Here is a 360565-nt window from a genome sequence, read left to right on the forward strand (position 1 = left end):
TATTAAAAACCGTAACCCCAGCATTTGCTAAAGCAAAAATAGGAAGCACTATAAAATTCACAAAAGGAACCATTGCATGCTCCAATCTTTGTAACGGCGGCATAGCCCTTTTTGTATCGGCATTTACACGCCCTAAAATCTCCAATTGTTCTGACGTTACCGTCGGAACTTGATCATTAGGATCTGAACGGGTAAACTGAAGCAAGTGTTTTTTAATTCTCGAAATGTAAATGGTTTCCTTAATCCGCACTTCGGCAGGAATCATAAAAGCGGCCAGTACCGCAGCGATGGTGGCGTGTATCCCCGACAATAAGAATGCTGTCCACACCCCTACAATGCCAATGATAGCATAGTAGATTATACTTCTTACCCCCATTCTATTACCGATAAACATCAACAGCAAAAATCCAAAGCCTACCGCCAGGTTTAAAAATGAAATACTCGAGGTATAAAAGAATGCAATTACCAAAACTGCACCAATATCATCCACAATAGCCAAGGCTGTTAAAAACACTTTTAGCGCTATGGGAACTCTATTTCCTAAAAGGTAAATTACTCCGAGCGCCAAAGCAATATCTGTAGCCATCGGGATTCCCCAACCGGTATTTACAGCTCCAACTGGGTTTAAAGCAAAATAAATTAAAGCAGGAACAATCATTCCGCCTATGGCTGCGGCAATGGGCAGCATGGCTTTCCGGATATCTGAGAGTTCTCCCGCCACAATTTCTCTTTTAAGCTCAAGGCCAACTACAAAAAAGAACATAGCCATTAACCCATCATTAATCCATTCAGAAATACTGTATTCTAAATATGGTTTTCCGTCAAACTGAAACCCGAATTCATGCTCAAAGAAATGATGATATTGTTCATGCCAAGGCGAATTGGCTAAAACAAATGCCACAAGAATACTGATTCCTAAAACAAGAGATGCAGACTTCTCCTCTTTCATTAATCTAACAAATGGTTTTTTTATTCGGTCTATGGGGTAATATTTTTTCGGCATGCTAATTATAGGGAGTTAAAAAGAATTTAAACAAAATTACCAAAAAGCGCATCTCTAAATGTTAAGGCTTACCAAAAGCGTCCTTCTAGCTTTGATATTTTTTGATTTTCTTGAAATCTTACTGTTTTAAATTGAATCGATTTTATTTAAATTAGATCGTTTCTTGGGTGCTTTAAGCTAAAATAAAGTTAAGCCGGCAATATATGAAACTTACCTGATAAACTTACGGCTATTGCAGTTACTAAGGCATTACCAAAAATTCTCTAAAAAGGTAGATTAGGCTATAATCGCCTTACCAATCTTTTGAAGTTCGATATACCACACCTTTAAAAAGCGCTACCAGCTCGTCTTCGCGCTTTACCTCAACAATATTAAACCCCAATTTGTTTCCAACCTTTTCAATAACAGATTCTGCGGTTAAATAATCACCTTCATTCAAAGCTTCTATATGGTTTATGGAGGTTTCTATTGAAACAGCGAACTTGCCATGGGTATTTGCGGCAAAACCAAAAGCTGTATCGGCAAGGGAGTAGGCAATTCCGCCATGGGCTTTGTTCATGCTGTTTAGCATGTCTTTTCTTATGCGCATGCCAAGTTTAGCCCTTCCTTTTTCAACTTCTAATATTTCAATTCCAAGCCATGAACTGAAAGGGTCTAAAGACAACATTTTAACAGGAATATCTTCGGGCTGGATTTTAAAATTTTTCTGATTTGTATCTTTTTCAGTCATATCCTTAGTTAATGTGAAAGTAGAAAGACCTTCAATGGATTTCAAAAATAAAGTAATTTTTCGTTCCCAAAAACGAATATCCTCCTAGAAGCAATTTAAAGCTCTAAAACTTGCTCCATTTTTTATTCATTTTGTTTTCTGAAGTAGCTAAGTCAAGAAAATTTAAGAAATAATTGTATGTTAGTCCTTTTTTTAATTTCCAGCTAATTGGATTAACGAGCTCAGAAATATCATCTAGAGTATTTTCAGCTTTTTTACTTAAATAACATGAAAACAGAAAAAGTAACCACCTCAGAAAAAAAAGGGTTTGTAACCAAGATCCTAGATTCCGTAGAGCGTATAGGAAATAAACTTCCTGATCCCGCTATTTTATTTTTTGTACTAATGCTCTTTATCTGGGTATTATCCGCGGTTTTTTCCAATATGGAATTTACCGAAATTGACCCCTCCACAGGCACTGCTATTGAAGTTCATAATTTGCTTACTAGTGCAGCCCTAGCTAAATTTCTTGCCAGTATGGTAAGCGTTTTTACCAGTTTTGCGCCTTTAGGGATAGTTCTAGTAGCCATGTTGGGCGTTGGCGTTGCCGAACATTCAGGCTTTATAAATGCCGGATTAAAATCTATGTTGCAGGTTACGCCTAAAAAACTACTGTCGCCCATGCTAATTTTGGTAGCTATTGTATCACATACCGCAACCGATGCAGGTTACGTTTTGGTAATTCCGCTGGGAGGCATCATTTTTTATGCTGCCGGCCGACATCCAATTGCAGGTATAGCCGCTGCCTTTGCTGGTGTTTCTGGAGGATTTAGCGCCAACTTTGTTCCCTCTGGTATAGATCCTTTACTACAAGGATTTACGCAATCTGCTGCCAGAATTATTGATCCTACTATTGAGCTAAACCCTCTAAACAACTGGTTTTTCACTTCGGCATCTACACTTCTTATTGTGCTTATTGGCTGGTACATTACAGATAAAATTGTTGAGCCCAGACTCCGAAAAGTCCCTGTTTCGGTTGAAGAAGGAGAAGAAGTAGACATGGGTGCTTTGAACAAAAAAGAGAAAAAATCTTTTTATGCCGCTACCTTGGCTATGATTCTCGGTTTAGTGGGACTTTACTTATGGGCAGCCCCTACAGATTCTGCCCTTCGTGATCCGCAAGGGGAAATAACATCCTTTTCAGCGCCCTTGATGCAGTCCATTGTTCCGATTATTTTTATTGTCTTCCTAATCCCTGGGGTTGTTTATGGCCTTATGTCTAAAACTTTTAAGACCTCGAAAGACATTATTGAAAGCATGACCAAGTCTATGAGTGGTATGAGCTATTATATTGTTATGGCGTTTTTCTGCGCCTTATTTATCGATGCCTTTGCAAAATCTAACCTTGGAGCCTTACTAGCTCTAAAAGGAGCCTCAGGCTTACAAGCTTTAAACATGCCCGCCCAAATAACCATTGTTGGAATTATAATTTTAACCGGCTTTGTAAATATTTTTATAGGTTCCGCCTCAGCAAAATGGGCGCTTATTGCTCCTATCATGGTACCGATGCTAATGCAATTGGGCATTTCACCAGATCTTACACAAGCCTCCTACAGGGTGGGAGATTCCGTATCTAACATTATCACTCCACTGATGCCATATTTTCCATTGGTAGTAGTTTACTGCCAGAAATACGTTAAAGGTACGGGAATTGGCACCTTGGTATCGACCATGGTTCCATACTCCATAGCCTTTTTTATTTTATGGACAATATTCCTATTGCTATATTGGGCAGCTGGAATCCCGCTAGGGCTACAGTCAAGTTATGATTATGCTTTGCTATAATAGATAGCAATTTTTAAAATAAAAGCCTTCCTGAATCAATTTCAGGAAGGCTTTTCCACATTTTGTTAAAACCGCAGAAACTTAACCTGCCGCCTCTTCGCTTTGGATTTCTTGAGCTACTTTTTCTACGTCCTCCATTACACGAAGCAAATTCTCGCCCCAAAGCTTTTTAATATCTTCTTCGCTATAACCGCGCTTCACCAATTCTTGGGTAACATTAAAGGTTTCCGACGCATCGTCCCAACCATAAATACCACCGCCACCATCAAAATCGGAGCTGATACCAACATAATCAATACCTATTAACGCTACCATATAATCAATATGATCTACAAAATCCTTTACATCAACAGGCGGAGCAATAGGGTTTATTTCCGCTTCAATACGCGGTTTTGCCTCGGCTTGTAAAGCTCTATACTTCTCCCGATAGGCATCTGCCGCGGCTTTATCTAATTGTTTATAATCTGACCAAGAGAGCAACTCCAAGTCCATTTTCTTCGCAATCTCATCTATTATTGGTTGTGCTTTCGCTTTATGAATTGAATCTTTCTCTGAGTTTATATAGCTTGAAAACGCAACTGCCTGAACCACTCCTCCATTTTTCTTAACAGCAAGAAGTTCTTCATCCCAAAGATTTCGGCTTACATCATTCAATGCACGTGCCGAAGAATGTGATGCTAGAACTGGTGCTTTGGAGAGCGCAAGAGTTTGTTTATTTGAACCTGTAGAAGGATGAGAAAGGTCAATCATGATTCCCAAACGGTTAAGCTCAGCAACTGCTTTTTTGCCTAAATCACTCAAACCATTGTCATAAAGCCACACATCATCTTTCTCTCCCGTATTGCTATCAGCAAGCTGACTGTGCCCATTGTGCGATAGCGATAAATATCGGGCTCCGCGATCATAAAACTCTTGAAGCTTAGAAAGGTCTTCCCCCATGGGGTATCCATTTTCAATTCCTATAAGTGCAACTTTTTTGCCCGATTTTACAATTCGGCGTACATCCTTGGCCGTAGTAGCCAATTCAATTTTATCGGGCGCAATTTCTTCGGTTAGCCGGTGGATAGCCTTAAATTTTGCATCAGCATTTGCATAGGCTTTTTTATAACCCGCTTCGTTCAGTTCGCCCTGTCCAGTATAAACAATTAAAAACACGGCATCTAACCCGCCTGCTTCCATTTTTGGCAAATCTACCTGAATGGGAAGCGTTTCAGTATAATTAGATACTTCGGTAAAATTGTCAACATCAATATCTACATGGGTGTCCATGGTGATAGCATCGGCATGGATTCGCTGGGCTTTTTCTTGCATAGTTTCAGCAGATTCATCAGCTTGGTTTTCCTGCTCTTTCTTCTTGTTTCCACAGGAGCCCAAAACAAGGCTAACAGCCAAAATAAAATACGTAAAGTGTTTCATATAAAAATAATTAGTGATTGATAAGTTTTTAGTTGAACATTAGATTTTTACAGTTAAACCCCGTCAATAATTAATCCATTTCGCATAACATTATTCCGCATAAGCGAAGGAGTTACATTAAACTTCAAATTGAAGTTTTTCAGAATTCATTTGACGTAGTAATGGCGAACAGCGGTATCGATCTTCACGGTACATTTGGTAGAGTTCATCCATTTTTGAAACACACCATTCAATCCCTTTCTCATTTGCCCAAGCCAATAAGCCCTTTGGGTAATTAACGCCTTTTGTCATGGCATTATCAATGTCTTCTGCCGAAGCAATATTCCAAAACAAAGCATCTGCAGCTTCGTTAATTAGCATGATGAGAATCCGATCAAAAACAGCCTGATCAGTTACTTTTTCTTCGGAAGCTGTTTTGGCCCTGGTTGACTTTCCATCAGTTCGAGCTGTCATTTTTCCATCCTCGGAATAATTGTAGTAGCCTTTTCCACTTTTCCTTCCTAAATAGCCAGCTTCTGAAAAACGTTTCTGTGTAAACGAAGGTTTATAGCGCGGATCAAAATAGAAGGCTTTAAAAACAGTTTCGGTAACGGTGTAGTTTACATCGTTTCCTATAAAGTCCATCAATTCAAACGGCCCCATTCTAAAGCCGCCAATTTCTTTTATTGCCTTGTCAATTTCAGAAAAAGAAGCTATTCCCTCCTCATAAATACGTAATGCTTCCCCATAAAATGGTCGTGCAACCCGATTTACAATAAAACCTGGGGTGTCTTTTGCCACGGCAACTGTCTTACCCCAAGATTGAATGGTTTTTACTGAAGTATCTAAAGTTTTTTCTGACGTTTGAATTGCAGGAATAACCTCAACCAACTTCATTAATGGGGCAGGGTTGAAAAAATGAATTCCGATGCAACGCTCTGGGTTTTCCAATGCCGAAGAAATGGAAGCAACAGAAAGTGAAGAGGTATTGGTTGCAATAATGCAATCATCAGAAACAAATTTCTCAAGCGTCGTTAACACATTCTGCTTGATGTCTAGATTTTCCACGATGGCCTCAATAACCCAATTGGAGTCTTTCAGTTTCTTTAGCGTATCTACATACTGAATGTTACTTTCAATACGCTCTTTTTCATCTTGGTCTATCCTGCCTTTTTCAACAAGGCGGCTCATTATCTTTTCTAAATTGGACTTTGATTTTTCAAGTGCTTCTACTTTCAGGTCGTACAATTTTACCGTACACCCAGCAGTGGCTGCTACTTGTGCGATGCCGCTACCCATGGTTCCGGCTCCTATTATTGCTACATTCATAATATTGAATATCGAATTTCGAACACCGAATACCGAAGTGAATCAATAGGTGTATCAGATTATTTTAAGTTATTTTATATTTTGAGAGGTGCGAATACTGGAAACAAAAATGACACTCAATTCATTGTTTTCCTTTAAAAAGGATATCCAGTTTTTCAATATCCTTTATCAAATTCGCTCCTTTAAACAAATTTTAATTTTGTGCTAAAAACCGCTACTTGATTCTGCACTTTGGGCTTCTCCATAATTCAAGGCCGCAGCAGCACTGAATCTAATAAGTTGTTTTACAAGTGAATCATCGCAAAACTCCCATCCAGTTTCCCATCAATAAGATTACTTCTACTGTAAACTGAATGAGACTTCTTCTAAATCATATTTATAAGTAGCCATATTAAATATTTTAATGCGAATCGGCATTCAATATCGACAAAAAAATCAAAACTCAGTGAAAATTTTCAGCTATCACTACTAAATTAAGCTGAGCTCTTTTCTTCTTTACCACGCTTATTCAATACATTATCTCACATTCAACATTCATTATTTGATAGGCGATGATTTTTTATTCAGTGTTCGATATTCATTACCGCCCTTTAAACTCAGGCCTTCTTTTATTAACAAAAGCATCAACTCCTTCGGCATAATCCTCACTTTGGGCGGCTTCAATTTGAAGTTTACTTTCCAAATTCAATTGTTCTTCCAAAGAATTTTGTAGCGATTGATTCAGCAAACGTTTGGTGAACCCAAGGGCTTTGGTTGGCATATTGGCCAATGTGATTGCAACTTTATTTATTTCTTCTGAAAAACTATCGGCAGCAACTACTTTATAAATCATTCCCAGTCTTTCAGCTTCTTCGGCAGAAACTTTATCGCCCAACATCATCAAGGCAGCAGCTTTTTGGTAACCGACTAGACGCGGCAAAAAGAACGTTCCGGCACTATCTGGCACCAGGCCAATTTTACTAAAAGCTTGAATAAAACTAGCTTTTTCTGAAGCAATGACAATATCACAAGCCAAAGCTATATTTGCTCCTGCTCCAGCAGCAACTCCATTTATTGCAGCAATAACGGGCTTTTCAATTTTTCGAATACGAGAAATAATCGGATTGTAATGCTCTTCAAGAATTTTTTTAAACCCAGGGTTCAATTCTGGCGAAGTCACTTCCTTTAAATCCTGCCCAGCGCAAAACGCCTTGCCACTACCCGTGATTACTATTGCCCGAACCTCTGAATTTTTTTCTGCTGCATCCAATTCGTTTTGAAGCAACAAGGCCATTTCACGATTAAAACTGTTAAATACTTCGGGACGATTAAGGGTAAGAAAAGCAACTTTCTCTTTGATTTCTGCAGTGATAAATGGCATCTTATAGGAATTAAATTGATATTAGAATTACACAAAAATAGAAAGAATTGGGAGAATTCAGCTGAAATTGAAATAGAATGGATTATTTACAATTGAATGCAACAAACTGAATTCTAAAAACTACTTTAGGCTAGAGAAAATAGACCGTAAATGTAATTGAAAATTACCCACCAACATTACGTCTTCCACACCCTGATTGTCACAAAATCATTCCTATTGGAGTTGCTCCTCCTTTCGTTAGTTGCTTCCTTTCCAAGTTTCACGATTAAGGTCATAGTTTTATTTCCGAGAGTCGCTTGGTTACGGAGTCAACATTTACTCGGGTACTTTCCGAATCGTTAAGATTTGTTCTGCATGGCCAAAGGGTCCATCTTCATCGTGGAGCACAGAAGAAGTTAAACCAATTCCGTCTTTTCCATATTGTTGTTCTACGTCCAAACCCAACCACGTTCCAGTTGGCATACGATAAAGATGGATTTGCAAATCAACATTCGGAAACACATGAGAAAACGGTATTTCTTGTCGCATAACCACACCATTCATGGTATCTACCATCCCCATCAATTTCACAAAAGCGCTTGTGGATTCTCCTTTTACCATTTCAAGCTGGTTGGTCAACCATCCACTGCCTTTCCCAGGACGATGTTCTGCTACCTTAATATTTTCTGAAACCGAACGAATATATCCACCGTTCCAAAGCGTCATGCCTTTCCAATTAGGCAGACTTTTATACAATGGGATTGATTTGTCTTCCAATCCCGCAATTTTGGCGGTGTCTTCAGTAATCAATCGCCACGTTCTTGCAACAACACACGTTCTTCCCTTAGCTTCAAAAACAGATTCTAAGAGTTCAATGGTTTTTCCGGGACGAATGCACCGGGTTGTAATTTGAAAATCGTCTAAATGAATCATACCCAAAATGTCGAGGCTAATACGCGCAATCCGCATGTTCTCCTTAGGCTGAAATTTTTCGAGTTCTGCACAAATAACCCCTGTTGCAGGCGCCATATGTTGTTCTTTCTCATTCCACGCCCCTTGGGTGTTATTTGTTGGGCGATAATGTGCCACTTGCGCACCGTCTTCTTTGACTTCGCGATGGAGTAGTTCGTAATAAAAATCCATATTTTTTGGGAGCAAAGTTAAACAATCTTATACGCGAAACCATTGCCATTAACGATTGAGAGGATTTTGTTAAGAAATGAATGACATCTAATTGAAATTATATACCGTGATAAAACCGTCTTAAAAAATCTTTCGAAAAATTATTTAAAAATGATATTTTACTGACTTTTAAAATCCTAAAGAAGTTTCTATGATGTTTTATACATATAGTCTTGATTCTTTTCTTATTCAATCATCTCAATTCCTCCTCGATTTTCAACAAATCTACTAGATCCAAAAAATACTGAGTGCTCCATATTTCCAATGGCTTCATGTTCCGAATAAAAGGTCGCACATCTGCTTTTACTTTTTCAATTGAAGTAGTTGCAACTTTAGTTTGCAATAAATCCAGCAATTCCTCTTTTGAAATATTCGGTTTTTCCCAATCTCCAGAGTCTTGTGCACGCTGTATAAAATGTTCTAAATTCAAGGAAACACCTTTCCGTATATACCATTCCATATCAAACCAATCGCGACCTTTTACCCTATTTCTCCATTTTCGAAAAAGCAAGGCATGCATTTTTCCCGCGAACAAACTGGGCAGGTCAAAGCATTTCACATAAAAAGAAAAAGGTCGGAGCAGTAACTTTTCTTCTGTTTGAAAGTGCTGCGGCGGGTTTCGATCCACCTCAATTTTGATCTTTATGTTTTTATTAGATTTGATTCCCAATTGTTCGACAATATCTTCCAGCACCAATTCCTTCCATAAGGTTTCAGATTTAAGAAATGCCGATTCAATAGGAGTGGTATGGATTTTTGTTTTTTTTCGCAAACTGACGCGCATACCCATACTATTGAATTCCTCCTGAATAGCTTGAAAATACGGCTCTAAAGAAAAATTCTTTTCTTCGGAAAGCAATGAAAAATCCATATCTTCAGAATACCGGTCTAATCCATAAAAAATCCGCAATGCGGTTCCCCCATAAAAGGCTGCCTTTTTGAAAAAATCTGTACGTGACAATCCTGCAAGCGCAATTTCTTGCATAATCTCCCGCAAAGCCGAAAGTGCTTCCTCCTCATTCGCTGGATTGTATGTGTCTATCCATTCTTTTATCATAAGTTTTGTAAGGTATTTACCAACATTTTCAAACTCGAAGCCTTTGGCGCATCCACAATCCAACTGCTAATAGCATCGGTATCTAAATCTGTCAAGAATGTTTCATCCATCCGCATATCTTCAATTAAAAACCCAAAGGTTTGCAATTGACTTCTCAGCGTGACTCCAGCCGTAGTGATGATTAAATCGCATATTGCTTTTTCGGGCGTCGCCACCAATACAAATTGATTTGTCCCAACCTCTACACGTTCAAGCCCAAAAGAATAATATGGAAAATTGAGGTGGCGGTAGGTGTACCTACCAATAGGTGTATCATAAACCTGAGAAGTTTTTAAGGTTATGGAATTAATTTCATAAACACGTTCGGGAATAACACCCCAATGCGAAAGTGCTGTCTGGAGCGAAACATAGCTTGGGCCTCGCAGATGATTGGCAATTAGAAAAGAATGTGGAAGTGGCAAATCCAATTCCGGACCAGGAACATATAATCCTCTTCTCAGGGAGGTCAACAATCCACTTTGCACTAAGTCGCTGATTTTGTCATTCGGACGCCGATATGCTGCCAACACATCCGAAACCATTTGATGGGTTAAGGGAGCTTGCGCATAATCTTGTATGTCTTTTCGAAAGGCCATATGTATTATTTAAAGCATATAATCGAAATAAAACCGATTATATACCCATAAAAATACACATTTTTTCCGGGAATAAAAAACTAAATCAGATTTTTTCCGATTATCTCACAATTATATTACAGGTTATTGATTAACTTCGGCTAAAGATTGGCATCTTATGCAACCTTTCTGCCCTACCATTACTTTAAACATTTAAAATAATCAAAGGGCTCATGGCAATCGTCGCATTTAAATAATGCTTTACATGCAGTAGAACCAAATTGGCTTACCAAATGCGTATTAGTACTTGCACATTGGGGACATTTTACGAGCTTTTTTCCGTGGAGTAGGGCATCAATATCATGCGACTCAGCTAGGGGTCTGGCAATACCGTATTCCTCCATTTTTTGAAGACCTTCCTCAGAAATCCAGTCGGTGGACCAAGCTGGGGAAAGCACCAGTTCTACTTCAACTTTTTTCCCGATTTCAGCAAAGGCCGCTTTTAAATCATCACCAATTACATCCATTGCGGGACAACCTGAATAGGTAGGTGTAAGTTTAATTTTAACTATACCGTCTTCTTCTATTGCCTCGCGAATAACGCCCAACGCCAAAACCGAAAGCACAGGTATCTCTGGATCTGAAACGGTTTCCAGAACGGGCATTAAATCTTTATCTATATTTGGAGTTTCAGCTAGCAATTTGATTCTTTTTTATACATCTACTTGGTTTAAAAAAACCTTGTAGAAATACTTTTATATTTTCAACTCTAATTTCTATATGCTACCACTGCATATTGGGGTAAGTGCGTTGCATATACTGCAGTTCGGCAAGGATAAACCCCATGTGTTCCGTATGAACGCCCTCTTTTCCGCCTTTTGTAAAATATTTATTCTCAGGAACCTTAAGTGTGGCTTCCTTCAAAACTTCGGAAACCTCCTCATAATATTTCTCTTTAAAAGCAGAAACATCAATACCAACGCCTTCTTGCGCCATTGTTTTTTCGGCAGGCGTCATGTAGAAAAGCTCATCCGTAAATCGCCATAGATTGTCTATTGCTTCTTGCATTTTTTGGTTGCTTTCTTCAGTTCCGTCGCCCAATCGCTTTACCCAATCTCCCGAAAACCGGCGGTGATAGCTTACTTCCTTTATTCCTTTTTTAGCAATTGCTGCTAGGGTAACATCAGGGCTGTCTTTTAGCTTATCCATCAACATATAATGGAAAACATCAAATAAAAATTGACGCCCTATAACATAGCCAAAATGGGTATTTGGCTGCTCTACCAACAAGCAGTTTTTGTACTCCCCTTCTATCCTTAGAAAGGCAATGTCGTCTTCGGTTTTACCTTCACCTGCAAGCTTCGCGGCATATTGATAATAGCTTCGCGTTTGACCTAATAAATCTAATGAAATATTAGTTAATGCAATATCAGTTTCCAAGGTTGGTCCGTGACCACAAAGCTCCCCAAGTCGCTGTGCGAGTATTAAAGAGTTGTCTGCAATTGTAAGGATGTAGTTGTATAAATTTTTCATTTCATTTTTTTGAAAACGAAATCGAAAATAAAATCGAAATCGAAGGCTTTAATTATTTTTATTCTTGTAAGACACAACTCCAGAGAATCAATTATACTTTTTTAAAAGCGTAACTACGATTCTTATAAGTTGATCATTTTCATTTTGTATTGCCACTACCTTATTGTCATCTATTAAATTCGCTTTAACTTGGATATTAAAGTTTCTTAGAGACTCACGTAATTCTTTTAGAGTAATTCTTAATTTATTTGCTTTATCCTTGTTCGAACCAGCTCCTTCAAATTCCCCGAAATTTAAAGCAGCAGAACAAGCAGACCTTATGAGTTGCTTTGCTAAATAGTCTGCGGCAAAGGATTTTAGAGGCCTATTGAAAAGAATGACAACAGAAGCTGCGAAATCTTCAAAACGATTATTTAAATTATAGTTTTTCATTTTTCCATTTCAGTTTCGATTTCGATTTCGATTTCGATCTCCGCCCTCTCTACATATGCTTCACATCATCAGGCAGGTCATAAAACGTTGGATGGCGGTATATTTTATCTTGTGCAGGTTCAAACATTTCGCCATTATCTGCAGGGTTTGAAGCAGTTATATTTTTACTTTCCACCACCCAAATACTTACACCTTCGTTTCTGCGGGTGTAAACATCGCGTGCATTTTCAAGAGCCATATCGGCATCGGCAGCATGAAGGCTTCCAAAATGACGGTGCTCGAGTCCGTTTTTACTGCGGACAAATATTTCCCAAAGGGGCCAATTTTTTTTATTAGACATGAGATTTTAAGTTTGAAATGTTAAACATTTATTCTTACGTTTCACATTTATTTTTAACTCGCTTTCGCTACTTTTTTATTTGTATTTTTTGGTCATTACAAGAGTTTAGAATTCAATTCATCCTGCAACATTAAATTTCATTAAACGGAAACTTCTTCCGCAGGATTTTTATTCGCCAACTCCCTTAAAAAATTAGGACATATATCAAAACCATTAGGCCAAGTTAAGCCACCTCCATCTTCAATTGAAAGTTCAGCAAACTTCTTTTTGTTCAAAAGCTCTTTTGCAAAACCTTTATTTAAAAACTGCTCCAGATTAACTTTCGCTTGAAATCCATCTTGAAACTGAACAGCTACCAAGTAATCCCGTATAATTTTAAATGCTACTACTCTATTGTTCACAACTATTTTATTTTAAAGGTTTTATCTTATCCAATGATTCAGGGATTTGGGTCTTCTCCCAGTTTTTTAAAAGTTCTTTGCGGTGTAAATTTGCCCATTCCAAAACAAGGCTTAACGCCCTATTTGGAAGACTTCCAGCAATAATCTCAAGTGTTTTTATATTGACCTCTGCCTGCATACCTTGCTATTCCGCGTGAAAATGAGGCGGATTGTGGTCTATAAAATACATCCTAATCACAATTCCGTAAAATCTCGATATTTCCGGCATTACCATTTAACTCGCTTTCGCTACTTTTTTATTTGCATTTTTCTCAGCGTGAGCCATTGCGGCATTGCGTACCCATTCACCATTATTCCATGCGTTAACTCTGGCATCCATACGTTCTTTATTGCACGGGCCATGGCCTTTTACAACCTGCCAAAACTCGTCCCAATCAATTTCTCCAAAATCGTAATGCCCAGTTTCTTCATTGAATTTTAAATCGGGGTCTGGCATTGTGATTCCTAAAATATCTGCTTGGGGTACGGTTTGGTCTATAAACTGCTGCCGTAACTCGTCGTTGGTTTTGCGTTTTAGCTTCCATTTCATGGATTGCGCGGTGTGAGTAGATTCATCGTCAGTTGGTCCAAACATCATTAAACTTGGCCACCACCAACGATTTAGTGCGTCTTGCGCCATCGCTTTTTGCTCTTCGGTTCCTCTACAAAGCGTTAGCATAATCTCATAACCTTGACGTTGATGAAAACTTTCCTCCTTACATACGCGTACCATTGCACGGGCATAAGGACCAAAAGAAGTGTTACAAAGCGGCACCTGATTGATGATTGCCGCACCGTCAACAAGCCAACCAATGGCACCAATATCGGCCCAAGTAATTGTTGGATAATTAAAGATGGAAGAGTATTTTGCTTTCCCTGAATGGAGTTGCTCGTAAAGTTCCTCACGAGAAATCCCCAGAGTTTCGCAGGCAGAATACAGGTATAACCCATGTCCGGCCTCATCCTGAACTTTTGCCAGTAAGGCTGCTTTTCTTCGCAAGGAAGGTGCCCGGGTAATCCAATTACCTTCCGGCAACATTCCCACAACTTCAGAGTGGGCGTGCTGGCTAATTTGCCGAATATGGGTTTTTCGGTATTTCTCCGGCATCCAATCTTTTGGTTCTATCTTTTCGTCGCGCGCAATGCGGGCTTCAAAGATTTCTTCTAGATTTTTTATTTCTTTTTCGCTCATAACTTCATCTTTTAAGACCTACAAAGCACTTAAAACCTTGCAGGAAAATTCATCATACATCAAAATCTACTTTCACTTTTTCTGAAGTGGGAACAGCTTGACAACTGAGAATATAATTTTGATCAACTTCCTTGTCTTCCAAGGCATAGTTTACTTTCATTTCAACTTCACCATCTAAAATCTGGCATTTGCAAGTACTGCAAACCCCACCTTTACACGCAAAAGGTAAATCGGCACCAGCAGCCAGGGCAGCATCGAGAATATTATCAAAATCTTTGGTCATTGTAAATTGGAATTCCTTTCCGGCATCTACAATGGTTACCTCAACGCCTTCAACATTTTGTTTTGCCAAACGCTCGGCTCTTTTTATATCTTCTTCAGACAATCCGGTAACAAAGAGTTCAAAATGGATTAACTCTTTTGGCAACCCAGCATTTATCAAAAATTCACTTACATAATCTACCATTTTTTCCGGACCGCACAAAAAGACCTCACTGGTATCTGGAATATCGATAAAAGTTTTTGTCAACACCTCCATCTTTTCATCGTCAAAACGGCCGTTGAAAAGGTCAATATCGCGACGTTCCTTCGTAAGAAAGTAATAAATTTCGAGCCTACCGAAATATTGGTTTCGCAACTGCTCCAATGTTTCCTTAAAGATAATGGATTTCGCCGTTCTATTCACATAAAACAACTTACAAGTAGCATCGGGCTCCAATGCCAAATGCGTTTTTATCATTGAAAGTACGGGCGTAATTCCGCTACCGGCAGCGAAAAACAGGTAGTTTTTGGGTTTATCAGGATTTACCTCTACCCCAAAAGTGCCGCTAGGGACCATTACTTCTATGGTATCGCCGGCCTGTAAATCTGAATTTACAAAGTTTGAAAACTTGCCTTCTGCAATTGCCTTTACCGCAACCTGCCATTCATTATCTACTGGACTGGAGCACAAGCTATAGGAACGGCGCGTGTCTTCGCCATCAATTTCAGCCTTTAAGGTTAAGTGTTGGCCTTGCCGAAAGTGGAAGTCTGTTGCCAGATCCTCGGGAACGTCAAAAGTGATTACCGAACAATCGCTGGTTTCCTTATAAACGTCTTTTACTTTTATTTTATGAAATTTCGCCACGGGTATATGTTAATTAACAAAATTACGGTTTTTAGTTGAAGTTGCAATTTACAAAAGACTATCCACTTACTCCGTCTTGGTTTTTACTAAAAAATGAAAAAAAATTACAACAAATTCTTCATAAGCCTCAATAAAAGCTCTTTCCGATTTTAGTTTTGACACAGGAAAAAGCAACTTCCTTCTGAAAAATGGGGAGGAACAATAGAATTTCAAATCTAAACGCAGTACTTTTGAAATATGGAAGTAAAGATTGAAACTAACGAATTGTTAGACCGGTTACCACCGCATTTAAAACAATACATAAAGCCTCAGGATTATGAGCAATATACGCCCATAAACCAAGCCGTATGGCGTTATGTAATGCGCAAAAACGTCAATTATTTAAGCCAAGTAGCTCATGAAAGTTATGTGAAAGGGCTCGAAAAAACTGGAATATCCATTGACGAAATTCCTTCCATGTACGGGATGAACCGCATTTTAAAAGAAATAGGCTGGGCGGCTGTAGCTGTTGATGGGTTTATTCCACCAAATGCATTTATGGAGTTCCAAGCCTATAAAGTGCTGGTGATTGCCAGCGATATTCGCCAACTTGAAAACATAGAATACACCCCAGCACCAGATATTATCCACGAAGGTGCAGGCCACGCCCCCATTATTGCCAGCCCCGATTATGCTGAATATTTACGACGTTTTGGAGAAGTTGGCTCAAAGGCTATTTCTAGCGCCCACGACATTGATATGTATGAAGCGGTTAGAGAACTTTCTATTTTAAAAGAAAGCCCGCTCCCAACCTCCGCCAATAAAGAAGAAGCAAATCAACTACAAAAAAATCATCTTTTACGAATTGAAAAAGCCGAGGATCTTGTTGAAGAACTTCAAAACAAAAAAGTAAAACCTTCTGAAATTTCCTTGATTCGGAATTTGCATTGGTGGACCGTTGAGTACGGCTTGGTAGGCACTGCCGAAAACCCGAAAATTTACGGCGCGGGATTGCTCTCCTCTATTGGGGAAAGTGTATGGTGCATGAAAGACGAGGTGAAAAAAATTCCGTATTCCATAGATGCGGCTTACCAAGATTTTGATATCACAAAGCCACAGCCCCAACTTTATGTAACACCAGATTTTGCATATTTACAAGAAGTCTTGGAAGAGTTTGCAAACACAATGGCCGTTAGAAAAGGTGGTTGGCGCGGACTCAATAAACTGATTGAATCAAAACAACTGGGCACGATTGAATTAAGCACAGGATTGCAGATTAGCGGTAATTTCAGCCGCATGATAAAAAATGAGGATAATGAGGTAGTATATTTTGAAACGGAAGGAGAAACCGCCCTCAGCTACCGTGAAAAAGAAGTAATTGGCCACGGCATTAGCAGACACACAAACGGATTTCGGTCGCCATTGGGGAAACTAAGAGGCATTAATCTATCTATTGAAAACATGGGGCCTCGCGATTTACAGGCTTATAATTTTTACGATGGAAAGCCTATTTCCTTTGAATTTGAAAGCGGAATTACGGTAAACGGACTAAACGTAACCGGTATGCGAAACTTAAGGGGCGAGCTAATGCTTATCCAATTTACCGATTGCACCGTAAAATATAAAGACGAAGTATTGTTTACACCAGAAATGGGCGATTTTGATATGGCAGTGGGCAAAGAAATCGTTTCGGCATTTGCAGGTGCGGCAGATTACAACTCGTTCAATCTGGTAAACCACGTTTCAACGCATGAAACTGTTCGGGTAAAGCTTTCAGAAGAAGAAAAAGAACTGAATGGGTTTTACAAAACAGTTCGGGAGATACGAGAAAATCAAGTTCTTCCTTTGACGGCTTCTTCAGAAGGGAAGAAAATTAGTCAAGTATTTGAAAAGTTAAAAGAAAATCACCCAACCGATTGGCTGCTTCCTTTAGAGATTTATGAGCTGTCTAAAAAAATGGATTCAAAGTTTTCTGAAGAAGTTTTAAATCATCTTTTACATTTGAAAAAAGAAAGACCAAAAGTAGCGCATTTAATTGACGGTGGACTGGAGCTTTTAAACACTTCGGCCACACTCAAAATGTTAGCAGCAAAATAAATATTAATTTAAAAGAACCCGACCTTCGGGATAAACCATGGGATTATTAGACTTTTTATTCGGCAACAAATCAAAGAAAATTGAAGACTTTAAAAGCCGTGGCGCTATAATATTAGACGTTCGCAGCAAAGGTGAATATGACGGAGGTGCAATTCCGGGCTCCAAAAACATTCCGTTGCAAAGCATAAATTCTAAAATTGCTTCCATAAAAAAGTGGAACAAACCGGTAATTACTTGTTGCGCTAGCGGAATGCGAAGTGCCAGTGCAGCAGGTATTTTAAAAAGCAACGGTATTGAAGCCATGAACGGCGGGGGCTGGTTTAGCCTGAGTAAAAAACTATAACTTCAAGGCTTTAAAATCCTGTTCTTCTTGTATTGGGTTTCCGTTATATTCCAAGGTCCAACCCATAGAATTGGTAAGGATAAAAATTTTCTGAAGTTCTGAAATCAATCTGTTTTCGGCATTGGTTCGCAACTGAGAAGCTTCAATTTTCTTCCGTAGCGATTTCTCTATGCGTTTTTTTATTTTGTTGTAGTCTTTAGCGCTAAACTGATTTAAATAATCCTGTTGCATATCATAATATTCAATATTTGGATTGACGGAAAGTTCAGGTTCGGGAATACTTGTAATGCGCAAGGTTTTGTTACTTTCGTCTATTTCGGTTTGAACTTTACTCAAATCATAAGCAATACTCGCCTTTGCATTTACAACAATCAATGCCTTTTTACGAGCGGACAACACATCAAAATAAAACTTTCTTGAATCGTTATAACTAAACACTTGGGCATAACTACCTTCTGTAACAATCAGTTTACCTACATTCTCCAACTCCTTTTGAATAAGAGCCGTATTTGCCTCAAGAACATCTCGGTTCTCTTTTTGGTTTTCGCAATAACGCAGACCAAAAACAACAACAAGAGCAATTAAAATTCCGAGGATTATTTTTTTCATAAACAAGACTTAAGACCGTTTCGCAATAGGTGAATTTCCGGGAAGTGAAATTCAAAAATAGCTATAATTCTACTTCAATGGAAGTCTAGAAAAACATACTTTAAGAAATTCAGCAAAAAGTGTTTCAACATAAAAACTGACTGGCAGCGCATTCCGTGCTATTTAACCCAAGCTAAAGCGCAATTTACAAGTCGTATTTTATAACAAACATAACAATGCGCGGCATTACAAAATACTGCGAAGTGGTATTAAATTGATCGTTAAAGCTATCGTTATTTATAGATTTTGTATTCAATATATTGGTGGCGCGAACCGAGAATTCCCAAGGACTTTCCCCGTGTTTATAATACAAATCTGCATTAAAAAAGGAGTATTTGTTTTCCACCGTTTTGGCATCGTTTGTATACTTGTAATAATCCCATTCTGCAAACAGGTTAAAGTGCTTTAAAAAGCGGAAATTTACGTTGGCATAAGGGCGGTTTGTAAAAAACGTTTGTTCTATTCCTCCATTTTCATAATCATTCTTCATAAAACGATAACCAATTTCAAAATTCGGAAACTCCCTGAAATTTGAAAGCAGACTAGCATTATAGTTTTGTGTAAGACTTTGACTTTCTTGAACTTCGTTATTAATCGTGTTATTGGTTTTACTTAAAAACACAGCGGCATCAAGTTTAAACTGAATCTTCTTTATCCGCTTACTAAACCTTCCCACGGCCGAAAATGTTTCATCCGGAAAATTACTGTCAAAGTTTACAGGGCTACTCACTTGGTTTATCCCCACCAATTGGGTGTTTGTTTTTACGGCATCAATTCGTCTTGTATAGCCTATATTTCCGCCAATATTGGTATAATTAAAAAGGTTAAAACTAAAATACGTCAAGTTATAACTATGCGAAAGTGAATTTTCCAATTCTCGATTTCCTCGGAAAAGTCGGTTGTAATTATTAAACACATAGGCTTCAGCATAATTATTTACATCACTATATTCTGAAGTAATTCCATAATTAAAGCGCAGGTTTTCACTTTTTTTCAACTCCCATACCACATTTACATCAGGCAACAACCTCCAGTCGTTTTGGGTAGCCGTAACAGCCAATTGTTTGTTTTTAAGGCTGTAATTATGAAGCGTAACACCAGGTGTAAAGGTGAATTTCCCAGATTTTAACTTATAGTGCAATCCAAAAAAGGCATCTGTAAATGTATAGCTCACGTCATTATTAAAGGCGTCACTTTCAAATGGATTTTCGTTCCCGTTATCTAGAATCTGAAAAATTCCCGAGTTAAACGATTGCTTGCTATACGTTGTACCAATGGTAAAATTAAGGTTGCTGACATTATTGAGAATGTAGTAATAATCAACCTTTGCGTCTAATTTATTACTTTTCACCGTTTTGTTTTGATTGATGTTATACCGCTCAGATTGCTCCAAAGGATCAAAAGTATCTGCATTGCTATTAAATGGGTCTAACGGATCTATTTGGGTGAAAACACCACGAAACGGAATGGAATCTTGAACCGCTTGGTAAAACGGATCTTCATTTTTGTATAAATGTTGTACTTCCGCCGCAAAAATGTTTTTATCGTTTAAGGTGAAATAGGCATTTACATTTTGCTTAATTGAAAAAGGTTGGTTTTCCTTAGCTTCAGAAATAGCATTGGGATTCTCGCCTACTATTGAAATGGTGTTGTCTTCCTGGGTTTGCTTTGACGTTTTTGCCAAGACATCATAATCCAACTGAAAATCGCTGTTTGGTTTATAGGTACTACTCAACTTTAGCATTGCCAATTGGCTTTGTTGGTTGTTGCTGGTACTCGTGTTTTCAGTAGTTCCCGTTACTATATATTGCCGTATGCTCTTATTGACGATGTCTGTTTTATTATCGCTTAAAATTCCAAAGCCACTAACATCCAGTTTATCATTTAGGGTGTAGCTGAAATTTCCAGCAATAAATTTAGCTTCAATGGCTTTTGCACGATCATTTTGTGAAACTGCAAACCCAAGGTCGCTGTCGCTAATGTTAAAACTGGTTCCCCCTCCTCTATTGAAGTTTTTAAAACCGCCTGTAAAATTGAAGTAGTCCCGAAACGTAAACGGCACTTCCCCAATATTATTAAAATCGGTTATTAGGTTGATGCTGTATTTTGGGCTGTAGTAAAAAAGCTTTGGATGCGCTAAATAACGTCCATTTTCAGCTTCATACTCATCGGCCAAACCGGCGCCTGCGGTAACCTCACCAAACCAGAAGTTCTTTTTCCCTTCTTTTAACTTAATATTTACAGCAACATTATCGCGGTCGTAACCCAAACCGCGCATTTGGTCAACTTCGTTATAATTGCGAAGCACTTCCACCTTATCAACAGCATCGGCTGGAATGTTTTTAGTGGCCAATTTACTATCGCCATCAAAAAAATCTTTCCCCTCAACCATAACTTTTTGAACGGTTTTCCCTTCTACCTGAATTTCGCCTTCTTCGTTTACTTCTACCCCGGGAAGTTTTTTCATAACATCGCCCAATTTTCGTTCATCGCCTGTTTTAAAGCTATCGGCGTTATACACTATGGTATCGCCTTTTATGGTAACGGGCATTTCGTAAACAATCTCTACATCGTCCAATTGGCTTTCCTTAGCATTTAAAATGAAGTCTAATTCTATATTTTCCGAATTGGCAGGTACATTTATGGTCCGTTCTTTGGTTTCATATCCCAGAAAACTCGCCCGTAACACATATTCGTTTTCTTCGGGCAAATCTAACTGGTAGCGCCCTTGATGGTTTGTAATTCCATACGATTCGGTTTCACCAGTAGCTTTTATCCCAGCAATTACATTGGCAAATTCCAACGGATTACCAATACTGTCTTTAATCGTGCCCTTCACCTTAATGCTTTGAGCAGAAAGTGAAAAGGTGAAAAGTAATATTAGGAAAGTAAAGATCTTGTTCATTGAAAAAAGGGTTTACCACAGCGTCGCTGGGACACCAAGTTTATTAAAAGTGATTTATAGAAATTTGAATTCAACTTAACGTCCTGCGAGCCATTTTTTTCATGCAAAGTCGCTAAGCCACAAAGAACTACCATAGCTTTTTAAATGATCTTCCTAAAATCCGCCACGCCTGCCGCCTCTATTTTGAAAGTTTTCGCGCAGCTCTTCAGTTTTGTCTTTTACTATTTTTATATACTCCTCTCGAGTTACTTTCTTACCTTTTTTTGGCGGTTCAATATTATCGGCATTTTTGGGGTTCATCACAATTTTAGAACACAAAAGAGAAGTTCGGTAAACGTTAAGCTCTAAAATAAGTCCGGGTAGGCCAGCGTATTCCCCTGGTCCGTTGCTTACGGGAATCTGCGGCGTAAACCAAGCAGTAACTTCCACTTCCTCAGGAATTTCAATCCTATCCATAGGATCCTCCAACTTGGTAGAATCCTGTTTAGCTTCTGCTTCGTTCTGCTTCTCATCAGAGGCCGATTTCTTCTTTTTGGGTCGTGCCATACTAAAATCGTTGGCATCAACTTTTTTCATTGCAGTAGCCTTAAAGACAATATAGGCTCCAATCTGCTTCGATTCTTTGGTTTTTTTCCAATCTAAGGTTTGAATGCTATCGGTAACCAAAAATTGCTTTCCGAAGAACTCATTTTCCTCAATCATTTCTCCGGTTTTAATATTTTTATATTGGGCTCCTGGAATAAAACTGCCCATCATCATCTTAAAACCAGGATTTACTGGCCCCGCATCTAGTTTCTCCTCTTCCTTATAAATAGATTCATCCTTATTAAAGGTAAGCACATAGGTTTTCTCTAAGGCAGATTTCATCTGGTTCATAACCATTTTTTTCATTGCTTCAGGAATCTCGTTACCACCGTCAAAAGCATCTATATCTACAGTAGTTTTAGATTCGTAAAATGCCTGCCCAAAAAAGTCCTTCTGGTGAGCTTTCTGGTTATTGTCTTGAGCGCTAATCTGCAGGGTGAAGGCTAGCAGAAATATTGATATGTATATTTTCATTTGTTATGGTTTATGGCGAATAGCACGGTTATTCGGCTTCTATCTAATTAGGGTGAATTTCGTATAAATAATGTTGCAAAGGCCTAATTCTGTATGGTAAACTCTATAGAATTACCATCACCAACTGGTGCATTTTCCCGCATTTCTTTCATTTTTTTAGCTTGAATTTCTTCAAATTCTTCATTGGAAACTTTCTTCCCTTTCTTTGGCTGTTCAATTTTTACACCATTCTTTGGGTTTAAAACAACTTGACTGCATAAATATGTTGATTTACCATCGGTAATTTCCAAGATTAGCCCTGGCAGACCGTCATAAGTAAAAGGTCCTGTGGCGATTGGAATTTGTGGTGTGTACCAAGCCGTAATCGGAGTTTCTATCGTTTCGCCAGTTTCGGTATCTTCAGAAGTTCGAACTCGTGTTGCTTTAAAACAAGTGTAATCTCCAATATTTTTAGTTTCTTTTTCAAGGCTCCACTCTTGATTTTTAAGCGTATCGGAAATAAGAAACAGCTTTCCCAAAAGATCACGTTGGGTAACATAACGGTTTTCCTTTAGATTTTTATAGGAAACACCAAACCCACCAGTACTGCTAACCATAGCACCAGACATGAAGTTGGCCGAAGGCTGCGCCAATTGCTCTTTCTCCTTAAAAACAGATTCAGTGCTACTAAAATGCAGCTCATATTCCTTTTGGGTTTGTTGCTTTATAGCTTTTAAAAGGTCAGCTTGAAGCTCCTTTGGCACCTGCATGCTGTCCAGTTCAACGTCAAATTTCATAAAAGATTTATAGGTTGCTATTCCGGTTATTTCTTGTGAAGAAGAAACTTGAAATATGAAGCAACATATAAAAATTGAAAGAAGGTATTTTTTCAGCATCTGATTGTGGTGTTTTTAATAAAGACGATTAAATTTATAATCTGTTACATCATTTTCCGTTAAAAACTAACTTCGCATTTTGTAACTTGCCCAAGATATGAAACATTTTTTCATTTTTTTTCTACTTATTTCACAATTCGGAATTGCACAAAGCCTAACTTCGGTAAAAACGGTTCCTTTTGAGGCAGACCGTTTTATTGGCGCCGACAATTATAAAAATCTATATTTTATAAAAGATCGGGTAATTAATAAGCAAGGGCCAGACGGGGATTTTCGTTTTAACGACCTTCAATTGGGCCAGATTACATCGGTAGATATTATAAACCCGTTAAAGGTTATTGTATTTTTTAAAGACACCAACACGGTGGTGCTTCTTGACAATAAACTTAGTGAGATAGAGCGGATCAACTTCAACAATCTCCCCCAGTTTATGAATGTGAGCACCGCCACCAATGCGGGTAACAAAAGTTTATGGCTTTTTGATGTAGATACCCAACAGTTGGAACTATACAACTATAGCGTAAAATTACAAACCGTAGTATCACAACCGTTTTCAGGGAGTTTAATTTCTCAGGCTAGTAACTTTAACTACTGTTTCGTGTTGACCGAAAACACACTGAGAGCCTTCAATATTTACGGAAGTATTTTAAACGAAGTAGATTCTGAAGGCTATGAAAAAATAATTCAGCAGAACGAAAATCTAATCGCTCTTAAAGATAATTCACTTTACTATATGCCCGATTTTGCAAAACGAAATGATAAAATTGTGCGGAAAACCACTAAACTTGAATTGCCAATTATGGAAATTAAAGATTTGCACCTTAGCAATGATATTCTATATCTTTATGACGGCAAAATTTTGCACACTTTTACACTAACCATCCCAAAGAAATAACACGTATGCACGTTGCAATTGCAGGAAATATAGGCTCTGGAAAAACTACACTTACTCGCTTACTGGCAAAACATTACAAGTGGCAGCCCCATTATGAAGAGGTTGATGACAATCCGTATTTAGACGATTTTTACAACCAAATGGAGCGCTGGTCTTTTAACCTTCAAATTTACTTTTTGAACAGTCGTTTTCGACAAATTCTCGATATTCGTGAAAAAGACAAAAATATAATTCAGGATAGAACCATTTATGAGGACGCCAATATTTTTGCGCCAAACCTACATGCTATGGGCTTAATGACCAATCGTGACTTTGAAAATTACCGTTCGCTATTTGAGCTAATGGAAAGTGTTACTGAAGGCCCAGACTTATTGATTTATCTACGCAGTAGCATACCAAATTTGGTGAAGCAAATTCACAATCGTGGCCGCGAATACGAGAACTCTATCAGCATTGATTACCTGAGCCGGCTTAATGAGCGCTACGAAGCTTGGATACACGGGTATGACAAGGGGAACCTTATTATTCTTGATGTTGACAATATAAACTTTGTTGATAACCCCGAACATTTAGGCGAGGTTATCAATAAGATTGATGCAGAACTTCATGGCTTGTTTTAAATTTACTTTGTAATGTAAAGAATTATAAAAAACTAAGTATGAATTTAGAAAAAGTACGTTGCGGATGGTGTGGCACTGACCCGCTTTATGTAAAATATCACGATGAGGAATGGGGCGTACCCGTAAAAGATGATGATACCTTTTTTGAATTTCTTCTTTTAGAAACATTTCAAGCTGGTTTAAGTTGGATTACCATTCTTCGAAAGCGCGAAAATTTCAAGAAAGCTTTTGATAACTTTGATTATAAGAAAATAGCCCAATATGAGCAATCAAAAATTGATGCGCTACTTCAGGATAAAGGAATAATCCGCAATAAGCTTAAAGTTCATTCCGCAGTTTCAAATGCAAAAGCATTTATGGAAATTCAAAAAGAATTTGGAAGTTTTAGCGACTATATTTGGCGTTTTGTAAACAATGAACCCATAAAAAATACTTGGAAAAATTATACCGATGCTCCTGCTACCACACCAATAAGCGACGCGTTGAGCAAAGACCTTAAAAAACGCGGTTTTAAATTTGTGGGCAGTACTGTTATTTATGCCACTATGCAAGCCACGGGAATGGTGAACGATCATGTTGAAGATTGTTTCCGCTACAACGAGGTATAATTCATCCCTAAAACAACCTTAACAACGCTCTAGGTGCTTCAAGCTTTTAGCATCTTTAAAAACACACGTCTAGCAACTTCCTCTGCTCCCAAACTTTCCAAATGAGGGTTGTAAACCTGACAATCTATAAATTTATAATCCTTGTTTTTTAAATGTTCGGCAAGGTGATAAAACGCCACTTTTGACGCATCGCTGACCAAACTAAACATGCTTTCGCCACAAAAAACTCTTTTATGTGGAAGGTCTATGCCATAAAGCCCGCCAACTAATTTATCGTTTTCCCAGGCCTCAACTGAAACTGCATGCCCAGCATTGTGGAGCTCTATATACGCGTCTTGCATTTGGCGGGTTATCCATGTTCCCGCCTGCCCTTTTCTTGTCACGTTGGCACAATGGGAGATTACGTCCTTAAAATTTTGGTTAAAAGTGATTTGAAACCTATCACTCCGCAAAGATTTCCGAAGGCTTTTTGACGTCTTGAACTTCTCCGGAAAAAGTATCATTCTAGGGTCGGGACTCCACCATAAAATAGGCTGTCCTTCTTCAAACCAAGGAAAAATACCCGAATTATAAGCCAGCAACAATTGGCTTTTAGAAAGATTGCCACCAATAGCCAACAAGCCGTCTGCCGTTGCTTGCTCAGGATTTGGAAACCAAAGTTCATTAGTAAGGTACTGCATTTTTAAAAACTGCTATTGTATTCAAAATAAAAACCTCAAAGCATCTAGAAACACTTCGAGGTTTTTTCAATTCTAAAAAAGTTTAGAAACTTAGCGCTTAAAATGGAAGATCGTCGTGTTCATCTTCGTTTAAATCGTTAGCAGGCTCAAAAGCTTCCGCTGGAGGCACGGGCGGCACAACGCCACCTGAAGGTGCTTCTTTAGACAAGTTTTCAATGCGCCATCCTTGAAGACTGTTAAAATATTTGGTTTCGCCTTGCGGGTTTACCCACTCACGACCACGAACATTGATGCTAACTTTTACATCTTGCCCTACGTTATAATTGTTCAACAAATCGGTTTTATCCTGAACAAACTCAATCATTATAGGCTGCGGATATTGCTCCTCGGTAGTAATTACCAGCTCTCTTTTTCTAAAACCATTATTGCCATAGGTTTTAGTTTCATCTATCAGTTTAATTTTTCCTTGTAATTCCATCGTTTTATTATTTATTCTTTATTGCTATTTTTTTCTAGTGTTATTTCCGAAAAAACCCTTTAAACTCGCTTTTCCGGAGGACAGTTTATTGCTTACTGAGTAATATTTTCCATGCATCAGCTACATTTCCTTCACAGAGCAGCTCTTGAGCTTTTTTATGAATGGTCTCCACATTATTTGAAGCCACAATTTTTTGATAGGCTTCAGAAGTAGCTATAAAGGTATTAATTTCTTCCGAATTTGGAAAACCCTCTACATTACCCAACATTCCCAAATCGTTACCCGTAAGCACTTTACTGTTCCTAATTTCTTCTGGAAGCTTATCTACACCTATTCCCATGGTTCGTAGTGGTTTTGGCACTTCAAAAAGACCTGATTTTGCCCGGCTGTACCAATTGCCACCCAGTCTAGAAACCGTATCTATTTTATAAGGGTCTATGGCGCCATTATCGTCGAGAATTTCTTCTTTTATATGAAGCTTTACTACTTCACAAATAACCAAATTTCCTGCTCCGCCTTCTTTTCCGAGACTAATAACCTCATTAACTTTACACTCCAATTGCACTGGAGCTTCGGCTACGCGTGGTGGTTTAATGTGTTCTGAAGCCAGTTCAGTAAAACCAGCTTTTGTAAATTCGTTTACATCTTTGCCATATTCGGTAGAGGAAAGCGAAACCTGTTGTACCATTTGGTAGCTAACAATGTTTATAACTGTCTCGGGTACTTTTAGCACATTTTCATAGGTGTGTTTAGTAGTATTGTCGCGACCACGTCTTGCCGGTGAAAACACCAAGATTGGAGGATTTGCACTAAAAACATTAAAAAAACTAAAAGGTGAAAGATTTACGTTACCATCAGTATCTACAGTACTTGCGAAGCATATTGGCCGTGGTGAAACTGCGCCTAACAGATACGCGTGTAACTTTCCGGTAGCTAATTGTTTTGGATCAATAGAAATCATAGCTTGCAAATGTACCCAAAGATTATAGCTTGCAAAAACTTGATTGTACAATAATATCAACATATTTGCTTTATATTTAAAACCGTTTTTTAAAAAAGAGGCTGTTCTTTAGTTTATATTTAGCCATTAATATTTACCTATGCTGCGCAACAAATCACTCTCCCGGTGGGGATTTATTTTAGCTTCAATTTTTGTAGTAAGCCTGATTTTGTGGAACACGTATCACTTCTTTAATCAATTAAAGAAAAACGAACGTGCCAAAATGGAAATCTGGGCCGCTGCCTATCACAATCTTTTGGAGAACGACAGCTCTGATGCCACTGTAAATATAATACTGACGGTAATACAGGGTAACACCACAACGCCAATGATTCTTTATACCCATAAAGAAGGGATTTACTCTGAGAGAAATATTGACCCAAAAGACGTAAACACCTTAGAAAAAAAACAGCGACTTGTTGAAAAATTTAAATCGGAATACAAGCCAATTGAAATACGTAACGGCGACGAATTACAACAAACCATTTATTACGGAAACTCCCCGATAATTATTAAACTAAAGTATTATCCCGCAGCACTTATCCTTATTATTTCCCTCTTTATTTTGGCTGTTTATCTTTTTTATAAAACATCAAAATCTGCCGAACAGAATAGGCTTTGGGCCGGAATGGCAAAAGAAACCGCCCATCAAATAGGAACACCACTTTCTTCTTTGGTAGGTTGGACCGAAATTTTAAAAAGTGAAGAAGTGAATCCTGAGTATATTTCGGAAATGGAAAAAGACATTGGACGTTTGGAAATGATAACAGATCGTTTTTCAAAAATTGGTTCCGTCCCCAAGTTAGAACGCTGCGATTTGGTTGAAGAAACAAAAACAACCTTTTATTACCTTCAGAAACGCACTTCTAAACTAATTAATTTTCATCTGGATATCCCCGAAGAGCCCATATACATTCAAATGAACCCGCAACTATTTAGCTGGACTCTTGAAAACCTAGTAAAAAACGGAATAGATGCCATGAAGGGTAAGGGTAAAATTACTATTGCTATTAACAAGAATTCAAAATACGCAATGATTCACGTAACCGATACCGGAAAGGGATTATCTAAAGGCGAATTTCGAAGAATATTTACGCCAGGCCACACCACTAAAAAACGCGGTTGGGGATTAGGACTTTCGTTAGCAAAACGCATTATTGAAGAGTATCATAAAGGAAAGATACGGGTATTAAAAAGCATGCCCGACCAAGGAACAACTATGGAAATTGCATTAAAGATTGAACAGTAACAAATGAGTGTAAAAACCCACAATTTACATAGGGCACGGCTCCATAATAATTGCCCAACTTGTTTTGGAACAGATGGATTAGAGTTTACATTTACCCAAGATGAAAAAGAAACTGCTTTCTTCCACAAACCCGAAAAGAAGATTATAGAGAAACTGTATTGCCATAAGTGTAATAGCCCAATTTTTCCGGTAAACTGGACGGAAGATATTGAAAGGGTGTACGACTATAACAGAAAAATAGCGGAAACCAATAAAAATTTTTTAGAGGTAAAGCCGCTATTTTATATCTTAATAGTATTGGCAATTGCTTTGGTTGCCGCAGGTATTTACGTAATGTGGTTTAATTAAGTGTTTAATTCTTCACGTATAGCTTTGGCCAATGCTTCAAATTCTTTTGAAGTCATTTCCACTTTTTTAGTAAACCGCATATCATCCATTTCGTTTAACGGAATAAGGTGTACGTGCACATGCGGCACTTCTAGCCCTACCACGGCCATCCCAACCCGTTTACACGGAACTGTTTTTTCAATGGCATGCGCTACCTTTCTAGAAAACTGCATTAATTGTAGATAGAGATGCTCTCCCATATCAAAAACTTTGTCAATTTCTTTCTTAGGAACACATAAGGTATGCCCTTTTGAATTTGGATTTATATCTAGGAAGGCGATAAAGTTATCGTCCTCCGCCACTTTGTAAGCGGGTATTTCTCCTTCAATGATTTTTGTGAAAATTGACGCCATAGTTAAATTAATCTCTTGAAATTTCTAATATTTCGAATTTAAGGGTTCCATTTGGAACTTGGATTTCGGCAACTTCGCCTTGTTTTTTACCCAAAAGCCCTTTTCCGATAGGTGAATCTACGGAAATTTTTCCAGATTTTAGGTCGGCTTCGCTTTGGGCAACAAGTTTATACGTCATCTCAGTGCCATTAGCCTGATTTTTTAGCTTTACGGTAGAATGAACCAGAATTTTACTCAAATCTAACTGAGACTCATCAATAAGCCGGGCATTTGCAAGAATTTCTTCTACTTTTGATATTCTCATTTCTAGCATTCCCTGCGCCTCTTTGGCGGCATCGTACTCGGCATTTTCACTTAAATCTCCTTTATCTCTTGCTTCTCCAATTGCTCTGGAGGCCTTTGGGCGCTCAACATCGCGCAGATGGTCTAATTCGTCTCTTAATTTTTTTAAGCCTTCGGCAGTATAATATGATACTTTACTCATAACTTCATCGTTTGTGTATGCAGAACATACCTATTGTTTTAATATACAAAATCCCGACTAGTGGCGGGACTCACTTTAATAAACTGAAAAAATCCCATGCGACGACGGGATTGCTTCAAACAAATATACTAAAATTTTCCTTGTTTTGTTAATTGTTGTAATTTTGGCGTCAATTTTTAATTGTCTTAGCATTAGGCAATAAACCAATAACATCTAAAAAACATCTAGTTGGGTAACAAAAATTGAACTTGGCTATTTTACACTTCGCTATCTATGAAAAACACATCCTTTCTTCTTATACTATTAATGGGGTTTTTAGCACTTTCTTGTTCAAAAAGTGATGACAAACTAGACGAAAATCCATTCTTGACCGATCCAGTGGTTAGCTTACAATTAAATTTAAACTTACCGGAGTACAACCCTTTAAAGTTCCCGGGTAGCTCAGTGATTACTGGACAAGGAATTAAAGGCATTGTAGTGTTTTGTGTAAGCGAAACGCAGTATTTTGCTTTCGATCTTTCAGACCCAAACCACGCTCCCAGTTCGTGCTCACGCATGGAAGTAAACGGCCCAATTGCCACCTGCCCTTGTGAAAATGACGACAACGAATACAACATCGTTAATTTTGGGCGGCACACTACCGAACCAGACACCAAATACCCCATGCAGCAATACAGAGCGGAACGCAGTGGGAACAATATAATTATTAGTAATTAAGCCTTTTTAAGCTTAAATAAAAAAACTGCCGAAATGATTAAATATAAATTAATCGTTTTCGGCAGTTTTTTATTTCATAGTCTTTCTAAAACCTCAAGGTAGCACCTAGAAGAAAATTAATGGTGGCTTGTGGATAATAGCCAGCACCTTCAATAGTCTTAATTGTTCCCGGGTTGCTATAATCATCTTCATAGGTATAAAAATACCCGTTAGATTCATATTCCACGTTAAAGATGTTATTGACCAATGCCGAAAATGCAACTTCCTTAACCCAAGGAAGTCCTTTTAGGGTGTAAACAATATTTAAGTCGTTTATAAAGTAGCTGTCTAGTTTTGAGGCTTCACTATCAATATTACCCATGTACTGCGTTCCCACAAACTTGGAAAGAAAGCCAAATTGCAGGTTTTTAATTGGCGTATATTCCAGCATATTTCCTGCAACAACAGCAGGTGAGAATGAAATGTTTGTATTCCCAAGGTTGACCAGTTCCCCATCAATTGAACTCACAAAATCTACATTTTTATTTGTGCTCAAGGCTATATTAGGCATGGTTCTCAGGTTTTCTAGTATCTGGATTTCGGCATCCACCTCAAGGCCAAGCCGATAGCTCTTACCGCTGCTGGTTCTTAAAGCCGCACCAACATCGTTCATTTCACCAGAAAGCACCAATTGGTCTGTATAATTCATATAAAACAAATTCGTGTTTACTTTAGTTTTTTCTGAAACGAAACGCCACCCCAATTCAAAGTCATCTAGTTTTTCTGGTGTTGTAATTCCTTCTTCGTAATCATTTCTTGAAGGTTCGCGATGGGCTTTTCCGTATGAAAAATAGAATTGGTTAGATGTGTTGTGTTTATACGTAAGCCCAGCTTTTGGATTGAAAAATGAATAGGATTCGTCATAGATCATTTCAACTAAATCTGAAGTGATTCCTGTAGTTTTATAGTTTAAGAAACGACCCTGTAAATCTGCAAAAACGCTCCATTTTTTATTAATTCTATAGGTTGCTTTTGAAAAAACTGTAAATTCTCTTTTCTTGGCATTGCTATCGTAATACCGATCGCGAATTTCGGAATTACTGGCATAACGCGCCCAAATTACTTCGCCGTAATGATCGCCTGTATAATAGCTATAAAAAGCACCGGCTTTAAAATCTATGTTATTGTTTTTGTAATTTAAATTGGCATTAGCAGCATAAAAGTGGTTGTCTAACCAACGTCTTCGGATTAAGTCGGTTTTACTGATGGTGTCGTTGCCTATCAATATAGGTTCAAAGCCATAGGTTTTAAACTTTTGATCTTCCTTATACTGTTCAAAATATCCGCGACCTCTTGTATAATTTAATGATAGGTTTGTACTCCAATTATTGCTGAAACGCTGGTTCCAGAACAATTGGTAATGATCTTGGGCATAGTCGTCTATTTCATTGTCATAAAACTGAATGTTTCCATTTTCGTCTGTGTACATTCCAGCGGTATTATAAGTTCTGTCATTTTCAAGTTTCTCTGGATCTTCTAAACCGTTCCAAGACTGATAGGTTATATTTTTTCCACCAAAAGTCAAAGCTTTTATTAAGGTATTATCATCTACAAAAGCGGCTTGAATAAAGTACGATTTCAAGTTAGAACTTGCCCTGTCAATATAACCATCAGATTTAATGGTCGACAGCCTTCCCGCTAATTCAAAATGGTCTGAAAGTAAGCCAGTGCTGAACTTGACGTTGTGTTTATGTGTATTAAAACTTCCGAAAGAGTTTGAGGTTTCGCCATAAGCTTCGCTGGAAACGGCATCGCTCAATAAGTTCAAACTGGCACCAAAAGCACCAGATCCATTGGTTGAAGTTCCCACGCCACGTTGCAATTGCAGGCTTTGAACAGAAGATGTAAAATCTGGCAAATTCACCCAAAATGAACCTTGACTTTCTGAGTCGTTGTACGGAATTCCATTCAAGGTTACATTTACGCGAGAGGCGTCACTTCCGCGAACGCGTATAGAAGTATAACCCACGCCAGCACCAGCATCACTAGTAGTAACAACGGAAGGAAGGTAATTGAGCATATAGGGCACGTCTTGCCCAAGGTTTCGTTTTTCCAGCGCTTCCTTATCAAGATTTGAGTGTGTAATAGGCGAATCTGCCCCAACGCGTATGGCACGAACTAGGACCTCGTCTAAGGTTTCTTCACTTTTATTAAGTGTAATGTTTAGTTCTAAATTGGCATTTATTACTATTTCGTGGTCTTTAGGCGTATAACCTACATGACTAAAACCAATGGTTTGCGATCCGGCCTTGACCAATAGTTGATATTCACCGTCTAAATTTGTAATTGTACCGCCATTTCCTTTTAAACTAACATTTGCACCTGCCAATACGCGTCCGTCTGTATCTGATACGACACCCGAAACAGTATATTCCTGAGCAAAAGCAATAAAAGTGAAAAGGGTAAAAATTGAAGAAATCAATAACTTTTTCATTCGTAAAAATTAATTTTTAACGAATAAAAGGGGCGTTATTCTTTGTTGATTAAATGATTAAATATTTAAATTAAAAAACCCTGATAACATTGCATAAGGCAATATTTCAGGGGGTTCCTAATGTTGTCCCTTGGCAGCATTATCCGCCCAGGTTCGTTGGGTATAATCTCAGCTTCTTCGAGTTTAAAGTTATACGTTTTTCAACATATAACTCAGCACTAAAATCCGCACCCCTTTGAGATGTTCGGCAAAGATACGGTAGTTTTTTTAATTACAAAGTCGGTTTCTATTTCTTTATTAGTAGTGTCCGATTAAAGTAATTAAAAAACCACTTGTTTCAACAATAGTAAGCTTTTAGAATATCATTATAATATAACACCTTGCTATTGAGATTCCAATAAAGGATAAACATTTTAAAAATATGTATAACGGAATTAACCTAATTATCAAGACTTTAAAATTCTAGTCGTATGTCGTTAGTCATTTAGCGAAGCGGTCGTACATCTTTGTCGGACACTAATGTCTCTTTATCAACTTTACCATATTCTTAATACTTCCGTTTTTTAATAGTCTTTACATTTGAACCATGGCCATTTCAAAAAATCAATTTACTATTAAAATCATACTCAGCTATTTGCTAATAGGAGCCTTAGCTGTACTTGTGGGATTTTTTCTGTTTTCTGAATTTAAGAAATACACCACAGAGATAAATGAATTTAGGGGTGAAAAGAAGTTTATTGAAACTGGAACACTTATTAACCTGCTCTATAAAACCGACGGATTTTCAAGACTTGCGCTCTTAACTGAAACCGATGCCGATTTTGACCGTTATACCGCAAAAAACGATTCGCTTTACGCTAAAATTGAGGAAATAAAAGCTCTGACTACCAACAGTTTTCAAATAAAACAATTGGACAGTGTAAAATCTCTTTTGGAGGATAAAAACCGAAACATTGAACAATTACGCATTCTACGTCTTACCAACCAAAAAGATACCTCGTTGGATGATATTATGCGCGAGGTGCGAAAACTAGAGTCGTCTGTAGGTTTAAATTCGGTAGAGTCACTGGTTAGAAACCCTTCTAAGCTCAGCTGGCGTGAACGCAAAATTTATCAATCTTACGCAGATTACCTAAACAGCGACTCAAGGCGAGACACTTCAACCATAAAATCTAAAACGGTAGATTCTATGTTGGCTGCATCTAGATATATAGTTGCCGAAGCAAAAAAGGAAAACTCCCGTATTCGAGAATCTTTGGCACAAAAAGAAAATGAACTTATCAGAAACGACCTTAAAATATCAGAACGTTTAAGGGAGATCATCGTGAGTTTTGACAATGAAATTACCAAAAACAACAATTTAGAAAAGCAACAACGAGCAGAATCAATGCACAGAACCGGTGAGATTTTAAAGCTTGCGGGAATTTTGGGCGGAATTGTGGTGTTGCTGTTTTCATACTTTATCCTCTCCGATTTTTTTAGGGCAGAAAAATTCAAGAAACACTTGGAAGAGTCTAAAAATTATGCCGAAACACTCTTAAAAAGTAGAGAGCAGCTAATATCAACGGTGAGCCACGACTTAAAAACTCCCTTGAATACCATAAGCGGATATTCCGAATTGTTTGGGAATTCATCGCTTTCAGAAAAGCAAAAATACTATTTAACCCAGATTACCTCTAGCTCGCACTTTATCTCGCATTTAGTAGACGATTTACTGGATTTTTCAAAGTTGGAAGCCGGTAAATTAGCAATGGAGAAAATTCCATTTTCCCTAGAAAACATTATAGAAGAAGCTGGAAACGCCGTAAAACAAGTATATCCAGAGAAGCCAATTGCCTTAAACATTGTGATTTCCGACAAGGTGAAAAACATAATTTTTAAAAGTGATCCGCTGCGTATTCGTCAAATCATCAATAACTTAATAGGAAACGCCTTTAAATTTACTGAAAAAGGAAGCGTTGAAATTAGGGTTGAAGAAGTGGAAAGCACAGGAAATAAAGCTACAATTCAAATTACTGTTATAGATACAGGTATTGGTATTTCAAAAGAAAAACAGCAGTTTATCTTTAACGAATTCACACAGGCAGAAACTAATATTGCACATAAATTTGGTGGCAGTGGCTTGGGGTTGGCAATTTCAAAAAAACTAACAGTACTTTTAGGAGGAAGCTTAAAAGTAGCCAGTGTCCCAGATGAGGGAAGCACTTTTATACTAACCCTACCTTTGGAAAAAACCGACAGAGCGTTATCTAAACCCACTCAAGAAGAAGCGCGCTCGTTTAAAGTTTTACGTGGTATTATAATAGATGACGACGATGCCATGCGTTCGCTATTACTCGAAATTTTTGACCAGCTAGATGTAACAGCCAAAGCATTTAGCAGTTATACAAACTTCGCTGCTACGGCAAAGAACACCAATTTCGACTTTGTTTTAACCGACATCCAAATGCCAGAAACTGATGGTTTTACTGTTTTAAAAAACTTAAAAGAAGGGAATGCTGACTATTACAAAAACCAACCGGTTATTGCAATGACGGGAAGTAGGGAACACAATCGCGATTTTTATCTTGAAAAAGGGTTCGCTGAAATGTTACCCAAACCTTTTTCAAAACAAACATTGGTGACGGCCTTAACACGAATATTTACAAACCAACACGATTTTTCAGCAAACTCTGATCTTGATGAAATAACCCAAGCCGAAACCTCAACTTCAGAAGTGTTCAATCTTTCACTTTTAAAATCATTTTTAAACACGCCCCAAGCTCTTGACGAAGTACTGACAATTTTTGAAGTACAGACTGAAAAAGATTTAAAACAAATAAAGCAAGGTATAGTTGATGACGACGACCAAAAAATTAAGGAAACCGCACATCGCATGTTAACGATGTTCAGACAAATTAATGCTAAAAATGTGATTCCAATTCTTGAAAAAATGGAAGATTATCCACAGGTAAAACCCGATGCTTTTTGGCAAGAAGCACAAATTGACTTTGAAAAGTTAACCCTAAATATTCGAGATTTGCAAAAAGCCTTAAAAAACGAAGTTCTATAGCGCAATTTGATACTGCTCCAATTTGTTGTAAAGCGTTTTTCTGGTGATATGCAGCAACTTTGCAGCCTTAGTTTTGTTATAATCAGCTTCTTTTAAAGCATTTAATATTAGCTGTTTTTCATTAGTTTCTTTCGAAAAATCTATTGTTTCAGGTTCAGCTTTTTTAGAAAAAACTACTTCTTTGGGGATAACCTCTAGCGGAATTGTACTGGTACTCGTCAATAAAACAGAGCGTTTTATAACGTTTTTCAATTCCCGTAGATTGCCAGGCCAAGCATAGTTCATAAAGGCATCTTCTACTTCTTTGGAAAGCCCTAGAACCTCTTTGTTTAAAGATGCGTTTGCCGCTGCCAAAAAATACTCTATAAAAAGAAACAAATCTTCTTTTCTTTCATGCAAGGAGGGAATATGGATTGAAAACTCGTTTAAACGATGGTATAAATCTTCTCTAAATTTGCCCTCATTGACCGCTTTTAGCAAGTCTTCATTTGTTGCGGAAAGAATTCGTACATCTACGTTAATTTCGGTATTACTGCCTACGGGTTTTATACGCCGTTCCTGCAAGGCACGCAACAGCTGCATTTGATTTTCATAAGAGAGGTTCCCTACTTCATCTAAAAAAAGTGTTCCGCCGTGAGCAGCCTCAAAGTGTCCCTTTTTATCGGTTACCGCGCCAGTAAAGCTACCTTTTACATGCCCGAAAAACTCACTGGCAGCAATTTCCTTAGGGATAGCACCGCAATCTACTGCTACAAAATTCTCGTTTTTTCGCGAACTGAAATTATGAATCGCCTTTGCGGCAACCTCTTTTCCGGTACCGCTTTCACCCTGAATTAGCACACACATATCCGTTGGCCCAACAAGTTTTAAGTACTCATTAAACTTCTTTGAAGATTCACTGATTCCCACTACAAAGTTGGGTTTTAGGTTCTCCTCTTTAACATTTGCAGCTGTATCTGGTGAAAACTTAGCCTTACTTTTGGGTTTCACCTCAGAAGTTACCGGGGCCGATTTTAAAAAGTCCTCTTCAATTATCATCAAAAGTTCCTCGGGCCTAAACGGTTTCGAGATATAATCTAAAGCTCCTTTTTTAATCGCTTTTACCGCTGTATCTACTTCGGCATAGCCAGTCATTAAAATCACCTTTGTTGCTGGTACAATGCTTTGAGCATACTCCAAAAGAGCCAAGCCAGAGTCATCTGGCAACTTTAAATCTGTAATCAACAAATCAAATTGATTCTCCTCCAAGGCTTTTCTTCCACTTGCACCAGTTAGGGAAATACTCACCTCAAAACCCTTTCGCTCAAGAAATGAAGTAAGCATTTTTCCAAAAGCTACATCGTCCTCAATTATGTGTATTTTCTGCTTCATCACGTTTTCCAAAACAGTAAAAATACTGACTATAACAGCGCAAAATCTCTAAAATTATCACAAAAAAAGGCATCCGGTTTATGGGATGCCTTTTTCAGAAGTATTGAATCTAAAAATACCTGCAGCTTATTGCTTCTTTATTTCATTTTTAATCCACTCACCTTTTGCATTTGCATAAACTGTTGCTTGTTTGGCATCTGCAGTGGCAAGATCAATTTTATAATCTCCCTGAGCATTCACATAAGCCTTAGCAATAGAGGCGCCTGGAAAATCTTTGGCTACAGCGTCTCGAACAGCTTTTGGCAATTCAGCAGATTTTACTTCTTTATAGTCTTGTACAGCTTCCGAAGCAACCTCCAACTTAGTTTCCGCTTGAACTTCAGCAGCAGTTTCAGTTTGCTCGTTCATAGCAATTGCTTCCTTATCTGTTTGTGCGGTTACGGCGGTTAATCCTCCTAAAACGATTGCTGTACTTAAAATTAACTTTTTCATAGTTTTTGTTTTTTAATGATTTATATAGGTTTCTAAGTTTGTTTGTTGTCTTGTATATAGAAAAAGTAATGCCATTGCGAAGCTATACCCAAAAAAGACAACAACACACTAACTAATAGCGTGTTACGAGATATAACAATTATTGCATCACATTCAGAAAGTGTGTAAACAGAACTGTATTTGTGTAGAAATTATACAGTTTTCGTGTAATCCTCAATACATTTTCGCTTTTAGCGATTTGGTTTGTGGGCTACGAAACGGGTAAAAAACAAGAAGTATCGATTAATCAATCTATTTTTGGCGGTTTGCGATTGGCTTTTTTCATCGCAGTCTTCTTTTTAGATTTTAACCGTCGCTCAATTGCGCCTTTTGAAGGTTTTGTTTTTTTACGGGGTTTGGCAACTTTTAGATTTTCCTGAAGAAGCGCAATCAATCGCTCAATTACAATTGCTTTGTTCCGGTGCTGGCTTCGTGTTTCTCCACATTGCACTGTAATTATTCCTTCGGAAGAAATTTTAGACGAAAGCTTGCTGCGCAGTCTATCTTTTTCTCTATCTGAAAGCGCTTGGGAAGTATTCAAATTAAACGAAACCTCAACTTTTGAAGCTGTTTTATTCACATGTTGCCCACCTGGCCCACTACTACGGACGGCTTTAAAGTTCAGTTCAGATATTAAGGTTTCAATCTTCATTAGGCTTGATGTACTTTGTTCAACAGATCGTTTACTGTTTTTACAGGATTAAAGGTTATTAATGGCACTTCAACAAAAACGGTGTTCCAATTTGCCATTGCTCCATTCCAAAGTCCAGGCAATTCGAGTGCTTTTATGGGTTTACCATGAAAAGATTTATTTGAAATAAACCCAGTATCAGGATCTGAAAACTGTAAAAGGTCAAATTTTTCGCCTTTATAATTGCGGAGACCACAGACCAAATCTACCGGATTAAAATGAGTTGCCTGATCTACCAGACCTTTTTGTTCTGGATTCTGAAAATCTATCTGCGACATTTCAACAATTTGATAAGAAAGATTTCCGTTTTTGTCCGCTACTAAAAATGGACCTCCGCCTGGCGCACCGGTGTTTTCTACCACGCCACAAACACGAATAGGACGTTCCAGTATTTCTAACAAGCCCTCTTTTTGCAGTGGCGTATTTTCAGCTACACTAGTGGCCGGTGCCAATTCTTTTGAAATAAAATCTGACACTTCCTTTAAAGTTGCTTCCGAAGTATTATCAGTGTGAAGCTGTGCTACATATCCATAGATTTTTTCTTGGAGTGAAATCAGTTTTCCCGCTAGCATTTTCTTCTGAAAGGCAATTGTTTCAACATAATCATCAGAAACCACATTGTCTATATTTTTTATAAAAACAATATCTGCGTTTACGTCATTCAGGTTTTTAAGCAAGGCTCCGTGCCCCGATGGGCGGAAAAGTAAATCGCCATTTTGATCTACAAACGGCCTATTTTCAGGAGTTGCAGCAATTGTGTCGGTTTCTTTCTTCTGAAATGAATAGGAAACAGAAAAGTCAATCCCAGTCTTTTCCTCAATTTTAGTTTTTATCTCCTTAAATCTCTTTCTAAATTTTTCCTCATGTGCTTCAGAAACGGTAAAGTGCAAGTTCGCAGTGCCGTTGGAAGTTGCATAAAAAGCTGCTTCGTATAATTGCGCACCAAAAGCCGTGACATAATCGGTTTCATATTTATGAAAAGGAACCAAGCCTTTTGGGGTGTTACTAAAGTTTAAGCCAGATTCTTGAAGCATTTCCTTTACAAGTAGATAGTAGCGCTCCCCTTTTTCAAGCGACTGGAAATTAGGATATTTTTCATTTAAGTAATTGTGGACCAAATCTGAAAACGCAAATTTTTCAAATGAATTAAAAAAGGTACTCAAATTGGCATTCGCTTCCTTTTGCAGGTAGGTGCCTATAGTATCATTTTCTGGGTTAAAGTTGCCTAAAAACTGATGCAGAAATTTAAACATTCGCGTTGCGGCACCAGAGGCTGGCACAAATTTAAGCAGATCGAGTTTATCTTTTTTAGCTTCAAAAACATTGGCAAAATGCTGTTGCTCCTCCACCGATAGCACTTGAATACCATTACCTGCCGCTGCGGGTTTAACAACATTGGCAAATGGAATTCCATCTTTAAATATTTGGAGCTGGTCCATAACATTTGCTTCAGAAAGGCCGTTCGTTTTAATTTGTGCTATATTTTTTTCAGTAAACATGATTTAATCTTATCTTTTCAGAAATTGGTCAATAATTTCAATTGCGGTACTAAGCCTTTCTTTTTCGTTTCCTTTTAATATTTTATAAGGGAAACCCTGATTTTTTAATTCGGCTTCAAAAATAGAGAACATTTCTGCTCTGTTGTTAGGTCTATCCCGCAAAACATCTGCCTCCCACGGAATATCAATATAAGTTAATAAATAGATGCTAGAATTAGTTTTGGTTGCTTCCTTACGTATTTCTTCCGGACAAAATCCGTTGTAATAATATTCAGAATACACTTTTAACTCCAGCAAATTGGTATCACAAATAAGAAGCTCTTCAACTTTTTGCGCAATTTTTCGTTCAAGGTTTAACTGCCCCCGTGCAATTGGAATTAAATCGGCTTTGGATACCAATTCCTTAGATTCGTCCCACTTTTCTTCTAAATATTTACGCATATATTCTGGCACCCACAAAGTGTTGTAATGCGCTGCCAATTGTCTTGCCAAGGTTGTTTTCCCTGTAGATTCAGGACCGTATAATATAACTTTAATCAATTGAGTAGGCTGGTTTCGGGTATGTTCAGGCTTTTTTTCCAAGCGCGGTATCCATAAATAGCAACAACGGTAAATAAAATGTATTGAAATGAAGTAAAGACAAGACCCTTATACAAATAAAGCGGTATCGAAATAATATCGCCAATAATCCAATAAATCCAGTTTTCAAGTTTTTTCTTCGCCATGAGCCACATTCCGACGAAAAAAATGGCAGTTGTAAAAGTATCTACATAAGCGGTCCAGCTATTCCATTTTTCAAATATTTCATAAACTCCAAAAACGAAGATCAGGGTAGCTATAAAAATAAAAATTGAAGTTTTATGCTCCTTTTTAGTGGTTTTGGTAATAGGAGTATAATGCTCATCATCAACTTTTCGGGTCCAAATATACCAACCATATACACTCATGGAAAAATAGTAGGCATTAATCATCATGTCGCCCAACAGCCCATAAGTTGCTAAGATATAGACAAAAATGGCAGTGCTTATTATACCTGTAGGATACACCAAAATATTATCCTGTTTGGCATACCAAACACTTAAAAACCCAAAGAAAACACCGATGATTTCCAACGCTATCAAAAGGTTCGGGATATCTTTATACTGTGAAAAAAACCAATTGAAAATGGAGTCCATCTGAGCTTAACTACAATTTTAATTTTTCAAAGTTACAATTATAAAAGTATTCATGGACAGTTGAAGCATACAGATTTTAGAGATTACAAGCTTGCGAAATACTGGAGTTTCTAGATTGCGTTATTCTAAATTCAGGGACTGATTTTGAACGTTTCATTCAAAAACAGTTCCCATTACAATCATATCTGCCCCTGCATTATAGGCAGTTTGTTTTTGAAGTTCCGTTTTTATTCCGCCACCAACAATAAGCGGTATATTAATATTGTTTTTTACTTGTGAAATAACCTCAGGGTGTATCGGAAATTTTGCACCGCTCCCTGCCTCTAGGTAAATGACTTTGGCGCCCATAAATTGTCCCGCCAGCGCAGTATGCACTATGGTTTCAATGTTATCTTGTGAAAGAGGTTGCGTATTGGTCACTTTTGACACTGCAGAATCTGTACCGCCATCAATCAAAATATAACCCGTAGCAATAATCTCTAGGGCTGAATTTTTCAATTTTGAAATGGATTTTATCTGTTGTCCTACAAGATATTCTGCATTTCTTCCCGAAAGTAAGGATAAAAACAAAAGTACATCGGCAAATGGAGTAATTTGCGAATGATCGCCCGGGAATAGAAATACCGGAAGTTTTGTTACTTTCTTTATCGCTTTAACGGTTTCTTCAGTTTCGCCTTTAGGGACCGTACTTCCACCGACAAAAATATGCGTGGTTTGCTTCGGAATATTATTTAGGAATAATTTTGTTTTGGAAACCTGGAATTTATCAGGATCTATCAACACGGCTAATTGCGTTTGCTTTTCAGCTATTGATTTCAGAAAAGACGAATAAAACTCTCCTTCCATTTATTTTTCAGCGATAAGCGCGTAGGCGCAGGTAAAACCTTCAAATTCTAAAAAGTCAACATCATAATTTTCTTTGCTTTCATTATGATTGACGGAGGCCGTAGTTTTAGTATCACCGTCTATAGAAAACTCATCAACATAGATATTTTCTAAAAAACTAACCCCTTTTTCTGCAAAGCTTTTGTAGAGCGATTCCTTGGCACACCAAACAACGGTGAGCTTTCGCATCATAGCATCTTCATTGGCAATGGTTCTATATTCCTCAATTGGGGTGAATTTATGGGCGATTCTATGAATTTTATTGCGTTGTTTTTCAATATCGATCCCCACTTCCGAATCGCTTATAATTATGCCCGAAAAGTTAAAAGAATGGGTAATAGAAATGTATTTATCATCTACTAAATGCGGTTTGCCATTTGCATCGTAATACAAGTCATGGTCGGTGTAGCCTTCCAAGGCCATCAAATGCCGAATACTCATAAATCCACGGCGGTGCAGTTCGCTTTTCATATTCTTTACCCGATTTGCACAGTTTTCCGTTAAATCGATTCCCTTAGAAAGCGCCTCAAAAGTTTCTTCAATCTTCCAAATGAATACTTTAGTCGTCGGATTTACTGTTATAGTTTTGTAAAGTGGCATAGAATTATGAGGGATATTTAGTATTTTTGCAAACTGAAAATGTAATTCAAAATTAGTTAATATCAACGAGTTTCCCGCCTTTACGGGAATAAAAATAAAATTTTATGTCAACTAAAACTGTGCCTTATACGGCGTTTAAAGTAAAAGATATTTCCCTAGCAGATTGGGGACGAAAGGAAATTGAGCTTGCCGAAGCAGAAATGCCCGGGCTTATGTCTCTTCGTGAAGAATACGGTAAAGCACAACCTTTAAAAGGAACGCGTATTGCCGGATGTTTACACATGACCATCCAAACTGCAGTATTAATTGAAACTTTGGTTGCCTTAGGTGCTGAAGTTACTTGGAGCTCCTGCAATATATTCTCTACGCAAGACCACGCAGCAGCAGCAATGGCCGCGGCTGGAATCCCTGTTTATGCATGGAAAGGGATGACCGAAGAAGAGTTTGAATGGTGTATTGAACAAACCCTTTTCTTTGGGGAAGAGCGCAAACCATTAAACATGATTCTTGATGATGGTGGCGACCTCACCAACATGGTTTTAGACAATTATCCAGAGCTTGCCGCTGCAGTGAAAGGAATTTCTGAAGAAACCACTACTGGCGTACATAGACTGTACGAACGCGTTAAAAAAGGAACGCTACCAATGCCGGCTATTAACATTAACGATAGCGTTACTAAGAGTAAATTTGACAATAAATACGGATGCCGCGAAAGTGCTGTAGATGCCATTCGTCGTGCTACTGATATTATGCTTGCCGGAAAACGTGTAGTTGTTTGTGGCTATGGCGATGTAGGTAAAGGAACTGCTGCTTCTTTTAAAGGAGCTGGTGCTATTGTTACCGTTACCGAAATTGACCCTATTTGTGCGCTACAGGCTGCAATGGACGGTTTTGAGGTTAAAAAACTGGAGACTGTTGTTGGGAATGCCGATATTGTAATCACAACTACAGGAAACAAAGACATCGTTCGTGGAGCGCATTTTGAGGCGATGAAAGACAAGACTATTGTTTGTAATATTGGGCATTTTGATAATGAAATTGGAGTTTCTTGGTTAAAGGAAAACCACGGAAACACGCACGTTGAAATCAAACCGCAGGTTGATAAGTACACCATTAACGGAAACGATATTATTCTATTAGCCGAAGGACGTTTGGTAAACCTTGGTTGCGCTACAGGACATCCAAGTTTTGTGATGAGCAACAGTTTTACCAACCAGACCCTTGCTCAAATGGAACTTTGGAACAATGGCGACAGTTATGAAAACAAAGTGTACATGCTGCCAAAACATTTAGATGAAAAAGTTGCAAAACTACATCTTGAAAAAATTGGCGTTGAGTTAACCGAGCTTCGTCCAGACCAAGCCGAGTATATTGGCGTAGAAGTTAAAGGACCGTTTAAGCCGGAGTACTACAGGTACTAGACGTTAGACGTTAGACGTTAGACGTTAGACGTTAGACGTTAGACGTTAGACGTTAGACGTTAGACGTTAGACAAAAATAAAAACCCTTATCTGAATAAATTGAGATAAGGGTTTTTTTATTGGGGATTGTTTGGGAAAGTACGGATTGTTGTTCTTTGCAATGGCTATTCATTTTCCGTTTTTGAACAAACCAAATAAATACTAACTTAGACAAATGTATAATCGATATATTAGGCTATATAAATACTGGACAAAATGAATATAAACTCCAAACTCCCCAACATTCCAACTTCTATTTTCTCGGTAATGAGCAAAATGGCGACCAATCACAATGCCTTAAATCTGGCGCAGGGTTTTCCCGACTTCCCCAGTGATCCCGCGCTGAATGCTTTAGTAGACAAGGCCATGAGCGATGGTTTTAACCAATATGCACCTATGCCCGGCGACTTTGAGCTGCGAATGGAGATTTCTAAAAAAATTGATAAGCAGCATCAGCATTTTTACAATCCAGAAACAGAAATTACCATGACGGCTGGCGCAACACAGGCGATTTTTACTACAATAGCAGCCACCATCAAGAAAGACGATGAAGTACTAATTTTTACTCCCGCCTACGATTGTTATGCACCCACAGTAAGCCTATTTGGTGGAAAAACAGTTTCCGTACAGCTGAACCCCCCTTTTTATGGCGTAGATTGGCAAGAGGTAAAGGATAAGATTACTTCAAAAACTAAAATGGTTATTATCAATACGCCGCACAACCCCAGTGGCATGTTGTTTTCTAAAGACGATATGCTGCAATTGCAATCCTTGGCAGAAGCGAACAATCTGTTGGTTTTGAGCGATGAGGTTTATGAACATATTATTTTTGACGGCAACACCCACCAAAGCGCCTCAAGATTTGAAGCCTTGGCAAAACGTAGTTTTATCACTGCTTCTTTTGGGAAGACATTTCATAATACAGGCTGGAAAATGGGGTATTGTGCCGCCCCGGAAAACTTGATGAAGGAATTCCAGAAAGTACATCAATTTATGGTTTTCAGTGTAAATCATCCAGTTCAAAAAGCAATGGCCACTTATCTTAAAAGTCCGGAACACTATCTTAATCTTTCAAATTTCTATCAGCAAAAGCGGGATTTTTTCCTGCACCTAATGGCGGACTCCAACTTTAAAATCATCCCCTCTAAAGGCACTTATTTTCAAATGTTAGATTTCTCAAATATTTCAGATGAAAATGATGTCGCTTTTGCCGAACGGCTTACGAAGGAACATAAATTAGCAACAATTCCTACTTCGGTTTTTAATAAAGGGAAAAGAGATTTTAAGCAAATACGCGTTTGCTTTGCTAAAACAGACGAAACGCTAGCGGAAGCGGCTTCAATCTTTAGGGAACTTTAAGTTTTTTGAGTATCTTAAAAATTAAATTACAAAGAAATATATGAAAGCGAATTTAAAAGTGACAATCATTCAAAGCAAGCTGTATTGGGAAGATGTGGCTACGAATTTGAAAATGTTTACCAAGAAAATATCGAATATCAAGGAAGAAACCGATTTGATAATCCTCCCCGAAATGTTCTCCACAGGATTTTCAATGAATGCGGAAAAACTAGCGGAAATAAATGACGGCAAAACCTTGCAATGGATGGTTTCCGAAGCAAAAAAACACCAGACCGCTATCACCGGAAGCGTAATTATTACAGAAAACCAGAAGTACTACAACCGTCTCTTTTTTGTTTTCCCCGATGGCAGTTATAAAAAATATGATAAAAAGCACACCTTTACGCTAGCCAAAGAAAATGAAACCTATACTGCTGGAAGAGAACGTATAATTGTGGATTACAAAGGCTGGAAAATCTGCCCGTTGGTTTGTTATGACCTCCGTTTCCCGGTTTGGGCAAGAAATACTGAAGATTATGAGGTTTTAATTTATATCGCCAACTGGCCAAAGGTACGCACCCTAGCCTGGGATACTTTGCTACGCGCTCGCGCTATTGAAAATATGACTTATTGTATTGGCGTAAATCGTGTAGGCCACGACGGCAACAAACATGAATATCTGGGACATTCGGCAGTTTATGACGTTTTAGGCGAACAAATTTCCACCGCAGCTTCAGATGAATGTATTGAAACAGTGGTTTTAGAAAAAAACCACATTGAAAAAAACAGACGGCATTTTCAGTTTTTAAATGATCGGGACACTTTTACTTTAACGTAAAAACCTCATTTAAACTCCAATTTGCACGCACTTCTATTTGTGTTGGATAATAGATGATTTTTTCGGGTTGCATGCGGTTTAAAAAGCTGCCGGTATCCCAGATTCCATTGCGATTATCGTCGTAGATTATTCGCAAATAGTACCTTTTAGGAGAAAGTTCATCAAAATAAACATCCTTATTTTCTGTGAGGTATTCTTCGGCAACAAGCTGGTATTTGTTATTCAATAGTTGCACCATAATGGGGAAACGATCTACATTTTGTAACTTTAGACTCAAGGTTCCATAGTCTGAAGCTAAACGGGTATTCGCATTAAAATAAAGGGTATCGTTCGTGTTTCCGAAAAAATCTGTCAAGGCACCTGGATAAAGCTTTACGTTGTATTTTTCATCTTCCACTTTTTCAAAATTAACTTCAGCCCAATTATTCTGATTTTTAAGCCTGACGGAAGCGGGAACCAAAGTGGAATCTTGCTTCATTACTTGGAATTTTTCTTCGTCAAAAGAAACAAGCGGAATATTGGCACGCAATTTAAACGTGTCTTTCAAGGTAAGGGTTCCAGCTTTAACTGCCGAAACATTTAGCGAATCTGCATACAGTTCGCGCACACGTAATGTTGTGGTATCTACCTTACTGCCATTGGTTACTTTAAAAACTAGGGAATCTGATGTTATTTCTGGTTTAAACCAATAATGGAGGGTGTCTTTTTTCTCATCCTTATAAACCCTAGCTGTATAATCTGAAGCTACATCTGAAAGCACTTCAATATTCAGACTATCTGCCTGACCTGTATAACCAAATAAAACATGATTTTTGCCAAGGTGATTTGGGCGCTCCAATTTATAATCTAGCGTTTCCTTAAAAAGTGTTATTGAATAGGTAGTATCGGTTGGAATTGAAATAAAACCATTAACAAAGCCAATTTTATCAGTTTCTGGTTGAAACGTATAGTCATTGTTCTTTTCTTTAAGGGCAAGTAGTAGATATTTCCCTTCCTTAAGGTTAGTAAGTTCAAAAGTACCCGTTGTGTCTTTAGTAATCCCAATATAAGTGGGTTTTTCAGAATAAATCAACGAATCCTTATAGCTTTCGTTTACTTTATAGAGCATCACCGTTATTGGAGCTTCAGGGGAAACAAGCTTCGCATCTTTCACGCTTCCTGAAATTTTTAGGCTGTCTATATAGCTTCCGGTAGAAAAAACATATTTAAAATATTCAAAGGCATTCTCTTCATTGTTATCTACAATACCTTTCCCGAAGTTAAAAGCGTAGGTAGTATTTGGCTTTAAGGTATCTTCAATTTTAATTTTTAAGGTTTTTGAAGTACTCAAAGGGGTAATTACTGGATCGTACTTCATTGGTGGTGATATAACAAGCTGCGTATTCAAATCCTTGAGCTTTATATATTCATCAAAGCGAATTTCAATTTCATCACTCGTAAAATTAGTACTGTAGTTTTCTGGACTGCTTCTTACAATTACCGGCGGAATGGTATCGCGCGGACCACCAGAGGGCGTTCCCTTTTTTGCGCAATCCACAAAGGATAACATAAATAAAAATGCAATGGGTATGTAAAGAAGACGATGTTTCAAAGGTGAAGGTTTGATTGCGTTTTTTAAGATTTTTCAAAATTAAACAAATAACTGTAACGAATGGCAAATAACTTTCTAGGTTACTGCGATTGTTGCAATACTTAGGGTCACGTTTTCGGCTTTGAGCAACTGTAAGGCACATTTTTCAAGTGTTGCGCCTGTGGTAATGATGTCGTCAACCAACAGAATATGCTTATTTTCTATTTCTTTTAAATTCTGAATAGAAAACTCTTCTTCGGCGGCAAATCGAAGGATTCGCGTTTTAAAAACCTGAGATCCCGTTTTAGAAATCTTTATTAAAATATTATCACGATACGGTATCTCTAGGGCTAGAGCCAACTCTTTTCCAAAGCCTTCTACTTGGTTAAAACCGCGTTGTTTCAATTTTTGTTTGTGTAAAGGCACTGGGATTACCATTTCAACTTTGCTATATGATTCTATTTCGGCCAATTCGGCGCCCAACCATTTTCCGAAGAAACTACTAATTTCGGCTCTCCCTCGATATTTTAAACTGTGTAGCAATTCCTGTGTTAGTCCTCTTTTTTGAAACTGGATTAAGGCAGTGGCATTTGCTACGGAAAACCTTCCATAAAACCTATCTTTCAACATTTCGCTACCAATTCTATGATATGCAGCCATGGGCAAGGAATGAATGCATCGAACACAAAGCAAGTCTTCCCCCTTGACGAGCAGCTCTTTACAACCTACACAAATTTTCGGAAAGAGAAGATTTAACATATTTTAAGAATTTTTACCATTTTATAAACGCTCGGTATAGAAATACCTCCCTATTTTTACCCATTAACTTAACTTATTAACGATGAGTACTGAAAACGAAAACAATAGCGGTAAATTTAAAATCCTGATTGGGGTTCTTTCTATTTTGCTAATTGCCTTGGCGGTTTATACCGTTACCCTATTCAACGATAGTAAAAATACGGTTTCAAATCTTGAGATGCAAAAAGCCGATATAGAACATGAATTGGAGGGCTTGATTGTTAATTATGACGAAGTTATTAAGGATAACGAACTCAAGGATAAAGATTTACTCGCCGCACGTGAACGAATAAGTGTTTTATTAGATTCGGTAAAAGACGCTAAAGCAAATCTTCGTTTAATTGAACGGTATAAATCTGAAGTTAATAGGTTAAAGCAAGAGCGTTCCATGTTATTTAGACGCGCCGATAGCCTAATAGCAGCAAATAAAAGATTAGCAATTGAACGCGACAGTACTTCATCTGAATTAGAAAACACTCGAATGCTGGTTGACTCTGTAAGTCAGGAAAATACAGCTATGAGCGAAAGAATTAAAGAAGGTTCTATTGTAAAAGCCACGGATCTTCGCGGAGAAGCTGTTATTATCAGAAATAGTGGAAAAGTAGTAGATACCAGACGCTCTAGCCGAGCCGATAAAATTAGGGCGTGTTTTACCCTCGCACCAAATTCAATTGCCAGAAAAGGAGATAGAATTTTATATCTTCAAGTTATCAACCCCAACGATGTAATGATGGGTGATGATACCGTAAAACAATTTGAAAACAAAAACCTGAACTACAGTGCTTCTACAAATGTTTTTTATGAAGGAGATGAATTAGATGTTTGTATTCTTGTAAATGCACTGGATGTAAATTTGATTAAAGGTCGTTATCATTTAAATCTTTTTGACGGGGAGAATCAAGTTGCCACTACATCAATGGAATTAAAGTAAGCTGAGTAATACGCTCAAAACTGGGAGGTTTTAAAGCATATAATTTTTAAAAAAGCCATAGTAAAATCCATTTTTGGATCTTGCTATGGCTTTTTCTATCTGTAACCCTTAAATTCCTATTTTGAGTGTTAAGACCTCAGCTTTTTTATTATTTTTGCTGCATGGCAAACAAAGATGATCAATTTAAGAAAGTAATCTCGCACGCAAGAGAGTACGGTTATATTTTTGCGTCAAGTGAAATTTATGACGGCTTAAGTGCTGTTTATGACTATGCTCAAAATGGTGTTGAGTTAAAGAAAAACATTCGGGAATATTGGTGGAGAAGCATGGTCTATATGCACCAGAATATAGTGGGTGTAGATTCCTCTATATTGATGCATCCTACCACCTGGAAAGCCTCGGGACACGTTGATGCTTTTAACGATCCGTTGATAGACAACAAAGATTCTAAAAAACGCTATCGCGCAGATGTATTGATAGAGGATTACGCCGAAAAAATCTACCAAAAAGCGCAAAAGGAAATTGCAAAAGCAAAAAAACGTTTTGGCGACAGCTTTGACGAGCAAGAGTTTGTTACTACCAACCCACGTGTGGTACGATACCTAAAAGAACACCGTAGGGTATTAGATAGAATGGGGCAATCTTTAGAGAAGGAAGACCTTGCCGATGTGAAGGCACTAATTGAAGAGTTAGGTATTGCAGATCCTGAAACGGGCTCTAAAAATTGGACAGAAGTACGCCAATTCAACTTGATGTTTGGCACCAAATTGGGAGCCTCATCAGAAAGCGCGATGGATTTATACCTTCGCCCGGAGACAGCCCAAGGTATTTTTGTAAACTTCTCAAACATCCAAAAAAGTGGAAGGATGAAAATTCCTTTCGGAATTGCCCAAACGGGAAAAGCCTTTAGAAACGAAATTGTAGCACGTCAGTTTATTTTCCGTATGCGAGAGTTTGAGCAAATGGAAATGCAATTTTTCGTTCGCCCGGGCGATGAGCTTAAGTGGTACGAATACTGGAAAGAAACACGTTTAAAATGGCACCTATCCTTAGGAATGGGCGAAGAGAACTACCGTTTCCACGATCATGAGAAAATGGCGCACTATGCCAATGCCGCAACAGATATTGAATTTGACTATCCGTTCGGCTTTAAAGAGCTTGAGGGAATCCACTCCCGAACCGATTTTGATTTGAAAGCGCATGAAGAGTTCTCGGGTAAAAAATTGCAATTTTACGATCCCGAATTAAAAAAGAGCTATGTGCCATACGTGGTTGAAACCTCAATTGGGCTAGACAGAATGTTCCTTGCCGTTTTAAGCAGTTCATTGCAAAACGAAACCCTGGAAGATGGAAGCGAACGAACGCTCTTAAAAATACCTGCAATTCTGGCTCCGGTTAAAGCTGCTGTTTTACCTTTAGTTAAAAAAGATGGTTTGCCAGATATTGCACATAAAATTATTGATGAGCTTCAGTGGGACTATAACGTTGTTTATGACGAAAAGGATGCCGTAGGAAGACGCTACAGACGTCAAGATGCAGCGGGAACACCTTTCTGCATTACTGTAGACCACCAAACTATTGAAGATAATACGGTGACAATTCGCTATCGCGATTCTATGGAACAGGAACGAATTTCAATTGAAGCAATTTCAGAAAAAATGAAGGAAACCATTTCGTATAAAAACTGGCTTTCTAAATAATTTTTTTTAAGTGGTTAATTCTATTTTTGCAAGAAGGAGGGTATTGATTTATCCTCCTTTTTTTATGAAGTTTACTCTCTTCTATCCTTTATCTCGGTAATTTCAACTGGCACGGCTTTTTCACATCTGCTCATGCGTCTAAGCCAGTTTAATTTCACCCAAACCGTTTGCCCATCATTAGAAAATTCTTCGCTTAGGTTTATGGGGTCAACATAATAAAAATCCTTTCTACCTTCTTTTAATTGAATGGTATATTCACAGTCATCCGCAAGGTCTGAATAGATTATACGCCCCGGTATAAACCCTGCTGCCATCATTTTTTCGCCCTCAATTTTTTGCATCTCTATTTCGGAAGCACTATTGGTTTCTGCATCTTCGGTGCTATTCTGAACCGGGCCGCAAGAGATTACGATTGCGCAAAACAGTATAAATCCTAATTTTAAAAACATTTCTTTAAAGTTTAATTTGAATTATGAAGATACGAAAATGAAAGTTTTCACCTCAGTATTAACTACTAAAATCTCTAAAAATATGCCCGCAACTGTACACTGCCTGTGTGGACGGTTTTAGTGGTTTCGCTTTTCCTTCCGAAGTACGAAATATTTGCATCTAGATATTTAGTAATTCGTTTTTGAAAAAGTGCGCGCCACGTAAAATTTGTTCCCGGCTGAAGCCCTCCCAACATTTGGTATGCCACTGGCGAAAAAGGATTGCCCTCAAAGTTATTGTCAATATAGTTAAACTCACCGTTCATAGAAATTTTTTCGGCATTGGTATAGCTAAATGAAAAACCCAAGGTTTGCTGTTTAAGCCCCTCTAAATTGCCAAGCTGATTGTCTTGGTTTGCAAACTCGTAGAAAAGGTCAAAACGCGTACTTCTATTAACTAAATATGAAATCTTCGGATTGAACCCATAAGAATCCAAGCGGTAATTTCTATTCGTAAAGCTTTCCGAAAGACTTTCCGTGCTTCCTGTAGCTCCCTTAAAATTCAATAGCCAGCTTTCCTGAATTTTATGGTTAAAATTTAACTGATGGCTTTTTACATTGTTTCGCTGTAAACCTACTGCCAATAGGTTGTCACTAGAAGTAGAAACAAAGGTATAACTGGTTGTAAAATGTTGTTTGCCCCGATTAAAAAACAAGGCATTCCTAAAGTTTAACGTAAGGCCCAATTGGTCATCACCTCCATCCTTAAATGGATTAATATTAAAACCATCATTGTTACGCTTCACCTTTCTATCCAAAACATACGACGTTTGGTTGTAGAAGTGCGACAAAAATTTCTTAAACCCTTCCTTATTGGACCATTTTTGCGGATTCAAAGTTAGAATCTGGCTAAACTTATTTTGTCTGATCTTTAAAAACACTTGATTGGGCAGTAGCACTCGTATGTATTCTGCCTGATCTTGAAACTGAGCCACCTCAAACTCTTCAAGCTCCTGGATTCCATTATTGTTATAGTCAATCCAAGTATAAACGCCCTGTCCCGGCTCGGTTTTTACATAGGTAAATTCCTGCTGCGGAATAACCCCATTGTTAGACTCTAAGGCTGTATTCCAACGAACCCCACCATCAAACAACGTCTGATTGTAAACTATACGAGAGTTAAGCGAACGCTCCGTGCTTCCTGATGTATCTGGTGCCGGAGCGGAGCCATTGGGGTTAAATCCACTACTGGAATTTGGCTCATATTTTAAGATTCTATAATTTGCATAAGCCGAAAGTTGCGTGTTTTCAGTATTAATCAACTTCGATTTTAAATAATAGGTGTTTGAGGAGTTCACTTTTTGAAGTAAATTATCCCGAACACTATCATTTACACGGTACTGATACCCTGCTTCTACAAATACCGCAGTACTATCACCTATACCTGAAAACACTTCAAAAGCACTAAATTTCTGACTTACCGGCGAAATACTATCTTTAGAAACATCTTTAATCTGGTTGTTCTCCAAAGCTATCTTCCCGCCTACCCAGGCCTTGTTAAAAGAGTATGTAGTTGTGTTATTAATTCTGAAAAATTTAGACGAAATGGTATCTGCCTTACTATCTAGAAAACTTCCGTGGGTACGCAGTTTTAGCTTTTTCAGGTTTATTTCTGAAGCGATTACTTGCCGTGTACCATTAAAGTTTTCAGAATAATTCAGGTTTTGAAATTCGTAACGCCCACCACCAATCTCAGGATGCGAAACCTCAACTCCCGAAATTACAAACCGTTGATTTCCCATTGGGTTTATCAAGTTCCAGTCCCGGTTAAACTCAACGTTGTAAAGCCTTTCTACCGTTCTAAAGTTTTTTTGCACAAAGTCTAAAGATCCAAAAGCATCAACCTTTAAAGTATCTTCGGTAGTCAAGATTCGTTGCTTAAAGGCAAGCCTTCCTGCAAACCCATCATTATTGTTATTATCTATATCGCTAAAAAGATTGAGGTCGTTTTTACTACCTGCTACTTCAAAATCAATCTGGGTTTTTTCCGAAGGATGAAAACTGCCGTTTAAACCTCCAACTTGTAGTTTTATAGGTGCATTTAGCTTAATAACTGGCTCGTAATTTCCTTGTGGCACGCCGTTTATTGGTGCTACATATTCAAAAATACGGCTGATGGCATTGTTATCACTAATTACATAATTGCCGTTGTTATTGCCAACCAATGTAAAGCGAACACTAAATAGATCGTCTTCAGGATTGCTTGAAAACACAAAGATTTCAGCGCCATTTACAGTTTCTTTTTTATAGAGAATTTTGTTTTCAGAATAGGTATCTGGAACAGCCGAAGGAGCGGTCATTAAATCGGGATTATCGCCAGCGGCTTTTAAGATTTCAACTTGTTCTTCGGAAAGGTTTTGTTGAAGGGGTTGGTTTTTTGCATCATTTTCAGAATACACATAAACACCAAGATCTAGATTATCGCTGGAGTAATTTCCGCCACCATAGCCAATAAAACGCGTATAACTTCTATCGGTATATTGATATTCTACCGAAATACGCATATTGCTGGTTATAGGGTAAGTTGGATTAAACTTTATCTCGCCTGCGTTATAATCGATTACATAATCTTCATTTTCGCCGCGCTTTAACAACAATCCATTTACATAAACCTTTTCACTCCCAGAAACCACTAAAATATACAGTTCGCCATTGGGCCCAACCAATTTATAGGGACCTTGGTTTCCTTCTTGCCCAATAAATTCGCTTTTTGAAAATACACCTCGCACCAGAGCGCCCGAGGCAAATGCTGAAATTTCTGAACCATCTGCATTGGTAAACGTACCGCCAAGCGAAATTCCCTGTACTTTTTTGGTAAACTGACCAAAGTAGCTGTTGTTGTTTTCTAGATCAATATCGCCAGCGCGGATGTTCCAGTTATCACCAAAAAGTTCAATAAATATCTGGTCAAATTCATTCAGACTCTGCGAATACCCACCTTCTTGCGTCGGAATGTTGGCATCTTGTATGGAGGCACGAATAGACACCTTATCGCTTAGTTTCCCGGTTATCTGCAGGTCGAGTTCAGAGTTTACCACCGCATTCTGGTTGTTTCCAATGGTAATGCCTCTAGAAATGCTTCCCGACGTATTCAAGCCTTCAAAAGGAGTGAAAACATTCTCATTTGTGCTTTCTTCTAAGGAGTAGAGCTTATCCATACGTCCAGTGTTCTCAACAATAATTTTTGGGTCTAAGGCGAAATATTCTCGGGTTAAGAAATCTGGGTACCGTAAATATTGCACAACTAACGAGTCGTGCTGTTGTTGTAATGCTTCAGAAAAAACAATCATTCCCTTTTTAAAGTCAATTCTATAGCTAAATGGATCTTGCGAATTGCCTTCTTTATCCAAAACCGCAAACTTTTTAGGGTTGATGCCAAGGCTATCCAACACCACAGTATCTGCTACAGCAAGGGTTTTTTCCCGATAATTTGAAGTCTTGCTTTTCGAATTGTTCGTAATATCCTGCCCATAGCCAATGGCTGTAATGAAAAACAGAAAAACAAGGGTGTAAAACTTCATCAATTATAAAACTAAACACTTCGCTTTTTATTTTACAGGATATCTTTTGATAAGCTTTTCCGAAATGCTTGGTGTAAAAATACAATCTTATTTACTTTAGCTATTCATAATACCTTTACGATCTTTGTATCTTCTCAATGTTCTTGGTGGTTAAAGTCAAATTACAGCGTGTCAATGAGAATCAAAACGATTACCAAAGAAAAACATATTAGTCTTGAAAATAATATCATACAACGTTAATGGAATACGCGCAGCAATGCGCAAAGGGTTTATTGATTGGCTGCAAGCTGCAGATCCCGATTTAGTCTGCATTCAGGAAACCAAAGCCAATTTTGACCAAGTAAAAACCCAAGAAATTGAAGAAGCGGGTTATCCGTATCATTATTGGTACAGTGCTGAAAAAAAAGGATATAGCGGAGTTGCTATTTTTTCCAAAACAAAGCCGAATCATGTGGCCTACGGTACAGATATAGCCTATATGGATGCCGAGGGAAGAAACATTCGATTAGATTTTGATAATTTTTCAGTTATGAGCCTTTATTTGCCAAGTGGCACCAATGTTAACCGGTTGGAGTTTAAGCTCACCTATATGGCAGATTTCAAAAAATATATTGATAATTTAAAAAAGGAAGTGCCAAATTTGGTTATCTGTGGCGATTACAACATTTGTCATGAGGCCATTGATATTCATGATCCTGTGAGGCTTAAAAATACTTCCGGATTTTTACCTGTTGAAAGAAAATGGCTTGATGACTTTATGAAAAGTGGGTTTGTAGATAGTTTTCGCCACTTTAACAAAGAGCCGGATAATTATACATGGTGGAGCTATCGTGCCAACGCCAGAAATAACAACAAAGGCTGGCGGATAGACTATAATTTGGTTTCAGAATCGTTGCGAGATCATCTTAAACGCGCCGTAATTTTATCTGATGCAAGACACAGCGACCATTGTCCACATTTAGTAGAGCTTGAATTTCCTGCCAATGGTTAGAGCGAGAAGTTGCAAAACATATTGAAAAACAAGTGGATTCAAAAATTCTATAAAGCAGATTAAAATAATCGTATCTTTGAATTGTGGAAAAAATTGGAGACATAGAAATCCGAGTTGTAGGAAAATCAGGAAATCAAAGTTTAAGTCTTGACAACTATGACATTAAGCATATTGCAACGATTTTGCAAAATATTGAGGACTTGCTATACCCTAACAATAAGAAAGATAGGCCAATTATCACTTATAACATTCAAGAAGGTTCTGTCAGACATTTATTTAAAACAACTATTCAAACTGTAATTGGTTTTAGTGCTGTATTAGGTCAAGTTCAGGCTAATGAATCTGTAGATTTTCTGGAATTAAAAACTGCGCGAGCAATTGAAAATATACAAAATTTATCACTTCAAAAAAATTACGAATTTCAAATTAAAACTTCTCTCAAAGACGACTATGAATTAACAATAAATCCTTCAACTAAATATTTTAGAACAGAAGATATTTGGGCTGAAGCGGAATTTTATTTTTATGGTATTCTAAAAGATGCTGGTGGAAAAAGCAAAGCTAACATCCATTTAGACACTAAAGATTATGGATACTTATCAATTGAAACTGGAGAAGAATTTTTAAAAGAGAGAGAAGAAAATTTACTCTATAAAAAATTTGGAGTTAGAGCAAGTGGAAAACAAAATATTGAAACTGGCGAAATTGACACAAAATCACTTTCTTTATTAGAGCTAATTGATTACCAACCCAAGTTTGACAGCGACTATCTGGACTCACTAATTAAAAAGGCTAAAAAAAACTGGAAGAACATTAATCCAGATGAATGGCTACTAAGTTTAAGAGGCGGATATGAAGCATAGTGTTTTATTAGATACAAGTTTTTTCATTCGACTTCTTAATGACGAGGACCCACTTCACTCAAATGCGGTTGGCTACTTTAAATACTTCTTGGAAAACGAAATAACTTTAAAAATTTCTACAATTAGTATTGCAGAATATTGTGTTCTCGGGAAACTTGAAGATTTACCACTTAAAAATGTTCAAATTGTTCCATTCAACTTAAAAGACGCTGAAAAAACAGGAGAATTTGCAGAAATTATTTTTGCGCAAAATAAAATCAATGTGAAAAAACTATCACCTCGAGCAATTATTCCTAACGATTCAAAACTTTTTGCTCAAGCGGATTTAGATAAAACCATTTGTCATTTCGTAACTTCTGACGTTCGTTCAAAAAACACTTTGGCTTTGTTAAAGAAAGGAGCAAACCCAAAGTTCGATATAATTAGTATTGATATTCCATTTACAGAAACATTCGGAATTTTAAATTTATAAAATTCGTTTTACAACACCGTCGTTAAAAATCTCATTTTAACCCGCTAAACTCTTTGACACTAAAATATGCGAGTGAAATCGATAGCTTTTTAGCTGTTAGAAAAGGTTTCTTCTGTGCTTAACCAAACATACGGCATAAATTTACACAAAAGCACTATATCCAGTAATTGCCCGACCAACAATTAACGAATTGATTTCTTTGGTACCTTCATAGCTATAAATCGCTTCGGCATCGGCTACAAATCTTGCAACGTCATATTCAAGTAAAATTCCGTTGCCACCCATAACTTCGCGCGCTTGGCTAACCACATCTCGAGTTCTCATACTACAGAAAACTTTGGCAAGTGAAGCGTGTTCATCGGTCAACAAACCTTCATCCTGTAATTCGGAAAGGCGAAAACATAAGGTTTGCATGGCGGTAAGGTTGGAGACCATTTCTACCAAATGATTTTGCACCAATTGAAACGAAGCAATCGGCTTGCCAAACTGTTCTCGTTTTTTCGTGTATTTCAGGGCAGCTTCATAGGCACCTCGGGCACAACCCACTGCTTGCCATGCTACGCCAGCACGGGTCATTCGCAATACTTTTGCAGTATCTTTAAACGAGTCGCATTTTTGAAGTCTATCGTTTTCCGGTATTCGGCAATCGGTCATGGTTATCAGCGCATTTTGCACCGTTCGAAGTGCCATTTTATTCTCCATTTTTTGAGCTTTAAAGCCTTTGGTTCCTTTTCGCACCAAAAAACCCTTCACTCGGTCTGAAGCTTCGTCACGCGCCCACACGATCACAACATCTGCAAAGGTGGCGTTTCCTATCCATTTTTTCTGACCGTTTAAAACCCATTCATCCCCTTCTTGCCTACAGGTTGTCCCCAAACCTCCAGCTACTGCCGAACCCACATCGGGTTCGGTAAGGCCAAAGGCGCCAATCAATTCCATTTTGGCCATTTTGGGGAGCCATTCTTGTTTTTGTTCTTCGCTGCCGCAGATATAAATAGAACCCATCGCCAAACCACTGTGAACCCCAAAAAAGGTTGAAATAGAAACATCTACCCGGGCAAGTTCCATGGCAATTATACCTTCCATTACATAGTTTTCTTTGGGTGTTCCGTAGCCTTCATAAGTAAGGCCGCAGATATCTAATTCGGCCATTTTAGGAATAATTTCAAACGGAAATTCGGCTTTGTTCCAATATTCATTGGCTATCGGCTTTATTTCATCTTCCATAAAATTTCGAACTTTTATTTGAAGCTCCCGTTGTTTGGGCGTTAGTTTTAAGGCCAAATCGTAAAAATCGCCATCAATCGGGGGTAGTTTGTGCTGCCCTTTCTTTCCGCCTTTATGCTTTAGCATCCGCATTAAACCTGCCAATTGCCTATCATCAAGCTCGCCAACGGTTTTCATAACTTCGGCAAGATCCACTTTTTCTGAAAGTGCTCCCAAGGCATCGAGATCAATATCTTGCATTAAGTGAATGGTCTGTTTTATTTTTGAAAAAATGGACATGATAGTTCTTTTTTATGAATTGAATCTTAAAGATACTATTATGGAATTTCCTTCATGGCTAAAGAAAAGTTAATTTGAAGAAGGTTTCTTGCTATAAATTAACTATGCCGCATACAGCATCGGGCAGGCCTCCTTAAAAAAATGAGGTAGCTTTTGCTTAGACTATTTTATAAAAAAAGCATTTGATGTTACCCAAACAAATGATGAACTACATCGTGAACTTTAGCGACCTTAATAATAGCGATATGATAGTTGTTTTTTGGAATCTTACAGTATTTAGAAATTACAATTGAAGTAAACCCGAGTTTCTCTGCTTCCAGAATTCGTTGTTCTATACGCGTAACGGGGCGAACTTCCCCTGCAAGACCAATCTCTGCTGCAAAACACAGCCTTTTGTCAATGGCAATATCAATATTTGAGGAGAGTACGGCGGCAACAACGGCCAAATCTATCGCGGGATCGTCCACACTTATTCCTCCGGTAACATTTAAAAAAACGTCTTTTGCGCCCAACTTAAAGCCTGCACGTTTTTCCAACACGGCAAGAATCATATTTAAGCGTTTTGCGTTATAACCGGTAGCACTACGCTGCGGAGTTCCATAAACGGCGCTGCTCACCAAAGCCTGAATCTCGATCATTAACGGACGCATTCCCTCTAAGGTAGCCGAAATTGCGGTACCACTTAGATCTTCCTCATTCTTGGAAATTAAAATCTCCGAAGGGTTTGAAACTTCGCGAAGTCCGCTGCCCTGCATCTCATAAATGCCTAGCTCATTTGTGCTTCCAAAACGATTTTTATTGGCGCGTAAAATTCGATAAATATGATTTCTGTCGCCTTCAAACTGCAAAACTGTATCTACCATATGCTCCAGAATTTTTGGACCAGCTATGTTTCCATCTTTGGTTATATGGCCAATTAAAATAACTGGGGTTGCAGTTTCCTTGGCAAATTTTATAAGCTCTGCGGTTGTTTCTCGAATTTGAGAAATACTACCTGCCGTACTTTCTATATAGTCTGTATGCAAGGTTTGAATGGAGTCTATTACAACTATATCCGGCTCAATTTCCTCAATGTTCCTAAAAATATTCTGAGTCTTTGTTTCGGTTAAAATAAAGCAGTTTTCCGATATGGGTTGTATTCGTTCCGCCCGCATTTTTATTTGTTGCGCACTTTCTTCGCCTGAAACATAAAGTGTTTTATAGGGAAGTTGAAGCGAAATCTGAAGCATTAAGGTACTCTTCCCTATTCCAGGCTCGCCACCTAAAAGTGTTAGTGAACCTGGCACCAATCCACCACCAAGAACACGGTTTAACTCATTGTTTTTGGTGTTAAGACGCGCTTCCGCTTGAGTGGATATCTCGGAAACACGTTGCGGTCGTGAAGCCCTTCTTTGTTTATTTCCAGAAGATTCTTTAGTTTTCCAACTTATCTTTTCAGCTTTTTGAATAACTTCTTCAGCAATTGTATTCCATTGTTTACAAGAAGTACACTGACCTTGCCATTTAGAATATTGGGCACCGCAGTTTTGACAGAAAAAGGTGGTTTTTGTTTTAGCCATAATAGTTCTGCTAAAATAAATATATTTACGTTATTAACCATTGATAAATGATACGCTTATTCCTCACATTTCTTTTTATTTAGACTTCCGTCATACGGAGTACATAACATTATGAGTTCAAAAAACACAAAGTAGAGGACGGATTACGGATTACCGAGTAACGAAACCCTTGATATTATCCAGGACAGTAAAAACAGAATTTGGAAATAAACCGTGACGGCGTAAGCTGCTTGAAGACGCTACTACTAAAAATGCTTTAACTCCCTAAATGAGGTTGTGCGTATTATTGAACCCGAAAAAGTTAGCACCATCCCCAAATTGGGTTTTTCTGAAATTGGAAGCGCCAATAGTTTCTAGGAAGCTAGGTTTCCAAATAACAAACTGATAAAGTTAAAACGATCGATACCCATATTTCCCTACACAATCGATATATGATTTTAGTCGTGTCCGACTAAGGTATAAGACCGCTGCGCTGAAAGACATAAGACGTAAGACTTGCTTTTTAATAGATTGAAAACTAGATAAAATTGATTAAACATACTTTTTAATTGATAAATTTTGATGCTAAGTATAATAGCATGCTGTCATTAAATAAAAAATATTCTAATTGCCTATTATCTGTGACTAAACAAATTTTCTCACTCTTTTAATCGGACACTAATGATATGATTTCTATAAACAGTAAGCCCGCTTCATTTTAAAGACTGCAAAACAGATAGAATTTCTGACCAGTATTCTTTTATGAAGAACGATTTATCAGCATTAATTTCAGCAATAGAAGTGAGTTAATTTCGAGAGCTAAAAAAAGCTAAATGATGTTAAGCTAGAAGGCAGTAACCAAAATTTAATAATCTCCCCTAGCTTTAATTTCATCGGCAAGGTCTAAGAGGGTATCCACCGTAATAAAATCGGCATCTTCTTTACCAAAGCCTTTGCGGTAGCTTCTCACCGCTCTTTTTAAATTTCCGGTGCCTTCAAAAAAGCGGCCCATGTAATAATCACCTAAAACTGTATTTGGGTATTGTTTTGAGGCAAGCTTTGCTATATTTTCTAAGGACTCCCATTGTTTTTGCTTTTCAGCAGCAGTACCTGCGGCTATAAAGTCATTAATCCTTATTGGGTTATCTAGCCCAAAAAGATCTTCAATTAATTGGTATTTATCTACCAAATATTGATACACTTGGGTGTCTTTTTTCAAAAGCACCTCTTTAAACTCTTTTTTACTGATGGGTCTATATACCGAGAATATTTTTTCCAAGGCATTTGGAATTCCACGGGCAGCTAGGGAATAATGCGTAGCACCCTCAAAATTATCATAGTAATAAGTAAAAGTATCACTTTCTAGGCTTTTGAGTTGGGTGTTTAAGCTTTCGGCAGATTCCCTTAGTCCTTTAATATCGTCGGTTCCTGTTGCCAAGTAATAAAACATTTTATTCTCAATATCCGGAATTCGCTCTGCAAGACGCGTATCTAATTCTGGCGCAAGATCTGGACTTAAGTTGATGTATCCATTCATTAATGGCGGATCTTTAAATAGATAATAATTTAGAAAGTTTGCGGTGTAATCATGGCCAACGCCAATAATGAATTTTGCGGTTCGGTATTTTTCATCGATATAAGGAATTAGCTCCAAGCCAATAAACTCAAAAAACTCAGCACCTCTTCCTTCTGGCATATACGTGTTATCGCCATACGAACAATCTTCATAACGCGAATTACCCTGCATAACGCCAACAACTATGGCCTCTGGCATGTCTTCCCAATAACTAAAGTAATCTACATTCCCGGCAACGGGTTCAAACAAATAATCGGCATCTAGAACCAAAACAATTGGATAATGCTTTTCGGTATTAGACTCATAATTTCGAGGAAGTTGAATCTTCAGCTTTCTAGACTCTCCGAGCTTGTCTGAACTAAATCGCTCGTTAATTACTTGTGCAAAAGAAGGGATGTTTAGCAGTAAACAAACTGCAAAAAGTAGGATGTTTTTCATTTTAAAGTATTTGGTTTCGAAAGATAACAAATTTTGCGTTTCTTACTTTTCTTTAGAAGCGATAATAATTTTATTGGCTTATTTCTTAATGCGGTTTCTATTATACAATGGCAGTATTAGCAACGAAAGCACACCAAAAAACATGAGGGAAGCTATGTTAGATATCCATAAAATCCAGCCGAAAGCCACTCCTGCTGTTTTTACTATTCCGAAAACCGCTAATATACCAGCGATGGCAGCGGGGTAGGTTCCAAAACCACTATTGGTAAACGCAAAGGTAAAACTCCCCACAACGAAGGCGATAATCACTGTACCAAAAGGGATTCCTGAGGTTTCAGGCAATGCATAAAGCGCGGTGTAAAAGGAAAGTAAATAAAGCCCCCATATTATTACAGTCTGAAATAGAAAGGCTGACTTTCTTTGCATTTTTACAATACTGAAAATCCCTTCTTTTAAACCAATAACAAAGTTTTTCAGTTTCTTATTAATATTCGACTTTGAAAATTTTATATACAACGGGATCAAGATGAGTATGGCAAATGCCCCTCCCAAAAGCAGATAAAGCATTGAAGCGGGTATGCGGCCCATTACAATATCATACAAAACGTCAAATTTTAAATACAGTGCCACAGCGGTAAAGAGCAGCAGGCATACTAAATCTACAACTCGTTCAGAAATAATGCTACCGAAGCCTTTTTGGAAAGGCACCCCTTCATATTTATCTAAAACTATACCTCTGGAGACCTCGCCACTTTTCGGAATAAAAACATTCATTAAGTAAGCTACGGAAACTGCCATAAAATTGTTTGCCAATTTAGTTTTATAGCCCAAAGCCTCTAACATAAAGCTCCAGCGGTAGGCGCGAGAAAGATGGCTAAGCACACTTAAAAGAACACTGAGCACTACAAAAAAGTAATTTGCATCTGCAAAATACCGCTTCGTTTCAATAAGTTGTTGCTCGGTAAAAGAAGTATAGATATACCAAATAAGAAAAACCCCCAACCCCAGCGGGATTGTGATCTGTAAAAACTTTGAAAGCGAGCGGCTCAAGTTAGCGGAGTAAATTGGTATCTTCGTCTGGGAAAACCAAGGCCGGTTTAAAGGTTTTTGCCTCCTCAAGATCCATTATTCCATAAGTAATTAGAATTAGAACATCTCCAGGGGCAACCCGTCTGGCGGCTGCACCATTAAGCGTAATTTCACCACTTTTTCGCGGTCCTGGAATGGCATAGGTTTCTAGGCGTTCGCCGTTATTGTTGTTTACTATTTGGACCTTTTCGCCTTGAATAATATTGGCGGCGTCCATCAAATCCTCATCAATAGTTATACTGCCAATATAATTTAAATCGGCGCCGGTAACTTTTACTCTATGAATTTTAGATTTTACTACGTGTATTTGCATGGTGCAAAGATATTAATTTAATGGCATATTATCGATCAACCTAACTTCGCCGGCAAACGCAGCAATAAATGCTCTGTATTTCACATTTTTTACTTTATGCGTGGCTGTTTTAAGCGTTTCTTCGTTGGCTATTTCAAAATACTCTAAGTTCAGGCTTGGATTTTGCAAAAACCGTTCCGCAACCAATTCATTTAAATCTGCTAATGAAGCTGATTCAAATTTCTGGCTTACTTCATTTAGAATTTTATAAATTAGGGCAGCTTCTTTAAACTGTTTGGCACTTAGTCGTTTATTACGCGAACTCATTGCAAGCCCGTTTTCTTCCCGTAAAATAGGGCATCCTACAATTTCTACAGGTAGATTTTCAACCTTGACCAACTTTTTAACAATCTGTAATTGCTGAAAATCCTTTTCGCCAAAATATGCAGCATCCGGCTTTACAATGCCAAAAAATTTATCAAGAATAGTTCCCACTCCATCAAAATGACCTGCTCTATGTTTACCCTCCATTTCATTCTCAAGGCCTTCATAATTATATCTTCTTGCTCTAACGGAAGTATCGTATAAATCTGTAACCTCGGGCAAGTACACAATTATTTCACCTTCCAAACTTTCTAAAAGCGAAATATCATCTTCTGGCGTCCGGGGGTATTTATCAAGATCTGTATTATTATCAAACTGCGTTGGATTAACAAAAATGCTTACAACCACCACATTATTTTCGTCTAAAGCTTTTTTCACCAAAGAAAGATGGCCCTCGTGCAAGGCTCCCATTGTAGGTACAAAACCTATTTTGTTTTTTTTATCTGGTTTCAATTCAGAATTGCGAACCGAAGATAAGGCCTGCATCAAAGGTTTTTTCTGCGTATGTATAAGCATAAAATAGCATTAAGATTGGCCAAAAATAATATATTAAAGACAATCTACATAAATTTTCGTAATTTTGCGTTTTTTTAAGGCCTCCTCCATATTTTGAGGAGAATCATAAATAACACCTAAAACCCTTTATAGATGAAAGATAAAAGAGTCTTGTATGTGTCTTCTGAAGTAATTCCTTACCTTCCTGAGACCGAGATTTCTTCAATGTCGTTTGAAGCACCGCGCATGATTAACAGTAATAATGGTCAAATCCGCATCTTCATGCCAAAATACGGCAATATTAATGAAAGAAGACATCAACTCCACGAAGTAATTCGCCTTTCCGGAATGAATCTGGTAATTAACGATTTAGATATGCCCCTAATTATAAAGGTTGCCTCCATACCAAAAGAGCGCATTCAGGTTTATTTTATCGATAATGAAGATTATTTTAAGCGGAAGGCAACATTTGCAGATGAAGACGGAAATTTCTTTAAGGATAATGACGAGCGTGCTATTTTCTTCGCTAAAGGTGTAATTGAAACTGTAAAAAAACTAAACTGGGCGCCAGATATCATTCACGTTCACGGATGGTTGGCCTCTTTTCTACCGCTGTATTTAAAAAATTACTACGGAAACGAACCTTTGTTTGAAAACAGTAAAATTGTTACCTCGGTTTACAATCAAGGTTTTGACGGAACACTTGCTAAAAACACAGTTGAGAAACTTCAGTTTGACACCATTGATGACGACGCAATTAAAAAGTTAATAGAACCGAATTATATTAATTTAATGAAGGTAGCCATTGACAACTCTGATGCAGCAATAATTGGTTCAGAAGAAATACCAGAAGAGCTTAAAGAATATCTTAACAATCTGGAAAAACCAGTGTTAAAGTATCATAATATGGAAAACTTTTCCCAAGCGTATTTAGATTTTTACAGCGACGAAGTTTTAAAATAAGCACATTGTTGTTTTCGAGCGCCAACAAGCGAAGATAGAACACCGTGTAACAGAAAAATCAAAACCGAAATTTACTTCTCACTTTAAAAATTCAATAAAGACTGATGAAAATAAAAAATTTGTTGCCCATAGCAGGCACTATTTTGTTTATTATAATTGCATTTTCCTCATGCCAAGACGATATTAGCGCAATTGGTTCGGAAATTATAGGAGATGAAATACCCAACGGTATTTTAGACGACTCGCAGACCATAGTTTCTTATAGCAAGAAAATGGGACCGGTGCAAAGCAATAGACTGCCTAGCTACCAGTTTGGGGTTTACAACGATCCTGTTTATGGAAAATCAACCGTAAACCTGCTTTCGCAACTCACTTTAGAAAAGAACGATCCAAAATTTGGTGACAGTGCGACCGTAGATAGCGTGTTTGTTTACTTGCCATATTTTAACGAAGCTACAACCGTAGATAGCACTACTACCTACGAGCTGGATTCAATCTATGGTGCTTCACCAATTAATGTTTCTATACTGGCTTCCAATTATTTTTTAAGACAGTACGACCCCAATACCGGTTTTCAGGAGTTTCAGAATTACTACACCGATGAAGGCGGCACTTTTGAACAACACTTAGGTGAAGAACTTGCTACTGTTGAAAACTATTTTCCGAATGAATCAGGATTTGTTTTTAATGCAGGTGAAGACGAAGAAGAAAAACTGCCACCAGGGTTTAGGGTGAAGTTAGATTCTACTTTCTTTCAAGATAAAATTATCGCGATGGAAGGGAAAGAGGAATTGCGAAACAGCAATAACTTTAAAGATTACATGAGAGGCATATACTTTCAGGTAAGCTCACCTACTAATGATGGCAGCCTTTTTATTTTTGATGCATCTGAAGCGTATATTTCTATTTATTACAATTACAAGGAATCGCCTGAAGCCGAAGAACGCGAAAATGGCGTTTTCAAATTGAATTTTGGGGGTATAAATGTCAATACCTTTACTAATGACTTACCGCAAAACGTAGAAACTGCTTTAGAAAACCCAAACACTTCAACTGGAGAAGAAAACCTGTACGTACGTGGTGGCGATGGAATAATTTCGGTTGTAGAGCTTTTCGGAAGAGATCTTGACAACAACGGTGTGGCCGATGACCTTGAAACGCTGCGCGATAAAGAGTGGATTATAAACGAAGCCAATTTATTTTTTTACGTAAATCAAGATATGATTGCTGGAGGCGATACCGAGCCTGAGCGAATTATTATTTACGATCTTAAAAATAGCAATGTTTTGGCAGATTACAACACTGATATTACCAACGGTTTACCACCATTAGAAGCGTTTGTTAACCATTACGGCAGATTGGAGCGCGGAAGTGATAACAAAGGAAAGTTCTATAAAATGGAAATAACAGATCACATTAGCAACCTAATTAATAAGGACAGCACCAATGTTCCTTTAGGAGTTGTAGTGTCGCAAAATGTTTCAATTAGAACTACCCAGAAACTTGAAAACCCATTAGAGCCGTCAATTGAAGAAATACCGGCGAGTAGCGTAATTTCTCCTGAAGGAACCATCTTATATGGAAACAACGCTACAGATCCAGATAAAAGATTAAAACTCCAAATTTATTATACCGAACCAAACTAAAAGTGTTTTATGTGTGGAATTGTAGGCTATATTGGCCATAGAGAAGCGTATCCAATTATTCTAAACGGCTTAAAGCGTTTGGAATATAGAGGGTATGATAGTGCAGGAATTGCATTGTTTGATGGAAATGATATTCAACTTTGTAAAACGCAAGGTAAAGTAGCAAGTCTTGAGGAAAAGGCAGAGCGAGAAATTTCATTAAAAGGAAACCTAGGTATTGGCCACACCCGTTGGGCAACCCATGGTGTACCTAACGATGTAAACAGTCATCCGCACTACTCCAACAGCGGTGACTTAGTGCTTATCCATAACGGAATTATTGAAAATTACGATTCTCTTAAAAAAGAATTGATAAAACGAGGCTATACCTTTAAATCTGAAACCGATACCGAAGTATTGGTAAACCTCATTGAGGATATTCAAATTAAAGAAGGCGTAAAACTAGGAAAAGCAGTTCAAATAGCTTTAAACCAAGTGGTTGGCGCATACGCTATTGCTCTTTTTGACAAAAAGAAGCCAAATGAAATTGTTGTGGCAAAACTCGGAAGCCCGTTGGCAATTGGAGTTGGTGATGATGAATTCTTTATCGCTAGTGACGCTTCACCGTTTATCGAATTTACCAAAAGCGCCATTTATCTTGAAGACGAAGAAATGGGGATTATCCGGTTAGGACGCGATGTAAAAATTCGTAAAATTAAAGATGATAAACTCGTTGCGCCTTACATACAAGAACTTCAATTAAACTTAGAGCAGATTGAAAAAGGTGGCTACGAGCATTTTATGCTTAAAGAAATCTTTGAGCAGCCTTCAGTTATTAAAGACACGTATCGCGGAAGACTTCTTGCAGATCAAGGCCTTGTTAGGCTTGGTGGTTTAGAAGATCATATTGGCAAATTCATCAACGCAGACCGTATTATTATTGTAGCCTGCGGAACTTCTTGGCACGCTGGACTGGTTGCCGAATACATCTTTGAAGATTTAGTTCGAATTCCCGTTGAAGTTGAATACGCTTCCGAATTTCGTTACCGAAACCCAATTATTTCAGAAAAAGATGTTGTTATAGCTATTTCACAAAGTGGTGAAACGGCAGATACTCTTGCTGCAATAAAACTTGCAAAATCTAAGGGCGCATTCGTTTATGGAGTCTGTAATGTTGTTGGCTCAAGTATTTCAAGAGAAACACACAGCGGAACCTACACCCATGCCGGACCCGAAATTGGCGTGGCATCAACAAAAGCCTTTACCACCCAGATAACGGTATTGGCGATGATAGCCCTGCGTTTGGCAAAAGCGAGAGGAACTATTAGTCAACGTGATTTTATGGTTTATTTACGCGAGCTAGACCTTATCCCAAACCATGTAGAAGAAGCCTTAAAAACGAACAAAAAAATAGAGGAGATTTCCGAAGTGTTTAAAGATGCCCGAAACTTTTTATACCTCGGGCGAGGCTATAACTTCCCAGTTGCTCTTGAGGGAGCTTTAAAGCTAAAGGAAATTTCGTATATCCATGCGGAAGGTTACCCCGCTGCCGAAATGAAGCACGGCCCCATAGCACTTATTGATGAGCACATGCCTGTTGTGGTAATTGCTATAAAGAGTGATCACTATGAAAAAGTGGTTAGCAACATTCAAGAGATAAAAGCTAGAAAAGGAAAAATTATAGCCGTAGTATCAAAAGGAGACACGGCCGTTCGGGAAATGGCAGATTATGTAATGGAGGTACCACACACTCCAGAAGCCTTAACCCCGTTAGTAACAACTATTCCGCTTCAATTGCTTTCATACCATATTGCAGTAATGTTGGGCAAAAACGTTGACCAGCCTCGAAACTTGGCAAAATCGGTTACCGTGGAATAAGTTTTTAAAAAAAGAAACTAACATATAGAAAAAGACGAAGCACTGTAAATTCTCAGCGTTTCGTCTTTTTTCATGTTACAGTGAATTTAAAAAAACTAGCACTCTTATTTCAAAAATCCCCAACGGTAATAATTGTTCATTCCTGTAAAACCAACTGGGTCAAATTCTAGGTTCAGATTTCAAAATAAATTGATACTTTTAATGCATGCAAGTTATCAATCTTATTTCTGGGCCTAGAAATCTATCTACCGCGATTATGTATTCCTTTGCCCAAAGGAAAAACACCCATGTTATTGACGAACCCTTTTACGGCTATTACCTTCAAAATGCTGGTTTGGAAAACACCCATCCTTCACAAAAGGAGATTTTGCAAACTATGGAACTGAATGCAGAAAAAGTGGTTGAAAAAATAAATTCAATTTCAGGAAACAGTACCATTTTCATCAAAGGAATGGCGCATCATTATTTAACCAGTTCGCCAGATTATATACTAAACTGGGACAACGTGATACTCATACGCCATCCAAAAAAGCTAATTGCTTCTTATTCCAAAGTCATCCACACTCCTACTTTAAATGATATTGGGATTAAAACTGCATCGGCGTTATTTTTATTTCTAAAGAAAAATGGGAAAACACCAATTGTAATCGATAGTGATGAACTTTTAAAAAACCCCGAAGCTTATCTAAAAAAACTTTGTAACTTACTAAAAACACCTTTTTCAGAAAAAATGCTGCATTGGAAAAAAGGCAGTATTCCCGAAGACGGTATTTGGGCAAAGCATTGGTACAAAAATGTTCATAATTCTGAAGGATTTAGGGTGCAAAAAAGCAGTTCGCAGGCTTTACCCAAACGTTTTGAGCCATTGCTAAAAGAGGCATTGCCCTATTATGAAACTTTAAAGAATAATATCCTTACATTATAAGAAGACTTTTCCTGCAAGGTTTCAAAAACCTTGTAGGTATCTTAAAATAGAAATGCTAATACCTACAAGCCCAGAAAAAGACCTTGCAGGATAAAAACAAAAAAATGCTACAAAAATCAAATCCAAAGAACGACAACATCCAAGTTTTTATAAAAGACAAATTATATCCACGAAGCGAAGCAAAAGTTTCGGTTTTTGATAGCTCAGTCCAAGGCGGCGATGCAGTTTGGGAAGGACTGCGCGTATATCCTGAAGGAGTAGTTTGCATGGACAAACACTTAACCCGTTTGCACGAATCTGCCAAAACATTGGCTTTTACTGATATTCCTTCCAAAGCATTCATCAAAAAAGCAATCAAACAAACCCTTGATGCTAACGAAATGACAGACGATGTACATATTCGTCTTACCTTAACACGTGGTGAAAAAATAACCAGCGGTATGGATCCACGCCTCAATCAAAACGGTTCTTGCTTAATCGTTTTGGCAGAATGGAAACCCTTAGTCTATGACAACAGCCACGGAATAAAAGTGATAAGCACCAGCCAGCGCCGAAACTCGCCTCAATTTTTAGACAGTAAGATTCACCACAACAATTTACTCAATAATATTATCGCAAAAATACAGGCTAACGTTGCAGGAAAAGATGCGGGGTTAATGCTGGACGACCGTGGTTTTATAGCCGAGCTAAATGGCAGCAACTTATTTATGGTTAAAGACGGAATAGTTTTTACACCTTACGCACACGCTTGCCTTCCGGGAGTTACACGTAATTCTGTGCTTGAAATGTGCAAAAAACACAATATTGAAATTAAAGAGCAAGACATTAGCCTATCCCAATTCTATAATGCCGATGGTGTACTTGCAACCGGCACAATGGGCGAATTAACTCCTGTTGTAGAGATTGATGGCCGTAGCATTGCTAAGGAGGATCCACTTCAGAAAAAAATAATTAAACTTTTTACAAAAGAGGTACGGGGGTTGTGTGAAAAGCTGGATTAACTATGACAAGGTTTGAAATTTTGCAAAAGTTGACTTCCTTTTCGAGTATAAAAGTCTTCAGCACGCAAATTTTGGGCTTTTAATTCTATCTTTTTATAGTCATAAATTTTTTAAAAATTCCATTGCATTTATTACCAAGAAAAAACTATCTTTGCACCGTTCAAAATAGGGGTTAATTTGGAACCCTTAGATAACTATAAAATAAAGAGTTACTCATGTCACAAAGTACAGGAAAAGTTGCACAGATTATTGGCCCGGTAGTTGACGTTGCGTTTGATAGCGGATCGGAACTGCCAAAAATATACGACTCGTTAGAGGTAAACAACAACGGAAACCTTTTGGTTCTTGAAGTTCAATCGCATATTGGTGAAAGCATGGTGCGCACCATATCAATGGACTCTACAGATGGATTAAGCCGTGGCGCAGATGCAGTTGCAACTGGAGCCCCAATCCAAATGCCTATTGGCGACGAAGTGTATGGCCGACTTTTCAACGTAATTGGTGATGCTATTGACGGTATCGGAAACCTACCAAAAGCTGGTGACAAAGGACTTCCAATTCACCGTGAAGCACCAAAATTTGAAGACCTTTCAACTTCTACCGAAGTGCTTTTTACAGGTATTAAGGTAATTGACCTTATTGAGCCGTACGCTAAAGGTGGTAAAATTGGTCTTTTTGGTGGTGCAGGTGTAGGTAAAACAGTACTTATCCAGGAATTGATTAACAACATTGCTAAAGGCCACGGTGGTCTTTCAGTATTTGCTGGTGTAGGTGAACGTACACGTGAGGGTAACGACTTGCTTCGTGAAATGCTTGAATCTGGCATTATTCGCTATGGCGAAGACTTTAACAAATCAATGGAAGAAGGCGGTTGGGACCTTTCAAAAGTAGACAAGTCTGCAATGAAAGAATCTAAAGCAACCTTCGTTTTCGGACAGATGAACGAACCACCTGGAGCACGTGCACGTGTGGCACTTTCAGGATTGACCATAGCAGAATACTTCCGTGATGGTGCTGGCGAAGGACAAGGAAAAGACGTACTTTTCTTCGTAGATAACATTTTCCGATTTACTCAAGCAGGTTCAGAGGTTTCTGCACTTCTAGGGCGTATGCCTTCAGCGGTAGGTTACCAACCAACTTTGGCAACAGAAATGGGTGCCATGCAAGAACGAATTACTTCAACAAAAAGAGGTTCTATTACTTCTGTACAGGCGGTTTACGTACCTGCAGATGACCTTACCGATCCAGCACCGGCAACAACCTTTGCCCACTTGGATGCAACAACCGTACTTTCTCGTAAAATTGCTGAGCTTGGTATTTATCCAGCGGTAGATCCATTGGATTCTACTTCTAGAATTCTTACCGAAGCAATTCTTGGAAAAGAGCATTACGCATGTGCACAACGTGTAAAAGAGCTTTTACAGCGTTATAAAGAACTACAAGATATTATCGCTATTCTTGGAATGGAAGAACTTTCTGAGGAAGATAAACTTGCCGTAGGTCGCGCACGACGTGTACAACGTTTCCTTTCGCAGCCGTTCCACGTAGCAGAGCAGTTTACTGGTATTCCTGGTGTTCTGGTTGATATTAAAGAAACAATTAAAGGCTTTAACATGATTATGGATGGCGAATTAGACCATCTTCCAGAATCTGCCTTCAACCTTAAAGGAACCATTGAAGAAGCTATTGAAGCTGGAGAGAAAATGCTTGCTGAAGCTTAAATCAAGTTCAGAGTTATGAGTTATGAGTGCAGAGTTACTCATAACTCATAACTCATAACTCATAACTACAAGAAATGTACTTAGAAATAGTAACCCCTGAAGCATCCTTAGTGTCTGGAGAAGTAGAAAGCGTAACCGTTCCTGGTGTGAATGGCGAATTTCAAATGCTGAACAACCACGCTGCCATTGTTTCTGTATTACAAAAAGGAAAGGTGAAGTTTAGAGGAAACCCTACCATTGCCGAAGGTTTTGAAAAGAAATTCACCCAAGAAGACGGAAGGTGGATGCTACCTATTTCTGGCGGCACGGTTGAGTGTAACAACAACAAAGTAATGGTGCTGGCAGATTAAGCCCCCTAACCCCCAAAGCGGGAATAAAATCAAAATCCCAAATTCATTGCAAGCAAAGCGCGGCAATCTGAATTTGGGATTTTTGTTATTTAGAAGTAGAACTATCTGATTTTTCTTCTGTATTTGAAAGCTTTAACGGATAAGTAAAAACTTGACAAGCCTCTCTAATTAACTAATCAATTTTTAAACTCCAAAATATCGCCAGGCTGGCAATCTAAAGCCTTACAAATAGCCTCAAGCGTTGTAAAACGAACTGCTCGCGCTTTTCCACTTCTAAAGATTGAAAGATTTGCTTCTGTAATCCCTACAACCTCGGCAAGCTCCTTCCCTGTCATTCCTCTCTTCTGAAGTAAATCGTCAAGTTTTATGATAATGGCCATATTATATTGTTAATTCATTATCCACTTTAAGTTCGTTTCCGTTTTTAATAATGTCGGCGATAATGTATAAAACAAAAGCCAAAATTATAAGCAAGAAGTTCTTACTCAAACTTTCAACAGTAACTCCTAATTGTCGTTCTCCATCTGAATGTATAAATACAGCTATATCAAAAGCAACGCCCAAAATTGCAGACACCAAGAAAAATTTTCCAGCTATTATTAAGTTTCGAGAGCTTTTATCATTAAACATTCCATTTTTTACGGTTATTCTTAATCCATTACCAACATAGATTAAGCCTATTAAAGTGAAAACTTATATAAATACGTTCACAAATGATGTGTAATATCCAAATATGAAATCGTTATGCAGATTCAAATCCTTATAGGGATCCATAAAATTGGAAATAAATTCTACGTAAATATTACCAACAAAATATAGCGCGAATATCACTATTAGCCCAAATACGAAACCGTACATTATTTTAATCTTTTTCATATGTAGAGTATTATCGTTTATCAATAACAAACATACAATAATTATTGATAAACAATAACTTATTTATTGAATCGGTATATTTTGTTGACATCAATCCCTAAAGTTATACTAAGCCCTTCCAACAGTGTAAAGAGATTAGTAAATTTGTGTGAATCTATAGATTATGCAGTTACAGAAGATAGACAGGGTTAAAACCATTACCAAGGAAGATTTTATAGCAAACTACTTCAAGCCCCAAAAACCGGTGGTAATTGAAAACTATGTTGAAGATTGGCCAGCGATTAAAAAGTGGAACCTCGATTATATGGCCGATATTGCAGGCAATAAAACCGTACCGCTATACGACAACCGCCCCGTTAGCCACAAAGATGGTTTTAATGAGCCCCACGCTACGATGAAAATGAGGGAATATGTTGATCTGCTTAAAAAGGAGCCGACCAAATACCGTATTTTTCTATGGAATATTTTAAAGGAAGTACCCGAACTTCAAAATGATTTTTCATATCCCGATTTTGGGCTACGATTAATGAAAGGCCTCCCGATGCTCTTTTTTGGCGGAAAAGACTCCTACACCTTTATGCACTATGACATTGATTTGGCGAACATCTTTCATTTTCACTTCCAAGGAAAAAAGGAAGTGATTCTCTTTGATCAAAAACAAAACGACTATCTGTATAAAATACCGCACTCATTAATTACACGGGAAGATATTGATTTTCACGATCCCGACTACAGCAAATGGCCTGCCCTAAAAAAAGCGGAAGGTTTTATTGCCAATTTAGAGCACGGAAACGTTATGTACATGCCCGAAGGCTATTGGCACTATATGCGGTATATAACCCCCGGATTTTCCATGAGCCTACGCGCCATACCTCGGCATCCTAAAAACTTAGCTAAAGCGGTTTATAACATTGCTATAATGCGGTATTACGATCAATTAATGCGTAAGATAAAAGGCCAGGATTGGATTGATTGGAAAAACGAACAAGCTGTTTTACGCACCAACAAAAAGCTATAGTTTTAAAAGAATAACTACCTTACCCTTAAAAATTTAAACCATGAAAAAATTCGCTATAATTATCGCGCTTTTTTGCTTCCAACTTGCCATAGGTCAAGCCTACACAGGTAAAGGCGATATCAAATTCCAGGTTGGAGCCAACCTACAACAGAACGGAACGGGCATTGTGGGAAGTTTTGATTTTGGTGCGGGCGAAAACATATCGTTTGGTATTGCTTCTTCCTATCTTCTGGGGGTAGATAAAATTACTAATGAGAACGACGAAGAGGTTCCCTTTGCAAAATTTAAAGACCGCTTTGACCTACGGGCCAGATTTAACGCAAACCTAGGCAATGTAATTAATGTTAGCGACAACTTTGATGTGTATCCTGGTCTATACGCCAGCCTAAAAAACTTTGGCGGCCATCTGGGCGCCCGTTACTTCTTTACTTATGGCTTTGGTGTTTTTACCGAAATTAGCGTCCCCTTTGCCAAGTACAATACAGACGCGCTGACCCCACCCGAAAAGCTTCACAATCAATTTTCTGTAAATCTGGGGGCTTCGTTTAATATATAAGAGCACAAGCTTTGATTTCTTAAGCTGTTTTGAATTAAGCGGCATATTGATACGTATCAGAAACCGCAAATACATCCTTAAAAAACATGTAACTTGGTGCGTGTAACCTTTGTATATTTATGCTGTCTAGCATTTAATCAAAACCAGCAAGAGGAACATATTATGACAAAAATATATTCATCAAAAGTATCTTACGGATTGCTGAGCTTTATATTTCTTATGTTTTATGAACCCTTGATTCCTGATTTTATTAATAGTGAACTTAATGGAAAATCGATTGGATTTATAATATTACTTACATTGGTTTTTATGTTTTTAGCACATCTTTTTTTAAAAACGAAATACACGATTGATTCTAACAAACTCAAAATACAATGTGGATTGATTACGTATAGACCAATTGATATTGATGAAATTAAAGAAATATCAAAAACTAATAGTATTATTTCTTCGGCAGCACCTTCATTTGAACGGATTCTAATTAAAAATGGAAAATTTAAGCAGGTTATAATTTACCCAAAAAACAAAGTTCAATTTGCGAAAGATCTGACTAGCTGAGTTCAACCCAAGAATAAAAACTAAAATAACTGAGTAAAAACCAAAATATCTGCTGAAACAAGTAAGTTTTGCATTATTATAATTGAACACTACTATTTATTGAATTAAGAAGTTATGAAAATTAAACCTATAGTTTTTTGTTTTGCACTATTCAGCTTTATTAACGCTTGTGCTCAAAAATCTGATAATACAACTGATAAAATGGAAATTGAATTTATTAAGGCCGCTAAAAATAACGACATAGAAAGCGTTCAAAACTTCTTAAAAAAAGGCGTTGACATTGAAGCCACGGATAACCACAAAAGGACAGCTTTAATGGTAGCAACTTACAAAAACAATGTAAAAGCAGCCAAATTACTTATAAAGGCCGGTGCCAATGTAAATGCACAAGATGATCGTTTAGAGAGTCCATTATTGCACGCTGGAGCCATAGGATATCTGGAAATCCTTAAGGAATGTCTGGCTACCGGTACCGCCAACCATATGTTATTGAACCGATATGGTGGCACAGCACTTATTCCTGCCTGTGAGCGAGGCCATACCGAAGTTGTTAAAGAGTTATTGAAAATAGATGACTATCCCATAGACCACATCAATAACCTAACTTGGACCGCCTTGATGGAAGCTATTGTTTTGGGCAACGGCGGAAAAACACATACGCATATTGTACAGCTGTTGGTAAATGCAGGCTGTGATGTAAACATTCCAGACAAAAATGGAATTAGCCCACTAACGCACGCAAAAAATAGCGGTTATACTGAAATTGTATCTATTTTAGAAAATGCCGGAGCCAAATAAAATAGTTCATTTAGAGATTTCCCGAATCTTCCCATACACCAATTCAGGTTCCCAACCGCGATAAAAAAGATAGTCTGCCAGTTTTTTGCGCTTTTTTTGAAGGTTTGTTTCGGTATCTAGTTGCCGCATTCGTTTTTCGGCCAGTGCTTCAAAGGTATTGTAGTATTCCGTTTCAGGTATTTCCTTTAAAGCAATTTTAATATTGAATTTTGTGATTTGACGAAATTTTAATTCGTTTACAATCCGGTTTTTGCCCCACTTTTTGGTTCTGAACTTACCTCTTGCAAAAGCTTGTGCAAAGCGGGTTTCATTTAAAAAATTATGCTGCAATAAGTGATGTATTATTAAATCTCTAGCTTCGGGAATCATCCGCATTTCATACAGTTTTTGGTTCACTTCCTTATGGCAGCGTTCCTGGTAAACGCAGTAGCGCTCCATTCGTCTTTTAGCCTCTTCTACTGTATATGTTTTTTGGGTGCTCACTTCTGAAAAATAACAAAATTTATTCGTATTCACCCCTTCCGCTCTTAAAATCGTGAAAAACGATTTTAAGAGCACCTTCCCCTAAAAAAGGGGAAGACACATCTTTATATATGTTTAAATCTGGATAGCTTTCCTCCCTTCGGAGGGGTTGGGGTAAGAACAAAAAAACCCCTTAAGAAGTAAGTCTTCAAAAGGGGTTCTGGTTATTTAATCATTTCACCATTTTTGTCGTGAAAGTGATATTCAAGATACGTATATGCATCCCGAGGTTGGATTTTTACCCATTTTTTGTGCTCCAAAAACCATTTGGTGCGCACACTAGGGAAACCTTTGGTTAAAAAGGCCGCTATAAAAGGATGCGTATTGAGTGTAATCTTTTTATAGTCTCTTTTAAAAAGGCGTTTTACCTCTTCGTTTATTCTATTTACAACAATGATAGGTGCCTCAATTTCGCCGTCGCTACCCATATTTGGGTCCTCTTCGCGCGTTTTAATATTCATTTCTGGCCTAACACGTTGGCGGGTTATTTGAATTAACCCAAATTTACTAGGGGGGAGAATTTTGTGCTTTGCTCTATCATCCTTCATTTCGTCACGAAGGTGGTTGTAAAGCTGTTTGCGGTGGCTGGCATTTGCCAAATCAATAAAATCTACCACTATAATTCCTCCCATATCGCGCAACCTTAGCTGCCTTGCTACTTCGGTGGCAGCAATTAAATTCACTTCCAGCGCAGTGCCTTCCTGTGTTTTTTGCTTATTACTACGGTTACCGCTATTCACGTCTATCACGTGCATTGCTTCGGTGTGTTCAATAACCAAATAAGCTCCTTTGCTTCCTGAAACTGTTTTTCCGAAAGAAGTTTTTATCTGTCGTTCAATGCCAAATTTTTCAAACATTGGCACATTAGAATCATATAACTTAACGATATTGTCTTTTGTTGGTGCAATTTGCTGCACATAATCTTGTATTTGCAAGTATAGGGTCTCATCGTCAATATGTATTGCGGAGAATGAATCGTTAAACATATCACGGATGATTGAAGCTCCCCTGTTTAGCTCGCTCAGCACTTTTGATGGGTGGTGCGCCCCACGCAGTTTCTTACACATCGCCGTCCAGCGTTCCATAAGGTTCTGCAAATCTTTGTCCAGTTCTGCTACTTTTTTGCCCTCGGCTACTGTACGTATTATTACGCCAAATCCTTTTGGTTTTATGCTTGTAATCAAGCGTTTTAACCGGTCTTTTTCTTCATTGCTATCTATTTTTTGCGAAATAGAAACACGATCAGAAAATGGAACCAAAACAATATATCTTCCGGCTATAGATAGCTCAGAACTTATACGCGGTCCCTTGGTGGATATGGGTTCTTTTACTACTTGAACCAGAATGGATTGATTACTTTTTAAGGCATCGTTTAGTTTGCCATTTTTATCAATCTCTTTCTCAAACGGAAAATCTTTTAGGGAATAATCTTTTAGCTTGCCAGAGCTTACACCTTTAACAAATTTTAAAAGTGATAGCACTTTTGGGCCCAGATCATGATAGTGTAAAAACCCATCTTTCTCATATCCCACATTCACAAAGGCGGCATTAAGCCCAGGAACAGTTTTACGTATTTTAGCGAGAAATATGTCGCCCACCGTAAAATTGTTGTCCTCATCTTCTCTGTGAAGCTCTATAAGTCTTCCATCCTTTAATAGGGCAAAATCAACTTCTTGTGAACCGGACCTAATAAATAATTCGTAGTTCACGTTAATTAATTTTGTTGTCCGCCGCGGCGGACTAATTAAACAATATTTTTACAGGTTTTATCTAAAAACCCGGCGAAATTGCATCAAAACCAAAAGCTAGCTGTTACAATTTCATTTTCAAAGAACGTTATTTCTTCATTTTATTCGGTAAAAGCACCAAATAGATACCTTTACCAAAACACTTTTTAAAACAGAAAAAGTAGTTTAGAAACTACTTTTTCTTTTTATGACGGTTAGCGCGACGTCTTTTTTTACGTTTGTGAGTCGCTACCTTATGTCTTTTTCTTTTTTTACCACTTGGCATACTAAAGTCTTTTTTAATGCCCCGAAAAAAATTCCAGGACGGGGTTAATATTATTTTACGTCCACGTTTGTCTTAACATTTTCAACAAAAACTTTTGCTGGCTTAAAAGCTGGAATATTATGAGCTGGAATTTTAATTGTTGTATTTTTTGAGATGTTTCTTCCCGTTTTTTCAGCTCTTGTTTTAATAATAAAGCTTCCGAAGCCTCTTAAATAAACATTATCTCCACCTTCCAATGAGTTCTTAACTTCTTCCATAAAGGTTTCAACGGTAGCTTGAACTTCATTCTTTTCCATTCCTAATCGTTCTGAAATCTTAGCTACAATATCTGCTTTTGTCATTACTTATATTTTTTAATTATTAATCTTTTCGTAGATTTTTTACAGTCCGCAAATATACATATTTTAAAATCAATAATTCAAACCTTAATCCTTTAAAATTTAAAGGAATATAGATTATTTTTACCCAATGCCGAAAACAACGCCCCCTTTTTCCAAACAATTGACGTCTTGGTATTTACAACATAAACGCGAGCTTCCTTGGCGAAATACAAAGGCTCCGTATTACATTTGGCTTTCCGAAATTATGCTACAACAAACTCGCGTAATGCAAGGTTTACCCTATTATTTAAAGTTTGTTGAGGCGTATCCAAAAGTGCAAGATCTAGCAAATGCTTCAGAAGATGAGGTCTTAAAAATGTGGCAAGGGCTGGGTTACTATTCGCGTGCGCGGAACCTGCATGCCACTGCCAAAATAATTTCAGAAGAAAGAAATGGTGTTTTTCCAGATAATTATACCGATTTATTAAAACTAAAGGGAGTAGGCGATTATACCGCTAGTGCAATTGCAAGCATCTCTTTTAACCAACCCGAGGCCGTTGTAGATGGGAACGTTTATCGTGTGCTAGCTCGTTATTTTGGAATTTCAACCCCCATAAACACAACGGCTGGCAAAAAAGAATTTAAACAACTTGCGCAAAGATTATTAGACCAGAAACAACCGGGAACTTACAATCAAGCCATTATGGAGTTTGGAGCTCGTTATTGTGTGCCAAAAAGCCCAGACTGTACAACGTGTATATTTAATAGTAGCTGCGTGGCTTTTCAAAAAAATAAAGTAGCCGAACTCCCGGTGAAATTAAAGAGCAAGCCAATAAAGGCACGATATTTTAATTATATGGTAGTTCTTTCGGAAAACGAGCATACCCTTCTAAAACAGCGTACCGGAAAAGGAATTTGGCACAAGCTCTATGAGTTTCCGCTTATCGAGACCCCTGAAGACGTTGAGCTTTCCACTTTAAAGAAACTCTCGAGGTTTCAAGAGCTCTTTAATGGTGTACGGATTGAAAATATTTCGCTTTTTAACGAGAAGCCAGTGGTTCACAAACTATCGCACCAGCATTTACACACGCGTTTCTGGATTGTAGAAACCCCAAAACAAGTTACCGCTTCTGTGCCAATAACCGAGATAGAAAATTATGCAGTCCCTATCTTGATTGAAAATTTTGTTTCTGAGTTTTTTGAAAATTACTAAGCCAAAAAATAAAAGCTGCTTACAAATGTCTAAACGGCAAGAAACCCGTTTTCAAATTTCCTTTAAATCCGTATTCTGAAAGAAATTCGAGGGATTTTGAAAAACTTTTTCATTCCTAGTGAATCATTCTATATAAAAGTATAAAAATTCCGTATATTTAAAATGCAAAATCTACCTTTGCAGAAATTAAAAAACAAAGAGTTATGAGTGGATCACTGAATAAAGTAATGTTGATAGGGCATACTGGCGATGATGTAAAAATGCATTATTTTGAAGGTGGAAACAGCTTAGGGCGTTTTCCACTTGCCACTAATGAAACCTATACCAACCGAGCTACAAATGAACGGGTAACCAACACCGAATGGCACAACATTGTAGTGCGCAATAAAGCAGCAGAAATCTGCGAGAAATATCTAAAAAAGGGCGATATGGTCTATATTGAGGGCCGCTTAAAAACCCGCAAATGGCAGGATGATAAAGGCATGGACAGATATAGCACCGAAGTACACTGTACCGATTTTACATTTTTAACGCCAAAAGGCACAAGTGGCAATCCTGAAAACAGCAATGCCGCACAAGCACAAAATCAAGCGAGCCAAAAACCGCAAGCTGAGACCCCAAAGCAGCAAAACAACTCAGTTTCTGAAGAACCGGACGACCTCCCTTTTTAATACCTAACTAAACCCATCTAAATTGGACACAGAACCTCCTGATTTATCTTTGTTTTCTGTCTTGGATTTTACACAAATAACAAGCAGTATCTTACTGGTTGTTTTATTGGCCTGCTCAGCACTAATCTCTGGGGCTGAAGTGGCCTTCTTTTCATTAACATCAGCTGATTTTGACACAAATAATGAAAAAACCATTTCAAAAAAGCTGGAGATTATCAAAAACCTGCTCTCAAAGCCCAAAAAGCTACTGGCCACTATTTTGGTAGCCAATAACTTTATTAACATTGCTATTGTCCTGCTTTTTGAATCCTTAAGTAGTATTTGGTTTGCCAGATGGAACTATTCATTAGACTTGCATTATTTTGAAATCAGTCTCGTTTTTCTACTTAAAGTAGTTCTAGCTACCTTTCTTATTTTACTTTTTGGCGAAATTCTACCTAAAATATACGCCAATCGGAATCGAGTTTCATTTGCTGTTTTTATGGCGCAACCCCTTCATATATTAGACGTTTTATTGGTGCCAATAAGTGCGCCAATGCGTGCTGCTACCATATACCTGCACAGTAGGTACGGAAAACAGAAAACAAATATTAGTGTAGATCACCTGTCGCAGGCGCTTGAACTTTCTAACAAAGACACCACCTTTGAGGAGCAAAAAATTCTTCAGGGTATTGTTACCTTCGGAAACACCGACACCAAACAGGTAATGAAAAACCGAATGGATATTTTCGCCCTCAATGAAGATGATTCGTTTAAAGAAATTCTTCCAGAAATCTTGGAGCACGGCTACTCACGAATTCCCGTTTATAAGGACAGTATGGACAATATTACCGGAATTCTATACGTAAAAGATCTTATACCTTATACCGAACGGAAGGTTTTGGATTGGAAAACCTTAAAACGCGATGCCTATTTTGTTCCCGAAAACAAGAAGCTTGACGATCTTTTAAATGAATTTAAGGAAATGAAGATGCACCTAGCCATTGTAGTAGATGAGTATGGCGGAACAAGTGGGCTAATCTCTATGGAAGATATTATAGAAGAAATTGTAGGCGAAATAAGCGACGAATTTGATGATGAAGATTTAATTTTTTCAAAATTAGACGATAACACCTTTGTCTTTGAAGGAAAAACACCTTTAAAAGATTTTTACAAAGTAATAAATTTGGAGGATCCAGAGGTTTTTGATGAAGAAAAAGGAGAGGCCGAAACGCTTGCAGGTTTCCTTCTTGAAATATCAAAAGATTTTCCAAAGAAAAACGAGATAATATCTTTCCATCAATATGCGTTTACTATTGAAGCCTTTGAAGGCAAACGTATAAAACAAATAAAACTTACCATTGAACCTTAAAACCTATCTCTTTTTTATTCTAACTAGCATCTTCATTTTCGCTTCCTGTGAAGATGATGTTTTGGTGAAACCCTCAGGCATGTTAAGGCTTGATTATCCACTACCGGAATACCGCACCGTGGATACTGGATGCCCATACTCTTTTGAGATGAATGATTATGCAACAATAATTTCAAAAAACAACTGTGGTGCCAACGTTCAATACCCCAATATGAACGCCACCTTATATTTAACCTACCGGGATGTTCGCAACAATAATTTAGATTCCTTGCTTCACGATGCTCAAAAGCTGGCGTATGACCATACCATAAAAGCAAACAGCATTCCCGAGCAAGCTTTTGTAAACCCAGACAACAACGTGTACGGCATGTTTTACATGATTAATGGAAACGCCGCCACCCAAGCTGAATTTTACGTTACTGACAGCATCAATCATTTTTTAAATGGCGCGCTCTACTTTGACGCCAAACCAAATTTTGACTCCATCTACCCCGCCGTTGAATACCTACGGGAAGACATGCGCAGAATTATGGAAACTATTGTTTGGGAGGAGTAACACAGACCAAGTTTCAAAAAGCGTGGGGTTTTAGGCTTATGTATAGCTGTTGTTAATTTATAGAGAAAGAATTCTACATTTTTGACTTCCTTTTAACTGGGATGCATTCCCTATAATTTATTTATCAACCAACTTTCGCAGTGGCACGATTAGACCAAATTACGTGGCCCCATCACTCTGAAATTGCCATCTAAAATCCATAATTAACATAAAAATAAAGACCTCTATCCTACCTGGCCATAAACACTTTCTCCTCCACCGTGATAATTCGTAAAGATATGTTGATACACATTGGCGGTTTTTACGCCTACTTCTTTATCGGAATACGATTCTTGTGGTAAATGCAACAAGCTGTCGTAAATCATAGTTTTCACTTGGGCTTTAATCTGCCTGCTTTCGCGCCATTTGTCAATTTTTAGTTTTTCAGCTTTTAGGGTTTCTAAGGTTTTTGCAGCTACTTTTTTGACTTCTTTCAATTCTTTGTTGGTGAGGTTTTTTCCTTCTTTTAATAAGTCGAAAATAGCAAGGGTTTCTTGATCGCCTAAATTTTCACGAACAACACGCTGTTCTTCAAAAGAAAGGTCTTGAATAAATTCATTTAGATTTTCAAAAGTTTTAACCGTGTCTTCCAAACTTTTCCCTTTGTTATATTCGTCGATTATTTCTTTATAGCGATCGTAAAATTCAATGCGCAACGGATTTTCTTGAACCATTTGCTCCAGTCGTTGTTCGATGGCTTTTTGCAAATCAAAAACCAAGGTGTTTTTTTGGGAAGTTTTCGCAAAAGCGGCACGCAGTTTATCGAAATCTAAGCTTGCCAGATCTACATATACATTTTCTGAATCTTCATGAACCTCATCTTGAACTACGACACTATCACTCACAATAGCCTGCAAATCCATAATAATTTGGGTGACATCTGCAGTTCGCACGTTTTGATTAAGGGCTTTATAAATTGCTTCGATAGCATCAAAATCACCAACGTACGGTTTTAACGCCTCCGAAGGAAATATTGCTTTGTATTTTCTAAATACATTGCGCGCCATCATCTCAAAAGTGGTTCTGGTCGTTTCGTTTAAACATATACAATCAGTAGCTTTATTTATTTTAGCGATTTTGGCCATCGGTTTGGCATTTTTTAATTCTTGCAGCGAAAAATCAAGCTCTTTTAAATAGGATTTAACATCTTTGATAGCTTGCTTTAACTCTATCTCCAAATCCTCCAAAGGTTCTATCGGCTTTTCTGAACCTCCTTCTTTGCCACCTGTTTTTCCACCTTCTCCGTAAATGGAATAGGCCTTTTCTAATTGTTTATAAACATTTCCGTAATCTACAATAAGTCCATTTTCTTTTTCGTCGTCATACACGCGGTTGGCTCTGGCGATGGTCTGCATTAGCGTATGACCTTTGATGGGTTTATCCAAATAAACGGTAGAGACGCAAGGCGCATCAAAGCCGGTAATCCACATAGCACAAACAATGGCCAAACGGAATGGATTGTCTTCATCCTTAAATTCTTTTTCAAGATTGCGTTCCACCATTTTTCTGCGATGCACTTCAATATCCAATCCCATCTTTTGGAATTTCTCTACTTCATTTTGCTCGCTGCTCACTACCACACAAACTTCGGTTTCTTTTACCCGGTTATATTTACGTCGTAATTGCTGTTCCTCCTGCTGATCGGTCGAATTTTCGATGCGAAGTTCCAACTCTTTTAAATACTCTGGCCAGTACTGCTGTACGAAATCATACATTCTTACGGCAGTGGGTTTATCCAAAGCCACATACATGGCTTTTCCTTGGTAGCCACGCTCGTTAAAATGCCAAACCAAATCTTTTGCAATCGCTTCTAAACGTGGTTGCGAAGTAAGAATGGGATATTCTCTATTAAAAAGATATTCCAGTTTCTTTTTTTGGTCGTCGTCTAAATCTTCACTTTCAAACACCTCTGCCATTTTTTCGTCGAGTTCGGGATTTGTAATTTCCAACTTCTCCCCTCTGTTTAAATAGCGCAGCGGCAAGGTAGCTTCGTCTTCAATGGCGCGTTTAAAATCGTAAATGGAGACATATTCTCCAAAGATGTTTTTTGTGAGTTCTTCCTCTTCTTTGATGATTGGCGTTCCTGTAAATCCTAAATACGAAGCGTTTGGCAATCCGTGAAACCGCATGTTTCTGGCGTAGGTTCCGGATTGTGTTCTGTGGGCTTCATCACTGATTACGATAACGTTTTTGCGATCGGTAATCTTGGGATATTCACTTTCCAACTTCGGGTCTATGGAGAACTTATGAATCAGTGTAAAAACATAACGGTGATTTTCGGAAAGCAATTCGCGTAAATGTTCACGACCGGTCATTCCTTTTTTCTTACCGGCGATTATATTCCGGTCGTTTACCACACCAACCCCGGAAAAGGTATCGTATAATTGATTCTCCAATTCCGTTCTGTCCACAACCATTAAAAACGTATAGGACCCTCCTAATTTCCGATGGATTTTTTCGCATAAAAACACCATGGAATACGATTTTCCGGAACCTTGCGTATGCCAAAACACACCCAGTTTTCCTTCTAAATCTTCAATGTTATGAACATTTTCTATCACTTTATTGACCCCGATATATTGGTGGTTTTTAGCCATCAATTTTACGACGTCGCCACTGGAATCGTCAAAAAGCAAAAAGTTTTCGAAAATATCCATCAGGCGATGTTTAGCGCACGTACCGCGGAGCATGGTGTCCAGACTTACTTCTCCTTCTTCCTCTTCTTCGATACGTTTCCACTCCAAAAAATATTTATACGGACTGGTTATCGTTCCCACTCGAGCATCTGTTCCATTGCTTAAAATAATGAAAGCGTTATTATGAAAAACAGAGATTATCTCATTTTTATACGCTTTTAAATTGTCGTAATACGCATGACGTAAATCTTGATGATGTGCTTTTAACTCAAAAAACACTAAGGGAATACCGTTTACAAATCCGATTACATCCGGACGTCTTAAATAGAGTTCGCCCAAAACTTCTAATTGCCGCACCGCCAGAAAATCATTGTCTTCGTACTTCTTAAAATTAAAAACCTTGAGTTTGGTTTTTATCAATTCACCTTTGTCGTTGGTATAACTAACGGGAACTCCATTTTTAAGTAGGTCACTTTTCTCTTTATTGATAAACCCCAAAGTTTGGTCTGCGATATTTTGGGTGATGCGTTCTATTGCCTGTTCATAAGCCAGCGCAGGATGACCCAGATTCAATCTTTGAAGTGCACGTAACAAATACCGCGTTAAGACCACCTCATCCTTGGCTTCTCTACCCAGCAATCCGTTTTCTCCAAAAGATTCATTGTGCCAAGCAGTGACAACCGTCCAACCAAGTTCTTCTAATACGTCTTGCGTGGCTTGTTCTATCAGGGCGTCTTCGGTATATTTTTGGCTCATAGTTTTGCTGTTTTTTGATTTCTAAATAAGACAACGATTTTTAAATGACACTTTCTATTGCACTGTTATGGATGATTTTATAGAAAACACTATTTTCATTTGTCTCACTAAAAACCTCATTGTTTACTTTACTCATAAAATTTGTCACGTCCGTATCTGTTATAACATTAGAGAAGTTTATTCTTTTAATGTAGGTTATGTTATTCTCATTATCCTCTTCAATAATATCAAATCCATGGATTAAATCCTTTTCATATTTTGAAAAACCTATTTTCAAAATCCCATGGTTGTCCAATTGTATATTCACCACATAGTTATCAAAAGCTTTCTTCAAGGAGATTCTAAAGCCTGCGTAAAAATGAGTTCCATTACAAGCTTGACCTGTTACAAAGTCGTAATCATTTACTAAATGGGCAACTACATCATTTCTCTTAATATCAATCATTACCCAATCGTACCAACTTCTAGGCCTGTATACAAAAAAATGATGATCCCACCATTTAAAATTAACGGCCTTGTGATTTGGATCCTGCAACCAACAATGAAATTTGCCATTAGCATAAACACTATAGTGCGCATTTCTCGCTCTTATTATGGCTTCATTTTCATCACTCCAGCTCGCTATATTGGATTCCATGCTTACTAATTCTTCTAAATGCTCTTTAAGCTTTTCAATTGTATCAAAAGAACAAAAATGATCAATTGCTTCCCCAACCCAATCATTTCTTCTAAGTAAATACTGCCAATTAAAATGTGAATCTTCGAAATTTAATTCTTGTAGTCTAGTCCAGATTTCTATTTCGCTTATCAGCGCACGTGTGATTAAATGTTCTTCAAAAAGTTCATTATTAGAGCCTTTATCATCAAAAAGCAGTTTCGCTATTTTGAATTTAGAATTGAACTCTGAAATCTTAATATCTTCGCCCAATAAAAATCCAATATTTCCCCTATACATCAAATGACCTTCTGCTACAATAAGGGTTTGCTCCCAATTACTATCTGATAAGATTAACTGAGCCTTTAGTCTTTCTTCCTCAAGTTGGGATCGAAAATTAGAGTTTTCTACTATCTCTAAAACTTCCTTTCCATTTAAGAACTGGTATATGTCATTTGAACCAATTGAAAGCTGATGAATTAACTTCAATGCATTAATCATTGCTCCAACACTTCTAATATCTGGATCTATAATGATATTCCAAACAACCCGAATCCAGTTTTTAAACTTGATTACCTCAAAGTCATTTTGCTCAAGATAGATTGTGATTGCATAAAATAAAATTCGATGACGTTGATTTATCTCATTGTCAAATAAAGACCAATTATCTTTCTTATTCCACGATGGAGCGATCAGCGTTTTTATACTATTATAATTTTCATGTAAAGAATCTAAAACTTTTTCCGATTCAATAATAACATTTTCCTGCTGAAATATTAATTGATGTAAATCGAAGTTGTTATAATTCATCAATGATTTCTCTCCATCTTTTCTGTAAAATTTTTTAAAAAATAATGACTTTTCAATATTTTCATTAAAACTTTCATTTTTTATAATAAAAGCATTTAAAAGATACCTATTCCAAAAGCGTTCAAAATAAGGGTCTATTATAGCATTCTTCTGACTCTGGTCTTTGTTATCTACTTCATCTAAATCTTGAACACACAATTCCCAAAAAATATTTGCCCAAACGGCATCTAGCTTTGTTGCATAGGCTAAATAGTAAGGCATTTCTTGGTTAATAAAATATATTTTTTCTTGAAAAAGAGAATTATATGGGTTTTTATCATCTTTAAGCCAGTTAATTAAGTCTGCTTTAAAGTTCTCAAAACCTGTTAATTGCTTTCCCCTAGCATTCATTTTTATATACAACTCATCAGATAGCGCAAAACCATCTAATGGAAGCAGGTAAAACTTTAAATTGGATAAATTTGAATATAAGTCACCTTTAGACTGCTTATATTTTTCATGAATAGCATCTAATACGACCAACATAGATTTAACTGTTGGATCCAATTTATATATTTCAAAAAACCAAGAAGAATCCTCTATCTCTTTACTAGGCAGTGAAATAAAACTCAGTTCTATTTCACATAATTTTTGACAGAACTCTCTTGCTGTTGCCCTTGTTGCGTAAGTAAAGTTTAGAAGCTTATTTCTAAGTTCTAACTTGTCTTCTAACAATAACAACTCTTTATTACCGATATACCAATAGAACAAAAACAAAGTAGTTAAACGCTGTTGTCCGTCCAACGGAATAAAATAATCTTTAGCATCTAATTGTTTTACTGCACCATAAATAAAATCAAGCTCAAGTGCTTCCTCTTTTTCTAAAGCTTCGAAAATCGCATTTAAAAATCGTTTCCGTATTTCGCTAGCTCCTTCCCTTCCATGTGCATAATCGCGCTGGATCATAGGAATTTGAATACCATCGAAAGTATATTCTTTATCTTCATCTAAAGTTTTTATAACTATAGTTTCAAACAATAAGTTTAATAAATTATACTTATTCATCAGCGTTTAAGTTTTGAGGTTTTAACGGTAAAAAATCTTTTAAGGTTTCTTCAATCACTCCTCTGTAATTCACAATATCTTCTGAGGTCCATTTTGTTCTTGAAGTTCCTTTGGTATCAAAATACTTTAAGAATAAATTCTTTGTGCAAATGGGTATAAAAACCCCTAAAGTGTCTTTTTCAATTATCTTTCTTCTTTTAGTTGGAAATAGTGCATTGCCATAGCCTCTGTTAGTTCCAGCATCTAACAAGGTGAGATTACCTATATTATTTTTAGTGTCTTCATCATTTTCAGATTCTCCAGCTATTATTATTATTTCATTGTAAAGCCCCTCAAAGTCCAAACCAGCCTTTGGATTATCAATGAAAGTATTTATTTTGCTTTTAAACTCTTCATCTACAATATCAAGATCAATAAGTGCAGTTTTAAGCCACTCTACTTTGGTCTTCTCATCTCTTATAGTACTCGTATTAAAAGAGTCTATATGCTCTACATCCCAACTTGTCTTATTCCCGTTTTCATCCATAACCTCTTTAAAGGCCTTAAACGGAAACTTTGTAAGTACTACTCTGGATTTACTTTGTTGAATGATGTATTGTAGATTAAACAACAGCAACACTTCTCTTATAACATCTTTGTTATTCTTATAGGATAAATCTAAAAATGGCGTTTCCTCATTAATTGATTTCCACCGAATTTTCTCAAATTGTTTTGCAATTCTCTTTTTTAAGGAAGCTTCAATTCCTTTCTTTGTTTGAATAACCTCAGAGGTTATAAAGTCTTTCTCTGTAAATAATTTTATGTTCACAATTGACTCTCCACAAACTATTAAAAACCCTATGTAATGGTACAAAACAGGGTTATTATACCATTCTTGAAGTGTTAAATAATACTCTTTAATAAGCTTCCAAGTATTATTTAAAGTTTCAAAATCATTTACATTTTCCAGTTTTTGATAAAAGAGCCTAAACGTAGCATCTTTATCAGTTCCTATTATTTTAATTATCTCAGGATTTCGCTTTTTCTCTACCTCACAAATTAGATCGAAAATAAACTCTATCCTGGCAGGTATTCTATTTTCACCTTTGTTTAAAAACCACCAAAAATCATCATCCTGCAACGTGTTTTCAATTCTATCCCACTCGTTTGCAATTTCTAATTGCTTTAATCTTCCAATCTCATTTTCGTTATCCTTATTATTAGTTCCAAAAAAACGCTCCTGTAAAAACAAGGCTTTTATAAGCTCGGAATTGGTTAATGGTATTTTTCCCAGATTAATACGGATAAAAGTGTCTATTGGATTTTCCTTCTGATTGATTTGATACCAAATAACCTGTACAACACCATACAAATTCTTTTTATCTCCATACTTATGAACGAGTGTGTTCAAGATTGCTTCCCGCACAGAACGTGGTTGCTCTTGATTATTGAACCAATCACTAACATACTCATAAGCTTTTGAGATATGATAATAATCTATATTCTCTCTATTTCCGAGAGGAATAGCATCTAAAAAAGCAGAAATCCCCTCTCTAGTTTGATATTCAATTTTGAATAAACCCTTGCCATATTCTTTTTCTAATGCCTTCCCATTTAGGTGTTCCTTAATCAAATACGAGAGTATAATTCGTAGTGTGGTTAAGCGTTGTTGACCATCTACCACCTCCCATTTTCCTTTAGTTTCTGTATCCTTCGCCTCATGTTTTTTAACCACAATGGGTTGAAGACAATAAAACTCCCCTTCGGTTTTATTTGTTTTTACCGAAAACGTATAAATGTCATTTAACAAATCCTCTACCTGCTGCTTGTTCCATCGATAACCTCTTTGATAGGCAGGAATGAAGAAATTACGTTCTAATAATTCATGGATTGAAAATAAAGTTATTTGATTATTCATTCCCTTATTCTTTATTATAATTACTACCCTTCTCCGCCACCATCCCCAACTTCTCATTAACCTCCAACTCCTCAACACGTTGCCCTGAGCTTGCCGAAGGGTCAATCATCCCCATCATCAACCGAGGCAACAAAATATCTCGGGCTTCTTTTAAAAGTTGGTTTTGATCTGTCAAATTAAAAATAGTTTTATGCATGGGATAAACCGATTTATGATATTGATTTATCAAGAGTTCTGAAGGCCAGTTTAGTTTAATATTTTTTAAATTTCCCCGAGAGATTTCCAGAAAAGTTGTACCCGTTGCATAATTCTCAAAAAGCGAAATATTATTCTTAAACAAGTACAGCAAAAATTCTTTTTCAGTTTCTTTTAAAGGTGTTATATTAATGAAACCCTGATTAGTTGTGAAATCTTTTTGAGTAATTCCAAAAAGTCCAATTGTCGCCCTACTCGTCATCATAAATGAATTCGGTTGTAGTAATTTAGCTGAACTTTTTTTTAGACCTAATTCATTTATACTTAAAGAACTACTTAATTGCACCAATGAATTCGATTTCGACAAATCAGTTGGTGTATACCAAGCGATAGTTCCTTTATCCCAATATTCCTTTTTAGCTTTTGAAGGTGTACCCCCGCCTGTAACTTTACAAACTTCCTCAACTTTCTTCTTCTCCCACCCCTCCGGCAAACCAGTTTCTTCATCAAAAACCACTTCTTCATGTCCCGGAAACTTAAACCGCACAAACCACTCTTCATACGTCTGCTGCGCTTGTTCTTCTAATAACTTTATGCGCTTGAGGTTGTTTTCTATTAAATCATCATAAGCCGATAAAATGGAGGCTATTTTTTGTTGGGTTTTTAGTGGGGGTACATCAACAATGAAAGAGCTTAAAACATTTCTATTTAAAGTAGGAACTGCTCCTCCCGAATTAAATGAAGCAAAATCTAAACTCTGTAATAAGTAGTACGCAAATCTTTCATCATTTCCTTTAAAATCTTTCACCCATAAAGAAGTATTATGAGGCCAAAAATCCTTTTGCGTATATTGTACAACGCCTAAAGTTCCGGATCTACCAGTTATAACACCTGGAGCTTTTACTTTAGAAACATTATGATACCCTAAAATTGAAGTAGAACCATACACTGGAATATTTCCTTTTTCAAATTTAGCTTTGGGCAAATCAAACCCTCTTTGAAACCAAACAAAATCATTTAATCTTTTCTTTTCCCAATCTTCTCTCATAATTCTTTTGTTTTATCATTGCTTTCAACATCTACAGTACCTTCAACACCTTCGACACCTTCGACACCTTCGACAGGCTCAGGTACCGAAGGTGTTGATGTTTTTGTCGATTTTCCGGTGGCTGAGCTTGTCGAAGCCCCGTCTTCAATTGGATACTCCGTATAATTTCTAGACAATTGTACCAATTTACCAAACGCTCCATTCATAAGTGCTTCTTTCTTTTTTCTAGACCATCCTTGAACTTGTTTTTCTCTATAAAAAGCCTCATCAATTCTTGGGAATTCTTCCGTATATAATAATTTTATTGGCAGTCGTTTTTTAGTGTGGTTTGCGCCTTCTCCATTTTGATGTTGCTTCAAGCGCACCCCTAAATCATTAGTGCTACCTGTGTAATAAGAGCCGTCGCTACATTCTAATATGTACATCCATCCTTTCATAATCTTTGTTTTTTTTATACTTACAATTGGCTTCGACAAGCTCAGCCAACGGTATACTTATTATAACTTGGCTTCGACAGGCTCAGCCAACGGTATGTTCATTATAACTTCACCGATTGAATTTGCTCCATCAATCCACTCGCTTCCTCATTGAGTTGTGTTAACTCGTTATGAATTTCTGTCATTCGTCCTTTATAGTCAAAATCCATATCTATATCGATTTTCACCCCCACATAACGGCCTGGCGTTAAGCTGTAATCTTGCTCTTTTATTTCTGCTAAATCGGTGATTTTACAAAGTCCTTCTACATCTTTGTATTTACCGTCAGGGAAATGCTCGTTAAACCATTTATTATCTTTGGACACTTCGGGTTTTTCGCCACGAAACAAAGTCATAATCGCTGTTAACCCTTCCATTTGATCTTCATCGAAATCGTTGATCGTCGAACTTACTTTTCTAAACGTGTTTCGTGCATCAATCATCAACACCTTATTCTTATTTTCCTTGGATTTTCCTTTATTGTAAAACCAAACGTGGCAAGGCAACGAACGGGTATAGAAAAAGTTGTTGCTTATTGCGACGATACATTCTATATCTCCGGTTTCTATCAGTTTTTGACGAATTAGCTTTTCAGCACTTCGCGCATCGGTGGCCGAACTTGCCATAACAAAACCGGCACGTCCTGTTTCATTTAAATAACTATGGAAATATTGCATCCACAGATAGTTTCCATTGCTTATGGTTCCTTTTCCTGTTAATGGCGGACCAAACGGCAAGCGATCGTCACCGGTCAGAAACTTATTTTTAGCATCAATTTTATCGACGTTAAACGGCGGATTTGCCATGACGAAATCGCACTCTCCTGTCAAGTTATGCGGATTACTGTAAAAACTATTGCTCTCAATAATCTTTCCTTCTATCCCGTGAATGGCGAGGTTCATTTTTGCCAAACGGGTGTTGTTACTTTTAAGCTCCGTTCCATAAACGGTTATGGCTTCGTTTACACTTTTGTTTTCGTGCGTCTTTATAAAATGAGCGGTTTGTACAAACATTCCGCCACTACCACATGCGGGATCGTGCACAACGCCGTGGTTGGGCTGAATAAAGTTTACAATAAGATTGACCAAAGATGGCGGTGTAAAGAATTCGCCACCTTCTTGTGCACCGGCACCTTGCATAGAGAATTTCATCAAGAAAAACTCGTAGATGCGTCCAAACACATCGCCTGTGGCATTTTTTACGGCATCTTTATTAAACACGCGCACCAAATCTCGCAAGAGTTTATCGTCAAACTCCTGATAATTTTTTGGAAGGATTCCTGCTAAATCGGGATATTCCGCTTCAATCAACTTCATAGCATTGTTGATGGCTTCGGCAATATTTTCGCCTTCGGGAAGATTGGCTAAATAATCATACTTGGCTTTTTCAGGAAGCAAAATTGCACCGGCAGCGGTATAGTCGCCTTTAGTAGCTTCTCGCTTTTCTCCTGTTCTCGGATTTATCGGAAGATTATTTTGCACTTCAATTTTAGCATCTTCATATCGATTTTGCGCAAAACGCAAGAGTACCAATCCCAAAAGCGGATCTTTATATTCTGCTGCAGTAAGTTTGGAGTTGGCTCTTAAATCATCAGCTGCGTCCCACAATTCGGTTTCGAGCTGTTTTATATTTTGGTTGGTCATTTAACTAAAGTGTATTTGTATGTTTTTCAAATATAGCCCAATGGCTACTGGTCTCTTTGCGGTATCCCGTAATTGGGGTAACCAAAAATTCAATCCCAAATATACTCTTTATTTTAAGAGTGTTTTAACATAAATGTAATGTTCTTGTTGGTAGCTATTTTAGATGTCCTAGAATCAGGGAACAAAGGGTACTTTGAAGCGTGGAGCACAATTAATCTTAACCGATAAGCAATTGTTTTTTATTTAAAATACCCAATAGGTGCACTCCTAGCCTTCAAGCCTAACTTTTCGTTTTCGCAAAGGATTTTTAGAGTTTCAAACACATCTATTTCAGCTTGCAAAACTCGCTTCATAGCCAGTTTGCGGAGTACATTTTCGATCTCTCCACCGCTTAAATTATAGGTTCTTGAAAGGGTTTTACTTTGTAAAATGGTCAACTCTTTCAACATCGCTTTCCATATTTGTTGTTGCGCATCTGCTTCTGGTCGTTCAAACTTTATTTTAAAAAGAAACCTACGCTCAAAAGCTGTATCTAAAGACGCTTCTAGATTTGTGGTTGCAAACAGAATTCCTTCAAAATCTTCTAAACAGTCCAAAAATATATTCTGTATGGCATTATCTGCCGATCCAGATCCGCTTGTTGCTGTAGTCTGGCGGGTTCCTAAAATAGCGTCAGCTTCATTGAGTAATAAAATTGGGGTTCTTTTTTCATCCTTACAAAGATCTTTATAGTTTGTAAAAAGTATTTTTACTTTCTTCTGGCTTTCGCCATACCACATACTTTTTAGCTCGGTAAGATCTACTTTCCAAAGGGATCTGCCAGTTTCTTTTGCTATTTGATATACACTTTCGGTCTTTCCAGTTCCGGGAGCGCCGTAAAGCAGGGTGCAAATTCCGGTACGCAAGCCTTGTTTTTGCAATCGTTTTTTAATTTTGGCATGGTTTCTAATTTTTAATGATTTGCGAACGGTTTCAATTTGCTCGGTTTCTGCCGGGTTAAAGTATAATTTTTTGCGATGTGTATTTTCTGGATTTATAAGCTGCTCGTTTTGTTTATTGTCGTCCATACGAAGATTAATACCTAAAGCCTTTAAAAATTCTTTAGATTTTAAGGTCAGTGCTACTCTCGCATTATTCATAAAACCACCAGCAGCAAAGTCAATCCAGTTTTGAGACATTAACGTATTTGATTTGTCGTGTAAGCTATTGCTAAATTTGATACGCTCCCAGTTTTTTAAAAAAACATAATCACCTAAAGTCTCAACTTGTAATGAGTTTGCCCCATTCAACTTACGTTCTATCAACAATAACCAAGCAAGTTTATCTGTATTGCTAAGCTCTAATTTATCTAAAGCTTTAATAAATGCCACATCTTCATATTCAGCTATATACCTATTAAACTCGTTTATTAAAAGCGATGTTTTGGCATCATTAATGTACCTATCGTCAATTGCCTGTACTATTTCTATAAGAATTTCAATGGGATCGGTCTTTTTTATACATGGGTCTATTTCTGGTGTATTATTACAAATAATGGCTTCGTGAAGCGTATCGGACAATTGGTACTGTATTTTTCGTAAAAAGCGAGAATCATTCTCTAAAAATCCTGTTTTATACAAACGTTTAAAATTTTCTTCATATTTAAAAAGCAGAATTGGATTACACCCTAAAAATTGCGCCATATCATCCCTATCAATTCGTTTGTTTTCGGCAGATAACTGGAAAATGGTTGTTAAAATTATTGTTTCAATTGTACTTGTTTTGAAGTATTTATTTAGCTGAAGCATGTGTTCATTGTTTTCAATTGCAGCAATTTCCAGTTTACAATCCTTTATTAATTCTGAGGTTTTAATGATGGCTTCTATAATTGGTGTTTTCATAGTTTTAAATGTTTGAAAGCAAATTTAGAACACAAGGTCGTCAACTTATGTCGGAGCTTTCGGTACGTTTTGAAAAGTTGGTAGTCGGTAGTTGGCAGTCAGTAGTCGGTTGTAAAAATTCTCTACAAAATGTCAACCCTCTTCCCACTACCCACTAAACTCTCACCACTCACCACTACCCTCTACCCTCTGAAAAACTCATAAACTAAAAATAATAACTACTTTAGTCCGACACTTTTTGGCGAGCACAATTTTTAATTTTACAAAACGAAATGGCAGGATACAAACTTTTGAGACGAATAGAAATACTGATAGATATATTACTGAATAAGCCTGGAATATCTAAATCGAAATTGCTTGAAATACTCGCAGAAAGGCATGATATAATAATTGCCGAACGCACTATAGAACGTGATTTCCAAGCCTTAAGTAATGAATTCCGGATAGATGTAAATTACAGTAAAGAAACAAATGGATATTCACTAGACACCGAAAACTTAGAGCGGGTGCAGCAGCTTTTAAAGTTTATTGAATTAATCCACATTGGCGAACTTTTTAAGGAAGGATTAAACGATTTTGAATTACTAAAAGACAAAATTGAGTTGGAAGATGCTTCAAAATTTAAGGGCATTGAAAACCTAAAAGATATTTTAATAGCAATAAAAAAGCGCAGAAAAATTCATTTTACCCATGAAAATTACTGGCATAAAACCGAGAAAAAATATACAATTACGCCCTTACAATTAAAAGAGTATTTAAATAGATGGTATGTGGTAGGCGTGCCAGAGGGTTACGATGAAATCCGCACTTTTGGAATTGATAGAATGGAAAATTTTAAAATAGGTAAGGTTTCAAAAGTAAAGCGCAAAAATTTTGAAGCTCAATTAGATCAATTCATAAATGTGGTTGGCCTTAATTATTCGGCGCACGATAAGGTTGAAAAAGTTCAGCTTAACGTAAATGCCAAACAGATAAAGTACTTGGAGAGCTTACCACTTCACCATTCACAAAAAATTGAAATTACAGAAGATGCCGAATTTGGATTGGTTACGTATTATTTGATACCGAACTATGAATTTAAGGTTGAAGTTTTAAAAATGAATGCAATGGTTGAAGTACTAGAGCCCAAATGGCTACGTGATGAAATAGTAAGAATGATTAAGGAGATGTTAGGGAAATATGAATAACGGAAAATGGAGGTTTAAGGCTCTAGTTTAATTTTCAGTTCATTTTTTCCAGCTATGACCTTGAATTTGTCAGTTTTCTTATAGAGCATGGCTACAATTTGTTTCCAAAGGCTCTAGTTTATTCTAGCATTGATTACAATGTTCTATTTAAAAACATAGGGCTTCAAGTTAGTCTGAAGGGAGAAAATCCGGTTATTCCCTTTAGGGTCGGGGTAAAAATAATCGGATTTTCGGTATTTTGTTTTTACCCCGCCTGATATTTATCGGGACTAAAGGATGAAAAAATACCGAAAATTTCAAATATCCAACATAATAGCTGTTTTAAACTAGCGCCTTTCCAAATTAAATCCCTTCCTCGAAGTCCCGATCTATCGGGAGGGGATGAGACTTATATAGAACTTAAAGCATCATAACTATTTTAAATTGGAGCCAAATTTAATTAATGAAAAAAATAACCCTCGAAAAACTAAAAACAACTTCAGTTGTAATTACTAAAGAAGAGCAATTATGGATTGAAAAATTTTTATTGAAAATGAATGTTGATGTAGCTGAAAAAACCCTTGTTTTTAAAATTTTTCAAATGGCAAAAGCCTATCCAAATGAAAAGAGCTCAACAGCGGTTTTATTTCAAAAAGGGTTTAAAATTTATAAAAAACAGCTACTTACGAAAACCAGTTTCAAAAATTCTGAAAAATGGGAAGCGCAGCTTTTGTGGCGCGTGCGTATGGAGCTATTAGAGTTACAATGAAAAAAGTATTGAATAATGATCTATTAATTATAATGCAAGTAATAAATAATTTCTCCCCCAGCTCAAATCTATTAGACTATTATATAGCAAAATTTTATGAAGGTTGTAATCTTCCTATTAACGAGCTGGAGGTTCTCCGAAATACAGCTTCAACTATTGCATATAACAAGGAGTTTTTAGATGACTGCCATGCGATCATTGAATATTTCGATAATCAAACTTTAAACAGGTTTTTTAAATGGTTAGAATTTTTACAGCAATTAAAGGATACAATCTATTTTCAAGGTTTAATAAAAGGCTTGCTTTCCTGTTTTAAAGATCAAAAATTGATTCATTTACAAACGGAATTTCAATTTGAGCAGAGCAAGCTTTATTTAATGGAACTAAAAACTGTTGAAACCACTAAAACCAGTATAAATGCTCCAAAAACATTTCTTTTATGTGTTTTAATAAGCAGTAGAAGGCCCGATTTAATGGTGAATAGCATAAATCAATTAATGCGCATACAAGAACAAAAAAGCTTTTATTTAAAAAGCCCTTGGTTCGCTTTATTCTTCGGAAATAATAATCTGCTAAAATTTCTTGGTAGGCATTTGGAAGAACTTACAGCTATTGAATTTGAATTGCTCATTTCCACCTTATCTGGTGAGAGTTTACGAAGAAATTGCAAAGTCCATTTTCCGATGTCGCAAAAAGAACAAGCTATGCTATTTGCAGATACCATCAACTTAGAGAAACCCAAATCAAAAATTTTAGAACGTTATATTATAGCCGCAAGACTTTTAAAAGCTGAACCAGAAGCAAAGGTTTTAGTAAATCAATTTTTATCCAAAACAGAAACCTTTAAAAACGAATTAAGTACTTTTAAAACCGACATTCATTTTTGGCAATCTGTATTAAGGTTATTATACAAACAATGGAAGAAAGATAAAGGTAAAACCCAGGCAAATGAAATTAAACATCTATTAGATTATATATGCTTTCAACGTTATGTACCTATCCGGCAAAAACCATTTTCAGTAAAAGGCAGAACTTATGGTTCTATGGTCAGAGGTATGAATGAATGGCACGATCTTCAAGATTTTAAAGCAAGTAAAAAAGACTTGCAACAACGCTGGAAACCACTAGATTTTGGAGTATTTATGACACGAGTAGAAGACATAGAATATCGAATTGAAGAAATAAATACTGGAATCGCTTTACTTAAAGAAGGACGAAAAATGAAACATTGCGTATTCAGTTATCTTAATTCATGTGTAAAGCACTCAACCCACATTTTTAGTTTAAAAAAAAGAAAAAAACGTGGTTACAAACATTTGGCAACAATTGAAGTGCAAAATAAATCTATAATTCAAGCACATTCTAAAAGTAATGGCGAGCTAAATGAAGTGCAGATAGACTTGCTCGAACAATGGATGGTGGAAACTGGGCTTGATAAACGCATTGTATTTTAAACATTTAAAAATCAACAATGAAGAAACCTCGCTACCTAACCAAATCGCGCTTTAAGTTGGCATTAGATTGCCCAACAAAGTTATACTATACTCGCAAACCCAAATATGAAAACCAAAGCGAAACCGATACTTTTTTGCAAGCTTTGGCGCAAGGAGGGTTTCAAGTGGAAGAACTGGCACGCATGCAATACCCAGACGGTATAGCAATTGTAGGCGACGATTATAATTACAATCTGGTTGTAGCCCGAACCAAAAAATTATTGGAGCAGGAAAATGTAGTGATTTTTGAGCCTGCTTTTTTAATGGATGGACTGTTTATTCGCGTGGATATTTTGGTAAAACGCGGAATTAATATTCAATTAATTGAGGTGAAGGCTAAGTCTATCAGGAGCCAAGGTCACACTTCATTTATCAAAAACGAAAAACTCACAGGAGGTTGGGATGCGTATTTATATGATATTGCTTTTCAAAAACATGTAATGCAGTTGGCATATCCGGAATGGCAAATTTCATCTTCATTACAATTAGTAGATAAAGATGCAGTATGCACTGTAGATGGACTGAATCAATGTTTTAAAATTGTTGAAAACAGCGAAAACCGAACGGGTATTGAGAAGAAAAAAGGGCTTACTGCAACCGATATTGGCGAACCTATTTTATGCAGAATCTCTGTAGATGATGAAATGAATTTGATTCATAAAATAAATCCGCTAAAGCCCGAGCTATCTTTTGAAGAGACGGTCAATTATTTTAGAGATCACTATGCCAATGACGTTAAAATCTTCACTGAAATAGGAAAACATTGTGGTGGTTGCGAATTTAAGTCAGATACTCAAAATGGTAATTCAAAAAGTGGTTTTCACGAATGTTGGCAAGAACAAACCAACCTATCTATTGCAGAAATTGATAATCCTAAAGTTTGGGATGTGTGGAATTTTAGGCGAAGTGCAAAGCTTGCCGAGGAAGGAAAGTTATTTATGCACGAACTCGCCGAGGCTGATGTTGGAGTAAAACCACAAGCTGGAAAAATGAGCAGTACGGAGCGGCGTTGGATACAAATAAAAAAACAAGTTTCTGGCGATAGCACGCCCCAAGTTGATTTAGACAATCTTCGCCAAGAACTTTCAAGCTGGAAGTTCCCTCTAAATTTTATCGATTTTGAAACTACCGCTGTAGCCATTCCATTTACAGCAGGAAGAAAGCCGTATGAACAGTTGGCATTTCAGTTTAGCCATCATATTGTATATGAAAATGGACGGGTGGAACATCACAATCAATATTTGAATACGGAAATTGGTTTCTTTCCAAATTTCGAGTTTATTAGAGCTTTAAAAACTTCGTTGGAAAACAATAAGGGCAGTATTCTTAGATATCACAATCACGAAAATACAATTGTCAACGTAATCTACAACCAACTTAAGGTTTCCGAAGAAAAAGATAAGGTGGAACTACTAGAGTTTATACAAAGTATAAGCCATAACACAGGAAGTAACTCAGATACTTGGGCTGGCAATCGAGATATGATTGATTTATACAAAGTGGTGTTAAACTATTATTACAATCCCTCTATGGGTGGTTCCAATTCCATTAAAGCTGTTTTGCCCGCAGTCCTTAATTCCAGTGAGTTTCTAAAGAAAAAATACTCCCTAGCCTTGAAAGAGATTGGAGTAAGTAGCTTAAATTTTGACTCTGACTATATTTATTTAAAATATGAATACGGAAAAGTGCTAAGTCCTTATAAATTATTACCTCCTATTTTTAAGGATTGGGATAAAGAAAGTCTCGATGCTGCTATTACAGAAATTGAAGGTATTAGTGATGGCGGTGCTGCGCTTACTGCTTACGGAAAACTCCAATTCGAAAATGTGTCGCTCATTGAAAAACAAGCAATTCGAGAAGGTTTGTTACGCTATTGCGAGTTGGATACTTTAGCAATGGTAATGATATATGAATGTTTTAGAGAACTCAGCAAGTAATAGAAATCAACAACAATTAGTTTCATAAAAAATGAACATCCTATACCTACACGGTTTAGATAGTAGCTTAAACAACGATAAGCGTAAAATTCTAGAAAAATACGGCGAAGTATATGCGCCACAAATTGATTATCGGGCTGACTCTAACAGTATTGCTACACTACTAAGCAAAATCGAAAATATGGTAATTAATACAATTATTGGTAGTACTATGGGTGGTTTTGCTGGTTATTACATTGCAGATGCGCTCCAAATACCTGCATTACTTTTCAACCCTGCCCTCGCCTACCGATCTGTACCGCAGGAAATACCGTCAATAAAAAACTCCCATTCCAACTTTAAACACATAGTTTTAGGGGCCAAAGACGAAACGATTGATCCTAAATCTACTTTAGCGTTTTTGTCAAAATCCATTGGTATTGATAATTACAACATTAATATCCGCCAAGATTTAGCGCACCGTATTCCCGCAAACATTTTTAAGGAAGAAGTGAAAGCGTTTTTTAAGGAATATCATTCTTTATAAAAATAAAAAACCGCTTCAGCATAGTTGCCAAAGCGGTTAATTTATAAGCTAATCTAAATCAATTATTCAAAATCTGAATCGGAAACACCTTCATTAACAGATACATTGTTAATTTTAAAAGTAAGCACCTGTGGCCCTGCAGACTGCATAATGGTAAACGGAAACTTGATTCCATCTACTTCTTGGTAGTCGTCATAGCGCACGGTAGTTGCAACTTTTTGTCCATTCATTTCTACCGTAGTAACTTCCTTAACTTTTAAACCGGTTGCCTTGTCGTAGAAAGCTTCTTGGCCTTCTGCCAGTGCAACAACATACGCAGAATTTCCATCTACATCTTCAAGGCGTTCTAGCTTCGCATTTTTAGCATCTAGCTCTGCAAACGGAACTGCCTGAAGCTTCGCAGCTTTGTTTTGTTCATCGTCATAGTCCATGCGTTGGCCTTGACCAGACATATATCCTTTTTCACCATCAAAAACTACTTTCTGAAGCGGGTTACCGCCCATAGAAACTACAATTGAAGATTGATGTTTAGCAGTTTTCACCATCTCAAGACCTAATTGCATACCCTGCATTTCGGCTCCAGCCTCCATTTTAAGGGTTTTTACGGCTTCAAGTGCTTTCCGACCACCAACGGCGTTAATGTATTTATCAATAACTGTTTCGGCTGTTACACCAGGATCTAATGCTGTGTCATAGCTTGGTTCTGATGTAGGGTTTGCATATTTATCAAAATAAGCTACAGGAATTTTTCTTCCTGCTGGACTTTTTAAGTTTTTAAGACCTTCTAACACTTCAGAGCCTTTACCCACTACCACAATACGAAGATTATTGGGCTTGTAGTACTTTTTGGCAACGCGCTGCACATCGGCCGCAGTTACTGCGTTTATTTTTTTAAGGTATCCTGAGTAAAAGTCTTTAGAAAGGTTTTGGGTAAAAACTTCCAAAGCTAATTGTGCAATAGTCGAAGGACGCTCTAAGGCCAAAACAAAATCACCAACATACTTTGCTTTCGCATTTGCTAACTGCTGCGGAGTTACCTTATTATCGCGGATATAGCGGATTTCCTTTAAGGTTTCAACAACGGCGCTATCAGTAACCGCATTACGAACACTTGTTGTGGCTATAAAGCGTGTTATATCTTTATCAGCACCCGTACTAGAGCGCGCTCCATACGTCCAGCCATTGGCCTCTCGCAGGTTCATGTTCAATAAACTGTTAAACCCACCACCAAGTATTTTATTAGCAATAAGCACTGCAGGGTAATCTGGGTCGTCCATTTTAAGGTTTACCAAGTTCTCAACTGCAATCTCACTTTGTACGGCATTTGGCATATCAATAAAGTTAACCTGAGTGTACTGTACATCCTGAGGTGTGCTATACGAAACAGTTGGAACAGTGCTTTGTTTCCAATCGCTTAAGTATTGACGAACCAAGGCCTCAACCTCACTTTTATTTACATCACCTACTACCGCCAAATACGCGTTTTTCGGATTGAAATAATCGTCATAATATGCTCTAACATCATTAATGGTAAGTTTTTCAACCTTTTCGATAGTAGTAAACTCTCCTTTAGGATGGTTTTTTCCGTAAATCAATGCCGAACGTACGTTTTTTGCTGCCGCTGACACATTTTTTTCTTGAGACTTAAGCGCATCAATCAGCTTATCTTTTTCTTTATTGAATTCCTCTTGTGTAAATAATGGGTTTTTTATAGCATCTGCCATAAGCTCCATAATTCGAGGGAAATATTCAGAAAGTGCGCTGGCGTTGGCTCTTTCTGCACCAAAAGATATAGAGGCTCCAAGGTAGTCTACTTCTTCATTAAAATCGTCTTTGGTTATACTGGTAGTACCATTGCCCATCATTGCCGAAAGTATGCTTTCTACTCCTGCTTTTTCACCTGCGGCATGAATTGGGTTATCAATTATTAACTGCAAGCGCACGGCAGGAAGGGTATGGTCTTCAACCACCAATACTTTTAAACCGTTTGTTAAGTCAAAAGTTCCCGGTTGGGTAACATTAATTGAAGGTGCAGGACCTGGTTTAGGCTGCTTGCTTCGGTCTATCTGCGCCACTGCGAGCGTAGATATAAAAATACTTGCTATAAATAGGTATATGTGTTTTTTCATCTTAAAATGATTCAAAGGTTTTTATTGATCTGTTTTTGGCAAATATTCTAAATATAAGCTCTGGTTTTTGTTGAGGTATTTTTTAGCCATATTGCGTATTTCCTCACGGCTAATACTTTTATAAATATCCAGTTCCTTATTAATAAGACCCGTATCTCCGTAGAACGTATAATAATTGGCCAATGAATTTGCAATACCGGCAACCGTAGAATTAGCCGTTACAAAGTTGTTTTTATAAATATTCTGAAGCTTTTCGTACTCACGCTCCGTAATAAGCTCAGATTGAAGCTTGGTAATTTCCTCAGTAATCTCTGCATCCAATGTTTCCAATGGAGTGTCATTAAGTGGAATGGCCAAGGTAACATACGTACCGTAGTCTTCCTGACCTAAGTTTATAGCTTGCACTTGCAGCGCCATTTTCTTTTCATCTACCAATTTCTTGTATAAGCGTGAACTTTTTCCATCACTTAATAAAGTAGAGATCATGTCCAGTACATACGCATCGCGTTCTTTCATGGAAGGTGTACGGTATGCCTGTAGCAACATAGGAAGCTGAATATTTGGATCGTAAAATTTAGCTTTTATTCGCTCGGTTATTGGGTCTTCCTTTATATTAGGCTGAACTACAGGCGCACCTTTTGGGATTGGACCAAAATAATCCTGAATCATTTTCTTAGTCTTTGGCTTGTCTATATCGCCAGCTACAACGAGAACCGCATTGTTAGGTACATAGAATTTTTTATTGAATGCCTTAAACTCATCCAGCGTTGCAGCATCTAGGTCTTCCATTTCACCAATAGTCGTCCAACGGTAAGGGTGTTTTTTAAACATATTTTCCTTAACCGCTTTTAGCAGATTACCATAAGGCTGGTTATCAACTCTAAGGCGCTTTTCTTCTTTTACCACCTCGTTTTGGGTATCTACGCCAATTTGGTTGATGATTGGGTGCAACATACGTTCACTTTCCATCCAAAGACCCAGCTCTAAGCTATTTGAAGGAAACACTTCGTAATAATAGGTACGGTCGTCGGTTGTATTTGCATTGTTGCTCCCTCCGTTAGAAGAAACGATTTCAAACCATTGGCCGCGACCAATATTTTCAGTACCCTCAAATAATAAATGTTCAAAAAAGTGAGCAAAGCCAGAACGGCCTTCAGTTTCATTTTTTGCACCCACGTGATACATAACCGAAGTTACGGCCACAGGGGCTGTTTTGTCTTGATATAGAATAACATGTAGGCCGTTGTCCAAGTTGTATTCTTCAAAATCAACTTGTTGTGCCCTAGCGCCCGCTATTAGCATAAAGGCGAACAAAACGGTAAGGAGTGTTTTTTTCATTGTTTTAGTTTTCTTATTAAGTTATAACCTACAAAATTATAAAAAATTAAGGGTTTTTTGGTTGATTTATATCATTTTAAAAGCGGTTATGAGTAGGGGAAAGAAACCAGTAGTGTATTTAACCATCTGAGATTTAATTCAGTACTTTGAATGGTACACCAAGAACTCACAATTTTATAGTTGTTAAAGTTAACAAAACACACACAGTCAAAATCATAAAAATGTTGTAACTTTTATGTGCAAAAATTCACTGTTATGGCTAAAATTTATTCGAAGTACGGAATAGGAATTGCAATATTCTTAATTGCATACTTTCTACTATCAAAGCTAATTGGGCTTCATCAGTATTTTAGTTTAAGCGCAATCAATGGCCTTATTTACGGGGCTGGTCTATATTTTGCACTTACGAAATATGCCTCAGACGAAAATAACTTTAAATATGAAAAAGGATTTGAGGTCGGCTTACTTTCTGGTGGCTTAGCTTCCATTTTATTTACAATTTTTATGGCCGTTTATATGTATCAGATAGATACTGGCTTTACTGCGGCATTAATGAAACAATGGAACCTTCAATATGAATTGGGCACCTTTATGCTGATTTTATCAATTTTAATAATGGGTTTTGCAACTACGCTTGTACTGACTTTGGCCTTTATGCAATTACTCAAAAAATCGTGGAACACCCGTGATGGCAATCGAAATACTTTTAATTAAGAAGGCCAAGATTTTCACCGAGACAGACGACGCCTCAGGCACGTAATTAACTTAACTATTTTAGGGCATATGCCCATTGGTCTCAAATGTTCAGTGCCAGACACTTCAATCTAAAAGAACATGGTAAAAATATTAGATAAAAACGCTTTGTCATCTCCTTTTTTAAAATTATATTTGCAGCCCCCTACACAAACCTTGTTATCAGTCTATTGACGAAAGCCTCGGTAAACGTAAGGGAAATCTAAGTTTAACTAATTTTATAAACGATTCGCTATGTACGCAATTGTAGAGATAGCAGGGCAGCAAGTAAAAGTTGCGAAAGACCAAAAGGTTTTTGTAAATCGTTTGCCAGTTGAAGAAGGAAAAGCAGTGTCTTTTGACAATGTACTTCTTATTGGTGAAGGAGACAATATTACCATTGGCGCCCCGGCTATAAACGGCGCTCAAATAGGAGCAAAAGTCGTAAAGCACCTTAAAGGTGACAAAGTTATAGTTTTCAAAAAGAAACGCCGTAAAGGTTACCGTGTTAAAAAAGGACACCGTCAGGCACTTTCTGAAATTGTAATTGAAAGCATTGTAGCCTCTGGTGCTACACCTGCTAAAAAGGAAGAGGCTAAAAAAGCCGCTCCTAAAAAAGAAACTAAAGCTGCTGCTCCAAAAGCAAAAGCGCCTGCTAAGAAAGCCGCAAAAGCCGATGATCTTAAAAAGATTGAAGGCGTTGGACCAAAAGCTGCAGAAGCTATGGTTGCTGCCGGATTGGATACATTTGCAAAAGTAGCTAAGGCAAAGCCTGAAGCTATTGCAACTATTCTTTCTGAAGCAAGCTCACGCTTAGCACATTTAGTTACTGAAACTTGGCCAAAGCAAGCACAATTAGCGGCTGATGGCAAGTGGGACGAACTAACAGAATTGCAAGACAGATTAGATGGTGGGGTTGAAAAATAATCCTACTGAAGTATAATATTTAAAACCGAAACAAAATGGCTCACAAAAAAGGAGTTGGTAGTTCCAAAAACGGTCGCGAATCAGAATCGAAACGTCTAGGCGTTAAGATTTATGGAGGGCAGGCCGCTATTGCCGGAAATATCATTGTAAGACAAAGAGGTAATACGCATCACCCAGGTGAAAACGTATATGGTGGTAAAGATCACACCTTACACGCACAAGTGGACGGAGTGGTTAAATTCACCAAAAAGAGAGACAACAAGAGCTACGTTTCAATCGTTCCAAACGCTGAAGCATAGTTAACCATCTTGTTTAAGATTATAAAAAGCCTTTGCAGTTTTGCAAAGGCTTTTTTATTTTAATCTTTTCGGGTTCAGGGTGTTTTGACAATTAACTTATTTTCCATATTGATGCTTGTAGATCATAAAGAACTAAACCTCCAAATTCATCAAACAAAAAACCTCCACAAATATTGCAGAGGTTTTAATCTATATAAAATCGAATTGCTTATCCTTTTAAACTAGCATTTAAGTATTCGCGATTCATACGTGCAATACTCTCTAACGATATACCTTTTGGGCACTCAATTTCACAAGCTCCCGTATTGGTACAGTTTCCAAATCCTTCTTTATCCATTTGGGCAACCATGTCTAAAACGCGTTCTGTAGCCTCTACCTTTCCTTGTGGCAATAGCGCAAACTGGCTAACCTTAGCCGAGGTAAACAGCATTGCACTAGCGTTTTTACAAGCTGCTACACAAGCGCCACAACCAATACAGGTTGCCGCGTTAAACGATTCGTCTGCATCGTGCTTGTTCACCGGAATTGAATTTGCATCAATAGTATTACCAGAGGTATTAACCGAGACATATCCACCCGCTTGTTGAATTCGTTCAAAAGAAGTTCTATCAACAACCAAATCCTTAATTACAGGAAATGCTTTTGCGCGGAAAGGTTCAATTACAATTGTATCGCCATCGTTAAACATACGCATATGCAACTGACAGGTTGTTACCAAACGATCCGGCCCGTGAGGCTCACCATTGATTTGCAGCGAACAGGATCCGCAGATTCCTTCACGGCAATCGTGATCAAATACTACCGGCTCATCACCTTTATTAATTAAATCTTCATTAAGAACGTCCAGCATCTCAAGGAAAGACATATCGCCCTCAATCCCATCAATAGGATAGGTTTTTAATGATCCTTTTGCTTTATTATTTTTCTGTCTCCAGATTTTTAGTGTTAACTTCATAATAGTTAAAAGTTAATTGTTATTTTTTTGGGTTACGCAGTTAATGCGTTACTCAGTTATTTTGGCTTTGGAAATATTAATTAAATCCATTTAAAATGAACTTTCTACCATTTCTATAAAATTGCGCGTTTTCGGCATGTTAAAAACGCCCAAAGCCTTCTGCAATATTATTTCCTACTCATCTTGACGACCTTCTTACCTGCCATGTTCAATCAAACTTCTTGAAGGAAGGGAAGGTCGGAATAATTTCATCTTGTACAAAAACTTGAAGCTTCTTGCTTTTTTCAATAAACCAATTCTTCAAATGGCTCTGAGTTACCCCTAACAACTATATTAATAACCTAATAATTATTATTTGTAGCTTCTAGATTTCACCTCAATATTTTCATATTCCAAGTTCTCTTTATGGAGAATTCCCTCTGCCGGATCTCCGGTGTATTCCCAAGCGGCAACGTACATAAAGTTTTCGTCGTCGCGCAGGGCTTCACCTTCATCGGTTTGATATTCTTCGCGGAAGTGGCCACCACAAGATTCGTTTCTGTGTAGGGCATCTTTCGCAAACAATTCACCCAATTCAAGGAAATCTGCTACGCGCATCGCTTTTTCAAGCTCAGCATTCATTTCATTCATTTCTCCTGGAACTCTAACCTCATTCCAAAACTCTTCACGCAAAGCTCTAATATCAGTCATTGCCGAAGCAAGATCTTTCGCATTACGCGCCATTCCACACTTATTCCACATAATGAGGCCTAGTTTTTTATGGAAATGATCTACGGAATGTGTTCCTTTATTGTTTATTAACCTTTCAAGTTGCTCGCGAACCTTGTTTTCAGCTTCTTCAAACTCCTTGGTATCGGTTGGTATTTCGCCAGTTTTAATATCCTTTGCTAAGTAATCACCAATAGTATATGGCAATACAAAATACCCATCTGCCAAACCTTGCATTAATGCCGAAGCGCCCAATCTGTTTGCCCCGTGATCGCTAAAATTAGCTTCTCCAGTAACGTAACAGCCGGGAATTGTAGATTGTAGGTTGTAATCTACCCAAAGTCCGCCCATAGTATAGTGAACCGCTGGGTAAATCATCATCGGGCTTTCATACGGGTTTTCATCTACAATTTTTTCATACATCTGGAATAGGTTACCATACTTATTCTCAATAACCTCTTTCCCTAGTTTTGTAACTTCTTCTTTAGAAGGATTATGGTTTCCGTGCATTGCTGCCTGTTCCTTTCCGTAGCGTTCTATTGCCGAAGCAAAATCTAAGAACACCGCCTGTCCTGTTTTATTTACACCAAAACCGGCATCACATCGTTCTTTTGCGGCACGTGAAGCCACATCGCGCGGCACCAAGTTACCAAAAGATGGATATCTTCTTTCTAGGTAATAATCTCTTTCTTCAGCCGAAAGGTCGTTTGCTTTTTTCTTTCCTTCGCGGATTGCAATTGCATCTTCCTTTTTCTTTGGAACCCAGATTCTACCGTCGTTTCTCAAAGACTCAGACATCAAGGTAAGTTTACTTTGATGATCGCCTGAAACGGGAATACAAGTTGGGTGAATTTGCGTATAGCATGGGTTTGCGAAATACGCTCCTCTTTTATGTGCTTTCCAAGCTGCGGTAGCATTACTGCCCATTGCATTGGTAGATAAAAAGAATACATTTCCGTAACCTCCCGAAGCAATTACCACGGCGTGGGCCGAGTGCCTCTCGATCTCGCCAGTAACCAAATCGCGAGCAATAATCCCTCTTGCTTTTCCGTCAACCAATACTACATCAAGCATTTCATGGCGGTTATAAGCTGTTATCTTCCCGCGGTTTATCTGTCTGTTCATTGCCGAATAAGCTCCCAAAAGCAATTGCTGCCCGGTTTGCCCTTTGGCGTAAAAAGTTCGCGATACCAGCACACCTCCAAAAGATCGGTTATCTAACAATCCACCATATTCGCGCGCAAAGGGAACTCCCTGAGCCACACATTGGTCAATTATATTTGCTGAAACCTCAGCAAGGCGATACACATTTCCTTCGCGAGAGCGGTAATCACCTCCTTTTACCGTATCGTAAAAAAGACGGTAGTTTGAATCGCCATCACCTTGATAGTTTTTTGCTGCGTTAATACCTCCTTGTGCGGCAATTGAGTGTGCACGACGCGGAGAGTCTTGATAGCAGAATGTTTTTACGTTGTAGCCAAGTTCGGCTAAGGTTGCGGCGGCACTTCCACCAGCTAGCCCAGTTCCTACCATGATAACATCAATGTTTCGTTTATTGGCAGGGTTAACGAGGTTTATATCGTTTTTATGTTTTGTCCACTTATCTGCTAAGGGTCCTTTTGGGATTTTTGAATCTAATACTGACATAGCGTTACCTTTAGTGGTGATTATTGATTAAAATGTAAATAAAGCGCAATGAAAATAAATCCTAAAGGAATAAATATTGCGTAAAATTTCGTGAATCCTCTTAAGCCTTTCGAGTATTTATTGTTCCAGCCCATACTTTGGAAAGAGGAAGAAAAGCCATGCCACAGGTGAAGCGCCAACAACACAAAAGCCAAGCAGTACAAACCGGTACGCACAGGGCTTTCAAATTTTTGGACTAGGTCTGGATAATATCGTGTAGCATCTAAGGGATGGCTCTCAACGTATTTATGAACGATTTCTGGGAACCAGAAATCATAAAAGTGAAGCCCCAAAAACGCTAGAATAACAGCGCCGCTTATAATCATGTTACGCGAAGCCCAAGTTGAGTTGTTATTTCCTTTAAAAGATTTGTAGCTAACTTCCCTAGCGCCACGGTTTCTAATTTCTAAAATTAGCCCCATAATAAAATGGAAGACTACACCAAAAATCAGAATTGGCTGCGCAATAAACTGCACTGCGAAGTTATGCCCCATAAAATGGGATAGACTGTTAAAGGTCTCAGGGTCTATGACCGAAGTAATGTTAATGGTAAAATGTTGCGCCAAGAACAAAACAAGAAACAAGCCCGAAAGTGCCATCGCTACTTTTCGAGCAATAGAAGAAGATAATATTGCCATTATGGTTTTATTTCAAGAATAGTTATACAAAAATACACTTCAAACCGCTTGTTACCAAACATTCTTAAAAGTTTGAACCCTATTTAGAATTGATATAAACATGTCTTTTATTCGTATTCGAATTTAGAACTTAAAAACCAGAGCACTCCTTAACAACTTCTACAAGGTGATGAAAAAGACAAAACCCACTACACAAAAAGAAAAGTGCGTTTTGAACTAAACACTACCCACGTTGAATTCTAAATACATAATTTTGCGTCTTGGTACGTTTTAGAATCACTTTGCAATCGCGCCTTGAAAGGTTTTTAAAATCAATCGAGTTCATTAATAAAACAAGATAATCATGACCTTAAGCTATAAAAACAATGATGTTTATTACGAAACCTTTGGAAAAGGGCCAGCGCTCGTGCTTTTACACGGATTTCTGGAAAGCTCGGTTATGTGGAAAAAGCTAATCCCAGCATTATCCCAGAATAATCTTGTAATTACGCTGGATTTCCCCGGTCATGGAAAAAGTGATGTAATTGCTGAAATACATTCCATGGAATTGATGGCCGAAGTAGTTAATGAGCTGCTGGAACATCTTCAAATTCCATCGGCGACGTTGATTGGCCATTCAATGGGTGGCTATATAACCATGGCTTTTGCCGAATTGTTTCCCGAAAAAATTGAACGCTTAATTCTTCTGAATTCAACTCCCGCAGCAGATTCCGAAGAACGAAAAGAAAACCGTAATCGGGCCCTCAAAGTAATCGAAAGCAACAAAAATGCCTTTATAAGTATGGCAATCACCAACCTCTTTGCCGAAGCTTCTCATCAAAAATTTGCCGCGGAAATAGCTGCCTTAAAAAAGGAAGCCTATTGCTTTCCTTTAGCGGGCGTAAAAGCGGCTGTTAAAGGAATGCGCGATAGAAAGGACCGAACTGAAGTTCTAAAAAATTTCGAAAAGGCCAAATATTCTGTTTTATCAGAAAAAGATCCGCTTTTAGAAATTGAAGGAACTAAAAATCGCGCCGAAGCCTGCAATGCCAATGTAATTACAATTGATGGCGGCCATCATAGCACCTACGAAAACCACAGCGCAGTTTTAAAAACTTTGGAAGGCATATTAAAACCTTAGCCCATAGAACAATCTGCTATTCGTCGTTTTTCATTGGGTTCCATCCACGGGCTATCAGAGGTATTTTTGTTCCGGCACGGCTTATTAAGTGCATCCCTTCATTCTTATGGGTCATATGGCCTATGACGGTTAGATGCGGATTACCCTTTAGTTTAGGATAATCTTCTGTGCTAATCGTAAAAAGCAGTTCGTAATCTTCACCTCCACTTAGCGCAATCGTGGTGCTATCTAGATCAAATTCTTCACAAACGGAAATGACCTGCGGATCTAACGGGATTTTTTCCTCAAAGAGATTACACCCTACATTAGAGCTTTTACAAATGTGAATAATTTCTGAAGACAAGCCATCACTAATATCTATCATAGCGGTAGGCTTAACCTCTAATTCTTCCAACAATTTTGAAATATCCTTTCTCGCTTCAGGCTTTAATTGCCGCTCCACCAAATAGGAATAAGGCTCTAAATCTGGCTGTGAATTCGGATTCACCTTAAAAACCTCTTTTTCGCGCTCCAAAACCTGAAGCCCCATATATGCTGCACCCAGATCTCCGGTAACCACCAACAAATCATTTTCTTTAGCACCGCTTCTATATACCGCATTGTCCTTTTCAACAGCACCAATGGCAGTAATACTCAGCAATAAACCCGTTGTGGATGAAGTAGTATCCCCACCTACTACATCAACATTATACATTTTTGCTGCAGTTTCAATCCCAGCGTAAAGCTCCTCCAAGGCTTCAACAGGGAATCGGTTAGATACAGCAATGGATACCGTTATTTGGGTGGGCTGCGCATTCATGGCAAAAACATCTGATAGGTTTACCACCACTGCCTTATACCCCAAGTGTTTTAAAGGCATATAACTTAAGTCGAAATGAACGCCTTCCAAAAGCAAGTCTGTAGTAACTATAATTTCCTTTTCGGAATCGCCGGCAATTACCGCGGCATCATCACCAATCCCTTTTATAGTAGAATTCTGTTTAATCTTAAAGTTTTTGGTAAGGTGGTCAATGAGTCCAAATTCACCAAGCGACCCAATTCCCGTACTGGCATTGTCTTTATTTTCGAACATTTTGTTTTGTTATCTGATTTTGGCAAAAATACGCTTTCAATTGCAATCAAAAAAAGTCTGACGCCTTTCATTTTTCCACTGCTTTTCACTGGTTTGCAATCAAATGTTATGTATTCCTTAAAACTATCGCATCATAGTTTTAAAAACTCACTTTAATATGGTTAAACGTTCTATTTGATGTATATTTGCGTCTAATTTAGAATTAATCTATATATGATTAAGGTAAGCGAAAACGCTAAAATAAAAATAGGGCAATTAATGGCCGAGGAAGGCTTTGACATGGCTAAGGATTTAGTCCGCGTTGGGGTCAAAAGTGGCGGGTGCTCTGGCCTTAGTTATGAGTTAAAATTTGACCATACGATAGGCGAAAACGATAAACTTTTTGAAGAAAACGATGTGAAAATCGCAATAGACAAAAAGAGCTTTTTGTATCTGGCAGGAACGATTCTGGAATACAGCGGCGGCCTTAACGGAAAGGGCTTTATTTTTCAAAACCCCAATGCCAATCGCACCTGTGGCTGTGGCGAATCTTTTTCGTTGTAAGGCCTAGCCCCAAAGTGGGAACTGATTATAAAATTTTGACAAGTTTTATTAACAGTTAATTAAATTGAGTAAACAAACAGCAGGATTTATAACACACCTGCAAAAAAGCGAATTTAAAAGAAGTAAATTCAAATAAGTTCACATTTTAACCTTGAATTTTGAACCTTAAATCTTGAATTAAGAATTATGAAGTACACCGAGGACGATTTAAAAAAAGAATTAGAAACCAAAGAATATGAGTATGGTTTCTACACCGATATAGAGTCTGATACATTTCCCAACGGATTGAATGAAGACATAGTACGAGCCATTTCTAAAAAGAAAGAAGAACCAGAATGGATGACCGAGTGGCGTCTGGAAGCTTTCCGTTATTGGCAAACTATGGAGGAGCCAGAATGGGCAAACGTACATTACGAAAAACCAGATTTTCAGGCAATCTCCTATTATTCAGCGCCAAATAAGAAGCCAAAATATGACAGCCTTGACGAGGTAGATCCGGAGTTACTGGACACGTTTAATCGTCTGGGAATTTCTTTAGAGGAGCAAAAAAAGCTCGCCGGAGTTGCGGTAGATATTGTAATGGATTCCGTTTCTGTTGCTACTACCTTCCAAAAAAATCTAGCGGAAAAAGGAATTATATTCTGTCCTATTTCCGAAGCGATAAAAAAATATCCCGAACTGGTAAAAAAACATTTAGGAACCGTAGTGCCACCGCGCGACAACTTTTATGCAGCCTTAAACAGTGCTGTGTTTAGCGATGGATCTTTCTGCTACATTCCAAAAGGCGTACGCTGCCCAATGGAACTTTCTACTTATTTCCGAATCAATCAAGCGGGAACAGGTCAGTTTGAACGCACGCTTGTAGTGGCCGACGAAGGTAGTTATGTAAGTTATCTAGAAGGCTGTACAGCACCAAGTCGTGATGAAAACCAATTGCACGCTGCAGTTGTAGAATTAATTGCCTTGGATGACGCCGAAATAAAATACTCTACCGTGCAAAACTGGTTTCCTGGAAACAAAGAAGGAAAAGGTGGAGTTTACAATTTTGTAACGAAAAGAGGTATCTGCGAAAAGAACGCCAAAATTTCTTGGACGCAAGTAGAAACCGGGAGTGCCGTAACTTGGAAGTATCCAAGCTGTATTTTAAAAGGGGATAATTCTATTGGTGAATTTTACTCTATTGCAGTAACCAATAACTTCCAACAGGCAGACACGGGAACAAAAATGATCCATCTAGGTAAAAACACCACAAGTACTATTATTTCAAAAGGTATTTCTGCCGGAAAATCGCAAAACAGTTATCGCGGTCTCGTTCGAGTACTTCCAAATGCCATAAATGCAAGAAACTTCTCGCAATGTGACTCCTTATTAATGGGGAATAGCTGTGGTGCACACACATTTCCATATATAGAATCAAAGAATAGAACGGCTCAAATAGAACACGAGGCAACAACCAGTAAAATTGGAGAAGATCAAATTTTCTATTGCAACCAACGTGGTATTGACACCGAAAAAGCAATTGCTTTGATTGTAAATGGTTTTGGAAAAGAAGTTCTAAACAAGCTCCCTATGGAGTTCGCCATAGAGGCGCAAAAACTCTTAGAAATAAGCCTTGAAGGATCTGTAGGTTAAATCAAAACAATTTAAATTACACTATATAATTATGAAGAAAATCATTGTAATGCTATTGCTGTCGGCAGCGGTAATTTCTTGTAAGAATTCAGAAGAGAAAAAAGAAACAGATCAAACCACAACAGAAAGCACAGAAAACCTTCAAACCTATAAAGGAGATTTTATAGACACGGATGGCGCTGTTGTACTTTTAGGATCCAACTTTATTTACGGAGTAAACCAAAATGAAGTATCAAGCAATCTTTCAAAACAAGTAGCAGCAGTAAAAGAAAATGATTTTGATATGGTTGGTGTAACGGTGAAAGGGACAGTTTCCAAAAACACCAACACTGATAATGAGTGGGAAGAACTTATAACTATTAAAGAAATTGTGAAGGTGAATCAAAACCCTTCAGAAGTAGATATTAAATTAGAAGAATCAGCAAAGACAAATTAATATGTTAAAAATTAAAGATTTATATGCCGGATTAGATGGCAAAGACATACTGCAAGGCATTAACCTTGAAGTAAAAGCTGGAGAAGTCCACGCTATAATGGGGCCAAACGGTTCTGGAAAAAGCACCTTAGCTTCAGTAGTGGCGGGTAAAGAGGAGTATGACGTAACCCGAGGATATATCACCTTTGAAAACGAGGATATTTCTGAATTAGACCCAGAAGAAAGAGCGCATAAAGGACTTTTCCTTTCGTTTCAATATCCTGTTGAAATACCAGGAGTTTCGGTAACCAACTTTATAAAAACTGCCATAAACGAAACCCGAAAAGCAAAGAAGATGGATAATATGCCTGCTTCTGAAATGCTTAAAATGATAAAAGAAAAGGCAGATATGCTTGAAATTGACCGTAAGTTTCTTTCTAGATCACTAAACGAAGGATTTTCCGGAGGAGAGAAAAAACGAAACGAAATATTTCAATTGGCAATGATGGAGCCTAAGCTTGCCATCCTGGACGAAACAGATTCTGGTTTAGATATTGACGCGCTAAAAGTAGTAGCAAACGGTGTAAATAAGCTGAGAAGTGAAGATAACGCTATAGTAGTTATAACGCACTATCAACGCCTTTTAGATCATATTGTTCCAGATTACGTACACGTACTGATGAACGGGAAAATTGTAAAGTCGGGCACCAAGGAACTGGCTTATGAACTAGAGGAAAAAGGGTACGACTGGATTAAAGAGGAGTTAGTTTAAAATTAGTTTCTAGTTCCTGGCTCTTGGTTTCTGGTTGGTTTAAAAATCTATTTCTCTATGGCAACTATTGAAAAATTTGAAGATTTGGATATTTGGAAAGAAGCAAGACTTCTATCCAGAGAAATCATTCAACTTTCAAAAAATACCAAGCTAAAATCCGATTATAGATTAAAAGATCAAATAAAAGGCTCCTCTGGTTCCGTAATGGACAATATAGCCGAAGGATTTGAACGGGATGGAAATTTAGAGTTTAGACAATTTTTATCAATAGCAAAAGGTTCCGCCGGGGAGTCTCGCTCTCAACTATATAGAATATTTGACTCCGAGTATATTACAGAAGAAGAGTTATCCACTTTGGTTGAGAGGTATATGAGCCCAAGTAAAAGAATTGCAAATTTTATTATCTATTTAAACAAAAGTGACTTTAAAGGCAATAAGTTCAAATAACTTGAAACCTAAAAAAAGAAACTTGAAACAAGAAATTCATTATGAGTTTTAAAGACAAATTATTATCATCATATATTGCTTTAGAGGATTATTTGGAGTTTGATTCGCCGTTACACGATGTGCGGAACGACGCCATTAAAATCTTTGAAGAAAAAGGTTTTCCCACTAAAAAAGAGGAGGCGTGGAAATACACCTCACTCAATTCGGTGCTAAAGCCAGACTACAGTGTTTACTCCAACAAGGAAAACCATGTAGAGCTTCAGGATGTACGAAAGTACTTTCTGCACGAAATAGACACCTATAAACTGGTTTTTGTAGATGGGGTTTACAGCTCTTTTCTATCAGAAACCACGCACGACACCTTTGATGTGTGCTTGATGTCTGCCGCGCTAAACAAGAGCAAGTACAAACCTGTAATTGAAGCCTACTTTAACAAGGCGGCAAACAGCGATAGTTTAACTGCACTAAACACGGCTTTCACTAAAGAGGGTGCCTACATCCATATTCCCGCACACAAGGAAGTAGAAAAGCCTATTGAAATCATCAATTTTTCTACGGGAAATGAAGCTGCCATGTTCCTACAACCGCGAAATTTAATTGTCGTTGGAGAAAATGCGCATGTACAAATAATAGAACGTCATCAAAGCCTTTCCAGCAATGAGGTCCTTACCAATTCGGTTACCGAGATTTTTGCCGAAAAACGTGCTTATGTAGATTATTACAAGATTCAAAATGACGTTAAAACAGCGTCTCTTATTGACAATACTTATATAAGTCAGGAGCGCGACACCGTTTGCCGTGTACACACGTTTTCTTTCGGAGGAAAGCTAGTTAGAAACAACCTAAACTATTACCAACACGGTGTAAATTGCGATTCTACATTAAAAGGGATTACCATATTAGAAGGGAAACAACACGTAGATCACAACACTTTAGTACATCATATTTCGCCTAATTGCGAAAGCCACCAAGACTACAAAGGACTTTATGCTGAATCTTCTACTGGTGTTTTCAACGGGAAAATTGTAGTTGAAAAAGATGCCCAAAAAGTAGATGCATATCAGCAAAACGACAATATTCTAATTGACGATAAAGCTACGATAAATGCAAAACCACAATTAGAAATTTTTGCAGACGATGTTAAATGTTCGCACGGTTGTACTATAGGTCAATTTGACGATGAAGCACTATTCTACCTTCGCAGCCGTGGAATTGGAACAAAAGCAGCACGTGCTTTACTGATGTACGCCTTCGCAAATACCGTATTGGAAAGTGTGAAAATTCCTGAACTCAAAATGCGCATCAACAAACTTATAGCTAATAAAATAGGGGTTAGTATAGGCTTTGAGCATTAATTGAGAATAATTAAATAACCACGAATTCATTATTCTAGACCATATGTGAATTCGTGGTAATTCTACAATACTAATCCAAAGATTTTAAAAATGTCCATGGATATAAAAAAAATACGCAACGACTTCCCCATTCTTTCCCGAAAGGTAAATGGTTATCCGCTGGTGTATTTAGACAATGCCGCAACTTCACAGAAACCACAACAGGTTATTGATTGCATAGTAAATTATTACAGCAATTACAACGCTAATATCCACCGTGGCGTACATAGTCTTTCGCAAGAGGCAACAGATGCTTACGAGGCTTCAAGACATAAAATTCAAACCCATTTCAACGCTAAGGAAGCTTTTGAAATTATTTTTACCGCCGGCACAACTCACGGTATAAATTTGGTTGCGAGCGGATTTTCTGAAATTCTTCAAAAAGACGATGAAATCATCGTTTCTGCGATGGAACACCACAGCAATATTGTACCCTGGCAAATGCTTTGCGAAAAAACGGGCGCTATTCTAAAAGTGATTCCGATGAATGAAGAAGGCACTTTAATTATGGCAGATTATGAAAAATTGCTTTCAGAAAAAACCAAGCTTGTATTTGTAAACCATATTTCAAATGCACTAGGAACCATAAACCCAATTGCCGACATCATTAAAAAGGCACATAAAGTTAGTGCTGCAGTATTAATTGACGGTGCACAAGCATGTTCGCACGTAAAACCAGATCTTCAGCAATTAGATGTAGATTTTTACGTAACATCAGCCCATAAAATGTGTGGGCCAACCGGCGTGGGTATGCTATACATGAAAGAGGAATGGGGCAAAAAACTGCCACCCTACCAAGGTGGAGGCGAAATGATTGCCGAAGTAACTTTTGAAAAAACAACCTATGCAGATCTACCGCATAAATTTGAAGCGGGAACGCCAAATATCTGCGGCGGAATAGCTTTTGGCGAGGCAATTGACTATTTAAACAACATCGGTTTTAAGGAAATTGAAGCACACGAAAATAAGCTACTAGCATATGCCACGGAAAAACTTCTGGAGATAGAAGGTCTTAAAATCTATGGTACAGGCAATAAAACTTCGGTAGTATCCTTTAATATAGAAGGCATCCATCCATACGATATTGGAACAATTGTGGACAAAATGGGGATTGCTGTCCGCACGGGGCATCATTGCACGCAGCCTATTATGGACTTCTATAAAATACCAGGCACAGTTCGCGCTTCCTTTGCGTTTTATAACACACTAGAAGAAGTTGATGCCTTGGTAAATGCAGTAAAGAAAGCCAAAGTGATGCTTTCCTAAAACAAAAAAACTAAACCCAGCATGAAATTATTTGCAAGCCTATCTCTATTAATTTGCACCCTTATCTTTACCGGATGCGACGAAACGAAAAAAGTAATCGATGTTGCAGGAAACATTCAGCTAACAGGTAATTATACCGTTTCGGCTATTAATGGCGCGAAATTAACCAATACCAAAGCTCCAACGTTCTCACTTTCTGCTGCAGATAATTCATTTCGCGGTACGACGGGTTGCAACTCCGTATTTGGCGATTATACGCTAGACATGTACACGATCAATTTTGAAAACGTCGCTGTAAGTGAGAAATATTGTTCCGACAAAGGAATTATGAAAACCGAACGTAACTTTTTAGACGCACTAAACAACACGGGATCTTTCGCATTAGAGAATGGAACCTTGACCTTCTATTCCAAAGCAGACAGAAGTGTTTTATTAAGCGCAAAAAAAGACCTAAAAAACGAAAAGTAATTATGAGTATTGAAGAAATTCAGGAAGAATTGATAGATGAGTTTTCAATCTTTGATGATTGGATGCAACGCTACGAATACATGATAGACTTAGGAAAATCACTCCCACTAATTGATGAATCCTTAAAAAATGACGATAAGCTCATTAAGGGTTGCCAAAGTAAAGTGTGGCTTAATTCTGAATTAAAAGACGACAAAATCATCTTTACGGCAGATAGTGACGCAATAATCACCAAAGGTATTGTTGCAATATTGGTTCGCGTGTTTTCAAATCAGAAACCGCAAGCAATTCTTGATGCAAACACCGATTTTATTGACGAAATAGGATTGAAAGAACACCTTTCTCCTACACGTGCAAATGGATTGGTGTCTATGATAAAGCAAATGAAAATGTATGCCCTCGCATACCAAACACAAGTAAATAAATAGAGATATGGGAACAGAACCAGAAGTAGATATGAACGAACTTGGCGAAAAAATAATCGCCGTAATAAAAACTATTTACGATCCAGAAATTCCAGTTGACATTTATGAACTCGGCCTTATATACGACGTTTTTATAAATGAAGACTTTGAAGTGAAAATATTGATGACCCTTACCACTCCAAACTGTCCGGTGGCAGAAAGTTTGCCAGCCGAGGTTCAAGATAAGGTGAAGTCTATGAAACAAATTAAAGATGCTGAAGTAGAAATGACCTTTGACCCACCTTGGAGCCAAGAATTAATGAGTGAAGAAGCACTTCTTGAATTAGGAATGCTTTAAATTCCACACAATCCCGATTAAATACTCATAGTATTTTATCGGGATTGTACCATAAATCCAAAATAACAAAACCAGTTGGAAAAAGAAATTGTAAATCGCGTAGCAAACAGTAAGCTTATAACCTTGAATCTTGAGGATTTTTATCCTACTGGAGAACGGGTTGCGTTTGATATTTCGCCCTGGTTAATGGAAGGGATTGTACTACGAGAAAAAGACTTTCGCCAACAAGCAAAAAATCACGATTGGAGTCAGTACCAAGATAAATTTGTGGCGCTCTTTTGCAGTACAGACGCCATTGTTCCCGGTTGGGCGTATTTATTACTTTCGCTACATTTAGTACCTTATACAAAAAAAGCAATTGTGGGAAACCTCCAAGAATTGGACAGTATTCTTTTTGCTGAAATACTAAAAGATTTGGATGTTTCGGAATATCAAGACAAATCCATAATTATTAAAGGGTGCGCCAACAAACCTATTCCGCAGAACGCCTATGTTCTTCTAGCCCAAAAACTTCAACCCATTGCGAAAAGCATCATGTATGGCGAAGCTTGTTCTTCCGTTCCGCTTTACAAAAAACCCAAGAATTAGCACCTTATTCAGGCAAATTCGTAACATTAATAATTATTTAGCAATTAATTTCATTGATTTTTCAAAATAGTGGTAATTTTGCACTCTCAAAAATTAAAAATAAAATGAAAAAATTAGTACTTCTTGCAGTACTCTTTACTGCACCCTTGGCGCTACTAGCCCAAGAAGAAACCGAGAAAGACACCATCCCAAATGGATGGACCCGATCAGGAAATATTTCGTTATTATTCAACCAAGCAGCTTTCAACCATGAATGGACTGGCGGTGGAACCTCTAACATTGCAGGAAACTTAGGCTTAAACTACGACTTTAACTATAAGCACGATAAGCTAACCTGGAACAACCGTATTATTGCAGAATATGGTCTTACTAAAAATAAAGACGATAAATATGCACGTAAAACGAATGACCGTTTAGAACTAAACTCTATTTTAGGAAGACAGATAAAAGAAAGCAACTGGTACTATTCATTTTTCCTAAACTTTAAAACCCAATTTACTTCAGGTTATGAATTTAACGAAGATCTTAACCCAGAAGATAATGGTTACCGTACCGAAGACTCTAAATTTATGTCTCCAGGCTACCTACAATTTGGCCCTGGAATGCTTTGGAAAAAGAACGACAACCTATATGTAAATATATCTCCTGCAACGGCACGCTTAATTTTTGTAAATAGCGCCTTTACAGATGTGGGGAACGATCCTATCGCTATTGCAGCATTTAATGAGGACCCATATTTTGGGGTAGAAGCAAACGAAACCATGCGCTTTGAGTTTGGCGCTTCCCTTTCGGCTTATGCTAAACTAGAGTTGATGAAAAATGTTTCCATGGAAAACATTTTAAATCTATATTCCAATTATTTGGAAGATCCTCAGAATGTGGATATTGACTATACCATGAATTTACTTTTTAAAGTAAACGACTACATCTCGGCAAACGTAGCTTTCCAAGCTATTTATGACGACAATGCCGTTAAAGGCTTCCAAATACGTGAAGCGCTTGGGATTGGCGTTACGTACGGCTTCTAAAGATAAAATAGCCCAAAATATTTTTAAAACCTCGTAGCACTTATATGCTGCGAGGTTTTATTGTTTTTAAACCATTGGCGTTTGCAAAAAATACGTGTAAAAATAGAGACCCTACTTATAGGATATTCATACCTTTGCCAAGTCTTTAAATATTTGGTTTGGCGAAACTTTTTAGCATTGGATTTTGGGGTTTTATAGCGCGGTTTATTCTAAGAAATCGAACAGGCATCTTAATTGTTATTGCACTTATTACCGTGCTTTTAGGCTTGCAATGGAAAAACATGCGGTTTACCTTTACCGAAGCAAACCTATTGCCTGATGACCATCCTGTAAATATTGAATACGATAAGTTTTTATCACATTTCGGCGAAGAAGGCAACCTAATTGTAATGGGTGTAAAAGACTCAAGCATCTTTACCCCTGAAAAATTTCAAGCCTGGAACCGACTTTCTAAAGATATTGGCAAGTTTGACGAGGTAGATCTCACCCTTTCAGTAGGAAGTCTTCAAAAGCTTCAAAAAAAGACCGATACTACTGGTTTTGAATTGGTTCCATTTATTAAAGATTCTGTTTTTACAACCGAAAGCTTGGCAAAACATAAAGACGAACTTTTTAATAAGCTTCCCTTTTATGACGGCCTTATTTATAGCCCCGATAAGCAATCCATTCGGTCTGCTATTTACCTTAAGAAAGATGTTGTAAATACTTCGGCAAGAAAGGATTTTGTTATAGAGGACCTTATTCCGTTAATTGAAAAATTTGAGGAGGACACCGGTGTGAACGTTTACACCTCGGGTATGCCTTATATTCGCACGTTAAATTCGCAAAGCATTATAGACGAAATAGGCCTTTTTATTGGTGCGGCGCTATTCGTTACCTCTCTTATCTTCTTCTTCTTTTTCCGCTCATGGCGCGCTACTTTTATTTCAATGATCACCGTTATTATTGGGGTAATGTGGGCTTTTGGATTTTTAGGTCTGCTGCATTATGAAATTACGGTGCTCACTGCCTTGATTCCACCGTTGATTATTGTAATTGGAATCCCCAACTGTATTTTCCTCATAAATAAGTATCAACAGGAAATAAAATTGCACGGAAACCAAGCAAAATCGCTACAACGTGTTATTTCTAAAGTTGGAAATGCCACACTAATGACCAACCTTACCACAGCTTCAGGCTTTGCTACCTTTATTTTAGTAAAAAGTGAGCTTTTAAGCGAGTTCGGTATCGTCGCCTCCATTAACATCGTGGCCATATTTTTATTGAGTTTGCTCATAATCCCAATCATATATAGCTATATGCCTGTGCCCAAGGAGAAGCATTTAAATCATTTAAACAAGGTTTGGATAAACAAAATTGTAGACTGGATAGAACGCATGGTAAAAGAACGGCGTATTACCATATACATAACTGCTGTTCTTGTGCTTTGCGCCAGTATTATTGGTATTTATAACATCAAAATCTCTGGAAGCCTTATTGAAGATATGCCGAAAAATACCGGATTCTTTGACGATATACGCTTTTTTGAAAAAGAATATGAAGGCATAATGCCATTGGAAATCATGGTGGACACCAAAAAGAAAAAAGGTGTTTTAAGTGGCGCCACTTTAAAGCGTATTGATAAATTACAGGAGCATATCCAGGAAATTCCAGAATTTGCGAAACCGATTTCAGTGGTAGAATTGGTGAAATATTCAAAACAAGCCTATTACAACGGAAATCCAGATTACTACCAACTTCCCAATAGTCAGGAGCGCGCATTTATACTTTCTTACGCCAAAAGTAGCGCCACAAATGCCGACTTATTGAGCAGCTATGTTGATAGCACCGGCCAATTTGCCCGTATCACTACGTTTATGAAAGATACGGAGCCAGACCGATTTAAACGCATAGAAGAAGATCTAAACTCTGAAATAGCCAAGGTTTTCCCGGAAGAACGCTATAATGTCTCAGTCACAGGAAAGGCATTAGTCTTTCAAAAAGGGACGCACTATTTGGTCAACAACCTAATCTTTTCCCTTTCCTTGGCCATATTATTAATTGCCCTTTTTATGGCATGGATGTTCCGAAGTTTTAAAATGATTATAATTTCGCTTATTCCAAATCTGCTGCCATTAATAATTACCGCCGGGGTAATGGGCTTTGTTGGGGTTCCGATAAAACCATCTACAATCTTGGTGTTTAGCATTGCTTTTGGTATATCGGTAGATGATACCATTCACTTTTTAGCAAAATACAGGCAAGAGCTGATAGCCAACAACTGGAAGATTAAAAAGTCGGTTTATGCAGCACTCCGTGAAAGTTCGGTAAGTATGTTCTATACCTCTATTGTACTTTTCTTTGGTTTTTCCGTATTTACCATTTCCAGCTTTGGCGGAACAGTTGCCTTAGGAGCTTTGGTTTCTATAACTTTGTTATTTGCAATGTCGGCCAACCTATTACTACTTCCTACACTGCTGCTTTCGTTAGAACGAAGTATTGCCAATAAGGAAACAATGAAAAAACCAGCCATTGAGATTTTGTCGAACGACGACGAAGACACTTCTGAAGAATGAATTTAGAATTCAGAATTAAAAAATTTATCTTTGCACTTTTTAAATTATAACTATGCAACACAAAACTATAGCCGAGCTCTTAAAACACGAACCTACACATCATGAAGTTGTAGTTCGCGGTTGGGTACGCTCTTTTAGAAGCAACAGGTTCATTGCGTTAAATGATGGATCTACTATTAAAACGCTACAATGTGTAGTTGATTTTGAAAATTTTGAAACGGAACTCCTTAAAAAAGTTACAATTGGTGCTGCCATTGAAGTAACTGGTGTTCTTGTTGAAAGTCAGGGTCGCGGGCAAACGGTAGAAATTCAAGTTTCGAAACTAAACGTTTTGGGCGAAGCAAACCCAGAAGATGTAAAACTTACTATTCTATCGCCAAAACGACATTCGCTAGAAACCTTACGCGAGCAGGCACATTTGCGCATCCGCACCAACACCTTTGGGGCCGTAATGCGTACCCGTTCAAAACTGGCATTTGCGGTTCATGAATATTTTCAGAAAAATGACTTCAACTATATGCATTCGCCTATTATTACCGGAAGTGATGCTGAGGGCGCTGGTGAAATGTTTAGCGTTTCGGCCATAGATCCAAAAAATCCTCCGCTTGATGAAAATGGAAACGTAAACTATCAAGAAGATTTTTTCGAAAAACAAACTCATCTTACTGTTAGTGGACAATTAGAAGCAGAAACCTATGCAATGGCACTGGGTAAAGTATATACCTTTGGCCCAACATTTAGAGCCGAAAACTCAAACACAAGCCGCCACCTGGCAGAATTTTGGATGATTGAGCCCGAAGTTGCCTTCAACGATTTGGATGCAAACATGGACTTGGCCGAGGACTTTATTAAATATGTTGTAAAGTATGTATTGGAGCACTGCGCCGATGATCTTGAGTTTCTTGAAAATAGGCTTTTAGAAGAAGAAAAGACCAAGCCGAAAAACGAACGTAGCGATATGAAACTACGGGAAAAGCTTCATTTTATTTTAGATAACAACTTCAAAAGAGTGAGTTACACCGAAGCAATTGATATTTTAATGAACTCCAAGCCCAATAAAAAGAAAAAATTCAAATATACTATTGAAGAATGGGGCGCCGATTTACAAAGCGAACATGAACGCTTTTTAGTGGAAAAACATTTTAAGTGCCCAGTTATTCTCTTTGATTATCCAGCCACAATCAAGGCATTCTATATGCGTTTGAACGATGATGGTAAAACGGTGCGTGCCATGGACGTACTTTTCCCCGGAATTGGAGAAATTGTAGGCGGATCGCAGCGGGAAGAACGCTATGACGTTTTAAAAGAGAAAATGGCTGCAATGGATATTGACGAAAAAGAGCTATATTGGTATTTAGATTTACGTAAATTCGGAAGTGCCGTTCATAGTGGTTTTGGTCTTGGCTTTGAACGCTTGGTGCAGTTTACAACGGGAATGGGGAACATTCGCGATGTAATACCTTATCCAAGAACGCCCGGAAACGCAGATTTTTAAGAATCGTTTTGATGCCAAAGGCAAGTTGTTATACATAAAAAATAACGCGGCAACTGGATTTACCACTTTAGACAAGCATCAAAACTCATAAGTTTTTAATAAAACTAGCTACTTAATTACTTTAGTAGCTGGTTTTTTTTAACTTTATAAGGTAGCAAATAGCACTATGTTAAAACAGCAATTAAATCTTAAACTATCGCAGAAATTATCGCCTCAACAAATACAGTTGATGAAGATGATACAGCTGCCTACGCAAGCTTTTGAGCAGCGAATATCGCAGGAGCTTGAGGACAACCCAGCCCTAGAAGGTGGAAAAGACGACACGGACGAGTTTGAAGACGAATTCAGCAATGAGGAATACGATGATGAAGGCAATGAAGTGATTGAAACTGAGATAAACGTTGATGACTACCTTAGTGATGATGAGGTACCAAGTTATAAGCTCTCTGCCAGGAACTACAGTGCTGACGATGAAGAACGCCAGATGCCCTATGCCGCTGGAACTTCCTTTACCCAGCATTTAATGCAGCAATTAAGAACCTATCGCATGGATGAGGAGGAAGAAGAGATTGCAAAATTTTTGGTGGGAAGCGTGGACGAAAGCGGATACATTCGTCGTGAAATTCAAGACATTGTGGACGATTTGGCCTTTACACAAAACGTTTACACAACTGAAGACAAGGTAGAAACCGTTCTAAAAACAGTTCAGGAGTTAGACCCTCCTGGTGTAGCTGCCCGTGATCTGCAAGAATGTTTATTGATTCAATTGGAGCGCAGAGTTGCCAGCCCATCAGTAGAATTAGCCATTTCAATCATGGAAGATTCCTTTGATCAGTTTAGTAAAAAGCATTATAAAAAACTTATTCAGAAGTTAGATATTACCGAAGATCAACTCAGGGAGGCCATTCATGAAATTGAAAGCCTAAACCCAAAACCTGGAGGCACCTATTCTGGAAATAATAGAATTGTAGAGCACGTTGTTCCAGATTTTGCCATAAAGATAGTTGACGGCGAATTAGACCTTACCCTAAATGGAAGGAATACTCCAGAGCTTCACGTAAGCCATGATTACACCAACATGCTAAAAGGCTACAAGGAGTCTAAAAAGAAGTCTAAGGCCCAAAAAGATGCTGTAATGTTTATTAAGCAAAAGCTAGATGCGGCCAAATGGTTTATTGACGCCATTAAACAAAGGCAACAGACTCTTTTTGTTACCATGAACGCTATCATGCACCACCAAAAGGAGTATTTTATGACGGGCGATGAAAGAAAACTAAAGCCCATGATTCTTAAAGATATTGCCGATAAAATTGATATGGATGTTTCAACCGTGTCTCGGGTTGCCAACAGCAAATATGTAGATACCCCTTACGGAACAAAATTAATTAAAGAGTTTTTCAGCGAATCGATGAAAAATGACCAAGGCGAAGATGTTTCAACTAGGGAGATTAAAAAGATTCTTGAAATAACCATTTCCGAAGAAAACAAAAGAAAGCCGCTTACAGATGACAAGCTGGCTAAAGTTTTATTAGAAAAAGGCTACCCAATTGCCAGACGCACGATTGCCAAGTATAGGGAACAACTGGATTTACCTGTGGCAAGACTCAGAAAAGAGATTTAATGAAATTATTTCTAAAGCTAGCTTCATATCTATTTCACCCTTTATTGATGCCGCTTTTGGGCGCTATCCTCTACTTTAGTGTTTCACCGCGGTACGCAGAGCCCGAGTTGATTCAAGCAAAGTTATTGGCAGTTGCTATTGTTAGTATTTTTATTCCTATCGTTGTTTTTTTTCTTTTAAAGAACATTAAAGTGGTAGATACCATCTACCTAAAAAAAGTGAAAGAGCGCAAGTTTCCGTTAATGATTCAATGCATTCTTTTGTTGCTCATCATTAAAATGGTTTTTGACCCCTATGATGATCGTGAAATGTACTACTATTTTGTGGGAGTTCTTTTATCGGCCTTTAGTGCACTTATAATGGTGTTTTTCAAACTAAAGATAAGTTTGCACCAAATGGGCGTAGCAGGAATATTACTATTTTTGGTAGGCTTGAGCGCACATTTTAAAATCAACCTACTCGTTACTATAAGCTTTTTTCTCTTTGTGAATGGATGGGTAGCCTCATCGCGATTAAATAGTGACTCACACACCTATCCAGAACTCGGAATTGGCTTTTTATTAGGTGCTATTCCCCAGCTTATTTTATTCAATCTTTGGTTATAGTATATAGAACATCAACCCAACTTTTAAGCTCTTAAAGCCCACAGGCTCGCCATCAACTGTTTCGGCGTTCTTAAAGAATGGGTTCAGACTATAGGAAGCAAAGAAGTTAAACGTATTATACCCAAAACTCAACGTAGCTGAAAGCCGGAGGGGATCAAATTCAGGTATATCTGTTTGATTTATGTTGTTTCCTGATTGTTTAAAGGTAGCTTTATACCAATAAGCATAACCTACCCTAAAACCAGCATAGACCCTCCAAAATTTATAGTTTGACGCTGTAGAGCTACGCCACCGGAATTCTACAGGTGCCTCGATAGTTGCAATGTTGAACCGGTTTCGTGTATAGTCTCGATCTAATACTCTAAAAACCGTTTTTCCGTTGGGTGTTTCCCCAATTGAAAGATTTTGACCAAACTGGTCTAAGGCTAGGCCCGCGCCTAAGGCAATTGCAATATTCCGGCGCTTATTTATCGGCATATCTCGCAAGTAGCCTAAATGTACACCTCCCGTAAGCCCCCTAACCTGAACGCTTGAAGGTAAATCTGTAGGAATATTGTAAGTAACCCCAATATAGAATTGATCTTCCCTATACAGCGAATCTTCGGTGGCATGCCTAATAGAGTCCTGTGCCAAGCTAGCACAAGAAACAAGCAGGAGAATAATAAAAACACAAGCTTTAGGTGGGTTTTGCATAAGGAGTAAAGGTAAATCTAATTTCACAAAAAGTGAAACAAAAAAAAACGCCTTATTCCGACGAATCGGGATAAAGCGTAATTTAATAAACTATTGAAATGCTTACTGATCTAATTGATTCCCTGGTGTGGTAATATAAATGATTTTAAGCATATTCAAATCTCTTAACTCTTGTTTAATATCAGTTACCATACCTGTGTTGGTATCTTCATCAACTTTAAGTGCAACCATAACTCTATCTTGAAGTTCAGGTAGCAGTTTTTGTCGCGCCTCTGTTAAGGCGTACTTTAGGTTGGTAACGTCTGTATATTTATCGCCAATTTGAATTTTGGCTTCAGATCCATATTTTTCTTGGTATCTTGAGCTTGGTTTCCCAGCATAAATATACACAGATCTATCTTTCTTGAGTTTCTCAACTTGATCTGCCTTTGGCAGCGTATTTTGAACCAACAAATTATCCTCACGCAATACGGTTACCACCATAAAAAAGAATAGTAACATAAACACAATATCTGGTAAAGACGCAGTGTTTACCGCAGGTAATTCGTTGCTTTTTTTCTTTCTAAACTTTGACATAGTTATCGTATTATGATCCAGATTTTTTAGGTTCGGCTTCAGAAAGCTTCATTGGAAACATTTTTTGAACAGTTTCCAGTTTTGGCTTTATAGCCTCTTCGTTTCCTTTGAAACTCCCTTCTTCTATCGCATTGCTTACTTCGGTAAATTTCCATCCATAAAGTCGCTCCGATTCCCTATCTCTTAAAAAGTTATATGCTGCAACCAGTTCGTTTTGAACGGCTATATACATTTTATACGAGGTAAGTCTATCGTTTTGTACAGAAATTACTGCCTTATCCGGATTATCTGATGATTTCTGATCTCGTTTACCTTTACAGTAATTACAATATTCCGGCGATCCTGAAGGTGCTCCTCCATTGTCTAGAAAAGCAATTGCGGCTTGGCGAAGATCTTTAAGTTCCATTAAGTTATCCTCAACCAATAGTTGATCAGCTCTGTTTACATTTACTATAAACAGGTTTTTCTCCTTAATTTTCACTTGTTCGTCCGTAGGCGGTTCTTTGGGCGGCAACTGTCTCGCGATACCCTTATCTTTCTCAATGGTAGTAGTTACCAGAAAAAAGATAAGCAGTAGGAACGCGATGTCGGCCATAGACCCTGCGTTTACTTCGGGTGTTGATCTTCTTGCCATTATTTAGTTACTTTTTTGATTCCGCTAAGCACCATTGACCCTATAGCCAAAATTGCCATAATATAAAAGGTGTATAACCCTGTACCTACCCATTTTGATCCGCTGGCAGAAAGCACGTCGCCTTCTGGCATTTGCATGGGGCTGCCATCGGCAAGCACGTATGATATAGCAACGACTAATAAAAATGCTCCTATAGAAAGTAAGGTACTCTTTATATTTCCTGCAAAAATTCCTTTTAATACGAAAAAGAGCACGAATAATATGGTTATAGCGAATGTTATGTAAGCCACATACAAAAAGCCATCTACACCTTCGCCTGTTTCAGCTACGGCAGTATCACCTTTTGCGATGATCATTGCAAGAAAAATAATCCCTGCAATGCTTAGAAGCAATGCTACTATTTTTAAAATTTTATGTAATGCCATCTTGTGGTTTGTTTAGATTTTATTATTTGTTTTGTAGTCGAACAACATATCGATTAAAGTAATAGAAGCATCCTCCATACTGTTAACAATACTATCAATTTTTGCAATAATATAGTTATAGAAAATTTGAAGAATAATCGCTACAATCAAACCGAATACTGTTGTTAAAAGTGCTACCTTAATACCACCTGCCACAAGAGAAGGGTTCATATCACCAGCTGACTGAATTTTATCAAAGGCAATAATCATCCCGATTACCGTACCCATGAAACCAAGCATTGGTGCCAGTGCGATAAATAAGGATATCCAAGAGACGTTTTTCTCAAGTTGCCCCATCTGCACACCACCGTAGGCTACAACTGCTTTTTCAGCAATGTCTATTCCTTCGTCGGCACGATCTAGACCTTGATAGTAAATTGAGGCAACAGGGCCCTTTGTGTTTCGGCACACTTCTTTAGCAGCTTCAATACCACCACTGTTTAGTGCGTCTTCAACATTTGCGGCCAATTTTTGAGTATTGGTAGTTGAAAGGTTAAGAAAAATAATTCTTTCAATAGCAATTGCCAATCCTAGAATTAAACATAGAAGTACAATTCCCATAAATCCAGGACCACCTTCCACAAAACGTTCTTTCAATTCTTGGTGAAAACCTCGATCTGCATCTGCTGCAGGAGCTGGTTCATCTTGAATAAAAGAAACTGTGGCTGCTGTAACCAAGGCTTGTGAGCTCGTTGGCATTGTTTGCGCTGTTGAAGCGTTTGCGTTTAACGTTCCCACAAAAACCATTGCGGTCACCGCCATAATAGAAAATAATTTTTTCATTGCTATCGACTTAAAGTTTGTTTTTAGTTAAGGGTTTAAAGATATAAAATAATTTAGTTAATCTACAAGAATATTAATTCGGTCTAAAAAAAGGCGTGTGTTATTTTTTGAAACACACTAAAAACCTGTGTTTTACATGTATCACTTCTTCTTACAAAACAATCCATTTTTTCTTAGTTTCAATAAGCGTCCTTCTACATCTGCACTTTTAAAAGCTATTGTCTACTATCACTGCTTACATTTTCCTTCCATAAATTTGCTGGAGCAAGCTCCGACAAATGGATTAGCTGCGCTGATCCCAAAAGGTTATGCTGGAAATACATTGTATTTCATCAGCTATCGCTGATTACATTTTTCCCTCCATAAATTTGCTGGAGCAAGCTCCGACAAACGGATTAGCTGCGCTGATCCCAAAAGGTTATGCTGGAAATACATTGTATTTCATCAGCTATCGCTGATTACATTTTTCCCTCCATAAATTTGCTGGAGCAAGCTCCGACAAACGGATTAGCTGCGCTGATCCCAAAAGGTTATGCTGGAAATACATTGTATTTCATCAGCTATCGCTGATTACATTTTTCCCTCCATAAATTTGCTGGAGCAAGCTCCGACAAATTTATTACAGGAAAAATGTACTCGCAGAGAGGAAGGGATTCGAACCCTCGATACGCTTTTGGCGTATACACACTTTCCAGGCGTGCGCCTTCGACCACTCGGCCACCTCTCTAAAGTTTTCTCCTTCAAAATAACCTTTTGACAAAGGGAGAACCTAAAAATTTCAAAAAACACTTTTCAAATGCTAAGCTTCTTAATCTAGAACGCCCATAATTTGAAACGGAATGCCAAATATCAAAAAAAAAACAACGCTATAAAAAATTTCGTCAATGTTTTTATAGCATTTCTCCCCGTAACGAGGTTTCAAATATGGTTTTGAAGCTGTTAGCAGATATATTTTGTCCCAACAAATACATTAATTTAGACAGTGCAGCCTCTGTTGTACAGTCTTTTCCGCTAATAACGCCCATTTTCTTAAGCTCAGTACTGGTTTCATACAGCCCCATATTTACGCTTCCTCCTGCACATTGGGTAATATTTACTACCGGAATCCCCTTTTTTATCACTCCTTTAAGTAAATCAATAAACCAAGATTCATTGGTTATATTTCCCGTTCCGTATGTTTCAAGAATCATCCCCCTCATTTCCGGATACGAGAAAAGGTGCTCAATGGTAGCCCGATCTATACCTGGAAACATTTTTACTAAGAGAATATTACTTTCTAACTTTTTATGAACCTTCAATTTCTTCCTTCGGTTTGGCTTGTAAAGGGCGTCTTCATTTACAACCAAATGAACACCACTCTGCACCAAGTCTGGATAGTTTAAGGAGGCAAAAGCTTCAAAATGCTCCGCGTTAATTTTCGTGGTCCTGTTGGCACGGTACAGCTTATACTCGAAATAAAGACAGACTTCGGCCACTTTGGACCTTCCCTTTTCCTGAAGGGATGCAATTTGAATAGAAGTAATTAAATTTTCCTTGGCATCTGTACGCAAATCGCCAATAGGAAGCTGAGAGCCCGTAAATACAACTGGTTTTCCCAAGTTTTCTAACATAAAACTTACTGCTGATGCAGTGTAAGACATGGTATCACTGCCGTGAAGCACTACAAAACCATCTATTTCTTCATAATTTTCCTCAATAATAGTCACTAGATCCACCCAATACTTAGGACTCATGTTAGAACTGTCAATGGGGTCTTCAAAAGTGGTAGTGGTAATGTTACAGTCCAACAACTTAAGTTCGGGAATATGGTTGAGCAGTTCATCAAAGTTGAAATTGCGCAATGCACCGGTTTCAAAATCTTTTATCATCCCGATTGTTCCACCTGTATATATAAGGAGTATGTTTGGTTTGGTTTTCATCATATTTCAATTCTTATAACACAATTCCGATTTACATGTTAGGCTGAAATCTAAACCGTATTATTTAGATTCTACCTACTTAAAAGATTATTCTATATATTAAAGACTTCTTTTGAATTTTGTGTAGTTACTCGCGCTACAGTTGCTTCCGAAACCTCGTAAAGTTCAGATAGTTTTTTACAAATTAGCTCCAGATAACTGCTTTCATTGCGTTTTCCGCGAAAGGGCACGGGGGCAAGATAAGGCGAATCTGTCTCCAAGACGATATGTTTTAGCGGAATCTGATTTAAAAAAGCATCAATCTTTCCGTTTTTAAAAGTAACCACGCCGCCAATGCCCAGTTTCATATTATACGAAATTGCCTGCTTAGCCTGCGCCAATGTACCCGTGAAGCAGTGAAAAATCCCGAAGAGATCTGGACCTTTTTCGGCTTCCAACACTTCAAATATTTCATCAAAAGCATCGCGACAATGGATAACGATGGGCAGTTTATACTTCTTAGCCAGCTGAATTTGTCTTCTAAAAGCTATTTTTTGAATCGCTAATGTAGATTTATCCCAATACAGATCAATTCCTATTTCGCCAACGGCATAAAAATTTTGCTTTTCAAACTGCGCCTCAACATGAGTCAGCTCCGTTTCGTAATTCTCCTTTACAGAGGTGGGGTGCAAGCCCATCATTAAAAAAACATTTTGGGGAAAATCTTTTTCCAAAGCATACATTGCTTCGGTATAGCTAGAATCTATTGCCGGAATAAAAAAGCGCTCAATACCAGCGCTAAAAGCCCTCTGCATTACTTTGTTACGATCTTCATCAAAGGCATTACTGTATAAATGGGTATGGGTATCTGTCAACATAACTGCAAAGCTACTTATTTTGTTTGCTATCTTTACACAAAAAAGTTAATGCAACTACGTAAATTTATGGAATCGGGCGGCTTTTACCGCATTCCCCTTAAAAAGCTCGCAACGGGCCACTATCTTTTTTCTGCAAAAATCAATACCATTTCGGGCGATTTCATACTTGATACAGGCGCTTCTACCAGTTGTGTAGCTCTATCTGAAAGCGCACACTTTTCACTTATTAGTGAAGAAAGCATCATAAAAGCTGCGGGAGCAGGAGCAATAAATATGGAAACAATGCTTTCGCGAAATAATAAATTCGGCATAAAGAAATGGGAAGTAAAAAACATGGATTTTGTTTTATTCGATCTTTCGCATGTTAATCAGGCACTTTCACAAGCTGAAGAAAAACCGGTACACGGAATTATTGGTGCAGACTTTCTAAAAAAACATAGAGCGGTGATTGATTACGGAAGAAACTGTTTCTACGTAAAGTAATACACAAAAACCAAGATCGGTTTTATTTCGTATAATTTAAGTATCTTTAATTCCTTCCCAAAAATTTTATTTGTGACTAAACGAACGGTTTTTTTATCGCTATTGCTTATGCTGGCCAATTTTTTGGGTATTTGCCAGGATGTTTCGCATTATAAAAAGATTGTAAAAACTACAGCTAATAAAGGAGCGAAACTTGCAGCATTAGACAGCATTTTAATACGGACCTACAAGACCGATCCCGACTCATTTATAACGTATAGCTTTCAGTACATTGCACTTGCTCAAGAATTGGATAGCACAGAAGCTGCAGCCAAAAAGGCAATGAACCTACAATATCCACTTACCAATTATAAAAATGACCCATTGCGAGCTATAACCGTAATCAATAGCGTTCTTGCCCGAAAATATAAAATAAAAGACAGCTCATTGTTGGGTGGTTTGCATATAAAACGCGGTAGCGCAAACAAGAAGGTAGATTTAAAAATAGCTATTGAAGATTATAACTTGGCCTTGTTAAACTTTGCCTCTACCGACACGTTAAATATTGCGGACACCTATTTATTTAGAGGGCAAGCCTACTCGCAATTAGGCAAGTTTATAGCGGCAAGTGAAGACTTTAAAACGGCATTCAATATTTATGAAGCCAAGGAAGCCTATAACTTTATGGTCTATACACAGCAAGGTATCATCAATATGTTCAGCATGAATGGTTTTTACAAAAAAGCCAAGATTGAGCGCGATGCCCTTATTGAGAAAATGAAAAGTTTGAAGTTGAATTCTCTTTTACCGAATGAATACTACAACCAGGCGCTGGATTATAAAAAGATGGGAAAACGCGATCTGGAGCTCAAATACCTATTAATGGCTAAAGAAAGCTATCAGGAAAAAATTTCGAGTGTTTCCACCTATATTGGTATCCACTCAAGACTTATTGAGTACTACTGTGAGCAAAATCAACTTGAAAAGGCTAAAAATCAACTTGACTTCTTGGAGGCTATGGATTTTGATCTTTCGGGAAATCCATTAGCCGAAATGAACTATTTAGGAGGAAAGGCAGCATACCTTAGAACTCAAGGAAAATTTGAGGAAACCTTAGAATTGCTTCAAAAAAGGTTACTTAGCTCCAAAAACCTGGGGATTGAAGATGAAATTATGGAAACCTATTCTGCTTTATCAGAAATATATTTTGATCTAGGCAACTACAAAGAAAGCTTGGAACACACGAAAAAAGCCACCGCTCTTAAAGACTCCATATACAATAAAAGTGTTGCAAATGCACTCGCCTACTACCAAACCTTATACGAAACGGAAAAAAACGAAAAAGAACTTGTAGAAAAAACTGCCAATATAAATCTTCTTGAAAAAGACAATGAGGGCTTTAAAAAAGTGATGCTCTTTGCAGGGGTTGCAACAATTTTAGGGTTCGGACTCGTACTACTTTACAGAAACCAAAGGTTTTTAAAGACGAATAAAATTCTTCAGGAAAAATTTAGTCAGGAATTATTGGTTTCGCAAGAAGGGGAACGAAGACGAATATCTAAAGACCTTCACGATGGAGTTGGACAACAATTATTGGTAATAAAAAACAAGCTCATTGCTAGTGGCGATAAGGATACCAAACAAATGGTAGATTACACCATAGAAGAAGTACGCGCTATATCTAGAGATTTGCACCCTTTTCAACTTCAGGAATTAGGGATAACCAAAGCCATTGAATTTACCATTAATCAAATAGATGAAAACACAAACCTTTTTATTTCAGCAGAAATAGATAATATTGACGATATATTTTCAAAAGAAGAAGAGGTAAATATTTTCAGGATCGTTCAAGAAAGTTTAAGTAACATACTAAAACATGCCCAAGCAGATGCAGGAAAAGTAGCGGTGAAAAAACTGAGCAACGCTATAATGATCTCCATTCGAGATAATGGTGTAGGCTTCAAATTTGAAGATAAATATCAAGATGTAAAATCATTAGGGCTAAAAACACTTTTAGAGCGAACTAAGTTTTTAAAAGGTCAAATGAAAGTTATATCTAAAAAAGAAACCGGTACGGTATTAGAATTTCAATTCCCAATATGAGCAAAAAAACCCCATCAATAATTATTGCAGACGACCACCCCCTACTCTTAAAAGGACTTAGTGATTTTTTAATGGAAAAAGGCTATAACCTTCTTGGAAAAGGAAATGATGGCAGAGAAGCCTACAACATGATAATCCAAATGAAGCCCGATATCGCGATTTTAGATATCCAGATGCCGTACATCTCTGGCCTAGAAATTGCAAAAAAATGCAGAGATCTTGATATAGAGACTAAAATTGTACTAATCACACTTCACAAAGAAAAGGAACTCTATCAAAAAGCGCAGGAGCTTAATATTTTTGGCTACATTTTAAAAGAGTTTGCACTCGAAGAAATTGAAACCTGTATAAAAACAGTAACTGAAAACACCCCGTTTTTTAGCAATAGAATAAAAGAGTTTATTGGTGTTAGTTTTGTCCAAAATGACGAACTTAGTGAGCTAACACCTTCAGAGCGAAAAATATTAAAGCTCATTGCCCAAGACAAAACCAATAAAGAAATAGCCTCACAACTATTCATTTCTCACAGAACCGTAGAAAAGCACCGAAGCAATATTATCAATAAGCTCAATATTGAGTCTAGGACCAACAGCCTTTTAATCTGGGCTAAAGAGAATCATGATAAGTTAATATAAACCAGATACGAAGGGCACATAAAAATATAAGACTAATACGCGTTCCAATTTCAGACCTAAACCCAATTTGCATCTTATAAATGGCTTAATCTCCTGGTGAACTTAGTTGTTACACGTGATATTTAGCTACACCAAAAGAACTTCATATTTGGCGTTGTACATTGATAGACAAAACATAAAGCCATAAAAAAATCCGGATACAATCCGGATTTTTTTTTATTATTAAATATCGTGAACCAAATTAAAGTTCTAGCGCACGTTTTACGTCGTTATCCATTAAGAATTCCTCAGGATTTTCAAGAGCTTCTTTAATCGCCACTAAGAACCCTACCGATTCTTTACCGTCAATAATTCTATGGTCATAAGATAAGGCCACATACATTATTGGCGCTACAACAATACCACCATCTCTAACTATAGGGCGCTCAACAATATTGTGCATTCCTAGAATTGCCGATTGCGGCGGATTAATGATTGGGGTTGAAAGCATGCTTCCGAAAACACCTCCGTTAGATATTGTAAAGGTACCTCCAGTCATTTCATCAACCGTAATTTTACCATCTCTAGCGCGTAACGCAAGTCTTTTTACCTCGTTCTCAACACCTCTAAAGCTAAGATTTTCAGCATTCCTGATTACTGGAACCATTAAACCTTTAGGTCCAGAAACCGCAATGGAAATATCTTTAAAGTCATAGCTAATCATGTAATCGCCATCAATCATTGAGTTTACATCTGGATAAAGCTCTAAAGCACGAACCACGGCCAAAGTAAAGAATGACATAAAGCCTAGCCCTACACCGTGTTTTTCTTTAAATTGCTCTTTGTACTTACTTCTTAAATCGAAAATAGGCGACATATCTACTTCATTAAAAGTAGTTAGCATTGCCGTTTCATTTTTAGCTGAAACCAAACGTTCTGCAACTTTTCTACGAAGCATTGAAAGTTTTTTACGCTCGCTGCCACGGCTTCCTTTTCCTGGGGTTCCCATGGAAGGAGTAGCAGAAACCGCATCTTGTTTTGTAACACGGCCATCGCGTCCGCTACCTTTTACGTCTTTAGAAGCCATTCCTTTTTCACCGAGAATTTTCTTGGCTGCCGGCGAAGCCGATCCTGTGGCATACGATTTTTTCTCAGGTGCAGCAGGCTTTGAAGCGGATTCTTTAGCAGTATCTGCTTTTTCCTTTTTGTCTTCTTTTGAATCTGACTTAGATTCATCTTTAGCGGAAGAATCACCTCCTCCTGGATTTTTGGCGTCTGTATCAATTAAACAAACCACATCTCCTACAGCAATTGTATCGCCTTCTTCGGCTTTCAAGGTGATAACACCACTAGCTTCCGCTGGAAGCTCCAAAGTTGCTTTATCGCTATCTACTTCGGCAACCGCTTGATCTTTTTCAACGTAATCGCCATCTTGTACCAACCAAGTTGCTATTTCAACTTCGGTGATGGATTCTCCCGGAGACGGGACTTTCATTTCTAATGCCATAATTTATTATTTATTGCAATCTAAAATTTACTAATTTTTATTCTCTATTTTTAGTTTTCCTGTAATTTCATTCTGAAAAACCATACAATCAATCTATTTCTAAAGATGAGATGTATTATTATCTTTTAAACAAAATACTTCCGCATGAGTAAAAATATTATTATTTCTTCTGAATACCTAATTGGATTTTTTTAACCCCAGAAGAAAACTATTTCATATTCTTATTAAAAACGTTTTCAATCACCTTTTTATGTCTGGCTTTTGAACGTACCGTACTTCCGGCGGCAGGAGCTGCATACATTTTTCTGCTACAAACTCTAAAGTTTTTCGCTTCTTCAAAATGCATGGAAATGTGAGAGTAGGCACCCATATTTCGAGGCTCTTCCTGTGCCCACACCACGTCATCGGCGTTTTTATATTTTTTGAGTATCTTTTTAATTGCTGCTGTAGGCAGTGGGAACAATTGTTCTATACGCACTAAGGCAACATCATCTCTTTTAAGTTCTTCTCTTTTTTCAAGCAGGTCGTAATAAAACTTACCAGTAACAAATACCAATGATTTTACTTTAGACACCTTAGCTTGTTCATCATCAATCAACATCTGGAAACTCCCATTTGCAAACTCTTCCTTAGTAGAAACAACTTTTGGATGACGCAATAAGCTCTTTGGCGTAAAGACAATTAAAGGTTTTCTATATTTCGTTTTCAGTTGACGTCGCAATAAATGAAACATATTTGCAGGAGTTGTTACATCGGCCACAAACATGTTATCAACTGCACACAACTGTAGATAACGCTCCATTCTACCTGATGAGTGTTCGGCACCTTGGCCTTCATACCCATGTGGTAAAAGCATAACCAAACCGTTTTGAAGCTTCCATTTGTCTTCAGCAGCCGAAATATATTGATCTATCATTATTTGCGCCCCATTGCTAAAGTCGCCAAATTGCGCTTCCCAAATGGTTAGAGATCTTGGACTTGCCATTGCATATCCATAATCAAAACCTACAACCCCGTATTCTGACAGCAATGAGTTGTAAATATAAAAGTTGGCCTGATCGCCTTTAAGGCTATTTAACAGCACTACCTCCTCTTCACTTTCTTCCACTTTCATAACGGCGTGTCGGTGCGAGAACGTTCCGCGCTCTACATCCTGCCCACTCATTCTAACGTCGTGCCCTTCTTTTAGCAAGCTTCCATAAGCAAGAAGCTCTCCCATAGCCCAATCCAGCTTGTTATCATCAAAGTACATAGCGTGTCTATGCGCTACAAGCTTGGTGATTTTTCTAAGGAACTTTTTATCTTCAGGCAGGTTAGTAATTGCCTTGGCTATTTCGTCGAGTTTTTTAAGGTCAAAAGTTGTATCAACTGGTTCTAACATTTGGCCATCCTTAGAATAGTCATAACCTTCCCACTCATCTTGCATAAATGGCGTAATGCTAGTTTTGTCTTCTTTTCTGGAATCTTCAAGATTTTCCTCCAGTTTACTTTTGTATTCTTTTTCTAGTTTTTTAGTGTATCCTTCATCTATAACGCCTTGCGCTCTGAGCTTTTCAGCATAAATATCACGCGGGTTTTGATGCTTAGCTATTGCCTTATAAAGTTTAGGCTGAGTAAATCTAGGCTCATCACCTTCGTTATGCCCATATTTTCTATACCCTAATAGATCAATAAAAACGTCGCGGCCAAACTCCATTCTAAAGTCTAATGCAAAAAGCATAGCATGCACTACGGCCTCTACATCATCAGCATTTACATGTAAAATTGGCGAAAATGTTACTTTACCCACATCTGTACAGTAAATAGACGAACGCGCATCTAAATAATTGGTTGTAAACCCAATTTGGTTATTGACCACAATATGTATGGTTCCACCCGTTTTATAGCCGTCTAATTGCGCCATCTGCACAATTTCATAAACAACACCCTGGCCAGCGATAGCTGCATCACCATGAACAATAATTGGCAATACTTGGCTTGGATCTTCCTTATAATGATCGTCTTGTTTAGAGCGTGAAATCCCTTGAACTACAGCCCCAACAGTTTCTAAATGTGAAGGGTTTGGTGCAATATTCAGGTTAATTTCCTTTCCGGAATCGGTCTTTCGTTTAGAAGTCCAACCAAGGTGGTATTTAACATCACCGTCAAAAATATCCTGTGCATAGTCTTTTCCGTCAAACTCGCTAAAAATATCTTTAGCGCTCTTCCCAAATATATTGGTCAAGGTACTCAAACGCCCCCGGTGCGCCATACCCATAACAAATTCCTTCACTCCTTTTTCGGCGGCATTCTCAATAAGCGTGTCTAAAGCAGGAATTAAGCTTTCACCTCCCTCAAGCGAGAAGCGCTTTTGACCTACATACTTGGTATGAAGAAAACTCTCAAAAGAAACGGCTTCATTGAGCTTTTTTAGAATGTGCTTTTTATGGTTTTCTGAAAAATTTGGTTGATTGTCATTGGTGTTCAGTCTTTGTTGAATCCAATCTATCTCTTCCGGATTGCGAATAAACATATACTCTGTCCCGATGGAATCGCAATAAATTTTTTCGAGATGTTCTATTATCTCTTCCAGCGTGGTTTCGCCAATCCCGATTACCTCTCCAGCTCTAAACTTGCCTTTCAAATCGTGCTGTGAAAGCCCAAAATTTTCTATGGCCAAGGTTGGAGCATATTGTCTCCTTTCGCGAACCGGGTTCGTTTTTGTGAAGAAATGCCCTCGAGTACGATAGCCGTCAATAAGCTTAAGCACCTGGAACTCTTTGATAACATCGGCGCAAATTGCACCGAGATCGTAATCTTCAGGTTCCGGTGCCGAGGCCTCTGGAGTAGCAAAAAGCTCTTGGCTTCCAGGTTCAGATCTAAAATCAAAACCTTGGAAGAAAGCTCTCCAACTTGGCTCTACACTGTCTGGGTATTGTAAATATTTTTCGTAAAGTTCCGCGATAAAAGAAGGATGAACCGCGTTTAAGAATGAAAATTTATCCATGATAAATATACAAATGGTCTTTTAAAATAAACGGTACAAATTTACAATAATTAACTACAATAGCTGGCTCGATTTCATATATTTATTGCCTGAAACTCTTAAAGTATTCATAATGACAAACGCGATAATCAGCTATATTTTAAAAATAACATTGTTAAGCTTTCTGCTTCTGAGCGCAAATCTATCTTTGGCCCAAAATCAACAAAGTGAATTCTGGAGCCATGTACGCTTTGGAGGTGGAATAGGCCTGAGCTTTGGTAATGGCTTTTTTAGCGGTACTATCGCACCCAGCGCCATTTACCAATTCAACAATCAATTTGCAGCCGGAATTTCACTTACTGGAACCTATGCTAGTCTTAAAAACAATACCAATGCTACTATTCTAGGCGGAAGCGTACTTGCACTATACAACGTAATACCACAAATTCAACTCTCCGCAGAATTTGAAGAATTGAACGTAAACCGAACGTATAAATATTTAGGAAGCCCAGATGTAACGAGTAATTATTGGTATCCGGCACTATATGTTGGCGCAGGGTTCCACTCCAGAAATATTACTGTAGGCATTCGCTATGACGTGCTCCACGACAACAAAAAAAGTATTTATGCCGAAGCTTGGGCTCCATTTGTAAGAGTTTATTTTTAAACCTTACGCAGCATTAAATACTCACCAAACTCACGAAGTAGCTCTTTTTTATCGGCAGCAATATTAATGTCATCCAAAACCGAATACGCTAGATTGTTATACTTGGCTATTTCGGCCTGTGTGGCTTCTGCAGCACCAGACTGAATAAAAATCTCCTTTACGGTTGCAATCTTATCGGTTGGATCTTTAGGGTTGATATCAAAAAGATGCTGAAGTTCCTTAGCCTGAGCAACAGAACCTTGTTGTGCTGCAATTAGGTATAGAAAAGTTTTTTTGTTTGAAATAATATCACCGCCAACCTGTTTTCCGAAGGTTTTAGGATCTCCGAAAACATCTAGATAATCATCCTGTAATTGAAAGGCAATCCCTAGATTTCTGCCAAATTGATAAATTCTGTCTTTATCTTCTTCTGCAGTTTTAGCCACAATTGCGCCCATCTTCATAGCTGCACCTACCAAAACAGCTGTTTTATGATCAATCATTTTTATATATTCTGAAAGGGTGACGTCGTCCCGAGTTTCAAAATCCATGTCGTGCTGCTGCCCCTCACACACTTGTAGCGCAGTTTCACTAAACAACCTCGCCAATTCCTGAAATAGTTTAGGCTCATATTTTTCAAAAAACTGATATGCCAAAATCAACATGGCATCTCCAGAAAGAATACCCGTATTGGTGTCCCATTTTTCATGAACGGTTTTTTTACCTCTTCGCAACGGCGCATTATCCATAATGTCGTCGTGAATTAGCGAAAAGTTATGAAACATTTCTATTGCTAATGCTGCGGGGACAGCCTTTTTAAAATCAACCCCAAAGAAATCGCAAACCATTAAAGTAAGCACAGGTCTAAGCCTTTTACCACCTAAAGATAGTATATATTTTACGGGGTCATATAGTTGATGTGGTTCATTTTGAGCCACCGCTGTGGTAAGATCAGCATCGAGAACGGCATTGTATTTCTTTAAAAATTCCATGAATCAAAAATTTTGGCTAAAGTAAAACAAGCTGAACAAATGCACACAATTAATAGGTTAAAAAAGCCTTTTGCACAATAGGATGTTAAATAAAACAAAACTTTGGAAACTTCTATTGTTTTTCTAGTTTCCTGGAATTACATTTGCGCCCGATTATGAAAGATAAGATTATTAATAAATCCACCGATCTTTTTTTAAAGTTAGGTTTTAAAAGTGTTACAATGGACGATATTGCCACCGAAATGGCCATATCAAAAAAAACCATTTACACACATTTTAAAAACAAAACCGAGCTTGTAAAGGAGTGTGCGTTTTCGGTTTTAAACAGCATTAGCGAAGGGATTGATGAAATTTGTGCTCTTGATATAGATCCAATTGAGGAGTTATTCCAGATTAAGAAGTTTATCATGCAAAAATTAAAAGACGATCAAACCTCAGCTCAGTTTCAACTTCAAAAATACTATCCAGAAATAAGCAGGAAGCTACATCACAATCAGTTGGAAAAAATGCTAGAATGCACCCGAAAAAACATAAAAAAGGGTATTTCAGAAGGTCTTTATCGCCCGAGCTTAGATTCAGATTTTATCGGGCGTCTTTATTTTATGGGCATTACCGGTATTCAAAACGAAGCCTTATTTCCTGTTGCAAAGTTTTCGCCTACATACAAAACCGAAGAATATCTAGAGTACCACCTACGCGGCATTGTAACGCCCGAAGGTTTAATTACACTAAATAAATTTATCACCGAGCATCAAGCCAATGTATAAAAAGATTATAATTTTCAGTTTTACCCTGTTTAGTCTTATGGGTTATTCGCAAGAGCGGCAAGATTATCGTTTTAGTTTAGAAGAAGCGGTAACTTTTGCACTGGACAGCAACTATACCTCCATTAACGCCAGACGCGATATTGCAAAGGCAATTAAGCAAAAATGGGAAACAACCGCACAAGGCCTTCCGCAAATAGACGGGAGCCTCACGTATCAAAATAATTTAAAACAGCCTGTTACTCTTATTCCCGGTGAATTTGGAGGCGGCGAACCCGGAACTTTTACTCCCGTAACCTTTGGCACCAAACAAAATGCCAATGCCGTTGCTACGTTAAATCAGCTTATTTTTGACGGCAGTTATCTGGTTGGCCTAAAAGCTGCAAAAGCATTTTTAAAATTCTCTGAAAATGCCAATGAAAAAAACCGCTTGGAAGTTAGAAAAGGCGTTATTAATGCGTACGGCAGTGTTTTATTGGCTCAGGAATTGGTTGACATTTTTGAAAAAAACAAAAGTAATTTAGAGCAAAACCTCAACGAAACCCAAAAAATTTACGAAAACGGTTTGGCCGAAGAAGAGAGCGTAGAGCAGCTTGAAATTACCTTATTAGATATTGAAACTCAGCTTAACAATGCACGCCGAAGTAAGGCTATAGCAAAACAAATGTTTAATCTCGCTCTTGGAATTAACGTGGAAACTCCTGTAACCCTAACAGAGAACCTAGATAAGTTAGCAGATGAAAATATCAGTCTTGCGCTATTGGATGCCGCTTTAAATATTGAAGATAACGTAGATTACAAAATTGCAAACAACCTTACCGAACAGCGCTTTTTTGAAATGAGACTCGAAAAAAGCAAATTTCTGCCCAAGCTTTCTGCTTTTGTAAATTATGGAACAGCAGCAAATAGTGATGATTTCACCTTTTTCAACGGAGATCAAAAATGGTATCAATCTTCCGTATTTGGCCTTAGCCTTAACGTTCCTATTTTCAGTAGTGGCATGCGCAGTGCAAGAGCCCAACGTGCAGAAGTTGCTTTAGACCAAGCTAAAACCGATTTTGAACAAAGTAAGAACCAAATAAAACTGGATCTTACCACTGCCAAAAGCAATTATCAATTTGCGATTGACAAATATGAAAATGCCAAGAAGAACCTTGCATTGGCAGAGCGAATTGAAGGGAAAAACCAGATAAAATTTACAGAAGGCCTGTCCTCCAGTTTTGATTTGCGCCAAGCACAAACACAGCTATACACCGCGCAACAACAATATTTTCAGGCAATGTTAGACGTCATTAACGAAAAAGCAAATTTAGAAACCGTTCTTAATCTTCCACAACTTCGAATAGATTCTGAAACAATAAAAAATCAATACTAAAAAGCAATGAAAAAAATAACGCTACTTCTAATAACCCTAGTCACTCTTGCTTCTTGTGGCAACGACAAAAAATCGGTTGATGCTATTATTGATTCTGGCGATCTTTCCGCAGTTAAATCGAAAAGAACGGAACTCAACCAACAGCAACGCGATCTTAAAAGTGATATCGATAAGTTAAATGCGTATATCGATTCTCATGAAAAGAGGGAACGTCCGGCACTTATTACCGCACAGGTAATCAAAGACACTTTATTTAAGCATTATGTAGAAGTACAGGGCAATGTTGAAACCAATCAAAATGTGGTTTTAAATGCCGAATATTCCGGAATTCTCACCAAGGTTTATGTTAAGGAAGGACAGCAAGTTTCTAAAGGGCAGCGGTTGGCAAAAATTGACGACGGCGGACTCTCAAGCCAAGTAGCACAACAGGAAGCACAACTGGCTTTGACTAAAACCACCTTTGAACGCCAACAACGCTTGTGGGAGCAAAAAATTGGTTCCGAAATTCAATACCTACAGGCCAAAACAAATTATGAAGCTGCAAAAAACGCAACACAACAATTGCGCTCACAACTAGGCAAAACCGTTATTACAGCTCCTTTTAGCGGTGTAATTGACAATATTATTTCAGATCCTGGGCAGGTGGTTACTCCCGGTCAAACTCCCATAATTAGGTTGGTGAATCTGAGCGATATGTATGTAAAGGCATCCATTCCCGAAACCTATCTTAAAAATATAAAGAAAGGCACCCAGGTAAAGGTTAAACTCACTTCAATAAATGAAGAATTTACGGGCACCGTTCGCCAGGTTAGTAATTTTATCAATCCAAATAACAGAAGTTTTGATATTCAGGTTGAAATTCCGAATAAAGACGGCTTAATAAAACCAAACCTCATCGCTACCGTAAAAGTAAATGATTACACAGCTGAAGATGCCATTACCATTCCCGAGAACATATTACAGGAAAATGCAGCAGGAGAAACCATTGCCTATTTATACCAACCCGTTAATGACTCAGTAGGCACAGCAAAACGCATCATTCTTAATACCGGGCTTTCCTATGAAAACCATGCTGAGGTAAAATCAGGACTTAAAAAAGGAGACACCATCATTTTAGAAGGTGCCAAAACCCTTCGTGACGGACAAAAAGTAAGCATCAAAAACTAAGAAACCCTTTGCACCATGAGCAAAAACCCCTATAAAGAATTTAGTATTTCATCTTGGGCTATAGACAACAAAATGACAGTCTATGTAGTGATGGCCATCATATTATTTTTAGGTGCTTTCGCATATTACAGTATGCCGCGAGAGGCATTTCCAGAAATTATAGAGACTAAAATCTATGTGAGTTCCGTAAACCCCGGAAACTCTGCCGAAGATGTTGAAAAATTCATTACTGAACCTTTAGAAGAAGAGTTTAAAGACGTTGCAGGCGTTAAGGAAATTACCTCTACAACCCTTCAAGACTACTCTATAATTATTGTTGAATTTGAAGAAACGGTAGAAATTCCAGTAGCCAAACAATTGGTCAAGGACAAAATAGACCAAGTTAAGGCCGAGACCACTTGGCCCGTGCTTACCAATGGCGCAAAAGTTGAACCCAATGCTTTCGACTTAAACTTTTCGGAAGAATTTCCTATTCTGAATATTAACCTAACCGGCGATTATCCTATTCAAAAATTAAAGGACTACGCCGAATATCTGCAAGACAAAATTGAATTGCTCCCACAAATAAAGGAAGCAACGATTCGAGGTGCTGAAGAACGAGAGGTTGAAATTGGGGTTGATATCTATAAAATGACCGCTTCGCAGGTTAGTTTTGATAACATCATAAACGCTATAAAAGGTGAAAACAGCACCATTTCTGGGGGTAATATTATTACAAACGGTGTTCAAAAAAACATACGAATAACTGGTGAAATAGAAAACCCACAAGAGTTAGAGAACGTAGTGGTTAAAAAAGACGACGGCATTATATTTTTAAAAGATATTGCCAGTGTAAAATTTCAAGAGAAAGACGCTACCACCTATGCACGTGAATACGGCGAGCCTGTAGTAATGCTAGACATCAAGAAACGCGCAGGAAAAAACATGATTCAGGCCGTAGAAGATATCAAAGCACTATTGGCTTCGGAACAAGAAAGCTATCTACCGCAAAGCCTTCATGTTAGCCTTTCAAACGATCAATCTATAAAAACCGAAAACCAGGTAAATGATTTGGTAAACAACATCATTTTTGGGGTTATTTTGGTTGTGCTCGTATTGATGTTCTTTTTAGGGTTTAGGAACGCACTTTTTGTTGGTTTTGCAATTCCACTATCCATGCTTATGTCCTTATCCATACTTTCAGGATTAGGTTTTACATTGAATACCATGGTTTTGTTTGGTTTGGTAATGGGGCTGGGTATGCTAGTAGATAACGGGATTGTGGTTGTTGAGAACGTGTACACCTTGATGAGTGAAGGCATGAAGCCACGTAAAGCCGCAAAACAGGGAATGGGCGAAATTGCCTGGCCTATTATCGCTTCAACCGCAACAACATTGGCGGCTTTCTTCCCACTAGGACTATGGCCCGGAACCATTGGTAAATTTATGGTTTATTTCCCCATAACACTCTCCGTAGTGCTTTTTTCATCGCTCTTTGTCGCACTTATCATTAATGCGATGCTAACTTCAGAATTTATGAAGACCGAAGAAGCGCCGCTGACCAAAAAGAAACTTATTCGTTGGAGTTTGATTTTAGTAGGTGTAGGCGCAATACTTTTAGTTGCTGGTTTTGCGCTAGATATCGCAGCTTTTAGAGGCTTTGGGAACTTGGCAATTTTAACCGCCATACTACTATGGTTCTATAAGTACGTTTTGGTTGGGGCCGTAGATTATTTTCAATATAAAGCACTTAAAAAGTTAGAAAATTCGTACGAAAAAACCCTTAAATACGCCTTGCGCGGAAGAAAGGCCTATGTCTTTTTCTTCGGAACTATTGGGTTATTAATCCTATCCTTTGTTTTAGTTGGGCTAATGCAGCCAAAAGTGCTGTTTTTCCCCGAAAATGAACCTAACCAGATTATAACTTATATAGAATACCCCCAAGGAACCGATATTGAAAAAACCAATGCGCTCACTAAAAAAGTGGAGAAACGTATTTTTGATGCCATTAAAAAATACGACGACAACGGCTATAATTACATGGTAGAATCTGCCATTTCGCAGGTAGGGCAAGGAGCCGGTAATCCACAGACCGATGGTGGCCAAAGCAATGACATGCCACAAAAAGGAAAAATCACGCTTTCCATGCGCGATTATCAACTGCGTAGAGGTGTAAAAAGTAGCGACGTTCTGGAAGAAGTACGTGAAGCTGTAAAAGGCTTTCCTGGCGCTTCAATCATTGTAGAAAAAGATGATGCCGGACCACCTGTAGGCTACCCCATAAATATTGAATTAAGCGGAAAGGATTACGATAAAATGCTTCGCGAAGCAGAAAACCTACGCACCTATATTGAAAGCTTAGGGGTAAGCGGAATTGAAGAGTTAAAAATAGACATCAACAAAGGAAAGCCCGAAATGAACATTACCGTAGATCGCGAAAAAGCCGGGCTATTGGGCATTTCTACCGGACAAATAGGGCAAACTTTACGACGTGCAATTTTTGGGGAAGAAGCCTCAACCTATAAAGAAGGTGATGACGATTACGAAGTAAACGTTCGTTTGGCAGAAAAGTACCGTCACGATGAAAGTATCCTTTTTAATCAGCCCGTTACCTTTAGAAACAATCAAGGGAAAATTGTGCAAGTTCCAATTTCATCCATGATCACAAAAAAGAATACCGCTTCTTTTAGTTCTATTAAGCGAAAAAATCTAAAACGTACCATTACCCTATATTCAAACGTTCTTGGCGGTTATAACGGAACAGAAATAGTAAACGACCTAAAGACCGAATTGCAAGACTATAACCTACCAAAGGATATTGATCTTGCATTTACGGGAGAACAGGAAAAGCAAGCCGATAATATGGAGTTTCTTATGCTGGCACTCTTCTTTGCATTAGGAGGTATATTGTTAATATTGGTTGCCCAGTTTAACTCGCTTTCCAAACCTATTATAATTTTAACTTCGGTCGTACTTAGTTTGGCGGGTGTATTTTTAGGTTTAGTAGTTTTCCAAATGGATTTTGTGATAATCATGACCATGATGGGGATTATCTCCCTTGCGGGAATTGTAGTGAATAACGCCATTGTTTTAATAGATTATACCCAAATCTTAATTGACAGGAAAATGGACCAACTACAAATGGACGAAGACCAGATGCTAACCAAAAGACAGTATTTTGACATTATTGTAGCGGGTGGAAAATCGCGACTGCGTCCTGTTTTGCTTACCGCCATTACCACCGTGTTGGGGTTAATACCATTAGCAATAGGACTTAACATAGACTTCTTTGGCTTATTTACAGATTACAGCCCAAATATTTATATTGGTGGTGACAATGTTATTTTCTGGGGGCCTTTGGCTTGGACGGTTATCTTCGGGCTAATTTTTGCTACCTTCCTTACCTTGGTAGTGGTACCCGTAATGTTCTATCTGGTTAACCGCGCAAAGATTAAAATTAGAAAGAAAAAGCGCATAAAAAAGCTAAAAGAAACTAGGGCAAAACAGGCAATGTACAACGACCGGATTGCTTAATCTATATTATTTTCTATGAGGTTTTTAAAACCTTGTAAGAATATTTGGTTGTTAGCAAACATTTAGAAACTCATAGCGTATATAATAAATAACATCATATTAATAACTTCTGTTTTTGGCACAACTCTAAGAATTAAGATCTAATTAAATAAGTGGAAATTAACTATAACATAATAAGTTTAATTGACATACTAGGTTTAGTTCAAGGTGTATTTCTAGGCTTAATTTTAGTAGTTGAAAGTAAGCTAATTAAACCTAAGCTTTTTTTAGGTTTATTTCTATTAACCTATAGTGCAGAACTCTTAAATTCTATCCTTGGAGACTTAAATATTCTTGAATTAAAACCCTCATTATTATATCTACCATTAGATTTTAGATATTTAATAATTCCGTTATTTTATATATACATTAAAAGGATTTTTAATAGTTCGATAACAAAAAAGAAAATTTTTCTTATTCTATTACCAGGAATATTAGAATTTACATTTTTTGCAATACTTTTTGCCTTAGACTTAGATACAAAATTGAGAATACATAATTCTGAAACATTTTCTACTGGAATATTTTTATTTGCGGTTTTATCATTACCATACTCTATTTACTACGCAATTTTAACCATTAATTACATTAACAAACAAAAGAAGAATGTTGAAGATTATTACTCAAATACCGAAGGGAAATTGCTTACTTGGGCAAAGAGGGTAATGATCTTTTTAGTTTTCTTACTACTTATAGTAGCATCAACAATTTTTATAAAAGGAAAATTTTACACAGAATTTATGTATCATTTTGTCTCATCAATCAACGTGATTTTCATTTTCTGGATAGGGGTTTCTGGTCTAAGACAACCCAAACTTTTTGTTTCAAGGAATTCAATTATTAAAGAGGAAAATAAAGAAAGTAGCTTTAATGAAAACTCTGAGAATAAATCAAAAATTAACAAGATATACTATAAAGAACTAACCGAATTAATGGTTGACGAAAAGATGTTTTTAGAACCCAATTTATCTTTAGCCGACGTATCCATAAAACTTAAAATTCCACAACGAAACTTATCTGAACTTATTAGAGAAGAATCTAATAAAAACTTCAAACAATTTGTAAATCATTATCGCGTAGAAGAAGCAAAAAGATTATTATTAGATGCTTCTAACAATCATTTAAATATGTTAGGTATCGCTTTTGATTCAGGATTTAGTTCAAAAGCAACTTTTTATAGTGTTTTTAAAAAGCACACTTCTCAAACACCTACATCGTTTAAAAACAACTTGTTACAATAAATTTTTGCAAGTCCAATATTCTGTAATAAGTCCAAAAAACTGTTTTCTAGACTGAATCTTCTTTTTTTAAGACTCTTATTGTTGATGGAGGTCACATCTTTGCAGCAATAAATCAAAAGTTATGAAAACTAATAATTTGACGTTGATAGTTATAAGTTTGGTTTGGGTACTTTTTATAGTATGGGAGCTATTTGTAACAGAGTGGAGTTATTTTAAAGATGAAAATATTTTTAGAGTAGATCTACTCATTATTTTTCCATTTCTTCAAATCATTACAGTTTATACTTTGATAAAAATATTTAGAAAAACCAAAACAATAGATTGAATTTAACTCTTCAAAAAAACGAAGAAACGTTCATCTTTAATTAAGAAAATTAATAATTAAATAAAAATGAAAATGAAAAATTTATTCAAAACAGTAATTTGCTTATTAGCTTTAACCTTAACATTTAGTTGTTCTAGCGATGATGATTCTATGGAGCCAATAGATACTAGATCTTTTAGCACTGATAGTAATGTTGATTATTTTATTAACAGAGATGGAACGGTAAATATTATCGTTTCTGGTCAATATACAGACTCTCCAAACCTTGGAGATGTAACTAACAGAGGTTTTGTATACGGAACTACAACTAACCCTGTGGTAAATGGTAATAATACAGAAACAGCATTAGGTTCTAACCCTGTAAATGCAACATTTAGAAACTTAGACACTGGACAAACCATTTTTATTAGAGGTTTTTTTGAAATGAGTGACGGTACTTATTTCTATGGAAACGAAATTCAAGTAAGCACAACTATAGATGCTAGTAGTACACGTTCTATTTCAATGACTATAAAACCAGATTTATTCTTTCAAAATTCCGAAGGGATTACACCAGAATTAGAAGTTACTGCCATAGAAAAAGAATCTCCAATAGAAATTGGTTTTGAATACAGTTTAAATAGTGATTTTTCTAATAGTTCTATAACTTTAGATCCAGATATGCCAGGAAATATTTTCTTAACAATATACTCTGAGTTTATTACGGGCTTAACATCTAATACTCTTTATCACTTTAGACCTTATGCAAAATATGCAGATGGCACTACAACAAATGGTGGAACCAGTACAGCTACCTTCACTACAAACTAAAAGATTTTAAAAATGGATGTGATTAATGTTAAAACCGCATAATCACATCCTAATTTATTACCAATTAATTATTAGAAATATGATGAAAATATGGATAAGCAGAGCATTTATGGCTCTAGGATTATTCGCTTTAGTACTTACTACCTCATGTAGTAAAGATGATATTGACGACGATACAAATGTAGAATTAGTTAACACACAAATACCAAATGATGTAACTCAACTTTTTGTTGAAAAAGGAAACATCAACTCAAATAAAGTGGTTTTGTACAGCAATGGAGGACCAGATTTTACGTTAGATTCAAATTATTTTGATGAATTGGGATTTTCTGAGTACCATGAAGTATATGTGCACCAATCCAATACATTTAACCCGTCTATTATTAATAGTGGAAACTTAACTTTTGAGAGAGCTATTGAAGAAAATGAAAACTCGGTAGACATATTACATCAAGTGGCTCAACATTTTAGTGACCAAGGTAAAGAAGTATATATTGTTGGGCATTCGTTTGGTGCTATTTTGATTCCTTCATTAATTGCAACAAAAGAGCCTATAGCAACAAAATACCTGTTGTTAGCAGGACGATTAGATTTTCCTGATGTAGTATGGCAAGGCTTTAGAAGTCAACAAAGCTATTATTTTGAAAATGGGGTAACACCAACTGAGCAGTTTTTGGATGGTACAGTTAGTGAAGTTGAGACAAAAAGATACTATGCAAGAATGAAGTTACAAGCCGGTTTTGGACAATATCGTTATACACAACTATTGCAAAATAAAGACTTATCCAATGTAATTTATGCTTATGGAGACAAAGATGAAGCAGTAGGTAGTTTAACGACAGACGAAGTTAACTTTTTAAACAGTAAAGATGCAACTGTATATGCAATCCAAGGTGGTTCTCACGACTCAATGACCGAATCACCACATACAGAAAATTTAAAAGGCTTACTCTTTGAAGAATAATCTTAATTCAAAAACAATAGCGTCCTAAACGTTCATAAGGAAACCATTGAAAGCCTTTGTTTAATGGGGCTTTAGAGATAATATGAAGCTTAGGGGGTTGTAATTGAGAATTCCTGTTCTTTGGCCTATCGAAAATTTATCGTAAAATTTGAAGTGAAGTTCCCGTAAAATTTTAGGCTGTTTGAGCCAGCAAAGATAGTCATCAAAGCACTGGATTTAAAGGCGAGTTCCTAAAATTTAGGGAACGAACAAAAAATTTAGAGAAAATTTCGTAAGCCTAGCCCCGATGGCTATCGGGGTTTGGTTCGTTCCGATAGCTATCGGAATCATCAATGAAATCAAAGATTCACGAACTCCAATTTTATTATTGAAAAGAGTGAGTAAAAAAATGAACAGGTTAAATATTTAGAACAGGATTGATTCAAAAACTAACAATTATACTAATTAATACTATTGGCGTTATTCTTTCTCTTTGGTCTTTATCAAAGCGTCAGTGTAATGGTAAACAAAAACATTTGCCAATCGAGTAGACGGCTCCGCCCCCTAAATAGGAACGGAGTGCGTACTTCGATAAACTCAGCAACCACCTCTCACACCACCCAGCGTACAGGTTTTCCGAAGCAAGTTCGTGACAGGCTGTGTTTACTCACCCAACTTTACAGCTTCTTATCTGGTTCCTGTTGGTCAGTACCATCCCGATAGCTATCGGGTTTGTAGTCCTGCTTCCTTCACTTCCCACCTCACGACAGACAAGCTTGCGGCTTACAAATGGATCAAGGCGGACTCCCCTGATCTTTTGTCGAAGGGTTACTCCGTCCATAAGGAACTTGCACCCTCTAGATTAATTAGTTACTTTTCGGTAAAATAAAAGATATCGATGCTATGCACACACATCGGTTATACGCAATGCGGGGTCAGTCAAAAACCGAAAAGTCTGTGTATCTTTTCAAGGTCGCCAAAACTTTATTTTGGCGAAGTGGAAAATAAGAAAAAACAAAGCTTTGGCTAAGTGCCTATTTCAAAAACCAGTATATTTTTGGGTGCACTATTCATAGCCGGGCCGTTATCAGTAATAAGAGAGAATTTACAAAGTTCGGTTATTATCCGAACTTTTTTTATATTTGCAATCGACGATGAGACTGACCAATAAAAAAATATTAGAAAAGCTTAAAAGAAAAAACAGAGGAAATATTCCTTTATCTAAAGCTATTGACCATCTCATTAAGGATATTAACGATAACAATTGAAAGAATCAAACTGAATTGAATAAGACAAGAAAAGATGCAGACAACGTTCATAGCGATGGATTTTACTTTTTTAACATCAATATTCACAGAACAATGATTTTAATTGAGTTTGATGACAATGAAGCTACTGCTGTTTGGGTTGGAACACATCAAGAATATGAAACGACCTTTAAAAATAATAGAAATACTATTAGAAAGTGGTTAAAGTCTAATGATTGGATTTAAAAAATAAAATTATGAAATCACAGATTCACGAATACCAAAAACAAATAATTAATGATGAGTAAAACACAATTCGACATATCAGAACTAATTGAAAATGGGAAAATCCTAAATGAACTGGATTTTGAAAGAGCAATGATTGCGGACAGAAAATTACGTATTCTTTCAAAAGAAAATCCCAAATTCAAATCCGTTAGAAAAAAATTGAGAGATCTAATTGAACAGTACGAAAATCAAAATTGGAGTACAGAGTCTAATATTTCAGAAAAAAAACTACGTGAAAGCGATGTTGCAGAACTGATTGCCGAAAAAGAACGGTTATTTATTCAGCGAAGAAAGAAGCTTATCCGAAAAAAACTAAAGAACTTAAATTTAACACAACAAGACTTTGGAAAAGTTTTAGGGCACCAAAGTAAATCCTATATGTCTGAATTGATTAATGGAGTAAGTCCATTTTCCTTAAAAGATTTAATTGTAATCAACCGAATTTTGAAAATTGATTTAACCGATTTGGTTCCGACTTTTTTACCACAATCTGATAGAGTAAAAATTAGCGCTACGATAAAAAAATTGGATAATCCAAAACTGAAATTAAGTAAAGACGATTTAGCAATAGCGTAAAATAAATTACTACTGCCAATCGAGCAGACGGCTCCGCCCCCTAAATAGGATAGATCAAAGCCCACAAACAAAGGAAATTGACTTAAAATCAACTAAATTTAACCTTAGTCAGAATTACAAACTACACCTACAAAGTCAAAAAAACTACGCAGGATAAGCCGCAAGCGATAAAACTAGGGTTAATAATTTTCGCACATAACACGATTTAAAAAAAGAACTAATATTTCACTGAATCTGATGGAAAATAAAAACAAGAAAAGTCATTTATCTATTGAAGATCAAAAAAAAGTAGAAGCTATAAAAAGTAAAATTGATTTTATTATGACTAAGTATTCAAAAGAATTTGAAGAACTATCAAATGAATCAGAAGAAATTTATGAAAGAAATGAAAAGTTAAAAAAAAGATATAAAGAACTTGAAGAAAAGACGGGCTATAATACGTTATTTAAAGAGTTAAATAATATTCTAAATTCGAAGCCTAGTAATAAATAACGTGGTACAAGCTGTATAAATTAATTGCTAGTTTTAGCCAACTTGAGAAAGTCTTCGCAGACTTTCTATCGGTGTTTTATCTACTAAGCACAACGCTTAATCTGCGCAACTAATTTTTTACAACAAGGTCGTAAACCAATCCTATAAAATCAAAAAAGATTTGGCTGGGTAAGTCAAATGGATAAAAACTAGGGTTAGTAATTTACATCCAAAACACGATTTCAACTTTAAACCGACCTGCAAGGTTTTCCATTGTCTGTTGATGCTACTTTAGCGAAGATGAAAAATTCTTGCAAGTCTTTTTATTACCAAACTTTCGCGCATTCGCGGCACTGAATAATAATCCGTTCAAAACCACTACAATTCAGTAATAACTTGTTAAATTTGCCGCTCAATAAAATCGAGGTTTAACACAAAAAAGATTCCTGCTGCAGTATATATTAAGCGGCGTCAAAATACAGGAAATACCATGTACAGAACACACAATAACGGCCAGCTACGCGCTACAGACATCAACAAAGAAGTAACCCTTTCCGGTTGGGTGCAAAAAACTCGTGATAAAGGGTTTATGGTTTGGATAGACCTTCGCGATCGTTACGGCATTACCCAACTTATTTTTGACGAAGAGAGAACTCCAAAGGACGTTATGGATACGTGTTCAAAATTGGGCCGTGAGTTTGTAATTCAGATAAAAGGTACTGTTATTGAACGCGAATCAAAAAACCCAAATATGCCTACTGGCGATGTGGAAATATTGGTTTCTGAACTGAATATTCTTAACGAATCAAAAACACCTCCTTTTACTATTGAAGACGAAACCGATGGTGGTGAAGATTTACGTATGAAATACCGCTACCTGGACCTCCGTAGAAACCCAGTGCGCAACAACTTGGTTTTTCGCCATAAAGTAGCTATTGCAGTTCGAAACTACCTTTCTAACGAAGACTTTATTGAAGTTGAAACCCCGTATTTAATTAAATCGACTCCAGAAGGAGCTCGAGATTTTGTAGTTCCTTCAAGAATGAACGAAGGCCAATTTTATGCGCTTCCACAGAGTCCGCAGACCTTTAAGCAACTCTTGATGGTTGGCGGAATGGATAAATATTTCCAAATAGTGAAGTGTTTCCGAGATGAAGATTTGCGTGCAGATCGCCAACCAGAATTTACCCAGATTGACTGCGAGATGGCTTTTGTAGATCAAGAAGAAATTCTGAATGTTTTTGAAGGCTTAACAAGACATCTTTTAAAAGAAATAAATGGGGTAGAAGTCTCTGAGTTCCCAAGAATGACCTACGATGAAGCCATGGCAAAATACGGGAACGACAAACCAGACATCCGTTTTGGAATGGAATTTGGCGAGCTAAATGAAGTTGCGCAACACAAAGACTTCAACGTATTCAACCAAGCCGAGTTGGTAGTAGGAATAGCTGTTCCTGGCGGAAATAGCTTCTCAAGAAAAGAAATTGATAAAATCATTAAATGGGTAAAACGTCCGCAGGTTGGTGCCTTGGGGATGGTTTATTCCCGTTGCAATGAAGATGGCACGTATAAATCTTCCGTAGATAAATTTTACGATCAGGAAGATTTAGCACAATGGGCCGAAGTTACCGGTGCAAAACCTGGAGATTTAGTTTGTGTACTTTCCGGAGATAAAAACAAAGTAAGAACGCAGTTAAGCGCATTGCGAATGCACCTAGCAGAAGAGTTGGGCTTGCGTAAAAACAATGAGTTTGCGCCACTATGGGTAATAGACTTCCCGCTCTTGGAATGGGATGAGGAAACCGATCGTTACCACGCCATGCACCACCCATTTACAGCACCAAAACCTGGGCAATTGGAACTTTTAAACACCAATCCCGGAGCGGTAAAGGCAAACGCCTATGACCTCGTACTAAACGGAAATGAAATAGGAGGTGGTTCTATTAGAATTCACGATAAAAAAACCCAAGCCTTAATGTTTGACCATCTCGGATTTACAGAAGAAGAGGCGAAAGCACAATTTGGCTTTTTGATGGACGCTTTCCAATACGGCGCACCACCACACGGGGGACTCGCTTTTGGATTAGACAGGTTGGTAGCAATACTTGGTGGACAGGAAACCATACGAGATTTTATTGCTTTCCCAAAAAATAATGCCGGCCGAGATGTTATGATAGATGCCCCTGCTCCTATTGACGAAAAGCAATTAGAGGAATTAAACCTCGCCGTAACATTGACAGAAGAATAATACAAAAAGCCTAAAACACCCTCCTGGTTGTGGCTTAGTCAGTAAAAAGTTATGCGGATTTTAAAAATTATTACACTCGTAATGCTGGGGCTATGCATCCTAGCACTTCTAGTGGTTATTGGCGGCTATTTATACTACAATAACAAATACCCAGTAGACGCAGAAAAATACCCAAACTATGTAGGCTATATAGATCAAGAAACGGCTGCCTTAAATAAAAACGATACCCTTTGCAATGCAGAGGCTATTTATTACGTTCATCACGGCGCATCAGAAAAAGGTTACGCTGGCAACAAAAAACAGTTTCGAGAATTTATACTTGCAAATTTTAAAAGCAAAGCGTTTACAGATTCCGGGTATCTAAATTTCCGGTTTTTAGTTTCTTGTAACGGAAATCCAGGTTGGTTTAAAACTATTCAAGTTGACACAACCTACAATACCACGCAATTTTCTGAAGCTCTAGTTTCACAATTAAGAACCCTTACCGCAAAACCCGATAACTGGAATATACTCAGGATCGAGGAAAGCCCGGTTGACTATTACATGTATGTATCTTATAAATTACAAGATGGAAAAATTATTGAAATACTGCCTTAGTGTGCTGTTGCTGGCTATCGTTTTTATTTCTTGTAATAAGGATATTTCCAGTATGTCTGAAGCAGAAAGAAAGAAGCACTCCGCTGAATTATATCAAGACGCAGTAAGTTTTCACGGAGGGCAAGGTGCACCTTTTATAATGACAAGATTAGAAGAAGCTATTGCAGCAGACCCCAACAATTGCGACGCTTTAAGAGAACTTTCCATTGCATACTTAAAACGCGGCTTAATAGATGAATGGAAAATAAAATTTGACAAAGCTGCTAAATGTAATCCCGAGGTATGGGTGCCTTGGCGCGGATATCTTTACCTACAGTTTTTTAGAGATTACAAAAAAGCAATTGCAGATTTTGATGCTTCAGATACCTTAACGCCCAATTTTACAGATGCACCACAAGGGCATAGCATTGATTATTGGCGCGGTATTGCATATTTAGGATTGAACAATTATAAGAACTCCATTAAATATTTAGACCGATATATAAACGAAGTAACCGAAAAAAACGGAGAAGATTGGGCAGAGCCCACTGCATTTTTATATAGGGGTATTGCTCATTATGAAAATGGAAATTCCGAAATTGCCTTAGAAAATTTTGATAAAACAATAACCTACAACCACAACAAAACCGCTGACGGCAGCTATTATAAGGCCTTAATATTATTGAAAGAAGGTAAATGCGCAGCAGCCAAAAAAGAAATAAATACTGCAATAACCAATTTTAACCAGGGCTATTATAACAAGCATAATTATACCGAAGTTTTACGGCAAATCTATATCCAAGATTTAAACAACCTAAAAGAAACAATTGAAAAAGCTTGTATTAAATAATGTAGCCGAAACAGTGTAAGTCTCAAAATTATACTGTAGATTAATAATTAAACTCAGCACGTACAATGCGATATTTCATCATTATATTATTTTTTTGCATCCTTATAAGCATAAGTATTGGTTTTTATATAAAACCTGACGATGAAGCTACCGGAAAGCTAATCATTGGACTTTCGCTAATGGCAGGTTTTTTTGTATTGATGCCAGCATTTATCTATCACAGATGGAAGAATAGAAGTGTAAAGGATTACATGCTCACAAAGGAAAACATCCTTAAAATGAACGAATATCAAAAGAACAAAAAAAAGAAAAAAGAATAATCCTCCAGCATTTTATAGAATTTTTTGATTTCCTTAACATTTGCAACAGAAAACTTATACATTTGTATATTCACAATTAATTTATTTTTTTATTACAATGGAAGGAACAGTAAAATTTTTTAACGAAACAAAAGGATTCGGTTTTATTACCAACGACGAAACAGGACAGGACATTTTCGTTCACGTAACGGGATTAAACGGCGAAGCTCTTAACGAAGGCGACAAAGTAGAATATGTTGAAGAAGAAGGAAGAAAAGGAATGGTAGCCGCACAAGTACGTGTAATCTACGAATAGAGAAAGACAAACGTCACAGAATTTAAAGCCTTTCATGACGCAGTGAAAGGCTTTTTCTTTTTACATCTAGGGAAATAAATTGAGACGGATAGCAAACAGCATCTTCACGATTGTACTGAGGCCCGGTGGCTGAGTGATCCCATTCCAATCACTATAAAATCGCTGGGACTATACCACTGCCTAGTTCAAATTCCTTTTTTCAATAAAAAATCGTTTTAACAACTGTGAAGCTTCATCAGCCATAATACCACCTGTTAAAGTTGTTTTTGGATGCAGTTTCGTATTTAAGGCAATACAGCCTCTTTTTTCGTCTCTTGCCCCATAAACAACCTTTGAAATCTGACTCCAAAAAAGTGCACCTGCACACATTTGGCAAGGCTCTATACTTACATATAAAGTACAATCAATTAAATATTTTCCGCCCAAATAATTCGCTGCAGCGGTAATAGCTTGCATTTCGGCATGGGCAGTAACATCGTTTAGGGTTTCGGTAAGATTATGACCTCTAGCAATTATTCTGTCATTAATAACAACTACCGCACCTATTGGAATTTCCCCTTTTTTATAAGCAATTTCCGCTTCTTGGAGTGCGCGTTTCATAAAGTAAGTATCATCGTATGGATTTATCATTGCAATGCCCGGAGTTCTATGGTTAGCGATAAAATTACAAATATTGTTGGCATGATCGTGTATTATCTAGAATAAGTAAATAGGCGAAATGCTAATAATGTATCTTTGCACTATGGCAGAAAGCATTCTCAGTACAATAAATTTTCCAAAAGATCTTCGGAAGGTTTCACAAAAAAACCTACCCCAATTGGCACGTGAACTTCGTGAATTTATCATTGATATTGTCGCGACAAAAGAAGGGCATTTGGGTGCTAGTCTTGGCGTGGTGGAACTCACTATTGCCTTACACTATATGTTTAATACGCCCGATGATATTCTCGTTTGGGATGTGGGCCACCAAGCGTATGGCCATAAAATATTGACTGGCCGAAAGGAAATTTTCGATACCAACAGGCAATTGGGTGGTATAAGCGGTTTCCCCAAGCGCAGTGAGAGTGAATTTGACACTTTTGGAGTTGGCCATAGCAGTACTGCAATTTCCGCCGCACTGGGTATGGCTCTAGCCTCTAGGTTAAAAGGCGAAACAAAAAAACAACATATAGCAGTGGTTGGCGATGCCTCAATTGCCAGCGGAATGGCTTTTGAAGCCCTAAATCACGCAGGGGTAACAGACACCAATCTCTTGGTTATTTTAAATGACAATGCCATTGGTATTGACCCAAGTGTAGGCGCATTAAAAGATTATTTAACCAAGGTGAAGACCAAGGCCCTCGTAGATACGGACAATATTTTTGAAGCTCTCAATTTCAACTATTCGGGTCCTATTGACGGTCATGACATTGATCTTCTAATTTCTGAATTGGAGCGGTTAAAGGAAGTTCCCGGCCCAAAGCTTCTTCATATCATAACAAAAAAAGGAAAAGGTTTAAGACAGGCCGAAGAAAATCAAGTTGTTTATCACGCACCCGGAAAGTTTAATGCGCTTACAGGAGATCTTGCACCATTAAGCACCGCATTGCAACCTCCAAAGTTTCAGGATGTTTTCGGAAAGACTATTGTTGAATTGGCGAAAAAAAACAAAAAAATAATTGGTATAACCCCAGCCATGCCAACGGGAAGCTCGTTAAAGTATATGATGAATGAATTTCCTGACAGAGCGTTTGACGTTGGTATTGCCGAACAACACGCCGTTACTTTTTCTGCGGGAATGGCCACACAAGGATTTGTTGTTTTCTGTGCTATTTATTCCACCTTTTTACAGCGTGCCTATGATCAAGTAATACACGACGTCTGTTTGCAAAAACTACCCGTAATCTTTTGTTTGGATCGTGCAGGGCTTGTGGGCGAAGATGGCCCAACACATCACGGTATTTTCGATTTGGCATTTTTAAACTGTATTCCCAACCTCATCATTTTTGCACCACGTAATGAACCCGAATTACGAAATATACTCTATACCGCCCAGCAAGGCCTAGATTTACCCATATTTATTCGGTATCCACGAGGAAGAGGAACCATGCTTAGTTGGAAAAAACCTTTCCAGAAAATTAAAATTGGAGAAGCAGAGGTTATTAAGAAAGGAACTACCCTTGCCGTTTTAACAATAGGAGCAATGGCAGACAACGCCTTACAAGCAATTGAAATGTTAGCATCGCATGAGCAAGATAAGGTTGGGTGTGTGGATATTCGCTTTTTAAAACCTTTGGATGAAAATATACTTCATAACGTTTTTAAGGAATATACTACTATCATCACCGTTGAAGACGGTACAATTAAAGGTGGGTTAGCTTCTTCAATTACTGGCTTTGCATCTAAACATGAGTATCAAAACAAAGTTGAAGTTTTGGGAGTTCCAGATCAATTTCCATCTCATGGTACTATTACTGAATTACAAAAAATTGCAGGCATTTCTTCAGAAGAAATAAAGAAAACCCTTCAGAAACAGCTATAAAAAAAGAGGCTCTATAGAGCCTCTTTTAATATAAAATATGTGAGTTGATATTAGTTAATAATCAACTTGGTTGTCTGCGAACGGTTAGCACTATCAATTTGCATTACGTAAATACCAGAAGTAAGACTACTAGCATTTACAGTTGCTCTTTGATGAAGTTCAACCTCTTGCGTAAACACTTTTCTACCATTCATATCGTAAATCGCTATTGTAGCATCACCAACATCAACACGAGAATTTATGTTAAGTTCTCCATTTGAAGGGTTAGGATATACGGTAAAGATATTTTCAGTGTTCCCGTTATCAGAAACTCCCAAATTACAATCTGGTGGAAGATCAAATGCTTCAGTTCCGTCAGACCTACTACTTCTACTTCCTTGTTCTGCGCTAAAACCAAGACCTCGCTTAGCGAAGGCACTCCAAATAATACATTTATTGGCACCTCCATTTGTTAATTCGTCTGCTTCTAAAATAGCATCACGACCATCAACAAACCCTGGGCTACAATTTTGAATTTTTAAACCATCCATTACCAATTGTAAAGCGATGTTATTACCTCCTGTTCCATTCTTAACGTCTGGATCAAATCCGTGTTCATCAATTAGATCCCAAGTTAAATCCCAAAGCATTGTGGCCCAAACTGAACCAACGCCGTGCGGTATTGCTTGACTTTTTATATCGTCATAAGTAAAGTCATTTACTCCAAAGTCTGTACTATATGGCTTAGTTCTAATTCCTCTTCCGCCAACTCCTTGACCTTTAACATATCCTCCAATACCACGAGCATCACCTCTAGCGTCTCCAGCTTTCATAGTTAGCATTAAACCAAAATAATCACTCCATCCTTCGCCCATTTGTTCATCATTATAAAGACAACCTACAGCAAGGCGCCCACCGGTTAAACGGTTAGATATTCCATGACCATATTCGTGAGCAATAACAACGTTGTCAAGATCTCCATCTCTTCTGAAAGGATCGTTACCAGAGCCATCATCTTCCAAAGTAACATTTATTGTATCTCCGGCTTGTAAAGAAGCAATAATATCTTCTCCATCTGACTGGTAAATCATAATTGCAGGAATAGTAATAGACGAGCCATTACCACCCATTGTAATAGGGTCTCCCGTTACATCATTTACAACAATCACGGCAATAGCACCTTCATCTTGCGCACGAGATGTTTTAGCAGTATAGCTACATGTACCTCTACGGATAACTGCAATCTTTCCATTTAAATCAGCTCCATTGGTTATATTTCCACAAGCATCGTGTGGCTCACCACTATCATCCTGAACTAGAGCAAGATCTGCAGTGATACCCGAGGTAGGAATTGCGGGTGCAAAACTAGAGTTTAGAGCATAATATTCTCCTGCTAATGACCCATTATTTACGGTTAAATATTTAGCTAAAACAGATCCAGGAGCAGACCAAAGGTACATTTGCATTCTTGGCTTAACCCCATCTGGCGGTGTTGCAAAGTTAGCGTTATTCAAACCACTACCATCCTGAGCATCTGCAATAACGTAATCATTTTCATTTCCACCATTTTCATAGTTATTTTTCTGAAAATTTCCACTTTCTTCATCAAATCCGTAATGATACATAACATCATGTATCATATTATTCATATAGAAAAGATTGGTAATTGCAGCATCTTGAAAAGCAACTGGATTTCTTGGAAGGTCAAACTCAAAGTCGAATGTAAGTGTTGATCCTCCATCAGCAGTAGCGCCAGAACCGTTATTACCGTTTCTGTCTTCATGTGCCAATACATTATTACCACGTGTATCTGTGTACTCCGCACCAGGAGCACCGTCATCATCATGCCATCCATAAGGAGAAGCAACGGCGTCTGAAGGGTCTGAAACAATTTCGTCGTCGCCTTCGTTAGGTGCAATTAATGGTAATGGAAAAACTCTGTATGAAGATCCATCACCCATAGTTCTAGCTGCGTTTTCTACTTTATTGTTCCCAAAAAGAACGCTCTCTGTATGACCAGATCCATGAGCCCCATTAGGGTGATCAAAATTACAGCTAACAACCCAGTCATGCGTATCTAATAAAGTACCTGTCATTGCATCTACACGTACACTATAATAATGGCTAGCATCTAAAAGATAGATACTCAAGTCCCAAGCAAGCCTTAGAGCTCCGGTGTCTTCCATTTTATAGTAAACTAATTCTACGGGAATATTTTCAAGCGAAATACTTCCGTTTGTAAAGATGTAACTATGGTCAGAAACACTCTCTACCAAAGTAAGGTTTGAAGGGTTGTCTAAGCCAAGTGAGCTTGCAGCCTTCGAAATTGCATTTACTGCGGTTATAGAAGGACTCGTAGCATTAATCTTTGCTGCAGCATTCTCAGTAAATGTCAAGTTTGCACTCACTACTGCGCCATCCTTTATTACAAATGGGGAAATAGAGTTAAATACCTTAATACCTTGGTGCTTTTGTTCTACATAAACGTTGTGAACTTGCATGCTTTTAGAAAAGCTTTGCGATGCAACTGAAACATCAGAAACATCTTGCTGCTTTAGCGAATGCTCCGCTCGGTTTTGTTTTAAGTACGTTTTTACCACACCGCTATAATCTTGTGCAAATGAGAGATTTACAGCGAAAATGATAAACAAGTAAAGAATTTTTTTCATAAGTTTTAAATTAAGTTTTTGGGTAAGTAAAAAATCAAGAAATTAATATTAAAAAATGCTCCTATAAATAATATATTTAAGAATGGATAAAAATATCATAAAATATACGATATACCCCACTACAAAACAAGATTTAACATTATTGCGCTTCAAATACGCATAATTCTTTAATTTTTTGACTATAATGTACAGATTCAGGGGTAATTAATACATATCTTATAGAAATAAAGGCTTATTGCATCCAAAAAAAGAAAAGAGGCCTTATACTAAAGACCTCTTTTCTAATATTTTATAAATTTATATTTGAATTAATTTATAACTAATTTGGTCGTCTGTGTAAATCCATCGGCTTCAATTTGCACAAGGTAAAGCCCTGAATCTAGACTGCCAGCATCTATCTCCGTAATATTACGAAGCTCTAACTGCTGCCCAAAAACCTTTCTACCGTTAATATCGTAAATGGTAATATTTGCGGCTCCAACATCAAGCTTGGTTTTAATGAAAATTTGTCCGTTTGATGGGTTGGGGTAAACAATAAAGCTATCCTCAATACTTCCGTTGTCATTTACACCCAGTTGACAATCTGCAGGAAGGTCAAAAGCCTCGGTTCCGTCAGATTTACTATTGGTGCTTCCTTGACTTGCACTAAGCCCCAAACCTCTTCTTGCAAAGGCTCGCCAAATTATACATCTATTTGCACCGCCATTTGCAATTTCATCGGCTTCAAGAATAGCATCACGTCCATCAACAAAACCTGGGCTACAAGGCTGTAGCTTTAGACCGTCCATTACTAATTGTAGTGCTATATTATTACCACCGGTTCCATTGTACAAATCAGGATCAAAACCGTATTCGTCAATTAAGTCCCAAGTCATTTCCCAGAGCATAGCTGCCCAAACCGAGCCAACACCATGCGGCGCAACTTCTGATTTTATATCATCATAAGTATGTGGGTTTACGCCAAAATTAGTACTGTAAGGGTGGGTTCTAATTCCATTTGGATTTCCTGAGGCATAAAAAGCCATCCCGCGTGAGTCTTCGCCTTGATCTCCATCATAGATTGTCATTAGTAAGGCAAAAAAGTCACTCCAGCCCTCGCCCATTTGTTCGGTGTTTTGCAGGCATCCGGTATTAAACCTTCCTCCGGTAAGTCTGTTTGATATTCCATGGCCGTATTCGTGAATAACAATTTCGGTATCAAGATCGCCATCGGTCCCAATGGGTACGTCGGCTCCGTTTATACTTCCATTTACTGTGTTAGCGCCTTGCAACTCTGCAATTATAGCATCGCCATCAACATCAGAGATTGCAAAGGCCGGGATTGAAGTTTCACACCCCAAATCTCCTGCTGCCATAAGTGGCGGTGCACCTGCTTCATTATTTACTACAATAACTGCAACCGCTCCTTCATTTTCTGCAGCCAAAACTTTAAATCCAAATTCGCAACTTCCTCTTCTTATTACAGCAATTTTACCAGTGAGGTCACCTCCGTTGGTTATATTGTCGCAACCATCATTAGGATCAGTAGAAGATCCTGAATTGTCATCTTCTACCAAAACCAAATCTGCAGTTAAATCAAGTGGAATACCACCACCAAAACCTGCAGGCACGCCACTATAAACACCTGCCAACGGACCGCTATTAATTGATAGAATATTTGCTACTGGACCTCCATCACCTTCGGTCCAGATATACATTTGCATTCTTGGGTTGCTTCCATCTGGAGGAGTTCCAAAATTGGCATTATTGGTTCCACCTCCATCTTGTCCTTCGGCACGCACAGCATCATTCCCATTGCCTCCGTTTCCGTAGTTATTCTTTTGAAAATTTCCGCTTGCCTCATCAAAGCCGTATTGATAGGTTACATCGTGAATTATATTATTCATGTAAAAAAGCTGTACCGCAGCAGCATCTCTAAAATCTGCAGGTGCTTGCGGCAAGTTAAACGGAAAGTCAAAATTTAACGAAGCACCTCCATCAGGAGATGGCCCTGAACCGGCATCGCATATATCTAGATAGGCATATACGTTATTCCCTCTTGTAATGGTGTGTTCTGCACCGGCAACCCCATTGGTGTCGTGCCACCCAAAAGGAGAAGCCGTTGCATCTTCCGGACTAATCTCTATGGTGTCGGGACCGTCTAATGGGTTTCGCAACGGGATTGCAAAAACGCGATATTGCGCATCTGCCGTCATCCTAGCCTGTGTTTTAGACCCCTCATTAAACAAAACACTTGAAGAACTATTTGTTTCGCTGTGGTTCCTAGTTTCAGAAAAATCTGGTAAGCCACATTCCGAAACCCAATCCATAGTCTCTAAAACATCGCCTGTTACGGCATCAACACGAAGGCTGTAGTAGTGGCTTGCATCTAATAAGTAAATGCTTAAATCCCAAGCCAATCTAACTGTTTCAGTAGCTTCAACTTTTTGATACACCAGCTCCACGGGAATGTTTTCCAGTGAAATATTTCCGTTGGAAAAGATAAATCGATTTTCTGTTTCCGTTTCTAAAAGATTCAAATTAGAAGGAGAATCTAACCCCAAAGCTGCTGCGGCTTTTGAAATTGCCATTTTTGCGGTCAATCCTGGAGTTTCTGTGTTAACTTTTAAAGCTAAATCGGCTATAAATGAAGTTTTAGCCGAAACTACCGCCCCATCCTTTAAAATGAATGGCGAAGTTGAATTAAACACTTTTATCCCGGCGTGGCGTTGTTCCACATAAACGGTATAAGCCTTTAGACTTTTCGAATAGCTTTCAGAAGCTAGACTAAGATCGGTAACATCCTTAGCTTGAAGCGAAAATTGCCCGAGATTATTTTGAAGGTAAGATTTTACCGCTGAGGAATTATCCTGAGCAAATGAAAAGTTAATTGCGAGGATTGCGATGAAAAACGTAATTTTTTTCATAGTTATTTAGGTTAGGTTAAGTAAAAAATTGATCGATATTAATTTTTTTGTGATTCTAAAGTTAGGATAAAAATAAAATATCACATACTGAAAACCAGCATTTAACATTACAGCCCTTGGGTTTTTTATAAATCTCCATTTATTTTCTGAAAAATCTGCAGGGCGTTTCCATCCGTCAAGCGGGAGATATAGCTACAACATTCCATTAAATATTCATAAACCGAAGCCGGGTTAGCTGAAAGGTCATTGGCAAACATTTGCAACAACAGCTTATCATAATGCCGAGCTTCCCCATTATTATAATGCTCATAAGCAGTTGTAAAACCATCTAGCAGGGTGGTTAATATGGTATAACCCGCTATTTCCTTTTCCATTACCTCAGTGCTTTTATACACTTTTTCAACACTAATTCTTATAATATCATCTATCTGTGCCTTGTACTGGCTTTTATCTAGTAAGGCTTCGGAAAAATTCCCGTTTAATATTGCTTCCTCATTTTCTATAAAAATGGATACTGCTTCAGAAATTAGTGTGTTTATTGCTAAAGATCGCAAGTAGGCCAATCTATTTTGAGAGGTTGTCAATCTAGAATACACATCTTTTTTTAGGGTGTTACGCACCAAATTAATCAAGTATTCCAGCGCTATGTCCTCTTCAATCAAGCCTAGATTAATTCCATCTTCAAAATCAATAATGGTATAGCAAATATCGTCTGCGGCTTCTACGAGATAGGTTAAGGGATGCCGGGCAAACCCATTATCATTATTTCTGGGCAACAAACCGAGTTCTGAAGCTACTTCATTAAAAAAATTGGTATCTCCTTGAAATACGCCATACTTTTTATCGGCAACATGAGTTGTTGGTTTTTTCGGAAGCGACTCTTTGGGGTATTTCATAAAGGCGCCTAAACTTGCATACGTCAATCTTAAACCGCCTTCCACGCCATTTTTAGACTCAGTCAAAATTTTAAACCCGTTGGCATTACCTTCAAAATCTACCAAATCTTGATATTCTTTATCGGTAAGCAGTTTCTTAAAACGTTTTCCATTTCCGTTTAAAAAATAGTCGCCAATTGCTTTTTCCCCACTATGTCCAAAGGGTGGATTCCCAATATCGTGCGCCAAGGCTGCGGCGGCGACAATGGCACCAAAATCATTAAATTGGTACCCATGCACGTTATTTAAATGTGGGTGTTTTTTAAGAACAGCCTTTCCTACACTCCTACCTAATGAGCGTCCAACCACAGAAACCTCAAGACTATGGGTTAAGCGCGTGTGAACAAATGAAGTTTTTGAAAACGGAATTACCTGTGTTTTATCCTGTAAGCTTCTAAAGGCAGAAGAAAAAATAACACGGTCGTAATCTACCTCAAACCCCAAGCGGGTTTCATTCTCCTCTGCGCGTAATCTTTTATTTGTATCGCCTTGCTTTCGCAGTGAAAGCAATTGTTCCCATTGCATCATAGTTGTAAGAAATTTGGTAGGCAAGATACTATTTTCAGAAGTGAAGACCATGATATTTTTTTGGCTTGTTTCCTTAACCGTTGGCTAACCCTTTAGTGACTCAATGGTAATACTCAATTAACACTCGCTTTACATTGCGGGGGTTCCTTTGTGCAAAATAAATCAAACGACAAAAATGAAAACAATTATTAAAATCCTATTTTTCCTATTAACCTCATATTCAATAGCTCAAACTGGCTCTATTGCCGGACAGTTAACAGACACCGAATACAACAACGAACCGCTGCCATTTGCAAATGTTTTTCTGAAAGGCACCACCAAAGGAGTAACCTCAGATATTGACGGCTTGTATTCTTTAGAGAACATTAGCCCAGGAAGCTATACCGTAGTTTACAGCTATATTGGGTATGAAACTGTTGAAATTCCCAATGTTCAAGTAATTCCAGACAAGGTAACAAATATTGCGGTGCCTATGGGCGCAAGTGCAGCAGCGCTAGATGAAGTTGTAATTAAAACCACAACGCGCAGGGAAAGCGCAGTAGTGCTATTGCTAGAACAGAAAAAAGCAGTTGGTATTTCGCAGTCTATTGGCGCAGATGATCTTGCCCGAAAAGGAGTGGGTAATGCCGAAGGTGCTGTAACCAAAGTAACAGGAGTAAAAAAACAGGCTGGAACTAAAAACGTTTTTGTTCGCGGTTTAGGCGATCGTTACAATGCTACAACGTTTAATGGCTTGCCACTGCCTTCTGAAGATCCTGAATACAAAAATATATCGTTAAACTTTTTTGCTTCCGATGTTATTGAAAGCGTGGGCATAAACAAAACCTTTTCAGTGCCGCTTTATGGCGATGTTGCGGGCGCCAATATAAATATTGTGAGTAAAGAACTTTCTGGACCTGGAAGCTTGCAGTTTTCTATTGCGCCAGAAGTAAATTCTAGTGCCATTGGGAAAGACTTCTTACTCGTGGACAATGCCAAGTATATTGGTAACATTCAAAACACTAATGTTCCTATTACCAATTTAAACACACATTCGTTCAATAACAATTTTCAGCCAAATACTCAAAATGCGCAACTTAACTCCAGCTATTCCCTTTCTGGCGGAAAGCGGTTTGATATTGGAAAAAATAGGCTGAGCCTTTTCTTGGTAGGAAATTTCAACAATAAATATGAATACCAACAAGGAGCCTCAGATAGAATAAACGCCGCTGGTGGATTCAACCAAGAGTTTCAAAAAACCGAATACAACTACAATGTATCAAAACTGGCGATGGCAAATATTAAATTCCGTTTTCAGGAAGGCGACTATATTGCTGTAAACAGTATGTTCATAAAAAGCAATACTCAAAGTGTTGCTGATTATTACGGTTTAAAAGCGGGACTTACCGAAAATGACGAACCCAAAAACCCAATTCGCGCTTTTATAAGAAGACAAAAGGAAGAAGAAAACAATCTCTTTGTCAATCAGCTTTTAACTTCGCTTACACTTTCAGAGAAACTGAGTTTGGAGGCGGGTGCTTCATACAATACCATTCGCGGTTATGAGCCAGACCGAAGAACCAATACTTATGTTATTGATGTAAATACCAATGTGGCACGGGCTGCTTCAGGCAGTGCACTAAACAATCGTTTTTTCTCCAATCTAGAAGAAAATGATCTGGCTGGAAAACTCTACCTAGACTATTCGTTAAATGGTAAAAACCAATACAGTAAAAATAGCCGAATCCGTTTGGGGTATAACTATAGAGATACGGACAGAAGTTTTAAATACACTCAAATAAACTACATTTTTGACAGCCCTGCTGTTGTTGACATTAACAATCCAGATACTTCACTTTTTAACCAACAATCCTTAATTGATGGTATTTTCAGATTGACTACCAATCGCGGTGATGGGCGAGACGGAAATGATCCGTTTATTCCCTTTTCTTATAACGGAACCAGAACAATTCACTCAGGTTTGGGGGAAATAAGCTACGATTTTTCAGAAAGCCTTTCAGCAAATATTGGTCTTCGCTACGAAAAAGTAAAGCAAGAAGTGAATTTTGACACTAACTTAGCAACGACCACCGACCCCAATACAAACCCTTCACTAATTGACGAAAATTTTGTGTTGCCAAGTTTTAATGTGAAATACAATTTCAACGAAAACAGCATTATGCGTTTGGCAGGAAGTAAAACCTATACACTCCCGCAATTTAAAGAAGTAGCGCCATTTTTATATGAAGATATCAGCTTCAACAGTTTTGGGAATCCCGATTTATTAACGGCAGACAATTACAACATCGATTTAAAATACGAATACTATTTCAGCAGGAGCGAAATTATTGCTGTAACAGGTTTTTATAAAAAAATAGAAAATGCCATTAACCGTATTGAAGTAAATTCTGCCGCTAGCGAACTTTCTTATGTAAACACTGGCGATGCTAGTATTGCAGGAATTGAACTAGAATTGCGAAAAGAGATTCTAAAGCTCACAGACCAATCAGGTTTTGAGAAGAGCTTAACCTTTGGCTTAAACGCTTCCTATTTATATTCAAATCAAAAATTAGAAGATGTACCTACAGACAAACTTACTGTTCGTTTCACCAATAAAGAAGATGAATTGGAAGGATCTTCTCCTTTCATTTTAGGTTCAGATCTAACGCTAAACTTAAAGAATGAAAGCAGTGCAATTACCAGTTCGGTAGTTTTCAACTACAACAGCAAAAGCATTTATTCTTTAGGAACCGGTGGCGACGATGCAAACCCAGGATCTGGAAAAAATAACATTATGCTTTCTGCCATTCCCACTTTAGATTTCATCAACAAATTTGCTATCAATAAAAACTTCGGAATCAAGCTTAACATTAAAAACATATTAAACCCTGAGTATAAATTAACGCAAGCAGTAAATAACATTGGCGTTTCAAACCCCGCATTACCTAACAATCAAGAGGTTCCAATAGAAACCTATAAAAGAGGCGTCAATTTTAGTGCTGGAGTTACGTATTCATTCTAAAAAAACAATTAACCCAACCATAATATTGCCCTAAACATAAGGAAACACAACAACTGTTTCTTTGTATCAAACTTTAAAACCAAAATGAAAAAAATGAAAAATTTACTTTTATCAAGCTTTATAATCGCGGCCTTAACAATTAGCAGCTGCAGTAAAGACGACAGCAACGACCCAGTTGCCATTACTTGTAATGACGGAATTCAAAACGGAACTGAAACCGGAATTGACTGTGGCGGTTCTTGTGAGCCTTGTGAGGTACAGGCAGAAAAAGACGGAATAATTAGTTCTCAAGACGATCCAGATTTGGATACTTCAGATCTTAAAGGAGATGTTACTGCAAATGTAACGCTTACCAGCAATACGGTTTGGATTTTAAGCGGTCCATTGAGCGTAAAGGCAGGTGCAACTTTAAGCATAGAACCAGGAACTACAATTAAAGCAGTTGCCGGTGGCACCAATGTTTATGTTGTTGTTGAACAAGGTGCAAAAATTAATGCCGAAGGAACTGCAAATGCGCCAATTACTTTCACATCAAATGCTGAAAACCCACGCTCTGGCGATTGGGGAGGAATCCTTTTACTCGGGAAAGCACCTCTAAGTGGTGGCGGAACCGCTACTACCGAAGTTGTAGATCTAACGTATGGCGGAACCGAAATAAACGACAATTCTGGAGTAATGAAATACGTTGAAGCCTCGTACACTGGAGCCAGAATAAACGGCGATAAAGAGTTTAACGGAATTACTTTTTACGGGGTTGGAAACGAAACAGTAATTGAAAACTTAGCTGTATTTTATTGTGATGATGATGCCTATGAATGGTTTGGCGGCACGGTTAACGTAAAAAACCTAATAGCCGTAAACATTAAAGACGATATGTTTGACTGGACCCAAGGCTGGAATGGCACTGCAACCAACCTTTATGGATTGCGCGAATCTAGCTTTACATCAATAACTGAAGATCCTCGCGGCTTAGAAGGCGATGGTAATCTAGATGGAAATTCACCTGGAGATACAGGACAATCAAACCCAACAATTGACGGCTTGGTGTTGATAAATGGCTCCATCATTGAAATGGCAGATATGATAAAAGTACGCCGTGGAAGTGGTTTAACACTAACTAACGCTTACGTTGCATTTGCAAATGAAGATGCAAAAGCTTCAGATTTTATTGATTTGCAAGACCGAAAGGGCGATGCAAATGGTTCTAATATTAGTATATCAATTATTGGTGACGCTGCCACAGGATTAGATATAGCAGATATTAAAACAACTAACAATGCAGTAATTGATGTTACAGATGCCTCAGTACCAACTGTAAGCAGAACAATTTTCGATTGGACTGGATATAGCTTTGAGTAGAAATTTGAATTAGCAAACCTAAAAACCCAGTTTTCTTTAGAATTCTGGGTTTTTTATTCTGTGAAAATTTATAGCTATTCCTGAGCATACCAGAAAATTCCGATTTAACCTTTTAGTAATAACGAGTTTAAGAAAAAGAAAAAATTAGTTTGTTTCTTTGATTCAGCTTTTAAAGCAATTTTAAAATCGTTTAGTTTTTGTCGACTAGATTTTAAACCGAGGCTTCATTTAACGATGAGGCCTTTTTTGCGTAAAATCTTTAAATAATTCCCATTCTTAACGTTTAGGTAACATTAAAATCAGTTCTTTACAGTGACAAAAACTAAAAATCGATTTTTAAATGTTCTACAGGTGCTTGCCAATTAGCGTCTTGATGTTTTGCTGTACAGTTATGTTTTCACAAGAAAATACAACTAACCCATTTTCATTTAAATGGGACAACGGTTTTAAACTCACTAGTCAAGACAATCAGTTTGCCTTAAAGTTTGGCGGACGCATAATGGTAGACCATGCCTATCTATTTCAGAACGATGCACTTTCAGAAAACTTTGGCCCTTTAGTTTCAAAAAGCGGTACAGAAATTAGACGCGCACGCTTATTTTTCTCTGGTGATATTTACGAGAATACACATTTTAAATTTCAAGTAGATTTTGCGGGTGATGAAGTTTCAATAAAAGATGTTTACATTGGGTTTAGCAATATTCCCATAGTTGGAAATTTACAAATTGGGCACTTTAAGGAGCCCTTTCGCCTTTCCTCCGTAACTAGCAGCAAGTTTACAACGTTTATGGAACCTGCCCAAAACACTGCCTTTGCACAATCACGAAATAACGGAATTATGGTGTCTAATAACTTTTTAGACAAGCGTCTTTCTGCCCAGCTTAGCACTTTTAGAAATGCCAACAACAACAGCGATGATGCCTTTGCTGACGATGGTTATATCATAACTGGAAGGCTTACGGGTCTGGCGATTAGAAACAACCAAAAAAACAAGCTCTTACATCTGGGTATAGGGTATAGCTACCGAAAACCCGAAAGTAAGGAATACCAAGTTGCTGCAAGACCTGGAGCGCATCTTGCTCCAAAATATATCAGTACAGGAACGCTTGAAAATGTTGACGCCATCAATTTAATTAATCTTGAAGCAGCATATCTCCATGGGCCGTTCTCATTTCAGGGCGAATATTTAAATGCTAGTGTAGAGACACACCTCCAAAATCTAAATTTTTCAAACTATTACGGAGAAATTAGCTATTTCATAACTGGAGAAAGCAAAAACTACAAAGGCTCCTATGATGGATTTGGGCGTGTAAAGCCTAAGAAAAACTTCAATAAAAAGGATAGAGGCGCTGGCGCTTGGGAAATTGCCTTTCGTTATTCAAACACAAATTTAACCGACGCGTATATTGCGGGCGGAAAACAAACCGATATTACCTTAGGCTTAAACTGGTATATCAATCCTGTAACCAAATTAATGATAAACCATGTTTGGGCAAATACTGATAATCAAGGAAATGCCAATATTTTACAAGGACGAATTCAAATAGATTTTTAAAACAGTATAGTTAACAATTTGGTAACAATCAGTTTAATTGAATAAAAGAAATTTGCAATAATTTAATTTAGGTACAAATGGAAAACCTTTACTTATTAATGATAGTTGCGCTAGTGGTCTTGGCCATAGCAGATTTGGTTGTAGGTGTAAGCAACGACGCCGTGAATTTTCTAAACTCAGCCATTGGCTCAAAAGCTATTCCGTTTAAAGGAATATTGATTATTGCCAGTTTGGGGATTTTTATTGGAGCCGTCTTTTCTAGCGGAATGATGGAGGTAGCCCGAAAAGGAATCTTTGTCCCGGGGGAATTCTACTTTGACGAAATAATGATCATTTTTATGGCAGTAATGATTACCGATATCTTACTGTTAGATTTTTTCAATTCAATTGGCCTGCCAACCTCAACCACGGTTTCCATTGTATTCGAACTTTTAGGAGCGGCGGTTATTATGGCACTTATTAAAATAGGGCATAATGAAGCCGAAACAATTTCAGCACTTTCCACATACATAAACACCGAAAAAGCCATACAGATTATAATTGGTATTGTGCTCTCCGTGGTAATAGCTTTTACCGTAGGAGCCATTGTACAATATCTCTCACGGCTCATTTTTACATTTCATATTGAAAAAAAGATGAAATATTTTGGTGCTATCTTCGGTGGAGTAGCGCTAACGGCAATTAGCTATTTCATTTTTATGAAGGGTTTAAAAAGCACGCCATTCTACGCTAGTTTTAAAGATGTAGTTGAAGCCAATACCGTACTAATTATAGGCGTTAGCTTTGTAATCTGGACCGTTTTTTCGCAATTATTTATGATAATCTTTAAAAAGAGTATTCTAATTATTGTAATTGCAGTGGGTAGTTTTAGCCTTGCACTAGCTTTCGCAGGAAACGACTTGGTAAACTTTATTGGAGTACCAATGGCAGCCTATCACAGTTATATAGACTGGTCAGCTTCAGGCGTTGCCGCTTCTTCTTATGCTATGACCAGCCTTGAAAAAGCAGTGCCAGCTGAACCAATTTTACTGTTTATAGCAGGTGCCATAATGGTATTGACCTTATGGTTTTCTAAAAAGGCAAGAACAGTTTCAGATACCGAAATAGACTTGGCCAGACAAGGTGAAGGCCATGAAAAATTCAATCCGAACATGATTTCTAGAATCTTGGTAAAATCAAGTACTAGAATGGCGTTTATGTTTGATCAAATTCTTCCCAAGTCGCTACAGCAGAAAATAGACAAGCGCTTTGAAAAGCCCGTAATCGACCTACCAAAGCACAAAACCTACGAAGTGCCTGCCTTTGATATGATAAGGGCATCTGTAAACCTAGTGGTAGCAGGAATTTTAATTGCAACGGCAACATCAATGAAACTGCCACTTTCAACTACTTATGTAACCTTTATGGTGGCCATGGGTACTTCTTTAGCAGATAGAGCCTGGGGTCGTGAAAGTGCCGTATATCGTGTAGCTGGAGTTCTAAACGTTATTGGAGGCTGGTTCTTTACCGCTTTTGTCGCCTTTACCGCAGCAGGAACATTAACTTACTTAATTTTTATAGGAAAAGGTGCAATGATTGCCGTCTTGCTCTTGCTTGCTATATTATTATTGGTTCGTAATTATCTTTCGCATAAAAAGAAAATAAAATTAAAATTCAATAAAACAGGCTTAAAAAAGACTGAAAGTAAGACCGTTCAGGGAATTATTCAAGAAAGTTCCGATAACATTAGTAACGTAGTTTCCCGCTCTAATAAAATTTATACCGATATGCTCCGTGGCCTTGCAAAACAAGACACCAAAAAGCTTAAGAAGAGCAAGAAAGGAGTGAAAAAACTGACTGATGAAGTTGATGAGCTTCGGGATAATATTTTCTATTTCATAAAAAATCTGGATGATACCAGTGTTCGCGGAAGTAACTTTTACATTATCGTACTTGGGTTGTTGACCGATGTAGTCCAGTCTTTAGAGTTTATTTCAAAAGCTAGTTATAAGCACGTTAACAACAACCATAAAGCACTTCGCTTTAACCAAATAAAAGACCTTCAGGAAATTGACCAGCATTTAGAGGAGGTTCTAAATGAAATTGAAACTATTTTTGACGAGAAGGAATTTGAAAAGATCGTAAATGTACTCGATAAAAAAGAGGAGATATTTGCCATTCTTTCCAACAAAATTGAAAAGCAAATTGCTAGAACCAGAACAGAGGAGTCAAGCCCTAAAAACACCACGCTGTATTTTAGCCTCCTACTAGAGACCAAAGACCTGGTAAAAGCCTTGATGAATTTGATGGAAGAGTATTACACCAGTTATAAAAAAGTGTAATTAAAGCTAAAAAAATAGCTAAATATTCACATCAGAAATTAATGCCTATAAAACTAAACCCCCAAAGCTCTCGAGAGCTTTGGGGGTTTAGTTTTACTTTGCCTATTATTCCGAAAACGTAGGTGCTCGATAATTGGCGCGCCTACGTTAAAAATATTTCGTGTATTCGTATCGAAAATTTCTAACCTATAAAATCGAAGCCGCAATACGGTACCAAAACTTCTGGGATTTTTATACCGTCTTCAGTTTGGTAGTTTTCAAGAATTCCAGCCAAAACTCGTGGCAAGGCCAAAGAACTTCCGTTAAGCGTATGTACCAGTTTATTTTTTCCGTCGGTATCTTTAAAACGCAACTTTAGACGATTAGCCTGAAATGTTTCAAAGTTTGAAACTGAAGAAATTTCCAACCAGCGATCCTGTGCTGTTGAAAACACTTCAAAATCATAAGTAAGGGCAGATGTAAAACCTAGATCACCACCACAGAGGCGAAGGATTCTATACGGTAATTTTAACTCTTGCAGTATATCTTTTACATGGGCTACCATTCCATCTAAAGCAGCATAGGAATTATCGGGATGCTCAATACGAACCAACTCAACTTTATCAAATTGATGCAAACGGTTCAATCCGCGCACATGGGCACCATAGCTCCCCGCTTCACGACGGAAACACGGTGTGTAACTGGTGCAAGAAATGGGCAAATCGACCTTATTTAGTAAATCACCGCGATACATATTGGTTATAGGCACCTCTGATGTAGGGATTAAATATAAATCATCAACCCCAACATGGTACATCTGGCCTTCTTTATCTGGCAACTGTCCGGTTCCATAGCCCGAAGCCTCGTTAACCATTAACGGCACTTGCACTTCGGTATAACCAGCTGTTGTGTTTTTATCTAAAAAGTATGCAATCAAGGCACGTTGTAAACGCGCTCCTTTTCCTTTAAAAACCGGAAAACCGGCTCCGGTAATTTTTACCCCTAGTTCAAAATCAATTAGATCGTACTTTTTTGCAAGCTCCCAGTGCGGTAGGGCGCCATCAAAAAGCTTGGGCACATCTCCTTCCGAAAAAATTTCTTCGTTATCGTTTTCATCGGTTCCGGCAGGCACTAAGTCATTCGGGATGTTTGGAAGCGTATAAAGCAACTCTTGAAGTTTTTCGGCGGCGGCCATCATTTTCTCATTCAATTGCTTTGAAGTCTCCTTTAAAGCAACTGTTTCTGATTTTAATGTATTGGCTTTTTCTACTTCCCCACTTTTAAAAAGCTTCCCAATTTCTTTTGAATAGGAATTACTTTTTGCCAAAACCTCATCCAGCTGTCCTTGCAGACCGCGACGTTCTTCATCTAAAGTTAAAACTTCTTCTAAAGAGGAAGCCGCATCAATACCACGTTTGGCAAGTGCTTTTACATATTTTTCCTTGTTTTCGCGAATGTTGGTTACTTGTAGCATATTCTAAATTTTTAAAGCCGCTAAGTTACGCAAGACCCAAATGGTTTTCAAAACCTTAGGGTCTTATTTTATAGATAAAGTTCATTTATTTTTCTTTTAGCTTTTTAGAAGCTCAAATATTCGCAGGAAAGAGGTATTGAAGTTTTTGCGAAGCTTTACAGTAAGCTACTATTTTGCGCTATCGGCAAAACCCTCGGGCGAAGGTAGTATCCAGTCGGTATGTTTAAACGGGTGCCATTCTTCAGCCGCTATATCTATATTGGGGTCAGTAAAAGGATGGAAATTTCCGTAATTCACTCTAACTCTAGCTTCCATATAAACAGCGACGTCTCTTCCTTTTTCGGCTTCTACCTTTTTTATCTTTTGTGCCAATTGCCACATTATATCTGGCTTTGTAGTTACTGAAGTTTGTTGTTTGGGGCCAAGGAGTTTGTGATAACCGTAAAGCTTCTTTTCTTCCGTGTTTTTATCGGCCACATAAACTCGCAAGGTGCCGCTTTTTGAACGTAGCATCATCCGCCAACTAAGCCGGTGACCTTCTTCGGTCCACAACACATCATCTTTAAAAAACCAATGCCGCAAGGGAAGGCCGAGCTGAAATAAAAAATAGATTGAAAACACACCAACAATCAAACCTTTATGTTTTGGTACGATTAGCTCGTTTCCGGTATATAATTTTTTCTTCGGAAGAAAACGCTTTTGTAGGGTTTCCGAAGAAAAGAAAAACAAGGCGAAGGCAATGGACATATATGGAAAAATGCCAATCTGAAAAATAACCGAGTTAAAAAGGTGGAAGAATACTGAAATAACAAAACCCCACATTCGCGTGCGCTTCCACAACAGTAGTGGCACTATGAGCAGGTCGAAAAAAATACCGGTATAGGCTATCGTCCAATGCACCCAATTTTCCTGCAAAACATCGCCAACCAACCAATAATTACTTTTACCGCTCATCAACAGTTTAGCCATGGAAGCATCGAGCCAATCTGGATAAAGTTTGGCTACGGCAGCAAAGGTGTAAACAATCCAAACTTGCAGAATTAAAATTAGCAGCACCCATCTGGGCATTGCCGAACTTTTCATTTCAGGATTTATTTTCGCATCTAATGAAAACCACCTATTTGCAGGCAAGAAGGCCATTATCCAGCACAATAGCATCATTAGGTAATAATGGTTGTTGTAGTTGGATTTTTGCATTAAATAAACACCGGTCCAAAGTATTGCATAGGCAATCATACTAAAGCGGTATTTATAGCCCAGCATCACGAAAATGCCGAAAACCCCCATTACTATAAAATAGTAATACATTAAATCGCCCTGGAGGTATTGCAGAAAATCGAAGCCAATAAAGTTAAATGTAAATGGCGGCTCCACCAAGGTACGCCGTACCCAACCCGTAAAAATGGCACCAATTGCTTCGGTAGCAATCAAAAGGCCAAAGACTGCCCTAAAAAGAACTAATCCTGTATTATCTATCTGTTTAAATAGAAATTTATTCACCTTTCTTTATATACTGTTTGGCAAAATGCTCATCGTTTTCAATTGCTTTGCGCAAGATTTCTAGTGATTCAAAGTTAGCCTCATCGCGAATAAACTTTAGAAATTCAATGGTAATTTCGGTACCGTATAAATCTTTATCGAAATCTAAAAAATGGGTTTCAATCGTTTTTTCTGTACCGCCAACGGTAGGATTGGTTCCAATACTGGTAATCCCGAAGTACTTTTTATTGTTGATATGCGTTTGCACAATATAAACTCCATTTTTGGGAACGAGCTTATACTCAGCTTTCAACTTAAGATTTGCCGTGGGGTAATTAATGGTTCGGCCAATGGCTTTTCCTTTTACCACTTCGCCAGAAATCATAAAATTATACCCAAGAAAGTTATTTGCGGCTTCAATATTTCCGCTGTTTAATGCTTTGCGAACCTTAGTAGAGCTGATTGCGACATCATCTAATTCCTTTGCCGAAATTTCTTCGACTTCAAAATCATAGGTTTTTCCAAATTCCTTTAAATCCTCGATATCGGCCGTTCTATTTCTTCCAAAGCGATGGTCATAGCCAATAATTATTTTTTTAGCTTTTAGGCTGTTTACCAAAATATCGCGTACATATTGTAAAGCCGTCAATCTTGAAAAAGCATAGGTAAACGGATGTACCACCAAATTATCAAGCCCTGTTTCTTCTAGCAGTTGACTGCGTTCATCTATCGTGTTTATAAGTTTGATATCGGAATTTTGCTGAAGCACCATTCTAGGGTGCGGAAAAAAAGTAAGTACAACCGAATCTAGATTATCTTTTTTAGCCGTTTCTACCAAACGCTTTAAAATAGCTTTATGGCCTAGGTGTACGCCATCAAAGGTGCCAATGGTAACAACACTTTGACGGTCATTTTTATAAGCGGAGGCCGAAGAATACTTTTTCAAAATTATTTTCCGTTAAACGTGTTCATTGTTATGTTCATTCCCGCAAGAGCAAAAGATTCGATAATATTGCAGCTCACTTCCAAACGTTCGGGCAGTTGTTTTTCTTCCTCTGCTTCCCATTCTCCTAAAACATAATCTACTTGTCTTCCTTTTGAAAAAGCATCACTAATGCCAAACCGAAAACGATTGTACTTTGCAGTTTGCAGTGTATTCTGAATATCTTTTAGCCCATTATGGCCTCCATCGCTACCTTTTGCTTTAATGCGGATGGTTCCAAAGGCCAGGTTTAAATCGTCTGTTATTACCAACATATTTTCTATAGGAACTTTCGCCTTTTCAAGCCAATAATTTACAGCTTTTCCACTTAAATTCATAAACGTACTTGGTTTTAGAAAAATAAAAGTCCTTCCTTTTACCTTATGGGTGGTAATATCGCCCAATTTTGCAGTTTCCCAGACTAATTCGTTTTTTTCGGCATAGAAATCAAGAATTTTAAAACCGATGTTATGGCGCGTGTTTGCATATTTAGGACCTATATTTCCTAAGCCTACAATAAGAAATTTTTTCATTGGATCTTCCTCTAAACTAATTTGGTCAGCTTTTGCTGAAAACAATTTTCTTAAAAATGACAGCATAATCTTTTTTACCTGTAATTGGCATCAACCTTCAATCTTAAATCTTGTACGTGGTAAAAATAAAAAAAGCACCCTGATTTAACAGGATGCTTTTCACTTATCTTTTAAAAAGAGTTATTCCTTTGCTGCTGCGTCATCTGCATCTGCACCTGGAGCTTCTTCTCCTTCGGCTGATTCGCCTTCTTCATCTTCATCAACTTCATCAACAATTGCAGTACGAGAAGTTCTAACTTGACATATTACCGTATCGTCTGAATGTTGAATAATGAAACCATCTTGATTCATCGTGCTAACATCAATGTTATCGCCAATTTTCATCTTTGAGATATCTGCCTCAATAAAATCTGGAAGATTATCTGGAATTGCTTTCACACGAAGCTTACGGGAAACAATACGTAATACACCTCCATTTTTAACACCAACGGCATTACCGGTAATACGAACTGGAACCTCCATAGAAACTTCCTTATCATCAAAAATTTGGTAAAAATCAATGTGAAGAATACGATCCGTAACTGGGTGAAATTGAATATCTTGAAGAACAGCTTTCACATGCGTATCGCCCATATCAATTACAACGGTGTGTACGTTTGGAGTGTAAATCAAGTCTTTAAATGCAATCTCTTCTGCTGCAAAACTGATAGTCTCATCCCCGCCGTAAACTACGCAAGGAACCATATCAGCATTACGCAAGGCTTTTGTTGCTTTTTTGCCCACGCTTTCTCTTTGTGATCCTTTAATTGTAATGGATTTCATTTTTCTATAAAATTATATTAGTAAAAATTCCCTAAAAAGCTGTTTTTTAAGGAGTGCAAAGATAGATTTTATTTTTGAAATACAATTTTTTGCTTTTAATATTTTTGAAAAAGAAATAGGAAGCAAGACGTTAGACTAAAGACTAAGTCCAAATTAAAGTAGGCCAATAATTTAGCTGAAATAAAAAGCTAGTTATCGCCCCCTTATATAGAAAGCGAAAACATTACATTAAAAACTTGCCACTTATAGATTTGTTTGCATTTACGCTTAGCATAACATCGGCAAATAGCTCTGCACAACTTATCACTCTAATTTTTTTATGGGGCTTTGTAGGGATAGAATCTGAAACAATCAATTCAACCATTTGCGATTTTTCTATTCGCTCATAGGCGTTTCCAGAAAGTAATGGATGCGTACAGACCGCACGAACGCTTAATGCGCCGCGCTCCATCATTAAATCGGCAGCTGTAGTCAGTGTCCCGGCAGTATCTACCATATCATCGACCAAAACCACGTTCTTCCCCTTTACTTCCCCAATCAATTCCATATAGGATATTACATTGGCCTTTTCACGTTGCTTGTAGCAAATTACCACATCGCTTTCCAAAAATTTGGAATAGGCATAAGCGCGTTTAGAACCACCCATATCTGGCGAAGCGATTGTAAGGTTGTCTAGTTTTAGACTTTTTACATAAGGCAAAAATATGGTAGAACCAAAAAGGTGGTCAACCGGTTTTTCAAAAAATCCTTGAATTTGGTCTGCGTGCAAATCCATGGTAATAATACGCGTAGCACCCGCAGTTTCAAGCATTTTAGCTACTAATTTTGCAGCAATAGGAACACGGGGTTTATCTTTACGGTCCTGTCTTGCCCAACCAAAATAAGGCAGTACAGCAGTAATATGGCGGGCAGAAGAGCGTTTTGCGGCATCAATCATCAACAAAAGCTCCATTAAATGGTCGCTATTGGGAAATGTTGATCCAATTAAAAAAACACGTGCACCTCGTACTGATTCTTCAAAAGAAGGCTGAAATTCGCCATCGCTATAATGAGAGGTTATTACTTTACCCAAGGGTATTCCAAAAGCTTTGGCTATATCTGTAGCAAGAGCTTCACTTTGTTTACAAGCAAAAATTTTCGGGTCTGGTGCGATGGTTGGCATGGTCTGTTTATTTGATTAGGCTACAAAGGTAAAAATTAATCGGTAGTGATTTGGAAATAATCATTCTTAATAAGAAGAGAATATTAAGACGTACGACTAGAATTGCAATAATCTAATAATTAGGTTACCTCCATTTCATGTACTTTGAAATGGTCATTTTTAATTAAGGTTTCAAAAGCAAGCTTTCCTTTTTAAAAACACCCTGAAAATGAACTATTATTGAAGCAATTAGGTTTTTATTTCATTAGTGTCCGATTAAAAGAGTGAGAAAATTTGTTGAGTCACAGATAATAGGCAATTAGAATATTTTTTATTTAATGACACCATGCTGTTATACTTAGCATCAAAATTTATCAATTAAAAAGTATGTTTAATCAATTTTATCTAGTTTTCAAGCTATTAAAAAGCAAGTCTTATGTCTTTCAGCGCAGTCTTATATCTTAGTCGGACACGACTATTTTTATTTCTTTAATCGGACACTATTAGAAGGGAATATTAATATAACCGAAGACAACCGGACGCAGAATTCAGAACCATATAAATGTATGGCTTCTTCATTTTTTCCAAATTACTCTCCAAAGAATCAATCCGAAAATTTATTTTAAAATTACCCAAAATACTCTAGATAAATTTTGAATACTTTACAATTAATTGTTTATTTTTGCCGTCCTAATTTGCTCGAGTGGTGGTTCCGATAGCTATCGGAATGGTAGACTAACTAGAGTTAAAAATAAAATACTAATAAGCTCGAGTGGTGGAATTGGTAGACACGTTGGATTCAAAATCCAATGTCTTCGGACGTGCGGGTTCAAGTCCCGCCTCGAGTACAGCAGAAAGCCTTAACTTAAACGTTGAGGCTTTTTCTTTTAAAGTAGGAATTGTTTAGATCTAATCATCGATTCAAAATATTCGCCTTCCGAATAAATCTTCTACTTTTCTCCGTATCGGACTTAGTCAGTAAGCTTACCCCCACATAAAGACCAAGTGATATGGAAATTCCTATTAAAGCTTGTTGTACGGAAGCTATTTCCCAAGCAATTGGAAGATCTACTCCCAGCGCTACCAAAAGATTATAAGTAGAGAAAACTAACCCAAACAACATAGAGATAGTAGCGGCTTTAGACGTCCCTCTCACCCATAAAAACCCAAATACCAACGGAATAAAGGCACCGCTGGTTAAAAAATCAGACCCTATCCACGAAATGGTTAAAACCGATTGAATTTTTAACGCGATAACCAACGAAAGCGCACACATAATAAATGTTGAAAGCCTACCAACCACCACGCTGTGCCGCGAACTTAGGTTGGGGTTAATGTATTTTTGATAAACATCTACGGTTAAGGAAAGCGCTCCTGTGTTTATTAGTGAATCCATAGTTGACATAATCGCGGCGCATAAGCCAACAAACAGAAGCGAACTTAAAATGGGGTTGGGAATATTGCTAATTAAATCTGGAATTATGCCCGTTTCTGGCACCACATCGTAAATTACGGAAGAAAACATTCCGGTATAGGTAACCATTAAATAAAGTGGAATAAAGGCGAAGAAACTCAACAGCATCATTTTTTTGGCATCTGTAGCTTTTTTGGCTGCAGAAATACGTTGCCAGATATTCGCCTGAATCATCCATGAAGTACCAAAAGTTATCACATAGGCCAGGTTATCTGCCACATTGTTAAAAAAGGAGGTATAACCAAGTTTTTCGTTTTCAATTGCTGTGGCTGTTACCGCCGCAATCCCTCCCGATTGATCATAAGTAACATAAAACAGAAATATAACAGTAAAAAGAAAAAACAGGAATTGCAGGAAATCTGTGAGTACCACGCCTTTAAACCCACCAAAGAGTGAATATATCAAGACTATAAGCGCTCCCAAAGTAGCTCCTGTTTGATAGCTCATATCAAAAAAGGCATTAAAGAACTTCCCAACCACGATAACTTGTACGGCGGCAGCGATAACCATAAAAATTATAATAAAGACGGTCAGCAAAAGTGAAACCGTACTATTATAGCGTTGCTCCATTAACTGCGGCTGCGAGATAGTGCCTACATTCCTTATACCTTTTGCAAAAAGATACATTAAAGCCGTAGCAATAAGCACCGGAACCCCATAAATCCAAAATGAGTTTAGCCCGTTTTTATGAGCGTGATCCACTAGATCTATAGCCGAACCCCCACCCCACCAAGAAGCGACAAAAGTTATAGCCAACAGCCAAGCGGGCAACTTACGAGAAGCCAAAAAATAATCTTCGCTGGTTTCACTCTTTCTATTCCAAATTCCTACCCCAATTATTGCAATTAAATAAAGGGAAAGGAATAAAATTATAATACTTGCTCGCTCCAATATTTTTGGTTCTTCTATTTGCTAACTATCACCCAAAATCATTACCTGATAAAACCACGATAATTAGATGCCAGTTGCGGTTAATTCACAAAAAGGGTCAAAAATAGACAACATTATTCGTCCTGCTTATTGATTACGGAAATTTAATTCATCAACCTAAACAAAGTGGTAATCGTAGTTTTCGAAATTTTAACATAGTCTTTTTAAATGAAAAACATGGTATTACTACCTTTAAGTACCTCAACTTTAAACACATGCCGAAAAAACTAAATCAACTGGAAGCTACTGCCATTTGTGGGAACGACATAAGTTCTTCTTGTTTATACGTTTCGGCATTGGCCATTTTTTATGCAGGACAATACGCTTGGATTTCGCTTTTAATAGTTGCCGTTGTCTTATTTTTATTTCGAAGAATATATGGCGAAGTAGTTGGCGCACTGCCATTAAACGGCGGTGCTTACAACGCACTTTTAAATACCACCAAAAAATCTACAGCCTCCGTTGCCGCTGCTTTAACCGTACTTTCCTATATGGCGACCGCCGTGCTTTCTGGCAGCGAAGCCGTAAAATACGCACATAGCGTATGGGAAGCAATACCTGTTTTTCCAGTAACCATCGGGCTCTTATTGTTCTTTATGGGCTTGGTAATACTCGGCATTGGGGAATCTTCAAAAGTGGCTATTGCTATTTTTCTTTTCCATCTATTCTCCTTAACCCTGTTGTGTGGATTCTGTATCTATTTTTTCTTTAGCAATGGTTTTGAAACGCTACTTGCAAACTTTAAAATGCCTGTTGGGGGTAGCATAACCACAGCGCTATTCTTGGGTTTTTCTGCCGCTATGCTCGGTATAAGTGGTTTTGAAAGCTCTGCTAATTATGTGGAAGAACAAAAGCCAGGCGTTTTTCCAAAAACCTTGCGAAATATGTGGATTGTTGTGAGTGTTTTCAATCCGCTGATAGCGTTTTTGGCATTGGGGTTACTTCCGCAGGAATTGATCAACAATAATCAAGATGCCCTACTTTCTTTTTTAGGCGAAACATCGGGCGGAAATTGGCTCGCCACGCTAATAGGTATTGATGCAGCTTTGGTACTTAGCGGCGCCGTTCTTACTTCGTTTGTAGGTGTTGGCGGGCTAATGGAGCGTATGGCCCTTGATCGTATTCTTCCTAGTTTTCTTTTAAAGCGAAACAAGAGAAAGAGTCCTTATTTTATCTATATTTTATTTTTTGTATTGTGCACTTCTATCTTGCTTGTAACCCATGGCGATCTGCCCGCGCTGGCAGGAGTCTATACCATTGCTTTTTTAACTGTAATGGCACTCTTTGGAATTGGTAACTTGCTGTTGAAGCTAAACCGAAAACAACTACCCAGACCAGAACGCGCCACTTATTTAGGCGTTATTGTTGCAATTGCAGCCGTAATCGCTGCCTTGGTAGGAAACATTTTACTGAACCCTAAGTTTCTGATTACCTTTTTTGAATATTTAATACCTACGCTTTTGGTAGTGTTTTTTATGTTGTACCACAAACGTATCCTCAAGTTGTCATTGCTTTTTATAGACTATATAGCCCCAGACGACAGCCCGTTCTTTAAAACGTGGAATCGGGTTACAAAAGAAAAGCTGAATGCCATAACCAGCCGCAGTTTTATTTTCTTTACCAATAACGACAATGTGGAAACCCTAAACAGGGTTATGCTCTATATTAAAGCGAACGAACCCACCAAGAACTTAAAAATTGTTGCGGTAATCAAGGATGGGAATCACGTAGCACCAAACTTAGAATCTGACATAAAAGTGCTGAATCGCGCTTATCCCAATATCAATATTCAATTTATAAAGGAAACTGGCGAATTTGGGCCCGAAAAAATCAAGGAGCTTTCAAAACGCTGGGGAATTCCCATCAATTTTATGTTTATCGGTGCGCCTGGCGAAGATTTCCCGTATAAAATTCAGCAATTGGGCGAAGTGCGTGTGATTATTTAATACAATCTGAATAACTATCGCAACTCCACTTTATTAAGTCTATTCACAATCCATAAAAAAATCCCCAGAAGGCTCTAGGGATTTTTTTTGAAATTTAAATAGTGAAGTTTTAAAGCTTCAAATAATTTACTTTTTAATGATTCTTTTTGAAATCATTCCTTCCGCCCCGCGAATCTTTAAGATATATACGCCAGTTGAAAGACTAGTTGCCGAAACCGTTGTGGTATTTCCATCTAGCGAACCTGAGGCAATAAGTGCTCCTGATAGGCTATAAATTCTATAAGCATTCAATTGCATGCTTGAAGAAACCGTAAATTCTGTGTTAAATACCGTTGGGTAAACTTTTACCGAAGTAGCATCAAAACTGTTTTCTTGAGTTCCCAAAACAAAATTCAAAATTGGGTAACCATCGTTTGTGTTAGGGTCTATTGACCACGGACCGTCTGGAGAATCAGCATTAAGCAAATCTACCATTTCAGAGGTTTTCATTTCAGCTGTTGTTTTCTCAGTAATATCTGGGGTAATTGGAGCACCTCCAAAACCACCTACGCCTTCGGTCATACCAGAAGATTCTGTATCAAAATACATGTTTTCCATAGTAATATTTCCCCAGAAACCAATTACACCACCAGCAAAATCAAGAGCCGTTGCAGATCCAGTTGAATACGAATCTTCCACATGAAGTCCGTTATCGGCACCGCCAATAAGACCACCTGCGCGCTCATTTGCTGCTGTTACTGTTGAACGACTGTAACTGTCTTCAACCGTACTTGTTCCTGAAAACGCAAACGGAAAACCGCCAACAAGACCGCCCACCAAAAAGGTGGCTGAAACGGTTCCTTCAGAATAACACTCTTCAATTTCAGCATTCGAAAATCCAGAACCGGCTAAACCGCCCACTTGAGTCTCTCCAACAACGTCGCCATTAGCATGGCTGTTAGAAACAACGGAGTTTTGCACAATTCCACCTACAAGACCACCCGTATTATTATTTCCGGTTACTGCTATATTTATAGCACTACAGTCTTCGATAGAACCATTATCAAAAAGGTTTGCTACCAAGCTTCCAACACTATCAAAGCCTATAATATTTACGGTATCCAAATGGATATCACTAAAAGATGCAGCTTGGGTGTAGCCAAAAAGGCCAGCAAAATCAGCATCTGGAAGATTGATCCATAAGTTGCTTATTGTATGGTTATTTCCTTCAACCTCCCCTGCGAAAAGTTCTGGATAAGCTCCAATTGGCGTCCATAGATTTCCATCTAGGTCTATGGCAGCACCAATAGTAATTGTTTTGTTTTCAAATGTATTTCCATCTGCAACTAACTGTGCAACACCGGCAAATTCTTCGGCCGTGGAAATGGTAAATTCATCTTGGTTGGCATTGTACCAACTTGTGTCAGCAACATCACTCCATAACGTTGTGGGGTAAGTTTGAGCTTCAGCAACAGTTACTGATACTAGAAGTAATACTAAAAAGGTTTGTAATTTTTTCATCATTAAATTTTAGGGATTTTCGACAAATCTATCTATAAATTATTGTGCTAACAAATGCCTTACTTCGAATATGTTATGCCAATAGCTTTAAGACTTGGCCGTTTTGTCAAAGTATTTAAATATTTCACAAACATTCTACCAAAACAGCATACGTATTCTCGTTTTAAAACAAAACTGAATGTAAAACTCATAATTAATTACTTTAAAAATATTTGTTTATAATTATAAAATATCCCGAGCAATGCTAAATTAATTTTGAACTGTAAATACTATTGAGGTTTTCTCTACAATCACTATATTTGGAGAAATCATCATAACTCCTCCTAAATGTCCGATTTCTGGCTGTATTTTAATCTCGGTCTTGAACATGTGCTAGACTGGAAAGCCTACGATCACATTCTGTTTTTAATAGTGTTATGCGCTGCTTATAATTTTTCGTCTTGGAAAAGGATTTTGATTCTTGTTACCCTATTTACAATTGGCCATACCTTATCCTTAATCTTGTCCAATTACAATGTGGTAAGCGTTTCCTCAAGTTTAATTGAGTTTTTAATCCCCATTACCATTTTAATAACGGCGCTTATCAATATTTTTGGTGCCAACAAGAAGAAACAAACCCAGAAAATTGGCGTGTATTATATTGTCACTATTTTCTTTGGACTGATTCATGGAATGGGTTTTGCCTCATTTTTCAACGCCTTAGACAGCGGAAATGAAATTTTACCATTGCTAGAATTCGCTTTAGGCATCGAAGCCTCACAGCTTATTGTGGTGCTTGTATTTTTAATAACTGCCTTTATATTTCAACGTGTATTCGGGTTTAAGAAAAGAGATTGGATTTTAGTTGTTTCTTCTCTAGTCATTGGAATGACAATCCCCATGCTCATTGAAAATTGGATTTTTTAATTCAGCTTTCTGGAATATAATCACTTATAAATAATTACAGCCACAGCTATACCGTTATTTATTAGTAGTGTCCGATTAAAATAATTAAAAAACCACTTGTTTCAACAATAGTAAGCTTTTAGAATAATATTAAAATATAACACCTTGCTATTGAGATTCCAATAAAGGATAAACATTTTAAAAATATGTGTAACGGAATTAACCTAATTATCAAGACTTTACAATTCTAGTCGTACGTCGTTAGTCATTTAGCGAAGCGGTCGTACATCTTTGTCGGACACTAATGGTTATTTACATAGATTTTGAAGTTTAAAAAGAAACGCATTCATTTGGCAAATAGTTAACAAGGATTTTTTTGGCAGAAGTCTAACTTCACATTAATTTCGCAAAGTATATATCAAGATGAACCTCAACAAACAACGCAAATACGACATTGCCTATCTTAGAATGGCAAGAGAATGGGGAAAATTGTCTTATTGCAAACGAAGACAAGTAGGCGCCATTATTGTAAAGGATAAAATGATAATCAGCGATGGCTACAACGGTACGCCTACAGGTTTTGAAAATATATGCGAAGACAATGACGGCGCTACAAAATGGTATGTGCTCCACGCCGAAGCAAACGCAATCTTAAAAGTTGCATCCTCTACCCAATCCTGCCAAGATGCAACGCTTTACATTACCATGTCGCCCTGTAAAGAATGTAGCAAACTGGTACACCAAGCCGGCATTAAACGCATTGTTTATTTAAGGGAATATAAAGATAATGCAGGCATTGCTTTTCTGAAAAAGGCTGGGGTAAGCATTGAGCACATTCCAGATTTGGAATTGGAATAATGGAAAAAAACACGGAAACAACGGGCGGTAAACAAAGAAAATACCTGCCACTATGGATTGGACTGGCGCTGGCCGTGGGTGTTTTTATTGGATCTAAGCTAAACTTTAATGACAAAACGGAAAAGATATTTGCCACCAGCTCTAAAAAAGACAAGCTCAACCGGCTAATAGATTACATTGATTACGAATACGTTGACGACGTAAATACCGATAGCATTGTTGATGTTACGGTAAATGGAATTCTTGAAAACCTAGATCCACATTCCGTTTATATTCCAAAAAGCCAATACGCCCATACCGCCGATGATATGCGGGGTGCCTTTACGGGTATTGGAGTAAGTTTTTACATCTACAAAGACTCTATTGCCGTTATTCGTACCATAGATGGTGGCCCTGCGGAAAAAGCAGGAATAAAAGGTGGGGACAGAATCACCTATGCCGATGGAAAGAAATTGTTTGGCGAATTGGTTGAACGCGATAGCATTACTAAGTATTTAAAAGGTGAAATAAATAGTAAAGTAGCCTTATCTGTTTATCGCCCAAGTGAAGCCAAAACCCTAGAAATTAACGTAAAGCGAAAACGAGTGCCTCTTGTTAGCGTTGATGCCTCCTATAAGGTATCAGATGATCTTGGATATATAAAGCTAAATCGATTCTCAGAGACTACCTACAAGGAGTTTAAAAAAGCATTAGACAAACTCCAAGACCAAGACGTTACCAAGCTAATTTTAGATCTTAGGGATAATCCCGGAGGTTATATCTCTACTGCCGAACGCGTGGTTGACGAATTTCTAGAAAAAGATAAGTTGGTGCTTATCACTAAAAACAAGAATGGCGATATCAACAAATCATACGCTACCAGAAAAGGCGATTTTGAACATGGAAAACTCTATGTATTGATCAATGAAAACTCTGCATCGGCGAGTGAAATTATTGCTGGTGCGCTACAAGACAACGACAAAGGAACTATTATTGGTCGCCGTTCTTTTGGTAAAGGCCTGGTACAGCGCGAAATGTCTCTAGGCGATGGTAGTGCGGTACGATTAACAATAGCACGATATTACACCCCAACCGGGCGTTCCATTCAAAGACCTTATGGCAATGGGAACGACACTTATTACAGCGATTATGAAAAACGCTACCGAAATGGCGAGTTGATTCACGCAGACAGCATAAAGGTAGCAGATTCCTTAAAATATGTAACCCCAGAAGGAAAAGTGGTTTACGGTGGCGGGGGTATTATTCCAGATGTTTTTGTGCCAAAAGACACCAGCATGGAAAACGAAACACTGCAATATGTTTCAAGACATGGGTTTATGAGTTATTTTATCTTTGAATACCTCGATAAAAACAGAACCCTGTTCAATGGCATGAAATTAAAGGAGTTTAGAAACGACTTCAAGATAGATGATAAGCTAGCAGAAGAATTTATTGAATACGCCAAGTTTAACGAAGCCCAGATTGACCTATCTGACTATACCGCTGAATTAAAACAGATTCTCAAGGCAAACATTGCCCAGCAACTCTTCGGCATCAATAGCTATGAAAAAATCTTAAACCAAAACGACGCTATGCTCCTAAAAGTCATGGAGCTAGAGACCGGCGATCAATTAGACGAAGATTAGAAAGACTACCACCCAGAGAAGACGCGAGCGAGACGCTCACGCCAACGGATTTGCCATTTCCTCGCTGACGCGCGAATCCTTTTGATGACCAGCTGTTGCGAGATTGTATCTCGTGGTTTTATACAATTTAGGTTGAAAATATTATTGACTCACCCTTGCTTTTAACACAAGATTGCTTCAGAAACTTTGATATTCTAAAAAACAACTATCTTTAAATTCTGGATCATAACAAGCCGTAATTTGCAGCAAACTATATTCACGATACTCCAAGAGTTGCAGGGTGACTCCTCAGTATTATGAATAAGTATTTGCAGGGTACGCGATACCCCCGACAATTGTCGGGACGCGCACTAGCGAGGCCAGAAAGTGGGAGGTCAAAAATTTATAATGCTAAAGAAATGGCAAGAACAGGTAAGGTTTTTATTGATAGTAAAGGTTGTAGAATACAAGTTATAATTAACAGCAAAAACCCTTCTTTAGTATCTTTATTGATATTATCGACATTGTCATTATTTTGCTTTTCTTTTCCTATTTACATTTTATTCCTGAACAAAGTAGCTATCGGTTTTGGATTTGTAATTACAATTTTAATTTTTGGGGGAAGTGGAATCTATTTCCTAAGAAAATTACTTTGGAACACTTTAGGGAAGGAAGTGTATCAAATTTCAAACAATAAAGTAACATATCATTATAATTATTGGGTCTTTAATGACAATAAGCAGGTAACGGCATTTGACAAATTGAAACTAGGATATGCTACTTTGAATGAACCTTATATCATAAGTGAATTTTCCGCGAATAAGCCATTGATTGCAAGCAATTTATATTTAGCTGCGTTCATTATCGAAAAGACCCCAATAGTCTCAAACATTCCACTAAATATCAATAATATTTTAAAGTTTAAAAATATGGAAAAAAATATATAAGTTAATGTTCAAGCTTTCCTCGATGGAGCGCAAATCCTTTCGCGTACCCAGCTCCCGCGAGATTGCTTCTCATGGTTTTACACAATTTATAGAAAAATTACATTCTAGCTTTTAATACAAGATCGCTGCAGAAACTTTGATATCCTGAAATTCAGAGAAGACGCGAGCGAGACGCTCACGCCAGCCTTAGAAAATTAGAGCGGCTACTTTTTTTGCTTTGCGGCTATATTTTTAGAGATTAGCAGAATCCCTAAGGCAAGAAGCGCACAAAGTCCCGCCAATATACATACTGCAGCAATTGAACTTTCGCCCTGAAGCAAGTTGTCAAAGTTTAACTTAGTGGTATTAAAAGCAACAAGTGCAGCAGCCAGCGCCATTAAAATGTAAATTAGTATTTTCATCTTTCCTATTCTTTATGTCAATATATTAAGCAGCAATTTAGTTATGGAAAATAAACCCTTCTTAAATCCTACGCCTACAAATATATTAAGATTAAAACCTATAAGCTTTCAACTTCACAAATTAACTAAACAACAGTTGGATATTTGAAGTAAATAGTTTTACAGATATCGCCAACAAAATTACACCAAATATTTTCTTTATTACAGCAATTCCATTTGTTCCTAAAAATCGTTGCAATTTTCCAGAGGTTTTAAGGACTACATAAATGATAATAAGGTTTATGATTACCGCAACAATAACATTTTCAAGCGAATATTCCGCTCTAAGCGACAATAGAGTAGTTAAACTACCAGGCCCTGCCAGTAATGGGAAAACCAAAGGAAAGTACGATGCCATCTTAGGATCATCGGGGCCATCTTTAAAGAGTGTAACCCCAAGAATCATTTCCAAGGCAATAAAAAATAGAATCAATGCTCCCGCAACCGCAAATTCATTAACCTCAATACCAATAAGGCGCAGAATTTGTTCTCCAATGATCAAAAAAACAATCATCACAATCCCTGCAATAATGGAAGCCCTTCCCGAATGAATGCTTCCAGCCTTTTCACGAAGCCCTATAACAATTGGTATTCCGCCAATAATATCTATTACGGCAAAAAGTACCATAGTGGCAGATGCAATATCTTTTATATTAAAATCCATCCTCTTTTTTTTGAGGGCGCAAAAGTAATTATTAATATCTGTTAGAGCATCATAAATAACGGTTAATAATTCCTTAAATATCTTAGTCGAAAATGAGGAAACAAATTATCTTTGCAATATGTTTCAACTTGGCAAAACAATAGTATCTGAAGATATAATCAAAAACGACTTCGTTTGTAACCTCAGCGCCTGCAAAGGGGCATGTTGCATTGAAGGCGAAGCTGGTGCGCCCGTTACCAAAGCAGAGGTAGATACCTTAAAAGAAATCTACCCAAAAGTAAAACCATTTTTGCGTCCGGAAGGCATTACGGCAATCGAAAAACAAGGCACCCACATTGAAACCGAACTAGGAGAACTGGAAACCCCACTCGTTAATGGTAAGGAATGTGCGTATGTAACTTTTACAGACAAAGGCATAGCGAGCTGTGGTATTGAAGACGCATTTAATGCCGGGGCAATTGACGATCTGGCTCCCGGATTTAAAAAACCTGTTTCCTGCCATTTATACCCCGTCAGGGTTCAGGAATACAGCGAGTTTGCAGCGGTAAACTACCACCGCTGGCCCATCTGTGACGATGCCTGTACTTTAGGAAAAGAACTTCAAGTGCCAATTTACAAATTCACAAAAGATGCTCTTATCCGCAAATTTGGCGAAAATTGGTACGCTGAGCTTGAAAAAGTAGCTTCCGAAATGTAAATACCCTACTCAATTTTTTTTAATTTCACTAATATCTCTTTGATAATGATTATATTAGTATTCAATTTTCAACAAATTGATTAACTAATTAAAATTTTTATCATGAAAAAGTACGTACTGGCTCTATTTGTGTTTTCAGCTATGCTCAGCTGTAAAGACAATCCGGTGAGCAAAAAAATTAAGGAAACAAAACAAACGGTTTCCAATTCAACAAATGCCGTAAAGGAAATGACCAATATGCAGGAAGATATAGAAAACCTGCAAAATGAGGAGCCACTTACAAACGATGAGCTAAAAGCTTGGCTGCCAGATGAAGTGCAAGGCATGAAACGTATTAGCTATAAAGCAGGACAGGTAGGGATGATGGGTATTGCCTCTATAGAAGCAGCTTACGCCAATGAAGACAAGTCTAAAAAATTCTCAATTAACGTCATTGACGGGGCTGGGCAAATGGGTGCTGCTGCCACTATGGGCATGCGCATGGTTATGTCTCAAGATTTTGAGGAAGAAGACGAATACCGCACGCGAAAAACGGTAAAGCGAAACGGTAAAAAAGCGGTTGAAGAATACGAAAAGGCAAAAAACAATAGCCAGATTCAGTGTATGGAAAGCAATCGCTTCTACCTGGATGCCAAAGGCAAAAACATGGATATTGATGAAACCTGGGACGCTATTGATGAGTTAGATCTGAAAGATCTAGGTTAACTACAAATATTTGTTTCATATTATATTATTATCAATACAACGTCTCATTAAAAGCCGACAACTTAATAGTTATCGGCTTTTTTTTATTTAAATTTTTGGAACAACAGTCCTTGTAGCGTCTCAAGATTTATAGAAAAAACATGTACGGTCTTGTTTTTGATAAAAATGAAAGGAAACATATGCCTCTCAGGTCATTTCCTTATATTTACCCCATGCGAAATATTCTTTTTATTTTATTAATCGGTATCAGCACGGCTTGTTTTTCGCAGAGCCAGACCTTGGCAGAAAATTATTTTGACCAAGGCGAGTTTAAAAAAGCCTTGAGCATTTATGAAAAACTGAGCAAAAAAAGTCCGTATCGGTTAGACTACTTCATGGGGATGATTCAGGCCAATCAACAACTTGAAAATTTTTCTGAGGCCGAAGAACTCATTCAGAAAAAGCTCGAGTCAGGAAGAAAATATCCACAACTCTATGTAGAATTAGGCTATAATTTTTCACTTCAGAATAAACCTGAAAGCGCTACGGAAAACTACAATAAAGCCATAGCAAGTTTAGATGAAAACCCCAATTTCGCCTACAATGTGGGCAAAACCTTTCAAAAGTACAGCCTCTTGGAAGAAGCCACATCTACTTATGAAAAAGCCATGCTGCTAAGTGAAAAAATTGATTTTAATCCTCAACTGGCACAAATTTATGGAGAGCAGGGCAAGCTGAAAAAAATGTTTAACAGCTACCTAAACATTATTGAACGAAAACTGAGCTATAAAAGCACCGCACAAAGGTATTTTAGTCTTTATACTACCGAAGACTCAAGCAATGAAGCAAATTCCATATTGCGAAAAATACTCTTAAAACGCTCTCAAGAAAATCCTGACATTCTTTATAACGAATTATTAAGCTGGCTTTTTATTCAGCAAAAGGAGTATAAAAAGGCATTTACGCAGGAAAAAGCAATTTACAGACGCGTAGGAGAAGATTTACGAGGCATAACCAATCTTGCCTATATTGCCATTGCAGACAAAGATTACGAAATTGCCAGAGAAATAGTAAACTACCTTATTGAAAGCTCAGTTACACCGCAATCTAGATTACAGGGAAACCAAATTCTTATGAAAATGGAGGTAGAAACCGCTACGGCAAAACAGTATCCCGCCATCGAAAAAAAGTTTGAAAAGCTATTGGACGAATTCGGAACCGGTAGACAAACCTATATGCTTCAGATAGATTACAATCACTTTTTAGCATTTCGGCACAATAAAAAAGAATTGGCCATTTCTAACTTAAAGGCCTTGACCAAAACCGAATTAAACGCTTACCAAGAGGCACGGGTAAAAATGGAGCTCGCCGACATTCTGGTATCTGACGAAAAGTTTAACGCAGCTTTAATTTATTATTCACAGATTCAAAATAAAGTGAAAAACGATGTTCTAGCACAAGAAGCCCGTTATAAAGTTGCCCGTACCAGCTATTTTAAAGGCGATTTTGAATGGGCGCAAGTTCAGCTGGACGTACTTAAAAAATCTACTTCGCAGTTAATGGCAAACGACGCCATAGCACTCAGTTTACTTATTCGGGACAACTCGCTAGAAGATACAACACAAACCGCTTTAAAAAAATATGCACGGGCAGATCTGTTAGCACTTCAAGAAAGGAATAATGAAGCCATAAACACGCTAGACGAGCTGTTAACCAACCATAAAGGTGAAAAAATAGAAGATGAAGCTTGGTTAAAACAAGGAGAGCTTTATGAAAAGCTTGGAGCGTTCAAAAAAGCGGAATCTAATTATCTTAAGATAATTGAATTTTACGGCGATGATATTTTGGCGGACGATGCCCATTTTCGTTTGGCAAAAATCTATGAAGAAAAACTAGACGAGCCCGAAAAGGCCAAGGCGCAATACGAACAACTAATTTTCAACTTTGCCGATAGTATTTATTTTGTAGAAGCCCGAAAAAAATTCAGAACTTTGCGCGGCGACGCAATAAACTAAACACGCAATTAATAGGCTCCTTAGCTAGTTCTATATCACCCAAAGATGGCCCTGGAACTTACAGAATGAAAATTTGAAACTTTAAAACATGTATATATATAACGTTACCATAAACATTGATGAAAACGTCCACGATATTTGGTTGGAATGGATGATGTCTGAGCATATTCCCGCAATGCTAGCCACAGGCAAATTTAGTAAAGCGCTGATGACCCAAGTATTGGTAGAAGAAGAAATGGGCGGCAAAACCTACTCAGTTCAATACACTACCGACAGCAAGGAAACACTTGAAAAATACTATTCGGAAGATGCAGAGGAAATGCAACGTCAAAGCAAGGCTTTTGAGGGAGCCTATGTCTCCTTTAAGACCGAACTTAAAGTTATAGGCGAAGCTCACAATGAACTTTTTAAAAAGAAATGATTTAGCTGTAGCAACACAGCAAACCCGTTAGTAAATACCTTTTGAAGGTTTTTAAATGAAGAAGAAAAAGCCAATTGTACAAAAAAAAGCCAAGACAGCTGGAGTTGTTAGAGCCAAAAAACACCTAGGACAACATTTTTTAAAAGATGAGGCAACCGCAGAAAAAATTGGCGATACCCTTACCCTTGAAGGCTACACCAATGTATTGGAAATAGGCCCTGGAATGGGTGTGCTTACCAAATATCTGGTTAAAAAAAACACTGAGGTAATTGCAATGGACCTCGATACGGAATCTATTGCCTATTTAGAGCAAAACTATCCAGATAAAAACCTTCAAATTATTGAGGCCGATTTTCTAAAATACGATCTTTCGCTGCTTTTTGGACAAGAACAGTTCGCTATTACGGGGAACTTTCCATATAATATTTCAACACAGATTGTATTTAAAATGTTAGAATGGAAGGCGCAGATTCCCGAATTTACAGGAATGTTTCAAAAAGAGGTAGCAAAGCGAATTTGTGAAAAAGAGGGCAGCAAAGCCTATGGTATTCTTTCGGTTTTGGCACAAGCTTTTTATGAAGCCGAATACCTGTTTACAGTACCGCCCAGCGTTTTTAATCCGCCGCCAAAAGTTGATAGTGGGGTGCTTCGTTTAAAACGCAAAGCAGATTTTTCCATTTCATGTAGCGAAAAAATGTTGTATAAAGTGGTAAAAACTGCATTTCAACAGCGTAGAAAAACCCTTCGTAATAGCTTAAAAAACTTTAATCTCTCAGATAAAATAAAAGAAGATAGTATCTTTGGCCAACGTCCCGAACAACTTTCTGTTTCGCAATTTATAACCCTCACCCAAAAACTGGAAAATGATGCAATTTCAACTGACAAATGAATTTATTGATCAGGTTGAACAGCTAATTGCCAATAATAATGGCGAGCAGCTGGAGGCGCTGTTAAACGAACTTCACTTTGCCGATATTGCCGAACTACTTGAAGAGCTTGACTCAGACGAGGCCACCTTTATTGTTAAGCTCTTGGACAGTGAGACTACAAGTGAAATTTTAATAGAGCTGGACGAAGATTTCCGAGAGGATATTTTAGAAAACTTAACACCCTCTGAGATTGCCGATGAACTTGAGGAAATGGACACCGATGATGCTGCCGATGTTATTGCAGAACTTGACGACGATGTTCAAAAACAAGTAATAGGCCATATAGAAGACCAAGAACACGCGGCAGATATTGTAGATCTTTTGCGTTATGACGAAGATACTGCGGGTGGATTAATGGCAAAAGAATTGGTACAGGTTAAAGAGTCCTGGTCTGTTGCCGGCTGTGTTCGCGAAATGAGAAGGCAGGCCGAGAACGTGACCCGTGTTCACTCTATTTATGTTACCGATAAGCAAGGAAAACTAAAAGGAAGACTTTCCTTAAAAGATTTACTTACCGCTCCTGAAAGAGCACATATTCGCGATGTTTATATCCCAAAAGTTGATTATGTAAGAGTCACCACCGAGGCTGATGAAGTTGCTAGAATAATGCAAAAGTATGATCTTGAAGCAATTCCGGTAGTTGACGAAGGAGGCATTTTAGTTGGCAGAATTACCATTGATGACATCGTTGATTACATTAAAGAAGAAGCTGAAAAAGATTACCAATTGGCAGCAGGTATTAGTCAAGACGTAGAAGCAAACGACGGTATTTTTAAACAAACTCGGGCTCGCTTGCCATGGCTCCTTATTGGTATGTTTGGAGGTTTGGGCGCTGCGAGTATAATTTCAGGATTTGAAGAAATTTTAGAGAATTTTCCGCGAATACTAATTTTTATTCCACTTATTCAAGCAACTGCTGGTAATGTTGGTGTACAGTCTAGCGCTATCGTAGTTCAAGGATTAGCAAACGATACCTTAAAAGGTAATTTTTTATCCCGACTTATAAGAGAATCTGGTCTAGCCTTAGTAAATGGGCTTGCAATTGCTTTGATAGTTCTTTTTATCAGCCACTTTATTTTTTCTACAAGCTATCTAGAATCTATCAGTATTGGTGTTGCTTTAATTTCGGTAATTCTTTTGGCGGCATTAATTGGAACCTTCATTCCAATTATTCTAGATAAAAAGGGTATTGACCCCGCAGTAGCAACCGGACCTTTTATAACTACCAGTAATGACGTGTTCGGGATACTCACTTATTTTTTAATAGCCAAATTAATTTTAGGATTTTGAAATCAGGTATATTTAAAAAGCAATTTACGGTTCCGGCCTCAGCTATAGACGGTTTAAACCACGTAAACAATGTAACTTATTTACAGTGGTGTTTGGACGCGGCAGAGGAACATTGGATTTCAAAAACTTCTGAAAAGCAGCGCAAGGAAAATGTGTGGGTAGTTTTAAACCATTTTATATCTTACAAAAGCCCATCTTTTTTAGGAGAAGAACTAGAAACCCAAACTTGGATTGAAAACTATGAAGGTGTAAAAAGCGAACGCCATTACAAGATTATCCGTCCAGCCGATGGAAAAACAATTGTAACCGCTAATACCCTTTGGTGCTTTTTGGATGCCAAAACCTTCCGCCCTACCAAAATTACTCAAGAAATCTCCAATCTTTTCATATAATAAGAAGGAGAACTATTTTCCTTCAAAACCATTATTTTCAATACTTTTGCCTTCCTAAAAGGTGTTCTTACGAGGCACGAGTAATCTCTTTGTAGGTTTTAAAATATATACTCTTGAGCGTTTTCAAAAAGCTATTTAAGCAAACTTTTATTTACGGCTTAGCAACAGTACTTCCAAGGGTATTGGCGGTTATTCTGGTGCCACTTTATGTAAAGGTTTTGCTGCCCGAGGAATACGGAATCTATTCTACGGTAATGGCTTTTTTAATTTTAGGGAACGTCTTGCTTTCCTACGGAATGGAAACCGCTTTCTTCCGCTTTGTAACCAAAAAAGACTACCAACAAAAAATTGTCCAATCCACAACGCTTACTTCGTTAACGGTTTCAACTCTTATTTTTTTAGGAATAAGCCTTCTCTTTAGAAACCAAATTGCCATCGCCGCCCAGTTTAAACCAGAATACATAACCTATGGTCTTTTAATTCTAGCGCTAGATGCTCTGGTGGTTTTACCTTTTGTATGGTTTCGGGTTAATGAAAAACCCATGCGCTATGCCGTTATCAAAATCCTAAACGTGGTAATAAACTTGGGCTTTAACTTGTTCTTCCTATTAATACTTCCAAAGCTTGCTGAAACCAGTGCATATTGGAGTGCAATGTGGTTTCCGGACAACAAAGTGGCTTACGTATTTATTGCTAATTTAATCGCCAGTGCTGCAACCTTACTCATTCTGCTTCCGCTTTATATAAAAATAGGCTTTGGCTTCAGCAAAACCATTTGGAAACAAATGATAAAATACGCCTTCCCGGTATTGGTTGCGGGAATTGCCTTTAGTGTCAATGAAGCTTTTGATAGAATTCTACTTAAATATCTTCTCCCTAAAAATATAGCCGAAGTCCAAGTTGGACTGTATTCCGCCTGTTATAAGCTTGGGATGTTTATGACCTTGTTTGTTATGGCTTTTAGACTGGGCATTGAACCATTTTTCTTTAATCATTCTAGCAGTAAAAATGCAAAAAGTACGTATGCCACCATTACCAAATATTTCACCCTTTTTGGTTGCTTAATACTTTTGGTGGTGGTTATTTATATAGATGTATTTAAGCGTATTTTAATTCCGAACAGTCAATATTGGGAAGCCTTAAAAATTGTTCCTCTTATTCTATTGGCCAATTTATTTTTGGGGATATACCACAATTTGTCAGTTTGGTACAAGGTTACAGATCGCACTAAATACGGCGCATATATTTCGGTTTTCGCCGCTGTGGTAACGCTCGTGCTTAACTTTTTATTTATACCGCACATTGGCTATATGGGTTCGGCTATTGCAACGCTCGCCGCGTATGGAAGTATGATGGTGCTTTCGTATCTTTACGGTCGCAAATATTATCATGTTCCTTACGAAGTGAAAAAAATAAGTAGTTATTTGCTTTTGGCCATTGGGTTTTCAGCAATTTCATTTTATGTCTTTGACAGAAATATTTGGATAGGAACTGCGTTGTTATTACTGTTTGCAGGTATTATGTTTTATTTTGAAAAGAAAGATTTTTTAAAAATTATAAAAAAATAAGCCTCGGCACAATCTAATTGAGGCCGATTAAATTGAAAAGCTCTGGTTTAAACCAGCCATTATGTTGGATATTTGAAATTTTGGGTGTTTTTTCACCCCTGCCCGTTCTAGGCAGGCTTTAGGGATCGGGATAAAAACAAAATATCGAAAATCTACTTATTTTTCCCCTACCCTAAAGGGAATAATTAGATTTTCTCAATTAAACCCAAATTGAAGCCTTGTGTTTTTAAATAGAACATTGAAATAAACGCTAAAATAAACTAGAACCAATTGATATTAAAACTGAAAAAATATAGAAATTGTATGAAACACACCTTGGTCCTTATTGTTTTATTGACTTTAGCTTCTTGCAACAATACAAAAAATGAACCGAATACAAACGAGAAACCAGAGTTTGAAGTGAACTTTTTGGAAGGGTATTTTCCAAAAAACGATATTGAGTTTAATGCTCCGGTAAAGACCTTGGTTATCCGGGACAAGGAAAGTTTTCAGAAGTACTTCGGAATTGCACAAACAATGAAAAACGACATACCGGAAATTGATTTCGAAAACCATAAAGTGATAGCATTAATAAGTGCTCCAAGTGATAAAAAGCAGGAGATAGCTGTTACTAACACCCAGTTAAAAAAGAATAAAATTCAAGTAAAATACAAATTGATACTTGGCAAAGAAACCCAGTCTTTCACTGCAACAGCCCTTAAAATCTTTACTATACCAGAATCTGTGTATGCCGTAGATTTTATTGTTGACAGGAACAAAGATAAAACCCAAAAATAGCAAAGTCTTGAAAGTAAAAATCATAAACAAATCTGATCATTCATTACCGTCATACGAGACCGTGGCTTCAGCAGGAATGGATTTGCGTGCCTGTGTTGAAGCGCCTACTACCTTAAAACCTTTGCAAAGAGCAATTGTAAAAACCGGACTTTTTATTGAATTACCCATCGGTTATGAAGCACAAGTGCGCCCTAGAAGTGGTTTGGCCGCTAAAAAAGGAATTACCGTTCTCAATTCGCCAGGCACTATTGATGCCGATTACAGAGGCGAGATTGGCGTGATTTTAGTAAACCTTTCCAATGAAGATTTCACTATAGAACACGGCGAACGCATTGCACAATTGGTAATTGCTAAGAACGAACGTGCCATTTGGGAAGAAGTTGAAGAGCTGGGCGAAACATCTCGCGGAGCAGGCGGCTTTGGTAGTACAGGAACAAAATAATAATTTTCAGCTTAATCACAAATTCTTGATTGAGCAACACTAAAATTAGAGTGCGTTTATATAAATAAAGCATTCCATGGCAAAAAGAAGTCATGTTTAAAAAACACTTATAAGTTTAATTAAAAAGATACCCGTCTTTGCGGGCATAGATATGAAGATAATAGTACCAATGGCCGGGAGAGGCTCACGTTTAAGACCACATACACTAACAGTACCTAAACCATTAATTCCTGTTGCAGGCAAGCCAATCGTCCACCGTTTGGTCCAGGATATTGCTGGAGTTTTAAATGAAGAAATTGATGAAATAGCCTTTATTCTAGGCGATCCTGCATTTTTTGGCGATGACGTGGTTGAGAGTTTAAAAAAATTGGCAACAGATTTAGGTGCAAAACCTACAATCTATAGACAATTAGATCCAAAAGGAACCGGACATGCCATTATGTGTGCCGAAGAATCACTTTCGGGCCCTGCAGTAATTGCTTATGCAGACACCTTGATTCGTGCCAACTTTAATTTGGACAAGGAAGCAGATGCCGTAATCTGGACCAAAAAAGTTGAAAATCCTGAAGCCTATGGTGTGGTAAACCTCAATGATAAGAATGAAATAATTGAATTGGTAGAAAAGCCAACCGAATTTGTGAGCGACCAGGCCGTAATTGGCATTTATTACTTTAAAGATGTAGCACAACTAAAAAATGAACTTCAATTTGTTTTAGACAATAACATCATCAATGGCGGCGAATACCAGATTAACGACGGTATTAAAAGAATGATGTCGTCTGGAAAAGTATTTAAAACCGGCACTGTAGATGAATGGATGGATTGTGGCAATAAAGAAGTTACTGTAGAAACTAACCAAAGAATGTTGGGCTTTCTCTCAGAAGCCGGTGAAAAGCTAACCAGTAATTCTATAAGCAGCGAAAATTCAAAGATTATTCAGCCGTGTTTTATTGGGGAAGATGTGGTTCTAAAAAACAGCACCGTAGGTCCGTTTGTATCTATTGGTAAAGGGACGGTAGTTGAAAATAGTACGGTAAAAAACACTATAATTCAGACACATTCCAAGATTAAAAACGCTAATTTAGATAATGCAATGATTGGTAATTACGCTACTTTTGACGCTAAATTTACCAATGTGAGTATTGGTGATTATTCTGAATTGAAATAACCTATAAATGGCCTTTTTAGGACTAGCCCGATAGAATTGTGCGGGCAGGCAATCCAGAGGTCTTCAATAGTTATAAAATAAGTAGCCACTGCACAGAATTAGATATAAAATTTGCAATTAAAATTTTTATATACTTGCTTTTTTCTCTTCGGAATTATTGTTCCGCAGCATACCTATGCTCAAGAAATAGAGCCTATACGTACGAAAGGGATAAATGACACCATTAAGAATCCCATGGATAATTTAGGTGAAGTTACCGATGCTTTTCAGGAAAATTTCTTTGAAGCCCTAAAGCAAAAAGCAATTGAAAATTACGAATTAGCACTTACAGCCTTAAATAAAGCCGAAAAGGCCGCAAAAAGTCCTGAAAACAAAGCGGTGGTTTACTTTGAAATGGGGAAAAACCACACGTATTTAAAGGAATATACCCAAGCCGAAGAAAATTTTAATAAAGTTCTTAAAAGTGAGGGCGACCGGCTGGATGTACTCGAACATCTATACGATCTGTATTACCGTCAAAAAGATTACGATAAATCGATTGTCTTGGTCAAGAAATTAATTCCGTTTGATGAAGATTACAGAGAAGATCTAGCCAACCTTTACGCGCGTACCAAAGCCTATGATAAAGCACTGGCCGAATTAGATTATTTAGACGAAGCTTGGGGCGAAAGCGATATTCGTAATGCACTGAGAGCACAAATATATCGCGTTACGGGTAATACTGACGGGGCCATTGAAAACTTGGAGCAACGCATTGACCAAAACCCAAAAAACGAACGGGAACAACTAAATTTAATATTTCTATACAGTGAGCAAGGGAATACAAAAAAAGCCTTTGACGCTGCTAAGCGCCTATTAAAAAGCAATCCTAAATCAGAATTGGTGCATTTGGCACTTTACAAGTTTTATTTAGACGAAGCCAATCCGCCCCAGGCAATAAAATCTATGAAAACGGTGTTTGCTTCGCAGGAAGTTGATAAGGAAACAAAATATAAGGTTTTGGGCGATTTTATTCAGTTTGTGGAAAAAAACCCAGCATACGAAGATGAGCTAAAACAAATAGTTTCTTCTTTTTCCGTTGAAAATGATAAGGTTTATGAAAAAGTGGGAAATTATTACAGCGCTAAAAATAAAAAAGAAGAAGCGCTTCACTTTTATGAAAAGGGAATAGCCCAAAACACGGAAAACTATACGCTTTTAAAAAACACCTTACTTTTTCAGCTAGATTTTAAAAAATACGAAGCTGCTGCTAAACTCAGTGATGAAGGCCTAGCAATATTCCCAGCCCAAGCCTTGTTGTATTTGCTAAACGGAGTTGCCAATAACGGACTCAAAAAGAGCGATACTGCCATAGAAAGCCTAGAGATGGGGTTAGATTTTATATTGGAAGATCCGCAAATGGAGCGCGATTTCTATACGCAATTAAGCATTGCTTATGATCGTAAAGGCAACGCTAAAAAAGCAAAAATGTATTCTGATAAAGCCGCAGCCACAAAGCTGTCTAACTAAATTATATGAAAATAAAAGCCCTTTATTTTACCTTAATCGTCTTGCTACTTGCCTCCTGTGGTGGCGCTAAAAAAATTACGAATATTGAGGAAGCCTCAGCCAAACAAGTAATCGCATCGCACAAAGCGGCATCGCCAGATTTTAAAACTTTGGCCGGTCGTATGAAATTAATGTACGAAACCGAAGACGAAATGCAGCGCATTACCGTTAGCCTTCGCATGGAAAAAGACAAACATATTTGGGTAAAAGCTTCTATTTTGGGCATTACCATAGCAAAAGTTTTAATAACCCCAACCCGTGTAAGCTATTACGAAACCATAGGAAACACATACTTTGAAGGAGATTTTGCCCTTTTAGGCGAATGGCTTGGAACACCAATTAATTTTCAGCAGACCCAGAATCTGCTTTTGGGCCAATCCATTTTTACATTAAATCCTTCAGATTATAAGAATGAAATTTTTCAGAATAAATTCAAATTATTACCCAAGCAGCAGCCACAAAATTTTATACATTCGCTCTTTTTGAATCCGGATAATCTTAAGATTGCTTCCGAAACACTTTCGCAACCAAATGACGATCGCGTATTGAGTATTCGTTATGGCGTATATCAAAACTTGGAAGGACAGTATTTCCCCAAGGATATTACAATCAATACTTCGGAAAAAGGAAAAATGACAAAAATTGAGATTAATTATAGAAAAATAGATTTAAACGTCAATGTAGGTTTTCCGTTTAAAATTCCGCAGGGCTATGAAGAAATCCACCTGAATTAAATGAAGTATTTTCGTACATATTTTTTCTTATTTGTCTGTTTGATGGCAGTTCCATCTGCTTTCTCCCAAGTTGATAAACAAAAGAAACTGGAAGAAAAGCGGAAGGCTATTCTGGCAGAGATAAAACAAATAAATTCGCTTCTTTTTAAGACCAAGAAAGAGGAGAAATCTGTATTATCACAAGTAGAAGACCTCAACCAGCGTATTGCAGCTTCAGAAAATCTAATTCGCATAACCAACCAACAAGCCAATCTGCTTACACGGAATATCAATAAAAATATCAATAAAATAAGCGCCCTTCGGGACGAGTTAAAGCTGATGAAGGCCGATTATGCCAAAATGATTCAGAAGTCTTATAAAAGTAAAAACCAGCAGAGTAGAATTATGTTTTTACTCTCTTCCGATAACTTTTTGCAAGCGTACAAGCGGGTTCAATATATGAAACAGTACGCTGCATTCCGGAAAAAACAAGGCGAAAGCATCAAGGCAAAAACAGCGGAACTTCAACGTTTAAACTCAGATTTAATCGCGCAAAAAAAGACCAAGCAAAACCTGATTGCCGAAAACGAAAAGGCTAAAAAGAAACTTACTCAAGAGCGAAAAAATCAACGGGAATTGGTTGCAACGCTTAAAAAAGACGAAAGCAAGTTTACCACACAAATTAGGGCCAAACAAAAACAGGCAGATGAAATAGACCGCCAGATAGACGCCCTTATTAAGGCAGCCATTGAAGAGGCAAACCGAATTGCAAGAGAAAAAGCCGCAAGAGAAAAGGCAAATAAAGCACCAGAGAAGAGCACTAAAAACAAAATAACCAAAGCAGCAAAAACCGAAGAATTTTCGCTAACCGCAGAAGACCGTGCCTTAGCAGCAAGCTTTACAAGCAATAAGGGAAAACTTCCGTGGCCTGTAGAAAAAGGGATGGTTGTAAAAAGTTTTGGAAAACACAGACACCCACAATTCCCGAATGTAACTACCAATAACAGTGGTGTAGAAATCGCAACCAATGACAATTCTGCGGTACGTTCCATTTTTGAAGGGCAGGTGATGTCTATTCAAGTGATAAAGGGAGCTAACAAAGTGCTTTTTATACAGCATGGAGACTATATTTCGGTATATAGCAACTTGGCGACGGTTTCTGTAAAGAAAGGCGAAAAGGTTTCAACCAAACAAACTATTGGTACAGTAGCAAAAAGTCCTACCGAAAAACGAACCGTCCTAAAGTTCTACATCTATAAAAATAAGACCAAGATAAATCCAGCAGATTGGATTTATAGAATGTAAGCCATTTTCAATTCTCAGAATAAGGTTTTTATAAGCATATTTACGGTTATAGTTCGTACCATTGCTTATGGTCCTATTTCTTATTCGCATGCAATAACGCTCAATGCAATCTATACCAAAAAGACTTCATATTTGATATAGTATTTAGGCTAAACCCTTCCAACCCATCATACCCTATCGAGCTTGATGCGCCACGTTCTCTTTTTGTTTAGAGGAAGGCGATCCTTTTTTATAACAAAGTAATTTCTATTTTTCCTCCCCAACTCAAAACCACATAGACCAAAAAAAAGGGAACCAAATTGGTTCCCTTTATAGTATGAAGTATAATTATCGGGAGTTAATTGCCTATAACCAACTTTTTCGTTTCAACTTTATCTCCTGCTTTTATGCTGATAAAGTAGATACCAGCGGCATATCCTGAAACATCCATGCTACCAGAAGATTTTCCTGCAAGGTCAGCTTCAGAAAGTGCTAGCAAACGTTGTCCAAGACTGTTATACAAGGTAATTGCAACATTGGTTTCAACATCTTTCCAAGACATAAATACTTGGCTTGTTGCAGGATTTGGATACATTGAGAAAGATGCCAAGGCATTATCTGTTGTACCTAAAACTCCAACCACCGAAACATTGTCTATAAAAGTACTGTTGCCATAGCCGGTAATATTTACAATTCGGAACTGTACTTTTTCACCTAAATAATCAGTCAAATCAATACTTTCGGTTCTCCATTGACTAGCTGAAGTAGGCTGCCATGAACTGGAATTATAACCGGAAATCGTTGAAAGGTCTAAACCTTCTTTATAATAAATTTCCGTAAAAGTTGCACCACAATCTGTAGAGATATCAACCCGTAAAGCATCAGAATAACTAGATGAATACTGTGCTTTTGCTAGATCAAATGTAAAGGAAGCTTCAGATGAAGTTGTTAAATCTACAAAAAGCGTTTCAAGAGCATCTTCTTGTCCAGAGGCATTATATACATTATTGTCCAAAAAGGCCGTAAGCGTAGAGGCGCCAGAGCTACCGGTTACAGATCGCTGTTGCCAAGTACGCGCATTATCTGGGTTAATAATGTTCCATCCCGGAGGCGGCATTCCATTATCATCAAATGGCTCTACATAATCTATTGTTTCAGCATCTATAGCAGCATAAAACGGGAGATCATCGCTATCGTTTGTTGGGTTTTCATCGCCGGTTAAATCTACTGTAACGGTAAGCGTATAACTTCCGGAATCAGTAATTTCCAAAGGCTCTGTAAAGTCAATAGTAGCCTGTTCTCCAGAACTCAAGGTTCCTGAATAAGTTTCTGTAACCGCGGGCTCACTATCTATTTGATAGCTAACTTCAAAATCACTCTGTGGATCAACCCCTGAATTTCTAACAACCGCCGATACGGTAACAGGGCCAGGGTTACAAACCATATTAAAGTCACTTGGCTGGTTATTAACTTCTATTGCCATATCATTTGCAAGGCTACAGTTAAGCAAGCCACCAGTATATCTTCTAGCTACACTTCTTCTTCCTTCCCAACCTTCAGTGGCATTCTTGGCTACAGCTGCAAACCACATAACCTCATCTGGATCTGAGATTGGCACCTGTACGCTATTTGTAGTAGCGGTACCTGCAACTTCCATATACTTTTCTCCTAGAATATAAAGATCATACGATTCGGCATCTGCTACTGCATTCCAAGAAAATGTTGCTTCACTAGGGCAAACTTGTGTTACCTGAACATTAGAAACAAGCGGAGCAATAAAAAAGTTTTCATCACTTACATCTTGGGAAGATCCATTGCTTATGCGTATTAAAGCTTCGCCCGTTACTGAATTCGGTACGTCCCATTCGTAATTCGTGGTCGTATTTGGAACCGTTGCAATTTCGTTCCAGCTCGTTCCGTTATCTACTGAATATTCCAGCACAAAATCTGCCGTGGTATTTACCGGAACTGCATCCCAGTGAATTGACTCGGCCTCACCAGGTACAAAGCTCTCGCTTCCATTTGGATAAGTTAGCGTAAGGTTATCTTCTATAATCTCGTAAACTACATAATACTCCTGCGGCCCTACTGGTACGTTGAAACCTTCGATATTAATGTTATAGTCTCCTGCCGTAGGGTTGTCAATAAGTACCTGCTCCATATTATTTAAGTGGTCTGGACCATTTGTAGCGGGAAGGTTTAATGTAGTTGGGTTTGGGGTTGGATCTAAAATATAAGGCAGATAACTTGCATTTGCAGGATCTGTAACCACTAAATCTAGATCATTTACCAAAGCTGGGCTCGCACCTGGGGCTGCTGGACTATCGCTCCAATACACCATAAAACGAACTTGTTTGGTACCCGATGGCACATTTATAGTGTGATCGTTAGAACCGCCTTGCGTCATTGTGCTTGAAAGAAAGCGATTATCTTCAATAAGTTTTGCAGCACGAAGTCCGTTTACAATACCCCATCCAAATTTATAATCTGGACCTACATTTCCGGCATCATTTGCCGTATTTAAAAGCGTTGCCTTTATTAATGCTGAAGGTGGCAAATCGCCGCCATTAGCTTCTGAATAGGCTTGGTATAGCTGTGCGGATACTCCTGCAATTCCTGGAGCAGCTCCAGAGGTTCCTCCAAAACTTTGGTAGGTATTATTTTCGTTTGTAGAAATTTGATTCTGTCCATTGGCAGCGATATCTGGTTTTATTCTACCGTCATGCGCTGGTCCACGACTACTTGAGCCTACTAATGAACCATCAAAATATACATTTGCCGTTGCAATTACGTTCTTACCTTGTTTGTGGCCACCAGTAATATTTCCCCACTGACTTCCTGCTCCATAGCCACAATTGTTTCCATTGGAATTTCCTGCAGAAAAAACATGCTGCAAATTAGGAAGATCCTGAACTTGGGTATCAACTCTTTGTGTAATTGTGGTATAACCGTCATTACATCCATTACTATAAGAAGAATTCGTGATTAACACATCGCCACTATTTATAAGTGAAACGGTTGCATTATCTAAAAAGCTACTATTATAATTAGATACATATAGGTTTGCTCCAGCTGCCATACCTCTATTAGAAGGATTTAAATTTCCGGCACCAGCCATAATTCCCGATACACCGTCGCCGTGGCTCTGGTTGGTTCCACTTGCTCGAGAATTGTCTATTCTCCCTTCAAAATCTATATGAGGACCAACGATTCCGTCATCTCTACACAAAACGCCTATACCTACACCCGTGTAGTTTCTACCTGCTGAAGTTTGCGTATCTAAATTGCTTGAACGGTGAAGACTACGGCCACGCGTATCATCTGGAACTGCTGGCGCAACAATTAGTTCAACCCATTTTACAAAAGCTAAATTAGAAAGGTCTTCCAAACAGTTATTAGGTATAGAAAGATCAATAGTATTTGCACCTTTATATTCCTGCTTTACGGCTATTTTTCGCTCGGCAAGTTCTTGGATAACATAGGCTGCATCTACGTGTTCATGAAACTGAAGTGTAACCAATATGTTCTCGCCATCAATGGCATAATCATCATATCCACCGTTTTTTAAAGCTGTGGAAAGCTTTGCACTGCCGTCAACCGGAACAATTGAACGTACGCCATTGTCCTTTAAAAAGTCAACCGATGTGCCTTTCGGAAAGTAAAAAAGATAGGTACTATGCGGAATGTACTCAATCAGTTCTAAATTGTTCTGCTTAAATTGATCTTGAACGCTTTGTGAAGGAGTTTCATAAAATTGAACCCAACCTACAAAACCATTTGCCATTTTAGCAGATTCTGGCATCTGGTTCCACTGAAAGCTTTGAATGTTTTCGGGAATTGGATAATTCTCATCTTGAAAACTGATGTTATTCTGACCAAAACTGATTGCAAAAACAAAAAGCATGGAAAAAAAACAAATTTTTCGAAAAAGGGATAAAGTAATGTTTTTCATGTTTACTGGGGGTTAAAAATAGATTTAGATTAGCTGATTTCTCAAAAATACCTTAGAATTTTTCAGAAATGCTTCCAAATATATTTAATACCCGCAATAAAGCAAAGGTAATTGTGCCAAAACATTTTTATTTAACAAAAGTAGCTACGCAAACAATAAACAATACAGCCCTATTCGTTAATAATCAAACAAACAGCGCTTTAAGCTCTGTAGCTTCTTCTGGCTTCATTTTTCCTGCCAGAACCAAGCTTAATTGTTTTCTGCGAAGCGCCGCCTCAAAACGTTCTTTTTCCAACTCAGTTTCCGGAATTAATTCAGGCACCCGTACTGGACCGCCTACTTCATCTACGGCCACAAACGTATAAATTGCTTCATTACTAAGGCTTCGCTCTCCACTTTCCCGATCTTCAATAAAAACATCCATAAACACTTCCATAGAACTGGAAAAAGCACGAGAAACCTTGGCTTCAACTGTAACTACACTGCCTAATGGTATCATTTTACTAAAGGCCACATGGTTTACCGAAGCGGTAACTACAATTCTTCTGCTGTGGCGCCGTGCCGCAATACTGGCAGCACGATCCATTCGCGCCAATAATTCTCCCCCAAACATATTCCCAATTGGGTTTGTTTCACTTGGGAGTACCATATCTGTATAAACAGTAAGCGATTCTTTTGCAGTTTTTGCTTGCATCTTCAATTTTTTTTGGCAAAGATAGTTAAAAAGTATAGCCTCGAATGGTACAAATTCTTATAAGTATCCTGAAATATTGAAAGTAAATCATTAGTGTCCGACAAAGATGTACGACCGCTTCGCTAAATGACTAACGACATACGACTAGAATTGTAAAGCCTTGATAATTAGGTTAATTCCGTTATACATATTTTTAAAATGTTTATCCTTTATTGGAATCTCAATAGCAAGGTGTTATATTTTAATGATATTCTAAAAGCTTACTATTGTTGAAACAAGTGGTTTTTTAATTATTTTAATCGGACACTACTAAAAGTAAATATGCAATTTATGTTGCCTAAGATTTTCGGGGGAAGTAAGCAGGTTTAATAAGCTTTGTAGTACTGAATTCTTTATATTGCTTTAGAAAACGTAACCCGTACTTGATACTATAACTTTATTTAGTTTTAACCGCTCTTGTCGCTATAAAAGATGGGAGAAAATCGTCTATCTTGCTTTCTCCTCCCCAATTGTCTTCATACATATTAGTCAAGCTAAAACCAGCCTTTAATTGTCCACTAATTTGGTCTGTTAAACTATGACCAAAAACCAAAGGTTCATTACTCAATTTCAATTCTTCTAATTTTTCCTTCGGCAACGAGTGCAGATCTGAATAGGGTTGCTTATACTTTAAGCTCAGATTTTCTTCATCTATTTGAAATGAAATTGGATTTATTAAACCCGTCATTAAAATTCCGTTTGGCTTCAAAACGCGATAGCATTCTTTCCACACTAACCTAAGATCGTCTACAAACAGGACTGAACAAGGATTAAAAATAAGGTCGAATGAATTATCTCCAAACACTGAAAGGTCTCTCATGTCTCCTTGCACTGTTTTTATCTTCAGGTCAAATTTGTCGCTTACAACCTTGTCTTGATTTAACTGCCGCTCAGAATTGTCAAAAATTGTAACATCTGCCCCCAAAGTTGCAAGAATTGGCCCTTGTTGTCCGCCACCAGATGCAAGCCCTAAAATCTTTAAACCATTTAAGTTAGGAAACCAATTGTGAGGAACTGGTTCTTTTGGGGTCAAAACAATTTTCCAGCTACCGTTTTTGGCATTTTCTATTTCTTGATCGGAAACAGGAATGGTCCAACGGTCTTTTTTCTCAACGTAATTATCCCAAGCTAATTTATTGTGTTTTACAACGTCCATTTTCTTTGTAGTGTTTCACCTGCAATTGGTGTTCAGGTTTACCAATGTTGTGTGTAGTGTTTTACTTTTTATTAAATAATTGGGTCACCTTGTTTAAATTGGTCGAACTGTTTAGCTCGTAAAAATACTTCAGTTGCCATTTCTGTGTTCTTTCAGCTTGTTTACTTTTTACAGTGTCCCAATTGGGATAAACTCTAAACCCTCGCTTTCCTTCCTTCTTTTCAGTAGAGAGGATCCCCTTTTTAATCAGAACAGATTTCGGGAATACGAACTGTCCAAATTTATTTTCAGAGCGTACGTTTACAGTATAAAAATCAATAGGATCATTCTCGTTAAAAGGTTCAATTGGCCCATTTCCATTTCGTTTCCAAAACGTAACAAATTGTCCCACTTTTTTGGGTGTTATTTTAGCACTTCTACTTAAAACATTCATTTCGTTAAGCCGAAATTGACAAGCATTGTATTCCTTCCCCTCAGTTTCAGTTTTAAAATTTGAAACATTGAGAGCGCATTTGTCAAAAATTTCGGCTTTAATACGGTTCAAGTTTTTATCCATTTGTGCTATTTTATTCGTTTTTCAAATCTCATTGTGGCATTGTACTGCGCGAAGTGTTTGGACTATGAGCAAGTATGCCAAAACTTTATTCTAGCGACCTGGTAAATATACAATTGCTTTTAGATTTATCACTGCCCCAGCATTGGTTATAAAGTCACCATCCCAAATTCACTTCGCCGCCAGGCTCTATCCGGTTTTGTAGGGACCGAAACCAGTCGAACGCATGGGAAAGAAAAGTCACCAATTATGTGTAATATATTTAGCTTTCAATTTTAACGCCTAAGCCTTCTAATCTCTTAATTAGCTTCTGAAACGATTCACTTTTTACCTCAGACTCATTTATTTTCATAGGTAAATATTTGTCGCAATTTTCCATAAAAAAAAACACTCGAGAGGATAATACATTTTGTTAACTGAGATAAAAATACTGTATGCTTTCGTCCATATTGATTAATAAGAAAGCTATAATAGTTAGAGTTAATTTAATTTATAACTTCCTTAAGACCTCTTTATGTTTTACTTGATAAAAACGATTATAATTAGGTAAGAAATTGCCTCTTTTCAAGTCAATCACGTAGTTTTCTATCATTTGCAAATTTCACTTTATGTGCTGCCGAAAAGTAGCATGCAGACACACCACTACCCTAAATGCAATAAAACAAAGCGTTTCATGGATTTATACCTAAGGCAATTAAAAAGTTAAAGTTGCTACTCTAACTCCTGCACCAAAAGCCATGCATCGGCATTTTCGGTTTTTTTAATTTCGCGTAGATTTTTTAAAGCTTCTTTACGATCTTCAAAACTGGAGTAAAGCACTTGGTGGAGTCCATAACGTGAGGTTCCCATTTTAAATGGAGAATAGCCTTTTTCGCGTAATTGATCAACTTTTTTATCGGCATTTTCCTCCAAACGAAAGGCTCCGGCCACAATATGATATTTTCCGGTGTGTTTTTTAAGATTTAAGCTTAAAACAGGCAACGGATTATCAATAACAAAAGTAGCTTCCTGAATTTGATTATCTATTAAGGAATTGGCTTTTTGCCGTTCGGCATAATTAAATTCCTGAACCTGATTTTCATAAAACTGCAGACTACCAAAACCAATAGCAGAAAGTGCAATAACCGCAATAGCCGCATACTTAAGATAAGGTCTTGCCGCTCGTCTTTCTGGCGTAAACGAAATAGGTGCCTTTTTTTCTAATGCGTCTGCTTCTTCTTTATACGCTTCTCGATTTATTTTTGGCGAAGTAAACGTAGAAAGCCCAAAAGCCGAAGCATTAAAATTCTGTTGTTCAATAGGCTCAAACTGAAGCAATTTTTCCGCATTTAAGGAAAACGCTCCAATGTTTTTAAAAGTAACCTTTTTCCCTTCGGAAAGCTCTCTTGAAATTTGTGCAGTATAACTCCGGATGCGTTGCAAAGCGGTTTCATAGCTACACTTTTCTACTGAAGCCACATAATTAGCAAACAACCCATCATTGGTCTGCAATTGTTTGTTAAACGAAACAATTTTTGAAGGTGGATGAAATGTATTTGAAGAAGCATCGATATAAGCAGATTTAGAACGCGTCAAAAACGCTCCAAATCCAGGAATGATAACACATTCGTATCGATAAAGCAAGTCAGATATGTAGGTTGTAAGTTGCATGTAAACAAAATTAGGCTTTTTTGGCGGTAAAGCAATTTTTGTTTTACAAATTTATTAACAACTTAAAAAATTGTATTTTTAACCAGCCTCCCCTTTGAAATTTTCAACTTATGCTTTCTAAAAACGAATTGCGCTATACGCTTGCCCTACAACGAACTCCAAACTTAGGAGATATTTCGGCAAAAAAACTATTGCGAAAAGTGGGTTCTGCGGAAGAAATTTATAAGGCTAAAAAAAACCAACTCGCAACAATTGACGGTATCGGGCTGCTACGCCTTAAAGGACTAAATTGGAAACAACAGCTAGAAGCGGCAGATGAAGAGTTGCGGTTTATTGAAGATAACGATATTAAATTCAGCTATTTTACAGACAATACCTACCCCGAAAAACTAAAACATTGTATAGATGGGCCTATACTCATCTTCCATAGCGGAAATATAGATCTTGTTGGCAAAAAAATAATAAGTATTGTTGGCACGCGAAAGATGACCAGCTATGGCCAAGCTTTTTGCCAGAATTTAATCGAGGAGCTGGCACCGCTAAAACCTGTAATTATTTCAGGGTTGGCATACGGCGTTGATATTTGTGCCCACAAAGCCGCAATAGCCAATAACTTACAAAACATTGCTTGTCTGGCGCACGGGCTTAATCAAATTTACCCTAAAAACCACAAGCGGTATATTGCTGATATTGAGGAAAACGGCGGATTAATAACTGAATTTTGGAGCAGCGACGCTTTTGATAGAAACAATTTTTTAAAGCGAAACCGAATCATTGCCGGTATTTCTGAAGCAACCATAGTTATTGAATCGGCCGAAAAAGGAGGAAGCCTGGTTACGGCCGATATTGCACACTCGTACAACCGTGAGGTTTTTGCTACTCCAGGAAGAGCTACAGACAGCCAAAGCCGCGGTTGCAACAACCTGATTAAACAACAAAAGGCACAGCTACTAACCAGCGCAGCAGATATAATCTATATGTTAGACTGGGAACTAAATGAAGCCAAGAAACCAAGGCAAACCCAGCTTTTTGTGGAATTGGACGAAGAAGAAAAAGTTGTTTTCCGCTTTTTAAAAGGCAAAGAGAAAGAACTTTTAGACATCATAGCCCTGGAATGTAAAATTCCAACGTATAAAGCCGCACGTATTTTAATGAATATGGAGCTAAAAGGCGTTGTTAGACCACTACCCGGTAAGCTATTTCAGTTGGTTTAAAAACATAAAAACAATACCGTCCTCAATATTTTTTATAGTTTGAAAACAATCCTGTCCTAAATATTTAACCTGTTCATTTTTTCCATTGATGATTCCGATAGCTATCAGAACGAACCAAACCCCGATAGCCATCGGGGCTAGGCTTACGAAATTTTCTCTAAATTTTTTGTTCGTCCCCTAAATTTTAGGAACTCGCCTTTAAATCCAGTGCTTTGCTGGCTCAAACAGCCTAAAATTTTACGGGAACTTCACTTCAAATTTTACGATAAATTTTCGATAGGCCAAAAAACAGGAATTCTCAATTACAGACCCCTAAGCTTCATATTATCTCTAAGCCCCATTAAACAAAGGCTTTCAATGGTTACCTTATGAACGTTTAGGACGCTATTGACCTAAAAATATTAATACCCTACTTTCTCCCGTACGCGTTTCAGTACTTCATCGGCTACTTTATGTGCCTTTTTGGCTCCCGATGCCAAAGCAGCATCTACCTCTGCAAGGTTTTCCATATAATAGGTATAACGCGAACGCTCTTCAGAAAATTTATTTACCAACAATTCAAATAATGCCTGTTTAGCGTGACCATAACCAAAGTTACCAGCTTGGTATTTTTTTCGCATTTCGGCAACTTCCTCTGTAGTGCCCAACAATTTATACAAGGCAAAAACATTGCACGTATCCGGATTTTTAGGCTCTTCCAATGGGATACTATCAGTTTCAATACTCATTATTTGCTTTCTGAGTTTTTTATCACTCAAAAAAATATTGATGTAATTTCCTTTAGACTTACTCATTTTAGCGCCATCGGTACCGGGAATATACATGGTTTCTTTATGAACTCTCCCTTCAGGCATCACAAAGGTTTCGCCCATTTGCGCATGGAAGCGGGAAGCTACATCGCGGGTTATTTCAATATGTTGCATTTGGTCTTTCCCTACGGGAACAACTTCAGCATCGTACAAAAGTATGTCGGCAGCCATAAGCATAGGGTACGTAAAAAGCCCAGCATTTACGTCTTCCAAACGGCCTGCTTTGTCTTTAAAAGAATGAGCCAAGGTTAAGCGCTGATACGGGAAAAAACAGCTTAAATACCAAGTAAGCTCGGTGGTTTGTGGCACATCACTCTGTCTATAAAACACAACGCGCTCTGTATCAAGGCCCAAAGCCAACCAAGTTGCCGCAGTGCTATACGTGTTTTCACGCAAGGTTTTGGCATCTTTAATTTGCGTTAACGAATGCATATCTGCAATAAACAGAAAAGATTCATTATTAGGGTCGTTGGCCATTTTTATGGCGGGAATCAGCGCCCCCAAAAGATTTCCTAAATGCGGGGTGCCGGTACTTTGTATTCCTGTAAGTATTCTAGACATGTGATTAAAAAATTTCAGCAAAGGTACTTTATTTGATTTATTTGCATCGTTCAAATTAGTATTTTTGATCCCAATGAAACTACTCAAGCAAATATTTGCAGCGTTTTACCGAATTTGGTTCTATATAATTATAGCCCTAGTTACAATTTTACTTTTCCCTTTTCTTCTTATAAGCATCTTAAAAAATTCATGGTATCCATTTTTCTATAAAGTTGCCAGAACCTGGTCTACTTTTATTATTTATGGCATTGGTTGCTACCCTATCATTAAAAGGGAGGTAACCTACCAACCGGGGAAAAGCTATATGTTCGTGGCCAATCATACCTCAATGTTAGATATTATGTTGATGTATTACACCACAAAAAATCCATTTGTTTTCGTCGGAAAAAAAGAGCTGGCTAAAATTCCACTTTTCGGCTATATCTATAAACGAACCTGTATTTTGGTAGATCGCGGAAATACCAAAAGTCGCGTTGAAGCCTTTCGAAGAGCAGAAATACGTTTAAATGAAGGCCTTAGCGTGTGTATTTTTCCGGAAGGAGGCGTGCCAGATGATCTCTCGGTGTTGTTAGACGAATTTAAATATGGCGCATTTCGGCTTGCCATTGAACATCAAATACCAATTGCTCCCATGACGTTTCACGATAATAAAAAACGCTTTCCGTACTCTTTTTTTATTGGTGGACCGGGCAAAATGCGGGTTAAAGTCCATAAACTCATCCCCTCAGAAAATCGCACCATGGAGGACCGAAAGGAACTTAAAGAAGAAACCCGAGAGGTTATTTTGGGAGAATTGCTGAAACCTACTGTGTAAGGTTTTTATTCAAATTTAGATGCTTAGGCATCATTTTTACCCAACTTCTTTTCAATCAAATAGAACAAAGCTCCAAACTCCAATAGCAGCAAAACGATAAAAATTGTAAGGAAGTTATAGTTTAGCAAATCTACCAAAACATAGCTAAGAACAGCGTCAAACACTGATAGTGCCACCATCATTCGTGAAGCCATTTTGTTTGCAACCTTCCAGCGCTCCTGATTTTTCATGGACCTAGAGGTTCGATACCCATATAAATAATTAATCTTTTTAGGAGGAAATAAAAAGTAGATTAATGAAACACCCAATAGAATTAATGAAATTGAAGTCTCTGCACTCAAGGCCATGTTGTTAGTTTTTGGGTTTACGTTAAATATTGATAACAAAATGTAGTGAATATATCAATTTTGGTATTAAAAAAATATGGCTTATTTGAAACAGCATAGAGCCAAAATATAAAGATATAAAAAAACCGTCCTATGGCGAAGAACGGTTTTTCAATCATTGTGTTTGAAGTATATCAAACATATTCAACTAAAAACTAACCTAAAATTTAAAACTCAATCCACTGTAAACACCCAAATAATAGGGTTTAAAGTTTACTGAAGAATCAGTGTAAGGGTTGAGCTGGTACTTAAACATGGGTTCAATATTAAACGTGAATTTTTTGGACAGTTTATAGTCCAATCCCAGCCCTACGTTAGTCGAAAAACTTACTGAAGAAAGGTTATTGGCCTCTCCCAGTACACTGTTAAAATTATCTGCTTTTACCGAAACCTCATTATTACCCAAAAACAAAGTGCTTACCCCTCCAATTACATTTAAGCCAAACTTACTATCTATAACAGCATATTTTAACTCCAAAGGCACCTCGTAGTAATTTAGGTTTTGGATAAGTCTAGCATCTCCTTGGGTTGATTTTGTTGTAATATCGCCAAAATCATTAGTAGAGGTTGCGGCGCTTTCAAAAGTTGCTCTATCTATTGCGGTAATCACTATTTGTTTTCCACCATAATCTACTGAACGCAATGCCGAAGAAACAGGCCCAGACCCCACAATAATATCTGAAGTGCTATAGCTTAAGTCAACATTATTAACCCCAGTGCGCACACTCAAACGATTGTTTAGCGCATAGCTTACTTGCACCCCATAACTCATATTTACATCGCCTTTCTGCGGATTATCTGTAAAACTTGGGTCTATAGAAGAGCCACTACCAAGGCTGTTATAATATACTGGCGCCACATTTGGAGCTACTTTCCAGCGGTGTTCTGGTATTATTTTTTTATTAATTTTTTTAGAGGGAGCCTCCTCATTATTTTCGGCAATAGCATCAAAAATAGATTGTTTCTGCTTGGCATTATCGGCAGCGTCGGTTTCCGCCTTTTCTAAATCTTCATCGGCAGCTTCATTTTCTGTTTTGCCTTCTACTGCTAAATCCGTTTTCTTTGCGTCGAAAATTTTCTTTTCCTTAATGATAGCATTTCCATCTGCATTATGTTCTTCTTTTTTCTTCTGAATGGTTTCTGAGGCAGCTAATTTTTTATCTTTTATCGCAATACTATTCTGACCTACATTTTTATCATTTTCACCAGCTTTCTTATGTTCTTCGGAAGAATCTGAAGAAACAGAAGCTACAGCAGCTGCTCTTTTAGAAGAATTTATTATTTTTTTATCTGAAGAAGATTTTACTTCACCTTTATTATTGGTCTTCGTATTTCCTGATGATTCCTGGTCTTGAGTTGCATCCTTATAAATTGTTTCATTTTCTGAAGCAACGCCCGAAGCATTTGAATCTGGAATTATCGGCTCCGTTTCACTTTTTGTTTGGTTTTCCGGCTGAACCGTATTTTCATTGGTTAAAGTGTTCTGGGTAGGCTCTGGATTATACAGCCAATTGCCAACTGTTAACACCAAGGCGAGCAACGCAGCTACACTGCCAATCCGAATCCATAACGGAATGACTTTGCGCTCTTTTTTCTTCCCCTCTAACTCAGTTTGGATGTTTTCCCAAACGCGTGGCGAAGGAGTGGCTTCAAAATTCTTAAAACCCTCTTTAAAAAGCTCGTCTATGTTTTTCTTTTTTTTCATTTTAATTCCGCTCAATAGGCGAAAATTTCATTTTTTTAAACCCCTGCCCAAGACAGGGGCTTACTCAACCTAAACAATTCATAATGCCTTAAGTGTTATAATTTTTAGCATTATAATCTTCAATTTTATTTTTAAGAATCTTTCGGGCACGTGCTAGATTAGACTTAGACGTACCATCGCTGATTCCTAACAATTCTGCTATTTCTTTATGTTGATATCCATCCATAACGTACATGGTAAAAACCAATCTGTACCTGTCTGGAAGCTCTTGCACAATTTTCAGCAAAAAATCTAACGGAACTTCCTCGCTTTCCACTTCTTCTTCGGCATCGTCTTCAATCTGTGCTTCATCAACAATTTCAAAAGTGCGTTTTTTCCGGTATTTCTGAAGTACGGTATTAACAGTTACCCGTTTTATCCAGCCTTCAAAAGAACCTTTTCCCTTATACTGCTCAACTTTTTTAAAGATGGTAATAAACGCATCCTGCAAATTATCTTCCGCCTCGGTATAATTTGGCGAATATCGCAGACAAATGGCAAACAAGACGCCGCTGTACCGTTTGTACAATTCGCCCTGTGCCGTTGCATCCTGCTTTTTGCATTTTTGTATGAGCTCGTCTAATGTCAAACGCGGTCCCGTGAATTATTGTTCTGTTGTAAATACCTCTTTATTTAGTTAGAGGGCAACCACAATAATCGGAGGTTCCTACAATCTGTAGATGCCAGAATATCAAAAGGGTTGCGTATTTTGCGAAAAAATTATTGGTTTAATGCTGCTATGGCATCCTTGATTTTAATTTCAAGCTCTTCCATTAGCTCTGGATTGTCTAAAAGAAGTGATTTTACAGCATCTCGACCCTGCCCTAATTTGGTATCGTCATAACTAAACCAAGAACCGGCTTTTCTAACAATTTCAAAATCTACACCTAAGTCAATTATCTCTCCAACCTTAGAGATTCCTTCCCCGTACATGATGTCAAATTCAACTTGCTTAAACGGTGGTGCAACTTTGTTTTTAACCACTTTTACACGGGTTTTATTTCCTTTAGCGTTGCTGTTGGTGTCTTTTATCTGGGTAGAACGGCGAATATCTAAACGCACTGAAGCATAGAATTTTAAGGCATTTCCACCTGTAGTAGTTTCAGGGTTTCCGAACATTACCCCAATTTTTTCACGTAATTGATTAATAAAAATTACGGTACATTTTGTCTTACTAATGGAGCCCGTAAGTTTTCGTAAAGCCTGGCTCATTAAACGTGCATGAAGCCCCATTTTGCTATCGCCCATTTCGCCTTCTATTTCACTTTTTGGCGTCAAGGCAGCTACGGAGTCAATCACGATGATGTCTATAGCACCACTTCTAATTAAATTATCGGTAATTTCCAGCGCCTGCTCTCCATTATCCGGTTGCGAAATAATTAAATTTTCAACATCAATGCCCAGTTTTTCGGCATAGACTCTATCAAAAGCATGTTCCGCATCAATAAAAGCTGCGATTCCTCCTTTTTTCTGCGCTTCGGCTATGGCATGTAGTGTCAAGGTAGTTTTACCCGAAGATTCTGGACCGTAAATTTCCACAACTCTACCGCGAGGATAACCGCCTACGCCAAGCGCTACATCTAGCCCCAAGGAACCCGACGGAATAACATCTACGTCTTCAACGGCACTATCGCCCATTTTCATTACGGTTCCCTTACCGTAGGTTTTGTCAAGTTTATCTAGGGTTAGCTTTAAAGCTTTCATTTTTGCGTCTTTCTCAGTGCTCATTTTCAGTGTGTTTAATGATAGTTTTTTAAGTAGCTAAGATACTATTTCTTTGCGCCAAGGACAAAAGTAACTTTAACTTTTACAAAGTTTGAAACTTTATCAAAGCTGTAGGTTCGTTAAAATTCCTTACTTTTGCATTTTTAAAAAATAAATTCTTTTCACCTAAAACAAGTATAGCATGCAACTGTACAACAAATTAAGTGCAAAAGAGAGGGAGACACTCTTGGAACAAGCCGGCGAAGAACGGTTAACCCTTTCTTTTTATCAGTATGCCAAAATTGGCAATCCTCAACTTTTTAGAGACCATTTGTTTATTACCTGGAATGAGCAGGATGTTCTGGGCAGAATTTACGTTGCCCATGAAGGCATCAACGCCCAACTTTCGGTACCCGCAAAACGCTTCAAAGAGTTTAAGGCATTTCTTGACGGCATTTATTTTCTGAAAGACGTTCGTCTAAACATCGCTATTGAACAGGATCTAAAATCTTTCCTTAAGCTGAAGGTAAAAGTCCGTGATAAAATTGTAGCCGATGGCCTTAATGACGAAAGTTTCGATGTTACCAACAAAGGTATTCACGTAGACGCATTAAAATTTAATGAACTTATTGAAGATCCCAATGTGGTTTTGGTAGATATGCGAAACCACTACGAAAGTGAAATCGGTCATTTTAAAAATGCGGTTACGCCAGATGTTGATACGTTTCGTGATTCATTAGACATCATTGAAGAAGATTTAAAAGACCATAAAGAAGACAAAAAACTGGTTATGTATTGCACCGGCGGAATTCGTTGCGAAAAAGCCAGCGCTTACTACAAGCACAAAGGTTTTAAAAATGTGTTTCAACTTGAAGGTGGAATTATAGAGTATGCGCGTCAAGTTGAAAACCAGAATTTGGAAAATAAGTTCCTCGGAAAAAATTTCGTTTTTGACCACCGACGGGGAGAGCGAATTTCGGAAGATATTATCAGCCACTGCCATCAATGTGGTGAGGCTTGCGACACCCATACCAATTGCGCCAACGAAGCATGCCACCTACTTTTTATTCAATGCAAAAAATGTGCAGAAAAAATGGAGAATTGCTGCTCTGAAGAATGTGTTCAAATAATCCATTTGCCGTATGAAGAGCAGAAAAGACTCCGTCAAGGCATTCCAAACAGCAACAAGATTTTTAAGAAAGGACGGTCAGAAAAGTTAAAATATAAAAAAAGCTCATAAACTGTAGACCGGAAATACCCAAGCCCGAAATTATACTTTGAACCAGCCTAAAAGGTAAATCTTATATTAATTTCAGATTTGGGGCAATAGAGTCCTGTTTCTAAAAGTCATCTTAAAAAATTCTGAATTCCAATCCCAATGGCAATCGGGAGAAATTTTATTGGTATCTTTACCCATTAGAAATTTGTTTAATTCTCGTCCCTTTTCACTTAAAAAAGGGCTTTATATATAAAAAATATGGGCTGTACCAGCTGTGCCACGGGCGCCAACGGTCAGCCAAAGGGGTGCAAGAACAATGGAACTTGCGGAACCGATGGCTGTAACAAACTAACGGTGTTCGACTGGCTTTCAAATATGCAACTTCCCGCTAATATGGAACCTTTCAATGCGGCCGAAGTACGCTTTAAGAACGGTAGAAAGGAATTTTTTCAAAACTCAGAAAACCTAAGCCTCAGTATTGGTGATATTGTAGCAACCGAAGCCTCTCCTGGGCATGATATTGGTATTGTAACGCTTACCGGCGAACTGGTGCGTGTGCAAATGAAGAAGAAAAGAGCGCCGTTAAAAACTGAAGCCCTACCCAAAATATACCGAAAGGCTACACAAAAAGATATTGACATTTGGCAAGGCGTTCGCGATAAGGAAGCCAATGTTCAAAAGCGTTCGCGCGAAATTGCTATTCGTCATGGCCTTCAAATGAAAATTAGTGATGTAGAGTTCCAAGGCGATGCCTCTAAGGTTATTTTCTATTACACCGCCGAAGAACGTGTAGATTTCCGTGAATTGATAAAGGAATTTGCACGTACCTTCCATACCCGTATTGAAATGAAACAGGTTGGTTTTCGGCAAGAAGCCGCTCGCTTAGGTGGTATTGGTAGTTGTGGCCGCGAACTTTGCTGCTCTACTTGGTTGACCGATTTTCGCTCTGTAAATACTTCGGCAGCGCGTTATCAACAACTTTCATTAAATCCACAAAAACTCGCAGGACAGTGTGGGAAACTAAAATGCTGCTTAAACTATGAGCTAGACACCTATCTAGAGGCTTTAGAATCCTTTCCTAGTACCGACACAAAGCTAGAGACAGAAAAAGGAAGCGCCTCTTGTCAAAAAATAGATATTTTCAAAGGCTTGTTATGGTACGCTTATGAGAAAGGCGGTATGGACTGGCACGAATTAACAGCCGAAAAAGCCAATGAAGTTATAGCCCTAAACAAAAAAGGGAAAAAGCCCTTAGCGCTAGAAGAGTATATAGTAGAAGCACCCGAGCCGAAGAAAGAACCCTATGGCGATGTTGTGGGCCAAGACAGTCTTACCCGTTTTGACAAACCAAAAACCAATAAAAAACGCGCTAAGAAACGAAAAAAAGGGAAACGAAAAACCGCTTCAAAAAGTGGAAGTCCCCAAAAAAACAATCCCAAAAAATCGGGCAATAATCCCAGAAAAAAATCGAGAAATCAAAAGCCAAATCGCAATTCAACAAAAAATGAATAAAACGGTACTGCTTCTTATTCTTGCGGTGGTTTTTGCCTCCTGCGAATCTGATATAGTCTTCAGCGAAACCAAAGCTATGGATGGTCATTGGGGTGCATCTGAGGTAGTGGAGTTTAAACTACCCGAAATTGATTCTATTAAAAAATACAATCTTTTCATAAACCTTAGAAACACAAACGATTATCAGTTTAACAATATATTCCTGATCGTTTCAATGAATTTTCCCCACGGAAAAACAGTTACCGATACTCTGGAATACCGCATGGCACACCCAGACGGCTCGTGGATGGGCCAAGGAATTGGAACCGTAAAAGAAAACAAGCTCTGGTATAAGGAGGGCGTAGCGTTCTCTGAAAAAGGAAATTACACACTAGACATCACCCAAGCAATGCGCAATAATGGCGATGTGGAAGGCGTTACAAAACTCGAAGGCATTTCAGACGTAGGTTTTAGTATTGAAGAAGCTACCAAACAGTAAAAAAATATGGCAACAAAAAAAGTAAGTGCAAAAAAGAAGAAACAAAAAGATGTTTCGCGTCATATCCGTACATTTTGGAAGCTTTTTGCAGGATTTATCCTGTTTATCGTGCTATTCTTTCTTTTAGCCTCTTGGGGCGCATTTGGAAGTTTACCCGATGAAACTAGCCTTGAAAACCCTGAGAAAAACTTAGCGACAGAAATTATTTCTTCAGACGGAAATACAATTGGTAAATTTTATAAGGAAAACAGGACTCCTGTTCCCTATTCAGTCTTACCAGACCATTTGGTCAATGCTTTAATTGCTACGGAAGATGTTCGGTTCTACGACCATTCAGGTATTGACGGCAAAGGCACAATTAGGGCGATTGCCTTTTTAGGAAGCCGCGGTGGTGCCAGTACAATCAGCCAACAGTTGGCAAAACTCTTCTTTACCGAACAAGTCTCCAGAAATAAATTTCAACGTGGGCTACAAAAAGTAAAAGAGTGGGTTATTGCAACGCGGCTTGAACGACGCTATACCAAAGAAGAAATAATCACAATGTATTTTAATGAGTACGATTTTGTAAACCAAGCTGTTGGTATAGAATCTGCCGCTCATATTTATTTTGACAAACCACCTTCCGAATTGAATACCGTTGAGTCTGCAACCTTGGTGGGAATGTTTAAAAACGCTTCCTTGTACAATCCAATCCGAAACCCCGTGGGAGTAACAAACCGCAGAAATGTAGTGCTCTCCCAGATGGAAAAGTACGATTTTATTTCTGAAAGCGTGATGGATTCGCTTAAAGCAACTCCCTTAGAGATTAAATTTACACCACAAGGCCATGACGAAGGCTCTGCTACTTATTTTCGGGAATACGCCCGTCATTTTATGGAAGACTGGATAAGGGAAAACCCAAAGTCTGATGGCAGCAGATATAACATCTACGAAGACGGTTTAAAGGTGTATGTTACTATTGATAGCAAAATGCAGGAATATGCTGAAGAAGCTGTAGAAAAACACATTTCGCATTTGCAGGAAACTTTTGACGATCAGAACAAAAACAATAAAACCGCACCGTTTAGAGGTATTACCGAAGCAGAAACTAAGAAAATTCTAAATTCTGCCATGCGTAAAAGTGACCGTTGGCGCATCATGGAAAAGCAAGGCAAGGAAGAGGAAGAGATTATTGCAAGCTTTAAGAAAAAGGTTCCAATGCGTATTTTTTCTTGGAAAGGCGATATTGACACCATCATGACCCCTATGGATTCAATCCGGCACCACAAATCATTTTTACAGGCTGCAATGATGTCTATGACCCCACAAACAGGAGAAGTAAAAGCTTGGGTGGGCGGTATTGACTATAAACATTATAAGTATGATATGGTTAAAAAAGGAAGGCGTCAAATTGGTTCTACCTTTAAACCTTTTGTATATGCCACGGCTATTGACCAAATGCACATGTCGCCATGCGATACGTTGCCAAACACGCTTTACACCATCCCCGAAGGAAGGCACCACTTATTAAAACCTTGGACACCGAGAAACTCCGGAAATAGATACGGCGGAATGGTAACTTTAAAACACGCACTGGCAAATTCCATAAATACAATTACCGCAAGATTGATAGACCGCGTAGGGCCAGAACCCGTAATAGACCTTATTAAAAAGATGGGGATTAATACTGAAAAAATCCCTCCTGCACCCTCTATTGCATTAGGTACAGCAGACATTTCGGTTTATGAAATGGTAGGCGCCTACAGCACTTTTGCCAATCATGGCGTATATGTAGAGCCCATTTTAATACAACGCATAGAAGATAAAAACGGAACCGTTCTCTATCAAAACGTCCCTAAAACCAAAGATGTTATTAGTGAAGAAACCGCCTATGTAACGGTTAGTTTGATGGAAGGTGTAACGCAATCTGGTACCGGAACGCGATTACGCGGTACTTGGGCAACAGGCTCACCCTTGTATAAAAAAGCCGTAACGGGATATCCATACGATTTTAAAAACCCAATTGCCGGAAAAACAGGAACTTCACAAAACAATAGTGATGGTTGGTTTATGGGCATGGTACCTAATCTGGTAACTGGCGTATGGGTTGGAGGTGATGATAGGGCTACACACTTTGCTTCTACAGCTTATGGCCAGGGAGCAACTATGGCATTACCTATTTGGGGAATGTATATGAAAAGCTGCTATGCCGATGAAACCCTAAACGTTTCTACCGGAAATTTTGAACGTCCAGAAAACTTATCTATTGAAACCGATTGCGAAAAATGGCGCGAAAAGAATAAGGATGTAGAAGAAATTCCGGATGAATTTGATTTTTAACCGTCATACTTTTCCGCATTAAAACAGCAATATGCCAACCTCACAAGTTTTCAGAACCTGTGGGGTTTTCTAATACATTGAAATTTTGTAATTTTAAGAAAAATTAAATCATGATAAAAAAGACAGTAGCAAACGTTCAAGAAGCCTGTAAAGGTATTGAGGACGGAATGACTTTTATGCTCGGCGGCTTTGGCCTCTGCGGCATTCCCGAAAATATAATTAATGAATTGGTACGGAAAAACATTCAAAACGTAACCTGTATTTCAAATAATGCAGGCGTAGATGATTTCGGACTCGGTCTTTTGCTAAAGAAGCATCAAATAAAGAAAATGATTTCATCATACGTTGGTGAAAATGCCGAATTTGAGCGACAAATGCTCAGTGGCGAAATGGAGGTTGAATTAGTACCTCAAGGCACCTTGGCACAACGCTGTGAAGCCGCCCGGACCGGTATTCCTGCATTTTTTACCCCCGCAGGCTACGGAACCGAAGTAGCTGAAGGAAAAGAAACCCGCGAATTCGATGGAAAAATGTACGTAATGGAAGAAGCTTTTAAAGCAGATTTTTCATTCGTAAAAGCATGGAAAGGAGATGAAGCCGGAAACCTAATATTTAAAGGAACCGCCAGAAACTTCAACCCTGCCATGTGCGGCGCAGGAAAAATAACCGTGGCCGAAGTGGAAGAGTTAGTTCCCGCAGGCGAGTTGGATCCAAATCAAGTTCACATCCCGGGAATTTTTGTTCAACGAATATTTCAAGGAGAACAATATGAAAAACGAATTGAGCAGCTTACTGTTCGGAAGAAATAATTTGTCAATTTGAGGATTGGTCAATTGGAGGATTTGAAAATGAAAGACATGAGAAATGATAAGGAAAATTTAATTGTAACAAAGACCTTCGCATTCGCTGTGGAAATCATTGACTATACTGAAGAGTTACGAAAACTACACAAATACGAAATGGCTTCGCAACTTTTTAAAAGTGGAACTTCCGTTGGAGCAAATTTAAAAGAAGCCCAAAATGCGGAAAGCCCTGCAGATTTTATCCATAAATTTAAGACAGCAGCTAAAGAAGCAGATGAAACCGAATACTGGTTAAAATTATGTATTGCATCAAAACATTATCCAAATCCTTCAGAATTTATATTATTAGAACTGAAATCAATCATAAAAATTATTTCAAAAATAAACAGTACAAGCAAAAATAATACTCGAAAATAAGCGGATTTATTGATTTAAATATGAGAGTATATTCTTAGTAAATAAATGCTCAAATCACAAAATCTTCAAATTTTCAAATTACCAAATTAAACTATGGCACTTACAAAAGAACAAATAGCACAGCGTATCGCAAAAGAAGTAAAAGACGGGTACTATGTCAATCTCGGCATCGGGATCCCTACTTTAGTAGCAAACTTTGTGCGAGACGATATAGACGTTGAATTCCAAAGTGAAAATGGAATCCTAGGTATGGGACCATTCCCCTTTGAAGGTGAAGAAGACCCAGATTTAATTAATGCCGGAAAACAAACCATAACAGCCCTACCCGGCGCCTCATTTTTTGATTCGCCAATGAGCTTTGGTATGATTCGCGGACAACACGTAGATCTAACTATCTTAGGCGCTATGGAAGTTGCCCAGAACGGAAACATTGCCAACTGGAAAATTCCTGGAAAAATGGTCAAGGGAATGGGAGGCGCAATGGATTTGGTGGCTTCAGCAGAAAATATAATTGTTGCAATGATGCACACCAACCGCGCCGGTCAATCAAAACTCCTAAAAGAATGTAGCTTACCCTTAACTGGAGTGGAGTGTGTAACAAAGATTGTTACAAATTTGGCCGTTTTAGAGATTAGGGAAGGCAAATTCCACCTTTTAGAACGTGCTCCCGGAGTTTCTGTTTCAGAAATTGAAGAAGCTACCGCAGGCGATCTAATTGTTGAAGGCGATATTCCAGAAATGAAATTCTAAAAACGCTTTTATTAAACTACTACTGTATCAAACCCGTTCTCGCTAAAATGAGAATGGGTTTTATTTTTTAAATCTCCTTCGGAATTGCTTCAATAAGTTTTTTCCTATTTCCCAAACTAGAGCATCCAATTGATTATGATTTAATATTGAACCCACTACGGGGTTCATGCAGAGTAGTAGCATTACAACCCTACACTGCACCGTGTTTGTGTAGGGTTATTATAATTAAACTTCTTCGGAGTATTTCAAAATTGATTAATAATAGTTATCACTAACAACACCAGAGGGGTTTAATATTGATAACCTCGAATAAAACCGAAATAAAATAAAGGTTTTATTCGAGAGAAAAACATATTCATCTAACTTTAGAACTCCAAAGGAGTTCAACTTTTTAAATCCCCTTCGGAATTGCCTCAATAAGTTTTTTTGAATATTCGGTTTGTGGGTTTTCATAAATCTCATCGGCATCACCCAGCTCCTCAATTTTCCCTTGGTTCATTACCAAAAGCTGATCAGACATATATTTAACCACTGCCAGATCGTGCGAGATAAATATATAGGTAAATCCAAAATCATTTTTTAATTCGTTAAGCAAGTTTAGCACTTGGGCCTGAACCGAAATATCCAGCGCAGATACCGACTCGTCACAAATTACAAGCTTGGGTTCTACAGCAATGGTACGAGCTATACCAACCCGCTGACGCTGGCCACCCGAAAGCTCATGCGGATACCGATAGAAGTAACTTTCATCTAAACCAACTTTATTTAATAGGGCTAAAACCTTTTGTTTTCTTTCTTTCTTATTCTTTCCCAAGTTATGCACTTCCATGGGCTCCATAAGCGCTTGACCTATCATTAATCGCGGATTTAAAGACGAATACGGATCCTGAAAAATAATCTGTATCTCCTTTCGCAACTCCCTAACTTCACTTTTAGAGAGACCCGTCAATTCCTGACCTCTATATTTTATACTGCCCGCGTTTGCTTTTTCCAATTGAAGTATGGTTTTTCCCAAAGTAGATTTTCCACAGCCAGATTCACCTACTAGCCCCAATGTCTCTCCTTCAAAAACTAAAAAGCTGATGCTATCAACGGCTTTTATTACTTCCTTTTTATCAAAAATCCCCACATTGGTAAAATAATATTTCGCCAGGTTCTCCACTTCTAAAATTGGCTGCCGGGTATAGAGCTGTTTATGCTTTTTGGCGCGTTCCGCAGGCCTTACAATTCTTGGTTTAAAACTCTCATCGGCAATAGCGGCAATGGTTGGCAGTTTTGCCAATCGCACATCTAATGCTGGTCGGGATGCTAAAAGTGCTTTGGTGTATTCGGCTGTTGGAGCAGTGAATAGTTTTTGCGTAGCAGCGGTTTCAACCATATCACCTTTATACATTACCGCTACTCGGTCTGCAATTTCGGAAACCAAACTTAAATCGTGCGAAATAAATAACATCGCCATTTTCGTTTCCTGCTGAATTGATTTTAAAAGTGAAATAATTTCCTTTTGCACAGTTACATCAAGCGCTGTAGTTGGCTCATCTGCAATAAGCAGCTTTGGCTTACAGGCTATTGCCATGGCTATCATAACCCGTTGCATTTGCCCGCCGCTTATTTGGTGCGGATAGGCATTATAGATTTCGTTTGGGCGGGGCAACTTCACTTTTTCAAATAGGGAAATAGTTTCTTTTTTTGCTTCCGCAGCACTCATTTTTAAGTGAAGTCTAAGTATTTCAGAAACCTGAAACCCACATTTTAAAGACGGGTTTAAAGCACTCATGGGTTCTTGAAAAATCATAGCTATTTCGCCCCCTCGGATTTTTCGGAAGTCTTGAGGTTTAATTTTAAGTAAATCTTCTCCTTTAAACAGAATACTTCCCGATAAATGCGCCTGATCCTTCGGAAGCAAACCCATAATGGAAAGCGACGTAACGGACTTGCCAGAGCCTGATTCACCTACAATTCCCAGAATTTCATTCTCAAAAACATTAAAGGAAATTTTATGCAATACTTCTATTACACTCTTCTTCTTTCCGAAGGAAACCGAAAGATTATTAACCGCGAGCATGGGTGGATTCTTCATTATTTTCAAAGATAAAACAATACGTGGCAATATAAATTTTAACAGCAGTTTATCGAAAAGATTCTCGTTTTATAGATTTTTCCCGCATAGTTTTTTATTTTTATTAACAATTTGAACCTTTCTATTCATTTAAATCTATTTATTATGAAAAATATTACCAAAAAACTTTTGCTCCTATTTTCGAGTATCTTTATTCTCTCGGCAGTTACCCATGCCCAAAATAAGGATAATGAAAAAAAGAGCCTAAAGCAACAAGCGAGTTTAGTGGTTTTTGATGCTTCGCACGCGTATTCCCTTCAACAGGCCAATCAAATTTTTAAAGAAGTTTTAAATCCAGCTCCGCAGACTTCTTTTTCTACAGTAAAACAAGAGCACGACCAATTAGGATTTACCCACAAAAAAATGCAACAATACTTTAACGGACTTAAAGTTGAGTTTGCTACCCTTCGCCTTAGCAGCAAAGACGGAATGGTACAGACTTTAAATTCTGCGTATTCCCCCATAGATAGCGATTTTAGCATTACACCAAGCTTAAGCAAAACGCAAGCTTTTAACAAGGCACTGGCTCATGTGGGAGCAACAAGATATATGTGGCAAAATCCAGCTGAGGCAGCAACAGCCAACAACTATACAAAACCCACAGGCGAATTAGTCATTTTTCCGGCAATGGAAAATATTTCGGAATCTAACCGGCTTGCCTATAAATTTGATATTTACGCCACCGCCCCACTGTATAGAGCCGATGTTTATATTGATGCCATTACGGGCCAGTTTATTATGGAAAACAAAAGAATCCACCACGCTAATGTTCCTGCTACGGGAACAAGCCTTTACAACGGGACTGTTTCCTTTACTGCCGATAACTCGGCTGGTTCTTATCGTTTGCGCCAAACCGCAGATGGAAATGGAATTCAAACTTATGACTTAAACAACGGCACCAATTATAACAACGCTGCTGATGTAACCAGCAACTCAACTAATTTTACTGCTAACCCCACTGGCGTACAGGCACATTTTGGAGCGGAACGCACCCATAAATATTTTAGCTCAAAGCACGGTAGGAATTCCTATAACAATGCTGGAGCAGTTATACGATCTTATGTAAGCTATTCATCAAACTATGTAAATGCTTTTTGGGATGGAAGCCGAATGACTTATGGCGATGGCGATGGTGTAAATTACGGTCCGTTGGTGTCATTAGATATTTGCGGGCACGAAATTACCCACGGGGTTACCGAGTATTCGGCCAATCTCGTTTATAGCTACCAATCTGGAGCTTTAAATGAATCGTTTTCTGATATATTTGGCGAATCCATTGAAAAATATGCCTCCGGAACCAATGATTGGCTAATGGGAGATGATATTGGAGCCGGCGGAAGCGGCGGTGCTCTGCGTTCTATGAGCAACCCAAATGCTTATGGCGATCCAGATACGTACCAAGGAACCAATTGGTATAGTGGCTCTGGAGATTCTGGTGGCGTACACATTAACTCTGGGGTTCAAAACTTCTGGTTTTATGTGTTAAGTGTAGGTAGAAGCGGAACCAATGACATCGGAAACAGTTATTCCGTTTCTGGAATTGGAATGGATAAGGCCGCGGCTATTGCCTACAGAAACCTTACGGTTTATCTAAATGCAAATTCTCAATACAGCGATGCCAGAAATGGGGCAATACAAGCGGCAATAGATTTATATGGCGCTGGAAGTCCTGAAGAAATTGCTACTACTAACGCCTGGTATGCTGTAGGAGTAGGTTCGGAATATGACGGTGGTGGAAGCGGAAACGACTATTGCGCATCGCAGGGTAACAATATAAACGATGAATATATTGGCAGGGTACAGTTAAACACCATTGACAAAACCTCAGGAGCACAGAAATATTCAGATTACACCAATATTTCAACCAGTTTAAACGAAGGCACCTCCTACACCATTACCGTTACCCCAGAATGGACCGGGACCAAGTACAACGAAGGTATAGCCGTGTGGATTGACTATAATGGCGACAAGGATTTTAATGATTCGGGAGAGCTTGTTTTTTCAAAATCTGCTTCAAAAAATAGTCCAGTTAGTGGAACGTTTACCGTACCCACTGGTACAATAGGCGCGTCAACCAGAATGCGAGTTTCAATGAAATACAACGGAATTCCTACGTCCTGCGAGACCTTTAGTTATGGCGAAGTGGAAGACTATACCATTGACCTTGGCGGAAGCGGAACAGATACACAAGCACCAACTGCACCATCAAATCTAGTTGCGTCTAATATTGCACAAACATCGGTTTCACTTTCTTGGAATGCTTCAACAGACAATGTTGGCGTTACCGGATATGATGTTTTTCAAGGAACTACGAACTTAGGTAGTGTTACGGGAACTTCAGCCAATGTTACGGGGCTTACTCCCGCTACGGCCTATTCATTTAAAGTTCGTGCCCATGATGCGGCAGGTAACAATTCAGGCTTTAGCAATACGGTAAATGTTACAACGCAATCAAATTCAGTTTCATACTGTACTTCTAAAGGGAACACCTCTAGTTATGAATGGATTGATTACGTTAGGTTAAACAATCTTACCAAATCTTCCGGAAACGATGGTGGTTATAAGGACAATACAAACCTATCTGCTAATTTGCCCTATGGTTCAAATACCATACGGATTAGCGCCGGTTTTTCAGGTAGCTCATATAGGGAATACTGGAAAATATGGATTGACTATAATCAAAACGGAACTTTTGATAGCAATGAGCTAGTAGTAAGTGGCTCATCTTACAGCAGTGCAATACTAAGAGCTAATTTCAACGTACCCACTACCGCAGTTGCTGGTCCTACACGAATGCGGGTTTCAATGAAATACAACTCGGGGCAAACAGCTTGCGAAACCTTTAGTTATGGCGAAGTGGAGGACTATACTGTTGTAATTGGAAACAATTTTGCTCCTGAAGGATTTACCAGCGATAACAGCCTGGCAACTTCAAGCATGACTCTTTATCCAAACCCTGTAAAACATACCTTGAATATTGAACTACTTGATACAGTAGGGAAAGATTATGTAATCTATAATGTAATGGGACAAGTTGTTAGCAAGGGTACATTTACTGAAAGTTTAGATGTAACGACGCTACAGAGTGGTGTTTATATGATGGAAGTAGATACCGATGGAGAAAAATTGATGAAGCGATTTGTAAAAGAATAATCTATTTACAGCATCAATAAAAATGGCCCGTTTCAAGTTTGAAACGGGCCTATTTTTTTATGATATCCAACTTATGCCTAAGCACAAAAATAGAATATCAGCGCTTGATACTACTTGCAGCTTATATCTTTTCGACATAAGTGAACGTAAATTATAGTGGATCGCCCACTTTTACATCGCATCTATGCCCGGGTTGTCCGTGTGGCGGATTTATACCTGATCCAGAAGCTGGAGCGGCATTAGAATTTGTTTTTATTGGAGTCGAATTTTTAGCACCAGAACCATTTAGAGGCGCACCTACTGGAATTTTACAACTATGGCCTGGTTGTCCGTGAGGCGGATTCATAGCTACATCGCCCGTTGCGGCATTATTGCTTGATGATGGCGCCACACTTTCAAGAGCTTGTTTTTTCTGCTCAAGCGTTGCCTCTTGTGGTGTATTTGCCTCTGCTTCTGTCGCTTGCCCGTTGTCTTTACAGGAAGTGAGCAAAGCAGCAGAAACAAAAAGAAGTGCTAGAAGTGGTTTAAATTTGAATTTTGGAAATGTCATAATAGTGTTTAGTTTGATATGACCGGTAAAACTAAGGAATTTTATAGAGAATTCCATATCTGCATTTTCATGCAAACGAAGGTCCTATACCGAACGGATTTCATCATCCGCCAAAATAGGTTCATTCCGAAGTCGTAAAAGAATCTGAGCTACGGTAATGGTGTCTTTTTCACAATACATAACAATCCTGTCTATATCTTTATCGTCGTAAAAAACGCTGTGTACTTGGCTGCCATCTATATCGTCTTTTGGGGAAGGAATTCCCAAAATATGCGCCATTAGTTTAAGCGAAGTATAGGTTTTATAATCGCCAAATTTCCATAGCTCCAAGGTATCTAAATGCGGAACTTCCCACGGTTTTTTCCCGAAGAGATCCAGTTTAAAAGGAATGTCAATGCCATTGATAATCATTCGTCTGGCAATGTAGGGAAAGTCGAATTCCTTGCCGTTGTGGGCGCACAGCAGATGATGCGGTTTGTTGAAATGTGTTTCGAGCAGATTTCTAAAGTCTTTCAAAATTTTCACCTCATCACCATAAAAACTGGTTACTCGAAAAGTACGAACATCTCCTTTTAGCACAAAGTGCCCCACCGAGATACAGACAATCATCCCGAATTCGGCCCAAATTCCAGCGCGATCATAAAACTCTTCCGCGGAAAAGTCGTTTTTACGTTGATAATGGCTTTTCGCCTCCCACAACACGCGGGTAGTATCGTCCAGCTCCTGAAAATTTTCTTCCTGCGGAACCGTTTCAATATCCAAAAACAGGATGTGTTCTAAATTTATACGCTTGATCATTGTCTAAAAATTTCAACCGGGGAGAAGATGTTTAAAGCTACAAAATATTATTGAAAGCTATTCTATGAATAATTTTAATCAATGCTAATTTGTGGTTATACCTCGCTAGTTTATGATTGCGGCAAAGCTAGGAGATACTCCGGAAGCCTCGGGATTGCGGCAGCGGAGTTTAATTATTGGCAAGCGTTTTTTGCTATTATGTAAATTACTACGATTCCAATAATGATTACATTTAAAAAAGTAAGCCGTGAGCTCCAATCCAAACTTTTCCCAATTCTCGAAAGCTTTTCACTTTCTGCCCAATATTTGGTAAAAATAATATTCCATTTTTCCAAATCTGCTTTGTCATTTGTATTTAGCGTTGCTTGCTCTTTTGCCTCACGTAAGATTTTAATTTTTTTTAATTCTCCAAAAGCAACATTCATTTTAATTTCTCGTATAAAAATTTCCCGTTTTATAAACCCACTATAAAGTATTCCACCAAAAACAGAAATTAGAGGCAAAATAAAGTACCAAGGTATGTTTTCATTTTTTGAACTCAAAGAAATCAAAACGGCGGCTAATCCAATTGAAACTCCTAAAAGCCAATTAGAATAACCCTTTAAAGAACTTTCAACTCTTTCTGTGAAAGTATAATCATCAAATATTTCTTCGAATTTTTTATTCTTTTCCATTTATTTTAATGTCTGCCATCGTTTGGTATAAACTATAAACTCCGCTAGGGCGCGATTACATCGCGTTCATTCTCAGGTTGTCAGCATTACGGCATAATCTGCATTTTGAATCTACAGCTTAAATATAATGAATTTCAGGATATCAAGATTTCTGAAGGGATTCTGTACTAAAAAAGAGGCAAAGTGAACACTGTTTTTATACTTAAACTGTGGTAAAGCCACGAGATATAATCTCGCGGCAGCGGAGTTTTTCGTGAATGCTATACCTCTTTCTGCATTCTCATTTTAATACTTTTATGCATTTTAAACTCCGATATTTAGAACAAGTCCATTGGGTTTTGGATAAACTGTTGGCAGAAGATGAATTTTGAAGGGTAATTCCATTGCTTTTAATTCAACTATTTTTTTGTCGAGCAAATCGTTTTCTGCGCAATAATTGAAAGTCAGTTTTAAATATCTACGTATTATCATTAAAGGCAAAAAATCGCCTCGAAATTTCATCCATTCCATTAAATCCTTTTTACCTTTTGAACTGTTACAAGTTCGGCAAGCAAAAATAAGGTTTTCGGCATTATCCTGACCACCATATCTTTGCGGAAAGATGTGGTCTAATGCTAATTTTTCGTTTGAGCCACAATAGTTACATATTTGACCTGTTTGTAATTTGATTTTCTCATCATCAAAGATTGTCCGCATATTCATTTTGCCGTCTTTCAATCCTTTGAATAGTTTTGCTCGAATCATATAATTGAATTTTTCGTAGTCGGCTTGTTTTCTATCGACTGCGGTGTGAGCCATTGCCAAATTTGCATATGAGTAATAAATCAATTCTCGTACAGTTTCAAATTCTTTGTTCTTCATTCAGTTTTTAATGTTTGCTCAATTTGTTTTAAATGCTATATAACAAGTAAATATACAATACAAAAAACAGAGAGAACTAGCAATAAATTATATACGGTATTGGCAGTAGTACTTTATTATTTAATCCGATTTTCATCATTCATTTTAGTCGGATTTTGTCGCGTGTCAAAGACATCATTAATTATAATTTCATTACCGATTATTCTGTAAATAAGTTTATAATGTCCACTTATTAAGTATCTATGATTTTTATTTAGAATTGTCAAGTTTGATTCAATTGGACCAGATTTCGGATTTTTTATTAGTTGTTTCGAGGATTTAAGTATTTGTTTTCTGATTTTATGAGCAAGTTTTTTATTTACTTCAATAGCATAATAATCAAAAATGTCTTTTAAATTTCTGATAGCAAAATCAGTCCAGACTATTTTCATTTTTACCAATTTGCTGATATTCTCTCTAGATCTTCTTGACTTTTTACATTGCCCTTTTTTATATCCAATTCAGATTTTTCAATTCGATTAAGTAATTCCTCGACAGTAAATGGTTTTAATTCAGGATTGTGTTCAATCTCTCTTTTTAGGATATAATTTTCCAATTTGTCAAATAATATCTCGTCCTTAATTTGGGCTAGATAAGTTATTAAGTTGAGTTTTCGAGTTTGTAAATCCATAATTCGTGTATTTAATCAAAAATACAATTTTTTCACTAGATGTTTATTTGAAAAACGATTTTCTTGTATTACTGCCAACAAGTAAATATACAAAACAAAAACCCGCCATTTTACAATGCCTCATTCTGAAGCATCTTATAAACCTCTTCAACATACACATAGAAGTCTGAGCTAAATGGTAAGGCAGTCATTTTTCCGCGTCGGTGGCCCAGCGTAACGATAATCAAATTGTCTTCGGGTATTACAATTACATATTGCCTCCGCTAATGCGCGATTATATTGCGTTCTTTCCCAAGTTGCTAGCATTACTGCATGTTCTGCATTTTGAATCTACAGCTTAAAGATAGCGAATTTCAGGATATCAAGATTTCTAAAGGGATTCTGTACTAAAAACCAGTGGCAACATAGACCTGTTTTTATACTTAAACTATGGTAAAGCCACGAGATACTCCCGACGCCTCGGGATCGCGGCAGCGGGGCTTAATTATTTAGCGTTAATAGTTTGTCTAATTCGGTTTATTTCGGATCTCAATTCACTATGGGGCCCTGCATTGAGATATAGTTTTTTCGTGATAACTCCATTCGTTCCATCATACTTTAAAACCAAATTATAAGATTTAAAAAAGGAATCTGCATAGTATTGCAAATCCACAAGTTGAGATTCTGAAATTTTAATCGTTTCCTTTTGGATTATAACTGAGTAGGTCTCAAAACTGTAAAATCCATCACTTTTTTTAATATTGGTCAATAATTTTGTACTATATACAATTCCAATAAAAAGGAGAAAAGCGAATAAGCCAGTTTGGATGATGTGAGAATCTACAGAAACACCAATCCAAACCAACCAAATAATCCCAAAGATCAGTTGACGTAATTTTTGATTTCTATATTTTTTTATCAATGCAATTTTTTTAAATTATTGCTAGCGTTTAGTATAAAAGAAGTAGGGCTGTAAATAAGCAATTTCCTTCCGGATTATCCACAAGCCAAATCTTTTGTATTTTGTTTTATATTATTCTTCTAAAGCTAAATCAAAAGATTTGGCGAACTCGCAAATACGCCTGAAACATTGGGTTTAGCAATTACTTGCCCTATTTTTTTTATACAGTGTTGCCAACCGTTTTCTGTATCAGATTATTTCTTTAGTGTTAAATACCAATATCTATAATTCCTCTTTCAATTAGAAGTAATATCATTCCAATAGCTAAAGGAATCAAAATCTGCCACCAAAATTTTTCTAAGAATAAGATAAATTTATTTGATTTTTTTTCAGTCGTTTTAAAACTATTTTTTTTATTTATCTCCGCGGTTGTTGCATTAGAAAGATTTTCACTTAAAATGTTGGGTTTTCTTTGCTGTTCTAAATTAGCAAAAGTTGTAAATTCCCAGCCTTTTTTTGTTAATCGCAGACTATACTTTCCAGATCGTTCTAATAACCCGTAGTCCTTTTCTAATGGATGTATGACTTTTTCTGCTGTTTCCCTATCTTTAAGAATATGTAATAAATCCCTTGCTGGAACGAGTTTATATTTATCGGAATTTTTAAAAAATTCAATTACTTTTTCGGCAAGGTCTTTATATTTTGGATTCATTTTTTAAATGTTTGCCAACAAGTAAATATACAAAACGCGGAGAGTTGGCGCTGTAATTAATTCGTTTTCAAATCAATGCGCGCCCCAACAATTGTCGGTGGCATCACGTTCATTCTCAGGTTGTCAGCATTACGGTGTGTTCTACAGCTTAAAGATAGCGAATTTCAGGATATCAAGATTTCTAAAGGGATTCTGTACTAAAAACCAGTGGCAACATAGACCTGTTTTTATACTTAAACTATGGTAAAGCCACGAGATACTCCCGACGCCTCGGGATCGCGGCAGCGGAGGAGCAAGTTATATGGTATTGAAATGTTGACAACCAAACATATTCCCGATAGAGTTGCCAACATTTCAACACCCCAAAATCATCATTATGAGTTAATTAAAATAAAAATATTATTTTTGAAGAACGGGATTAGTGCTTTTCATAGGATACCTTGTTAGGCAACGTTTTTATCCACGTGTTGCTTTATTTCGCTCAATTCATTTTCTTTATTTTCTTTTTCTTCTTCGATATCAAAATCATTTTGAAGACCGAGCCAGAATTTTGCAGAATTCCCAAAATATTTGCTTAATCGTAAAGCTGTGTCAGCCGTAATTCTTCGGTTTCCTTTAATAATTTCCGAAATTCTGGTTTGAGGTATTTTCAAGTCTTTGGAAAGTCGGTATGCGGTGATTTCCAACGGCTCAAGAAATTCGTAATTCAAGATTTCTCCAGGATGTACATTTGCTAACTTTTCCATTTTTATATTTTTTAATGATAATCAATTATTTGCACTTCGTTTGCGTTTCCTTTATCCCAAATGAAAATAATCCGCCATTGTTTATTAATCCGAATACTGTAAAATTCGCTTAATTTTCCGGTTAGTTTTTCCAGTCGGTTGGATGGTGGAATTCGCAAATCGGAAATATCTTGCGAGTTGTTCAACATTCTTAATTTCCTCCGTCCAACGTTTTGAATATCAATCGGCATTTTCTTAACTCGGATTCCGTTCCAAATTTGTTCGGTTTCTTTTGAACCAAAGGATAACATCATATCTTTTCACGTTACTAACGTCAAAGGTAAGCATATTTTTGAATGTTTGCAGAATTTTTTTCAAATGTTGCCTAACAAGTAAATATACAAAACAAAAAACCGCCATTTTACAATGCCTCATTCTGAAGCATCTTATAAACCTCTTCAACATACACATAGAAGTCTGAGCTAAATGGTAAGGCGGTCATTCTTCCACGTTGGTGGCCCAGCCTAACGATAAGCAAATCGTCTTCGGGTATTACAATTACATATTGCCCTAAAATACCGCGCATTGCAAAAATATCCTTCCCCATAAAATCACTTAACCAAAACCCATAACCGTATTCGGGGCTTTTGGCAAAACGTGGCTTTATTGATCTTGCTACAAAAGTTGAATCTAATAATTGCTTGCCATTCCATTTGCCATAATCTTTGTAAAGTTTCCCAAACCTCGCAAAATCGCGAGCATTACTTCCCAAGCAGCAATAAGCTTTTACCAACCTATTTTCTTTATCGTCCACTTGCCAAATAGCAGGGTTTTCAGCCCCCATAAGATTCCAAAAGTTTTTATATAAATAGTCGGCCAGGGGCATTTTCGTAGCTTTTTGAACCACCATTGCCAAAAGTTCAGTGTTTCCGCTTAAATACTTAAACTTCACGCCCGGTGTATCCACAACTTCCAGATTTAAAATAGTTTCAGATAAATTGGCGTCATAATACGCTCTAGCGGTCATGCCAAACGGATTTTTATAAGATTCGTCCCAATTTAATCCAGATGCCATAGAAGAAAGATCGCCAACGGTCAATCCTGTTTCTTTATATTGTGGATAGAAATCGCCAACGGGTTGTTCCAAGCTTTTTATAAACCCGTCGTCAATTGCTTTTCCCAATAAGGCCGAAGTGATACTCTTTGCCATTGAAAAGGAATTGGTTTGGGAGTCTTTCCCGAAATCTTCAAAATACTTTTCAAACCAAATACTGTCATTTTTGATTACCATAAAGGCTATCGTTCCCAGCTTTTCATTGGTTTCTGATAGTTTTGATGTTGCTTCAACAGTATTGTAATCTTTATGGATAGCCCAAGGCTGTGGGTTTGTACTTGCAGGAATTTTATCGTTTTCAAAATATTTAAAGTCGTTAATATAAGCTGTGGTATGGCCGTGAAGATAGACTACCCAAATGCCTTTCAAAATATACCCGTTGCCCGTAGCAAAAAGTCCTAATACCACTAGCAGCAGCAAGATAAGGATACTTATGAAAAATTTTTTAAGTGCTTTCATCTTAAAACAAACTTTGTTGTGGCGAAGGACTTTCGTGTTCCAGCAACCACTTTTTACGATGCAACCCGCCGGCATAGCCCGTAAGTGAACCATCGCTGCCAATTACCCGATGACACGGTATTATAATTGAAATAGGGTTTTTTCCATTTGCAGAAGCCGCCGCACGAATAACTTTTGGATCGCCCAACCGATTAGCCATTTCTTGATAGCTCATTGTTTTTCCGTAAGGTATTTCCTGTAGTTGCTTCCAGACGCGTTTTTGAAAATCGGTGCCTTCTAGGGCGAGTTTTAAGCTGAAATCCTTGCGTTTTCCATCAAAATATTCCTCCAACTGATGGACAGCATCTTGCAATTCTTCCGGAATTTTTTCAGAAACTGGCATAGCTTCCGCATCTTTAAAAATAACGGCCGAAAGTCCGGCTGCACTTCCTATTAGTTCCAAACCTCCCAGTGGAGATTGTATAAAAGCCTTTGTCAATTTTCACTTTCTTTTTTGGGGCTTGGCTCCTCATTTACCTGTATCCCCATTCGTTTTGCACGTTTTTCCCAATTTTTTCTTGCTTGGGCTTGCATATCTTGAATGTTATCACTTTCATCCATAATCTCTAATCCCAGCAGGGTTTCAATAATATCTTCCATAGTAACAATACCTATGGTGTTTCCAAAATCATCTACAACTGCCGCAATGTGCATGCGTTCTTTAATAAATATTTCAAACAGCTCTGGGATGGGTTTTTCAGCCGAAACAACAAAAATTTCCCGTTTTATATCGCTTAGCAGTTTATCGCCCCGATTTTCTACAATTTCCTCCAAAATATCGTCCCGAAGTACAAAACCAGAAATATTATGGGTTTTATTTTTATAAATAGGAATTCGTGAAAAACGTAGGCTTTTATGTGTTTCGTGGAATTCGGTAAGACTTTTATTTTCGTCTTCCAGCGTTACCACAGTAAAAGGCGTCATTACATCTTTAGCGTGTACACTTTTAAAGACCAAGAGATTCTTGATTACCGTGGTTTCCTTTTCCTCAAAAACGCCTTCTTCTTCGGCAGCATCGGTAATTGCCATAAACTCTTCGCGACTCATCGTACTTACATGAGCAGATTTACCAACCATTTTAGTAACAAACATCAATAGCCAAAGTATTCCAGTGTATTTCAGTGGAAAAATGATCGCTTTTAGGAACATTGCAGTAAAAGCGCCCAGTTTTTTCCAATATGTAGCTCCTATAGTTTTTGGAATAATTTCTGAAACAACCAAAATGAGAACCGTCATGATTGCCGAAACAACGCCTACAATATTCATCCCCATAAATTCTACCTTAAACGGGAGTTTTTCAGCTTGTACTCCAACTAATATTGCCCCAACGGTATGGGCGATGGTGTTAAGGGTAAGGATTGCGATTAAAGGCCTGTCAATGTCCTTTTTAAAGTTGGTCAAAGTCTTTGCATAGCCTTTACCTTCCTGTGTTTTCATTCGTAAATAGGTTGGGGTAAAGCTCAGCAGTGCGGCCTCTAAGATGGAGCATAAAAAAGAAAAGAAAATAGATAAAAGGGCATATACTATAAGTAATGTCATCTGGAATATAAAATTTTTTCTAAAATAAAGAATTTAAAAACAGTTTGTACGATAAGATTGTGTTAATTATACAAAAAAACCGCCACGATGGACGGTTTTTTTAGTCATTTTGTTATGACACTTTTAATAGCGGGATTAATTTGGCCTCCCAGCGTTTGGCGTCTTGGAGGCTAACAAACGGATCTTTGCTTAACGCATCATCTGCGTGTTCGTTATAGAAAGTGATTTCTTTCTTTCCAGTCTTTTCCTCAAATTCAAGGCCAACCCAATCTAGGGTTTTATCAGATTGCTTGACGCTCTTGGCGCGACATTTTTTTACATCTTCCATATTGACAATTTCAAAATCGCCCGAAGGATTCCTTTTTGATGTATAAACCAGTTTTTTTGAAACACTGTCTAACCCGATAACCAAATTACCGATGACATCTAAATCTGCTAATTGAATGCCGCTGTTTTGCGAACGTTGAATAACAGATTTCTTGATTTTTTTGTTGGCACTTCCTGCGCTTACAATCATATAACCCACAGGTATTGCAACCAACAACAACATAACTACCCCAATAAGGGATGCACTTATTTCCATAATAAATAATTTTTAAGATGAGTGATTTTAAATAAAGAGTGCTTCGAAAATCAATTCGAAGGCTACGAAAAAGTCATCAAAAAAATTACCAAAAGAAGTGAAAGGGAAAGAGATACCGAAAAAGAAGTTCCCGTTTGTCAGTTAACGAATATGAACAAATAAATGAAGAAGAGCTTTGAACATCTAAAAAATTCTGACTCCTATAAAAAGCTCCTACCTCGCCAGCACCCAGCTGTTCATTTTGAGAGAATGTGGGGGACAGCTCATTTATAACCTGTTCATCAAACACCAAGGGTTTGCCGCTATCATCGGCTTTCAAATCGGCATTTGCCGTTGAATGTGTTTTTTCTGAGAAAGCTATATGCGCAAAAGCCGTATTCCCGAATACCAAGAAGATGGCAATCGAGATTAACAATGTACCGATATGTTTTTCAGCAGGTTTCACGAAACAAATGTACGCGAAAATTGATTTCAAAAATATAAAGTTTTACTAATTAATCAACTTCGCTACGTCTTTTGCAAAATAGCTAGCAATCATAGAAGCTCCTGCTCTTTTAATAGCGGTAACTTGTTCTAGCATAACTGCATCATGATCTAACCATCCTTTTTCGGCTGCTGCTTTCAACATGGAATACTCGCCACTAACTTGATAAACTGCCACAGGTACGTTTACGCTGTTTTTAATTTCGCGAACAATATCCAAATAACATAGTCCTGGTTTTACCATTACAATATCGGCTCCTTCATCAATATCCATCAAGGTTTCTCGAATGGCTTCCTCTCGATTTCCAAAGTCCATCTGATAGGTTTTTTTATTCTTCGGAATATCTTTCACATCTACTGGCGCAGAATCCAATGCATCGCGGAACGGCCCATAAAATGCCGAAGCGTATTTGGCACTATAGGCCATAATTCCAGTATCAACGAAACCTTCATCTTCCAAAAGTGTTCTAATTTCGAAAATACGGCCATCCATCATATCACTTGGCGCTACAACATCTGCTCCTGCTTTGGCATGGCTCAAGGACATTTCGGCCAATACCGCGCTACTGTCGTCATTTAAAATTTTTCCGTCAGAAACAATTCCGTCATGGCCGTAGATTGAAAAAGGATCTAAAGCAACATCAGTCATAACGACCATTTCTGGCACTGCGTTTTTAACCGTTTTTATGGCGCGCTGCATCAATCCATCGGGGTTTAATGCTTCTTTTCCTGTGTTATCTTTTAGTTTATCATCAACTTTTACAAAAAGCAACACCGATTTCAGCCCAAGTTTCCAAAGCTCTTTTACTTCCTTGTCTAGCAAATCTATACTCAATCTGTAATAGTTAGGCATAGAAGCAATTTCTTCTTTAACTCCTTTCCCTTCAACAACAAAAAGTGGGACGATAAAATCTTTCGGACTTAAAATTGTTTCCCGAACCAAGCTTCGCATACTTTCACTGGTTCGCAATCTTCGGTTTCTTCTTAATGGATACATATTCTTATTTTTTATCAGGTTTGGCGCAGTCAAAACCTATTTAATATTTAAAATTTTTTAAAATCCGCTCAACTGCCACCAGCACAATTATTACCGGCCAGCACTCGAGAAGACATTTATCTAAACCCACTCTTTCGGGTTTTTTAAAACTGTAACAAGTTTTTCTTCTTCACTACCAGGCTCTGGATGAAAATTGTATTTCCATTGCACGTGCGGTGGCAAGCTCATCAAAATACTTTCAATCCGGCCGTTGGTTTTTAGTCCGAAAAGTGTGCCTTTATCATGAACAAGGTTGAATTCTACATAACGTCCACGCCTTATTTCCTGCCACGTTCTATTTGCTTCGGAATACGAAATATCTTTTCTTTTTTCAACAATAGGAAGGTAACACTCCAAAAAGCTATCGCCTATTTCGGTTACGAAGTTATACCAATCTTGCATTTTCATTGTGTCAGTTTCTTTTAAATAATCAAAGAAAAGTCCGCCAACACCTCGAGCTTCATCGCGATGAGAGTTCCAGAAATATTCGTCGCAACGTTTTTTGTAAGTGTCGTAAAACGCAGGGTTATGATTGTCGCAAGCCGTTTTACAAACTTGATGAAAATGTTCTGCATCTTCATCAAATAAATAATATGGGGTTAGATCCTGCCCTCCGCCAAACCAACTATCAACAATATTCCCTTCGGCATCATACATTTCAAAATAGCGCCAGTTTGCATGCACTGTAGGCACCATCGGGCTTTTGGGATGTAACACCAAACTGAGGCCACAGGCAAAGAAATCGGCATCTTTTACGCCAAAATATGCCTGCATGCTTTCGGGTAATTTCCCGTGGACTTCGCTAATATTTACACCGCCTTTTTCAAAAACAGCTCCGTTTTCAATTACGCGGGTTTGTCCGCCGCCACCTTCTTTACGGATCCATTTATCTTCTTGGAACTTCGCCTTCCCGTCAATTTCTTCCATGGCAGAAGTAATTTCGTTTTGTAAGTTCTTTATGTATGCAACAAATTGTTTTTTCATTAATGTTTTCGTTTTTAGACCTACAAGGAAGTCTCCTTCGTCGACAATACCTTGCAGGATGTCTTCGAGACCTTGCAGGAAGTTTAGGAAACTTTTGAGTTCTCCAAAACCCGTAATGTTTGCGTACTCGCCGCTGTTACCGAAAGCGGTAAAACCAAGATAATTCCCACAACAGGAATAAGCAGCATTAGCATAAAAACAATACCGTTCCCAATTGCTAATCCTCTGTTTCGGCGTACAAATTGAATGCTTTCAGCGTATTTAAAATGTCTTTCCAAGGTGTAATCCATATTCCCGAAACCTGCATAATAACTTTGTACTAAGAACAAAAGAACCGTCGATATTATTCCAACCACCGGAATAAAACCAATCAAAATAATTGGAATGGTAAACAGCAATTCCAACAACAGATTTCGAACATTTAGCCGCACACCTCGCCATAATTGGCCGGCGTTGGTAGTGTTTCTGTGCGAATGGTCTATCTCATTTACTCCGTATAAGTGCTTTTCAATCTTTTCAGAAACCGGACTCATAAACGGAGCACTGAGAGCCATTACAATATGGCGGTAAAGTATAAGCCCCACAGCAATTATCAAAAGGCCTCCAATAAAATCACTGATCGTTCTAAAGGTTTCCGAACCCCATTCCCAAAACCAAACTTTTGAAATAAAAGCACCCAGGTTATCACTTAGCCCCCACGCTAAAAACCCAATGGAAACCGCAGTAATAAAACTGATGGCCATGGGCACACCAAAATACTTCCAAAGCCCAAGTTTCTTAATGAGTTTTATAGTGCCCGTGTATGCTTTTATGCCTTTTAGAATGTTTTTTATCATGTATCAATTTCAAATCTCAACTTTCAATATAAACTAATTTATTTTCAAAGCTTTCAACCGCATCTACCGTTTCAACTCTTTTAGCTTCCAAAGCTTTTTCTTTCAAAAACGAAACAATTTCTTCTTCCGTTTTATTTTTCACATCTTTATAAAAAGCAAGCCCCACTTGGTTGTTGTGCAAATCCATTGCTCGATCTAAAGGTTTATTCGGCGAAAAATCTTCATGCCAATCGGTGAATTTCTTCGCCCAAGAAACTGCTTTCTCTTCATTATTCTTCCATTTTAAACATTTTCGGGTTATCAAAATCACCCAAAGTGCATGTCTAAAAGCATTGGCGGGATTGCTTAAGTGATGTTTACTTCCGTACTCCCGCTGAGCAATGTTCATACAATCTTTAGTAGCAAAAATTGTAGGAATGGTGTATAGCGGATTCCTAAGAAAAAGACCAAGCAACCCAAAGAGTTGCTTAAAATCTAAATTATTAAAAATCCGCCAAAGCATTTAATCTTGTTTATATTCTTTAACCGCTTCAATAAAAGCACCTGCATTTTCCAATGGAATATTGGGTAAAATTCCATGACCTAAATTTACAATATATCGGTCTTTTCCAAATTCATCAATCATCTTTTTTACCATCTTTTTTATTTCTGACGGCGGACTAAAAAGTCTAGTTGGATCAAAATTTCCTTGTAGTGTAATTTTTCCACCGCTTAAATACCGCGCATTTTTTGGCGAGCAAGTCCAATCTACACCTAAAGCAGAAGCGCCACTTTTAGCCATGGTATCTAAAGCAAACCAGCAACCTTTTCCGAAAGCAATTACAGGAGCTTCATCTTTTAAAGCGTCTATAATTTGCTGGATATATTGCCAACTAAATTCTTGATAATCGGTTGGCGAAAGCATGCCACCCCAACTGTCAAAAACCTGCAAGGCATTAACCCCAGCTTTTACTTTTTCTTTTAAGTATAAGATGGTGGTGTCGGTAATTTTCTGAAGTAATTCGTGCGCCGCAACAGGTTGTGTAAAGCAGAATTCCTTCGCTTTATCAAAATTCTTACTTCCCTGCCCTTGTACGCAATAGCAAAGAATAGTCCACGGACTACCAGCAAAACCAATCAACGGGACCTCATCGTTCAATTTTTCTTTAGTCATTTTTATGGCGTCCATTACATAGCCAAGACTGTCATTTATATCTGGAACAATAACGCGTTCCAAGTCTTTTTGAGAACGAATTGGCTCTGGTAACCACGGTCCAACCCCGGGTTTCATCTCTACATGAATGTTCATTGCCTGCGGAATCACCAAAATATCGCAAAACAAAATGGCAGCATCCATCCCGTATCTTCTAATGGGTTGCACGGTTATTTCGCTGGCGAGTTCAGGAGTCTGGCAACGGGTAAAAAAGTCGTATTTCGCCTTAATCTCCATAAATTCTGGCAGATACCTGCCGGCTTGCCGCATCATCCAAACAGGCGGTCGCTCCACGGTTTCTCCGCGAAGGGCTTTTAAAAATAAATCGTTTTTAATCATAATGTTCTTCCGTACTTCGACTTCGCTCCTTGTAAACTTCAGCAGAAATCTATTTATTAGTTATTTAAATCATTTTAAGACCTACAAGAATTGCTCCTTCCGCGTTCATACCTTGTAGGTTAGGTCAACACTTTCACCGCTTTTGCAATCACACTTTCAACGGTTGTGGAATTTGAAATGACCACATTATCCGTGTATTTCTTTGCTTCGGAAGCGGTTGTGGTTCCTATGCAAACTACTTTAGGAAAACCTACAAGGATCGCTCGTTTCTCGCTCATACCTCGCAGGTTAGCCTCAAAAAAACTTCTTACGCCACTTGGGCTAAAAAACAATATTGCATCAAACTGCCTTTCAAACTTTTTCGGGCTTAAAGTTGTTTTGTAAACATTTATTTCTTCAAACGAAACATTATTTTTACTTAGAACTGAAGGAATTACATCACTTCGAATATTTCCGCAGAAAAAGTAAAAATGCTCGTTTTTGTGGTTTTCTACTAAATACGGCGCCAATTCTGAAGCATATTCGGTCATTTTAACCACTTTTGCTCCGTTTTTCTCTAAAAGTGCTTTTGTTTTTTGGCCTACACAATAACAGTTGGCTACGGAATTAAGACCGAGCGTATTCTCGATACCCGAACGGACATTAGAGACGAATGAATGCACACCATTTTGACTTGTAAATATGGCATTCTCAATATTTAAGGGCGTTTTAAACGTTAAAGGTTCAATTTGTATTGCATTGTATTCTACCAAAGAAACCCCAGCATTTATCAGCAATCCCCGCTGAGAAGAAGTTAATTTTTTGGTGGAGAGAACGCTTTTCATCGCAACACTTTTAGGAGCCTACTTATTTGTACGTTTTTTAATTTTGGCCATTAATTCCTTTCCGCCATTTTGAAGGATTTCTTGAGCACAATTTTTACCTAGAGTCAGGCCCAAAAGTGGTTGTGCTGAGTTTCCCGAAGCAGGGCCTCCCTCGTTGCCAACACCTTGCAGCTCAAGGTCTTTTATATTAACACTCTTTTCAACTTCGAGCATTTCTTTTCCATCTAATGAAAACAAGCAGCCCTTAAACATGATTTTTTCCTGAATAATTTCTGCAAAAGCGCCAATGGGTGCGGTACATCCTCCTTCTAAGGTGTTTAAAAATTGGCGTTCTATATGGGTACAAATGTCTGAAGCGGTATGGTTTAATTTTGAAGTAGCTTCAATTGAAAACGGATCATTTTCCATAGCCACTATTACCATTGCTCCTTGTGCCGGCGCAGGAATCATCCAATCTAAATTGATATATTTTTTTGGCAGCACATTGATTCTTTCTAAACCGGCTTTTGCAAAAATTGCACCTTCCCAGTTATTGTCTTTTAACTTTTGAAGTCTGGTATTTACATTGCCGCGTATGTCAACAACTTTGTGGTTAGGATACCTGTGAAGCCATTGGGCTTGCCTACGAAGGCTTCCTGTGGCAATTGTACACGGTTTTTCAAAATCTGCATCAGTTTCAGTCACCAAAATATCTTCTGAAGTGGCTCGTTCCAAAACGGCAGTTTGCATTATACCTTTAGGCAATAACGTAGGTACATCTTTCATGCTATGAACGGCAATATCTACCATTCCATTAATCATGGCAACATCTAAAGTTTTAGTAAAAATACCGGTGATTCCCATTTCGTACAGCGGCTTGTCTAAGACAATATCGCCCTGTGATTTTACGGGAACGAGTTCTGTTTTGTACCCTAAAGCCTCAAGCTTCCTTTTTACGGTATTGGCTTGCCAAAGTGCAAGTTCACTGTCGCGGGTTCCAATGCGGATTGTTTTTTTCAAGTCTAAGCAGTTTCAAGTTGAAAGACCCTGCGAATAAGCTCAATACTTTCGGCAGAACCTTCTTCACCTTTTAAGTGGTTGGCAAAATGGGTAGTAACTTTTTGGATAAGACGATCGCTAATTATTTCGGCTTGCTCTTCATTAAAGTCAGCGATTTTTTTTCGCTGATAATCCAATTCGCCTTCCTTTATTTCGGTAAGTTTAAGTTTTAGTGCTCTAATAGTTGGCGCAAACTTTCTATGGTCTGCCCATTTATTAAAATCGTTCTCAATTTCGGCAATTATTTTTTTAGCTAGTGGCAACTGTGAGGCCCGTTGTTGAAGCGTTTCATTGGTTAACGCTGAAAGCTCGTCTAAATGAACCAAGTTTACCAGCTGATGATCTAAAACGTCTTCCGAAACATTTTTCGGGATTGAAAGATCGAGAATCAAAAGCGGTTTTGTTAGCTTTAATAGCGCTTTTGAAATAGTAGGATTCTGCGCCCCCGTTGCTACAATAAGAACATCGGTTTGAGAAATTTCATCTTGGATATTCGCATAATCCCTAACCAGCAAATTGAATTTCCCTCCAACTTTTTCGGCTTTCTCCTTGGTGCGGTTTATAAGGGTTATATGATCGTTCTTGGTGTGTTTTATAAGGTTTTCGCAGGTGTTTCTTCCTATTTTACCAGTTCCAAAAAGCAAGATGTTCTTTTCAGAAATATCTGGAACCTGCGCCATAATATACTGTACGGCCGCAAAGCTTACGGAAGTGGCGCCCGAGGAGATCTTCGTTTCATTTTTAATACGCTTGCTCGCCTGAATAACTGCGTTTATAAGGCGCTCCATAAACGGATTAACGATATCGTGTTTTTTAGATTTTCGGAATGCATTACGAAGCTGACTTATAATTTCAAAGTCACCTAAAATCTGACTATCCAAGCCAGTACCAACGTTAAAAAGGTGAGAAACCGCATCGCGATTTTTATAAATGTAAGCTACTTTATCAAATTCCTCAACACTACCATTGGTGTACTCGCAAAGCAATTTTATAAGTTGAAAAGGATGCTGGGCAAAACCGTAAAGTTCGGTTCTGTTGCAAGTAGAAATAACCGCTAATGAAGGAACGCCATCAATTTTTGCTTGGCTAAGAATTTGCTGTTTGGCCGTATCGTCAATACTAAACCGCCCGCGCAGTTCTGCATCAGCTTTTTTATAATTGAGACCAATGACGTAAAAATTGCCTTCAAGACTTTCGCCAGAATATGATTTTAGATTATTTTTCATCCACAAAGTATATTTGAGCCGTAGAAAACAGGAACAGCCGAATTGCTCGATTTGGAAGAATTATAAAGTGTAGGTAGCTGTTTCATATCAAAGAGTAGCAAATGTACGGGCATTGCTTTTTAAAATATATCGCTAGCGGCATCTTTTATAACGCTCGGTGTTAAATTTGGATTAATTTATATTTTTACCCGCTGCAAATGCCCTAAATTCGCACTATTACATCAAATATAAAGCAATTTTATTTAGAACAATTCTAAATAAAATCATTTCAAAATCACCATGGATTCAGAAAAAAACAACGCTCAAGGATTTTACGAAGAAGTACTTTTAGAAGATGGCTTTTTTATTTTAAAGTTTCACAACAACACAACTAAAAGCCAAGTTTACAAGCGTGAGGTAGTTACAAGTTTTATCCAGTTTCACTTTTGTATAAAAGGCGCTGCTTCCTTTGCTTTTAACAAGGGGCAATACAAACTTCCAATTCAGGAAAATCATTCCTTATTGCTATACAATCCGCAACGGGATCTTCCCATAGCGCTAGAGCTTGAAAAAAATGCAAGTGTACTATCCATTTTACTTCCCATTAGTAAGTTACACGGATTCTTTTCTTCGGAAGCAAACTATATAACCTTTCTGAGCGCCGAAAATAAAGATCGTAAGTATTATAAAGAAGATCGCATTTCGCCTTCAAAAGCCATTGTGCTTAATCAATTAATGAATTACAGCCTTCATCCAAGCATCAAGCCTTTGTATTTTAAAGGAAAGGCTTATGAGTTATTAAGCCTGTATTTTAATCGTCCCGAAAATGCAGATGTTGAGCAATGTCCTTTTCTTGCAGATGAAGAGAATGTGCTAAAAATAAAAAAGGCAAAAGAGATCATAATTTCAAGAATGGCAGAGCCTCCCAGCCTCCAAGAATTGGCCGATGAAATTAACTTGCCAATTAACCGATTAAAAGAAGGGTTTAAACAGGTTTATGGCGATTCGGTATTTAGCTTTCTATTTGACTATAAAATGGAGGTTGCCCGGCAACTTTTAGCCACAGGATCTTATAACGTTAACGAGGTGGGACTAAAAATTGGGTATAGCGCCTCAAGCCATTTTATTGCGGCATTCAAAAAGAAATTTGGCACTACCCCTAAGAAATTTTTGATGGGGCTAAACGTTTAAATAAATTGTAAAAACCAAAGTGTACTAATGGCTGTAGAACCTAAACTAGTAAAAACCATATTTAAAGACCTCTCCTTTACTACAACTGAAAATGAGTTGCTAGCGCATAGCTTTAAAAGGCTAGAGCTCTCCAAGCACAATTTGCTGTTAGAAGCCGGACAGCAGGTAAACGACCAATATTTTGTGGCCTCTGGATGTTTACGCACCTATTACATAGACCCTGACGGGAAAGAACACACGGTTCAGTTTGCTGTTGAAGATTGGTGGATAAGTGATTATACTGCCTTTTTTAATTCTAGCCAAGCGGCAATGCATATTGAATGTATACAAGATTCAACACTCTTTAAAATAACTAAAAACGAGATGGAAGCACTTTATTTGGCTATGCCAAAACTAGAATCTTATTTTCGTAAAAAGATGGAACGTGCCTTTTCTTCCTTTCAAAAAAGAATTATTTCCAACTTAGCTCAGTCTGCCTCAGAACGATATTTAAACTTTATTCACACCTACCCAAATATAGAGCAAAGCGTAAAAAACTACCATATTGCTTCGTATTTAGGCATTACAACTCAAAGCCTTAGCCGTATTCGCAAAGAGTTAGCCCAAGGCTAGTTTATTACCATAGGTCAATTTTTTTGTCGATAGCGTGCATTATCTTTGCTCCCGACAAAAAAGTAGGTTTAAAAATCAATAACCCATAAATTAAATATGAAACAAAAACTAATAAGCCTTACGGTAATAATCGCCGCGTTAATTACTTCTTGTGGCAATTCACAAAAAGATAATGTAACAGAAGTGGCCTCTAAACCAATTACAAAGGAAACAACGAAAAAGGTATTGTTTGTTTTAACAAGCCATTCTGAATTAGGGAATACAGGCGAGAAAACTGGATTTTGGATAGAGGAATTTGCGGCACCATATTATATATTAAAGGACAATGGTATTGAAATTACAATAGCCTCTCCTAAAGGTGGACAACCGCCAATAGACCCCAGAAGTGAAGCTCCAGCGGCAGAGACTCCAGCAAGCATTAGGTTTAAAAAAGATTCAGAAACACAAGCAATTCTTACAAACACAGTACAATTAAAAACTGTTGATCATACAGATTTTGATGCAGTTTTTTATCCTGGCGGACACGGACCATTATGGGATTTAGTTGAGGATGAAAACTCAATCAATTTAATTGAATCATTTTATAAAAACAATAAAACCATTGCAGCAGTATGTCACGCGCCAGCCGTATTTAAAAACACAAAGGCAACAGATGGTTCCTCTTTAGTAAAGGGCAAAAAAGTTACGGGTTTTAGCAACAGCGAAGAAGACGCTGTACAATTAACCAATGTTGTTCCTTTTTTAGTAGAAGATATGCTAAAAGAAAAGGGTGGTGAATACTCTAAAAAAGAGAATTGGGCTGCTTATGCAGTTGAAGATGGCCTATTAATTACCGGTCAAAACCCTGCATCGTCAGAGCTAGTTGCTGAAAAACTATTAGAAAGATTAAATAAGTAAAAGTTAAGACTTAACATCCATATGAAACTAATTGAAAATTTAAAGTGGCGTTATGCTACTAAAAAAATGAATGGAGAAACCATTCCGAAGGAAAAACTTGATTACATATTAGAAGCAGCAAGATTGGCACCTTCATCGTCTGGCCTTCAACCTTATAAAATATTTGCAATCTCTAACAAAGAGTTATTGCAAAAAATAAAGCCTATAGCTTGGGACCAAAGTCAGATTTTAGATGCGTCACATGTTTTAGTATTTGCTTCTTGGGACGGATATACTTTAGACAGAATTGAATCTGTTTTCAAATATACTCTAGACCAGCGCGGCTTACCCCAAGATACAATGGACGATTATAAAAACAACCTTTGGAGCATGTATAAACCGCTAAGTGCAGATTGGCATGCAAACCACGCTGCCAAACAAGCCTACATTTCATTCGGTCTGGCAATAGCCGCTGCCGCCGAACAAAAAGTTGATGCTACGCCAATGGAAGGATTTAATCCAGAAGATATTGATGAGTTATTAAACCTAAAGGGTCAAGGATTAAAGAGTGCCCTGATTTTAACACTAGGATATCGCGACGAATCGGAAGACTGGTTAGTAAACATGAAAAAAGTGCGTACCCCAAAAGAAGATTTTATAACTGAATTAAGTTAAGTTTATTTAGATGATCAGTTGTACCCCCGAACTACCTATTAATTGTTTTCGGGGGTTTTTTGATTAACTATTTAAATCGCTTTCAATTATTATAGCAGTTATAGACCGCGCTTTAAGCACGACCCTCTGTTTAAGCTATATTGCTATTCAAAAAAGTTGAAATCATAATTATTTCTGATTTTGGCAATCATCAGTGTCCGATTAAAAGAGTGAGAAATTTTGTTGAGTCACAGATAATAGCCAATTAGAATATTTTTTATTTAATGACAGCATGCTATTATACTTAGCATCAAAATTTATCAATTAAAAAGTATGTTTAATCAATTTTATCTAGTTTTCAATCTATTAAAAAGCAAGTCTTACGTCTTATGTCTTTCAGCACAGCGGTCTTATATCTTAGTCGGACACGACTAATTGGCAATTTTTAATTCTGTCTTCCATTTTGAAGGTTCAATTTTAAAAGAGTAATTTTGCAAATCAAAACAAAACCTGCACATGAAAGGAGTTCTCCTAGTAAATCTTGGTTCGCCAGATAGCACAGACCCGAAAGACGTAAAAAAGTATTTGGACGAATTTTTAATGGATCCGCGTGTTATTGACGTTCCTTTTTGGCTTCGGTCTTTTATTGTGCGGGGCATTATTTTAAATACACGCCCTAAAAAATCTGCCGAAGCTTACGAAAAAATTTGGTGGGAAGAAGGTTCGCCCTTAATTGTACTTTCTGAACGACTTCAGGAAAAAATTCAGAAAAAAACAACAGTTCCAATTGCCTTGGCGATGCGCTACGGAAGTTTAACTCTAAAAAAAGGCCTTCAGGAATTGGTGGACCAAGGCGTAGATGAAATTTTGACCATCCCGCTCTACCCACAATTTGCAATGGCAACCACCGAAACCATTGATGTTAAAGTGGAAGAATTGAAAAAGGAGTTCTTTCCGCAGATTGAAATTACCTCTTTACCAGCATTTTATAACAAACCGGAATATATTGAAGTGCTTTCCAAAAGCATTGCCGAAAAACTGGAAGGCGTAGATTACGAACATTTACTGTTTAGTTATCACGGGGTTCCCGAGCGGCATATTTACAAAAGAGATATCACTAAAAGCCATTGTAAAATAGATGGTAGCTGTTGTGTTACTGATTCTCCAGCACATGAATATTGCTACCGTCATCAATGCTTTAAAACCACAGCTCTTGTAGCCGAAAAACTTAATTTAACCCCCGGAACGTATTCTAATTGCTTTCAATCGCGCTTAGGTTTTGACCCATGGCTTAAACCGCCAACCGATAGAACCATAGAGCGATTAGGACTGGAAGGAACAAAGAAAATTGCAGTGGTTACTCCAGCTTTTGTCAGTGATTGCTTGGAAACTTTAGAAGAAATTGCAATGGAAGGCGAAGAAATTTTCCACGAAGCCGGCGGTGAAGAATTCACGGTTATTCCTTGTCTAAATGATCGCGATGATTGGGCAAATGTCTTAGCTGGCTGGATTGATTCTTGGCGCATTGTAGATGTAAAAACTGCGATTGCCTAATTAGTTGGCTATTAACTATTCTTTATTGAACTTCAATTAGGTTTTGGGCCATCAATAGAGGTTACCCATTCATAGTACCTAGCAAATTTCATAAAAAAAGAAATGAAAAATAGATCTGCCGTTTTAGGCACTGAACCCATTGGAAGCTTATTGATTAAACAAGCTGTTCCTGCCTCTATCGGGATCTTGGTTATGTCGCTGAATATCTTGGTGGACACTATTTTTGTAGGAAATTGGATTGGTTCTATTGCAATTGCGGCAATAAACGTTGTTTTACCTGTTTCATTTTTTATTGCAGCCTTAGGAATGGCTATTGGCATTGGAGGCTCTTCAATAATATCAAGAGCTTTAGGGGCTAATAACAAAGCTCGCGCGCTTAAAACCTTTGGCAATCAAATTACACTTACACTACTTCTAACTGTAGTGATGGTAATTTTGGGCTTGTTTTTTATAAACAATCTAATTCCTGCCTTTGGAGGAAAAGGTGAAATTTTTGAACCTGCAAAAATCTATTATCGTATCGTTCTTTACGGAGTTCCCTTACTCGCCTTAAATATAATGGGGAATAACGTTATTCGCGCCGAAGGCAAGCCAAAGTTTGCCATGATTGCTATGATTATTCCCTCCATTGGAAACCTGATTTTAGACTACCTTCTTATTTATGTATTAGATATGGGAATGGCGGGAGCCGCTTGGGCAACAACAATTTCTTATGGGTTGTGCTTTCTCTATGTGCTTTACTTTTTTTTAAGCGGCAAATCTGAGCTTAAAATAGACTTCTCCCACTTCGGGCTAGATCTTTCGGTGCTTAAAGAAATGTCTGCATTGGGCTTTGTTACCCTTGCAAGGCAGGCAGTTGTTAGTGTTACGTATCTTTTAATGAACAATATTCTCTTTAATATGGGTGGGGAATCTTCGGTTGCCTCCTATGGAATTATTGCACGAATGTTGATGTTTGCCCTCTTCCCCGTTCTAGGGGTAACCCAAGGGTTTTTACCCATTGCCGGGTTTAACTACGGCGCAAATAAATATGCACGGGTTCGGGAAAGCATCAATAAGGCCATTCTATATGCCGGAGGATTGGCGCTAATTATTTTTGCCGTTATCATGATATTCCCACAAGCAATCGTTTCGGTGTTTACTGACGATGCCGATATACTTTCAGACACGCCACAGTATATGCGGTGGGTGTTTGCTGCAACACCAATTATCGGGATTCAACTGATTGGTTCTGCATATTTTCAAGCCATTGGGAAAGCCGTACCGGCCTTTTTACTCACCTTGAGTCGCCAAGGTTTTTTCTTTATTCCCTTAATCTTTATTCTGCCGCATTATTTTGGCGAATTGGGCGTTTGGATTTCGTTTCCTGCAGCAGATATACTTTCAACCCTTGTAACCGCTTATTTTTTAAATCGTGAAATAAGGAAAAACTTAAAGAATTAAAGCTGAATTTTTAGTATATTTAATTGCTAATCTTTCAGTTATGAAAAAACTTCTACTTCTTTTCGCTACTTGCTTTTCATTCTTTTCTGCCTATGCCCAACCTGCAGGAATGATTGGTGAAACTTTCAATTTAAAATATATTGAAACGGACAATTTGTTTTTAACCCCAAATGGTGAAAGTCCAAACCTTACTTTTTACCAAATTCCCAATAGCTATGTATTAGATGCTGGCGGCATCTATAATGGCATGTCGGCTGGGGCAAACTTTAGTGGTAATTCTGTGACATTCCATTCCTACAGCGTCACATTACACGATTGTGTAGAGCCCAATTGCTATTATGAAGATCTCTATTTTTATGAAATTTTAACCAACCAATATCTGGAATCTAAAACCTTGACTTATAATTACCAAGAAAGAGACGGCTATAAGTACCTCTCCTTACGGGATGCCGATTATAATTATGCATATTACAGTACAAAACCGGCAGCGGTACCAAATCCTTTATTATTTCAAACTTGGTATTTGTATATGACCGAATTTGACCTTGGTGACCCCGTATATTATTCAGGCCCAAACTCGCCACAGTTTACAATAAATCAAGATTTTACATATACCGGAAGTGAGGGTTGTGCACTAATAAGCGGAGATTTTATTCTGGGGAATGGAGGCGAATTTTATGAGTTTACGCTACAATCACAAAACTATCAACAAGATGAAGACAATTGTCCGCCCGGTCCTGTGGATTATGCACTGCAGGACTTAATGTACCAAGATCCGCTGTTGGGTTGTAATTTTTATACAGACAACGACGGAATCGTGCATTTACAATATGAAACCTACGCAGGGTTTGTCTCCCATTTTTCAAATCAATTATTATCCGTCAATGAGAATAGCTTGTCTGATTTAGTTATTTTTCCGAACCCTACTCAAAATAAATTGATGATTCAATCTGTCATCAAAAATTTCGATTTCGTTTCTATTGCTGATATCAATGGCAGAATCATCCATTCTGAAAAAAATATGGTTTCAAACCTAATTGACGTTTCCGCCTTAAAACCGGGAATGTATTTTATAACTATCACTTCTCCTGAAGGAAATAGCACCAAAAAATTTATCAAGGAATAAAAACACCGCAGCATGAAAAAAGCCCTACTTTTTATATCACTGTTTTTAATTATACAAGTGTCGGCGGCGCAACCTTCAGCTTATTTTGTGGACCATTGGTATTTACACAGTTTCACTTTTAATGATGAAGTTATAACAATAGCTGATTTGGATATTACAGAAGGGCCAACCATGATTATACAAAACGATTATACCCTCCATGGTTTTGGTTTCTGCAATAATTATACTGGCCAATACGAATATATAAATAACGAACCCTTGGGGGTGGACGACAATTTTATACCTAGAAACGCTGTAATAGAAACAGAAAATTGTGGCGATTACGAAGCAATGGAAAACTACTTTTTTATTCCTTTTGTTGAAGAGAAAATTGCTGATATCTATGAAATAAATCTCTCAGGAAATGATAAACAAATCGTGCTTCAATATGATTCTAGCTATGGGTATCAGGTGTATAAAAATTTTCCTGCCCTAGCAATACATGATAATTCAATTAAGGACTGGGTTCTCTTTCCTAATCCCGTTCAAAATAAATTGATGATTCAATCTGTCATCAAAAATTTCGATTTCGTTTCTATTGCTGATATCAATGGCAGAATCATCCATTCTGAAAAAAATATGGTTTCAAACATAATTGACGTTTCCGCCTTAAAACCGGGAATGTATTTTATAACTATCACTTCTCCTGAAGGAAACAGCATGAATAAATTCATAAAAAATTGACTTTATCCACTTAAGAGACCTTCACAGTTATTTTATTAATTAGGTATCTTTGCAGCCTAGGTTTTTAAAACTGAGCTGTAAATGGAGCAATACTACCTCTACATAAAATCACTTCACTTAATATTTGTCGTCACTTGGTTTGCAGGGTTGTTTTATATTGTTCGCTTATTCGTTTACCAAATTGAAGCTTCAGAAAAACCTTCACCAGAGAAGGAAATTTTAGGGAAACAACTTAAAATAATGGCCTCCCGCCTTTGGAATATCATTACATGGCCCAGCATGATTTTGGCGCTTATCTTTGGGTTTTGGCTCCTTGGGATGCGTACATTTTTTCTTACCGATGCGTGGATGCAAGTAAAGCTGGTCTTTGTATTTGCGCTAATTTTCTACCACTTAAAATGTAACCAAATTTTTAAAGCGCTTCAAAAAGGCGTGGTAAAGCATTCTTCGAATTATATGCGTCTTTTTAACGAAGTACCTACCATTATACTTTTTGCCGTTGTTTTTTTGGTTATTTTAAAAGACGGAACCAATTGGATTTACGGCACGGTAGGCATTATTGTGTTTGCAATTTTATTGATGATGGGTTATAAAATCTATAAGCGAATTCGCGAAAGTAAAAGCTAGTCTGAATTCTGAATTAAAACGGACTAATTTTTGCTATCTTTCTTTCCCAAATAGATGTAAGTGTACTTTTACAAAAAATCCCTTCGAACTCGAATTTTTCTATCCATGCTCTTTTTGGTTATTGGAGCGTCGGTGCTTATTGCAATTGTTACCGTTATTCAATATAAAGAAGAAGCGCAGGATTATCATCGCGATCGCTTGTTGCGCAAGGAAGCAGCCATCCGTGAGAACATAAATTACATTTTAAAAACAACTACTTATCCTGTTGAAACAGCACAGATTCCGCTTATTTTTAAAGATAAAATCTATGAGATTAAAGACATCCACAGTCTCGAGATTTTCTTATACGACCTGGACGGAAATCTTTTAAAATCGTCAAAACCTTCTTTTTTTAAGGATACTATTTCTGGTAAAATGCCAGCATACGCTTTAAAGTCTTTACAAAATTCGCCCACAAAAAGTTATATCAAGGAGTTTGAGGAAGGTGGCCAAAAATATCAATCGTCTTATACCTACATCACAGACCAGTATTTTAAACCCTTGGCAATTTTAAATTTGCCCTATATTGAGGACGATGGTTTTATTACCAAAGAACTAACCGAATATCTTTACCGATTGGGTGTAGCCTACTTTTTTATGCTATTGGTAGCCATTGCCCTGGCTTATTTTCTTTCCAAATATATTATCCGATCTTTAAAAGAAATTAGTGAAAAACTAACCGAAACCCGGTTTGACAAACGCAATAAAAAAATTCACCTCAGCGATACGCCTACTGAAATTTCTACCATTGTAAACGCCTACAACGGCATGATTGACGAATTGGAAAACAGTGCCGCCAAACTCGCTGCCAGTGAACGTGAAACAGCTTGGCGCGAAATGGCAAAACAAGTAGCTCACGAAATCAAAAACCCGCTTACTCCAATGCGGCTCACGGTGCAAAGTTTTCAACGTAAATTTGATTGTGACGATCCCGACATTGACACCAAAATGGCAGAATATACCGGTACGCTCTTGCAGCAAATTGACACCTTGAGCTCTATATCATCGGCGTTTTCTACTTATGCAAAAATGCCCGCCCAACAAGATGAAACCCTAGATGTAGTAAAAATTACAAAACTGGCATTAGACATCTTTAATGAAGATTACATATATCTAAGTTTTGAAGAAACAGACATGCGGGCTCGGTTTGATAGAACCCAGCTTATTCGGGTAATTACCAACCTTGTTAAAAACAGTATCCAGTCTATAGACCAGAAAAACCCTGACAAACCCAGAGTTGACGTTTCCATTAAAACGGAGGGTACATTTGTTAGTATTTCGGTTACTGATAATGGCATCGGCGTTCCCGAGGAAAACCGAACCTGTATTTTTGAGCCTCAATTTACAACCAAGAATAGCGGTATGGGGCTTGGCTTAGGAATGGTTAAAAACATTGTTGAAACATACGGCGGGACAATCAAACTAGATTCTTCAGAAGAGAAAACCACTTTTAAAGTGTCGTTTCCAGCAATACTTTAGGGATTTTAGTAGCTTTGTGAAGTTGCCACGAATACACGAATGCCTATTTTAAAATATGCAGGTATTCATAAAATTGATAACCTGTTAACCTGTACTTTTAAGGGAAACAAATACGATGGCTCTTTAGGACTGAGGTTTGTTATTCGTGAATTTGCAGCAAAATCTTATTTATCTTTTAAACAATACTGAAAATGAAATATCAAAACATACGCTCCGAAACGGAAAACAACATTACTACAATCACCATTAACCGGCCATCAAAACTCAATGCCCTAAACCGCGAAACCATTCAAGAATTGCACGATGCTTTTGAAGCTGCCGAAAACTCAGCTGAAACCAAAGTGATAATCGTTACAGGAAGTGGAGAAAAAGCCTTTGTTGCAGGTGCAGACATCAGCGAATTTGCAGATTATTCTGAACAAGAAGGTGCAAACCTCGCTGCTAAAGGCCAAGAATTGCTATTTGATTTTGTGGCAAATCTTTCTACACCCGTAATTGCTGCCGTAAACGGTTTTGCATTGGGCGGCGGATTGGAATTGGCAATGGCAGCGCACTTTCGTATTGCTTCCGACAATGCAAAAATGGGTCTTCCCGAAGTTTCACTTGGGGTTATTCCCGGTTACGGTGGCACACAGCGCTTGCCACAACTTGTTGGTAAAGGCCGCGCGATGGAAATGATTATGACGGCAGGAATGATTGACGCCAGCCAAGCACTTCAATACGGTTTGGTAAATCATGTTACCACGCCAGACGAATTATTGGAGTTTGCTGAAAAAATCGCTTCTAAAATCATGAAGAACTCCTCCGTTGCCATTGCTTCGGCCATTAACGCCATTAATGCAAACTTCGAAGACGGGGTAAATGGTTTTAATGTTGAAATCAAAGAATTTGGAAATTGCTTTGGCACCGAAGATTTTAAAGAAGGTACACAAGCATTTCTTCAAAAGAGAAAAGCTGATTTTCCCGGGAAATAGGTTAAACACAAATTATGAGAATGAAATATATTTTCACATTTCTTATGCTGATTCCCATATTTTCATTTGCCCAAAAAATGGAGTAAAAAGATTTTATAGGAAAATGGAGCGGACAAGATAAAGGTGATATTGGTTTTATCACTTTTGTGAAAGATGGTTTCGCATTTATAGAAATTGGCGGGCAAGTTATTGGGGGAGAAAAATTCATTACTAAAGGTGAAGATGTATCACTAACCTATCATATAAATACCGAGGAAGACCCAATAACAGTGGATTTTGTTCTTACTAATTTAGTTTCAAAAAAAGAACGAAGATTATATTGTATTGCGAAATATTTAGGGCCAAACTCGATGCAATTTGCAATGAACTTTGTCGATTTAAGACCTGAAGATTTTACAGATAAAAATTCAATAATTTTAACCAAAGTTGAATAACATAACCGGAGAAATACAATTTATGATTTTATGAAAAAAATGCTATTTCTTATTATTTTTCTTTTCGGCACAATAGCCCAAGCACAAACAGATTCGCTAAAGGTTGCGGTGAGTGAAATCTTTAAAGATGAAAAGTATAAAACCACGCTTCTTTTCGCGAAAGAAGATGCCAACGGTGATATTTTTGTCGTGAGAAATTACTACTCACGCATTGCCAATCCTAAAGGTTATTACATTGAGCATTTCAACAAGGATTTAAAACTGTTAAAGCGAACCACTGTTGAAATAAACCGCAGTGAAATAAAAGGTTTGTTTTTAACCGAAGATTCTCTGGTTTTGTTGCAGTTTCAATACAACTATAAGGCAAAGGAATACGCTTTTTCTACTTTGACTTCCTCCAAAGAAGATTTTGAATTTACCAAAAATGAAATCTATGCATTAGACAGAACTCGTCTTAATAAATACGATCATTTTGGTATTCGCAGCGAGCCTGAATATAATTTGCTGCATAATTTTAATTTCGGCGATATTGCAGAATCTGAAAGCGGAGAGTTTCTTGCTCTAAATCTTCTCACCAAAACAACGGAAGGTAGTGCGCTGCTCGTAATTACTTTCAATAAAAAATTTGAAAAGATTTACGAATACGAATTTGAAAGCTTAATAGCTATAAAAGAAACTGCTAATAAAAAATTGCAATTAGAATACCTAAATATGGTGGTGGACAACAAGGGCACTGTCTATTTTTTGGGAAGAGTTTTTAATAACGGCGACATAATTTTAGAAAAGAAAAACGCTCCAAATTATTATTTTATTCTCTTTTCAGCTGATTCCGTTTCGAAAAAACAACAACTCATTTCAATTGAAAGCAACAATATAATTCGTTCACTTCAATTGGTAAATAAAGTAGATAAGCTTGCCGCAGTAGGCCTTTACACTGACCCATCAACCACAGGTTTTTTCGACAACTCTATTGGATATAGTGGCGTTGTGCGATTTAACTTAGAGTCAAAATCTCTCTTAACATCCTCAGAATCCTTTCAGCCATTTTCCGAAGAGTTTATGATGGAAAAATATGGGAAGGTAAAAGAAAAAGTAAAATCTTTTCTCACTTATAGAAGCACATTTATGTTAGAAAATGGCGATGTAATTATTAATGCCGAAGAATTTGAGAGGATTATAACCAATTATGGGAGGGCAGCAGAACAAATTTATAAAGACATTATAAGTTGTAGGATAAATAGTAATGGCGAATTGATTTGGGCGAAAAACATTAACAAAAAACAAAGTGCTTGGTCGCTAGATAATATTCCTTTTCTTTCCTATGCTTCTACCGTTAAAAATGGTGTTTCCTACTATTTGGTCAACGCTAATGAAGAGTTGAAAGAATTAAAAAATGACCGCATTAAATTGACAGATGGCTCTAAGCTATATGTCCTCAAAGTTCTTAAGAATGGTGATATCAGCTATAGCACACCATTATACTCGAATATATTCAACGCACAGCTTGAAGTTCGTTTTGATGTTTTGATAAATGATTCGGATCTTTTAATGCAAGCAGAAAGCAATAAAAAACCAATGTTGGTTAAAGTCTATTTTTAACTCCAAATTGTTAGGCTTAAAGATGGAAAGCTTTCATTAAGATACTTAACTTTATAGTTTTATTCCCTAAAATTCTATTGTAAACGATTATGAAAAATCACTTCCTAATATTCATCATTTTTTTATTGACCTTTTCTGTTACAGCCCAAGAAAAAGCAGAACCTTGGTTTAAAGATGGCGAAGCACAAATTGTCCCAGCTTTTGAAAACCCCAACGACTGGATTCGTACAGATTTATGGGTGGAAACCACTTTTGACACCGACGGCGACGGGAAACCAGACCGCATGCACGTGGATGTTACCAGACCCAAACAAACCGATACCGATAGCTTAAAATTACCCGTGGTTTATGAAACAAGCCCTTATTTTGCTGGGGTTGCACCCATAACCGAAGGCTCTTTTCACGATGTATATCGCGAACTTGGCGCACCAGAACGGGAATTAACGCATCCTTCGGTAGAAAGAAAAGGCGAACGGCCCATTATTTCAAATACGCAAATCCATACTTGGGTGCCGCGGGGTTATATTGTAGTACACTCCTCCTCGCCAGGAACAGGACTTTCAGATGGATCGCCAACTATTGGCGGGCAGAATGAATCTTTAGCTCCAAAAGCGGTAATAGATTGGCTCAACGGCCGCGCAAAAGGCTACACCACGCCAGATGGAAACGAAGAAGTTAAAGCCTATTGGGCCACCGGAAAAGTAGGAATGACGGGAACCTCCTACAACGGTACGCTTCCGTTAGCAGCTGCAACTACCGGTGTTGAAGGTTTAGAAGCCATTATTCCCATTGCCCCAAATACTTCGTATTACAATTATTACCGCTCCAACGGTCTAGTGCGCTCTCCCGGTGGATATCTAGGCGAAGATATGGATGTGCTTTACGATTTTATCCATACGGGTGGCGATGAAGTGAAAAAAGCCTATGGCGATTCAATCTACCGCGATGGCGAAATGAAACATGGCATAGACCGTATAACCGGCGATTATAATGACTTTTGGGCAGGCCGTGAGTATATGAATGCAATTGAACCCATGAAAGCCGCCTTGTTTATGGCACACGGGTTTAACGACTGGAACGTAATGCCAGACCACAGTTACCGAATTTATAAGAAAGCGGAGGAAATGGGACTTCCTGTAAAAATCTATTACCATCAAAAAGGACATGGCGGACCGCCACCATTATCGATGATGAACAAATGGTTTACAAAATATCTTTTCGGAATTGAGAACGATATCGAAAAAGGTCCAAAAGCATGGATTGTTAGGGAAGCTGATGAAAATGATAATCCTACGCCATACGCCAATTATCCACATCCGGATGCCGAAAAAGTTAGGCTTCACTTACAAGCTTCATCTAAAAACGAAGGCTCCTTAGCTCTTAAAAAAGATAAAAAACAAGGCACACAAACCTTGATTGATGATTATAATTTCTCTGGCGATTCGCTTGCGCAACTTGAAACTTCAAAACACCGATTACTTTTTGTTACACCAGTTTTAAAAGAAGATTTGCATCTTTCGGGTCTTTCAACCTTAAAAATAAAGTTAGCAAGTAGCAAACCAGCTGCAAATCTTTCGGTTTGGATGGTTTCCTTGCCTTGGAATACGTATCCAGATGCTAAAATAACGGACAACATCATTACAAGAGGCTGGGCAGATCCGCAGAATTATAAATCGCTTACCGAAAGTGAGCCTTTAAAGCCCGGTAAGTTTTATGAAATGTCTTTCGATCTTATCCCGGACGATCAAATAATTCCTGCCGGACAGCAAATAGGCTTAATGATTTTTTCCAGCGACAACAAATTTACCTTATTGCCAGAACCCGGAACTGTTTTAACTGTTGACCTTGACGAAACAACTATTGAAATTCCTGTTGTGGGAGGAAAGAAAGCTATCAATAAGGCCTTTAAGAATTAGGGTTATTTCCTAAATAAAAAGGATTATTTCCAATTAATTAATAACTTTGAAGAAACCCAATCTTCAAAGTTTTTTATGTCTGGTAAATCTCCAAAAGGCCGTGGCGCCCAGAAAAATGTGCATAACCGTTTCTTCGAAAATCAACACGAAGTGCTGGATGAATATTTAAATTTCTGCGAAACGGAAGGCGAAGAAGCAGATACCAACAAAACAAAGTACATTGAGGTATTTCCAAAAACCTTTGTAAACAAAGTCACTAGTCCAGATGTTGGCATGGGCTATTCTGCAAATCCGTACCAAGGTTGCGAACACGGTTGTGTATATTGCTACGCCCGAAACACCCACGAATATTGGGGTTATGGCGCAGGTCTGGATTTTGAACGAACTATTCTTTTTAAAAGAAATGCACCGCAACTTCTTGAAGAAAAAATAACTTCGCGGAATTGGCAGGGAGAAACTATCGTTTTTTCAGGTAATACAGATTGCTATCAGCCACTGGAGCGCAAAATGCAAATTACCCGGAAATGTCTTGAGGTAATGCTGAAGTGGAAGCACCCAACCGGTATTATCACGAAAAATTCATTGATACTTCGCGATTTGGATATTCTAAAAGAGATGGCCAAATTGAATATTATTTCGGTAAACCTCTCAATTACTTCCCTATCTGAAGATACGCGGAGGTTACTAGAGCCACGCACGGCAAGCATCAAACAACGCCTTAAAACTGTTGAAACACTTGCAGCAAACAACATTCCAGTTCGGGTGATGATGGCTCCTATTATTCCGTCATTAAACAGTCACGAAATCCTTCCCTTGGTAAAAAAGGTAGCGGAACTTGGCGCATGGGATGTTAATTATACCATGGTAAGATTAAACGGCCAGATTGCAGAAATTTTTAAAGATTGGGCCCATAAAACCATTCCAGACCGCGCGGACCGGGTCTTAAACCAAATAGCAGAATGCCACGGTGGCAACCTCAACGACAGTAATTTCGGCAGAAGAATACGTGGTGAAGGAACTATCAGTGAACAAGTAAAAAATACGATGGCCATTGCGAAAAAAAGATATTTGGCAGATCGTAAATATGGAGGCTTAGATGCTTCTCATTTTCTTCAAATAAAAAATCCGCAACTAAAACTATTCTAAATTTCTCTGTATTATCTTTGCAATGGTTCACATAAATTAATACTCCAATCTATTTATATTTCAAAAATATTGTTTTTACTGAAATTCAAAATTCCCTATTGTTTTCAGCAAAAAAACAGACCCATTTTTAAATACACTGGAGAGAAAAGGAAAATAACATATGGTTTCTGTAAATTGTATGCACTAACTTCACAAGTAGAGAAGAATATGACGCCCAATGATTTATAAAATCAAAAAACTGATCGTTGGCTTTTTAAAATTTAAAAGAGCCTTTGTAAACTATCCGTTTAGGAAGTTTAACCTTGTAGAAATACTTTTAATCTACATCAGGGAACGGGTTACGCGTATTCAATTCCTTATTCTATCGGGTATTCTCGTAGGGCTAACCGCCGGATTGGCTGGCGTTTTACTAAAAGTCCTGGTCCATCACATTCAAGCTTTTGTAAATAACGATGTACCACTAACCGAGCGGCTGTTTGTATTTGCTATATTTCCACTACTGGGAATTGTACTGACCTCATTAATTGTAAAATATCTTTTTAAGAGTGATGAAGACAAAGAGCTTTCTTTTATTTTAAAAGATATTTCAAAAAACGGCAGCAAGGTAAAAAAGAATAAAATGTACTCCCAGATAATCCAAAGTGCCGTAACGGTTGGGTTTGGAGGTTCTGTGGGTCTAGAAACACCTATTGCAGTAACAGGGTCGGCAATTGGGTCTAACTATGCCCAACGCTACAGTCTGGGTTTTAAAGAGCGCACCTTGCTTCTCGCTTCGGGAGCTGCTGCAGGTATTGCTGCTGCATTTGACGCCCCAATTGCAGGTGTAATGTTTGCTTTTGAAATTATACTTACCGGTCTTGTTTTTACCGATTTTATCCCTTTGGTAATTGCAGCCATTTGCGGAAGTTTACTGTCAACAATCATCTTAAAAGAAGACGTACTTTTCAACTTACAAGCACGTGAGGTTTTTAACTACGCAAATACATTTTATTTTCTCGGGCTCGGCCTTCTTACTGGTTTATACGCACGATATTTTTTAGTGGTGGGACAAAAAGTGCATCGTTTTTTTGAACGTTTTAAAAGCAAAATCCTGCTTCGGGCCATTATCGGCGGATCCATGCTTTCTTTGCTGTGCGTTGTCTTCCCGCCTCTTTTTGGAGAAGGATATTTAAACATTCGCCTTCTACATCAAGGTGATGTAGAACACCTTATTCAGGAAAGTCTCTTTGGCTATTTAGGAACTTCAGAAATAATAATAGTTGCCTTTTTAGGATTGACCATTTTAATGAAGGCATTTGCTACCAGTATTACGCTTAGCTCGGGGGGAAATGGAGGGAATTTTGCCCCATCTTTGGTTGCAGGCGGACTATTGGGTTATTTATTCGGGTTTTTTTTAGAAATGGCGGGAGTGCCAAATGTACCAATCACCAATTTGATGTTGGTGGGTATGGCAGGAGTAATGTCTGGCGCTATGTATGCACCCTTGACTGGAATATTTCTTATTGCAGAAACAAGTAGTGGTTACGATCTGTTTATTCCACTTATGATAGTCTCTGTAATGGCTTACGCAATAAACCGTTTTTTTTCAACCATAAACCCAGTGTACCAAAAGCTTGCCGACTCCGGCGAAATTTTTACTACCAGGCAGGATCAGAACATTCTATCGCATATTGACCTTAGGGATTGTTTAAATACTTCGTCATTGATTATTTACACCACGGACAGTATGGAAGAGGTAATGCGAAAGTTTAGAAACAGCAATCAAAATACCATGGCAGTGGTAGATGCCGAAAATAAGTTCTGGGGAATTTTAAATCGGGAGCGGCTTAGGCCTTTTCTGCTCGGGAAAGAATCCACAACCGAAACCAGTGTAAGCCAACTGGCTTCTAACCCTTCATTTATTGTTTCTGACACCGATTCGGTTATGAAAATTATCAAAATGTTTGATGAGGCCGACGTATGGCAATTGCCAATGCTGGACGAGGAACGCAAGTTTAAGGGGTTTGTAAGCCGTTCAGCAATTCTGAATAATTATAGACAACTTCTAAGGGAGTATTCGGAATAAAATACGGGATTCAGGACTGAAGGGAAGCGCGATAGTCTTGGGTTCTAGGCTGTAATTTTAGTATCATTTATAGCACGAGTAATAAAACAAAGCTATAAGACGAATTCAAGCGGTAAAATTTAGTTCTATTTCGATTATTGTGAGTAACGCAAATTACATGCATCATCCCTGCTCGCGAGCAGTCTAGATCTCAATATCTCTCGACGACCCTCGAGGATCGGCTCAACATAACCTAGCCCCTAAAATTTACTTATGGAATTCCTCTAAACGTAACAATTTACCTGTTTGTAACACTAATCTTTTAAAACCCTTCAAATATGACCACACTACTAAAATTATCACTCGCCCTCACCCTGATTTTCCTAACGGGATCTATACAGGCTCAAGAATTAAACGGATCCTACAGCGGCACTCTAGAAGTTCAGGGAATGGAACTAGAGCTTATTATCAACATTACACCAGCTGATGATGGTTATAGCGCAACGCTAGATGTTCCCGCGCAAGGAGCAAGTGGAATAGCGCTCGATTCTGTAGTTTTGCAGGATAAACAAGTTACTATTAGCTCGGCCAAAATGCAGCTTTCCTACGTCGGGACCCTTTCTGGCGATACCATTGAAGGCACCTACGAGCAAATGGGGCAAAAATATCCATTGACTTTGAAGAAAACAGTAAAAACAAAACCCGGAAATACCACCTTGCCATCCAGTGATGAAGAACTCGCCAAACTTGCAGCAAAAGCGGAAGGCGACTTTAAATATTCGGTAGAAGATTATTTTAAAACGCCTGAATCTTTTTCGTTTAAGCTTTCGCCAGATGGCAAGTATATAAGCTATATGAAACGTAGGGAAACCGGAGAGCGTGATGTATATCTAAAAAATACTAAAACCCAACAGGAATCTTTGCTTATAAAGCAGGGAGAAGACCTTATTAGAGGATATTTCTGGGCGAATGATGGCCGAATTCTTTATTTGCAAGACAAAGGCGGTAATGAAAACTATCACTTATTTGGAGTTGATGTTGATGGTTCAAACAAAAAGGAACTGACCCCTTTTGATGGTGTGCGAGTGGGCGTTCTGGAAATGGTAAAAGATGATGAAGACCATATCATCGTCCAAATGAACAAGGATAATTTGCAACAAGAAGAACCTTATCGCTTAAATATCAATACAGGCGAAGCGACCAAGTTATATACAGTAGAGGCTGATAGCGCGCCAGTGGCTGGTTATGCCTTTGACCAGAAAGGGAATCTTCGCGGAATAGGAAAAATAGTTGATGGCGTAAACATCGAGATGCTTTATAAAATTGATGGTGAATTTAAAACCATAATGGTAACCGAATTTGGTGATAGCTTTGATATTAATGCTTTTAATCCAAATTCAGAAAACCCTGATGACGCCTATGTACTTTCTAATCTGGAAAGTGATAAAATCGAAATTCAACGCTACGATCTTAAAGAGAACAAAAAGATTGAAACACTTTATAAAAATGACAATTTTGATCTTTCGGGGCTTTCCCTTTCCAGAAAACGCAACTACGAAATAGATTTTTATTATTACCAAGGTGAAAAAACGGAAGTCGTTCCGGTGAGCGAAACCTATAAGAAAATATACGCCCGTCTTAAAAAGGAATTTGGCGACCAGCAGTTTTTTACTCAAGGAAAAACCGACGATGAATCCAAGTATTTGGTAATGCTTACAAGCGACAAAATAGTTGGGGAGTATTATCTATACGATGTAGAAAAAGACACGGTTACCCTGCTTCACAAATTGCTGCCAAACCTAAAAGCGGCAGATATGGCTACAATGAAGCCAATCACTTTTGAGAGTAGAGATGGATTAACACTTCACGGGTATATTACGTTGCCACAAGGCTATAAAAAAGGACAAAAGCTGCCTTTAATCGTAAACCCACACGGCGGGCCACAAGGCGTTCGTGATGGTTGGGGCTTTAATCCAGAAGGTCAATTATTTGCAAGTCGTGGATATGCAACCCTACAGGTTAACTTTAGAATCTCTGGCGGTTATGGAAAAAAATTCCTAAAAGCAGGTTTTGGCCAGATTGGTAGAAAAGCAATGGACGATGTAGAAGATGGAATTGCCTACGTAATAAATGAAGGCTGGGTTGATAAAGATAAAGTTGCCATTTATGGCGGTAGTCACGGCGGTTACGCAGTTTTACGCGGAATGACCAAAACTCCAGAGCTCTATGCCTGTGGTGTTGACTACGTTGGGGTGAGTAACCTAAACACATTTATGGAAACAATTCCACCGTATTGGGAAAAATATCGTCAGCTACTTTACAAAATTTGGTACAACCCTGAAATTCCAGAAGAAAAAGCTATTATGGACGAAATATCGCCAGCTTTACACGTTGATAAAATCAAGAAACCCTTGTTTGTAGTTCAAGGTGCAAACGATCCGCGTGTAAATATTGATGAAGCAGACCAAATAGTAGAAACGCTAAGAAGTAAAGGTGTTAACGTGCCATATATGGTGAAGTATGACGAGGGTCACGGCTTTGGAAAAGAGGAAAACAGATTAGAGTTTTATGCAGCCATGATGGGCTTTTTTGCAGAGTACCTAAAATAGATGTGAGACGTGAGTATTGAGACGTTAGACTAAAAAAACCTATTGAGATTTGATTCTTGATAGGTTTTTATCTGTGAACCTCTGTGGCTCTGTGGTGAAAAAATACCACGGAGGCACAGAGCGTACGGAGTTATTTTTCTCCATTCCATTCTGCATAAAATTGCGCTAGAAACAATTCCATAAATCGATGGCGCTCCTCAGCAATTTTTCTTCCAGTTTCAGTATTCATTTTATCTTTTAGAAGCAATAATTTTTCATAAAAATGATTGATTGTAGGCGCATCTGAAGCTTTATATTCTGAAGGAGTCATCTTTAAATTTGGAGCGATTTCGGGATCGTAGAGCTTCCTATTTTTGAAACCGCCATAATTAAAAGCACGGGTAATCCCGATGGCGCCAATTGCATCCAATCTGTCTGCATCCTGAACCACTTTCAATTCTTTCGATGTAAAGTTTTGAGTTTTGTTTCCACCGCTAAAAGAAACATTTTCAATGATTTTTATGACATGTTCGATTATTTCTTCAGAAATATTCTGAGTTTTCAAAAACAGTCGTGCTTTTCTAGGGCCAACAGTTTCATCGCCATCGTGAAATTTTGAATCGGCAATATCATGGAGCAAGGCTCCCAAAGCGACAACAGTTTTATCAACGGGTTCACCTTCCGAAATAAGCAAAGCATTTTTATAAACGCGTTCTATATGAAACCAATCGTGCCCACCTTCGGCATCTTTTAATTCGTTTTTTACGAAGTTGATTGTTTTCTGAATAATTTCTTCCGAAGAAAATAAAGTCATAATTTATTGGTCTTTTATAGTAAACTAAACCTTATCATATTCTATTTATGAACCTTTGAAGTAACAGTCTCCTCCACCTTATTGATCAAGACATCTATTTCAAAATCGGAAACTTTTATCGCTTGGTGCGCCAATAGTTCAAAGCGAACGCCCATTTGCACAGGAAACATGCCCCAACGCTGGAGCTTCCAAGAGTTATTGATGGTAACAGGAATTACATATCCATCAGGCACTTTTTTAAATAGTGTTTCTAGACCCGTTTTTCGAAAAGCCTTGGGTTTCCCGGTTTTACTGCGCGTTCCCTCGGGAAATATAACCCCGCTTCTATTGAATTTCTGAAGGTATTTTGAGAATTTAACCATTTCAACAATGGCCTGCCGCGGGTTTTTTCTATCTATCAATATAGAGCCGCCGTGCTTTAAATTATATGAAATGGCGGGTATTCCTTTTCCTAGTTCAACTTTAGATATAAACTTGGGATGATATTTACGCAGATACCAGCTTATGGGCGGTATATCCCACATACTTTGGTGGTTAGAAACAATAATAATAGGAACGTCATTGGGAATTTCGGTGTCAATTTTTACATGAAAAGTGGTTCCGAGCACGTTTAAGCACCGCATTAAGGTCCAATTAAAATAATCTACACTTTTTTTATGGGCGGCGTATCCAAAGCCGTTAAAGCAAATCCATTGAATGGCATGGAACACTAGTAAGGTAATACCAAAAAGCAGGTAAAACAACACCGAAAATGGGTAGCTAAGTATTTTTAAGATTGCTTTCATTGGGTTCAAAAATAAGAAAAACCGCCTTTAAAAAGACGGTTTTTAGTATTGCATATTTTAAGGCTCAAAATCAAGAAGGTTTATTTTTCAGAATTCTTCTTAGACTCCGATTTCCCTTTCAATTTCGAACTCGATTTTGATTTCGGTTTCGATTTATCTTTCAAGGTATTTCGGTCAACATGAATATAGTTAAAAATACATACGCCAATTATTAGCAACCAGAATGCTCTATAAAGCCAGTTATTCACCTCCTTACCTAAGAGATGTGAAACTTTAGGATCATCGTACAGGTTAAAGGCTAATGCACCAAAAGCCAAGATACCTATTACAATTGTTAATGGTTTATTGAGCTGTATCACTGGTGCAACGGCAATTTAACAGTATTCGTTGTAGGCACCTTTTAAGTTCTCGGCAATCATCTGTGCGGGACGGCCTTCAATATGGTGACGCTCTAACATGTGTACCAATTCGCCATCTTTAAACAAGGCCATAGAAGGCGAGCTTGGCGGGAACGGAACCATGTGCGCACGAGCAGAATCAACAGCTTCGCGATCAACACCAGCAAAAACGGTTACTAGATTGTTAGGTTTTTTGGAGTTTTCAAGAGACATGGAAGCGCCCGGACGTGCATTTGCAGCTGCACAACCGCAAACCGAGTTTACAACTACAAGGGTTGTTCCCTCTTTTTTTAGTGCGTCTTCTACTTCGTTTGCTGTATGTAATTCTGTGAAACCTACTTTTGTAAGGTCTTCACGCATGGGTTTTACTAATTCAGGTGGGTACATAATATTTGTATTTAAAGTGTATTAAAATTTGACTGCAAAGGTACTAATTCTTAATCGGAAAAATTCTAATCCGAATAGCTATCCAGATGAATTGAAAATAACAAACAGATTCCAAAATTCAAGTGCCAAATCTTAAGTACGTCGCATTAATTTATAAAATAGAATAGCTTTTTGGAATTTTGAATTTGATATTTGTTTTTTTTATTGAGTACCTTTGTCGGCTCTAATTCAGAAAAATTACAACTTTTATGCTTCGTTGGCTCTTGGCCGTTCTCGGTTATTTTCTTTATCGGTTTCCTGGTGCTATTGCGGGGTTTTTTATAGGTAGCCTGCTAGATAACGTAAACGTAAGAGGTAAAACCTTTCAGACTTCTTTTAATACAGGTCAGCGACCCGTAACCCCAGCCGATTTTGAACTTCACCTGCTTTCATTGGCCTCTTTGGTGATAAAAGCAGACGGACACGTAAGCCAGACCGAGCTTGATTATGTTCGGAAATATTTTGTGCAGGCGTATGGAAAAGATCGTGCCAATGCAACTTTTAGAACCTTTAATGAAGTAATTAAAAACAGGGAGATTTCTGCCCAGACCATTGGTAATCTGCTTCGCCAAAGAACGCGTTATGAAAGTAGGTTACAGATTCTTCACTTTTTGTTCAGCATTGCAAATGCAGACGGCACCGTCTCAACTGCAGAAGTGAATGAAATAAACCGAATTGCCGGCTTTTTGGGTGTTTATGCACGCGACTTTGAAAGTATAAAGGCGATGTTCTTTAAAAACCCAGACAGCGCTTATAAAATTCTTGAAATAGACCGAAATGCCACTGCTGCCGAGATTAAAACGGCCTACCGTACTATGGTGAAAAAATACCATCCCGATAAACTGCAACATCTGGATGAAGCACACCGAAAAGGTGGTGAGGAAAAGTTTAAAAAAGTACAGGAGGCTTACGAACAGATTCAGAAGGAACGCGGGCTTTAACTACTAATAAACTATTAAATTTTAAACCCCAAAGACCTTCCACCTACGTTGTAAAAGCTTCGGCGGACCGGTTTTGATCTTAGAGGTATATTTTTAAGGATTTCTGTACTACCTCCTTGTAATTACTTTTTTCAATTGTCTCTCAATTATCAATCGTGCCAAGGTATCTCCCGCAGATTCTTTCTGAGCGTTTTCAGCTAGTTTAGCCATAGCTTTTTCTTGTGAAATATCAATACGATATAAAACGGATATGAGTTTATTGAAATCGTTTGTCAACAAATAGGTGAGATATTTAGCCAATTCTCGTTTAAGTTGCTCGTAATCTTGCTTTTCAGTAGGAATTGCCTCTTCTGAAACCACTAACTCCCAACTCCACCGAACGGCTTCCATTTTGTCGTCCTCGATTTTCATCGTATAATAATTTTATAGATTGAACTCCTTGAGTGAAATCAGTTGTTTTAATGGAGTGATGCCCTTTAAAAATGATTTCAAAGATAAATTAAACTCTAATTACCAAGATTTTTTAATTGTAGCTAAAGCCTATAACACTCTATTTTACAACGGGCTGAAGCCCGTGGTAATTAAAGAAACTTTACCCTAATTAGATTGCCCAACCCTTGAATTTACAAAATCATATAAAAGCCTTACGCCAACACCAGTTCCTCCCGAAGGACTTGATCCTGTTTCTTTATCTAAAAATGCTGGGCCAGCGATATCTAAGTGAATCCAGTCATAATCTGTAAAGTGTTCTAAAAATTTTCCTGCGGTACTTGCGCCACCAACAGGGCCACCAATATTTTTAAGATCGGCAACTTCGCTTTTTAACAGTTCTTCAAATTCTTTCCAAAACGGAAGTTGCACCAAACGCTCATAAGTAGTTTCGCCGCTTTTCTTCAGTTCGTCCATTTTCTCTTGTTGGTTTCCAGCCATTGCAATTCCAAAAGGACCTGTAATTGCCGCAGCCGCGCCAGTTAACGTAGCCATATCTACTACCAGTTCAGGCTTGTATTGTTTGGCATAACTCAACGCATCGGCCAAAATAAGACGGCCTTCAGCATCTGTATTTTGAATCTCTACAGTGCTGCCATCCATCATGGTTATTACGTCATCTACCAACAGTGCCTTTCCGTTAATTTTATTATCGGTTGCCGGCACAAGACCAATTACATAATAAGGAAGTGCGTTGGCCGCAACGGCAGCCATAATACCCACCACTGTAGCACCACCGCCCATATCCGCTTTCATGGAAGACATGTGCCCACCGGTCTTTAAGGAATAACCTCCGGTATCAAAAGTTACACCTTTTCCAACCAAAACAAGAGGTTTTTTGTTGCTTGCGTTTTTAGGTTTATACGTCATAATGTTGAACGTAGGCGGCACTTCGGAGCCCTGATTTACGCCTAAAAGTCCGCCCATTCCTAGCTCTACAATTTTATCTTTCTGTAGAACCTCGGTATCAAAACCGTATGTTTTTCCAGCCTCAACTATTCGTTCTGAAAACATTACAGAATCCAATTTGTTTGGTGGTTCGTTTACTAAAGTACGAGTAAGCGCAACACCATTTATAAGGTTGGTCACTTTTTTTATGGCCGTTGCAGAAACAGCTTCATTTGAAACATAAACTTTCAATTCTTTTCTTTCTTTGTCCTTATGGTAAGAAGTAAATTGGTAACTACCCATTAGCAGGCCTTCTAGAAAAGCTGTTTTTACCTCGCTTGGCAAACCTTCAAAACCTAATAGATAAGAGGCTTCGCTATTGTTTTTCTTTAAGGATTTATATAGATTGATCCCCAAGTTTCTAATTTTTTCGGAATCCTTTGAAGCGGCAACCACCCAAAAGGTAAGCCCATTGCCAAAAGCAGGGACTACGGCATCGTTTTTATCTTGGAAAGAGCTCGTAATTGTTTTGAATAAAGCGGCTTGCGCATTGTGCTGTTCCAATTGTTTTTCTTCAGAAATAAATACAATTTTGGCAGCAGCTTCAGGAAATCCGTTTTGGGAGTTATACGAAACTAATTTTAGGTTTAAATAGGAGTTTTTCAAATTGATAGTGTTATAAATTAAAAAGTCAATATAAGCTTTTTCTAGTTTTGAACCCTAAAACCACGGCAGATTTTAAGTCTTATGATTTTTGTTTTCGTTTTAAAACTTTAATAGCTTTATTTATAGCACTGACCTTCGCTAGCTCTTTTGAAGCTAGCGATATGTCTTTCTTCATAAGGTCAGTACTTTTTATGGTTCTATTTATAGATTTCTTATGGGTTTGAAGTAGGCTTATTGCATATTCCATTAGGTCTTTTTTGAAAATAAAGGCTCTAGTTTATTCTAGCGTTGATTTCAATGTTCCATATAAAAACACAAGGGTTTCAAGTTGGTCTGAATGGAGAAAATCTGGTTATTCCCTTTAGGGATCGGGTAAAAATAATCGGATTTTCGGCATTTTGTTTTTACCCCTTCCCTAAAGGGTGAAAAAATACCGAAAATTTCAAATATCCAACATAATAGCTGTTTTAAACTAGAGCCAAAATGAACTTACATCAAAGATATAAAATTCATTTCTATTAAAAAATATTTTAGGGTATCCTAATAATTATTTTATGAAAATATTAATCTTATATTTACCGTTTAGTTATACAAGCTATGTTTACACGATCTGAAGAGAATTATTTAAAAGCTATATTTCACCTACAAGCAGATGAAGAAGACGGAGTTTCTACCAATAGTCTCGCCGATTCATTGGCCACTAAAGCAGCTTCTGTTACTGAAATGATAAAGAAATTAGCAAGTAAAAACTTGGTTTCTTATAAAAAATATTACGGGGTTACCTTAACCAAAAAAGGTGCTGAGCAAGCCTTAAAGGTAATTCGAAAACACCGCTTATGGGAGTCTTTTTTGGTAGAACGCCTGAATTTTAACTGGGATGAAGTCCACGATGTTGCCGAACAGCTGGAACACATTAAAAGTGAAAAGTTGGTTGATGCTATTGACAAGTTATTAGACTATCCAAAAGTTGACCCCCATGGCGATCCTATTCCATGCAAAGACGGAACATTTCCGAAGGAAACCAAATTAGTGCTTTCTGAGTGCGAAGTAGGATCAAAAGGAATTATTGTAGGTGTTAAAGATTCCTCCTCTGTATTTTTAAAATATTTAGATAAGCAGAAAATTGGAATCAGTTCGAAGTTTGAAATTAAAGACAAAGAGGCTTTTGATGAGGCTTTAGACATTAAAATTGATGGAGAAGCATTAAAGCTTTCAGCTAAAATGGCCGCCAATCTGTTTGTAAAAGTTTTATAAGTAATTGGTCGTGTCCGACTAAAGATTTAAAATCGCTAAAAGACGTAAGACTTGATTCCGAATAAATTGATAATTAGGATCGGTTGATTAAGCAGAACTCTTTTTTATTAAACCCTAGTTGTGAATTCAATAGCACGGTTTAAGTTAATAAAAAAGCTTCAAGCCTTTAATATCAGTCAGTTAATTTATTTTTTGAATATTTAAATCGGACACTACTCAATAAGAAATCATAAAGCTTCCGCTTGAAAGCCTGTTAATATTTTTAATAACTGCCCTACGTTCAAATACTGAAAGTAGCGTGCTTCCGCTTGAAATTTTTCATCTAAGAAAACTAGGGCTGGTAATGAAAAAGGCTTGTTTTTTTGGCTCGCCATCAAGATTGGAATTTGATGGATGGGATTTCTTCGATTTGCTCTTTCGTTGATAAAAATATCACTTCCAAAATGAATTGTATCAGTTGTTTCTACGTTCATTTTTACCGCGTAATAGTCTTTGTTTAGAATGCTAATTATTTTTTTATCGGTAAAGACATCTCGCTGCATTTTTAAACAAGGCCCGCACCAATCGGCATAAAAATCTATAAATACTCTTTTAGGATTGGTTTGCAACGAATCTTCCAATTGCTCAAAGTTAAGCCAATGAACCGCCTTTTCTTTTTGGGAAAAAGCGGTATTGCCTAACACTAACAAGCAAATATAAAAAACAAGGGTTCTCATTTTTTAAAGCGATTTAATTTTAAGTCCCACAAATAATGTGCGCGGCGCACTTGGGCCGTAGATATAATCGCTATCGCGATTTTTCCCGATATCAAAATCATCTTGATAACTGTTTGTAATATTTTTTACTCCGCCATATACTTCCAAACCGGTCCTCACTTTTTCAATATTGAATGTATAACCCACGCGCAAACTCAGTTCGGTAAATGAAGGTGTTTTATAGTATTCATCAATTTGCTGCCCCGTTCCTTCACCTGCCATATGGGCAATATCCATGGTTCCTGTATAGACTAAATTGGCACTAGCACTCAGTTTTTTTGTCGGTGTATAGGTTAGTGTGGCGTACCCATAGTTATCAGGTGTCCGTAAAAACTCACGCTTAGCTGGCAGACCTTCAATGTTTTCAACTGCATCATCAAATAAACTGGATTGAAATGTAAATCCGGCTTCCATTTCTAGTAAATAGTCGTAATTGGCGCGCGCTTCCACGGTAATTCCCTTTACTGTTGCCCCGCTGCCGTTTCGTTTTTCAAAACGCTGACCAAATTCATCTTCACCTAAGGGAAACAAATAAAAAGCGTCGTTTAGATGCGTGTAAAAACCTTCCAAGGTAAACCCTGCAATAAAATGTTCGGAAGCTTTATCATAATTTACGGAAGCCGTAAAACTGTTGGATCGCTCCTCAAACAAATCATCGGCAAGAGAAATTCTCGAAACGCCACCACCTGCAAAAGCAATGTGCAAATCGGTATCAAAAGCTTGTGGTGCTCGGAATCCCGTGCCCCAACCTACGCGGAATTGCGTGGTCTCTTTTAACTTATAGAGTACGGAAAGTCGCGGACTGAAAATAGCATCGTCTACTAAATTGTGTTTATCTATTCTGAAACCGGAAAGAAAATTCAAGTTTTCGTTAACGTCCCAATCGTTCTGTAAAAACACGCCAAGGTTTTTTGTGGTTTGATTGGTTAGATAATTGTAAGCCTCTATTTCATCAAAAACATCGTCATAAACGTATTCTAAACCACCGGTAACAACAGTTTTTCCGCCTAAAAAATTTTCAAATTTATGATTGTATTGCCCCCCACCTTGATGGGTAACCACTTCTGAAAATCCATATGGCGGATTAGCAAAAAATGCAGGCTGCTCAATTTCGTCATCTGGAATAATCCCCGTATAATGATCACGATCTGTCCTTTGGGTTCCATAATAAAGAATCAACGCGCTTTTATCTTCATTAAAATTAATTTGATAATCCAAGCTTCCCATTAACACATTATGAGTTCGCTCCTCGCTTTGGTTTGCTAAGTGAGCAGGTTTATCAACCATTTCACCTCCATAGCGATATTCGTAAAGACTACTCAGGCTCAATTCCAGTTTTGAGTTTTCCGAGGGAAGGTAAAATGCATTGACTCCAAAAGAATTATCCTTTAACTCGGGCATTTCAGAAAAATTATCGCCGTTTGCATCATAAGCTGTTCTTCTTCTATTGCTAACAAAAAAATTAACACCAGCATTATAGTCTTTACTCACCACCGTTGCGTTTCCGTTTATCACATTTTGATCGGCTTTTCCATCAATGGATTCATAAGTATAGCTCAGGTTGTAGTTATTTTGCTTCGGAACTTTAGTAATCACATTTACGGTGCCGCCAATAGCACTTGAACCGTACAATGCCGAAACTCCACCGCGAACTACCTCAATTTGCTCAATCATATTTACGGGAATTTGCTCTAAGCCATAAAGCCCAGTCAATGGGCTGAAAATAGGACGCCCATTAATGAGCACCTGTGAATAGCCACCTTGCAATCCATTCATGCGAATTTGAGTGTAATTACAGGTCTGGCAGTCTGTTTCAACCCTTAGGCCTGGCTGAAATCGAAGGCCATCAGATAAATCTGTAGCTACCACTTGCTCTAAAGTTTCACTGTTAATAAGGTTTACGATTACCGGCGAATCAATTCGTCTTTTTGCAGTTCGCGTACCAGTAACCACTACTTGATCTAGCTCTTCATTGCTTTCGCGAAGTGTAAAATCTATCACTTTAGATTCACCTTCCTTTAGGGTTATTGTAATATTTTCTGTTCGGTATCCTTGTGATTGTGCTATTAGAGTAACTTTTCCTGAAGGAAGCCGCAACTCAAATTTACCTGCATCATCGGCACTTGTACCAATTGTTTCGTTTTTAACAAGAACATTCGCAAAGGGAACTGGGCCCGTATTATCTGAAACTGTACCGTAGATCGTGGCTTTTCCACTTTGGGCGACAGTAATTGAAACTGAAAGCAACATTAAGTATAGGAAGTATTTCATATTAATCGATATAATTAGCTTGGTTTAATTAAATTTTTAGGCAAAGCTAAATATATATTTTAATTTAAAAAAACATATCTTTGCATAAACATAAGTTTTATGATTACCCTAGCCGAAGAAAATTATTTAAAAGCGATCTTCCATTTAGAATTGGAAAGCAAAGGCGAAGTAAGCACCAAGTCTATTGCAGATAGTATGGAGACCAAACCTTCATCGGCAACGGATATGGTACAAAAACTCGCCGATAAGAAGATGCTCGTTTATAAGCGTTATAAGGGCGTCCAGCTTACTGAAAAAGGCAGCAAAGTAGCTGCAGGAGTAATTAGAAAGCATCGACTTTGGGAAGTTTTTTTGGTAGAAAAACTAGATTTTCAGTGGGATGAAGTCCATGATATAGCCGAGCAGCTAGAGCATGTACAATCTGACGAGCTTATTACCCGTCTGGATAAATTTCTGGGAAGTCCAGATTTTGACCCGCACGGCGACCCCATTCCTGATAAAAACGGAGTTTTAAAACCAACCGAGAAAAAATTGTTGTCAGAGCTAGATAAAAACCACAGCGGGGTTTGCGTGGGCGTAAAGGAAACCAGCGGCGAATTTTTACAATATCTGGATAAAAGGAAAATTGCAATAGGTACAAAAATAAACGTATTAGGAAAGGAATTCTTTGACGGCTCAATGGTTATTTCGGTAGGAAACAATCAGTTTTTTATTTCTAAGCGCATTGCTGAAAACCTGTATGTTCAAACCTCATAAACAAGTTCATTTAGATAAAACTACCTATAAACAAGTTCAAAAATAAAGAACGTAAGAATATGAAAAAACTCATAATACTCAGTTTAATTACCGTTTTTATAGGCTGCAAAAACGCTTCTGAAGACAATGGCAAAATCAAGGTGGTTACCACAACCAATATTTTGGGCGATCTGGTTTCAGAAATTGGCGGCAATAATATCTCGCTCCAATCTTTAATGGGCGCAGGTGTAGATCCACACCTATACAAGGCCAGCGAAGGCGACGTTTCTAAACTTTACAATGCAGATATAATTTTTTATAGCGGGCTACATTTGGAAGGAAAATTGGTGGATATTTTTGAAAAGATGAAGCGCAACAAAAACACCGTATCGGTTGGTGATAGGCTGCCCAAAGATCAATTGATAGCTTCAGAAAACTTTGGCGGTAGTTACGATCCTCATGTTTGGTTCAACGTTCAGTTTTTTAAAAATTTTGCGCAAACAGTAACCGATGAACTTTCCAAAGCCGATAAGCAAAACGCAAAAACCTACGCCGCAAACAACGAAGCCTATCAAAAGAAATTGGACAACTTAGATGCCGAAATTAAAGCAACCATTGCCAGCCTACCTAAGGAGAAGCGAATCTTAGTTACCGCCCATGATGCCTTTAGTTATTTTGGCAAAAACTACGATTTTAAGGTAGTAGGGCTACAAGGAATTTCTACCGCTACCGAGGCAGGAGTTAAAGATGTACAGGAGCTTTCAAAGTTTATCATTGATAATAAGGTAAAGGCAATATTTATTGAAAGCTCCGTTCCGCGCCGTACTATTGAAGCGCTACAGGCCGCAGTAATCTCTAAAAACCACAATGTTGAAATTGGAGGTTCGCTATACAGTGATGCCCTTGGAAATCCCGGTACTGCTGAAGGAACTTATATAGGCATGTTTAAATACAACGTAAAAACTATGGTAAACGCTCTAAAATAATGAAAGAAAATATTGCCGTACAAATTGACGACCTTACCGTGGCCTATGATTATAAGCCGGTGTTGTGGGATATTGACCTCACCGTTCCCGAAGGGGTGTTAATGGCTATAGTAGGCCCAAACGGAGCGGGAAAATCAACCTTGATCAAAACCATTCTCGGTATTATAAAACCAATTGCAGGAACAGTTTCCATTTTTGGAAAACCATATGCCAAACAACGAAAAATGGTCGCTTACGTTCCCCAAAAAGGAAGCGTTGACTGGGATTTTCCCACCACCGCCTTTGATGTTGTGCTCATGGGCACCTACGGAAGCTTGGGGTGGATTAAACGTCCTGGGGCAAAGGAAAAGAAAATTGCCTTAGAGTCTATGGAAAAGGTTGGAATGCTATCTTATAGAAACCGGCAGATAAGTCAGTTGAGTGGCGGGCAGCAGCAACGTGTATTCTTGGCGCGAGCCTTGGCACAAGACGCCTCCATTTACTTTATGGACGAGCCTTTTCAAGGTGTTGATGCAACAACGGAGATTGCAATTATCAATATTTTAAAGGAATTGCGAAAGGCAGGTAAAACCGTAATCGTAGTACATCACGATTTACAGACCGTGCCCGAATATTTTGATTGGGTAACTTTTTTAAATGTGAAAAGAATAGCGACCGGCCCCGTAAAAGATATATTTAATGATGATAACCTAACCAAAACCTATGGAATTAACTATAAGGTGGCGGTTAATAAATAGAGATGTGAGATGTGAGATGTGAGATTTTAAAATTATCAAAAATGACGGTCTCCCTTCAAAAATATTTAAAGAAAGCTAAATGATGTCTTTTCTACCGACCACCCACTACCCTCTACCGACTAAAAGACTAAGAAATGTCAATAACTGAATACTTTACATTGCTCTGGACCGATTACACCTTGCGCACCATAACCTTGGGAACTGCCGTACTGGGCGCTATTTGTGGTATGCTGGGCAGTTTTGCAGTATTGCGAAAAGAGAGTCTGTTGGGCGATGCCATATCGCACGCTGCCCTTCCGGGGATTGCGCTGGCATTTATCATTACGGGCGCAAAAGACTCGGGAATTTTACTTCTAGGTGCTTTAGTTAGTGGTTTGGTAGGAACGTATTGGATCCGTGGCATAACTTCAAAAACACATTTAAAAAGCGATACCGCATTAGGCCTTATCCTATCCACTTTCTTCGGGTTTGGAATGCTATTGCTGACTTTTATTCAAAAACAACCCAATGCCAACCAAGCCGGGCTGGACAAGTACCTTTTTGGACAAGCCGCCACCCTTGTTGAAAGCGATGTACGGCTTATGATTATTGTAACTGGCGTTTCGTTGGTTGTATTATTTTTATTTTGGAAAGAATTTAAACTACTTCTTTTTGATGCCGATTACACCAAAACCCTCGGTTTCAATACAAAATTTATAGATTTATTGGTCACGTTTTTAATTGTCTTGGCCATTGTATTAGGGCTACAAACCGTCGGGGTTATACTTATGAGTGCTATTCTGCTTGCCCCTGCCGCTGCTGCAAGGCAATGGACCAATAGTCTAAGCACCATGGTTTTATTGGCAGGTTTACTGGGAGCACTTTCGGGCGTTTTTGGAACCGCCATAAGTGCCAGCCAGGACAACCTTTCCACAGGTCCCGTGATTGTATTGGTAGCCAGTGTTTTTGTACTATTTTCAATGATTTTTTCACCCGGAAGAGGACTTTTATTCCGTGAAATTCGCTTCAGAAAAAATAGAAAGGACCTAGAGCTTATGAAAACCCTTCAGTTTATGTATGATATTGCTAAGGAACACGAAAATATTTCGCACCCGCATACCATTCGAATTCTTAACAATTTTCAGGGCTACACAAAAAATTCACTTAAAAAGTTAGAACACGAAGGCTTAATAGCTATTAAAGGCCAAGACTGGGCAATGACCCAAAAAGGCTTTAAAAAGGCCGCAGAAATGTATAACCAACAACCAAAAAATGACTAGTCCGCAAATTGAAATACAACTAATAGCCGCAGTGGTAGCAATGGCATGTGCTATTCCCGGGGTGTTTTTAGTGCTTCGGAAAATGGCTTTGATAAGTGATGCCATTAGCCATTCAATTTTACCCGGTATTGTCATTGGCTTTTTTATTACCCAAGATTTAAACTCTCCCCTGCTTATTTTATTAGCAGCTTTTACCGGCGTAATAACCGTTGTTATGGTAGAGTATATACAAAAAACGGGCTTGGTGAAGGAAGACACCGCTATAGGATTGGTATTTCCTGCTCTTTTTAGTATCGGGGTAATCTTGATTTCAAAAAATGCAGGCGATGTACATTTGGATGTCGATGCCGTATTACTAGGGGAACTCGCTTTTGCACCTTTTGATAGGGTTGAAATTGGAGGAGCAGATATAGGTCCTAAATCGCTTTGGGTTATGGGGAGTATCTTGCTAGTAATTATAAGCCTATTATTGCTTTTTTTCAAGGAGTTAAAAGTAAGCACTTTTGATGCTGGACTTTCTGCATCCTTGGGTATTTCGCCTTTAGTAATCCATTATGGGTTGATGTCAGTTTCATCAATAACAGTAGTTGGTGCTTTTGATGCCGTGGGTGCCATTTTAGTAGTAGCACTTATGATAGCGCCCGCTGCTGCTGCGTATCTACTTACTGAAGATTTAAAGAAAATGATCTGGCTTTCCGTATTTTTCGGAGTGCTTTCGGCCGTTTCGGGGTATTGGGTCGCCAATTGGTTAGATGCTTCAATCGCGGGATCTATAGCGACAACTTTGGGGGTCATTTTCTTATTGGTTTATTTATTCGCACCAAAAAAAGGACTTATTTCTGTGCTTTATCGCCAAAAGAGGCAGCGTACCGAGGTTTCGCTTATCACATTTCTACTGCATTTAAACCGTCATGATGAAGAGAGTGAGCGGCATATAAATCACCTTCGCGAACATATTGATTGGCATGAAGTGAGAGCACGGACCGTTTTGGATCTTGCTTTAAAGAATAACCTTATCGAAATTGACAGTAAAATTATTACATTGACGGAGAAGGGCCTGCTTTTCACTGAAAAATCCCTTGAATATATTATTGAGAATAAAGATGAAAAGATTGAACCTATGAAAGCGGATTTCTTCCTGTTTCGAGGTTAAAATAACAATACACTACTTATTTTTCATCTAATTTTCTAGCATACTATTTTAATGTATCTTTAAATCTTATAAAATTTTAAACAATGAAAAATTCAATTTTAGCAATTATAATACTTTTCTCAAGCTTTGCCTTTGGGCAAGAAGACACTCCCAAAACCCCAAAAATTGGAATTAAAGTTCCTAAAGGGGAAACCGTGGTTTTAAATGATGTTTCGATTAAATTTTTAGAAGTAGTTGAAGATTCGCGCTGCCCTAAAGATGTAGATTGTATTTGGGCGGGAAGAGCAATTGTTAAGGTTGCGGTTGCAGCCAACGGAAAAACAACGGAAAAGACCTTGATTTTTGGGGCGGTAAAACCCGACGAGGAAAAAAACACCAATCTTTACAGCTCCGCGAATTTAGCTATAAATGGGTTGAAATTAGATCCTTACCCTACTTCAAAAAGTAGCGGAAAAGACACAGGATATACGTTGTTGATTAGTAAAGAGAAGAATAATTAATGGCAGCCACAGTCGCTTTTACCACATTTGGTTCGTCCGCCATCAAGGGTTTCGCTAGAGTTACGTCGAGCTTCAAAAATAGGGTTCCAAACAAACTTTTTCAGTAAAAAGCCTGCTGCCAAAGAAAACGTTATTAAAACTAAGATTGTCTGCATACCGCAAAGATACTCAATTTCTCCATCACCCCCAAAAGCCCCTTATAGCCTTACCTAAGGAGAGGAGAGAATACAACTATTGCGCTGAAGTATAAATAATATCAATGAAAACTACATTTGCTGCAATCTGAGTGATCTCCAATCTTATTTTTCGCAGTTTTATTCGATTTAAAAGGGTTCCAGATAAATTGGGTTATTAAGAACCCCACTGCGAGTATAAATGCTATTAAAACTAGTATTGTTTGCATAGTTTTTAAATTTAAAAATTTGTGAAGGGTTATCCCCCTCCATCATATATTCCTGCTTCGCGGAGTATATGCCACCTTCCCCTAAAAAAGGGGAAGAAGCTAAATGAAGTATTACTTCAAAATTTGGAAAGCCGCCAATGATAGCACATATGCAATTGCGGTCATTACAACGAGCTGCCACATGGGCCATTTCCAAGAGTTGGTTTCTTTTTTTACAATAGCCAGCGTACTCATACACTGCATAGCAAAAGCGTAAAACAGCAAGAGCGAAATACCACTTGCAAAATTAAACAAGGGGCCGCCCAAAACGGGGTTTACTTCTGCAGCCATTCTACTTTTTATGGTTTGTTCGTCTTCACTCCCTACGCTGTAAATTGTTGCTAACGTTCCTACAAATACTTCCCGCGCGGCAAAGGAAGTTACCAAAGCGATCCCGATTTTCCAATCGTAACCCAATGGCGCTACGGCAGGCTCTATAAAATGTCCCACACGCCCAATATAGGAGTGCTCCAGCTTAAATGATTCTACATGCATCTCTAGTTCGCTTTCTGAAAGGTTTTGAGATGCGTATTCGGTTTGTATAATTTCTTCGGCTTTATTAAAATCGCCCGGGCCATACGATGCCAGAACCCATAGGATAATTGAGATTGCCAAAATAATTTTTCCCGCGCCATACACGAAAGCCTTGGTTTTTTCGATTACCGTAATCAATACATTTTTTGGCAACGGAAGTTTATAATTTGGCATTTCGACCAAGAAGAAACTTTTTGAACGGATTTTTAAAATTTTATCCAAAATATAAGCCGAAAAAATTGCTGCCCCAAAGCCTAAAATGTACATAAACATTAGGGTAATACCCTGTAAACTGAAGATTCCCAGTACTCGCGTATCTGGAATTACCAAGGAAATAATAATTAGGTAAACCGGTAATCGTGCCGAACAAGTGGTAAAAGGAGTTACCAATATGGTAATAAGCCGTTCTTTCCAGTTTTCAATATTCCGGGTTGCCATAATTGCGGGAATAGCACAAGCAGTTCCAGCTACTAGCGGCACTACACTCTTTCCGCTTAACCCAAAGCGCCGCATGAGCTTATCCATTAAAAACACAACGCGACTCATATAGCCCGTTTCTTCCAATATTGAAATAAACAGGAATAGAAAGGCAATCTGTGGAATAAAGATTACAATACCGCCAATTCCGGGAATAATACCTTCGGAAAGTAGGTTGGTAAATTGACCAGCCGGCATCGCATTCTTGGTCCATTCGCTTAAGGAAGCAAAGGAACGGTCAATAAAATCCATTGGGTATTCGCTCCAATCGAAAATAGCTTGAAAAATAAGCAGTAGTATGGAAAAGAAAATTACATAGCCCCAAACTTTATGGGTTAAAACTCTATCTAAACGACTTCGTAGATCCTTCGCATTAGCTTTATCTACATGTAGGGTTTCCTTTAGCGTATCGTTGATAAATTTATACCGAACCACGGTTTCCTTTTGCTGAAGCCGTTTGAGATTACTGGGCGATTCCGTTTGAAAAGAAGCCACTCCTTTGAGTTCGTTCCGGTCTAACTTCCCAAAATTCACATCTTGGGTAATTACCAGCCACAGCTTGTAAAGATCTTGATCTGGGAATGCCTCTCGCAGTCTGTCAAAATATTCTGGCGCAATCCGTGAAGCATCTAGACAAGGCTTTGTTGGTAGCTGGTTATAGTTTTCAATAAGCTCCTTTAAATAATCAAACCCAAGGTTCTTTCTTGAGCTGATAAGGGCAATCTTGGTATTTAGTTTTTGTTCCAACAGCGGAACATCGAGCGTAATTGCCTTCCGTTTCATACGGTCAGACATATTGATAGCAAGAATTGCAGGGATTCCCAAATCTTTAATCTGGGTAAAGAGAAGGAGGTTTCGCTTTAAGTTTTCAATATCTGCAACCACAACCGCCACATCGGGGAAATCTTTGTCGTTTTTATTGAGTAACAATTCAATAACAACATTTTCATCAAGCGATGAGGCATTAAGACTGTAGGTGCCAGGTAAATCCAGAACATGAACCTTACAGGCACGCCCAAATTTGCAGGTGCCTTCTTTCTTTTCAACAGTTATTCCGGGATAGTTTCCCACTTTTTGGTTCAACCCAGTTAACCTGTTAAAAACAGAGGTTTTACCAGTGTTTGGATTTCCGACAAGTGCAACGTTTATATGTTTTGCCATACTTCGATTCCGCTTCGTAATACGCGGGGAAAATTTATAGTTATATCAATTCAATTTCAATATTTCCAGCGGTTTCTCTTCGTATCGCCAGATGACTGCCATTAATGTTGAGGTACAACGGATCTTTAAATGGAGCCGTTTGCACCAAAGACACTTCATTGCCTGGCAGACAGCCCATCTCCAAAAGTTTTAAAGGAACAACATCTACCGAAAAATTCTTGATAATAGCACGCTGTCCCTTTTTTAATGAAGCGATTGTTAGAGTCATTTTTATTTAGATTGAATTTAAACAAGACAAAAGTAAGGGTTTTATTTCAGAATGAAGAAGGAAGATTTCGTATTTATTTCCGAAGCGATTTCACTAATATCTAGATTCAACTTTATAAGAAGCGAATCATAGACAATACAAGTTTTTAAATTACTATAAACCAGATGGATAAGAACACAACAGCAATAGCGCATAAAGGTTGCTTCTACTATTCACCGTATCAATTGCAATAACAGTTTATAAAATTAAAAGTTAAACGCTTAAAAAGCGGGGTTATTCTTCCTTTTCAAGCACTTCAATATCGTGAAGTAGCACTTCTATAGCTTCAGGATCGGTGCCGTCATAAAACCCGCGGATTCGTTTCTCTTTATCAATAAGTACAAAGTTTTCGGTATGGATAAGGTCAAACTCCTCATAAGGCACGTCTTTAGCTGCGAGGTACGATTTTCTTGCCAGGTCGTAGATTTCCTTTTTGTCTCCCGTAACCAAATTCCACTTGGCATCGTTTACTCCTTTTTCTATTGCATATTTTTTAAGTTGCGGCACACTGTCAATCTCTGGGGTTACGGTATGCGACAAGAGTAAAACATCATGGTCATCCTGCAATTTCTCCTGAATTTTCACCATGTGGTCGGTCATAATCGGACAAATGGTTTGACAGGTTGTAAAAAAGAAATCGGCGACGTAAATTTTATTCTTGTAATCTGCTTGGGTAACGGTTTCGCCATTTTGGTTTACCAAGCTAAAATCTGCAATAGTGTGGTATTTTTTCACGTATTGAAGCGTAGTATCAACGAGTTCGGTGGAAACATCGGCGGGTTGATATACTTTTAGTACTTCTTTGGGGATCATTACCCTATAGATAATTAGAACAATAATAAGCGAAAGCACAAAGAAAAAAATTCCGAAGAACTTATATTTCTTAAAAAAGTCAAGCATCGTGTTAAAATTTAAACTCTAAAAATATATTTCGGCACAAAAATAGGCCTGAATTAGGTCAAAATGAATACTTTTAACATCCTAATTTTTGTTGGGAATATTCGTTTCGATTTCTTCACCGCCCAAAAACCTGGAATCCACCTACGTGTCTCGGCAAATCAAGAATCTAAACACATACACAATGAAAAAAATTATACTTCCCTTTTTACTTTTTACCTGTTTTTTATCCTTTTCTCAAAATTTTAGAACCAATGACATTAGTGAAGCTGAAGCCAAAGCTGCCTCGGGACTCTTTACTACGTCACGGAACATGAACACGGGCAATTATGATATTAAATACGCCCGGCTAGAATTAGACATTGACCCTTCGCAAGCTTTTATCTCGGGGAAAGTAACTTCCCATTTTGAAGCCAAGGAAAACATGAACACGGTAACTTTTGAGCTCGTTAACAACATGACCGTTTCCGAAGTACTACAGCGCGGTGCATCACTTTCCTTTACTCAAAACAACGATGACGAAGTGGTGATTACCCTTCCGCAAACGCAAAACGAGGGCGTTTTAGATTCGCTTTCCATAAGTTATTCCGGCAACCCAATAAGTTCTGGGTTCGGTTCCTACGAAGTAGATACCCATAATGGCCGGCCGGTAATGTGGACGCTTTCTGAACCATTTGGCGCAAAAGCATGGTGGCCCTGCAAACAAGATTTGATAGATAAAATAGATTTAATAGATATTTACATAACCTCGCCTCGTTTTAACCAATACAATGAAGAGTATGTGGCCGTTGCAAACGGTGTAGAACAGAGTCAAAGCATAGACGGGAACACTAAAACCACGCATTTTCAACATGGATATCCTATTCCCGCCTACCTTGTGGCCGTAGCGGTGACCAACTACACCACTTATTCGCACACCGTGGCAAACAACGGAAATCCGTTTGAGATTATAAATTACGTATATCCTGAAGATTTAAGCTATGCCCAATCCCGCACTCCAGTTACGGTGGATATCATGAACCTTTTTGCCGATAAATTTGAACCCTATCCCTATGCCGATGAAAAATACGGCCATGCCCAATTTGGCTGGGGCGGCGGTATGGAGCATACTACAATTTCATTTATGGGTAGTCTTGGGCGTGGACTAATTGCCCATGAATTAGGTCATCAATGGTTTGGAAATAAAGTAACTTGTGGTAGTTGGCAAGATATATGGCTCAATGAAGGTTTTGCAACCTATATGGATGGAATGGTAGTGGAACATTTAGACGGCGAATCTGACTTTAGAAGTTGGAAAGCAGATAAAATATATTCTATAACCCAATATGCTGATGGCTCGGTTTATATTCCGGCTCAAGACACAACTTCCGTAGGTAGAATTTTCGATAGTAGGCTTTCTTATAACAAGGGCTCAATGGTCATCCATATGCTTCGGAAAAAATTAGGCGATACCGTTTTCTTTCAAGGATTAAAAGCGTATCTAAACGATCCGTTGCTTTCTTTTGGCTATGCAAAAACTCCGGACCTCATCAGAAATATGGAGACTGCTAGCGGCGAAGATCTTACGGAGTTCTTTGATGATTGGGTTTATGGCGAAGGCTACCCCAGGTTTACCATCACATGGCACCCCGGAGCATCTGGAGAGATTGATGTGGTAATATCGCAGACGCAAAGTTACCCATCTGTCTCGTATTTTGAAGCCCCCGTACCTTTACGGCTCAGCGGGACACAGGGCGAAACCTTAGATGTAGTTTTAGACAATACTTCCAATAATCAAAACTTTCAAGTTGCTGTGCCTTTTACCGTGCAATCGGTTCAATTTGACCCAGAAAACGATATTATTTCAAAAAACAATCAAGTTGTTTTAGGGACGCAAGATTTAACATTAGACAATCGTGTTCTTTTGTATCCAAACCCAACTTCAGACAAAATTAATTTTCAAAAACCACAGGATTTACAAGTAAACCAAGTACGTATTTATAACACCTTGGGGCAACTGCTTTATGCAGAAAAATATACGGATACTATAGATGTTTCTAAGTTTGCAAAGGGGATACTGTTTGTTCAAATGGAAACCTCAAAAGGCGTAATCAATAAAACACTGGTAAAAGAGTAGGATTTTTTTGGTTCGTTCCGATAGCTATCGGAATCATCAATGAAATCTAAGATTCACGAACTCCCATTTTATTATTTAAAAGAGTGAGTAAAAAAATGAACAAGTTAAATATTTAGAACAGGGTTGTGAAATAAATATTAAATAAGCGGCTACTGGGGTCGCTTATTTTTTTTGCACGTTCTAAAAGATTACTTTTGTGCGATTTTTCACTTATTTTTTGTCTTTTAACGGAAGCCTTTGTTGCGAATTTCCGAGACAAGCCGAAGAATCACCCTCGATTTTGGTAACAATTACCCTAAAAACGAGACTATTTTATTCAAATATCTATATTAACAACTATGAGTCCATTTGCTGTAAAAGCTATACAACTACTTTTAAGTTTATCCTTACTAATTGTCCTTCACGAAATGGGGCATTTTATTCCTGCCAAACTATTTAAAACAAGGGTTGAGAAATTCTATCTATTTTTTGATGTAAAGTTCTCGCTCTTTAAAAAGAAAATTGGCGAAACCGTTTACGGAATTGGCTGGCTTCCCTTGGGCGGTTATGTGAAAATTTCCGGCATGATTGACGAGAGCATGGACAAGGAACAAATGGCACAACCACCACAACCATGGGAGTTCCGAAGCAAACCAGCTTGGCAAAGACTAATTATTATGCTCGGTGGAGTTACGGTGAACATTATTGTTGGTTTTGTAATCTATATGAGCATTCTATATGTATATGGAAGAGAAATTACTACCGCCGACGATCTGCCACAAGGTTTTGCAGTAAGCGAACAATTTAAGGAATACGGGTTTCAAGACGGAGATCTTATTTTAAAAATCAATGGCGAACCACTGGACGATATGCTGGAAATAAACCGTCATATCTTCCTTCGAGATGTTTCTAATGTAGAAGTTAAACACGCCGATGGAAGTATAGCGACTATTCCAGTGCCGGAAGATGCTGGTTCAAAAATGTTTCAAAGTGGTCTAATGCGGGCCTTTGAACCAAGAACAAGCATTGTTTTAGATTCTATATGGGACGAATTTCCAGCCCAAAAGGCCGGTGTTATGGCAAAAGATAAAATTATTGCCATCAACGGGCAGCAGGTTCAATACTACGACGAGTTTAATAAAATAGCCGAAGCCAATAAAGACAAAGAAAACACACTGGTTATTGAACGAAACAACCAATTAGACACATTAAACATTACTCCTAACGAAAACGGCACCTTTGGTGTTACTTTTTCTAAAGAACAATTGCGATCTCAATTGGGCCAAACAAAAATAAACTACTCCTTAGGCGAAAGCATAGCCGGTGGTTTCAATTATGGCTATTATACACTTAGAGATTACGCAGCTCAATTTAAATATGTATTTACAAAAAAGGGAGCTACCCAAGTAGGCGGTTTTGGTGCTATTGGAAATATGTTTCCAGGGGTTTGGAACTGGCAGAACTTTTGGGCTACCACCGCTTTAATATCTATAATTCTGGCATTTATGAACATTTTGCCAATCCCTGCCTTAGACGGGGGCCACGTAGCATTTTTGTTATATGAAATCGTTAGTGGTCGTAAACCGGGCGACAAGTTTATGGAATACGCCCAAATGATAGGCTTTTTCATTTTAATCGCTTTGGTACTCTTTGCCAACGGAAACGATATCTATCGTTGGTTGTTTGAGTAAAGAAATAACAGGTTATTTTGTTTTAAAAATACTTCAGAAAGATTTCTGGAGTATTTTTTTTGATTTATTCTGATGACATCCCAAACCTCTTTCGATGAAAAAGTAAGAACGAGATCGGATTTATAGCCTAGCGACTAAAAAAAACGAAATTCAAGCTCCTTTAAACGAGTAAATTACGTCCTTTATCTAAGTTGTCTAAAAAACTTAAATCCAACAGAGATAAATTGTATCTTTCTATATTGTTTACGAAATAATGCTGAAAAACAACGATATAGAAGAAAATAATTCATCTTTTAACAAAACGACAGTGCTTATAAAGCAAAATGACGCTGATACGTTAAGGGAGTTATACGTAATTAACTTTATTAAAGTGAAGCATTATGTGCTTAAAAACAATGGCACGGAAGACCAGGCAAAAGATGTTTACCAAGAAGCCTTTATTGCAATGTGGAAAAACGTTAAGAACGATAGGTTTTCGGCAAAAAGCAAAACCGCCATCAACGGTTATATTTACCAGATAGCTAAAAATAAATGGATAGATTACCTACGGTCTTTAAGATATAAAAATACAACTTTTATAAATAGAGAAATTGAGTTTGACGAGTCGGAAAAAGAGGAAAAAGAGCTTCAAAACAAAAAATCGCAATTTGTTATGGAATCGATAACCCAGCTTAATGAACGCTGCCAGTTGTTGTTAAAACTGTTTTATTTTGAAAGAAAGCCTTTTAGAAGAATAGCTGAAATAATGAAAATTGATGAAGCATACGCTCGAACCGCAAAATACCGTTGTCAAAAACAATTAAAAAAACTTATGCAAAACCTCCCCAATGAACTCAAATAAAGATTCATACAACAATCAAGAAACCCATGAACTTATTGATAAATACCTTCTGGATGAACTTGACGACACTGCCTTAGAGAATTTTAACAAACGCCTAACCCACGATTTAGACTTTCAAAAAGCTGTTAAAGCTCAAAAAACCATTTTTACAGCCGCTGAAGAGCACAACCTAAGGAAATCACTAGATGATTATCATGCAAGTATTATAGAAAAGCCCAAGAGAAAATGGCTTACTCCCGGACTATTGGCTTTGGCAGCATCAATTCTTTTACTAATTAGCGTTAGTCTTTGGGCTGTTTTCTACACCGGAAGTTCTACCCAGCAAGTCTTTGCTGATAATTTTAGACCTGATCCCGGACTTCCTACAAAAATGGGGTCAGCGTCACAATACGAATTTTATTACGGTATGGTAAGCTACAAGCGCAAGGAGTATTCCGAAGCAATAGCCCGATGGGAACCTCTTTACGCCGCAAATCCAACGAATGACACCTTGGTCTATTTTTTAGGAGTGGCAAACTTGGCAAATGACAACGCGCGTCAAGCCGAAAACTATTTAAAGTTAGCCTACAAAAAAACCGAAAGTGCATTCTTTGAGGACATTCTATATTATCTAGCTTTAACCTACATCAAGGAAGACAAAATTACTGAGGCCAAGAAAGTCCTTTCCAAAGGCACAACCACTTCTGCAGCAACACTACAAGAGCAACTTAAAAAGCTTTAATCATGCTACTTTCTTTATGACTAAAATGAGCCGATGAAAGTAATTCACACAAATTTTTATTTTTTGTTTTGGCGGAATAAAAAATTACTTATATTTGCACCCGCCTACGCAATATACGAGATTGCTTTAGTGGACATCGGTCCGCAGAAAGGCAAAGATTGAAAATAACAGGAAAACACATATTCCTCTTTAGCTCTCCCGATAATTATCGGGATGGTTATAGCACCTGACTGTTAATCAGAGCCCCGATAGCTATCGGGATTGGTTCGAGCCAAGAGGAACAATAGATTGAAATACAGGAAAATACATCTTCCTCTTTAGCTCAGTTGGTTAGAGCATCTGACTGTTAATCAGAGGGTCCTTGGTTCGAGCCCAAGAAGAGGAGCAAAACAAACCAGTCTTTAATTAGGCTGGTTTTTTTGTTTTATAGGATTTCGGTTTTGAGCGAGAAGATTATGGATCAAGAACAATTGTTGTTAATCTATAGCGGAAGAATCCTACATTCTTAACTCCTCTGAATTGCGCTCTAAACGCTTTTATCTTTGCGTTAAACAATTATCGAATCAAGAACAGTTGGATAAAGTCCTGTTAATTATCAACTTCCAACTCAAGTGCTGTGATTAAAAAACTCACATAGCAACACGTCTTAATTTCTTTTCGATTGTTGATAACCATTTGACAACAAAATGAGGTTTCAACCAAAACGCATCGATAAATTTTTCATCTTTATACCTCGTTTATATTTCTAATTTTTAGTTAGCATTCCCATGGAGATTACCCAGGTTATAAAAAGAGATTTCACAACAAAACCCTTTCATTTACAAAAGATTACAGATGCAATTTTAAAAGCAATGACCGCTGCCAACCACGGTGGGGCGGAAGATGCAAAACGAATTTCAGATAAAGTTTACGAAGCATTATTAGAACGAAAAGCGCTGGACGGAAAATATATTCCTACCGTAGAAGAAGTTCAAGATTTTGTGGAAAACAAATTGATGGAAAGCGGTTTTTTTGATGTTGCAAAAGGTTATATTCTTTACAGAAACCAACAAACACAGAAACGAAAGCTCAATATATTTGAAAAACGTATAAACTTAAAACCATACGAATATCCAGCGCTTTATGAATACGTGCCGGCAATTCGCCATTCGTATTGGATACATACCGAGTTCAACTTTACAAGCGATATTCAGGATTTTAAAACACGACTTTCAGAAGTTGAGCGCAGTGCCATTAAAAACACTATGCTTGCTATTTCGCAAATTGAAGTAGCCGTAAAAAACTTCTGGGGCGATATCTATCACAGAATGCCAAAACCTGAAATTGGTTCTGTTGGCGCCACCTTTGCCGAAAGTGAAGTGCGCCATCACGATGCCTATTCGCATTTGCTTGAAATTTTAGGGCTGAACGAAGAGTTTAAAAACCTAAAGAAAAAACCGGTAATCATGAAGCGGGTCCATTATTTGGAAACCGCACTTAAAAACTCCAAAAGCGATGACAACAAGGAATATGCAGAGTCTGTTTTGCTGTTTTCGCTATTTATTGAACACGTTTCACTGTTTTCGCAGTTTTTAATCATCATGGCCTTTAACAAGCATAAAAATATGTTTAAAGGAATTTCAAATGTTGTGGAAGCTACTTCAAAAGAAGAACAAATTCATGGGGATTTTGGTATTGATGTAATTAAAATTATCAAAGAAGAAAACCCAGAATGGTTTGACGAAGGCTACCAAAGCATGATTCAAGAAATATGTAGAGAAGCCTTTACGGCCGAAAGCAGAATTGTAGATTGGATTTTTGAAGAAGGTGAACTAGACTTCCTTCCCAAGGATGTAGTAAATGAGTTTATAAAAAACCGCTTTAACAATTCGCTTGAAAGCATCGGAATAGAAAAAATATTTGAAATAGACGAAAGCCTTGTTGCCCAGACCGAATGGTTTGACGATGAAATTATCGGCACCAAGCACGGCGACTTCTTTGTAAAGCGCTCAATCAATTACAGTAAAAGAACCCAAAGTATAACCAGTGATGACCTTTTTTAAATGAACGAACAAAATCTAGACCTCGACACACAGACTTCAAAAATAAATTCTGATAATAACCCCCTCGTTAACGCCCGTAAAGAGGCGCTAAACCATACAGAAGAAAAGCAAGGCTTTGAATGGCTTACCGAACACAGCCGTAATTTTCTAGCTTCAGGATATCTATCGCCTGGCGTTTCTGCTGAGGAACGTATTCGCGAGGTGGCCGATAGAGCCGAGCAAATTTTGGGCATCCCAGGATATTCCGATAAGTTTTATGGCTATATGTCTGAAGGGTTTTACTCATTGGCATCTCCTGTTTGGTCTAACTTTGGAAAAGAACGCGGACTCCCAATTAGTTGTTTTGGATCGCACATAGACGACGATATGGGCAACATTTTATACACCCAGTCTGAAGTGGGAATGATGTCTAAATTAGGTGGGGGAACTTCTGGATACTTTGGAAAAATAAGACCTCGTGGTGCCGAAGTAAAAAATAACGGACAAGCATCTGGGGCTGTTCATATTATGCAACTGTTTGAATCTATGGTAGATGTTGTGAGCCAAGGCTCCGTTAGACGCGGTCGTTTTTCGCCATATTTACCCGTAGAACATCCAGATATTATGGAGTTTTTAGAAATTGGAACCGAAGGAAACCCCATTCAAGAGCTAACCCATGGCGTTACCGTAACCAACCAATGGATGCAGGAAATGATAGATGGCGATGATAAAAAGCGTTCCATTTGGGCAAAAGTTCTGCAGCGACGCGGTGAAATGGGATATCCATATATCTTTTTTAGTGACAATGCTAACAATTCGGCGGCAGATGTTTACAAAGATAAAAACCTTCCTATTTATGCCAGTAACCTATGTACCGAAATAATGCTGCCTTCAAACGACGACTGGTCTTTTGTATGTGTACTTTCATCAATTAATGCCCTGCATTATGACAAGTGGAAAGATACCGATGCAGTTGAAACAATGGTGTATTTCTTAGACGCCGTTATTACCGAATTTATTGAAAAACTAGAAGTATATCGTGATTCGGAAAGCCGAGAAGATAGACAAACCTTCCTATTTATGGAACGCGCATACAACTTTGCAAAAGAGAATCGCTCTTTAGGTCTTGGTGTGCTAGGCTGGCACTCGTTATTGCAATCGAAAATGCTTCCTTTAAATAGCGAAAAAGCGTATAACCTAAACAGCGAAATATTTAAGCTTATCAAAGAGAAATCGTATAAAGCTTCTGAAGAATTAGCCGAAAAATTCGGAGAGCCAAAACTGTTAGAAGGTTATGGAAGAAGAAATGCTACGCTAAACGCCATTGCTCCTACCACCTCTTCAGCTTTTATTCTTGGACAAGTTTCACAAGGTATTGAACCCATCTGGTCTAATATTTATGTGAAGGATATTGCCAAAATAAAAACCACAATAAAAAACTCATATTTAGAGCAGTTATTGGAAGAAAAAGGGATGAATACCACCGAAGTATGGCGCGATATTCGCAGCAACGACGGCTCGGTACAACATCTTGAGTTTTTAACAGAGCACGAAAAAGAAGTGTTTAAAACCTATTCAGAGATTGATCAGTTAGATCTTGTGTATCAAGCCGCCAACCGTCAAAACCACATTGACCAAGGGCAGTCGGTAAATATTATCGTACATCCTGAAATGCCGGTAAAAGAAATAAACAAGATTCACGTTACCGCATGGAAGTTAGGGTTAAAATCACTTTACTACCAACACAGTATGAATGCCGCACAAAAATTTGCACAGAAAAAAGACTGTGTTAGCTGCGAAGCATAAACAGTGGTAATCATCCTGCTGCTATAAATATTTCAGGAAAGAAGCAAAAGAACAGGTTCAAACTTAATTGAGCCTGTTTTTTTTTTATTTTAAGCTGATACGATCGTCCTTCAAAAAAAGCTTAAAAACATGGAAAATATTTAAATTTGTACCTTCAGAACAACGGCCCCATAGTTCAATGGATAGAATAGAAGTTTCCTAAACTTTAGATCCAAGTTCGATTCTTGGTGGGGCTACAAAAAGTTGGTAGTTGGCAGTATAAAGCAAGTAGTGGTTTCCGAATTTATTTTGAAATGCCAATAAACAACCATCAAAAGGATTTCGATTTCGAGTTAGAAAAAGTTCACGATCTCGGCCCAGCTCTAGTGAAAGACTTACGCAATATCGTTCTACCTCAGGCTCGGGTCACTTCTTTCTATTGGTAATCGTATTGTTTGTTAGCATCAAGCTTATTATAAAACCTACTGTCAATAAAATTGCGCCCACAAAATAGGTTCTAGGTCCAATCATTTCGGGATTATCTGCATAAAAATCTCTGATAAAAGCTGCCAATTGGGGGCCAACAATTCCACCAATAGACCAAGCAGTAAGAATTGCTCCATAAACCACGGGCATCAATTTAGAATTGAAAACGTCCAGCACATAAGAAGGCATTGCACCAAATCCGCCACCATAACACAATAATACATAACATACCAACGCACCAAAAAGCCAAGGATTGCTGGTTATCATCATCAATAGAAAAACCAAAATCTGAGACCCCAAAATTAGACGAAACACCTGTATTCTTCCCAGTTTATCGGAGAGTCCACCCCACAAAAACCGACCAAACCCATTAAATAAGGAGCTAACAGCAATAAGCGTTGCACCGGCAAGCGCGAGTGTTTCTGCACTAATAGTTGAATCTTTTAATAGCAGTAAATCCTGCATCATTGGCGATTGCAAGCTTATAAACATAATACCGGCCGCAATGTTCAGAAAAAAGATCAACCACATGGCTAAGAATTTTTTAGACAAAATGCTGTCTTTAATTCCAAGTCCGTCTTCTAATTTTGTATCCGCCGTATTATTTGTGGAAGGTACATATCCGTTTGGTACAAAGTCTGCTGGAGGATTCCGCATGGCGAGTCCAGCAGGAAGCGCAATTGCGGTAAGCACTACCGAAATACACAAAAAGACTTGTACTAGATTTCCGTTGGTTAATTCAAGCAATATTGGGGCAATAATTATAGACATTACAAAGGCGCCTAAGCCAAAACCCATAACAACCATTCCGGTGATAAAACCTTTTTTATCGGGAAACCACTTTGAAACCGTAGCTACCGGCGTTACATAGCCCAAACCCAGCCCGATACCTCCAACTGCGCCAAAACCAATATAAAAAAGCGGCAAACTCTCTATAAACATAGCACAGGCGCTTATTAAATATCCTAGTCCGTAAAGCAATGCGCCAAGGCTCGCCAGTTTTCTAGGGCCGTATTTAGGTAGAATTATCCCACCAATGGCAGCTGCTACACCAAGAAACAGAATTGACAAACTAAATATCCACATGGTTTCCACATTGGTCCATCCATACGCAATACGAATGGGTTTCTGAAAAAAGCTCCAAGCATATACGGTGCCCAACACTACCTGAAGCAGGGTTCCCATACTAGCAATAAACCATCTATTTGAAGTAGTTCTATCTGAATTAAGCATTTACTTTAGCCATAATTAAAAACTTCAATCTACGCATATTTGAAAAATAAATTTGATTTTCTACTGCGGAAATTTGATTTGTATAGCAGAATATCCTTCAGCTTGCAATTCAATAGCGTCCTAAACGTTCATAAGGTAACCATTGAAAGCCTTTGTTTAATGGGGCTTAGAGATAATATGAAGCTTAGGGGTCTGTAATTGAGAATTCCTGTTTTTTGGCCTATCGAAAATTTATCGTAAAATTTGAAGTGAAGTTCCCGTAAAATTTTAGGCTGTTTGAGCCAGCAAAGATAGTCATCAAAGCACTGGATTTAAAGGCGAGTTCCTAAAATTTAGGGGACGAACAAAAAATTTAGAGAAAATTTCGTAAGCCTAGATTTTTTTGGTTCGTTTTTTCATCAATGGAAAAAATGAACAGGTTAAATATTTAGGACAGGATTGCTTGCAGTTCAACTTTATCAAAATTTTAAGTGCTAAGCATAAATATTTCGTGTAAATTATTCGCAATTTAGTGCTAATTCCCTAAAAGCAATGTTTTATGGCAATGAACGAAAACAGAGTCGCCTTTTTTATAATAACCGGAGTCCTCGCCTTTGTGGGGATATTGTGGTGGGCTTTTGAAAATCCAGCCATAAATCCACGATTGGATGAGGAAACCTATACGATTATCCATAAATGGGACATGCCAAATGACCTAAACGAAATTTCGGGTATCAGTTGGATTTCTGAAGATAAAATAGCCTGTGTTCAAGACGAAGAAGGGATTATCTATATTTTTAATTTTGACACCGAATTGGTAGAAAAAAGAGTGAATTTTGCCAAGTCTGGCGACTATGAAGCATTAACCATTGTTGATAGCACTGCTTATGTAATGGAGAGTAACGGAAGTTTATTTGAAATATCCAATTACCTCAGCCCCAATTTTGAGACCAAAAAATACAAGACCCCTTTCTCGGGTAAAAACAACATGGAATCGTTAGTGGCAGACACCATAAACAACCGCCTTCTGTTTACGGTAAAAAACAACGATCCAAATAGTGATGATTACAAAGGTATTTACGCCTTTAATTTAGAAACCAAACAAACCGAAACCTTACCCATTTTAAAGATTCCGTTAAACGATCCTATATTTACAGGAAAAGATAAAGACGACGACGGAGACCAATACGAAAACTTCTATCCTTCAGAAATTGGAATCAACCCCATTAACGGGAACATTTATATTTTGGCTTCCAAGAAACAACCGCAGCTATTAATTATGAGCAATAAAGGCGAGCTATTAAAGCTTCATCAGCTTTATAAAAAATCATTTCGGCAGCCTGAGGGACTAACGTTTTCAAAAGACGGTACCATTTTTATATCTAATGAAGGTAAAAAAGGCACCGCCAATATTCTAGAGGTCGAATTTGAAGAATAACAAGTTAATCTTCATATTGATCTTTTAAATTGGTAAGCATAATCTCGGTCATTTCATCCATATCAATTTTACTCTCCCATCCCCAATCATTTCTAGCAGCACTATCGTCTATACTTTGTGGCCAGCTATCGGCAATAGGTTGTCTAAAGTCGGGTTCATAACTTATTTTAAATTCAGGGATATGCTTTTTGATACTTGCGGTAATTTCCTCAGGATCAAAGCTCATTCCAGAGAGGTTATAAGAGCTTCTTACCTTTATCGCTTCTTTCTCCGCTTCCATTATACCGACGGTAGCACGAATGGCATCGTCCATAAACATCATAGGCAAAGTAGTATCACCTTTTAAAAAACAAATGTAGTTTTTATGTTTTAACGCTTTGTGGTAAATATCAATGGCGTAATCTGTAGTACCGCCACCAGGTTGGGTTTTGTAACTAATAAGCCCAGGATAGCGAATACTGCGCACATCTACCCCATAGCGATTAAAATAGTACTCACACCAGCGCTCACCAGTTTGCTTGCTGATTCCATAGACCGTGCTCGGTTCCATTACCGTACGTTGGGGTGTATCTACTTTTGGGGTGGTAGGGCCAAAAACAGCAATACTGGAAGGCCAGAATATTTTTTCGATCTTTTTTTCCTTTGCGAGTTTTAAGACGTTAAAAAGTGAATCCATATTAAGGTTCCAACCTCGCATTGGGAATTTTTCGGCAGTTGCCGAAAGCATAGCCGCCATTAAATAAACATCGGTTATTTCATATTGAATAACAATCTCTTCCACGGCATCATAATCCATTGCATCAAGAATTTCAAATGGACCACTCTCCATTAAAGCCTCTTCGCCTTCGCGAATATCACTGGCTATAACTTTATGTGCGCCAAATTTTTCACGTAAATATAAGGTTAGCTCCGTCCCTATTTGTCCACAGGCACCAATAATCAAAATTCTCTTTCTCATCTGTATTTGCTATTTTAATTTTTCAGAAAATGAAGCGTAAAGATACGTATTCTGCGTTGTTTCATCACGTAGAAAAATAAATATGCCATTTGTTTAATAACCAGTATCTTTGTGAATCTTTTATTTTATGAAGTTTATATTTTCCTTTTTATCGTTGATGCTGATACTCCTATCTTGTGAAAATTCGCAGGAAAAACCGGAAGAAGCACCCAAAAATGATACATCTATTATCTTTGGTGATCAAAATTATGATTTTCCCAAGCTCTCAGCCCCAGCACAGGAGCAGGCCGTCCACTGGGGAATTCTTGAAGATTTTGTGAGCGAGGCAAAAAAAGCCAATGGTAGCAATTATCAAGAACTTCGAAACCGATCTGAACTTTTAAAAAAATACTCTGATTCACTTCTAAAGAAAATTCCTGACACCCTCAACACCAAGCCTATAACCAGCAGGTTGTTTGTGTTAAAAACACGTTCGGAGCTTTTATTTCAAACGGCGGGGCAATCGGCTATTGATTCCTTGGAACTTGAACGCTCCATTGAAGAAATGAATATTGCATTAAAAAACCTTTTGGTTCAGCTCAACGAAAAGTTTCAAAAAGATAAAATTGATTCCCAAAGAAAGAAAAACGAAGCAAAAGAGCTGAAGAAACAACAACGTTATAGAGACTCTATTATGAATTTAGAGCTTCAGGATAATAAGAACCGAAAAGTGTAACATTTCATTTAAAAGAACAACTAATTCATTTCAGAAACATTCAAAATACCTTTAAATAAAAACCATTCATGAAAACTAATTTTTTAAAACCCGTTCTGGCTTTTGCAGTTATTGCAGCTGCCGCGACCGCTTGTAAAGATAAAACCGATGTGGAAAAAACGGAAACCGAGCCACACGGGATTATCCTTGCAAACATGGATACTACCGTAAGCCCTAAAGTTGATTTTTACAACTATGTAAACGGAAACTGGATGAAAAACAACGAAATTCCGGACGATCAGACCAGTTGGGGCGGATTTACGATTCTTAGAAAAAAGACCGATGCCGATGTTTTAGACATTTTGGCAAAAGCCGAAGAAAGCGGAAAGTACGGTCCGGAAACCGACCAGGCAAAAGCCTTGATGATTTACGAATCTAAATTGGATACCGTAGCCCGGGACGCTGCGGGGATTGAACCTTTAAAACCAACGCTTGAAAAAATAGCGGCCATGAACAGCATGGAAGATTTTCAGAAATTGATGAGCGAAGATGCCGTTTCGGTCTCGCAACCTTTTCTTGGTCTTTCGGCTTTTTCAAACCCCAGCAACAGTGCTATGAACTCAGCGTATATTACGCCGGGCAGCTTGGGGCTTCCAGATCGTGACTTTTATACCAATACAGATCCTGCTTCAGAAAAAATACGCCAGCAATATGTAGATCATATTACTAGGATGCTTCAATTTTTGGGAGATTCCGAGGAAGATGCACGTAAACAAGGGGAGACTATTCTCGCTTTTGAAACAAAACTTGCAGAACCAAGGTTAGATAAGGTTGCCAGTCGTGATTTTAGAAACTTTAATAACCCTAGAAGCGTTGCTGAATTGCAAAATATGCTTCCGCAGCTAAAGTGGGAAGAAGCTTTTAAAGATATGGGCGTAACCAAAGAGCTGGATACGGTTATTGTAATGCAGCCAAAATACATGGAAACCTTAAAGCAAGTGTTTACTAATCCAGATTTTGATACCTGGAAAACCGTTATGCGCTGGTCCACCCTAAACAGTGCTGCAGGAATGTTGACCACCGAAATTGAAAAAGCAAACTTCGACTTTTACGCAACTACCTTAAAAGGGACCAAAAAACAAAAACCAGCAAACGAAAGAGCCCTTGCAACTGTTAATGGTAGCGTTGGCGAAGCTTTAGGCAAGCTGTATGTTGACGAAATGTTTCCTCCAGAAGCAAAGGCGAAAGCAGAAAAAATGATTGCCAACGTAATAGCTGCCTATAAAGACCGAATAAGTGCCCTAAGCTGGATGAGCGATAGCACCAAGGTAAAAGCGATTGAAAAGTTGGATAACTTTACCGTTAAGATCGGTTATCCTGATAAGTGGAAAGACTATTCCGCTATGGAAGTAAAGGAAGGCAATACGTTTTATGACAATATGGTTGCTGTACAGACCTGGAATTTTAAGGACAATCTGGATAAAATTGACGAACCTGTTGACCGTACCGAATGGGGCATGAGTCCACAGACCGTAAACGCTTACTTTAACCCGTTTAACAACGAAATTGTTTTCCCAGCGGCTATCCTTCAGCCTCCTTTCTATGATTATAAGGCAGATGAAGCCGTAAATTATGGTGGTATGGGCGCTGTGATTGGCCACGAGATCTCCCATGCTTTTGATGATAGTGGTTCGCGTTTTGATGCCAACGGAAACTTAGTAAACTGGTGGACCGATAAAGACCTTGAAAACTTTACTGAACGTGGCGACAAACTTGCAGAACAATACAGCAATGTTGAGGTTTTGGACAGCGTTCATATCAACGGAAAATTTACTTTGGGAGAAAACATTGGTGACCTTGGTGGTATTGTAGGTGCTTACGACGGCCTACAACGTTTTTATAAAGAAAACGGACGCCCGGATGATATTGACGGATTTACGCCAGAGCAGCGGTTCTTTATGAGCTGGGCTACGGTTTGGCGCACAAAATCGCGTGATGAGGCATTGCGCAACCAAGTAAAAACCGACCCGCACTCTCCAGGAAAAGTGCGTGCTACACAGCCTTTGGTAAACGTTGATGCTTTTTACGAAGCTTTTGATATTAAGGAAGGCGACCCTATGTACCTTGCCCCAGAAGATAGGGTACGTATTTGGTAGTTTTCATACCTGTCACTTTAATGACAGATAAAATATTTTAAATTATTGAAAAAAGGAGCTGTAAAAGGCTCCTTTTTTTGATTCCAATAGCCCGAATTTGTCTATAAATTAAAAATCCTTTAGATAGCTGTCTGCTAAAGCAGACGGCAATGTGCCAGAGAAGGTAGAATGTACATAGATAAATAGAATCTGTTCAAACTAAACAAATTGCCGGAGAATAAAACAGCAACAAACTGGCTTTAACCCCATTAAAGAAAGTTGTGGAATGTGGCTAAAGCCAAAAATCACTCTATCAGTTATCCGTCTGCTGAAGCAGGCGGCAATTGGCTGATTGCCCAGAAGATTGGGCTTTGGGAGCAACATCCTTGATAAAGAAAACAATTCTGCTATGCCTCGGCTCGTTTTTCTATCTAACGGCCCAAACCGTAAACACTACTTTTGCCATTTAGAATGATGATAATTATTGGTTAAATAATATTTATAACTCTTTTTTTCTTATATTTAAGGTCAAATCGTTAACAATTAAACCGCCCCAAGATGAAAAGCAACTTTTTTAATTTGATAAGACTGCCGCAATACGTCCTGCTCATTTTTATGGCCACGACCATCTCTTGCTGCAACAAGGACGATGACAACCCACCCCCGGAGCCCGTGGACCAACTGCCCCCCGCCACCCAAACGGGAGCGGGCACTTTTGGCTGTTTGCTGGATGGGGAGGTTTTTTTGCCTGGTAATAATACCCCTAACCCCCTCGATTGTGTTTACCAGTATGTAAATGGGGGGTATTATTTTGCTTTGCAAAGTAATAGGAGAATAAACGGGAGTGATTATCAAGCTCTCGGGATTGGAAGCAATTTATTCCAGATAGAGGAAGGGGGCACTTACGCCCTAAAAGAGAATGTACCAAATAATGTTTCTGGGCATTATCGCTTAAATTTGGATTCCAATTATACTTCTGAAATACATACAGGAGAACTAAAAATCACAAAATTGGATTATGATAACCATATTGTGGCAGGAACCTTTTGGTTTGACGTAAAGGATAGTAATAGCGTGGTGCACGAAATACGTAATGGCCGTTTTGATGTACGTTTTACAGAATGAAATTATAATTAATTTAATATTAACCCTAAATCCTTACCTATGAACCTACAATTAAAAAAGGCCGCAGCCTTATTGCTTCTATGTCTTGGCTCGTTCCTATACACAACGGCCCAGACCGTGAACACCACCTTTGCTACCCAGATCAATAACACTTTAAGCGGGTTGGACAAAAGCAAAGTACCCAATAAATTATTAAAAGACCAAGCCATGGAGTTTGCGGAGCTCGGTGCCTACAATGGCACCCTTACCGCAGACAATATTGTACACCGAGGGCCAAAGCCCAAAATCATTTCTTCTATCAGTAACCGGCTGCTGAAGCAGACGGCAATATGCCAGAGAAGATAGAATATGCCGATGTAAATAGAAAAGTGCAAACTAAACAAATTGCTGGTGGCTTTAGCCAACGGAAAATAAAACAATAACAAACTGGCTTTAACCCCATTAAAGAAAGTTGTGGAATGTGGCTAAAGCCAAAAATCACTCTATCAGATATCCGTCTGCTGAAGCAGACGGCAATATGCCAGAGAAGATAGAATGTACTGAGATAAATAGAATCTGTTCAAACTAAACAAATTGCCGTTGGCTTTAGCCAACGGCGAATAAAACAGCAACAAAATGGCTTTAGCCCCATTAAGGAAAGCTGCGGAATGTGGCTAAAGCTAAAAATCACTCTATCAGTTATCCGGCTGCTGAAGCAGACGGCAATTGGCCGAGGGTTCAGAAGATAGGGTTCGCTATTAATTCAATCCGCTTTTAAACCCATAAGCCAAAACCCCTTTCAAATTATCCGAATCCACTTGTTTAAATATTTCATCAGGATCGCTATCAACAAAACTTGGTGGTTCTAGTCCCATTTCAGTTGCTTTCTGAATGTAATAGTCAGACTTTTTAGGATGATCTGGATTAACCGCATTAAATACGTTACCAAAAGTATCCTGCTTTAAAATTTCAGCTAAAATATTTATACAATCATCGCGGTGGATTAGGTTTACGGGCGCTTCCCCTCCTCTTAAATTGCTGCGTCCGGCCAAGTACTTGGCAGGGTTTCTACTCCCGCCAAACAAGCCTCCAAAGCGAACAACGGTTGTTTTAAAGGCATCCGTATTGATAAACAGTTCCTCCACTTGGCGCAGTTGCTTTCCAGCGATAGTTTGAGGTTTCGGGTCGTCTTTTTCGGTTACGTTTCCTTGACTATCATCATAGACCGAGGTACTACTGACCAAAATAATTTTCTGCACAGCCGACATTTTTATCTCTTCAAGAAAATGGGTCATTTTAAGCACATAATCTGCACCCGTATTTCGCCTTAGACCTGGAGGAATCATTATAATAAGGCTCCCAACCCCGTTTAGCAAAGCCTTTACCTGGCCACGAACGCCTTCATCAGAAATTTCCATGGCATAGGCGTCAAAACCGTTTTTTTGCAGCATTTTGGCCTTTTCAACCGTAGTGACGGAACCTTTAAGGGTATAGCCTAAATTTGCAAGTTGAAATGCCAAGGCTTGCCCGAGCCAACCCAGGCCAGCGATTGCGATTGTTTTATTCATATATTAAAATTGTTTTTACGTCAAAATACAAATATAAATATTTCAATAACCACATGACTTTAGCTAGCAAGTAGAATATGATAGGTATAAATAGAAACTCCAAAATTGCAACGCGGCTTTAGTCCGTGGAATAGTAGTAAAATTAATAATTCGGCTTTAGCAAAAATCCCATGAATGGCTAATTGCGTTTTTTTGGCTAAAACCAAGTGTGCCGTGTCTGTTTTAACCCCCGAACTGAAGCACGGGATTATTGACGCTACATTTTGAATTAACTAAGGTGTCGGAAGTATTGCTTTGTTGAAAACCAATTAAAGTGAATCTATCCGCTTCATCTTTAAAGAATCTACCGAAAAAGTGCGTTTTACCAACACAGCATCCGTAATAACAAATGGCTTTGGCATGGTAAAATCCGGTCTTTCTGTTATGTTGAATTTTGGGTTGTCCATTAAGTCAAAGGAGTATTCCATTACTTTAAAGGAAACCGGGGTGTTTTTTTCAATGGAGAATTTCACTTTTAGTGAATCATTGGGAGAAACAAAATAATTGATCAATGCTCTATTTTTAGTACCCCTATAATTTTTCAGCGTATCTGACACGGAAGCTTTTTGTCCGTTGAATTCCAGATATTTAAAATCGATGTTTTCTATGGGGTACAATTCAATTTTATTGACCCTTCGTTTTGGGACAATACTGAGCTCAACATTCCGCAGGTTTGCAATCAAGGTGTCTTCTTCCAAAATAACTTCAAAATTTGGGATTTCTATTGCTGGAGCTTCGGCTGCAAAACTAAAATCGGTTCCATATTTACTATAGGAAACCTCATCTAAAATACCAGATGCACTTTTGGCAGACGTTCCAAAATAGTTTGCTGTCCACGTATCAATTTCGGTATCGTAGGTAAGCCAATATGTTTTTCCTGCATCGGCATCTTCAAAATAAACTAAACTGTTCGGTTTTCTTCGTTCTTCAGAAAAACCACTTTTTGAGTGTGCAACAACAAAGAAGGAAATAGCGAGTAGGAAACATACCGTAGCGAGTAGGTTTTTCCGTCTATAATATCCAAAAACAGGCCAAAGCAATCCAAAAAGCAAGACAGTAAAAACACAGCTAATTACCAGCATTTTTAATCCCAACCCAACTGGGAAAAACTGGATTAGCGGCGCAAAAATAAAAATTGCCGGAACAGCGAGAAACGTCATCGCTAATAAATTGGGACGCTCCTGCCGAAGCATTACAAAAAAGGACAGCAATCCAAAAAACACTGGAATAATAAAAAATGCCGCGCCTTTTAATATGATAAACACCGCTAGGTTTACCAACAACCAGAAAAATAACGGCGCCACATAAAAAGATGCCTCATTAAACTTTATGGCGAATTTTTTATAAAAAGTGAAGGTGATGGCCAAAGACAGAAAGACAAAAAACACGATATACCAATGACCGTTATAGGTAAAACCTTGTTGGATTTCTGTGTATTGCGGATATAGAGCCAAAAGTAACTTCCACCCAAAGAAACCGATAAGGCCACAGCTAATCAATGCCAACAAAAACGGAACAAACCCTCTGGCAATGGCCTTGCCAATAAGTTTCCCTTTCCTAATACCGTAAAATATCAAAGCCCAAAACACTAAGGTTGCAATTATAAGCATGGGTAAAATCCACGAAAACGGATAACTTATCATTTTTACCAGCGGAAAGTTTAGGTAAACATGGTCGGTATCAGATTTTAAATTTGAAAGATCGGCATCGGCAAAATAATGAATTAGCGGAAGCAGATAACTGCCTTGGTGCATTAGGCTGTTCCAATCCAGAAAGTACATATTGTCATTGGCCGTGTGATAGTTAAAATGACTATCAATAAAGGCGAAGAAAAAGCTGTCTATATCGCCATCTTTTCTAAAAATTGTAGAATCGGTATCGTTGGGCAGCATTTTATACACGCTGTACATCAATGAGGAAGCTACTGGAAAATCTGGATTTGCCGCAAGAAATTCCTTTACCAGTTTAGAATTGCCGCCATTGGTTTCTAAAATCATATTACTGGGGCCGCTGGTGCCACGCGCTTCAAAGTTGAGCACCAAGCCCACATTCTCTGCCCACGGATGCTCGTTTACAAAAAGTTTAGCACCGTCCAGCCCAATTTCTTCAGCATCGGTAAAGAGGATGATAATATCGTTTTGGGGTCGTTTCCCAGAAGCTAGATACGCGCGTACACTCTCTAAAATTGCAACAAGCCCAGTTCCTGCATCGGCGGCACCATAGGAAGGCACCAGCGCACTGTCATAATGTGAAAGTAACAAAAGCGATTTCCCGTCTTGCGAACCTTTTATGCGTGCTGCAATATTTATAGGTTTATTAAGGGTTTTCGATTCCGGATTTAAGCTAAAACCTTCCTGAATATGGGGTTCCATACCTAGCTTATACAATTCGCTTATCAAGAATTTACGAACATCTTCATGGCCTTTAGAGCCCAAGTAATGTGGTTGTTTTGCAATTTCCTCCAATGGGGTCAATGCCTTATCAACCGAGAATTCAGTTGGCGCAGGTGTTTTGCTTTCATCATAGCGCGGCATAAGACCATAAAAGCTGTAGTAAACCAATGCTGTAATTAAAAACAGGGATAAAATAGCATTGAAGGTTTTCATAATACGTAGTGGTTTTAAGTGTTAAAAATACAATTTTAATCGGAACGAATTTTTCTTCTGAAGAAACACTTTTCCATACTAAAATAAAAATGCCTATATTAGAAGTTCGCAAAAATTTGATAGTATGGCAATTAAAAGTTTTATGGGCAAAAGAGCAAAGCCCGAAAAAGGTTCTTCGGAAAGTATAAAGGTTTCCGATTTTATGACGCGTAATTTGATTACGTTTAAGCCTGAACAGTCTATTTTAGAGGTCATGGAAGTGCTTTTAAAGAAAAAAATATCCGGTGGCCCCGTTGTGAACAAAAACAACGAATTAGTCGGGATTATTTCTGAAGGAGATTGCTTAAAGGAACTGAGTGATGCCAGATATCACAACCACCCCATGGAAGACGTAAAGGTGGAACTGCACATGATTAAAAACGTTGACACCATTGATGGCGAGATGAATGTACTGGACGCGGCCAACAAGTTTTTGGAATCTAAACACCGTCGTTTCCCGATCTTGGAAAATGGCAAGTTAGTGGGCCAAATAAGCCAGAGTGACGTGTTGCGGGCGGCTATGGAACTCAAGGGCCAAACTTGGTAGATAAGACAGATAAAGCTATAATCGTTTCTTTTTTTCTATAATTAGCACTAACCGTTTGACTGGGATACAGTCATAATAAACCTTCCGAATTACTTCCGTCCAACAATGCTAAATCTAAAGGCCTTGATGCCTGTTATGTAGGGTAAGTATTACTGCGCTAAACGCTATTAATCTATTCTTTATAGCCAGATTTTTGGTACTATGTTGAATAGAGTGGGTAGATTAATTTTTATTAATAAAAATAGGTCTAACTGTTAAAATTGAACGGTCTTGTGTATGATTAGTGGCGTGTATAAGAAACTAATTTAGCAAATAAAAACCGAATAGAATATTCCGCAGGAATATTCGTAAGTAGGCGAGAACTAGCCATTAATTATACATGGTGTTCTACGAAGTTTTTATTCAGCTATTCTTTTTTTTAAATCCATTCTTTCGTGTAAGATCCTTGTTATTTCAACATAATCTTTACTTAATGTTCGATAAAATATTATATGTCGGTTTGCTTGAGTTCCGAGAAGTTGTTTTGAAATTCCCTCGTAGTTTTTTCCTAAATCTGGATTTTTAGCTATTTCCTCACAATTTGAAATTAATTCATCATAATATTTATCTGCTTGTTTTTCCGACCAAACCTCAAATGTATATTCCCAAATTTTTGATAAATCAGCAACAGCTTTGTTTGTCAGTTTATATTCAGACATTTGAGTGTTTTTTCGCTTTTAGTGATTCAAGATGCTTTTGGGGGTCAAAATCGTGAGCAATTCCGCTGTCAATTCCTTCTTGAATTGCATTTTTTAAAGCAATCACTTTGGTTTCTTCTTCTTCCAAAAGTCTTAATCCTGCTCGAATAACTTCGCTGGCATTTTTAAATCTTCCTTCTTTAATACTACTTTGAACGAATTGGTCAAAATAATTTCCGAGTGATATTGAGGTGTTTTTGTTCATTTTGAAACTAATTTAATTCAAATATACCAAAAATTGGTATAAATGCAAAAATTTTTCAAATTGCGTAGAACGTGTAAATATAATTGTTCATTTTATTTTATTACCAAAAAAACGTGTACCTCACTCGTCGTATGCAAGAAAAAGGCTAGGCTGAGCAAAACTTTATTAAAAATTTCCCTCCTTGCGGCGCAAACTAAAAGTTACTATTTTAATATCGCTAAGATTAAAATTAGCTGAGCGGCTAGCGCTATTTTGCTTAACCCTCCACTCTCCCGATAACTATCGCAGATCATTTTTTACGTAAACTTTTACTAGGTCAAAACAGCACTTATAAAATTTTGATCTTTGAAAAAAATCACCCACTTGAAATAACATAGAGCCAGACTTTTATACAAGTTGAACTTTCAGTTTCAACCAAAACCAATATGGCCTAAACTTTTAGCGTCAAGAATTACATTTTATCAAATTAATCGCTTGTTATTGAATTATTCATAATAAATCTGTCGATTAAAAATAAAATTCTGCCCTTTTAATCCCTCTAAACAGCGCTTTAACAAAATTTTAATACGAAAATAAAAACCAAGCTTCCTTTCTGCACGTAAGTTTTTTGATTAACATAAAAATAGACCGTTATGAAAAACAAAGTGAAAGTAAGCGAAGTAGGATCAACTAAAAATGGCAGACGCCGATTTTTGAAATTGGGCGGTGCCGCAATTGTAGGGTCGGGTATTTTAATGATGGCAGGATGTAGTGATGATGACGACACCCCTATGCCACCAAACGAAATTTTCGATTTAGGTACGGGCGATCTCGGCGTACTCAATTACGCATACGCCCTAGAACAATTGGAAGCCGATTTTTACACTAAAGTGGTCAATGATGCAAATTTTAGAACTGCCTTCAGTCAAAATGAGCAGGAAATCATGACCGATTTATACTACCACGAAGTTATTCACCGCGATTTCTTTAAAACGGCAATTAGTTTGGCCGTGAGTAATGACATGAGCAAGTTACTGCCAACCTTAGAGTTTGATTATGGCGGTTTAGATTTTTCAAGTCGAGATGCTGTTCTCGCAACTTCACAGGCTCTGGAAGACACGGGTGTAAGAGCTTATAACGGCGCTGGAAAGCTTCTTAGCGACCCCGGTTACCTTTTAGTAGCAGGAAAAATTGTTTCGGTAGAAGCACGACATGCCGCTGCAATTAGAAACATAATCGCTACAGGTACAATTGATGGTGGCGGGTCGGCCGCATTTGCCGGCGATGACGTCATAGACCCAGTAACAGGCCTGGGGCAGGCGCTTCCTCCAAAAGATATTATTGAAGCGGCAGGTGGTTTTATCACTACCCCTTTTACCTATAAGGAACAAGGCGTTGGGTAGGTCTTAACTTCAACTAAATAATTTTTCAACTTAAAAAAACACATTATGAATATTTTAAAAATTATGGATCATTTATCAGATGGCGATCTTTTAAACAAGAAAGCCTCAAGACGTGATTCTTTCGACCATTTAAAAACATTGGGTAAAAATGTTGCTTTAGCATCTATTCCTTTTGGGTTGGCGGCAACAAGCGCAAAGACCAAAGCGGCAACCATGGCAATGGGATCAGCTATGACGATGGCCTCACCTACTGAAATTTTAAACTTTGCACTCACTTTAGAATACCTGGAGCGTAATTTTTATCAAATGGGATTAGACACCAATGGCTTAATTCCAAGTGAAGACCGCGAGACCTTTGCACAAATATCCAAACACGAAACCTCCCACGTTGATTTCCTTTTGGCTGCATTGGGCGACCAAGCGGTAGCGGAACCTACTTTTGACTTTACGGGAGCTCCTGGAGGTTTAAATTTAGACACTTTTACCAACTACCAAACCTTTATGGCACTGGCGCAGGGATTTGAAGACACAGGTGTCCGCGCATACAAAGGTCAAGCTGGCGGATTAATAGATGATGATGCATTACTCACTTATGCACTTCAAATACATTCTGTGGAAGCACAGCACGCATCTCAGGTTAGAAGAATGCGCGGGGAAAAGGGATGGATTACAAAGTCTGAAAATACATTGCCTAGTGCATTTAACGCGATTTATCAAGGTTCCACCCCTGAAAGTAATTTGACTCAAGGAGGCGTAAACCTAAGTGGTATGTTCAACGACCTTGGTGGTGACAACGCAGTTTCAGAATCTTTTGACGAACCCTTAACTATGGGTGAAGTAAATACGATTGCAAGTTTATTTATTGTTTCATAAACAGGTTTTATTTATTGAAGTAATATCCCAGTTTCCTGGGATATTATTTTTGAAATATCAGGTTTTATATCAATAGCGTCCTAAACGTTCATAAGGTAACCATTGAAAGCCTTTGTTTAATGGGGCTTAGAGATAATATGAAGCTTAGGGGTCTGTAATTGAGAATTCCTGTTTTTTGGCCTATCGAAAATTTATCGTAAAATTTGAAGTGAAGTTCCCGTAAAATTTTAGGCTGTTTGAGCCAGCAAAGATAGTCATCAAAGCACTGGATTTAAAGGCGAGTTCCTAAAATTTAGGGGACGAACAAAAAATTTAGATAAAATTTCGTAAGCCTAGATTTTTTTGGTTCGTTTTTTCATAAATGGAAAAAATGAACAGGTTAAATATTTAGGACAAGATTGTTTTACCATACTAAAAGCGACCCAATTACGGGTCGCTTTTTTGCTTGCTATGTAGCATGAAGCTTTACATTCCGTATTGCTCCATTATTTCTTCGTTCATGTTCATGATTCCTTCCATGCCCAATGTTGAGAAAAGGTAAATGGTGTAAACAAGATAAATTACACTTAAGACTATTCCGATAATAGAAAGGATTTTTCCAGTCTTTACGTTTTGAAAACCAGTATAAAGTTCTGGGTCTTGCATGTAAATCTTGGTAGCGGTGCCGGCCATTACAATGGCAACAACCCCGAATATAAGCCCTAAACCATAGCAACAGCAGGTAACTATGGAGATAATTCCGAAGACCAAGATTAGAGTTGAATTGGGTAATTTTTGCTTTTCCATAAAATTTGAAGTTTTAGTTGAGGATTAAAAATACCAAAAATATTTAAGCTTGTTTCCTGGCTCAAGTAAAATGGCTCATTTTTATAAAATAACTAACTACCATAATAATGGCGTTAAGTATGATAAGTGCGATTTTAATTTGATAGTCGAACTTGAATTTTACAAAGAAGTTAAAGAAAACTACCGCCAATAATACAGAAATGGAATAAATAGCAGGATAAACCTTAAATGCAGCAGCAAACTCTCCAGATAAAAGGTGGACTGCGCCGCGTTGCATGCCGCAACCTAAACACTCCACCCCGAAGATTTTCTTGTTTACACAAGGAATCATGTATTTCTCGAAGTTTACCAGTATTGCGAAAAAACTCATTACTTATTGTGAACAATAGCTTTGTAATCTACAACAATATTGTCTTGCGTTGTAAGCTTTACCACATAAACACCGTCACTTAAATTGCCAGTGTAGAAGGTGTATTTTGTATCGTCGCCTAGGTTTCTATCGTTGATTATCAATTTACCTGACATATCATAAACCTCCGCAGATTTTAAGTTGAAGTTTTGCGGGTTGCGAATTTCCAATTGCTTTCCAGGGTTGTTTTGGAAGAAGTTTACATTCTTCTGAACCGCTTCCATAGCCAAAAGCTCATGATCTAGAATATCGCTTCGCAGGTTTGGATTGTGGAAAACAATAAAGAAACGATCTTCGTAAAGGCCTGCGGGCAAGTTCATGCCGGCAGATATGCTCCCTTTGTGTAAACGGGTGTAGGTGTTTTCCTGATTGTCAAAAAGATAAACGCGTTCATAAGGAGCGTTAATTTCTTCAACTGCGCGTACTTCTACGTGGCTGGCTTGATGTAATTTGAGGGTTAAGGGTATCTGTTTTTCCTCGTTATAGTTGGTGCCTTGGATTACATAGGGCAGTTTATCGCCTTCAGCATTACTAATGGGGAAGAACACATCCGATTTCATCCCACCCGGACTTAAACCGTCATATCCACGGTCGTAGCCATCGGAGGTTTCATCAGATAGAATAAGCAGCATATCGCGAGTAAGGGCGTTGTCAAAAATAGTGTATAAGCGTAATTTTGGCGTTCGCGTATCTACTGGCGGCGTATACGTAATTATTTCGTTTGGGTTGGTGTCGCTGGTGGCACTGCCTTTGTTTCCTTCATTCCCTGAGGGTGCTCTTTGGAATACAGATTGATTTGCGGCACCTTCCGGCATATAATAACGGTGGGTGTTTTTAATTGTAACATTAGTTTGATTGATGACTCCGGATTTGCCAACAAACATAAAACCTTGACCGATTGGAGCAAAGCGTTTGTAGTTATCTGTATTAGGAGAGCCAGTTCCTCCAGGGCCTTGATTACCAGCAGCATTCCAAATATTAAAGGTGGCAGCTGCATAGTCCCCGGGAAAAGCCAAAGGATCTGGAACACCTCCAGTATAAGGATCTTCAGTTTCTGGAACCCAAGTTCCGTAGCCAAAAGGTTTTTGGCTGTAATAGTGAGACATGATATCTCTATTCTCATCGTAGTAATAAATCTGCCCTAATGCGTCATTTCCGCTTTCAAAAAAAACCTTGTTCAAGTCTAATGCAGATGGATATGGGTTTCCCGTTAAAGTCATTCTTGGTTGGGTTGTTGGATTTCCTCCTGGAACGTTTGCCGGTTCCTGCACAGGAATATCAAAATCACCGCTATTCGGTCTTCCCCGGAATTCGTAAAGTTGGTCGTGATTTGTACCAGTTCCCGGTAATCCAGCATCGGTTCCTTGGTTTACACCTTTCATTGTAAATCCAAAGCCAGGAGGAGCTCCGTTTGACGCATTTATTCTATGGTAATTTCCTTCGGCTTCGGTTCCAGGTTCTTCGTGGATATACATCCAACGTCGTGAAATAGTTAAAGGATCTGAAAAACCATTTCTTCCAGGGATGCTTATACTAATTCTCGCTTTAGTTCCTATACCAGGCGTAGTGTTTTGATCTTCATAAATTGATTCTAATCCAAAGTTGGTATTTCCTGCGGCAAGAGCAGTGCCACCAATATCTCCTACAGCAACTGGATTACCAACTGGAGAAGCCCAGTAATAGTAGGCATAAGCATTTGTGGGGTCTGTATTTTGCTGAACAGAGAGATAACCGTTTCCACTATTATTCGAGTCTGTGCCTCCTTGAATTAATTGTCCATCCTCACGAAGATAAATGCTCGCTTCTTCATCACCTGGATTATTTTTTTTAAGGTCAATAGCGCCTTTCACATAAAGTACTTCGTCTTTTACATAGACATAAGAATCTGTAGCGCCATTGGGTTTTACGGTCAACTGCGCAACAGCACCAGTTGCGATTAAAAGGAAAGCTGAAAAGAGTAGTTGTTTTTTCATCGGTGTAAAATATTGATAATAAAAATGTTTCAACTGGCTTTTAATACAGATACGAAACGCTAATTATAATAATTTTCAGTACTTAAACGCTTAAAAATCAGTTGTACGTCTTTATAATCCTGAAATCAATTTATTGGCCAACTCGGTCAATAAACCGTTAAATTTAAAAATAATAATGATGTTATTGCTTACTTTGCCACAAAATACTTAAAAAAATCGTTTATAAACGGTTATGGCGGTTAAATTACCAGAGAAAGATTGGCTTTAGTCTGTAAAAATGATTTTTATACTGGATATCTTGTTAAGGTAAAAGCTGCAGTTAGAGGTTTAGTAAGAGGTAAGAAGTATATTTCTTGGAAAAAACCGTGTTTTGTTATAAAATTGCAAATATTTAAAACAAATGGAAGTAGGAGATAAAGTTTCGGTTTTAGACGATGATATTTCAGGTATTGTCACAGCGGTTAATGGAAGTACAATAACCATTACTACCGATGATGATTTTGAATTGGATTTTGACAAAAAAGAGCTTATTGTTTTGGACGATTCGTTAAATAAAAGCGACTTGTCTAGAATGGAAGATCTTTCGGCAATCCTTTCAGAAAAACAATATAAAAAACCGAGTAAAAGTAAGCGTGTAAAACCCAAGGAGCGCAACCTGCCACCAATGGAAGTAGATTTACATATTAATCAGCTGGTGCCTAGTACACGTGGTCTGGATAAGTATGATATGTTCAATATTCAGCTAGAAACCGCAAAACGGCAGTTGGATTTTGCTATTTCAAAAAGAATTCAAAAAATTGTGTTTATCCACGGCGTAGGAACGGGTGTACTTCGCACAGAGCTTGAATATCTCTTTAACCGGTATGAGAATTTAAAATATTACGACGCCGATTACAAAAAATACGGACGTGGCGCTACTGAGGTTTATATTTTTCAGAATAATAGTTGAATAGCGGTAAGGCGCGAGTTCACATATTCGGTCAGTTGCCATTCGTCTTAATTCCTCTTAAAGCTCCGGTGTAACTTCCTTATTGATCACTTCTACGCTTTCAATGGTGCCCATATCCAGAGATTCAATGATTATCTGTTCATCGCCACTAATAAGCACCAAATCTTTAACCGTAATCTGTACGTTTTTTTTGATGGTATATTCATGTAAGCGATATTGGTTTACTTCGTAGGTGTCTGAAATGGCACTGTTTAAATAATCTGCTCCAACGGTGGGTTCAGTTTTATCGTCCGTGGGGTCTAGATTCATGTTTTTATCTTCTTTTCGGGTTAAAACACCATCATCGTCATCGTCATTATCTAGAAAGTCTGGGATGCCATCGCCATCGGTATCTTTTGGGTTTGTAGTGGGGTCGTCGTCATCGTCTTCGTTGTTTAACTCGCGAATGGTAGGTACATTATCGCCATCGTCATCAGCGTCATAAATATCTGGAATGCCATCGCCATCAGTATCGCCATCTGCTTCAAATTCTTCCGGAACACCGTCGTTATCGTCATAAATAAAAGTGGTGGTAACAAATACATCGCCAGATTGGGCTAGATAATCTACTGTAACCGCTGGGGTAGTTGGCGGAATGCTGCTGCAGAAATAATCGGTTCCTAAAGGAGCGTCGTAGTTTCGGTAATTCATAAAAAAAGAAGTGCCGTTTAGGGCGTATTCCGCTATTCCTTCTTCTTTATATAAACTGTCCGTAACAGCCAGTTTTAACGACAAACTTTCCTTTGCATCGGGGTTTAATTTATAGAAAACATAGTTTCCAACTGTACCACATTCTTTTAGTGGAGCATCGTCAAAATTAAACGTAGTTACTATAATATCGCCGTCGTCACAACTTTGAAAAAAGAGTGTAGCGAATAAAAAGAGGGCAAGAAATCTTTTCATATTTGTTTTTGTTATTCGGATAGCGAGTTTTATCACCAAGTTGATTCTGGCAATATTTTCACCAGTACAAAGTAACGCATTTCTTTTTAACTGAAAGATGGGCAAAACTGTTTTAATATGTATTTTTGCGAATGCATTAAAAAGCGGAAAAACACTGAAATTAAGTACCTAAACGCCCAATTACAATATTAAAACCTACACATGAAAAAAGTATATTTTGACAATGCGGCCACCACGCAGCTACGCAATGAAGTAGTACACTGTATAACCGAAGTGTTAAAAACTGAATACGGAAACCCTTCATCTACACATTCTTACGGTAGATCATCTAAATCATTGCTTGAAAACTCAAGAAAGGAAATTGCTAAATTCCTAAACGTATCAGCAAGTGAAATAATATTTACTTCGGGCGGAACGGAAGCGGATAATTTAATTCTTGTAAGTGCGGTTCGGGATCTTGGTGTAAAACGTATTATTTCTAGCAAGATAGAACATCATGCCGTTTTGCATACGGTAGAATGGCTTCAAAAAGAATACGATATTCAATTGGATTTTGTAGGGCTAGACCACTGCGGACATATAGATTATGACCACTTGGAAGAACTATTGGCAGATAAATCGCAAAAAACCTTGGTGAGTTTGATGCATGTAAATAATGAAGTTGGAAATGTTCTAGACTTAAAACGAACGGCAGACTTGTGTAAGGCAAACGATGCACTTTTCCATAGTGATACGGTACAATCTGTAGGGCATTATGAGTTGGATTTTGCAGAAATTCCGATAGATTTTGCGGCAGCGGCAGCTCATAAGTTTCACGGCCCAAAAGGGGCTGGCTTTGCATTTATAAGAAAAAACCATCCCTTAAAGCCTTTGATTCAAGGCGGGGAGCAGGAGCGAGGCATGCGCGCCGGAACTGAAGCGGTTTATGCAATTGCAGGAATGGCGGAAGCCTTAAAAATTTCCTATCAAAAACTGGAAAAAGAACGAGAATATATAGTTGAATTAAAAAATTACTTTAAAGAACAACTTTTAGAAAATATTCCAGGGGTAAAATTCAATGGTAGTTGTGATGATAACGAAAAAAGCACCTATACTTTATTGAATGTATGCCTGCCGATTTCAGCCGAAAAAGCTATGTTGCTTTTGTTTCAATTAGATTTAAAAGGGATAGCCTGTTCCAAAGGTAGTGCTTGCCAAAGTGGGAGCGAAGGCGGATCGCATGTTCTCAACGCCATACTTTCTGAGGAAGACCTTAAAAAGCCGTCTATTCGGTTTAGCTTTTCTACGTTTAACAAGAAATCGGATATCGATTACGTGATTGATGTTTTAAAGGAATTTATTGAGAGTTAGATGAAATGAAAACGAAATCTTTGGTTATTTATTGACTGTATTTTTTAAACCTTAAACCTCGAATCCCGAATCACGAATCCCGAATCCCGAATCACTAATTCCGAATCACTAATTCCCATTCCCGTTTTTGTCATTTGGGGAATTAGGGTAGTAGGATGATTTTTCCAGTAGTTTTGCGCTCCTTGCTTAGTATTTGAGCCTCTTTTGCTTCGGAAAGTGGGAGTACCTTTTCTACATTGGTGACAACTTTTCCAGCCTCTATAAGTTCAGTAATCTCCTCCAGCTGTTTGGGGTCTGGGTGGGAAGCCATTACTTTGGCCTGGACTTTATATTTTTCCATCAGCTCCTCAGAGCCTCCTTGCACTAATGAGACGAGAAATCCACCTTCTTTTAGCACTTGGTATGAATTTTTATGGGTGTCGCCGCCAATAGGGTCAAAAACTACATCCATATTCCTGACCACTTTTTTAAAATCTGTAGTGGTGTAATCTATAAATTCATCGGCTCCCATTTCTTTTACAAAGGCCTCATTGGTACCAGACGCCGAACCGATAACGTAGGCGCCTTTTGCTTTTGCCAACTGTACCGCCATAGAGCCAACGCTACCAGATGCCCCGTGTATAAGGATTTTTTGTCCGTTCTTTAATCCGGCAGTGTCAAAAATTGCTTGCCAGGCCGTTAGCGCCCCCATGGGGACAGAAGCAGCTTCTTTAAAGTTGAGGTTTTTGGGTTTTCTGCCCAACTCATTTTCCTTTACAATTACATACTCGGCATAGCAGTCTGTTAGGATCTTGCCGTAAATGGCATCTTCTTCTTTAATTTTTTTAATGTCTTTTCCCGTTTCTTCCACTGTACCCGCAAAATCTGCTCCCAGAATCAAGGGTAGTTTCATACCGAACTTTTTTCCTTTTCCATCACGGATCTTCCAATCTACTGGGTTTACGGCCGCCGCAAGTACTTTTACCAAAATTTCATCGGGTTTAGGTTCGGGGCGTGCAACATCGGTGTAGTTTAAAACGTTTTCATCGCCGTAGGTATCAATCTGTATTGCTTTCATTTTCATGGTGTTGTTTTTTATTCTGTTAGAATTATTGTTGAAATTGGCTTTTAATTGCTAAAAGAACTTTGTTGATTTTCAAGATACAGAAATATTTTGATCCAAATTTAAAAGAAACGTTAAGGGGGAGGGGTAGTAATCGTGGAGTCCGGTTCTTTTAATCTTGACCCCAGGAGTCTTAACCCTTTCCGTCAACTGTCACCTTCCCTTGAAGGAAGATTCGTTTTTTTGTTTAGACATTGATATATAGGGAAGGAGTGTGTGGGGGGTTGAAACCGAAATCGAAACTGAAATCGAAATCGATTCCATTCGGAATGAAAATGAAAACGATTCCGATAGCTATCGGAACGAAATCGAGGGTTGTTTATTGACTGTGTATTTTGGAAATTGGTTTTTATTTTTAGCTCTAGTTTATTCTAGTGTAGATTTCAATATTTTATTTTAGTCGTGTCTGATTAAAATAATTAAAAAACCACTTGTTTCAACAATAGTAAGCTTTTAGAGTATTATTAAAAAATAACCCCTTGCTTTTGAGATTCTAATCAAGGATAAACATTTTAAAATATGTATAATGAAATTAACCTAATTATCAAGCTCTTACAATTATAGTCGTATGTCGTTAGTCATCGAGTGAAGCGGTCGTACATCTTTGTCGGACACTAATGATTTTATTTAAAAACACAAGGCTTCAAGCTGGTCTAAATGGAGAAAATCCGATTATTCCCTTATGGGTCAGGGAAAAGATAATCGGATTTTCTGTATTTTGTTTTTACCGCTCTCTCTAAAGCCCTAAGCTTGAAATTAAAATTTAGCAGTAACGCGTACATTAAACACTCTTGGTGTTAGGTAGTTGGGGATGGCGTATTGCACTTTGGTGTAAACGTCTCTTACAAACGTATTGGTAATTGAGTTTTGTACATCAAAAATGTTGAAAATCTCTGCGCCAATGCTCAATTCTTTAAAAGGTTTTAGCCAGCCACTATCCCTTAGTTTGGTGTCATCTACAATTACATAACTCATCCCAATATCGGCTCGCTTGTAATCTGGAAGCCGCGTTTGGTACTTATAAGGATCGGCATAACTAGGTGATCCGCCGGGAAGTCCGGTGTTATAGGTTAGGTTTAGATACATTTTCATAGAGGGGATTACTTTTATATAATCCTGGAATAACATCCCGAACTTTAAGCGTTGGTCTGTAGGGCGAAAAATATAGCCTCTGTCATTGATGTTTTCCTCAGTCTTTAAATAGCCGAAGCTCAACCAGCTTTCCGTGCCGGGAACAAACTCACCAGCTAAGCGTAAATCCAGGCCGTAAGCGTAGGCAACGGCATTGTTGTTTGCGCGGTAACGAATGCGAACGTTTTCTAACGTGTATGGATTTACGTTGGTAAGGTGCTTGTAATAGAGTTCTGAGTTCAGTCTAAAGGCGCGATCCCACATTTTAAAGCTGTAATCGTTTCCGAATACGATATGAACGGAACTCTGTGCTTTTACACTAGGGCGAACGGTTCCGGTTGAATCTCGTAACTCTCTATAAAAAGGCGGTTGGTGATAAATACCTCCTGAAAGACGAAAGAGCATATCCATTTCCCAGTCGGGTTTTAAAGCTACTTGCGCACGCGGACTAAAAACGGTTTGCGTATAAGTCTTTGTGTTTTTTCCGCTTACGGTCCAATTATGGCCACGTACTCCCGCGTTTAGCCAAAGTTCACTGTTGCCAAGGTTTGTTTTTCTGCTCCATTGTGCGTAACCCGAAAAACGGTTTATTTGAGTGTCGTTTTGTGCACGAACATCGGTGTAGGGCTCTATTGGTGATGTGTTGGGTTGATACGGCTGGCCGTTCGGTGGGAATATGGGCGGACGGATGGAAAACCCAGCCGAGTCAATTATTTCATACTCCTGCACGCGGTCTCTAATATCTTCCCGAGTGTATTTTATCCCGTACTCAAAGTTATTTTCTTCAATGGAAAGATTTCCTTTGTGTTCTATGTTAAGAATCAATGCGTCCAAATCGTTTCTGGCGTGGGTGAGTTGGCCTCCAATGCCGCGGGTATATTCAACTTCACCTAGATCTTCACCTCCAATTTCAGTATTTACTTCGCCTAAACGGTACTCAGCGAGAATGTCGTAATATTCTTGCTCCGTAGTATGATAAAGAGAACCGATAAGTTTAGCGGTGTAATTGTCTGAAACTACCCAAGTAGATTTAAGAGCGCCAAAATAGGTGTTGTATTTATCTTCTTCCTGCCCTTCATAAAAAACCAGTAAGGCCATAGGGTCGGTGATGGTACCAAAGTTTGTTTGCCTAATTAAGGGTTTATATTTGTAGTCGTTTATTGAGATATTTCCTAAGAAACTAAGTTCAAATTCATTGCTAAATTTATAGGTTAGGTAGGTTTGCACATCCCCAAACTTAGGCTCGTAATTGGTTTCTGTCTGTTTGGCATCTACTAAAAGACTGTTGTCTCGGTAACGAATTCCTAAAATGCCGGAAAAGCGTCCGTTTTTTGAAACGCCTTCTACAGAGCCACTCGCCCCTAAGAGGCTTGCATCTATTGTTGCGCCAAAATTTACCGGACGGCGGTAGGTAATATCCAAGACCGACGAAAGTTTGTCGCCATATTTTGCTTGAAACCCTCCAGCCGAAAAATCTACATTGCTGGTAAGGTCGCTATTTACAAAGCTAAGCCCTTCTTGTTGCCCACTTCGCACAAGAAATGGACGATAGACTTCAATTTCGTTAACATACACCAGGTTTTCATCGTAGTTTCCACCTCTAACTGCGTATTGGGTGCTCAATTCGTCGTTTCCGCTAACTCCGGGAAGCGATTTTAGCAGGTTTTCAACCCCGGCATTTGCACCTACCATTTTCCGAATCACTTCGGGGGCAATTGTGGTAACGCCTTCTACCCGTTTGTTTTCACGCCCCGAGATCACCACTTCGCTTATTTGCTCAATAGTAGTATTCATAACGGGGTTTAACTCATAATCTTCGTTTGGCGAAAGGTTTACGGTAACTTGCACTTTTTTATGGCTAACATGCGAAAATGTTATGGTAACATCTTGGTCTGAAGGAATTTCCAGTAGGTAAAAACCGTTAAAGTCGGAAATTGTTCCAGCGTTATTGTACAATACGTTTGCCCCTGCAACAGGGATGTCGTTTTCGTCAAGTATGATTCCCTTTATAACAGATTTTTGAGCAAACACAACGGTTGCGAAAAGAAATAAAAGGAGCGTAAGCGATAGTTTAGTTGTTTTCAAAAGCAAGACTTAGGTATGTTTTCTGAAAAATTTTGCTTCAAATGTAGTACTATTTCCAACATTATCCGTAACAATAACTTTCAAATTATTTTCAGAATCCAAATTGACATTATCATTAAAATTATAAGTTAGAACGTCTTTTTTGTAATCATATTCCATCAGAATGAATTTTCCGTTTATCGTCGCCCTGTAAGCACTTATTCCGCTAAGGTCATCGGTTATCTTTAATTTGAGGTAGTTTTCGTTGCTAATCCATTTTCCTTCTGAAAAATTAATGGGTTTAATTTCTGGCGGAATTGTATCTGAAGCAATGACATAAGTGCCAAAAGTTCTTGTTTTGGTTGTTAGCTTGTCGCCAACCCGTCTTGTAGTGCTGTAATAGGGGAGCCCTTTGTAGTTTAACCTTCCTAAGTACAGTTTGTCTCTATCTACTTCACTATATGCCGAAACATCGGCGGTAATGGTAATATTCGTGTGAATTGGGATTATATCTTCATGAAAAATCAAGGTGTCGCCTTCGTTTTTAATGTCTAGATAGGTGTTTTCATAAAGGCTATTTGTTGGAATAAAGATGCTAAACTTGCCTTTGGTTATTGAATTGGAGTGGTCTGCATAAATAAAATCTTCTGTTTTCTGTATATTTCTAGGAGTTAGAATTTCCGATTTTGAACCTTCAATTGGTATGGAAATAAACCTTCTGTTGCCTTTAAAATCTGAAACGGCTATGGAATATATTGAATGTAAACTATCTTTTATGGTTACATATCCGTTATCATCCGTTTTTGTGATAACGCTCAACGGATTATTTTGCTCTCTAAATAGTTTTTGGACCCTGCTTTTATTGGTTTCCCAGTATTCATAATCTAAATAACGGTTTAAGTATCGGGTTTCAGAAAAAGAGAATTTATTAAACTGCACTTCAAATTTTTCCGAACCGTTAAACCGGGTTTCAATTTTATAACTACCGTTTTTATTTGAAGCACCATCCCACTGGTCATAGGTTGTTACTCCAAAGCCAATTTTGCCATACGCTTTTATATCTTCAGTTTTGTAATTGCCGTCTCGTTGCTTTATAAGGCGTAGTTTAATTCGGTTTTGATCTTGGTTTACATGGGCATCTTCCCCAATAGGGTATGCAAATACAGCGCTGACAATAGGTGTTTTGGAGTCTGGCACGTCTATTCCAAACAAAAGTGGGTTCATGGGCCGCTGTGCTGCATCGCGAATTTCATAATGTAAATGGGGTCCACCGCTGCCGCCTGAGTTTCCGGAATACGCAATTAGGTCGCCTTTTTTAATAGGAAGGTGTGTTTTTTCGGGGAAAAGTTTTATTTCGTAGGTCTCTTTTTGATACTGACGGTCTTTTACGTATTTTTCAATATCGCCGGCATAGCTTCGCAAATGGCCGTAAACAGTGGTGTATCCGTTTGGGTGTAAAATGTAAAGTGCTTTTCCGTAGCCAAAATGCCCAACGTTTATTCGGCTTACATAGCCATCGGCAGGGGCAAATATGGGTTGACCTACCCGTTGTTTTGTTTTAATATCCAGGCCGCTGTGGAAGTGATTTGATCGCAGCTCTCCAAAACTTCCAGACAATATTAAGTCAATTTCCATTGGGTTTGAAAAATAATCTGTGGGAAGATCGTCTTGACTATACGCGAGCCCACTTATAAACAGGAGTATGGATACAAATTTCTTCATTTCGCAAAATTAAGAATACGTTCCAATTAAAGGGGAGGAACCGCAAATTTATTGTGCTATTTTTTATTACTTCAAAAAATATTGAAAAACTGTTGGTGTATTAGGGTTGGTATGCTAACTTTGTGTTGTAAGTATTGAACACAGATTTTAATGAGTAATCTTTCTGAAATAGTTGATTCTCTTGAAAATAGAATTGGCGAACTGCTGAAGAGGCATGAGAAATTGAAAATGACCAATGCAGCATTGGAAGAAGAAGTGGCCGTTTTAAACCGAAAGCAGTCAAAACTAGACCACGAAATTAAAGCTTGGTCTGATAAATGTGAATCATTAAAGCTGGCAAATTCAATACTTGGCAGCAACCAACATAAACGAGAAACTAAACTCAAGATAAATGCGCTCATTCGGGAGATTGATCATTGTATAACCAATCTTTCCGAATAGATACTAACAATGGCCGAACCATTAAAAATAAAAATATCGATAGCAGACAGGGTTTATCCCTTGACCATAAACCCTTCGCAGGAAGAAGGACTACGGTTAGCGTCTAAGAAGATAGAAGAAATGATTAAAAAGTTCGAGCAAAGTTACGCCGTCCGCGACAAACAAGATGTACTGGCTATGAGTGCCCTTCAGTTTGCCGCTCAGGTAGAGCAAAAACAAATAGATACCTCTAGCAATACGCAGGAAACGGAGGAAAAGCTTAAGGCTTTAGACCGTTTATTGCAGGAAGAGTTATCGTAACGTTCTTTAAATTAAATAAGGTTACTGCCTACATTAATATTAATTTTTTGGTAAACTCAACACGAATTCTTTAAAAAGGGTGAGTTGAAGCTGTTAAAGCGGGCCGTACTCGATACTAATCGAGATGACGGATTCTTGACCAGCTTGTTAGCCCTAAACTTTATTTTTAAGGAGTTTACGCAAAACAAATATATTGGTGTAGGCTTTTTTTTTATACATAATTCAACGAAAAAAATGGACATTATAATACCTATTGTAGTTAGTGCCATCGTTGGTATTGCCATTGGCTTTTTTATTGCAAGAATTATGGAGCGCAACAATGCATCCAAAATGATAGCAAGAGCAAAAAAAAGTGCAGCGTCAATACTGAAAGAGGCCAAAACTGAAGCTGAAACCATTAAAAAAGATAAGATACTTCAGGCCAAGGAAAAGTTTTTAGAGCTGAAAGCCGAGCATGAAAAAGTAATACTTAATCGTGACAAAAAGATTTCTGATGCTGAAAAAAGAACCCGCGATAAAGAGTCTAAGGTATCCAGCGAATTGGCAAAAACAAAGCGACTTTCTGCCGAATTGGAGTCTAAACAAACAGATTTTGATGAAAGATTGGGCATGCTAGACAAAAAGCAAACTGAAGTTGAAAAACTGCATCGTAGCCAAGTTGAGCAACTGGAGGTAATAAGCAGTCTGTCTGCCGAAGATGCCAAGTCGCAACTTATAGAAAGCCTTAAAGATGAAGCTAAAACGCAGGCAATGGCCTTTGTACAACATTCGGTTGAAGAGGCCAAAATGACGGCCCAGCAAGAGGCTAAAAAGATTATTATCAATACCATTCAACGTATTGGTACCGAAGAAGCGGTGGAAAATTGCGTCTCAGTTTTTAACCTTGAAAGCGATGACGTAAAAGGACGGATTATTGGTCGTGAAGGGCGAAATATCCGGGCTATTGAAGCTGCAACCGGCGTTGAAATTATTGTTGACGACACTCCAGAGGCAATTATTCTTTCCTGTTTTGATTCCGTTAGGCGTGAAATTGCACGTTTGTCGCTGCATAAACTAGTAACCGACGGACGAATTCACCCCGCGCGAATTGAAGAAGTTGTACAAAAAACCAGCAAGCAAATAGAGGAAGAAATTATTGAAGTTGGTAAAAGAACCGTTATTGATTTGGGGATTCATGGATTACATCCAGAGCTAATTAAAGCTGTGGGACGTATGAAGTATCGTTCTTCTTACGGCCAAAACCTGTTGCATCATTCACGCGAAGTTGCAAGACTATGCGGGGTAATGGCTGCGGAACTCGGGTTAAATGCTAAACTGGCTAAACGTGCAGGATTGCTTCACGATATTGGGAAGGTACCTGAAACTGAAACCGAAATGCCTCACGCGCTTTTAGGAATGCAATGGGCAGAGAAATATGGCGAAAAACCAGAAGTGTGTAATGCAATTGGTGCTCACCACGACGAAATTGAAATGACAAATTTACTTGCGCCAATCGTTCAGGTTTGTGATGCTATTAGCGGAGCAAGACCTGGAGCAAGACGTCAAGTGTTAGACTCATACATTCAGCGTTTGAAGGACTTAGAGGCTATTGCCTTTGGGTTTAATGGCGTTAATAAGGCCTATGCAATTCAAGCGGGGCGTGAACTACGGGTAATGGTTGAAAGTGAAAAAGTGAATGATGAAAAGGCAGCTCAGCTTTCTTTTGAAATTTCGCAAAAAATTCAAACAGATATGACTTATCCGGGGCAAGTAAAAGTTACCGTAATCCGTGAAACAAGAGCGGTTAATATTGCGAAGTAAACTGCCTAACCTACCACGAGAGAACGAAAATGTTTCAAATTAAAAAAGCTCCAATCTGGAGCTTTTTTAATGGTTTATAGTGAAACTTCGCCAAATAGAAGCTTATTCATCATAAAGGTTCTTATATCCTTTAGAGGGCTCTTCAAAGAACTTGCCGTTTATGTATCTAAAGTGACGATCAAGTGTGGCTATCTTTTTCATATCGTCGTCCGTCAAGGTTACATCTGCCGCTTTAAAGTTTGCGATAATGTGATCTTTGGTGGTAGATTTTGGTATGGCGGCGCAGCCTCTATGATTGTGCCATGCAATAAGCACTTGCGGAACAATGGCACTTCTGTCTCTTGCAATCTCTTTTAAAACATCAATTTCAAACATATTAGGTTCGTCTTCGGCTTTCATAGCTTTGATCCTATCACCAGACCCCAAGGGAGAATATGCTGTTACGAGAATATCTTCACTTTTGCAATAGGCTATTAAATCGTCTTGTTGCAATAAGGGGTGAAGTTCAATCTGGTTCATCTCAGGTTTAGAACTAGCTTTTGAGATTAGATCTTCTAATTTCTTTTTACTAAAATTAGAAACCCCAATATGTCTGGTTAAGCCATCGGTTTTGGCTTTTTCCATTTGCTTCCAAGTATCGATTATCGGTGCTTCATCAGGAGTTAAATAGTCGTCTGGTTTTTTTGGAAAATCAATTCCATTTCTAAACGCAACTGGCCAATGAATAAGATAAAGGTCTAAATAATCGAGCTTCAACTTCTTTAATGAATCTTGTAGCGCTGGGATTACTTGACCCTCGGCGTGGGCGTCATTCCAAAGTTTGGAGGTTATAAAGAGATCTTCCCTAAAAAGTTCGCCTTCTGCAAAAATTTCAGCCAGGGCTTCGCCGATAACTTCTTCATTTCCGTAGTTTTTTGCGGTATCAATATGGCGGTATCCTGCATAAATGGCGTCTTTTACAGCCTTTTTTAATTCGTTTCCAGAAGCTTTCCAAGTACCTAAGCCTATGGAGTGCATTGTATCTCCGTTTTGGAATTTTAATGTTTTCATTATATCGTATTTTAGTTTATATATTTCTAATTTGAAATTACAAAACAGTAGGACTAGATTAAAGCATTTAGTAAAGTTTAGGTTTTATTTAACCAAGGAAGCGGGGTTTTAGGTTTGGATGAATCGCTGCCTAGATGGATGATTCTTTCTCGAGAATGTCAGCAAATTTTATTTTCTTGGATGGTACCGATTTATGACTTCGGTTAAATGTTTTCTGTCTAAATGAGTATAAATTTCGGTGGTGGTAATACTTTCATGCCCAAGCATTTGTTGAATGGCACGTAGATCGGCTCCGTTTTCCAGAAGATGTGTGGCAAAGGAGTGCCTAAAGGTGTGCGGACTGATATTCTTTTGGATTCCAGCGCTTTTTGCCAGTCGTTTAACAATAGTAAAAATCATGGCTCGGGTAAGCGGTTTTCCGCGGCGGTTTAGAAAAAGCGTGTCTTTTGCCTGCGGATCTATTTTTTGATGTATGCGAACTTCATTTCTATAAATTGTAATGTACTTTTCGGTAATGGGCCCAATGGGAACCAGACGTTGCTTGTCTCCCTTCCCCGTAACCTTGATAAAGCCTTCGTCAAAATAAAGATCTGAAATTCTAAGCGCTGTTAGCTCTGAAACTCGTAGGCCACAGCCATAAAGCGTTTCAAGAATAGCACGGTTGCGTTCGCCTTGTTGCGAGCTAAGGTCGATAGCCGCAATAAGTTTATCAATTTCTTTAACGGCGAGTGTATCTGGTAATTTCCGACCTGTTTTTGGAGCTTCAATTAATTCTAAGGGGTTTGTTTTTCGGTAGTCTTCAAAAACTAGATAATTAAAAAAGCCTTTAAGCCCCGAAATCAGGCGGCTTTGGGTGCGTGGATTTACATTATGTGATACATCATAAATAAATTGCTGTAAGCTTTCCTCAGAAATTGCAATGGGCGTGGTCTTTATATTGTTGGTTGCTAACCATTTTGTCAGTTTTTTTATATCTAGGGAGTAATTGATAATAGAATTTTCTGAAAGGCCACGTTCCAAACGTAGATAATTTTGATAGTCTTTTAAGCTTTGCTTCCAATTCATAGTGCTATAATACCACTTTGTTTGTAGAACAGTCAAATTTATAATGAAAAGTTTAATCGGCATAACACAATAGTTAACAAAAAACTAAATCTTATCTAAGGCGTAACAATTGCGGTATCTTTGCGTTTAATTGATAAACAAGAAATATTATTATGAAAAAATTAATCGTAGCGATAGTCGCAATCTTTATGGGAACAACTGCTTTTTCACAGGGTATTGATCTTGGAGTAAAAGCTGGAGCCAACTTTGCGAATATTTCAGATGCAAGTAACCTTTCGAATAAAACAGGGTTTCAAGCTGGTCTTTTCGCAGGAATAAAGTTTACAGATAAGGTAGGTGTACAAGCAGATTTACTGTATTCACAACAAGGAGCTGATTTTAAACTTGGAGATTTTGATCTTACCTATATAAATGTACCTGTAGTACTTAAATATTATCTTTTTAAAGGATTGAATATTCAGGCTGGACCTCAATTCGGATTTATTGTTGACGACAAAATATCTGTTGATCTAGGCGATGTTTACACTGATGCAAAGGCGGAAGAGTTTGATCTTTCTGGAGTTGTTGGTGCTGGGTATGATTTTCCTTTTGGTATTCGTCTGGATGCCCGCTATAATTTTGGATTGACAGACGTTTCAAAGGTTGATGGCGTAGATGGAAAGAACAGCGTATTCTCGCTGGCATTAGGATATTCCTTTTTATAAGTTCCCATTCTAAAGAAAATTATAGAAAAGCCGCTCATTTTGAGTGGCTTTTTTAATGCCAAAAATTGAGTTTTGCTCGGTATTTCTCTAAATTTACTGCAATTAAGCAAGGAAATAAAAAGTAAGTCCATTTTAAAATTTAGATTAACTTATATTTGCGGCTAAACTAAAACCGAAAACCCAACTGTTATGAAAAAATTGATTCTTGCAGTATTTATTATGTTTATAGGAACCACATCTTTTTCACAAGGATTAAATATTGATCTTGGTGTTAAGGGAGGTATTAACTTTTCTAACATAAGAAATTTGCCGTCATTAAACCTAAAGTATAAAAAGGGGCTCCAGGCAGGCGTTTTCGCGGGAATAACTTTTTCAGACAAGTTTGGAGTTCAAGCAGATATACTGTTTTCTGAGCTGGGAGCTGAAATAAATAGGGCAGGAGCAAATTTTGACCTTAACTATATAACCGTTCCGGTGGTTTTTAAGTATTACTTAGTGGCTGAAGAAGGTTTCAATATTCAAATAGGTCCGCAGTATGGGTATTTGCTAGATTCTGAACTTAAAGCGACTATAGGCGATGAGGATATATCGACTGAGGCTACCCAATCGGACCTTTCAGGGGTATTTGGTGTGGGCTATGACTTGCCGTATGGTATTCGTCTAGATGCTCGCTACCATTTGGGTTTTACCGATGTTACTGGCGATTTAAAAGCGAATGGACGCCTTAAATATGTAACCATAACTGCAGGATTTTCATTTTTGTAAGAAGGCTTTTACATATAAAAATAGTCGAAGCCGCCTTCCTTAGGTGGCTTTTTTAATGAAATATATTTCAGGAATACCTTTCTGTTTTGCTAAATAGCGGTTCTTTTTCCTTAAAATAAAAAAAGGTCTATATCGTTTAAGTTATATGTAGTTCTATTGGATGCTTAACAAAAAAGATATTTCTATGAAATAGCCGTAGGTGCTTCCTAACCTTAATGATGTTGATGGATCTGATTTAAATAATCATAATAATGTATTTCAATTATCAGCTGGGTACTCCTTTTAATATAGTGTCTTGCTTAATACTACCTTGATATAAAAGCCGTTCTGTTAGGATGGCTTTTGCAATTAACACAATAATTTAAATGCAATTTTATGTAGGAAGGAGCTTAGAATAGTTGTTTATTTGGTGTTTAATTAACCAAAGAATTTATAACTATGAAAAAATTATTACTTTTTGCTGTGGGGTTTACATTTGCCATTTCAACGGCTCAATCTCAAGAAGTGCGTATTGGCGCTAAAGCTGGTGTTAACTTTGCTTCCATTGGAGGTGACGATACTGGTGATTATGATATGCTCACGGGGTTTCATCTAGGTGCCGTGGTAGAAATACCTATAAATGAAAAATTTGCCGTACAACCAGAAATTATGTATTCCTCACAAGGTGCAAGCGAAGATTACAACGATATTCCGTACGGGGGATTTGGAACCAAATATGAATCTACACTCACACTCAATTATATAAATGTTCCAATTATGGCGAAATATTATTTAATTGATGGTTTAAGTATTGAAGCTGGGCCTCAGTTTGGTGTTTTGGTTTCGGCAAAGGCAAAAGGGGAGGCTATTGAATTGGGTGGCCCTGGAGAAGGAGAAGCGGTATCTTTTGAAAATGACGCCAAGGAATTTTATAAAACTTTGGATGTTGGTTTCGGTATTGGAGCTGGTTATCGGTTAAATAATGGTGTCTTTTTTAGTGCGCGATATATTCTTGGCCTTACTGATATATCAGAAGATATTGAATATATTGGGAGTTCTCAGGTTGATTCGTTTTCACAAAAAAATAATGTAATCCAGCTTTCTGCAGGATATTCTTTTTAAAGTAATACTACTATCTTTTATTAGTATTTTTCAACTAGGGTGTAAGATAATTTGGCAAGCGCAGCAACCGGCACTGGGCTGAAAGATGCAAGACTTGTTTCCTGATAGCTTGATTAAGTTTAGCGCTTTAAAATTGATCCAAGTACTTATTGTGAATGGAATTGTAATGATTTTTAAATCTGATTGGCAGGGTGTTTCTCTGCCATTTCTATTTCCATCTTTTTTACCTAACTCGGTTTTAGGGAAGCGGGAAACATAAAAGAGAATTTATCAGTTATAATTCATTGCCAAATTCTAAACCAAAGCTGCTGAATACTAATTATGGGTTGTTTGTTCCTGCATAGGTAAATATGTTTGTATTAAAATATAGACAAGAGGTCAATTAAAAAAAACGATAATTGTCAGAGTTCAATTTTATAATAAAAAGAGATAAAACTTAATATTGTAAAATTTTTAGTATTTTTAAAATGACTATATTGTCAATTAACTTAAATTTTTCAGCATTATGAAGAAATTATTACTTTTTATTGCAGTAGCAACGCTTACATTTACCACTTCACAATCTCAAGAAATTCGTTTAGGTGCCAAGTTGGGGCTTAACGTCGCTTCACTTGGAGGTGACAGTTATGGAGTTGGATCTTTGGGCTCCAGAACTAGTTTTCATATTGGTGGTTTAGCCGAAATTCCCTTGTCTGGAAATTTTGCGCTACAACCAGAAATACTATACTCTTCTGAAGGATCTGATTGGAGTTTAGGCACACTGGGTAACGCAGATTTAAAATTAGATTATATCCGTGTTCCTGTTTTAGCAAAATATTATATCATTGAAGGTTTAAGTGCAGAATTAGGGCCATCTTTTGGGGTTCTGGTTAGTGCGAAATCAGATGATGAAGATATTAAAGAGGCATTTAAAAGTTTTGACGCTGCTATTGCGGTAGGGGCCACTTATAGATTGAATATGGGGGTTTTCTTTAGTCTTCGATATAATAAAGGTTTGTTAGATGTAAATGATGATAATGAATCTAATTTCAGCAATCAAAGTAACGTATTCCAGGTTTCGGCCGGGTATTCGTTCTAACTATTTTTTTTAATTATTGATTATTTTAGCAGGGGCAATTCGCTCCTGCTTTTTGTTTGAACTAGAATAGCTTGGGGATTTTTCGAATTAGCTTCAATATATTTGTGAGATTTAGAAAAACAGATGAGCCGCACATCCTTTTTAATGTTAGTCATTCGTGACTTAGGTGGCTTATTAAAAATGTACTAATTCTGGAATTCTATTGAAAGCGAAGTTTTGCTGCAATTAATTTCTATCTTTATAAAATGAAAATAATTATCATCAACGGCCCCAACCTTAACCTACTCGGTAACCGCGAAAATAATATCTACGGAAACGAAACTTTCAACGCTTTTTTTGAAAAACTGCAAAAAAAGTATCCAGCTGTGGAATTGGACCAGTTTCAATCTAATATTGAAGGTGAACTAATAGACAAGATTCAAGAGGCCGGAAACGCCTATGAAGCAATAATACTTAACGCAGCGGCCTATACACATACTTCTGTTGGTATTGCTGATGCCGTAAAAGCAATAGCTACACCGGTAATAGAAGTGCATATTTCAAATACATTTTCTAGGGAAGATTTTAGGCATAAAAGTTATATCTCACCCAATGCAAAAGGCGTAATTATAGGTTTCGGTTTGCAGAGCTATGAATTGGCATTGCAGAGCTTAGTCCCTTAATCCTTAAAGCGAGATAGAAGCTAAAACCTATCCATAAAAAAAGCCGCAATTGTTGCGGCTTTTTTTATTTTTCTCACATCTCACATCTCACATCTCACATCTCACATCTCACATCTATAAATGTATCACTTCGCCATAAGCATCTGCAACGGCTTCCATCACGGCCTCACTCATAGTAGGGTGGGGGTGGATAGCTTTAAGCACTTCGTGGCCTGTGGTTTCAAGTTTTCTTCCCAAGACGGCTTCGGCAATCATATCGGTAACTCCAGCACCAATCATATGGCAACCTAACCATTCGCCGTATTTGGCATCGAAAATCACTTTTACAAAACCATCTTTTTCGCCAGATGCGCTCGCCTTTCCACTTGCAGAAAAAGGGAATTTCCCAACTTTCAGCTCGTAACCGGCTTCCTTGGCTTGTTTTTCGGTCATACCAACACTTGCAATCTCTGGGCTAGCATAAGTACACCCTGGAATGTTTCCATAATCAATGGGCTCTGCGTTAAGACCAGCAATTTTTTCTACACAGGTAATCCCTTCTGCAGAAGCAACGTGGGCTAGGGCAGGACCAGGAACAACATCACCAATGGCATAGTATCCTGGAATATTGGTTTGATAAAAATCATTTACCATTATTTTTCCTTTATCGGTAACAATACCAACATCTTCTAAACCAATGTTTTCAAGATTGGAAGTAATGCCAACGGCAGAAAGAACAATTTCAGCTTCTAGTGTTTCCTCTCCCTTCTTGGTTTTTACGGTAGCTTTAACCAATTTCCCTGAAGTATCCAGTTTTTCAACTGAGGAGTTGGTCATCACTTTAATTCCTGATTTTTTAAGAGACCGCTCAAATTGTTTTGATACGTCTTCGTCTTCCACCGGAACAAGGTTTGGCAAAAACTCCACAATAGTAACCTCAGTTCCCATGGCATTATAGAAATGGGCAAACTCAGAGCCAATAGCACCACTACCAACAATAATCATGCTTTTAGGCTGCTTTTTTAAGGTCATTGCTTCGCGATAACCAATCACTTTTTTGCCATCCTGTTTTAGGTTTGGCAATTCGCGAGATCGTGCGCCGGTAGCAATAACTATGTGGTCTGCTGAATATTCCTTTCCGTCAACATCAACTTTTTTGCCGGTTTTCAATTTTCCGAAGCCATTGATTACGTCAATTTTATTCTTCTTCATTAAAAACTGAACACCTTTACTCATGCCTTCCGCAACACCACGGCTTCGCTCAACTACTTTTCCAAAGTCCTTGTCAAATTCTTTTATGGTAAGGCCGTAACTGTCTGCATGTTTTAGATAGTTAAAGACTTGCGCGCTTTTTAAAAGTGCTTTTGTGGGAATGCACCCCCAGTTTAAACAAACTCCTCCAAGGTTCTCTTTTTCAACAATGGCGGTTTTTAAACCTAACTGCGAAGCTCTAATGGCAGTAACATATCCACCCGGTCCGCTTCCTAAAACTATAACGTCGTATTTGCTCATTACTTAAATTTATGTGTATTTCATTTCAAGCAACGAATTTACGAAATACTAAAGGAAATTGCGATAGCTATCTGGATCAAATTCCAAATATCAACTTTCAATTTAAAAAGGAAATGTTTTCTGAAAGAGTAAAATAAAAAACCACGTTCTAAAGGGATGTCCTTTTAAGTGTAATTTTTTATTTGCTACTGGGATTCGGATTTTGGAGATACCTATTTGCACAACGACAGTATAACGCAACGGGCAGGATTTTACTGGGTATATTTCCTTCCAAACCAAAAAGTAGCGCGACAATACAGTATAACCAAAATTATGTGTTCAACCAACTTGCAAAAATCAATAAATTCAGAAACCGGATCGCCCACCATGAACCGATCTGCTTCAAACCTTCCGAATCGAAAAAAGATTCAACCTACGCAAGGCAGCACTATGTAACGATACTTCAACTTTTTCAGTGGATGAACATTAACGAATCTGAGCTTTTATACGGAATCGACCATATAAACAAAGTTTGCAGCAAACTCGACAACCTGTGAACGGGCCAGATGCCAACACTGGTAACCGTTGCACAAGCCCATAATTTTTAAAACTGATTTTAGCGTAGTCTTTTAAAAATTGTAGCAATCGTTTGTTGGTTTTGGAGGGGCGTAGTTTAATAAAAGCGTTTGGTATTTTTGAAGTAGAATGCTTATATTCTTACATGTGGTACGGCAGTTAAGAAAAACCGTATTATAACTGAACACAAATATTAATAAAGTTGTTAAACTAAAAAATCTTTTAAAATGGAAAAAGTGACAAAACCTAATGTAAAATTGCTTACTTCGGGTACCAACTTGGTTGCTAAACAAATGCAAGCGAGTGCAGGCGACTTATTGCCTAAACACCTTGCAAATATGGAGTCAATACTATTTATACAAGAAGGAGAGTGCATCTTGAAAATACATGGGGAAGACAAACTTCTAAAAGAAGGTGATGCCTTTGTTGTACCACCAGCGGTAGAACATCAAATTAAAGCAAAAACTAAATTTATAGGGATACATTTTATGCCCAAGAAGATTGAATTCCAATTTTTCAAATAATAACTTTGGTGAACAATATTTCCAATGTCGCCTAATTATTTGATTTGTTTTATGATGGAAAAGTTATCATCTTTTTGCTTAGGACTTATTATATACGTAACAGGTTGACACCAATTTAAAAAATAATGCCGCTATTATTATATTCAGCCTTACTTCTATTTGTAATCTTATTGATTAAGTATTTTGTAGAAAAAGAATGCAATTGCGGTTTCAAAGTACTCGTAATTGCAGGAATTTTAATTGGTCTTTTGGTTCTTGGATTAAATAGCCTGTTTGATAATGCATTTGGAGCGTCCACTCCAGTTAATGTTCGGACTGAAAATTTAACGGAAAAAAACTTAAAAATTTATACAATCACCTTTTGGGATAACGAATGGAGCGGAAAAGGAAACTTTGTGCATTATGACACCGAACTTAAACCAAATGAAACATCAGATTTTTGGTTTGATAATGATCATTCTATATTTTGGATAGTAGCAAAAAACGAGAATAACGAAATTGAATACCTAAATATTGTTACGGAAAAGGAAAGTGATTTTGACTTTACAATTACCGGAAACGAAATCGTTATATCAGAAAATGTAGAAATCGCAAAAAAACTGACAAACGAAACTGACAAAAATGAAGGAATAAAAAAGTTTGCAATTTGGGCAAATATTATACTAATCGGGCTTTTAATTATGAGTCTAATAAGGAGGAAAACTGACGGTCATATCTTCTAAGGCAGACAAGTACGCAACCCCCATACCTTTTTGTAAAATTGAGCTTAGCGAAAACAATTTAAAAACTGTAAAATAAAATTGTTAGCTTTGGGAGCATAGATTAATAATGTGTGGTATTTATCTGGAATTTGCTTTTTAAATTAGTAGTGTCCGATTAAAATAATTAAAAAACCACTTGTTTCAACAATAGTAAGCTTTTAGAATAATATTAAAATATAACACCTTGCTATTGAGATTCCAATAAAGGATAAACATTTTAAAAATATGTATAACGAAATTAACTTAATTATCAAGACTTTACAGTTCTAGTCGTACGTCGTTAGTTATTTAGCGAAGCGGTCGTACATCTTTGTCGGACACTAATGTTTTTAAATACATGCTTTGCAACACCTAAAAAAATCGAGAAAGACAATAAAGAAACAGCAACACAAGTCATAGAAACACAAATCAAATTAAAGAAACATGGACAACAAAAAACCAAAACTTACAAGACAAACAGGAGCCCCAGTGGGGGATAACCAAAACGTACAAACCGCAGGACCACGTGGGCCTATGTTGATGCATGACGCTTGGTTTTTAGAGAAAATGGCAAACTTTGATCGAGAAGTAATTCCCGAAAGACGAATGCACGCCAAAGGTTCAGGTGCGTTTGGAACCTTTACAGTTACGCATGACATTTCAAAATACACCAAAGCAAAGATTTTTAGTGAAGTTGGTAAGAAAACAGAAATGTTTAGCCGGTTTTCTACCGTTGCTGGAGAACGAGGTGCAGCAGATGCTGAAAGAGATATTAGAGGCTTCGCATTAAAATTTTATACTGAAGAAGGTATCTGGGACTTGGTAGGGAATAATACACCAGTATTTTTCTTTCGCGACCCAATGAAGTTTCCAGACTTAAATCGCGCTGTAAAACGAGATCCAAAAACCAATTTACGAAGTGCCAATAACAACTGGGATTTTTGGACCTTATTGCCAGAATCCTTACATCAAGTTACAATAACTATGAGTGATAGGGGTATTCCGAAAGGATACAGGCACATGCACGGTTTTGGAAGTCATACCTATAGTTTTATCAATAACGATAATGTAAGGCATTGGGTAAAGTTCCATTTTATTACCCAACAAGGCATTGAAAACTTAACAGATGAAGAAGCTATGAAAATAGTTGGAATGGACAGAGAGTCATCGCAAAGAGATTTATTTGATGCCATTGACAATAAAGATTTTCCGAAGTGGAAGATGTTTGTTCAGGTAATGACCGAAGAGGAAGCAAAAACATACCGCTTCCATCCTTTCGATTTAACAAAAGTGTGGTCTAAAAAAGACTTTCCTTTAATTCCTGTTGGCGAATTTGAATTAAACAGAAACCCAGAAAACTATTTTCAAGATGTAGAACAAGCCGCTTTCAACCCAACGAATGTTGTTCCTGGAATAGGCTTTTCACCAGATAAAATGCTACAAGGGCGCTTGTTTTCGTATGGTGATGCCCAACGTTATCGCTTAGGTGTAAATCATTATCAAATTCCGGTAAATAAACCGACCTGCCCTTATCATTCAAACCATAGAGATGGCACTATGCGTGTAGATGGCAACCATGGAGGTACTTTACATTATGAACCAAACAGTTATGGCGAATGGCAAGAGCAACCAGATGCAAAGGAACCATCTTTAGCATTAAGTGGTGACGCATATGCACACAATTTTAGAGACGATGATACGGATTATTACACCCAACCAGGCAATTTGTTCCGCATTATTAAAGCAGATGGAAAAGATCAATTGTTGTTTGACAATACAGCAGCTCAAGTTGGTGGAGCAGAAAAATTTATTCAAATTCGCCATATTAGAAACTGCTTTAAAGCCGATCCAGAATATGGTGAAGGTGTGGCAAAAGCACTAGGTTTATCCATGGATGAAGTTGATAATTTTGATATGACCCCTTTTAATAAATGGGCACCAAAACCCGATGGGAACCCAATATCTAAATGTCCGAGATAAATAGGTTGTAAATCATCCGGCCTTAAAAAGTTTGTGATGCTTGGGTCTATCGGAACCGACGATCCTTCGCAAGGCGGTGATCTCACAGACTATCTGAAGGCGAAGCAAAATGCCGATGCCTATTTACAGTCCAGCGGAATAGATTATTCTATCGTACACCCTGGTGCACTGACCAATGCAGAAGCAACCGGAAAAATTCAAACTGGCGGAATAGCAGAGCTGAGTAAAAGCGGTAATATCTCAAGAGCCGATGTTGCCCAAACTTTGGTAGAAGTTTTACCAGATGCGATAAAACCTCAGGAAACCTTTGAAATTATGAGTGGTGACACGCCTATAAAGCAAGCTGTGAAGTAAACAGCATAAAAATTAATCCCGGATATCTGAGTTTTGATGTCCGGGATTTCTTTATTGTTCGGTTAATCCCGGAACTCTGTTTTTAATCAATTTATAGCATCAAATAACTTATCGGCTATTCCTTAAAATAGATAGTAAAAAACATTAATAAAACTTTATGTAACTGGTTACTTTATTATTTCTATATTTGCGTAACCAATTACATTGTTTGCTATGAGAAATGATTTTTTAATAGAAATGGGGTTCCCAGGGTTGACCGGAAGGCTTAAAAGGCTCAACGATTTATTTGTGTATCAAACCAAAGAATTCTACAAAGAAAGAGGTTTGGAGATAGAGCCGAATTGGCATATGGTTTTTTCTCTTTTGCAAAAGCACGAAAGTTTAACAAACACAGAGATTTCCGAAATGCTTCAGCTCTCCCATCCTGCTATTGTTAAGTTGGTGAATAAGATGAAAAAGAAAGGCTATTTAAAATCAATTCAAGATCCAGAGGACAACAGAAAGTACCAAATCAGTCTTTCACAAAAAGCAAAAAAAGAATTACCCGAAATGGAAAAATTATGGGAATTAGGAAGCCAAGCCATAGAAGAATTATTAGGAGAAGACAATGTGCTATTGGAAAAACTTGAGATTCTGGAATTGAATATGGAAGAATTAAGTTTTAAAGAACGAATGGAAAATAAATTACAAGAAGAGAGTTAAAAGCAAATTTATTGTCAAATTAAAAATATATAGCGATGAAAATTTTAATTATTGGAGGAAATGGAACAATCGGTAAAAAAGTTGTATCCCATTTTGAAAAAGAAAACGAAGTATTAATTGCAAGCCGCAATAGCGGAGATGTTCAGGTAGATATTGCGGATAGTGATTCTATTCAAAAAATGTTTGAAAAAACCGGAAAACTTGACGCCATTATTTGCATTGCGGGAGAAGCAAAGTGGGCCGCTTTTGACGAGCTAACGGAGGAAGACTATTACATTGGCTTAAGAAGCAAATTAATGGGGCAAGTGAACCTGGTGAGAATAGGAAAAGAATACCTAAACCCAAAAGGCTCAATTACGCTTACCACAGGAATTTTAGCAACCGAACCAGTGGCGATGACTACCAGCGCTGCCATGGTAAATGGAGGAATTCACAGTTTTGTTAAAGCAGCCGTTTTAGAGATTGACAATGGGTTGCGAGTAAATGTCGTTTCGTCTGATATGGTGGAAGACGCTTATGAAAAATACAAAGATGTGTTTCCAGGAAACAACCCTGTGCCAATGAACAAAGTGGTTAATGGATATGTAAAAAGCGTCAAGGGTAAGATAAACGGAGAAATCATCCAAATAAGAGGATAATCTACTTCTTTTAGTCTATCAAATAGCCAAGAAAATATTCTTCATAACTTAAAATAAACTGAATTGAAACTAGCTAATTATCACTCTTAGTTAGTTTCAGTTCTTTTAAAACTACCTGACAAAACACAGTAAAACCCTAAAATTTCGAGTTAGCACTTCAAACTACGTAAACAGTTACGTAAAATAAATAAAATGCTAAATCATTTTAAAATTAAATCCTGATGCTATGATTATCGAGAAAAACAACACCGACAAACTGGAGTTTAAAGACTTAAATTCCGCAATGATTAATGGGATAACCAGCGAGTTTCTACAAGCTGCAGAAGTTACTACCACCAGGACGATGCAAGATTTATCTAATGTTCTGAAGCTTTTAAATATTGAGTTTAATTCAAACGCTACTTTTTCTAACAATCACTATATACTCTTGCTTAAAAACAAGGAAATGATTGGCTATGCAATGTTGAGCGATATCGTACAAAGCAAAAAAGCCCGCATTAGAATTCAGCTTATTGATGATTATAGCAGTGATAAAGAAATACAGCACAGCCTTAAAGAAACGATAGATCTAATTTTTGATAGGTTTAAGCTGGACCGACTTAGCTTTCAGATTCATAAAAGCACAAAACAAAAACAGCCAGAAGCCATGATTTTAAAAATGTACCAAGCATTTCCTATCGGATTTTTACACGCCGATGACAACATTGCTGAGTTTGTTATTAGAAACAAGAGATTCAGCCCAAAAGAAGATTTTTACAGTTTGTAATTGTATAAAAGACACAGAAAATACCGTTTTATATGCAATTATTATTTCAATATGCGCAGCAGCTTAAAAGACGAAAGAACATAAAAAGCATTTCCTGGAAATTAGATGCCAAAACCCTGCTATTATTTATAGGGGTTATTTTTGTAGCTTCAAATTTAAGAGCGCCACTCACTTCTGTTGGTCCTGTGGTAGATCAAATAAGCAAGGCCTTTTCACTGTCCAATACGGCTGCGGGGCTAATCACGACTATTCCTTTAATTGCATTTTCGCTCTTATCTGGTGTAGTTCCTAAATTTTCAAAGAAGTATGGAATGGAACTCGTGCTACTCTGTTCGCTTATATTATTAAGTATCGGACTCGTTTTTCGTTCATTGGGAAGCATCGTCACCTTGTTTCTGGGCGCTGGTTTAGTCGGAATGGCAATCACTGTGGGCAACGTGCTTATGCCCGCTTTTATAAAAAATAAATTTCCCAATCAAGTTGGTGCTATGATGGGTATTTATTCCGTAGTAATGAATTTAACCGCTGCATTGGCTGCAGGATTCAGTATTTCTCTGGGACAAATTACTGGCTTGGGTTGGAAAGGATCTATTGGCGTATGGCTTATCCTGGCGCTTATAAGTATTCCTATCTGGTTGCCACAAGTGAAAAGTAAAAAGAAAGCCACAAAACTTAAAGCAATGGAAGGAGGCTTTGACACCCATCTTTACAAATCTGGCTTAGCCTGGGCGATTACAGTTTTTATGGGAGTACAATCCTTAATGTATTATTGTCTTGCTGCTTGGTTGCCAAAAATTATGCAAACCTGGGGTATGTCTGAAGGAGATTCGGGTTGGGTGCTATCCTATGTTCATTTTGCTCAACTCCCTATGGCACTTTTGGGCGCTATTATAGCCGACAAGATGAAGAATCAAAAGCTGCTCGTAGGTTTAATTGGTGTATTCTATTCTATAGGAATTTTGGGAATTCTGGTTTTTAAAACAGAGTATATTATGCTCTGGTGTATATTAATTGGCTTGGCAAGTGGTTTAGCTTATAGCTTGTCGATGTTGTTTTTAGTTTTACGAACCAAAAACACAACACAGGCTACCGAAATGTCTGGGATGGCACAAGGTTTTGGATATTTTATCGCCGCTTGCGGGCCACCTATTTTTGGTGCTTCATATGATATTTCACAATCCTGGATATTTTCGCTAATCTTATTATTGGTAATGGGTTTTGTCTTGATTTTTACCGGGATAATAGCAGGGAAAGCAAGACAGATTGAATAGTTTTTTATGCATTAGGAGTCGCTTGACGCTACCGGTTCAATCAAATCCCAAAGATTACCATATAAGTCTTTGAAGATGGCTACTTTTCCATATGGCTGAGCTTTTGGTTCTTGGATAAATTCGATTCCTTGCTTTTTGTACTGATTAAAATCTCGATCCAAATTATCGGTGTGCATTATTATAAATACTTTGCCTCCAGACTGATTGCCAATCGCATTTTTTTCTTCTTCAGTTGATGCTTTTGATAGTAGCAGACTAAATTTTGAAGCGTCATTTGGAGCGATAAGCACCCATCTTTGATGTTCGGAAATGGGGGTGTCTTCAATTACATTAAAATTGAGTTTTTGTGTGAAAAATTCAATCGCTTCATCATACTCTGCGACTATTAATGGGATGTGTTTTATTTGGATATTCATTTGATGTATTTATTATTCCAAACGTTCACCTGTGTTAGATATTTTAATTTGTTTACGTTTTACTATTGAATTCGCGGTTTGACTTATTCTTGTTCGGTATAAAAGCAATATATCCGGGGGAATATGGTCTATTAATTCTATATTTATGAGGCAATTTTCGGACTTGATCCCTAACAAAAAAGCAACTATTGGTAAAAAGTAGCTGCTTGCTCTATAAACATCCCTCAAAATCGACCGGGAAACAAGTGGGGTTGATTCATAAAAACCGCCTCAATTTCAGTGCCTCCTAAATAGCCCTTTGCAACATGCGTTTGGGGAGAGAAAATTCTTGAAAATAGCTGTTCAGATTCGTATAAATGAATACAAGCTGTGTTGTGTGGGATGAGTTTACTAAGGTTCGATCTTTCCACTTTCATACGGTAAAGCTTAAAATGGTTATTCTGCCAAATAAAATATTTAGTATTATAATGGTAAATATCTATTAAAAAGCGTACATTTAACCATTATATTGGTTAATATGTTTGAGGTGACGACGATAAAAGATGTGAAAGTCAAGATTGGCGAGGCGTGTAAGGCACTTCGCAAATCAAATGGGCTCTCTAGAGATGAACTCGCTAAAGTACTTGACGTCTCGAGCACAACCATTCAAAATATTGAAAATGGTAAAAATGCTACACTCGACAATATTTTAAAAGTAGCAAATCATTTTGGGAAGTTACAATCTATAGTTAAGGAAATAGATAAAGTTATTGTTGAACAAAACGACATTTCACTGTATTAATAGATGGCTAGAGATAAGATTATTGATGTAATTGTTTTTGGCCAAGAGATTGGTAAACTAGGCTATGATATAGATAAGGGAAAATCATTTTTTCAATATAATCCTGAATTCTTAGAGTCTGGTCAATATTCAAAACTATTTCCGTTTATATTCAAACGGACAAAGCCAGTACAAGTTTTTGCGGAATACCATCAAGACACTTTTCAAGGTTTACCGCCTATGATTGCAGATTCGTTACCAGATACTTTTGGTAATATCATTTTTCAAGAATGGTTAACAGCGAGAGGTATTCAGAAAGTAACCCCTTTAGAGCAGCTCGCTTACGTGGCTGACCGTGGTATGGGAGCTTTGGAATACAAACCTGTGAAAGAATTGCCAAATACTACTTCTATCAACATTGATGACATTGTTAGCATTTTAGAAAAGGTTTTAAACCTAAAGGACGATACATCTGGAGCTTCCCTTGATGAATTATCATTACTAAACGTTTTTAAAATAGGAAGCTCTGCCGGTGGTGCAAGACCTAAAATCTTAATCTCAGAGCATAAAGAAACAGGTAGAATCATAGCGGGAGATAGAGAAACAAGCGCCCACTATAATCACTATTTAGTCAAGCTACACCTTGACGATAGCGATGGCTACAACAGAGAAAAAGTAGAATACGCCTATTATTTGCTAGCGCAAGAAGCAGGGATCGATATGATGCCATCCAAGCTAATTGAAGACAAGCATTTCGCCACACTTAGATATGACAGACAAAACGGAGAAAAACAGCATGTATTAACCGTAACGGGTTTAACGGGTTGGGACTTTAAAAGTCAACCAGAAAATTCCTCTTATGAGAATGTTTTTAAAGTAGGATTAGGGCTGGAAGTGCCACATAAAGACTTACAGCAGTTGTTTAAGCGTATGGTATTTAATGTTGTTTTTAGAAACGTAGATGACCATCTAAAAAACCACAGTTTTATCTATAATAAGGAAGCTAATAGTTGGAACTTAGGTCCTGCTTACGATTTAACCTATGTGCTCAATCCCTTTTTTGCATATAAAACCACTTCGAGAGCTTTGTCTATTAATGGAAAGCGTACTGAGATAGCCTTAAAAGATTTGCTCAACATTGCTGAGGAATTTGCGATTAAAAACCCAAAAGGTATTATTGAAGAGGTGCAAGAATTACGGTCTAGGTGGCCAGAAGTTGCTACAGGAATAGAGATTCCAGAACATATTATTGACAAAATTGAAAAAGACTTTACTACAATAAAGTAGATATTTACACGGAATACTTGTAATGAATGTAGTAGAAATTGAAGAAGCTGTATCGGAACTAGCCAGTCAGCCATTTGATCTGGGGGAATTTGTATTTTCTTTTTTAGGTTTTGTAAAATGCTCAGTCTTAAATAATATTATTCTTTTTCAACCAATTGTATCCATCGATGGACTTAAAGAACAGTTCTCTTTTGTATGCTTCAGATTTAGTTGAAAACTCTTCCATATAATGGATACCCCAAGGCCGCTTGTTTTTAGTAGAGCGTACATAACCACCATTATGTCTTTTAAGCCTATTATGAATATCAGCACTGTGACCGTAATAGTAACTTCCTGTTTTTTCGCTTTTAAGAATATAAGTGGTGTACATAAACAAAAAAATCCGCAGATTACCTGGGGATTTTAGCGGAAGAAGAGGGATTAACTTCGTTGATCCCAAGAAGGTATCTTAAACAAGCATGGAAACCAACGCATCGTCAGAAAAAGACGCTGCTTGGTTTTTTACTTGGCTCCACTTCTTTTAAGCCGGAATGGCTTGAGTCGTTGCGCCAAATAAAAAACCCACGATTGAAAAAATCGTGGGTTTCCTTTTGCGGAAGAAGAGGGATTATCTGTGATGATCCCATTTAGGGGGTCCTGAGCAAGCATGGAAACCAACGCATCGTCAGAAAAAGACGCTGCTTGGTTTTTTTACTTGGCTCCACTTCTTTCAAGCCGGAATGGCTTGAGTCGTTGCACCAAATAAAAAACCCACGATTGAAAAAATCGTGGGTTTCCTTTTGCGGAAGAAGAGGGATTATCTGTGATGATCCCATTTAGGGTGTCCTGAGCAAGCATGGAAACCAACGCATCGTCAGAAAAAGACGCTGCTTGGTTTTTTACTTAGCTCCACTTCTTTCAAGCCGAAATGGCTTGAGTCGTTGTACCAAATAAAAAACCCACGATTAAAACAATCGTGGGTTTCCTTTTGCGGAAGAAGAGGGATTCGAACCCCCGGAGGTGTGACCCTCAACGGTTTTCAAGACCGCCGCATTCGACCACTCTGCCATTCTTCCTTGGTCAATTAATATTTTTATTATTTCTATAATCCGTCTTCCGGAACTGTTACCCTCAAGGGTTTTACTTAAGAGACTGCAAATATAAAAAGCTTTTTCGATTTTACGAATCTTTTTTCACTTTTTACCATATTTTTTTCTGATTGCTATTTCATTAAAAGAGATCCATCAAATGCTATTTCATATATTTCGTTGTGCATCTAAATTTATTGTATTGAAAACCGGGTACTTACTCAATTTTTAGACTGAGGGTTTTATCGCTATTTTTGCATATAATACTAATTCATTTTTTCTAAATGACTTCTACTATAATTGAAAAATTGCAATGGCGTTATGCCACAAAAAAGTTTGATCCCTCAAAAAAACTTTCCGAAGAGAAACTCAATATTCTTAAGGAGAGCTTTAACCTTACGGCTACTTCCTTCGGATTGCAGCCTTTAAAGTTGGTAGTGGTTAGTAATGCTGAAACTAAGCAGCAATTAATGCCATTTACCTATAACCAACCCCAAGTGCGCGATGCTTCGCAAGTTTTAATTTTATGTATTGAAGAGCGTATTGATGAAAATTTTATCGTTGATCATTTTAAAAGAGTTGAAGGTACCCGAAAAACACCCCGCGAAGTGCTCGAGCCCTTTGAAAAAAACATGATAGATTCCTTTACTGAAAAAGATAGCTCAGAAATAAAAGATTGGATGATAAATCAATTGTACTTAACCCTTGGCGCCCTGCTTACGGTATGCGCTGTTGAAAAAATAGACGCTTGCCCCATGGAAGGATTTCAGCCTGAAAAATACGATGATTTTCTCGGCTTGGATAAAATGGGACTAAAGTCTGTAATTGTCCTACCCGTTGGTTATCGCGACGAATCTGATTTCTTTAAGAAACTAAAGAAAGTGCGTCGTGGCGTAGATGAATTAACGCTTGAATTTAAGTGATTAGTTAAAATATATTAGATTTATTTTTTAGAATAAGAAACAAGAAAACAACTATTTATGCCCGGATTTGAAATTTTTGGCGCCGAAGAGCGCAAACAAGTAAACGAAGTATTAGAAACAGGCGTTTTAATGCGCTACGGTTTTGACGGAATGCGTAACAACCACTGGAAAGCCAAAGAATTTGAGACTGCTTTTGCTAAACGTATGGATGCAGAATACTGCCAGTTGGTTTCTAGCGGAACAGCTGCATTGACTGTTGCACTTGCATCGGCCGGGATAGGAGCAGGAGATGAGGTTATTATGCCAACCTTCACTTTTGTGGCCAGTTTTGAATCTATTTTGGCCTTGGGAGCAGTTCCTGTTTTGGTTGATATTGACGACACGCTTACGCTTGATCCGAAAGCTGTGGAAGCGGCTATCACAGATAAAACCAGATGTGTAATGCCTGTACACATGTGTGGCTCTATGGCCGATTTAAAAGCGCTTAAAGCAATTTGTAAAAAACATAATTTGATTCTCTTAGAAGATGCCTGCCAAGCAATTGGTGGCACCTACGATGGTAAACCCCTGGGGAGTTATGGCGACTTAGGTTGTTTCTCCTTCGATTATGTAAAAACAATAACTTGTGGCGAAGGTGGCGCAGTATTGACCAATAATAAAAAATACGCCCTACATGCAGACCATTACCAAGATCACGGTCACGACCACATAGGTAATGACCGCGGCGCTGAAACGCATCCGTTTTTGGGCTATAATTTTAGAATTTCAGAATTGAACGCCGCAGTTGGGTTGGCACAGTTAGATAAATTAGACGAAATTTTAAAAACCCAAAAGGAAAACTATACCATTCTTCGCAATGCCTTAGAAGATATTGAAGGCGTTACCTTTAGAAATGTTCCAGAAGGAGGGGAGGAGAATTATTCGTTTTTAAGTTTCTTTCTTCCAACTGAAGAATTGACCAAGAAAGCACATAAGGCTTTATCTGAAGCTGGTGTTGATGCTTGTTTTTATTGGTATAGCAACAATTGGCACTACATAAATGGTTGGGAACATTTAAGAAACTTAAAATCGCTAGGAAACCTTTCTTCCGAAGTGAAAAACCAAATTCAGGATTTAAACAATACCGATTTTTCAAAAAGTGATGCTGTAATGGGCAGAACGCTTTCCTCATTGATAAAAATAGGCTGGACCGAAAATCAAGTGAAAGAAAGAGCTGCGAAAATGGCTGAAACCATAAAGCGCATACTAAACGAATAATTAAATTAGTGATGGATTCTAAAATGCCCAAAGGCTATTTCAATATAAAAAAATAGCTGTTATAGTATTTTGATAAAAATATTAATATCCTACATATTCTATAATCTCCAAACCATAGCCTATCATCCCAACACGTTTGGTCTGTTCGCTATTGGAGATTAATCGTAGTTTGTGAATACCCAAATCGTGTAATATCTGGGCGCCAATACCAAAATCTTTATTGTCCATTGCAATCCGGGGGGCTTTGGCAATTTTATCAGGTGTTTGGTTTTCTTTTAAATCTTTTAGGCGATTTAAAAGATTGAGCGATTGGCTCTGTTGGTTTATAAACACAATAGCGCCTTTTTCCGCTTGATTGATTACCTTAAACATATCATCAAGCTTCTTTTCGGCATTATTGGTAAGTGTACCTAAGATATCGCTATTTACTAAAGTGGCGTTCACTCGTACTAAAACGGGTTCGTTTTCAGCCCAAGTGCCTTTGGTAAGCGCCAGATGAATTTGGTCGTTGGTGGTTTGTTTATATGCTCGTAGCCTAAAATCGCCAAAATTAGTTTTGATATTAAAATCCTCTTTCTTTTCAATCAAGGAATCGTGCTCCATGCGGTATTTTACTAAATCTTCAATGGAGATCAGTTTTAAGTCGAATTTTTTAGCAACTTCAATCAATTGCGGAAGTCGTGCCATGGTGCCATCTTCATTAAGAATCTCTACCAGAATACCTGCTGGTTCAAGCCCTGCCAAGCGTGCTAGATCTATGGCTGCCTCGGTATGTCCGGTTCGGCGTAAAACCCCACCTTCTTTAGCGCGTAACGGAAAAATATGCCCCGGTCTTCCTAGGTCGGAAGCTTTTGTGTTTCCATCTACTAAAGATTTGATAGTCTTGGAACGATCGTGGACTGATATTCCCGTTGTACAGCCATGGCCTATCAAATCTACCGAAACGGTGAATTGTGTATGGTGTAAAACCGTGTTGTTTTCTACCATCATGTTTAGCTCCAGATCGTTGCAGCGGTCTTCAGTCAACGGTGCGCATATAAGCCCGCGGCCGTGGGTTGCCATAAAATTTATCATTTCGGGAGTAACCATTTCTGCAGCGGCAATGAAGTCGCCTTCATTTTCTCTGTTTTCATCATCTACTACAATTACCATCTTCCCATTACGGATGTCTTCAATGGCGTCTTCTATTGTATTCAATTGAACGGAATTTTCTCTCGGTGTAGAAATCATAGCTTTTTTTAATGTGATGCAAAGATAAAGGAAACGCTTATAATTAACCATGTAACAAAGGCTTTCTTTATTGAGGTTATTAAGTGATGTTTGTTTCAGGTTAAGTAGTGGTTTTAACGTGCGGTGTTGTAAAAAAATAACCACAACGGTATGGAGAACATAGAGAAAAGATGCGCTCTTGTGTACTTTGTGGATAAAAACCCTAGGCTAGCATTATTTTTCCTTCAATCCTGTCCTAAATATTTAACCTGTTCATTTTTTCCATTGATGAAAAAACGAACCAAAAAAATCTAGGCTTACGAAATTTTCTCTAAATTTTTTGTTCGTCCCCTAAATTTTAGGAACTCGCCTTTAAATCCAGTGCT

General features: G+C 37.9%; 320 protein-coding genes, 5 tRNA genes, 1 other RNA gene and 2 pseudogenes (1 of these 328 only partly in view). 176 read left to right on the plus strand and 152 right to left on the minus strand.

Translation table 11 applies throughout. From position 1 onward, the window contains the following. Together nhaA and QPK98_RS02365 are read right to left on the minus strand one after the other, a co-directional pair. Positions 1 to 1003: the 5' portion of a Na+/H+ antiporter NhaA gene (nhaA, locus tag QPK98_RS02360; protein ID WP_310991397.1), read on the minus strand. It extends 323 nt beyond the left edge of the window; only the first 1003 of its 1326 coding nucleotides appear in the window; its start codon is at positions 1001 to 1003; the stop codon falls past the left edge of the window. A 292-nt stretch (positions 1004 to 1295) separates the two neighbouring features. Continuing rightward, a complete protein-coding gene (locus tag QPK98_RS02365; RefSeq protein ID WP_310991735.1) occupies positions 1296 to 1733 on the minus strand; it encodes a PaaI family thioesterase in 438 nt (145 codons plus the stop codon). Positions 1734 to 2000: 267 nt separating this feature from the next. On the opposite strand from QPK98_RS02365, the gene QPK98_RS02370 reads away from it, so the two are divergent. Continuing rightward, positions 2001 to 3557, plus strand: coding sequence for an AbgT family transporter (locus QPK98_RS02370; RefSeq protein WP_310991398.1), 1557 nt, complete (start codon positions 2001 to 2003; stop codon positions 3555 to 3557). An 81-nt stretch (positions 3558 to 3638) separates the two neighbouring features. On the opposite strand, the gene QPK98_RS02375 is transcribed toward QPK98_RS02370, so the two are convergent. From QPK98_RS02375 to QPK98_RS02440, 14 genes and pseudogenes are all read right to left on the minus strand, one after another. Continuing rightward, on the minus strand, positions 3639 to 4973 hold the full coding sequence (locus tag QPK98_RS02375) for a dipeptidase (RefSeq protein WP_310991399.1): 1335 nt from the start codon (positions 4971 to 4973) through the stop codon (positions 3639 to 3641). Between the two features lie 117 nt (positions 4974 to 5090). After that, positions 5091 to 6281 carry a 3-hydroxyacyl-CoA dehydrogenase NAD-binding domain-containing protein gene (locus tag QPK98_RS02380; protein ID WP_310991400.1) on the minus strand — a complete coding sequence of 397 codons (1191 nt, stop codon included), beginning with the start codon at positions 6279 to 6281 and terminating at the stop codon, positions 5091 to 5093. A 580-nt stretch (positions 6282 to 6861) separates the two neighbouring features. Further along, on the minus strand, positions 6862 to 7641 hold the full coding sequence (locus QPK98_RS02385) for an enoyl-CoA hydratase-related protein (RefSeq protein ID WP_310991401.1): 780 nt from the start codon (positions 7639 to 7641) through the stop codon (positions 6862 to 6864). Positions 7642 to 7956: 315 nt separating this feature from the next. After that, on the minus strand, positions 7957 to 8763 hold the full coding sequence (locus tag QPK98_RS02390) for a thioesterase family protein (protein ID WP_310991402.1): 807 nt from the start codon (positions 8761 to 8763) through the stop codon (positions 7957 to 7959). 232 nt (positions 8764 to 8995) lie between these two features. Beyond that, the gene (locus QPK98_RS02395) at positions 8996 to 9859 is read right to left on the minus strand and encodes a nucleotidyl transferase AbiEii/AbiGii toxin family protein (RefSeq protein ID WP_310991403.1); all 864 of its coding nucleotides are present in this window, start codon (positions 9857 to 9859) and stop codon (positions 8996 to 8998) included. After that, on the minus strand, positions 9856 to 10494 hold the full coding sequence (locus QPK98_RS02400; protein ID WP_310991404.1) for a type IV toxin-antitoxin system AbiEi family antitoxin domain-containing protein: 639 nt from the start codon (positions 10492 to 10494) through the stop codon (positions 9856 to 9858). Before QPK98_RS02400 ends, QPK98_RS02395 begins: the two co-directional genes overlap by 4 nt. 179 nt (positions 10495 to 10673) lie before the next feature. Beyond that, the gene (gene paaD, locus QPK98_RS02405; RefSeq protein ID WP_310991405.1) at positions 10674 to 11174 is read right to left on the minus strand and encodes a 1,2-phenylacetyl-CoA epoxidase subunit PaaD; all 501 of its coding nucleotides are present in this window, start codon (positions 11172 to 11174) and stop codon (positions 10674 to 10676) included. An 82-nt stretch (positions 11175 to 11256) separates the two neighbouring features. Then, on the minus strand, positions 11257 to 12006 hold the full coding sequence (paaC, locus tag QPK98_RS02410) for a 1,2-phenylacetyl-CoA epoxidase subunit PaaC (protein WP_310991406.1): 750 nt from the start codon (positions 12004 to 12006) through the stop codon (positions 11257 to 11259). Positions 12007 to 12093: 87 nt separating this feature from the next. After that, the gene (locus QPK98_RS02415; protein WP_310991407.1) at positions 12094 to 12438 is read right to left on the minus strand and encodes a four helix bundle protein; all 345 of its coding nucleotides are present in this window, start codon (positions 12436 to 12438) and stop codon (positions 12094 to 12096) included. A 49-nt stretch (positions 12439 to 12487) separates the two neighbouring features. Then, positions 12488 to 12778 (minus strand): 1,2-phenylacetyl-CoA epoxidase subunit PaaB, encoded by a 291-nt coding sequence (paaB, locus tag QPK98_RS02420; protein WP_310991408.1) that lies wholly within the window; start codon positions 12776 to 12778, stop codon positions 12488 to 12490. Between the two features lie 140 nt (positions 12779 to 12918). Beyond that, positions 12919 to 13179 (minus strand): DUF2442 domain-containing protein, encoded by a 261-nt coding sequence (locus tag QPK98_RS02425; RefSeq protein WP_310991409.1) that lies wholly within the window; start codon positions 13177 to 13179, stop codon positions 12919 to 12921. 7 nt (positions 13180 to 13186) lie between these two features. Continuing rightward, positions 13187 to 13453 (minus strand): annotated as a pseudogene (locus QPK98_RS02430) (DUF4160 domain-containing protein). Then, positions 13454 to 14410: a 1,2-phenylacetyl-CoA epoxidase subunit PaaA gene (paaA, locus tag QPK98_RS02435; protein ID WP_310991410.1), complete on the minus strand. Its 957-nt coding sequence runs from the start codon at positions 14408 to 14410 to the stop codon at positions 13454 to 13456. A gap of 52 nt (positions 14411 to 14462) precedes the next feature. Beyond that, a complete protein-coding gene (locus QPK98_RS02440; protein WP_310991411.1) occupies positions 14463 to 15536 on the minus strand; it encodes a 2Fe-2S iron-sulfur cluster-binding protein in 1074 nt (357 codons plus the stop codon). A gap of 237 nt (positions 15537 to 15773) precedes the next feature. On the opposite strand from QPK98_RS02440, the gene QPK98_RS02445 reads away from it, so the two are divergent. Both QPK98_RS02445 and QPK98_RS02450 read left to right on the plus strand, forming a co-directional pair. Beyond that, positions 15774 to 17612, plus strand: a complete 1839-nt coding sequence (locus QPK98_RS02445; RefSeq protein ID WP_310991412.1) for an aromatic amino acid hydroxylase — start codon at positions 15774 to 15776, stop codon at positions 17610 to 17612. 37 nt (positions 17613 to 17649) lie between these two features. Beyond that, entirely contained in the window at positions 17650 to 17955 is a 306-nt protein-coding gene (locus QPK98_RS02450; protein ID WP_310991413.1) for a rhodanese-like domain-containing protein, read from the plus strand. Here the strand turns inward: QPK98_RS02450 and QPK98_RS02455 are convergent. From QPK98_RS02455 to QPK98_RS02470, 4 genes are all read right to left on the minus strand, one after another. Further along, positions 17950 to 18564 carry a DUF4230 domain-containing protein gene (locus tag QPK98_RS02455; protein ID WP_310991414.1) on the minus strand — a complete coding sequence of 205 codons (615 nt, stop codon included), beginning with the start codon at positions 18562 to 18564 and terminating at the stop codon, positions 17950 to 17952. The genes QPK98_RS02450 and QPK98_RS02455 overlap by 6 nt on opposite strands. Before the next feature lie 184 nt (positions 18565 to 18748). Beyond that, positions 18749 to 21508 carry a carboxypeptidase-like regulatory domain-containing protein gene (locus QPK98_RS02460; RefSeq protein ID WP_310991415.1) on the minus strand — a complete coding sequence of 920 codons (2760 nt, stop codon included), beginning with the start codon at positions 21506 to 21508 and terminating at the stop codon, positions 18749 to 18751. A gap of 153 nt (positions 21509 to 21661) precedes the next feature. After that, positions 21662 to 22567 carry a GLPGLI family protein gene (locus QPK98_RS02465; protein WP_310991416.1) on the minus strand — a complete coding sequence of 302 codons (906 nt, stop codon included), beginning with the start codon at positions 22565 to 22567 and terminating at the stop codon, positions 21662 to 21664. A gap of 83 nt (positions 22568 to 22650) precedes the next feature. Beyond that, positions 22651 to 23442 (minus strand): GLPGLI family protein, encoded by a 792-nt coding sequence (locus QPK98_RS02470; RefSeq protein WP_310991417.1) that lies wholly within the window; start codon positions 23440 to 23442, stop codon positions 22651 to 22653. A 97-nt stretch (positions 23443 to 23539) separates the two neighbouring features. Between QPK98_RS02470 and QPK98_RS02475 the strand changes: the two genes are divergently transcribed. The 3 genes from QPK98_RS02475 to QPK98_RS02485 are packed head-to-tail and all read left to right on the plus strand — an operon-like array spanning position 23540 to position 25565. Further along, a complete protein-coding gene (locus tag QPK98_RS02475; protein ID WP_310991418.1) occupies positions 23540 to 24337 on the plus strand; it encodes a hypothetical protein in 798 nt (265 codons plus the stop codon). Between the two features lie 5 nt (positions 24338 to 24342). Further along, a complete protein-coding gene (locus QPK98_RS02480; protein ID WP_310991419.1) occupies positions 24343 to 24957 on the plus strand; it encodes a deoxynucleoside kinase in 615 nt (204 codons plus the stop codon). A 38-nt stretch (positions 24958 to 24995) separates the two neighbouring features. Then, positions 24996 to 25565, plus strand: a complete 570-nt coding sequence (locus QPK98_RS02485; protein WP_310991420.1) for a DNA-3-methyladenine glycosylase I — start codon at positions 24996 to 24998, stop codon at positions 25563 to 25565. Positions 25566 to 25603: 38 nt separating this feature from the next. On the opposite strand, the gene aat is transcribed toward QPK98_RS02485, so the two are convergent. The 3 genes from aat to QPK98_RS02500 all read right to left on the minus strand — a co-directional run bounded on the left by aat (position 25604) and on the right by QPK98_RS02500 (position 27684). Next, the gene (gene aat, locus QPK98_RS02490; protein WP_310991421.1) at positions 25604 to 26245 is read right to left on the minus strand and encodes a leucyl/phenylalanyl-tRNA--protein transferase; all 642 of its coding nucleotides are present in this window, start codon (positions 26243 to 26245) and stop codon (positions 25604 to 25606) included. Positions 26246 to 26342: 97 nt separating this feature from the next. Further along, positions 26343 to 26723 (minus strand): DUF3127 domain-containing protein, encoded by a 381-nt coding sequence (locus QPK98_RS02495; protein ID WP_310991422.1) that lies wholly within the window; start codon positions 26721 to 26723, stop codon positions 26343 to 26345. Between the two features lie 85 nt (positions 26724 to 26808). Further along, positions 26809 to 27684 carry a flavin reductase family protein gene (locus QPK98_RS02500; RefSeq protein ID WP_310991736.1) on the minus strand — a complete coding sequence of 292 codons (876 nt, stop codon included), beginning with the start codon at positions 27682 to 27684 and terminating at the stop codon, positions 26809 to 26811. 139 nt (positions 27685 to 27823) lie between these two features. On the opposite strand from QPK98_RS02500, the gene QPK98_RS02505 reads away from it, so the two are divergent. Both QPK98_RS02505 and QPK98_RS02510 read left to right on the plus strand, forming a co-directional pair. After that, positions 27824 to 28972 carry a sensor histidine kinase gene (locus QPK98_RS02505; protein ID WP_310991423.1) on the plus strand — a complete coding sequence of 383 codons (1149 nt, stop codon included), beginning with the start codon at positions 27824 to 27826 and terminating at the stop codon, positions 28970 to 28972. A 3-nt stretch (positions 28973 to 28975) separates the two neighbouring features. Next, positions 28976 to 29320 carry a hypothetical protein gene (locus QPK98_RS02510; RefSeq protein WP_310991424.1) on the plus strand — a complete coding sequence of 115 codons (345 nt, stop codon included), beginning with the start codon at positions 28976 to 28978 and terminating at the stop codon, positions 29318 to 29320. On the opposite strand, the gene QPK98_RS02515 is transcribed toward QPK98_RS02510, so the two are convergent. Beyond that, positions 29317 to 29712 carry an HIT family protein gene (locus tag QPK98_RS02515; RefSeq protein WP_310991425.1) on the minus strand — a complete coding sequence of 132 codons (396 nt, stop codon included), beginning with the start codon at positions 29710 to 29712 and terminating at the stop codon, positions 29317 to 29319. The genes QPK98_RS02510 and QPK98_RS02515 overlap by 4 nt on opposite strands. Positions 29713 to 29719: 7 nt before the next feature. Further along, on the minus strand, positions 29720 to 30196 hold the full coding sequence (greA, locus tag QPK98_RS02520; RefSeq protein WP_310991426.1) for a transcription elongation factor GreA: 477 nt from the start codon (positions 30194 to 30196) through the stop codon (positions 29720 to 29722). Positions 30197 to 30469: 273 nt separating this feature from the next. Here greA and QPK98_RS02525 point away from each other — a divergent pair, with 273 nt between their 5' ends. Further along, a complete protein-coding gene (locus QPK98_RS02525) occupies positions 30470 to 30913 on the plus strand; it encodes a hypothetical protein (protein WP_310991427.1) in 444 nt (147 codons plus the stop codon). 85 nt (positions 30914 to 30998) lie between these two features. Here the strand turns inward: QPK98_RS02525 and QPK98_RS02530 are convergent, their stop codons facing one another. After that, a complete protein-coding gene (locus QPK98_RS02530) occupies positions 30999 to 33386 on the minus strand; it encodes a TonB-dependent receptor (protein WP_310991428.1) in 2388 nt (795 codons plus the stop codon). Positions 33387 to 33972: 586 nt separating this feature from the next. Here QPK98_RS02530 and QPK98_RS02535 point away from each other — a divergent pair. Next, positions 33973 to 36438, plus strand: coding sequence for an ATP-binding protein (locus QPK98_RS02535; protein ID WP_310991429.1), 2466 nt, complete (start codon positions 33973 to 33975; stop codon positions 36436 to 36438). Here the strand turns inward: QPK98_RS02535 and QPK98_RS02540 are convergent. The 8 genes from QPK98_RS02540 to QPK98_RS02575 form a co-directional block, all read right to left on the minus strand. Beyond that, on the minus strand, positions 36433 to 37809 hold the full coding sequence (locus QPK98_RS02540; protein ID WP_310991430.1) for a sigma-54-dependent transcriptional regulator: 1377 nt from the start codon (positions 37807 to 37809) through the stop codon (positions 36433 to 36435). The genes QPK98_RS02535 and QPK98_RS02540 overlap by 6 nt on opposite strands. A 126-nt stretch (positions 37810 to 37935) precedes the next feature. After that, positions 37936 to 38301, minus strand: a complete 366-nt coding sequence (locus QPK98_RS02545) for a hypothetical protein (RefSeq protein WP_310991431.1) — start codon at positions 38299 to 38301, stop codon at positions 37936 to 37938. Between the two features lie 286 nt (positions 38302 to 38587). Next, positions 38588 to 38992, minus strand: coding sequence for an alternative ribosome rescue aminoacyl-tRNA hydrolase ArfB (gene arfB / locus QPK98_RS02550; protein ID WP_310991432.1), 405 nt, complete (start codon positions 38990 to 38992; stop codon positions 38588 to 38590). Further along, a complete protein-coding gene (locus QPK98_RS02555) occupies positions 38992 to 40530 on the minus strand; it encodes a DUF4301 family protein (RefSeq protein WP_310991433.1) in 1539 nt (512 codons plus the stop codon). Before QPK98_RS02555 ends, arfB begins: the two co-directional genes overlap by 1 nt. 9 nt (positions 40531 to 40539) lie before the next feature. Next, on the minus strand, positions 40540 to 41070 hold the full coding sequence (locus QPK98_RS02560; protein WP_310991434.1) for an AAA family ATPase: 531 nt from the start codon (positions 41068 to 41070) through the stop codon (positions 40540 to 40542). Next, positions 41067 to 41705, minus strand: a complete 639-nt coding sequence (pnuC, locus tag QPK98_RS02565) for a nicotinamide riboside transporter PnuC (protein WP_310991435.1) — start codon at positions 41703 to 41705, stop codon at positions 41067 to 41069. The genes QPK98_RS02560 and pnuC overlap by 4 nt, the downstream gene beginning before the upstream one ends. A 153-nt stretch (positions 41706 to 41858) precedes the next feature. Further along, positions 41859 to 42551 (minus strand): phosphoglycerol geranylgeranyltransferase, encoded by a 693-nt coding sequence (locus QPK98_RS02570; protein WP_310991436.1) that lies wholly within the window; start codon positions 42549 to 42551, stop codon positions 41859 to 41861. Continuing rightward, complete coding sequence (locus tag QPK98_RS02575; protein WP_310991437.1) at positions 42552 to 43190, minus strand: 4'-phosphopantetheinyl transferase superfamily protein; 639 nt, start codon at positions 43188 to 43190, stop codon at positions 42552 to 42554. A 104-nt stretch (positions 43191 to 43294) separates the two neighbouring features. On the opposite strand from QPK98_RS02575, the gene ahcY reads away from it, so the two are divergent. The 3 genes from ahcY to QPK98_RS02590 all read left to right on the plus strand — a co-directional run bounded on the left by ahcY (position 43295) and on the right by QPK98_RS02590 (position 46826). After that, positions 43295 to 44611: an adenosylhomocysteinase gene (gene ahcY, locus QPK98_RS02580; protein ID WP_310991438.1), complete on the plus strand. Its 1317-nt coding sequence runs from the start codon at positions 43295 to 43297 to the stop codon at positions 44609 to 44611. 255 nt (positions 44612 to 44866) lie between these two features. After that, positions 44867 to 46009 carry a methionine aminotransferase gene (locus QPK98_RS02585; RefSeq protein WP_310991439.1) on the plus strand — a complete coding sequence of 381 codons (1143 nt, stop codon included), beginning with the start codon at positions 44867 to 44869 and terminating at the stop codon, positions 46007 to 46009. Between the two features lie 40 nt (positions 46010 to 46049). Continuing rightward, positions 46050 to 46826: an amidohydrolase gene (locus QPK98_RS02590; RefSeq protein ID WP_310991440.1), complete on the plus strand. Its 777-nt coding sequence runs from the start codon at positions 46050 to 46052 to the stop codon at positions 46824 to 46826. On the opposite strand, the gene QPK98_RS02595 is transcribed toward QPK98_RS02590, so the two are convergent. Both QPK98_RS02595 and QPK98_RS02600 read right to left on the minus strand, forming a co-directional pair. After that, a complete protein-coding gene (locus tag QPK98_RS02595; RefSeq protein WP_310991441.1) occupies positions 46813 to 48417 on the minus strand; it encodes an Ig-like domain-containing domain in 1605 nt (534 codons plus the stop codon). The two genes, QPK98_RS02590 and QPK98_RS02595, sit on opposite strands and share 14 nt — an antisense overlap. A gap of 75 nt (positions 48418 to 48492) precedes the next feature. After that, the gene (locus QPK98_RS02600; protein ID WP_310991442.1) at positions 48493 to 49155 is read right to left on the minus strand and encodes a ComF family protein; all 663 of its coding nucleotides are present in this window, start codon (positions 49153 to 49155) and stop codon (positions 48493 to 48495) included. A gap of 82 nt (positions 49156 to 49237) precedes the next feature. Here QPK98_RS02600 and QPK98_RS02605 point away from each other — a divergent pair, with 82 nt between their 5' ends. Next, positions 49238 to 50125: a DUF8428 domain-containing protein gene (locus QPK98_RS02605; RefSeq protein WP_310991443.1), complete on the plus strand. Its 888-nt coding sequence runs from the start codon at positions 49238 to 49240 to the stop codon at positions 50123 to 50125. A 161-nt stretch (positions 50126 to 50286) separates the two neighbouring features. Continuing rightward, positions 50287 to 51825, plus strand: coding sequence for a glycine--tRNA ligase (locus QPK98_RS02610; RefSeq protein WP_310991444.1), 1539 nt, complete (start codon positions 50287 to 50289; stop codon positions 51823 to 51825). 71 nt (positions 51826 to 51896) lie between these two features. Here QPK98_RS02610 and QPK98_RS02615 read toward each other — a convergent pair whose 3' ends face one another. Continuing rightward, on the minus strand, positions 51897 to 52274 hold the full coding sequence (locus QPK98_RS02615) for a hypothetical protein (protein ID WP_310991445.1): 378 nt from the start codon (positions 52272 to 52274) through the stop codon (positions 51897 to 51899). 74 nt (positions 52275 to 52348) lie between these two features. Then, complete coding sequence (locus tag QPK98_RS02620; RefSeq protein ID WP_310991446.1) at positions 52349 to 55834, minus strand: DUF8818 domain-containing protein; 3486 nt, start codon at positions 55832 to 55834, stop codon at positions 52349 to 52351. A gap of 214 nt (positions 55835 to 56048) precedes the next feature. On the opposite strand from QPK98_RS02620, the gene QPK98_RS02625 reads away from it, so the two are divergent. From QPK98_RS02625 to QPK98_RS02635, 3 genes are all read left to right on the plus strand, one after another. After that, positions 56049 to 56825 carry an exodeoxyribonuclease III gene (locus QPK98_RS02625; protein WP_310991447.1) on the plus strand — a complete coding sequence of 259 codons (777 nt, stop codon included), beginning with the start codon at positions 56049 to 56051 and terminating at the stop codon, positions 56823 to 56825. 83 nt (positions 56826 to 56908) lie between these two features. Then, a complete protein-coding gene (locus QPK98_RS02630) occupies positions 56909 to 57688 on the plus strand; it encodes a hypothetical protein (RefSeq protein WP_310991448.1) in 780 nt (259 codons plus the stop codon). Next, positions 57678 to 58160: a type II toxin-antitoxin system VapC family toxin gene (locus QPK98_RS02635; protein WP_310991449.1), complete on the plus strand. Its 483-nt coding sequence runs from the start codon at positions 57678 to 57680 to the stop codon at positions 58158 to 58160. The genes QPK98_RS02630 and QPK98_RS02635 overlap by 11 nt, the downstream gene beginning before the upstream one ends. 141 nt (positions 58161 to 58301) lie before the next feature. On the opposite strand, the gene QPK98_RS02640 is transcribed toward QPK98_RS02635, so the two are convergent. The 6 genes from QPK98_RS02640 to panC all read right to left on the minus strand — a co-directional run bounded on the left by QPK98_RS02640 (position 58302) and on the right by panC (position 65499). Continuing rightward, positions 58302 to 59666, minus strand: a complete 1365-nt coding sequence (locus QPK98_RS02640) for an acyl-CoA dehydrogenase family protein (RefSeq protein ID WP_310991450.1) — start codon at positions 59664 to 59666, stop codon at positions 58302 to 58304. Between the two features lie 188 nt (positions 59667 to 59854). Beyond that, positions 59855 to 61225 (minus strand): DNA repair protein RadA, encoded by a 1371-nt coding sequence (radA, locus tag QPK98_RS02645; RefSeq protein WP_310991451.1) that lies wholly within the window; start codon positions 61223 to 61225, stop codon positions 59855 to 59857. Between the two features lie 844 nt (positions 61226 to 62069). Then, the gene (locus QPK98_RS02650) at positions 62070 to 63218 is read right to left on the minus strand and encodes an alpha/beta hydrolase (RefSeq protein ID WP_310991452.1); all 1149 of its coding nucleotides are present in this window, start codon (positions 63216 to 63218) and stop codon (positions 62070 to 62072) included. Positions 63219 to 63296: 78 nt separating this feature from the next. After that, positions 63297 to 64268 (minus strand): lysylphosphatidylglycerol synthase transmembrane domain-containing protein, encoded by a 972-nt coding sequence (locus QPK98_RS02655; protein ID WP_310991453.1) that lies wholly within the window; start codon positions 64266 to 64268, stop codon positions 63297 to 63299. A gap of 1 nt (position 64269) precedes the next feature. Then, a complete protein-coding gene (panD, locus tag QPK98_RS02660) occupies positions 64270 to 64620 on the minus strand; it encodes an aspartate 1-decarboxylase (protein ID WP_310991454.1) in 351 nt (116 codons plus the stop codon). A gap of 12 nt (positions 64621 to 64632) precedes the next feature. Next, positions 64633 to 65499: a pantoate--beta-alanine ligase gene (panC, locus tag QPK98_RS02665; RefSeq protein WP_310991455.1), complete on the minus strand. Its 867-nt coding sequence runs from the start codon at positions 65497 to 65499 to the stop codon at positions 64633 to 64635. Between the two features lie 132 nt (positions 65500 to 65631). On the opposite strand from panC, the gene QPK98_RS02670 reads away from it, so the two are divergent. From QPK98_RS02670 to QPK98_RS02700, 7 genes are all read left to right on the plus strand, one after another. Continuing rightward, on the plus strand, positions 65632 to 66441 hold the full coding sequence (locus QPK98_RS02670) for a glycogen/starch synthase (RefSeq protein ID WP_310991456.1): 810 nt from the start codon (positions 65632 to 65634) through the stop codon (positions 66439 to 66441). Between the two features lie 104 nt (positions 66442 to 66545). Next, complete coding sequence (gene bamH, locus QPK98_RS02675; protein WP_310991457.1) at positions 66546 to 68087, plus strand: BamH family beta-barrel-assembly machinery protein; 1542 nt, start codon at positions 66546 to 66548, stop codon at positions 68085 to 68087. 9 nt (positions 68088 to 68096) lie between these two features. Next, positions 68097 to 69944 (plus strand): glutamine--fructose-6-phosphate transaminase (isomerizing), encoded by a 1848-nt coding sequence (gene glmS, locus QPK98_RS02680; RefSeq protein ID WP_310991458.1) that lies wholly within the window; start codon positions 68097 to 68099, stop codon positions 69942 to 69944. Between the two features lie 205 nt (positions 69945 to 70149). Continuing rightward, positions 70150 to 70869 carry a sulfotransferase-like domain-containing protein gene (locus tag QPK98_RS02685; protein WP_310991459.1) on the plus strand — a complete coding sequence of 240 codons (720 nt, stop codon included), beginning with the start codon at positions 70150 to 70152 and terminating at the stop codon, positions 70867 to 70869. 104 nt (positions 70870 to 70973) lie between these two features. Further along, complete coding sequence (locus QPK98_RS02690) at positions 70974 to 71870, plus strand: aminotransferase class IV (protein WP_310991460.1); 897 nt, start codon at positions 70974 to 70976, stop codon at positions 71868 to 71870. 215 nt (positions 71871 to 72085) lie between these two features. Beyond that, a complete protein-coding gene (gene atpD, locus QPK98_RS02695) occupies positions 72086 to 73591 on the plus strand; it encodes a F0F1 ATP synthase subunit beta (RefSeq protein ID WP_310991461.1) in 1506 nt (501 codons plus the stop codon). A 74-nt stretch (positions 73592 to 73665) separates the two neighbouring features. Continuing rightward, entirely contained in the window at positions 73666 to 73941 is a 276-nt protein-coding gene (locus QPK98_RS02700) for a FoF1 ATP synthase subunit delta/epsilon (RefSeq protein WP_310991462.1), read from the plus strand. 176 nt (positions 73942 to 74117) lie between these two features. Here the strand turns inward: QPK98_RS02700 and QPK98_RS02705 are convergent, their stop codons facing one another. Both QPK98_RS02705 and QPK98_RS02710 read right to left on the minus strand, forming a co-directional pair. Then, the gene (locus QPK98_RS02705; RefSeq protein ID WP_310991463.1) at positions 74118 to 74321 is read right to left on the minus strand and encodes a helix-turn-helix domain-containing protein; all 204 of its coding nucleotides are present in this window, start codon (positions 74319 to 74321) and stop codon (positions 74118 to 74120) included. Position 74322: 1 nt separating this feature from the next. Beyond that, positions 74323 to 74622, minus strand: coding sequence for a DUF2975 domain-containing protein (locus QPK98_RS02710; RefSeq protein WP_310991737.1), 300 nt, complete (start codon positions 74620 to 74622; stop codon positions 74323 to 74325). A gap of 358 nt (positions 74623 to 74980) precedes the next feature. Here QPK98_RS02710 and QPK98_RS02715 point away from each other — a divergent pair, with 358 nt between their 5' ends. The 4 genes from QPK98_RS02715 (at position 74981) to QPK98_RS02730 (ending at position 77747) form a co-directional block, all read left to right on the plus strand. Further along, positions 74981 to 75835 carry a cupin-like domain-containing protein gene (locus QPK98_RS02715; protein ID WP_310991464.1) on the plus strand — a complete coding sequence of 285 codons (855 nt, stop codon included), beginning with the start codon at positions 74981 to 74983 and terminating at the stop codon, positions 75833 to 75835. Between the two features lie 40 nt (positions 75836 to 75875). Next, positions 75876 to 76391 (plus strand): DUF6646 family protein, encoded by a 516-nt coding sequence (locus QPK98_RS02720; protein ID WP_310991465.1) that lies wholly within the window; start codon positions 75876 to 75878, stop codon positions 76389 to 76391. Positions 76392 to 76487: 96 nt separating this feature from the next. Continuing rightward, positions 76488 to 76949, plus strand: a complete 462-nt coding sequence (locus tag QPK98_RS02725; protein WP_310991738.1) for a PH domain-containing protein — start codon at positions 76488 to 76490, stop codon at positions 76947 to 76949. 114 nt (positions 76950 to 77063) lie between these two features. After that, complete coding sequence (locus QPK98_RS02730; protein ID WP_310991466.1) at positions 77064 to 77747, plus strand: ankyrin repeat domain-containing protein; 684 nt, start codon at positions 77064 to 77066, stop codon at positions 77745 to 77747. A 6-nt stretch (positions 77748 to 77753) separates the two neighbouring features. Here QPK98_RS02730 and QPK98_RS02735 read toward each other — a convergent pair whose 3' ends face one another. The 3 genes from QPK98_RS02735 to QPK98_RS02745 form a co-directional block, all read right to left on the minus strand. Further along, on the minus strand, positions 77754 to 78230 hold the full coding sequence (locus tag QPK98_RS02735; RefSeq protein WP_310991467.1) for a regulatory protein RecX: 477 nt from the start codon (positions 78228 to 78230) through the stop codon (positions 77754 to 77756). A gap of 203 nt (positions 78231 to 78433) precedes the next feature. Beyond that, entirely contained in the window at positions 78434 to 79978 is a 1545-nt protein-coding gene (locus QPK98_RS02740; protein WP_310991468.1) for an Rne/Rng family ribonuclease, read from the minus strand. Between the two features lie 354 nt (positions 79979 to 80332). Beyond that, the gene (locus QPK98_RS02745) at positions 80333 to 80623 is read right to left on the minus strand and encodes an HU family DNA-binding protein (RefSeq protein WP_310991469.1); all 291 of its coding nucleotides are present in this window, start codon (positions 80621 to 80623) and stop codon (positions 80333 to 80335) included. A 127-nt stretch (positions 80624 to 80750) separates the two neighbouring features. On the opposite strand from QPK98_RS02745, the gene mutY reads away from it, so the two are divergent. The 4 genes from mutY (at position 80751) to gldD (ending at position 84393) form a co-directional block, all read left to right on the plus strand. After that, positions 80751 to 81815, plus strand: coding sequence for an A/G-specific adenine glycosylase (gene mutY, locus QPK98_RS02750; RefSeq protein WP_310991470.1), 1065 nt, complete (start codon positions 80751 to 80753; stop codon positions 81813 to 81815). 203 nt (positions 81816 to 82018) lie between these two features. Continuing rightward, a complete protein-coding gene (locus QPK98_RS02755) occupies positions 82019 to 82486 on the plus strand; it encodes a single-stranded DNA-binding protein (RefSeq protein ID WP_310991471.1) in 468 nt (155 codons plus the stop codon). Positions 82487 to 82508: 22 nt separating this feature from the next. After that, the gene (locus QPK98_RS02760; RefSeq protein WP_310991472.1) at positions 82509 to 83837 is read left to right on the plus strand and encodes a gliding motility-associated protein GldE; all 1329 of its coding nucleotides are present in this window, start codon (positions 82509 to 82511) and stop codon (positions 83835 to 83837) included. After that, positions 83827 to 84393 carry a gliding motility lipoprotein GldD gene (gldD, locus tag QPK98_RS02765; protein ID WP_310991473.1) on the plus strand — a complete coding sequence of 189 codons (567 nt, stop codon included), beginning with the start codon at positions 83827 to 83829 and terminating at the stop codon, positions 84391 to 84393. The genes QPK98_RS02760 and gldD overlap by 11 nt, the downstream gene beginning before the upstream one ends. A gap of 224 nt (positions 84394 to 84617) precedes the next feature. Here gldD and QPK98_RS02770 read toward each other — a convergent pair whose 3' ends face one another. The 7 genes from QPK98_RS02770 to QPK98_RS02800 form a co-directional block, all read right to left on the minus strand. Further along, positions 84618 to 87824 carry a type I restriction endonuclease subunit R gene (locus QPK98_RS02770; RefSeq protein ID WP_310991474.1) on the minus strand — a complete coding sequence of 1069 codons (3207 nt, stop codon included), beginning with the start codon at positions 87822 to 87824 and terminating at the stop codon, positions 84618 to 84620. Positions 87825 to 87864: 40 nt separating this feature from the next. Next, positions 87865 to 90333, minus strand: coding sequence for a GmrSD restriction endonuclease domain-containing protein (locus QPK98_RS02775; protein WP_310991475.1), 2469 nt, complete (start codon positions 90331 to 90333; stop codon positions 87865 to 87867). Further along, positions 90326 to 92230, minus strand: coding sequence for a GmrSD restriction endonuclease domain-containing protein (locus tag QPK98_RS02780; protein WP_310991476.1), 1905 nt, complete (start codon positions 92228 to 92230; stop codon positions 90326 to 90328). The genes QPK98_RS02775 and QPK98_RS02780 overlap by 8 nt, the downstream gene beginning before the upstream one ends. Positions 92231 to 92234: 4 nt before the next feature. Beyond that, on the minus strand, positions 92235 to 93473 hold the full coding sequence (locus tag QPK98_RS02785) for a restriction endonuclease subunit S (protein WP_310991477.1): 1239 nt from the start codon (positions 93471 to 93473) through the stop codon (positions 92235 to 92237). After that, on the minus strand, positions 93470 to 93910 hold the full coding sequence (locus tag QPK98_RS02790) for a GIY-YIG nuclease family protein (protein WP_310991478.1): 441 nt from the start codon (positions 93908 to 93910) through the stop codon (positions 93470 to 93472). Before QPK98_RS02790 ends, QPK98_RS02785 begins: the two co-directional genes overlap by 4 nt. A 101-nt stretch (positions 93911 to 94011) precedes the next feature. Continuing rightward, the gene (locus QPK98_RS02795) at positions 94012 to 95592 is read right to left on the minus strand and encodes a type I restriction-modification system subunit M (protein WP_310991479.1); all 1581 of its coding nucleotides are present in this window, start codon (positions 95590 to 95592) and stop codon (positions 94012 to 94014) included. Positions 95593 to 95831: 239 nt separating this feature from the next. Next, on the minus strand, positions 95832 to 97472 hold the full coding sequence (locus QPK98_RS02800; protein ID WP_310991480.1) for an ATP-binding protein: 1641 nt from the start codon (positions 97470 to 97472) through the stop codon (positions 95832 to 95834). A 272-nt stretch (positions 97473 to 97744) separates the two neighbouring features. Between QPK98_RS02800 and QPK98_RS02805 the strand changes: the two genes are divergently transcribed. From QPK98_RS02805 to QPK98_RS02825, 5 genes are all read left to right on the plus strand, one after another. Next, positions 97745 to 98659 (plus strand): helix-turn-helix transcriptional regulator, encoded by a 915-nt coding sequence (locus tag QPK98_RS02805; protein ID WP_310991481.1) that lies wholly within the window; start codon positions 97745 to 97747, stop codon positions 98657 to 98659. A gap of 442 nt (positions 98660 to 99101) precedes the next feature. Further along, on the plus strand, positions 99102 to 99407 hold the full coding sequence (locus tag QPK98_RS02810; RefSeq protein ID WP_310991482.1) for a hypothetical protein: 306 nt from the start codon (positions 99102 to 99104) through the stop codon (positions 99405 to 99407). Between the two features lie 377 nt (positions 99408 to 99784). Further along, the gene (locus QPK98_RS02815) at positions 99785 to 100861 is read left to right on the plus strand and encodes a PcfJ domain-containing protein (protein ID WP_310991483.1); all 1077 of its coding nucleotides are present in this window, start codon (positions 99785 to 99787) and stop codon (positions 100859 to 100861) included. Between the two features lie 17 nt (positions 100862 to 100878). After that, a complete protein-coding gene (locus QPK98_RS02820; RefSeq protein WP_310991484.1) occupies positions 100879 to 102837 on the plus strand; it encodes a DUF2779 domain-containing protein in 1959 nt (652 codons plus the stop codon). 31 nt (positions 102838 to 102868) lie between these two features. After that, a complete protein-coding gene (locus QPK98_RS02825; protein WP_310991485.1) occupies positions 102869 to 103363 on the plus strand; it encodes a YqiA/YcfP family alpha/beta fold hydrolase in 495 nt (164 codons plus the stop codon). Positions 103364 to 103425: 62 nt separating this feature from the next. On the opposite strand, the gene QPK98_RS02830 is transcribed toward QPK98_RS02825, so the two are convergent. Next, positions 103426 to 105492 (minus strand): M16 family metallopeptidase, encoded by a 2067-nt coding sequence (locus tag QPK98_RS02830; RefSeq protein ID WP_310991486.1) that lies wholly within the window; start codon positions 105490 to 105492, stop codon positions 103426 to 103428. A gap of 21 nt (positions 105493 to 105513) precedes the next feature. Further along, entirely contained in the window at positions 105514 to 106830 is a 1317-nt protein-coding gene (locus tag QPK98_RS02835) for a M16 family metallopeptidase (protein WP_310991487.1), read from the minus strand. A 255-nt stretch (positions 106831 to 107085) separates the two neighbouring features. Between QPK98_RS02835 and QPK98_RS02840 the strand changes: the two genes are divergently transcribed. The 3 genes from QPK98_RS02840 to rpmA all read left to right on the plus strand — a co-directional run bounded on the left by QPK98_RS02840 (position 107086) and on the right by rpmA (position 108788). Continuing rightward, a complete protein-coding gene (locus tag QPK98_RS02840) occupies positions 107086 to 107544 on the plus strand; it encodes a DUF4199 domain-containing protein (RefSeq protein WP_310991488.1) in 459 nt (152 codons plus the stop codon). Positions 107545 to 107817: 273 nt separating this feature from the next. Beyond that, positions 107818 to 108489: a 50S ribosomal protein L21 gene (gene rplU, locus QPK98_RS02845; RefSeq protein ID WP_310991489.1), complete on the plus strand. Its 672-nt coding sequence runs from the start codon at positions 107818 to 107820 to the stop codon at positions 108487 to 108489. Positions 108490 to 108524: 35 nt separating this feature from the next. Next, a complete protein-coding gene (gene rpmA / locus QPK98_RS02850; protein ID WP_310991490.1) occupies positions 108525 to 108788 on the plus strand; it encodes a 50S ribosomal protein L27 in 264 nt (87 codons plus the stop codon). Between the two features lie 208 nt (positions 108789 to 108996). Here rpmA and QPK98_RS02855 read toward each other — a convergent pair whose 3' ends face one another. The 3 genes from QPK98_RS02855 to QPK98_RS02865 form a co-directional block, all read right to left on the minus strand. Further along, entirely contained in the window at positions 108997 to 109743 is a 747-nt protein-coding gene (locus QPK98_RS02855) for a succinate dehydrogenase/fumarate reductase iron-sulfur subunit (protein ID WP_310991491.1), read from the minus strand. A gap of 351 nt (positions 109744 to 110094) precedes the next feature. After that, positions 110095 to 112098, minus strand: coding sequence for a fumarate reductase/succinate dehydrogenase flavoprotein subunit (locus tag QPK98_RS02860; protein ID WP_310991492.1), 2004 nt, complete (start codon positions 112096 to 112098; stop codon positions 110095 to 110097). A gap of 20 nt (positions 112099 to 112118) precedes the next feature. Next, entirely contained in the window at positions 112119 to 112775 is a 657-nt protein-coding gene (locus tag QPK98_RS02865; protein WP_310991493.1) for a succinate dehydrogenase cytochrome b subunit, read from the minus strand. 343 nt (positions 112776 to 113118) lie between these two features. On the opposite strand from QPK98_RS02865, the gene QPK98_RS02870 reads away from it, so the two are divergent. Continuing rightward, complete coding sequence (locus QPK98_RS02870) at positions 113119 to 113895, plus strand: alpha/beta fold hydrolase (protein ID WP_310991494.1); 777 nt, start codon at positions 113119 to 113121, stop codon at positions 113893 to 113895. Positions 113896 to 113911: 16 nt separating this feature from the next. Here QPK98_RS02870 and thiL read toward each other — a convergent pair whose 3' ends face one another. Next, complete coding sequence (gene thiL, locus QPK98_RS02875) at positions 113912 to 114967, minus strand: thiamine-phosphate kinase (RefSeq protein WP_310991495.1); 1056 nt, start codon at positions 114965 to 114967, stop codon at positions 113912 to 113914. A 213-nt stretch (positions 114968 to 115180) separates the two neighbouring features. On the opposite strand from thiL, the gene QPK98_RS02880 reads away from it, so the two are divergent. From QPK98_RS02880 to QPK98_RS02955, 16 genes are all read left to right on the plus strand, one after another. Beyond that, positions 115181 to 115510 (plus strand): HesB/IscA family protein, encoded by a 330-nt coding sequence (locus QPK98_RS02880; protein ID WP_310991496.1) that lies wholly within the window; start codon positions 115181 to 115183, stop codon positions 115508 to 115510. A gap of 186 nt (positions 115511 to 115696) precedes the next feature. After that, a complete protein-coding gene (gene sufB, locus QPK98_RS02885) occupies positions 115697 to 117142 on the plus strand; it encodes a Fe-S cluster assembly protein SufB (RefSeq protein ID WP_310991497.1) in 1446 nt (481 codons plus the stop codon). A 31-nt stretch (positions 117143 to 117173) separates the two neighbouring features. Beyond that, positions 117174 to 117578, plus strand: a complete 405-nt coding sequence (locus QPK98_RS02890; RefSeq protein ID WP_310991498.1) for a hypothetical protein — start codon at positions 117174 to 117176, stop codon at positions 117576 to 117578. Position 117579: 1 nt separating this feature from the next. Then, positions 117580 to 118329, plus strand: coding sequence for a Fe-S cluster assembly ATPase SufC (gene sufC, locus QPK98_RS02895; RefSeq protein WP_310991499.1), 750 nt, complete (start codon positions 117580 to 117582; stop codon positions 118327 to 118329). Between the two features lie 57 nt (positions 118330 to 118386). Next, positions 118387 to 118776 carry a four helix bundle protein gene (locus tag QPK98_RS02900; protein ID WP_310991500.1) on the plus strand — a complete coding sequence of 130 codons (390 nt, stop codon included), beginning with the start codon at positions 118387 to 118389 and terminating at the stop codon, positions 118774 to 118776. 41 nt (positions 118777 to 118817) lie between these two features. Continuing rightward, complete coding sequence (sufD, locus tag QPK98_RS02905; RefSeq protein WP_310991501.1) at positions 118818 to 120131, plus strand: Fe-S cluster assembly protein SufD; 1314 nt, start codon at positions 118818 to 118820, stop codon at positions 120129 to 120131. A gap of 90 nt (positions 120132 to 120221) precedes the next feature. After that, the gene (locus QPK98_RS02910) at positions 120222 to 121436 is read left to right on the plus strand and encodes an aminotransferase class V-fold PLP-dependent enzyme (RefSeq protein WP_310991502.1); all 1215 of its coding nucleotides are present in this window, start codon (positions 120222 to 120224) and stop codon (positions 121434 to 121436) included. Positions 121437 to 121457: 21 nt separating this feature from the next. Continuing rightward, on the plus strand, positions 121458 to 121904 hold the full coding sequence (locus QPK98_RS02915) for an META domain-containing protein (protein ID WP_310991503.1): 447 nt from the start codon (positions 121458 to 121460) through the stop codon (positions 121902 to 121904). 2 nt (positions 121905 to 121906) lie between these two features. Beyond that, positions 121907 to 122332: a SufE family protein gene (locus QPK98_RS02920; protein WP_310991504.1), complete on the plus strand. Its 426-nt coding sequence runs from the start codon at positions 121907 to 121909 to the stop codon at positions 122330 to 122332. Between the two features lie 4 nt (positions 122333 to 122336). Continuing rightward, positions 122337 to 122666 carry a DUF59 domain-containing protein gene (locus QPK98_RS02925; protein ID WP_310991505.1) on the plus strand — a complete coding sequence of 110 codons (330 nt, stop codon included), beginning with the start codon at positions 122337 to 122339 and terminating at the stop codon, positions 122664 to 122666. Positions 122667 to 122741: 75 nt separating this feature from the next. Next, positions 122742 to 123254 (plus strand): DUF2480 family protein, encoded by a 513-nt coding sequence (locus QPK98_RS02930; RefSeq protein WP_310991506.1) that lies wholly within the window; start codon positions 122742 to 122744, stop codon positions 123252 to 123254. 104 nt (positions 123255 to 123358) lie between these two features. Beyond that, positions 123359 to 124282 (plus strand): DUF3078 domain-containing protein, encoded by a 924-nt coding sequence (locus QPK98_RS02935; RefSeq protein WP_310991507.1) that lies wholly within the window; start codon positions 123359 to 123361, stop codon positions 124280 to 124282. Positions 124283 to 124440: 158 nt separating this feature from the next. Beyond that, entirely contained in the window at positions 124441 to 126837 is a 2397-nt protein-coding gene (locus QPK98_RS02940; protein WP_310991508.1) for an efflux RND transporter permease subunit, read from the plus strand. Between the two features lie 52 nt (positions 126838 to 126889). Beyond that, complete coding sequence (asnS, locus tag QPK98_RS02945) at positions 126890 to 128332, plus strand: asparagine--tRNA ligase (RefSeq protein ID WP_310991509.1); 1443 nt, start codon at positions 126890 to 126892, stop codon at positions 128330 to 128332. Positions 128333 to 128498: 166 nt separating this feature from the next. Continuing rightward, the gene (rpoN, locus tag QPK98_RS02950; RefSeq protein ID WP_310991510.1) at positions 128499 to 129953 is read left to right on the plus strand and encodes an RNA polymerase factor sigma-54; all 1455 of its coding nucleotides are present in this window, start codon (positions 128499 to 128501) and stop codon (positions 129951 to 129953) included. Next, positions 129953 to 130558 carry a hypothetical protein gene (locus QPK98_RS02955; protein ID WP_310991511.1) on the plus strand — a complete coding sequence of 202 codons (606 nt, stop codon included), beginning with the start codon at positions 129953 to 129955 and terminating at the stop codon, positions 130556 to 130558. Before rpoN ends, QPK98_RS02955 begins: the two co-directional genes overlap by 1 nt. Here QPK98_RS02955 and QPK98_RS02960 read toward each other — a convergent pair. From QPK98_RS02960 to QPK98_RS02995, 8 genes are all read right to left on the minus strand, one after another. Next, the gene (locus QPK98_RS02960; RefSeq protein WP_310991512.1) at positions 130553 to 131251 is read right to left on the minus strand and encodes a porin family protein; all 699 of its coding nucleotides are present in this window, start codon (positions 131249 to 131251) and stop codon (positions 130553 to 130555) included. The two genes, QPK98_RS02955 and QPK98_RS02960, sit on opposite strands and share 6 nt — an antisense overlap. 102 nt (positions 131252 to 131353) lie before the next feature. Further along, a complete protein-coding gene (locus tag QPK98_RS02965; protein ID WP_310991513.1) occupies positions 131354 to 131827 on the minus strand; it encodes an ExbD/TolR family protein in 474 nt (157 codons plus the stop codon). 10 nt (positions 131828 to 131837) lie between these two features. After that, positions 131838 to 132461 carry an ExbD/TolR family protein gene (locus QPK98_RS02970; protein WP_310991514.1) on the minus strand — a complete coding sequence of 208 codons (624 nt, stop codon included), beginning with the start codon at positions 132459 to 132461 and terminating at the stop codon, positions 131838 to 131840. Beyond that, complete coding sequence (locus QPK98_RS02975; RefSeq protein ID WP_310991515.1) at positions 132461 to 132886, minus strand: hypothetical protein; 426 nt, start codon at positions 132884 to 132886, stop codon at positions 132461 to 132463. The genes QPK98_RS02970 and QPK98_RS02975 overlap by 1 nt, the downstream gene beginning before the upstream one ends. Before the next feature lie 12 nt (positions 132887 to 132898). Continuing rightward, on the minus strand, positions 132899 to 133708 hold the full coding sequence (locus tag QPK98_RS02980; protein WP_310991516.1) for a MotA/TolQ/ExbB proton channel family protein: 810 nt from the start codon (positions 133706 to 133708) through the stop codon (positions 132899 to 132901). 639 nt (positions 133709 to 134347) lie between these two features. Next, a tRNA-Ser gene (locus tag QPK98_RS02985) sits at positions 134348 to 134435 on the minus strand. A gap of 163 nt (positions 134436 to 134598) precedes the next feature. Continuing rightward, positions 134599 to 135627, minus strand: a complete 1029-nt coding sequence (locus QPK98_RS02990; protein WP_310991739.1) for an asparaginase — start codon at positions 135625 to 135627, stop codon at positions 134599 to 134601. 92 nt (positions 135628 to 135719) lie between these two features. After that, positions 135720 to 136484 carry a TatD family hydrolase gene (locus QPK98_RS02995; protein WP_310991517.1) on the minus strand — a complete coding sequence of 255 codons (765 nt, stop codon included), beginning with the start codon at positions 136482 to 136484 and terminating at the stop codon, positions 135720 to 135722. Between the two features lie 48 nt (positions 136485 to 136532). Between QPK98_RS02995 and QPK98_RS03000 the strand changes: the two genes are divergently transcribed. The 3 genes from QPK98_RS03000 (at position 136533) to QPK98_RS03010 (ending at position 139684) form a co-directional block, all read left to right on the plus strand. Then, positions 136533 to 136967, plus strand: a complete 435-nt coding sequence (locus QPK98_RS03000; RefSeq protein ID WP_310991518.1) for a retropepsin-like aspartic protease family protein — start codon at positions 136533 to 136535, stop codon at positions 136965 to 136967. 72 nt (positions 136968 to 137039) lie between these two features. Then, positions 137040 to 139049: an ATP-binding protein gene (locus tag QPK98_RS03005; protein ID WP_310991519.1), complete on the plus strand. Its 2010-nt coding sequence runs from the start codon at positions 137040 to 137042 to the stop codon at positions 139047 to 139049. Further along, a complete protein-coding gene (locus QPK98_RS03010) occupies positions 139046 to 139684 on the plus strand; it encodes a response regulator (RefSeq protein WP_310991520.1) in 639 nt (212 codons plus the stop codon). Before QPK98_RS03005 ends, QPK98_RS03010 begins: the two co-directional genes overlap by 4 nt. Before the next feature lie 241 nt (positions 139685 to 139925). Here QPK98_RS03010 and odhB read toward each other — a convergent pair whose 3' ends face one another. Together odhB and QPK98_RS03020 are read right to left on the minus strand one after the other, a co-directional pair. Beyond that, positions 139926 to 141170, minus strand: a complete 1245-nt coding sequence (odhB, locus tag QPK98_RS03015; protein WP_310991521.1) for a 2-oxoglutarate dehydrogenase complex dihydrolipoyllysine-residue succinyltransferase — start codon at positions 141168 to 141170, stop codon at positions 139926 to 139928. A gap of 208 nt (positions 141171 to 141378) precedes the next feature. Then, positions 141379 to 144156: a 2-oxoglutarate dehydrogenase E1 component gene (locus QPK98_RS03020; RefSeq protein WP_310991522.1), complete on the minus strand. Its 2778-nt coding sequence runs from the start codon at positions 144154 to 144156 to the stop codon at positions 141379 to 141381. A gap of 112 nt (positions 144157 to 144268) precedes the next feature. On the opposite strand from QPK98_RS03020, the gene QPK98_RS03025 reads away from it, so the two are divergent. Continuing rightward, positions 144269 to 144802 (plus strand): alpha-ketoglutarate decarboxylase, encoded by a 534-nt coding sequence (locus tag QPK98_RS03025; protein ID WP_310991523.1) that lies wholly within the window; start codon positions 144269 to 144271, stop codon positions 144800 to 144802. Here QPK98_RS03025 and QPK98_RS03030 read toward each other — a convergent pair. After that, on the minus strand, positions 144799 to 145773 hold the full coding sequence (locus QPK98_RS03030) for a polyprenyl synthetase family protein (protein ID WP_310991524.1): 975 nt from the start codon (positions 145771 to 145773) through the stop codon (positions 144799 to 144801). The genes QPK98_RS03025 and QPK98_RS03030 overlap by 4 nt on opposite strands. Before the next feature lie 155 nt (positions 145774 to 145928). Here QPK98_RS03030 and QPK98_RS03035 point away from each other — a divergent pair, with 155 nt between their 5' ends. From QPK98_RS03035 to QPK98_RS03105, 15 genes and pseudogenes are all read left to right on the plus strand, one after another. Next, positions 145929 to 146540, plus strand: a complete 612-nt coding sequence (locus QPK98_RS03035) for a TetR/AcrR family transcriptional regulator (RefSeq protein ID WP_310991525.1) — start codon at positions 145929 to 145931, stop codon at positions 146538 to 146540. Beyond that, on the plus strand, positions 146533 to 147912 hold the full coding sequence (locus QPK98_RS03040) for a TolC family protein (RefSeq protein WP_310991526.1): 1380 nt from the start codon (positions 146533 to 146535) through the stop codon (positions 147910 to 147912). Before QPK98_RS03035 ends, QPK98_RS03040 begins: the two co-directional genes overlap by 8 nt. 6 nt (positions 147913 to 147918) lie before the next feature. Then, complete coding sequence (locus QPK98_RS03045; RefSeq protein ID WP_310991527.1) at positions 147919 to 149079, plus strand: efflux RND transporter periplasmic adaptor subunit; 1161 nt, start codon at positions 147919 to 147921, stop codon at positions 149077 to 149079. A gap of 15 nt (positions 149080 to 149094) precedes the next feature. Beyond that, positions 149095 to 152592, plus strand: coding sequence for an efflux RND transporter permease subunit (locus QPK98_RS03050; RefSeq protein ID WP_310991528.1), 3498 nt, complete (start codon positions 149095 to 149097; stop codon positions 152590 to 152592). 152 nt (positions 152593 to 152744) lie between these two features. After that, positions 152745 to 153872, plus strand: coding sequence for a helix-turn-helix domain-containing protein (locus tag QPK98_RS03055; RefSeq protein WP_310991529.1), 1128 nt, complete (start codon positions 152745 to 152747; stop codon positions 153870 to 153872). A gap of 397 nt (positions 153873 to 154269) precedes the next feature. Beyond that, complete coding sequence (locus tag QPK98_RS03060) at positions 154270 to 155007, plus strand: hypothetical protein (RefSeq protein WP_310991530.1); 738 nt, start codon at positions 154270 to 154272, stop codon at positions 155005 to 155007. A gap of 79 nt (positions 155008 to 155086) precedes the next feature. Next, complete coding sequence (locus QPK98_RS03065) at positions 155087 to 155971, plus strand: alpha/beta hydrolase (RefSeq protein ID WP_310991531.1); 885 nt, start codon at positions 155087 to 155089, stop codon at positions 155969 to 155971. A 1259-nt stretch (positions 155972 to 157230) separates the two neighbouring features. After that, positions 157231 to 157443: pseudogene (locus tag QPK98_RS03070) on the plus strand (type II toxin-antitoxin system HigB family toxin); the annotation flags it as partial. Between the two features lie 51 nt (positions 157444 to 157494). Then, positions 157495 to 158061 carry a helix-turn-helix domain-containing protein gene (locus QPK98_RS03075; RefSeq protein WP_310991532.1) on the plus strand — a complete coding sequence of 189 codons (567 nt, stop codon included), beginning with the start codon at positions 157495 to 157497 and terminating at the stop codon, positions 158059 to 158061. A gap of 237 nt (positions 158062 to 158298) precedes the next feature. After that, complete coding sequence (locus tag QPK98_RS03080; protein WP_310991533.1) at positions 158299 to 158553, plus strand: hypothetical protein; 255 nt, start codon at positions 158299 to 158301, stop codon at positions 158551 to 158553. Between the two features lie 469 nt (positions 158554 to 159022). Continuing rightward, positions 159023 to 160780, plus strand: coding sequence for an aspartate--tRNA ligase (aspS, locus tag QPK98_RS03085; RefSeq protein ID WP_310991534.1), 1758 nt, complete (start codon positions 159023 to 159025; stop codon positions 160778 to 160780). Between the two features lie 51 nt (positions 160781 to 160831). Next, entirely contained in the window at positions 160832 to 161377 is a 546-nt protein-coding gene (locus QPK98_RS03090; RefSeq protein WP_310991535.1) for a hypothetical protein, read from the plus strand. Further along, positions 161349 to 162206 (plus strand): tetratricopeptide repeat protein, encoded by an 858-nt coding sequence (locus tag QPK98_RS03095; protein WP_310991536.1) that lies wholly within the window; start codon positions 161349 to 161351, stop codon positions 162204 to 162206. Before QPK98_RS03090 ends, QPK98_RS03095 begins: the two co-directional genes overlap by 29 nt. 65 nt (positions 162207 to 162271) lie before the next feature. Then, positions 162272 to 162526: a hypothetical protein gene (locus tag QPK98_RS03100; RefSeq protein WP_310991537.1), complete on the plus strand. Its 255-nt coding sequence runs from the start codon at positions 162272 to 162274 to the stop codon at positions 162524 to 162526. A gap of 97 nt (positions 162527 to 162623) precedes the next feature. Beyond that, positions 162624 to 162821, plus strand: a complete 198-nt coding sequence (locus tag QPK98_RS03105; protein ID WP_310991538.1) for a cold-shock protein — start codon at positions 162624 to 162626, stop codon at positions 162819 to 162821. Between the two features lie 180 nt (positions 162822 to 163001). Here QPK98_RS03105 and QPK98_RS03110 read toward each other — a convergent pair whose 3' ends face one another. Further along, positions 163002 to 163451 (minus strand): nucleoside deaminase, encoded by a 450-nt coding sequence (locus tag QPK98_RS03110; protein ID WP_310991539.1) that lies wholly within the window; start codon positions 163449 to 163451, stop codon positions 163002 to 163004. Positions 163452 to 163563: 112 nt separating this feature from the next. On the opposite strand from QPK98_RS03110, the gene QPK98_RS03115 reads away from it, so the two are divergent. Further along, positions 163564 to 165342: a 1-deoxy-D-xylulose-5-phosphate synthase gene (locus QPK98_RS03115; RefSeq protein ID WP_310991540.1), complete on the plus strand. Its 1779-nt coding sequence runs from the start codon at positions 163564 to 163566 to the stop codon at positions 165340 to 165342. Positions 165343 to 165392: 50 nt separating this feature from the next. Here QPK98_RS03115 and QPK98_RS03120 read toward each other — a convergent pair whose 3' ends face one another. From QPK98_RS03120 to dgt, 3 genes are all read right to left on the minus strand, one after another. Beyond that, positions 165393 to 167990, minus strand: a complete 2598-nt coding sequence (locus tag QPK98_RS03120; protein ID WP_310991541.1) for a T9SS-dependent M36 family metallopeptidase — start codon at positions 167988 to 167990, stop codon at positions 165393 to 165395. Positions 167991 to 168298: 308 nt separating this feature from the next. Next, complete coding sequence (locus QPK98_RS03125) at positions 168299 to 170896, minus strand: T9SS-dependent M36 family metallopeptidase (protein ID WP_310991542.1); 2598 nt, start codon at positions 170894 to 170896, stop codon at positions 168299 to 168301. Between the two features lie 125 nt (positions 170897 to 171021). Further along, entirely contained in the window at positions 171022 to 172356 is a 1335-nt protein-coding gene (dgt, locus tag QPK98_RS03130; protein WP_310991740.1) for a dGTP triphosphohydrolase, read from the minus strand. A 178-nt stretch (positions 172357 to 172534) separates the two neighbouring features. On the opposite strand from dgt, the gene QPK98_RS03135 reads away from it, so the two are divergent. From QPK98_RS03135 to QPK98_RS03150, 4 genes are all read left to right on the plus strand, one after another. Continuing rightward, positions 172535 to 175360: a TonB-dependent receptor gene (locus QPK98_RS03135; RefSeq protein WP_310991543.1), complete on the plus strand. Its 2826-nt coding sequence runs from the start codon at positions 172535 to 172537 to the stop codon at positions 175358 to 175360. 93 nt (positions 175361 to 175453) lie between these two features. Continuing rightward, positions 175454 to 176719: a beta-helix domain-containing protein gene (locus QPK98_RS03140; protein WP_310991544.1), complete on the plus strand. Its 1266-nt coding sequence runs from the start codon at positions 175454 to 175456 to the stop codon at positions 176717 to 176719. A 391-nt stretch (positions 176720 to 177110) separates the two neighbouring features. Beyond that, on the plus strand, positions 177111 to 178274 hold the full coding sequence (locus QPK98_RS03145) for an OprO/OprP family phosphate-selective porin (protein WP_310991546.1): 1164 nt from the start codon (positions 177111 to 177113) through the stop codon (positions 178272 to 178274). A gap of 77 nt (positions 178275 to 178351) precedes the next feature. Then, positions 178352 to 180595, plus strand: coding sequence for an inorganic phosphate transporter (locus QPK98_RS03150; RefSeq protein WP_310991547.1), 2244 nt, complete (start codon positions 178352 to 178354; stop codon positions 180593 to 180595). Between the two features lie 181 nt (positions 180596 to 180776). On the opposite strand, the gene serS is transcribed toward QPK98_RS03150, so the two are convergent. The 6 genes from serS to QPK98_RS03180 all read right to left on the minus strand — a co-directional run bounded on the left by serS (position 180777) and on the right by QPK98_RS03180 (position 187026). Further along, on the minus strand, positions 180777 to 182048 hold the full coding sequence (gene serS / locus QPK98_RS03155; RefSeq protein ID WP_310991548.1) for a serine--tRNA ligase: 1272 nt from the start codon (positions 182046 to 182048) through the stop codon (positions 180777 to 180779). A gap of 168 nt (positions 182049 to 182216) precedes the next feature. Beyond that, a complete protein-coding gene (locus QPK98_RS03160; RefSeq protein WP_310991549.1) occupies positions 182217 to 183548 on the minus strand; it encodes an HTTM domain-containing protein in 1332 nt (443 codons plus the stop codon). Further along, a complete protein-coding gene (locus QPK98_RS03165; protein WP_310991550.1) occupies positions 183541 to 184473 on the minus strand; it encodes a bifunctional riboflavin kinase/FAD synthetase in 933 nt (310 codons plus the stop codon). Before QPK98_RS03165 ends, QPK98_RS03160 begins: the two co-directional genes overlap by 8 nt. A gap of 2 nt (positions 184474 to 184475) precedes the next feature. After that, positions 184476 to 185108, minus strand: coding sequence for an aminoacyl-tRNA hydrolase (pth, locus tag QPK98_RS03170; protein WP_310991551.1), 633 nt, complete (start codon positions 185106 to 185108; stop codon positions 184476 to 184478). A 114-nt stretch (positions 185109 to 185222) separates the two neighbouring features. Further along, complete coding sequence (locus tag QPK98_RS03175; protein WP_310991552.1) at positions 185223 to 185864, minus strand: 50S ribosomal protein L25/general stress protein Ctc; 642 nt, start codon at positions 185862 to 185864, stop codon at positions 185223 to 185225. 223 nt (positions 185865 to 186087) lie between these two features. Continuing rightward, positions 186088 to 187026, minus strand: coding sequence for a ribose-phosphate pyrophosphokinase (locus QPK98_RS03180; RefSeq protein WP_310991553.1), 939 nt, complete (start codon positions 187024 to 187026; stop codon positions 186088 to 186090). A gap of 745 nt (positions 187027 to 187771) precedes the next feature. On the opposite strand from QPK98_RS03180, the gene QPK98_RS03185 reads away from it, so the two are divergent. Beyond that, positions 187772 to 187853: transfer RNA gene (locus QPK98_RS03185), tRNA-Leu, on the plus strand. Between the two features lie 65 nt (positions 187854 to 187918). Here QPK98_RS03185 and QPK98_RS03190 read toward each other — a convergent pair. After that, complete coding sequence (locus QPK98_RS03190; protein ID WP_310991554.1) at positions 187919 to 189370, minus strand: sodium:solute symporter family protein; 1452 nt, start codon at positions 189368 to 189370, stop codon at positions 187919 to 187921. Positions 189371 to 189624: 254 nt separating this feature from the next. Between QPK98_RS03190 and QPK98_RS03195 the strand changes: the two genes are divergently transcribed. After that, positions 189625 to 191355 carry an APC family permease gene (locus tag QPK98_RS03195; protein ID WP_310991555.1) on the plus strand — a complete coding sequence of 577 codons (1731 nt, stop codon included), beginning with the start codon at positions 189625 to 189627 and terminating at the stop codon, positions 191353 to 191355. Between the two features lie 126 nt (positions 191356 to 191481). Here QPK98_RS03195 and QPK98_RS03200 read toward each other — a convergent pair whose 3' ends face one another. Further along, complete coding sequence (locus tag QPK98_RS03200; protein ID WP_310991556.1) at positions 191482 to 192855, minus strand: GLUG motif-containing protein; 1374 nt, start codon at positions 192853 to 192855, stop codon at positions 191482 to 191484. A gap of 327 nt (positions 192856 to 193182) precedes the next feature. Here QPK98_RS03200 and QPK98_RS03205 point away from each other — a divergent pair, with 327 nt between their 5' ends. The 4 genes from QPK98_RS03205 to QPK98_RS03220 all read left to right on the plus strand — a co-directional run bounded on the left by QPK98_RS03205 (position 193183) and on the right by QPK98_RS03220 (position 197149). Then, the gene (locus QPK98_RS03205; protein WP_310991557.1) at positions 193183 to 193761 is read left to right on the plus strand and encodes a HupE/UreJ family protein; all 579 of its coding nucleotides are present in this window, start codon (positions 193183 to 193185) and stop codon (positions 193759 to 193761) included. 402 nt (positions 193762 to 194163) lie between these two features. Further along, positions 194164 to 194598 carry a deoxycytidylate deaminase gene (locus QPK98_RS03210; RefSeq protein WP_310991558.1) on the plus strand — a complete coding sequence of 145 codons (435 nt, stop codon included), beginning with the start codon at positions 194164 to 194166 and terminating at the stop codon, positions 194596 to 194598. Next, positions 194598 to 196223, plus strand: coding sequence for a S41 family peptidase (locus QPK98_RS03215; protein ID WP_310991559.1), 1626 nt, complete (start codon positions 194598 to 194600; stop codon positions 196221 to 196223). The genes QPK98_RS03210 and QPK98_RS03215 overlap by 1 nt, the downstream gene beginning before the upstream one ends. Before the next feature lie 398 nt (positions 196224 to 196621). Further along, on the plus strand, positions 196622 to 197149 hold the full coding sequence (locus tag QPK98_RS03220) for a hypothetical protein (protein ID WP_310991560.1): 528 nt from the start codon (positions 196622 to 196624) through the stop codon (positions 197147 to 197149). A gap of 203 nt (positions 197150 to 197352) precedes the next feature. On the opposite strand, the gene QPK98_RS03225 is transcribed toward QPK98_RS03220, so the two are convergent. After that, complete coding sequence (locus QPK98_RS03225) at positions 197353 to 197550, minus strand: hypothetical protein (protein WP_310991561.1); 198 nt, start codon at positions 197548 to 197550, stop codon at positions 197353 to 197355. 121 nt (positions 197551 to 197671) lie between these two features. After that, positions 197672 to 198253 (minus strand): MarC family protein, encoded by a 582-nt coding sequence (locus QPK98_RS03230; protein WP_310991562.1) that lies wholly within the window; start codon positions 198251 to 198253, stop codon positions 197672 to 197674. A 118-nt stretch (positions 198254 to 198371) separates the two neighbouring features. On the opposite strand from QPK98_RS03230, the gene QPK98_RS03235 reads away from it, so the two are divergent. The 14 genes from QPK98_RS03235 (at position 198372) to QPK98_RS03300 (ending at position 212202) form a co-directional block, all read left to right on the plus strand. Next, positions 198372 to 198950 carry a DUF3109 family protein gene (locus QPK98_RS03235; RefSeq protein WP_310991563.1) on the plus strand — a complete coding sequence of 193 codons (579 nt, stop codon included), beginning with the start codon at positions 198372 to 198374 and terminating at the stop codon, positions 198948 to 198950. A 102-nt stretch (positions 198951 to 199052) separates the two neighbouring features. Continuing rightward, positions 199053 to 199655: a hypothetical protein gene (locus tag QPK98_RS03240; RefSeq protein WP_310991564.1), complete on the plus strand. Its 603-nt coding sequence runs from the start codon at positions 199053 to 199055 to the stop codon at positions 199653 to 199655. Between the two features lie 212 nt (positions 199656 to 199867). Continuing rightward, positions 199868 to 201649, plus strand: a complete 1782-nt coding sequence (locus tag QPK98_RS03245) for a tetratricopeptide repeat protein (RefSeq protein ID WP_310991565.1) — start codon at positions 199868 to 199870, stop codon at positions 201647 to 201649. Between the two features lie 88 nt (positions 201650 to 201737). Then, entirely contained in the window at positions 201738 to 202070 is a 333-nt protein-coding gene (locus QPK98_RS03250) for a DUF4286 family protein (RefSeq protein ID WP_310991566.1), read from the plus strand. A 55-nt stretch (positions 202071 to 202125) separates the two neighbouring features. After that, positions 202126 to 202959 carry a 16S rRNA (adenine(1518)-N(6)/adenine(1519)-N(6))-dimethyltransferase RsmA gene (gene rsmA / locus QPK98_RS03255; protein WP_310991567.1) on the plus strand — a complete coding sequence of 278 codons (834 nt, stop codon included), beginning with the start codon at positions 202126 to 202128 and terminating at the stop codon, positions 202957 to 202959. Beyond that, positions 202934 to 204289 (plus strand): magnesium transporter, encoded by a 1356-nt coding sequence (gene mgtE / locus QPK98_RS03260; RefSeq protein WP_310991568.1) that lies wholly within the window; start codon positions 202934 to 202936, stop codon positions 204287 to 204289. Before rsmA ends, mgtE begins: the two co-directional genes overlap by 26 nt. Next, positions 204286 to 204681 (plus strand): acyl-CoA thioesterase, encoded by a 396-nt coding sequence (locus tag QPK98_RS03265; RefSeq protein WP_310991569.1) that lies wholly within the window; start codon positions 204286 to 204288, stop codon positions 204679 to 204681. The genes mgtE and QPK98_RS03265 overlap by 4 nt, the downstream gene beginning before the upstream one ends. Before the next feature lie 113 nt (positions 204682 to 204794). After that, a complete protein-coding gene (locus QPK98_RS03270) occupies positions 204795 to 206249 on the plus strand; it encodes an oligosaccharide flippase family protein (protein WP_310991570.1) in 1455 nt (484 codons plus the stop codon). A 303-nt stretch (positions 206250 to 206552) separates the two neighbouring features. Beyond that, positions 206553 to 207026: a hypothetical protein gene (locus QPK98_RS03275; protein ID WP_310991571.1), complete on the plus strand. Its 474-nt coding sequence runs from the start codon at positions 206553 to 206555 to the stop codon at positions 207024 to 207026. Positions 207027 to 207033: 7 nt separating this feature from the next. Continuing rightward, positions 207034 to 207468 carry a dUTP diphosphatase gene (dut, locus tag QPK98_RS03280; RefSeq protein ID WP_310991572.1) on the plus strand — a complete coding sequence of 145 codons (435 nt, stop codon included), beginning with the start codon at positions 207034 to 207036 and terminating at the stop codon, positions 207466 to 207468. Positions 207469 to 207619: 151 nt separating this feature from the next. Continuing rightward, entirely contained in the window at positions 207620 to 208636 is a 1017-nt protein-coding gene (locus QPK98_RS03285; RefSeq protein WP_310991573.1) for a sugar nucleotidyltransferase, read from the plus strand. Positions 208637 to 208747: 111 nt separating this feature from the next. Further along, entirely contained in the window at positions 208748 to 210145 is a 1398-nt protein-coding gene (locus QPK98_RS03290) for a tetratricopeptide repeat protein (protein WP_310991574.1), read from the plus strand. Positions 210146 to 210150: 5 nt separating this feature from the next. After that, positions 210151 to 210918, plus strand: a complete 768-nt coding sequence (lolB1, locus tag QPK98_RS03295; RefSeq protein WP_310991575.1) for a lipoprotein insertase outer membrane protein LolB1 — start codon at positions 210151 to 210153, stop codon at positions 210916 to 210918. A gap of 42 nt (positions 210919 to 210960) precedes the next feature. After that, complete coding sequence (locus QPK98_RS03300) at positions 210961 to 212202, plus strand: murein hydrolase activator EnvC family protein (RefSeq protein ID WP_310991576.1); 1242 nt, start codon at positions 210961 to 210963, stop codon at positions 212200 to 212202. Between the two features lie 337 nt (positions 212203 to 212539). Here the strand turns inward: QPK98_RS03300 and QPK98_RS03305 are convergent, their stop codons facing one another. The 5 genes from QPK98_RS03305 to QPK98_RS03325 all read right to left on the minus strand — a co-directional run bounded on the left by QPK98_RS03305 (position 212540) and on the right by QPK98_RS03325 (position 220225). Further along, positions 212540 to 216085, minus strand: coding sequence for a S8 family serine peptidase (locus tag QPK98_RS03305; protein ID WP_310991577.1), 3546 nt, complete (start codon positions 216083 to 216085; stop codon positions 212540 to 212542). Positions 216086 to 216317: 232 nt separating this feature from the next. Further along, positions 216318 to 216827 (minus strand): acyl-CoA thioesterase, encoded by a 510-nt coding sequence (locus tag QPK98_RS03310; protein ID WP_310991578.1) that lies wholly within the window; start codon positions 216825 to 216827, stop codon positions 216318 to 216320. A 436-nt stretch (positions 216828 to 217263) separates the two neighbouring features. After that, positions 217264 to 218022 carry a class I SAM-dependent methyltransferase gene (locus tag QPK98_RS03315; RefSeq protein ID WP_310991579.1) on the minus strand — a complete coding sequence of 253 codons (759 nt, stop codon included), beginning with the start codon at positions 218020 to 218022 and terminating at the stop codon, positions 217264 to 217266. Between the two features lie 61 nt (positions 218023 to 218083). After that, positions 218084 to 218578: a MepB family protein gene (locus QPK98_RS03320; protein ID WP_310991580.1), complete on the minus strand. Its 495-nt coding sequence runs from the start codon at positions 218576 to 218578 to the stop codon at positions 218084 to 218086. Between the two features lie 708 nt (positions 218579 to 219286). Next, a complete protein-coding gene (locus tag QPK98_RS03325; RefSeq protein WP_310991581.1) occupies positions 219287 to 220225 on the minus strand; it encodes an HU domain-containing protein in 939 nt (312 codons plus the stop codon). A 110-nt stretch (positions 220226 to 220335) separates the two neighbouring features. On the opposite strand from QPK98_RS03325, the gene dprA reads away from it, so the two are divergent. Next, entirely contained in the window at positions 220336 to 221439 is a 1104-nt protein-coding gene (dprA, locus tag QPK98_RS03330) for a DNA-processing protein DprA (RefSeq protein ID WP_310991582.1), read from the plus strand. A gap of 401 nt (positions 221440 to 221840) precedes the next feature. Here dprA and trpS read toward each other — a convergent pair whose 3' ends face one another. Then, positions 221841 to 222809: a tryptophan--tRNA ligase gene (gene trpS, locus QPK98_RS03335; protein WP_310991583.1), complete on the minus strand. Its 969-nt coding sequence runs from the start codon at positions 222807 to 222809 to the stop codon at positions 221841 to 221843. Between the two features lie 73 nt (positions 222810 to 222882). Here trpS and QPK98_RS03340 point away from each other — a divergent pair, with 73 nt between their 5' ends. After that, a complete protein-coding gene (locus QPK98_RS03340) occupies positions 222883 to 223623 on the plus strand; it encodes a lysophospholipid acyltransferase family protein (RefSeq protein WP_310991585.1) in 741 nt (246 codons plus the stop codon). A 23-nt stretch (positions 223624 to 223646) separates the two neighbouring features. Here QPK98_RS03340 and QPK98_RS03345 read toward each other — a convergent pair whose 3' ends face one another. The 4 genes from QPK98_RS03345 to recA all read right to left on the minus strand — a co-directional run bounded on the left by QPK98_RS03345 (position 223647) and on the right by recA (position 227481). Next, complete coding sequence (locus QPK98_RS03345) at positions 223647 to 223970, minus strand: SdpI family protein (protein ID WP_310991586.1); 324 nt, start codon at positions 223968 to 223970, stop codon at positions 223647 to 223649. A gap of 199 nt (positions 223971 to 224169) precedes the next feature. Continuing rightward, positions 224170 to 225714, minus strand: coding sequence for an outer membrane beta-barrel protein (locus tag QPK98_RS03350; protein WP_310991587.1), 1545 nt, complete (start codon positions 225712 to 225714; stop codon positions 224170 to 224172). 88 nt (positions 225715 to 225802) lie between these two features. Next, the gene (locus QPK98_RS03355) at positions 225803 to 226342 is read right to left on the minus strand and encodes an RNA polymerase sigma factor (protein ID WP_310991589.1); all 540 of its coding nucleotides are present in this window, start codon (positions 226340 to 226342) and stop codon (positions 225803 to 225805) included. 131 nt (positions 226343 to 226473) lie between these two features. Then, positions 226474 to 227481: a recombinase RecA gene (gene recA / locus QPK98_RS03360; protein ID WP_310991590.1), complete on the minus strand. Its 1008-nt coding sequence runs from the start codon at positions 227479 to 227481 to the stop codon at positions 226474 to 226476. A 178-nt stretch (positions 227482 to 227659) separates the two neighbouring features. On the opposite strand from recA, the gene trhO reads away from it, so the two are divergent. From trhO to QPK98_RS03395, 7 genes are all read left to right on the plus strand, one after another. Further along, a complete protein-coding gene (gene trhO / locus QPK98_RS03365; protein ID WP_310991591.1) occupies positions 227660 to 228697 on the plus strand; it encodes an oxygen-dependent tRNA uridine(34) hydroxylase TrhO in 1038 nt (345 codons plus the stop codon). A 237-nt stretch (positions 228698 to 228934) separates the two neighbouring features. Further along, positions 228935 to 230188 carry a PSP1 domain-containing protein gene (locus QPK98_RS03370; RefSeq protein WP_310991592.1) on the plus strand — a complete coding sequence of 418 codons (1254 nt, stop codon included), beginning with the start codon at positions 228935 to 228937 and terminating at the stop codon, positions 230186 to 230188. Beyond that, complete coding sequence (locus QPK98_RS03375; RefSeq protein WP_310991593.1) at positions 230181 to 230666, plus strand: gliding motility lipoprotein GldH; 486 nt, start codon at positions 230181 to 230183, stop codon at positions 230664 to 230666. Before QPK98_RS03370 ends, QPK98_RS03375 begins: the two co-directional genes overlap by 8 nt. 6 nt (positions 230667 to 230672) lie before the next feature. Continuing rightward, on the plus strand, positions 230673 to 232985 hold the full coding sequence (locus QPK98_RS03380) for a penicillin-binding protein 1A (protein ID WP_310991595.1): 2313 nt from the start codon (positions 230673 to 230675) through the stop codon (positions 232983 to 232985). A 110-nt stretch (positions 232986 to 233095) separates the two neighbouring features. Continuing rightward, positions 233096 to 233794, plus strand: a complete 699-nt coding sequence (locus tag QPK98_RS03385) for a CoA transferase subunit A (RefSeq protein WP_310991596.1) — start codon at positions 233096 to 233098, stop codon at positions 233792 to 233794. A gap of 48 nt (positions 233795 to 233842) precedes the next feature. Further along, positions 233843 to 234205 carry a four helix bundle protein gene (locus QPK98_RS03390; RefSeq protein WP_310991741.1) on the plus strand — a complete coding sequence of 121 codons (363 nt, stop codon included), beginning with the start codon at positions 233843 to 233845 and terminating at the stop codon, positions 234203 to 234205. A 93-nt stretch (positions 234206 to 234298) separates the two neighbouring features. Beyond that, positions 234299 to 234955 carry a CoA transferase subunit B gene (locus tag QPK98_RS03395; protein ID WP_310991597.1) on the plus strand — a complete coding sequence of 219 codons (657 nt, stop codon included), beginning with the start codon at positions 234299 to 234301 and terminating at the stop codon, positions 234953 to 234955. A gap of 391 nt (positions 234956 to 235346) precedes the next feature. Here QPK98_RS03395 and QPK98_RS03400 read toward each other — a convergent pair whose 3' ends face one another. Further along, the gene (locus QPK98_RS03400; protein ID WP_310991598.1) at positions 235347 to 237035 is read right to left on the minus strand and encodes an ABC transporter ATP-binding protein; all 1689 of its coding nucleotides are present in this window, start codon (positions 237033 to 237035) and stop codon (positions 235347 to 235349) included. 144 nt (positions 237036 to 237179) lie between these two features. Here QPK98_RS03400 and QPK98_RS03405 point away from each other — a divergent pair, with 144 nt between their 5' ends. Next, positions 237180 to 240227, plus strand: coding sequence for a M4 family metallopeptidase (locus tag QPK98_RS03405; RefSeq protein WP_310991599.1), 3048 nt, complete (start codon positions 237180 to 237182; stop codon positions 240225 to 240227). Positions 240228 to 240378: 151 nt separating this feature from the next. On the opposite strand, the gene QPK98_RS03410 is transcribed toward QPK98_RS03405, so the two are convergent. The 23 genes from QPK98_RS03410 to hemA all read right to left on the minus strand — a co-directional run bounded on the left by QPK98_RS03410 (position 240379) and on the right by hemA (position 257789). Then, positions 240379 to 240777 carry a hypothetical protein gene (locus tag QPK98_RS03410; RefSeq protein ID WP_310991600.1) on the minus strand — a complete coding sequence of 133 codons (399 nt, stop codon included), beginning with the start codon at positions 240775 to 240777 and terminating at the stop codon, positions 240379 to 240381. Positions 240778 to 240861: 84 nt separating this feature from the next. Further along, positions 240862 to 241575 (minus strand): 3'-5' exonuclease, encoded by a 714-nt coding sequence (locus tag QPK98_RS03415; protein ID WP_310991602.1) that lies wholly within the window; start codon positions 241573 to 241575, stop codon positions 240862 to 240864. A 173-nt stretch (positions 241576 to 241748) separates the two neighbouring features. Then, the gene (locus QPK98_RS03420) at positions 241749 to 242249 is read right to left on the minus strand and encodes a hypothetical protein (RefSeq protein WP_310991603.1); all 501 of its coding nucleotides are present in this window, start codon (positions 242247 to 242249) and stop codon (positions 241749 to 241751) included. A gap of 303 nt (positions 242250 to 242552) precedes the next feature. After that, complete coding sequence (locus QPK98_RS03425; RefSeq protein WP_310991604.1) at positions 242553 to 243110, minus strand: HNH endonuclease; 558 nt, start codon at positions 243108 to 243110, stop codon at positions 242553 to 242555. A 116-nt stretch (positions 243111 to 243226) separates the two neighbouring features. Next, positions 243227 to 243541 carry a type II toxin-antitoxin system RelE/ParE family toxin gene (locus tag QPK98_RS03430; protein ID WP_310991605.1) on the minus strand — a complete coding sequence of 105 codons (315 nt, stop codon included), beginning with the start codon at positions 243539 to 243541 and terminating at the stop codon, positions 243227 to 243229. Between the two features lie 2 nt (positions 243542 to 243543). Continuing rightward, a complete protein-coding gene (locus QPK98_RS03435) occupies positions 243544 to 243780 on the minus strand; it encodes a hypothetical protein (protein ID WP_310991606.1) in 237 nt (78 codons plus the stop codon). 484 nt (positions 243781 to 244264) lie between these two features. Further along, on the minus strand, positions 244265 to 244681 hold the full coding sequence (locus tag QPK98_RS03440) for a hypothetical protein (protein ID WP_310991608.1): 417 nt from the start codon (positions 244679 to 244681) through the stop codon (positions 244265 to 244267). Positions 244682 to 244928: 247 nt separating this feature from the next. Continuing rightward, complete coding sequence (locus tag QPK98_RS03445; protein WP_310991609.1) at positions 244929 to 245372, minus strand: hypothetical protein; 444 nt, start codon at positions 245370 to 245372, stop codon at positions 244929 to 244931. A gap of 443 nt (positions 245373 to 245815) precedes the next feature. Next, entirely contained in the window at positions 245816 to 246118 is a 303-nt protein-coding gene (locus QPK98_RS03450) for a HigA family addiction module antitoxin (protein ID WP_310991610.1), read from the minus strand. Positions 246119 to 246129: 11 nt separating this feature from the next. Beyond that, entirely contained in the window at positions 246130 to 246411 is a 282-nt protein-coding gene (locus QPK98_RS03455) for a type II toxin-antitoxin system RelE/ParE family toxin (protein WP_310991611.1), read from the minus strand. A 107-nt stretch (positions 246412 to 246518) separates the two neighbouring features. Next, a complete protein-coding gene (locus tag QPK98_RS03460; protein WP_310991612.1) occupies positions 246519 to 247670 on the minus strand; it encodes a serine hydrolase domain-containing protein in 1152 nt (383 codons plus the stop codon). Between the two features lies 1 nt (position 247671). Next, complete coding sequence (locus QPK98_RS03465) at positions 247672 to 248148, minus strand: methylated-DNA--[protein]-cysteine S-methyltransferase (RefSeq protein WP_310991613.1); 477 nt, start codon at positions 248146 to 248148, stop codon at positions 247672 to 247674. Then, positions 248145 to 249248 carry a CNNM domain-containing protein gene (locus tag QPK98_RS03470; RefSeq protein WP_310991614.1) on the minus strand — a complete coding sequence of 368 codons (1104 nt, stop codon included), beginning with the start codon at positions 249246 to 249248 and terminating at the stop codon, positions 248145 to 248147. Before QPK98_RS03470 ends, QPK98_RS03465 begins: the two co-directional genes overlap by 4 nt. 112 nt (positions 249249 to 249360) lie before the next feature. Continuing rightward, positions 249361 to 249831 carry a hypothetical protein gene (locus QPK98_RS03475; RefSeq protein ID WP_310991615.1) on the minus strand — a complete coding sequence of 157 codons (471 nt, stop codon included), beginning with the start codon at positions 249829 to 249831 and terminating at the stop codon, positions 249361 to 249363. Between the two features lie 85 nt (positions 249832 to 249916). Next, positions 249917 to 250306 carry a hypothetical protein gene (locus tag QPK98_RS03480; protein ID WP_310991616.1) on the minus strand — a complete coding sequence of 130 codons (390 nt, stop codon included), beginning with the start codon at positions 250304 to 250306 and terminating at the stop codon, positions 249917 to 249919. Positions 250307 to 250321: 15 nt separating this feature from the next. After that, complete coding sequence (hemB, locus tag QPK98_RS03485) at positions 250322 to 251311, minus strand: porphobilinogen synthase (RefSeq protein WP_310991617.1); 990 nt, start codon at positions 251309 to 251311, stop codon at positions 250322 to 250324. A gap of 120 nt (positions 251312 to 251431) precedes the next feature. Beyond that, positions 251432 to 252334 carry an oxygen-dependent coproporphyrinogen oxidase gene (gene hemF / locus QPK98_RS03490; protein WP_310991618.1) on the minus strand — a complete coding sequence of 301 codons (903 nt, stop codon included), beginning with the start codon at positions 252332 to 252334 and terminating at the stop codon, positions 251432 to 251434. 83 nt (positions 252335 to 252417) lie between these two features. Continuing rightward, positions 252418 to 253170, minus strand: a complete 753-nt coding sequence (locus QPK98_RS03495) for an EI24 domain-containing protein (RefSeq protein WP_310991619.1) — start codon at positions 253168 to 253170, stop codon at positions 252418 to 252420. Positions 253171 to 253186: 16 nt separating this feature from the next. Continuing rightward, entirely contained in the window at positions 253187 to 253672 is a 486-nt protein-coding gene (locus QPK98_RS03500) for a DUF6973 domain-containing protein (RefSeq protein ID WP_310991620.1), read from the minus strand. Then, positions 253673 to 254701 (minus strand): uroporphyrinogen decarboxylase, encoded by a 1029-nt coding sequence (gene hemE / locus QPK98_RS03505; RefSeq protein WP_310991621.1) that lies wholly within the window; start codon positions 254699 to 254701, stop codon positions 253673 to 253675. 119 nt (positions 254702 to 254820) lie between these two features. Then, positions 254821 to 255525 carry a uroporphyrinogen-III synthase gene (locus QPK98_RS03510; RefSeq protein WP_310991622.1) on the minus strand — a complete coding sequence of 235 codons (705 nt, stop codon included), beginning with the start codon at positions 255523 to 255525 and terminating at the stop codon, positions 254821 to 254823. A gap of 18 nt (positions 255526 to 255543) precedes the next feature. After that, on the minus strand, positions 255544 to 256524 hold the full coding sequence (hemC, locus tag QPK98_RS03515) for a hydroxymethylbilane synthase (protein WP_310991623.1): 981 nt from the start codon (positions 256522 to 256524) through the stop codon (positions 255544 to 255546). Between the two features lie 2 nt (positions 256525 to 256526). Next, positions 256527 to 257789, minus strand: coding sequence for a glutamyl-tRNA reductase (gene hemA, locus QPK98_RS03520; protein WP_310991624.1), 1263 nt, complete (start codon positions 257787 to 257789; stop codon positions 256527 to 256529). A gap of 279 nt (positions 257790 to 258068) precedes the next feature. On the opposite strand from hemA, the gene QPK98_RS03525 reads away from it, so the two are divergent. The 17 genes from QPK98_RS03525 (at position 258069) to QPK98_RS03605 (ending at position 278814) form a co-directional block, all read left to right on the plus strand. After that, positions 258069 to 258959 carry a helix-turn-helix transcriptional regulator gene (locus QPK98_RS03525; RefSeq protein ID WP_310991625.1) on the plus strand — a complete coding sequence of 297 codons (891 nt, stop codon included), beginning with the start codon at positions 258069 to 258071 and terminating at the stop codon, positions 258957 to 258959. A gap of 27 nt (positions 258960 to 258986) precedes the next feature. Continuing rightward, entirely contained in the window at positions 258987 to 259571 is a 585-nt protein-coding gene (locus tag QPK98_RS03530) for a Crp/Fnr family transcriptional regulator (protein WP_310991626.1), read from the plus strand. Positions 259572 to 259667: 96 nt separating this feature from the next. Further along, positions 259668 to 260468, plus strand: a complete 801-nt coding sequence (locus QPK98_RS03535) for a type 1 glutamine amidotransferase domain-containing protein (protein ID WP_310991627.1) — start codon at positions 259668 to 259670, stop codon at positions 260466 to 260468. Between the two features lie 21 nt (positions 260469 to 260489). Further along, positions 260490 to 261122 carry an NAD(P)H-dependent oxidoreductase gene (locus QPK98_RS03540; RefSeq protein ID WP_310991628.1) on the plus strand — a complete coding sequence of 211 codons (633 nt, stop codon included), beginning with the start codon at positions 260490 to 260492 and terminating at the stop codon, positions 261120 to 261122. Positions 261123 to 261617: 495 nt separating this feature from the next. After that, positions 261618 to 262655, plus strand: coding sequence for a ferrochelatase (gene hemH, locus QPK98_RS03545; RefSeq protein WP_310991629.1), 1038 nt, complete (start codon positions 261618 to 261620; stop codon positions 262653 to 262655). A 102-nt stretch (positions 262656 to 262757) separates the two neighbouring features. After that, positions 262758 to 264098: an MATE family efflux transporter gene (locus QPK98_RS03550; RefSeq protein WP_310991630.1), complete on the plus strand. Its 1341-nt coding sequence runs from the start codon at positions 262758 to 262760 to the stop codon at positions 264096 to 264098. Positions 264099 to 264138: 40 nt separating this feature from the next. Next, positions 264139 to 265224 (plus strand): T9SS type A sorting domain-containing protein, encoded by a 1086-nt coding sequence (locus QPK98_RS03555; RefSeq protein ID WP_310991631.1) that lies wholly within the window; start codon positions 264139 to 264141, stop codon positions 265222 to 265224. A gap of 12 nt (positions 265225 to 265236) precedes the next feature. Next, positions 265237 to 265947, plus strand: a complete 711-nt coding sequence (locus QPK98_RS03560) for a T9SS type A sorting domain-containing protein (protein ID WP_310991632.1) — start codon at positions 265237 to 265239, stop codon at positions 265945 to 265947. Between the two features lie 81 nt (positions 265948 to 266028). Further along, positions 266029 to 266574: a CopD family protein gene (locus QPK98_RS03565; RefSeq protein WP_310991633.1), complete on the plus strand. Its 546-nt coding sequence runs from the start codon at positions 266029 to 266031 to the stop codon at positions 266572 to 266574. Positions 266575 to 266679: 105 nt separating this feature from the next. Next, a complete protein-coding gene (locus tag QPK98_RS03570) occupies positions 266680 to 268092 on the plus strand; it encodes a sensor histidine kinase (RefSeq protein WP_435373086.1) in 1413 nt (470 codons plus the stop codon). Positions 268093 to 268283: 191 nt separating this feature from the next. Further along, positions 268284 to 269066 carry an enoyl-CoA hydratase/isomerase family protein gene (locus QPK98_RS03575; RefSeq protein WP_310991635.1) on the plus strand — a complete coding sequence of 261 codons (783 nt, stop codon included), beginning with the start codon at positions 268284 to 268286 and terminating at the stop codon, positions 269064 to 269066. Between the two features lie 146 nt (positions 269067 to 269212). Continuing rightward, a complete protein-coding gene (locus QPK98_RS03580; protein ID WP_310991636.1) occupies positions 269213 to 269500 on the plus strand; it encodes a hypothetical protein in 288 nt (95 codons plus the stop codon). Positions 269501 to 269530: 30 nt separating this feature from the next. Then, positions 269531 to 271099 carry a hypothetical protein gene (locus QPK98_RS03585; protein WP_310991637.1) on the plus strand — a complete coding sequence of 523 codons (1569 nt, stop codon included), beginning with the start codon at positions 269531 to 269533 and terminating at the stop codon, positions 271097 to 271099. Between the two features lie 89 nt (positions 271100 to 271188). Next, positions 271189 to 273015 (plus strand): Xaa-Pro dipeptidyl-peptidase, encoded by a 1827-nt coding sequence (locus QPK98_RS03590; protein ID WP_310991639.1) that lies wholly within the window; start codon positions 271189 to 271191, stop codon positions 273013 to 273015. A 75-nt stretch (positions 273016 to 273090) separates the two neighbouring features. After that, the gene (locus QPK98_RS03595; protein WP_310991640.1) at positions 273091 to 274161 is read left to right on the plus strand and encodes a PA0069 family radical SAM protein; all 1071 of its coding nucleotides are present in this window, start codon (positions 273091 to 273093) and stop codon (positions 274159 to 274161) included. Between the two features lie 217 nt (positions 274162 to 274378). Further along, entirely contained in the window at positions 274379 to 276226 is a 1848-nt protein-coding gene (locus tag QPK98_RS03600; protein WP_310991641.1) for a chloride channel protein, read from the plus strand. 317 nt (positions 276227 to 276543) lie between these two features. Next, positions 276544 to 278814 (plus strand): S9 family peptidase, encoded by a 2271-nt coding sequence (locus QPK98_RS03605; protein ID WP_310991642.1) that lies wholly within the window; start codon positions 276544 to 276546, stop codon positions 278812 to 278814. Positions 278815 to 278944: 130 nt separating this feature from the next. Here QPK98_RS03605 and QPK98_RS03610 read toward each other — a convergent pair whose 3' ends face one another. The 3 genes from QPK98_RS03610 to QPK98_RS03620 all read right to left on the minus strand — a co-directional run bounded on the left by QPK98_RS03610 (position 278945) and on the right by QPK98_RS03620 (position 281177). Beyond that, entirely contained in the window at positions 278945 to 279607 is a 663-nt protein-coding gene (locus QPK98_RS03610) for an HD domain-containing protein (protein ID WP_310991643.1), read from the minus strand. Between the two features lie 41 nt (positions 279608 to 279648). Beyond that, complete coding sequence (locus tag QPK98_RS03615) at positions 279649 to 280383, minus strand: lysophospholipid acyltransferase family protein (protein ID WP_310991742.1); 735 nt, start codon at positions 280381 to 280383, stop codon at positions 279649 to 279651. Between the two features lie 383 nt (positions 280384 to 280766). Further along, entirely contained in the window at positions 280767 to 281177 is a 411-nt protein-coding gene (locus QPK98_RS03620; protein ID WP_310991644.1) for a BrxA/BrxB family bacilliredoxin, read from the minus strand. A gap of 248 nt (positions 281178 to 281425) precedes the next feature. Between QPK98_RS03620 and QPK98_RS03625 the strand changes: the two genes are divergently transcribed. Next, the gene (locus QPK98_RS03625; RefSeq protein WP_310991645.1) at positions 281426 to 282157 is read left to right on the plus strand and encodes a TerB family tellurite resistance protein; all 732 of its coding nucleotides are present in this window, start codon (positions 281426 to 281428) and stop codon (positions 282155 to 282157) included. A gap of 108 nt (positions 282158 to 282265) precedes the next feature. Here QPK98_RS03625 and QPK98_RS03630 read toward each other — a convergent pair whose 3' ends face one another. Further along, complete coding sequence (locus QPK98_RS03630) at positions 282266 to 282568, minus strand: hypothetical protein (RefSeq protein ID WP_310991646.1); 303 nt, start codon at positions 282566 to 282568, stop codon at positions 282266 to 282268. Positions 282569 to 282754: 186 nt separating this feature from the next. Continuing rightward, positions 282755 to 284200: a leucyl aminopeptidase family protein gene (locus tag QPK98_RS03635; RefSeq protein WP_310991647.1), complete on the minus strand. Its 1446-nt coding sequence runs from the start codon at positions 284198 to 284200 to the stop codon at positions 282755 to 282757. A 597-nt stretch (positions 284201 to 284797) separates the two neighbouring features. Here QPK98_RS03635 and QPK98_RS03640 point away from each other — a divergent pair. Continuing rightward, the gene (locus tag QPK98_RS03640) at positions 284798 to 285454 is read left to right on the plus strand and encodes a metal-dependent transcriptional regulator (protein ID WP_310991648.1); all 657 of its coding nucleotides are present in this window, start codon (positions 284798 to 284800) and stop codon (positions 285452 to 285454) included. Positions 285455 to 285681: 227 nt separating this feature from the next. Here the strand turns inward: QPK98_RS03640 and QPK98_RS03645 are convergent, their stop codons facing one another. Together QPK98_RS03645 and QPK98_RS03650 are read right to left on the minus strand one after the other, a co-directional pair. Beyond that, the gene (locus tag QPK98_RS03645) at positions 285682 to 286170 is read right to left on the minus strand and encodes a thioredoxin family protein (RefSeq protein ID WP_310991649.1); all 489 of its coding nucleotides are present in this window, start codon (positions 286168 to 286170) and stop codon (positions 285682 to 285684) included. A 3-nt stretch (positions 286171 to 286173) separates the two neighbouring features. Beyond that, positions 286174 to 288480 carry a TonB-dependent receptor gene (locus tag QPK98_RS03650; RefSeq protein WP_310991650.1) on the minus strand — a complete coding sequence of 769 codons (2307 nt, stop codon included), beginning with the start codon at positions 288478 to 288480 and terminating at the stop codon, positions 286174 to 286176. 99 nt (positions 288481 to 288579) lie between these two features. Here QPK98_RS03650 and QPK98_RS03655 point away from each other — a divergent pair, with 99 nt between their 5' ends. From QPK98_RS03655 to QPK98_RS03680, 6 genes are all read left to right on the plus strand, one after another. Next, positions 288580 to 289236 carry a metal-dependent transcriptional regulator gene (locus tag QPK98_RS03655; RefSeq protein ID WP_310991651.1) on the plus strand — a complete coding sequence of 219 codons (657 nt, stop codon included), beginning with the start codon at positions 288580 to 288582 and terminating at the stop codon, positions 289234 to 289236. A 59-nt stretch (positions 289237 to 289295) separates the two neighbouring features. Further along, positions 289296 to 290201, plus strand: a complete 906-nt coding sequence (locus tag QPK98_RS03660; RefSeq protein WP_310991652.1) for a metal ABC transporter solute-binding protein, Zn/Mn family — start codon at positions 289296 to 289298, stop codon at positions 290199 to 290201. Beyond that, the gene (locus tag QPK98_RS03665) at positions 290201 to 290938 is read left to right on the plus strand and encodes a metal ABC transporter ATP-binding protein (protein WP_310991653.1); all 738 of its coding nucleotides are present in this window, start codon (positions 290201 to 290203) and stop codon (positions 290936 to 290938) included. Before QPK98_RS03660 ends, QPK98_RS03665 begins: the two co-directional genes overlap by 1 nt. Positions 290939 to 291072: 134 nt before the next feature. After that, positions 291073 to 292197: a metal ABC transporter permease gene (locus QPK98_RS03670; protein WP_310991654.1), complete on the plus strand. Its 1125-nt coding sequence runs from the start codon at positions 291073 to 291075 to the stop codon at positions 292195 to 292197. Further along, complete coding sequence (locus QPK98_RS03675) at positions 292190 to 293350, plus strand: metal ABC transporter permease (RefSeq protein ID WP_310991655.1); 1161 nt, start codon at positions 292190 to 292192, stop codon at positions 293348 to 293350. Before QPK98_RS03670 ends, QPK98_RS03675 begins: the two co-directional genes overlap by 8 nt. 83 nt (positions 293351 to 293433) lie before the next feature. Next, positions 293434 to 293850 (plus strand): hypothetical protein, encoded by a 417-nt coding sequence (locus QPK98_RS03680; RefSeq protein WP_310991656.1) that lies wholly within the window; start codon positions 293434 to 293436, stop codon positions 293848 to 293850. Here QPK98_RS03680 and QPK98_RS03685 read toward each other — a convergent pair. From QPK98_RS03685 to QPK98_RS03700, 4 genes are all read right to left on the minus strand, one after another. Beyond that, positions 293847 to 294005, minus strand: coding sequence for a hypothetical protein (locus QPK98_RS03685; protein WP_310991657.1), 159 nt, complete (start codon positions 294003 to 294005; stop codon positions 293847 to 293849). The genes QPK98_RS03680 and QPK98_RS03685 overlap by 4 nt on opposite strands. 359 nt (positions 294006 to 294364) lie before the next feature. Beyond that, the gene (gene feoB / locus QPK98_RS03690) at positions 294365 to 296464 is read right to left on the minus strand and encodes a ferrous iron transport protein B (RefSeq protein ID WP_310991658.1); all 2100 of its coding nucleotides are present in this window, start codon (positions 296462 to 296464) and stop codon (positions 294365 to 294367) included. A 40-nt stretch (positions 296465 to 296504) separates the two neighbouring features. Then, on the minus strand, positions 296505 to 296732 hold the full coding sequence (locus QPK98_RS03695) for a FeoA family protein (protein ID WP_310991659.1): 228 nt from the start codon (positions 296730 to 296732) through the stop codon (positions 296505 to 296507). 273 nt (positions 296733 to 297005) lie between these two features. Then, positions 297006 to 297671, minus strand: a complete 666-nt coding sequence (locus tag QPK98_RS03700) for an SCO family protein (protein ID WP_310991660.1) — start codon at positions 297669 to 297671, stop codon at positions 297006 to 297008. 181 nt (positions 297672 to 297852) lie between these two features. Between QPK98_RS03700 and QPK98_RS03705 the strand changes: the two genes are divergently transcribed. From QPK98_RS03705 to QPK98_RS03740, 8 genes are all read left to right on the plus strand, one after another. Further along, entirely contained in the window at positions 297853 to 299784 is a 1932-nt protein-coding gene (locus QPK98_RS03705; protein WP_310991661.1) for a M1 family metallopeptidase, read from the plus strand. 338 nt (positions 299785 to 300122) lie between these two features. Next, complete coding sequence (gene rseP, locus QPK98_RS03710; RefSeq protein WP_310991662.1) at positions 300123 to 301454, plus strand: RIP metalloprotease RseP; 1332 nt, start codon at positions 300123 to 300125, stop codon at positions 301452 to 301454. Positions 301455 to 301707: 253 nt separating this feature from the next. After that, positions 301708 to 302295: an RNA polymerase sigma factor gene (locus tag QPK98_RS03715; protein ID WP_310991663.1), complete on the plus strand. Its 588-nt coding sequence runs from the start codon at positions 301708 to 301710 to the stop codon at positions 302293 to 302295. Then, positions 302282 to 303016, plus strand: a complete 735-nt coding sequence (locus QPK98_RS03720) for a tetratricopeptide repeat protein (protein ID WP_310991665.1) — start codon at positions 302282 to 302284, stop codon at positions 303014 to 303016. The genes QPK98_RS03715 and QPK98_RS03720 overlap by 14 nt, the downstream gene beginning before the upstream one ends. A 311-nt stretch (positions 303017 to 303327) precedes the next feature. After that, positions 303328 to 303401, plus strand: a tRNA-Asn gene (locus tag QPK98_RS03725). Between the two features lie 382 nt (positions 303402 to 303783). Beyond that, a complete protein-coding gene (locus QPK98_RS03730) occupies positions 303784 to 305058 on the plus strand; it encodes a ribonucleotide-diphosphate reductase subunit beta (RefSeq protein ID WP_310991666.1) in 1275 nt (424 codons plus the stop codon). Then, positions 305059 to 306843, plus strand: a complete 1785-nt coding sequence (locus QPK98_RS03735) for a ribonucleoside-diphosphate reductase subunit alpha (RefSeq protein WP_310991667.1) — start codon at positions 305059 to 305061, stop codon at positions 306841 to 306843. 164 nt (positions 306844 to 307007) lie between these two features. Further along, positions 307008 to 307079, plus strand: a tRNA-Arg gene (locus QPK98_RS03740). Positions 307080 to 307248: 169 nt separating this feature from the next. Here the strand turns inward: QPK98_RS03740 and QPK98_RS03745 are convergent. Continuing rightward, on the minus strand, positions 307249 to 308541 hold the full coding sequence (locus QPK98_RS03745; protein WP_310991668.1) for an OFA family MFS transporter: 1293 nt from the start codon (positions 308539 to 308541) through the stop codon (positions 307249 to 307251). A 538-nt stretch (positions 308542 to 309079) separates the two neighbouring features. On the opposite strand from QPK98_RS03745, the gene QPK98_RS03750 reads away from it, so the two are divergent. Further along, positions 309080 to 309958 carry an SdiA-regulated domain-containing protein gene (locus QPK98_RS03750; protein WP_310991669.1) on the plus strand — a complete coding sequence of 293 codons (879 nt, stop codon included), beginning with the start codon at positions 309080 to 309082 and terminating at the stop codon, positions 309956 to 309958. Positions 309959 to 309962: 4 nt separating this feature from the next. Here QPK98_RS03750 and QPK98_RS03755 read toward each other — a convergent pair whose 3' ends face one another. Next, complete coding sequence (locus tag QPK98_RS03755) at positions 309963 to 310916, minus strand: NAD-dependent epimerase/dehydratase family protein (RefSeq protein ID WP_310991670.1); 954 nt, start codon at positions 310914 to 310916, stop codon at positions 309963 to 309965. A 127-nt stretch (positions 310917 to 311043) separates the two neighbouring features. Between QPK98_RS03755 and QPK98_RS03760 the strand changes: the two genes are divergently transcribed. From QPK98_RS03760 to QPK98_RS03775, 4 genes are all read left to right on the plus strand, one after another. Next, positions 311044 to 311631 carry a hypothetical protein gene (locus QPK98_RS03760; RefSeq protein ID WP_310991671.1) on the plus strand — a complete coding sequence of 196 codons (588 nt, stop codon included), beginning with the start codon at positions 311044 to 311046 and terminating at the stop codon, positions 311629 to 311631. 68 nt (positions 311632 to 311699) lie between these two features. Beyond that, complete coding sequence (locus tag QPK98_RS03765) at positions 311700 to 313766, plus strand: M13 family metallopeptidase (protein WP_310991672.1); 2067 nt, start codon at positions 311700 to 311702, stop codon at positions 313764 to 313766. Between the two features lie 537 nt (positions 313767 to 314303). Continuing rightward, the gene (locus QPK98_RS03770; protein WP_310991673.1) at positions 314304 to 314870 is read left to right on the plus strand and encodes a Riean_0653 family protein; all 567 of its coding nucleotides are present in this window, start codon (positions 314304 to 314306) and stop codon (positions 314868 to 314870) included. Between the two features lie 39 nt (positions 314871 to 314909). Then, positions 314910 to 315215, plus strand: coding sequence for a hypothetical protein (locus tag QPK98_RS03775; protein WP_310991674.1), 306 nt, complete (start codon positions 314910 to 314912; stop codon positions 315213 to 315215). A 392-nt stretch (positions 315216 to 315607) separates the two neighbouring features. On the opposite strand, the gene QPK98_RS03780 is transcribed toward QPK98_RS03775, so the two are convergent. Together QPK98_RS03780 and QPK98_RS03785 are read right to left on the minus strand one after the other, a co-directional pair. Continuing rightward, entirely contained in the window at positions 315608 to 316417 is an 810-nt protein-coding gene (locus QPK98_RS03780; protein ID WP_310991675.1) for an NAD(P)H-binding protein, read from the minus strand. Between the two features lie 308 nt (positions 316418 to 316725). Then, positions 316726 to 319062 carry a M20/M25/M40 family metallo-hydrolase gene (locus tag QPK98_RS03785; RefSeq protein WP_310991676.1) on the minus strand — a complete coding sequence of 779 codons (2337 nt, stop codon included), beginning with the start codon at positions 319060 to 319062 and terminating at the stop codon, positions 316726 to 316728. Positions 319063 to 319186: 124 nt separating this feature from the next. Between QPK98_RS03785 and QPK98_RS03790 the strand changes: the two genes are divergently transcribed. Further along, the gene (locus tag QPK98_RS03790) at positions 319187 to 319648 is read left to right on the plus strand and encodes a CBS domain-containing protein (protein ID WP_310991678.1); all 462 of its coding nucleotides are present in this window, start codon (positions 319187 to 319189) and stop codon (positions 319646 to 319648) included. Positions 319649 to 320046: 398 nt separating this feature from the next. On the opposite strand, the gene QPK98_RS03795 is transcribed toward QPK98_RS03790, so the two are convergent. Continuing rightward, the gene (locus tag QPK98_RS03795; RefSeq protein WP_310991679.1) at positions 320047 to 320346 is read right to left on the minus strand and encodes a type II toxin-antitoxin system RelE/ParE family toxin; all 300 of its coding nucleotides are present in this window, start codon (positions 320344 to 320346) and stop codon (positions 320047 to 320049) included. Beyond that, on the minus strand, positions 320339 to 320590 hold the full coding sequence (locus QPK98_RS03800) for a type II toxin-antitoxin system ParD family antitoxin (protein ID WP_310991680.1): 252 nt from the start codon (positions 320588 to 320590) through the stop codon (positions 320339 to 320341). Before QPK98_RS03800 ends, QPK98_RS03795 begins: the two co-directional genes overlap by 8 nt. 632 nt (positions 320591 to 321222) lie before the next feature. On the opposite strand from QPK98_RS03800, the gene QPK98_RS03805 reads away from it, so the two are divergent. Next, complete coding sequence (locus QPK98_RS03805) at positions 321223 to 321972, plus strand: ferritin-like domain-containing protein (RefSeq protein ID WP_310991681.1); 750 nt, start codon at positions 321223 to 321225, stop codon at positions 321970 to 321972. 45 nt (positions 321973 to 322017) lie between these two features. Beyond that, the gene (locus tag QPK98_RS03810) at positions 322018 to 322845 is read left to right on the plus strand and encodes a ferritin-like domain-containing protein (RefSeq protein WP_310991683.1); all 828 of its coding nucleotides are present in this window, start codon (positions 322018 to 322020) and stop codon (positions 322843 to 322845) included. Positions 322846 to 323310: 465 nt separating this feature from the next. On the opposite strand, the gene QPK98_RS03815 is transcribed toward QPK98_RS03810, so the two are convergent. The 3 genes from QPK98_RS03815 to QPK98_RS03825 all read right to left on the minus strand — a co-directional run bounded on the left by QPK98_RS03815 (position 323311) and on the right by QPK98_RS03825 (position 326013). Next, positions 323311 to 323631 carry a CCC motif membrane protein gene (locus QPK98_RS03815; RefSeq protein WP_310991684.1) on the minus strand — a complete coding sequence of 107 codons (321 nt, stop codon included), beginning with the start codon at positions 323629 to 323631 and terminating at the stop codon, positions 323311 to 323313. A 61-nt stretch (positions 323632 to 323692) separates the two neighbouring features. Continuing rightward, positions 323693 to 324001, minus strand: coding sequence for a DUF2752 domain-containing protein (locus QPK98_RS03820; protein ID WP_310991685.1), 309 nt, complete (start codon positions 323999 to 324001; stop codon positions 323693 to 323695). Then, entirely contained in the window at positions 324001 to 326013 is a 2013-nt protein-coding gene (locus QPK98_RS03825) for a DUF8693 domain-containing protein (protein ID WP_310991686.1), read from the minus strand. The genes QPK98_RS03820 and QPK98_RS03825 overlap by 1 nt, the downstream gene beginning before the upstream one ends. Before the next feature lie 400 nt (positions 326014 to 326413). Here QPK98_RS03825 and QPK98_RS03830 point away from each other — a divergent pair, with 400 nt between their 5' ends. Continuing rightward, positions 326414 to 326962 (plus strand): DUF8465 domain-containing protein, encoded by a 549-nt coding sequence (locus QPK98_RS03830; RefSeq protein ID WP_310991687.1) that lies wholly within the window; start codon positions 326414 to 326416, stop codon positions 326960 to 326962. A 57-nt stretch (positions 326963 to 327019) separates the two neighbouring features. On the opposite strand, the gene QPK98_RS03835 is transcribed toward QPK98_RS03830, so the two are convergent. Further along, positions 327020 to 327904: a hypothetical protein gene (locus tag QPK98_RS03835; RefSeq protein ID WP_310991688.1), complete on the minus strand. Its 885-nt coding sequence runs from the start codon at positions 327902 to 327904 to the stop codon at positions 327020 to 327022. Between the two features lie 201 nt (positions 327905 to 328105). Between QPK98_RS03835 and QPK98_RS03840 the strand changes: the two genes are divergently transcribed. Then, positions 328106 to 329254, plus strand: coding sequence for a cysteine desulfurase family protein (locus QPK98_RS03840; RefSeq protein ID WP_310991689.1), 1149 nt, complete (start codon positions 328106 to 328108; stop codon positions 329252 to 329254). A 142-nt stretch (positions 329255 to 329396) separates the two neighbouring features. On the opposite strand, the gene QPK98_RS03845 is transcribed toward QPK98_RS03840, so the two are convergent. From QPK98_RS03845 to QPK98_RS03855, 3 genes are all read right to left on the minus strand, one after another. Beyond that, on the minus strand, positions 329397 to 330317 hold the full coding sequence (locus QPK98_RS03845; protein ID WP_310991690.1) for an NADP-dependent oxidoreductase: 921 nt from the start codon (positions 330315 to 330317) through the stop codon (positions 329397 to 329399). Positions 330318 to 331112: 795 nt separating this feature from the next. After that, positions 331113 to 333572, minus strand: a complete 2460-nt coding sequence (locus tag QPK98_RS03850; protein ID WP_310991691.1) for a TonB-dependent receptor — start codon at positions 333570 to 333572, stop codon at positions 331113 to 331115. Positions 333573 to 333581: 9 nt separating this feature from the next. Beyond that, a complete protein-coding gene (locus QPK98_RS03855; protein ID WP_310991692.1) occupies positions 333582 to 335273 on the minus strand; it encodes a M23 family metallopeptidase in 1692 nt (563 codons plus the stop codon). A gap of 150 nt (positions 335274 to 335423) precedes the next feature. On the opposite strand from QPK98_RS03855, the gene QPK98_RS03860 reads away from it, so the two are divergent. The 4 genes from QPK98_RS03860 to rny all read left to right on the plus strand — a co-directional run bounded on the left by QPK98_RS03860 (position 335424) and on the right by rny (position 337814). Then, a complete protein-coding gene (locus QPK98_RS03860; RefSeq protein WP_310991693.1) occupies positions 335424 to 335714 on the plus strand; it encodes a coiled-coil domain-containing protein in 291 nt (96 codons plus the stop codon). A gap of 9 nt (positions 335715 to 335723) precedes the next feature. Continuing rightward, positions 335724 to 336014, plus strand: a complete 291-nt coding sequence (locus QPK98_RS03865; RefSeq protein WP_310991694.1) for a cell division protein ZapA — start codon at positions 335724 to 335726, stop codon at positions 336012 to 336014. Between the two features lie 54 nt (positions 336015 to 336068). After that, a non-coding RNA gene (gene ssrS / locus QPK98_RS03870) (6S RNA) lies at positions 336069 to 336191 on the plus strand. 57 nt (positions 336192 to 336248) lie between these two features. Next, positions 336249 to 337814, plus strand: coding sequence for a ribonuclease Y (gene rny, locus QPK98_RS03875; RefSeq protein WP_310991695.1), 1566 nt, complete (start codon positions 336249 to 336251; stop codon positions 337812 to 337814). A gap of 102 nt (positions 337815 to 337916) precedes the next feature. Here the strand turns inward: rny and QPK98_RS03880 are convergent, their stop codons facing one another. Both QPK98_RS03880 and xerD read right to left on the minus strand, forming a co-directional pair. After that, positions 337917 to 338864 carry an aldo/keto reductase gene (locus QPK98_RS03880; RefSeq protein ID WP_310991696.1) on the minus strand — a complete coding sequence of 316 codons (948 nt, stop codon included), beginning with the start codon at positions 338862 to 338864 and terminating at the stop codon, positions 337917 to 337919. 168 nt (positions 338865 to 339032) lie between these two features. Beyond that, positions 339033 to 339929 carry a site-specific tyrosine recombinase XerD gene (xerD, locus tag QPK98_RS03885; RefSeq protein WP_310991697.1) on the minus strand — a complete coding sequence of 299 codons (897 nt, stop codon included), beginning with the start codon at positions 339927 to 339929 and terminating at the stop codon, positions 339033 to 339035. A gap of 152 nt (positions 339930 to 340081) precedes the next feature. Here xerD and QPK98_RS03890 point away from each other — a divergent pair, with 152 nt between their 5' ends. The 5 genes from QPK98_RS03890 to aroQ all read left to right on the plus strand — a co-directional run bounded on the left by QPK98_RS03890 (position 340082) and on the right by aroQ (position 344239). After that, entirely contained in the window at positions 340082 to 340633 is a 552-nt protein-coding gene (locus QPK98_RS03890; RefSeq protein WP_310991698.1) for a porin family protein, read from the plus strand. Between the two features lie 189 nt (positions 340634 to 340822). Next, positions 340823 to 341398: a porin family protein gene (locus QPK98_RS03895; RefSeq protein ID WP_310991699.1), complete on the plus strand. Its 576-nt coding sequence runs from the start codon at positions 340823 to 340825 to the stop codon at positions 341396 to 341398. Positions 341399 to 341836: 438 nt separating this feature from the next. Then, a complete protein-coding gene (locus QPK98_RS03900) occupies positions 341837 to 342499 on the plus strand; it encodes a porin family protein (RefSeq protein WP_310991700.1) in 663 nt (220 codons plus the stop codon). A 505-nt stretch (positions 342500 to 343004) separates the two neighbouring features. Then, positions 343005 to 343577 carry a porin family protein gene (locus tag QPK98_RS03905; RefSeq protein ID WP_310991701.1) on the plus strand — a complete coding sequence of 191 codons (573 nt, stop codon included), beginning with the start codon at positions 343005 to 343007 and terminating at the stop codon, positions 343575 to 343577. 245 nt (positions 343578 to 343822) lie between these two features. Continuing rightward, complete coding sequence (gene aroQ / locus QPK98_RS03910) at positions 343823 to 344239, plus strand: type II 3-dehydroquinate dehydratase (RefSeq protein ID WP_310991702.1); 417 nt, start codon at positions 343823 to 343825, stop codon at positions 344237 to 344239. Positions 344240 to 344353: 114 nt separating this feature from the next. On the opposite strand, the gene lpdA is transcribed toward aroQ, so the two are convergent. Next, positions 344354 to 345730, minus strand: coding sequence for a dihydrolipoyl dehydrogenase (gene lpdA, locus QPK98_RS03915; protein WP_310991703.1), 1377 nt, complete (start codon positions 345728 to 345730; stop codon positions 344354 to 344356). Between the two features lie 782 nt (positions 345731 to 346512). Here lpdA and QPK98_RS03920 point away from each other — a divergent pair. The 8 genes from QPK98_RS03920 (at position 346513) to QPK98_RS03955 (ending at position 353260) form a co-directional block, all read left to right on the plus strand. After that, entirely contained in the window at positions 346513 to 346809 is a 297-nt protein-coding gene (locus tag QPK98_RS03920) for a cupin domain-containing protein (protein WP_310991704.1), read from the plus strand. Between the two features lie 125 nt (positions 346810 to 346934). After that, positions 346935 to 347531 carry a hypothetical protein gene (locus QPK98_RS03925; protein ID WP_310991706.1) on the plus strand — a complete coding sequence of 199 codons (597 nt, stop codon included), beginning with the start codon at positions 346935 to 346937 and terminating at the stop codon, positions 347529 to 347531. A 462-nt stretch (positions 347532 to 347993) separates the two neighbouring features. Next, complete coding sequence (locus tag QPK98_RS03930; RefSeq protein ID WP_310991707.1) at positions 347994 to 349529, plus strand: catalase; 1536 nt, start codon at positions 347994 to 347996, stop codon at positions 349527 to 349529. Continuing rightward, on the plus strand, positions 349530 to 349883 hold the full coding sequence (locus QPK98_RS03935; protein WP_310991743.1) for an SDR family oxidoreductase: 354 nt from the start codon (positions 349530 to 349532) through the stop codon (positions 349881 to 349883). A 213-nt stretch (positions 349884 to 350096) separates the two neighbouring features. Further along, the gene (locus QPK98_RS03940) at positions 350097 to 350585 is read left to right on the plus strand and encodes a MarR family winged helix-turn-helix transcriptional regulator (RefSeq protein WP_310991708.1); all 489 of its coding nucleotides are present in this window, start codon (positions 350097 to 350099) and stop codon (positions 350583 to 350585) included. Positions 350586 to 350620: 35 nt separating this feature from the next. Beyond that, the gene (locus tag QPK98_RS03945) at positions 350621 to 351223 is read left to right on the plus strand and encodes a short chain dehydrogenase (protein ID WP_310991709.1); all 603 of its coding nucleotides are present in this window, start codon (positions 350621 to 350623) and stop codon (positions 351221 to 351223) included. Between the two features lie 226 nt (positions 351224 to 351449). Further along, a complete protein-coding gene (locus tag QPK98_RS03950; protein ID WP_310991710.1) occupies positions 351450 to 351989 on the plus strand; it encodes a hypothetical protein in 540 nt (179 codons plus the stop codon). A gap of 32 nt (positions 351990 to 352021) precedes the next feature. Further along, positions 352022 to 353260, plus strand: coding sequence for a CynX/NimT family MFS transporter (locus QPK98_RS03955; RefSeq protein ID WP_310991711.1), 1239 nt, complete (start codon positions 352022 to 352024; stop codon positions 353258 to 353260). Between the two features lie 11 nt (positions 353261 to 353271). Here the strand turns inward: QPK98_RS03955 and QPK98_RS03960 are convergent, their stop codons facing one another. Further along, on the minus strand, positions 353272 to 353676 hold the full coding sequence (locus QPK98_RS03960; protein ID WP_310991712.1) for a VOC family protein: 405 nt from the start codon (positions 353674 to 353676) through the stop codon (positions 353272 to 353274). A 544-nt stretch (positions 353677 to 354220) separates the two neighbouring features. Between QPK98_RS03960 and QPK98_RS03965 the strand changes: the two genes are divergently transcribed. Further along, positions 354221 to 354457, plus strand: a complete 237-nt coding sequence (locus QPK98_RS03965) for a helix-turn-helix transcriptional regulator (protein ID WP_310991713.1) — start codon at positions 354221 to 354223, stop codon at positions 354455 to 354457. Positions 354458 to 354460: 3 nt separating this feature from the next. Next, complete coding sequence (locus QPK98_RS03970; protein WP_310991714.1) at positions 354461 to 355723, plus strand: type II toxin-antitoxin system HipA family toxin; 1263 nt, start codon at positions 354461 to 354463, stop codon at positions 355721 to 355723. Between the two features lie 127 nt (positions 355724 to 355850). On the opposite strand, the gene QPK98_RS03975 is transcribed toward QPK98_RS03970, so the two are convergent. Together QPK98_RS03975 and QPK98_RS03980 are read right to left on the minus strand one after the other, a co-directional pair. Continuing rightward, positions 355851 to 356093 carry a GIY-YIG nuclease family protein gene (locus QPK98_RS03975; RefSeq protein WP_310991715.1) on the minus strand — a complete coding sequence of 81 codons (243 nt, stop codon included), beginning with the start codon at positions 356091 to 356093 and terminating at the stop codon, positions 355851 to 355853. Between the two features lie 600 nt (positions 356094 to 356693). Continuing rightward, positions 356694 to 356778 (minus strand) — tRNA-Ser (locus QPK98_RS03980). A gap of 296 nt (positions 356779 to 357074) precedes the next feature. Between QPK98_RS03980 and QPK98_RS03985 the strand changes: the two genes are divergently transcribed. Together QPK98_RS03985 and QPK98_RS03990 are read left to right on the plus strand one after the other, a co-directional pair. Beyond that, positions 357075 to 357713 carry an NAD(P)H-dependent oxidoreductase gene (locus QPK98_RS03985; RefSeq protein WP_310991717.1) on the plus strand — a complete coding sequence of 213 codons (639 nt, stop codon included), beginning with the start codon at positions 357075 to 357077 and terminating at the stop codon, positions 357711 to 357713. Between the two features lie 57 nt (positions 357714 to 357770). Further along, a complete protein-coding gene (locus tag QPK98_RS03990) occupies positions 357771 to 358970 on the plus strand; it encodes a DegT/DnrJ/EryC1/StrS family aminotransferase (protein WP_310991718.1) in 1200 nt (399 codons plus the stop codon). Between the two features lie 81 nt (positions 358971 to 359051). On the opposite strand, the gene ribB is transcribed toward QPK98_RS03990, so the two are convergent. Then, positions 359052 to 360200, minus strand: coding sequence for a 3,4-dihydroxy-2-butanone-4-phosphate synthase (gene ribB, locus QPK98_RS03995; RefSeq protein ID WP_310991719.1), 1149 nt, complete (start codon positions 360198 to 360200; stop codon positions 359052 to 359054). Positions 360201 to 360565 lie beyond the last annotated feature (365 nt).

This window comes from Aequorivita marina (assembly GCF_031631895.2).
GTDB classification, from domain to species: domain Bacteria; phylum Bacteroidota; class Bacteroidia; order Flavobacteriales; family Flavobacteriaceae; genus Aequorivita; species Aequorivita marina.

Coding starts and splice junctions, on each gene's coding strand:
- QPK98_RS03525 (WP_310991625.1), top strand. CDS start 258,069: ATGGATTCAGAAAAAAACAACGCTCAAGGATTTTACGAAGAAGTACTT.
- QPK98_RS03765 (WP_310991672.1), top strand. CDS start 311,700: ATGAAAACTAATTTTTTAAAACCCGTTCTGGCTTTTGCAGTTATTGCA.
- QPK98_RS03350 (WP_310991587.1), bottom strand. CDS start 225,714: ATGAAAAAAAAGAAAAACATAGACGAGCTTTTTAAAGAGGGTTTTAAG.
- glmS (WP_310991458.1), top strand. CDS start 68,097: ATGTGTGGAATTGTAGGCTATATTGGCCATAGAGAAGCGTATCCAATT.
- QPK98_RS02755 (WP_310991471.1), top strand. CDS start 82,019: ATGAGTGGATCACTGAATAAAGTAATGTTGATAGGGCATACTGGCGAT.
- QPK98_RS03940 (WP_310991708.1), top strand. CDS start 350,097: ATGAGAAATGATTTTTTAATAGAAATGGGGTTCCCAGGGTTGACCGGA.
- QPK98_RS02650 (WP_310991452.1), bottom strand. CDS start 63,218: ATGAAAAACATCCTACTTTTTGCAGTTTGTTTACTGCTAAACATCCCT.
- QPK98_RS03175 (WP_310991552.1), bottom strand. CDS start 185,864: ATGAAATCCATTACAATTAAAGGATCACAAAGAGAAAGCGTGGGCAAA.
- QPK98_RS02475 (WP_310991418.1), top strand. CDS start 23,540: ATGAAACATTTTTTCATTTTTTTTCTACTTATTTCACAATTCGGAATT.
- QPK98_RS02500 (WP_310991736.1), bottom strand. CDS start 27,684: ATGATTTCTATTGATCCAAAACAATTAGCTACCGGAAAGTTACACGCG.
- QPK98_RS03860 (WP_310991693.1), top strand. CDS start 335,424: ATGAGTAATCTTTCTGAAATAGTTGATTCTCTTGAAAATAGAATTGGC.
- QPK98_RS03495 (WP_310991619.1), bottom strand. CDS start 253,170: ATGATAAAAAACATTCTAAAAGGCATAAAAGCATACACGGGCACTATA.
- QPK98_RS03230 (WP_310991562.1), bottom strand. CDS start 198,253: ATGGATTTTAATATAAAAGATATTGCATCTGCCACTATGGTACTTTTT.
- serS (WP_310991548.1), bottom strand. CDS start 182,048: ATGCTACAAGTAACCAACATTCGCGAAAACAAGGAAAAATATGTAAAA.
- QPK98_RS03250 (WP_310991566.1), top strand. CDS start 201,738: ATGTATATATATAACGTTACCATAAACATTGATGAAAACGTCCACGAT.
- QPK98_RS03310 (WP_310991578.1), bottom strand. CDS start 216,827: ATGCAAGCAAAAACTGCAAAAGAATCGCTTACTGTTTATACAGATATG.
- rsmA (WP_310991567.1), top strand. CDS start 202,126: ATGAAGAAGAAAAAGCCAATTGTACAAAAAAAAGCCAAGACAGCTGGA.
- QPK98_RS02525 (WP_310991427.1), top strand. CDS start 30,470: ATGAAAAACACATCCTTTCTTCTTATACTATTAATGGGGTTTTTAGCA.
- QPK98_RS03590 (WP_310991639.1), top strand. CDS start 271,189: ATGAAAAATCACTTCCTAATATTCATCATTTTTTTATTGACCTTTTCT.
- QPK98_RS02815 (WP_310991483.1), top strand. CDS start 99,785: ATGGAACTAAAAACTGTTGAAACCACTAAAACCAGTATAAATGCTCCA.
- QPK98_RS03065 (WP_310991531.1), top strand. CDS start 155,087: ATGATGAAAATATGGATAAGCAGAGCATTTATGGCTCTAGGATTATTC.
- QPK98_RS03000 (WP_310991518.1), top strand. CDS start 136,533: ATGCAACTACGTAAATTTATGGAATCGGGCGGCTTTTACCGCATTCCC.
- QPK98_RS03045 (WP_310991527.1), top strand. CDS start 147,919: ATGAAAAAAATAACGCTACTTCTAATAACCCTAGTCACTCTTGCTTCT.
- QPK98_RS03220 (WP_310991560.1), top strand. CDS start 196,622: ATGGCAAGAACAGGTAAGGTTTTTATTGATAGTAAAGGTTGTAGAATA.
- QPK98_RS03660 (WP_310991652.1), top strand. CDS start 289,296: ATGAAAAAACTCATAATACTCAGTTTAATTACCGTTTTTATAGGCTGC.
- ribB (WP_310991719.1), bottom strand. CDS start 360,200: ATGATTTCTACACCGAGAGAAAATTCCGTTCAATTGAATACAATAGAA.
- QPK98_RS03455 (WP_310991611.1), bottom strand. CDS start 246,411: ATGATGTTATCCTTTGGTTCAAAAGAAACCGAACAAATTTGGAACGGA.
- QPK98_RS03795 (WP_310991679.1), bottom strand. CDS start 320,346: ATGTCTGAATATAAACTGACAAACAAAGCTGTTGCTGATTTATCAAAA.
- QPK98_RS03195 (WP_310991555.1), top strand. CDS start 189,625: ATGCCGAAAAAACTAAATCAACTGGAAGCTACTGCCATTTGTGGGAAC.
- QPK98_RS03340 (WP_310991585.1), top strand. CDS start 222,883: ATGAAACTACTCAAGCAAATATTTGCAGCGTTTTACCGAATTTGGTTC.
- QPK98_RS03095 (WP_310991536.1), top strand. CDS start 161,349: ATGGAAAAATTATTGAAATACTGCCTTAGTGTGCTGTTGCTGGCTATC.
- QPK98_RS02390 (WP_310991402.1), bottom strand. CDS start 8,763: ATGGATTTTTATTACGAACTACTCCATCGCGAAGTCAAAGAAGACGGT.
- hemB (WP_310991617.1), bottom strand. CDS start 251,311: ATGTATCCATTAAGAAGAAACCGAAGATTGCGAACCAGTGAAAGTATG.
- paaB (WP_310991408.1), bottom strand. CDS start 12,778: ATGTCTAATAAAAAAAATTGGCCCCTTTGGGAAATATTTGTCCGCAGT.
- aspS (WP_310991534.1), top strand. CDS start 159,023: ATGTACAGAACACACAATAACGGCCAGCTACGCGCTACAGACATCAAC.
- lpdA (WP_310991703.1), bottom strand. CDS start 345,730: ATGAGCAAATACGACGTTATAGTTTTAGGAAGCGGACCGGGTGGATAT.
- QPK98_RS02705 (WP_310991463.1), bottom strand. CDS start 74,321: ATGGCCATTATCATAAAACTTGACGATTTACTTCAGAAGAGAGGAATG.
- QPK98_RS02385 (WP_310991401.1), bottom strand. CDS start 7,641: ATGCCATTTATCACTGCAGAAATCAAAGAGAAAGTTGCTTTTCTTACC.
- QPK98_RS03105 (WP_310991538.1), top strand. CDS start 162,624: ATGGAAGGAACAGTAAAATTTTTTAACGAAACAAAAGGATTCGGTTTT.
- atpD (WP_310991461.1), top strand. CDS start 72,086: ATGTCACAAAGTACAGGAAAAGTTGCACAGATTATTGGCCCGGTAGTT.
- QPK98_RS03540 (WP_310991628.1), top strand. CDS start 260,490: ATGAAACTAATTGAAAATTTAAAGTGGCGTTATGCTACTAAAAAAATG.
- QPK98_RS02770 (WP_310991474.1), bottom strand. CDS start 87,824: ATGAGCCAAAAATATACCGAAGACGCCCTGATAGAACAAGCCACGCAA.
- QPK98_RS03445 (WP_310991609.1), bottom strand. CDS start 245,372: ATGAATCCAAAATATAAAGACCTTGCCGAAAAAGTAATTGAATTTTTT.
- QPK98_RS02860 (WP_310991492.1), bottom strand. CDS start 112,098: ATGTCAGTATTAGATTCAAAAATCCCAAAAGGACCCTTAGCAGATAAG.
- paaA (WP_310991410.1), bottom strand. CDS start 14,410: ATGAGCGAAAAAGAAATAAAAAATCTAGAAGAAATCTTTGAAGCCCGC.
- QPK98_RS03925 (WP_310991706.1), top strand. CDS start 346,935: ATGCCGCTATTATTATATTCAGCCTTACTTCTATTTGTAATCTTATTG.
- QPK98_RS03570 (WP_435373086.1), top strand. CDS start 266,680: ATGCTCTTTTTGGTTATTGGAGCGTCGGTGCTTATTGCAATTGTTACC.
- feoB (WP_310991658.1), bottom strand. CDS start 296,464: ATGGCAAAACATATAAACGTTGCACTTGTCGGAAATCCAAACACTGGT.
- QPK98_RS03550 (WP_310991630.1), top strand. CDS start 262,758: ATGAAAAATAGATCTGCCGTTTTAGGCACTGAACCCATTGGAAGCTTA.
- QPK98_RS03110 (WP_310991539.1), bottom strand. CDS start 163,451: ATGATAAATCCATACGATGATACTTACTTTATGAAACGCGCACTCCAA.
- QPK98_RS02730 (WP_310991466.1), top strand. CDS start 77,064: ATGAAAATTAAACCTATAGTTTTTTGTTTTGCACTATTCAGCTTTATT.
- rpoN (WP_310991510.1), top strand. CDS start 128,499: ATGTTAAAACAGCAATTAAATCTTAAACTATCGCAGAAATTATCGCCT.
- QPK98_RS02600 (WP_310991442.1), bottom strand. CDS start 49,155: ATGTTAAATCTTCTCTTTCCGAAAATTTGTGTAGGTTGTAAAGAGCTG.
- pth (WP_310991551.1), bottom strand. CDS start 185,108: ATGCTGTCATTTTTAAGAAAATTGTTTTCAGCAAAAGCTGACCAAATT.
- thiL (WP_310991495.1), bottom strand. CDS start 114,967: ATGTTCGAAAATAAAGACAATGCCAGTACGGGAATTGGGTCGCTTGGT.
- QPK98_RS02975 (WP_310991515.1), bottom strand. CDS start 132,886: ATGGCATTACATAAAATTTTAAAAATAGTAGCATTGCTTCTAAGCATT.
- QPK98_RS02800 (WP_310991480.1), bottom strand. CDS start 97,472: ATGAAAACACCAATTATAGAAGCCATCATTAAAACCTCAGAATTAATA.
- QPK98_RS02830 (WP_310991486.1), bottom strand. CDS start 105,492: ATGAAAAAACACATATACCTATTTATAGCAAGTATTTTTATATCTACG.
- QPK98_RS03720 (WP_310991665.1), top strand. CDS start 302,282: ATGAACTCAAATAAAGATTCATACAACAATCAAGAAACCCATGAACTT.
- QPK98_RS03805 (WP_310991681.1), top strand. CDS start 321,223: ATGAAAAACAAAGTGAAAGTAAGCGAAGTAGGATCAACTAAAAATGGC.
- QPK98_RS03120 (WP_310991541.1), bottom strand. CDS start 167,990: ATGAAAAAAATTCTTTACTTGTTTATCATTTTCGCTGTAAATCTCTCA.
- QPK98_RS02640 (WP_310991450.1), bottom strand. CDS start 59,666: ATGTCCATTTTTTCAAAAATAAAACAGACCATTCACTTAATGCAAGAT.
- QPK98_RS02920 (WP_310991504.1), top strand. CDS start 121,907: ATGAGTATTGAAGAAATTCAGGAAGAATTGATAGATGAGTTTTCAATC.
- QPK98_RS03665 (WP_310991653.1), top strand. CDS start 290,201: ATGAAAGAAAATATTGCCGTACAAATTGACGACCTTACCGTGGCCTAT.
- QPK98_RS03215 (WP_310991559.1), top strand. CDS start 194,598: ATGGAAAAAAACACGGAAACAACGGGCGGTAAACAAAGAAAATACCTG.
- QPK98_RS02955 (WP_310991511.1), top strand. CDS start 129,953: ATGAAATTATTTCTAAAGCTAGCTTCATATCTATTTCACCCTTTATTG.
- QPK98_RS02855 (WP_310991491.1), bottom strand. CDS start 109,743: ATGAAGTTAACACTAAAAATCTGGAGACAGAAAAATAATAAAGCAAAA.
- QPK98_RS03235 (WP_310991563.1), top strand. CDS start 198,372: ATGTTTCAACTTGGCAAAACAATAGTATCTGAAGATATAATCAAAAAC.
- trhO (WP_310991591.1), top strand. CDS start 227,660: ATGCAACTGTACAACAAATTAAGTGCAAAAGAGAGGGAGACACTCTTG.
- QPK98_RS02450 (WP_310991413.1), top strand. CDS start 17,650: ATGGGATTATTAGACTTTTTATTCGGCAACAAATCAAAGAAAATTGAA.
- QPK98_RS02890 (WP_310991498.1), top strand. CDS start 117,174: ATGAAGAAAATCATTGTAATGCTATTGCTGTCGGCAGCGGTAATTTCT.
- asnS (WP_310991509.1), top strand. CDS start 126,890: ATGCAACACAAAACTATAGCCGAGCTCTTAAAACACGAACCTACACAT.
- QPK98_RS02455 (WP_310991414.1), bottom strand. CDS start 18,564: ATGAAAAAAATAATCCTCGGAATTTTAATTGCTCTTGTTGTTGTTTTT.
- QPK98_RS02960 (WP_310991512.1), bottom strand. CDS start 131,251: ATGCAAAACCCACCTAAAGCTTGTGTTTTTATTATTCTCCTGCTTGTT.
- QPK98_RS02980 (WP_310991516.1), bottom strand. CDS start 133,708: ATGAAAAAATTATTTTCTATTATGGCGGTGACCGCAATGGTTTTTGTG.
- QPK98_RS02810 (WP_310991482.1), top strand. CDS start 99,102: ATGAAAAAAATAACCCTCGAAAAACTAAAAACAACTTCAGTTGTAATT.
- QPK98_RS02395 (WP_310991403.1), bottom strand. CDS start 9,859: ATGATAAAAGAATGGATAGACACATACAATCCAGCGAATGAGGAGGAA.
- QPK98_RS03530 (WP_310991626.1), top strand. CDS start 258,987: ATGGCTGTAGAACCTAAACTAGTAAAAACCATATTTAAAGACCTCTCC.
- QPK98_RS02400 (WP_310991404.1), bottom strand. CDS start 10,494: ATGGCCTTTCGAAAAGACATACAAGATTATGCGCAAGCTCCCTTAACC.
- QPK98_RS03845 (WP_310991690.1), bottom strand. CDS start 330,317: ATGAAAATGAAAGCAATACAGATTGATACCTACGGCGATGAAAACGTT.
- QPK98_RS02925 (WP_310991505.1), top strand. CDS start 122,337: ATGGGAACAGAACCAGAAGTAGATATGAACGAACTTGGCGAAAAAATA.
- QPK98_RS02700 (WP_310991462.1), top strand. CDS start 73,666: ATGTACTTAGAAATAGTAACCCCTGAAGCATCCTTAGTGTCTGGAGAA.
- QPK98_RS03815 (WP_310991684.1), bottom strand. CDS start 323,631: ATGGAAAAGCAAAAATTACCCAATTCAACTCTAATCTTGGTCTTCGGA.
- QPK98_RS03760 (WP_310991671.1), top strand. CDS start 311,044: ATGAAGTTTATATTTTCCTTTTTATCGTTGATGCTGATACTCCTATCT.
- QPK98_RS02510 (WP_310991424.1), top strand. CDS start 28,976: ATGAGTGTAAAAACCCACAATTTACATAGGGCACGGCTCCATAATAAT.
- QPK98_RS03010 (WP_310991520.1), top strand. CDS start 139,046: ATGAGCAAAAAAACCCCATCAATAATTATTGCAGACGACCACCCCCTA.
- QPK98_RS03080 (WP_310991533.1), top strand. CDS start 158,299: ATGGAAAATAAAAACAAGAAAAGTCATTTATCTATTGAAGATCAAAAA.
- QPK98_RS02610 (WP_310991444.1), top strand. CDS start 50,287: ATGGCAAACAAAGATGATCAATTTAAGAAAGTAATCTCGCACGCAAGA.
- QPK98_RS03785 (WP_310991676.1), bottom strand. CDS start 319,062: ATGAAAACCTTCAATGCTATTTTATCCCTGTTTTTAATTACAGCATTG.
- QPK98_RS03075 (WP_310991532.1), top strand. CDS start 157,495: ATGATGAGTAAAACACAATTCGACATATCAGAACTAATTGAAAATGGG.
- QPK98_RS03025 (WP_310991523.1), top strand. CDS start 144,269: ATGACAAACGCGATAATCAGCTATATTTTAAAAATAACATTGTTAAGC.
- QPK98_RS02365 (WP_310991735.1), bottom strand. CDS start 1,733: ATGACTGAAAAAGATACAAATCAGAAAAATTTTAAAATCCAGCCCGAA.
- QPK98_RS02835 (WP_310991487.1), bottom strand. CDS start 106,830: ATGAAAAAAACACTCCTTACCGTTTTGTTCGCCTTTATGCTAATAGCG.
- QPK98_RS03275 (WP_310991571.1), top strand. CDS start 206,553: ATGAAACACACCTTGGTCCTTATTGTTTTATTGACTTTAGCTTCTTGC.
- QPK98_RS02790 (WP_310991478.1), bottom strand. CDS start 93,910: ATGAAAGGATGGATGTACATATTAGAATGTAGCGACGGCTCTTATTAC.
- QPK98_RS02865 (WP_310991493.1), bottom strand. CDS start 112,775: ATGGCAATATTATCTTCTTCTATTGCTCGAAAAGTAGCGATGGCACTT.
- QPK98_RS03405 (WP_310991599.1), top strand. CDS start 237,180: ATGAAAAATATTACCAAAAAACTTTTGCTCCTATTTTCGAGTATCTTT.
- QPK98_RS02935 (WP_310991507.1), top strand. CDS start 123,359: ATGAAAAAATTAGTACTTCTTGCAGTACTCTTTACTGCACCCTTGGCG.
- QPK98_RS02820 (WP_310991484.1), top strand. CDS start 100,879: ATGAAGAAACCTCGCTACCTAACCAAATCGCGCTTTAAGTTGGCATTA.
- QPK98_RS03780 (WP_310991675.1), bottom strand. CDS start 316,417: ATGAATAAAACAATCGCAATCGCTGGCCTGGGTTGGCTCGGGCAAGCC.
- QPK98_RS03930 (WP_310991707.1), top strand. CDS start 347,994: ATGGACAACAAAAAACCAAAACTTACAAGACAAACAGGAGCCCCAGTG.
- mutY (WP_310991470.1), top strand. CDS start 80,751: ATGCCGAAAACAACGCCCCCTTTTTCCAAACAATTGACGTCTTGGTAT.
- QPK98_RS03755 (WP_310991670.1), bottom strand. CDS start 310,916: ATGAGAAAGAGAATTTTGATTATTGGTGCCTGTGGACAAATAGGGACG.
- QPK98_RS02485 (WP_310991420.1), top strand. CDS start 24,996: ATGAATTTAGAAAAAGTACGTTGCGGATGGTGTGGCACTGACCCGCTT.
- dprA (WP_310991582.1), top strand. CDS start 220,336: ATGCTTTCTAAAAACGAATTGCGCTATACGCTTGCCCTACAACGAACT.
- QPK98_RS02910 (WP_310991502.1), top strand. CDS start 120,222: ATGTCCATGGATATAAAAAAAATACGCAACGACTTCCCCATTCTTTCC.
- QPK98_RS03830 (WP_310991687.1), top strand. CDS start 326,414: ATGGAAGTAGGAGATAAAGTTTCGGTTTTAGACGATGATATTTCAGGT.
- QPK98_RS03205 (WP_310991557.1), top strand. CDS start 193,183: ATGTCCGATTTCTGGCTGTATTTTAATCTCGGTCTTGAACATGTGCTA.
- QPK98_RS03050 (WP_310991528.1), top strand. CDS start 149,095: ATGAGCAAAAACCCCTATAAAGAATTTAGTATTTCATCTTGGGCTATA.
- QPK98_RS03200 (WP_310991556.1), bottom strand. CDS start 192,855: ATGAAAAAATTACAAACCTTTTTAGTATTACTTCTAGTATCAGTAACT.
- panC (WP_310991455.1), bottom strand. CDS start 65,499: ATGCTTATACATACGCAGAAAAAACCTTTGATGCAGGCCTTATCTTCG.
- lolB1 (WP_310991575.1), top strand. CDS start 210,151: ATGAAAATAAAAGCCCTTTATTTTACCTTAATCGTCTTGCTACTTGCC.
- QPK98_RS02575 (WP_310991437.1), bottom strand. CDS start 43,190: ATGCCACTTTACAAAACTATAACAGTAAATCCGACGACTAAAGTATTC.
- QPK98_RS03800 (WP_310991680.1), bottom strand. CDS start 320,590: ATGAACAAAAACACCTCAATATCACTCGGAAATTATTTTGACCAATTC.
- QPK98_RS02585 (WP_310991439.1), top strand. CDS start 44,867: ATGAATATAAACTCCAAACTCCCCAACATTCCAACTTCTATTTTCTCG.
- hemF (WP_310991618.1), bottom strand. CDS start 252,334: ATGAAAAAACAATTTGTTGCATACATAAAGAACTTACAAAACGAAATT.
- QPK98_RS03510 (WP_310991622.1), bottom strand. CDS start 255,525: ATGAAAAGCGTTCTCTCCACCAAAAAATTAACTTCTTCTCAGCGGGGA.
- QPK98_RS03835 (WP_310991688.1), bottom strand. CDS start 327,904: ATGAAAAGATTTCTTGCCCTCTTTTTATTCGCTACACTCTTTTTTCAA.
- QPK98_RS02775 (WP_310991475.1), bottom strand. CDS start 90,333: ATGAATAAGTATAATTTATTAAACTTATTGTTTGAAACTATAGTTATA.
- QPK98_RS03035 (WP_310991525.1), top strand. CDS start 145,929: ATGAAAGATAAGATTATTAATAAATCCACCGATCTTTTTTTAAAGTTA.
- QPK98_RS03900 (WP_310991700.1), top strand. CDS start 341,837: ATGAAAAAATTATTACTTTTTGCTGTGGGGTTTACATTTGCCATTTCA.
- QPK98_RS02380 (WP_310991400.1), bottom strand. CDS start 6,281: ATGAATGTAGCAATAATAGGAGCCGGAACCATGGGTAGCGGCATCGCA.
- QPK98_RS03225 (WP_310991561.1), bottom strand. CDS start 197,550: ATGAAAATACTAATTTACATTTTAATGGCGCTGGCTGCTGCACTTGTT.
- hemE (WP_310991621.1), bottom strand. CDS start 254,701: ATGATTAAAAACGATTTATTTTTAAAAGCCCTTCGCGGAGAAACCGTG.
- QPK98_RS03610 (WP_310991643.1), bottom strand. CDS start 279,607: ATGACTTTATTTTCTTCGGAAGAAATTATTCAGAAAACAATCAACTTC.
- QPK98_RS02570 (WP_310991436.1), bottom strand. CDS start 42,551: ATGGAAGGAGAGTTTTATTCGTCTTTTCTGAAATCAATAGCTGAAAAG.
- QPK98_RS03735 (WP_310991667.1), top strand. CDS start 305,059: ATGAACGAACAAAATCTAGACCTCGACACACAGACTTCAAAAATAAAT.
- rplU (WP_310991489.1), top strand. CDS start 107,818: ATGTACGCAATTGTAGAGATAGCAGGGCAGCAAGTAAAAGTTGCGAAA.
- QPK98_RS02545 (WP_310991431.1), bottom strand. CDS start 38,301: ATGAAAAAGTTAATTTTAAGTACAGCAATCGTTTTAGGAGGATTAACC.
- QPK98_RS02415 (WP_310991407.1), bottom strand. CDS start 12,438: ATGAAAAACTATAATTTAAATAATCGTTTTGAAGATTTCGCAGCTTCT.
- QPK98_RS03950 (WP_310991710.1), top strand. CDS start 351,450: ATGATTATCGAGAAAAACAACACCGACAAACTGGAGTTTAAAGACTTA.
- QPK98_RS03945 (WP_310991709.1), top strand. CDS start 350,621: ATGAAAATTTTAATTATTGGAGGAAATGGAACAATCGGTAAAAAAGTT.
- QPK98_RS03585 (WP_310991637.1), top strand. CDS start 269,531: ATGAAAAAAATGCTATTTCTTATTATTTTTCTTTTCGGCACAATAGCC.
- QPK98_RS02995 (WP_310991517.1), bottom strand. CDS start 136,484: ATGTTGACAGATACCCATACCCATTTATACAGTAATGCCTTTGATGAA.
- QPK98_RS03685 (WP_310991657.1), bottom strand. CDS start 294,005: ATGCAGACAATCTTAGTTTTAATAACGTTTTCTTTGGCAGCAGGCTTT.
- QPK98_RS03895 (WP_310991699.1), top strand. CDS start 340,823: ATGAAAAAATTGATTCTTGCAGTATTTATTATGTTTATAGGAACCACA.
- QPK98_RS03920 (WP_310991704.1), top strand. CDS start 346,513: ATGGAAAAAGTGACAAAACCTAATGTAAAATTGCTTACTTCGGGTACC.
- QPK98_RS03600 (WP_310991641.1), top strand. CDS start 274,379: ATGATTTATAAAATCAAAAAACTGATCGTTGGCTTTTTAAAATTTAAA.
- QPK98_RS03435 (WP_310991606.1), bottom strand. CDS start 243,780: ATGGATTTACAAACTCGAAAACTCAACTTAATAACTTATCTAGCCCAA.
- QPK98_RS03640 (WP_310991648.1), top strand. CDS start 284,798: ATGTTTACACGATCTGAAGAGAATTATTTAAAAGCTATATTTCACCTA.
- recA (WP_310991590.1), bottom strand. CDS start 227,481: ATGAGCACTGAGAAAGACGCAAAAATGAAAGCTTTAAAGCTAACCCTA.
- QPK98_RS03300 (WP_310991576.1), top strand. CDS start 210,961: ATGGCAGTTCCATCTGCTTTCTCCCAAGTTGATAAACAAAAGAAACTG.
- QPK98_RS02840 (WP_310991488.1), top strand. CDS start 107,086: ATGGCTAAAATTTATTCGAAGTACGGAATAGGAATTGCAATATTCTTA.
- QPK98_RS03145 (WP_310991546.1), top strand. CDS start 177,111: ATGTTTTCACAAGAAAATACAACTAACCCATTTTCATTTAAATGGGAC.
- QPK98_RS03970 (WP_310991714.1), top strand. CDS start 354,461: ATGGCTAGAGATAAGATTATTGATGTAATTGTTTTTGGCCAAGAGATT.
- pnuC (WP_310991435.1), bottom strand. CDS start 41,705: ATGGACTCCATTTTCAATTGGTTTTTTTCACAGTATAAAGATATCCCG.
- QPK98_RS02465 (WP_310991416.1), bottom strand. CDS start 22,567: ATGAAAATATACATATCAATATTTCTGCTAGCCTTCACCCTGCAGATT.
- QPK98_RS03680 (WP_310991656.1), top strand. CDS start 293,434: ATGAAAAATTCAATTTTAGCAATTATAATACTTTTCTCAAGCTTTGCC.
- QPK98_RS03555 (WP_310991631.1), top strand. CDS start 264,139: ATGAAAAAACTTCTACTTCTTTTCGCTACTTGCTTTTCATTCTTTTCT.
- aat (WP_310991421.1), bottom strand. CDS start 26,245: ATGCAGTACCTTACTAATGAACTTTGGTTTCCAAATCCTGAGCAAGCA.
- QPK98_RS03135 (WP_310991543.1), top strand. CDS start 172,535: ATGAAAACAATTATTAAAATCCTATTTTTCCTATTAACCTCATATTCA.
- QPK98_RS02555 (WP_310991433.1), bottom strand. CDS start 40,530: ATGTTTACTGAAAAAAATATAGCACAAATTAAAACGAACGGCCTTTCT.
- QPK98_RS02745 (WP_310991469.1), bottom strand. CDS start 80,623: ATGACAAAAGCAGATATTGTAGCTAAGATTTCAGAACGATTAGGAATG.
- QPK98_RS03655 (WP_310991651.1), top strand. CDS start 288,580: ATGATTACCCTAGCCGAAGAAAATTATTTAAAAGCGATCTTCCATTTA.
- QPK98_RS03790 (WP_310991678.1), top strand. CDS start 319,187: ATGGCAATTAAAAGTTTTATGGGCAAAAGAGCAAAGCCCGAAAAAGGT.
- QPK98_RS03975 (WP_310991715.1), bottom strand. CDS start 356,093: ATGTACACCACTTATATTCTTAAAAGCGAAAAAACAGGAAGTTACTAT.
- QPK98_RS03535 (WP_310991627.1), top strand. CDS start 259,668: ATGAAACAAAAACTAATAAGCCTTACGGTAATAATCGCCGCGTTAATT.
- QPK98_RS03810 (WP_310991683.1), top strand. CDS start 322,018: ATGAATATTTTAAAAATTATGGATCATTTATCAGATGGCGATCTTTTA.
- QPK98_RS03695 (WP_310991659.1), bottom strand. CDS start 296,732: ATGACTCTAACAATCGCTTCATTAAAAAAGGGACAGCGTGCTATTATC.
- mgtE (WP_310991568.1), top strand. CDS start 202,934: ATGATGCAATTTCAACTGACAAATGAATTTATTGATCAGGTTGAACAG.
- QPK98_RS03825 (WP_310991686.1), bottom strand. CDS start 326,013: ATGAAAAAACAACTACTCTTTTCAGCTTTCCTTTTAATCGCAACTGGT.
- QPK98_RS03325 (WP_310991581.1), bottom strand. CDS start 220,225: ATGCAACTTACAACCTACATATCTGACTTGCTTTATCGATACGAATGT.
- QPK98_RS03425 (WP_310991604.1), bottom strand. CDS start 243,110: ATGAAGAACAAAGAATTTGAAACTGTACGAGAATTGATTTATTACTCA.
- QPK98_RS03990 (WP_310991718.1), top strand. CDS start 357,771: ATGCCCGGATTTGAAATTTTTGGCGCCGAAGAGCGCAAACAAGTAAAC.
- QPK98_RS02825 (WP_310991485.1), top strand. CDS start 102,869: ATGAACATCCTATACCTACACGGTTTAGATAGTAGCTTAAACAACGAT.
- trpS (WP_310991583.1), bottom strand. CDS start 222,809: ATGTCTAGAATACTTACAGGAATACAAAGTACCGGCACCCCGCATTTA.
- QPK98_RS03150 (WP_310991547.1), top strand. CDS start 178,352: ATGGAAAACCTTTACTTATTAATGATAGTTGCGCTAGTGGTCTTGGCC.
- QPK98_RS02795 (WP_310991479.1), bottom strand. CDS start 95,592: ATGACCAACCAAAATATAAAACAGCTCGAAACCGAATTGTGGGACGCA.
- greA (WP_310991426.1), bottom strand. CDS start 30,196: ATGAGTAAAGTATCATATTATACTGCCGAAGGCTTAAAAAAATTAAGA.
- QPK98_RS03985 (WP_310991717.1), top strand. CDS start 357,075: ATGACTTCTACTATAATTGAAAAATTGCAATGGCGTTATGCCACAAAA.
- QPK98_RS03880 (WP_310991696.1), bottom strand. CDS start 338,864: ATGAAAACATTAAAATTCCAAAACGGAGATACAATGCACTCCATAGGC.
- QPK98_RS03240 (WP_310991564.1), top strand. CDS start 199,053: ATGAAAAAGTACGTACTGGCTCTATTTGTGTTTTCAGCTATGCTCAGC.
- QPK98_RS03820 (WP_310991685.1), bottom strand. CDS start 324,001: ATGAGTTTTTTCGCAATACTGGTAAACTTCGAGAAATACATGATTCCT.
- QPK98_RS02805 (WP_310991481.1), top strand. CDS start 97,745: ATGGCAGGATACAAACTTTTGAGACGAATAGAAATACTGATAGATATA.
- QPK98_RS02480 (WP_310991419.1), top strand. CDS start 24,343: ATGCACGTTGCAATTGCAGGAAATATAGGCTCTGGAAAAACTACACTT.
- QPK98_RS02870 (WP_310991494.1), top strand. CDS start 113,119: ATGACCTTAAGCTATAAAAACAATGATGTTTATTACGAAACCTTTGGA.
- QPK98_RS03475 (WP_310991615.1), bottom strand. CDS start 249,831: ATGGAAATAAGTGCATCCCTTATTGGGGTAGTTATGTTGTTGTTGGTT.
- QPK98_RS03060 (WP_310991530.1), top strand. CDS start 154,270: ATGAAAAATTTATTCAAAACAGTAATTTGCTTATTAGCTTTAACCTTA.
- aroQ (WP_310991702.1), top strand. CDS start 343,823: ATGAAAATAATTATCATCAACGGCCCCAACCTTAACCTACTCGGTAAC.
- hemA (WP_310991624.1), bottom strand. CDS start 257,789: ATGAAAAATAATCTAAAATCATATTCTGGCGAAAGTCTTGAAGGCAAT.
- QPK98_RS02535 (WP_310991429.1), top strand. CDS start 33,973: ATGGCCATTTCAAAAAATCAATTTACTATTAAAATCATACTCAGCTAT.
- QPK98_RS02615 (WP_310991445.1), bottom strand. CDS start 52,274: ATGTTTTTAAAATTAGGATTTATACTGTTTTGCGCAATCGTAATCTCT.
- QPK98_RS02445 (WP_310991412.1), top strand. CDS start 15,774: ATGGAAGTAAAGATTGAAACTAACGAATTGTTAGACCGGTTACCACCG.
- QPK98_RS03630 (WP_310991646.1), bottom strand. CDS start 282,568: ATGAAAATCGAGGACGACAAAATGGAAGCCGTTCGGTGGAGTTGGGAG.
- QPK98_RS03650 (WP_310991650.1), bottom strand. CDS start 288,480: ATGAAATACTTCCTATACTTAATGTTGCTTTCAGTTTCAATTACTGTC.
- QPK98_RS02370 (WP_310991398.1), top strand. CDS start 2,001: ATGAAAACAGAAAAAGTAACCACCTCAGAAAAAAAAGGGTTTGTAACC.
- QPK98_RS03905 (WP_310991701.1), top strand. CDS start 343,005: ATGAAGAAATTATTACTTTTTATTGCAGTAGCAACGCTTACATTTACC.
- QPK98_RS02720 (WP_310991465.1), top strand. CDS start 75,876: ATGAAAAAATTCGCTATAATTATCGCGCTTTTTTGCTTCCAACTTGCC.
- QPK98_RS02915 (WP_310991503.1), top strand. CDS start 121,458: ATGAAATTATTTGCAAGCCTATCTCTATTAATTTGCACCCTTATCTTT.
- QPK98_RS03865 (WP_310991694.1), top strand. CDS start 335,724: ATGGCCGAACCATTAAAAATAAAAATATCGATAGCAGACAGGGTTTAT.
- QPK98_RS03670 (WP_310991654.1), top strand. CDS start 291,073: ATGTCAATAACTGAATACTTTACATTGCTCTGGACCGATTACACCTTG.
- rpmA (WP_310991490.1), top strand. CDS start 108,525: ATGGCTCACAAAAAAGGAGTTGGTAGTTCCAAAAACGGTCGCGAATCA.
- xerD (WP_310991697.1), bottom strand. CDS start 339,929: ATGAATTGGAAGCAAAGCTTAAAAGACTATCAAAATTATCTACGTTTG.
- QPK98_RS02635 (WP_310991449.1), top strand. CDS start 57,678: ATGAAGCATAGTGTTTTATTAGATACAAGTTTTTTCATTCGACTTCTT.
- QPK98_RS03575 (WP_310991635.1), top strand. CDS start 268,284: ATGAAATATCAAAACATACGCTCCGAAACGGAAAACAACATTACTACA.
- QPK98_RS03625 (WP_310991645.1), top strand. CDS start 281,426: ATGCTTCGTTGGCTCTTGGCCGTTCTCGGTTATTTTCTTTATCGGTTT.
- QPK98_RS03140 (WP_310991544.1), top strand. CDS start 175,454: ATGAAAAATTTACTTTTATCAAGCTTTATAATCGCGGCCTTAACAATT.
- QPK98_RS02965 (WP_310991513.1), bottom strand. CDS start 131,827: ATGTCAAAGTTTAGAAAGAAAAAAAGCAACGAATTACCTGCGGTAAAC.
- QPK98_RS02605 (WP_310991443.1), top strand. CDS start 49,238: ATGAGTACTGAAAACGAAAACAATAGCGGTAAATTTAAAATCCTGATT.
- QPK98_RS03715 (WP_310991663.1), top strand. CDS start 301,708: ATGCTGAAAAACAACGATATAGAAGAAAATAATTCATCTTTTAACAAA.
- QPK98_RS03390 (WP_310991741.1), top strand. CDS start 233,843: ATGAGAAATGATAAGGAAAATTTAATTGTAACAAAGACCTTCGCATTC.
- QPK98_RS02590 (WP_310991440.1), top strand. CDS start 46,050: ATGAAAGCGAATTTAAAAGTGACAATCATTCAAAGCAAGCTGTATTGG.
- sufD (WP_310991501.1), top strand. CDS start 118,818: ATGAGTTTTAAAGACAAATTATTATCATCATATATTGCTTTAGAGGAT.
- QPK98_RS02780 (WP_310991476.1), bottom strand. CDS start 92,230: ATGAATAATCAAATAACTTTATTTTCAATCCATGAATTATTAGAACGT.
- QPK98_RS03605 (WP_310991642.1), top strand. CDS start 276,544: ATGACCACACTACTAAAATTATCACTCGCCCTCACCCTGATTTTCCTA.
- QPK98_RS03420 (WP_310991603.1), bottom strand. CDS start 242,249: ATGGAAAAGAATAAAAAATTCGAAGAAATATTTGATGATTATACTTTC.
- QPK98_RS02470 (WP_310991417.1), bottom strand. CDS start 23,442: ATGCTGAAAAAATACCTTCTTTCAATTTTTATATGTTGCTTCATATTT.
- QPK98_RS03645 (WP_310991649.1), bottom strand. CDS start 286,170: ATGAGAACCCTTGTTTTTTATATTTGCTTGTTAGTGTTAGGCAATACC.
- ahcY (WP_310991438.1), top strand. CDS start 43,295: ATGTCAACTAAAACTGTGCCTTATACGGCGTTTAAAGTAAAAGATATT.
- QPK98_RS02785 (WP_310991477.1), bottom strand. CDS start 93,473: ATGAGAGAAGATTGGGAAAAGAAAAGATTAAATGATTTTGTTTGGTTT.
- QPK98_RS03595 (WP_310991640.1), top strand. CDS start 273,091: ATGTCTGGTAAATCTCCAAAAGGCCGTGGCGCCCAGAAAAATGTGCAT.
- QPK98_RS02900 (WP_310991500.1), top strand. CDS start 118,387: ATGGCAACTATTGAAAAATTTGAAGATTTGGATATTTGGAAAGAAGCA.
- QPK98_RS03500 (WP_310991620.1), bottom strand. CDS start 253,672: ATGCTTTGGCGGATTTTTAATAATTTAGATTTTAAGCAACTCTTTGGG.
- QPK98_RS03620 (WP_310991644.1), bottom strand. CDS start 281,177: ATGTACCCACCTGAATTAGTAAAACCCATGCGTGAAGACCTTACAAAA.
- dgt (WP_310991740.1), bottom strand. CDS start 172,356: ATGCAATGGGAACAATTGCTTTCACTGCGAAAGCAAGGCGATACAAAT.
- paaC (WP_310991406.1), bottom strand. CDS start 12,006: ATGAAAAATTTATACAACTACATCCTTACAATTGCAGACAACTCTTTA.
- QPK98_RS02515 (WP_310991425.1), bottom strand. CDS start 29,712: ATGGCGTCAATTTTCACAAAAATCATTGAAGGAGAAATACCCGCTTAC.
- QPK98_RS03675 (WP_310991655.1), top strand. CDS start 292,190: ATGACTAGTCCGCAAATTGAAATACAACTAATAGCCGCAGTGGTAGCA.
- QPK98_RS02495 (WP_310991422.1), bottom strand. CDS start 26,723: ATGGAATTACAAGGAAAAATTAAACTGATAGATGAAACTAAAACCTAT.
- QPK98_RS03090 (WP_310991535.1), top strand. CDS start 160,832: ATGCGGATTTTAAAAATTATTACACTCGTAATGCTGGGGCTATGCATC.
- QPK98_RS03385 (WP_310991596.1), top strand. CDS start 233,096: ATGATAAAAAAGACAGTAGCAAACGTTCAAGAAGCCTGTAAAGGTATT.
- QPK98_RS03890 (WP_310991698.1), top strand. CDS start 340,082: ATGAAAAAATTAATCGTAGCGATAGTCGCAATCTTTATGGGAACAACT.
- QPK98_RS02540 (WP_310991430.1), bottom strand. CDS start 37,809: ATGAAGCAGAAAATACACATAATTGAGGACGATGTAGCTTTTGGAAAA.
- QPK98_RS03410 (WP_310991600.1), bottom strand. CDS start 240,777: ATGACATTTCCAAAATTCAAATTTAAACCACTTCTAGCACTTCTTTTT.
- QPK98_RS03775 (WP_310991674.1), top strand. CDS start 314,910: ATGAACCTACAATTAAAAAAGGCCGCAGCCTTATTGCTTCTATGTCTT.
- QPK98_RS03030 (WP_310991524.1), bottom strand. CDS start 145,773: ATGGAATTTTTAAAGAAATACAATGCCGTTCTCGATGCTGATCTTACC.
- QPK98_RS03705 (WP_310991661.1), top strand. CDS start 297,853: ATGAAAAAAATTATACTTCCCTTTTTACTTTTTACCTGTTTTTTATCC.
- hemH (WP_310991629.1), top strand. CDS start 261,618: ATGAAAGGAGTTCTCCTAGTAAATCTTGGTTCGCCAGATAGCACAGAC.
- QPK98_RS03960 (WP_310991712.1), bottom strand. CDS start 353,676: ATGAATATCCAAATAAAACACATCCCATTAATAGTCGCAGAGTATGAT.
- sufC (WP_310991499.1), top strand. CDS start 117,580: ATGTTAAAAATTAAAGATTTATATGCCGGATTAGATGGCAAAGACATA.
- rny (WP_310991695.1), top strand. CDS start 336,249: ATGGACATTATAATACCTATTGTAGTTAGTGCCATCGTTGGTATTGCC.
- QPK98_RS03380 (WP_310991595.1), top strand. CDS start 230,673: ATGGCAACAAAAAAAGTAAGTGCAAAAAAGAAGAAACAAAAAGATGTT.
- QPK98_RS03700 (WP_310991660.1), bottom strand. CDS start 297,671: ATGCTTGACTTTTTTAAGAAATATAAGTTCTTCGGAATTTTTTTCTTT.
- QPK98_RS03345 (WP_310991586.1), bottom strand. CDS start 223,970: ATGGCCTTGAGTGCAGAGACTTCAATTTCATTAATTCTATTGGGTGTT.
- QPK98_RS03750 (WP_310991669.1), top strand. CDS start 309,080: ATGGCAATGAACGAAAACAGAGTCGCCTTTTTTATAATAACCGGAGTC.
- QPK98_RS03855 (WP_310991692.1), bottom strand. CDS start 335,273: ATGAAGAAATTTGTATCCATACTCCTGTTTATAAGTGGGCTCGCGTAT.
- rseP (WP_310991662.1), top strand. CDS start 300,123: ATGAGTCCATTTGCTGTAAAAGCTATACAACTACTTTTAAGTTTATCC.
- QPK98_RS03450 (WP_310991610.1), bottom strand. CDS start 246,118: ATGGAAAAGTTAGCAAATGTACATCCTGGAGAAATCTTGAATTACGAA.
- QPK98_RS03400 (WP_310991598.1), bottom strand. CDS start 237,035: ATGAAGAATCCACCCATGCTCGCGGTTAATAATCTTTCGGTTTCCTTC.
- QPK98_RS02375 (WP_310991399.1), bottom strand. CDS start 4,973: ATGAAACACTTTACGTATTTTATTTTGGCTGTTAGCCTTGTTTTGGGC.
- QPK98_RS03565 (WP_310991633.1), top strand. CDS start 266,029: ATGGAGCAATACTACCTCTACATAAAATCACTTCACTTAATATTTGTC.
- QPK98_RS03040 (WP_310991526.1), top strand. CDS start 146,533: ATGTATAAAAAGATTATAATTTTCAGTTTTACCCTGTTTAGTCTTATG.
- QPK98_RS02970 (WP_310991514.1), bottom strand. CDS start 132,461: ATGGCAAGAAGATCAACACCCGAAGTAAACGCAGGGTCTATGGCCGAC.
- QPK98_RS03210 (WP_310991558.1), top strand. CDS start 194,164: ATGAACCTCAACAAACAACGCAAATACGACATTGCCTATCTTAGAATG.
- QPK98_RS03395 (WP_310991597.1), top strand. CDS start 234,299: ATGGCACTTACAAAAGAACAAATAGCACAGCGTATCGCAAAAGAAGTA.
- QPK98_RS03020 (WP_310991522.1), bottom strand. CDS start 144,156: ATGGATAAATTTTCATTCTTAAACGCGGTTCATCCTTCTTTTATCGCG.
- panD (WP_310991454.1), bottom strand. CDS start 64,620: ATGCAAATACACGTAGTAAAATCTAAAATTCATAGAGTAAAAGTTACC.
- QPK98_RS03745 (WP_310991668.1), bottom strand. CDS start 308,541: ATGCTTAATTCAGATAGAACTACTTCAAATAGATGGTTTATTGCTAGT.
- QPK98_RS02620 (WP_310991446.1), bottom strand. CDS start 55,834: ATGAAGTTTTACACCCTTGTTTTTCTGTTTTTCATTACAGCCATTGGC.
- QPK98_RS03730 (WP_310991666.1), top strand. CDS start 303,784: ATGGAGATTACCCAGGTTATAAAAAGAGATTTCACAACAAAACCCTTT.
- QPK98_RS03470 (WP_310991614.1), bottom strand. CDS start 249,248: ATGACATTACTTATAGTATATGCCCTTTTATCTATTTTCTTTTCTTTT.
- QPK98_RS02715 (WP_310991464.1), top strand. CDS start 74,981: ATGCAGTTACAGAAGATAGACAGGGTTAAAACCATTACCAAGGAAGAT.
- QPK98_RS02990 (WP_310991739.1), bottom strand. CDS start 135,627: ATGAAAACCAAACCAAACATACTCCTTATATATACAGGTGGAACAATC.
- radA (WP_310991451.1), bottom strand. CDS start 61,225: ATGGCTAAAACAAAAACCACCTTTTTCTGTCAAAACTGCGGTGCCCAA.
- QPK98_RS02670 (WP_310991456.1), top strand. CDS start 65,632: ATGAAAGATAAAAGAGTCTTGTATGTGTCTTCTGAAGTAATTCCTTAC.
- bamH (WP_310991457.1), top strand. CDS start 66,546: ATGAAAATAAAAAATTTGTTGCCCATAGCAGGCACTATTTTGTTTATT.
- arfB (WP_310991432.1), bottom strand. CDS start 38,992: ATGAAGATTGAAACCTTAATATCTGAACTGAACTTTAAAGCCGTCCGT.
- QPK98_RS03955 (WP_310991711.1), top strand. CDS start 352,022: ATGCAATTATTATTTCAATATGCGCAGCAGCTTAAAAGACGAAAGAAC.
- QPK98_RS03245 (WP_310991565.1), top strand. CDS start 199,868: ATGCGAAATATTCTTTTTATTTTATTAATCGGTATCAGCACGGCTTGT.
- QPK98_RS02505 (WP_310991423.1), top strand. CDS start 27,824: ATGCTGCGCAACAAATCACTCTCCCGGTGGGGATTTATTTTAGCTTCA.
- QPK98_RS03305 (WP_310991577.1), bottom strand. CDS start 216,085: ATGCTTTTTGTTTTTGCAATCAGTTTTGGTCAGAATAACATCAGTTTT.
- QPK98_RS03415 (WP_310991602.1), bottom strand. CDS start 241,575: ATGATCAAGCGTATAAATTTAGAACACATCCTGTTTTTGGATATTGAA.
- QPK98_RS02685 (WP_310991459.1), top strand. CDS start 70,150: ATGCAAGTTATCAATCTTATTTCTGGGCCTAGAAATCTATCTACCGCG.
- QPK98_RS03100 (WP_310991537.1), top strand. CDS start 162,272: ATGCGATATTTCATCATTATATTATTTTTTTGCATCCTTATAAGCATA.
- QPK98_RS03375 (WP_310991593.1), top strand. CDS start 230,181: ATGAATAAAACGGTACTGCTTCTTATTCTTGCGGTGGTTTTTGCCTCC.
- QPK98_RS03430 (WP_310991605.1), bottom strand. CDS start 243,541: ATGAAAATAGTCTGGACTGATTTTGCTATCAGAAATTTAAAAGACATT.
- QPK98_RS02530 (WP_310991428.1), bottom strand. CDS start 33,386: ATGAAAAAGTTATTGATTTCTTCAATTTTTACCCTTTTCACTTTTATT.
- QPK98_RS03180 (WP_310991553.1), bottom strand. CDS start 187,026: ATGCCAACCATCGCACCAGACCCGAAAATTTTTGCTTGTAAACAAAGT.
- odhB (WP_310991521.1), bottom strand. CDS start 141,170: ATGGCATTAGAAATGAAAGTCCCGTCTCCGGGAGAATCCATCACCGAA.
- QPK98_RS03370 (WP_310991592.1), top strand. CDS start 228,935: ATGGGCTGTACCAGCTGTGCCACGGGCGCCAACGGTCAGCCAAAGGGG.
- sufB (WP_310991497.1), top strand. CDS start 115,697: ATGAAGTACACCGAGGACGATTTAAAAAAAGAATTAGAAACCAAAGAA.
- QPK98_RS03115 (WP_310991540.1), top strand. CDS start 163,564: ATGGCAGAAAGCATTCTCAGTACAATAAATTTTCCAAAAGATCTTCGG.
- QPK98_RS03770 (WP_310991673.1), top strand. CDS start 314,304: ATGAAAAGCAACTTTTTTAATTTGATAAGACTGCCGCAATACGTCCTG.
- QPK98_RS02690 (WP_310991460.1), top strand. CDS start 70,974: ATGCTACAAAAATCAAATCCAAAGAACGACAACATCCAAGTTTTTATA.
- QPK98_RS03560 (WP_310991632.1), top strand. CDS start 265,237: ATGAAAAAAGCCCTACTTTTTATATCACTGTTTTTAATTATACAAGTG.
- QPK98_RS03315 (WP_310991579.1), bottom strand. CDS start 218,022: ATGGACGTTGTAAAACACAATAAATTAGCTTGGGATAATTACGTTGAG.
- QPK98_RS03125 (WP_310991542.1), bottom strand. CDS start 170,896: ATGAAAAAAATTACGTTTTTCATCGCAATCCTCGCAATTAACTTTTCA.
- QPK98_RS03285 (WP_310991573.1), top strand. CDS start 207,620: ATGAAGATAATAGTACCAATGGCCGGGAGAGGCTCACGTTTAAGACCA.
- QPK98_RS03460 (WP_310991612.1), bottom strand. CDS start 247,670: ATGAAAGCACTTAAAAAATTTTTCATAAGTATCCTTATCTTGCTGCTG.
- QPK98_RS02460 (WP_310991415.1), bottom strand. CDS start 21,508: ATGAACAAGATCTTTACTTTCCTAATATTACTTTTCACCTTTTCACTT.
- QPK98_RS03320 (WP_310991580.1), bottom strand. CDS start 218,578: ATGGATAAAAACTTGAACCGTATTAAAGCCGAAATTTTTGACAAATGC.
- QPK98_RS02880 (WP_310991496.1), top strand. CDS start 115,181: ATGATTAAGGTAAGCGAAAACGCTAAAATAAAAATAGGGCAATTAATG.
- QPK98_RS03840 (WP_310991689.1), top strand. CDS start 328,106: ATGAAAAAAGTATATTTTGACAATGCGGCCACCACGCAGCTACGCAAT.